Raw genomic sequence first — 447264 nt, 5'->3', positions numbered from 1 at the left:
CACGTCGGGCTCGCTCGACATGCTCACGGTGTACGTCGACGGCAGCCCGCAGACTCCGGTCAACTGGGTCTCGATCGCGGCGTCGTGGTTCGATCCCACCCGCTCGGTCGTCCCGATGAACGAGGTCTACGCGCCGGGGGTGACCGACAAGCAGGCCGACCAGCAGGACAAGGTCGAGATGTCGAGCTCGCAGCAGGACGCGACCGCGGCGGCCTTCACGGCTCTGGGCGTGCGGTACACCACCACGATCGTGGTCGGCCAGGTCGTTCCCGGCACCCTCCGAGGGCGTGCTGAAGGCGGGCGACGACGTCGTCTCGGTCGCCGGCCAGCCCGTGACGGGTCTGACCCAGCTGCAGAAGGCCATCCGGGCGCACGGCACGACGACGCCGCTCGCGGTCGGCATCCGGCGCGACGGCGCGACGCGCGAGGTGCAGATCACTCCCGAGGTCAACTCCCAGAGCGGGAAGCCGGCCATCGGCATCCTGACCGGGGTCCGGTACGTGTTCCCGTACACCGTGCGCTTCCAGCTCTCCGACGTCGGCGGTCCCAGCGCCGGCATGATGCTGGCGCTCGGGATCTACGACAAGCTCACGCCGGGCAAGCTGACCGGCGGCGCGCACATCGCCGGCACGGGGGAGATCACGGCCGACGGCACGGTGGGCATCATCGGCGGCATCCGGCAGAAGATGTACGGCGCGCGGGATGCCGGCGCCGACTGGTTCCTGGCCCCCGCCGGCAACTGCGACGAGGTCGTCGGCCACGTGCCGTCGGGCCTGCGGGTCCTGAAGGTCTCGACCCTGCACCAGGCGCTCGACGACGTGAAGGCGATCGCGGCCCACGACGCCGGCTCCCTGCCCACCTGCACCGCGAAGTAGGCGGGTCTCCAGGGTCGCCCCTAAACTCGACCGGGTGACCTCCACGACGGCGTCGGCCGCCCGCCCCCGCGCAACCGGACCCGCGCGGTCGTCGCCATCTCGGCCGTCGTCATCGCCGTGGTCGTGATCGCGTTCTTCGCGTTCTCGAGCCTGTACGCCGACGTGCTGTGGTACCAGCAGCTCGGGTACCTCAACGTGCTCACGACCCAGTGGACCGCCACGATCCTGATGTTCATCGTGGGCTTCCTCGCGATGGGGATCGGCGTCGGCGTCAGCATCGTCGTCGCGTTCCGCATGCGGCCGATGTACACCAAGCTCAGCTCGCAGCTCGACCGCTACCAGCAGGTGATCGCACCGCTGCGACGGGTGGCGATGATCGGCATCCCGGCCGTGCTCGGCATCTTCATGGGCGTGTCGACCGCGACGCGGTGGCCGGCGGTGCTCGAGTACTTCAACCGCACCCCGTTCGGCACCAAGGACCCGCAGTTCGGGCTGGATTCGTCGTTCTACGTGTTCGAGCTCCCCTTCTGGCACGGCGTGCTCGGCTACGCGTCGACCGTGATCCTCGTCGCCGGGCTCGCGGCGCTCGCGACCACGTATCTGTACGGCGGCATCCGAGTCAGCGGGCGCGAGGTGCGGGTCGCACGGGCCGCACGGGTGCAGCTCGCCATCACCGCGTTCGTCTACCTCGCCGTGCAGGCGATCAGCATCTGGCTCGACCAGTACTCGACGGTCACCGACACGATCACGTTCGGACCGGACGCGCCCACGATCAACGGTGCCGACTACACCGACGTGAACGCCACCATCCCGGGGCGGGTGATCCTCGCCGGGATCGCGGCCGTGGTCGCCGTGCTGTGCCTCATCACGGCGTTCATCGGCCGCTGGCGGCTGCCGCTGGTCGGGACCGCCCTGCTCATCGTCTCGGCGATCGTCATCGGGGCGATCTACCCGGCGATCATCCAGAACCTGCAGGTCAACCCGAGCCCGATCAAGTATGAGTCCCAATACATCCGCGACAACATCTCCGCCACCCGGCTCGCGTACGGCGTCGACGACGTCAAGACCAAGACCTACGACGCGACGACGGATGTCAAGGCCGGCCAGCTGCGCTCCGACGCCGAGACGACCGCCAGCATCCGGATCCTCGACCCGTCGCTCATCACCAAGACGTTCGCCCAGCTGCAGCAGATCCGGCAGTACTACCAGTTCGAGAAGGACCTCGACGTCGACCGCTACACGATCGATGGCAAGAAGCAGGACACCGTGATCGCGGTGCGCGAGCTCGACCAGAAGAACCAGAGCTCGTCGACCTGGTACAACGACACCCTCGTCTACACGCACGGGTACGGTGTCGTCGCCGCGGCCGGTAACAAGCGGACGGCGAACGGGCAGCCGGTGTTCCTGCAGAAGGGCATCCCGTCCAAGGGCGACCTCGACCTCATGCAGCCACGTGTCTACTTCGGCGAGCAGTCGCCCCAGTACTCGATCGTCGGGTCGAAGGACGACGGCAAGTCGATCGAGTTCGACTACCCGTCGGGCAGCGGCGGTGCCGACTCCAGCGACGGCACGAACACGACGTACTCGGCCAACGGCGGGCCCAAGCTCGACAACTTCGTGAAGCGGCTCGCGTACGCGGTCAAGTTCGGCTCGACCGACATCCTGTTCTCCAGCTCGGTGCAGAACCAGTCGCAGATCCTGTACGACCGCTCGCCCAAGAAGCGCGTCAGCAAGGTCGCGCCCTACCTCACGCTCGACAGCGACCCGTACCCGGCGGTCGTCAACGGCCGGATCGTCTGGATCGTCGACGGCTACACGACGAGCAACGACTACCCGTACTCGACGTCGCACTCGCTGTCGGACATGATCGCCGACTCCAAGACGTCGACGAACTCGCTCGCCGTCGACGACGTGAACTACATCCGCAACTCCGTCAAGGCGACCGTCGACGCGTACACCGGCAAGGTGACGCTGTATGCGTGGGACCCGAACGATCCGGTGCTGAAGACGTGGCAGAAGGTCTTCCCGTCGACGGTGAAGTCGAAGAAGGACATGTCGACCGCCCTGCTCGCGCACGTGCGCTACCCCGAGGACCTGTTCAAGGCGCAGCGCCAGATCCTCGAGACGTACCACGTCACCAACTCGACGACGTTCTACGCGAGCAACGACGCGTGGGCGACGCCGGATGATCCGGTGAACCCGTCCGGCTCCACGTCGCTGCAGCCGCCCTACTACCTGACGATGCAGATCCCGGGTCAGAAGTCGTCGGCGTTCAGTCTGTACTCGACCTACATCCCGAAGACCCAGTCGGCCGAGAGCCGCAGCGTGCTGACCGGTTATCTCGTCGCCGACTCCGATCCGGGGCCGAATTACGGCAAGCTGACCCTCCTCACCCTGCCCAAGGGGAGCAGTGTGCCCGGCCCGAGCCGGGTGCAGAACACCTTCGACTCCGATACGGACGTCTCGCAGGCCCTCAACCTGCTGCGACAGGGGCAGTCGAAGGTCGTGAGCGGCAACCTGCTGACCGTGCCGGTCGGCGGCGGCCTGCTCTACGTGGAGCCCGTGTACGTGCAGTCCAGTCTCGGCTCGAGCTATCCGGTGCTGCGCAAGATCCTCGTGGCGTTCGGCGACAAGATCGCGTTCGAGGACACGCTGGACAAGGCGCTCGACACGCTGTTCGGAGGCGACTCCGGCGCGGCTGCGGGCGACTCGAGCGCGGGTGGCTCGAGCGGATCGGGTGGGACCGGCGGTTCGACGACTCCGCCCGGCACCGGGGGGACGGTGGTCGACAACCCCGCCCTGCAGAAGGCGCTCGACGCGTACCAGACCGACCTCAAGGCGCGCACCGACGCCTACGCCAAGGGCGACCTCGTGGCCGCGGCGGAGGCGGACCAGCGGATGCAGCAGGACGTGAAGGACGCGATCGCCGCCACCCAGGGCAAGTGAGCGTGCCCCCTGAGCACCTGCTAGGCTTGACCCTCGTAGCGCGGGGTGGAGCAGTTCGGTAGCTCGCTGGGCTCATAACCCAGAGGTCGCAGGTTCAAATCCTGTCCCCGCAACTGAAGAAGAAGGCCCCGGTCGAACGACCGGGGCCTTCTTCCTGTGCGGGAGAAGTCAGGCGGGCCCACGCTGGCGGGGCCCGAGGAGCAGGTCCGCAACCGCCGCCGCTAACACGGCGCCGTCCGACGGCGCAGCCCCTGTTGTGGGTATTGGCCACGACACCGTCTCCGCGTAGCGTCGGAGCAGGTTCGCGGGGGACCGAACCGCGTCGCTGTGCAGGACGGGTCGCGGACAGCCGGACACGACAGCTGCTGGAGATTTTCGTGACAGGGGGCGGGGCGACGAGGTCGGCGACGACCGCGGGGAGCATGCGGACGCTCGCACCGATCGAGACGTTCCTCTCGTTCCGCCGACGATTCGCGCCGGTCACGAGACTGGATCGTGCCATCCGCATCGCGATCCTGCTGACCATCGCGGCGAACCTCGTCTATCTCGCCGCGCTCGCCCTGCCCGGCGATCCCGCCCCCGATGTCATCGACACCTGGATGTCGGACATCGCCGAGGGCATCCCGGTCGCCGCCTTCTGGCTGGTCGCGGTGCGGACGAGGTTCGTGCGCGCGGAGGTCGTGCTCGCGACGGCGGCCGTCACCTTCAACTTCGGGGCCGACGTCTACTACGGTCTGGCAGCCGATGCCGACGGTTATCTGGCATCCCCCTCGCCGGCCGATGTCGGCTACCTGCTCTATTACCCGCTGATGGGAGCCGCGTTCGTCGTCACGGTGCTGCGCCAGTCGCGCAAGGCGGGCCGTGCCGTCGTGCTCGACGTGGCGCTCGCCGTGCTGGGCGTGGCATCCGTGCTGACGGTGATCCTCGGACCCGTTCTGGGCGACGCGATCGGCGGCAAGAACGCGCTCGGCGACGTCATCGGCGCCCTGTATCCGCTGTTCGACCTCGTGCTCGTGGCGATGATCGTCGGCGTGGCCGCCTCACCGGTCCTCCGCGTCGGGCCACGGGCGCCGTTCCTGGTCATCGGGCTGCTGCTCTTCGCGGGAGCCGACATCTGGTACGCGCTCATGGACCGGACAGGGGCGTACACCGCGGGAACGCCGCTGGACATCGCCTGGACCGCAGGGGTGGCCTTCAGCGCCGTGTGGGTCGTCGACATCGGTCGCGCCCCGACGGTCGTGCCACCGCTCACCCGGCGCGGCGGCTTCCTGCCCCTCCCCGCGTTCGCGGTCGTCGCCGGCCTGGCGGTGCTCCTGCACGCGACGCAGGCCGAGGTGCCGCTGCTGGCCCTGATCCTGGCCGGGCTCACGGTCGGTCTGGCGGCGATCCCGGTCATGTTCCGACAGGCCAACCTGGCTCGCACGTTGCGCCTGCGGGAGGAGGTCGTCGACCGCCTGGTGGAGCTGGACAAGGCGAAGAGCGACATGATCGCGACGGTGAACCACGAGATGCGCACGCCGCTGACATCGATCTCGGGATACCTCGAGCTCGTGCTCGACGGCGACGGGGGCGAGCTTCCTCCCGCCGCGACCGAGATGCTCCGTGTCGCGGAGGGCAGCGCGAACCGTCTGCACGTGCTTCTGGAGGACATGCTGCTGCTCACCCGTCTGGAGGCGGCGAGTGCGCACCGCGAGGCGCCCGCGGTCCGGATGGACGAGATCGTCCGCCGGGCCGTCGAGTCGGTGCGCCCCCTCGCGGCGTCGCGCCAGGTGCGGATCGACATCGAGAGCGACCGGCCGGTCACCGTCCCCGGCGACGCGAGCCAGCTCGAGCGCGCGATCGGCAACCTTCTCGACAACGCGATCAAGTTCACCCCGGCATCCGGATCGGTCAGGGTCGTCGTCGACCCCGCGGCACGGGTGAACGGTGGCCCCGCTGTCGCCGTCTCGGTGGTCGACACCGGCATGGGAATCCCCGCGGACGACCTGCCGTCGCTGTTCGACCGCTTCTTCCGTGCATCCAACGCCCGGGAGGCCGCCGTCCAGGGCAGCGGGCTCGGACTGCCCATCGTGCGCGGCATCGTCCAGGCGCACGGCGGCGTGGTGTCGGCCGAGTCCGCGCTCGGCGAGGGGACCACCCTGCGGATCACCCTGCCGGCGTCCCCGCACCCGGTCGCACCCGCCGACTGACCGACGGTCGGGCGAGCTGGCGTCAGCCGACGGCCGCGTCGTCCTCTCGCATGCCGTAGATGTCGTAGCTGAGCTCACCGGCTTGCAGACGCCGACGCAGGGCGCTCTCGCGCTCCATCCGTGCGCGCGAGGCCTCCGCGACCTCGTCGGCACGCTCGATCGGCACGACGACGGCGCCGTCTCGATCGAGGATCACCAGGTCGCCCGGGCGCACGACCGCGCCGCCGACCTCGATCTGCACGTCGATCGCGCCACGCGCGGTCTTCGTCGCTCCGGTGGATCGCACCCATCGCGACCACACCGGCAGCCCGAGCTCGCGGAGCTCGTCGATGTCGCGCGCCGCGGCATCGACGAGCACGGCGGCAGCGCCGTGCACCTTCGCCTGGGTCGCGAGCAGCTCCCCGATGACGCCGACGGGCTGCGGCTCCGGCATGGAGATGACGAGGACGTCGCCCGGCTGGAGGGATGCCATGGCCTCGTGCACCGCGCGGTTGTCGCCTTGACCGCACCGCGCGATGCGCGCCGGGCCGGCGGCACGGGTTCCGGGGATCACCTGGACCAGCTCGACGTCGACGAGGCCGGTGCGACCTGCCGCCTCGTACACGGTCGAGACCCCGTACTGCGCCAGTTCGTCGGTCAGGGCGGTCATAGCGCGCTCACCACGTTCGGGATGATGCGCTGGAACGCCTCCGCCTGCCTGATCTCCGGGCGTCCGGTGACCTTGCGCGCGTGATTCGCGCGATGACCCGCCCGTTCCGTGTAGTACGAGCGGAGGTACTGCTGGGCCCCCATGGCCTCCATCGCCTCGAGCTTGCGGTCCATGACCGGTGTGATGTCGACGAACACCGTCGGGACGAAGCCGCAGAGATCGGGTTGGTGGGGCTCGAACACGAGGAACTCGGAGGGCGGTGCGGTGCGGAACCCGGCCGAGACGACGGCGCCGGAGGTGAGCAGGCGCGCCTGCTGGGTCGCGGTGTAGGCGACGGGATGATCCGGGTTGAACGGATCCTTGTCGGGATGGGTCAGCACGACGTCGGGCGCGAAGTCGCGCATCAGCTCGGCGAGGCGATCGACGGCGGCATCATCGACGTGGAGCGGATAGTCGCCGAGGTCCATCGCCTCGAAGGACGCGCCGAGCGCCGTGGCCGCGGTCTCGGCCTCGGCGTGCCGCACGCGCTTGACGTTCTCCTCCGTCTGGCCCGGCTGCTTCCACAGTTCGCCGGACTCGCCCCGCTCGCCGTAGGAGAGCGACACGATCCGGGCCTCCCCTCCGTCTCGCGTGTGCAGGGCGATGGCGCCCGCCGCCCGCCAGACGAAGTCGGCACTGTGCGCGCTGACGACGAGCATCCTCCGCCCGCTCATCGGACCGCTCCGACCGGCGCGGTGGAGGGTGTCATCAACCTGACGCTGTTGGTCACGGCCATGGTGTGCACGTCGTCCTCCGAGATGCCCCGTGCGATGAGGTCATCCGCCATCAAGGCGAGGCCGTCTTCGACGGGGGATTCGTCGGCTGCCCCAGGTCGCTCGAGAGGATCGAGTGCTCGGCGCCGACGGCGACGATGTGCTCGATCATCTCGTCCCACGGGATCTTGCCGGTCGCGGGTGTCGTGTAGCAGCGCTCCATGAGAGCGCCATGAGCCGCCAGCTCGAGCTGCTGCTCGACGGCGAGCCGCTGCGACGGGAACTCCGGATGCGTGACGATGATCCGCCGGACGCCCGCGGCGGCGGCCGCCGGCACGAGCGTCATGATCTCGGATGCCGAGAGATGCCCGGTGGCGAGGGTCAGGTCGTGCTTGGCGATGAGGGTGAGCACGTCGTGTGCCGCCGGCAGGAGGTCGCCCCGATCGTCGACCACCAGCACCGGGTCGGGGTCGATGCCCTCTGCCTTGAGCTCCTCCATCAGGGCCAGCCACATCGGCGGCTTGGCGCCGGCGGGGATCTCCCCGACCGTCGCGCGCTGGTTGACGCTGTCCATGGTCGGGAACCACACGATCCGGGCGCCGCTTCGCGCGGCGATCTCGACCGCGACCGGATTGAGGCCGCCGACCGGAACGTTGAGGCAGAGCGCGCCGAGGGCGTCGACGCCGGGGACCGCGCGACGCACGACGGCGGCGCGCTCGCCCGTCTGCACGTAGTGCGATTTGAGGACGAAGCCCTTCATGCCCACCGCAAGGAAGCGGTAGGCCAGGGTGAGGTCGTCGATGACGCGGGGAACGACGTCCGGAGCGACGTGGACGTGCGTGTCGTAGGCGCCGGCCACGATCTCGCGGGCCCGAGCCGACGGCGTGGGGTGGGTTTCCATATGTCCTCCATCGCCACGTCGGTTCACCCAACGTGGATCACTTCGGTCGCATGATTATGAACATTTTTGCGCGCAATCTGCAAGCATGAGCCGGAATCACCGACGATCAACGCCGGTACGCCGATTGACACGAGCAAGATGGCCGCTAGATTGGTCACAATCCTATCGCCAGAATGGGTGAGGATGAGTCGAAGGAGACCCCGGGTGTTCGAGTTGGACGGCGCGATCGATCTGCATGTCCATTGCGGTCCTGACGTCATCGACCGTGTCGGTGACGACCTCGACGTGGCGCGCGCGGCGCGTGCGGCGGGGATGGCCGGGATGGCCGTGAAGTCGCACATCGAGAGCACCGCCAGCCGCGCCTACCTCACCAATCGCATCGTCGACGACTTCCGCTACATCGGCGGAATCTGCCTCAACTACCCGGTGGGCGGTCTCAACGCGGCGGCCGTCGACAGCTGCCTGGCCCTCGGCGGACGTCTCGTCTGGATGCCGAGCAGCCACGCCAGGTTCCACGCGGACCTGATGGGCGAGCTCGGCAACTGGGGCTACAAGGGGCAGCGCATCCACACGCCGCGTGGCGCGACCGGGATCACCCTCTTCGGCGACGACGGGGAACTGAGCGACGACACCAAGGACGTCGTGGCGGTCGTGAAACAGCACGATGCCGTCATCGGAACCTCCCACCTCTCGCCCGAGGAGGTGGTCGCGCTCGCCCGGTACACCGGCACCGAGAAGGTCAAGCTCCTGCTGACCCACGTCATGTGGACGCCGACCGTCGACATCGGGGTCGCCCGACACGTGATCGAGAACGGCGGGCTGGTGGAGATCTCCAGCTCCGTGGTCGGCGGATACAGCCAGCGGATGAGCCTGGACGACGCCGCGCGGATGATCACCGACCTGGGGCCGGAGAACATCGTGATCGCCTCGGATGCCGGCGGCATCCGTCACCCTCACCCGCACGAAGCCCTGCGAGTGCTCGCGAACAACCTGATCGAGAAAGACATCGACCCCGTCGCACTGCGCACCATGCTGTGCGGCAATCCTGCCCGGCTCATCGAGAGCTGAGCCAACCCGTTTAGAGAAAGGCATCCCGATGACCGTGATCCGCCTGCGTGCCCGTCACGCCCTCGCCGTGGCCGCGGCTGCGGCGCTCCTGGTCGGAGTCTCCGCCTGCAGCCAGGCGAGCCCGCCCGCCGCACCCACCCATACGGGCGGTGCCCCCGAGGTGCAGACCCTCAACCTCGTGACCACGAAATACGACGCCGAGCTGCTCCCGGTCACGATCGGGGAGCAGAAGGGCATCTTCGCCCGGCACGGCGTCAAGCTGAACATCACCAAGGCCAGCACGAGCGACATCGCGGCGGCGGCCCTGGTCTCCGGGCGGGAGGATCTGGGCATCGTGCAGGGCGCCTACGTCACCTCCGCGGTCGCGGCGGGCGCCAACATCAAGATGATCGGCGCCCTCATGGACCAGCTGGATTACCACATCATCACGGCGAAGAGCATCAAGAGCCTCAAGCAGCTCAAGGGGCAGAAGATGGGCGACCCCGGGCCGAGCAACGGCAACACGGCCACGATGAAGGCGGTCATGGACAAGGCGGGATATGACTCCGGTTCGCTCACCTACGCCACCGTCGGAACCCAGCAGGCCATCCTCGCTGCCCTGCAGGCCGGCCAGGTGCAGGTGGGCCTGCTCGTCGCGCCCTACACGATCCAGGCCCGGCAGCAGGGGCTGAACGACCTGGGCACCGTGCAGAAGTACGTGCCGAACATGTCCGCGGCGGCCTTCGCCGGGGTGCCGACCGAGATGGCGAAGAAGAAGACCGTCATCCGCGACTTCATGGCGGCGCTCGTCGAGGCCTCGAACTGGGCCATCGACCACAAGTCGCAGGCGATCGCCATCCTGGAGAAGGGCTCCGGCATGACCCCGACCCTGGCCAAGGAGAGCTACGGCGAGGCGGCGTTCGCCTACACGAAGACCGGCGCGATCAACGACTCGGGCCTCAAGGGATGGATCGCCGACGCGGTCAAGTACGGCGTGCAGCAGAAGTCGACCCCGATCGACGCGGTCTACACGGACGAGTACCTGCCGAAGGGATGACGATGGAAACGGCTCTCACCGCTGCTCCGGCCAGAGCGACCACACCGGCGACGCTCATCAGCGTCGAGAATGTGACCTTCTGGTACGGATCGACCCTGATCCTCGACGACGTCAGCTGTTCGATCGCGGAGGGCGAGTTCGTCTCCGTGATCGGGGCCAGCGGGTGCGGCAAGAGCACCCTGTTGCAGCTGCTCGACGGTGCGCTGCGCCCCGGGAACGGCCGCGTCGTCATCGAGGGGCACGACGCCTCGAAGCGCGACGACAGTCGAGCGGTCGTCTATCAGGACTTCGCCCTCATGCCCTGGAAGACCGTCGCCGAGAACGTGCGGCTGGGTCTGGACTACCGCCGCGGTGACCTCAGGATGAAGCAGCGGGAGGAGATCGCCCACCACTACCTCGATCGGATCGGCCTCGGACGCGCCGCCGGGATGTACCCCTATCAGCTGTCCGGAGGCATGAAGCAGCGCGTCGGTCTCGCCCGGGCATTCGCGGTGCAGCCGTCGATCCTGTTGATGGACGAACCGTTCTCGGCTCTCGATGCGCAGAACGCCGAGATCCTGCGCGAGGAGGTCAGGGGCCTCGTGGCCGAGGAGCGCCGGTGCGTCGTGTTCGTCACCCACAATCTCGACGAGGCGCTGCAGCTGTCCGATCGCATCCTCCTGATGCGTTCGACGCCCGGGCGCCTGGCCGAGGACATCTCGCTCGTGGAGCAGAAGAGCGATCCGGTCGCGTGGGAGCGCATCCACTACGCCGAATACCGCGCGCGGCTCTGGGAGTTCCTCAAGGGCGAGGTCGCGGCGCATTCTGAGCTGAAGGAGCGGTCATGACGACACCGATGCACATCTCGGAGGAACGTTCGAGCACCGGCTTGCGGGCCCCGCGGGAGAGCTGGATCAGCAAGCAGCGCTCGCGGTGGCTTCCGGTCGCGACCGTGATCGTGATCCTCCTGGTCTGGGAGATCCTGGGCCGCACGATCGGCTGGAATCCGCTGTTCTTCAGCTACCCGAGCCAGATCTGGAGCGGGTTCCTCAGCCTGGCGGCCGGCCCGCTCTGGAACGACCTGGCGGTCAGCGGCACCGAGTTCGTGCTGGGCATGCTGATCTCGATCGCCCTGGCGATCCCCGTGGGATTCCTCCTCGGCACCCGCCGGAACGCCTACTTCGCACTCGACCCGATCATCAGCGCGCTGTACGCGACGCCGGTGCTCGTGCTCGCACCGCTGCTGGTGATCTGGTTCGGCCTCGGGATCCAGTCGAAGATCGCGATCGTCGTGATCCTGTCCACCTTCTCGATCATGATCAACCTGACCGAGGGGGTGCGCGCGACGGACGTCGGCCTGCTGCGCGCTGCGAGGTCGTTCGGAGCGGGGCGCTGGCGCGTCTACCGCGACGTGATCTTCCCCTCGGTCATCCCGTACTTCGTCACCGGCCTGCGGCTTGCGGTGGGGCGCGCCATGATCGGTGTCGTCGTGGGGGAGTACATCGCGTCGACGGTCGGCATCGGCTTTCAGATCGAGGCGGACGCCCAGGTGTTCGCGACGCCGCGCTACCTCGCCGGTGTCGCCGTGATCGTCGTGCTCGCGGTGATCGTGACCGAGCTGCTCAAGCTGCTCGAACGCAAGCTGGCCCCGTGGCGCCGGCTGGACGGGCAGGACTAGCGCCGAGCGTCCCGCGAGGGGCGCATCAGGTGAGAGCCCGGATGGCCTCGGCATCCCACCGGATGCCGTGGCCGGGCCGGTCGGGCGCGGTCACGACGCCGCCGACGACCGGCAGCGGCTCCGCGATGAGCGGGTCGAGGATCGGGAAGTGCTCGACCCAGACGGCGGCGGGGTCGCCCATCGCGAGATGGACGTTCAACTCCGGGAGCGAATGGTAGGCGAGCGGGATCCCGTGGTCGTGTGCGAGGGCGGCGACCTCCAGCATGCCCGTGATCCCGCCGCCGAGCGCGGCGTCGGGCTGCCAGATCCCGGCCGCCCGTTCGCGCGCGTACTCGGCGAAGCGCGCCGCCGAGGCGAGGTGCTCGCCCACGGCGACCGGGATGCCGCCGGTGGCGTGGAGGGCCGCGTGGGCGAGGACGTCCTCCGCGGGGAACGGCTCCTCGATCCACGCGAGGGCGAGCGGCTCCAGGCCGCGTGCGAGATCGGTGGCGGCCGCCGGGGTCATCTGCTCGTTCGCGTCGACCATGAGGACGATCCGGTCCCCGACAGCGGCGCGGACCGCCGCGACACGCGATACGTCCTGATCCGGCTCGCGGGCTCCGACGCGCAGCTTCACGGCCGTCAGCCCGTCATCCACGTACGAGACCGTGCCGGCGACGAGCTCGTCGACCGACAGCCGATTGCTGCTGCGTCCCGAGCCGTACATGGGCACCTCGGTGCGGCTCCTGCCGAGGAGGGCGAAGAGGGGAGGCCGGCGCGCTGCGCGCGGAGGTCCCAGATGGCGATGTCGACCGCGGAGAGCGCGGGCACCGCGGCATCCGGCCCGAGGCGGCGGGTCTGTCGGGCGATCGAGTTCCGGGTGGCGTCCCAGTCCTCGGGGTCCGTGCCGATTGTCAGGGGTCCGATGGTCGCGTCGACCATGGTCCGCACCGACTCGAGACCCTCGTTGAGGGTGTACGTGAAGCCGGTGCCCTCGGAGCCGTCGACGTCGATGACACGGACGAAGAGGACGGAGACGGTGTCGGACCCGTAGGCCCGCATCCGACGATCGAGCGGCACCCGCAGAAGCGACGCGTGCACGCGCTCGATGCGCGGGTTCACCGGCGTGAACCCGTCCGCACCCCGTCGAGCCACGCGATGGAGCCGCGCGTCATGTCGGCATGCGCCCCGAGCTCCTCGAGATAGGACGCGGTGTCCTCCATCTCATGCAGGCGACGCTCGGCGTGCTGATACGTGCCGGTGACGAGCCGCTCGACGAGTGCTTCGGCGTTCGAGCCCATCTCGCCGACGATCTGGCCGCGCGCCCATTCCTCGCAGCCGGCGATCCGCGCGGCGGCGAGAGACTCGAGCACCGAGGTGGCGAGCGCCTTCATGAAGACGCTCCGGATCAGCTTGCGACTCGACGCGTCGCCGACCGTGGCCGACACCACCTCGATCTCTCCTCCGAGCGGGCCCAGGAGCTCGAGGTAGCGTTCGGCCCCGCTGCCGGAGACGAGCACGGGAGTACGAGCTCCGGCCCGCGCGACCGGCGCCAGAACCGCGACGTCGGCGAACCGCGTCTGGCCCAGGCGGGATGCGACGTCCACTTTGCGCGCCGGGGATGCCGCATTGAGGTCGGCGAACACGGCGCCGTCGGCGAGATGACCGGCCGCCGCATCGGCGGCTGCCGCGGCGCCGGCCGCGGTGGTGAAGCTGAGGACGAGGTCGGAGCCGGCCACGGCGTCCGGGATGCTGCCGGCGGTCGTGATCCCCTCCAGCGGCGCGACGTCGCGGACGTCGAACCCGACGACCTCGTTCCCCGCCTTCGCGAGGTCCTGCCCGTAGATGCGCCCGGCTTCGCCGAGACCGAGGATCGTAACGCGCATGTGATCGCTCCCATTTGTGTGGCCAATATTGTGCACAATAGTATCGGGTGGACACGTTGCCCTCAAACACCGGCGGCTCCAGTAGCATCGCCCGATGCGAGCGCCGGTCAGCGACGTGGCGCGACATCGCTAGACGGAGAGATCGAGATGGCAAGCACAAGAGCGCAGGATGCGGATCCGTACCTGCTGTTGCGGGAGCAGCTTCGCTCCGGCCGGCTCCATCCCGGACAGCGGCTCGTCGAGGCCGACCTCGTCGAATCGCTCGGCGCGAGCCGCGCGCTGGTGCGGGCCGCGCTGTCACGCCTCGCCCATGAGGGGCTCGTCGACAAGGAGCTCAATCGCGGGGCCCGCGTGCGCACGGTCAGCGAGGATGAGGCCGTCGAGATGACGCAGGCCCGGGCGGTGCTCGAGGCGCTCGCGGCACGCCATGCGGCAGAGAACGCGAGCGCCGAGGAGATCGAGCAGATGCGCGCGCTGATCGCGCAGATGCGGACCTTCCTCGGCCAGAACGATCTGCTGTCCTACTCGGACTGCAACGCCCGCCTGCACGGCCTGGTCCAGACCGCATCGCACCACGCGACGGCGCAGCGGCTCATCGCGAACCTGCGAGCCCAGATGGTCCGGTTCCAGTTCCGGACGATCCTCGTCCCGGGGCGCGCCAACGAGTCCCTCGCCGAGCACACCGACCTGGTGGATGCGATCGCCGCGCACGACCCCGATCGCGCCGAGAGCGCCATGCGGCTGCACCTGTCCCACGTGGCGGAGACGCTCGCGCGCACGAAGGGTGCCGAGGGGCTCGGCGCGGACTGACCGACCGACCCGCACGCCCTAGCCTCGATCCATGCGCTACGTGATCGCGATCGACCAGGGCACCACCAGCACCCGGGCGATCCTGTTCGATCACGACGGCCGTGCCGCCGCGAGCGGCCAGCTGGAGCATCGGCAGATCCTGCCGGAGGCGGGCTGGGTCGAGCATGACGCGGCGGAGATCTGGAACAACACGCGCGAGGTCATCGGACAGGCGCTCGCGAAGGCCGACGCCACGCGGCACGACGTCGTCGCGATCGGCATCACCAACCAGCGGGAGACGGCGGTGGTCTGGGACCGGGCGACCGGCGAGCCCGTGTACAACGCGATCGTCTGGCAGGACACCCGCACGCAGCCGATCGTCGACCGCCTGGCGGCCGAGGGGGCGTCGACCGCTTCCGGGAGCAGACCGGCCTGCCGCTCGCGACCTACTTCTCGGCCTCGAAGATCGCCTGGATCCTCGAGAACGTCGACGGCGCCCGCGAACGCGCCGAGCGCGGCGAGCTGCTGTTCGGCACGACCGACACCTGGGTGCTCTGGAACCTGACCGGTGGCCCGGACGGCGGCGTGCACGCGACCGACGTGACCAACGCCAGCCGCACCCTGCTCATGGATCTGCGGACGTTGCAGTGGGATGCCGAGCTGGCTGCGGCGTTCGGCATCCCGATGTCGATGCTGCCCGAGATCCGCAGCTCGTCCGGCGAGTTCGGCACCGCGGAGCCGTCCAGCCTGCTGCGGGAGGTGCCCATCACCGGCATCCTCGGCGACCAGCAGGCCGCGACGTTCGGGCAGGCCGCGTTCGACGCCGGCGAGTCGAAGAACACCTACGGCACCGGCAACTTCCTCATCGTGGGCACGGGGGAGCGCATCGTGCACTCGGCCGACGGGCTGCTCACGACGGTCGCGTACCGGCTCGGCGATGGTCCCGCGCACTACGCGCTGGAGGGGTCGATCGCGGTGACCGGGTCGCTCGTGCAGTGGCTGCGCGACAACCTCGGCATCATCCACGACGCCGCCGAGGTCGAGGAACTCGCACGTACCGTTGCCGACACCGGGGGCGCCTACATCGTGCCGGCGTTCTCGGGGCTGTTCGCTCCCTACTGGCGCCCCGATGCCCGCGGCGCCATCGTCGGGCTCACGCGGTTCGTCACGAAGGCGCACCTGGCGCGTGCGGCGCTCGAGGCCACGGCGTTCCAGAGCGTCGAGGTCGTCGAGGTGGCCGCCCGCGCGGTCCACGCCGAGATCGCCGAACTCAAGGTCGACGGCGGGATGACGGCGAACGACACGCTCATGCAACTCCAGGCCGACCTGCTCGGCATCCCCGTCGTGCGACCGGTGGTCGCGGAGACGACCGCGCTGGGCGCCGCGTACGCCGCCGGCCTCGCGACCGGATTCTGGTCGGGTCTCGACGAGCTGCGCGCGAACTGGCGGGAGGACCGGCGCTGGCGGCCCTCGATCGGCGACGACGAGCGCGCGGCCCGACTCGCGACCTGGCGGCGTGCGGTGCAGCGCACGTTCGACTGGGTGCAGCCCGGCGACTGAGGGCGACCGGGCGGCGTCATCCGCCGAGCGACGCGACCGAGTGGGCCATGAGCACGGCGGTGATCGCGGTGCCGACGACGGTGAACGAGATCACCTCGCCGGTCGAGGACCGTCCGATGACCGCGTCGGCCGGGAACAGCGGCCCGTACGAGCTCGCCCGGAATCCGGCGAGGTCGGCGGGGAGAGCGTCCAGTCCCAGGTCGCGGTGAGGTCCGACTCGACGGCGCCGGTCGCCGTCACGGCCTGCGCCGTGGTCGCCTGGTGCTCCCCGCCGCCGGCCGTCACGATCCGCACCTGCGGCGCGAAACGCTGCTCGAGCGCCGCGGTGTTGCCGCTCGAGATCGCGTCCTCGATGTCCTGGATGCCGCCCGCGTCGAGCGCGTTGCCCGCCGGCCCGATGGAATCGGCCGCGGGGCTCGGCGCGGCGGGCGTGCCGGATGCCGAGGCCGCCGGCCGGGACGACGACGCGGCGGGCCCGGCGGCCTCCGAGCTTGTGGCGGTCGGGGTCGCCGCGCAGGCGACGAGCCCGAGCGCGGCGGGCACGGCCACCGCGGCAGCGAGGATGCGCGTGCTGATCACGCGGTCAGGCTAGCGGCGGCGGCGTAACGGCCGCATAAGGGGATCGCCCGGCCGTGGCCGCCTAGGCTGAGCGCATGTCCGCGCCGACGCCCGCCTCCGTGGCGATCGCGGTCGCCCAGTTCGCGCCGGGCGCCGACGAGCAGGCGAACCTCGAGAGCATCGAGCGGCTCGCGGGGGACGCGGCGAATCGCGGTGCCCTTCTCGTGGTGTTCCCGGAGTACTCCTCCTACTTCTCCCGCACGATGGCCGGCGCCGAGGCGGTCGAGCACGCCCAGTCGTTGCACGGTCCGTTCGTGCGGGCGCTGGCGGAGCTGGCGAGCGAGCTCGGCATCCACCTGGTCGCCGGGATGATCGAACGGCTCACCGGCGACCTGGAGCGCGTGGCGAACACCGTCGTCGCCCTCGACCCGCAGGGTCAGCTGGTCGGCGCCTACCGCAAGCTCCACCTCTACGACGCGTTCGGATCGCGCGAGAGCGACTGGCTCGCGCCCGGACCGCTCGAGGCGCCCGCGACCTTCCCGTTCGCCGGGTTCACCGTCGGGCTGCAGACCTGCTACGACGTGCGCTTTCCCGAGGTGACCCGCCGGCTCGTGGATGCCGGTGCCGACCTGGTCGTCATGCCCAGCGAGTGGGTGCGCGGCCCGCTCAAGGAGGCGCACTGGCGCACCCTCGCGACGGCCCGCGCGATCGAGAACACGATCTACCTCGCGGCGGCCGACCACGCGCCCCCGTCGGGGTGGGCAACAGTCTCATCGTCGACCCGATGGGGGTGGAGGTCGCGACGGCCGGCGAGCGCGACGGCGAGGTCGCCGTCGGATGGATCTCGCCCGCGCGGGTCGCCGAGGTGCGGCGGATCAACCCTGCGCTGGCTCTGCGCCGCTTCCGGATCGCGGAGCCCGCCGCCCGGTAGCGCGGGTGCGCGCCCCGATGGCCGCGATGATCAGCGTGACACCGATGATGATCGCCCACACTCCGACGACCCAGATCAGGTTGATGATCGCGAGCACCGGCTGCGCGACGAGGATGATCGCCAGCACGACGCCCAGCACGATGCTGAGTCCCGCGACGATGTAGCCGAGCACCTTGCGGCCGCCGTCGGTCGCGCTCGCCGCCGCCGGGAATCCCGCGATGCCCATCATCACCGAGTAGAACGCGATGAGCGCGAGGCCGAAGGAGCCGTAGACGAGGCCGGCCGCGCCCGGGAAGACGAACGCGACGATGCCGGCGATCACGGCGATGACGCCGGTCGCGAGCAGCCAGCCCCAGCGGCGGTCGCGATGGCGCACCCGGATGGCGTGCACGATCTGGATGACGCCCTCCACGAGGGCGTACGCCGCGAACACGAAGACGATCGCGTAGAGCGTGAGCACGGGCGCGAACAGCGCGAGGAGACCGAAGATCACGGCGAGGATGCCGCGGATGAGCACCAGCCCCCACACCGCTCGCGTGACCGTGCCGATCGGGTCGGCGACGTCGTCGAGGATGTGGTCGTCCGAACCCCGATCGGCCGGGGTTCCGGGGTCTGCTCGCTGCTGGTCACGGATGCCTCCTCGCGCTGGTGCGCGTCAGCCTAGCGAGCCGTGCGCAGCGGGGCAGCAGGCAGCGCCGCCGGTCTCAGGACTCCGCGCTTCGACCCAGCAGGTCGAAGAGAGCGCGCTTGCCGGCCTCGGTGTCGGCCACCTCGGCATCCACCCCGCGCTCCAGCAGCAGCGACAGGGCCGCGGTCGCCTCGTCCACATCCGTGCCGGGTGCGATGAGGGCGACGCCCGCCATGTACGCGCTCAGGAACGAGGTGAGCGCCCCGACCTCGACGTCGTCGCGGATCATGCCGGCGCGCTGGAGCGACTCGAGGAAGGGCCGGTCGGCGCCCATGTTCGGGAAGAACTCCGTGTCGTGGGTGGCTCGGATGATCTGGTTCAGGCTCTGCGGGTCCTGCAGGTACAGGGCCCGCGCGAGCGGGCGCTCGTGCAGGGCGCCGAGAGAGTAACGGAAGATCCGTGACAGCAGCCCGCCCGCGGGGTCGCGCTCGATGTTGTCGGCGACGATGCGGCGGATGCCCTCGTACTCGCGATTCAGGAGATCCATGAGCAGCGCCTCGTGCGTGGCGTAGACCTCGTGGATCTCGACCTCGTCGAGCTCCGCGCGACTCGCGATGGCGCGCGGGGTCGCGGCGGCGACACCGTCGTTGACGACGATGTCGCTGGCGGCATCCAGGATGCGATCGCGCGTTCGGCCCCTGAGCGTCACGGCGTGAATCCCCTCGGGTCGGGTCCTCGCCAGCATAGGACGAGCACGGGGTCCCTCCACCCCTTCCAGAACACGGTCACCCGACGGTCACCCGCGGCACCTGGGGCAGGCTCGAGAGCCGCGCCACGGCATCCTCGAGCACGGCGACGCGTTTGCAGAACGCGAACCGGACGAGCGAGCGCGAGCCGTCGCGCCGGTCCGGACGGATGAACGCGGTGACCGGGATCGCCACCAGGCCCGCCAGCCCCGGCAGCGTGCGGCAGAAGTCGACCGCGTCGTCGTACCCGAGCGGCGCCGCGTCGGCGATGACGAAGTACGAACCCCGCGGGCGGGCGACGCCGAAGCCGGCGCGGCGCAGCCCTCGCTCAGGAGATCGCGCTTGGCCTGCAGGGTCGCCGCCGTCCCGGTGAAGAAGGAGTCCGGCATCCGGAGGCCCGTCGCGATCGCGGGCTGGAAGGGGGCACCGCTGACGTAGGTGAGGAACTGCTTGACCGCGAGGATGGGGCCGAGCAGGACGGGCGGGGCGACGATCCACCCGACCTTCCAGCCGGTGGTCGCGAAGGTCTTGCCGCCGCTGGAGATCGTGACCGTGCGCTCGCGGGCGCCGGGGAGCGTCGAGATCGGGATGTGCCGGGCGCCGTCGTAGGTGAGGTGCTCGTAGACCTCGTCGGTGAGGATGATCGCGTCGTGCCGATGGGCGAGCTCGACGATCAGCTCCAGCGTCGCGCGGTCCAGCACCGTGCCGGTCGGGTTGTGCGGGCTGTTGATCAGGATGACGCGCGTGCGATCGGTGACGGCGGCACGCAGGTCGTCGTGGTCGGGGGCGAACTCGGGCCAGCGGAGCGGGACGCCCACGTGTCGCGCGCCGGCGAGGGCGATCATCGCGCCGTACGAGTCGTAGAAGGGCTCGAGGGTGACGACCTCGTCGCCCGGATCGAGCAGCGCGAGCAGCGACGCGGCGATCGCCTCCGTCGCGCCGGCCGTCACGAGCACCTCGGTGTCGGGGTCGACCGCCTGGTCGTAGAAGCGACGCTGGTGCTCGGCGATCGCCTCGCGCAGGATCGGCATGCCGATGCCGGGCGGGTACTGGTTGATGCCATCGTCGATGGCCCGCTTCGCGGCGTCGAGCACCTCGCGCGGGCCATCCTCGTCGGGGAAGCCCTGGCCCAGATTGATCGCGCCCGTGGCCACGGCCAACGCCGACATCTCGGCGAAGATGGTGGGACTCATCCGTCCGGCGTCGTCGAGCAGCATCGCCCCGCGTGCGGCGCGAGACCAGGCTCCGGTGACGGTCATCGTCTGCCAATCTAGTTGCGCGTGCTCACCGATTGCAGGCTCCGGCGGGGTCGATGGAGGCCGGATCGCGCGCTCCGTCGGCTGTGGATGACGGGGGTGGCGGTTCGGGGGTTGCCGTACCGTTCCTCTATGCGGATCGCGGCCCTCGCTCTGGTGAGTGCGGCCGCCCTGGTCCTCGTCGGATGCACGCCGGCGCCGCATCCGACCTCGTCGCCGAAACCCACGGCGACTCCGGTGTTCCGGACCGACGCCGAGGCGCTGGCGGCGGCGGAGAAGGCGTACCGCGCGTATGAAGCCGCAGTCGATGAGTCATTGACGCTTGCGAATGATCGCGGCTTGTCTCAGGTGGCAACCGCGCAGGCGCTCAAGGCCTCGATGGAATCGATTAGCAAGTTCAAGTCAAGTGGCCGTCGCCAAGTCGGCAAATCGATCGTGGAACACGTTCGCCCGGCGAACCTTTCGTCTCTGTTGGGGTCTCGGCCAACGGGAGCGCAAATATATGCGTGTCTAGACGTCTCCGCGGTGCTCATTGTTGATGCTCAGGGGAATGACACATCAGTTTCAGGCCGAGAGACCGTGTACCCGACGCTTGTGACCCTTCAGTGGAAGCGCTCGCGTCTGCTTGTCAGCGATGAATCGGTTTGGGATGGCGCGAACTTCTGCCATTAGGTTCCTCTCGGTTGTCGCGATCGCGGCCAGCGCGGCACTCAGCGTTGGGTTCTTGCCTACGGTCAGATCGAACCAATGCAGTCCGGCCGACATCCGGGACGGTTCATGCGCCGTGAGTTCGTCGTCCAAAGGCGACAGTGCTCAGCTGGGAGCGGTTACGTCGTCTCCTGGCCATCAGCCAACCCGACGTAGTGGGGCGAACAAGGTGGGTACGAGTCGCCCTAATCATGCTGCGGGGTGTGCGATCCCTGTTGGTGGCCGGTGCTTTAGCGGATATAGAGCCCCTCCGTCCTCGCTCCCTAAGCCCGGCACGCCTGCCGTCACGATCTCCGACATCGCGACATTCCGCCCTCAGCCGAGCGTGGACAACATGCAGCCCGACGGCTGGACGGTCGCGGGTCTCGACACCAACTTCTACGCGGTCGCCCCCTCACAGGTCGTCGGAGGCACGCTGCTGGGTCGTCCCGCCGGGGTCCGCTTCACGGCGTTCGCGTTCCATTGGACGTACGGCGACGGCACCGCGGCAGCCCGCGGGACTCCGGGTGGCACGTGGCAGCAACTCCGGCTGCCCGAGTTCGATCCGACGCCGACCAGCCACGTCTACGCGGCGGAGGGCGACTACACGATCCGACTCCGCGTCGACTATCACGCCGAATACCGCTTCGACGGGTCCGCATTCCGGCCGATCGACGGCGTGATCACGGCGCCGGCGAACGACCTCCACATCACCGTCGGGGATGCCACGACGGTGCTGGTGAGCCGGGATTGCGCGAGCGACCCCGGTGGTCCCGGATGCTGAGGGCTTCCATGGGTTGACGGAAGTAGGCTCCCAGGGCTGCCTTATCCAACACTCAGCTACGGACTGGATGCTGGCAGCGCTCGCGAAAGGAGCAGCCCAGAGATGTCCGACCCCACGCAGCATTCCGACGAGACTCCGGCCGACGGTCAGGACCCGACGCCGTCGACTCCGTCCGGCGCGGTCCCCGCTCCCGACGCGACCCCCGCTTCCGAGGCGATGACGACGCAGGGCGCTCCCGCCGACTCGGCGACCGACAGCCCGGCCACCGAGACGCCGGCCGCCGAGACCCCGGCGGCCGAGACCGAGGTGATCCCGGATGCCACCCCGTCTCCGTCGACCTACCGCGGTTCCGCCGCACCCGAGCCCGCCTACCAGCCGACTGCGGCCTACCCGACGGCACCCGTCGCGGGAGGCCCCACGGCCGGCGCTTCCGGCGGTCCGGGCGCCCCAGCCGTCGCCACCGCGCCCGGCACGGTCGGAGCACCCACCACCGCCGACAAGAAGCGTTCCATCGCGATCCCCGTCGTGATCGCTCTGATCGCCGGCGCGATCGTCGGTGGCGGATCGGCGGCGGGAGTCTCGGCGCTGATCGATCACAACGGCCCGTCGCAGCAGCAGAGCACCTCCGGCGATCCGCAGACGATCACCATCAACAACTCCGGCGACGTCAACGCCGTGACGGCGATCGCCAAGAAGGCCGGCCCGTCGGTGGTGACGATCAACGTGACCGCGGGCGATGAGGCCGGCACCGGATCCGGCGTCGTGCTGAGCGACGACGGCTACGTGCTGACCAACACGCACGTCGTGACGCTCGACGGCGACTCGGGCAGCGGCAAGGTCGAGGTGACCACCTACGACGGCAAGCTGTACAAGGCGAAGGTGATCGGCACCGACCCGATCGTCGACCTCGCCGTCATCAAGCTGCAGAACGCGACCGGCCTCACCCCCATCGAATGGGGCGACTCGTCGCGGCTCAACGTCGGCGATCGGGTCGTCGCGATCGGCGCTCCGCTCGGGCTGTCGAACACGGTCACCGACGGGATCGTGAGCGCCCTGAACCGCAGCATCCAGATCGAGTCGTCCGCGGCCCCCGACACCGGCAACGGCGATAAGTCGAGTCCGAACGACAACGGCGGCACCGGCCCGTTCAACTTCTGGAACTTCGGCAACGGCGGCAACGGCAACGCCACCCCATCGACCCAGTCGGCCGAGATCTCGCTTCCCGTCATCCAGACGGATGCCGCCATCAACCCCGGCAACTCGGGCGGCGCACTCGTCGACAGCAGCGGCAAGCTCGTCGGCATCAACGTCGCCATCGCCAGCACCGGCAGCACGTCGACGTCCGGCCAGACCGGATCGATCGGCGTGGGCTTCGCGATCCCCGCGAGCCTCGCGCAGCGCATCGCGAGCGAGATCGAGAAGACCGGCAAGGGGACGCACGGCCTGCTCGGCGCCTCCGTCACCGACGCGACCGCCGACAAGAGCTCGACGGTCGGTGCGCTCATCGTGAGCGTGACCGACGGCGGCGCGGCGGCAGCCGCCGGCCTGCAGAAGGGCGACGTCGTGACGCAGCTGAACGGCATCCCGATCACCTCGAGCAGCGACCTCACCGCGCAGGTGCGGGCGCTCGCGCCGAAGACGAAGGCGACGGTCACGTACCAGCGCGACGACTCGTCGCACACGGTCGACGTCACCCTCGGAACGCTCACCGCGAGCTGATCCCGACGCACCGCCGGCGGCGCGGGAGACCCGGTCGACGGGCTCCCGCGCCGCTGTTTGTGCGCCTGATAGCGTCGGAGCCGATCCCGAGCTTCTCGGACGAGCACAGAGCGAGGACCCATGCCGTCGACGCCCGACGACCCTCCCGGCGTCTCGTACGTCATGCCGGTGCTCAACGAAGCGGACTACCTCGAAGCCGCGGTGGCGAGCATCGTCGCACAGGACTATCCCGGGCCGTGGGAGATCGTGCTCGCGGTCGGCCCGTCGACCGACGGCACCGACGAGATCGTCGCCCGCCTCGCGGCGGCCGACGACCGGATCCGCACGGTGCACAACCCGGGGATGGACATCCCGATCGGCCTGAACCGCGCGATCGAGGCGAGCCGGCATCCGGTGATCGTCCGCGTGGACGCCCACACGCAGCTCTCCGAGGGCTACACCCTCCGCGGGGTCGCCGACCTCACCCGCACGGGTGCGGCGAGTCTCGGCGGCATCATGGTCGCGACCGGGAGGCCCGGCTTCCAGGCGGCGGTCGCGCGCGCGTACAACAGCCGGTTCGGCCTCGGCGGCGGCGCGTACCACGGCGAGCATGCCGTCGAGGGCCCGGCGGAGTCGGCGTACATGGGCATCATGCGGCGCGACGTCATCCGGGGAGTCGGCGGATACGACGAGAGTCTGCGTCGCGGCGAGGACTGGGAGCTGAACTACCGCCTGCGCGAGGCCGGCCACCTGGTGTGGCTCGACCCGCTGCTGCGCGTGACGTACTGGCCGCGCAGCACGTGGCCGAAGCTCGCTCGCCAGTTCGTCGCCACCGGCATCTGGCGCGGGGAGCTCGTGCGGCGCCTGGGCGGGCGCAACCCGCTGCGCTTCTTCGCCCCGCCGGTGCTCGTCGCGAACGTCGTGGTCGCCATCGTGTTCATCCCGCTGCACGCGACCGGTGTCTTCCACGGCTGGTGGGGCTGGGTGCTCGCGCTCGCCTACGTGCCGCCGGTGCTCTACCTCGGCCTGCTGGCCGCGGCGGCGTTCCGGCGCGGCGGCGACCTCGTCGACTGGCTGCGCTTCGCGCTCGCGACGGCGACGATGCACCTGAGCTGGGGCGTCGGCTTCATCGTCGGCGTGATCCGCGGGGCCCGGGATGCCGTCGACACCTCGCGCACCGAGTCCTGACCCGCGAATGACCGAATTGTGCACGCGTCACTGCCGCGGAGCGGCAAAACTGGTCACTCGCGAGCGGGGAGCCAGCCCTCCGCGATCAGGCGCTCGACCACTCGTGCGCCCGCCTGGCCGTCGTCGAGGGGCGTGAACCGCTCGCGCCACTCGGCGCGACGGGCGGCGTAGTCGGGGGCGCCGCGCTCGGCGGCGGCGAGCGCGACGTGCAGCTCCTCGCGGGTCGCGACGACCGGTCCCGGCGCCTCGGCGAGCAGGTCGAAGTAGAAGCCGCGGAGGTCCTCGCTGTAGTGGGCGAGGTCCGGGGTGAAGAACACCATCGGCTTGCCCGTCGCGGCGAAGTCGAACATCGACGACGAGTAGTCGGTCACGAGAACGTCGGCGACCAGCAGCAGGTCGGCCATGCTCGGGTAGCTCGTCACGTCGAGCAGCCGCTCGCCGACCACGTCCTGGCCGTAGCGGAGGGTGCGCGAGTGGCCGCGCACCAGCAGCACGTGGCCCGGGCCGAGCTCGTCGGCGAAGCGCGCCAGGTCGACGTAGTCGACCATCTCGGTGCGATCGTCGCGCCAGGTCGGGGCGTAGAGCACGACGCGCGCGCCGGCCGGGATCCCCAGCAGCGTGCGCACGGTCGCCGCCCGGTCGGGCGACGCGAAGATGTCATTGCGGGGATAGCCGGTCTGCCAGATCGGGCCCGGCATCGCATATGCCGAGCGGAAGATCTCGGCGCTGTACGCGTTCTGGGCGAGCAGGGCATCCCAGCGCCGTCGTTCGCGCTGGACGGCGAGCCGGGTGCGCAGTCCGCGGATGCCGCTACGCGCCCGGTCGAGTGCGAGGCGCTTGAGCATGGTGCCGTGCCAGGTCTGCAGCACGTGCTGATCCCGGTGCCGACGGTACCGCTTGCGCAACCAGTCGTTGACGATGAGCACGCGCGCGGTCGCCCGCGCCTGCCACCACTCGCGCGAGCCCTCGACCAGTGCGCTCGCGCCCGAAGGCACCGGAACGGAGCGGTCGATCACGCTCCAGTAGCGCCTGGTGCCGGGCCGCGTCGCCGCGAGGGCGTCGGCGATGCCGCCGGGGTTGTCGGCGGTGCTCTGCCCGTAGAAGCTCTCGAGGAAGACGGCGTCCTCGAGCGGGCGCCGATCTCGGCGGTAGGCGCGCTCGAGCCGCTTCTGTGCCGCCGCGCCGCGCTCGTCGTCCTCGAGCGGAGGCTCGATGCGCAGCACCAGGCCGCCGGCGCGAGCGTGCACCGAGGCGCGGAACAACGGATGCCGCAGCTCGTCGGGCAACTCGGCCTCGACGTGCACCCGCGTGCTGATCGGAGCGGCGGCGCCCTCAGCCGTGATCGAACCGGCCCGCGCGGCCGCGATGCCGAGCCAGTACTCGCCCGACGGCAGGGCGAGCGGTTCCGACCCCCAGCGCTCGGCGAGCAGTCGGAATGAGCCCTCGGAGCCGACGACGCGCGAGCGGGCCCCTCGAGCGAGAGCGTCCCGCCCGTCCACGCCGAGTCGCCGGGCTTGACCCGCACGCTCAGGCGATCGCCGTGGAAGGCGATGGCCGTGACGACCGGGCGCGGCGTGGCCGGAGCGCCCTCGTCGATCCCGTGCGCGTCCGCTCCGGGTACGTCCACCCGGCGCAGCAGCTCGGCGAGCACGCGCTCGGTCGCGCGGCCGTCGAGCCGGTCGACGTGCTCGTCGCGCAGCCAGCGCACGCGCGCCGCGTCGGCCGGCGCGTCGAGCCGGTCGAGCACGTTCTGCCAGGTCGTGACATACGCGCCGCCGGTGACGTCGCGATAGTTCTGATACAGCCCGCGGCTCTGGGCGTACAGCTCGACGTCGGGGGCGAAGAACACGATCCGCCCGCCGACCAAGGCGTAGTCGTAGGCGATTGAGGAGTAGTCGGTCACGAGCCCGTCGATGGCCGCGAGGGCCGGCGTGATCTCGGGCAGCAGGGCGGGGAGAGCAGCCGCACCCGGTGCGAGACCGCAGGTCCCCGTGCGTAGTCGCCCGCCCCGAGCGGGTGCGCCCTCACCAGCAGGACCGCGTTGGAGCGCTCCGCCCATGCCGCGATCGCGGTCCACTCGTCCGGGGTCGGCGCGCCCGGGTCGGCCGCCCCGTCGCGCCAGGTGGGCGCGTACAGCACGAGCTGCGCGCCCTCGGGAAGGGGGCCCACGGCCCGAGCGATCCGATCGCGGGCGGTCTGGGTCCTCTCGTCGGCCGATCCTGTCAGCAAGGCATCGTCGCGGGGGTCGCCCGTGACGACGACCCGCTCGGGCCGCACCCCGAATGCGCTGCGGATGCGCTCGGCCACCAGCTCCGACGCGACCGGGAACAGCCCGATGCCCCGGCCCGCGAACCGGTAGGCCCGTCGCATGACGTTCCGGACCAGCGGATGGTCGGGCAGCAGCGGGAGCCGCAGGGTGGCCGGGGAGTCGAGGTGCAGCTTCTTGAGCGGGATGCCGTGCCACAGCTGCACCGTGAGGGCCCCGCGGGTGCCGTAGCGGTTCACGTCGCCGAAGCCGTGGGTCACCACCGCGACACGGGCGCGGAGGGTGAGGCGGAATCCCCGCCACCCGCGCTTGCGCTCCACGTCGAGCCCGAGGTCGCGCGCGCCGGCGAGCTCGGCATCGGTGGAGGCGAGCCAGACCAGCCGCACGTCCGCCGGCAGCCGCGCGCGGGCGGCGTGATACAGGGGAGTGCGCCCTCGCCGGGACCGGTGCCGGAACCGAACACCCACAGCCGGGGATTCCTCGGCACCACGAGCGACGCGGCCGCACCCAGCGCGTAGAGGGGCAGCCGGAGGAGCTTCGTCGCGTTGCCGGCTGCGAACGTGAAGCTCGCCATATTCAAAGGTCGAGTCTGGCACGATGGGGCGGCTGATCGATAAGAGGCCCGGTCGGCGGAGGGGATGCGGATGTCGGTGCTGAGCGACCTCAGGTCGGCCCGCAAGATCGTCGGCAACGCGATCCGTTCGCGGGCGAACCGGCGTGCACTCGCCGCGAACCCGCCGGCCGCGCCGAAGCCGGGCAGCATCCGGATCGTGGTGTATTTCGCCGACACCCGGGTGAATCTCTACCAGGTGCGCCAGTGGTACGCGCCCTCGCCGAGCTGGCCGCGACGCATCCGGTCGCGATCCTCACCCGCAGCCCGAGCGCGACGCTCGCGATCGCGGAGGAGTCGCCGGTGCCGGTGGTCTACTGCCGCGCCGTCACCGACATCGAGCAGTTCCTCGCGACGCAGGACGTGCGGATCGTGCTCTACGTCAACCAGAACGCCAAGAACTTCCAGATGTTCCGGTACGGCCGCATGTGGCACGTGTTCATCAACCACGGCGAGTCCGACAAGATGTACATGACCACGAACCAGTTCAAGGCGTACGACTACGCCTTCGTGGCGGGGGATGCCGCGCTCGACCGGCTGCGTCGCAAGCTGTGGGACTTCGACCTCGAGAAGAAGGCCATCGCGATCGGCCGTCCGCAGACCGACCACCTCTCGGGCGAGCTGCCGTACACGCCCGACGAGCGCACCGTCGTGCTCTACTCGCCGACCTGGGAGGGCGATCGCCCGGCGGCGGAGTACGGTTCGGCGCTCACGCACGGCGTCGCGCTGAGCGAGGCGCTGCTCGCCTCACCCGCGCATCGCCTCATCTACCGGCCGCACCCGCGATCCGGGGTCGTCTCGCGCGAGTACGGCGAGGCGAACAGGCGCATCATCGCCGCGATCGCCGCCGCGAACGCCCGCGACCCGAAGGCGCAGCACGTCTACGACGACGGCCCCGTCCTCGGCTGGCAGCTCGGCGCGGCCGACGTGGCGATCACGGATGTCTCCGCGATGGTCTACGACCGCCTCGCGACCGGCAAGCCCATCGTCGTCACGCGCCCGGTGTCACCGGATGCCGAGCTCGATCTCGGCGGCTACCTCGGCTCCGCCGAGTGGCTGACCGCGGATGCGGCCGGCGACGTGATCACGGTGATCGACCGCGCCCTCGCGGATCCGGATGCCCGCGCCACGCTGGACCGCTGGTCCCAGCACCACTTCGGCGACGTCACGCCTGGCGCCGCGACGGCCCGATTCCACGCCGCGATCGAGCGCCTCATGACGGAGTGGAACCGCTTCGCGGCCGAGCACGCCGGCGACCCCGACGCGAACGACGTGGACGCCGACGAGCTCGACGAGGACGACCCCGAGGGGATGCCGTCGGGCGGGTGAGCTCAGTCGGTCACGATGTCGCAGTATCGCTGCGCCGCGTGTGCCAGCCGCAGATCGTGGGTCCACAGCGGAACGCCGAGGAGCTCCGCCAGCGCGACATAGCTCGCGTCGTACGCGCTGAAGTTCCCGCGCAGCACCCACGCGCGCGAGATAAGCCGTGTCGCGTCATGTCGACGGAGCGTCCATCGGCTCATGATGCCGACAAAGTCGGTGGCCTCCTCTCCCCGGAGCTCTCCTCGGCGCACATGCCGGCGCAACGCGTTGACCACTTCGTAGTCGAGAACGCTGGGAGCGTGCAGTTCCTGACCGAGAAGGACGCGCGGGGACACTGCCGCGTCGACGACGACGGATGAGTCGACGACTCGGCTCATGGCTCGAATCGGGCGTCGAGCTCGGCATCCCGCTCCGCCTGTGCCGCGTGAAGGTTCGCGACAATCTCTTCTCGCGATAGTGGCTTGATGTCTGGGTGCCGTGCATGAAACTCGGCCAGTAGCTGGTCGTTCGTCTTGAACTCGACGAGCTTCGCGAGCTCCATCGCGACGTAGTCGGACAGCGACATCCGCGCCTCGGCCGCACGCTCCTTCAGCCGCGCGTGCACGTCGTCGGGGAGGTTCCGCACCTGCAGCATGACCGTCATGGTGCCACGGTACATGTGCTGCACATGCAAGGTCTCGGCGACGTTGTGAGTGGATGCGAGCGATGCGCTCTGTGGAGCAAGTTGAGTGAGCAGGGGGCAACGGAGTTCTGATCTGGACAGCGCACGCTCGATCGAAGAGAGCGAGGTATGGCGCCCTAGTCAAGCGCGACGGCAGGCTGGTGCTCTCAGGTGGTTGTCGGTGGAAACCGCCGGAGAATTGCGTTCGCAGCCTCGCTCACCGCGATGAGCTCCACGATCGAGTCCACCACGGCCTGCGCGCTCTTTGCGTGAGCCGTGGTCATCCTCCAACCGGCTCGCGCCCGGGCCCAGTTCTCAAGAACTCGGAACCCACTGACCTTCCAGTTCCAGGCTTCCTCCGGTACACGCGCGAGCACACGACCATTGGCGAAGGTCAATTGGTCATCCCTCCAAATGGCTCGGCCGAAGGGCTCAGCGGAGGTGTTTCCGCCCCACGAAGTTCCCGAGAAGGGCGCTTCGAGGTCCCACGCTCGACGCGCCCGTTGGCCGATGCTGGCGCCGAGATCGAACAGCTCGACGTCCAACGTGAGCGGAACGCGCGGCTCCTCCGAGTCAAGCGCGCGCCAGTTGCGTGCCGTGTAATCGGACGCGGTGAGGATGGCGAGAATGTAGGCATATGCGTCGTCAAATCGATACTGGCGTCCGATCTGATCTAGCCAGTCCAGAACGCTGCGACTGAACCCCACCCGACGGTCCCCCACGATTGATCTCGGGTCGGGATCCTCGAACGCGGCGGCGGTGTCGGCCGGGTGCCACAGAGCCCAGACGCCCTTTCCCCGCGATTGTTGAAGGAGTGTTGTTCAGGCATCACCGAGGTGTGGACCGCAGCCGGACCTGCCCCATGACCGCGAGGGTTGGTGACAAGGGTCGCCACCGGCCCGTCCCGATAGATTCCGTGGAGGTCTTCGCGATACCAGTCGACCCATGAAGGATCGTCGTACAGCCAGCGGCGGTCAAGTGGTCGGTACTGAACTTCGCGTAGGCGACTGACCCTGAGCTGGCTCGGGTCGGGTGCATGGCGATTGGCGCGTCTGCTCTGCGCAGTCGACCACCCAGCGGCGCGAACATCCTTATTCAGCGCGGCCCACTCCGCCAGCCGGCCGGTGCGAAGGGCAGCTTTACCAGGGGACGACACGGTTTCCGCATAGACATCGGCCGCATCGACCCCAATGGGAGAGTATGCCGACTTGTCGCGCGCAGTCTGGAATCCCGTCTCGGCTTCGTCGGCCCACAACTGAGAAAGCAGGGGAGCCTCCGACAGCTGCACGGAGTCCCACATGACCGGGGTCAACCGGTCTTCGGGTCGGCCGTCGACGACGTCGAAGTCCGCGGGATCGAAAGTCCGACGAAGAGCACGGTACTTGGCTGCCCGGTTGCCGAACAGGCGTCGATAGCGGACAACAGGTTGACCCTGATATTCGCGATCGAATACAAGCCACACGATGGCGACGCCGGTCTGGATGTCGAATACGTTCGCGTCGCCGCCGCCGAAGTCATTGGCACCATCTGCGCCACGAGTGTCCCCGCCCAGATCCAGGATCCACATTTCGCGGGCACCTGCCGCCGCGATCGACCGGAGACCACGGAGAGAGCGTCCTTGGATCCACGTCCGGTTCGTGACGAACGCGATGATGCCATCAGCGGTCTTCGCGTCGATGGTCGGTGACTGTGCTCCGGAGGTGCGGATCGCGGGCGGCTGGAGAAGCCACATGGACCACAACCAGAACGCGACAAAGAGATCCCGCGCACTCTTCAGGTCTTGGCGGTGGTCGAGAGGCGTGGCAGCGACGAGAGTTTCCCAGAGCTTGACGGCGAACGGCTCGAGTGCTGCTGCCTTCGGGAGGCGTTCGTAAGGAGGGTTGCCCAGGACGATCAGAACCTCATCGGAGGTCTTGACGTCGTCCGCTCGACTCCGTTCTTTCAGCAGCTCACTCGCTGCAACTCCGAAGTCAGAGTCGAAGAGCATTCCGGTCTCCGGTGCGGCCAGCGTGTCCGTGAGATAGATGGGCAGCTTCTCGTCCGCGGGGGCCCCGTAGGACTCGAGCAAGGTTTCCATTCGCTGATGCGCGATCGTGTAGGGGCCGGGCAGGATCTCGAATGCGGCGACTCTCTTTGTGACGAGATCATGGATGACAGCATCGGGAGGAAGCCCTTGTGACCGAGCGATGTCGCCAACTGCCTCGGCGAGGCCGAGAAGGAAGGTACCCGTTCCCGTGGCTGGATCGACGAACTTGGCGCCCGGATCGAGCAGCCCATCGTTACGTCCCAGAGTTCCGATCAGAATCGATTCGACCCCTGACACAATCTGCTGGACGACCTCGATCGGGGTGTAGTAGACCCCCGCTGCCTCCCTGCCCTTTGAGTCGTATACGGCGAAGAATGGCTCGTAGGCGTGGACGATCGGATCCGGGACCCGTTGGTATTCCCTTTCCGCAGCAGGCGGCTCGAAGAGTGAAGGCGGGATGAGGTTGATGGTCTGCACGAGACCCTCGAGCACCGGCTCGAGGATCTCGGGTCGCGAATCCGCCGACCAGAGGATTTTCAGGCACTGGTAGAGCAGCGGGTGAACACCTTGCTTCAGACCCACCTGGAGCAGAAGCGAGATCGGCTTTTTTGACTCCAGCCGCCAGAGAAGTGCTCCGAACACTGCGATCTGCACGTAACTGTCGACGAAGCGCGGCCAGTCGAAGGTCTGGCCATTCCGGAAGACCAGGCTCCTGAAGCTGTCACGAAGCTCCAAGAGGTTTGGACCCGCCCCCGCTTCGCCGATCTCGGTAAGTCCGTTGCGGATCGCACGAGCTCTGACCGCGAGGGCGGAGACCGCCGCGCCGACGGACGTGTAATCGACGAGTGTCGACGCGAGAAATCCGGCGAAGAGATCTTGGAACCGTTGCGTGTCCGACTCATCCAGTGCCGTCGGCAGCGCAGTCGCCTCGAAGCTCTCCGGAGAGCCAGCCGTTACCGATGTCACTAGGCGACCATCTTGGTAGTGCTGCCATTGCCACCCGTTGGTCAGGATGAGGTTGCTCAGCCCGTCGACAAACCGCCCCTTCTGCTCCAGATCGTGTCCGCTCAGTGCATCAAGGCGCTTGTGTGGTGACTTCAACTCGATCCAGCCCAGCAGTTCGCCCGCCTTGCTCACCCGCCAGTCCGGGATGCCGATCGACTCGGCGTCCGCTTGCGAGACGAACGAAACGGTCGGCTCGCCCAGGAACAGAGCTGTCTGTTCTAACAGTGCGTGGAACCCGGGATAGAGCGAAGACTCCGGCTTGGCGCCGGGGGTCGCGAGGATCTGGCGAGCGCTCGAGAAGTACGTCTCGATCATCGAACGGACATCCATGGCGATTCCGTTCCTCCGATCGTCTGTGCTTTCGAGCGTGATGCATTAAACAATCACGTTTCTAGCATCTCGCAACCATCCGACACGGCCGATAGGCATGACGCATGCCCGCCGCCTTCGACGCCGCTCGCCTGCTGGGCGAGCGAGTGCTGGCGGAACGGCAGCGCGTGGGCATCACGCAAATGGATGCCGCGAACCTCGCCGGCATCAACGTCGCCCACTACGGCCGCATCGAGCGGGGGATGGGCAACCCCAACCTGGAGACGCTCGTGCGCCTCGCCGGGGTGCTCGGCGTTGATCCGGGCGAGTTCCTGCGCGGGATGACCGTCGACCAGCTGCCGCCCTCGCGGGTCAGCTACGCCGCCGCCGACTATGTGCGGGAGCGCGAGCGACGGTCGAAGGCGTAGTCAGAAGCACACCCGCCAGAGGTACTCGTCGCCGCTCGGCCGCAGCCAGCGCACCAGGAGGGTCGCATTCAGCTCCAAGTGCTCGCCGCGTATCTGCAGCTCGATCGCCTGGGTCGGTTCGAGGGCGCCGGGCATCACGGGCGACATCACACCCGAGTCGACCAGGGCCACCGTCACACCGCGCAGGCGCTCCGCGCCGATGTTGACCAGGCGGTAGGCAGGCGCGCGGCTCCGATCGAAGAGGAACGGCACACGGTAGGGCTCCACATCCCGAAAGCTAGGAGCGGCATCCGACCGCGGCGCGAGGTCTGTGGAGGCCACCGCACCGCCCGTCCGGGGAGGGGCCTCAGTCGTCGGCGCCGCCGTTGCACACGGCGTCGTCGGGCATCGTCTGCTTCCGGTGCAGGATCGACTTCGTCGCCTGGCGGGTCAGGTCCTTGTCGGGCAGAACGTCCTTCACATGGGGCACGCGCTCGAGGAGGGCCGTCAGGATGTTCGGCTCGGTCACGATGCCGTAGCCGGTGCCGAGCGCCATGTCGTAGCTCGCCGATCTGCACAGCGCGAACGGCGACCCGAGCGCGGAGCCGATCCCGATGCCGACGGTGACGATGAACGACGCGAAGACACCGGCGCCGAAGTAGGGGCGCCGATCCCGGTCATCATCGTCACCTTGAACCCGAGGTTGAACACCGCGCCGCCGAGGGCGATGCCGCTGATCGAGTCCATGATGCTGTGCACGACCTTGAGGTCCTGCGATGTGTCGGAGTTCACCGCCTGGCCGTTGATCGACATCGACAGGGGCGCACCGAGGTGCCATTCGCCCGCGCCGGTGATGGTCGCATCCGTGCCGACGAGGCCCGCGTCGACGGTGACCGCGGTCGTGAACTTGGCGAACACCGGCACCCCGCCGATGAGCGTCTGCACCGGGATCTCGAAGGGCAGCTTGAACTCCTTCTTGATCGTGCTGCCGCCCTTGTTCTGCGATCCGGCCTGGAGGTCGACCCGCACGCCCTGGATGCCGGAGACCCGTCCGGTCGCACCTCCTGCGATCGAGTTCGCGATCACGGTGCCGAGGTTGATGTGCAGCGCGTCGAACAGCAGGGTCGCGGTGCCGAACACCTTGAGTCCGGCTGCCTCGGTCTCGACCGAGAAGTGGAGGCCGTCGCGTGCTGTCCCGCCGGAGAGCTTCCAGTCCTCGGTCTCATGCGAGAACTCCTTCGCGGGCACGGGCAGCGGCTTGTCGGCGAGCGGATCCGCGGGATCGGGCCGGTCGGCGCGGCGCACGTACGCGGTCGGGGCGATGCTGCCGTCCGCCCGCGGTTTCGCGTCCTGCACCGTGCCGCCGTCGAAGCCCTGCACCTGCAGCTGGTCGGGCTTGACGTCCTGGTCGAAGCGCACCTCGCCGTTCTTCACGAGGTCGGTCAGTGCGATCGGGGCGAGCACCACGTCGGTCTTGTCGCCGTGCCGGGTGATCTGCACGACGCGACCGGTCGCGTAGCCGGTGGCGAGCAGGATCTTGTCGACGGCCAGCTTGTCCATGCCGGGGGCGTTGCCGTCGAGAGTCCAGGTGGTGCCGTCGGAGCTCGCGCCCCACACGGCGTTGCGTCCGCCGCCGACGGTGACCACGTCATCCTGCAGCTGCAGCGTGCGGCCGTCCGGCTTGGCGGGCGCACCGAACCGCGCGTGCTCCGGGGCTCCGTCGGGCGGCGCGGTTCGAGAGGAGGCCGGTGCGCACGCGGACAGCGCGCTCAGGACGAGCGCGGCGCTGACGGCCAGCGCGACGAGGGGACGCCGTGGCATGGCGCGACGCTATCCATCGCCCGTAATGCCGGCGTAACGACGGGGCGCGACTCAGGCCGAGTGGCGGTCCCGCGGGGGTGATCCGCCGCCCGCGATGGCAACGGCAGGCGCTTCGGCAAGCGGCGCAGCGCATCCGGCACCCCGACCCGTCGAGGCCGGGACGCGCGCAGTATGACGGCGAGCTCCTCCGGGAAGGTGGCCGGCGCAGGGCCGAACGCCGACCGCGCCGACTGCACGACCTTGCGGCCGAGCAGGTGGTTGCCCGTGCCGCCGACGACGGCGCCGATGCCGAACGGCAGTGCCCGTCCGACGAGGGTGCCGCCCTGCGTCACCGCGAACCGCCGCAGGAATGCGTGGCGGATCTTCTCGCCGATCCGGTCGACGGCCACCCGCGGCAACTGCTTGCCGACCAGTTCCCCCAGAACCGGGTGCGGTTCTCACCGCCGGCGGCCTGGCCGGCGAGCTGGCGGACCAGATCCTGGCCCCCGGTGCCGAGCATCATCGCCATGACGAGGGTGCGGGCGCGCTCGGGGTCGGTGATCGCGATGCCGTGCACCTCGGTCACCGACTGCGCGAACAGAGCGCTCGCCTCGAGGAAGCCGAGCGTCTCGGCGCCGGAGATCGCAAGCGATGCGGCGGTGCCGACCGCGGGGATCGCCGCGGTGGCGCCGACGGCCGCGCCACCGCCGGTCACTGCGGCGAGGTAACGCCGCTCGAGCGAGGTGATGAGCTCCGCGGGGGATGCCGCGGGCCGCCGCGCCCGGATCGAGCGGATGTGCGCCAGCACGACCGGTCGCTGCAGCGCGAGCACCCGGTCGAGCGCCTGCACCACTCGCGGGTGCAGCGTGATCGGCTCGAGGTCGCCGGGGTCGGGCTCAGGCACCCTTCACAAGGTAGTCGGCGTTGTACCGGTCGATGACCTCCTGGATGGGAGCGTCCAGCTTCAGCTCGCCGCGGTCGAGGTAGAGGCCGCGCCGGCAGAAGCGCAGCAGGTCCTTCTCGTTGTGGGAGACGAAGAACAGCGTGCGCCCGCCGACGAGCATCTCGTCGATGCGGCGGTAGCACTTCTCGCGGAACGCCTTGTCGCCGACCGCCAGGACCTCGTCGACCAGCAGGATGGGCTCCTCGAGCCGCGCGATGACCGAGAACGCGATCCGCACCTTCATGCCGCTCGACAGGTGCTTGTACGGGGTGTCGGCGAAGTCGGCGATCTCGGCGAAGTCGATGATCTCGTCGAACGCCGCGTCGATCTCGCGTTTCGACATCCCGTGCAGTCCCGCGGTCAGGTAGACGTTGTCGCGCACGCTGAGGTCGTTGACGAAGCCGCCCGTGATCTCGATGAGCGGTGCCACGCCGCCCTCGACCTCGATGCGGCCCTCGTCGGGCAGCATCACCCGCGCGACGAGCTTGAGCAGCGTCGACTTGCCCTGACCGTTGCGGCCGACCACGCCGATCGCCTCGCCCGGCGCCACCTCGAACGACACGTGCCGCATGGCCCAGAACTCACCCGGTTTCGCGCGCCGTGACCGGTCGGCGAACAGGTCCTTGAAGCTGCGCCGACCGCTCCGGTTGCGTTTGAACCGGATGCCGATGTCGTCGACGCGGATGGTGCCCTCCGCGGGGTACGGGCTCGCCATCAGATCTCCTTGAGCACCGTGCGGATGCTGCCGCGGAACACGAACACCCCGACGACGAGCAGCACGATCGCGACGAGGGCGCTCGCGCCGACCGAGAACCAGTCGAGATCCTGCGGGAAGAACGCGCTGCGATACAGGCCCATGATCCCGCTCAGCGGGTTGAAGGCGGCGACCGTCTTGATCGCGCCGAGGTGGTCGAGCTGATCGAAGCTGTAGACGATGGGCGTCGCGTAGAACAGCAGGCGCAGGACGAGCCGGATGGCGCGCTCCAGGTCGCGGAAGAACACGACGAGGGGCGCCACGATGAGTCCGATCCCCATCAGCAGGGCCGCCTGCAGGACGACCGCGAGCAGCCAGAGCACCGTCTGCCAGTGGAACGCCGCGCCGAACACGACGGCGAACAGGATCAGCACCGGGATGCTGATGACGAACTCGATGCCCTTGGACAGCACCATGCGCGCCACCCAGATCGTGCGCGGGATGGTGGTCGAGCGCAGCAGCTTCGCCTCGCGGGTGAACGCCTTGGTGCAGTCGGTCACCGCGTTGCTGAACCACATCCAGGGCAGCAGGCCGGAGACGAGGAAGACGATGTACGGCTCCTCGCCGAGCGTCCCCTGCCGGCGGAAGACGAGCACGAACACGAAGTAGTAGATGCAGGCCATGAGTAGCGGGTCGATGATCGACCACAGGTACCCGAGGAACGACGTCGTGTACCGCACGCGCAGGTCGCGCACGGTCAGCAGCCACAGCGAGCGCCAGTAGCGCTCGGCCGCGGAACGCCGCTGCGCCGGGGAGGGCGCGGCGGTCGTCGTGGTCACGCGATCACCCTATCCAGCGGGCGCGTGGTGCCCGCTGAAGGAGTCGTGAGTCAGACGAAGAGGTTCGCGCGCTCCAGGTCCTCGGCGAAGTCGATCTCGACGGCGTAGAGGTCGGAGATGTCGACCGGCTGGAACTTCAGACGGTCCTGGGCGATGGCGAGCTCGATCCCGCGCTCGAAGTAGTCCTGGGCGCCGACCCGGTGCAGGTGACGCAGCAGCGCCGCCTTGTCGCGGCTCGACACGTAGTTGATGCCGACCGCCTCGCCGAGGCCGCCCTCGACGGTCTTCGAGAGCTCCCGGATCGACCCGGCGGCATCCACCGTGTACTTGACCTCCTCATCGGAGACCTTCGCGGTGTTGACCGTCACGAAGCTCTCGTCGCGCGCGACCAGGTCGCCGGCGCGCACGAGCACCTCGGGATCGAACACGACGTCGCCGTTCATCCAGAGCACGCCGCCGTCCTTGGAGGCGGTGAGGGCACGCAGCAGCGACTTCGACGTGTTGGTCTCGTCGTACTGCTCGTTGTAGACGAAGTCGTCGTCGGGGAAGGCCTCGACGATGTGCTCGTACTTGTAGCCCACGACGACCGTGATCCTGGCGTCGCGGCCGAAGGCCTGACGGATGTTGTCGTGCTGCTGCTGCATGATCGTGCGGCCGTCGTTCAGCTCGGTGAGCGGCTTGGGCAGGGAGCGGCCCAGACGGCTGCCCATTCCGGCGGCCAGGATGACGATCTGCGTGGTCATGATGGGGTCTCTCCTCGGAGGTGATCTCATGGAAACGCCGCCCGGACGGAGTGCGTCGGAACGGCGATGACACCCCGATGTGCCGTGATGAGTTTACCTTCCGGTCGATAACGAACCCCTGGACGTTGCCTAAGCGTTCCCGTTTTGTAATACGGCAAACCCCCACCCGACGGGTCCTCACCTGCCGGATAGGGTGGACCCGTGGATGCCCAGCCCGACGAGCCGACACCGGCCTCGCCGGGCCGGACGGGGCGTGCATCGACCGCCCGCAGCGGCTCCGCCGGTCGCCGTCCGCCGACCGCGAAGACCGCCCCCGCCGCGTCCTCGTCGGACACGGTCCCGTCGGCCAAAGCCTCGGGCAGGTCGGGCAAGCCGGGCAAGGCCTCGTCGGGGCGCACCCCCGTTCGCGCCGCGTCCTCGCCGGCGGCCGGGTCGTCGCGGTCGACCGCGCGATCCGGAACGATCGGCCGCGCCGCCGCCGCGACCGTGGTGACCGAGGAGCCCGGCACCGAGGAGCGGACCGAGCTCGCCCCTGTCGCCGACCTCTCTCGCGACCGAGGCGGACAGCGCATCAGCCGAGCCGGAGCTCGCGCCGCGATCGGAGCCTGCGCCCGAGCCGGAGCTCGAGGCGATGCCGGTGTTCGAGCCGGAGCCCGCGCCGCGCGCGGCCCCGACCCTCGCCCCGCTCGGCGAGCCTGCCGGTGACCTCGCCCTGGCGATCCGCGGGCTGACCAAGCACTTCGGCTCCGTGACCGCCGTCGACGGGGTCGACCTCGACGTGCCGCGCGGCTGCTTCTACGGTTTCGTCGGCCCGAACGGCGCCGGCAAGACGACGACCCTCGCGATGGTGACGGGCCTGCTGCGCCCCGACTCGGGCACCGTGCTCATCGACGGCGCCGACGTGTGGACCGACCCCGCGACCGCGAAGAGCTCGCTCGGCGTGCTCCCCGATCGCCTCCGCCTCTTCGACCGTCTCACGGGCACCGAGTTCCTGCACCACGCGGGTGCGCTGCACGGCCTCGACCGCGCGACCGTCGCTCGCCGCGCGGCGGACCTCGTGCAGGCCTTCGGACTGGAGTCGGCATCCCGGCGCTTCGTCTCCGACTTCTCCGCCGGCATGGTCAAGAAGATCGCGATCGCGGCGGCGATGATCCACAGCCCCCGCTTGCTGGTGCTCGACGAGCCGTTCGAGTCCGTCGACCCGGTGTCGGCGCAGCTCGTGATCGACGTGCTCAAGAAGTTCGCCCAGGTCGGCGGCACGGTCCTGCTCTCCAGCCACAGCATGGATCTCATCGAGCGCGTCTGCGACAACGTCGCGATCATCGCCGAGGGGCGACTGCTCGCCGCCGGCCCGATGTCCGAGGTGCTCGACGGCACCACACTCGAGGACCGGTTCGTCGAACTCGCCGGCGGGGCGACCGCGGTGGAGGGCATGGAGTGGTTGCAGAGCTTCTCCGACTGAGACTGCGGCTCGTCGCGAACCTGTTCCGGGGCGCTCGCCGCGACGTGGCGGTGCGGGTCGTGGGCCTGCTCGTCGCGATCCTGGTGGTGGCGCTCGCGTTCGCCGGCATCCGGATGCTGCAGGGCAGCGGCCCGCAGTTCATGGCCCGCTCCATCATCGGGCTCGGCGCGGTCGGCTCGCTGGCGGCGCTGCTCGTGCCGATCATCCTGGCGCGCCGAGAGCTCATGCCCGCGCGCGGCTTCATCGGGTATCGGATGCCGCGCGCCGTGCTCATCCCCGTGCTCGCGGCGTTCACGCTCATCGGTCCCGCCGTGCTCGTGATCGCGGTCGTGCTCGCCCCGCTCGGCGTCTGGCGGGGTGCGGATGCCGCGCTCACCCTCGGCTGCGCCGTGCTGCTGGTGGTGCAGACGCTTCTCAGCCTGCGGATCGGCGCGGCGATCGGCGCCGCACTGCGCTCGCGCCGGCGGCTGGGCCGCTGGGTGCGCGCCGTGGCCGTCGTGCTCATGGTGGCGGCGATCGTGCCCGCCGTCGCGGTGATCCTGACGCGCGCGTTCCTGCTGGTGCCGGACCGGATCGCGCCCGGGGTGCGGATCGCGCTGAGCGTCATCCGTCCCATCGACTCGTCGCCCGCGATCGACGCGATGGCCGGCTCACCCTTCGGGGCGCTCTGGGCGGCGCCCTCGTACCGCCTGCTCGGGCAGGGCGACCGGGTCGGCAGTGCGATCCTGATCGGGGTCGGCACGATCGTCGTGCTGGCCGCGGTGTGGTCGCTCGTCGTCGTGCTCCAGCAGCGCGCGACCTGGCCGCAGCGGCGGGTCGCGGTGGCCCGCCATGCGCCCGGGTGGTTCGGCCGCACGCCGTCGACCCCCGCCGGCGCGATCACGGCGCGCAGCTTCACGTACTGGGCCCGCGACCCGCGCTACCGCACGGTCGTCGCGACGCTGCCCGCCATCCCGATCCTCATGCTCCTCGCGATGTGGGTCGGCGGTGTGCCCTTCCCGGCGGGCGTGCTCGTGCCGCTGCCCGTGATGGTCATCGTGCTGGCCTGGTCGACGTCGCACAACGACGTCGCGTACGACCACACGGCGCTCTGGCAGCACCTCGCCGCCAGCACGCGCGGCGTGCACGACCGGATCGGCCGGATGTGGCCCCCGCTCGTCCTCGGGGCCCTGCTCGTGCTCGTCGGCGCGCCGCTCACCGCCTGGGGGCACGGAGACTGGACGATCCTGCCCGCCGTGGTCGGGGTGAATCTCGCGCTGCTGCTCGGCAGTGTCGGCGTCGGCAGCGGGGTGTCGGCGCAGCTGCCGTACGCGGCGCCGCGGCCCGGTGACGGGGCGTTCCGTCATCCCCAGACGGCGGATGGCGCGGGCGGGGCGGCGCAGGCGCTGTCGCTGCTGCTCGTCCTGGTGACGGCGCTGCCCGCGTTCGCGGCCGCGGGGCTGTGGCTCGCGGGCGTGCCCGGCGCGTGGAACTGGGTGTCGCTGCTCGCGGGCGTCGTGTTCGGGGGGCGACGCTGGCGCTCGGCATCCGGGGCGGGGGGCGCGGTTTCGACCGACGCGGGCCGGAACTCCTCGCCTTCACCATGCGAAACTAGGGCGCATGAGCGACCCGCAGTCCCCGGACACCGCCGGCGGCGGCACCGATGTGCTCGACCGCGAGCTCGAGGAGCTCCTGAACGACGAGCTCACCGAGGACGGCGACCACGACCGCTTCGCCCACTACGTGCAGAAGGAGAAGATCGTGGAGTCGGCGGTCACCGGCAAGCCGGTGCGCGCCCTCTGCGGCAAGGTGTGGGTGCCGGGCCGCGATCCCGAGAAGTTCCCGGTCTGCCCCGACTGCAAGGCGATCTACGAGCGCATGAAGTAACCCGCGCCGCCTCCCGCGCCCAGCGTCTCGCCCGCCCCGCGTCTCGCGCCGCCCGCGCGGCGTCTCCCCTAATTGGTCCTCCTCAGGCTGAGCACACTCCCGATTGCGCACACTCAACCCTGAGCGGGCGTCAGAGGCGGCCGAGACGACGTCATCATCGCCGGATGACGCGATGGCCGGCCGAGACCTTCCGGGTCCGCGACGCACTCGAGCTCGGGCTCGGCCGTGAGCTCCTGCGATCGGAGCAGCTGACCTCACCGTTTCACGGCGTCCGCGTCGTCGGCCGCGTCGACGGCCACGATGCGCTGTGCCGCGCGTACGCAACGAAGATGGCCACTCGCGCCGCATTCTCGTCGACCACGGCGGCACGGTTGTGGGGCATCCCGCTGCCGTGGATCGGCGACCAGCGCCTGCACATATCGTCGCCGCTCGAGCGCCCTCAGGCGCGCGGTCGCGGAGTCGTCGGACATCGCCACGACCCCGACCTCGTATCCATCACGCAGTGCGCCGGCTTGCGAGTGCTTTCTCCCGCCGACACCTGGTGTTCGCTCGCGGGGGTGCTGTCGACGCCGGACCTCGTGGCCGCAGCCGACTTCCTGATCACCGGGCTGCCCAACAGGGACGTGCGGCCGCTGGCCACCCGGCCCGATCTCATCGCGGCGGTGGATCGGCGTCGGCATGTGCCCGGGGTGACCGACCTGCGGCGTGCCCTGAGCCTCGCACGCGCCGGCGCGTGGTCGCGCCCGGAGTCGTTGCTCCGCGTAGTCGCGGGCTGCGCCGGGCTCCCGGAACCCGAGCTCAACGCCGAGCTCCGCGGCGTGCTCATCGACCTCTTCTGGCCGGAGTTCGGCGTGGGTGCCGAGTACGATGGCGATCATCACCGCGAACGGACGCAGCATCGGGCCGATGTGCATCGCCACGAGCGGATCGCCGACCACGGCGTGGTGCTGGCCCACGTCACCGCGGACGACCTCTTCGACCGCACGCGGGAGACCGTCGCGCGCATCGGCCAGCGGCTGCGCGGGAGGGGATGGCTGGATCGCTCGATGGTCCGGCTCGAACGCATCCCGGTGTTGCGGCGTTGAGCCGTTCATTGTGCGCGATCGGGGGCGTGACGGCGCTCACGCAGACCAATTGGGGTCGATGAGGGGAGCGACGCGCGCGCGACGGGCGCGACGGGCGCGAAGCGCGGGTCAGAGGTAGCGGGTGGGGAGCGCGGGCTCGCCGCGGGCGAGGAGAGCGCCTCGACGGGAAGCTCCGCGATCGCGGCCGCGTGGTGGGCGCGCGCGCGGAGCACGCCGTCGTGGCCGAGGCGGGTCGCATCCGCCTCGCCCCCGCGCACGAGGTCGACGAGCAGCGGGCGTCCCGCTGCGGCGTCGATCGGCGGGTCCTCGACGTAGATGTCCTCCCCGGTCGCGGCGCCGTCGTGCAGCGCGCGCACCGGCTGCTTGCGACCGCCGACGGTCGCCTTGCCCTCGGAGGTCTTGCCCACCTGCAGCCACCCGCCGTCGTCGCCGAGGTGCGCGACGAGCTTGTAGACCATCCCCGCGGCGGGCGCCCCCGAGCCGGTCACGAGCGACGTGCCCACGCCGTAGCTGTCCACGGCGGCCGAGCGCAGCCCCGCGATCGCGTGCTCGTCGAGGTCGTTGGTGACCACGATCCGGGTGTTCGTCGCACCGAGGCGGTCGAGCTGGGCGCGCACCTGGTCGACGATGATGCCGAGGTCGCCGGAGTCGATGCGCACCGCACCGAGCTGCGTGCCGGCGGCGGCGACCGCGTTCTCGACGCCGGTCGGGATGTCATAGGTGTCGACGAGGAGCGTCGTGCCCGCTCCCATGGCGGCGACCTGCGCCCGGAAGGCGTCCCGCTCGTTCTCGTACAGGAGCGTGAACGCGTGCGCTGCGGTCCCCATCGTCGGGATGCCCCACTCGCGTCCGGCCTCGAGGTTGGAGGTGGCCGCGAACCCGGCGATGTACGCGGCGCGCGCGGCGGCGATCGCTGACCGCTCGCCGGTGCGCCGCGATCCCATCTCGGACAGCGGCCGCCCCTCGGCCGCCTGCACCATGCGCGCCGCCGCGGAGGCGACGGCCGAGTCGTAGTTGAACACCGACAGCGCGAGCGTCTCGAGTACGACCGCCTCGGCGAAACCGCCCTCGACGACGAGGATCGGCGATCCGGGGAAGTAGAGCTCGCCCTCCGCGTAGCCGCGCACGTCGCCCGAGAAGCGGTAGCCCTCGAGCCAGTCGAGCGTGTCGTCGTGCACGACCCGTTCGCGCTTCAGGAACGCGAGGTCGTCGCCTGAGAACCGGAACTCCTGCAGCAGCTCGAGGAACCGGCCCGTGCCGGCGACGACGCCATAGCGCCGGCCGGTCGGAAGCCGGCGCGCGAAGAGTTCGAAGACGCTGCGCTCGTGACCCCGCCCGTCGCGCAGTGCCGCGTCGATCATCGTCAGCTCGTACCGGTCCGTCAGCAGGGAGCTGGTCACGCGATCGAGCCTAGTGACGCTCTGGATATGCGGCCGTCGGCCGCTGCCCGACCCGCTCAGTAGGCTGATGACGTGGCCGGCATCGACGCACCGATCGGGGTGTTCGACTCCGGGGTCGGCGGGCTGACCGTCGCGCGCGCGGTCATCGATCAGCTGCCGCACGAGTCGATCCTCTACGTCGGCGACACCGCGCACTCGCCCTACGGCCCCAAGTCCATCGCCGAGGTGCGCGCGTACGCACTCGCCGTGCTCGACGACCTCGTCGATCGCGGGGTGAAGGCGCTCGTCATCGCCTGCAACACCGCGAGCGCGGCCATGCTGCACGACGCCCGCGAGCGCTACGAGGCCGCCGCCGGCATCCCGGTCGTCGAGGTCATTCGGCCGGCCGTGCGGGCCGCGGTCCGCGCCACCCGCAACGGCCGGGTCGGCGTGATCGGCACCGACGGCACGATCCAGAGCCGCGCCTACGAGGACGCGTTCGCCGCGGCCCCCGGCCTCGAGCTGTTCGAGCAGGCGTGCCCGCGCTTCGTCGAATTCGTGGAGGCGGGCGTGACGAGCGGTCCCGAGCTGTTCGCCGTCGCCGAGGAGTACCTCGCGCCGCTGCGCGACGCCGGCGTCGACACCCTGGTGCTCGGCTGCACCCACTACCCGCTCATGTCGGCGGCCATCCAGTATGTGATGGGTGCCGATGTGCGCCTCGTGTCGAGCGCCGACGAGACCGCGGCCGACGTCTACCGCGAGCTGGTGACCCACGGGATCGCGCGCTCGGCCGGCGAGGCGCAGCACCGCTTCGAGTCCACGGGCTCCGATGAGGCCGGGTTCAAGCGTCTCGCCGCGCGCTTCCTCGGCCCCGAGGTGCGCCACGTCGAGACGTTCGAGACCGGCGCCATCGTCATCCCGCAGCCCTGAACCCGACCCCGAGGAGCCCCCATGACCCGAGCCGACGGCCGCACCGCCGACCAGCTTCGCCCCGTGACCATCGAGCGGGGCTGGAGCGAGCAGGCCGAGGGCAGCGCCCTCATCTCGTTCGGCCGCACGCGCGTGCTGTGCACTGCGAGCTTCACGAACGGCGTGCCGCGCTGGCTCATGGGCAAGGGCACCGGCTGGGTCACCGCGGAGTACGCGATGCTGCCCCGTTCGACGAACGACCGCATGGACCGCGAGTCGGTCAAGGGCCGGGTCGGCGGCCGCACCCACGAGATCTCCCGCCTCATCGGGCGCAGCCTGCGCGGCATCATCGACACCAAGGCGCTCGGCGAGAACACCCTCGTGATCGACTGCGACGTGCTGCAGGCGGATGGCGGCACCCGCACCGCCGCGATCACCGGCGCGTACGTGGCGCTCCACGACGCCGTCGAGTGGGGCCGGGAGCGCGGGTTCATCGGCAAGAAGGCGCTCGCCCTCCGGGATTCCGTGAGCGCCGTGAGCGTCGGCATCATCGACGGCGAGCCGCGGCTCGACCTCCCCTACGAGGAGGACGTGCGCGCCGAGACCGACATGAACGTCGTCGTCACCGGCTCGGGCGCCTTCATCGAGGTGCAGGGCACCGCCGAGCACGCGCCGTTCGACCGCACCGAGCTGAACGCGCTGCTCGACCTGGCGGTGTCGGGAACGGCCGAGCTCGCGCGCATCCAGCGGACCGCCCTGGGCCTTCCGTGACCACCTTCGTGCTCGCCACGCACAACGCGGGCAAGCTCGCCGAGCTCCGGCGCATCCTGGGCGACCGGCTCGGGCCGCACGAGCTGGTCGGGTACGACGGGCCGGCGCCGGTCGAGGACGGCGACACGTTCGAGGCGAACGCGCTCATCAAGGCCCGCGCCGCCGCGGCGTTCACCGGGCTGCCGGCGCTGGCCGACGATTCGGGGATCGCCGTCGACGCGCTGGGCGGCGCCCCGGGCATCTTCTCCGCCCGCTACTCGCAGCTCGCCGGCGGCGAGAAGAGCGACGCCGCTAACAACGCGCACCTGCTCGCGAGCCTCGAGGGCGTCAGCGACCGCACCGCACGCTTCGTCTGCGTCGCCGCGCTCGCGGACGGCGGGTTCGAGCACCTCGAACGCGGCGAGTGGCCGGGCCGGGTGCTGACCGCGCCCGTGGGTGAGAACGGGCACGGCTACGACCCGGTCTTCGCCGGCGAGGGCGAGCAGCGCAGCTCCGCCCAGATGACGATGGCCGAGAAGAACGCCGTGAGCCACCGGGCGCGCGCGTTCGGGCAGCTCGTCGAGTTCCTGCGCCGCCGGTACGGGTGACCGCGTCCGGCGCTGTGCGACCGGCCCGGCTCGTCACCCTGCTGGGGCCGGCGATGGTCGCCGGGGTCGCGTACCTCGATCCGGGCAATGTCGCGAGCAACGTGACGGCCGGCGCCCGCTTCGGCTACCTGCTCGTGTGGGTGGTCGTGGTCGCGAACGCGACGGCGTGGCTCGTGCAGTACCTGTCGGCCAAGCTCGGGCTGTCGACGGGGCGGAGCCTGCCGGGGCTGCTGGGGGAGCGGATGCGGCATCCGGTCGCCCGGGTCGCCTTCTGGGTGCAGGCGGAGCTCGTCGCCATGGCGACCGACATCGCCGAGGTGCTCGGCGGAGCGATCGCCCTCCAGCTGCTGTTCGGCCTGCCGCTCGTGCTCGGTGGGGTGATCACGGGCGTGGTGTCGATGGTGCTGCTCGCGCTGCACGATCGCCGCGGGTCGACGACGTTCGAGCGGGTCGTCACCGGGATGGTCGTCGTCATCGCGGTCGGCTTCTGCGCCGGCATCGTCGCGGCGCCGATCGACGGTGCGCAGGCGACCGCGGGGCTGCTCCCGCACTTCGAGGGCACGGGTTCGGTGCTGCTCGCCGCGTCGATCGTCGGTGCCACGGTCATGCCGCACGCGATCTACGCGCACTCCGCACTGACGCGCGACCGGTTCGGCCTGGTGCCGCCCGCGCAGCGTCGACGGGTGCTCGTCGCCACGCGCATCGATGTCAGCATCGCGCTCGCCGTCGCCGGAACCGTGAACGTCGTCATCCTGCTGCTGTCGGCGTCGACGCTGCGGGGCGTCGAGGGCACCAGCACCATCCCCGGCGCCTGGCAGGCGATCGGCGACGCGCTCGGACCGGTCGTGGCGACCCTGTTCGCGGTGGGGCTGCTGGCATCCGGGCTCGCGTCGACGTCGGTCGGCGCCTACGCGGGCGCCGAGATCATGGCGGGCCTGTTGCGGCGCCGGATCCCGTTGCTGCTGCGCCGGGGGATCACGCTCCTGCCGGCGCTCCTTCTGCTGGTGCTCGGCGTCGACCCCACCCTCGCGCTCGTGCTGAGTCAGGTCGCGTTGTCGTTCGGCATCCCGTTCGCACTCGTGCCGCTGGTCTGGCTCACGGCGCAGCGCGGGCTGCTCGGCGAGAACGCCAACCGCTGGTGGACGACCGCGCTCGCGGGCGTGGCCGCCGTGCTGCTCGTGGGGCTGAACGTCGCGCTGCTCGCGCTGACGATCGCCGGTTAGCGGGGGCCGGCCTCGTCGCGACGACGCCGCTCCCACACCGACGCGTCGAGCCTCGCCTGCGTCTCGTCGAGGGGCTTGACGCCGGCGCGGCGGGCGCGGCGGGCGGCGATCCCCGACCGGATGGCGTGGTACGTCGTCGGCACGATCGCGATCAGCGCGGCGCAGACCAGGATCACGTCGATGTAGTTGGTGACGAAGTCGCGCAGCGGCGGGATGTAGTTCAGCAGATACCCGAGCACCGTCAGCCCTGCGCCCCAGAGCACCGCCCCGATCGCGTTGTAGAGCGAGTAGCGCCGCCACGGCATGTGGCCGACGCCCGCGGCGACCGGCGCGAAGGTGCGCACGATCGGCACGAACCGGGCGACGATCACCGCGACCCCGCCGAAGCGCTCGAAGAACGCGTTGGTGCGTTCGACGTTCTTGCGGCTGAAGAGACCGCTCTCCTTGCGCTCGAAGATGGGCGGGCCCGCCTTGCGCCCGATGAGATAGCCGAGTTCGCCGCCGAGGAACGCCGCGACGACGATGAGCAGCGCCACGATCGCGATGTTGAACGGCATGACCTTGTGGGCGCCCGGAAAGCTCAGCACGCCCGAGATCACGAGCAGGGTGTCGCCCGGGAGGATGAACCCGACCAGCAGGCCGGTCTCGGCGAACACGAACCCGCAGACGATGACCAGCGCCCACGGGCCGACCGTCGTGAGCAGATGGCTCGGATCGAGCCACGGGATCAGGGCCGAGGGCAGGTGCGCGACGGTCGAGAGCATTCCGCCCACAGTAGTCCCTGGGAGCTCGCTAAAGACCCGGCACGGACGGGCGCCCCGTGCGCGCCGTCGCGATCGCGTCGGCCGACCGGAGCAGCGCGAGGTGCGACAGGGCCTGGGGAGTGTTGCCGGTCTGCGCGCCGCTCGTCACGTCGTACTGCTCCGAGAGCAGGCCGACGTCGTTGCGCAGCGCGACCAGCCGGTCCATGAGCGCGGTCGCCTCGTCGAGCCGCCCGGATGCCGCGTACTGCTGTACGAGCCAGAACGAGCAGGCGAGGAAGGGGTGCTCGTCTCCGGAGACGCCGTCGGTGTCGGCCTCGGTGCGGTACCGGCGCAGCAGCCCGTCGCGCATGAGGTCGTGCTCGATCGCGGCGACCGTGCCCAGCATGCGCGGATGGTCGGCGGCGACGTAGCCGATGGCCGAGAGGGTGAGTAGCGAGGCGTCGACCTCGGTGCTGCCGTAGTACTGCACGTACGCGTTGCGGTCCTTGTCGAAGCCCTGCTCCTCGATCTCGTTGCGCAGGTGGTCCCGCAGCCCGGCCCACTTCTCGGCCGGACCCTCCAGCCCGTGCTCGCGGACCCCCGCGACGCCGCGATCGAATGCGGCCCACATCATGGCGCGCGACTGCGTGAACATCCGCTCGGGCCCGCGCATCTCCCAGATGCCGTGGTCGGGCCGATCGAGAGCCGACTCGAGGTACTCGAGGATCGCCACCTGCAGCGCCCAGGAGAAGCGGTCGTCCTCGATGCCGACCCGGCGGGCGAGATCCAGTGCGAGCATGACCTCGCCGAAGATGTCGCCCTGGAATTGCAGGTAGGCGGCGTTGCCGACCCGCACGGGCGTGGAGCCGCGGTAGCCGGGGAGGGTGCCGACCTCCCACTCCGCCAGGCGGCGCTCGCCCGCGATGCCGTAGACGATCTGCAGATCGCCCGGGTCTCCCGCGATCGCACGCAGCAGCCAGTCGCGCCAGTGATGCACCTCCGCACGGAAGCCGCCGTGCCGCATGAGGGCGTCGAGCGTGAGCGATGCGTCGCGCAGCCAGACGTAGCGGTAGTCCCAATTGCGCTCGCCGCCGACGTTCTCGGGCAGGCTCGTCGTCGCGGCGGCCACGATGCCGCCGGTGTCCTCGTCGGTCAGCGCGCGCAACACGAGCAGCGATCGCTCGACGGCGTCGTGATACTCCGGGATGTCGCGGTCGTCGATCTCGGGATCGGTGCGCCACTCGCGCCACCAGGTCTCGGTGTCGGCGATCTGACCGTCGACGGAGACCGGCCGCGGCGGCTCCCGGTGCGAGGGGAACCAGGTCATCACGATGTCGACGGTCTCGCCCTCGGCGACGTCGAACTCGCCCGAGTGCATGTGGTCCTCGGGTTCGAGGCGCGGCCCGCGCACGACGACCGAGTCCGGACCGGCGACCGCGACGAGAGCGCGGCTCGCGTGACCCTCCTCATCCTGCTCGTCGACCTTGCGCACCCAGGGCAGCGCGTCGGCGTAGCCGAACCGGATGCGCAGCTCCTGCCGCATCCGGACCGTTCCGGAGACGCCGCGCACCCGCCGGATCACGTCGGGTCGGCGATCCCCCATCGGCATGAGGTCGATCACCTCGACGGTGCCGGTCGGCGTCTCCCACCGGCTCTCGAGGATGAACGTGCCCGCGCGATAACCGCGGCTCGTGCAGGTCTCGGCGCCGACGGGACGCAGGCTCCAGCAGCCGTGGTCGGACGTGCCGAGCAGGGCTCCGAAGGTCGACGACGAGTCGAACCGCGGAAGACAGAGCCAGTCGATGGAGCCGTCACGCCCGACGAGTGCGGCGGTGTGACAGTCGCCGATGAGCGCGTAATCCTCGATTGCAGACGGCACGTCCCCATCGTCCCAGAGCGGTGCTCAGATCGCCGACTCCTCGGGCGATTCCGGCGTGCTCTCAGCGGAGTCCCGGCGGCGCCGCTCGAGCACCCAGGCCCGGATGCCGGCCACGATCGACGCGAGGATCACGACGCCGGCGACCGCGTACGAGATCGGCCGGACCGCGGGGGTCGACGCCGCGAAGTACCCGATCACCGTGATGAGCACACCCCAGCTCACGGCTCCGACGGCGTTGGCGGTCAGGAAGCGCCAGTACGCCATCCCGCCGATGCCCGCCACCGGCGGCACGAAGACCCGACCCCAGGGGATGTACCGGCCGATCACGACGGACCACCAGCCGAACAGCTGGTAGAACCGTTCGGTCTTCGCGACGGCGACGCGCGTCCAGCGCCCCTTCCGCCGCGTCAGGTACGGACGGCCGAGGTGGCGCCCGAGCACGAATCCCACCTGGTCGCCCAGCACCGCGGCGATACCGACCCCGACGGCGAGGATCCAGATCGAGATGCGATCCGGCAGCAGTCCGGCGACGATCCCGGCCGCGAAGAGCAGCGAGTCGCCGGTGAGGAACGGCAGCACGATCCCGACGAAGAGTGCCGTGCCGGCGAACACCAGGCCCCAGACCGCCGCATAGAACAGGATCGGTCCGGCCTGGCCGAGCAGATCTTCGAGCTGCTGCGTCATGACGGTCTCACACTATGGGGCGCGCGACACGCCGCCCGGGCTTGAACTGTGCCGGCCGGGCTTGCATCCTCGTTAACACTCGAACATGTGTTCGAATACGCGAGAGGAGCGGGCCATGGAGCTGACGGTCTGGACCGTGAACGGGATGCCGGTGCGCCTCGTCTGGGAGGGCCGGCGCTATCGGGTGAACGACACCCCGACGCCGCTCGACGCGGACGACATCTTCGAGCTCACCTGGCATCCGGCGATCACGCATCCGTTGCCGGCGTGGCGCGGCTGGCGCTTCCAAGCGGTCGACGACCAGCGGCGCGCGCTCGTCTTCGATGTGCGGGAGGGCGTCGACGGCGGGCCGTGGCACCTGCTGCGCACCTACGACTACACGGCGCAGGCGCGGCGCTCCACCGCGCCGGAGCGCTGAGTCGCGGAGCGCCGAGTCACCAGACCGACCCGGCACCGAGGAACACCGAGAGCAGACTCACGCCGCCGAGGCACAGTCCGACGATCGCGAGCGCGAGGCCGCGGTTGCCCAGCTCACGCGCCTTGACGATCCCGACGATGCCGAGGATGACCGCGAGGATGTCGGGGATCCCGCCGAGGAACCACCCGATGAACAACGGGATCCCCATCAGCACGAATCCCACGATGCCGAGCACGAGCGCCGCCACGGCGAACCCGTTGGAGGGCTGCCGCACGACGACGACCGGCGCCGGCGCGGGAGCGTGGTGCTCGGTCCACCGCGCGCCGTCCCAGTAGCGCTGACCGCCCATGCCGTCGGGATACCAACCGGCGGCGGCGGGAGTGGTGGGGCTGCTCATGCGGGCTCCTCTCGGGTGCAGTGGTGGGGCGCTGCGTGCGGAAGGTGGGACTCGAACCCACACGCCCGAAGGCACAGGAACCTAAATCCTGCGTGTCTACCGGTTTCACCACTCCCGCGGTGACGACAGCCTAGGGCGCCGTTATGGCCCGAACAGCCCCTCGCCGTGCCGGTGCACGGCCGCGTACGCCTCGCGGTAGGTGCGGGGGATCGGCTCGTTCGGCGCGTACTTCGCCAGCAGCAGGGCGAGCAGCCCGATGCCGGGCGGCGCGAGCGGCCGGTCGTCGTCGCCATCCGCGGTCGGGTCGATCGACTCCGGGTTCGGCGGCGTGTACAGCGGAAACGTCGTCGGCCAGGTCGACGGATCGCGGGGCGCGTCGAGCGTGAACGCGTTGGTCATCGGCGGCGCGTGCCGATCGCGGGCGGTGAGCCCCGTCATCCGGAACCGCTCGCACAGCGTGCGCACCAGCGACCCGTGGTGCATGGTCTCGTTGATGACGCGCCCACGCGCCGTGTAGGCCGAGACGACGATCGCCGGCACCCGCACGCCGAGCCGGTCGAAGCGGAATCCCATCTCGGTGTTCTCGGGCAGGGCCCCGGGCGGTGTCGCGGCGGGGGCGGCACGTGGTCGTAGGTGCCGCCGTGCTCGTCGAACGTGATGAACAGCGTCGTGTTCAGCGCGTTCGACCCGGTCGCCGACGAGCTCTCGCGGATCGCCGTGTAGATCTGGTGCAGCAGCGCGTCGCCGGCCCGCACGTCGGAGATGCCGCCGCCCTCGATGAGGGTGCCGTCGACATCCACCCGTGTCTCGGGCCCGACCGGCGGGTGCATGTCGTTGTGGTCGTAGAGCAGGCGCGGCTCGATGAAGCTGTAGGCGGGGAGGGTGCCGGCCCGCACGTCCTCGTAGAAGCGATCCATCGTGCGGAAGTTGGTCTTCCAGAACCTCTCCAGCTGCGGTGCGTGCAGCAGACCTGTCAGCGAGATGAGCTGGCGCTCGTCGAAGTACACCCGCCACGGGATGCCGGCCTGCTCGAGCCGGTTGAAGACGGTGTCGCCGTGGTTGAGCTCCGCGTCGACCCACTTGCCGGCTCCGGGGTTGAAGCCGTTCGTGACGAAGCCGTGCGAGGTCGACGCGTGGAAGAAGGAGCGGTTGGGGAAGGTCTGCGACGGCACGGCGCAGTGCCAGTGGTCGTAGACCGCGAATTCGCGCGCGAGCGTGGAGAACACCGGCAGCATCTCGGGGGCGAACGAGCCCATGACCTGGCGCACCTGGTCGGGCTCGGGCTCACGCCCGCCATGGTCGGCGCGCCACTTGTCGACGTAGTCCTGCAAGAAGCCGCTCATCGTGGCGGGCCGGTGATCGAGCGGGGCGTTGAACGGCGGCTCGAGCTCCGGGATGCGGTGGTGCGCGTTCGCCGGGGGATCGACCGTGCCGAACAGCTGCGTGTTGACGAACGGGTACTCCTCGCCCGGGTCGGGGTCGGGGCTGCGCATCACCTGGTCGGTGGGTCCGAGGTAGCCGTGCACCGGGATCTCGAGGCCGTCCGCCGTGCGGTTCGACAGCGCCTTGCCCGCGACCCCCTCGAAGCGCTGACCGGCCGGCACCGGCACGGTGTCGTCGGAGTAGAGGTAGCCGAGCAGGTTGTCGAACGAGCGGTTCTCGAACATGACGACCACGAGGTGGTCGAATCTGGGGCCGTCCGCGCGGTTCGGGATGGCGGGCACGGGTGCGCGCAACCGTGCGTTCGCGGGATTCCGGGTCGCGGCCATCCCCGCCGCACCGGCCGCTGCGCCGACCCCGAGTCCGGCTGCGCCGATGCCGGCGGCACGCAGGAACCCGCGACGCGAGGTGCCCTCGTCCTGCGCCGGCTCGTGCCCAGCAGGGTCTTCCATGGGCGCGTCGTCCATGTGCCGACCCTAGCTGCGGGTGCACTCTGGGCGATCGACGGCGCACGGCGCAGGATGAGAGGGTGACGCGACGACCGGGAAGGGCGCTCCGACTCGGCTGGCTCGCGCTCGTCGCCGCGATCGTCTGCGCCGGGGTCGTCGTCGTGGCGCTTCCGCGCGCCGCACCGGCGCGCGCCGATGCCCGCTGCCCGCCGACCTCGAGGGTGTCGCCTTCTCGTACTGCTTCGTCATGAGCGGCGGTGCCGCCTATGGCAACCTGCTGGTCTCGGTCCGCGTGCGCGACCACCGCATCCGGCCGACCGTCGGCATGCAGCAGCCGGATGCGGCACCCCTGGCGGGCCATGCGGAGGCGACCCCGGTCGAGCGCGCGGCGGTCCTCGAACGCCTGGACCGGTGCCTGGGGCCCTATCGGTTCGCGACGGATTCGGCGGCGATCCGCTTCCCGGCCGACGTCATGCGGCAGTATCAGTACGACGTCGCTGTGCTGTGGCCGTGCCTGCGCGCGCATCGCATCGACCCGGGCGAGGTCCCCCGCCCGCCGCGGCCGGGGAACCGTACCCGTCGACGCGCTCGCGGCCGCCGCGATGGAGGGCGATCGGCCGCTGCCCGAGATCCTCCGCGTCGCGGCGCAGTGCCCGCTGGAGGCCGTGGACCCGGACGCGTCGAGGCCGTGATGCGTGCGCGCCGCGTCTGGGGCCTCGTGGTCGCATCGATCGTCGCGTCGGGCGCGGCGATCGTCCTCGCGTCGCATCCGGCACCGGCGCCGTCGTCGGCGTCGCCGCCCCTGCCGACCGAGCCGGCGGTGCTCTACCGCTGCCTTCAGGCCAGCGGCGCGTTCGCGTTCGGCAACCTGCGCGCCGGGGCGCAGGACTATCACGGTGAGCTGCTGGGCGATGTCGAGATCGTGCCGGCGGCGAGCGGCGCGCGTGTCGACACACGGGCTCCCGGACGGCCGGATGCCACCCCGCTCGATCGCGACCGCGTGCTCGGCGCCTTCGACATGTGCCTGCTGCCGGCGGCGTTCGTCGACGCCGATTCGGCGGCAGGGAGAAGCGCGCTGCTGCGGCTGTTCGAGTACCAGGTGACGACCTATTGGCCGTGTCTGCGGGCGCACGGCGTCGATCCGGGGCCGGTGCCCTCGCCGGCGCGCTATCTCCGCCGCGCCGACGCGGCGGGACTCCTGCCGTTCCAGGACGGCTTCCGCGGCGCAGCCGACGATGTGGCGACGGCGACCGCGGCCTGTTCCTTCGACCCGCGGGCTCCCGCGCGCGACTAGATCAGATCGGCGCCCGATCAGCGCCCGCGGACCATGGCGACGAAGGCTCCCACCAGGAGCACCCCGCCGACGATCGCCGTGGCGATGATGATGACTCCTACGACGACCAGCATGGGTCCTCCTTCAGCTCCCTCCGATCCTCGCAGGCCGAGGGCGCTGTGGACAATCGGCGACACGACGGCATCGGGCTGCGCAGACTGGCGCGGTGACGGACGCGGTCGGCCTCATCACGCGGCGGGTGCGCGAGCGCGTCCGCCGTGACGGGCTCGACCTCGGGGCGGCGGGGGCGCGGGCGGATGACGTGGTGCGCGACGAGGTGCGTCGCTACAGCGAGCAGGCGCTCGGCGGGTCCGCGCCGATGCTCGACGACGAGAGCCGGGTCACGGGGGCGGTGCTCGCGCGGCTGGTCGGGTTCGGCGAGCTCGCACCGTATCTCGACGATCCCGAGGTCGAGGAGCTGTGGATCAACACACCCGACCGCATCTTCGTCGCTCGCGACGGCGTCTCCGAGCGGGTGCCGCTCACCCTCACCGAGGTGCAGGTGCGCGACCTCGTCGAGCGGATGCTGCAATCCACCGGCCGGCGGGTCGATCTGAGCACGCCGTTCGTCGACGCGTCGCTGCCCGACGGGTCGCGCCTGCACGTCGCGATCCCCGACATCACGCGGCGGCACTGGGCGGTCAACATCCGGCGCTTCCGGCGCGGGATGCGCGACCTGCGCGAGCTGGTCCGGCTCGGCTCGCTCACTCCGCGGGCCGCGGAGTTCCTCCACCTGTGCGTGCGGACCGGGCAGAACATCCTCGTCTCGGGCGCCACCCAGAGCGGCAAGACGACCCTGATCGGTGCGCTGCTCGCCTCGGCGCGACCGGAGGAGCGCATCGTCACGGTGGAGGAGACGTTCGAGCTCTCCCTCGCGGCGCCCGACTGGGTCGCGCTGCAATGCCGGCAGGCCTCGCTCGAGGGCACGGGAGAGGTGAGCCTGCGACGGCTCATCAAGGAGGCGCTCCGGATGCGGCCCGACCGGCTCATCGTCGGCGAGGTGCGCGAGGCGGAGGCGCTCGATCTGCTGATCGCGTTGAACTCCGGGCTGCCTGAATTCGCAATAGATCACGGCGCTTCGCGCCGGCTCCCGACGGCTAATTTTGTGCAGTGGACACCGAATGGGCGATGCAGACGCTTGCAGCATGGATCAAGCTCGCGGAGGACGCGCGAAGACTGGGCTCACACGATACTCAGCTCACCAGTGCCATTCCCGCTATGGACAAGGTCCTTGCCGCAGAAGACCAAGCAAGCCGGGTGGTGGCAAGGGTCATGGGGATGAAGACTCTCCCGCAGCTGGTCGGCCTGCATGGGACGTACTACCTCCTTGATCCGGGCATCAAGCAAGCGAAGTACGCCCTAGGACGCCTGCAGACGGACGCGGAAACCCGGAGCCGACTCGGTACCTCAGCGCCATCAATCTCGGCTGATCTGTTGCATCCGATCGTCTGGTCGGCGGCTTCCGCTCTTTGGGATGACGGCCACTTCGGGCCGGCAGTGCAGCGGGCGGCCACGATGGTGAATGCCCACGTGCAGGACCGTTTTAGAGCAGATGGAGCTGGACGATGGGGCTTGGTCGTGGCGCTGCGAGGGCTGCGGCGAAATCCGGCGTCCCGGCGAGTAGCAGCGGATCAGCTCTTGTCGAGCGCCCTCTTTGCGCGGGGAGGTTCGCTCCGAACCATTCTGTCCCTTCCACCCACTTAGAGGCCCATCGACCCCCGGGAGTTTCCTTGACGGCTATCACGAGCAACTTGGTCTTCACCGGCAATGCAAAGCTCGTCAGCCCATCTCTCCAATAGCCCGCATCGTGCCCGATCACTACCCAAACATCTGCGAGCTGGTGCCACCAAGCCTCGGCATTCGCCTTGATCCAGTTGTGCATCAAGGCCCGCTGTGTGTTATCGATGCCCTCGACAACGATCATGTAAACCTGAGGGTCGCTCAATGTTCACCCGCTTCGCCGCCGACCGCATCCTCCGATAGGACTTCGATGGTTATGGGATCTGCAACCAACAATGGAGCTATCCGTTCCCCAGTTGAACTGTCGCCCAGCTGCACCCTCTGGATTTCCGCGTACTCCTCACCCGTCACCTGACCCAGCATTAGCTTGGAAGGGTCCGTTTTACCGACCCAGAAGACCCCACCGACGATCAGAAGAAACACCACGCCGCAGAACCCGAGGATCCAGGGCACATAAACTACGCCTTCGCCCGTCGCCAGCATGACGCTCGCCGCCGCTACTCCGGCCGCGAGCAGAATCCCGAGCACTGTTGCGTAGAACGCGAGCACAGTCTTCGGGTTTTCAGTTCTCTTCCGGGTGACAGCCCGTAGAGCGTCGTTGGGCAGCGACACGAGATGATCATTTCACGTGTGCCGGATCTAGCGCGCGCCCGCTTTCACGAGTCGTGCCTGCGCCGCGCTGGCGGCCGACGCGATTACGCCATCAGTGACCGCGAGCGAGCCCGCAAACTCCGCGAACAGCTCGCGGAAGAACGCACGGTCGGCGGCCGTCATCTGCGAGACGATTGCGGCACTCGACGCATCCGAGGCGGCCTGCTGCGAGGGGCGGACCGTCGCCGAGCTGACGCGCGGAGCGGGAAGCGTAGTGTCGGCGAGTTCGCGCCCGAGGGAGTCGATGGCGCCGCGGACGCCCTCCGTGTCGCTCAGGCCGATCTGCAGCCCCTGCAGCGTGTAGCCGCCGATGTCGCGGAACACGGTCGAGGGGGAGTGGATACCGAGCAGGCTCTTGACGGGATTGACGATGTACTTCGAGACGAGGCCCGAGACGAAGGAGCTGAGGGAGCCGAGCATCGAACTCGCGCCATTGATCAAGCCCTGGATCATGTTGCGGCCGACGCTGCCGAGCATCCCCGCGAGCCCGCTGATGGCACTGCCGATCTTGCCGGGCAGTCCCGTGAAGAAGCCGACGATGTTGGCGATCCCGTTGGCGAAGAAGCTGATGACGCCGTTCCACAGGTCGCCGAAGAACTTGCCGACGCCGTTGAATGCGGCCGTGAACTGCGCCGAAGCGGTCTTGGAGCCCGTGACGAGCGCCACGAACCACGTGATTCCCTTGGCGATCCAGTCGATGACGACCGAGAGCGCGTCGGCGACGAACTGAATCGCGGGCGCAAGGAGCTTCACGAGGGGCGCGATCAGGCTGAGGATCGGCTTGAGCAACGTGACGAGTAGTTCGATGACCGGCCCGAGCGCCGAGCCGATCAGCGTCAAGATCGGCGCGACGAGAGCGAGCACGGCCTGGATGAGCGAGAGGATCGGCGGGATGACCGGGGCGAGCGCCTTGAGGATCTGACCGAACACCTGCGCCACGAGAACGAGCACGGGCGTGATGGCCTTGAGCACCGAGCCGAGCACGCCGCCGAGCGTCGTGGCGATGGTGGTGATGATCGGGCCGAGTGCCTTGATGACCGCCGTGAGTATCCCGCCGAGCGTCTGCACGATGGGCAGGATCGCGGGCATGAGTGCGGTGAACACTCCCGCGAGCTGGCCGATCAAGCCGACGATGACCGGCAGCACCGAAGCGAAGACCCCGGAGAGCACGGAGACGAGGGTCTGGGACAGGTTGGTGATCGTTGGCAGCACCTGTGCGAGCGCCCCGCCGAGAGTGCTGGCCAGCTGACCGAACGCGCCGGCAAGGCCGGGCAGGATCGGGGCGAGCGCCTTGAGCACGAGGCCGACGGGCGAGAGGTTGGACGCCAGGTCGACGGCCTTGGCGATGAATCCGCCGATCGCCGAGTCGCCGGAGAGCAGACCCGAGATGAAGCCGGTGACCGCTGTGAGCGCCGCCGCGAAGGCGGGCGAATCCCCCACGCGATCCAGAAGCCCGGCCACCTTGCTCAGCACCGTCGTGGCGATGGGGAGGAACGCCGCGCCTAGGGCCTCTTGGAGGTTCCCGAGGGAGGTCCTGGCCTTGCCGAGCGAGCCCTCGAAGGTGTTGCCGAAGGCCTCGGCCGAGCCTCCGAACTCCTTGGTCAGCTCGCCGAGGATGATCGCCTGGGCGCCCGCCACGTCGCCTGTGGCGACCATCGAGGCCGCCGCATCCTTCTGCGCCTGAGTGAAGGTCACGCCGACCTTGGACAGCTTCGACATGCCCGCGACCGGATCGTTGAGCGCCTTGCCAACTTGCAGGGCCGCCGAGTTGAGGTCGGTGCCCATGGCAACCGACATGTCGAGCGCGCTCTTGGTGGCCGCGTCGAAGGTCGTGCCCTTGATGTTGGTGAACGTCAAGAGGATGTTCTCTCCGGACTGCACCACCTCGTCGTCCACGCCAGAGAGCCGGGAGAGCTTGGTGGCGAGGGCGCCGATCTGCTCGACCGACTGCCCCGCTGCCGCGCCCGTCGACTTGACGACGGCGGCCGTCTGAGCGGCGACCTTCTCGGACTCGCCCGCGGCCTTGATCGCGGAGGCGATGACGGCCGTTGCGCCCGCGGCCGCCGCGACGAGGGCGGCGCCGGCCGCCACGCCGACGCCCTTGACGATGCCGCCGAGGCCGCCCGCGGACTTGGCCGCGTCATCGAAGCCCTTGGAGAAGTTCTTGGCGTCGGCGAGCACCGAGACAATGACGGTGTTCTTGGCCACGAGCTAGCTCCTGTTCTTGCGGTTGTGGGCTTCGAGGATCGCGTCGCGTTCCATCACGGTCAGGCGCCAGTAGTCACTGGGCGCCATCCCGAGATGAACGACGAACCCGGCTAGATCTTCTGCGCGCTGGCGCGCCGGGCTTTGGGGCCGGCTCCCCGGTCACAGCGGCGAGCAGGTCGCCCTCTTCGTTCTCGTCGTCGCCCAGCGTGATCAGCTCGCCGAACTCAGCGAAGGTGAGGCCCTGCGCGTCATTCCACGAGTACTTGGGGTCCGAGCGGCGCTTGGCGACGAAGGCGAGCGCGGCGAGGGCGAGGCCCTTGGGCTTGTCCTCCTGGGCGATCGCGCCGAAGGCCTGGCCGGAGAGCTCTTCGACCTTTGCGACCTCGCCGAGGGTGAGGGAGTTGATGTTGAGTGCGGTCATGCGGGGGTGCTCCTTTGTTGAGGGGGTGCGGTCAGCTGAGGGAGTTCTTGGCGAGCAGCGCGTCGATACCGCGTTCCAGCGCGTCGAAGATCTGCTCGTGTTCGCGGGAGAGCGCATCGGTCAGGAACGGGTGCGGCGCGATGTTGCGGGCCGGCCAGCCGTAGTGGATGACGCCGGCGTAGGGAGCTTTCGCGCCGCCCGCCCGGACGACAGCTTTGGTCTTGCCTCGTCCGGCGCGGACGGTGCCAGCGAGGGCGCCGCTGCGGTCGGGGACGTGCGCGGCGTGCACGACGAGCTCGCCGATGCCGTGCATGAGGTCTTTCATGTCGTCTGCATCCGCGCCGGCCTTGTTGAGGCGGGAGACGGTCGTGCGCAGCCCCTCGACGCGGACGCGAACGCCGCCCGAGACGTAGGTCACGGAGTCCGTCACGAGTCGCTCCCGTCGTCAAGGAGCGGTGGGCCGGTTAGCTGCCAGTCGAAATCAAAGACGAACGTCTTGTCGCTGGCCGCGCCACCGAGCGCGGGGCGCGGGCCGACCGTGAGGGAGCCGCGGAGGATCGGCTCGTCCGCAGTCGCGTCGGCGTTGCCGTTCGGCGCGAGCGTGAAGCCGACGACCTCGCCGGTGTGGTTCCAGGTGAACCGCCACAGCGAGTCCGAGGCCGACGACTGCACGGCCGAGCCCTTGAGGAACCACGGCTCAGCGTCGTCGCCGTCGTAGGCGCTCGTGATGAGCGTGCCACCCTTGTCGGGCTCGACCACGGCGGAGGTGAGTTCGCCCATCCAGCTCGAGGCCTCGCCTCCGTCCACGGTCAAGGTGAGGACGGGGTGAGACCTCGGCCCGAGAGCCGAGGCCGCGCTCACTCTTCGGATCCCGAGTCGAGCGTCGGCGTGCCGACGACCAGGAACTCGAAGTCGAAGGTGTACGCGCCATTGCCGGCGTCGCCACCGAGGTCGGGCTTCGCGCCGATGGTGAGCGTGCCGATGACGTGCGGCTGATCCGCGGTCGCGGTCTCGTTGCCGTGCGGGGCAATGGTGAACGCCGCGTCGACGCCGGTGTTCTCCCAGACGTAGCGCCAGAAGGAGCCGGAGGCGGTCGACTGGATCGCCGTGCCGGTCAGCTTGAACTGCTTGGACCCGCCGGCGGCGGCGTCCTCAAAGGTGGTGACGTCCTTGTCGGCGTCATCGTTGCTGATCTTCCAGCTCGACAGGTCGCCCCAGTAGTCGACGCCGGGGGTCCCGATGGTCAGCTTGAGCTTGGTGCCCTTGATGCGTGTACTGCCCATGTCTGTGTTGCTCCTTAGGTGAGTGAGATGTCGGTGGTGAGGGTGACCGTCGAGGCCAGGAAGGTGCGAGCGCCGACTGTGTATGAGAACGGCTGTGCGACGTTCTCGACGGACCAGCCGTCGACGACGGTCGCTGCGATGGTCGCCTCGATGAGGGCGTCGAGGTCGTCGGTCATGCGCGCGTTCGCGCCGAGCTTGGAGACGATCCAGACCTCAAGCCGAAGGAGGTGGAGGCCGAAGGTGTCGCCGACCTCGATCAGTGGGGACCCGTGCACGACCATGAGGGCGGGCGGGTTGAGCTGCTCGGGTACGTGGTCGGTTACGGTCACTCCGACCGGGGCGAGCGCGGCGACCAGCTCGGCGCGGGAGGTGGCGATAGCACCCATCACGCCACCCCCACCCCGACCCAGCGGGCCAGCACGGGGTAGGCCGAGGTCATCGGATCCCGCGCCAGCCTGATCGGCGATGCATCGCCGGCCGTGGCGAACTGAGTGATGCCGCTCGGCGCGTTTCGCCGGTGGTACAGCTCAGCGCCCACGTCGAGCGTCGCGCCGTCGAGGATCGCCGAGGGGACCTCGGCGGAGCCGACGTACGCCGTCACCAGCGCGTCAGCTCGCGCCCAGCACGAGGCGACGAACGCGGCGTCGTCCGCGTTCGCGCCCACGTACTGCGAGAGGTCTTCGGCGGTCATCGTCAGTTCGCGGCGAGCTTGACCGGCACGACGGCCGCGGGAATCTCGGCCGCGGTAGCGCCGTACGCGTAGACCGCGAAGCTCTTGGAGAGGTTCGAAATCGCCTCGTCCGAGAGCGACACGAGCGGCGAGTTGTACTGCCGGATGGCGAGCGAGTTGGTGAACACGGCGCTATCGCCCGACTGGCCCGAGTCCAGCAGCACCGGCAGCCCCGCGAAGTCTCCCGAGAGGCCCGGGAGGTCGAGGGTGCCGCTCGCGTTGTCCTTGGCGGTCTGGAACACGCGCTCGCCCGCGACGGTGAGGCCGCGGAGCTTCTTGAACACCGAGCCCGAGACGATCATCCGCTCGACCGGGAGGTTGAGCGCCTCGAACTTGATCGCAGCGTCGATGAGAGCGCTCTCCCAGTTGTCCGCGGTCGCGGCCGCCAGGGTCGCGCCCAGCACGACCACGCCGCCGTTGTCAGCGATGGCCGCATTGGCGGTCACCAGCGCCGCGAACGCTGCACGCAGGTACGCCTTGCGGCGCGCGCCGGCCGCGATGGCGAGGCCGTTGAGCGACGTGTCGAGCACGCCGACCGTCGAGCGCTCGACCTCCTGACGGGTCAGCGTGGTCGATCCGGCGTAGGTCTTCACCGGCGCGGTGCGCGTATCGATCGTGACCTTGCCCGCGGCGATGTCGTCGCCCTCGGCGGCCTGCTCGGCGACCGAGAGCGTGTTCGTGGACAGCTCGGCGAACTCGATCGAGTTGCCGGTCGCGGGGAGCGTGCCGGTCGAGAAGGAGGCCGCGAGGACGCCCGAGCTGGCGTCGAAGATGCGCGTCAGGTCGCCGACCCATCCCGGCTTGACCACGGCGTCCGCGGTCGTGCCGCCCGCGTAGTCCCGACGCTCATAGAGCGCGTTGTAGGCGCGCACGGTCGCCTCGTCGCCCGAGACGATCGCGCGGAGCACCTCGCCCGCCGAGCGGGTGTCGGGAGCCGCGGGCTCACGATCGCGGACGGAGAGGGTGGCGACGGAACGAGTCAGGTCCTCGATCGACGTGCGGACCTCGGCGAGGTCGGCGGGGGTGACGATGGCGTCAGTCACTGCGGGGGTGCTCCTTTCGAGCGGGGGAGTTGCGGTGGGGTTGCTGCTGCGGACCTCGGACACCTCGGCGGCGTCGTAGGCGGGCCAGGGGACGAGGCTCACCTCGAGGAGCTGGACCCGCGTGTACGTCACGAGGTCAGTCCCGTCGGCTTGCGCCTCGGTGCTGTACTCGACGGGAACGAAGCCGATCGAGAAGCGGTCGATCACGCCGTCACGGGCGAGCGTGTACGCCTCGTCGCCGAGCGCGGTCTGGGAGATGCGCGCCTCGATGCGGAGGCCGTCGTCCTCGCTCTCGGCGGTCGTGAGCTTGCCGATCACATCGCCGTGACGCCATGCGAGCAATGCCCGCTCGGCGCCGTCGAAGACGGTTGCCTTGGTGAACTGCTCGCGCCATGCGTCGCCCCACGACTGCACGAGGATCGGGTCGCCGAAAGGCACCGCGATGCCGGCGACTATCCGCTCGCCGTCAGTGGCGTCGCTGAGTGCGGCGCGCGCCTCGAAGGAGCGCTGCTGCGGTTTGGTGAGGTCGGGCGCGGTCATGCGGCGGCGGCTCCTTGAGGATCGGCGGTGGGAGCGCCCGCGAGGGGCGGCAGGTTCTCGATGGCGCGGACCTCGGCGACCGTCATGAAGCCCGCCTCGAGCGCGACCTTGTAGGTGGCGTAGCGGGTGGTGGTGTCGGAGCGGAGCAGCACCTCGAGGTTGAAGCGGGCGAACTGGCCGCGCGGCAGGAGGTCGGTGAGCGCGTCCTCAATCTCGCTGAGGTCCTCCATGAGGCCGAAGCGGACGAAGCCGAGCCAGTCCTGCGCGACGTTCTGGTAGGTGGTCGGCGCGCCCTCCGTGCTGGCGAGCATGAGGGAGGCGGGCACGCCGAAGAGGCGGGCGATCTGCGTCGTCGTGAAGTTCTGAGACTCGATGAACTGGGCGTCGGCGGGGCTGAGGAAGATCGGGGTGTAGCTCATCCCGCTGCCGAGCACTGCGACGCCGCGCTTGCCGCCGCGAGTCGTCTCCCAGCGGGTGCGGACGTCGGTGGCTTGCTCGGGCGTGAGCTGCTGATCGGACCGGAGGATGCCGCTCGGTACGTCGCCGCTGGCGATCCAGTTGGCCGCGTAGTCGCGGAGGTCGATCGCGCCGCGTAGCTCGGCCTGCGCGGCCTGGATCGGCCCGAGGCCGTAGGGCGTGCCGGGCACGCGGAGGCGGGCGAGGTGCTTGACGTCCTCGACGCCGAGCGCCTGGCCCTGATACCCGTAGCCCGTGACGCGGCCGGAGGCGGTCACGTCAATCTGCACGTCGTGCGGATTCAGCGCCTCGAGGGTCACGACCTGGCCGATCGAGTTCCGACGAATGCGCCAGAACGCATTGCCGGTCAAGTTCAGGCTGACGACGGTCCGCTCGATGAAGACCGGCAACGACGAGTCGACGTCGGGCCGACGGATGATCGCGGGGGAGTCGATGATCGTGCCGCCGCGATGCACGTCAATGGAGAGCTGGCGGGCCGCGGTGGTGCGGATGGAGACGGCCCGGTAGACGGTGGACAGCCCGAGCGCCTGGCCCGAGGTGACGGTCGCACTAGCGGCGGCGCGGCTCGGAGGAGCACGCCGCCGCCAGTGTCTGACCCGGTACGGGACTGCGGAGCGGCCAGCCCGAGCCAGCTCCGAAGTCCCATAGGAACCATTCAACGCACGTTGAGTGAACATCCAGAGTTCACACAGATGCTCGCCTTAGAAGACCTGCAATCCGGCGTCGGCGGTCGTCTCGGCGACCAGCACACCGAGCGCGGTGGCGAGCACGGCATCGATTGCGACGGCGCTGCCCGCGCGGGCGATCCGATAGCTGTCGCCGATGTTCTTGCGGATCGCGTGCGGGATCTGCTGAGTAAGGAGCGCGTCGCCCGCGTGCTCGAACTCGCGGCGCGCGATCTTCGCGTAGAGCATGCTCGCGGCGTTGATGGCGTCGGCATGAGTCCCGATGCGCACCGGCATGCCGCGCCGCTTGAGCTCGGTTGCAAGGTCGCCGAGCGCATAGCGGTCCATGGCGAACGCCTGCGGGGTGTGACGGTTCAGCGCAACCGCCGCCGCGACAAACCGTTCAAGCGTCGGCGCGACGAGGGAGGCGACCAGCTCGGAGTGGATGCGGCCCGCGTCGTCCTTGCCGGTTGCGACGATGGAACCGAACGCCCAGTCTGGGGTGCGCTCGAAGGTGAACACGGGTCGTACACCCTGCGGCCAATCGGCTCCCGCTGGGCGGGTCTGCGCGGCCCATTTGGTCGGCTCGATGAAGGGTGACGCGACGCCCGACAGGAACCTGTTGCCGAGGTAGCGGAGGACGTCGGCGGGCGGCAGGGAGCGGGCGTCGGCGATGGCAACCTCGGCGTCACGTCGCCCGGACGCGAGCGATGGATTGGCGTGCTTGAGCCAGGTCAGGAACTCGGCGTCGCCCTCGGGGATCGCGTCGTTCGGCGCCTCCCAGACGAACGCACCGAAGCGGTTGCCGTTCGGGTCGGCCGCGATGGCCTCGGCGGCGAGCTTGTAGAGGCGAAGGAGCATCGTGGAGCTAGCGTCGCCCGCAGTCGTCACGCCGACGACGAGCGCGTTAGGGCGCGCGCCGGTTCCGTTCACAAGGTCGGCCCAGACCTCGGCGCGGAGCAGATGCAGCTCATCCACGAGCCCCAGGTCGAGCGGGATGCCTTGCAGCGCTGCCGACTTGCTCGGCTTGAGGCGGTACTCGCCGCTGCCCGCGTTCGATCGGATGCCGCGCGTGCCGGACACTCGGAACCGCGTGGCAAGGGAGCCGTTGCGGGTGATCGCCTCGAGGGTGCGCTTATAGATGAGGTTGGCCTGCTCGACGGTCGACGCGATCCCGACCACTACGGCATCTACCGAGCGGAGCAGGCCGATGAGGCCGAGGATGGCCGCGACCTCGGTCTTGCCGTTCTGGCGGCCGAGGCTGACGAGCACCTGTCGGTAGCGGAGTTGGCCGGCGCGCGGATGGCCCGCGGGGAACTGCTCAAGGAGGGCGCGGAGTAGCGCGGTCTGCCACCCCTCGGGCTCGTACCCGAACGCCACCCGCCAGACCACCGCGACGACGCGCGCGTAGCGGTCGTAGAGCGAGGGGAAGGAGGCGGCGAGGGAGCGAGTAAATCGTGAGGGAGGCCACGCGGCGACGGGGCCTGTCATCGACCGATCCGCCCCACTACGGTTCGAGCATGAACCCGTTCTGGATTGCGGTAGTCAGCGCCGGCTCGGCGGTGGTCGGCGCATTCGTTGGGGCACTCCCGAACCTGCTGCAGTCGCGTGCGCAGCGGCACGAGCGCGAAAAGAAGCGCCTGCGGCAGGTTGAAGCCGAGCGCTATGACGCTGCGATTGCGTTCGTCGATACGCTGGCGAACTACTCGTCGGCAGACCGTTGGCGCGAGACGGTGGACTTGAACCGGGCCGCCAGCCGCCTGATATCGAAGCTTCGGTCCGGGGAGGCTCTTGTCGCCGAGTACGTACGCTTCTCCGTGCAGCGCTTGCGAGAGGGGAACGACGCCTCGTCCAAACTCGCCGTAGCCAACGACGTAGCCGATCACATCTTCAAGTACTTGAGAGGCGAGGCAACGGCGTCCACGATCGATCGCGGATAAGGGATTCAATCCGTCGCCTCCCGCAGGAGGGCTTCCAACTCGTCGCCTCCGGCAGGCAAGGGAGCGCGGCGGATCAGGGCCCGGTAGGCCGTGCCGTAGCTCGTAGCGAGCGCCGCCGTGGCCTCGGTGTCGAGCTGGCGGGCGAGGATGCGGAGCTGAGCGACGGCCGGAGCGTCCAGTGGGGTGAGCCATGAGTCGGCAGCCTCGATCATGGCCTCGGTGGCGTCGACCATGGTGGCGTCGGGGGAGTTCGTCACGGTTTCGATCCGTTCTGTTGAAGTGTTGAGGGCTTTGCGTGCAAAAGAGAGTTGGGGGCGGGGGTGAGCTCGGAGAGCGTGAAGGAACGTCATGCTCTCGCTGCCAGCCATCGCGTGTTGAACCAGTCGACGCGCATCAGTTCGCGGTCGCTCTTACGGCCGTTGCAAGTGCGGCATGCCGCTACGAGGTTCGTCATCTCGTCCCTGCCACCCGCCTCCCTCGGGGTGACGTGATCAGCGGTGGCGTCGTCTCCTTCGAGCGCCTTGCCGCAGTAGGTGCACACCCAGCCGTCGCGCTCGAGACACGCGAGCCGTAGCCGCTCCCATCCGCTCCCTCGACTCGACCCCTTGCTCATGCCGCTGCCCGCCTCACGCGGACGTGACACGCCCGACAGAGCGCGTCCGCATACACGGCTCGACGCCGGCAGCCCGGCTCGGCACAGACCAGCTCCGCCTCGTCCCAGACGCGCACGGGCAGCCCCGCGGCGTTGGTGTGCTCCCACGCGTGTCGCTCGGCGAACGCGCGCGGCTCCATCACCGGGAACCATCTACGGTCGCAGTGTTCGCAGACGACGAGCGCCCAGCCGAAGGCCGGGCTAGCCTCTTCGATCCAGAGGCGCGGGCGGTCGCCGCTCATGCTGCAGCCCTCTCGGCCCGCACGCGCGCCGCACGCTCTCGAACCTGAACGAGGTGGCAGACGGAGCACAGCCCGTCTCGTCGGCCGCGGCGCGGGCGCAGGCCGCACGCTGTGCACGCGTTGTGCGCGCTGCGCTCTGCCAGCGGCATCGCGTGGCCGGTGAAGCCGTGCGCAATACGCGCATGCGCCACTGCCGCCGCGCCGTTCGGGCCGCCGATCTTGAAGCGAACCCAGTCAAAGCACGACTCGCATCGAGCAACGGACACGAGGCCGTCCCAGTCGAATACCACGGGGCCAGCACGGAACACGCCGAGCCCCTTGCGTCTCTCGGTCGCCGCCTGGCTCGCATGATTCCGCCTCTCGGCGCACGCCTCGCAGTATTGAGCGCTAGCGACCCGGTGCGCGATTGAGGCGCCACAGCTCGCGCACTTTCGAGCCTTCACAGAGGCGCCCCCATGCGCACGAGCGCAAGCTCGCCCTGCAGCGCGGCCCGCATGGCTTCGAGCCGCTCGCGGCCCGAGGTGTAGGCGACGTCGAGGGAGTCCCCGGGGACGGAGGTGGCCAGCCAGACCATGCCGGCGTCGTCGAGCGCGGCGTCGATACGCGCGAGCGCGGCCTGCAGCTCGACCACGCGGGCGAGAGCTTCGGAGAGCACGAGGGGCGCCTTTCGAGCGAGAGAGACGGCCCCCGGCGCGAGAGTGTCAGCAACTGCGCCGGGGCCGCCGCGCCAGGAGAGGAGCGCTGGCCTCGATTGAGGTTGCTCTCAGGTTACACCCAGGAAACGTCCAGCTTCAAGAAGGCCCCGGTGGCCCTATTTGTCGGCGACTCGATGGAGCTGCCGGTCTACCCAGCGCTCAAGCTGGGCTTTGGTGAGGTGCTCATAGAGGGCTCGCCGATCGCCGCTATGACTGAGCAACCTGCCCTTGCACACGAGGTCGATACCGGCGTACGCGAGGCGAAGAATCTCGGGTTGGTAGTAGGCGGCCTCAGTGTTGCCGAGGAATCCGACGCAGTAGCCGTTGACCCAGCCCTGAACCGCACGTCGGTAGTAGCCGTTGCGCAGGTCGGGCTTGAGCAGGATGACGCAATCGCCGATGCGCTGAGTGTCCCAGCCGTGGTCGTTCTTCCCCGGGATGTTCCAGAGGGTGCGGTAGGCACCGTCGGTGTCGAGAAGCACCTCTCTGCGGCCGTCAACCATGCCTCAAATTATGGATCTGCCCCGAACAGCCGAAACGAACATGCCCCCTCTTTAAAGAGGGGGTCTGTTGTTCGGTGCGGCGGAGCCGTGTTCACCCCTGAAAATGCCCGTGATCACGGGGGTTTTGACCGAACGGCCCGACGAGCGGCGAACAGGGCGAACAACAGCCCATGTTCGGTCTGTTCGGTTTTGGCCTCGGAACGCCAGAAACCGCCAGTTTCGTATTATCTGCATATAGCAACATGCAGAGAATGCCCGGTCAGAAGGCGATTTCTTGCGAATAGACCGCCGACCTGTCAGCGTGGAATCACGGTCCGAAGCTCCACCTTCGAGGGCCGTCCAGAAGCCGGGACCAGCACCCCTGCGAGTAGTGGAGCACTCGCGCCGGGTGCTGGTCTCTTCCCGTTAGGACCCCCGCCGTGAACCCGACCACCGAATCTGACCTCGACCCGGAAGACATCGTGCTCGACGGCCCTCGCGCCGACAGTCGGAGCATGGCGGATCAGGCTGAGGCCGAGGCGCTCGTGGCGTCCGCTATCGCCGACCTCATGGCCGACATGCTGCCTGCCGGCTCCGAGTGGGAGTGCGACTCGGAAGGCCCGACGTCCGCCGAAGAGGCGTCTATCCTCCGCCGTCTCGCGGCGCTCGGACCGCGCACCGACATCGAGCGGGCCGAAGCGGTCGCCACGCGGATGGAGGCGCGCGGACACATGGCCTCTGACGATCAGGCTGCAGCCCGCCTCCTTGGCCGCGCTGGGGAGATTCGGGCCGCCGCCCGGCAGCGCGCTCACGAGGGCATCGACGCGCGCCTCGCGGTCGGCTCGATCGACCGGCGAGTAGCGAAGGCGGAGCACGACGAGCTGGCCGCACGCCTGGCTCTCTGGGACGCCAACCCGTCGGCGCGGCCGGCCGCCGAGGCCGCCCACGACCAGGCCGACGCCGAACTCAAGGCAGCCCACGAGGCGGCGGCGGCGTACGCAGAACTGATGACGCGCGCCGAGGTTGCGGACGCGGAGCGCGGCAGCCGGGCCGACATCATCGCCCGCGCCGTCGAACTGGCCGACGCGTTCGGCGACGCCGAATACCAGAGCGCACAAGCGACGATCGAGGCCGGTCGGCAGCGCGCACGCATGGACGGAGCCCGCGCCCTCCTTGAGGCCCAGGGAGGCTTCGGGCTCTTCGACCCTTCCGCGGTGGGCACGCTCGAAGCCCTCGTCGCAGGCACCGAGACGAGCGAGCTGGTGGCCGGAGTGCTCGGGCGCGGCGAGCTGGCGATCCTCTTCGGCGACTCGTACACCGGCAAGTCGTTCCTCGCGCTCGACTGGGGGCTCTCGATCGCCCACGGGGCTCCCTGGCTCGGCCGCGAGGTCCCGCCCGGCCGGGTGCTCTACGTGGCCATGGAGGGCGCGGCGACCCTGCACAAGCGGGAGGTCGCATGGGCGAGCCATCGAGGCCTTCCGACCACGCCGGCCGGCTTCGTCGCATATCCGCGGGTGGTCAATCTGCTGCACGAGGCCAGCGCGCTCGCGCTCGCCGAGTACGTCGCCGTCGAGGGCTTCGATCTGGTCGTCATCGACACGCTTAGCCGATCTATCAACGGCGCGGACGAGAACTCGTCGGCCGAGATGGGCGCGTACGTCGCGGCCCTCGGGCGGATCAAGGAGGCGGCCGACGGCTGTTCGGTGCTCGTGCTGCACCACTCGCGGAAGGGCGAGCCCGAGGTCATGCGCGGGTCAACCGCCCTCTTCGCCGGCGTAGATCGAGTGCTCTGCTGGCGGCTCGACTCGAAGGGGCAGGACCGGCGCAAGCTGCTCACTCAGAAGGACAAGAGCGGGGCGCCCACCAAGCCAATCCACGCCGCCTTCAAGCAGGTCGCGCCGTCCGCCGTGCTCGTGCCGGTCGAGGGTGCGGGCGACGACACACTCGTGATGGCGCTGCGCAACCTGCTCGCGACCGGAGGGGCTGTGATGCGCACCGAGTTCCAGCGTCGACTCGTAGCCGAGGGGCTCAAGCCCACGACGGACGCCGCGCGCATGGCCGTAAAGCGCGAGATAGAGGCTGGCCGGATGCACGAGGTAGCCGGCGCGCTCCTGCTCGGCGAGCCCACCGACGACGACCCGGACGAGTGAGCGCGGAAACGCCCCCAGCGCGAGCCGGGGCGCTTCTCGTGGTGCGTTACTCGGCGCCGGTGCGAGGTCCGTGCCGGCGCTCCATCTCGGCCTCATAGGCCGCGCGTGCCGCGTCCTCATCGCCGAACGCGGTTTCGAGCTTGTGAATCTCAACGGCCTTCGCGCGTAGCTCGCGCTCGCTCCGCTCGTCGGCGGCGCTCATGCCCACACCCGCCCGTCGCCATCGGTCACACGCGCCTCGACGCCCTGCGAGGCGATCAGGGAGGCTGCGATCTGCCGTGCCTCGAAGAGGTCCGCGTAGCCGCCGAGGAACGGCCTGAACTCGGGGCGTGTCTTGCGGATTTCGACGGTGAACTCGTCAGTAAGTACGGGCGTGGTGCTCATGCTTTCTCTCTTCTCTTCGGGGTGATCGATAGGCGCTCGGGACGCTCGGGATTGTCGACGCGCTCCACGAGCACGGAAGCCGTGGGGTCGTCAGCGGAGGGAGCGACGGAGAACGAGCGCCGGATAGAGACGTCCACGGGGCTCACGACGACATCAACGGTCGCCCGCGTCAGGTCGCGTTTCTGCTCGACCGAGAGCCCGTGCCAGGCCTCTTCAAACTCGCGCCGGACGCCTAGGAGCACAACGTGCTCGTCAAGAGTCAGCGTGCGCCGATCCTCCGCGGCCCGCTCGATCGCCGCGACGAATTCGCGCACGGGGGCCAGGGCGTGCTCAGTGGTGTTCGCGCGAAGGATCGCGGTTACGCGCTCGGTGATGCCGTCTATCTCGTCAGCGACGGCTTGCATCTGCGCTGCGAACGCGGAGAGGTCGACGCCGCGGATGTTCTCGATCTTCTGCAGCTCGGCGCGGTCGGCCTCAAGGCTCGCGCGCCTCGCGCGGAGCGGACCCAGCTCCGCGGCCTCCTTCTCGGCGACGTCGCCGCCGCCCTGCACCAGCTCCACGAGTGCGCCCCAGACGGCCCCAGGGATCGCGGCCTCCACGACGTGCCGAGCGATTGACGCGTGCCGCTGACCGTGCCCGCGACCGCTCGCCTTGGTCCCGCACTTATAGCTCTCCTGCCGACGTCCCCGGCTCGATGAGACGGCCGATCGCATGCCGGCGCCGCATACGCCGCAAATGGCGACTCCCGAGAGGAAGTGCTTTGTGACCTTCGGGCCCGGCGCTGTCTCCCGTTTCGGGTCGCTGAGGATGAGGCGCACGGCCTCGAACTGCTCCGGGCTGACGATCTGCGAGAGGTCGTCGCGGATGACGCGGTGAGCGACACCCTTACCGGCGATGAGCCTGCCCGCGTTGCGCTCGCGCAGAAGGAGTTGCCGGATCGTCGCGTAGGACCATGTGTTGCCGCGCGGCGTGCGGATCCCCGACTGATTGAGCGCGCGCTGGATCGAGTACAGCGTGCCGCCCTCCGCGATCGTGGCGTAGGCCTCGCGGATGAGCGCGGCCTCTGATTCGCGGATGGCGAGTCGGTCGACCTCGAAACCGAACGGGCGGTTGCCCCTGAGGGGCACGCCTTCCCGTAGCTGCTGCGCGTTCTTCGCCACCTGACGCTCGGTGCGGTGCTCAATCTCCTGAGCCGAGACGGAGGCGAGGATGCGCGCGACCATGCGCCCCGTGGCGGTGTTCAGGTCGATGTCGCCCGCGTTCACAGTCACGAAGGACACCGGGCGGGAGTCGGCGAGCTTGATCAACGGCTCGAGGTCGCGAGGGAGGCGGTAGAGCCGGTCGGTGTGCCAGGCGATCACGGAGTCAACCTCGCCCGATTCGATCGCGGCCAAGAGCGCCTCGAACGCGGGGCGGCGCTTGCCGCTCATGGCGCTGATGTCGTTGTCCACGAACTCGACGGGTGACCCGAGGCCACGACGCTCAGCTAGCTGCCTGCACTCCGCGAGTTGTCGATCCACGCCCGCGGCGTTGGCGGCACGATCCTCGGAAATGCGCGCGTAGATCGCGGCGCTCATAGCGTGCCCTCGGGAGGATTCGAACCTCCGATGTCGCGCTTAGGAAACGCGGGCCGGTCCAGTCGGCGAGGGCTTGTCTGCTGCATAGCCGTAATAGTGACACAGGGCTCCCGGGCATGTGCTCGCTGCACGCCAACAGCGCGGCCGAGGCGCTGCGCAAGCTCGGCACTCTGCCGCTGCTCGCGGGCCGCAACATCGACGCGGCGTTCGTCGTGCCGACCGTCGCGGGGTCGATCGACGTCGTCGTGCACGCCGAGCTCGAGCGCGGCGGCCGTCGCCGGGTGCGCGAGATCGCCGCGGTCACCGGTGACGTCGGCGCCGACGGGCCCGAGATCGTGCCGCTGTTCGAGATCGACGGCGGGGAGTTGGGCGCCACGGGGAAGCTGCCGCCGCGCACGGCCAAGTTCGCCCGGGGCGGCGTCGACCCGGCCGTCATCCTCTGCGGGCGCGCGGGCGGCGACGCGGGCAGCGGCCCGGGAGGCGGCGCGTGAGTCCGCTCGCCGCCGGCGCGGGGCTGCTGCTCGGCGCGGGCGCGCTCCTGGTGGCTTCGCCCTGGCTGTGGCCGCGGGACCGGGCGCGGTCGCCACGGCGGTCGCGGCATCCGGAGCGCGGTCTCGCGGTGCTGCTGGTGCAGGCCGGGATGCCGCGCGTGCCCGTGGCGGTGCTGGTCGCGCTGAGCGTCCTGCTGGGTGTCGCGGTCGCGGCACTCGTCATCGCGATGAGCGGGGTCTGGGGGCTCGGCGGTGCGGTCGGACTGCTCGCGGGCGTGCTGCCCACGGCCGCCGTCTCCCGCCGCGCCCGGCACCGGCGTCGCGCGGTGCGTGCCGCCTGGCCCGACCTCGTCGATCACCTCGTCGCCAGCCTCCGCGCGGGCACGCCGTTGGCCGCCGCGGTCGGCGCGCTCGCCGGGGCGGGAACGCCCGAGACCCGCGCCGCCTTCGGCGAGTTCGAGCTGCGGGTGCAGGCGACCGGGGTCATGGGCCCCGCCCTCGACGACCTGAAGCACGCGCTGGCCGACCCGGTCGGCGATCGCGTCGTCGAGACGATCCGGCTCGCGCGCGAGGTCGGGGGAACGGAGCTGCCATCCGTGCTGCGCTCGCTCGCCGCGTCGTTGCGCGCGGACGCGGCGGTGCGCTCGGAGGCCGAGGCCCGGCAGTGGTGGGTGATCATCGCCGCGCGACTCGGCGTTGCCGCGCCGTGGGTCGTCCTCCTGCTCATCGCCTCGCGCCCGGAGGCCGCGAGTGCCTACAACTCGGCGGGTGGGATGCTGCTGCTCGCCGCCGGCCTGATCGTGACGATCGTTGCCTACCGGTTGATGCTCGTGCTGGGCCGCCTGCCCGAGGAGCAGAGGTGGTTCGCGTGACCCCCTGGATCGCCCTGGCCGTGCCCGTCGGGATCGTGCTCGGCGTCGGACTCTGGACCCTCGTCGCGCTCGTCCCGCGCGTCGGCGCCCCGCGGCTCTCGACCCGGATCGCGCCCTACGTCGCCGCCGTCTCGCCGGAAGCCCGCGACCTGGCGACGTGCCGGCCCGCGGTGCCGGTGTCGGTGATCGGCGAGCTGCTCCGGCCTGGAGCGGCCGGTCTGCTCGGCGGGCTCTCCGGCGTGCTGGGCGGTGATGAGGCGATCGAGCGCCGGCTGCGCCAGGCCGGATGGACGACGCCGGTCGCGCGGTTCCGGTCCCGGCAGCTGGTCGGGCTCGCGATCGGGTCGGCCGTGGGCGCGGCGCTGGTCGCGGGGCTGGTGCGAGCAACGGCGATCCCGCTCGTCGCGGCGGTCGCGGTCGGCATCGCGGCGGCGGCGGTTGGCCTGCTCGCGCCGGAGCAGCTGCTCGCGCGGGCGGCCCGAGCGCGGCTGCGACGGATGACCCACGAGTACCCGACGATCGTCGAGTTGCTGACCCTGTCGCTGGCCGCGGGGGAGGGGTGCTCGAGGCGCTGCGACGGGTCGCGCGGGTCGGCTCTGGCGAGCTCGCCCGCGAGCTCACGGTGGTCGTGACCGAGGTCAACGCGGGGGTTCCGCTCGCCGAGGCCCTGACCCGGCGCGCGGCGGCCATCGGCCTGCCGCCCTTCACCCGCACGGTCGATCAGCTCGTGGCGGCGCTCGATCGCGGCAGCCCCCTCGTCGACGTGCTGCGCGCCGAGGCGCAGGACGCCCGCGACGAGGCGAAGCGCGGGCTGCTCGAGGCGGCGGGGCGCAACGAGGTGGCGATGATGGTGCCGCTCGTGTTCGGCATCCTGCCCGTCACGGTGCTGATCGCGATCTGGCCGGGCGTGCTCGTGCTGCGGATGGGGTTCTGAGACGCCGACGTCGTCCGACGTCACTCGGCGTGACGATCTGTGACCAGACCCGACGCTTGGCTGCCATAGGGTCTCGCCCATGGCGTCGTTCATCTTCATCTACCGCGCGGGCCCCGATCCGGTGCCCGCCGACCGCGTCGCGGAGAACCGGGCTGCGTGGCGCGCCTGGAACGAGGCCCTCGGCGAGGACTACGGCATCCGGACCGCGGGGGCCGGCTCGTGACGGCGGGCGGCGTCGGCGATTCGGATGGCGTGGTGCGCGGTGCCTCGATGGTGCGGTTCGACTCCTCGAGGCCGCGGTCGAGGCGGCCAAGGGGAGCCCGAATCTCGCGTTCGGCGGAAGCGTCGAGGTGCTCGAGGAGCTCCAGCGCTAGGCGCAGCGGGCCGCTAGGCCGGCGACACCAGGAGCGCGAAGCCGACGAGCGTGGCACCGCTGGCGAACAGCACGATGCCGGCGCGGATGCAGTACTGCTTCTGCTTGTGGGCCTGCACGAGCGGGAAGCCGAGCGTCGGGCATCCGGCCCAGATCAGGGATGCCGTGCCGACCGCGGCGGCGACGATTCCGGCCCAGAACATCGTCGCCCCCCACACCGGGAGGTCGGTCGGGCGCCATCCGGAGGCCAGCAGGGGGCCCAGTCCCACCGCCGGCACGAGGAGCGCCGCGGCCAACCAGATCGTCCCGGTGCGGATGATGCGCTCGGTCTCGGCGGCCGGTGATTCCATCGGCTCGATCGCGATATCCGTGTGGTCGTGCGGGGACTCGATCAGATTGCTCACATGTCAACTATCTCTCCGATTGGTTCCGCCGCCGAACCGTCGGCCCTGTGGACAATGCCGTTCACGGCAGCGTTTCAGCGAGCACGATGGCCCGATGCGCGCGCGACTGATCCGTTTCCTGCGGGACGAGAGGGGCGACGTCCCCGGGTGGGTGCTCATCACGATGATGACGGCAGGACTGTCAACTTGGAATGAAACAGGGCAATGGCGATTCGGATACCAGAAGCCAGTCTCGATTGCATGACCACCGAAAAGACGAATCGCCAGAACAGAATCACGCACGAACTCGTCCAGCTCACCCCAGAGCTCGCCGAAAGGTGGCTCGGGCGGAACCTTGGAAACCGAAACCTCCGACGCCACAAGGTGCTCCAGTACGCCCGCGACATGCGCGAGGGCAACTGGCAGACGTCCGGCCAGGCGATCCAATTCGACTGGGATGGGCGACTCATCGACGGACAGCACCGTTGCGAGGCCGTCATCGAATCCGGCGTCACGATCACCGTCCTTGTCGTGAAGGGTCTCAACCCACAGGCGCGGGGAGTCATCGACACGGGCGCTAAGCGATCGGGTGGGGATGCGCTCCGCTTCGCCGGCTATGCGCAGGACCCAACGCTTCTGGCAGCCGTCGCGCGTCTCGCAGATGCGCGAGAGAACGGCTACCTGCGGACCGCCATGGCAGCCAATGTGCCGTCGCTCTCAAACGCCGACGTTATCGCGTGGGTCGAGAAGAACCCGAGGGTGAGTAGCGCACTCTCAATCGCGCGACGCACCTATCGCGAGATCAACATTCAGCCGTCCGTGTGGACTTACTGCCTCTACGAGATGGGCAAGGTCGACGAGGGTGCCGCGTCCGAGTTCGCGCAATCGATCGCGGACATGCGTCTGGACGGCCGAGGCGATCCGCGACGGGTATTACTCGACATCTTCCACCGAGCAGCGACAGGCCAACGTCGGAAGCCCGACGTAGCCGAAGCGATCTACATCGTCTACCGCGCCTGGAACGCATGGGCACGTGGCCAGCAGTTGACCCAGATCATCCCCGGCAAGGCGGACACAGGCGGCAACGAGATTCCGTCGCTCGAGGCCCCTACCCCTGGGGATAGGAACGGCAGTCGGTCGATGCCAGAATCTGCGCAGTCAGGAAGGAACCCTCATGAATGAAGTAGATCAGGACCGGATGCCTGCAGATGAGACGCCGGTTACTTCTTCACTCGTCGCGGCGCTCACCAACCCATTCGCGATAGTCGCGATAGTGGTCGCGCTTTGCGTCGGGATCGGCGGGACGCTCGCAGTGCAAGGAATTGCCAGCGCAGCCAACCATGGTGCCGAGACATCCGGCGTCCAGCCCGAGAAGCGTTCGCTCTTCGTTCAAGCTCTCAGCAAATGCGGCTTGGGGGCTCATAGCACTGGGATCTCGGTCGGTGACGGCGGTAAGTCGCTTGCTCTCGACAATCAAGGCAACGACGACATCGACGGTCTGAGCATCGACGACGAGCTCTGCGTCCTCAAGGCCCTCAAGGTTCCCGACGCCACTCTTGACGAGATGGAAGCCACTCGCGCTCTCGATGGCCGGCAGAGCGACTCATGGGGTCAGGTGCGGGCGTCGTGGAGCTACCACCCCGACCAGGGTCTCGACGTCATCCTGCAGGCCAAGTAGAGGCATCCCGTGGATGATCTCAGCGACGGCGTAGCGCCGAACTGCCCCTCATGCCTCGAGCCAATGGAGCTCGACGACGGCGCCTGGTCGTGGCGGTGCGCCTGCTGTCAAGAATTCATTCGACCTGGCCAGTTAGGTGGCCCGGTCTAGCAAGTCGCCAAGAAGGCCGTTCTGATACTCCAAGAGGCCTGCGATGTCGTCGAGACGAGAGAGAACGTCCTTGATCGTCGGCTGCGATCCGATCTCGCGCCCGGTGGAACCCGAGCCCCTCGGCGGGTCGAACTCGCCGTTCCTGATCGCGTTGAGGTCCCCAAGAAGGAAGGAGATCTCTTTCAGTTCCTTGAGCATCTCTTGTTGAATATCCGCCATGTTGGGGACATTACCCCGCGACAGTGACTCAGCGGCGCTATTGTCGCGGCATGGCAGAAGCTCCTCGCCAAAGGGCGCTAGCAGATGACCTGAATCGAGCCATCGTCAACGAGAACGACAGCTGGCGCGGAATCTATGACGGAGTCGAGGCACCGGCATGGTACTTGAGGCTCTTGACACAGCTGTTGCTCCTGATCGATGACAACGAGATCAAGTACCTAACGAGCCGTGTCGACTACGGAGAGAGCAGCTTCGAATTTGAACTTCTGGTCTTCACTGAGACCAAGGTCGTTACGGCTCGAGGCAAAGGCACCACCTCCGACGACGTCAACGCTGAGGTGTGGGCTCAAGGGAGGTCTGCCATTTCAAGAGTCTCCATCTCTGGGGGACACGGGCCGTACGTTCACGAGTTGGGCAGCACTTCGTGGCCCGGCAGGGTTGTGATCAAGGTCACCCTTGACGATCAAGAGCTGACCCTGCCTGCTGGCCGAGCACGTTCTGATGCCCTCGTCGGGTTCTTGCCTTCTTTGCTTCGCGGCCTGTGACTCTCGCATGCCTGACTACGAGTACCGCTACGAGACGATCGGCTCGAACATCCGACCCGTGCATACCGCCGACCGTGAGAGGGTGGCCAACGAAGACCTCGCCCGCCTCGCAGCCGTGGGGTGGGAACCGATCAGCGTCACCCGACCGGACGTGTTGTCGTCAATCGGATGCCCGCTCCGCAGGCCGGCGAACTAGTTGCCCAGCTTGTCGAGACCTCCTCCAACGTCCTGCCCGTCGCGACGGCCAGTTCTGCCGATGCGAACGAGATCGCAAGGCAAGCGCCATCCACTAGCTCATCTGCCGTGACAGCCGGGATCATCATCTTGGCCATGTTGTAGAGCTGCGGAAGATCAGGCTCTACCGCCGCGACGGTGGAGATCAGCGCGATTGCTGCTTCATGTGCGCCTTGGTCATGACAGGCGCTCCCGCTCCGCATTCAGGAGGAACAGGACCGCGTTGCCGACCGCGGAGAGTGCCCCGACTAGCTGGGCTGTCGATTGGGCCGCGGCGTGTGCTTCCATCTCGTAGATCGTCTGCGGGTCGTCGGCGAAGCCATGCAGCTTCTCGAATGCGACCAGCCGCTCCGTGAGCTCTGCTTGTACTTCGGCGAAGCCGGCCAGCGCTGCGTGCAACCTCACGAGCTCGTCCTGTGCAGTCATCTGTTCTCCAATGCCTTGAGTCGTGCCTCGTGATCCTGCATGGCTTCATCCAGCAGCTCGGCGTACATGAACGGTATGACCCACATGAGCTGCTGCTGCAACCCAAACGGTTCGCCATCCTCATAGTCGACGAGCTGGGTGAAGCCGGCCGCGTCGAGATCTTCGGCCATCGCACCGATCCAGAGATAGGCGTCGTCGGGGTGCTGCTCAACGGCCTCCCGGTAGCGGAAGTAGTAGACGTGGATCGCTCGAAGTACCTCAAGGGTGGTGGACGCGCGCGTGATGTCCTGCTTGAAGCGGCGCGATGACGTGAGGAACCCGAGCTGCTTCGACGTGTTATTGACGTAGACAGCACGAGACCCGCCGCCTGCCGACGAGAGGTCGTTTGCCTGCACCCCGGCTGAGGTAATGCCGGCCGCCGCCGTCACACGGCCGGAAGTCGATAGACCGATGCCGGTTGGGTCGTCGACCGGCCCCGCCCAGACGACCCCCGAGCTCGCAAGGCCGGCGACCTGGGCTGCGAGGTTGTCGACGAGTTGTTTGAGCTTCTGGACGGTGTTGTATGTCTGTCCGCCGGTGGGTTGCTCGAGGATCTTCACCCTAGCGAAGAGCGCTTTCAGGTCAGCCGCGAACTGGCTCATCGCGTCTGGCTGAATCCTCGGATATCCGTTGCCCATTTCAGAATCCCTTCATCGCGCCGCGCACACGCACGGCGACCGAGTTGCCGGCCATCGCCGCGGCTTGAGCCAGGTCAGTCGGACCGTTGACGCTGATATTCACCGGAACGACCGGCCCCGAAACCTCGGGCGTATGAGCGAGAGGTGCCGAGTAGCGGGGCGCTGAGACGTACCCTCCCGACGAATAGCCCGAGATCGTGCCGCCCGCGTTCATGTACTCGAGCGCCGCACGGTTCGCCGGCTTAGCCGTCGCCCGAGCGTTCGTAACGAACTCACCAGAAGCCGCATGGATGAGCATGTTGTCCCGCGTCGACGGCGGACCGGGCAGAATTCCGCCCGTAGCGCGCGCGACAGTCTTACCCGGCATGCCTACCTTGGCGATGACATCTTTCGTGTTCAACGCCAGCTGAATCAACTGCCGCAGCGCAGCAGACGGCTGCGACGTGTCCGCGATGACCTTGATTTCCTTGTCTGACGGGATCGCCGCGACCTTGTCTGCAATCTCCTGCGCCTGCGCCGCCGTAGCTCCGAAGTCCAAGGCCCGCTGGATGACGTCAGCGCGAGTCTGCTTCAGACGCTTCACGTAGTCGTCCGTGTTGCCATCAAGTTTGAGCTGAGCGTCGGCCGCGTCCTGACCCTTCTTCGCCAGGTCGGCCAAGACTTCTGCGTTCGCAGACCCGGCAGCAGTCGACTCATCCAACGCTGCAGCACCCCGGCCGTGCGCCGCAACGTAGTCGTTCACGGCCTTCGTGGAGTCGGCGAGGGCCTTCTGGTAGTCGGCGTTCGCCGACACCGCATCCTGACCGACACCGTTCGCCTTGTTGATGGTGTCGGTGAGTTGCGTGATCTGATCGTCAAGCGACGCGACCTGATTCGCGGCGTCCAGATACGCAGACGCGGCATCCTTAGTACCGTCCGCGTTTTCCTCAGTAGCCTTCTTCAGTTCCTTGCTGTTCGTTACAGCCTGCTTGACGTTGCCCGACTGCTGCCCCAACGCATCCGAAACAGTGTCGATGTCGCGGCCGTATCTGTTGTACGGCGTGCCATCAGACGTCGCTCGGTAATAGTCGAGTTCCTTATTGACCTTCGTCAGCGCGGACGCGTTCCCCAGCGCAGCCGACGTGAGGGTATCGATCCCGATACCGAGCTTCTTCGCTGCGGTGAACGCGCCCGAATCCTGCAAATTCTTCGCAACAATCGCGCGCGTGTTCTTCGTGATCGCCGACGTCTGCTCATTCAGGCTCAACGTAATGTCGTCGATTTGCGCCTGATTCTTGGCCTGCACCTGCGCCCAGAGACCGACGATGGCCACCAGGCCAGTGATTGCGATGCCAGTTGCTGCGCTCATCAGCCCGACCGTTTTCATCGATACGTGGAGGAATTCGAGGGCGTCTTTGAAGTCGGCGAGCTTCGGAATGATTGTGAACACCGCGCCAGCCATGAGCGCGAGCGCCGCGACAACGGCACCAACCGCGAGGACCGTACCCTGCACGCCTGCCGGCAACGCACCGTACGCGCGCACCAGACCCGTGAGGATCTGCACCGAGTCGCGCAGCACGTCGTTCGCGGTCGCACCCGTACGGATCAGGTTCGTCTGGAACGCAGCCCCCAGCTTCGACAGATCCCCATTGAGGTTGTCCATCTTGCCCTTGGCCTGCTGCGCAGCGAACCCCGAATCGTTGACCTCGTCAGTCCACTTCTGGATACCCTTCTGCCCCTCCGCATACAGCACATTCGCGCCGTTGATCGCGCGGCTGCCGAAGATCGTCGCCTCAGCACTGTTCCGCTGCGCATCCGTCAAACCGCCCAGCTTGTCCTGCAACTGACCGGCCAGCCCCGCCAGACCAACGAACTTGCCCGACGCGTTGTACACGTTGATGCCGTACTGCTTCATCAAATCCGATGCCTCGGCAGACGGGTTCGCCAACTTCAGAAGCGCCTGCCGCAGATCCGTACCAGCGGTCTCGCCAATCAGACCCGCATTAGCGAACGCCGAAAGCGTCCCGATCGTCTCATCCAGCGACACACCGAACTGCGACGCGACCAGACCGCCGGACTTCAGCGCCTCACCCAGATCCTGAACTCCACCGAGGGCCTTATCCGCGCCGGCCGTCAACAGGTCAGCGACGTGCGGAACGTCGGAGCCCTTCAACTTGAACTGCGTCAACGCGATAGTCGCGATCTCCGTCGCATCCGCCACATCGATCTGACCCGCCGCCGCAAGCTGCAACGCGCCCTGCAGCGCGCCGCCCATGATGTCCTTCACGGACACGCCAGCCTTGACGAGCTCGATCTCCGCATCCGCCGCCTGCGACGCGCTAATACCGATGCTCTGACCCAACGTCAACGCCGCTTCGGACAGCTTCGCCATGTCGTCGCTGGTCGCGTGGGACAGGGTCTTCACCTGAGACATCTGCGCGTCGAAATCGGCGAACGACTTGATCGCCACCGCAACACCAGCAGCGACAGCCGTCCCAAACAGCAGCAACGAATGACCGAGCGACGTCATCGCCTGCCCCTGCTGTGCGAGCTTCTGCGAGGCCGTTGCCGTCGCCGACGTCGCCTTTCGCGCCTGCTCCATGCCGGCGAGGTAGTTGGAAACTGTTGCGGTGAGACGTATCGTCTCGACTCTTTCCGCCATTTTGCGGGCCTCTGTTCAGTTGTGTATTCAGTTATAGCCGGACGAAGCCGGGCAACAAAAAAGCCGCCCCGAAGGACGGCAAACTCCTACTACTCGACTACACCGACAAGTCCAAAAGCTCTACACGCAACTGCTCCACCAATACGGCGCGCTGCTCATCCGAAAACTCCAATGACACCCGATCCATCAACTTCACAATCAGCAACGACATCGACGGAATCGGCCCCATGGGATCCGCCAATACGTCCGAAAACGTCTGCTTCGACATCGCCGCATCCTCAGTCAAGACCGCCAACCAAAAACGCAACGCACGCGCCTGTGTCTCCATAGCGCCCTTGATGAACTCCGTCAGATCATTACCCGACAAATCAGTCAACCAATCCGTCATCTCATCCAACTCCATTTCTCATCGTGGCTATTTGGGCGACCGAATCTCGGGACGCCCGCCTCGCGCAGCTTGTTCCAATCCGGACTCTTGTAGGGCGTGCCGTACGTCTTGAACCAGCCTTGTGAAATCGCGAACGCATCACACGCGGCCTCAAACCGAGTCGCCGGCCCCATCGACAAGTCCTTCGGCGTAGATAGGCCATGAAGACGCAGCCACTCGCTCGTCGCCCTCAACGAGTCCCACACAAGGTCTGAGCGATCTAGCAGCTCAAACGGCACCGTTCCGTTCTCCTCTGGCACACGCTTACGCAGCACCCTGAACAGCCTTCCTCGACCGCCATGACGCCTGAGCAGCCCGCTTCGCCGACGCCTGACGGGCAGAGAGCACCGCACCTACCTCCTCGGCGTCAAGGTTGAGCTGAGCAAGCAGACGCGCAAAAGACGTCTGCTGCTGCCGCAACTCAGGCACCGCAGGATGCACCACCGTCTGGCCCCGCGAACCCGTCACCGTCTCCCCATCGCGAGCCACAGCAGCGGCCAGACCATCGATCACATCCAGCGTCCGACACGTCTCGAGCACCAACTCACGATCGTGAACGTCGCCCTCCAAGTCGCTCATGATCGAGCTCCAGAGACCGCGACCACGAGCCTTCAACACCTCAGGGATGTCATCTGACATTCGAATGCTCCTTCCAGTCGCATGTAAAACCAGGGTCTCCGCATCGCCGCACCCGTTAGAGCCCTCCCCGGCGGTACCCGAGCTGAATCGCGCGAAGGCTCCTCCCCACCCTTGGTCGAACATGTGTTCACCAGGTGAGGCTTGCTCCTCGAGACGAGTTGCAGGACAGGTGCGCGGTAGCGAGGTTGCTTGGGTCATCGGTTCCACCCATCGACCGCGGAAGCAGATGATCTACCGTCGCGGCGAGCTTGTTTGGAACCTTGAGCGATGGGTCGATCGTCAACTCGCATAGCCAGCATTGCCATCCATCGCGCTCGAAGATCTCGTAGCGACGAATGGAATGGCGCTTGTTCTTGTATGCAGCGTGGGCGCGATCATCGCGCGTAGTCGACGCTGGTCGGGTTCACGTAGCCGGATGCGGCGCCTGGCCGAGAGTCGAGGCTGCGTGCAGCGAGGCCGCTGTCGGCGAGCAGCGAACGGACGGTTCGTGCGTCCTGAGCGACGATGAGCTGGAGTCGCTGCGCCTGCTTGAGGTCGCGGGCAGCAGCAGCAATGACGGGGTCGGCGTCGCGGAGGTTGCCGTAGATAGCGTCCATCCAAGTATCGACGTCCCGGCCTCGACCACTTGCGGCGAGGTAGCTGGGTAGTTCGGTCAGGACCGCGGCCACCTCGTTGATGTCGCCTCGAGAGATCCGCTGGGTGATCGTGAATGCCGTGAGGCTGGGGTCAGCATTGAACTCTGCCTTGAGGCGCTCCCACGCACGACCGATGCGCATCTCGTTGAGGAGCTGCTGGTTTGTGTCTCCAGTGTTGGCAGTGAGCCGGCCGACCGCAGCATCGAACATCTGCTGGGCGGCGTTCGTGAAGGTGTCAGCCTGCTGCACGATCCCGTCTACGTCGGTATCGAGCTCCGCGGCTTTGGCTTGGATCTGCTGGGTGGCGTACTGCGCTGTGATCTGGTTCGCGGCTAGTTGGTCTCGAACCTGCGCGAGGGTGACGTTGAACTGAACGATCACGGCATGGAAGTCGTTGTCGATCCTCTGCGCTACGCCGTCGAGAGGGCCGAACGCCCAGCCCTGCTTCAAGGCGCGCTTGCGCACAGCGTCGGCGTAGATCGTGTCACCGTGGAGTACTGCATTCGTGTATTCCCTTAGGGCGGACTTGGCGTCCCCAACCCTGGCTTCAGCACGGTAGCGGGCGTCGTAAGCCTCGATGTTGAGGCCGGCCGTTGCGAGGTTAGACATGGTGCTCCTGTTCAGTTGTTCGCGCGCATGGCGCGGTAGTGCTCGAAGTCCTCGCGGGCGATCAGCAAGGTGTTGGCGGGGGTTCGCGTTGCGCGGAGACGTCCCTTGTCGATGGCTTTCCGGATTGCCCGGTCGCTGACTCCGAGCAGGTTGCCCGCTTGGGTCGTTGACAGCCATGGTGTTGCAGCTTGCTTCAAGTCTGGCGTCGGTTCCGGTGGGTCCGGGGTCGAAGTTCCGAGAGAGGACCGCCAGGCGATGGCGGCCTTGGTTAGCGCCGTGAGTTGCATGTCGATGAACGGGTCTACGCCGCGGTTGTCGAGGCTCCACCGTTCGAGGCCTGCGTACTTGAGGAGCACTGCGGCGGTTCGGCCGTGGAGGATCACGTAGTCGCCGAAGACGTAGGTCTCCGCCGGCCTCATCGGGTCACCCCAGGTGTGTCACGCCATGCGTGGAGTGCGCTCCGTTCGGCTTGCATCCCCATGCAGGCGTAGCAGCGTGGGAGGAGGAGGTGGCCGACGTGCCGGTCGCAGCGGATTCCGTTGTCGCGGATCATGAGCGTCCCCACCTCCTGCCTGCCCAGATGCCACCTCGCGGTCGTGCTGTGCGGGCGTATTCGGCGCATGAGCTGTTGAGCGGGCATTGAGCGCAGAGGCCTCGGACAGTGTCGGGGCGGGTGTCGTCGTCGATGAAGCGTTGGTCGTTGATGCAGAGCGGTTGGAGATCGTCCATTGCCTTGAGGAGTCGCGCGTAGGTGTCGTCTGCTTTGCTCACGCGACCACCTCAAGGCGCGTGTCCGAATCGTCCGAATGTCCGAATGGGATGTCTGTTTCGGACACTCGGACACTTCGGACAGGGGCGTAGAGACCCCGTGAGAGCTTGGTGACGCGGCCGGAGTCATCTGCGCGCCGCAGGTACTTGCCGAGCTCGTCGTTGCCCATGCCGGTGATCGTCGCCAATTCGCGAGGGCGGATCCCCTCAGGGAAGCGCTCGATCGCCGAAATGACATCTGCCATCCGATCGCTGACCCCTGCTGTAACGCGTTGTAGGCGCGCTGCGTCGGCCGACTCCTCGAGCGAGGCCCCATCAAGCGTCCATCGGCCCCGTTCATCCAGGCTCAGGGCATACTCGCCCTCGGCCGCGTCTCGGCTGGTGACCTGCAGCGTCGCCGTCTGGTCGTGGCGATTGCGCTTGAGGACAAGCACGGTGTCGGCGGCTCCAGCGATCCCTTGGGTGCCGGAGACAGCGTCGAGGAAGTCTTCCCCGCCGCTCTTGCGCGTGTGGTGGACGATGAGCAGAGACGACCCGGGAACTTCATCGACGATGCTCTTGAGAGCGCTCAGGGTCGCGTAGTCGTGCGAGTAGGCGTTGCTGTTGCCGGCGGGCGGCATGACGCGGCCGAGGGTGTCCAGGATGACGACTGGATCCAGGCCCGCGTAGTTGGTCACGTAGTCGCGGATCGACTTGATCACTTCGCCTTGCGGGATCTGTGTCGTGAACTCGAGCATGTGGCTGAGGTCGGACGCTCCGAGGCTGCGCAAGCGGGACTGCAGGCGGCGAGCGCCGTCTTCGAGCGCGAAGTATCGGACCGGACGGCGCGGACCGAGCGGGATCGTGCCGAACGCCTCAGCTCCCGTGGAGATTCCGAGCGCGAGGCCGAGCACCATCCACGACTTGCCGATCTTCGGGGTCGACGCGAGGATGCTCAATCCCTCTGGGATCAGGCCGGGTACGACGTACTTCAGCGGGTCGAACTCCTGATTCATGAGCCACTGGGCGTTGAAGGTGGTGGGCGTGTTCACGCGGATGCCTCCGTCCAGAGGCGGTCGGAGATGTGTGCGTAGAAATCGCCGAATCGCTTCCCGGGGTTGTTGGCTACCCAGTACCAGGCGTCGCGTTCGAAGCGGAGGCCGTCGTCAATGTAAGTTGCGCCGGACCTGTAGCCGTCGCTGTGGCCGACGACATAGAAGCCGGCGAGCGCAGGGGTCAGATCGTGGAGGTCAAGCTCGCCACCGACGAGCTTCCAGAGAGCGTCGTCGAGTTGGGTTTCGACGGTCGAACCGACGGGGCATGGGAGAATGGATCGGGTTGTGTTGAAGGCCGTTCGATCGGAAGTCGGGCGGCCTTCTGCCTTGATTGCGGACATGGGTTGTGTCCCTCTGTTCAGTTGTCGTCGTTGTTGAAGCGGCCGTCGGCCCAGTACGGGTCATCGGACCAGCGGACGCCGGGGGCAATGCTCTGTAGGGCGTGAGCGGCGGTGGGATCGGCGTGACCTTGAACGAAGAGCTCGAAACCGCGCCAAGCAGCGCCCGCGGTGGTATCGATTCGTCGCCCCACGAACGCCTCGAGATATTGGTCGACGGCGTCACGCGCGATCCCGGCGCGGTAGGCGCGACGAATCAGCTTGGACATCTTCGACGGCCTGAACTCGATGTCGGCAGCGGCGAATCGGAGCGAGGCGTATCGGATGAGCTCTTCGACCGTGTCGTGGATCCCGGTCGCTCTTGTGTCGGTCATGCGGCGCCGCGAAGGAGTGTCGCGATGCGGTCGCGCTGTTCGGGAGTGAGCGGGGGAGCGTCGGCTACGACTTTGGTGACGTAGTCCTCGAGGCGTGCCGCCTTCAGGTTTCGGCGGGCGTTGATGAGATCGGGGTCGTCGGGTTGACGATCTCGGGAGAGAGCGGCGACCTTGGCACGCTCGACGGTCCAGGACACGGAAAAGCCTCCGTAGCAATGAGCAAATTGCCCTCTGCTAGGAGGCTTGTGATGAGCACCGGGGAGCCAACCTTGATGGTCCAACGCCGAGTGCTTCCGACTTTAGCACCTATGTTCGATAGATCGCTAGCCGCCGCCGACGAAATGTGTCAGTTCGACTTCGCGAATGCCGAGCCCGACCAGAGCCGCAAACCGGTTGGTGTATTTGTCCGTCTGCGCGACGATTGAGCGGCGACCGCACTCCGGGCATGCAAGCACCCAGCGAATGCGAAAGTCCTCTGAATAGAACGTCATTGGGTCGCCCTCTGCATCGGAGTGAGATACCCATTCAGCACCCTTGAGGTATTGGGTCGTCACGCCGGAGATCGGCACCGTGGTCTCCTCGGCGGGGTCGTGGTAGGCGCTAGTTGAGATGAACCAGTGCAGTTCCTCGTTGCGGATCTCCGGCAAGAACGTGGCGATGCGCCACTTCTTGTGAGGGTCGGCATGGCCGCCCTTGCAATAGACGGAGACGTAGTCGTCGCTCCGTGCCGTAGCTGGCGACGGCGAGACGTTCTTCCAGTTCTTCTTGCGACTCACGAGGCTAGAGCACCAGCTCTTCGTTGTTCAGTTCGCGTGCACGACTTGCAATGTCGAGCAGAGCGAAAGCGAGCTCCTCGACGTTCTCTATCGGGTTGTCGCGCATGCCTGCTCGGAGGCCGTAGTCGGGCACCCACTGGCCGTCGCGTCTAATCAATCTGCATCGGAAAGCTGGCGTGCTTCGGTCGCATGCGACATGTGCCTCGCACTTGTCGAGATTGCGACGGTCTTCGTTGTGCCAGCCAAGGAATGTGTCGCATCCCTCGACTCTGCAACGCACGACTCGGCGCTTCGAGGTGAGTACGGCGACCTCGATCGGATCGTCGCTGGTCATCACCTCAGCCGTGCTCATGCCGAGGTCAAGGTCGGTCCCGTCGCGGTGAAGGCGAGCCCAGTCGATCATCTTTCTAAGGTCGGCCTTTGGCAGCTCTCGTCGGGGTCGTACGACAATCCGCAACGTCGCTGGTTCGAGGTAGATACCGCCGACCGTTCGTTCCGCCAGAGCCTCGTCGGCGGCGCCATCTTCGGGGAATGATTCTTCAACCGGTCGTTGATCGTCGGATCGGCTCCAGATTTCCCATAGAGCGAATGGCGCCCCGGGCTCTCCCGCGCGCACTTCACGCTTCTCTTCCACCGCAATCATCGGTTCGACTCCTCTCAGATGTCCCTCAACGGGCGAACGGAACGCGGCTCAGTTCTTCAATCACGACTCACGCTCGCGTCTCCATTCGATCTGAACATCTGCCGGATCGAAGACCCGGGTGTTCTTCTGTCTAGCCACTGCCACGGTCATCAACGTGTCGATCGTGGCTCGACGCTTCGACAACGAAAGGCCGCCCCACACGGCCCGAACGTCACTGGCTGCGAGGAGTTCATCCAGACCGCTCGAGTCGTCCGCCTCGGCGATGCTCTTCTCCACCGCATTGAGCTGGTCCGTCAGTTTCCGAGACTCCGTTCTCACCGCTGCAAGGGACAGAAGACCCTCCGAGAGTGCCGCCGCCAGATCGTCCCGCCGGCGCCTGAGGTCATCGGCGCGTTCATGCAGGGGGCCACCTCGACCTTGGGCTTCAGCAGACGGGATGCGTCGGGCTGGCTCAGCCGCGCGACGAGGACTTCCTCGACGAGCTCATCCACCCGAGTCTGATCTCGCTGCACGCACCATTTGCTTGAGCATGCGTAGACGACCCTCCGGGCGCGACTGGGACCGCGAACGTAGTCGGGCCGTGCCATCAATCGACCCCCGCAAACGCCACAGAGAGCGAGGCCCGAGAGGAGGTACTTGGTGCGGTTCGACCAGCTATCAGGCTTGCGGCGTTGGCGCTTGCTGGCCTTGAACGCTTCCCACGTCTCGCGTGGGACGATCGGTTCCCAATCGCCGACAGCGACTTCCTCGCCGCGATAGAACCTCAGCCCCGCATAGGCCGGGTTCGAAAGCCGGGCACTTAGGGTGCTGATGCTCCATGGTCGATCGGTCGTGGTTGCGATGTTGCGCTCGTTGAAGTTGTCGACGATGCCGTATAGCGATTCTCCGGCCAGGAACCGGTCGTAAGCCTCGCGAATGATCCCTGCCTCCTCGGCGACGACCTGCACACCGTCCATGGTGCGCTCATAGCCGTAGGGCCGGTTGCTGAATTGCCAAACGCCGTTACGTGCACGCTGAACGTTTGAAGCGGCTTGACGAGCGCCCTTCTGCTCCACCTCGTAACGGGCAACGTGGCCCAGCATCCCTGCTGCCATTCGTCCGGCGGGAGTGGTGAGGTCGATCTCTCCAGCCTTCACCGTGAGGATCTGTAGCGCGTGCTTCTCGGCGACCTCGACCAGGTCGACCAGGTCGCGAACCCTGCGATAGAGGCGGTCCGTGTGCCACGTGATGATCGTGTCGATCTCGCCGGCACTGATCAGCGACAGCATCCGCGTGTACTCCGGTCGAATCCCCTTGGAAGCGGAGACGTCGTTGTCGATGAACTCGTGCACGACGCGGATCTTTCGCGAGGTGGCGAGGCGTCGGCATTCGCTGAGTTGGCGCTCGACAGCTTGCCCTTCACCCGTCTTGTCGAGCGATTGCCTGGCGTAGATCGCGGCTGTCATCGGCATGACCCTATTTTACGTCATACCGGCCTCGTGATCCTGATCTGGGGGATCGCCGGGCCCGCGCTGGGGCAGGTGTTCCAGGCGGCGCTCGCGCGTGTCACCGGATTCTGATGCGGACCGCGCGGGATGCGGGATCGGCGCCCGCGGAATTCGTGATGGTCGCGGCTCTGCTCACCGTGCTCACCCTCGGGGTGCTGCAGCTCGGCGTCGCGTTGCTGGTGCGCAACACGGCGCTCGACGCGGCCGCGGAGGGCGCGAGGTTCGGGGCGCTCGCCGACAACCGGCCGGCGGACGGGGCCGTGCGCACCCGCGAGCTCATCTCCATGGCGATCGGAGGCGAGTACGCGCGCGACGTGCGCGTGACGACCGGGGAGTGGCGCGGGCATCCGGCGGTCACGGTCACCGTGCGCACGACGCTGCCGGTGCTCGGCCTGCTCGGCATCGGCGAGGGGCTGGAGGTCGCGGGGCATGCGGCGCGCGAGACGCTGGGCTGAGCGCCCGCACGGCGACGCCGGGTCGGCGTCGATCGAATTCCTCACGGTCGGGCTGCTGCTGCTCGTGCCGCTGGTGTATCTCGTGATCGCGCTCGCCGCGGTGCAGGGCGCGGCGCTCGGGGTGGAGGGGCGGCGCGCCAGGCCTCGCGCGTCTTCGTCCAGTCGCCGGACGAGGCTTCCGCCGAGGCGGCGGCCGGTACGGCGATCGCCGTCACGCTCGGCGACTACGGGCTGGATGCCGACGACGCCCGCGTCCGGATCACCTGCACGCCGCATCCCGGCCGCTGCCTCACGCGTCGCGGCTTCGTCACCGTACGGATCGACGCGTCCGTCGCGCTGCCGCTCATTCCGCCCGCGCTCGGGACGGTGCTGCCACTGCAGATCCCGGTCGCGGCGACTGCGACCGAGCAGGTGTCGCGATTCTGGGGCGCCGGATGAGGCGGCACGCACTCGCCACGCGCCGCGCCCATCACGACGACGGGTCGACCCTGCCGTTGATCCTCGTCTTCGGGCTGGTCGCCCTCGTCTTCGTGCTGGTCGTGGCGGCGGCGACCGGCCTCTACCTCGACCGCAAGCGGCTCTACACCCTCGCCGACGGCGCGGCTCTCGTCGGCGCCGAGTCGTTCCGGCTCGACGAGGTGCACCGGATCGCCGGCGGATTCCGCCCCGACCTGACCCCGGACCAGGTGCGGGCGTCGGTCGCCGCCTATCTCGCGGCCGAGCCGTCCGACGAGTTCCGCGACCTGCGCCTCGAGCGGGCGACGACGCCCGACGGGAGGAGCGCTGTGGTCACCCTGTCGGCGACGTGGCAGCCGCCGGTGCCGATCCCGTTCGTGCCGGACGGCATCCGGATCCGGACGACCGCGACGGCACGCGCGGTGCTGCGGTGAGCCGCGAGCGCCCGCCGCTGAGTACGTCAGTCGACGGGGTCGGCACCGATCGCGGCGAGCACGGCGCGAGCGATCTCGGCATCCTGATCGGGAGTGCCGCCGGCCACCCCGAACCCCCGACGAACCGGCCGTCGAAGCGCAGTGGCAGTCCGCCCTTGATGTTCGTGAGCAGGTTGCCCGATCCGGCCGGGAGGATCGCGGCGAGCGGGTCCGGCATCCAGCCGCTCGCACGTCGCGTCGACGCCGAGGTCTGCGCCTTGCGGCGGCCGGTCTCCGCGCTGTGCGGCGTCGTGCCGTCGGCGCGCGCGTAGGCGACGAGCGCCATCGCCGGGTCGGCGACGGCGACCGCGACCGGCAGCCCGGCCCGGGCGCCCTCCTCGATCGCGAGCGCGACGATGTGCAGCGCGAGCTCGTGGCTCACGGCGCTGGTCTGGATGTACTGCTGCATGTCTTCCTCTCGTCCCGGTGCGATCGGGATCAGCCGCGTGCCTTCGCCTCGCGGCGTCGGCGGTGCAGGATCGGCTCGGTGTAGCCGTTGGGCTGCCGGGCGCCCTCGAAGATGAGGTCGCAGGCGGCCTGGAACGCGATCCCGTCGAACGCCGGCGCCATCGGGCGGTAGTCCGGATCGCCGGCGTTCTGCTCGTCGACGACCGCGGCCATGCGCGCGAGCGACTCCCGCACCTGCTGTTCCGAGACGATGTCGTGTCGCAGCCAGTTCGCGAGCAGCTGGCTCGAGATGCGCAGCGTCGCACGGTCCTCCATGAGGGCGACGTCGTGGATGTCCGGCACCTTCGAGCAGCCGATCCCCTGATCGATCCAGCGCACGACGTAGCCGAGGAGCGACTGCACGTTGTTGTCGACCTCCTCCTGCCGCGCCGCCGCGTCCCACGACGACGGGTCGCCGAGCGGGATCGTCAGCAGCTGATCGAGGGTGCCGCGCCGGTGGCCGGCGAGCTCCTGCTGGCGGGCGCGCACATCGACGCGCAGATAATGCAGCGCGTGCAGCGTCGCGGCGGTGGGCGAGGGCACCCAGGCCGTGGACGCGCCGGCGCGCGGGTGGCCGATCTTCTGCTCGAGCATGTCGGCCATCAGATCGGGCATCGCCCACATCCCCTTGCCGATCTGCGCATGACCCGGCAACCCCGTCTCGAGGCCGATGTCGACGTTCTGATCCTCGTAGGCGAGAATCCACGGCTGGGCCTTGAGCTCGGCCTTGCGCACGATCGCCCCGGCCTCCATCGAGGTGTGGATCTCATCGCCCGAGCGGTCGAGGAACCCCGTGTTGATGAAGACCAGCCGGTCGGTCGCCTCGGCGATGCAGGCCTTCAGGTTGACCGAGGTGCGCCGCTCCTCGTCCATCAGGCCGAGCTTGAGCGTGCGGGCGGGCAGTCCGAGCAGCCGCTCGACGCGGGCGAAGAGATCGACCGTGAAGGCGACCTCGGCGGGGCCGTGCTGTTTCGGCTTGACGATGTAGACGGAACCCGCGGTGCCGTTGCGCTTCGGGTTCGCGGCGTCGATGCCGGGCAGCGCGCAGAGCGCCGTCAGGATCGCGTCGAGGATGCCCTCGCCGATCTCGGCGTCATCCGGTCCCCACCGGACCGCGTCGCTCGTCATGAGATGCCCGCTGTCGCGCACGAAGAGGAGGGAGCGCCCGGGCAGGGTGAACGGCGAGCCGTCCGGCGCGGTGTAGGCGCGATCCTCGGCGAGACGCCGGGTGATCGTGCGGCCGCCCTTGTCGAACGTGTCCTCGAGGTCGCCGCGATTCAGCCCCAGCCAGTTGCGGTACGCGAGCACCTTGTCGGCGGCGTCGACGACGGCGACCGAGTCCTCGAAGTCGATGATCGTGGTGAGCGCCGCCTCGGCGAGCACGTCGCTCAACCCGGCGGCGTCCTCCGCGCCGATCGGCGAGGCCGGGTCGAACTGCAGCTCCCAGTGGATGCCGTGACGCCGCAGCAGCACGGCATCCGGCCGCGCCGGGTCTCCCCGCCACCCGGCGAACCCATCGGCCGCGGCGAGCGCGCCCGGCCCGGCCGGAAGCGCGACCACGAGCCTTCCGTCGACCACCGTGTACCCGGTCGCGTCCCCGTGCGACCCGCTCACGAGCGGGAAGAGCTCGTCGAGCAGGCGCCGCACCTCGACGATCACCTGCGCCCCGCGTTCGCGGTCGTAGCCGCCGAGCGCGGCACGACCCGGCAGCGCGTCGGTGCCGTACAGCGCGTCGTACAGCGAACCCCAGCGCGCGTTCGCGGCGTTGAGCGCGTAGCGCGCGTTGGTCACGGGCACCACGAGCTGCGGCCCGGCGAGCTCGGCGATCTCCGGGTCGACGCCGTCGGTCGTGACGGTGACCTCGGCGGGCTCGGGCACGAGGTAGCCGATCTCCGTCAGGTGCGCACGGTAGGCCTCGGCATCCCAGGGCGTTCCGGTGTGCGCGCGGTACCAGCCGTCGAGGTCGGCCTGCAGCCGGTCGCGCTCGGCGAGCAGGGCGCGATTGCGCGGCATGAGCTCGGTGACGATCGACTCCACTCCCGCCCAGAAGGTCGCCTCGTCGAGGCTCGCGCCGGCCAGCGCCTCCTCCCGCACGAAGTCGTGCAGCTCGCGCGCGATGCGCAGGCCTCCCACGCTGACGCGGTCGGTGCCGGTGGCGGTGTCGGTCATGCGTGGTGCTCCTCGTAGATGCTGCCGGGGTTCAGGATGCCGTCGGGGTCGAGCGCCCGTTTGATGCGTTGCCCCAGGTCGAGTGCGTCGGGTCCGATCTGGTCGACGAGCCAGGGGCGCTTGAGCTTGCCGACGCCGTGCTCGCCCGTGATCGTGCCGCCGAGCGAGATCGCGAGCGTCATGATCTCGCCGTAGGCGCGGTTCGCCCGCGCCCCTCCGCGGGGTCGTCGGGGTCGAACACCACGAGCGGGTGGGTGTTGCCGTCGCCCGCGTGCGCGATGAACGCGATCGTCACGTCGTTGGCGCGGGCGATCGCCTCGACGCCGTGGATGAGTTCGGGCAGTCGCGGGATGGCGACGCCGACGTCCTCGAGCAGCAGCCGGCCCTTCGCCTCCACCGCCGGGATCGCCGCACGGCGCGCGCTCGCGAGCCGCTCGCCGCGCTCCGGGGTGGTCTCCTCGACCGAGATCGGGTCGTGCGCGCGCAGGATGGCGAGGATCGTGGTCAGCTCGCGGGCATCCGGACCGGCGTCGTCGGTGCCGGCGAGCACGAAGCCCGCCGCCTCGCGGTTCAGGCCGAGCGCGAGCTGGTCCTCGACGGCGTTCACCGCCGCGCGGTCCATGTACTCGAGCATGCTCGGGCGCACGGCGGCGGCGATCTCGGCGATCGCCTCCGCCGCATCCTCGGTGCTGCGGAACCACGCGGCGACGGTGCGATGCGTCGGCGGCGTCGGCAGCAGGCGCAGCGTGACCTCGGTCACGATGCCGAGCGTGCCCTCGCTGCCCACGAACAGCTGCAGCAGCGACAGGCCGGCGACGTCCTTGACGAGGCCGCGGCCGAGTCGCACCGCGCGCCCGTCGGCGAGCACGACCTCGAGTCCGAGCACGTAGTCGGCGGTGACGCCGTACTTGACGCAGCACAGGCCTCCGGCGTTCGTCGCGATGTTGCCGCCGATGGAGCAGATCTCGAAGGATGCCGGATCCGGCGGGTACCAGAGCCCGCGCTCGGCGACGGCGGCCTTCAGCTCCGCGTTGAGCAGACCCGGCTGCACGACCACGGTGCGGGTGCGCTCGTCGATCTCGATCGCGCGCATGCGCTCGGTGCCGATCACGAGGCATCCGTCGAGCGCGGTCGAGCCGCCGGACAGGCCGGTGCCGGCGCCGCGCGGCACGATCGGCACGCGATGCTCGGCGGCCCAGCGCACGGCGGCCTGCACCTCGGCGGTGGTGCGCGGGAGCACGACGGCCAGCGGCGTGCCGGCGTCCGGATCGAGCGCGCGGTCGCGGCGGTACGGCTCGAGCTGCGGGGCCTCGGTGAGCACGGCATCGAGCGGAAGCGCTTCGCGCAGCTTCGGGAGATCTGCCGACCCGACCGCCATCGCGTTCCCTCGATTCCACTATGCGGAATTTACTTTCCACAATCTAATCGAGAGTATCCCGTGCACGGGCCCCGCGCACAACGCGACGCGGCAGGCTCACGCCTCCTCGGCCGGCGCCGATCCCCGCGGCGGCCCCGGTGCGGGCCCGCGCGGGGTCCCCCGCGTCGAGGCCTGCGGATGCACGCGGGGCAGAAACACCCGCATCATCACGCCCCCGACGAGCCCGACCACCCCGAGCAGCGCGACCGCGATCGGGAGCCCGAAGACCGCCGTCACCGCCGAGATGGCCAGCGGCGTCGCCGCGCCGCCGGTGTCGCTGGTGAACCGCCATGCGCCGAGGAACGGGGCCGGATCCCTCGGGTCGGCGAGGTCCGCGCCGAGCGTCATCATGATCCCCGCCCCGAGTCCGTTCGCGACGGACAGCAGCAGCGCGACGCCGATGTACCACAGCTCGCTCCCCGGCAGGTCGTGCGTGAGCGACAGCAGCACGAAACCCGCGCCGAGCCCGAACGAGACCGGCAGGGCGACCCAGAGGCGGCCGAACCGATCCATGATCGATCCGCCGAGGTAGAACAGGAGGAAGTCGACGACGTTGGCGGTGCCGATGACGACGGCGGTCGTCGTCTCGTCGAGTCCGATGCTGACCGCCCAGAGCGGGATCACCACCTGCCGGCCGGTGCGCAGGCCCGTGATGGTCGACACGGCGACGCCGAGGGTGAGCAGCGTGCGGCGGCGGCTGCGCAGCATCCGGAACAGCCCTCGGGCCTCGCGCTCCACCTCGCGCTCGCCGCGGGTCTCCCGCCCGCCCGCGCGCATCTGGGCCTCGGGATCGCGCAGGACGATCAGGCACACCGCCGCCGCCAGGCAGCCGACCACCTGGATCCAGAACGACGCGGCCGGGTCGTGGGTCAGCTGCAGCAGCCCGGCCGTGAGGAACGGACCGACCAGGTAGCCGAGCCGCTGGCTGCCGCCGATCGTCGAGAGCGCCCGTGCCCGGTACTTCGGCGGCACGAACGTCGTCATGAAGGCGTGGCGCGCGAGCAGGAACACCGCGGTGGCGAGTCCGATGACGAAGATCCCCGCGCCGAGCACCCAGGGGTTGGGGGCGAAGTAGCAGGTGATCAGGCCCAGCACCGCCAGCACCGACGCGCCGATCATCGCGTTGCGTTCGCCGATGTGCGCGATCACCTGCCCGCTCGGGATATCGCCGACGAGCTGGCCGACGAGCAGCATCGTCGAGATGAGGCCGGCGATCGCGAGCGAGGCGCCGAGGCTGTGGGAGACGACCGGGATGATCGGCAGGATCGCGCCCTCACCGGTCGAGAACAGCGTGCTCGGCAGAACCGCGACCAGGATCACCGCGCTCCACCGGAACCGGGACTCGGGGGAGCTGCTCATCGCTCTCGTCACCCTACGCGCGACCCGGGGTCCTCCGGCCAGGGCCTGTGACCGGGGCGCCGGTAGGGTTGACCCCGCCATGATCGAGCTCGACCTCAGCGACCGGATCGGCGCCCTGCGCCAGACCTTCTCCGACATCCGCGCGGTCGTCGGCGTCGACAGGCTCGAACGGCAGATCGCGGAGCTCAACGAGCAGGCCGGCGCCCCGGATCTCTGGGACGACCCGGAGAACGCGCAGAAGGTCACGAGCGCGCTGAGCCATCGGCAGTCCGAGCTCGCCCGCATCATGTCGGTCGAGCGTCGGCTCGACGACCTCGAGGTGCTCGTGCAGCTCGCGAACGAGGCCGAGGACGAGGACAGCGCGACCGAGGCCAAGCAGGAGCTCGCGTCCCTGGAGCAGACGATCGGCGACCTCGAGATCCAGACCCTTCTCGACGGCGAGTACGACGAGCGCGGCGCCGTCGTCACGATCCGCTCCGGCGCCGGCGGCGACGACGCCACCGACTTCGCCGAGATGCTCATGCGCATGTACCTGCGCTGGGCGGAGAAGCACAAGTACCCGGTCAAGGTGCTCGACACCTCGTACGCCGAGGGCGCGGGCATCAAGTCGGCGACGTTCGAGATCGACGCGCCCTACGCCTTCGGCACCCTGAGCGTCGAGGCCGGGACGCACCGCCTCGCGCGCATCAGTCCCTTCGGCTCCGCCGACAAGCGCCAGACGAGCTTCGCCGCGGTCGAGGTGATCCCGGTGATGGAGGAGGCGCAGGAGGTCGAGGTGCCGGAGGGCGATATCCGCGTCGACGTCTTCCGCTCGTCCGGCCCTGGGGGCAGAGCGTGAACACGACCGACTCGGCGGTGCGCATCACGCACATCCCGACCGGGATCGTCGTGTCGATGCAGAACGAGAAGTCGCAGATCCAGAACCGCGCGGTCGCGATGCGCGTGCTCCAGACCCGCCTCATGCTGCTGCAGCGCGAGGAGGAGGCGGCCAAGAAGAAGGAGCTCGCGGGCACGATCACCGCGAGCTGGGGCGACCAGATGCGGTCCTACTTCCTGTACGGGCAGCAGCTCGTCAAGGACCTCCGCACCGGCTACGAGGTCGGCAACCCGGCGGTCGTCTTCGACGGCGAGCTCGACGGGTTCATCTCCGCCGGCATCCGGTGGCGCAAGCGCGAGGTCGACTAGAGCCGGGAATCGAGCGGCAGCAGCTCCAGCGTCGTCTCGCGGGCCGGTGACTGCGTCATCTCGATCGCGTACGGGTCGCCGTACTTGCGCAGGAACTCCGCGTCGACCGCGTCGTCGGCGTCGGTCGAGCGCACGGCGGTGACGTCCGCCTCGATCTCGATGTCCTGTCCGGAGACGTGAGCCCCGCCGCAGGCGAGCGTGTCGCGGTACCAGGCCTTGTCCGGGCCCTTCCACGAGCGCACGAACACCCGTCCGCCCGTCTCGAGCACCCAGATGAGGCGGCCCGGCGAGCTCTCGTCGGCGGGCGTGATCCGGATCTCCTGCACGTCGTGCAGCGTCGTCAGCTGCGACTGGCTCCAGGTCGTCATGCGCCCACCGTAGGCGACGCGCCCGACGCGCGGCGTCAGTCCTGCGGTGCGCGCACCGGCTCGCTGACCACCGCGATGACCGCGGCGGCGAGTTCGGACCGCTCGGGACCGGCGAACAGCTCCGCGTCGAGGGTCGAGAGGCCGGTGTCCACGCTCGTCAGCGCCCTCGATCCGGCCGCGGAGAGCGCGATGAGGGGTTCGTGCCCGGAGCCGGAGGCCGCCTGCTTGACGAGGCCGGCGTCCGTCAGCGAACGCAGCAGCACGCGCAGGTCGTCGACGGTGGTCCGCTGCCGGCGCGCCAGTTCGCTCGTGGACAGCCCGGGCACCTCGCCGAGGTCGCGCAGGATGCCGTACTTGCGCAGCGTCAGGCCGTGCGGCTCGAGCACGCGGGCGACCGCGAGCTCGACGTCGCGGGCGACCCGCAGCAGATCGATCGCGGGATGCGACGGTCCGGTCACGCCGGCACGATGCGCAGCGTCGTCGGCAGCGACTCGGCCGAGACGACCGGGTCGACGTCCTCCCGCGGATGCCGGCCGTCGTACTTGGCCTCGAACGCATCCGAGACCGCACCCGCGAGCGCCGGGTCGGCCGGCTCGAACAGCACATCGCGATCCACCGCCGTGCCGATCCGGACGTGGCCGGCGCCGGCTTCGTGCGCGCGCCGGTTCCAGCCCGTCTCGGGGCCGTGCGCGGCGCGCACGAACATGTCGTCGCCGACCCGCACCATCCAGATGATCACCTCGCGTCGCAGGGATCCGTCGACGCGGCGCGAGGCGATGCGCAGCTCGTCCTCGGTGTCGATCTCGGTCAGCTCGGCGGGGGACCAGGTTCCAGCGGCGGCAGAAGGCATGCGCTCACGCTAATCCTGCAAGAACCGACCCGCCGAGTGTCGCAACCCTGTGCGCCGCGCTCGGGTGCCCAGCCTGGCGGCGCCATGATTCGTTTCGATCAGGTCACCAAGACCTACGCCGGGACGTCGCGGCCGGCCCTCGACGGGGTGACCCTCGAGGTGTTGAAGGGGAATTCGTCTTCCTGGTCGGCGCGTCGGGATCCGGGAAGTCCAGCTTCCTCCGCCTCGTGCTGAAGGAGGAACGGCCCACGCGCGGACAGATCCACGTGCTCGGACAGCAGCTGAACACGCTGCCGAACCGCAAGGTGCCCTACTTCCGGCGCAATCTCGGCGTCGTGTTCCAGGATTTCCGCCTGCTGCCCACCAAGACGGTGTTCGACAACGTGGCCTTCACGCTGCAGGTGATCGGCAAGAGCCGGGGCTTCATCCAGGAGGCCGTGCCCGACGTGCTCAAGATGGTGGGCCTCGCCGGCAAGCAGACCCGCTTCCCGCACGAGCTCTCCGGCGGTGAGCAGCAGCGCGTCGCGATCGCCCGTGCGATCGTCAACAAGCCGGCGATCCTGCTCGCGGATGAGCCGACGGGCAACCTCGACCCCGCGACGAGCATGGGCATCATGACGCTGCTCGCGACGATCAACGCGAACGGCACCACCGTGCTGATGGCCACGCACGACTCGTCGATCGTCGATCAGATGAAGCGCCGCGTCATCGAGCTCGTGAGCGGGCACATCGTGCGCGACGAGCGCGCCGGCGGATACCAGACCCAGGCCGTGCCGGTGCAGGAGTTCGCGCTCGCGGAGAGCCTCGGTCCGCGCGGACCGTCGGCGGCGACCGGTCTCATGCCGACCGTCGCGGTGGATGCCGAGGTCGACAGCGGGGTGGCGGCCGCCGCGCCGGCGGCGCTCGCACCCGAGCCGGTGGCGGAGCGCGTCGCGTCTCCGGATCGGTCCTCTGAGGGTTCCGAGACGCGTCCGGCTGCGCCGGTCGCTCCTCGACCCGCAGAGCCTGACCCCGCCCCGCAGACGCCGGCACCCCCGGCGACTCGACCTGCTCCTGCCGTTCAGCAGGCGGCGATGCCGGTCCGCCGGCCGCAGCAGCCCGAGCCGGATGCCGCCCCGCCGCCCCTCGTGGATCCGCTCGCGGCCGAGCGGGAGCGCAGCGCATGAGGCTCGGGCTCGTCCTGGGTGAGGTCGGCAGCGGATTCCGCCGCAACCTCTCGATGGTGGTCTCCGTCATCCTCGTCACGTTCATCTCGCTGACCTTCTTCGGCGCCGCGATCCTGCTGCAGTTCCAGATCGCCCAGACCAAGGGGTACTGGTACGACCGCGCGCAGGTGACCGTGTACTTCTGCACCGACGTCGACCAGGCGGCCAAGTGCGCTCTCACCGAGGCCAGCAAGGACCAGATCGACGCGGTCGGCGCGCAGCTGACCGGCCCGACGCTCAAGCCGTACATCAAGCACGCGTACTTCCAGACGCACAAGCAGGAGTACGACAACTTCCAGCAGCAGTTCAAGGGGATGCCGGCCGCCCAACTCGCGACACCGGACCTGCTGCCCGAGACCTATCGCATCAATCTGAAGGACCCGGATCAGTCCGAGGTGGTGATCGACCAGATCAAGGGGATGCCGGGGGTGGAGTCCGTCGCGGACCAGCGATCTCTGCTCGAACCGATCTTCGCGATCATGAACGCGGGCAGTCTGACCGCGATCGGGATCGCCGCCCTCATGCTCGTCGCCGCCGTCCTGCTCATCTCGACGACGATCCGGTTGAGCGCGTTCTCGCGCCGGCGGGAGCTGGGCATCATGCGCCTGGTCGGGGCGTCGAACCGCTTCATCCAGACGCCGTTCATCCTGGAGGGTGCTCGCGGCGCTCATCGGCGCGGTGCTCGCCGCGGGGGCCGTGATCGCGATCGTGCAGTTCTTCGTGCAGGGGTACCTCGCGCCGGCCATCCCGGGCTTCACCATCAGCGTCGGACTCGGCGACGCGCTGCTGGTCGCGCCGATCCTGATCGTGGTCGGGGCGCTGCTCGCGGCATTCTCGGCCTCCGTCGCGATCCGTCGCTACCTCAAGGTCTAGCCGCGCCTCGGGCTAGGATGGTGGGCTCGCCCATCGTCGAGGAGGTGCAGTCATGGCGAAGAAGGATCGCGGCAACGGCGTGGTCGCGACGAATCGTCGCGCGCGCCACGACTACCTCATCGAGGACACCTACGAGGCCGGCATCGTGCTCACCGGCACCGAGGTGAAGTCGCTGCGGCAGGGCCGCGCGTCGCTCGTGGACGGCTACGCGTTCATCGACGGTGGCGAGGCGTGGCTGGATTCGGTGCACATCCCGGAGTACACCGAGGGCACCTGGACCAACCACACCCCCGCCGCAAGCGCAAGCTGCTGCTGCACAAGCAGCAGATCATCAAGATCAGCCAGAAGACCGCCCAGGGCGGCTACACGCTCGTGCCGCTGCAGATCTACTTCAGCGACGGCCGGGCGAAGGTCGAGATCGCGGTCGCGAAGGGCAAGCGCGAGTACGACAAGCGCCAGGCGCTGCGAGAGCGCCAGGACCGCCGCGAGGCGGAGCGCGCGATGTCGTCGCGCGCGCATCTGGGGAGTAGCGCTCGCCTCACCCGGCGGCGAGAAACTCCCGAACGGCGCGCGACTTCGTCTCGAGCATCGCGCCGGTCCTGCCAGAGCCCGGCGGCGGGTTCAGCCAGTACCGTCCCGCTCTGCGGGTGATGCTCCATCCCTCGTCGTGCAATCGCAGATGATGGTGGCGACACAGGCTGATGCCGTCGGCGAGGTCGGTGCGCCCGCCGTCGGCCCATCGCCGGATGTGATGGGCCTCCGTCCAGGAAGGCGGCCGATCGCAGCCGGGCCACATGCACCCGCCGTCGCGCACTGAGAGGGCGCGGCGCTGGGCACGGCTGAACAGCCGGTTCTTGCGACCGAGGTCGAGCACCCGGCCGGCGCCGTCGAGGATGATCGGGACGACGCCACCCGCGCACGCCAGGCGCCGCACGGTGGGCAGCGCCACGGTCTCTCCGCCCTCCAGGACGCCGTGCCCATGCCCCGTGGTCAGAGCGTCGCCCGAGACCAGGACGCGCACCGCGGGCTCCTCGCCCCCGAGCAGGACCTGCTGGTCGATCGATCCGGCTTGGCGCAACAGCTCGGTGAAGGCGTCGGAGGCGAGCTGCTCGGTGCTGCGGTCGTCGTCGGCGAGTCGCGTCGCCCGCTCGCGCGCCGCCGGATCGACGAAGCGGGGACCGCCGCGGCGCGGTGAGGTCGCGCGATCGTAGACGCTCGTCACGATCGCCGCGGACTCCGGATCGAGCAGCCACGCGATCCGGGTCATGCCGTCGGGCTGCTTCACGAGCCGCAGCGATCGTGCGCCGCGTCGCGCCTTCTCGCGGTCGCCGATCCCGGCCTCGTCGAGCTCATCGCGGAGCTCCCGCGCACGACGTTGCAGCCGGTCAGGGTCCAGCGAGGTGGCCTCGTCGCAGAGCCGAGCGGCCGCCTGGTCCAGCACGTCTGCCGGGAGGTCGCCCGGAAATCCCAGACCGGCCCGGATCGCGTCGGCGGCGGGGACGGCCACCCGACCGCTGCGCAATGCATCCCCGAGGACGCCGTCGAGCAGCCCGACCCGCACATTCGTCGCCGCATCGCGGCCGGTGACCCCGGTCTCCGCCTTCAGGAACTCCTCCACCGTGCGGTGGCCGGCGCGCTGGGCGAAGCCGGTGAGCCCGAGCTCAGGTCGTGAGCGGCGGGCGACTTCGCCGGCGCCGAGCGCGGCGTGACGCTGCACTGCCGACTGGAGCCGAGCGGTGGCCGCAATCAGCTCTCTGAGGTCGGCATCTGACGTCTGTGGCCACGCCGAGGTCGGCGCGCCCTCGACCAGCCCGAGCGCGCTGCGCATCGCGGTCAAGAGATCCGGGGCCGACATGCATCCATTGTCCAAATCGAACACACCTTCGAAAGCTGGAACGCTCATTCTGTGGAGAAGATGCGGCCCGGCCAGGTGGGGAGGGAGGGAGAGCGCTCAGCCCAGCTCCCCGAACCGCGCCGCCACCGCGTCCGCGAACTCCGTCGTGGAGGCCGTCCCCCGATGTCCGGCGTCGCGATCCCATCACGCAGGCATCCCTCGAACGCCGCGACGACCTCGTCGGCCGCCGCCTGCTCGCCGAGGTGCTCGAGCATCATCGCGCCCGCCCAGAGCTGGCCGATGGGGTCGGCGAGTCCCTGGCCGGCGATGTCGGGCGCCGAGCCGTGCACCGGCTCGAACATCGACGGATGGCGGCGCTCGGGGTTGAGGTTGGCGCTGGGCGCGACGCCGATCGATCCGGCCAGCGCGCCCGCGAGATCCGAGAGGATGTCGCCGAACAGGTTCGACGCCACGATCACGTCGAACGAGGCCGGCGCGAGCACGAGCTTGGCCGCGAGCGCGTCGATGAGCACCTTCTCGAGCGTGACATCCGGATGCCGCTGCATGACTTCCGCGACGACCTCGTCCCAGAACGGCATGGTGTGGATGATGCCGTTCGACTTGGTCGCCGAGGTCACGCGGCGGCGGCGGCTCTCGGCGAGGGTGGCGGCGTACTCGGCGGCCCGCGTGACGCCGCGGTGGCTGAAGAACGCCTCCTGCACGGCCGCGGCGTACGGCGTGCCCGGGTAGAGGCGGCCGCCGACCGACGAGTACTCGCCCTCGACGTTCTCGCGCACGATGACGAGGTCGATGTCATCGCCGCCGACCACCCTCGCCGGGATGCCCGGCAGGGTCCGCACCGGACGCAGGTTGATGTACTGGTCGAATTCGCGCCGCATCGGGATCAGCAGCCCCCAGAGCGTCTCGACGTCCGGGATGTCGGGCGCGCCGACCGCCCCGAAGAAGATCGCGTCGTGCCGGGCGAGCTGCTCGATCCCGTCGACCGGCATCATCCGGCCGTGAGCGCGGTAGTGATCCGACCCCCAGTCGTATTCGCGCTCGTCGAGAGCGAAGTCGTGGCGCTCGGCGACCAGCCGAAGGGTCTGCAAGGCGGCGGGCACCACCTCCTGCCCGATGCCGTCGCCGGCGATGACCGCGATCGAATGACGTCGAGAGCTCATTCCCCCATTCTCGTCGGCGCTTCGCCCGCCCCGCGCCGACCTGTGTGCCAGCCGGGGCCTGCTCGGCATCGGCACCGTGCTCGACTGGGCGGTGCAGGCGCTGGGGGCGTAGACTGGGAGGCTGCGCGGGCGACCGCGTGTTCACAACTCCACAGCGCGCGACACGGCCTGCCTCATGGGGATGATCGGTTTCGACATCGCCTGCGAAACTGCGAGAAGCGGGCCGAGGATGCAGGGTTATCTCGTTAACGATCTCTGCAAACAACAGGTGCCAATCTCAAGCGCACCGACGTTGCCCTCGCTGCGTAAGCAGCCCGGCATATAACGTCCGTCAGCCCGGGCTCGTCCTCGACCCGGATCCTGGCGTCATCTAGAGGACTTGCTGCGAATCTGCGTCTCAGGGATTCGCGGGACGTGAACTGAGACTGGGCTCGTCGACCTAGGTGTTCGTGACAAAGGTCGGAGCCGAGCAGAACGTCTCCACGGACTGCGCCCGGAGAAGGCGCAGAATCACAGCGATGGACGGGGGTTCAATTCCCCCATCTCCACCCTCGGTCGTGTCGCGCGTCGTGTGAAGCCGAAGCCGCCCCCTGGGCGGCTTCGTGCTTTCCGCCGGGTGTCGAGAATCGGCGCTCGGCTCCGACCTGTCGGCGACCGCCGCGATCGCGGGGCGGAACTGACGAAGGGAACCATCATGAAGTACGTCATCCTCATGCAGGTCGATCCGGATGTGCTCGCCGCGCTGAGCGAGGAGCAGTCGGCCGCGATCGGCGAGGGCCACCAGCGGTTCATGGCCGCGATCACCGAGTCGGGCGAGTTCCTGAGCACCAACGCGCTCGGCGACCCGAGCCAGTCGACGGTCGTCCGGGGCACGGGCGGCGCGCCGGAGGTGGTCGACGGCCCGTTCGCCGAGTCGAAGGAGTTCATGGGCGGCTACTACCTCGTCGACGTCGAGTCGAAGGAGCGCGCCGTCGAGCTCGCACTGCAGATCCCCGACGCGGGCATCGCCGGGCTCGCCCTGGAGATCCGTCCCGTCATGTTCTCCGCCGGGGCGGACATGTGACACCCGAGCCGCTCGAGGACCTGCTGCGCTCGCTTGCGCCGCAGGTCCTCGCCGCTCTGCTCCGCCGCTACGGCGCGAGTCAGTTCGACATCTGCGAGGACGCGGTGCAGGAGTCCCTCATCGCGGCGGTGCAGCAGTGGCCGGCGTCCGGGCGGCCGTCCGATCCGCGGGCGTGGCTCGTCACGGCCGCCCGGCGCCGTCTGATCGATCAGATCCGCAGCGAGAGCAGCCGCCGGGAGCGGGAGCGCAGCGAGGCGGGCCTGCTCCACCCGCTCGCCGACGCACCGGTCTCGCATGCCGACGACAGCGTGCAGGTGCTGCAGCTGTGCTGCCACCCGGCGCTCACCGTGTCCGCACAGATCACGCTGACCTTGCGCGCGGTGGCCGGCCTCACAACGGCGCAGATCGCCCACGCCTACCTCCTGCCGGAGGCCACGGTCGCGCAGCGGATCAGCCGCGCGAAGGCCCGCATCCGTGAGCTCGGCGCGGCGTTCCCGGCGCCTTTCGGAGCGAATGACCGGCTCGAGGCCGTGCTCGCCGTGGTCTACGTGATGTTCACGGAGGGCCACACGGTCACGGCCGGCGACAGCATTCATGACGTCGACCTCACCGACGAAGCCATCCACCTCGCGCGCATGCTTCACGCGGCGGTCCCAGAGAACGGCGAGGTCTCCGGGATGCTCGCCCTCCTGCTGCTCACCGACGCGCGCCGGCCGGCGCGGACCACGTCGGCCGGACGTCTGGTCCCTCTGGACGAGCAGAACCGGTCCCTCTGGGATCGGCGGCTCATCGACGAGGGCGTCGCGCTGCTCGAGGAGACGCTCCCGGGCGGTGGAGCGGGACCGTACGCGCTGCAGGCGGCGATCGCCGCGCTCCACGACGAGGCGCCGAGCACCGAGGCCACCGACTGGGAGCAGATCCTCGTCCTGTACCGGCTGCTGGAGCGGCGGACGAACAATCCCGTCGTCACCCTCAACGCTGCCGTGGCCGAGGCGATGGTGCACGGACCGGATGCCGGCCTCGCGAGCGTCGACCGCCTCCTCGCGAGCGGCCGCCCCGTGGATGCGCAGCGCGCGGCGGCGGTGCGGGCTCATCTGCTCGAGCGGAACGGCCACGACGGCGAGGCGATCGCCGAGTACCGCGCCGCCGCGCGCGGGACGCGCTCGACGCCGGAGCGCGACTATCTCGACGCCCGCATCCGCCGGCTGGAGCACGACCAGCGCTCCTGATCGCCGTCAGTCGTCGTCGCTACCCGGTCGGCGACAGGGATCGCACCAGCAGGTACTTCTGCACCTTCCCGGTCGTCGTCACCGGCAGTGAGGCGGCATCCGTGACGGTGATGCCGCGCGGCACCTTGAACCGCGCGAGGTGCCCGCGGAGCTCGCGCAGCAGCTCGTGCTCGTCGAGCTCGGCGTCCTCGGTCGGCACCACCCAGGCCCAGCCGACCTCGCCGAAGCGTTCATCCGGGATGCCCGCCACGAACGCCTGGCTGACCCCGGCCATGCCGGTGAGGGCCTGCTCCACCTCGAGCGGAGCCACGAGCTCGCCGCCGACCTTGAACAGCTCGCTGCTGCGGCCGTCGAGTCGCAGGTAGCCGCGCTCGTCGATGTGACCGAGGTCGCCGGTGCGCAGCCAGCCGTCCGCGTCGACGGAGTACGCGGTGCGCTCCGGATCGCCGTAGTAGCCGCGCGTGACCTGCGGGCCGCGCACGGAGAGCTCCCCGGTCTCGCCGGCCGGCAGCACCTCGCCGCTGAACGGATCGACCGTGCGGTACTCGGCCAGACGACCGTCGGGCAGGTCCGATCCCTCCGTCGCGATGCCGCCGAGCTTCGTGGTGCCGACCGCTGCCGAGACGGTCGCGATGTCGTCGCCCGGGAGCGTCAGGGCGGTCGCCGCCGAGACCTCGGTCTGCCCGTACCCCGTGAAGACCATGCGCGGGGCGAGATCGGACAGCACGCGCTCCCACAGCCAGACCGGCGCGGGGGCCGCCGCCGAGAACACCGACTCGAGGCTGCTGAGGTCGTGCGGATCCTTCACGGCGTGGTCCACGACGGCGACCGTCATCGTGGGCACGAACAGCACCTCGTTGATGCGCTCGCGCTCGATGACCTCGAGCACGGTCTTGGGGTTGAACACGCGCAGCGGAGCGATCGCCCCGGCGACGAACAGCACCGAGAGCATGCCCTCGACGTATCCGAACACGTGGTAGAGCGGCAGCGCGAAGCTGATCCGCCAGCCGTCGGCGAACGCGCGGTGGTAGGCGGAGCCGTAGGCGCTGCGCAGCACCATGTCGTGCGTGAGCTCGGCGCCGAGGGCGTGGCCCGTCGTGCCGGACGTGAAGACGATGTCGCACACGTCATCCGGATCGATCTCGGCGAGCCGGCGATCCACCTCGTCGCGCGCGATGCCGCCGTCGCCGAGCCGGCCGAGGTCGAGAGCGTCTCGGCCCGGGTGGGCCCGCACCAGGACGACGTGCCGGACGTCGGGGATCGTGGTCGAGGCGACCCCGGACTCCCATCCGGGTGCGAGCCGGTCGAAGGCGTCGAGGAAGTCGGTCGCGGCGGAGGCGTCCACGGCGATCACGATCGACGCACCGCTCTGGCGGAGCCGCTCGCCGATCTCGTCGGCCTTGTACGAGTAGTTGAGGGTACCGCGACGGCGCCCGCCCGGGCGATGCCGAACTTGATCTCCGGGTACTCGATGCGGTTGTCGACGAGCAGCGCGACCCGGTCGCCGCGCCGCAGCCCGAGCGACAGCAGGCCGGCGGCCACGATGCGGGAGCGCTCGGCGACCTCGCGGTAGGTGAGGGAGCGGTCGCCCACGACGATGTACGGCCGGTCGGGGTGGCGATCGGCCACGTGGTCGAGCTGCCCGGCGAGCGTCCGCGGGGTCCACGGGGCGTTGCGGGCATCCAGGGCGGACCGACGGGCCTCGATCTCGGATTCGGTCATCGCATCCACGGATCGGACGCTACCCCGCCGCCGGGAAAGCCGCTATATACCAACGGTGTACCAATGCTGTACCTTGACGGCACCACATTGGTTCTCTCGAAAGGCCGCACCGTGACCGTCACCGCCGACGCCCCGATCCGCCTCAGCCGCAAGCTCAATACGGGCCGCATCCTCGTGTTCGGCCTGGCCTACATGCTGCCCCTGGCCGTGTTCACGAGCTTCGGCTATGCGACCGCCGCGACCAACGGCCATCTCGCCGGCTCGTACATCGTGACGACGATCGCGATGCTCGCGACGGCGTCGAGCTACGCCCAGCTCGTGCGCGCCTATCCGGTCGCCGGATCCGCCTACACCTACACGCGCGGTGCGTTCGGCTCGCACCTCGGGTTCCTCGTCGGATGGGCGCTGCTGCTCGACTATCTGCTGCTGCCGATGCTGAGCTACATCCTGATCGGGCAGTACCTCTCCGCCGTGGTGCCGGCCGTGCCCCAGTGGGCATGGATCGTCGGATCGATCGTGGTGGTCACGGTGCTCAACCTGATCGGCATCACCATCGTCACGAGCGTGAACCTCGCCCTCGTCGGCGCGCAGATCCTGTTCGTCGCCGTGTTCGTCATCGCCGGGCTCGCGTCGTACGCGGGAGACCAGCGGGGCGCGGGGCTGCTCGACCCGTTCTGGTCGGCGACGGCGGACGTGCCGCACCTCGCGGCCGGCGCCGCGATCCTCGCACTGGCCTTCCTCGGATTCGACGCGGTGTCGACCCTGAGCGAGGAGGCCAAGGAGCCCAAGCGCTCGATCCCGCGCGCGATCATCCTGACGACGCTCATCGGCGGTCTGATCTTCACGCTCGCCGCCTGGGTGGCCGGCCTGGTCTTCCCCGACTACAAGCACCTGAGCGATGACACCGCCTCGATCGACCTCATGGTGCGGGTCGGCGGCGCCGTGCTCTCCGGTCTGTTCACGGCCGCGTTCGTGGCCGGCAGCTTCGCATCGGCCATGGCGTCGCAGGCGAGCGTCGCGCGCATCCTCTACGCGATGGGACGCGACCGGATGCTGCCGCGCACGGTGTTCGCCCGCGTCTCGGCGCGTTTCCGCACGCCGTGGATCACGATCCTGATCCTCGCGGCCCTCGGACTGCTCGCGCTCGTCGTGCCGCTGGACTGGGTGTTCCAGATGATCAACTTCGGTGCCCTCATGGCGTTCTCGTTCGTGAACCTGAGCGTGATCAAGCACTTCCTGATCGACCGTCGGCAGCGGGGAGGCCGGGCGATCTGGCTGTTCCTGGTGCTGCCGATCATCGGATTCGCGATGACCGCGTGGCTGTGGACCAGCCTGGCGCCGCTCGCCTTCTGGATCGGCATCCCGTGGGTCGTCGTCGGCCTGATCTATCTGCTCGGCCTCACGCGGTTCTTCACCCGCCGGCCGCCGACGATGGATTTCAGCGAGGAGGATCCTGCCCTGGCACCGGAGGAGGAGCCGGCGAGGACTCCGGCGCCGCTGGGGTGATCGGGCGCCCCGCGACCAGCGGCGCGTCGACGCCGAGGGGGCCGACCTTCGACGCCCCGCCCGGGGAGCCGAGCGCGGTCTCCTGTCCCGGCAGGACATCCGTGAAGAAGACGGCGTTGTCGACCCGGTAGTCGGCCCAGCGATCCGGGAGGTCGTCCTCGTAGAAGATCGCCTCGACCGGGCAGACGGGCTCGCAGGCGCCGCAGTCGATGCACTCGTCGGGATGGATGTAGAGCGACCGGCCGCCCTCGTAGATGCAGTCGACCGGGCATTCGTCGACGCAGGCGCGATCCATGACATCGACGCAGGGTTCCGCGATCACGTAGGTCATGCCGCCCGCCTTTCGGTGATAAAAATGACTGTAGCCGTTTTTATCCAGAGGACGTGACGTATGGGTGTGGCCGGGGCGATCCAGGTCGCGGTGGTCTTCGGCTGGCTCGGGATGGTGCTCGCGATCTCATTCCTGGAGGCGCCGCTGAAGTTCCGGGCGCCCGGCATCACGACCGAGCTGGGGGTCGGGATCGGCCGCCTGGTCTTCCGTGTGCTCAACCTCGTGGAGGCGGTGCTCGCGCTCGCGGTGCTCGTGACGAGCGTCGTGCCCTGGCCGCCGGCGGCGTGGCCTCGGCTCGTGCTGGCCGTCGCCGCGGCGGTCATCCTGGTCGTCCAGGCCGGCGTGCTGCGGCGGCGCATGGATGCCAGGGTGCTGGGCGGACGGATCTCCGACGGCCGGCCCCGGCATCGTCTTCACCTCGGGTACATCGCACTCGAAGGCGCCAAGGTGATCGTGCTGCTCGCGCTCGGCGTGATCGCGTTGGGGGCGCCGGCCACGCCCGCCTAACCGGCCGCGGCCGGCCCGACCGTGATCAGGCAGAGCTGCGGCTCGACGAAGGGCAGCAGCCGCGCGTCGCGCGTCGTGCCCTCCATGAGCCGGTCGATGAGGCCGCGGTGCACCGCGCAGACCACGTCGGGATGATCGCGAGCGGCCTCCCGGAACGGACACGACGGCAGCCGGATGACGGGGTCGACGGCGGCATCCGGTTCGGGATCGAAGCCGAGACGGTCGAGCACCTCCACCAGGCCCGGCACCGGGTCGTCGGGGCGCGGCGGGTCGAACGCGGTCGCCCAGCGCCGCCCGGCGCGCAGCGACTCCTCGTCGGCCTGGTCGCCGAGCGCCCCCGAGAGCACCCGGATGAGCTGCTCGCGGGCATCCCGATCGCGCGGCGCGCCGGCGGGCGCATACAGCATCCGGGGGCGGCCCCGGCGGCCCTCGACGCTCGACCGGCGCCGGGCGAGGCCGGCATCCACGAGCTGGTCGAGATGGAACCGCGTCGTCGTCAGATGCAGCCCCACCCGCTCGGAGACAGCCGCGGCATCCAGGGGATCGGCCGAGGCGAGCAGCACGTCGAGCACGGAGCGCCGCGAGGGCGACGCCATTGCGGCGTGGTAGCTGTCGCTCCGGCCGGTCATCCGGTCGAACCTAACACCGCGGATCCGCCCGCCGGCTCTGCTCTGCTCGGCACCGGTTCGGTCCGGGCGTCACGGCGGGAGAGCGCCTCATACGCGCTGCCGGAACGGCCCGCGAGCCGACGCTGCATCGAGCCGGCGATGCGCTCCGCCTGCAGGAGCGCCCGGTCGGCGACGGGCCCGCGGAAGCGCGCATCGACCGCCGCCGACCACAGCGCGAGCCAGCGGCCGAAGTGCGTCGCCGTCAGGGGGACAGGGCGTTGAGGTCGACGTGCGCCTGGAGCGCGTTGCGACGGTACGCGCCCGTGCCGAACAGCACCGTCTCCCAGAAGTCGCACATGATCGGGAGGTGGCGCTCGAGGTCCATCCGGGCGATCTCGGTGAAGATCGGGCCGATGAGCGCGTCGGCGAACGCGGTCCGGTAGAAGCCGGAGACCAGCTCCTCGACGTCCGATCGATCCGCGAGGTCGCGCACACCGTCAGCGTACCGATAAAAAGCACGGTGCTAGGTTTTATTCGTGATCTCGCTGGCCGCGTTCCCCATCCACGAGCTGATCGTCGCGGATCAGGCGACGCTGCGACGCGCCCTGCCGATCGACGCCGGCGGCGTGCGCTCCCGGCGGCTGTTCAAGAGCGACGACGTCGCGATCGTCGGCGTCGCGATGGACACCGGCGCCGTCATGCGCGACCACTCGGCGCAGGCGCCCCTCCTCATCCACGTGATCGAGGGCCGCGGGGCGGTGCAGGTCCGCGGCACGCGGGTGGAGCTGCCCGCCGGCGGGCTCCTGCACGTCGAGAGCGGACTGCGCCACGGCGTGGAGGCGTTCGAGCCGATGCGCTTCCTGCTGCTGCTCCTGCTCGGCTCCGCCGGCGTCAGCGCGCGGCGTTCTTGAGCGTGCCGGTCGTCGTGATCGGCTTGCCGGCGCCGTCGACCTGGTAGATCGTGCACATGACCTCGCGGTCGCCGGTCGACCAGCTGTCGGCGGTCGGGAAGTAGTAGGAGTACGGCAGCGTCGAATCGGCGCTCGCGATGCCCACGAAATTCGCGAACGCCGTACCGGAGCAGCCGGCGTCGGCCTCGCTCTTCACCTTGTCCTCGCCGGGGTACCCGGCGTCGGTGAGCAGGAACCGCGCATACGCCTCGGAGTCGTGCGGACCGTCGCACGGCACGATCGGGGCGGTCGTCGTCGTGCCCTGGATGTCGGCGTCGTCGAGGCAGTCGCCCACCTTGATGGCGAAGGCGCTCGCCTTGCCGCCGCTCGGCGTCGAGGTGGCGGTGGGGGTGTGGGTCGGACCGGCGGTCGCCGTGCAGCCGGCGAGGGCGATCCCGAGCGCCGCGACCGCGAGAGACGCCGCCAGCAGGGCGGCGCGCCGTCCCGCGCGCAGGGGCGGTCGCCGCATCATGCGCCGAGCATACTGGGGGTTCCTCACGGCGCGATGAGGCGCAGCACTGCGGCGTGCAGCAGACCATTGCTCACCAGGAGACTGCCGTCCGTGAGCACGTCGTCGCCTCCCGACGCTGTCGTCGCCGTGCCGCCCGCCTCGCGCAGGATCGGCACGAGTGCCGCCGTGTCCCAGGGCTTCAGGTCGAACTCGCCCGCGACATCCACCGCCCCCTCGGCCACCAGCAGATACGACCACAGGTCGCCGTAGGCGCGGGTGCGGCCGACGGCCCGGCCGAGCGCGACGAGCTGGTCGAGCCGGCCCGCCTCGTCCCACCCCTTGAGGCTGTTGTACGACAGGGATGCCTCCGCCAGGGCGTCGATCCCGCTCACCCGGATGCGCCGCGGCTCGCCCTTCGCCTCCCGCACCCACGCGCCGTGGCCGCTCGCCGCCCACCAGCGCCGCTCGAGGGCGGGGGCGCTCGCGACGCCGAGCATCGGCACGCCGTCGACCACGAGCGCCAGCAGCAGGCCCCAGTCGGGCACGCCGCGCACGAAGTTGGAGGTGCCGTCGATCGGGTCGACGATCCACTGCCGGCGGGGAGCGCCGGGCGCGCTGTCGCCGCCGAGCTCCTCTCCGAGGATCGCGTCGTCGGGCCGCGCGGCCGCGAGTCGTTCACGCACGAGCCGCTCGATCCGGCGGTCGGCGTCGGTCACCTGGGTGCGGTCGGGTTTGAACCGGACGTCGAGGTCCTGGGCGCGATACCGGTCGATCGCGATGAGGTCGGCGTCGGCGGCGATCGCGAGCGCGAGCGCCAGGTCGTCGGCCAGATTCGGTCCGGCGGCGGAATCGGTCACCCGGCCACGCTAGCGGGCCGCCGTTATCGTCGTCTTTCGTGCAGTGCGACTACTTCGACGCGGGGGTGTGCCGCTCCTGCACCCTCATGGGCGTGCCGTACCCGCAGCAGCTCGCCGCGAAGGACGCGGGGGTGCGCGAGCTGCTCGCCGCGTGGCCGTCGATCGCCTGGGCGGCGCCGCACGCCGGCGCCGAGTCGGGGTTCCGCAACAAGGCCAAGATGGTCGTCGGCGGCACGACGACCGCGCCGACCCTCGGGATCCTCGACGAGCACCGCCACGGCGTCGACCTGCGTGCGTGCGGCATCTGCGCCCCGGAGCTGCACGCGGCGTTCCCGGTGCTGGCCGACTTCATCGGGCTGGCCGGCATCCCGCCGTACGACGTGCCGACCCGGCGCGGCGAGCTCAAGCACGTGCAGGTGACCGTCTCGCCCGACGGGCGGCTCATGGTGCGCTTCGTCCTGCGATCCACCGAGGCGCTCGCCCGCATCCGCAAGCACCTGCCGTGGCTGCGGGAGGCGCTCCCGCAGGCGGACGTGATCTCGGTGAACCTGTTGCCGCAGCATGCGGCGCTCGCCGAGGGCTCCGAGGAGATCGTGCTCACCGAGGTCGGAGCCCTGGCGATGCGGATGGATGCCGGCACGCTGCTGCTGCCGCCCGGCGGCTTCTTCCAGACCAACACGGCGATCGCGCAGGCGCTGTACGACCAGGCACGCGCCTGGGCGGACGGGATCGCGCCGTCGTCGGTCTGGGACCTCTACTGCGGCGTCGGCGGCTTCGCACTGCACCTCGCCGCCCCGGGGCGCCGGGTGACGGGCGTCGAGGTCTCCGAGCCCGCGATCGCCGGCGCGCGTGCGGCGGGCGTGCCGGACACCGGGTTCGTCGTCGCCGATGCGACGGACTGGGCCCAGCGGCAAGGCGATCGGCCGGATCTCGTCGTCGTGAACCCGCCCCGCCGCGGCCTGGGGGAGCGGCTCGACGCCTGGCTCGAGGCGTCGGGTGCGCCGGCGATCGTCTACTCCAGCTGCAACGCCGTCACGCTCGCGCGCGACCTCGCGGCGCTGCCGTCGTACCGACCGGTCGCCGGGCGGGTGTTCGACATGTTCCCGCAGACGGCGCACGCCGAGACGATGGTGCTGCTCAGGCGGTGACGGAGGCCAGCAGCCGCCGGAAGTCGTCGACGCGGTCCGCGCGCAGCCGCCCGTCGGCGACCGCCTCGTCGAGGGCGCAGTCCGGGGCATCCTCCCGGTGCGTGCAGCCGCGCGGGCACTCCGCCGTGACCGCCGCGAGGTCGGTGAAGGCGCGCAGCACGTTGGCGATGTCGACGTGCCCGAGGCCGAAGGAGCGCACGCCGGGCGTGTCGATGATCCAGCCGCCCGTCGGCACCCGCAGCGACACCGTCGACGACGAGGTGTGCCGCCCCCGCCCGGTGACCGCGTTGACGACGCCGACCGCGCGATCCGTGCCGGGCACGAGCGCGTTGACGAGGGTCGACTTGCCGACGCCGGAGTGGCCGACGGCGACCGTCGTGTGCCCGGCGAGCACGGGCGCGAGCGCGTCGATCGGCCACGCGCCCGGCGCGCTGCGGAGCACCGGCACGTCGAGCGCCGCGAAGTTGGCCAGGAAGGGGCCGGGGTCTGCGAGGTCCGTCTTCGTGACGACGATGAGGGGGCGATGCCCGCGTCGTATGCGGCGACGAGGTAGCGGTCGACGAGCCGGGCGCGCGGCTCCGGGTCGGCCGCCGCGATGACGATCATGAGCTGATCGGCGTTGGCGACGATCACCCGCTCCACCGTGTCGGTGTCGTCGGCGCTGCGGCGCAGCAACGTCGTGCGGGGCTGGATGCGGACGATCCGCGCCAGCGTCCCCTCGTCACCCGAGGTGTCGCCGACGACATCGACGCGGTCGCCCGTGACGATCGCGTCGTTGCGCAGCTCGCGCGCGCGGGTCGTCGTGAGCACGTGCTCGGCCGGGGTGTCCTCGCCGACCATCACGGTGTAGCGGCCGCGGTCCACGGAGAGCACGCGGCCGTCGACCGCGTCCTCGTGCTCGGGGCGTGTCTTGGTGCGCGGGCGGCTGCCCTTCGGGTTCGGCCGGATGCGCACGTCCGACTCGTCGTAGCCGAACTCGTCGTCGTCCTCGTCGTCGTCGCTGAGCCAGCTCATGGGCGTCTCATCGTCCGGGGCTCACACGCCGGGCCAGATCAGCGGGTCGATGCCGGATGCCGGTCGCAGCATCCGGCGCCAGAGCTCCGGGAACTCGGGCAGCGTCTTCGCGGTCGCGCCGATGTCGTCGATCTCGACGCCCGGCACGGCGAGGCCGACGAGCGCGCCCGTGGTCGCCATGCGGTGGTCCTCGTGGCTGCGCCACGCGCCGCCGTGGAGCGGGGCGGGCTCGATCGCGAGGCCGTCGTCGAGCTCCGTGACGGACGCGCCCAGCGCGCCGAGCTCGGAGGCGAGCGCCGCGAGCCGGTCGGTCTCATGCCCGCGCAGGTGCGCGATCCCGGTGATCCGGCCCGGCCCCGTCGCGAGCGCCGCGAGGCCCGCGAAGGTGGGGGCGAGCTCGCCGCCCTCCGACAGGTCGAGGTCGACGCCTGGGATCGCGGGGCCGCCCGTGACGGTGACCGCGTCGCCGTGGCGGGTCACGGTCGCGCCGTAGCGGGGGAGCAGCTCGAGCAGCGCATCGCCGACCTGCGTGGTCGAGGCCGGCCATCCGGTCACCGTCACGCTGCCGCCCGCGACGATCGCGGCGGCGAGGAAGGGGCGGCGTTCGAGAGGTCCGGCTCGATCGTCACGTCGAGCGCGCGGATCGGGGCCGGCGGCACCACCCAGACGCCGGGCTCCGGCGACTCGACGACGACGCCGCGCGCCGCGAGGGTCGCGATCGTCATCTGGATGTGCGGCATGCTCGGCAGCCGCTCGCCGGTGTGCCGCAGGGTGAGGCCGCGCACGAACCGCGGGGCGGCCAGCAGCAGCCCCGACACGAACTGACTCGAGGCCGAGGCGTCGATCGCGACCTCGCCGCCCTCGACCTCGCCCGTGCCGTGCACGGTGAAGGGAGCGAGCCCCGGCCGTCGTCGGCGACGTCGACGCCGAGGTCGCGCAGCGCCTGGATCGTCGCGCGCATCGGGCGTCGACGGGCCGCGGGGTCGCCGTCCAGCGCGACCGGGCCGAGCGCGAGCGCCGCGACCGGCGGGATGAACCGCATGACCGTGCCGGCCAGACCCGCGTCGATCGAGATCCCGCCGCCGAGCTCGCCGGGCGCGATGCGCAGGTCGGCTCCGAATGCGCCGTCGCCCTGCTGCTCGTGGATGCCGGCCCCGAGCGAGCGCAGCGCCTCGACCATGAGCGCGGTGTCGCGGGAGTGCAGGGGGCGGCGCAGCACCGACGGCGCGTCCGCCAGCGCCGCGAGCACGAGCTCCCGGTTGGTGAGGCTCTTGGAGCCCGGCAGGCTCAGCCGCGCGGCCAGCGGACCAACGGCCGTCGGCGCGCTCCACGTGCCCGGCCCGGTCTTCTCGGTCTCCCGCGCGCGCACGCCGTCGAGAGGAAGCTCCTCGCGGTCGGAATACCTCATCAGGCCCATCGGTTGTCCACAGTAACGTCCGGGGATCGCCCGGTGGAGACGAGAGGAGCGGCGCCCCGTGCCCACGAGCGTGCTCGAACGTCCCTCCACCGCCTCCGGCATAGACTTCCAGGCGATGAGCGACGAGCCGAAGGACACGTCCGAGAACGACCTCACCGTGGTCGAATCCGAGCTCGACGCCGTCGACGACCTCGATCGCCGCCGCGGACGTCGTCGGTCGGATCTGCCGCCCGAGCAGCTGCGAGCGCTCTTCGAGGAGCAGGCGATCCCTTTCATGGATCAGCTGTACGCGGCTGCGATGCGCATGACCCGCAACCCCACGGATGCCGGCGACCTCGTGCAGGAGACCTACGTCAAGGCGTACGCGGCCTTCGGGCAGTTCGAGCAGGGCACGAACCTCAAGGCCTGGATGTACCGCATCCTGACCAACACGTTCATCAACGGGTATCGCAAGAATCAGCGCAACCCGTACCAGAACGCGATCGACGACCTCGAGGACTGGCAGCTCGGGTCCGCGGAGTCGATCACGCAGGGTCGGTCGACCCGCTCCGCCGAGGCCGAGGCGATCGATCACCTGCCGGACAGCGACGTGAAGGACGCGCTGCAGTCCATCCCGGAGGACTTCCGGCTGGCGGTGTACCTCGCGGATGTCGAGGGCTTCGCCTACCAGGAGATCGCCGACATCATGAAGACCCCCGTCGGTACCGTGATGAGTCGGCTGCATCGTGGCCGCCGGCTCCTGCGGGAGCGCCTCGCCGACTATGCACGGGACCGTGGGTTCACGGTGCCCGAACCCGCCACCAGGAGCAAGAGATGACCGACTGCGGCTGTGAGAAGGCCAAGGCAGAACTGGAGGAGTACCTGCACTCGGAGCTGAGCGAGCAGGACTTCCAGGACGTGACCGACCACCTCGAGAACTGCGAGGACTGCTCGGCCGAGCACCTCGTCGGGCTCACGCTGACCCTCAAGATGCGCTCCGCCTGCCAGGAGACGGCCCCCGAGGAGCTCAAGGCCGCGGTGCTCGCGGCGATCAGCACCCGCTAGCGGCTCAGAGGCTCGTCGCCGTCGCGAGCAGCTCGCCGAGCTCCGCGGCGCTGCGCTTGCTCGACCCGGCCGCCGTCGCCGCCGACGCCGCCCGGGCGACGACCCGGAGCGGACGGTCCAGGTGCGGCACGAGCTGCTGCGCGATGAACGGCCAGGCGCCCTGGTTCTCCGGCTCCTCCTGCACCCAGAGCACCTCGGCATCCGGGTACCCGGCGAGCACCGCGGCCAGCTGATCGACGGGCGCGGGCGCGAGCTGCTCGAGGCGCACGAGCGCCACCCGCTGCTCGCTCGACTTCTCGAGCTCGGCCAGCAGGTCGTAGTGCAGCTTCCCGGAGTGCAGCACGACGCGCTTGATCCCGCTCCTGTCGGCGACGCGCGCGTCGTCGAGCACGGGCTCGAAGCGTCCGCTCGTGAACGCCGCGACATCGCTCGTCGCACCGCGCAGACGCAGCATCGACTTCGGCGTGAAGACGACGAGCGGGCGGCGCGGCCGGGCGTACGCCTGACGGCGCAGCAGGTGGAAGTACGACGCCGGCGTCGACGGCCGGGCGATCGTCATGTTGTCCTCGGCGGCGAGCTGCAGGTAGCGCTCGATGCGTGCCGACGAGTGGTCGGGGCCCTGGCCCTCGTTGCCGTGCGGCAGCAGCAGCACGACCGACGAGCGCTGGCCCCACTTCTGCTCCGCGCTCGAGACGAAGGTGTCGATGATGGTCTGCGCACCGTCGGCGAAGTCGCCGTACTGGGCCTCCCACAGCACGAGCGCGTCGGCCCGCTCGACCGAGTAGCCGTACTCGAAGCCCATCGCGCCGTACTCGCTCAGCAGCGAGTCGTAGATCCACAGGCGGGCCTGGTGGTCGGACAGGTTCGCCAGCGGCAGCCACTCCTGACCGTTGATGCGGTCGTGCAGCACCGCGTGGCGCTGCACGAATGTGCCGCGCCGGGTGTCCTGACCGGCGAAACGCACCGGCGTGCCCTCGAGCAGCACGGAGCCGAGCGCGAGCAGCTCGCCGAAGGCCCAGTCGATCGAGCCGCCGCGGCTCATGTCGACCCGCTTCTGCAGCAGCTGCTTGAGCTTCGGGTGGACGCTGAAGCCCTCCGGCACGTTCGCGAACGCGTCGCCGATCATCCGGATGACCTGGTCGGCCACCCCGGTCGTCGCCGGCTCGCCCGCGGAGTCGTCCTGCTGCGAGGCCGGGCGCTCGATGTCGGTCGTCGAGCCGCCGTCGGCGGAGACGACCGGGATCGCGCCGGTCTGCGCCGCGTGCGTCTCGGCGAAGGCGCGCTCCAGCCGCTCCTGGAAGTCCTGGTGCGCCTGGTCCGCCTCCTCCTGCGTGATGTCGCCGCGACCGACGAGCGCCTCCATGTAGAGGGTGCGGGTGGAGCGCTTGGCCTCGATGAGGTTGTACATGAGCGGCTGCGTCATCGACGGGTCGTCGCCCTCGTTGTGCCCGCGACGGCGGTAGCAGATGAGGTCGACGACGACGTCGCGGTGGAAGCGCTCGCGGTACTCGATGGCCAGCTCGCACACGCGCACGACGGCCTCCGGGTCGTCGCCGTTCACGTGGAAGACGGGAGCCTGGATGACCTTGGCGACATCGGTCGAGTACACCGAGGTGCGTCCGTCGCCGGGCTGCGTCGTGAAGCCCACCTGGTTGTTGATGTTCAGGTGCACCGTGCCGCCCGTGCGGTACGCCCGCAGCTGCGACATCTGGAACACCTCGTAGACGATGCCCTGGCCGGCCATCGCCGCGTCGCCGTGCACCATGATCGGCAGCACGTTGAAGGACCCGATGGGATGCCGGTCCTGCTTGGCGCGGACGATGCCCTCCATGACCGGGTCGACGGTCTCGAGGTGCGACGGGTTGGCCGCGATGTACACCGGGATCTGGGCCCCGTCGAGCGCCGTGAAGGTGCCCTCGGTGCCGAGGTGGTACTTCACGTCGCCGGAGCCCTGGACCGTCTTCGGGTCCTGCGTGCCCTCGAACTCGCGGAACACCTGGCCGTAGGTCTTGCCGGCGATGTTCGTCAGCGTGTTCAGGCGACCGCGGTGCGCCATCCCGATCACCGACTCGATGAGGCCCGCATGCGCCGCCGCCTGCAGCGTGGCGTCGAGCGCCGCGATGAACGACTCGCCGCCTTCGAGGCTGAACCGCTTCTGTCCGACGTACTTGGTCTGCAGGAAGGTCTCGAACGCCTCGGCCTCGTTGAGCTTGCCGAGGATGCGCAGCTGCTCCTCCTTGGTCGGCTTCTCGTACTTCTGCTCGAGGCGCTCCTGGAACCAGCGGCGCTGCTCCGGATCCTCGATGTGCATGTACTCGACGCCCACGGTGCGGCAGTACGCGTCGCGCAGCACGCCGAGGATGTCGCGCAGCAGCATCGAGCGCTTGCCCGCGAAGCCCCCGACGACGAACTCGCGGTCGAGGTCCCAGAACGTCAGTCCGTGGCTGGTGATCTCGAGGTCCGGATGCGTGCGCTGCCGGTACTCCAGCGGATCGATGTCGGCCATGAGGTGGCCGCGCTCGCGGAACGCGCCGATGAGCTCCTGCACCCGCGCGGTCTTGTCGACCCGCTCCGAGAGGTCGACGTTGATGTCCTCGGCCCAGTGGATCGGGTCGTAGGGGATCCGCAGCGCCGAGAAGATGTCCTCGTAGAAGCCGCGCTCGCCGATGAGCAGCTCGTGCACCTTCTTGAGGAACTCGCCCGACCCGGCGCCCTGGATGACGCGGTGGTCGTACGTGCTCGTGAGCGTGATCGTCTTGCCGATGCCGAGCTCGACGAGCGTCTTGGGCGAGGAGCCCTGGAAGGCGGCCGGATACTCGAGGGCGCCGGCGCCGATGATGCAGCCCTGGCCCTTCATGAGGCGCGGCACCGAGTGCTCCGTGCCGATGCCGCCCGGGTTGGTGAGCGAGATCGTGACGCCCTGGAAGTCGGCCGCCGTCAGCTTGTTCTGCCGGGCGCGCGCCACGACGTCCTCGTAGGCGGTGAGGAACTCGTTGAACGCCATCGTGTCGGTGCGCTTGATGCCCGGCACGAGCAGCGAGCGGCTGCCGTCGGGCTTCGGGAGGTCGATCGCGATGCCGAGGTTGATGTGCGCCGGCACGACGACGCTGGGCTTGCCATCGACCTCGTCGTAGTAGACGTTCTGGCTCGGGAACTCGCGCAGCGTCTTCACCATCGCCCACGCGATGAGGTGCGTGAACGACACCTTGCCGCCGCGGGCGCGCCGCAGGTGGTTGTTGATGACGATCCGGTTGTCGATCATCAGCTTGGCCGGGATCGTGCGCACGCTCGTCGCGGTCGGCACGGTGAGGCTGATGTCCATGTTGGCGGCGATGGACTTGGCCACGCCGCGCAGCGGGGTCACCGTGTCCTGATCGGCCGTCGTCTCGTCGGTGATGACCGGGGTCGCGCCGGTCTGCGGCGCGTCGGCCGGGATCGGCTGCGGGCGCGCCGGCGCCGAGGTGGTGCGGGCGACGGGCGACGCCGGGGTCGCCGCGGATGCGGGCGCCTCCGTCGGTGCCGGTGCTGCGGGTGCCGCCGCCTCCGGTGCGGGCTCCGCCTCCGGTGCGGGAGCCTCCGGCCCTGCCGCCGGCGGGAGGGTGATCGACTGCGTGGGCGTCGGGTCGACCGGGTGGTACGACTCGAGCACGGGCCACCAGCTCTTGTCGACGGAGTTCCGGTCCTTCAGGTAGCGCTCGTAGAGCTCATCGACGAGCCACTCATTGGCTCCGAAGTCCCCGGAATTGCCGTCCTCGGACTCGACTCCCGTCACGGGCGTGGACACGGCTGACCGCCTACTTTCTGCGTCGACAAACGTGTACGAGTTTAACCATCCCGGCGGGATCCCGCCGTCGCCCGAGTGGGGCACGCCCCGGAAGTTCCTGAGTTCTTCCGGATACCGTGGAGGCATGCGATTCCTGGGTGAGCGACCGCCGCACGACCTCACCTACTCCGACGTCTTCCTCGTGCCCACCCGATCGGGCGTCTCGAGCCGCCTCGACGTCGACCTGTCGACCGGCGACGGCACCGGTGCCACCATCCCGATCGTGGCCGCCAACATGAACTCGGTCACCGGGCCGCGGCTCGCCGCGACCCTCGCCCGCCGCGGCGGTCTGGGCGTGCTGCCGCAGGATCTGCCGCTGCAGGAGCTGGATGCCGCGATCCGCTGGGTCAAGGAGCAGCCGGTCCACTGGGACACCCCGCTCACCCTCCCGCCGTCGGCGACCGTCGCCGACGCCCTGGCCCTGCTGCCCGCCGCCGAGGGACACGGCATCGTGCTGCGCGAGGACGAGGTGGAGTACGGCGCGGTCCCCGCCACCCGGCTGGCGACGGCGCTGCCGGATGCCCGGCTCGGCGACCTGGTGCACGGCGCGATCCCGGAACTCGACGACGAGGACGTGGACCCCGATCCGCCTTCGACCGGATGTCGGCCGCAGGCATCGATTTCGCGCTCGTCGAGCGGCACGGCCGCATCGTCGGCACGACGAGCCCCCGCAGCGCACTGCGCGGCACGCTCTACCACCCTGCTCTCGACGCCCGCAGCCGGCTGCGGGTCGCGGCGGCCGTCGGCATCAACGGCGATGTCGCGAGCAAGGCCAAGGCGCTCGCCGACGCGGGTGTCGACGTGCTCGTCGTCGACACCGCGCACGGGCATCAGGAGGGCATGCTGCGCGCGCTCGACGCGGTGAGCGGCCTCGGCCTCGGCATCCCGATCGTGGCCGGCAACGTGGTCACCGCCGACGGCGTGCGCGACCTCGTCGGGGCGGGTGCGACGATCCTGAAGGTCGGGGTCGGTCCGGGCGCCATGTGCACGACGCGCATGATGACCGCCGTGGGACGTCCGCAGTTCTCCGCGGTGCTGGAGACCGCGCAGGCCGCCCGCGAGCTCGGCGCGCACGTCTGGGCGGACGGCGGTGTGCGCTACCCGCGCGACGTCGCGCTCGCGCTCGCCGCCGGCGCCGCCTCGGTCATGATCGGGTCCTGGTTCGCGGGCACCATCGAGGCGCCGGGCCGGCTCGAGACCGCGCCGGATGGGCGCCTGTACAAGCAGAGCTGGGGGATGGCATCCACGAAGGCCGTCCACGATCGCTTCGGACGTCTCGATCCCTACGAGCTGGCTCGCAAGGAGCTCTTCGCGGAGGGCATCTCGAGCTCCAAGATCTACCTCGACCCGCTGCGCCCCTCGCTCGAGGACCTGCTCGACATGATCACCTCGGGGGTGCGCAGTTCGTTCACCTACGCGGGGGCGACCGACCTCGAGACGTTCCACGAGCGCGCGACCGTGGGTCTCCAGAGCGCGGCGGGCTACGAGGAGGGCAAGCCGCTCCCCGTCGGGTGGTGACCCGGAGGCCGCAGACCGTCGAGGAAGATGCGCGTCCGGCGCTCGTAGTCCGCGGGCGTAGGCAGCGGCAGGCGACGCAGGGCGAGGCCGTTGCCGACGTCGGCATGGTACAGGTCCGGCGTCGTGAAGTCGGCGCGGAGCACACCGGCATCCCGTGCTCGGCGGATGAGACCGTCGCTCGTACGACTCGCCCGCTCGGCGAGGCCGCGGAGCGCGGCTGAGTCGAGCCGGCTGGCCAGGAGGGCGTCGACGGCGGCCGGCTCGCGGTAGTGCAGGTCGCGGCGGTCGCGGATGTATCCGGCCAGCGCCTCCCACGGGTCGGCGGTGCGCTCGGCGACCTCGGCGATCCGGTCCATCTCGGCGCCGACGAGTTCGCCGATCACGGCGTCGACGAGCCCCTGGCGACCTCCGAACCGGTGGTAGATGGTGCCCTTCGCGACCCCGGCGGCCGCCGCGATCTGCTCGAGCGGCGTGTCGAGACCGCGGCCGTGGAACGCCTCGATCGCGGCCCGCCGGATCAGCTCCTCGTTGCGCAGCGCGTCGGCGCGGCGGGGCGGGGAGGCGGGCGCCGGTGACGAGGACACACCGGCACGATACCAACTTGACGACACCGTCAAATTGATCCTAGGGTCAAGTTAACGTCTCGAAGGAGCAGCAATGGCTTCATCCATCGTCATCCTGGGTGCCGGACCCGGTCTCGGCCGCTCCGTCGCGGCCCGCTTCACCCGTGAGGGGTACGCGGCGGTGCTGGTCGGCCGTCGCGCGGAGAACCTCGCCCGGATCGCCGCCGACCTGCCCGGTCGCGCGGTGACATTGACCGCGGATCTCGGCGACACCGGTGCCCTGCCCGACCTGATCGGCCGCATCCGCGACGAGGTCGGCGATCCGGATGTGCTGTACTTCGCGTCCCAGCCGGGCGGCACCAACGCCGGCTTCACCCCCGCCGCCGATCTGACACCGGATGCCTTCCCGAGCTACCTGGCGCTGGCGCTGTACACCCCGGTCGCGATGGTGCATGCGTTCCTGCCCGCCATGCTGGAGCGCGGCGCGGGAGCAGTGTTGGTGGCACAGGGGATGGCCGCCGTCCGGGGTCTGCCGGGGATGAGCGGGCCGGGCCCCGTGCTCGCCGCGCAGCGCAACTACCTCCAGTCGCTGGAGGCCGAGGTCGGCCCGCGCGGCGTCTTCGTGGGGCGGCTCTACATCGGAGCGGCGATCGAGGGGACGCCCTTCCACGCCTCCCGTGCCGAGGCGAGAGCGGCCGGCCGCCCGGTGGCTCCCTTCCCGGATGCCGATCCTGTGCTCCTCGCGGACATGCTGTGGACGATGCGCGAGGAGGGCGTTCACGAGCGCCTGTACCCCGCGGGCGCCTGACGCGCGATCGTCCACCACTCCGGCGGGCGGGCGACGAGCGTTGCGCCGCTGCGCCTAGCGTGGCGCGGATGCACATGTTCGCGATGCTGGCCGATCCCGTTCGCCGGCTGCTGTTCGAGACGCTCGCCACCGGCGAGCACGCCGTGGCCGAGCTCACCGACATGGCGATGCACGACTTCGGCATCGGCCGCACGGCCGTGTCGCACCACCTGCGCACCCTCCGGGACGAGCATCTCGTCATCACCCGCCAGGAGGGGGATCCCGGATGTACCGGCTCCATCCCGGCGCCATGGACCGCCTCGAGCGCGAGATCGATGCGCTGCGCGAGCGCTGGGAGCACCACTACGGCTGGCCGTACCTCGTCGACGCGCCGCCCGCACGGCGGCCGCACCGCATCGACTCCGCTGCGCGCCGCAGCCGCGGGCCCCGACCCTCGTGGCCATGGCCGGAACGCAACGCAGAGGAGCCCTGGCTCGACGACACGGTTGAGGATGAGGGCGACGGCGACCATCGCTGGGTCGCCGAGGAGGCCGTCCCCGCGACGATCCGTTCCGGCTCGACTGAGCTCCACCCGCCGGAGCGCCCTGGATCGGCGTGTGGGCGCGGGGTGGGAATTGGAATCGGGCCTGTAGGGACAGGTACCTCTACAAACGCGATGTGAACCCCGCCTCACTATGAGGCGCTATTCACATGGCGTTTCGAGAGTGCCCCGACGAACCCCCGGCACCGACGACCACCCGAGCACTGCTCCAGGCGATCGTTAGACGGCGTGGATCATGGTCTATCTCCGCACGGTCGACATGGCATTTCTCGGATTCTCGTCACGGGCGTGGAGGAGCAGTCTCGGTAGACTGCCCGGATCATGGACGACCCTCCGTCTCGACGCGGCCTCCGATGAGCTGGGACGTCGTGCTGCTCGTGATCGGGCTGGTGCTGACGGTCGGCACGGGGTTCTTCGTGGCGAGCGAGTTCACCCTGGTGAATCTCGAGCGTGCGGATCTCGAGGCGCGCCAAGCGCGCGGGGAGACGATGCTCGGGCCCGTCATCCGGGGTCTGCGGCACACCTCGACGCATCTCTCGAGCGCGCAGCTCGGCATCACGCTCACCACGCTGCTGACCGGGTTCACGCTGGAGCCGGCGTTCGGGTCGTTCCTGACGCCCGCCATCCGGGGCCTGGGTCTGCCGTCCGGGGCGGTGCTGCCGGTCGCGTCGATCGTCGCCGTCGCGATCGCGACGCTGCTGTCGATGATCATCGGCGAGCTGGTTCCGAAGAACCTCGCCCTTTCCGTGACGCGGCAGGTGGCGAAGATCGTCATCCCGTTCCAGCTGGGGTTCTCGACCGTGTTCAAGCCGTTCGTGTGGGTGCTGAACCGGTCGGCGAACGGCGTGCTGCGGGCTGTGGGCATCGAGCCCAAGGAGGAGCTGAGCTCCGCACGGACGGCTGAGGAGCTGCGCACACTCGTGCGCCGATCGGCGAGCGAGGGCGCGCTCGACCGCGACACCGCGACCCTCCTCGCGCGCACGCTCGCGTTCTCCGACCACGACGCCTCCGACGTCATGACGCCCCGACCGCGGGTCGCCAGCATCGACCGCTCCGCGAGCGCGCAGGCCGTCGTCGAGCTCGCGCGCCGCACCGGGTTCTCGCGCTTCCCGGTCATCGACGACGACATCGACGACGTCACGGGCCTCGTGCACATCAAACAGGCCGTCGCGGTGCCGCGCGAGCGTCGTGCCGAGGTGCCGGTGTCGGCGCTGGCGAACGACGCCCTCCGGGTGCCGGAGACCATGCGTCTCGACACCCTGCTCGGCGAGCTGCGCGGCCGCGGCTACCAGATGGCCATCGTCGTCGACGAGTACGGCGGCACGGCGGGCGTCGCGACCCTCGAGGACCTCGTCGAGGAACTCGTCGGCGAGGTGTCCGACGAGCACGACCGCAGTCGCCCGGATGTCGTGCGCAGTCGCGACTGGATCACCTTCCCCGGTGCCCTCCGCCCCGACGAGCTGCAGGAGCGCGCGGGCGTGAGCGTGCCGGAGGACGGTCCCTACGAGACCGTCGCCGGCTGGCTCATGAGCGAACTGGGCCGCGTCGCCCGGGTGGGCGACGCCGTGACGGTGCCGGCGGGGGTGTTCCGCGTCGAGCGCATGGACGGACGGCGGATCGACCGCATCCGGTTCACGCCCGATCCGGAGGCCGACGGCGGCACCGCCGCGCAGGAGCAGGGGAGCGGCGGTGAACCCGGCCAACTGGTGGGGCCTCGTCTGGCTCGTCGTGCTGCTCGTCGTCAACGCCTTCTTCGTCGCGGCGGAGTTCGCGATCATCGCCGCGCGTCGCTCGCAGATCGAGCCGAGGGCGGACGCCGGCTCGCGGTTCGCCAAGACGGCGCTCTGGGCGATGGAGCACGCGACGCTCATGCTCGCCTCGACGCAGCTCGGCATCACGATCGCGTCGCTGCTTATCCTCAACGTTTCGGAGCCGGCGATCCACGGGCTGCTCGAGGTGCCGCTGCAGCTGACCGGCTGGGCCGATGAGGTCAACGGGACCATCGCCTTCATCGTGACCCTGCTGCTCGTCTCGTTCCTGCACGTCGTGTTCGGCGAGACCATCCCCAAGAACATCTCGTTCTCGATCCCCGACCGGGCCGCGCTCGTGCTCGCCGTGCCGCTGGTCGCGTGGGCGACGGTCTTCCGGCCGATCGTGTGGGCGCTGAACGCGATCGCGAACGGCGTCGTGCGTCTGTTCGGCGTCCAGCCCAAGAGCGAGGCGACCAGCGCCTACACGGTCGACGAGGTCGCGACGATCGTCGCGACCTCCACCCGGGAGGGCGTGCTGACCGATGCGACCGGAGCGCTCGGCAACGCGTTCGAGTTCACGACCAAGTCGGTGCGGGATGTCGCCCTCCCGCTCGAACAGCTCGTCACCCTCCCCGAGGACGCGACCCCCGTCGACGTCGAGCGGGCCGTCGCCCAGCACGGGTTCAGCCGCTACCCGCTCGTCGACGAGGCCGGCGAGCCGACCGGCTACCTGCACCTCAAGGACGTCATCGACCTCGACAACGGCGAATTCGACGAGCCGGTGCCGCCGAAGCGGATCCGGCAGCTGATCTCGGTGTTCCGCGACATGGACCTCGAGGACGCGCTCGCGATGATGCGGCGCTCGGGAGCGCACCTGGCGCGCTCGTTCGACGAGCACGGGACGACCCTCGGCGTGCTCTTCCTCGAGGACATCATCGAGGAGCTCGTCGGTCAGATCAACGACGCGACGCGACGCTAGCGCGGCGAGAGCTTCGCCCGCTCATACACCCCCGGCCACGCGAGGTCGACGCCGAGCTCGCGCGCAGCGCGCAGCGCGAAATGCGGGTCGCGCAACAGCTCCCGGGCGAGCAGCACGACATCGGCGGCGCCCGAGTCGACGATCCCGGCCACCTGGTGCGCATCGGTGAGCAGTCCGACGGCGCCGACCGGCAGCCCGCCGATCCGCCGCACGGTCGTCGCGAACGGCACCTGGTAGCCGGGGGCCGACTCGATCCGCTGGTCGGCGACGAGTCCGCCGGAGGACACGTCGGCCAGGTCGGCGCCGGCCCCCGCGCCCATCCCGCGATGCGGCCGACCTCCTCGGGATCGAGACCGCCGGGCGCCCAGTCGCTCGCCGAGAAGCGCACGAGCACCGGCATCCGGTCGCCCACGCGCTCCCGGATGGCGCGGACCACCTCGACGAGCAGGCGCGCGCGGTTCTCGGCCGAGCCGCCGTAGGCGTCGTCGCGCCGGTTGCTGAGCGGCGAGAGGAACTGGTGCAGGAGGTAGCCGTGCGCGGCGTGCACCTCGACGAGGTCGAACCCGGCGGCGATCGCCCGCTCGGCCGCGTCGGCGAACGTCACGGGCAGCGCGGCCACCTCGTCGGGCGTGAGTTGGCGCGGCGCCGGCAGCGTGCCGAACGGCAGCGGCGAGGGCGCGACCGCGGGCCAGCCGCCATCCGCCTCGGGCACGTGGCCGCGCCGACCGTCCTCGCCCCACGGCGCCCAGGTCGAGGCCTTGCGCCCGGCATGCGCGAGCTGGATGCCGATGGGCACCCCCTGCGCGTGCACGAAGTCGACGACGCGGCGCCACGCGGCGACCTGCTCGTCGTTCCAGATGCCCGTGTCGCGCGGGCTGATGCGGCCGATCGCCTCGACCGCGGTGGCCTCGGTGAGCACGAGCCCGACGCCGCCGAGCGCGAACTGGCCGAGGTGCATGAGGTGCCAGTCCGTCGGCACCCCGTCGAGCGCATGGCACTGGTACTGGCACATCGGGGCGACCCAGATGCGGTTGCGCGCCGTCACGTCGCGCACGGGGAACGGGTCGAACAGCACGGTCACGCCGCCGCCTCCGCGAGGCCCTCGAGGAAGGTCCGGAGGCCGGGGGCGCCGGTGAAATGGTGCGCGGTGATGCCGAGCGCGGCGGCCGCGTCGACGTTCTCCGCCTTATTGTCGACGAAGACCGTGCCCGACGGCCCGACGCCCAGCTCGTCCATCACGCGGCGGTAGATCTCCGGGTCGGGCTTCAGCAGCCCCAGCTCGGCGCTCACGAACACCCGCTCCATGAGCGAACCGAGCGGCCAGAACCGGAACGGGTCGCCGTAGTCGAAGCCGGCGTTGGAGAGCAGCGCGATCCGGGTGCCGCCGTCGTGGAGCTCGCCGATGAGATCGCCCGTCTCCGGCTCGAGCGTGAACCAGCTCGCGAAGTCGCGCGCCCAGAGCTCGTGGATGCGCCGGATGCCCCATTCCGTCCCGAGCTCGCGCGCCATCGTCTGCCAGTACTCGACGACGCCGAGCGTGCCGTGGTCGAGCTCGTGCCGGTGGCGCAGCCAGGCCTCCTGCAGCGTCGCGAGGTCGGTGCCCGCGAGCGCGGCGAGCTCGGCCTGGGCGCCGGGGGCCGGGGTGCGCGAGATCACCTCCCCGTAGTCGAAGACGACGACCTTGCCGGGGATGCTGATGGCCACCCCGCCAAACTATCGTGGCTGCATGGACGACCTGTTCGGCCCCGAGCAGGCCGCCCGCTGGATCGCCGTCCCCGGTCCCGACGACGACAAGTACACCCGCGGCGTCGTCGGCTTCGTCACCGGATCGGCGCAGTACCCGGGCGCGGCCGTGCTCGGCGTCGAGGCGGCGGCCCGCACGGGCGTCGGCATGATCCGCTATCTCGGCACCGGGCGGCCGACCCGGCTGGTGCTCGCGCGCCGGCCCGAGGCGGTCACCGTCGACGGCCGCGTGCAGGCGTGGGTGCTCGGCTCGGGGCAGGACGCCGCGCAGCGCGACGAGCGCACCGCCGGATGGCTGAAGGCCGCGCTCGCGCAAGAGGTGCCGGTCGTCATCGACGCCGGCGCACTCGACCTGCACGACCGTGCCGCAGGCCCTGCGCTGCTCACGCCGCACGCCGGCGAGCTCGCCAAGGCGGTGGGTCGTCCCGTCGAGCAGGTTCGCGCCGACCCGGAGGGCGCCGCACGGGCGGCCGCCGCGTCGCTCGGCGCGACCGTGCTGCTCAAGGGCACACGACGCACGTCGCCACGCCCGACGGCGGCATGCTGCGGGTGCGGAACGCCCCGAGCTGGCTCGCGACGGCGGGCGCCGGGGACGCGCTCGCCGGCATCCTGGGTGCGCTGCTCGCGACCCACGCGAAGCGCATCGCCGACGAGCCGGAGACCATCGCCCCGCTCGCCGCGACGGGCGCCGTGCTGCACGGCCTCGCGGCGGAGCGCGCGAGCGCCGGCGGACCGCTCACGGTGCTCGACCTCGCCGCCGAGCTGCCCCGCGTCATCGCCGGTCTGCTCGCCGCATGAGGCGCGGCGCCGGCCGGCGGGCGCATCGCCTGCTGACGCATCCGGTGCCGCTCTGGATCGCGTTCGTCGTCGTGCACCTCGTCGTCGGGGCGGTCGCGCTCGGCTTCCCGAACGGCACCGGCATCGGCGACGTGCGCGCGATCTACCCGGCATGGATCGAACAGGGGCTGTCGCGGCACGTCTGGGTGGGCATCCAGACGTCGTGGGTGTACCCGATCCTCGCCCTGCCGCCGATGATCGCGTCGAACCTGTTCGGGCCGGACCGGATCGCCCCCACCTGGCTCAGCCTCGTCTTCGTCGTGGATGCCGTCGCGTTCGCGTTCGTCACCGGCTTCGGCCGCGACCGACGCGGCGCGCTCGCCGCTTGGTGGTGGCTGGCGCTCCTGCTGCTGCTCGGGCCGATCGCGCTGACCCGCATCGACTCGTTCGCGACGGCGGCGGCTCTCGTCGGCGTTCTGCTGCTGGTGCGGGCGCCGCGCGCGGCCGGGGTGCTGCTCGCCGTCGGGGCCTGGATCAAGGTGTGGCCCGCCGCGCTCGTCGCGGCGGCCGTCGTCGCGCTCCGGCGCCGGGTCGACGTCGCACTCGGCGCGCTCGTGCTCTCCGCGGTGGTCGTGGCGGGAGCACTGCTGCTCGGCGGCGGGGCGCACGTGTTCTCGTTCGTGACGGCCCAGTCCGGCCGGGGGCTGCAGATCGAGGCGGGCCTCGCGACGCCCTGGCTGTGGATCGCGGCCGCCCATCCGGGCGGGCCGGTGTCGGTCTACTACGACACGACGATCCTGACCTACCAGGTGCAGGGCGCGGGCGTCCCGGCCACCGCCGCGCTCGCGACGCCCCTGCTGGTGGTGGCCGTGGGGGCCGTGCTCGTGCTCGGCATCCTGATCGCCCGTCGCGGGACGTCCGCAGCCGACCTGCTGCCCGCCCTGACGCTCGGCTTCACGACGGCGCTCATCGTCGCCAACAAGGTCGGGTCGCCGCAGTACATCGGCTGGCTCGCGGTGCCGATCGTGCTCGGGCTCGCGGTGCGGGCGACCGGGCGCGGGATGCCGTTCACCGGCCCCGCGCTGCTCACCCTGGTGACGGCGGCGCTCACCCAGCTCGTCTACCCGTTCTTCTACGACGACGTCCTGCGCCTGCAGCCGCTGATCCTCGCGGTGCTCACGGCCCGCAACCTGCTGCTGCTCGTGCTGTTCGCCTGGGCGCTGGCGTTGCTCGTGCGGCTGCTGCGCCGACCCTCACCCAGGACGAGGATGGGCAGTGGCTGCCGGACGTCTGGCCGTTCGGCCCATCTCGCGAAAGGGAGTCCTGATGCTCGTCGCCTTCTCCGTCGCCCCCTCCGGCGGCCCCGCCGCCGAGGAGGACGGCTCCGTGCACGACGCGGTGGCCGCAGCCGTGCGGGTCGTCCGCGAGTCGGGCCTGCCGAACCGCACCGACGCGATGTTCACGACGGTCGAGGGGAGTGGGACGAGGTCTTCGACGTCGTCCGCCGCGCCACCGAGGCCGTGGGCGCCTACGGCACGCGCGTGTCGCTCGTGCTGAAGGCCGACATCCGGCCGGGGCGCACGGGCGAGCTCACCGGCAAGGTCGAGCGCCTCGAGCGCGCGCTGGAGTCCTAGAACGCCCCGGTGGGCGCGTCCTGGATCAGGATGCCGTCCTGGATCGCGCGCTTGCGCAACGCGACCTTGGTGCCGACATCGATGCCCGCGACGCGGTACTTCTCGCGGATCCGCTTGAGATAGCTCTTGGCGGTCTCCTCGGAGATGCCGAGCTGGTAGGCGACCGACTTGACCGGCTCGCCGCCGCCGTACAACGCCATCACGCGGCGCTCCTGGGCGCTCAGCTTCGGCGCGCCGCCGATGTCGCCCGCGTTCAGCGCGAGGTCGAGTTCGGCGGAGATGAAGCTCTCGCCCTGCGACGCCGCCCGGATCGCCTCGACGATCATGACCGCGTCCTCGCTCTTGACCAGGTAGCCGAGCGCCCCGGCCGCGAGGGCCTCGCGAACGACGTTCGGCTCCGAGTAGGTGCTCATGAGCACCGTGCGCACGCCCGTGGTCTTCAGCGTCGAGATCTTGAGCGCGACCGGGATGTTGTCCTTGAGGTCGAGGTCGAGGAGCACGACGTCGACCGGGAACTCCGGATGCGTGAGCAGCTCCGGCCAGGTGGTGACCGCGGCCACCATGGAGATGTCGCTCGCGGCGCTGCGGATCCACTCCGTGAGCGCACCCAGAAGCATCTTGTGGTCATCGACGATGGCGACGCGGATGGGTGTCACGATCGCTCCTCACTGCGGATCTCCTGGTCGGCGGGATTGTCGACCAGACACTGGATGTCGACGCGCAGGCTCGCGTCCTGGGTGGAGTCAGAGTAACGCCCGACCCGGCTCAGGGCGTCCCAGACGCCCGAGTCGACACGATTCCGAGCGATCCCCGTGGAGGTGATCGTGATCGGCACGAGGATCTTGTGGTCGGGCACCTCGCCTCCCGGAGCCACCGGCCCGAGCTGGATCGTGAGCGATCGGCCCTGGCTCGGCTTGAGGTTCTCGCTCACGAGCAGCCAGGCGGTCGAGAGCAGGCCATCGCGCTGGGAGGGGTCGAGCAGCCCGGCCAGCGCGGACTTGTCGATGAGGGTGACCGACTTGCCGAGCATCTCCGACTCGCTGACGGCGTGGTAGAGCCAGGTCTCGCGCCGGCCCTCGATGAGGTGCAGGCGCAGCTCGGTCGCCAGCTGAGCCGCGATCGACGCATTCTTGGGGATCAGCGGCAGCACGACCTTGCGGTCGGCGACCGAGACCAGCAGCTCCTCGGCGGCGAGATCGAGACGGGCCAGCTCCTCGGATGCGAGCATGCCGACCGCGAAGCGCGGCGCCTGCACGGTGCTCTGCACGAGCACCCGGTCGAGTTCGAGCTGCACGAGCCGCCGGAAGGTCTCCACCACCACCACGCCGATGATCGTGGGGAGCACGGCGATCGCGAGGCCGGTGATCTGGGGGCGATCCAGGCGGCGTCGACCGGCCGGTCGGTCGGCGCGTCGAGGAACATGGCGATCGCGATGCCGACGCCGAGCACGCTCGTCGACACCACGAGCTCGGCCCGGCCGCGCTGCGCCACGAGCAGCAGCAGCGCCATGCCGGCGGCCAGCCCCGCCTGGGCGTTGCGGCCGATGTCGTGGAGATCCCAGACCGCCGTGATGTCGAGGGCGGTCGCCGCGGCGACGCCGAACAGGAAGACCGCGAACATCCAGTCGGGCAGTTGATCGCCGATCGCCCGCAGCGCCACGACCGCGAGCACGATGACGGCGATCAGCACGAGCCAGGCCGCGACCGCGAAGGCGGGCAACGGATAGCTGCCCCAGAGCGCCGCGAACCACCCGATCCCGTAGACGGCGCGCAGTCCGACGATGATGGCGGCCCCGAGCCCCAGGAAGGCCGTGCCGAGCGTTCCGCGGTGGGCGCTCGCCCGGCCGATCCGGCGCGCCGTGTTCGTCACCCGGCGGCGCGCATTGCCGACGATGGCGCCGAGGGTGTTCTCCTCGGGCTGCGAGAAGGTCACGAGGCGCTCACCTCCGTGCGCGGCACCTCGAGCACGACGGTCGTGCCCGATCCCGGAGCGGAGAACAGGCGCGCATTGCCGCCCACCTCCCGCAGGCGGCCGACCACCGATTCGGTGAAGCCGAGCTTGGCCTCATCGATGTCGGCGATGTCGAATCCGACGCCGGCGTCGGTGACGAGGGCGCGCACGATCGTGTCGTCGTCGGTGATCGTCACGTGGGCCTCGGTCACGCCCGAGTGCCGGCGCACGTTCTCGAGGCACTCGGCCAGCGCGAGGAGGAACGCGTCGAGCGTGTGGCTCGGCAGTAGGACCTGCCCGGTACCGTGCCAGCTGACCTGCAGTCCCATGCGCCCGAAGCGCTGCTTCACCGACTCGAGGGTGGTGCCGAGCACCGGCTCGTCGGCGACGGGCACGGGGAGGTCGTCGTGCTGACCCGCTCGGGCACGTTCGAGTTGGCGCCGAGCCGCAGCTGCCGGAGCAGCTGGGCGTCCTCGCTCGCCTGCTGACGCAGGGCGTCGGGCGAGACCCCGACGCCGGAGTGGGCGAGCAGGGTCAGGGTCGCGAGCACGGTGTCGTGCAGCAGCCGGGCGCCCTGCCGGCGCTGCGCCTCGAGCTCGCTCGCCTGGCGCTCCGCGCGGTGGGCGCGGCCGATGCTCGCGATGCGCTTGCCGGCCTGCGGGACGGCGGCGAGGATCCACGCGCCGACGAGAGAGGCCAGCACCCAGCCGACGACCACGAGGGCCCCCGAGCGCAGGCCGGTGCCGAGCTCGGGCACGCCGAGCTCGACCGCGACGACGACGCCGAGGAACGCGACGATCAGCAGCAGGATCCGCCACCACGAGGTCAGCAGCACGAGCGCGATCGCCGGAAGGGCGGCGGCGCCCAGTTCGAGCAGGGCCGACTCGCCGGCGACCGACGGCGGCGCGCTCGGCAGGAGGGCGGCGACGACCAGGATGCCGATGCCGGCGGCAGCGGACAGGAGCGCCCACGGCACCGGCCGCATCCACCCCATGAGCATCTGGAACACCCCGAGCGCGAGGTACAGCGGCAGGCAGACGAACAGGGTGTCGCGGTCGATCGCTCCCGGCAGCACGATGCACACGAACGAGACGAAGGTGAAGCTGAGCGCCCAGACCCGGGCGGCGCGCTGCAGGAGACGATCCCGCTCTTTGCCGATGAGGTCCATGACAGACCGATTCTGGCGTACCCGGGCACCCGAACGGGGCGGCTGCCCGCGCGTGTTCAGCTCTCGTCGAGCAGACGTCGCAGTTCGGCGCCGACGAGTTCGTCCTCGATGAGGAAGGCGTCGTGCCCGTACGGCGACGAGATGACGACCGGTGCATCACCGTCGATGTTGCCCGGAAGGTGCCGCGCGATGACCTGCTGACCCGGCACGGGGAACAGCCGATCGCTGTCGATGCCGAGCACGAGGGCCCGGGCCGTGGCGCGCGAGAGGGCGGCGGCGACGCCGCCGCGGTCGCGGCCGACGTCGTGGGAGTTCATCGCGTCGACGAGCGAGAGGTAGCTGTTGGCGTCGAAGCGCCGGGTGAACTTGTTGCCGTGGAATCCGAGGTAGCTCTCCACCGCGAAGACGCCGCCGCCGCCGAGCGGGCTGAGCCCCGACTGCCACGACCGCTCGAACCGGTCGTTGAGCTCGGTGGGGGAGCGGTAGTTCAACAGCGCCATCCGGCGGGCGAGGCCCAGTCCGCGGTGCGGTCCCGCGCCGTCCGGGGCGTCGTAGTAGGCGCCGCCGTCGAAGCCCGGATCCATGCGGATCGCCTCGCTCTGCACCGAGTTGAGCGCGATCTGGTCGGCGCTCGAGATGGGAGGAGCGGCGAGCACCGCGACCCGCTGGACCCGCTCCGGATGCCCGACCGCCCACTCGAGGGCCTGCATCCCGCCCATCGAGCCGCCGATCACGAGCGCCCAGCGCTCGATGCCGAGGACGTCGGCGAACATCCGCTGCGCCTGAACCTGATCCCGGATCGTCAGGTACGGGAACCGCGCGCCCCACTCCTCGCCGTCGGGAGCGATCGAGGCCGGACCGGTCGACCCCTGGCAGCCGCCGAGCATGTTGGGGGCGACGACGAACCAGTCGGCCGGGTCGAGCGGGCGACCCTCGCCCACGAGTCCCGACCACCAGCCGGCGGTGGGGTGGCCGGGGCCGGCCGGCCCCACGACGTGGCTGTCGCCGGTGAGGGCGTGCAGCACGAGCACCGCGTTGTCGCGGGCGGCGTTCAACTGCCCCCAGGTCTCGTAGGCGAGCTGCACGTACGGGACCGCGCCGCCGCGTTCCAGTGCGACCTCGCCGAGGTCGGCGAATCTCCGGTCGCCCACCGGGTCGCCGATCCGCCACGCGCCGGTCGCCGGCGGCAGCGCGGACAGCGCGCGCCGGTCGGCGTTGGTGACGAACGCCGACGGGACCGCGTCCTCCGGGGTCTGCCAGTCCACGTGCTCATTCTCCCGGCTGCGGCGCGGGTATTACGCACGAAGCGGGCCGAGCAGCGCCTACGGCTCCTCGACCCGCTCGCGGGAACGCGTTACGCCGTGGCGTTCGCGGCCGACGCGCTGCGTGCGGCAGCGAATCCCGCCTCGAGGTCCGCCTTCAGGTCGTCGATGTTCTCGAGCCCGACCGAGAGGCGCACGAGGCCGGGGGTGACGCCGGTCGTGAGCTGCTGCTCGGGGGTGAGCTGCGAGTGCGTCGTCGACGCCGGGTGGATGATCAGCGAGCGCACGTCGCCGATGTTGGCCAGGTGGCTGAACAGCGTGACGTTCTCGACGAGGGCGCGGCCGGCATCCACCCCGCCCTTGAGCTCGAAGGAGAGCACCGCGCCGACGCCCTTCGGGGCGTACTTGTTGGCGCTCGCGTACCACGGGCTCGACGGCAGCCCCGAGTAGTTGACCGAGGCCACGTCGGGGTGGTTCTCGAGCCACTCCGCGATCGCCTGGGTGTTCTGCACGTGGCGCTCGATGCGCAGCGACAGCGTCTCGATGCCCTGGATGAGCGAGAACGCGCTGTCGGCCGAGAGCGCCGCACCGGTGTCGCGCAGCAGCTGCACGCGGGCCTTGATCACGTAGGCGATGCCATTGCCGAGCACCGTCGTGTACGACGCGCCGTGGTACGACGGGTCGGGCTCGGTGAGACCGGGGAACTTGTCGACATGCTCCGACCACGGGAACTTGCCGCCGTCGACGATCGCGCCGGCGATGACCGTGCCGTGACCGCTCAGGAACTTGGTCGCCGAGTGCACCACGATGTCGGCGCCGAACTCGAACGGGCGGATCAGGTACGGCGTCGCGATGGTGTTGTCGACGATGAGGGGCAGGTCGGCCGCGTGGGCGACCTCCGCGACCTTCTCGATGTCGAGGATGTTGATCTTCGGGTTGCCGATGGTCTCGGCGAACAGCAGCTTGGTGTTGGGCCGGATCGCGGCCCGCCACTCCTCTGCGTCGTCCTGGTCCTCGACGAAGGTGACCTCGATGCCGAGCTTGTGCAGCGTGTACTTGAACAGGTTGTACGTGCCGCCGTAGATCGAGCTCGACGAGACGATGTGGTCGCCGGACTGGGCGATGTTGAGCACCGCGTAGGTGATCGCCGACGAGCCGGATGCCGTGGTGAGCGCCGCGGTGCCGCCCTCGAGCGCGGCGATGCGCTGCTCGGCGACGTCGTTGGTCGGGTTCATGATGCGCGAGTAGATGTTGCCGAACTCGGCGAGCGCGAACAGGTTCTTGGCGTGCTCGGCGCTGTTGAAGACGTACGCGGTGGTCTTGTAGATGGGCGTCGCGCGCGCGTTGGTCACGGGGTCCGGTGCAGCACCGGAGTGAATCTGCTTGGTCTCGAACTTCCAGTCGTCGGCCATGATGTCCTCTCCTCGGGTCTCGGGTGCCAATGTAAACAGCCCGGTCGGGACGGGCAATCGAGCCCGACACACGACGTCACAGACCCGGTCTCCGCGCTTGACAGCACGCGACTACTTTCGCGAGAGTAGTCGCGTGTCATCCATCCGCCTCTTCATCCTCGGCGCGCTCTCCGAGCGCGGCGAGATGCATGGACACCAGCTGCGTCTCCTCGCCGAGGAGGAGCACATCGACATGTGGACCGACATCTCCGTCGGCGGTCTCTACGGCGCGCTGAAGCGGCTCGCCGCGGAGGGGCTCATCGAGGCGGTGCGGACGGAGCGGGAGGGCGCATACCCGGAGCGGCAGGTCTGGCGGATCACCGAGCAGGGGCGCATCTCGCTCGGCGCGCAGCTGATCGGCACGCTGCGCGAGATCGTCTTCCGCCCGGATCCGTTCGACCTGGCCTTCACGCGCGTGACCGGCGACAAGCTCGGCAACCTGCGCTCGCTGCTCGACGCCCGCCTCGCCAAGCTCGTCGCTCTCGAGGCCGACGAGCGGGCCCACCTCGACACGATCTCGCAGTACCTCAACCTCGCGGAGCAGTACGCGATGCGGCACCGCCGGGCCCGCATCGTCGCCGACATCGAGTGGCTGCGCGACACCATCGACCACCTGCCCGAGATCATCCAGGACCGCTCGTCCCGAGAGGAACACCCGTGACCCAGACCGCCCCTCCCCAGGCACCCGCCGTCAGCCGGCGCACCTGGCTCGCCTTCGCCGTGGTGCTGCTCGGCACCTCGATGGCCCTGCTCGACACCACCATCGTCAATGTCGCGCTGCCGGTCATCCGCACCAGCATCCACGCCGACGAGGCCACCCTCTCGTGGATCGTGTCGGGCTACGCGCTCGCCTACGGCCTCGCCCTCATCCCGGCCGGCCGCATCGGCGACCGCTTCGGGCACAAGGGCGTGTTCATCGTCGGCATCGCCCTGTTCACGATCGCCAGCTTCGGCGCCGGCGTCTCGCAGACCTCCGGCGAGCTCATCACGGCCCGCGTGGTGCAGGGCCTGGCCGGCGGCATCTTCTTCCCGCCGGTCACGGCGCTCATCCAGCTCATGTTCCCCGGCCGCGTCCGCGGGCGTGCCTTCGCCATCATGGGAGCCGTCATCGGGGTGTCCAGTGCGCTCGGCCCGATCGTCGGAGGCCTGCTGATCCAGTGGCTCGGCGACGAGACCGGATGGCGCTCGATCTTCTTCGTCAACCTGCCCTTCGGCGTCATCGCGCTGGTCGCGGCGCTCTTCCTGCTGCCATCCGGCGCCGAGGGCCGGGAGGCCCGCGGCATCGACCTCGTCGGCTTCGTGCTCGTGGCCGGCGCGCTCACGGCACTCCTCGTGCCGCTCATCCAGGGGCAGGATCAGGGCTGGCCGCTCTGGACGTGGCTCTCGCTCGCCGGCGGCGTCGTGCTCCTCGTGCTGTTCGCGCTCTGGGAGGTCGGCGTCGCGCGTCGCAAGCGCACGACACCGCTCGTGCCGCCGCACCTGTTCTCGCATCCGGCGTTCTCGGGGGCGTCCTCCTCGCCCTGGTCTACTTCGCCGCGTTCACGAGCATCTTCTTCACGATCTCGCTGTTCTGGCAGGCGGGTCTCGGCCACACCGCGCTCGAGTCGGGGTTCGTCTCGATCCCGTTCGCGATCGGCAGCATCGTCGGCGCCGCGCAGTCGAACCGTCTGGCCGCCCGGCTCGGCCGCACCGTGCTGATCATCGGGACGGCGCTCGTCAGTCTCGGCCTCATCGCGACCTGGCTCGTCGTGTGGCGGGTGCCCGCAGCGGACATCACCAACTGGGACCTGCTCGCACCGTTGCTGGTCGCGGGCTTCGGCTCCGGCCTGTTCATCGCCCCGAACGCGCAGTTCATCGTCGCGACCGTGGATCGCCCGGAGGCCGGGGCGGCATCCGGGGTCATCGGCACCGCCCAGCGGATCGGGGCCGCGATCGGCATCGCGATCATCGGATCGGTGCTGTTCGGCAACATCCCGGGCAAGAAGGCGCTCGGCCCGACCGCCGACCAGGTGCAGGCCGCGGTGCACAAGTACGGCCCCGGCACCGACGCGTTCAAGGCCGCGCTCAAGGCGATCGCCGAGCACAACGTCGCCCACGCGTTCGGCACGGGCGCGGCGTGGGCCCTGTTCACGAGCGCCGTGTTCGCGGTCGTGGCCTTCGCCCTGGTGTTCGTGCTGCCCAGGCGGGTCTCGCGCGGGTACGAGTAGGCGGCTAGCGGGGGCGGCGGGACCCCATCGGATCGACCCGGGAGGGTCCCGCCGGCTCGTCGAGCTTGATGAACAGCCAGTGCGGCTTGGGCTCGACGAGCGGGCGGAAGACCCGGCGGATCAGGGGCTCGACAACGCGATCGCGAGGGCGATCGAGGCGAAGACCATCGTGAGCAACCAGGTCGCCGACGCGTGGTCGTCCTTGAGCACTCCCGACTCGCGGATCGGGTAGAGCACGAACGAGTGCAGCAGGTAGACGTACATCGTCGCCTGGCCGAACGAGGTCCAGAACGTCTGGCGCCGCGGGATCAGAGCGAAGAACGCGGCGCACAGGATCGTGGTGAGCGCGAGCAGCCCGAGCCGCACGAAGCCGGCCCACCACTGCTGCGCGTCGAGCCCCTGGTAGGAGTCGTCGTAGAAGAACCAGTGCACGCTGAGGTTGCGGAACGGCACGAGGTTGACGATCACGGCCGCCGCCCAGGTCGCGAAGACGGCCAGCGCGGCGAGCCGGATCGGCCAGACGCCCACCCGCAGCCGCATCCACCAGTCCGCGACCTTCCACTGCCGCAGCTGCCAGCCGAGCACGAAGAAGGGCAGGATGCCGACCGTCCGCGCGAGCGAGAACGTCGAGTCGACGCCGGGGGAGTAGCCCACCGCGACCGAGAGGATCACCGCCCACGCGAGCGGGAAGCGCAGCAGCACGAGATAGGGCATCAGGATCCGGAACACCGCGAGCGAGAGCAGGAACCACAGCGTCCAGTGCGGCTGCGCGAGATCGACGTTCGTGTTGCCCTCGACGATCCACTGCACGGCGCTCCAGATCGACTGGAAGATCACGTAGGGCACGACGATGTCGCTCAGGATCTTGAGGATCTGGCGTGAGGAGGGCGGCGATGCCTTCGAGAAGTAGCCGCTGATGATCGCGAACGCCGGCATGTGGAACGCGTACACGAACAGGTACAGCGCGAGTGCCGCATCGGAGTCGGAGGTCTGGCGCTGGATGGCGTGCCCCATGACGACGAGCGCGACCGTGACGAAGCGCGCGTTGTCCCAGAACGGCACGCGCACCTTGGCGCGGGGCGTGCTGCGGGCAGCCGGACGCTCGATGGCCGGGGCCGCGTCGGTCATCCCCCTAACGTAGAGGCCATGCCTCGATCGGTCGTCGTCACGGGAGCCAGCTCGGGAATCGGGGAGGCTACGTCCAGACTTCTCGCCGCCCACGGGTGGGAGGTGATCGGCGTCGCGCGTCGCGCCGACCGGCTCGCCGCTCTGGCCGACGAGATCGGCCTGCGTCCGGTGGTCGCCGACGTGACCGATCCGGCGGGGGTGGATGCCGTGCGCGCCGCCGTCGGCGGACGGCTCGACGCGCTCGTCAACAACGCCGGGGCGCGCTCGGCCTCGACTCGGTCGAGAACGCGGACGTCGACGACTGGCGGGCGATGTACGAGTCCAACGTGCTCGGAACCCAGCGGATGATCGCGGCGCTGCTGCCGGCGCTCCGCGCGGCCGCGCGCGAACCGGGCGAGGACGGGCGTCCCGGCCACGCCGACATCCTGGCCGTCACCTCGATCGCGGGCACGATCGGGTACGAGGGCGGCGCCGGCTACAACGCGGCGAAGTTCGCGCAGCACGCGCTCATGCGGGTGCTGCGGCTCGAGCTGGCGGGGGAGCCGATCCGGGTCGTCGAGGTGGCGCCCGGCATGGTCAAGACCGACTTCTCGCTCGTGCGGTTCAAGGGCGACCGCCGCCGTGCCGACGGCGTGTACGACGGGGTCGATAACCCGCTCGTCGCCGCCGACATCGCGGAGGTGATCGTGCACGCGCTCGAGCTGCCGGCCCACGTCAACCTCGACGAGATCATCGTGAAGCCGGTGGCGCAGGCGGCGCCGTACAAGGTCATCAAGGCGCCGCTCGTGCCGAAGGGCTGAGATGGCGCTGGGGCGGATCCTCCGCATCCACGACGAGTCGGGGCCCGACGATCCACGGCCGCTGAGCGACGAGTTCCTCGCGATGAGCCGGCGGGTGCTCGAGGTCACGGCCCTGACGTCGCGGCTGAACGTGCTGCCGTTCGACGACGAGGCCGGCAAGGGCGAGCTGCTCGAGCAGATCCTCGGGCGCCCGTTGCCGCCGCGGGTCACGATCTATCCGCCGTTCTTCACCGATCACGGCCTGCGGCTCGAACTCGCGGAGCGCGTGTTCGTCAACCAGGGCTGCACGTTCCTGGACTACGCCGGCATCCGGCTCGGTGCGGGCACGATGGTCGGGCCGAAGGCGACGTTCATCACGGTCAGCCACCCGGTCGACCCGGGGGATCGGCGGGACTGGCTGACCGGCGCCCCGATCGAGGTCGAGGAGAACGTCTGGATCGGCGCGGGCGCCACGATCCTTCCCGGCGTGCGCATCGGCCGGGATGCCGTGGTCGCGGCCGGCGCGGTCGTCGCCTCCGACGTGCCGCCGCGTTCGCTCGTCGCCGGCCCGAAGGCGAGCGTGCACCGCACCTGGTGAGCGACGCGCATCGAGCGCCGACGTTCGCATCACGCCGGCACGGTGTTCGGCGCCCGCATGATGCGGACGTGGGCGCTCGCGGCCTGGCGGGCCGGGTCGGTCGCGCGCGGCCGAGTGCGTCGCGCGGGCCGGGTCAGTCGCGCGGGGCCGCCACCGCCTCGGCGGCGACCTCCGGGGCCGAGACGCCCTCGGGGTCCGCGAACGCGAGGCGCGGCACCACGAACAGCAGCGCCGCGGCGACCAGCGCGCCGACCCCGCAGATCGTCCACACCGCCATGTAGCTGCCGAGCCCCGTTCCGCTCGACACGTCGCCCGACAACCCGGCGTGCAGGATGACCCCGAACACCGCGGAGGCGAACGCGCCGCCGACCGTCTTCGTCGTGTTGGTGAGGCCGGTGGCGATGCCGGACTGCCCACGCGGGGCGGCGGCCGCGGCGGCGGCCGGCAGCGAGGCGACGAGCGCCCCCGACCCGATGCCGGCGACCACCATGTTCGTGATCACCTGCCACAGCTCGTCGTGCATCGGCAGGAACAGCAGGTACCCGATCGCGACCAGGAACGCCGCGACGATGAGCGCGGCGCGCGGGCTCACGATCCGGGAGAACACGGGGAAGAGCACGGCGCCGACGATGAGCGAGACGAGATAGACGCCGATGAGGTACGACACGACATCCGGATCGTGGCCGAGGCCGTAGCCGACCTTCGCGGGCGAAGCCGCGGCGAACGCCGACAGCGGGATCTGCGCGCCCAGCACGCTGATCCCGAACAGCCCCGCGGTCAGCTGCACCGGCCACATATTCGGCTGCTTGAGCACGCGCAGGTCGATCGCGGGGTCCCGGTGCCGCAGCTCCCACCGCCCGAACGGCAGGAACAGCGCCAGCCCGACGGCGATCGGCACCCACACCGTCCAGCTCGCCGGCCCGTTGAGCCGCAGGAACGTGAGCCCGCCCGTGATGAACAGCAGCGCGAGGGTCAGGATGACGAACCCGCCCACGTCGAGCGTGCGGCCCGGCACGGGCTCCGACTCGGGAACGCCGAACAGGATCGCGACGAAGACGAGCGTCACGCACGCCGCCGGCACGATGAGCGTCAGCGGCACGGAGTGCCCGGTCGCCGCGAACACCTTGCTCGAGGCGAGCGCGCCGATGATCGCCCCGGCCTCGAGTGCGACGACGAGGAAGCCCGCCGCGCGACGGGTCTGCGACGGGCCCGTGCCGGTGCGCCGCCCGCGGTCGAAGATGAGGGCGACCTCGAGCGGCAGCCAGACGACGTAGAAGCCCTGCACCGCGAACGCGATGAGGAAGATCGCGAACGAGCCTCCGTTCGCCACGAGCGCCCAGCTGGCGAGCGCCGTGACCGCCGTCGAGACCAGCAGGATCTTCTTGTGGCCGACCATGTCGCCGAGCTTGGCGAGCACGGGCACGACGAGGGCGGAGACCAGCAGCTGCGCCGCCTCGGTCCAGTTGTAGTCGGCGGTCGTCACGTGCAGCGAGCCGGCGATCTGCGTCACGAGCGGCACGTAGTAGCCCTGCAGGATGCCACTGGTCAGCTCGACGAGGAAGAGGAACCCGACGAGCCGGAAGGTGATCGCGCCGACCGTGCTGCGCTGCGCGGGGGTGCCGGACATGAGGGGAGACTAGACCCATGGCTCCCGACGACGAGGTCGACTCCGCCCGGCCGCTGCGGCGCGTCGCCGTCCCTGACGCACGCACGGTGCTGGTCGACGACACCGGGCCGGTCGCGACCGGCTCGGGGGCGGCGACCCGGTTCTGGTCTGGCACCACGAGTCGCCGCACACCGGCGCGCTCTACGAGCCGCTCCTGACGATCGCGCGCGACCGCGGGCTCCGGATGATCGCCCTCACCCGCCCCGGATACGGCGGCGCCGATCCGCTGCCCGGCCGCCGGGTCGTCGACGCCGCGCGCGACGCGATCGCGGTGGCCGACGCGCTCGGCATCGACCGGATGCTGCAGCTCGGCGGCTCGGGCGGCGGTCCGCACGCGCTCGCCGTCGCCGCGCTCGCGCCCGAGCGGGTCGCGGGGGTGGCGGTGGTCGCGTGCGTCGCCCCCTTCGAGGACACGCCCGCCTGGTGGGACGGCATGGCCGACGATTCAGGCCTGCGCGCCGCGGTCCGCGGCCGCGCGGCCCGCCTCGCGCACGCCGAGACCGAGCAGTTCGATCCCGGCAGCTTCGTCGACACCGACTGGGCCGCCCTCGCGGGGAGTGGGCGGGGCTCGGCGAGGACTTGGGCGAGCGGGCGCCGGCGTTCGGACCGGTCGGCCAGGTCGACGACGACGTCGCGTTCGTGCGGCCGTGGGGCATCGAGCTCGAGGCGGTCGTCGCGCCCGTCGTGCTCGTCCAGGGCCGGCGCGACCGCGTCATCCCGCCCGCGCACGCGGAGCTGCTGGCACGCCGCCTGCCGCACGCCGAGGTGCGCTGGATCGACGACGCCGGTCACATCGCCGCGCTCGCCGGGCTCGCGTCGGCCCTCGACCTCCTGCTCGCGAGAGGATGACCGGGTGAGCATCCACCTGGTCGGCGGCGGTTGGCGCGCGGAGACGTTCGGCGACGTGCTCGCCGAGTTCGTGGCGGAGGCGGCGGCGCGCGCCGCCGGGTCGGGCCGGATGGTCCCGCGGCTCGGGCTGCTGATCGTGAACCCCGCCGAGCTCGACCCGGAGGAGGAGGACGCCGCGGTCGGGTTCGCCGCCGTGTTCGAGCGGGTCGCCTCCGCGCAGCCGATCGTGTCGATCGTGACGGAGGGCGAGACGTTCGCCAGCTCGGTGCTCTCCGACATCGACGGGCTGGTGGTGGGCGGCGGACTGACCCCTGCGTACCTCGCGGCGGTGCAGCCGCTCATCGACGAGATCCGGCTGCTGGTGGCGGACGGGCTGCCCTACCTCGGCTACTCGGCCGGCGCCATGATCGCGGCCGACCGGGCCATCGTGGGCGGCTGGCGCCTCGACGGCGTGCCGGTCTGCCCGGCCGAGACCGCGGAGGACCTCGACGAGGTCACCGTCGCCGAGGGCATCGGGCTCGTGGACCTCGCGGTCGACGTGCACGCCGCGCAGTGGGGCACGCTCTCCCGGCTGGTCGCGGCCACGGAGGCGGGGCTCGTCGAGGGCGGCGTCGCGATCGACGAGGGCACCGTGCTGGTGGTCAACGACGACGGCCTGCGGATCGCGGGGTCGGGCAACGTCTGGCGCGTGCTGGACGACGCGCCGGGGATCGTCGTCGGCACCCTGGAGGCCTGAGCGTGGCACGACCGCTCGCCGAGCTCGTCGACCCCGGATGGGCGCGCGCCCTCGAGCCGGTCGCGGGCGACATCGCGCGCATGGGCGACTTCCTGCGGGCGGAGACCGCGGCGGGCCGCCGGTACCTGCCGGAGGGGTCGCGGGTGCTGCGTGCGTTCGAGCAGCCGTTCGACGACGTGCGCGTGCTCATCGTCGGGCAGGATCCGTATCCGACGGTCGGGCACCCGATCGGGCTCAGCTTCGCGGTCGAGCCGCACGTGCGACCGGTGCCGCGGAGCCTGCAGAACATCTACCGCGAGCTGCGTGACGATCTCGGCATCCCGACCCCCGAGCACGGCGACCTGAGCGCGTGGTCGCGGCAGGGAGTGCTGCTGCTGAACCGCTCGCTCACCGTGCAGGCGGGGGCGAGCGGCTCGCATCGCGGCAAGGGCTGGGAGGCCGTGACCGAGCACGCCATCCGCGCCCTCGTCGCGCGCGGCACCCCGCTCGTGGCGATCCTGTGGGGCCGGGATGCCGGCACCCTGCGCCCGCTGCTCGGCGACACCCCGGTGATCGCCTCCGCGCACCCGAGCCCGCTCTCCGCGTCGAACGGCTTCTTCGGCTCGAGGCCGTTCAGTCGCGCCAACGCGCTGTTCGTGCAGGGGGTGCCGCACCTGTGGACTGGGGGCTGGGCCCGTAGGCTCGAACCCATGCTGGAGGAGGAGTACAACCCGCGCCGCGAGCTGCCGCGCCACCTCCGCCCGGCCCCGGAGCCGGAGCCGGAGTTCTCGTTCGAGATCCGCGAGGCGACCGCCGCCGACGTGCCCGACATGCGCGAGATCTACAACCACTACGTCGCCAACTCGACGGTCACGTTCGACGAGGACGCCCTGACCCTGAAGGAGTTCCGCGACAAGTTCCGGCACGGCCAGCAGGGCGGGTATCCGTGGATCGTCGCGGTGTCGCCGAGCGGTCAGGTGCTCGGGTACGCGTACGTCTCGCCGTGGAAGGCGAAGGCGGCCTACCGCTACACGGTGGAGGACTCGATCTACCTGCGCGCCGCCGCCACCGGCAAGGGTCTCGGCACGGCGCTGTTCGCCGAGCTGCTGACGCGCTCGAAGACGGCCGGCATGAAGGAGGTCATCGCGGTCATCGCCGACCGCGGCGCCGAGGCGTCGATCGCGATGCACAAGCGCTTCGGATTCACGGAGGTCGGCCACATGGGCAGGGTCGGCTTCAAGTTCGACCGCTGGCTCGGCACCTACATGCTGCAGAAGAGCCTCAAGCGATAGACGCGAGGAGAGCGCCATGACCACCCGACAGCTGCGGCTCGTGCTGGAGGTCGACGACGTCGATGCCGCCGTCGCCTTCTACCGGCAGGCGCTGGGCCTGCCCGAAGCGGACGCCTACGAGGCCGAGGGCGGGGCGCGCGTCGCGATCCTGCCGATCGAGACGGCGACTCTCGAGCTCGCCAACCCTGCCCAGATCGAGTTCATCGACCGGGTCGAGGTCGGCCGGCCGGTGGCCCATCCGTTCCCGGGCAGAGTGCGGATCGCCTTCGAGGTGACGGATGCCGTGGCCGCGGCGATCGACCTCGAGGCCGCGGGTGCGACGCCGGTCGCCCCGCCCACCCGCACCCCGTGGAACTCCTCAACGCGCGGGCCGAGGCGCCCGACGGGATGCAGGTGACCGTCTTCCAGGAGCTGGACGACACCGTGGGTCGTCACCACGAACGCGCGGGAGCCGGCACCGAACCCGGTGCCGGCTCGGGTCCGGACGGCGCGGCGGCCTAGTTCTTCGGTGTGGCGCCGCGCAGGATCAGGAACCCCGCGATCCAGAACACGGCACTCGGCACGAGGCTCCACAGCGCGAGCCCGAACGGCGCGTTGGCCCCGAGCCAGGCGCCGAATTGCGCACCGGCGTCCAGGAGCGCGATGACGAGTCCGATGAGCACGACGATCGTCAGCAGGATGCCGCCGAAGATCAGCAGCCCGTTGCGTCCCCACCGCACGAACACGGCCCCGAATGCCGACCCCGTGAAGGTGAAGAAGAGGAACAGGCAGAGGATCACGGGGATCCGCACCGCCCAGCCGGAGCCGAAGTAGACGGGGGTGAAAATGTGCCCGCCGAGCCCCCATCCGTTCGTGGCGTTCTCGAGCAGGCCGAGGATCGTGATGGCCGCCGTGAAGATCACCGACATCAGCAGGAAGACCAGGGTCGAGCCGAGATAGAAGTCGCGGCGGGTGGCGCCGAAGCCGAGCGCGAGCCGGAACGTGTTGTTCATCGCCTGGATCGCGACGACGGCCATGTAGAAGAAGATCCACGCGCTGGCGCCGGAGTAGCTGAATCCGTCGGCGGCATCCGGATCGCCGGGCGCCGCGACCACGATGATCCCCCAGACCGCGATGTTGAGCAGGAAGATTGTCGCCAGCACGATGAACGGCGTCACGGCGATCGTCATCGGGTTGGTGAAGTACAGGCGGGCGACGCTCCGGATGCGGCTCGCTCCGCGGCGGCGGACGGGGGCGAGGGCGACGGCGGTCATGCGAACTCCTTCTCGGACGAGCGGGTGAGGTGGACGACGAGCTGCTGCAGCGAGACCGGCGCGAGCTCGATGCCGGACGCGGTCGCCTCTCGGCGCTCCGGGGCCGTCAGGCCGGTCACGGTCACCGAGGTGAGGCCGCCGATCCCGTCGCGGTGCAGCACGTCGCGCGCCCCGACGAAGGCGTCGACCGTCGCGCGCGCTCCGACGAGGGTGGTCGCGCTCTCGCGGAGCTCGTCCGCGCCCTCGTCGAGGATGATGCGCCCCCGGTCGATCACGAGGACGTGCTCGAGCAGGTCGGCGACCTCGTCGATCAGGTGCGTCGAGAGCACGACCGTGCGGGGATGCTCGGCGTAGTCGGCGAGCAGCCGGTCGTAGAAGGTCTGCCGAGCGACGGCATCGAGACCGAGGTACGGCTCGTCGAAGAAGGTCAGCGGGGCACGGCTCGCGAGGCCGACGATCACGCCGACGGCGCTCAGTTGCCCGCGCGAGACCTTCTTGATGCGCCGGTTCAGCGGCAGCTGGAAGTCGTCGACGAGCTGCTCGGCGAAGTCGGCATCCCAGTTCTCGAAGAACCACGGGGCGCTTCGCAGCACGTGCTTGACGCGGAAGTCGTCGGGGTAGCGCTGGCTCTCCTTGATGAAGCACAGCTGCTGCAGCACGTGCGCGTTCTCGGCCGGCGCGTGACCGAAGACCTCGAGCGCGCCGGCGCTCGGGAAGTCCTGCCCCGTCAGCAGGTGCATGAGCGTGGTCTTGCCCGCCCCGTTGCGTCCGAGCAGGCCGTAGATGCGGTCGGCCTGCAGTTCGAAGCTCGCGTCGTCCACGGCGAGCACGTCGCCGAATCGGCGGGTCAGCCCGGCTGCCTGGACGATGGTGTCGTCGGTCACTTGTCTCCTCGGATCATGTCGGCGATCTGGGTCGGGCTGATGCCGAGCTTGTCGGCTTCCGCCAGCAGGGGAGCACGTACTGCTCCCGGAAGTCCTCGCGGCGCGTGGCCATGATGCGGGCGCGGGCGCCCTCGGCGACGAACATGCCGATCCCTCTCTTCTTGTAGAGGATCCCGCGGTCGACGAGCAGGTTCACGCCCTTCGCGGCGGTCGCCGGGTTGATGCGGTGGAAGGCGGCGAACTCGTTCGTCGAGGGGACCTGGGTCTCTTCCGGGTGCGCGCCCGAGAGGATGTCGTTCTCGATCTGCTCTGCGATCTGCAGGAAGATGGCGCGCGCCTCGGTTATGGGGTTCATTACTTGACTAATGAACCATGGCACGTCGGGGATGTCAACCCGGCGGCGGCGCGGGCGGGGTTCGTAGGCTGAACCCGTGGCATCCGAGCTGCATCACCTCACCGCCCTCGAGCAGCTGGACCGGCTCCGGCGCGGCGAACTGACACCGCTCGAGCTGACCGAGCACTATCTCGAGCGGATCGAGCGGCTGGATGCCGACCTCGGCGCGTTCGTGACGGTCACGGCCGACCGCGCCCGCGATCGTGCGCGCGAGGTCGCCGGCCTCCCGACGGCGCTGCCGCTGTGGGGCCTCCCGCTCGGCGACAAGGACCTCTGGCGCCGCGCCGGCGTGCCCGCCCGGTTCGGATCGCGCCTCCTGCGCGACAACGTGCCCGACGAGTCGGACGAGCTGGTCCGGGTGCTCGACGACGCGGGCGCGGTGAGCCTCGGCAAGACCAACACCCCCGAGTTCGGACTCCCGAGCTACACCGAGCCGCTCGCGAACCGTCCGGCCCGCGTCCCGTACGACACCACGCTCGGCGCCGGCGGCTCGAGCGGGGAGCGGCCGTGGCGGTGGCGGCGGGCCTCCTTCCGGTCGCGCCCGGGTCCGACGGCGGCGGATCCATCCGCATCCCGGCCGCCTCGAACGGACTCGTCGGACTCAAGCCCTCGCGCGGCCGGATCCCTGCCGGCGCCGGCTTCGACAGCCTCGGCGGATTCGTCGTGCCCGGCCCGATCGCGCGCACGGTCTCCGACGCGGCCCTGCTGCTGGACGCCATGGTCGACGGCGGCCCGTACGCCTGGGCGACCGAGGCGCCCGCGTGGGACGGCGGCGCCTACCTCAACGCGGCGGTCCGCGGCGAGGGCCGCTACCAGCTCGCGGTGACGATCGACTCGCCGTGGTCGCTCGCCTACGACATCGCGCTCGACGACGCCCTGCGCTCCGCGCTGGACCTGGCGCTGCGCGAGCTGGATGCCCTCGGCCACGGCGTCGAGGAGCTGCGCCTCGCGCCGGAGGAGGGCTACGCGCCCGCCTTCACGACCCTCTGGCAGGGCGGCGCCGGCGCGATCCCGGTGCCCGACGAGGCGCTCGACGCGGTCGAACCGTTGACCGCCTGGCTCATCCGCCGCGGACGCGCTGTGACGGGCGCCGAGCTCGCGGGCGCGCTGCGCTGGGTCGCGCAGTACGAGCGGCGGCTCATCACACAGCTCTCGGCGTACGACGCCGTGCTCACGCCCGCGCTCGCGATGACCCCGCGGCCGCTCGGCTGGTACGACGTCGAGGACGCCGAGGAGAACTTCGCGCAGCAGTGCCGGTTCACCCCGTACACCTCGTTCGTGAACGCCACCGGGCTGCCGGCGATCGTGCTGCCGGTCTCGCAGACCGAGGACGGCATCCCGCTCGGCGTGCAGCTCATCGGCCGGCCGGGGGCGAGCACGTGCTGCTCGCGATCGGCGCGCAGCTGGAGCGGCGCCTGCACTGGGACCGTCGGCATCCACCGCAGTGGGACGCGGTTCCCAGCAAGGCATAGGTAAGGCTTGCCTATACTGGCAGCACGATGCTCCTCACCGACGTGCTCCCGGCTTCCATCTCGTGGAACCCCGTCGTCGGCGACCTCGTGCTGCTCGGCGTGACGACCGACGACCTCCCGATCGCGGAGACCGTGCTCGCGACCCTCCCCGCCAAGGCCCGCGGGCAGGTGTTCGTCGAGGCGCAGAGCGCCGACGACATCCGCCCCGTCCGCGCGCCCGGGCGGGTCTGCGTCACCTGGCTGCTGCGCGAGCGCGGCCAGTCGCTGACGCGCGCCGTCGAGGTCTGGCTCGAGGAGATGCTGCCGATCGAGGCCGACCGCGAGCACCGCGTCTACGCGTGGACCTCCGGCGACGCGAACGCGCGCACGCTCGTCAGCTGAACCCGCCCGGCCTCCGTCGGCCTCGGCGTCCGTCGGCCTCAGCGCCCGTAGGTCTCCAGGAACCGCAGCCACACCTCGTTGAGCGTCGGGTACGCCGGAACGGCGTGCCAGAGCCGATCGAGCGGCACCTGGCCGACCACCGCGATCGTCGCGGCCTGCAGCATCTCCGAGACGTCCGGGCCGGCGAAGGTCACACCGAGCAGCACCTTGCGGTCCTCGTCGACGATCGCCCGCGCCTTCCCCTCGTAATGGTCGGCGTGCACGGAGGCCCCCGCGAGCCACGACAGGTCGTAGTCGACGACGCGCGTGCGGTATCCGGCCTTCTCGGCCGCCGCAGCGGTCAGCCCCACCGACGCCACCTCGGGGTCGGTGAAGGTGACCTGCGGCACGGCCTCGTGGTCGGCCGTCGCCACGTGCCGCCCCCACGGGGCGTCGTCGACCGGCTCGCCCTTCGCACGCGCGACGATGACGTCGCCGCACGCCCGGGCCTGGTACTTGCCCTGGTGGGTGAGCAGCGCGCGGTGGTTCGCGTCGCCCGTGGAGTACAGCCAGTCGAACCCGTCCGCGCCGGCCGACACCACGCGCAGGGTGTCGTCGACCTGCATCCAGTCGCCGGGAGTGAGTCCGATCGCCTCGAGGCCCAGGTCGGTCGTGCGCGGCGTGCGGCCGATCGCCACGAGCACCTCCTCGGCGGTCAGCGAGCCGCCGTCCGTCAGCGAGAGGGTGACCCCGTCGTCATCGCGGCGGGCGGATGCCGCCTCCGCGCCCATCCGGATGCTCACGCCCGCCTTCTCGAGCGACGCGCGCACGAGCTCGCCGGCGAACGGCTCCTGGCCGGTCAGCAGCGCCTGCCCGCGGACGACGAGGGTGACCGCCGTGCCGAACGATGCGTACGCGGTCGCCATCTCGCAGGCGACGACGCCGCCGCCGAGGATCGCGAGCGTCGCCGGCGCCCGCGTCGCGCTCGTCGCGTCACGGCTGGTCCACGGCCGCACATCGGCGAGGCCGGGCACGTCCGGCAGCAGCGGATCGCTGCCGGTGCTGACGACGACGGCGTGGCGCGCCGTCAGCTCGGTGACCGTGCCGTCGGCGGCCTCCACCCGCAGCGCCTTCGGGCCGGTGAACCGGGCGTGACCGCGCACGAGCCCGATGTGCGCACCCTCGACCCACTCGACCTGGGAGCTGTCGTCCCAGTCGTGGATGATCTCGGAGCGCCGGGCGAACGCCTCCGAGGGGTCGACGCCGCCGGTCACCGACTGCGCGGCTCCGCGCACGTCGCGCGCCGCCCGCAGCGCGGCGCCCGCGCGCAGCAGCGCCTTCGACGGCATGCACGCCCAGTAGGAGCACTCGCCCCCGACGAGCTCGGACTCCACGATGACGGCCGACAGGCCGCCCTGCACGGCACGGTCGGCGACGTTCTCGCCCACCGCGCCGCCGCCGATGACGATGACGTCGTACTCCGCTTCAGCCATACGCACAGCCTGCCCGGTCCGGCGGGGTGCGTGCAGCCCCGAGGAGGAAGACGTCAGCTCGCGGCGCGCGAGCCGAGGGCGCCGATGATCCGCAGGATGGTGGGGCCGTCGTCCGCGAGGTCGTCCGGCCCGGCCGGCGCGTAGGCGGCGATCGTCGCGCCCGCGAGCGGGAAACGCTGCACGAGCGCCCGGATCGCCGCGACCAGCCGCGTCGCCGGCACCCCGAACGGCTCGGGATCCAGCAGGCCGCGCAGCTCGCCCGGGTCGAGCACGTCGAGGTCGATGTGCAGGTACACCGCATCCGCGCCGGTCGCCTCGACCGCCGCGACGAGCGGCTCGGCGTCCACGGCGTCGGCCGCGATCGTCGCGATCGAGGATGCCCGCGCGAAGCTCTCCTCCTCGGGATCCCAGGAACGCGCTCCCGCCAGCACGACCCGCGTCGGCGCCACGATCCCGTGATCGACGACCGAGCGCAGCACCATGCCCGCATACGCGCCCGACGGGGAGCTCGCGCCGGTGTTAAGGTCCGGGTGGGCGTCGAACCAGACGACGGCGACCTCCGGATGCCGCCCGGCCGCATGCCGCACCGCCGCGTCCGAGACGGCGCAGTCGCCGCCGATCACGACGGACGGCCCCGGCAGCTCCTCGAGCGCGTCGGCGAGCCGTTCGCGCACGAGCTGCAGCGAGCTGAACCGCGCGATCCCGGTGTTCTGCTCGTCGCCCGCCTCCAGCGGCACGGCGATCTCCCGCGTCGCCTGCGGTGGCAGGTCGCCGCGGATCGCGGCGGCCCCCTCGGCGAGGCGCATCGCCCGCGAGGAGGGCGATCCCTGCCACTGCGGCACGACCACGAAGCTCAGCATCCAACCATCACAGCAGAAATCCGCGCGGGCCGAGCGGGTCGCGCGGTCGCCGCCGCCGCGCCGACCGGTGGCTAGGCCGCGCGCAGGCGGGCGCGCAGCTCCTCGAGCTGGGCGAGCACGGCATCCGGAACCCGGTCGCCGAAGCTCGTCAGGAACTCCTCCGCGTCGTCCGCCTCGCGCAGCCAGGCCTCGGGCTCGATCGCGAACAGCCGCGCGAGGTCGGCGTCGTCGACACCGGAGCCCTCGAGGTCGAGCGCGCCGGGCGCCGGGATCCAGCCGAGCGGGCTCGCGGTCGCCTCCGCCGTGCCGTCGACGCGCTCGAGGATCCACGCCAGCACGCGGGCGTTGTCGCCGAACCCCGGCCAGAGGAAGCGGCCGTCGGCGTCGCGCCGGAACCAGTTGACCTGGAAGACGCGCGGCACCCCGCCGGAGGAGCGGAGCCGGCGGCCCATCTCGAGCCAGTGACTCCAGTAGTCGGCCATGTTGTAGCCGCAGAAGGGCAGCATCGCGAACGGGTCGCGACGCAGCTGCCCGACGGTGCCCTCGGCGGCCGCCGTGCGCTCGGACGAGACCGTGGCGCCCATGAAGACGCCGTGCTCCCAGTCCCGTGCCTCCGCCACCAGAGGCACGTTGGTCGCGCGGCGACCGCCGAAGATGATCGCGTCGATGACGACGCCCCGCGGGTCGTCCCAGTCGTCCGAGATGCTCGGTGACTGGGCGGCGCTCACGGTGAAGCGGGAGTTGGGGTGCGCGGCGGGGCGACCGGATGCCGGTGTCCAGTCCTCGCCCCTCCAGTCGGTCAGGTGCTCGGGCGTGTAATCGGTCAGCCCCTCCCACCAGACGTCGCCGTCGTCGCGCACCGCGACGTTGGTGAAGATCGTGTTGCCCCAGAGGGTCTCGATCGCGGTCTTGTTGGTGCTCACGCCCGTGCCGGGAGCGACGCCGAAGAAGCCGGCCTCCGGGTTGATCGCGCGCAGCCGCCCGTCGTCGCCGATGGCGAGCCAGGCGATGTCGTCGCCGATCGTCTCGATGCTCCAGCCCGGGATCGTCGGCTGCAGCATCGCGAAGTTCGTCTTGCCGCAGGCGCTCGGGAACGCGGCCGCGACGTGGAAGATCCGGCCCCGGGGGTCCGTCGCCTTGATGATCAGCATGTGCTCGGCGAGCCAGCCCTCGTCCCGCGCCATGACGCTCGCGATCCGCAGGGCGAACGCCTTCTTGGCCAGCAGGGCGTTGCCGCCGTACGCCGATCCGTACGACCAGATCTCGCGTGTCTCGGGGAAGTGCGAGATGTACTTCACGTCGTTGCACGGCCACGCCACGTCGTCCTGCCCCGGCTCGAGCGGGGATCCGACCGAGTGCACCGCGGGCACCCACTCGGTGCCGCGGCCGATCTGCGCGAGGGCGGCGGAGCCCATCCGGGTCATGATCCCGGTCGAGACGACGACGTAGGGGAGTCGGTGACCTGCACGCCGATCCGGGCGAGCGGGCTTCCCAGCGGGCCCAGTGAGTACGCCATGACGTACATGGTGCGGCCGCGCATGCAGCCCGCGAACAGCGGCTCGAGCGTCGCCCGCATCTCGTCGGGCGCCATCCAGTTGTTGGTGGGACCGGCGTCCGCCTCGTCGGCGGAGCAGATGAAGGTGCGGGACTCGACCCGCGCGACGTCATCGGGGTGGCTGCGGGCGACGAAGCTGTACGGGCGGTGCTCGGGGTTGACCTGGATGAGCGTGCCGCGCTCCACCATGCCCCGGATGAGCGCGTCCTGCTCCGCACGGGAGCCGTCGACCCAGACGACGTCGTCGGGGGTGGTGAGGGCGGCGATGCGGGAGACCCAGGCGACCACGCCGGGGTCGGCGCCGGCCGGTGCGGGCACGGGCGGGATGACGGGGATCGGCCCGGAGAGCGGGGATGCGGTGATCCCGCGCTCGTCGTCCACGAGGGTCATGTGCTGACTCCTTCCGGCGACGGTGGCGGATCGCCCTGCAAGATCGGTGATGCATTCCACGATCGCGCAGCAGAACCGCCGATGTGCCGCTCTCGTGGATGAAAGAATCCACGATCTTTCCGTATGATGCGCCTATGAGCGATCTTGCGACCCTCGGCCAGCGCATCCGGCACTTCCGCGGTGCCTCCGGCCTGACCCTCGATCAGCTCGGCGGCCGGGTGGGCGTCGCCGCGAGTCAGCTCTCGCTCGTGGAGAACGGCCGCCGGGAGCCGCGGCTCTCGCTGCTCGGTTCGATCGCCGAGGCGCTGGACGTGCCGGTCGCCGCCCTGCTCGATCCCGCCCCGCCCACCGAGCGCGCCGCGCTCGAGATCGAGCTCGAGAGCGCCCAGGCCAGCCCCGTGTACGCCGGGCTGGGGCTGCCGACGCTGCGCGCCGGGCGGAGCATGAGCGACGACACCCTGCGCGCGATCGTCGGCCTGCATCGCGAGCTCGCCCGCCGCTCGCGCGAGGCGATCGCGACCCCCGAGGAGGCGCGGAGGGCCAACACCGACCTGCGGGCGTGGATGAGGACGCGCGACAACCATCTGCCCGAGATCGAGGCGATCGCCGAGGAGCAGCTTTCCGCCGTCGGCCATACCACCGGCGCCCTGCAGCACCGGGAGGTGCGCGAGATGGCGGAACGTCTCGGATTCGAGCTCGTGCACGTGGGCGACCTGCCGCACTCGGCCCGATCGGTCACCGACATCGAGAACGGGCGCATCTACCTGCCGCCGGCATCCGTGCCGGGCGGGCACGGGCTCCGGTCGATGGCGTTGCAGGCGATCGCGCACCGCCTGCTCGAACACCAGGCGCCCACCAGTTACGCGCAGTTCCTGCGGCAGCGGCTCGAGATCAACTACTTCGCCGCCGCCTGCCTGATGCCGCTGCAGCAGTCCGTCGACTTCCTGCGGCAGGCCAAGGCCGACCGCAACATCGCGATCGAGGACTTCCGTGACGCCTTCGGCACGACGCACGAGTCGGCGGCGCTTCGGTTCACGAACATCGCGACGCCGCACCTCGGCATGACCTGGCACTTCCTCCGGGTCGGCGGCGACGGCGCGGTCTCCAAGGCGTACGAGAACGACGGGCTGCGGCTGCCGGTCGACGTCACCGGGTCGACGGAGGGCGAGCTCGTGTGCCGGCGGTGGGCGGCCCGCCGGGCGTTCGACCGCACGAACCGCACGACCGAGTACTACCAGTACTCCGACACGCCCGAGGGGAGCTTCTTCGAGTCCACCCAGATCGGCACGAGCGCGACCGAGGAGTTCTCGATCACGCTGGGGGTGCCGTTCGCGGAGTCGAAGTGGTTCCGCGGGCGCGAGACGACGACGCGCGAGCAGTCACGCTGCCCGGACGCCTCCTGCTGCCGTCGGCCGCCGCAGGAGCTGGCCGAGCACTGGTCGGGCAAGGCGTGGACGAGCGCCAAGGTGCACGCGCACATCTTCTCGCCGCTGCCGTCCGGAACGTTCCCGGGGGTCGACGACCGCGAGCTCTACGAGTTCCTCGAGTCGCATTCGGCGAGCTGAGCGGGTCGCTCAGCCGAGGGCGCGCGCCGCTGCGGCGCCCGCCTCCGCGAGCCAGCGCGCGGGGTCGCGCAGCGCCTCGTCGGGCGAGCCGGCCAGGTCGACCAGGGCGACGCTCCAGCAGCCGGGATCGGCATCCACCCGCCCGGAGATCACGCCGGCCCGGGCGGTGGTGCCGGCCACGAGCTCGAGCGCGTTGCCGACGGCCTTGCCGGTGCGAGAGGTCGCGTCGAAGCGCCCCTCGCCGGTGAGCAGCACATCGGCCCCGGCGGCCGCGGCCGTCAGCCCCGTGAGCTCGGCGATCGCCGACGAGCCGGGTTCGAGCACGGCGCCCCAGGCAGCGGCGAACCCGTAGCCCGTGCCGCCCGCGGCACCGGCGCCGGCCCGTTCCGGGTCGCCCCCGAGCAGCCCCGCGAAGCGCGCGAGCGCGGCGTCCAGCGCCGCCACGTCGTCGGGGCCCGCTCCCTTCTGCGGGCCGAACACCGCGGCGGCGCCGCGGGGACCGAAAAGCGGGGCGGTCACGTCGCTGAGCAGGCGCACGCCGCCGGGGGCGCCGGGCGCAGGCCGCTCCGGTCGATGCGGGCCAGCTGCGCGAGGGCGCCGCCGCCGTCCGGGATCGCGACCCCCGCCTCGTCGAGCAGGCCCAGCCCCAGCGCGGCGAGGGCGCCCGCGCCGCCGTCGGTCGACGCCGACCCGCCGAGCCCGATGACGAGCCGGGCGGGCGCCTCGTCGAGGGCGCGGCCGATGACCTCGCCGAGGCCGCGGGTCGTCGCGCCGAGCGGGTCGAGGGCGGCCATGAGCGGCAGTCCGGACGGCTGCGCGAGCTCGATCACCGCGGTGCCGTCGGGAAGGAGAAGCCAATGCCCCTCCACGGGGCGGCCGTCGGGGCCGGTGACCGGCCCGGCATCCCGCACCCTCGCCAGCGGCACCGCGGAGGCGACCGCGTCGAGCGTGCCCTCGCCGCCGTCGGCCTGGGGCAGCAGCACGAGCTCGTCGTCGGGACGCACCGAGCGCCATCCGGCCGCGATCGCGTCGGCGACCGGCGCCGCGTCGAGCGAGCCCTTGAAGGAGTCGGGCGCGATGACGATGCGCCCCACGTACGACTCCTTCATTCCGGTGCGTCTGAGAGGATTCGAACCTCCGACACCTGCCTCCGGAGGGCAGTGCTCTATCCACTGAGCTACAGACGCGAGAGGGCCAGCCTACCGCGCCGCGCCCTCACCGGAGCGCAGCGAGCACCGATGCCACGAGATCGGCGGGATCGCCGGGCTCGGCGAACTGCTGCGAGGTCAGCACGATCCAGGAGCTCTTCACGAACACGATCGCGGTGCCGGTGCCGTCGCCTTCCGAGAAGTAGCCCTCGTCGGCACCGTCGTAGGTCGGCACGAGCGTGCTCTTGTCGACCGCCTGGTTCTTGAGCGACTCGATCGTCGCCGCGTCGAGGTCCGCCACCGAGAGGTCGATCACGTCGTTGCTCGTCTCGTTCTGCCAGCGGCACGCGACGCCCTTGTACGCGGTCGCCTGTGCCGCCGCGGTCCCGGCCGACGGCTTCCACGAGGAGAGCGGCACGAAGTTCGGGTTGAAGGCGTAGATCGTGTCGGCCGAGATCAGCTGCGCGCAGCTCTTGCCGACCGGCGTGGCCACGACGCTCGTGGTCGGCGTCGGCACGGGGCTCGTGCTGGGCTCGTGTGCCGTCGGCGCGGGTGCGGTGCGGGTCGGCGAGTGGGTCGGCGCGGGCGCCGGGGTGCACCCCGCGAGCACGAGCAGGGCCGTCGCGGCGACGAGCGGGAGCAGGCGGGTGCGGGCGGAGGGCATGCCTCCGATTGTGACCGACGCTCCCCGGTCGGTCGCCGGGACACGCGACGGCTAGGCTCGATCGTCGTGAATCCGGCCGAACTCCAGGCGCTGCTGCTGCGCGTCGTCCGCCAGGTCGCCGGCCCGGATGCCGAGGTCGCCGACACCTCCGTGACGCTCGAACGGCCCCGCGACCGCGACCACGGCGACTGGGCCTCGAGCTTCGCGCTCAAGCTCGCCAAGGGCCTCGGGCGCGTGCCGCGGGAGCTCGCCACGGACGTCGCCGCGCTCCTCGTGCAGGAGGACGGGATCGCCGAGGCCGACGTCGCCGGACCGGGCTTCCTCAACATCCGGCTCGACGCCGCCGCCGCCGGTGAGCTCGCGCGCCGCATCGTCGAGCAGGGCGAGCACTACGGCGAAGGCGACCTCTACGAGGGCGTCACCATGAACCTCGAGTTCGTCTCCGCGAACCCGACCGGACCGGTGCACCTCGGCGGCACGCGCTGGGCCGCCGTCGGCGACAGCCTCGCGCGCATCTTCCAGGCGCAGGGCGGCATCGTCACCCGGGAGTACTACTTCAACGACCACGGCTCGCAGATCGATCGCTTCGCGCGCAGCCTGGTCGCCGCGCACCGGGGCGAGCCGGCGCCGGACGACGGCTACGGGGGCGCCTACATCCTGGAGATCGCCGCGGCGGTCGAGGCCGACTATCCGGGGACCTCGATGCGCTCCCGCGCGCCGAGCAGCAGGAGGCCTTCCGCGAGCTCGGCGTCGAGCGCATGTTCGGCGAGATCAAGGCCTCGCTGCACGACTTCGGCGTCGACTTCGACGTGTATTTCCACGAGGACTCGCTGCACGCCTCGGGCGCGGTCGAGCACGCCGTGCAGCGCCTGCGCGAGCTCGGTCACATCTACGAGGCCGACGGCGCGACGTGGCTGCGCACCACGGAGTTCGGCGACGACAAGGACCGCGTCGTCATCAAGTCCGACGGCGAGGGCGCCTACATCTCGGGCGACCTGGCCTATTACCTCAACAAGCGCGAGCGCGGTTTCGAGCGCAACCTCATCATGCTCGGCGCCGACCACCACGGCTATGTGCAGCGCCTGATGGCGATGACCGCCGCGTTCGGCGACGTGCCCTACGTCAATCTCGAGATCCTCATCGGCCAGCTCGTGAACCTCGTGCGCGACGGCCAGGCGGTGCGGATGTCGAAGCGCGCCGGCACGGTCATCACCCTCGAGGACCTGGTGGAGGCGGTCGGCGTCGACGCCGCCCGGTACGCGCTCGTGCGCAGCTCGATCGACTCGCAGGTCGACATCGACCTCGACCTGCTGACCCAGCGCACCAACGACAATCCGGTCTTCTACGTGCAGTACGCCCACGCGCGCACCCGCGCCGTCGCGCGCAACGCGGCCGAGTCGGGGGTCGACGACTCCGACTTCGATGCGTCCACCCTCACCCACCCCACCGAGTCGGTGCTGCTCGGAGCGCTCGCCGACTACCCGCGCGTCGTGCGCCAGGCCGCGGAGCTGCGCGAGCCGCACCGCGTGGCCCGCTTCCTCGAGGAGCTCGCCGGCCACTACCACCGCTGGTACGACTCGTGCCGCGTGATCCCGCTCGGGGAGGCGCCGGTCGAGCCGGTGCACCGGGCGCGGCTGCGGCTGAACGAGGCGACCAGTCAGGTGCTGCGCAACGGCCTCGGCCTTCTCGGGGTGAGCTCACCGGAGCGCATGTAGCACTCCTGCGCCCCCGGCGGCCCCAGGCCCCGGCGGCCACGCCCGCCGGCGGCCACGCCCTCTTCCGAAGTGCAGGACCGGGCGGCGCTGGATCCCGCAGTTGCGGCCCCCGCCGCGCCGGGCGGCATCCCAGATCCTGCATTTCGGAAAGGTGGGCGGGGTAGCGTGCGTGGCAGGCGGAGATCGCGCATGTAACGTCGTCGCGTGAGCGACACGGCGACCGCCCCGAGGAAGCGGCACCGCACATGGCCGTGGGTGCTGCCGATCCTGCTGGTGCCGCTGGTGCTCGGCGTGATCTACGCGGGGGATGCCATCGGCCGCCCGATCGCGCAGGAGCTCGTCGCGCAGAAGATGGCCTCCGCGCTCGGGGTCGCGCCGGGCGACGTGCGGGTCGAGTTCGCGCCGGCGCCGCTGCCGCTCCAGCTGCTCGACGGTCGCGTCGACACGGTGGACGCGACCGCGAAGGACGTCGCCCTCGGCCCGATCACGGCCGACACCACCGTGCATGCCGACGGCGTCCCGCTCGACCAGTCGACGGCCGTCGATGCCCTGTCGGTCGTGGTCACCATCGACCAGGGCCACCTCGACCAGCTCGCCAAGGCGTTCGGGGGCGGCTACGTGCGCTCGATCGCGCTGAAGGCGCCCGACGTCACGGCGACCGGCAGCGTGCCGGTGCTCGGCGTCCCGGTGCCGCTCGGCGTCTCTCTGACGCCCGGCGCGGTCGACGGCCGGCTCGGTTTCACGCCGACCGCCGTCCAGGTCGCCGGCCAGACGCTGACCATCGATCAGCTGCGGCAGAGTCCGCAGCTGCGCGGGTTCGCCGACACGCTCGGCGCGCAGCAGACCGTGTGCATCGCCGACCACCTCCCGAAGGCGGTGACGGTGCGCTCGGTGAAGGTCGTGGGCTCCACGCTGGTCGCGACGGCGACCGGCGACGGGGTCGTGCTCGCGCAACTCGGCGTCAAGGGCACCTGCTGATGGGGAGGTCCGGGGCCCCGGAGGGCGACTGGTCGCAGCTGCCGTTCACGCCGATCCGGAACACGGTCTATGCGCCCGAGGAGCTGTTCGCCGGCTTCGACCCCGACCGCCCGGAGAGCTACGCCGAGACGATGGACTTCCGGGCGTTCCGCTGGTTCGTCGCGACCGGCCGCTCGACCCCGACCGAGCCGTACCCCGCGATGATGCGCGCGCTGCACGACTCGTCGCTCACGCTCGACGTCGGCCGGCTCATCGCGGGCGAGCGGGTCGTCGGCATCATGGGCGGGCACCAGCTGCCGCGCACCTCCGACGACTACCACCGGGTCGCCGAGCTCGGCCGCACCCTGGCGCGGCGCGGGATGCTCGTGCTCACCGGCGGCGGACCGGGCGCGATGGAGGCCGCCCACCTCGGGGCCGCGCTGTCGCGCCGGGCGGACGCGGAGCTGGCATCCGCGATCTCGACGCTCGAGGCGATGCCGGTGATGCCGCGGATCCAGGCGATCGTGGCCGAGGACGGCCGCGTGCACGACCGGCTGGTGCGCGAGGCGCACGCGTGGATGGCGCCCGCCTGGGCGATGAGCCGCGCGATCGCCGACCCGGGGCCCTCGCTCTCGATCCCGACCTGGCACTACGGTCACGAGCCGACGACCCCGTTCGCGCCGCGGATCGCGAAGCTCTTCCAGAACTCGATCCGCGAGGACGGCCTGCTCACGATCGCCCGGCAGGGCATCGTCTTCACCGCGGGCAGCGCCGGCACCGTGCAGGAGGTGTTCGAGGACGCGGAGCAGAACTTCTACGCCGCGACCCCCGACGACTTCGCGCCGATGATCTTCCTCGGCCGCGACTACTGGACGCGCACGCTGCCCGTTGCACAGCTCATCGACACGGTGTTCGCGACCGCGGAGCCGATGGTGGTGCGGGAGGCGACGCGTCGCATCCTCGTCACCGACGATGTCGCGGAGGCCGTGGCGCGCCTCGCGGAGTTCGACCCGCACCGCTCCCGCCTCGAGCGCTGACCCGCGGATTTCGTGCACCGGCCGGCTCGGTAAGCTGATCGACGGTCTCAGGGGCCAATCCGGGCCCGCTCGCCTCACTCCCGTACGACTACCCGTGTGAGGTTCCGTGTCCGCGAACCCGCTCGCGCCGGGGTGGCTCGCCCATCCCGACGACGCGAACGCGCTCGACGCCCGTGTCTGGCCGCGTGGCGCGCACCGCGACGATGCGGGCGAGCTGACCGTCGCGGGCGTCACCGCGGGCGCCCTCGCCGCCGAGTTCGGCACCCCGCTCTACGTTCTCGACCAGGATGACGCGCTCGCCCGTGCCGCGGAGTTGCGTGACGCGTTCGGCGCCGCGTTCCCGGCCGGAGCGACCGTCTACTACGCAGGCAAGGCGTTCCTCAGCATCGAGGTGGCGCGCTGGATGACGGGCGCCGGCCTCAACATCGACGTCGCGTCCGGCGGCGAGCTGGCCGTCGCCCTCGCGGCCGGGGTCGACCCCGCGCGCCTGGGCCTGCACGGCAACAACAAGAGCCTCCCCGAGATCGACCGAGCGGTCGAGGTCGGGGTGGGCGCGATCGTCCTGGACAGCGTCGTCGAGGTCGAACGTGTCGCCGAGGCGGCCCGCCGCCACGGGGTCGTGCAGAACGTGCGGCTGCGCATCAACTCCGGCGTGCATGCGAGCACCCACGAGTACCTGGCGACAGCACGCGAGGACCAGAAGTTCGGCATCCCGATCGCCGACGCGGTCGAGGTGGTGGCGGGCATCCGGGAGCGGCCCGAGCTGCGCTTCCTCGGGCTGCACTCGCACATCGGATCGCAGATCTTCGAGTCCGCCGGCTTCGGCGAGGCCGCCCGCCGGCTGCTCGAGCTGCACGCCGCCCTGCGGGCCGGCGGCGAGGTGCCCGAGCTGAACCTCGGAGGCGGCTTCGGGATCGCCTACACGAGCGCCGACGACGTGGTGCCGATCGCGACGATCGCGGGCGAGCTCGCGCGGGTCGTGACGGGGGAGTGCGAGCGGCTCGGCATCCCCGTGCCCCGGATCGCCATCGAGCCGGGCCGCGCCGTCATCGGCCCCGCCGGGCTGACCCTGTACGAGGTCGGCACGATCAAGGACGTGCTGGTGCAGACCGAGTCCGGTTCGGCGGTGCGGCGGTACGTGAGCGTGGACGGCGGCATGAGCGACAACGTGCGCCCTGCCCTGTACGCCGCCGACTACACGGTCCGGATCGCCGGCCGCGCCTCCGACGCCGACCCCGCGCTGGTGCGGGTGGCCGGCAAGCACTGCGAGTCGGGCGACATCGTCGTGCGCGCCGACTACCTCCCGGGTGACGTGCGCCCCGGCGACCTGCTCGCGGTTCCGGCGACCGGCGCCTACTGCTGGTCGCTCGCGAGCAACTACAACTACCTCGGCCGCCCGGCGGTCGTGGCCGTGAAGGACGGCGCCGCGCGAGCGATCGTGCGGCGTGAGACGGAGGACGACCTGTTGTCGAGAGATCTCGCCCCTCGTTCCGAGCCGCGGTCCCGCGCATGATCGAGTACCGCGATCTGCGCATCGCGATCCTCGGCGCCGGCTCGGTCGGCGCCCAGGTGGCGCGCCTCCTGCTCGAGCACCGTCAGGAGCTCTCCGACCGCGTCGGCGCCGGCCTGCAGCTCGTGGGCGTCGCCGTGCGCGACCTCGACGCTCCACGCACGGCCGAGATCCCGCGCGAGCTGCTGACCACCGACGCGCGCTCGCTCATCCTCGGCGCCGACATCGTGATCGAGCTCATGGGCGGCATCGAGCCGGCCCGCGAGTACCTCGCCCTCGCGCTCAACTCGGGTGCCGACGTGATCACCGCCAACAAGGCACTGCTCGCGACGCACGGCCCGGAGCTCTTCGAGATCGCGGAGCAGGTCGGGGCGCAGCTGTACTACGAGGCGGCGGTCGGGGGCGCCATCCCGATCATCCGGCCGCTGCGCGACAGCCTCGCGGGCGACCGGGTGCGCCGGATCCTCGGCATCGTCAACGGCACCACCAACTACATCCTCGACCGCATGGACACCGAGGGCGACTCGCTCGAGGAGGCGCTCGACGCCGCCACGCGGCTGGGCTACGCCGAGGCCGACCCGACCGCCGACATCGGCGGTTTCGACGCGGCGCACAAGGCGGCCATCCTCGCGAGCCTCGCCTTCCACACGACCGTGCCGCTGGATGCCGTGCACCGCGAGGGCATCGAGCACGTCACCCACGCGCAGGTCGAGGGCGCCAAGCACGCCGGGTACGTCGTGAAGCTGCTCGCCGTGTGCGAGCGGCTCACCGACCCGGAGACCGGGGCCGAGGGCGTGAGCGCGCGCGTGCATCCGGCGCTCGTGCCGATCGGCCACCCGCTCGCCGCGGTGCGCGGAGTCAACAACGCGGTGTTCCTCGAGGCGGAGGCCGCGGGCAGCCTGATGTTCTACGGCGCCGGTGCCGGCGGCGTCGAGACCGCGTCGGCCGTGCTCGGCGACCTCGTCTCCGCGGCCCGGCGGCACGTCATCGGCGGTCCGGGCATCACCGAGTCGACGCACGGCGAGCTGCCGGTGCTGCCCATCACGAGCGTGGTCACGCGCTACCAGATCACGCTCCAGGTCGCCGACCGTCCGGGCGTGCTCGCGACGATCGCGACGATGTTCAGCGACCACGGGGTCTCCGTCGAGGCCGTGCAGCAGTCGGTGCCGGAGCAGGCGGCGGAGGGGGAGCCGGATGCCACCGCTACCCTGGTGATCGGCACGCACCGGGCGACCGAGGCGGCGCTCGCGGCGACCGTCATGGCTCTGCGGGCCGGCGACGTCGTCACCGAGGTGACCAGCGTGCTGCGAGTAGAGGGTCTGTAGAGATGGCGGTGCGGTTCTAGTGGCACAGGTGGTCCTCCGATGACGCAGTGGCGCGGGGTCCTGCGCGAGTACGCGGACCGGCTCGACGTGACCGACGCGACGCCGATCGTGACGCTCGGTGAAGGCGGCACGCCGCTCATCCCCGCCCCCGCGCTCGAGCGCCGCACCGGCGCGAAGGTGTGGGTGAAGTTCGAGGGCATGAACCCGACGGGCTCGTTCAAGGACCGCGGCATGACGATGGCCGTCTCGAAGGCGATCGAGCACGGCGCGAAGGCCGTCATCTGCGCCTCGACCGGCAACACCTCGGCATCCGCCGCCGCCTACGCGATCCACGGCGGCATCACCGCCGCCGTGCTCGTGCCCGAGGGCAGGATCGCCCTGGGCAAGCTCGCGCAGGCGATCGCGCACGGCGCCGAGCTCATCCAGATCCGCGGCAACTTCGACGATGCGCTCGAGATCGCGCGCGAGCTCGCCGAGGGCTATCCGGTGCACCTGGTGAACTCCGTCAACAACGACCGGATCGAAGGGCAGAAGACCGCCGCGTTCGAGGTCGTCGAGGTGCTGGGCGACGCGCCCGACTTCCACTTCATCCCGGTCGGCAACGCGGGCAACTACACCGCGTACACCCGCGGTTACCGCGAGGACTTGGCCGCCGGCGCCTCGACCCGGATGCCGCGCATGTTCGGCTTCCAGGCCGAGGGTTCCGCGCCGATCGTCACGGGCTCCGTCGTGAAGGACCCCGACACGATCGCGAGCGCGATCCGCATCGGCAACCCCGCCTCGTGGCACCTCGCGATCGAGGCGCGCGACGAGACCGACGGGTACTTCGGCGCGATCAGCGACGCGAAGATCCTCGAGGCGCACCGCATCCTCTCCTCGGAGGTCGGCGTCTTCGTCGAGCCGGCGTCGGCCATCAGCGTGGCCGGGCTGCTGGAGCGCGCGGAGGCGGGGGTGATCCCTGCGGGATCCACCTGCGTGCTGACGGTCACCGGCCACGGGCTGAAGGACCCGCAGTGGGCGCTGAAGACCCTCGACGGCGCCGACGTGCAGCCCACGGTCGTCGATGCCGAGACCTCGGCCGTCGCCGGGGTGCTGGGCCTCGCGGTGCCGGTGTGACCGCAGCCGGCTCCGGATCGGTGCCCGCCGGACGCGCGGTGCACGTGAAGGTGCCCGCGTCGACCGCCAACCTCGGGCCGGGCTTCGACACGCTGGGCCTCGCGCTCTCGCTGTACAACGAGCTCGACGTCGAGGTGCTGAACGGGCCGGGGCTCGAGATCTCGGTCGAGGGCGTCGGCGCCGACGATGTGCCGCGCGACGAGTCGAACCTCATCTGGCGCTCGCTCGCACACACCTTCGCGTGGGCCGGTGTCGGGGTGCCGGGGCTGCGCATCGCGGCCCGGGATGCCATCCCGCACGGCCGGGGGATGGGATCGTCCGGCGCGGCGATCGTCGCGGGCGTCATGGCGGCCAAGGGCCTGCTCGAGGGGATCGTGGAGATCGAGGCGGGCCGGGCGCTCGCGCTCGCGACGGAGCTGGAGGGGCATCCGGACAACGTCGCGCCCGCCCTGTTCGGCAGTCTCACGATCGCGTGGATGGCGCCGGAGGGCCCGCAGCACAAGCGCCTCATGGTGCACCGCGGCGTGTCGCCCCTGGTGGCCGTGCCCACGGCGACGATGTCGACCGCGCTGGCCCGCAGTCTGCAGCCGACCTCGGTGCCGCACGAGGACGCGATCTTCAACGTGTCGCGCTCCGCGCTGCTGATCGCGGCGCTCATCCAGAGCCCGGAGCTGCTGCTCGCCGCGACCGAGGACAAGCTGCACCAGAGCTACCGGGCGAGCGCCATGCCGGAGACCGACCGGCTCATCCGGATGCTGCGCGGGCACGGCCTGGCCGCCGTCGTCTCCGGGGCCGGCCCCGCGATCCTCGTGCTGGGCAGCGATCCCGCGCAGCGGCTCGAGGCGCAGCGGCTCATCGCGGCCGAGGCGGCGTCGGTGTGGGAGTGCCTCCTGCTCGCCGTCGACTTCCGTGGTGCTACAGTGGTGCCGCACTCGATCGACGCCGTGGCCTGACCCGGCGGCGGGTGCTCTTCCCACCGGCACCCGCCATCTGCGTCGCGCGTTCACGCGCCCGTGGGGCGTGTGCCTGATCCCCGGGCTGATTCTGCACCCGGGTTGAAAGGACCACCCCGTCGTGACCGACACCCGTGCGGAACTGACCCGTATGCGCCTATCCGAACTGCAGGCGCTGGCGGCCGAGCGCGGCCTCGTCGGCGCGTCGCAGCTGCGAAAAGGAGAGCTCGTGGACACCCTCGTCGAGAACGGGACGCCCGATCCCGAGAACCAGGATGCCGCGGTCGAGCTGACCCTGCCCGATGCTCCGGTGGAGGCCGCAACCGTCGAGGCGCCGCTCGCGGACGCTCCGGTCGCGGAGGCGCCGGCGTCCGAGGACACCGTGCCGGCCCGTCGCCGCTCGCGTCGCGCCACCGCGACGACCGAGGACGCGGCGACGCTCGCCGCGCAGGCGGACGCCGCCCGCGCGGCCGCCGTCGAGAACGCCGAGGCGATCGCCGGAGCGGTCGACGGCGCGGAGGGCGCGGACGAGGCCGAGGGCTCGACGGTCGCCGCCGCCGATGCCCCCGAGGTGCCGATCGACCTCGACAGCCTGCTGCCCGGGGTGACCTCCGGCGCCGACGACGGCGAGGAGGGCGTGGCGGTCGTCGCCGCAACCGCAACCGCGGTGGCCAGAACGGCCAGAACCAGAACGCCCAGAACCAGAACGGCCAGAACCAGAACGGCCAGAACCAGAACGGCCAGAACCAGAACTCCCAGAACCAGGGCGGGCAGAACCAGGGCGGCCAGAACCAGCGCGGCCAGAACCAGGCCGGCCAGAACCAGGGCGGCGACCAGGACAAGAACCTCGAGCAGGACGGCGAGGGCCGCCGCTCGGGCCGCTACCGCGATCGCAAGCGCGGCCGCGGCGCCCAGAACGACGAGATCGACCCCGAGATCAGCGACGACGACGTCCTGATCCCCGTGGCGGGCATCCTCGACGTGCTCGACAACTACGCGTTCGTGCGCACGACCGGCTACCTGGCCGGACCGAGCGACGTCTACGTCTCGCTCGGCCAGGTCAAGAAGTACAACCTGCGCAAGGGCGATGCCGTCGTCGGCGCGATCCGTCAGCCGCGCGAGGGCGAGCAGCCCTCGAGCCGTCAGAAGTACAACGCGATCGTCAAGATCGACTCGGTCAACGGACTCCCGGTCGAGCAGGCCGGCGAGCGCGTCGAGTTCGGCAAGCTGACGCCCATCTACCCGAACGAGCGCCTGCGGCTCGAGACCACGCCCGAGAAGCTCTCGACGCGGATCATCGACCTCATCGCGCCGATCGGCAAGGGCCAGCGCGGCCTCATCGTCGCGCCCCCGAAGGCGGGCAAGACCCTCATCCTCCAGGCCATCGCCAAGGCCATCGCGGTGAACAACCCCGAGGTCCACATCATGGTCGTGCTCGTGGACGAGCGTCCCGAGGAGGTCACCGACATGCAGCGGTCGGTGAAGGGCGAGGTCATCGCCTCCACCTTCGACCGCCCCGCCGAGGACCACACGACCGTCGCGGAGCTCGCGATCGAGCGCGCCAAGCGCCTCGTCGAGCTCGGCAACGACGTCGTCGTGCTGCTCGACTCGATCACCCGGCTCGGCCGGGCCTACAACCTGGCGTCCCCGGCATCCGGTCGCATCCTCTCGGGCGGCGTCGACGCGTCGGCGCTGTACCCGCCGAAGCGCTTCTTCGGCGCCGCGCGCAACATCGAGGGCGGCGGCTCGCTGACCATCCTCGCGACCGCGCTCGTGGAGACCGGATCGAAGATGGACGAGGTGATCTTCGAGGAGTTCAAGGGCACTGGCAACTCCGAGCTGCGCCTCTCGCGCCAGCTCGCCGACAAGCGCATCTTCCCGGCGGTCGACATCTACGCGTCGAGCACCCGTCGCGAGGAGGAGCTGCTCTCGGCCGATGAGGTCAAGATCACCTGGCGCCTGCGCCGTGCGCTGGCCGGTCTGGAGCTGCAGCAGCAGCTCGAGGTCGTGCTCGGCAAGCTCAAGGAGACGAGCTCCAACACGGAGTTCCTCGTGCAGATCCAGAACTCGCTGCCGGCCAACGGCAACGGACACGCGCACGGCGCCCCCGGCCACAAGGAGTAGCCGGTGTTCGAATCGGTCCAGTCGCTGCTGGCCGAGCTCGAACAGCTGCAGGAGCAGCTCTCCGACCCGGCCATTCATGCGGATGCCGGGCGGGCCAAGCGGGTCAACCGCCGGTACGCAGAGCTGAGCCGGATCGCCGCCGCCTACAGCGGCTGGCGGGAGGCGGGGACGACCTCGCGGCCGCGCGCGAGCTCGCGAAGGAGGACGCCGCCTTCGCCGAGGAGGTGCCGGCGCTCGAGGAGCGGCTGGCGGCATCCACCGAGAAGCTGCGCCACCTGCTGATCCCGCGCGACCCGGACGACGGCCGCGACGTGATCATGGAGATCAAGGGCGGCACGGGCGGCGAGGAGGCGGCGCTGTTCGCGGCCGACCTCCTGCGGATGTACATCCACTACGCCGACTCGAAGGGCTGGAAGACCGAGCTGCTCGAGCAGGACCAGACCGACCTCGGCGGCTACACGAACGTGCAGCTCGCGGTGAAGTCGAACGCGACCGACCCGGCCGAGGGCGTGTGGGCACACCTCAAGTACGAGGGCGGGGTGCACCGCGTGCAGCGGGTGCCGGTCACCGAGTCGCAGGGGCGCATCCAGACCTCGACGGCGGGCGTGCTCGTTTTCCCGGAGGTGGACGAGCCCGAGGAGGTCGCGATCGACCAGAACGACCTGCGGATCGACGTGTTCCGCTCGTCGGGGCCGGGTGGGCAGAGCGTGAACACGACCGACTCGGCGGTGCGGATCACGCACATCCCGACCGGGATCGTCGTGTCGATGCAGAACGAGAAGTCGCAGATCCAGAACCGCGAGGCGGGCATGCGCGTGCTGCGCGCCCGGCTGCTCGCGAAGCAGCAGGAGGAGCTCGCGGCCGCCGAGGCGGATGCCCGGCACTCCCAGATCCGCGGCATGGACCGCTCGGAGCGGATCCGCACCTACAACTTCCCCGAGAACCGGATCGCCGACCACCGCTCCGGCTACAAGGCCTACAACCTCGACCAGGTGATGAACGGGGCGCTCGAGCCCGTCGTGCAGTCGCTCATCGCCATGGACGAGGAGGAGCGCCTCGCGTCGATCGGGGATCAGGGCGCCTGAGCGGGTCGAGCGGCACCCTGAGCGGGTCGAGTAGCGGCGCAGCCGCGTATCGAGAACCCCCGACGCGGCACACCGCCTCCTGCCCAGGTAAGCAAGAATCGGGTTATGCACACCGCCGCCGAGCTCGCCCTCGCGGCCGAGCAGCGGGCACGGGTGCGCATCGACGCGCAGCTGCGGGAGTCAGGCTGGGACGTCCAGGATGCCAAGCAACTCAACCTGTTCGCCGGTCCCGGCGTCGCGGTGCGCGAGGTCGTCATGGCACCGGGGCACGGTCGCGTCGACTACCTGCTCTATGTCGACAGGGAGGTCGTGGGCGTCATCGAGGCCAAGCCGGAAGGCACGACTCTGTCGGGCGTCGAGTGGCAGTCCGCGATGTACGCGAACGGCCTGCCCGAGGCGCACCGCAAACGCTCCATCCAGCACGACGGGCGCCTGCCGTTCGTGTTCGAGGCATCCGGGTCCGAGAGCCACTTCACCAACGGAATGGACCCCGACCCCCGCGCCCGGAGGCTGTTCCAGTTCCCGCGACCCGAGACGCTCGCCGCGCTCGTGCGCGACGGCCGAGCGGCCGGGGATGGCCCGGCGACGTGGCGCGGGAAAGTACGGCGACTGCCCCCGCTCACGACCGAGTCGCTGCGACCCGCGCAGATCACGGCCGTCGACGGCATCGAGCGGTCGCTCGCCGAGCAGCGCTTCGACCGCTCGCTCGTGCAGATGGCCACCGGGGCCGGCAAGACGTTCACCGCCGTCACCGAGGCGTATCGCCTGCTGACCTGGGGCGGCTTCCGGCGGGTGCTCTTCCTCGTCGACCGCAACAACCTCGGCGACCAGACCCTCGGCGAGTTCCAGAACTACCGAACGCCCGGAGACGGGCGCCGCTTCACCGAGCTCTACGCGGTGCAGAAGCTCACGGGCGCCGGAATGCTGGCCTCGTCGAACGTCGTGATCTCGACCATCCAGCGGGTGCACCGGGTGCTGCAAGGGCGTGAGGTGGTGGACGTCGACGATCCGGGCGTCGACGACTTCGTGCCGGATGCCCCGGTCACCGTCGCCTACAACCCGGAGCTGCCGCCCGAGGCTTTCGATCTGGTCATCGTCGACGAGGCGCACCGCTCGATCTACGGCGTCTGGCGCAGCGTCCTCGAGTACTTCGACGCGCACGTGGTGGGCCTCACCGCGACTCCCACGAAGCAGACGTTCGGCTTCTTCCAGTCGAACCTGGTGAGCGAGTACACCTATCCCGAATCCGTGGCCGACAACGTCAACGTCGACTTCGACATCTACCGCATCCGGACCCGCATCACCGGCGAGGGCGACAGGATCGAGGCGGGGACTTTCGTGCCGAAGGTCGATCGCCGTACCCGCGAGAAGCGGATCGAGGCGCTCGACGACGACCTCGTCTACACCTCGGGTCAGCTCGACCGCGCCGTCACCTCGACGTCGCAGCTCCGGCTCGTGCTCAAGACCTTCCGCGATCGGCTCTTCACCGAGATCTTCCCCGGCCGCTCCACGGTTCCGAAGACGCTCATCTTCTGCAAGGACGACAACCACGCCGAGGAGGTCGTGACGACGGTCCGCCAGGTGTTCGGCCGGGGCAACGACTTCGCCGCCAAGATCACCTACAACGCGAAGGACCCGAAGGGCGCGCTGCAGGCGTTCCGCACCTCACCGACGCTGCGCATCGCGGTCACGGTCGACATGATCGCGACCGGCACCGACGTCAAGCCGCTCGAGTGCGTGTTCTTCATGCGGGATGTGCGCAGCGCCCAGTACTTCGAGCAGATGAAGGGGCGCGGCGCCCGCACCATCGCGCAGGCCGACTTCCGCGCCGTCACGCCGGATGCGGTCGAGAAGACCCGCTTCGTGATCGTGGATGCCGTGGGGGTGACCGAGCACGACTTCGTCGAGCCGCCGCTGAACCGCGAGAAGGGCGTCTCGCTCGAGAAGCTGTTGCAGCGGGTGGCGAACCTGACGATCACCGAGGACGAGACGGCCACGCTCGCCTCCCGCCTGTCGGCGCTGGAGCTGCAGCTCACCCCCGCCGAGCGCGCCGAACTCGACGAGGTGGCAGGCGGGTCGCTGCGCGGCATCGTGCAGGGGCTCGTGCACGCGGTGTCGGTGGATGCGCAGGCCGAGGCGCTCGCCGCGGCCGGGCTCGACCTCGAGGCCGCGAGCGAGCCGGCCCGGATCGCGGTGGTCGACCGGCTCATCGAGGCGAGCGTCGAACCGTTGGTCGCCAATCCGGAGCTGCGCTCGCGCATCCTGGAGCTGCGCCGCAGCCACGACCAGGTGATCGACGAGGTGAGCGTTGACGAGCTCCTCGGCGCCGGGGGAGTGGTCGACACGGACCGCGCCCGCACGATCGTCGAATCGTGGCGCGACTACCTGGACGAGAACCGCGACGAGATCGCCGCCATCCAGCTCGTCGACGAGGCGCGCCGGAGCGGGGCGGGTCACGTGAGCTTCGCCGCCATCCAGGAGCTCGCCGAGCGGATCAAACGCCCGCCGCACAACTGGACGCCGGAGGTGCTGTGGACGGCGTACGAGGCGGTCGAGAGGAGCCGTGTGCGCGGGTCGGGGAACCGGCAGCTCACCGACCTGGTCTCGCTGCTGCGGTTCGCGCTCGGGGCCGACGCGGAGCTGGTGCCGTTCGCGGACGCCGTCCACGCGCGGTACGCGGCGTGGCTCGCCCAGCAGGAGCAGGAAGGCGTCGTGTTCACCGACGCGCAGCGCTGGTGGCTCGACCGGATGGCGGAGGTGGTCGCCTCGTCGGCGGAGCTGACACCCGCCGACCTCGAGCTCGCGCCGTTCAGCGAGCGCGGCGGGCAAGCGGGCGCGGTGCAGGCGCTCGGAGCGGGTGCGGCGGCGTACGTGCGGGAGCTGGGCGAGGTGCTGGCAGGGTGACGTGGCCACGGAAGAGACTGGCTGACCTCGGGAAGTAGTGGTACGGAGGCTCTACCCCGTCGAAGGACAATTCCGCCTACTGGACGGGCGGGACGATGCCGTGGCTTTCGCCGAAAGACATGGGTGACGAGGTCCTGGTTCAAACACGCGATCACGTCACGGCGGCCGCGGTCGATGACGGTCGCGCGAAGGTGGTTCCCGCGGGATCGGTGGCCGTGGTCGTCCGGTCGGGAATTCTCGAACGCACGGTGCCGATCGCCATCGTCCCGTTCGAGACGACCCTCAACCAGGACATGAAGGCGATCGTTCCGTCGTCCGATGTAGACGTTCGATGGATCGCGTGGGCGCTTCGTTCGCAGGAGCGGCAGATCCTGGCAGGGGACCGTAAGTCGGGTACCACCGTTGCCTCGCTCGACTCGGGCACGTTTTCGTCGCGGACGATTCCGGTCCCGCCCCTGGCTGAGCAGCGGCGGATCGTCGATATCCTTGAGGGCCACCTGAGCCGCCTCGATAGGGCGGAAGAGTTGTTTGAGCACGCCGTCGCCGGGGCGGGCATCATCGCGCGGCGCTATGGCGACGTGTTACTCACCTCCGTCCGCGACCCGATCCGCCCGCTCGGCAAGCTCCTTCGGGAGCCGATGCGAAACGGCATCTCGGCTCCTGCGACCAAGGCCAGTAGTGGTGTGCGAACACTGACGCTCACAGCCGTGACCAAAGGCGAGTTCACGGAAGCGAACACCAAGTTGACGAGTGCAGATCCGGCCAGGGCGGTTGGATTGTGGCTCGAGAAGGGTGATGTTCTCGTCGAGCGGTCGAACACGCCTGAACTCGTGGGCACGTCGGCGATGTATCGGGGCTCTCCAGAGTGGGCCATCTTCCCCGACCTGATGATCCGGGTAAGGGTTGACGGTGCCATCGTCGTCCCCGAATACCTTGAGCTTGTCTTGCAGAGCTCGGTAACGCGGCAATTCTTGACCTCGCACGCGAAGGGGCTGGCGGGGTCCATGCCCAAGATCGACCAGCCGACGCTGGCGAGGGTGAGTGTTCCGCTCCCGCCTATTCCTGCCCAACGCGAGGTCGTCGACCGATGGCGTTCGCTGCGCGAATCCAGCTTGCGGTTACGAAGCGCCATCACGGTATCGCGCACCCGCTCCGCATCCCTCCGCCGCGCCCTCCTCACCGCCGCGTTCTCTGGCCGGCTCACGGGACGCGCATCCGACACCGACCGAATTGAGGAACTGGCCGATGCCTCCCACGACACCCGCTGAGGCGAAGCGGCTCGTCGACAAGCTGTGGGCGTACGCGAACGTGCTGCGCGACGACGGCGTCGGCACGATCGACTACACCGAGCAGCTCACCTATCTCCTCTTCCTCAAGATGGCGCACGAGCGGGCGATCCTGCCGTTCGCGGACGAGGCGCCGATCGTGCCCGACGAGTTCTCCTGGCAGAGGCTGCTCGACGCCAAGGGCGAAGCGCTCGAGCTGGAGTACAACCGCATCCTGACGGAACTCGGCAAGCAGCCCGGCACACTCGGGGTGATCTTCCGCAAGGCGCAGAATCGCATCCAGGACCCGGCCAAGCTCAGCCGGCTCGTGCACGATCTCATCGACAAGGAGAGCTGGCTCGCCACCGGCGTCGACATCAAGGGCGACGCCTACGAGTCGCTGCTGGCGAAGGGTGCCGAAGACGTCAAGTCGGGGGCCGGCCAGTACTTCACGCCGCGCGCTCTCATCGACGCGATCGTCGACTGCATCCGCCCCACCATCGACGACACGATCGTCGACCCGGCGGCCGGCACCGCGGGGTTCCTGCTCGCGGCACATGCGAAGGTCGAGGAGGATGATCCGGCATCCTTCACCCCGCCGCAGCGCGAGAAGCTGCGCAGCTCGCTGGTCCACGGCGTGGAGCTGGTGGATGGCACGGCGCGCCTCGCCGCCATGAACCTGCTGCTGCATGGTGCGGGCGATCCGCGCGGCGACAGCCTCATCGAGGTGAAGGACTCGCTCATCGCCGACCCCGGCATCCGGTGGTCGGTCGTGCTGTCGAACCCGCCGTTCGGGCGCAAGTCGTCGATCACCGTGATCGGAGCTGACGGACGCGAGAGCCGCGACGACATCGCCATCGAGCGCCCGGATTTCGTGGTCACCACCTCGAACAAGCAGCTCAACTTCCTGCAGCACATCGCCACGATCCTCGACACGCCGGGACGCGCCGCGGTCGTGCTGCCCGACAACGTGCTGTTCGAGGGCGGCGCCGGCGAGACGTTGCGGCGCCGGATGCTGCGCGACTTCGACCTGCACACGATGCTGCGGCTGCCGACCGGCCTGTTTTACGCGAATGGGGTCAAGGCCAACGTGCTGTTCTTCGACAAGAAGCCCGCCCGTGCGGACGGCGGCGCATGGACCGAGAAGCTGTGGGTCTACGACTTCCGCACCAACGTCCACTTCACTCTGCGCCAGAACCCGCTCACGCGCGCCCACCTCGACGACTTCGTCGACGCGTTCGCGCCGGGCCGGCCGCGGGATGAGCGGGTCGAGTCGGAGCGGTTCCGCGCATTTGGCTACGACGAACTGGTCGCACGCGACAAGGCGAACCTCGACCTCACATGGCTCCGCGACGAGTCCCTGGAGAACCTCGACGAGCTGCCGGCGCCCGAGGTGATCGCGCGCGAGATCGTCGACGACCTCACGGCGGCGCTCGCGGAATTCGAGGCCGTGGCGGCGGCGCTGGAGGCAGCCGAACCTTCAAGCGACGATTGAATCGGGTTCTCCACCTCACTCGAACAAACGTTCGAATCTCGCTAGAATAGGGGTATGTCCCGCCCCTCGCTCACCACGTTCGTTCGGTTTGCCGATGCCGACGCGATGATCGCGGCTTCCATGGAGGCGGCGGGGACGGATGCTGCTGCGTCACTCGAGGAGTCGTTCGGCGGCGCCGAGCCTGACGACGCGCCACCGTTGGGCGACCTTCTCCAAGAGGCGCTCTCGGGTCTCGCGTGGTTCTCCCGACCGTTCGCCGACGCGGCGCGGCTGCGGGGCGCGAGCGATGACGAGCTGCTGCAGCTCGCGAGCGTCGTGGCCGACCAGGCGGGCGTCGTGCAGGCGCAGCAGGCGCTCATCGCGGGGGAGATCGCCCAGCGTTCGCGCGCCGAGCTGGGTCTGCGGGGGCTCGCCCAGTCCCGAGGGCACCGCACGCCCGCCGAGCTTGTCCGCACCGCCGCGGGAAGCACGCTGCGCGATGCGCGGCAGGCGGTGGAGGTGGGGGAGCTGCTCGTCGAGACAAAGCAGCTCCCGCACCCCGCGACGGGGGAGGTGCCGGTGCCGTCCGCGCCCTGGATGTCGTGCGTGGCGGAGCGTGTCGTCGCGGGGCGGCTCTCCCCGGAGAAGGCGACGGCGATCCGGCGCGGGCTCGGTCTGCCCGGTGTCGGCATCGATGCCGCAGCGCTCGCCATGGCCGCGAGCATGCTGCTCGGTGAGGCCGAAGCACTCGATGCCGATCGGCTGCACACGCGGGCACGCGAGGTGCGCGACGAGCTCGATGCCGCCGGCGTCGCCGAACGCGAGGCGCGGCGCCGCGAGCAGCGCTCGTTCCGGCTGCATCGCCAGAGCGACGGGATGACGCGGGCCGTGTGGCTCATGGATCCCGAGACCGCAGCGCTCGTCACCGATGTCGTCGACCGCGCCACCTCCCCAAGCTCGGCGGACCCCGTTTCGTGCGCGCCGACGAACGGGCGCGGGCCGAGCGCATCGAGCGCGATCCGCGCACGGCGGAGCAGTACGCCTCCGACGTGCTCGTGGAACTGTTGCGCCTGGGCCACACGGCCGACCCGCAGCTGCTCGGCGGTGACGAGCCTCCCGCCGTCCGGGTGCTCGTCACCGGTGCCGACCTCGCGTCGGGCCGGGGATTCGCCCAGATCGAAGGTCAGACCGCGCCCGTCTCGACCGCGACCGCCGAGCGGCTCGTCTGCAGTTCCGGTCAGCAGGTGATCGTCTTCGATCCCGACGGGCGGCCGCTCGACGTCGGCCGCGCCTCACGGCTCTTCACCCGCCGACAGCGCCGGGCCCTTCACGCCCGCGACGGTGGGTGCATGTTCCCCGGCTGTGAACGACCACCGTCCTGGACGGAAGCGCACCACATCCGGCACTGGGTACGGGATCGCGGGGGATCGGACATCGACGACGGCATCCTCCTGTGCCGGCACCATCACCGGCTCGTGCACGACCAGGGGTGGGAGTTCCAGCGCGCGATGGATGAGAACGGCATCCGATACGAACTGATCCCGCCCACCTCGATCGACGCCGCACAGCAGCCGATCGCGCTCCGGACCCGCAGCGCCGCTTACCGACGACTGCAGGAGCGTGCCGTCGGTTCGCCCGCGGCTCCGTAGGCTGGTTCTCGCCCATGAACACGACGACCTCCTCCTCGCCGAGCTGCGCCAGCGCGGCCTCGAGGCCCTGCGGGACGCCGGCGTGCCGACGCCCGAGGCCGACGCCGAACTGCTCCTCGCTCATGTGCTGGGCATCGGTCGCGGCCGTCTGCAGGCGATGATCGTCGTCGGCACGGGCACGGGCACGGGCACTGGCATCGACCCGGATCCCGGGATCACTCCCGCGCGGCGCAGCGCCTTCGACGACGCGGTCGCGCGACGCGCCCGCCGCGAGCCGCTCCAGCACATCACGGGCACAGCTCCCTTCCGCTCCCTCGAGCTCGCCGTAGGCCCCGGCGTCTTCGTGCCGCGGCCCGAGACCGAGACGGTCGCGCAGCTCGCGATCGACGCGCTGCAGGCGGTGCCCACGCCCGAACCCGTCGCCGTCGACCTCGGCACCGGGTCCGGCGCGATCGCTCTCGCCCTCGCGACCGAGGTGCCGCACGCCCACGTCGTCGCCCTCGAGCGCTCGCCCGAGGCGCATGCCTGGGCGGCGCGCAACATCGCCGCGACCGGCGCCGCCAACATCCGGCTCGAGCTCGGCGACCTCGCCGATCCCGATGCGCTCCTCGAGCTCGACGGCACCGTCGACGTCGTCGTGTCCAACCCGCCGTACATCCCCGACGACGCCATCCCGCGCGACCCCGAGGTGCGGCTGTTCGACCCGCGGGCCGCGCTCTACGGGGAGCGGACGGGCTCGACCCGATCCGCGCGATCTCGGCCCGCGCGGCCGCGCTGCTGCGCCCCGGCGCGATGCTCGTGCTCGAACACGGCGAGCTGCAGGGCGCCGCGGTGCGCGCGCTGCTCACCGCCGACGGCTGGCGCGCCGCCGCGACCACACGCGACCTCCTCGGGCGCGACCGGGCGACGACCGCCCTGCGTTAGCGGGGGTCGGCGAGGGGTTCCGCCCGGAACGCCGTGAAGGCCTCGATCGCCGCGACCAGCGACGCCGCGTCGGTGAACCGGTGTGCGGTGATGCCCACCGATTCGGCGCCGGCCACGTTCTCCGGCAGGTCGTCGGTGAAGAACACCTCCGACGGCTCGCGCCCGTACGCCTCCAGCAGGGCGAGGAACACCCCGGGTCGGGCTTGCGCGCCCCGTAGAAGCTCGAGGTGTGCAGCTCCGAGCCGAACAGCTCCGCGATCTCGGGCGCCAGCGTCGCCAGATGCGCCTCGACGAGAGGCCCGTTGTTGGTCAGCAGGGCGACCTCGCCGAGCTCCGCGGCCCGCCGCACGGCCGCGAACGACTCCGGCCACGGGGTCATGGCCGCGCGCCGGATGCGCAGCCAGTCGTCGACCGGCACCGGCATCCCCATCGCCGTCTCGAACGCCGCGTGGTACTCGCCCGCGGTCGCGTAGCCGCCGGCCTCGGCGCGCCACTCGCCGTCGTCGTGCCACCAGCGTCGCCGCAGCTCGACGAGGTCGTGCCCGGTCAGCTCCTCCAGGAGCCCCATGCGCACGCGCCAGTCGTACCGGTACAGCACATCGTCCATGTCGAAGACGAACAGGAGGGGCATGTGGCCCAAGTCTAGGATCGCAGGTGTGCCCGCCTTCGACACCACGGATGCCGCCCAGCTGCTTCAGGGCATGCGCCTCGCGCGGGCGGCGCTGAAGCGCGGCGAGCTCGTCGTCATCCCCACCGACACCGTCTACGGCATCGCCGCCGAGGCGTTCGCGGCGCCGGCCGTGCAGAGGCTGCTCGACGCCAAGGGCGCGACCGCACGGCCCCGCCGCCGGTGCTCGTGCCCGGGCTGCCGACCCTCGACGCGCTCGCCGAGGTCGTGCCGGATGAGGTGCGGGCGCTCGTCGGCGAGTTCTGGCCCGGCGGGCTGACGGTGATCCTGCGCGCGCGCTCCACCCTCGACTGGGATCTCGGCGAGACCCGCGGCACGGTCGCGCTCCGGATGCCGCGCCACCCGATCGCGCTCGAGCTCCTGGCCGAGACCGGCCCGCTCGCCGTCTCCTCCGCGAACAAGACGGGCCAGCCCGCCGCGACCACCGCGGCCGAGGCCGAGGCGCAGCTCGGCGACGCGATCGAGGTCTACCTCGAGGCCGGTCCGAGCGCCGAGTGGTACGCCCCCGAGCATCAGCGATCCGGTTCGACGATCGTCGACGCGACCGCGCTCGAGCACCCGGACGGCAAGCTCACCATCGTGCGGCACGGCGTCATCCCCGACGAGGAGATCATCCGGGTCGTGGGGGCCGAACGGTGCGGATAGTCTTCTACATCGCGGCGGGCGGCAGCGCCGCCGTCGTGACATTCCTGTTCTCGCTGCTGACCTACAAGCTGAGCACGCGGTTCCGGCTGTACCCGAAGATCCGCGAGCGCGACGTGCACACCCGTCCGACGCCGCGGCTGGGCGGGGCGGCACTGTTCCTGGGCGTGGTGGCGGCGTTCCTCGTGGCGAGCCGCTTCCCGCCGCTCGCCGTCGCGTTCTCGGAGCCGGTGCGCGTCATCGCCGTGCTCGGCGCCGCCGCGATGATCGTCGCGATCGGCATCGCCGACGACATCTGGGACCTCGACTGGCTCACCAAGCTCGCGGGCCAGATCATCGCGGCCGGCCTGCTCGCCTGGCAGGGCGTGTCGATCACCTGGATCCCGCTCCCCGGCACCGTCGTCCCGCTCTCGCCGTACATGTCGCTGGCGATCACGGTCTTCCTCGTCGTGCTGGTGATGAACGCGATCAACTTCATCGACGGGCTCGACGGGCTCGTGGCCGGCGTCGCGATCATCGCCAACGGCGCCTTCTTCGTCTGCGTCTACGTCATCACCTACGGCCCGACCGAGCAGTCCAGCTACTTCAACCTGCCGGAGCTGATCGCCGCGATCCTCGTCGGGGCCTGCGTCGGGATGCTTCCGCTGAACTTCCGCTGGGGCGAGAAGCGGCCCGCCAAGCTCTTCATGGGCGACGGCGGGGCGCTCCTGGTCGGCATGCTCATGGCCGCGTCGACCATCTCGCTCACGAGCTCGGTCGACCTGCCCGGAGGCACCGGAGCGATCGACGCCTCGCGGTACGCCTCGGCGTTCGCGCCCGTGATCCTGCCCTTCGCCGTGCTCATCGTGCCGCTGCTCGACTTCGGCCTCGCGATCCTGCGCCGGCTGCGCGCCGGCAAGTCGCCCTTCAGCGCCGACCGCAAGCACCTGCACCACCGCCTGCTCGACATGGGCCACTCCCACCTGCACGCCGTGCTGATCTTCTACGCCTGGACGGCGGCCATCGCCCTCGGGTGCGTGCTGCTGCTGTTCGTTCCCTGGTGGATCGCGTTGGCGGTCACGCTCGCGGGTCTCGTCGTGTGCGGCACCGTCACGCTCTCGCCGCTCAGCCGGCGCAAGGCGATCGAGGCCGTCGCCCAGAGCTCGCCGCCCACGGGACCCATCGGGGTCGCGCGCTTCGACCCCCTCGATGAGGCGGGCGAGGTGTCGCCGACCCGGGCCGAGACCGATCGGATGCTCGAGCACCTGCATCCCGACCCCCTGCATTCCGACAAGGAGTCCGCATGAGCGTCACCCCGATCCTCACGCGCGCGCTGCGCTACGGCGCGTTCGTCGCCGTGGCCGTCGCGATCGGCGCGAGCGTCATCGGATTCGTCGTGGCCGGCATCGCGGGCCTGGCGGGCGGGCTCATGGGGGCGGCCATCGCCTTCGTCTTCCTCGGCCTGACCGCGGTCAGCATGCTCGTCGGCGGCCGCGTCACGAAGAACGACGGCACCAACCCCGCCTTCTATGCCGTGGTGGTCGGGGCGCTCTTCGTCAAGCTCGTCGTCTTCGTCGTCGCGGCGCTGCTGCTGCGCAGCGCGACCTGGATGAACCCGACGGTCTTCGCGATCGCGGCGATCGTCGCGGTGCTCGGCTCGCTCATCGCCGATCTGATCGCGTTCGTGCGCGCCCGGGTGCCGTACGTGAGCGATGTGAAGCTGCCCGGCGAGCGTCATGACGACGGGGCATCCTGAGGGCGCTCCGGCCTGATAGGCTCGGAGTCAATCCTCCCCTCGATCGCCGCGCGTCGAGCGCCCCGATATCGGAGAAAGTCCTGAAGGCTCAACCGCTCTCCTCTGCCCGGCTCATCCGCAACGCTGCGCTCGCCGTCCTGGCCGCCATCCTGGTCGCCGCCGGGATCTTCGCGCTCACCGCGGGGCCCGCGGACTTCCATCCGCCGTCGATCGACGAGTTCTTCCCGAAGGCCGTCCTCTTCGCGGGCACGCCCTTCGCGCTGAACCGGATCATGCTGATCCGGATCCTGGTGGTCGTGGTCGTCGTGCTCCTGCTGTGGCTGGGCTCACGCCGTATGAAGATCGTGCCGTCGCGCGGGCAGCTCGTCTTCGAGTTCGCGCTCAACTTCGTCCGCAAGAGCATCGTCATCGACACGCTCGGCGAGAAGGACGGCAAGCGGTTCATGGGGCTGCTCATGGGCATCTTCTTCACCGTGCTCGGCATGAACCTGACGTCGACGATCCCCGGGCTCCAGATCGCCGCGTCGGCGAACGTCGGACTCCCGCTCGTCCTCGCGGTCGTCGCCTACGTGGCGTTCATCTACGCGGGCATCAAGCGCTATGGCCTCAAGTACTTCAAGAACGCACTGATCCTGCCGGGCGTCCCGGTGGTGCTGATCCCGTTCCTGGCGATCCTCGAGTTCCTGTCGACCTTCATCGTCCGGCCGGTCACGCTCATCCTGCGACTCCTGATGAACATGGTCGCCGGCCACATGCTGCTCGTGCTGTGCTTCTCGGCGACCCAGTTCTTCATCGTCACCCTGCTCTTCTCCGGCAACTTCCTCGGGCTGCTCGGCATCGGCAGCTTCGCCTTCGGCATGGCGTTCGTCGGGCTCGAACTCTTCGTCGCCGCCCTGCAGGCCTACGTCTTCGCCATCCTGACCGCCATCTACCTGCAGATGGCGCTGGCCGAAGAGCACTGATTCATCGGTCATCACGACCAGAAAAACCACCCTCGAAAGGAAAACCCCATGGACGTCGCCGGACAGCTCGCTCCGCTCGCCTTCGGTCTCGCCGTCATCGGCTCCGGTATCGGGGTCGGCTACGTGATCGGCAAGACGATCGAGTCGGTCGCCCGTCAGCCCGAACTGCAGGGTCGCCTGCAGGGCCTGATGTTCCTCGGCATCGCGCTCGTCGAGGCGCTCTGCTTCATCGCGATCGCCGTCGCCTTCATCCCGTTCCCCAAGCCGTAATCCAGCCCACCGATTCGTAAGGAGTCCGGATGCGCGACGCATTCGTCCGAGCGGCGGGAGACGACAACCCCAGCCTGCTGATCCCGAGCATCCCCGATCTGTTCTGGGGCACGCTCGCGTTCGTGGTGATCCTGGCGTTCGTCATCTGGAAGGTCGTACCCCGCATGAACGCCGCGCTCGACGCGCGGCGCGAGGCGATCGAGGGCGGCCTCAAGAAGGCCGAGGAGGCGCAGGCCGGTGCGGCCGAGGCGCTCGAGAAGTACAACGCGCAGCTCGCCGAGGCGCGATCCGAGGCGGCCCGCATCCGCGAGCAGGCGCGCGAGGATGCCAAGCGCATCCGGGCCGATCTGCTCGAGCAGGCGCAGGCCGACGCCGAGCGCGTGAAGACGAACGCCCAGGCGACGATCGAGGCCGAGCGCGCCGCCGCGCTGTCCTCGCTGCGTATCGAGGTCGGCTCGCTCGCCCTCGGCCTGGCGTCGACGGTCGTAGGCGAGAGCCTGAGCGACGACAAGCGTTCGGCGGGCATCGTCGACCGGTTCCTCGCCGACCTGGAGACCGCGGACGCCGCGGCGGCCCAGGCGGGAAGGTCGCCGGCTGAGAGGGCACGGTCGAGCAGGTAATGGGTTCCGCATCCCGCCAGGCGCTCCGCACCGCCATCGACGTCCTCACCGCCGCGAAGGGCGTCTCCGTCGCGACCGGTGAGCAGCTGATGACGGCCGGCCGTGCCGTCGAGGAGTCGGGGCAGCTGCGCACACTGCTCGGCGACCCGGCGATCGCGCCCGACGAGAAGTCGGCGATCGTGGCGAAGATCTTCCCGGGTCTCGAGAAGACCGCGGCGAGCCTGCTGACCGGCATCGTGCAGTCCCGGTGGTCGAACGGCGACGAGCTCGTGGCCGGCATCGAGGAGGTCGGCGTGCGCGCGATCGCGCAGGGCGACGGCCACACCAAGGCGATCGAGGCGGAGCTGTTCGCGTTCGCGCGCATCGTGGCGAGCGATCCGGAGCTCGAGCTGGCGCTCGGCAACAAGCTCGCCGAGGGCGAGTCGAAGGCCGCCCTCGTCGATGCACTGCTCGGGAAGAAGGCGCATCCCGGCACCCTGGCGATCGTCGACCACCTCGTGCGCAGCCCTCGCGGCCGTCGCGTGGGGGAGATGTTCGCGCAGGCGGCCGACGTGGTCGCCGCATCCGGAGGACGCCGCATCGCCACCGTCACCTCGGCGGCTCCGCTGAGCGCGAAGCAGCAGGACCGCCTGGCGGCCGCGCTGAAGAAGACGTACGACAGCGACATCCAGCTCAACGCGGTCGTCGACCCGGCCGTGATCGGCGGGGTCCGCATCCAGATCGGCGACGACGTCATCGACGGCACCGTCGCGGCGCGGCTCGCCGACCTCCGACTCCAGCTCGCCGGCTGACCCGGCACCAGTTCCACCCAGTAGAGGGAATCCCCATGGCAGACATCACCATCAGCCCGGACGAGATCCGCGACGCGCTGCAGAGCTTCGTCTCGTCGTACCAGCCGCAGAAGGCGAACGCGACCGAGGTCGGCACCGTCGTCGACACGGCCGACGGCATCGCCCACGTGGAGGGCCTCCCCGGGGCGATGGCGAACGAGCTGCTGCGCTTCGCCGACGGCACGCTGGGCCTCGCGCTCAACCTCGACGAGGACGAGATCGGCGTCATCGTGCTCGGCGACTTCGGCGGCATCGAGGAGGGCATGGAGGTCACCCGCACGGGCGAGGTCCTGTCGGTCGCCGTCGGCGACGGCTACCTCGGCCGGGTCGTCGACCCGCTCGGCGCCCCCATCGACGGCCTCGGCGAGATCGCGACCGAGGGCCGCCGCGCCCTCGAGCTCCAGGCGCCCGGTGTGATGCAGCGCAAGAGCGTGCACCAGCCGATGCAGACCGGCATCAAGGCCATCGATGCGATGATCCCGATCGGCCGCGGCCAGCGCCAGCTCATCATCGGCGACCGCCAGACCGGCAAGACCGCGATCGCGATCGACACGATCATCAACCAGAAGGACAACTGGGCCTCGGGCGACCCCGAGAAGCAGGTCCGCTGCATCTACGTCGCGATCGGCCAGAAGGGCTCCACGATCGCGGCCGTGAAGGGCGCCCTCGAGGACGCCGGGGCGATGGAGTACACGACGATCGTCGCAGCTCCGGCCTCCGACGCCGCGGGCTTCAAGTACCTGGCCCCCTACACCGGCTCGGCGATCGGCCAGCACTGGATGTACGGCGGCAAGCACGTGCTGATCATCTTCGACGACCTGTCGAAGCAGGCCGAGGCCTACCGGGCCGTGTCGCTGCTGCTGCGTCGCCCGCCGGGCCGCGAGGCGTACCCGGGCGACGTGTTCTACCTGCACTCCCGTCTGCTCGAGCGCTGCGCGAAGCTCTCGGACGAGCTGGGCGCGGGATCGATGACCGGGCTGCCGATCATCGAGACCAAGGCGAACGACGTGTCGGCCTACATCCCGACCAACGTGATCTCGATCACCGACGGCCAGATCTTCCTGCAGTCCGACCTGTTCAACGCGAACCAGCGCCCGGCGGTCGACGTCGGCATCTCGGTGTCGCGCGTCGGCGGCGACGCCCAGGTCAAGTCGATCAAGTCGGTCTCCGGCACGCTCAAGCTCGAGCTCGCGCAGTACCGGGCGCTCGAGGCGTTCGCGCTGTTCGCGTCCGACCTGGATGCCGCGAGCCGTCGCCAGCTCGACCGCGGCGCCCGGCTGACCGAGCTGCTTCGCCAGCCGCAGTACTCGCCGTTCCCGGTCGAGAAGCAGGTCGTGTCGATCTGGGCCGGCACCAACGGCAAGCTCGACGAGGTGCCGGTGGAGGACGTGCTGCGCTTCGAGGCCGAGCTGCACGACTACCTCGAGCGCAACACCGAGATCCTCGCCACGATCCGCGACACCAACGTGTTGAGCGACGACACCAAGTCCGAGCTCGAGAAGGCGGTCGACGCGTTCTCGAAGGAGTTCGTGACCGGGGCCGGCGACCCGCTCGGCAGGCCGGGCGTCGAGGAGTTCGAGGCCACCGACGTCGAGGACGTCAACCAGGAGAAGATCGTCAAGTCGAAGCGCTGACGAACCCCCGACCCGAGCGATAGAGAGGAGGCGATCCCATGGGAGCACAGCTCCGCGAGTACCGCGCCCGCATCCGCAGCGCGCAGACCACGAAGAAGATCACGCGTGCGATGGAGCTCATCGCGGCCAGTCGCATCCAGCGTGCGCTCGCCCGCGTCAAGGCGTCCGCGCCGTACGCGCGTGCGGTGACCCGCGCCGTGTCGGCCGTCGCCACCTACTCCAACGTCGAGCACGTACTCACGACCGAGCCGGAGAAGATCGAGCGCGCCGCGATCGTCGTCTTCGCCTCGGACCGCGGGCTCGCGGGGGCGTTCAACGCCAACGTGCTGCGCGCCGGCGAGGAGCTCGCCACCCTGCTGCAGAGCCAGGGCAAGGATGTCGTCTACTACCTGATCGGCCGCCGCGCGGTGGGGTACTTCTCCTTCCGCAAGCGCGCGTTCGAGCAGGTCTGGGCGGGCGACACCGACACCCCGCAGTTCGGTACGGCGCAGGAGATCGGGCAGGAGCTCGTGCGGCGCTTCGTGCAGCCGACGAGCGAGGGCGGGGTCGACGAGATCCACATCGTCTACAACCGCTTCGTCTCGATGCTCACTCAGGAGCCGGAGGTCGTGCGTCTCCTGCCGCTCGAGGTCGTCGAGGGCGTCGAGGCGCCCGAGGATCGCGACGCGGCGTTCCCGCTGTACGAGTTCGAGCCGGATGCCGAGGACGTGCTCGACGCCCTGCTGCCCGTCTACATCGAGTCGCGCATCTACAACGCGCTCCTGCAGTCGGCCGCCTCCAAGCACGCGGCGACGCAGAAGGCGATGAAGTCGGCCTCCGACAACGCCGACTCGCTCATCCGCGACTACACCCGCCTGGCGAACAACGCCCGTCAGGCCGAGATCACCCAGCAGATCTCCGAGATCGTGGGCGGCGCCGACGCCCTGAGCTCGGCGAAATAGACGTAAGGAATAACCATGGCTACTGCGACCAAGAAGGCCCCCGCCGCGAAGGCCGAGTCCCCGCGGGCGTCGGCCGCATCGCGCGCGTCACCGGCCCCGTCGTCGACATCGAGTTCCCGCACGACGCGATCCCCGAGATCTACAACGCGTTGAAGACCACGATCACCCTCACGGGCGACGAGGAGTCGGCGACCGAGATCACGCTCGAGGTCGCGCAGCACCTCGGCGACGACGTCGTGCGCGCGATCGCCCTGAAGCCCACGGACGGCCTGGTCCGCGGCCAGGAGGTGCGCGACACCGGCGCCCCGATCTCCGTGCCCGTCGGCGACGTCACCAAGGGCAAGGTCTTCAACGTGATCGGCGAGATCCTCAACGCCGAGCCGGGCGAGAAGATCGAGATCACCGAGCGCTGGCCGATCCACCGCAAGCCGCCGGCCTTCGACCAGCTCGAGGCCAAGACGGAGCTGTTCGAGACCGGTATCAAGGTCATCGACCTGCTGACCCCCTACGTGCAGGGCGGCAAGATCGGCCTGTTCGGCGGTGCGGGCGTCGGCAAGACGGTGCTCATCCAGGAGATGATCTACCGCGTCGCCGCCAACCACGGTGGTGTCTCGGTGTTCGCCGGTGTGGGCGAGCGCACCCGTGAGGGCAACGACCTGATCGGCGAGATGGAGGAGGCGGGCGTCTTCGACAAGACGGCCCTCGTCTTCGGTCAGATGGACGAGCCGCCGGGAACGCGTCTGCGCGTGGCGCTGTCGGCTCTCACGATGGCGGAGTACTTCCGCGACGTGCAGGGCCAGGACGTGCTGCTGTTCATCGACAACATCTTCCGGTTCACCCAGGCCGGCTCCGAGGTCTCGACGCTGCTCGGCCGCATGCCGTCCGCGGTGGGCTACCAGCCGAACCTGGCGGACGAGATGGGCGTGCTCCAGGAGCGCATCACCTCGACCCGCGGTCACTCGATCACCTCGCTGCAGGCGATCTACGTGCCTGCCGACGACTACACCGACCCGGCTCCGGCGACGACGTTCGCGCATCTCGACGCGACGACGGAGCTCTCGCGCGAGATCGCGTCGCGCGGTCTGTACCCGGCCGTCGACCCGCTCACCTCGACCAGCCGCATCCTCGACCCCCGGTATCTGGGCGAGGACCACTACCGCGTCGCGACGACCGTCAAGCAGATCCTCCAGAAGAACAAGGAGCTGCAGGAGATCATCGCGATCCTGGGTGTCGACGAGCTCTCCGAGGAGGACAAGATCACGGTGTCGCGTGCGCGCCGGATCCAGCAGTTCCTCTCCCAGAACACCTACATGGCCACCAAGTTCACCGGTGTCGAGGGTTCGACGGTGCCGCTCAAGGACACGGTCGAGTCGTTCGACGCGATCGCCAAGGGCGAGTTCGACAACGTGGCCGAGCAGGCGTTCTTCAACGTCGGCTCGATCAGCGACGTCGAGGAGAAGTGGGCGCAGATCCAGAAGGAGAACGGCTGAGATGGCCGACCTGACGGTGAGCGTGGTCTCGGCGGACGCCGAGGTCTGGACGGGGAGCGCCAAGCAGGTGGTCGCCCGCACCCAGGTGGGCCAGATCGGCCTGCTCGCCGGCCACCAGCCGGTGCTGGGGATCCTCGCCGAGGGCGAGGTGCGCATCACCACCACCGACGGCTCGATCGTCACCGCGAAGGCGGAGGACGGCTTCCTGTCGATGCAGAACGACGTCGTGACGATCGTCGCGGGCACCGCAGAGCTGGTCTGAGCATCCGGGCCAGCACCCCGGCACTCGGAGTCCTCACATGACCGAACTCGGCGCGATCACCGAACCCGGGGTCCGGTCGGCGGTTCCGCAGCTCATCGTGACGGCCGGGCTGCCGGCCACGGGCAAGAGCACCATCGCGGAGGTCGTCGGCAACCGCCTGGGCCTGCCGATCGTCTCCGTCGACCCGCTCGAGTCGGCGATTCTGAGCGCCGGCATCGCCCCCGACCAGCCGACCGGTCTCGCCGCCTATCTCGTCGCCGAGACCATCGCGGAGGCGGTGCTCGTCGGCGGTGCCGGCGTCATCGTGGATGCGGTGAACGCGGTCGAGCCCGCTCGCGAGCAGTGGGTGCGCCTGGCCGGCCGACAGAATGTGCCGGTCAAGTTCCTCGAGGTGGTGTGCTCCGACCCGTTGCTGCATCGCGCGCGGCTCGAGAAGCGCGATCGCGAGCTGCCGCATCTCGCCGAGCCCGACTGGCACGCCGTCGAGCAGCGCACCGACGAGTGGGAGAGCTGGTCGGGTTCCAGTGCGGCCGTGCCGCGCATCACCCTGGACTCGGTGCAGCCGCTCGGCAGCAATGTCGAGCACGCGCTCGCGTTCATCCTCGGCGGCGACGCGCACGTCGCCTGAGCGGCGTCCCCCGTGCTTCTGCTGCTCCCGCCGTCGGAGACCAAGCGCGACAGCGGTTCGCCGGGCACCGCGCTCGACCTCTCCGCGCTCTCGCTGCCTGCCCTGACGCCCCAGCGCGTGGCCGCGGTCGCGGCGTTGCGCCGGCTGTGCCGCACGAAGGGCGCCGCCATGGCGGCGCTCAAGCTCGGCCCGAGGCTCGCCGGCGAGATCGAGCGCAATCGGGCGCTGCTCACCTCGCCGCTGCTGCCCGCGATCGACCGCTTCGACGGCGTGCTCTACGACGCCCTGGATTCCTCCTCGCTGAGCGATCAGGCCCGCAGCTTCGCGGGCGAGCACGTGCTCATCGCCTCCGCGCTGTTCGGGATGGTCGGTGCGCTGGATCTCGTGCCGGCCTATCGGATGTCGCCCGACTCCCGGCTGCCCGGCATGCCGCTCGGGCGGCACTGGTCCGAGCCGGTGCGCGCCACCCTCGCGGCACGCGCGGGCCAGGAGCTCGTGCTCGACCTGCGCTCGGAGGCCTATGCGGCGCTCGGCCCCGCTCCCGAGGGGTCCTGGTTCGTGCGTGTCGTCGCGGACGACGGTGCGGACCGTCGCCGCGCCCTCAACCACTTCAACAAGCACGGCAAGGGCGAACTCGTCCGCCGGATGCTGGATGCCGGGATCGACCACCCCGACCTGGCGTCGCTCCGGACGTGGGCGGCCGCGACCGGCATCCGCCTCGAACACGGAGCGCCGGGCGAGCTGGATCTCGTGGTGTGACGCGGGCGACCGGGTGGGTCAGGCGCCGGCCGCCCGCCAGCACCCCTGCGCGTGGTCGTCGACCATGCCCGTCGCCTGCATGAGCGCGTAGATCGTCGTCGGTCCGACGAACCGGAACCCGCGCTTCTTGAGCTCCTTGCTGAGCGCGACCGACTCGGGCGTGGTCGCCGGGATCTCGCCGGCGCGGGGCGCGACCGTGCGAGCCGGCGGCGCGAAGCTCCACAGCAATGCGTCGAGCGCCCCGGGCGCCTCACGCACGAGCTCCGCGGCGACGCGCGCGTTGGAGATCGTCGCGTCGACCTTGGCGGCGTTGCGGATGATGCCGGGATCCGCCATCAGCCGCGCGACGTCGGCATCGTCGAACGCCGCCACCGCGTCGATGTCGAAGCCCGCGAACGCGGCCCGGAACGTGTCGCGGCGGCGCAGGATGGTGATCCACGACAGCCCGGCCTGGAACCCCTCCAGGCTCATCCGCTCGAACAGCTCGCGGTCGCCGTGCAAGACGGTGCCCCACTCGTCGTCGTGGTAGCGGAGGTACTCGGGGCCGATCCGGCCCACCCGCAGCGCGCCCGGCCGTCCGCGCCGACGATGACGCTCACGCGGCCGGGAGATCGAGCTGGACGGCCGTGGTGTCGGCCGGCACCGTGTGCGCGATGCCCTCGTGCTCGAGCAGCCACGACTTGGTCGGGATGCCCTCGCCGCCGCTGTAGCCCGTGATGCGGCCCGAGACGCCGAGCACGCGGTGACACGGCACGATGATCGGCACGGGATTGGCCCCGACGGCGCCGCCCACGGCCCGGCCGGCCGTGGGCCTGCCGGTGGCGTGGCCGAGCTCGCCGTAGGAGATCACCTCTCCCCACTGCAACTGCACGAGCTGTTCCCACACCGCGAGCTGGAAGGCGGTGCCGGCCAGTTCCACGGGGACATCGAAGTCGTGCCGGTCGCCCGCGAAGTACTCGGCCAGCTGGTCGGCGGCGCGATCGAGGACCGCGTCGCCGTGCTCGGCCTCCTCGTCGTGCGGCAGCGAGCCGGCGTGCTCGATCGCGAGAGAGGTGATCGCGCGCCCGTCGCTGACGACCTCAATGCGGCCGATGGGGGAGTCGATCCGACGCAGGTGCAGGGATCCGTCGTTCGTCATGTGCACGACAGTAGCCGCGCCCCCGACATCTCCTCGCGGGAATCGGACATCGCGTGGAGAGCCGATCCGCCGGACGCGTGGGGTGGAGTAACGCCCGCCCTAGGCTGGACGGGTGGATGCTCGTCCCCTCGGTTCCGCCCCCTTCGCCGTCTCGGTCGCGGGCCTCGGATGCAACAACTTCGGCCGTCCCGATACGGCCACGTTCGGGCAGGAGGGCACCGACGCCGTGGTCGCCGCCGCCCTCGAGGCGGGCATCACGTTCTTCGACACGGCGGACATCTACGGCGCCGACTACGGTCTCAGCGAGACCCGCCTCGGCGCGGCGATCCGGGGCCGCCGCGACGACATGGTCATCGCCACGAAGTTCGGGCATACGGGCGCACCGAGCCCGATCGAGGGCGCCAAGGGATCACTCGCCTACATCCGTGCCGCCGTCGAGGGATCGCTCCGGCGGCTCGGCACCGACCGCATCGACCTCTACCAGCAGCACACCCCCGACCCGTCGGTGCCGATCGAGGAGACTCTCGGCGCGCTCGACGAGCTCGTCGTGGAGGGCAAGGTGATCGCGATCGGCAACTCGAACTTCGATGCCGACCAGATCGCTGCGGCCGAGACGGCAGCCGGCCGGCTCGGAATCGCCCGCTTCGTGAGCGCGCAGAACGAGTACAACCTGCTGAGCCGTTCGGTCGAGCGCGATGTCCTCCCGGCCGCCCGGGAGGCCGGACTCGGCTTCCTGCCGTTCTTCCCGCTCGCCAACGGGCTGTTCACGGGCAAGTTCTCGCGCACGGAACGCCCCGCCGACAGCCGGATCGCCCGGCAGCGTCCGCACGTGCACGAGAACGCGCCGTGGGACGCGATCGAGGCCTACGAGGCGTTCTGCGCCGAGCGGGGCATCACGATGCTCGAGGCGACGTTCGGCTGGCTGCTCGCCCAGCCGGCGCTCTCGAGCGTCATCGCCGGTGCGACGAGGCCCGACCAGGTGCGTGCGAACGCGGCGGCCGCGACCGCCTGGGTGCCGTCTCCCGAGGAGATCGCGACGATCTCCGGCCTCTTCCCCCGACCTGACCCGCGATCAGCGGTTGAGCACGATCACGGCCGCGTTGAGGGTGGTGGCGTAGAGCACCCAGGCCCCGTACGGGATCAGCAGCACGGCAGCGATCCGGCGCACCGCCCAGAACCGGATCGTCGTGATGAGCACGAGCACGTCCAGCGCCACGATGATGGCGAGCGCGATCCACCAGCCGGCGGCGCCGACGGCGGGATACAGGCCGAAGAAGACGGGGGTCCAGAGCGCGTTCAGCACGAGCTGGCCCACGTAGAGCCCCAGCGCCGTGCGCCGGCGGCGCGGATCGGCCGGCGTGCTGCGCCAGATCAGCCACGCGGCGATCGACATGAGGGCGTACAGCACGGTCCAGACGGGGCCGAAGACGGCGTTCGGCGGGCTCCAGGACGCTCTCGCGGCGCCGGCGTACCAGCCGTCGACCTCACGGATCGTGGTGGTGGCGCCGAGGGCCGCGACCGCAGAGGCGATCACCAGGAACGCGACGAGGGCGACGATCGACCGCGCCAGCGTGGGGGAGCGGGAGGGCCGGGATGCCGCATCCGTCGACATCCCACGACGCTACGCCGGCCGGCGACCTCGGTCGGGAGGCCGCCAGCCGGCTGTCAGAAACGGGTCACTTCTGCAGGACGACCTGCAGTTCCATCGAGATGGACACGTCGTCGCCGAGGGTCATGCCGCCGGCCTCGAGGGCCGCGTTCCAGCTGACGCCGAAGTCGTGGCGGTTGATCTTCGCGGTCGCGCTGGCGCCGGCCTTGACCGTGCCGTCGTCGGTCACGACGACGCCGCCGAACTCGCCGGTCAGGGTGACCGGCTGGGTGACGCCGCGCAGCGTCAGCTCGCCCGTGACGGTGAAGTCGTCGCCGTCGATGTCGAAGCCGGTCGAGCGGAAGGTCATGTGCGGGTGCTGCTCGACCAGGAAGAAGTCGCTCGAGCGGAGGTGGTTGTCGCGGTACTCCTGCTTGGTGTTGACCGATGCCACGTCGACGACGGCCTCGATGGTGGACTCCGCGGGATCGGCGGCGGTCACGATCGTCACGTCGAAGGAGTCGAAGGTGCCGCGCACCTTGGTCACCTTGAGGTGGCGCACCGTGAAGGAGAGCTCGGAATGCACCGGATCGAGCTTCCAGGTGCCGACGCGGTAGTCGGGATGCAGGGCGGCCGTGGTCGTTGACGTGTCACTCATGCTCCATGCAAGCGCATAGAGCTGTCGGGTATTCCCGTCAGCGGGTGCCCCAGTTGTAGTACTGCTTGTGCAGCCGCAGGTAGACGAACGTCTCCGTGGACTGCACCCCCTCGATGCCGCGGATGCGCGAGTTGAGCAGTTCGATGAGGTCGTCGTCGTTCTCGCACACGACCTCGACGAGGATGTCGAAGCTGCCCGCGGTGAGCACGACGTAGTCGACGGCCGCGAGCCGTCCCAGTTCCTCGGCGACCCGCGTCGTGTCGCCCGCGACCCGGATGCCGATCATCGCCTGCCGGTAGAAGCCCAGCTGCATGGGGTCGGTGACCCCGACGATCTGCAGCACCCCGGACTCCTGCAGGCGCTGCACCCGCTGGCGCACGGCGGCCTCGCTCAGCCCGACCTTCTTGCCGATCTCCGCGTACGAGCGGCGGCCGTCCTGCTGCAGCTGCTCGATGATCCCCTTGGAGACGTCGTCGAGGGTCACGGGCTTGCGGGTCGCCATCTTCCAATTCTGCACAGTCCACCGATTCTGTCAGCCGACTCCGGGCGCGACAAGCGGATCCGCAGCCCGTGCCCCTTCACCCAGTGGGAAGCGCTCGTTACGCTCGGTGCATGGCCGACCCCACCCTCAGGAACTTCATCGACGGCGCCTACGTGGCCGCGACGGGCGACGCCGGGTTCGACGTGATCGACCCGGCGACCGAGAAGACGTACGCCACCTCGCCCGTGTCGAGCGCCGCGGACGTCGACACGGCCTACCGCGCGGCGGCGGCCGCGTTCGAGACGTGGGGCGAGACGACGCCGGCCGAGCGTCAGCTCGCTCTGTTCCGCATCGCCGACGAGATGGAGAAGCGCGCCGACGAGTTCGCCGACCTCGAGTCCCAGGACACGGGCAAGCCGCGGACGACCCTCGTGGAGGACGAGATCCTGCTGTCGGTCGACCAGATCCGGTTCTTCGCGGGGGCGGCCCGCGTGCTCGAGGGTCGCAGCGCCGGCGAGTACATGGCCGACCACACGAGCTTCATCCGCCGTGAGCCGGTCGGCGTCATCGGCCAGGTCACCCCCTGGAACTATCCGCTCAACATGGCGGTGTGGAAGGTCGCGCCCGCCATCGCGGCCGGCAACACGACGGTGCTGAAGCCCTCCGACACGACGCCGCAGTCGACGCTGCTGCTCGCCGAGATCGCCGCGGAGTTCCTGCCGAAGGGCGTGCTCAACGTCATCACGGGCGACCGCACCACCGGACAGCGGATGATCGAGCACCCGATCCCGCAGATGGTCTCGATCACCGGCTCGCTGCGCGCCGGCATGGAGGTCGCCGGGACGGCCGCGCTCGACGTCAAGCGCGTGCACCTGGAGCTCGGCGGGAAGGCGCCCGTGATCGTGTTCGACGACGCGGACATCCCGAAAGCCGTCGAGGGGATCGCCACCGCCGGCTACTTCAACGCCGGCCAGGACTGCACGGCCGCGACCCGGGTGCTCGTGCACGAGCGGGTGCACGACGCGTTCGTCGCCGAGCTCGTGCGGTGGGTCGGGGAGAACGTCACGACGGGCGACCCGCGCGATGCCGGCACGTTCTACGGACCCGTCAACAATGCGAGCCAGTTCGAGCGCGTGCTCGGCGTGATCGACGCGCTGCCCTCGAACGCCCACGTGGAGACCGGTGGCGAGCGCCAGGGGTCCGCCGGGTACTTCATCGAGCCGACCGTCGTGACCGGCCTCGCCCAGACCGACGACGCGATCCAGAACGAGATCTTCGGCCCCGTCATCACGGTGCAGCCGTTCGCCGACGAGGCGACGGCGCTGGCCTGGGCCAACGGCGTGAAATACGGCCTCTCGTCGAGCGTGTGGACCAGGGACCACGGCCGCGCGATGCGCTTCGCCAAGCGACTGGACTTCGGCTGCGTCTGGATCAACACCCACATCCCCCTCGTCGCGGAGATGCCGCACGGCGGGTTCAAGCACTCCGGGTACGGCAAGGACCTCTCGATGTACGGCTTCGAGGACTACACGCGCATCAAGCACGTCATGAGCTTCATCGGGGAATGACGCGGCGCGGAGTAGCCTCGGCCCGTGGCACCCGACCACGTCGAGGATCCGACGGCGCTGGATGACGAGACCGTCCTGCGCGCGCCGGTGATCGTCGCGCCCTCGGCGGGCCCCGATCTGGACGACACGATCCTGACGGCGGGGCGTCCCGCGCCCGCCGCGCCCGTGCCCGTCCCGAGCCCGCCCCCGCAGTGCTCGCCCCGGCCGAGGCGCCCGCCCCGCGCGGGGCTCCCCGCGTGCGCATGCCGGACGGCGGCGTCGTGGAGATCGAGGGCGGCACCGTGTACGTCGGGAGGAGCCCGACGCTGCCGCGCGTGCCGGCATCCGGCATCCCGCAGCTCGTCGCCGTGCCGTCCCCGCGCCGGGAGGTGTCGTCCACGCATCTGGCCCTCAGCGCCGTCGGCGGCACCGTCGTCGTGCGCGACATGCTCTCGACCAACGGCACCGTCGTGAAGGCGCCCGGCGTGCCGGCGCGCACCCTGCTGCGCGGGGAGTCGTCGGTGATCACCGCCGGCACCCACCTCGACCTCGGCGACGGCAACGTGATCGAGGTGCTGGGATGACGATCGTCGGGCGCGACCGGCGCGAACGCCACATCCCGTTGCCCGACCGCGGCGAGCTCGTGCTGGCCTGGGCGGCCCGCACCGACACCGGGCACAAGCGACAGGCGAACGAGGACAGCGCCGTCATCGGCTTCCCGATCTTCGCGATCGCCGACGGCATGGGCGGGCATTCGGCGGGCGATCGGGCCAGCGCGATCGTCGTCGAACGGCTCGGGCGCGAGCGCGGGGCGGCGTTCCTCGACCTGGCCCGCCTCGAGGCCGCGATCGTCGAGGCCGCGCACGACATCGACACCCTGGGCGACGGGATGCCGGCGGGCGTCGGCACGACCCTCACCGGTGCGGCCCTCGTGGTCGACGACGGCGAGCCCGTCTTCGCGGTGTTCAACATCGGCGACAGCCGGGTCTACCGCTTCGAGAACAACGAGCTCGCCCAGCTCACCGTCGACCACTCGGTCGTGCAGGAGCTCGTCGACGCCGGCATGATCGAGCGACGCGACGCGGAGCACCATCCCGAGGCCAACGTCATCACGCGCGCGATCGGGTTCCACGACGATCCGGACCCCGACGTGTGGGCGGTGCCCGCGCACGCCGGGCTGCGGCTGCTGCTGTGCTCGGACGGTCTGACGAAGGAGATCGGCGACGACCGCATCCGGCTGCACCTCGCCGCCGGGATGCCGCCGGGGAGACGGCCGCGGCACTGGTCGACGCCGCGCTCGCGGCCGGCGGACGCGACAACGTGACGGTCGTCATCGTCGACGTGCTGGCCGTCCGCGACACCCTCGACACGCCTTCCCCCGTTAGGGGACGCGACCGGGGAACCCAGGGGCCTCTGCCTAGAATGGGGCGTTTCGGCGCTTGGGAGAGGGGAATGGTGGCCCGTCGTCTGCCCTCGCAGCCCCCTGTCCTGCCCGGCTTCTCCTTCGTGCACGTGCTCGGCTCGGGCGGCTTCGCCGACGTCTTCCTCTACGAGCAGAACATGCCCCGGCGCCAGGTCGCGGTCAAGGTCATGCTGAGCGAGCTGGTCAACGACCAGGTGCGGCAGATGTTCCAGGCCGAGGCCAACCTCATGGCCCAGCTCAGCGCGCACCCCTCGATCCTCACGGTGTACCAGGCGGGCGTCTCCGGCGACGGCCGTCCGTATCTCGTCATGGAGCTGTGCTCGGCCTCGCTCAGCGAGCGCTACCGGCGCGAACGGATCCCGGTCGCCGAGGTGCTGCGCATCGCCGTCCGGATCGGCAGCGCCGTCGAGACCGCCCATCGGGCGAGCGTGCTGCACCGCGACATCAAGCCCTCCAACATCCTGCTCACGGCGTACGGGCATCCGGTGCTCTCCGACTTCGGGATCGCGTCCACGATCGCCGCGGTGCGCGAGGAGGACTCCGTCGGGCTCTCGATCCCGTGGTCGGCGCCCGAGGTGCTGCTCGACGAGACCGGCGGCAGCGTCGCGAGCGAGGTGTGGGCCCTCGGCGCCACCGTGTACTCCCTGCTCGCCGGGCGCTCGCCGTTCGAGGTGCCGGGCGGCTCGAACTCCTCGAGCGACCTCATGTCGCGGATCGCGCGGGCCAAGCCGCAGCCCATCGGACGTGCGGATGTGCCCGCGAGCCTCGAGGAGCTGCTGCGTCGCACGATGTCGCGCCGTCCGGAGCAGCGGCCGGCGAGCGCGCTCGAGTTCGTGCGCGAGCTGCAGCAGATCGAGACCGAGCTCGGGCTGGCGCAGACGCCGATCGAGGTCGCGACCGACGACTGGGCGCTCGGCACCGTCTCGGACCTGGAGGACCGCACCCGGCTGCGGTCGCTCGCGAACGGCCGGGATGCCGCGCCCGCGCGACGTCGGCGGCGGGCGGCGGCTCCCGCGAGCCCGGCGGCGCCGGCCGCGGTGCGCACGGTCCATGACGCGAGCTCGCCGAAGCGCCTCACGGGCGCCTCGCCCTGGCGCCTCATGCAGCGGACCACGTGGGTGCTCGTCGGCGCCGCCGCGCTCGTCGTCGTGCTCGGCGCCATCACGCTCGCCGTGCTGCTGCGCGTGGGGGCCGCGTCGCACGAGATCCCCGTCGTGTCGAACATCGAGGCGCGGCAGCAGGGCAACTCGGTCGTGTTCACCTGGCCCGACCCCGGACTGCAGGACGGTGACGTCTACCAGGTCGCGACCGGCACCGACGCCCCGGCCACGCAGCCCTCGGCACGCTTCGTCGTGACCGCATCGCCGGGTGAGACGGTGTGCATCACGGTGACGGTCAACCGCGACGGCAAGACCGGTGATCCGAGTGCCCAGAAGTGCCTGGACGTGGATGCCGGATGATCGGCCGCTGGATCGCCGCCCACAAGTCGGTCGTCGCCACCGCGGCGATCGGCACGGCGGTCGCGGCGGTCGTCGCGACCCTCGCGATCGTCTCGACGGGCTACACGGCGCAGAAGCTCGACCTCGGCGACGGGTCGGTGTGGGTCGCGAATGGGCACGACCAGGTCATCGGCCGTGCGAATCCGGCCGTGCTCGAGCTGAACTCGGTCGTCCACAGCAAGGGCGCGCAGCTCAGCGTGGCCCAGGCCGGTGACGAGGTGCTGCTGGTGGACCGGGCCGACGCGACCGTCTCGATCGTCGATCCGGCCACCTCGACCGCCGGGCAGCCGATCGCGCTGCCGCCGCAGCAGCCGCAGGTCGCGGTCGTCGGCGACCGGGTCGCGATCTACGAGGGCGGCACCGGCCAGCTCTGGCTGGTCGACGAGGATCAGCTGCCGTCGTTCGACGCGACCGGGCCCGCGACCCTCGACCTCGGTGCGCACTCGGTCATCTCGACCGGGCCGGACGGCACCCTCATCGCGTACGCGCCCTCGACCGGCAAGGTCTTCCGCGTCGACGCCGCGACCTCGGATGTCGTCGACGACCAGTGGCGCGCGACCCTGGCCAAGGGGTCGACCTACCAGACGACCTCGGTGGGCCGGCAGTGGGCCGTGCTCGATGCCGGGGCGCGCGTGCTCCAGCTGCAGGGCCGCACGGTCGACCTCTCAGGGCTGCTGCCGAGCGCCTCCGACCCCGTCCTGCAGCAGCCGGGACCGGCGGCCGACCGCGTGCTGATCGCGAGCGATCAGGGGCTCGTCTCCGTGCCGCTGGACGGCGGGGCGCCGATCCGGCTGGTCTCCAACCGCTCGGGAACGCCGGCCGCCCCGCTCGTGCTCGGGCAGTGCGTCTACGCCGCGTGGAGCTCCGGCGCGGGATGGCGGCGCTGCGGCACCGCCGCCGCGTCCGAGCTGCGCCTGCCCGGCATGGTCGGCTCGGCGGCGCTGTCGTTCCTGGTGAACACGGAACGGGTCGTGCTCAACGACGCCCGCGGCGGTGCGTCCTGGGCGGTGCAGCACGGCGGGCAGCTGATCGACAACTGGAGCGACCTGATCACGAAGGACGATCAGCAGCAGCAGAAGCAGAACGACCAGGACGTGCCGCCCGACGTCGACCCCCAGCAGAAGCCGCCGGTCGCCGTCGACGACTCGTTCGGGGCCCGACCGGGTCGTTCGAGCGTGCTGCCCGTGCTGCTGAACGACTACGACCCGAACGGCGACGTGCTGGTCATCGACTCCTTCGACCAGCTCGATCCCGCTCGGGGCCGCATCGACCTCATCAACAGCGACCAGGAGCTGCAGATCACCCTGCCGCCCACGGCGTCCGGCACGATCGACTTCGGGTACACGATCTCCGACGGTCGCGGCGGCACGGCGGCGGCGACGGTGCAGGTCGCCGTCCGCACGCCGAGCGAGAACTCGCCGCCGCAGCAGGTGCGCACCACCAAGACGACGGTGGAGCAGGGCGGCCGAATCTCGACCCAGGTGATGGCCGACTGGGTCGATCCCGACGGCGACCCCTTCTACCTCGTCGACGCGGTCTCGACCAGCGGCGATCTCGTGACCCACACGCCCGAGGGCGTCGTCACCTTCTCGGACGGCGACGCCGGCTCGAACGCCAAGTCGGTCACCCTCACGATGTCGGACGGACGGGCCCAGGGCGGCGGCAGCCTCTCGGTCACCGTCAAGCCGCCGGGCCAGGTGCCGATCACGGTGGAGGACTGGGCGGCACCCGCGACGGCCGGCGTGCCCTCACGCTCAACCCGCTCGATCACGTGCGCGGCGGCGACGGCACGATCCGGCTCAATGCGGTGCCGGCGAAGTCGGGTGCGACGATCACCCCGAACTTCGCCGACGGCACGTTCAGCTTCTCGAGCGACCAGGTCGGCACGCACTACGTCGACTTCACGGTCACCGACGGCACGCACGTCGCCTCCGGACTCGTGCGCATCGTCGTCGCCTCACCGGATGCCGACAGCAAGCCGATCACGGTGCCCAAGACGATCTTCGTGCCCGCACTGTCCAGCCAGACGATCGATCCCACGTCGACCGACATCGACCCGGCGGGCGGGGTGCTCGTCGTGACCGGCTTGGAGAACGTGCCGGTCAACGGATCGGTCGAGGCCGAGGTGCTCGATCAGCACGAGGTCCGGGTCACGCTCACCCGGCCGCTCGACAGCACGACGGTGGGCTTCAACTACCGCATCAGCAACGGGCTGGCCGACTCGCTCGGCACGATCTCGGTCGTCGAGATCCCGGAGCCGACCGAGCTGCAGCCGCCGGTGGCCGTCGACGACCAGGTGACCGTGCGCGTGGGCGACACCATCGACATCCCGGTGCTCGACAACGACTCCCAGCCCGACGGCAAGCCCATCACGCTGGTGCCGAAGCTCGCGCAGCCGCTCTCGGCCGGAGGCGGTCTGCTGTTCGCGTCGGGCGCGGTGCTGCGCTACCTCGCGCCGCGGACCGCGGGCAACTACTCGGCGATCTACTCGATCGCCGGACCCGACGGGCAGACCGCCGAGGCGACCGTCTCGATCTCGGTGCGCGAGGTGAACGCCTCCACCAACAACCCGCCGGTACCCCGGCGCGTCGTGGCGCGCGCGCTCGCGGGAGGCGACTCGATCAAGGTGCCGATCCCGCTGAGCGGCATCGACCCGGACGGCGACTCGGTGTCGCTGATCGGGGTCGCGAGCAATCCGCAGAAGGGCTCCGTGCTCGCCGTCGGCGCCGCCGACATCGAATACCAGGCCGGCCCGTACTCCTCGGGAACCGACACCTTCCAGTACACCGTCGTCGACGCGCTCGGTGCACGCGCGACCGGCACCATCCGGATCGGCATCAGCGCCCCGCTCGCCGGCGCGCGCAATCCGGTGGCCAACCCCGATCGCGTCCAGGCGCGGCCGGGCCGCACGATCTCGGTGCAGGTGCTCGCGAACGACTCCGATCCCGATGGCAGCCCGCTGACCGTGACCGGGGTGAAGGCGAACACGCCGGGCACCAAGGCCCGGGTCGTCGGGGGCGGATCGTGCAGCTCACCCCGCCGAAGACGCCCGGCACCTACGCGGCGGTCTACACGATCCAGAACGAGTACGGCGGCACGAGCTCCAACTTCGTGACCGTGACCGTCGACCCCAAGGCGCCGCTCGCGTACCCCGTGGTCCAGGACACGGTGCTCACGGTGAGCGACGTCATCGACCGCACGAGCCTCGACGTCGCGGTGCTCGACAACGTGTTCTTCGCCGACGGTCCGGTGTCGTCGCTCACGGTCGGGTTGCTGCCCGGCTACGCCGGCGGCGCCGAGGTGCAACCCGGGGGCGACATCCGGGTGAAGGTGGGGGCGAAGAGCCAGATCATCCCGTTCTCCGTGACCCACCCCGACGACTCGAGCATCCGGTCGTACGGGTTCATCCGGGTGCCCGGCACCGACGACGCGCTGCCGCAGCTGAACACGAAGGCGCCGCCGCTCGTCGTCAAGAGCGAGCAGACGCTCACGATCGACCTGGACGACTACGTCGTCACGCTGGCCGACCGGGGCGTGCGGATCACCGACGATGCCACGGTGAAGGCGACCCACGACAACGGCGACGACCTGGTCGCCGACGCGCACACGCTGCACTACACCTCGGCGGCGCGTTACTTCGGTCCGGCGTCGATCACGTTCGAGGTCACCGACGGCAGCTCGGTCAACGGGGGCCGGCCGCACGGCGATCCTCACCCTTCCCATCAAGGTCAATCCCCGCGACAACCAGCCGCCGGACTTCGTCGGCAATGTCGTGGACTTCGAGCCCGGGCAGGCCAAGGAGCTCGACCTCGTCAAGCTCACGAACTACCCGTATCCCGACGTGAACGAGCTCGCGTACACCGTGCTCGATCCGAAGCCTGCCGACTTCCGCGTCACCCTGAACGGCCAGCGGCTGACCGTCAAGGCGGACGACGACGTGCCGACCGGCAAGTCCGAGACGGTGAGCATCGGCGTGCGCGACGCGGTGAACGACGGTCAGTCCGGGCTCATCACGCTGCAGGTGGTGCCCTCCACGCGACCGCTCGCCCAGCCCGTGCCGGATCGCGCGGTCGCCCGGCGCGGCAGCACGACGACGGTCGACGTGCTCGCGAACGACGAGGCCAACAACCCGTTCCCCGAGACACCGCTGCGGGTGGTCGACATCCGGGGCCTCGACGGGGCGTCGCTGCCGGCGGGCGTCACGATCACCCCGAACAGCACACGATCCCGGTTGGCGGTGAACGTCGACGCCAGCGCCGAGCCGGGCGACGCGACCCTGCAGTACGAGGTCGCCGATGCGACCGGCGACCCGTCGCGCGAGGTCTGGGGCACGGTGACGATCTCGGTGCAGGACGTTCCCGACCCGGTCTCGGACGTGCGGGTGACGGAGTTCGGCGATCGACTGCTCAAGATCGGCTGGACGCCCGGGGTCTTCAACAACTCCCCGATCACCGGGTACGTGGTCACGCTGAGCGACCCGTCCACCGGCGCCGTGGACTCCACGACGAACTGCACGACCACGGTGGGGTGCGCGGTGACGACGCCGGGCAACGGGCCCGCCAACGCCGTCACGATCTCGGTCGTCGCGGTGAACGCGATCGGGCCCTCCACCGCGAAGACGATGGCCGGATCGATCTGGTCGGACATCATCCCGCCGCCACCGGACAACCCGGGGGCGAAGCCCTCGACGGCGGCCTGCGGGTGACCTGGACCAAGCCCGTCACGAGCGGCGGCAGTCCCATCACGCAGTACGTCGTGACGGTGGGCGGCGTCGTGGTGACCGTGGGCGTCGCCGCCTCGGACCCCGCCGGCACGGCCTACGCGCGCAATGTCCAGGGCGCGTCGATCACGAACGGCGCGGTCACGGCGTTCTCGATCAGCGCCCGCAACAGCGCACCGAACAGCCTCGCGACCTGGAACGAGGCGGACGGCACCGGCATCCCGGCCGGTCCTCCGCTGGCCGTGGGCTCGGTGTCGGCGTCGGCCTCCGTGACCACGGGCACGACGGCCACCGCGAGCTGGTCGTCGGCGTTCGCCGCCAACGGGGCCGCCATCACCGACTACTTCGGGCTCATCACGAGCGGTGCGCAGCCGGTGTGCTCGGTCACCGGCGTCGACGCCGGCTCGGGGAGCGTCGTGCCCCCGGCCGGGTTCACCCGGTACGGGCCCGACACATCGTCGGCGACGTTCGGGGGACTCGCCCCGAACACCACCTACACGGTGTGGATCTTCGCGTGGAACCACCAGGGCTGCACGGGGATCGCCTCGAATCAGGTGGTGCCGCGGGCGATCCCGCCGGTCGTGACGAGCGCGAGCGCCGGCGCGCCGGTGCCGAACGGGGCCGGGCACTGGGATGCGACGCTGGCATCCGCCGCGCCGAGCGGCAACGCGGACTTCCAGTACCGGATCGTCGTGAACGGCGTGCCGGGAGAGGTGAGGTCGGCGGGCCTCGGCGACGTGCTGAGCGACCCCTCCGCCTACGGGCATCCCGACGTCGGCTTCCAGCTGAAGGCCTGCGACATCTGGCAGGAGATCCCGTTCCCCGGCCTCTGCAGCGACTGGTCGCGGACCTTCGCGCTGCCCGAGCCGATCGACAACGGCCAGCTCGGCAGCCTCGTCGCCGCGAGGAGCGGCGGGCTCGGCGGCACCTGGAGCTGGGGCTCGATCCCGACCGGCAGCTACCCGGCGATGGACGTCACCTGCGACAACGGAGCGACCTGGACGCCGCTCGTCGCCAACGCCAGCTGCGACGCCAGCGGGATTCTCCGCATGAGCCCGCTCAAGGTCCGGATCACCGCCAACGGCGGGCAGACTTACGTGCGCGAGTACGACCCGGCCGACTACCCAGGATGAGGAACACCTCCCGATGACCATGACCCCTCAGGCCACGATGACGGCGGAGCAGGCCTCGGCCTTCCAGGAGACGTTCGCGCGCCTCGTGGCGAACGTCGAGCAGGTGCTGCTCGGCAAGACGTTCGTGGTCCGCCTCGGGTTCGTCGCCCTGCTGAGCGAGGGCCACCTCCTGCTCGAGGACTTCCCCGGCACGGGCAAGACCTCGCTCGCGCGCGCGATCGCGCAGTCCGTGGCGGGCACCAGCAACCGCATCCAGTTCACCCCCGACCTGCTGCCGGGCGACATCACCGGTGTCAGCGTGTACGACCAGCGTTCGGGGCAGTTCGACTTCCACCGCGGTCCGGTCTTCTCGAACATCCTGCTCGCGGACGAGATCAACCGCGCCTCGCCCAAGACCCAGGCGGCGCTCCTCGAGGTCATGGAGGAGGGCCGCGTCACGGTCGACGGCATCACGCACCCCGTCGACCCGCCGTTCCTCGTGATCGCGACGCAGAACCCGATCGAGCAGGCGGGCACCTACCGCCTGCCCGAGGCGCAGCTCGACCGCTTCCTGCTGAAGGCGTCGATCGGCTACCCCGACCACGCCTCGACGCTGCGCATCCTGGAGGGCGCCGGGGTCAAGGCGCACGAGACCGAGGTCGCGGCCGTCATCACGGCGGCGACGGTGCTCGACATGGCGCGGCAGGCGCGCACCGTGCACGTCGATCCGAGCGTCAACGACTACGTCTCCCGACTGGTGGACGCCACCCGCTCGGTGACCGAGGTGCGCCTCGGCGTCAGTGTGCGCGGCGCGCTCGCGCTGCTGCGCGCCGCCAAGACGCTCGCCGCCGCGAGCGGCCGGCACTACGTGGTGCCCGACGACGTGAAGGCGCTCGCCGAGCCCGTGCTCGCGCACCGGCTGGTGCTCGACCCGGAGGCCGAGTTCGACGGCGTCACCGCCTCGAGCATCGTGTCGCAGCTGCTGCTCGAGACGGCCCCGCCGAGCGATCGGCAAGCCGTGTGAGCGCTCCCGCGCCCGCGCAGGACGGCCGCCCGGGGCGGAGGGCACGTCCCGGCCGCGCTCCGACACGCTGACGCGCACCGGGACCGCCGGCCTCACCAACACGCGCACGCGCCTGGTGGGCGCGCGGCAGGGGTGCTCGCCGACGCCGTGGTGTCGGCCGCGCAGGTGGCCTCGACGTTGCGCCGGGTGATCGCGGTGGTGTTCGCGCGAGTGGCCGCGGTCGTCACCCCGCTCGGGTGGGTCATGCTGGCCGTCATCCCGCTCGCGTTCGGCTTCGGGTACGGGCTCGGCTGGCTCGAGCTCGTCGCGGTCGCGTGGGCGGGTGTGGTGCTCGCCGCCGTGGCCGGGCTCTACCTCATCGGCCGGTCGCCGTTCCGTGTCGAGCTCGCACTCGTGCACAAGCGCGTCGTCGTCGGCGATCCGGCGACCGGCGTCGTGCACCTCACGAATCCCGCCTCTCGCCGGATCGCCGGGGTGAAGGTCGAGGTGCCGGTCGGGGCGGGCCTGGCCGAGATCGCGATGCCGGCGCTGAAGGCGGGCGGGCGGTTCGCGCACGAGTTCGCCATCCCGACCCAGCGCCGCGGCCTCGTGCCGATCGGCCCGGTGCGCACCGTGCGCGCCGACCCGATCGGACTGGTGCGGCGCGAGGTGGTCTGGACCGACCGCGCCGAGCTGGTCGTGCACCCGCACACGATCTCGGTGCCGTCGACGTCGACCGGGCTGATCCGCGACCTCGAGGGCACCCCGACCGCCGATCTCACGTCCAGCGACGTGTCGTTCCATTCGCTCCGGGAGTTCCAGACCGGCGACGAGCGGCGCTTCATCCACTGGAAGTCCACCGCCAAGGCCGGCACCTGGATGGTGCGGCAGTTCGAGCAGACCCGCCGCAGTCACCTGGTCGTGGCGCTGAGCCTCGCTGCCGCCGACTTCGCCACCGGCGAGGAGTTCGAGCTCGCGGTGAGCGTGGCCGGCAGCCTGGGCGTGCGCGCGATCCGCGACGGACGCACCGTGTCGGTCGTCGTGAGCGCCCTCACGCCCGAGTACGCCAAGCACAAGACGCTCGCCGTCCGGTCGCTGCAGACCCACGTGCCGGCGCGCCTGCTCGACGACCTCGCGCTCGTCGATCCCGCGCAGAACGCCATCGGCATCCGCGACCTCGCCCGCGCCGCGGCCGAGGAGGTCGAGGGCATCTCGGTCGCGTTCCTGGTCTGCGGCTCGACGCCGAGCCCGCAGTCGCTGCGGGCGGCGTCGCACTCGTTCCCCGCCGGCGTCGGGGTGGTCGCGATCGTGTGCGATCCGGATGCCACCCCGGTCTTCGCCGCGTCGCCGGGCTCAGCGTGCTCACGATCGGGTACCTCGACGATCTGCGGGTCGCCCTGCAGCGCACGGCGGCGGTGGCATGACGCACCGGCTGACCGGCTCGTTCGTCGCGGCGAACCTGTTCTTCGCATGGCTCGCGATCGGACTGGCCTCCGCGGCGCTCTGGCCGGTCTACGCGAGCAGCCGGTACGTGATCCTCGTGCTCGTGACGCTCCTGCTCGGCTCGGCCGTGGCGGTGCTCGGGGCGCGGCTGCGCTGGCCGTCGTACGTCGTCGTGCTCGCGAGCCTCGTGGTGCTGCTGCTGAGCGGCGTGCCCCTCGCGATCCCGGGCGCGGCGATCGCGACGGTGCTGCCGAGTGCCGAGGGGCTGCGTCAGCTGCTCGTCGCGCTCGCCCTCGGCTGGAAGCAGCTGCTCACCATCGACACGCCCGTCGGCGCCTACCAGGCGCTCCTGGTGCCCGCTCTCGTGCTCGTGCTCGCCGCGACCGTGACGTCGGTGACGATCGCGCTGCGCACGCGATTCGGGGAGCTCGGCGCCGTCCCGCCGGTCCTGCTGTTCGTCGCGGGCATCGCGCTCGGCCCGGAGCGCGTGCCGTGGCCGGTCCCGCTCACGCTCACGCTGCTGGTCGCGCTGCTGCTGTGGCTGGTGTGGCGCCGACGCGTGCGCCGCCGGGGCGCGATCCGGTCGCTCGCGCAGGCCGCGCCGGATGCCGAGGGCCGCCCCCTCGAGACGGCGGGGGATCGCGGATTCACGGCGCGAGCCGCCCTCGCCGGAGCCGTGATCCTGGCGCTCGCGGGTGCCGGTTCGGTGGGCGCGGCGGTCGCCCTGCCGCCATCCGGAGACCGTCAGGTGCTCCGATCGAGCCTGCAGCAGCCGTTCGACCCGCGGAACTACCCGAGTCCCCTGTCGGGCATGCGGCACTATCTGCGCCAGGGACAGGTGGATGCCACCCAGCTGAAGGTGCAGGGGCTGCCGCGCGACGCCCGCGTGCGGGTCGCCACGCTCGACAGCTACGACGGGATCGTCTACGCCGTCGGCAGCGACGCGGTCGACGCGGCCTCCGGCACGTTCGTGCGGGTGCCGCAGTCCGTCGACCGCTCGCACGAGAGGGCGCACGGTCGATGTGCGGGTCACGGTGGGCGACTACACGGGTGTGTGGGTGCCGACCGTGGGCGACATGGCGGCGATCGACTTCACGGGAGCCCGCGCGGCCGCCCTCGACGACGACTTCTTCTTCAACGCGACGACCGGCACCGCCGCCGACCTGCACGACCTGCGCGCGGGCGACAGCTATGACCTCACCGGCGTGCTCCCCGAGCAGCCGACGACCTCGCAGCTGGGCAGGGCCACCCCGGGGTCGGCGCAGGTGCCGCGGATCGGGCTCATGCCCGACGAGCTCGTCGTGCACCTCGACCAGTACGTGCAGGGCAAGACCACGGCGGGGTCGCGCCTGCTCGCCGCGATCGACGGCCTGCGCCGCGAGGGGTACATCAGCCACGGCCTCGCCGGCGACGAGCCGCCGAGCCGCTCCGGCCATGCCGCGGACCGCATCTCGGAGCTGTTCACGGATCCGCAGATGATCGGCGACGCCGAGCAGTACGCCGTGGCCGGCGCGCTCATGGCCCGTCAGCTCGGGTTCCCGGCCCGCGTCGTCTTCGGCTTCGCCCCGCAGAACCAGGACGGCGGCACGGTCACGCTGACGGGCGCCGATGTCACGGCCTGGATCGAGATCGACACGGCGCAGTACGGCTGGGTCGCCCTCGACCCGGTGCCGCCGGTGCGCCCCATCCCGCAGCAGAAGCCGCAGGACCCCGACAAGGTCGCGCGACCCGAGTCGATCGTGCCGCCGCCGCCGGACAAGGTCGACCAGGAGCAGGGTCAGACGACGCCGGATACGAGCACCGACACGCCCGACGGGCCGAGCGCCGCGCTCCTGCTCCTGCTCCAGGTGCTCCGGATCGGCGGGTGGGCGCTCGCGATCGTCGCGGTGCTGCTCGCACCGTTCGCGCTCGTCGTGGTCGCGAAGGTGCGCCGCCGACGGGCGCGGCGCACCGCCCGGACACCGCTGGAGCGCATCCGCGGCGGCTGGGACGAGTTCGCGGACGCCGTGGTCGATCACGGCTACGACCCGCCCCCGGCCTCCACGCGATCGGAGGTCGCGGGCGTCGTGGGCGTGCTGCCGGCGGGTGTGCTCGCGGCCGTCGCCGATCGCGCCGTGTTCGCGCCCGACGAGAGCGACGAGCGCGAGGCGGACAGGGTGTGGGATGCCGTGGCCGAGCTGCGCGCCTCGCTCGACGACGGGCTCACCCGCCGGCGCCGGCTGTGGGCGCTCGTCTCGGTGCGTTCGTTCGCTCGTTATCATGTTCGGGATCTCCTCCGGCCGGGCGGAGCCCGACGCGAGGAGGCGCGGTGAACTGCCGGTTCTGCGCCACCGAGCTCCCGCGCGACGCCCTGTTCTGCGGGGAGTGCGGTCGCGCGGTCGGGGCATCCACGCCCGGCGGGATCGGTCCCATGCCGCTCGCGTTCAGCTCCGCCGACGACGCCTCCGACGATCCCGCCGATCACGTCGGCCCCGCGCACGTGGGCGCGAGCTGTCCGCAGTGCGGAGCGTCCGTCGAGGACGACGAGGTCTTCTGCGGCGAGTGCGGCTTCGTGCTGCGCCGCGTCGCGCCCGCGCCGCCGGCCGGGCCGCCGCCTATCGACGATGTGCCGATCGAGCCCGAGTTCGAGGCGCAGCCGAAGCCGGAGCCGGAGCCGGCCGCGGCCGTTCCCGGGGCGGGCGCCCTCGACACGGGCGCGACCGACGTGATCCCCGCCCTCGAGCCCGACCTCGAGCTCAGCATCGAGCGCGCGCCGCGGCCGGATCCCTTCCCGTGGGGCCGCGCGACCACGCCGATCGAGGACATCGAGGCGACCCGGCTGGTGGCCGATCCGTTCGCGGGTGAGCGGTTCGTGCTCCAGTTCAGCACCGGGGAGAACGTGACGGTGCGGGGCCAGGGCCTGATCGGGCGCAATCCGAACGCAGAGCCGGGCGAGGTGGTCGACCAGTTCGTGGCGGTGTTCGACCCGACGAAGTCGGTCTCGAAGACGCACCTCGAGTTCGGCCAGGAGAGCGGCCGGTTCTGGGTGAGCGACCGCTTCTCGACGAACGGCTCCGTGGTCCGCCAGCCGGATGCCGACCCGCAGCGCTGCGACCCCGGCAAGCGCTACTTCATCGCGCGCGGCACGCGCGTCGACATCGGCGAGCAGTTCTTCGTCGTGAGCTGACGCGCTCAGACCGCGGTACCGGCGGCCTCCGCGACGCTCGCGCGGCGGGGTAGCCGGCGAGCACGCCCGCCGAGACGAGCCAGCACAGGCCGATCAGCACGAGCAGCAGCGGCGCCTGAGCGGAGGGCAGCAGCCCGGCGAGACCGGCGCCGAGAGCGGCGCCGGTCGCGCGGACGCCGGCCGCGACGGTGAAGACCTGCGAGCGCAGGGCGCGGGGGCTGTGCCGGGTGCGGAGTAGGAGCATCGCCGTGACCCCGGGACCGGTCGCGACGCCGGAGAGGGAGACGAGCGCGATCGCCACGGGGAGGCCGAGCGGCACCGCGGCGGCGAGCGTGAGCACGCCGGTGATGCCCCAGGCGCCCGCCATCACCACGACCGCGGGGACGCGGCGGATGGGCCAGGCCGTCACGGCCAGCGAGCCGACCAGGGCGCCGACGGCGAAGCCCGTGATGACCCAGGCGGCCCCGCCCGCATCCCGGGTCGCCACGAGCGCGATGCCGACGGCGGCGATCGGAAGTGCGCCCTGGCCCAGTTGGCTGAGCGCGCCCGAGAGCGTCACGGCGGCGATCGGGCGGTGGGTCGCGAGATAGCGCGATCCCCGCACGATCTCGCGCAGCATCCCCGCGCGCCCCGGGTGCTCGGGGTGCGGCGGCAGCCGGAGGATCGCGCACCCCGCGACACCCACGGCCGCGACGACCGCCAGCACGACGGTGGCGACCCGGGCCGAACCGAGCGCGATGACGCCCGCCGCGAGCGCCGGGCCCGCCACGCTGCCGATGTTGTAGGTCAGCGCGTCGACGCCGAACGCGCGCTCGGGGGTGCCGGGGACGGCATCCGACACGAAGCTCGACAGGCCGCCCATGAAGAACGGCGTCGTGACGCCAGCCGCGACGAGGCCGACGACGATGAGCACGGTCGGGACCATGCCGAGCAGCGCGGTGATGCCCAGAGCCGCCGCTGTCACGGCCCCGGAGAGCAGCACGAGGCGGGTGGGGTGCCGGCTGCGGTCGAGCAGGGCGCCTGCCAGCGGCGCGGCGAGGATGCTCGGCGCGAGCGATGCCGCCACGAGTGCGCCGCCGAGCGCGAGGCTGTGCAGCTCCTGCACGGCGAGCACGGGGAACGCCGCCGCCGTGCCCGCGCTGGCCAGCCGCAGCGAGGTCGCGACCCATACGTAGGGGACGGCGCTCATGATGGCCATTCTCCCGTCGGCCGCCGACGGTGACGTGCCGCCCGGTGCGCCTCCTCCACCGCGTGTCCGCGGCGCGATCGATCCGACCTCCGCGAATTCGGCGCCGGATGCGCGCGCGGGGGCGGCTGGGATGGTCGCGTGCTCCCACCCGTCGACCCGGTCCGTCTCGCGCTCCCCTCCGCCGCACCGCCGCCGGAGCGCGGCGGGGTGCCCCTGGTGGCGACTCTCGCGCCGGTGGCGATGTCGCTGGCGATCTGGGCGTTCACGCACTCCGTGCTCTCCCTGCTGTTCGCGGGGCTCGGACCGATCGTGGCGATCGGGGGCTCGTCGATGCGCGTCGTCGGCATCGGCGGTGGCGACGGCGCGAGCACGCCCGGATCGCCGCGGCGCTCGCCCGGACCGGGGAGCGGATCGAGGAGAGCCACGTCGCGGAGCGCGCGAGGCGCGCCGGGCTCGTGCCGCCCGAGGGACCGGCCATCGCGCGGTGGGCGGTGGAGCACTGGGTGCGGCCCGCGGAGCCGGGGGCGCCGGTTCCCGTACGGGTGGGACGCGGGGCGGTCGCCTCCGGTGTGCGCCTGGAGGGCGACGATCCCACCGGGGATGCCGATGCCGGCCCGGCCGCCGACCCCCGCGACCGTCTTCCCCGGACCTCGTCGCGGTCCGCTCGGCGCTCCGGAGCGCCGCCGCCGAACTGCCGGATGCGCCGGTGCTCGTCGATGCCGTCGACGGCGTGGGCATCGTCGGCCCCGGGCCGCTCGCCGCCGCCGCCGCCCGGGCGCTGGTCCTGCAGGTCGCGTCGATCATCGCTCCCGACGGCGTCGTGGCCGCCCCGGCCGGCGAGGCGTGGACCGGGGAGCTCCCGCAGGAGAGGGTGGATTCGGAGCCGGGCAGGTTCGAACTGCGGGATGCGCGCCGAGAGGTGCTCGTCGCGTGGGCGTCGGAGGAGGCCGGCCTGCCGCCCGGGTGCGGTGCGGTGGTGCGGCTCGACGCGGCGCGCCGGGTGTCGGCGGTCAGCCGCCCGGCCGCCGCGGGCGCCGCGGCCGTGCTCGCCGAGGCCGCCGCGCGACACCACCTGGGCGCGGCGACCCGTGCCCTGCCCGATCGGGTCGAACTCGCGGAACTGCTCGCGGGAGCCGGTGCACCGGCGCCGGGCTCGCTGACCGCTTCGATCGGCCGCGACGCGGGCGGTGCCGTCGTCGTCGATCTGGTGGCCGACGGTCCGCATGCCCTCGTGGGCGGCACCACGGGTTCGGGCAAGAGCGAGCTGCTCGTGAGCTGGGTCCTCGCGCTGGCGCACGGTCGCACCCCGGCGGAGGTGACATTCCTGCTCGTCGACTTCAAGGGCGGCGCCGCGTTCGCGCCGCTCGCGGCGATGCCGCACGTGGTCGGCATCCTGAGCGATCTCGATGCCCGGCTCACCCGCCGGGCGATCGAGAGTCTGCGGGCGGAGCTGCTGCGGCGCGAGCGCCTGCTCGCCGATGTCGGCGCACGCTCGATCGCGGAGGTGGCGCCGGGCGTGCTCGCGCGGCTGGTGGTCGTGGTCGACGAGTTCGCGGCCGTGGTCGCCGGCCAGCCGGAGCTGCACGAGGTCTTCGGCGATCTCGCGGCGCGCGGCCGATCGCTCGGACTGCACCTGATCCTGTGCACGCAGCGGCCGGCCGGGGTCATCCGCGACGGGGTCCTGGCCAACGTCACCCTCAGGGTCGGCCTGCGGATGACCGACCGGGCCGACAGCATCGCGCTCCTCGGCGACGACGGGGCGGCCCGCCTGCCCGCGGGGTCGCGCGGGCGCGCGGTGCTCGGCGACGACGGCGTGAGCCGGCCGTTCCAGGTGGCGATCGCGGGGACGGCCGAGCTGGAGCAGGCGTGCCGGGCGGTCCCGCTCCGGGACCGGCCGGCGATCGCGCGTCCCTGGCTCGATCCCCTCCCGGCCGTCGTGCCACGCAACTCGATCGGTGCGGCCACCTCCCAGGCGATCCCGTTCGGCGTCGTCGACCTTCCGGCCGAGCAGCGCCAGCCGGTGGCCGTCCACCGGCCGGACGCACACGGTCACCTCCTGGTGCTGGGCGCGACCGGCACGGGACGCACGACCGCCCTGGCGGTGCTGGCGGCGGCGCCGGGCGCCATCGTGGTCCCCCGCGATGTCGCGGACGCCTGGTGGGTGCTCGATCGCGCGCTGCGTGTGCCGCGCCGCGGCCCGGGCTCGGAGCGGCGGCTGCTCGTCATCGACGACCTCGATCTGCTCCTCGGGCGCGCCGGTCCGGACGAGCGGCACGAGCTGTCGGACCTGATCGCCCGGGTGCTGCGCGAGGGCTCGGCGCACGGCCTCGGAGTCGCCGCCTCGGTGCAACGGGCGGCCGGCACCGTGCAGCCGCTCGTCGGGTCGTTCGGTGCGCGGCTCCTGCTGCGGATGCCCTCGCGCGAGGAGCACGTGCTCGCCGGCGGGATCGGGGCGGAGTTCGATCCCGCGCTGCCGCCCGGGGCGGGGCGCTGGCGCGGTGCCGCGATCCAGGTCGCCTGGCCGGGCGAGATGCCTCTGCCGGAGGCCGCGGTACCGGAACTGCCCGTCGTGGCTCCGGCCGCGGGCCGGCAGCTGGCCATCGTGGCGTCCCGGCCGGCGCTCCTCCTGCCGGCGCTGAGGGCCGCGGGCCTGCGGGTCGCGCTGCTCGGCGCCGCGGATCCCGACGAGGACGCGATCGGCGCGGCCCCCGACGTGCTGCTCGGCGACCCGGATGCCTGGCAGGCCGACTGGAGCCTGCTCGGCCGGGCGCGACGCGAGTTGCCCATCGCGGTCGTGGACTGCTCGGCCGCCGAGCTGCGGGCCCTCACGCGCGCGCGGGACGTGCCGCCGCCGCTCGGCTCGCGTCCGGGGAGTGCTGGGTGGTCGACGGAGGCGTCGTGCGCCGCGGGCTTCTTCCGACGCGCACATGAATCCGCAGCATTCCGGGCCTTGGGCCACCGATTCCGTGAAATCTATGTTGCGGAATGCACTCGATCGCCCTTGCGACGTTCCCGTGAACGGGGCCGTGTGCCAGGATCGTGCCACGCCGTGGTCACTCGCACCCCCGGTGGTCCCTTCGGAAGGAGCAACTCCATGAACCGATCACTTCCCGAGGACCCGCTGGTCCGCTCGCTCGTGCAGCAGGCCCGCCGCGCCCAGCTCAGCCGTCGTGCCCTGCTCGGCGCATTCGGCGGCGGTGCGGCCGCCCTGGCGCTCGCGGCATGCTCCGCCGGCGGGAGCACCAAGCTCACCCCGGCCAAGGACATCTCGTCGACCGACAAGTCGATGATCTGGGCCAACTGGCCGGCGTACCTCGACGTCGACGACAAGGACGACAGCAAGCATCCGACCCTCGACGCCTTCACCTCCTCGACCGGCATCAAGGTCGACTACCGGGAGGACGTCGACGACAACAACTCGTACTACGCGAAGGTCAAGGACCAGCTCGCCCTCGGCAAGGACATCGGCTGCGACACCGTCTGCCTGACCGACTGGATGGTGAGCCGCTGGATCCGCTTCGGCTACACGCAGGAGCTCGACCACTCCCGCATCCCCAACGCCAAGAACCTCAGCCCATCGCTGCAGAACGTCGACTTCGACAAGGGGCGCAAGCAGTCCCTGCCGTGGCAGAGCGGTTTCGCGGGCATCTGCTGGAACAAGGAGCAGTTCCCCAACGGATTCACGAGCGTCGACGAGATCCTCAAGGAGCCCAAGCTCAAGGGCCGCGTCGGCGTCCTGAGCGAGATGCGCGACACCGTCGGACTGATCCTGCTGGAGCAGGGCGTCGACATCTCCAAGAACTTCAGCGACAGCGAGTTCGAGAAGGCGCTCGACGTGCTGAAGAAGAACATCTCCGACGGCGTCATCCGCAACGTCAAGGGCAACTCCTACCTCGACGACCTGACCAACGGCGACACCCTCGCGGCGATCTGCTGGTCGGGTGACATCACCCTTATCAACGGCGAGAACGGCGACAAGTGGGAGTTCGCGATCCCGGACGCCGGCGGCACGCTGTGGAGCGACAACTACCTGATCCCGATCGGTGCGCGGCACAAGGCCAACGCCGAGAAGCTCATGAACTGGTACTACGACCCGAAGATCGCCGCCGAGGTCGCCGCCTACGTGAACTACATCACGCCGGTGGTCGGAGCCAAGGAGGAGGCGGTCAAGATCGATCCGGACCTCGCGGACAACCAGCTGATCTTCCCCGACGACGCGACGCTCGCGAAGGCCCACGTGTTCCACACGCTGACGCCGGCCCAGGATCAGTCGTACAGCTCGGCCTTCCAGCAGGTCCTGCTGGGCGCCTGACGGGACATCGGGTGGCCAGCACGACGCGGGGCAGCATGGCGAAGGACTCGGGCGCCGACCTGGAGCTCGCGGGTGTCACCAAACGCTTCCCGGGCTTCACGGCGGTCGAGGCGCTCGATCTGACGATCCCCGCCGGGTCGTTCTTCGCGCTGCTCGGGCCCTCGGGGTGCGGCAAGACGACCACGCTGCGGATGGTCGCCGGGCTCGAGACACCCACCGAGGGCCGGATCCTGATCGGCGGAAACGACGTCACCGACCGTAAGCCCCACCAGCGCCCGGTGAACACCGTGTTCCAGTCCTACGCGCTGTTCCCGCACATGACGGTGCTGCGCAATGTCATGTTCGGGCCCGGCCGGCGCGGCGTATCGGACGCGCAGCGTCGCGCGCACGAGGCGCTGCAGCTGGTCGAGCTCGACCACCTCGCCGGCCGTCGGCCCAGTCAGCTCAGCGGTGGTCAGCAGCAGCGCGTCGCCCTCGCCCGCGCGATCGTCAACCGGCCGGCGGTGCTGCTGCTCGACGAGCCGCTCGGGGCGCTCGATCTCAAGCTGCGCCGGCAGATGCAGCTGGAGCTGAAGGGCATCCAGAACGAGGTCGGCCTCACGTTCGTGCACGTGACCCACGACCAGGAGGAGGCCATGACCATGGCCGACACGGTCGCGGTCATGAACGGCGGCCGCATCGAGCAGATGGGCGCGCCCGAGGATCTGTACGAGCTGCCGAGGACGGCCTTCGTCGCCAATTTTCTCGGACAGTCCAATCTGCTCGTCGGAACCGTCCTGAGCGGGGAGACCGGCTCGTGGTCGAGGTCGCGGGTCACCGACTCGGCGTGGCCGCCGACCGCGCGCGCCGGCGCACCGGACGGGTGACGCTCGGCGTGCGGCCGGAGAAGCTGCACCTGCTGACCGCGCAGCCCGAGCCGGCCGACGGCGTCAACGTGCTCGGCCCGGGCCGGGTGACCGACGTCTCGTTCAGCGGCGTGAGCACCCAGTACCTGGTCGAGGTGCCGAGCATCGGCACCCTCACCGTGTTCGCGCAGAACATGGCATCCGGTCCGACCGTGAGCGTGGGCTCGGAGGTCTGGGTCAGCTGGCGCGTGGAGCACGGCTTCGGGCTCGACGACGACCCCGGTGACACCGGCGCGCCCGCCGATCCGGATGCCGCCGAGGTCGCCTGATGGCGTTCGGCGCGTTCGCGGGCGAGCAGGCGCCCGCCGTCGAGCAGGCGCCGCGCCGTCGCAGCCTGGTCGCGGTCTGGCTGCTGCTGCCGGGGGTGGTCTACCTCGCGGCGACCTACCTGGCGCCGCTGGTGTCGCTGGTGGTCACGAGCCTCAAGGCTCCCGACCTCGCGAACTTCGACATCGGCCGCTACGTGTACGCCTTCGACGTCGGCAATTACGCGCACGTCTTCACCGAGTATCTGCCGATCGTCGGCCGGTCGTTCGGCTACTCGGCGATCGCGACCGTGCTGGCCCTGCTCATCAGCTACCCGCTGGCGTACTTCGTGGGCGTCTCGTTGCGGCGCTTCCCGCTCTGGCAGGCGCTCGCCCTCATCCTGATCATCGCGCCGTTCTTCATGTCGTTCCTGCTGCGCACGCTCGCGTGGAAGGCGATCTTCGCCGACGAGGGCTGGATCGTGACCGGCCTGGAGCACATGGGCGTGCTCGGCGCGAACGCGCATCTGAACGGCACGCCGGGCATGGTGATCTTCGGCCTGACCTACAACTACATCCCGTTCATGGCGTTGCCGATCTTCACCTCGCTCGAGCGGCTCGACCTGCGCTTCGTGGAGGCAGGAGCCGATCTCTACGCCAACCCGGTCACGACCTTCCTGCGGGTGACCCTGCCGCTGTCGCTGCCGGGCGTGGTCTCCGGCACGCTGCTGACGTTCATCCCGGCGAGCGGCGACTACATCAACGCCAGTCCGCAGTTCCTGGGATCGACTCAGACGACGATGGTCGGCAACGTCATCTCCGACACCTACTTCAATCTGCAGGACTATCCGTCGAGCGCGGCGTTGTCGATCCTGCTCATGGTGCTCATCCTGATCCCCGTCGCGATCTACCTCGCGCTGACGAAGACGGACGACCTGCTGTGAGCGTGCAGGCGGCCGATGTGCTCGGCGAGGCGGTCGCGACGCCGCCCGGATCCGCGGCGGCCGCGCTCGCCGCAACTGGGTGCTGGGCATCTACGCCGTGGTCGTGCTCGCGCTGCTGCTCGTACCGATCGCCTACACCATCGTGTTCTCGTTCAACCAGCCGGGGCGCACCAACGCCACCTGGCGCGGGTTCTCGTTCGACAACTGGACCGGCATCCTCGACGACGACCGCGTCGTCGCCGCCTTCGTGACGAGCATCGTGGTGGGCGTGGTCGCGACCCTCGTCGCCGCGGCGATCGGCACGGCGATCGCGATCGCCCTCGTGCGCTACCGGTTCCGGTTCCGCACCGGACTGACCCTCCTGCTGTTCCTGCCGATGGCGACACCGGAGGTCGTGCTCGGCTCGGGGCTCGGGTCTCAGCTGCTCAACCTCGGCATCGACAAGGGCGTCGGCACGATCATCGTCGCGCACATCATGTTCTGCATCAGCTTCGTGGTCATCACGGTGCGCGCGCGCGTCGCGAGCCTCGACCCGGCGATCGAGGAGGCTGGCCGCGACCTGTACGCGAGCCCCGCGCAGGTGTGGTGGCGGATCACGTTCCCGCTGCTGCTGCCGGGCATCGTCGCGGCATGCCTGCTGTCGTTCGCCCTGAGCTTCGACGACTTCATCATCACGGCGTTCGTCTCCGGCAATGCGGAGACCTTCCCGAAGTACATCTACACCGCGGCCGCGCGGGCGATCCCGGCGCAGGCCAATGTGTTCGCGTCGATCATCTTCCTGCTGGCGATCGTGCTCGTGCTCGGGCAGCAGCTGGCGGCGGGCGCGCGGCGCCGCAAGCTCGCCCGCGAGGGCTGAGCGTGTACGCGGACCGGGCGCGACTCGCGGCGCTCACCGACGACGAGGTGCGCCGCTTCCGAGCGGAACGCCCGGCGTCGCGGAAGGCATGGAAGCGGGCGCGGCAGCATCTGCCGGGCGGCGTGCCGATGCTCTGGATGCGCAAGTGGCCCGGCCCCTGGCCCGTCTTCGTCGACACGGCGGCGGGCGCGCATTTCACGGACCTCGACGGCATCGACCACGTCGACCTGTGCCTCGGCGACACGGGCGCGATGGTCGGTCACGCACCCGCCGCCGCCGTCGCGGCGATCACGGCTCAACTGCAGCGCGGCGCGACCTCGATGCTGCCCACGCTCGACGCCGCCGAGGCGGCGGCATGCTCGCCGATCGGTTCGGTCTCGACCAGTGGCAGTTCACGCTGTCGGCGACCGACGCGAACCGGCATGCGCTGCGCTACGCGCGCCAGGCGACCGGTCGCCGGAAGGTGCTGGTCATCGATCACTGCTATCACGGCACCGTCGACGAGGCGTACGCGACGCTCGACGACGAGGGCCGGGTCGTGGCGCGCCGGGGCAGCATCGGAGCCCCCGTGCCGCTGGACGAGACGACCGTCGTCGTGCCGTTCAACGACATCCCGGCCCTGGAAGCCGCGCTCGCCGGCGGCGAGGTCGCGGCCGTCCTCATCGAACCGGCGCTCACCAACGTCGGCATCGTGCTGCCCGACGACGGCTGGCACGTCGCCGTCCGGGAGGCCTGCGACGGCGCCGGGACGCTCCTCATCATCGACGAGACCCACACGCTGTGCGCCGGACCCGGCGGCATGACCCGCCGCGACGGGCTGCGACCCGACATGGTCGTGGTCGGCAAGACGATCGCAGGCGGCGTGCCGGCCGGGGCCTGGGGCATGACGCGGGACGTCGCCGATCTGGTCGCGACCTCGCTCGGCTGGGACGCCGAGGGGACGCCCGGGCTCGAGGACATCGACGTCGGCGGTATCGGCGGAACGCTCGCGGGCAACGCGGTCTCGCTCGCCGGCATCCGCGCGACCCTCGGCGAGGTGCTCACCGCCGACGTTTATCCCGGGATGATCGCGCGGGCCGGCGAGTGGACGGCCGGCGTGCAGGCCGCGATCGACGAGTTCGATGCGCCGTGGCAGGTGACGCAGCTCGGCGCGCGGTCCGAGTACTCGTTCCGGCCGACGCCGCCGCATGACGGCCGGGAGGCCGCGGAGGCCGACGACTTCGCGTTGCAGCAGTACCTGCACCTGCACGCGCTCAACCGCGGCATCCTGCTCACCCCGTTCCACAACATGGCGCTCATGTCGCCCGCGACCAGCTCCGACGACGTCGCGCGCCACACGGCCGCCTTCCGGGAGGCCGTGCAGAGCCTGTTCGCCTGAGCAGCGGAACGCACCGACCGGAACGTGATGGGATGGCGGCATGAGCACGGTCCTCGTCGCGACGTCCTACGGCCGCCCCCGGTCTTCGAGCTGATCGAGCGCGCGGCGCCGGCCCCGGCCCCGGGCAGGCCACCCTGCGCGTCGAGGCGGCATCGCTGAACCCGTACGACCTCACGATGGCCTCGGGCGTGCACGACCCGGAGGGCGCCAAGCTGCCGCTGGCCATGGCGACGGAGGGCGCCGGGGTGGTGACCGCGGTCGGCGAGGGCGCCGTCGACGCGCACGGGGACCCGGTCGCCGTCGGCGACGCCCTCTACGGGGCCCTGTCCGGTGCGGCCGCCCAGGAGGTCACCGAGAAGACGGCGGGCCTGTTCCGCCGGCCCCGGAACGTCGATCCCGCGGAGGCCGCCGGCCTCCTGCTCGTGGGCGCGACGGCCGCACACGCACTGCAGGCGATCGGCGTGCGCGCCGGCGACACGGTGCTCGTGCACGGCGCGTCCGGCAGTGTCGGCTCGATCGTGACGCAGCTCGCGATCGGCCGGGGTGCGCGCGTGATCGCGACGGCGTCCGTGGGGCACCACGAGCGGCTCCGCGGCTACGCGGCGACCCCGGTCGTGTACGGCGAGGGGCTCGCCGATCGCGTGCGGGCGCTCGCCCCCGACGGCGTCGACGCGGCGGTCGACACGGTCGGCACCGACGAGGCGACGACGGTGTCGCTCGAGCTGCTGCCCGACCCGGCGCGCTTCGTCTCGATCGCGAACTTCTCGGGCGCGGTGCAGGCGGCCGGCGGCAAACTCATCGGCGGGGGCGCCGGAGCGGACCCCGGCCGTGAGATCCGCGCGGCCGCGCGGCCCGAGCTCGCCGCGGCGCTGGCCGCCGGGTCGGTGCAGGTGCCCATCGCCCGGCGGTTCCCGCTCGCCGCGGGCGCCGACGCCTACGCGTTCCTGGCCGGCGGGCACGCCGGCGGCAAGGTGATCCTCGAGCCCTGAATCGTGGCGGCGCTACGGCAGCAGCGCGTCGATGACCGAGACGGCGTCGAGCAGCTGCTCGTCGGTGATCGCGAGGCTCGGCAGGAACCGGATGACGTTGCCATAGGTGCCCGCCGTCAGCAGCAGCACTCCCTGATTCGCGGCGCCGGCCGCGATCGCCGCGACGACGTCGGCGCGCGGCTCGCCGCTCAGCGGGTCGTTCAGCTCGATCGCGAGCATCGCCCCGATGCCGCGGACGTCCGCGATCACCGGATGCGTCGCGCGCATCCGCTCGAGCGCCGGCCGGAGGGTCGCCTCGATGCGCGCCCCCTCCGCGAGCAGCCCGCGCGACTCGATGGCCTCGAACACCGCGACCGATGCCGCGCAGGCGACGGGGTTGCCGCCGAAGGTGCCGCCGAGTCCGCCGGGGTGGGAGGCGTCCATGATCTCCGCGCGCCCGACCACCGCGGCCAGCGGCAGGCCGCCCGCGATGCCCTTGGCGCTCAACACGAGATCGGGGACCAGACCGAAGTGCTCCGAGGCGAACCAGCGGCCGGTGCGCGCCATCCCGGACTGGATCTCGTCCGCGATGAAGACGATCCCGTTGGCCGTGCACCACTCCTGGAGCGCGGGCAGGTAGCCGTCGGCGGGCACGACGAAGCCGCCCTCGCCCTGGATGGGCTCGACGACCAGGCACGCGAGGTTCGCGGCGCCCGCGCTCTTGTCCAGATACGCGATCGTGCGCGCGGCCGCCTCGGCTCCGGAGAGCCCGTCGTGCAGCGGGTACGAGTTCGGGGCGCGGTAGATCTCGCTCGCGAAGGGGCCGAAGCCGTCGCGGTACGGCATGTTCTTGAAGGTCATCGCCATGGTGAGGTTGGTGCGCCCGTGGTAGGCGTGGTCGATGACGGCGACGCCCTGGCGCCCGGTGTGCTTGCGGGCGATCTTGACGCCGTTCTCGACGGCCTCGGCGCCCGAGTTCACGAGCAGCGCCTTCTTCGCGAAGTCGCCCGGCGTGTGCGCCGCGAGCAGCTCGGCGACGCGCACGTACGGCTCGTACGGGGTGATGGTGAACATCCCGTGCACGAGGTCGGCCAGCTGCTCCTGCGCCGCCGCGACCACGTCGTCGTCGGTGTGACCGATCGTCGTCACGCCGATGCCGGACCCCAGGTCGATGTAGGCGTTGTCATCGACGTCGACCACGATCGCGCCGTGGCCGCGCGCGAGGTAGACGGGCACGGCCGACGACGCTCCGGCGCTGACGGCCGCGAGGCGGCGGGCGTGCAGCTCCACCGAGCGCGGACCGGGGATCTCGGTCACGATGCGCCGTTCGGTGGGCACCGCCGAAGCCGAGGATCTCGCTAGCGTGGAGGGGTGAACGTCGACCATGCCTACACGGTAGCCGTCGAGTGGCAGGGCAACCGGGGCACCGGCACGTCCGGCTACCGGGACTACGGCCGGCAGACGGTGCTGCGCACGAGCGGCAAGCCCGACATCCTCGCGTCGGCCGACCGCTCCTTCTTCGGCGATCCGGACCGCTGGAATCCCGAGGACCTGCTGCTCGCCTCGCTCAGCGAGTGCCACCTGCTGAGCTACCTGCACGCGGCGATGCGTGCGGGGGTCGTGGTGCAGGCGTACACGGACGAGGCATCCGGCACGATGCGCCAGGAGGGCGACGGCGGCCGGTTCACCGAGGTCGTGCTGCGCCCGCACGTGACCATCTCGGCCGGCGACCCGGAGCTCGCGCAGCGGCTGCACGAGGAGGCGCACGGCATGTGCTTCATCGCGGCGAGCGTCAACTTCCCGGTGCGGCACGAGCCCACGGTCGACGTGGTCGGCCCGTCCGCCTAGAGCGAATCCGGCGCGCGGCGGGTGCGTCGGCGGGCGCCACTGCCTAGTCTCGTCACATGCTGCTGAGGCACGCCGTCGGCGCCGCGTTGCGCCGGGTCCGGCTGGATCGCGGGCTCACCCTGCGCGAGGTCGCTGCGGCGGCGCGCGTGTCGATGCCCTATCTCTCCGAGATCGAACGGGGCCGCAAGGAGCCCTCGAGCGAGGTGCTCGCCGGGGTCTGCACCGCCCTCGGGCTGACGATCGTCGACCTGCTCGTCAGGAGCGCCGCGGAGATCCGGGCGGGCGAAGCTCTGGTGGTCGATCTCACGGCCCGGCGCGACGAGTTCGCGACGAGCGACGGCGGCGTGCAGCTGGCGGCATGAGCCTGCTCGGGCGCCTCCGCAGCACGACCGTCTCGAGCGGTCTGCTGAGCGCGGAGCCCTCGCGCGAGGGTGACCGGGCGACGACGCTCGAGCTGTTCTTCGACCTCGTCTACGCGTTCGCCTTCACGCAGGTCACGGCGCTCATGGCGCACGGCGGAAGCGGCCTGAGCGTGCTCGAGGGGCTCCTCATGCTCGGCCTGCTCTGGGGGCCGTGGAGCTCCTTCGCGTGGCTCGCCAACCAGACCCACGCCGATCGCGGAGTCGGCCGGCTCGGGATCATCGCGGCGACCGTGATCATGTTCGTCGCGGCCCTCGTCACCCCGCTCGTCTTCCGTCCCGCCGAGCACGGCGATGTCGCCCCCGCGATCGTGTTCGGCGTCGCGTTCCTGCTCGTGCAGGCCGTCCACATGACCCTGTACCTCATGGCGGCACGGGACGACACCGGGCTGCGGCGGCAGGTCATCGTCTCCATGCTGAGCGCGATCATCCCGGCGTCGGCGATGCTCATCGTCGGTGCGGTCGCGGGACCGCCGTTCCAGCTCTGGCTCTGGCTCGCGGCGTTCGTGTCGCTGTGGCTGATGATCTACCTGACGTCCAGCGGCGGCAACTGGCGCGTCAAGTCCACCGCGCACTTCGCGGAGCGGCACGCCCTCGTCGTGATCCTCGCGCTCGGCGAGTCGGTCGTCGCCATCGGCGTCGGGGCGGCCGACCTGCCGATCGACGCGACCGTGATCGTGGCGGCGGTGCTCGCGATCGGGATCGGCATCGGCCTGTGGTGGAACTACTTCCACCATCTCTCGACGAAGATCGAGCGGCTCGTGGGCCGCAAGGTCGGCGTCGACCGGGCACGGCTCGCCACCGATATCTACACCTACCTGCACCTCGCCGTGATCGCCGGCATCGTGATCGCGGCCCTCGGCATCGAGTCGACGATGCACGCAGCACCCGGATGGCACGCCATCGGCTGGTTCGCCGCGTGCGGTCTCGGCGGCGGTGTGGCGCTCTATCTCGCGAGCACGGCCTTCCTCTGGCGCCGCGCCTCGGGGAGTGGGCGCTCATCCGGTTCGCCGGTGCCGCGCTCGCGCTCGTGCTGGTGCCCGCCCTGGCGTTCGTGCCGGCCGTGGTCGCGCTCGCTGTCGAGTTCGTCGCGATCGTCGTGGTGGCGGGTGTGGAGCAGGTGCTCGGGCAGCGGGGCAAGCTCGTGGCGCTGTCGTCGCGTGTGCGCTGAGGGCGCGCTGGTGCACCGAGCGGATCGTCCGGATGTCGGTGGCTGCTGCTGAACTGACGACATGGAAGAACTCCAGGTCATCGGCTCATTCGAGCCCGATGCCGAGGTGCGGGTCGCGTACGCGATCGCCCACGCGGAGTTCGGGCAGCGTGCAGCGGCCCATGCCGCGGCGGAGCTGCTGCTCGGCATCCACGGCACGCTGCAGGAGGCGCGGCGCGACCCGGCGCTGTTCGTCGGGGAGGCGTTCCGGGGCGACGACGCGGTCGCCTTCGCCGAGCGATCGGCGACCGCCGATCTCGCGATGCGACTGCGCATGTCGGAGTCGACGGTGCGGTTGCAGGCCGATCGCGCCCGGGTGCTGATCGGGTCGCTCCCGTCGATCTGGGCCGGCCTGTGCGAGGGCGAGGTGCCCGCGCGCAATGCGGAGACAGCAGCGGATCTCGCGATGACGCTTCCGGCGGGCGCCATCCGCACCGCGTTCGACGATGCGCTCGTCCGAGCCGCGCGCGAGTGCACGCCGGCGCGATTCCGCGACCGGGCGCGCCGCCTGCGCGAGGAGCTCGACCCGGCGCCGCTCACCGAGCGTCACGGCGCCGCGCGTGAGCTGCGGCGCGTCGAGGTCGAGAAGATGCCCGACGGCATGGTCTGGCTGTCGGCCTACCTCGATGCGGCGGACGGCATCCCGATCCGGCGCCGGCTGGATGCGACGGCGCACCGCCTGGCGGGCCGGCCGGATGAGATGCGCACCCTCGATCAGCTGCGCGCCGACGTCTTCGCCGACCTGCTGCTGCGCGGCGGGGCGAGCGGAGCGCCCGCCGTGACGCCGACGGTCGCCGTGACCGTGCCGGTGCTCTCGTTGCTCGGCGAGGCCGAGCTGCCCGGCACGCTCGAGGGCTACGGTCCGATCGACGCGGAGACGGCCCGGCGCCTCGCGGCCCGGGCGCCGTCGTTCCAGCGGATCCTCACGCATCCGGTGACCGGCACCGTGCTCGACGTCGATCGCACCAGCTATCGCCCGCCGGCCGACCTCCTGCGCTGGCTCCGGATGCGCGATGAGCACTGCACCGCGCCCGGATGCGGTCGCCCGGCGGCGGAGTGCGATCTCGACCACCGGGAGGCGTGGGCCGACGGGGGCGGCACGTCGGTCGACAATCTCGCACACCTGTGCCGCCACCACCACCGCCTCAAGCACGAGGGCGGCTGGACGGTGCGCGCCGGTCCCGGCGGCACGACGACCTGGATCTCGCCGACCGGGCACCGCACGACCGTCGATCCGCCGCCGTTCTAGCGACCCGACCCGCCCGCTTCATCGCGACTGCGGGGCGCCGGTTTGTCGAGGTGCCGCCTCGGTCGAGATCACCAGCCGACGAGGTGATCGTCGCCGTCGCGCAATGTCAGATGGGCGAGCTCGCGCCGAGTCAGTTCTGCGACCACGAGCTCTGCTGCCGGCGCCTCGGGGTGCTCGGAACGCCAGTGCGGCACGATCCGCTCCGTGATGAACTCGAGTGTCTCGACGCTGGAGGACGGGCCGGGGTCGTCGATGAGGTCGATCCCCGCGAGGTCCGGGCCGGCGACGCACGCGCCCGCCGAATACCCCGCGTAGGTCGGACGCTCGTCATCGGGAATACTCGTGAACGCACGACGGAACTCCGCTGTCGCCATCGCGCGGGCGAGCACGAACGCGTTGCCGCCGACGACCCACAAGAGGTCGGCGCTCGCGAGCCGGTCGATGAGATTCCCGGGGTCGCGGAGGTCGAGCTCTGCCGCGCCATAGCCGAGCGAAGCCAGGTCGTCAGCTTCTCGATCCCACGAGAGCAGGCGATCGGAGTGGTACACGTCGAGGGCGTTCATGACGACGAGGGCCCTGCCCGCGCCCGGACCGGTCCATCGAAGTCGATCGGCCCGGTGTCCGAGTCGGTACGAGCTGAGATAGAGCCGCGTCACAGCGTCGCGAGCGTCTCCTCGATGACGCCCATCGCGTCGTCGATCAGCGCTTCCGAGATGACGACGCTCGGCAGGAACCGCAGCACGGAGTCCCAGCTGCCGGCGTCGAGCGGGATCACCCCGTTCGCCGTGGCGTGCCGGATGATCGCCGTCAGCGCCGCCGGGTCCGGCTGCGTCGTGCCCGGCTTCACGAGCTCGACGCCGAACATCGCGCCCTTGCCGCGCACCTCGCCGACCACGCCGAAGCGCGAGGGCCAGTCGCCGATCCGGGCGACGAGCGCCCGCTCCACGCGCTGCGCCTCGGCGAGCAGGCCGTCGCGCTCGATGACCTCGAAGACGGCCAGTGCCGCGGCGGTCGACACGGGATTGCCACCGAAGGTGCCGCCGATGCCGCCGGGCTGCACGGCATCCATGATGTCGGCGCGCCCGGTCACGGCCGCGAGGGGAAGCCGCCCGCGATGCCCTTGGCGGTCGTCACGAGGTCCGGCACGACGCCGTGGTGCTCGATCGAGTACCACGTGCCGGTGCGGCCCATGCCGGCCTGGATCTCGTCGGCGACGAACACGATGCCGTTGTCGTCGCAGTACTTCCGGATCGCGGCGAAGTAGCCGGGCGCCGGGATGACGATGCCTCCGTCGCCCTGGATCGGCTCCGCGAAGAAGGCCGCGACCTCCGACCCGCCGATGTGGGTCTCGATGTAGTCGATCGTGCGGGCGGCCGCCTCCTCGCCGGAGAGCCCGTCCCGGTACGGGTAGCTGGTCGGCACCGAGAACACGTCGCCCGGGAAGGGCCCCATGCCGGCACGCTCCGGCCACGGCCGGTAGGTCATCGCCATCGTGAGGTTGGTGCGCCCGTGGAAGGCGTGGTCGAGGCTCAGGATGACGCGGCGGCCCGTGAACCTGCGCGCGATCTTCACCGCGTTCTCGACCGCCTCGGCGCCCGAGTTGACGAGGATCGAGTGCTTCTCGAAGTCGCCCGGGGTGACCTCGGCGAGCTTCTCCGCGACCCGGACGTAGTTCTCGTACGGGGTGACGGTGAACAGGGTGTGCGTGAGCTTGGCGGCCTGGGCCGCGGCGGCCGCCGCGACATCCGGATGCGCGTGGCCGATCGTCGTCACGCCGATGCCGCAGCCGAGGTCGATCAGCCGGTTGCCGTCGACGTCGACCAGGATCGCGCCGGCGCCATGGTCCATGTAGATGTTCGCCAGGGTCCCTGCGCCCCGCGACACGCTCGCCAGACGGCGCTCCTGCAGCGCGAGCGACTTCGGTCCCGGGATTGCGGTGACGAGCTTGCGCTCCTGCGGCACGCTGAAGTCCATGCACTCAGCCTAGGGTTCCTCGCAGGCGGCATCCGCGAGGATGGACCCATGCCCACCCGCCTCCTGGCCCCCGTCGCCGTGTTCGCCCTGGCCGCTCTCGCCCTGGCGGGCTGCAGCGGCAGCGGCGATCCCCGGAGCACCGCCTCCGACGCGCCGAAGGCGAAGGCCTGCGCCGCGGCGTCCGACGGACCGGTCGCCGACTCGATCAAGATCGGCGGCGGCACGAAGGGTGAGCCGACGGTCACGTTCGACTCGCCGCTGAAGGTCGACGCCACGCAGCGCCACGTGGTCGCCCAGGGCTCCGGCCGGGCGACCAAGCCCGGCGATGTGATGGACCTGGAGTTCGCGGTCTACAACGGCAGGACGGGCAAGTCCGCCACGACGACGGGCTTCACGGGCCACGCGCTGCCGGTGTCGTCCGACGCGAACAAGACGCTGCCGGGTCTTGCGAAGACCATCGCGTGCGCCAAGGTCGGTTCCCGCATCGTCGGGGTGCTGCCCCCGAAGGACGCGTTCGGCACCAACGGCAACTCGCAGTTCGGCATCGGCGCCAAGGACACGGTGGTGTTCGTCGTGGATGTCGTGGACGCCCTGCCCGACAAGGCGACCGGCGCCAAGCAGCCCGCCCCCGCCGGCTTCCCCACGGTCACCGACGCCGCGAACGGCCGGCCGAAGGTCGCGTTCGCCGACGACGCCGCGGCGCCCGCGCAGACGATGATCGGCCTGCTGAAGCAGGGCACGGGGGCGACGGTGGCATCCGGCGACGCGCTCTACGTTCAGTACCAGGGCATCAACTTCCGCACCAAGAAGATCTTCCAGCAGAGCTGGGGTCCGGGCCGGTCGAGCTGTCGACGACGGGCGTCATCCCCGGCTTCGCGAAGGCCCTGGTCGGGCAGAAGGTCGGGTCGCAGGTGATCGTCATGATCCCGCCGGCCGACGGCTACGGCTCCGGAGGCAGCCCCGAGGTCGGCATCAAGGGTACGGACACCCTCGTGTTCGTGATCGACATCCTCGCCGTCGCGGCGGGCGCGCAGTAGCGTCGCCCCGTGCGCCGCGTCATCGTCCTCGGATCCACGGGATCCATCGGCACCCAGGCGCTCGAGGTCATCGCCGCCAACCCGGACCGCTTCGAGCTCGTCGGTCTCGCGGCGGGCCGCGACCGCGAGGGACTGCAGCGTCAGGGTGCGGCGACCGGCGTGACCGACCTCGCGCTCGGCGTCGACGAGGCCGTGCAACTCGTGCGCAGCGTTCGCGCCGACGTCGTCCTGAACGGCATCACGGGCTCGGTCGGCCTGGCTCCGACGCTCGCCGTGCTCGAGACCGACGCGGTGCTCGCGCTCGCCAACAAGGAGAGCCTCATCGTCGGTGGGCGGCTGGTGACGGATGCCGCCGGGCCGGGCCGGATCGTCCCGGTCGACTCCGAGCACTCCGCGATCGCCCAGGCCCTGCGGGCCGGCGTCCACGCCGAGGTCCGCCGGCTCGTGCTCACCGCATCCGGCGGGCCGTTCCGCGGGCGCACCCGGGACCAGCTGGGCGACGTGACGCCGCGCGAGGCGCTCGCGCATCCCACCTGGGACATGGGCCCCATGGTCACGACCAACTCGGCGACCCTCGTCAACAAGGGGCTCGAGGTGATCGAGGCCCACCACCTCTTCGACGTGCCGTACGAGCGGATCGACGTCGCCGTGCATCCGCAGTCGATCGTGCACTCGATGGTGGAGTTCGTCGACGGATCGACGATCGCGCAGGCGTCGCCGCCCGACATGCGCCTGCCGATCTCGATGAGCCTCGACTGGCCGCATCGCGTTCCCGGCGTCGGGGTGCCGCTGGACTGGACCCGAGCGCAGCAGTGGACCTTCGAGCCGCTGGATGACGATGCCTTCCCCTCGGTGCGGCTCGCCAAGCGCGTCGGCGTGGCCGGGGGCACCTACCCGGCCGTCTTCAACGCCGCCAACGAGCAAGCGGTCACGGCCTTCCACGCGGGACGCATCCCGTTCCTCGCGATCCTCGCGACCGTCGAGCGGGTCGTCGACGCGCACCGGCCGAGCGGGGAGCTCTCGCTCGAATCGGTGCTGGATGCCGAGCGGTGGGCCCGCGACGAGGCGGATCGGCAGCTCGCGGGCGCCCTCAACGAGTGACCCGGGCGCGGCGCCGATTCAGGGCGTCGTGCCGCCGGTCCCGGGGTCCGCGGCCGCCGTGGACGTGCCCGACGGCGCGGGTGTCGGCGTGCCGCCTCCCGGACCGGGCGTGCCGGTCGGCGCGACGCTCGGCGCGATCGGCGCGGCCGTCGGGCCGGCCGGCGGTGCGCTGCCGATGCGGCCCGGAGCGTTCGTGCGCCCCGTCGCCTCCCCATCCGTGATCGACGGCGAGGCGGACGACGAGCCGGTGAGGGCCGGGGAGCGGGGGTCCGGTGGGGCTGCGGCAGGCTGAGGGCGATCGCGATCGCGGCGACGATCACGGCCGCGACCACGGCCACCGCGGTGATCAGGATGCCGCGGCGGGTGCGGCGTGCGGGGGCGCGTCCGCGACGCCGGCATCCACCGGTGCGGTCGGCTCGGCCGCTGCAGCCCCGGCCGCCATCCCCGCGCCCGCCACGACCGGCAGCCGCGCTGTCGGTCCGGTGGCGTCGGAAGCCGAGGCGACCGGGACCGTCGCCGGGGTCGTCGCGGGCGCCGGGGCCGCGCTCGCGGCGCGCATCCGGCCGAGCCGCGCGAGAGCCTCGCGGGCGTCGATCCGCTCGTCGGGATCCATCCGGCACATCGCCGTCAGCAGCCCCTGCCAGTCCGCGCCGAGTTCCGGGGGACGGTCGGCTCGCGCACCAATCGGGCGGCGGCGGTCTCGGACACGGTCCCGGGGAATGCGCGCTCGCCGGTCAGGCACTCGAGCAGCACGAGCCCGAGGGAATAGACGTCGGCTTTCGGGGTCGGCTCGCGCCCCGCCACCTGCTCCGGGCTGAGGTAGGCCGCGGTGCCGATCGTCGTGCCCGCGGTCGTGAGTCCCGCGTCGTCGGCCAGACGCGCGATCCCGAAGTCGGCGAGCTTCGCCGGGAGCGCGGAGCCCTCACCCGGCAACAGGATGTTGGACGGCTTGACGTCGCGGTGCACCGCTCCGCGGCGCGCGAGCGACTCGAGCGCCGCAGCCATCGCGAGCCCGATCCCGCGGGTCTGGGCCGGAGGAACCGGCCCGCGCGTCAGCCGGGTCGCCAGGTCCTCCCCGTCGACCAGCTCCATCACGAGGTAGGCCGGATCGCCCTCCAGCTGCGCGTCGAACAGGGCGACGACGGCGGGGTGCGCCGTTCCCGCGAGCAGGTGCATCTCGGTGCGCCGACGCGCCTCGTCGCCGGAGTGGCCGCTGGCCGGGGCGAACAGCTTGACGGCGACCTCGCGATCGAGCAGCTCGTCGCTCGCGCGCCAGACCGTGCCCATCCCGCCCGCGCCCAGCGTCGCGAGCAGGCGGTATCGGCCCGCCAGGACCGTGTCGGGGTGCGCGTCCATGTCGGCTTCGTCCATGTCGGCTTCATGGTCCGCGCGCCGAGCCGTCGGATCGGCGCGCCCTCAGGCGTCTCCCAGTCGGCCCGAGCCACCGAGGCGGCTGCGCCGTGCCGTCGATGACAGAACTCACGCGCGCCGCGCCGGGGCGCGGCCGCTCAGGTGCCCCCAGGCCTGGGGTCCGGATTTCTCAGGCGGCGGCACGTACTCTCGTCGTCGTGGAGACCGTGCTGCTCTTCGTCCTCGGCGTGCTGATCATCGTCGTGGGCCTCGTCGTGTCGATCGGCCTCCACGAGCTCGGGCACTTCACGTTCGCGAAGCTCTTCAAGGTGCGGGTCGGGCAGTTCATGATCGGCTTCGGGCCGACGCTCTGGTCGCGCCGCCGGGGCGAGACCGAGTACGGCGTCAAGGCCATCCCGCTCGGCGGCTACATCTCGATGGCGGGCATGTTCCCACCGGCCAAGCGCGGCGACGAGCCGCGCGACGGGCGACCCGGCGCCACCTTCGCGCAGCCCGAGCACGCGCGGCCCTCGACGACCGGCCTGTTCAACGTGCTCGTGCAGGACGCCCGGGATGCCTCCGCCGACACGATCCTCGTCGGCGAGGAGGAGCGCGTCTTCTACCGGCTCGTGTGGTGGAAGCGCGTCATCATCATGCTCGCCGGGCCCGCGATGAACCTCGTGCTGGCGATCGTGTTCGCGGCGATCCTCGTCTGCGGCCTCGGCCTCCCGGTGCCCTCGACGACGATCGCGGACGTCGGCAGCGGGACCCCGCCGCCGCGGGCGGCCTGCGGGCCGACGACCGGGTGGTCGAGATCGACGGCACCGACGTGACGAGCTACACGCAGATGACCGCCCTCATCCGGGCCCACGCCGGCCGGCAGATGAGCGTCGTCGTCGATCGCGACGGGTCCCGGGAGACGCTGCAGGTCACCCCCGAGGCACGGCGGGTGCAGGTGTCCGACCGGTGGGGCACCCCGAGCACCGACTGGCTCGGCCAGCCCGTGCTGACCCGGGCCGGATTCCTCGGCATCGGCAACTACACCACGATCCAGCGCCAGGACCTCGGCAGCGCCTTCGCGTACCTCGGCTCGGACATCCAGGGCATCGTGAAGATCGTCGTCACGCTGCCGGCCCGCGTCACGCAGACCGTGCAGTCCACGATCGAGGGCAAGAAGCGCGACAGCAGCGGCCCGATCAGTCTCGTCGGCATCGGCGAGATCGCCGGGCAGGTGGCGGCCTCCGACTCGCCGATCCTGAACCGCACCGTCGCCATGGTGAGCGTGCTCGCCCAGCTCAACGTCGCGCTCTTCGTCTTCAACATGGTGCCGCTGCTGCCGCTGGACGGCGGCCACGTGGTCGGCGCGGTCTGGGAGGCCGTGCGCCGCCGGTTCGCGGCGTGGTTCAAGCGCCCGGACCCCGGTCCCGTCGACATGGCCAAGCTCGTGCCGCTCACGCTGCTCGTGACGGGCGTGCTCGCCCTCATGAGTCTCGCGCTCATCGTCGTCGACATCGTCAACCCGATCATCATCTCCTAGCGACCTGACGGACCCCTCCCACCCGGCGGCGCCCAGGTCGCGGACCTAGGCTGGAGACATGCCTGCGGTCAACATCGGGATGCCGAAGCCTCCGCCCGAGACCCTCGCTCCGCGCCGGACGAGCCGCCAGATCCGGGTCGGCAAGGTGCTCGTGGGCGGCGACGCGCCGGTGAGCGTGCAGTCGATGACCACGACGCCCACCACGAACATCAACGCGACCCTGCAGCAGATCGCCGAGCTCACGGCGTCCGGCTGCGACATCGTGCGCGTCGCGGTGCCGAGCCAGGACGACGCCGACGTGCTGCCGATCATCGCCAAGAAGAGCCAGATCCCGGTCATCGCCGACATCCACTTCCAGCCGAAGTACGTGTTCCAGGCGATCGACGCCGGCTGCGGGGCGGTCCGGGTCAACCCCGGCAACATCCGCAAGTTCGACGACCAGGTCGGCGCGATCGCGAAGGCGGCCAAGGACGCGGGCGTCTCGCTGCGCATCGGCGTCAACGCCGGGTCGCTCGACAAGCGCCTGCTCGAGAAGTACGGCAAGGCGACGCCCGAGGCGCTCGTCGAGAGCGCGGTGTGGGAGGCGAGCCTGTTCGAGGAGCACGACTTCCACGACTTCAAGATCTCGGTCAAGCACAACGACCCGGTCGTGATGGTCAAGGCGTACCGGATGCTGGCCGAGCGCGGCGACTGGCCGCTGCACCTCGGCGTCACGGAGGCCGGCCCCGCCTTCCAGGGCACGATCAAGTCGGCGACGGCGTTCGGCATCCTGCTCTCCGAGGGGATCGGCGACACCATCCGCGTCTCGCTCTCGGCGCCTCCCGCCGAGGAGGTCAAGGTCGGGCTGCAGATCCTGCAGTCGCTGAACCTCCGCGAGCGCAAGCTCGAGATCGTGTCGTGCCCCTCGTGCGGCCGCGCCCAGGTCGACGTCTACACGCTCGCCGACAGCGTGACGGAGGGACTGCAGGGCATGACCGTGCCGCTGCGGGTCGCGGTCATGGGCTGCGTCGTCAACGGCCCCGGTGAGGCGCGCGAGGCGGACCTCGGCGTCGCCTCCGGCAACGGCAAGGGCCAGATCTTCGTCAAGGGCCAGGTCATCAAGACCGTGCCCGAGTCGGAGATCGTCGCGACCCTCATCGCGGAGGCCAACCGCCTCGCCGACGAACTCGGGCCCGACGCCGCCCTCGGCACCCCGGAGGTCGTCGCCTCCGGGCACTGAGCTGCGCTCGGCGCGCACGCCATCAGGTGCGGCGCCGGCCGTGGCCCCCGTCCGGGTCCGACTGGGGTTGGGGATATCCGCGCCCCGAGAACGCGACATACGCTCGCGATGTCGACGTCGTCGTCGGCTCGCGACCGCACCTGTCGCGATTTCCGGAAGCCCGCACCCGAAGCGGGCGAAGGGGGATCAGGAAATGGGCAAGCGCATCGGTGTGGGCCGCGTCACGCGGCGCACCAAGTTCATGGCCGTGGGAGCGGCGGGAGCCGTTCTCCTCGGCGGAATCGGCGTCACCTCGCTGGCGGCCTGGACGGACCAGGAGTTCGTGCAGGGAGGGTTCAACGGCAGCGCCGGCGTCGGCACCTCGACGTTCAACGTGCTGCAGAGCGTGGCCGGGGACTCCAGTTCGTTCACCGACCGGGAGACCTCTCCGGGCGGTGTCATCGACTTCTCATCGGTGGCCGCCGCCCTCTCGCCGGGCGCCACCGTGTACGGCTGGGTGCAGCTGAAGACCGACGACCCGTCGATCGACGGCACCCTCGCGCTCAAATCGAGCACCGCGACGGCGACCGGGCTGGCGCAGTACCTCAGCTACGGCGCGACGATCGTGCCGGACACCGGCACCTGCACGGCGAACGGCTTCGCGACGGCGGCCGGTACGGCGAGCAACGTCCTCACCGCCGCCGGACAGCCGGTGACGGCGGACAGCACGCAGACGTTCACCCTCGCGGCCAACGGCGCCGAGACCAGGACGGTGTGCTTCCAGATCCACATGCAGGATGCCGACGTGCCCGACACGGCGATGGGTCTCAGCTTCACGCCGATCTGGTACTTCGACGCGATCTCCTCGTAGCCGGATGCTCACGGGATCGGCGCTCGCCGACCCGGTCGCCGCCCCGGCCACAGGGCTGCGACCGCGCCGTCGCCGACGTCGCGCATCTTGGCTGAAACCGGCCGTCGTCACCGTGGTGGGCGTTTTCGGCCTGCTCGTCGTCGGCGTCGCCGTGCTGCCGCTCACCGGCTGGCAGGTCGTGCGGCTCGCGACGGGCTCGATGTCGCCCGGGTTCCCGCCCGACTCGCTGCTGCTGGCCGAGCAGATCCCGGCCGCGCAGGCGCGCGTCGGCGACATCGTGATGGTGCAGCGACCCGGCTCCCTGCCCGTGACCCACCGCGTCGTCTCGACCGCGGCGCGCGGCACGGCGACCGAGCTGGTGCTGAAGGGCGACGCGAACCCGGCGCCCGATCCGGCACCGTACGACGTCGCGAGGGTGACTCGCGTCGTGGGAGGCGTCCCGTGGGGAGGTCAGGTCGTCACCGCCGCCCGCTCGCCCTGGGCGCTCGGCGGGCTGACCGTCACGGCGAGCCTGCTCGTGCTCTGGGCCTGGTGGCCGCGCGGCGGCGAGCCCGAGATGAATCCGCGGTCCGCGTCGCCCGGGGGCTGAGATGCGCGCGCTCGAGATCCTCGGGGTTGTGCTCGCGGCGGCGCTCGCCGTTGCGGGCGGGACCTGTGTCGCGGCGAGCGCGCAGGCGGCGCCGCAGGTCGGGGCGGCCGGGCGGCTGCAGCTCAGCACGGCGCCCGACCCGCTCGGCGTGCAGGATCTGGCACCCGGCGAGACCGCGTACTGGCGGGTGGATGCGGCGTTGCTCGTCGAGGAGCGAGCGCGGCTCTGGCTCGCCGTCGACGGCGCCGGCGGCATGTCGACCGATCCTGCCGGCCTGCGGGTCGAGGTGCTCCGATGCCCTGTCGCGTGGACGTCGTCGCTGTGCCCGAGCGGGGATGAGAGCGTCGTGCTGCCGGACGCGCCCGTCGCCCGGCTGCTCGGTGCCGACGCGGTGCCGGTCACGACCATCTCACCGGCCGCGCCGGCGCACCTGCTCGCGGTCGTGCGACTGCCGACGTCGGCCTTCGTGGGCCGCAACGGCACCGTGCGGCTCACGCTCACGGCCGACGGCGACACCGAGACGGTGTCGACGGGCTCGCGCGGCCGGCTGCCGAGCACCGGGGCGGTCCTCGCCGGCCCGCTGCTGCTCGGCGCCGGCATGCTGCTCGGCGGCGTCGTGCTCGCCTCAGCGCGCGGTCGCCGACGTGCGGCGAAGGCGGTGCCGTGAGCGCGCGGAGCGGGGCGCACGGCACGCCGGGCCGGCGCGACGGCCCCCGGCGGGCCGCGTCACGGCGGGGGCCGTCGTGGCCGCGGCGCTCGTGCTGGGCGCGATCGGCGTCGTGCCGAGCGAGGCGAGCTGGGCCGATCGGCAGTACGACGCGGCCACGGTGCAGTCGGTGCTGTGCACGGACCCCGGCAGCGGAACGAGCACCGGCTCCGGCACGCTGCTCGGCGGCACCCTCGGCAGCACGGATCTGAGCACGATCGCGTCGGTGCGCGGCGTGAGCGCGACGAACGACGGCACGACGACGACGCCGACGCCCTCGACGGCGACCTCGCTCGGTTCGGGTGCCTACTCCAACCCGCTGTCCGTGTCGGCCCTCTCGGGGATCGACGCCGACATCGGGCCGGCGCTGCAGCTGCCGCTCACCGCCGATGCGGGCGGGCTCAACCAATACGCCCGGGCGGCGTCGGACACGACATCCGCCGGAGCCGCGGGCGCGGTCTCGAACAGCGGCGGCATCGCCGTCACCCAGCGGGCACCGGGCGCGGCGATGCCGCGCTTCGCGACCGTGGGCCTCGGCCAGGTCGTGCAGAGCGCTCTCGGCCAGAACCTGTCGTCGCTCGTCACGGGTATCACCGACGCGCAGCTCGGCCTGGGCGCTGTCGCGAGCTCCGCGCAGCTGTCGGGATGCACGGCCGAGTGGCGAGGTATCTACACCGGCCTCGTGCGCCAGTACGCGCTCGCGGGCATGGACGCCACTCTCACGAGCCCGGCGGTCTCCTCGCTCGTGACCACGACCGACGCCGGGCTCTCGGCACTCAGTGCGCAGCTGAATGCGATCGCCGGGAACAGCGCCCTGCTGAACAGTCTCGGGTCGAGCATCCTGCTGGCCCTGAAGCCGGCACTCAGCACCCTGGGGGCCGGCACGCCGACCGTCACCCTGTCGCTCACGCCGGACTTCTCGGCGGTCACGGCCCTGCTCTCGACGCCGATCACCGACTCGTCCGGCCTGTTCTCGATCTCCCCGTCGGCGGGCACGATCACGCTCGACCTCGACGCGCTCATGGGCCCCGCCTACCTCACGTCGCCGAAGATCAACGGCCTCGCCCCCAACAGCCGGCTGCTGATCAACGGCACCGCGCTCACCGCGCTCGAGGCCGCGATGACGTCGGCGCTCACCGCGTGGGTGTCGTCGGTGATCGCCGCCGTCAACGCCGCGCTCGCGGCGGTCGCCGTGAACCTCGATCTGACAGCGCCGGTGAGCGCCCTGTCGGTCAATGTGGGGACCCTCTTCGTGCACACCAACGACCTCACGCTCGCTCAGCTGCTCGCCGGATCGCCGGGTGTCACCGCCGGCATCGACAAGTCGTCGGGGCTGTGCAGCGTCGTGATCGTCGGCGCCACGCTGTGCGCTCTCGTCACCACCGTGCTCGGCAATCTGACCCCCGCGCTGCTCGCGTCGGTCGGCCAGACGATCGGCGGCACCCTGCAGACGGCGCTGGCGCCGACGGCGGCGACCGTCTCGACGCTGGGCGCCAACCTCGGCACGGCGACGGGCACGCTCGTCTCGACGGTCGGCGGTGGCCTCACGGGCCTCTTCGGCGCCACCGGGGCGATCCAGCTGTGGGCCAACGCGCAGAACCGTCCCGACCCGGCGGAGCTCAACGCCGGGCCGGAGCCGGGCTGGGCGGCCGGACTGCCGGCGCCGACCGCGAACCCGTTCGGCACCGGGCGCTACGACGTCGCGGCGCTGCGGATGACCATCCGGGGTTCCGCCACGACCGGTCTCGACCTCGCGCGGTCCTCGGCCGGCAGCAACACCGTCACGGGGTGACCCCGGCTCGCGAATAGGGTTGACGGGTGCCCACCCGGATGACCCAGCTGTTCGTCCGCACCCTGCGCGAGGATCCCTCCGACGCCGAGGTGCAGAGCCACCGCCTGCTCGTGCGGGCCGGATACATCCGCCGCCAGGCCCCGGGGATCTTCGCCTGGCTGCCGCTGGGACTGCGCGTGCGCGCGAAGATCGAGCGCGTCATCCGGGAGGAGATGGAGCGCGCGGGCGCCCAGGAGGTGCTCTTCCCCGCGCTGCTGCCGCGCGAGCCCTATGAGGCGAGCGGTCGCTGGGAAGAGTACGGCGACAGCATCTTCCGCCTCCAGGACCGCAAGGGCGCCGACTACCTGCTCGCCCCGACCCACGAGGAGATGTTCACGCTCCTCGTGAAGGACCTGTACTCCTCGTACAAGGACCTGCCGCTGACGATCTTCCAGATCCAGGACAAGTACCGCGACGAGGCCCGCCCCCGGGCCGGCCTGCTCCGAGGTCGCGAGTTCTCGATGAAGGACGCGTACTCCTTCGACGCGACCGACGCGGGACTGGATGCGAGCTACCAGGCCCAGCGCGACGCCTACGAGCGCATCTTCCAGCGCCTCGGACTCGACTACGTCATCGTGCAGGCCGACGCGGGCGCCATGGGCGGATCGCGTTCCGAGGAGTTCCTGCACCCGACGCCGATCGGCGAGGACACCTTCGTGCACTCCGACGGGGGCTATGCCGCGAACGTCGAGGCGTACACGACGACCGCGCCTCCCGCGCGGTCCTACGAGAAGCTCACCCCCGCCGAGGTGCTGCCGACCCCCGGGTCCCCGACGATCGCGACGCTCGTCGCCGAGGCGAACGAGAAGCATCCCCGGCCCGACGGCCGGGCGTGGACCGCGGCCGACACGCTCAAGAACGTGGTGCTCGGGCTCACCCACCTCGACGGGCGGCGCGAGGTCGTCGTCGTCGGCATCCCCGGTGACCGCGACGTCGACATGAAACGCGCGGAGGTGGTGTTCCAGCCGGCCGAGGTGGAGCCCGCGACCGACGCGGACTTCGAGGCCAACCCCTGCTGGTCAAGGGCTACATCGGCCCCTGGTCGCGCGAGGGCGCCGTGCTCGGCACGGAATCGGCCACCGGCATCCGGTATCTGCTCGATCCGCGCGTCTCCGACGGCTCCGGCTGGATCACCGGCGCGAACTCCGAGGGGAGCACGTCTTCGGCCTGGTCGCCGGCCGCGACTTCGAGGCCGACGGGCTCGCCGAGGTCGCGGAGGTCAAGGAGGGCGACCCCGCCCCCGACGGCTCCGGCCCCGTGCATCTCGCGCGCGGCATGGAGATCGGCCACGTGTTCCAGCTCGGCCGCAAGTACGCCGACGTGCTCGGGCTGCAGGTGCTCGACGAGAACGGCAAGCTCGTCACGGTCACGATGGGCTCGTACGGGATCGGGGTCACCCGCATCCTCGCCGCCATCGCGGAGGAGACCAGCGACGACAAGGGACTGGTCTGGCCCCGCGAGATCGCGCCGTTCGACGTGCACGTCGTCGCCACCGGACGCGACGACGTCGCCTACGACCTGGCGGCGGGACTCGTCGGGCAGCTCGAGGCCGCCGGCAGCGAGGTGCTCTACGACGACCGGCCGAAGGTGTCACCCGGCGTGAAGTTCGGCGACGCCGAGCTGCTGGGCGTGCCGACGATCGTCATCGTCGGCCGCGGGGCGGCGGACGGCGTGGTCGAGCTCTGGGATCGGCGGTCGGGTGAGCGCACCGAGCTGCCCGCGACCGAGCTCGTCGAGCGGCTGGCGGACTGAGCACCGGCGCGTCGTGCTGGTCGCCGCGTCCGTCTGCCGGATGACGCGGCCGCGCCGCTCACGCCCGTAGCGTGGAGCGCATGTTCCGTCGCCTGACCCGGACCCAGGTCGTCGTCGACGCTCTCGTCGGCGCGGGGTGGGCCCTCGTCAACGCCCTCCCGACCGTCGTGGTCCCGGGCGGCCTGGGCGCCGCGCTCGTGGCGCTCGGGATGGGCGCGGTGATCGCCGTGCGCCGATTGAGTCCGCCTCTCGTCCTGGCGCTCGCCTGGGCCGTGGCGATCCTGCAGGTGCTGACCGGCGTCGTGCCGGTCCCGGCCGATCTCGCGATCCTGCCGATGCTGTTCGCGTGCGCCGCCTACGGCTCCCGGCGCATCCGGTGGACGGCGTTCGCCTCGACCTTCGTCGGCGCCGCGCTCGTGACCGCGGCCGTCGGATTCCCGGGGAGCTCGCACTGCTCTCGCCGAGCCCGGTCACCGGGTGGGGATTCCACTTCCCCGAGGCGGTCTTCCAGATCGTGCCCGTCGTGGGAGTCCTGTACGGGTTCACGGCGACCATGTTCCTGCTGTCCTGGACGGCCGGCATCCTGTTCCGCACCTGGCGCCAGTCGCGCGCGAACCGCTCCTCGCGGTCGTCGCCGAGCGCGAGGTCGTGACGGAGCAGGAGCGCACCCGCATCGCGCGCGACATGCACGACGTCGTCGCCCACTCGCTCGCCGTCGTCGTGGCGCAGGCCGACGGGGCGCGCTACCTGCGGCAGAAGGATTCGGAGGCCGTCGACGAGGCCCTGCAGACGATCGCCTCCACCGCCCGCGACGCGCTCGGCGACGTGCGCGTGCTGCTCGCCCAGCTGCGGCACTCGCAGGCCGACGGACCGCAGCCCACGATCGGCGACCTCGACCGGCTGGTCGAGCAGCTCCGGGCCGCCGGGCTCGAGGTCCGGCGCGAGGAGAGCGGCACGCCGCTGCCGCTGGCCACGGGGCAGCAGCTCGCCGTGTACCGCATCGCGCAGGAGTCGCTCACCAACGCCCTGCGGCACGCCGACACGGCCCAGCAGGTCGTGCTGCATCTCGGCTGGTCTCCGCATGGCCTCGACCTCGTCGTGACGAGCGCCCTGCCCGCCCAGCCCGCCGCGCCCGGGAGCGGCCACGGCATCGCGGGCATGACCGAGCGCGCAGCGCTCGTGGGCGGTCGGTTGACCGCGCGCACCCAGGACGACCAGTTCGTGGTGCACGCCTGGCTGCCGGTGCAGGTGGGGGCGACCGCGTGATCCGCGTCGTGCTCGTCGACGATCAGGCGCTGTTCCGTACCGGCATCCGGATGCTCGTGGCGTCCCAGGGCGACCTCGAGGTCGTCGGCGAGGCGCCGGACGGGCGCGAGGCGATCGAGGTGGTGCGGGCGACCCGTCCGGACGTCGTGCTCATGGACATCCGGATGCCGGTCATGGACGGCATCGAGGCGACCCGGCAGATCGTCGCGCTGCCCGTGCCGGCCGGAGCCGACGCGCCCCGCGTGATCGTGCTCACGACCTTCGACCTCGACGAGGCGGCGCTGCGTGCGATCCGCGCGGGGGCGAGCGGGTTCCTGCTGAAGGACTCCGACCCGGAGTTCCTGCTCGCCGCGATCCGTACGGTGCACGCGGGCACCGCCGTGATCGCGCCGAGCGCGACCCGCGAACTCGTCGCGCGCCTCGATCGCACCCGTTCGCCCGTGCCGCCCGAGTTCGGCGAGCTCACGGCGCGCGAGCACGGCATGTTCCTGCTCGCCGCGCGCGGGCTGAGCAACGCGGAGATCGCGGCGGGGGAGTTCGTGAGCGAGGCGACCGTCAAGACGCACATCAGCCGGGTGCTCGCCAAGCTGGGGCTGCGCGATCGGGTGCAGCTCGTCGTGTACGCGTACGAGCACGGCCTGGTCGAACGTCATCCTGGAGGATGACGCACCCTCGACTCCGGGCCGACGCCCGGCGCGACGCGCGTCCGTAGCGTCAGGGGCATGGACATCAGCACATCCGACATGGGCCTCGTCGCCCGTGTCGAGAACCTCACCAAGAGCTACGGCACGGAGCGCACCCGGGTGGACGCGCTGCGCGGCATCACCGTCGGCATCCGGCGCGGCGAGTTCACCGCGATCATGGGCCCCTCCGGGTCGGGCAAGTCGACGCTCATGCACATCATGGCGGGGCTCGACTCCCCGAGCGGGGGCCGGGTGTGGCTCGGCGACACCGAGATCGGCGGGATGGACGACACCCGCCTGACGCTCCTGCGCCGGCGTCGCGTCGGCTTCGTCTTCCAGTCCTTCAACCTGGTGCCCACCCTCGACGTCGCCGGCAACGTGGAGCTGCCGTTCGAGCTCGACGGTCGACGCCCCTCCAGCCAGGAGCTCGACTGGATCGCCGAACTGGAGTCGTCGCTCGGTCTGGTGGACCGCCTCTCCCACCGGCCCCACGAGCTGTCGGGAGGCCAGCAGCAGCGCGTCGCGATCGCCCGCGCGCTCGCCACCCGGCCCGAGCTCGTCTTCGCCGACGAGCCGACCGGCAACCTCGACTCGCGCACCGGCCGGGAGGTGCTGGCGCTCATGCAGGGCGCGACCCGGCAGTACGGCCAGAGCATCGCGATGGTCACCCACGACCCGGTCGCCGCGAGCTTCGCCGATCGCATCCTGTTCCTCGCCGACGGCCTCGTCGTCGAGGACCGCGGGCACATGGAGGCCGCCGAGATCGCGACGTTCATGCTCACGATGGAGCAGGCCGCGTGAGGCTGCGGTTCTCGAGCGTGCTCGTCGCGGGCATCAGCTCCGCCTTCGGGGTCGGCCTGCTGCAGGTCACCGGACTGCTCACCGCCCAGATCGGGGCCGATGACGTCACCGGGTCGAGCAGCACCGTCGGGCTGATGCTGGCGATCCTGGCCTGGGTGTTCATCCTCATCGCGGTGTACGTGGGAGCGGTCGTCACCTCCAACACCTTCTCGACCATCGTCGCGGGCCGCGCACGCGAGATCGCCCTGCTGCGGCTGCTCGGCTCCACCGCGCGGCACCAGCGGCTCGCGATCTCGCGCGAGGGGCTCGTCGCCGGCATCGCCGGGGCGGTGGCCGGTGCGCTCGTCGGCAGCCTGCTCGCCTTCGGACTCGAGCGGGTGTCGGTGGCGGTCGGCTGGTTCCAGGAGGTCGGGTACTCCTACCTGCAGCCGAGCCTGCTGTTCCCGCTGATCGCGATCGTGCTGACCACCTGGCTCGCGTCCTGGGTCGGCTCGCGACGAGTGCTCTCGGTGACCCCGCTCCAGGCGATCGGCGGGGCGCAGGAGCTCTCACGCGAGGAGGCCGTGCAGCGCCGCGGGCGCAACGTGCTCTCGCTCGTGCTCGTCATCCTCGGCGCGGCCCTGCTGGTGCTGGGCATGCTGCTCGGCCTGCTCAGCCCGGTCGCCGTTCTCATCGGCGTCGTCGGCGGCATCCTGTCGTTCACCGGCCTCGTGCTCGGTGCGGATGTCGTCATGCCCCCGGCGCTGCGGCTCGTCGGACGGTGGTTCGGCCGGTCGGCGCCCGCCCGGCTCGCCGCCGAGAACGCTCTGCGCCACCCGCAGCGCAGCTCACGCGCGACGATCGGGCTCGTCATCGGGGTGACGCTCATCACGATGTTCGGCGTCGCGACGGCGAGCTTCGCCGACATCATCCGCGAGCAGCAGCGCCTGCAGCCGGAGGTGTACCAGGGCACCGAGCAGATGCTGACGGTCGTCACGGGGGTGTTCTCGGTGCTCATCGGCTTCAGCGCGCTCATCGCCGCGGTCGGGCTGGTCAACAACCTCTCGCTCAGCGTGCTGCAGCGCACGCGGGAGCTCGGGCTGCTGCGCGCCCTCGGCTTCTCGGTGCGGCAGGTGCGGCGCATGATCCTGACCGAGAGCGCGCAGCTCACGGTCACGGCGATCGTGCTGGGACTCGTCCTCGGCACCATCTACGGCTGGGCGGGAGCGCAGTCGCTGTTCGGTGCGATCACCAAGGGCTTCGTCCTGCCGGGGGTGCCGTGGCTGATCGTCGGCGTCATCGTCGTGGCGGGCGCCGCCCTCACCGCGATCGCCTCGTTCACCCCCACGCGGCGCGCGACGCGGGTCACGCCCATCGTGGCGCTCGCCGTCGAGTGAACCGCTCGCGAATGACCAGTTTTTGCCAGAGGCAGGCGAGGCCCTCGCAAAAACTGGTCATTCGCGAGCAAAAGCTACGATCTCGGGGTGAGGATCCGGCTGCTCGGAGGGTTCGCCGTCGAACACGACGGCAAACCCTCGACGTCGTGGGCGAGCGCCAGCGTGGGCTGCTCTTCCGGCTCGCCATCGACGCGGGCAGCCAGGTGGGCTACCGCGCGCTCGCCGAGGACCTCTGGCCCGACGACCCGCCCGAGAACGCGCGGGCCGCGCTGCAGTCGCTCGTCTCGCGGCTGCGCGGGCAGCTGCCCGCGGGCGTGCTCGCGTCGGGGCCCGGCGGCTACCGGCTGGCGATCGACCGCGCCGACGTCGATGCCGTCCGGTTCCAGGACCTGGTGGCCGCCGCGTCGGCCGCCCCCGCACCGGAGGCGCCGGCGCTGGCATCCGCCGCGCTCGGCCTGTGGTGCGGTGAGCCGTGGACGCCCGGCGACGGGTACGACTGGTTTCAGCGCGACCTCGCCACCGATCGGGCGACCGCCCTGCGCCTGGGCGGCACGCCGAGCCCCGCGGAGCCGGACGCTGGGGAGCCGGGCCCCGCCGCGATCCCCGCCGCCCTCACCGCGTTCGTGGGCCGCGACGAGGAGCTCGCCGGGGTCACCGGCCAGCTCGAGCGCGGTCGCCTCGTGACGATCCTCGGGCCCGGCGGCGCGGGCAAGACCCGGCTCGCGATGGAGTCCGCGCGGGCGCACCGGCATCCGATCGTCGTGGAGCTCGCCCCGGCCGGACCAGACGAGCTGTGGCAGGCGATCCTCGGCGCGATCGGTCGCGAGCTGCGGTCGATGAACGAGAGCGCCGCGGCGTCGACGCCCGCCGAGCGGGTCATCGCCGCGCTCGCCGGCCGCGACGTGCTCCTCGTGCTCGACAACTGCGAGCACCTCATCCAGGTCGCCGCGCTCGCCGCCCACGAGCTCCTGCAGGCCCTGCCGCGGCTGCACGTGCTCACGACGAGCCGGGAGCCGCTGGGTGTGCCGGGGAGGCGTTCGTGCCGCTCGGTCCGCTCGACCCGCTCGCGGCGCAGACGCTCTTCGACGACCGCGTGCTGGCCGCCCGGGGGCGCGCGATCGACCAGGACGAGCAGGATGCCGCCACCCGCATCCGGGAGCGGCTCGACGGTCTGCCGCTCGCCCTCGAGCTCGCCGCGGCGAAGGCGCGCACCATGACGATCGGCGAGATCGCCGACGGCCTCGACGACCGCTTCGGGCTGCTCTCCGGCGGCCTGCGGACCGTGCTGCCCCGGCACCAGACGCTGCGCGCCCTCGTCGACTGGAGCTGGAGCCTGCTCGGGCCGGGGAGCGCCGGATGCTCGTGGCGCTCGCGATCTACCCGGCCGGCGTCGCCGTCGCCGACGCGGCCGGGGTCGCGGCCGCCCACGGCGGCACCCGCGCAGAGCTCGACGTGCTCGTCGACAAGTCGCTCCTGCAGCGCACGGGCGGCCGCTACCGGGCACTCGAGACCATCCGCGAATACGGCATCGAGAAGCTCGCCGGGTCGGGCGAGCTCACGCGTGAGCGGATCGCCCAGGCCCGGCGGCTGGCACAGGCGACGGCGGTGCACGACGCCGAGCTGCGCTCCGCCGCCATCCATGACGCGATCGCCTGGTTCGATGCGGAGGACGACAACCTCGCCGCCGCCCTGCGCTTCTGCGCCGAGGCCTCGCCGTCCGACCTCGTGCGCCTCACCGGCGGCTGCCTCTGGTACTGGATCGTGCGCGACCGCAACGACGACGCCATCCAGTGGATCGCGGCAGCCGGCCCGTACGCCGATGAGGCCGATGACGACTGGCAGGGCGTCTTCGTCCGCGCGGCCGCCATGATGATGCGCACCTTCTCCCGCGGACGGCGCCCCGAGATCGACCAGGGCGAGCTCGCGCGGCTGAGCGACGCGGCCGCGCGGACCGATCACGACATCGTGCTCGCGATCCCGGTGCTGGTGCGCGCGTTCGCCGACACCCCGGAGGGCGACGTCTGGATGCGCAACATCCGCATCCCGGACCCGGAGGGGCTGCCGCTCACGCCGTGGGGGCGCGCCGTGCTCACGGTCGCCCGCGCGGCGATGTCGCAGAACGGCGGCGACCTCGCGGAGCTGGGCGCCTCGAGCGGCCGTGCGGTGGAGCTCTTCGAGAGCACGGGCGACCGGTGGGGCATGGCCCTCGCGCAGCAGATGCGCGCCGAATGGCTCGCGCTCGAGGGCCGCTTCGAGGAGGCCCTCGCGATGTCGGACGCGTCGACCGCGGCGATGACCGAGATCACCTCGTCGTGGGACCTGCTGCAGCAGCAGGGGCTCGCCGTGAACCTCCTGATCCGGCTCGGCCGGGTCGACGAGGCGCAGGCGCGGGCCGACCGGATGCTCGCCGTGGCGCGGGATTCCGACAGCGCACGATCGGTCGCGCTGGCGTGCGCCATCGCCTGCTTCCTCGCGATCGAGCTGGAGGACATCGAGCGCGCCCGCGCCCTGGTGGCCGAGCTCGATGAGAGCCTCGCGGAGTGGGACGACGTGCCGCCCCAGCTGCACGCGATGGCGGGCATGGCTCGCGGCGGGGTCGCCTCGCTCGACGGCGACACGGCGTCGGCGGAGCGCGAGCTCCGCGTCGCCGCCGAGGCGGCCGTCGAGAGCAACGACTATCCGATCATGGCGGCGACGGCCGTCGGCGTGGCATCGCTCGCCGCGCGCACCGGCCGTTTCGACGAGGCGCACCTGGCTCTCGACCTCGCGACGGTGCTGCGCGGCGCACCCGATCCGCACAATCCGCTGGAGGTGCGGGTGCGAGCGCAGATCGCGGCGCACGCGACGACGGCGCGCCCCCTCGGGAGCGCGCCGTCGTGGACCGCGATACCGCGGCGTCGGAGTTGGCTCAGATCTTGCGCCGGTAGGCCCACGTCGCGAGCGGGAAGAAGACCGCCCACAGCACGACGCAGCTGATCAGCACCCACAGCAGCTCGAGGCCGAGGGTCTCGCCCGAGGCGAGCGCCGCGTCGCCGTTGAGCAGACCGCGCATCGACTCGATCACGTGGGTGACGGGATTGACCGACACCCAGCCCTGCAGCCACGTCGGCAGGGTGTTCGCGGGGACGAACGTGGACGAGCCGAAGGTGAGGGGGAACGTGATGAGGAACGAGATCCCCTGCACCGCCCCGCTTGAGCGCACCATGGTGCCGATGAACACCGAGACCCAGCACAGGCTGACGGCGAAGACGACCATGAGCACGAACGCGAGCAGCACGTCGTACCAGGGGTGCCGAACCGGTAGCCGATGATGACCCCGAAGACCAGCGTCACCGACACGGCGATGCTGTGGCGCACGATGTCGCCCAGCACGGCACCGAACAGCGGGGCCGAGCGCGCGATGGGCAGCGAACGGAACCGGTCGAAGACGCCCTTGCTGATGTCGTTGTTGAGGTTCACGCCGATGGTCAGCGAGGTGAACATGACGGTCTGCACGATGATGCCCGGCAGGGCGAACGTGAGGTACTGCGTGGTCGACCCGGCGATCGCGCCGCCGAAGATGAACACGAACAGCACGGTCATGATGATCGGCTGCAGCGTCACGTCGATGAACTGCTCCGGATTGCGCGTCATGCGACGCACGGTTCGGCCCGCGAGCACGAGCGAATCGGCGAACATCAGGCGGCCTCCTCTTCCTTGTCGTCGGTGCGGGTGCCAGTGCGGTCCCCGGCGTCGGTCTCGTCCGAGGCCCGTTGGCCGGTGAGCGCGTAGAACGCCTCGTCGAGGCTCGGGAGCCGGAGGGCGAGCTCGGAGACCGCGATCCGCTCGGTCGCGAGCGCCGACACGATCGCGGTGAGGGCGCCGTCGTCGGCAACCGGGACGGCCAGCTGGTCCGGAGCCGGTTGCTCGACCTCGCGGGTGCCGAGCCGGGCGAGCAGCGGGCGCACCCGCTCGATGTCGGCCGGGTCGACGGGACGCACCTCGAGGGTCTGACCGCCGACCTGGCGCTTCAGACCCTGGGGCGTGTCGTGCGCGATCACCCTGCCGTGGTCGATGACGGTGATCTCGTTCGCGAGCGCGTCCGCCTCCTCGAGGTACTGCGTCGTGAGCAGCACCGTGGTGCCGAGCCGGGTGAGCGTGCGCACCATCTCCCACACGTCGTCCCGCTTGGCCGGGTCGAGGCCGGTCGTCGGCTCGTCGAGGTAGACGATCTCGGGGCGCCCGATGAGCGAGGCCGCGAGGTCGAGCCGTCGGCGCATACCGCCGGAGTAGGTCTTCACCTGACGCTTCGCCGCGTCCGTGAGGTCGAACTCCCGCAGCAGCTCCTCGCCGCGCGTCCGCGCGGCGCGGGATCCGAGGTGCAGCAGTCGGCCGATCAGCACGAGGTTCTCGATGCCGCTCAGCTCCTCGTCGACGCTCGCGTACTGACCGGTCAGCCCGATCACGCGGCGCACCCCTTGGGGTCGGACAGCACGTCGTGGCCGGCGACGCGCGCGGTGCCGCCGTCCGGTCGAAGCAGGGTCGCGAGGATGCGGACCGCGGTGGTCTTGCCGGCCCCATTCGGACCGAGCACCCCCAGGACGCGTCCCTGCTCGACCTCGAGGTCGACGCCGGCCAGGGCCTGCGTCTTCCCGAATCGTTTGGTGAGGCCGTGGGCCTCGATCGCCAGAGTCATGACGACATGGTGCGACCGCGGCGCTGTCACGCCGCTGTCACGCCGCTGTCGCGGCGCTGTCAGTGGCTGTCGGCAGCCGTCGCGATCCTCGGCGGTTCGCTGTGGATGTGCCGGGAGCGGTCCCGGACGGCCGTTCGGCCTCCTGAGGGGTTCACAGAGGGTCCGCCGGGGCTCCGCAGCCCGCGGATACTGGTCGGCGGCCGACGAACGGAAGGGGTGGCATGCCGGGCTGGGGCGACGTCGACATCGCGAGCGGTTGGCTCCCCGTGACGGTCGACGCTCTCGCGATCGCGGCCCTGCTGCTTGCGGTCGTGCGGCGCACGAGCCGACGGGGGCACTGGTGCTCGCGGCGTGCGCGGTCGGTGGGGCCGCTGCCGGCCTGCTCGTCTGCTGGATCACCTCCGATCTCCTCGACGTGTTCGAGGTCTCGCTGAGCCCGGTGTCGCGCACGTGGGTCGCCTCGACGTTCGCCGCGGTGGCGCTCGCGATCGGCATGCTGATGCGGCACGGCGTGTGGCGGCGGGTGGCGGCCGCGGCGTCGGTGCCGCTCGCGATCCTCGCCGGCGCGATCGGCGTCAACGCCGACTTCGGCCAGTACACGACCATCGACTCGTTCTGGGATGCCGCCGCGGCCCGCCCGCTCCCCGCCTCGATCGCGGCCGCGCAGCGGGCGGACGCGCCCGGCTCGGTCGTCTCCGACGCGGCTCCGGTGCCGCTCTGGTCGCGCCCCGTCGCAGCAGGGATGCCACGGCACGGCGTCGTCGGCCGCGTCGACATCCCGGCCACCACGTCGCATTTCCCGGCGCGGGCCGGCTACGTCTACCTCCCGCCGGCGGCGCTCGTGCCGCACCCACCGCGACTGCCCGTGCTCGTCATGCTCTCGGGCCAGCCCGGGGTCCGGACGACGTCATCCGCGCCGGTCGCCTGGCCGCCATCATGAACGCCCGCGCCGCCGCGCACCACGGCCTCGCGCCCGTCGTCGTGGTGCCGGATCAGCTCGGAGCGCCGCAGGACAACCCGATGTGCGTCGACTCCCCGCTCGGGGACTCGGCGAGGTACCTGACCGTGGACGTGCCGCGCTGGATCCGCACCCACCTCGCGGTCGAGCCGTCCCGCGCCGCCTGGGCGATCGGCGGCTTCTCCCAGGGCGGCACCTGCTCGATCCAGCTGGGGGCCGCGCATCCCGAGCTCTTCGGCGCGGTCTTCGACGTCTCCGGCCAGGTCGCCCCCAGGAACGGCGACCTGCAGCAGACGATCGCGCGCGGCTTCGACGGCGATGCGGCGCGGTATCGCGCGGCGGCCCCTGCTGCGATCCTCGCGGCGCACGCCCCGTATCGCGGGCTGACGGCGGTGTTCGGCTCGGGCCAGTTCGACACCAGGTACGGGCCGGGCATCGACGTCGTCGCGGCCGCGGCGCGCGCCGCCGGTGTGGCGACGACACGCGACATCGCACCGGGCACCGCGCACGACTGGCACACCGTGCAGTGGATGATGACGCACGCGTTCGGCCCGATCGCCGCGCACCTCGGACTGGCGCGCTCATGAGGGTGCTGCACCGCATCCGCCGGCACCCGGCGACGCTGCTCGTGGTGGTCGCCCTGCTCGCCGTCTGGGTGATCGCGATCCCGACCGGGCCGCGCGGGCCGTTCTCGCCGCCCGCGGCGGGCCTGAACCCCGACGCGCTCGAGGACCATCACTGGTGGACCATCCTCACGTCGATGCTCGTCGCCGGCGGTGTCGCGCAGTTCGCGATCAGCATGGTCGCGGCGATCGTGGGCGTCGGTCTGGCCGAACGCTGGATGGGATCATGGCGCACGCTCGTCGCGTTCGTGGCGACCGGCGTGGTCGCGGGCGCCCTCGGGCTCGGCCTCGAACTGCTGGGCGCGGCGGTGCACGAATTCTGGTCGTCGTCGGTGCGCGGCCTCCTGACCGTCGATCCGCTCACCCCGATCCTCGGCACGCTGGCATGGGCGTCGGCGTGGGCCGCCCCCTCGAGCGTCGGCGCACCCGCACCCTCCTCGTGGGCGTCGCGGCGACCCTGCTGCTGTACTCCGGCCAGCCGGCCGACCTCTACCTGCTCGTCGCCGTCGGTCTGGGGATCGGATCCGGCGCTCTGCTGCGCCGGGATCGACGGCCGAGCTGGCCGGCCTCCCGGCACGAGACGCGCAGCCTGCTCGCCCTCGTCACCGTGCTGTTCGCGGTCGGTCCCGTCCTCACGGCCGTCTCGGTCGGACGCTACGGTGTGCTCTCGCCGCTCGGCATCGCCCTGACCGGGATCACGCCGCGGGTGGCCGGGCCGGGCTGCGCCGCGGGCCACATCGCGCCCGACTGCGTGGGCGAGCTCACCCGGCTGCCGCTGCACGGGGTGACGCAGACGGTCGTGTCGGTCCTGCCGCTCGTGCTCCTGCTGATCGGGGCGCGCGGGCTCCTCCGCGGCCGCCGCGCCGCCGTGGTCCTCCTCGCCGGCGTCGGGGTGGCGCAGGGCGCTCTCGCCGCGTGGTACTTCGGCGTGCTGCCCGCCGTGGGGGCCCCCTGGATCGTGCCGCTCGCCCCGCAGCGGTACTGGGAGGTCTCGCTCTGGCTCGTGGTGAGCACCCTCGTGCCGGTGGCGTACGCGATCGTGCTCGCTCTGCGACGCCGGGCGTTTCCGATCCGGATGTCGAGGGCGGGCATCCGGCGGGCCGTCCTGGCGTGCGCGGCATCGCTGGCGCTCCCCGCCACGGGATTCGTCCTGACCGCTCACGCGATCCGTGGGCAGTTCGCGAGGCCGCCGGGGTTGTTGCTGCTCCTGGCGCAGACGCCGCAGCGGTTCGTGCCGGCGTCGTTCCTCCGGCATCAGCATCTCGTGCTGCGGCCGCTCACGCCGCTCGCGCACGCCGTGCTCGACCTGCCCGGCGTCGTGTTCTGGATCGGCCTCGTCGTCACGGCGGCGATCGTCCTGCTGCGTGCCGCGCCCGTCGGGGCGGCCGCGCAACACGACCCCGGCTGCGATCCCTGCTGCGGGCCGGTTCCGGGTCGCTCGGTCATCTCGCCACCTGGCCGGAGAACCGGCTGTGGGTCAGCGCCGACGGCTCGACCGGCATCGCGTATCGGCTGGTGGGCGAGGTGGTGGTCACCGTGTCCGATCCCTTCGGTGCGACCGGCGACCCGGAGGCCGCATTCGGCGAGTTCCTCGCGTTCTGCGACGCGCGCGCCTGGACGCCGGTCTTCTACAGCGTGCACGAGGGCTGGCGCGCGGTGCTGGCAGCGCGGGGCTGGCGATCGCTTCCCGTGGCCGAGGAGACCACGCTCGACCCGGCGGCCTTCACGCTGTCGGGCAGGGCGATGCAGGACGTGCGCACCGCCGTCAACCGCGCCCGACGCACCGACGTGGTCACGGTCGACGCGAGCTGGACAGCCCTGGCCGGGCCGCTCCGGCGGCAGATCGTCGCGATCTCGGAGCACTGGGCCGCCGACAAGCGGCTGCCCGAAATGGGATTCACGCTCGGTGGCCTCGATGAGATCGACGACCCCGACGTGCAGGTCGTCGTGGCCGTCGACGCGCAGGAGCGCGTGGTCGCGGTCACGAGCTGGCTGCCGGTGTGGGAATCGGGCGCGCTCGTGGGACGCACGCTCGACATGATGCGCCGCGCCCCCGACGCGCCCAACGGCGCGATGGAGTTCACGATCGCCGAGTCGATCGAGGCGCATCGTTCGGCCGGCCTGAGGCGCACGAGCCTGTCGGCGACGCCGCTCGCCCGCCCCGCCGAGCAGGCCGGGGTGGCCGTCCTCGGCGCGGTGCTCGCGCTTGTCGGACGTCTCCTCGAGCCCGTCTACGGGTTCCGCTCGCTGCTGCGGTTCAAGAGCAAGTTCGGCGACGCGGCCGAGGCGCTGCACCTCGTGTACCGCGACCCCATGCAGCTGCCGGCGATCGGCGCCGCCATCGCGCGCTGCTACCTGCCCCAGCTGACGTGGGGCTCCTCCCTGCGGTTGCTGCGCGGGTGACGATCAGCGCAGAGAGAGTTCCGTGACGGGATAACCCGCGTCGTGCCGGATGCGGACCATCCCGTCGCTCAGATCCGGCTCGACGATGACCGGCGACTGCGCGCGCGCCGCGGCCAGGACCTCGTCCACTCGGGACGAGAGGGCGAGGCGCGCGAGGTTGAACGCGGTCGGGGCGATGATCGGCCAGTCGCCCGCCTCGCGCCGGCGCAGCGCCTCGGCGGGTTCCGCCCACCGGGCCGCGACGAGCTCGATCCCGTCGACGGCCGGCTCGGCGCCCTCGGGGGCGCGGACCGCGAAGAAGTGCGTATCGAACCGGCGTGGTTCCGCGGCCGGGGTGATCCACCGCGACCATGCGACCAGTGCCGCCGGGCCCGGAAGCGCGATCCCGGTCTCCTCCCGCGTCTCGCGCACCGCGGCCGCCCGCGCACGGGCGTCGGTATCGTCGTCCGGGTCGCCGTCGCCGGCATCGATCGAGCCGCCGGGGAACGCGAGCACCGAGGGGAACGCACCCGAGGTCGGACGCTGCACGAGCAGCACGCGCAGCGGGTCGTCACGCAGCAGCAGCACGGTGGCCGCCGGCCGGGGCTCGGAGCGCTGGGTCACGAGGTGTACCCTAGGGCCGTGCGCTTCGGCCTGCTTCTTCTTAGCTGCCGCGACGGGGCCTAGTCCTTCGGCCTTCCTCGTCGCGGCCTTCGGCATCGGCTGAATACGACAGGAAGACCAGCAGGAGACCGTCCCATGAAGAACACCCAGAAGCCCTCGGGGATGCCGATTCACCGGTATCGCCCGTACCACGAGCAGTTCCCGACCGATCTGCCCGACCGCAGCTGGCCGTCGAAGGTCATCGATGCGGCACCGATGTGGTGCGCCGTCGACCTGCGCGACGGCAACCAGGCGCTCATCGACCCGATGAGCCCCGAGCGCAAGCGCATCATGTTCGACCTGCTGGTCCGGATGGGCTACAAGCAGATCGAGGTCGGGTTCCCCTCGGCGAGTCAGACCGACTTCGACTTCGTGCGCCAGCTCATCGAGGAGGACCTGATCCCGGATGACGTGGTCATCCAGGTGCTCACCCAGGCTCGCGAGGAGCTCATCGCGCGCACCTTCGAGTCGATCCGCGGCGCGAAGCAGGCGATCGTCCACCTCTACAACTCGACGAGCATCCTGCAGCGCGACGTCGTCTTCCGCACCGACAAGCAGGGCATCATCGACATCGCGCTGAACGGCGCGCGCTGGTGCAAGCAGTACGAGCAGACCGTGCCCGGCACGACCGTCTACTACGAGTACTCGCCCGAGAGCTACACGGGCACCGAGCTCGAGTTCGCGGCCGAGATCTGCAACCAGGTCATGACGGTGTTCGTGCCGACGCCCGAGCGCAAGGTCATCATCAACCTGCCCTCGACCATCGAGATGGCGACCCCGAACGTGTACGCCGACTCGATCGAGTGGATGTCGCGGCATCTGCACCATCGCGAGAACGTCATCCTGTCGCTGCACCCGCACAACGACCGCGGCACGGCGATCGCCGCCGCCGAGCTGGGCTACCAGGCCGGCGCGGACCGCATCGAGGGCTGCCTGTTCGGCAACGGCGAGCGCACGGGCAACGTCGACCTGGTCGCCCTCGGCATCAACCTGATGACCCAGGGGATCGACCCGCAGATCGACTTCAGCGACCTCGACGAGATCCGCCGCACCGCCGAGTACTGCAATCAGCTGCGCGTGCACGAGCGCTCGCCGTGGGCGGGCGACCTGGTCTACACGGCCTTCTCGGGCTCGCATCAGGATGCGATCAAGAAGGGCTTCGAGGCCATGGAGGCCGCGTCGAAGGCCACCGGCACGCCGCTCGAGCAGATGGAGTGGGCGGTGCCGTACCTGCCGGTCGATCCGAAGGACCTGGGGCGCGGCTACGAGGCCGTCGTGCGCGTGAACTCGCAGTCGGGCAAGGGCGGCGTCGCCTACCTGCTGAAGGCCGACCACAAGCTCGACCTGCCCCGCCGGCTGCAGATCGAGTTCAGCGGCGTCGTGCAGCAGAAGACCGACGCCGAGGGCGGCGAGGTCACGAGCGAGGAGATCTGGTCGATCTTCCGCGACGAGTACCTGCCCGCGCCGCAGAACCACCCGGACGACAAGTGGGGGCGCTACGAGCTGCTCTCGACGCGCACCGCGAGCGACATGACCGGCTCGGTCACGCTCGAGCTCCGGATGCGGATCGGCGACGACGTCGAGGAGGCCCAGGGCGTGGGCAACGGCCCCATCGCGGCGTTCCTCGGTGTCATGGCCGAGCAGGGGCACGAGGTGCGGCTCTACGACTACGTCGAGCACACGATGTCGGAGGGCGGCGACGCGCTCGCCGCGGCCTACGTCGAGCTGCAGGTCGGCGACAAGCGCCTGTGGGGCGTCGGCATCGACGGCGACATCTCGACCGCATCGCTCAAGGCCGTCGTGTCGGCCGTGAACCGGGCCGTGCGCACGGAGCAGGACACGGAGCAGGAGCAGCTGGTCGGCGTCTGATCACCGCGAGACGATCAGCACCGCGTCGTCGTCGACCTCGAGCACCTCGAGGGGACGCGCGCCCACGAGACCGCGGGCGGTCTCGACCTGCTCTCCGGCGACCAGCGTCACGAACGCTCCGCCGGCGGCCGTCCACGCCTCCATCCCCGCGAGGACGGCACGGAACGGGTCGAGACCGTCCGCACCTCCGTGCACGGCGCCCTCGGGCTCGTGCTCGCGGAAGTCGCGCGGGATGCGTGCGAGCTCGCGCGTCGGCACATGCGGCAGGTAGGCGGCGGCCAGCTCGATCCGCCCGCGGAGCTGCGCGGGCAGCCCGGTCCACCAGTCGCCCCGGTGCGCCGAGAAGCGGTGCCGCGCCCCGTTCTCGGCGGCGACCGCGACCGCCGCGGGGTCGACATCGACGGCGTGCACCTCCGCGCGGGGCAGCCGGGTCGCGAGCGCGGCCGCGATGGCGCCGGCACCGCAGCCCAGGTCGACGACGATGCGGGCATCCGGCCGCGCCGCCACGGCCGCGTCGACGATGGCCTCCGCCCGGGCCCGCGGCACGAAGACGCCGGGAGCGACGCCGACCTCGACGCCCGCGAACGACGCGACCCCCAGGGCCTGCTCGAGGGCACCCCCGCCGTGCGTGCGAGCACCACCGCCTCGACGGCCGCCGCGTCATCGCCGCGCACCCGCCGGATCTCGGCCGCCTCCTCCTCGGCGAAGACGCAGCCCGCCGCCCGAAGCCGCGCGATCAGCTCCGCATCGCTCACACGCTGCGCCGCTCGTCCGGCTCCTGCTGGTCGCCGCCGCGCCGGATCCAGCGCACCCTGCGCAGGGCCTGCTGCTCGGGCAGGCTCCAGTGCAACAGCACGGCGAGCACCCGCACGGCGAAGGTCACGACGACGCAGACGAGGGCGGCCACGAGCACCGGCACGCCGACGGCACGCAGCACGACGAGCGTGACGGCTCCCGCGATGGCGGCGACGGCGTAGAGCGAGCCGACGTGCATGAGCGCGATCGGAACGTTCAGCAGCAGGTCGCGCAGGATCGAGCCGCCCACGGCCGCCAGGGCCCCCACGAAGACCGCCGGCACCTCCGGCAGCCCGGTGGCCAGCGCCGCCGTCGTGCCGAACGCGCCGAACAGGCCGATGGTGAGGGCGTCGAGCGCGGTGAGGAAGCCGCCGAGGCGCCGGAAGAGCCGCTCCAGCAGCATCCCGAGCAGCGCCGCGACCGTGGCCACCGGCAGGTAGAAGTCGCTCTCGAGCGCGAGCGGGATGCGCGCGAGCAGCACGTCGCGCAGGATGCCGCCGCCGAATCCGGTCGCGATGCCGATGATGGCGACGCCGAGCAGGTCGAGCCGGCGGTCCCGGAATCCGGCCGCGTACAGCGCGCCCTGCAGGCTCCCGACACCGACGGATGCCAGGTCGACCCAGAGCGGGATGGTGAAGGTCGCGCTCATCCGGCTCTCGCGCTCAGAGCCGCTCGAACAGGCCGGGGTACTCGAGCACGAAGCCGCGTGCGTCGACGGTGATGTCCGCCTCGAAGTCGGAGTCGAGCGACTCGTAGCGGTACACGTCCTCGTCGAGGCGCGTGTAGCGCTGGGGGTCCGGCACCAGCTCGAGGTCGGGAAAGCTCACGTACGCGGTCACGATGTCGGCCTCGTCGTCGACCGCGAGGTCGAGCCGGCGGATGGGGAGCGTGTTGGTGAGCGGTGACGCGGCCAGGTCGAGGTCGATGGCCTCCGCGAGATCGTCTCGCTCCTCGCCGTCGAGCGTCCAGACGCCGTCGGCGGAGCGCTCCAGGTCGAACGCCCGCTCGCCCTCCAGCGCCTCGAGGTGCAGGGTGCGGAACGTCCAGTCGGCGTCGCAGGTCAGCTCGTAGCTGTAGCGACCGCGCGCCGAGTCGATGATCGACGCGACCCGCACGCCGCCGTGTTCGTCGACCCGCGCCCGCTCGAGACCATCGACCTCGACGCCCCGCCACACCAGTTCCGGCATGCGCCCATCCTCGCAGGGGGCGACGCTCCAGCGCAGCGGACGACCGCGCTCGTCCCGGCGGGGTGCGCGCGGCAGCGTGCCGCAGGAGCGGCGGCGCGCCAGACGTCCAGCGCAGCGGACGACCGCGCTCGTCCGCGGAGCGGCAGCGTGCCGCAGGAGCGGCGGCGCGCCAGATGTCCAGCGCAGCGGACGACCGCGCTCGTCCGCGGAGCGGCAGCGTGCCGCAGGAGCGGCGGCGCGCCAGACTAGCAGCGTGCCGGTCTATCGTGACGAAGCCGTCGTCCTCCGCACCCACAAGCTGGGGGAGGCCGACCGCATCGTCACGATGATCAGCCGGCGCCACGGCAAGGTGCGCGCGGTCGCCAAGGGCGTGCGGCGCACCGGGTCCCGATTCGGCGCCCGGCTCGAGCCCTTCATGGTCGTCGACGCGCAGTTCTACATCGGCCGCAGCCTCGACATCGTGCAGCAGGCCGAATCCATCGGCTCCTACGGCGCCGACATCGTGGGCGACTACGCGCGCTTCACCGCCGCCAACGCGATGGTCGAGGCCGCGGACCGGCTCACCGAGCACGAGGCGGGGTGCAGCATTACCTCCTGCTGGTCGGAGCGCTGCGCTCGCTGTCGCGCGCGGAGCACCCGCCCGGGATGACGCTCGACTCCTACCTGCTGCGCGCCCTGTCGATCGCGGGCTGGGCTCCGAGCTTCGTCGACTGCGCCGTCACGGGGGCATCCGGACCGCACTCCGCATTCGTGCCGCAGCTCGGCGGCGTCGTCGCCGACGCGGTCGCCCCGCCGGGGGCGGTGCGCCTGGACCCCGCGACCCTGAGCCTGCTCGGCGCCCTGCTGTCGGGCGACTGGGAGGCGGCGCAGGACAGCGACGACCGCACCCAGGCCCAGGCCTCCGGCGTCGTCGCGGCCTACACGCAGTACCACCTCGAGCGCGGCCTGCGCTCCCTCGAGCACGTCGAGCGGACCACCGCGTGAGCCCGGTAGGTCGTCGCCCGAAGGGCGAGTCGGAAGGCACCGCGCAGCGGCTTCCCGCAGGCAAGACGCATCGGGATGCCGTCGACTTCGTGCCGCTGGACTGGACGGGACTGCACCCGCCCGACGTGCCGCGCGCCGCCGTGCCGGAGCACGTCGCCCTCGTGATGGACGGGAACGGGCGCTGGGCGAATCGACAGGGGCTCCCGCGCATCGAAGGGCACCGTGCCGGGGAGGCGGCTCTGCTCGACGTGGTCGCCGGCGCCGTCCAGATCGGCGTCAAGCACCTCAGCGTCTACGCGTTCTCGACGGAGAACTGGGCGCGCAGCCCTGAGGAGGTCCGGTTCCTGATGGGGTTCAACCGCGACGTGCTGCACCGGCGCCGCGATCAGCTCAACGAGTGGGGCGTGCGCGTGCGCTGGGCGGGGCGCACGCCGCGGCTCTGGCGCAGCGTGATCGACGAGCTGCGGTTCGCGGAGCGGCTGACCGCGCACAACGACACGCTCACCCTCACGATGTGCGTCAACTACGGCGGCCGGCAGGAGCTCGTCGACGCGATGCGCGGCATGGCCGAGGAGGTGCGAGCCGGCCGACTGCGGCCCTCCGGCATCACCGAGAAGTCGATCCAGCGCCACCTCTACATCCCGGATCTGCCCGACGTCGACCTCTTCGTGCGCAGCTCGGGGAGCAGCGCACCAGCAACTTCCAGCTCTGGCAGTCCGCGTACGCCGAGATGGTCTTCCTCGACACGCTCTGGCCCGACTTCAGCCGGACCGATCTCTGGCACGCCATCGAGATCTACGCCGGACGCGCGCGCCGGTTCGGCGCAGCGGTCGACGCCCCGTCCGTCTAGCCGCCCGGACGCACGCTCCTGGACGACGAGCCGTCATCCGGGCGATGCTGAGGGCATGGTCACCGCCGCCCTGCAGTCGGCGATCCGGCAGTTCCGTGAACCCCGCGGATACCTGGCGGTCGCCTCCATCGGACTCCCGCCCGACTCGGCGCTCGCCGCGATCCGGGCCGACCTCGCCGCCTGGGAGGACGCGAACCGCGACCCGGAGGGGTACGACGCGGTCATCGCCCGCACCCGGGCCTCGTTCGCAGGCCTCGTCGGCGTGCCGGTGGATCGCGTCGCGATCGGATCGCAGACCTCGACGTTCGCCTCGATCGTCGCGGCGGCGGTGCCCGACGGCGCCGAGGTGCTGCTGGCGCAGGGCGACTTCAGCTCGATGATGTTCCCGTTCCTGCAGCAGCAGCCGCGCATCCGGGTGCGGGTCGTGCCGCTGTCCGGCCTCGCGGAGTCGATCACCGACGAGACCTGGCTCGTCGCGTTCTCGCTGGTGCAGTCCGCGACCGGGACCGTCGCCGACGAGGACGCGATCGTCGCGGCCGCGACCGCGCACGACGCGCGCACCTTCTGCGACACGACCCAGGCGACCGGCGTGCACCCCGTCGACGCCGCCCGCTACGACCTCACGGTCTGTCACAGCTACAAGTGGCTGTGCGCGCCGCGCGGGGTCGCGTTCCTGACCGTCTCCGAGCCGATGCAGGACGCGCTGCGCCCCGTGCAGGCCGGCTGGTACGCGGGCGAGGACGTGTGGCACAGCACCTACGGCCCCGAGATGCAGCTCGCGACGAGCGCGCGGCGCTTCGACGTGTCGCCCGCCTGGCAGGCCTGGATCGGCGCGGAGCAGTCGATCGCGCTGTTCGCCGGGCTCGACATCGCGGAGGTGTGGGCCCACGCCAGCGGGCTCGGCGATGCGCTGTGCCAGGGACTCGGCATCCCGCCGCAGCACCAGGCGATCGTCGCGTGGCCCGACCCCGACGGTGCGCGCGTCGCGGCCTGCGGCGCGGCCGGCATCCGGATCTCGGGGCGTGCCGGCCGCATCCGGGCGAGCTTCCACCTCTGGAACACCGAGGAGGACGTGGCGGCACTGCTGCGCGCGGCCGGTCGGTAGGCTGGATCCTCCACAGCACCCTGGAGAGTTCACGCCCGTGGCAGCGCCCTCGTCCCTCGACTCCATCATCTCGCTCGCGAAGCGTCGCGGCTTCGTCTTCCAGTCCGGCGAGATCTACGGCGGCTCGCGCTCGGCGTGGGACTACGGTCCGCTCGGCGTCGAGCTCAAGGAGAACATCCGCCGGCAGTGGTGGCAGACGTTCGTGCGCGGTCGCGCCGACATGGTCGGCCTCGACTCGGCGATCATCCTGCCGAAGCGGGTGTGGGAGGCGTCGGGTCACGTGGCGACGTTCACCGACCCGCTGGTGGAGTGCCAGGTGTGCCATCACCGCTTCCGCGCCGACCACCTCGTCGAGGACTTCGAGGCCAAGAAGGGCCGCGCGCCGGAGGGCGGCCTCGCCGAGGTCGCCTGCCCCAACTGCGGCACGCGCGGGCAGTACACCGAGCCGCAGGCGTTCTCCGGACTCATGAAGACCTACCTCGGCCCCGTCGACAACGAGGAGGGCCTGAACTACCTGCGGCCCGAGACGGCGCAGGGCATCTTCGTCGACTTCGCCAACGTGCTGCAGACCACGCGCAAGAAGCCGCCGTTCGGCATCGGCCAGATCGGCAAGGCGTTCCGCAACGAGATCACGCCGGGCAACTTCATCTTCCGCACCCGTGAGTTCGAGCAGATGGAGATCGAGTACTTCACGCCGCCCGAGGAGGCGGCGGCGTGGTACGAGCGGTGGATCGCGGACTGCTGGGGCTGGTTCACGGACCTCGGCATCCGGGAGGAGAACCTGCGCCGCCTGGACGTGCCGGATGGCGAGCGCGCCCACTACTCGGCGGCCACGGCCGACATCGAGTACCGCTTCGGGTTCGCCGGCGGCGACGGCTGGGGCGAGCTGATGGGCATCGCGAACCGCACCGACTTCGACCTGAACAACCACATCCGCGAGTCGGGCGCCGACCTGCGCTACTTCGACCAGGCGACGAACGAGCGCTACGTGCCGTACGTCATCGAGCCGTCCTTCGGCCTCACCCGGGCCATGATGGCGTTCCTCGTCGACGCCTTCGCCGAGGACGAGGCGCCCAACACGAAGGGCGGCGTCGACAAGCGCACCGTGCTGCGCCTGGATCGCCGGCTCGCCCCGGTGAAGGTCGCGGTGCTGCCGCTGTCGCGCAACGAGCAGCTCTCGCCCGTCGCGAAGCAGCTGGCCGACGAGCTGCGCACGCGGTGGTCGATCGAGTTCGACGACGCCGGCGCGATCGGGCGCCGCTACCGCCGGCAGGACGAGATCGGCACTCCGTTCGCCGTGACGGTCGACTTCGACACCCTCGACGACAAGGCGGTCACCGTCCGTGAGCGCGACACCATGTCGCAGGAGCGGGTGGGGCTCGACCGGCTGCCGGGCTACCTGGCCGAACGGCTGCAGGGGGCATGACCGCACCCGCGGCGGCTCCGCTGCCGTCGCTGCGCTACCACCGGCTGCTGCGCGCCCTGCCGCGCTATCGCTGGTGGCGGCCGCTGGTCGCGCTCATCCTCGCGGCGGTCTACTGGGTCGTCTTCCAGACGATCTGGACCGTCGTCTTCGTCGTCATCGCGCTCGTGGGCGGCGCCATCCCGTTCAGCCCCGACCTGGCGACGCTGCAGGACTCGCTCATCCGGTTCCTCGCGATCGACGCGTCCGATCCGCTCTCGATCCTCGCCGTGGTGGGCGGGGTGGCGACGATGCTGCCGGCCGTGCTGCTCGCGTACCTCTCGGTGGGGCTCCGGCCGCTGCGCGTGCTGCGGTCGGTCGCCTTCCGGCTGCGCTGGCGGTGGCTGGCGCTGTGCCTGCTGCCGGCGCTGCTGATCACCGTCGTGGCGATCGCGGTCGATGCGTGGCTGCTGCCGCTGCTCGGCGACGGGCCGCCGCCCGCCGTGCCGACCGCGCCGCTCGGCACGTTCCTGCTCTGCGCCCTCCTGTTCGTCGTCCTGACGCCGATCCAGGCCGCCGCCGAGGAGTTCGGATTCCGCGGGCTCGTCTCGCAGGCCGTCGGCAGCTGGGTCGCGCCGCCGCCGGTCGCGATCATCGTGAGCACGGTGGCGTTCGCGGCCGCGCACACCCAGTACTTCGGCTGGGCGACGCTCGAGGTCGCGGTGTTCGGCGCCGTCGCCGCCTGGGTCACCTGCCGCACCGGCGGACTCGAGGCCGCGATCGCGCTGCACGCCGTGAACAACACGCTCTCGTTCGTGCTCCTCGCGACCGGAGCCGAGGGGTCGACCCAGGGGTTCGACCCCGACCATCCGACGACCGGCGACCCGTGGTCGGCCGTCGTCACGGTGATCACGATGGGCGCCTACCTGCTGATCGTCGAGGTCATGGCCCGCCGCCGGCGCATCGCGACGGTGCTCGAGCCGCTGCCCGCCGCCCCGAGTGCGCCGCCGCCGCCGGATCCCGCCACCCGGATCGCGGAATAGCGGCACGGCATCCGGGATTGCACCTTCCGTGAGCTCTGCAACGCCCATCAAGGTCGACGTCTGGTCGGACATCGCATGCCCGTGGTGCTTCATCGGCAAGCGCAAGTTCGAGCTGGGGGCCGAGGATGCCGGCATCCCGGTCGAGGTCGAGTACCACTCGTTCGAGCTCGCGCCCGACACCCCGGTGGACTTCGACGGCAGCGAGCAGGACTATCTGGCCAGCCGCGGGTTCCCGGCGGAGCAGATCCCGCAGATGCTGTCGCGCGTGACCGGGATCGCCGAGACGGTCGGCCTGCACTACGACTACGACGCGCTGAAGCACACCAACACCGTGAAGGCGCACCAGCTCATCCACTGGGCGAAGGCGCAGGGCCGGCAGCTCGACATGAAGGAGCGGCTGCTGGCCGCCTACTTCGAGGAGGGCCGCCACGTCGGGCGCGACGAGGATCTCGCCGATCTCGCAGCGGAGATCGGGCTCGACCGCGACGAGGCGCTCGCCGCGCTGCGCGACGACCGCCATCTCGACGACGTGCGTGCCGATCAGGCGCTGGCGCAGCAGCTCGGCATCAACGGCGTGCCGTTCTTCGTGTTCGACGGCCAGTACGGCGTCTCCGGCGCGCAGGACCCGGCGACGTTCGCCGACGTCCTGCGCCAGGTGGCCGAGAAGCGCGAGGAGGTCGCCTCATGACCCGGATCAAGCTGGAGCGCATCGTGCCGCTCGAGACGCCCGACGCCGAGGTCTGCGTCGACGGCGTGTGCGAGATCCCGGCTCCCGCTACCGCGGAGGGATCTCCTCGCTGATATCGGCGACCGTGGCTCCGAGGCCCCGGATCAGCGCGTCGGCGTCCACGAACGCGGAGTACCCGTGCTCGCCCGCGCCCATCGACACCCGCCGCCCCGCGACCCGCTCGTCGACGAACACCGGCCACGCCGTGCTCGACCCGAGGGGCGTGATCGTGCCGCGCTCGTAGCCGGTGGCCTCGAGGGCGACCGCCGCCTCGGGCAGCCGCAGCTTGTTCACGCCGACGAGCGCGCGCAGCTTCGCCCACGAGATCTGCCGGTCGCCGGGGATCTCGGCGAACAGGAACGTGCCGTCGTGCCGCTTCACGACGAGCGACTTCACGATGTCGGCCGGGGTGATCCCGAGCAGCTCCGCGGCCTCCTCGAGCGAGCCCGCCGCGGGCCGCTCGATGATCTCGATCGGGATGCCGCGCGCTGCCGCGTCCGCCGCGACCCGTTCGCGACCCGTCATCGCGACGTGCGCCCGCGCCGGGCGCGACCGGCGGAGACGATCGCCAGCAGCACGCCGAGGAGCACGAGCGCGCCGCCGAGAGCCGGAACGACGATGGGCACCGCAGTGCCGGTCCGGGCGAGCTCCGGCGCGATCGTGGTGGTGGCCACGGCGCCCGTGAGCGATGCCGAGATCGGCGCGCTCGCCGCCTGGATCACACGGGAGACGTCGGCATCCACGGGATCCATCACGAGCGGTGCGGCGGCCGGTCCGCTCGCGGTGGCGATGATCGCCGGAGCAGCTCCCGTGGGAGTGACCGCGACGGGCGCCGCCGAGCCGTCGGCGCCCGTCGTGACGGTCGTGGTGGTCGCGCCACCCGCGAACGTGCCGTTCGTCACCGTGAGGGAGACCGTCCGGCTCGGCACGCCGTTCACCCCGGCGAGCACCCGTACGGTCCAGTTCGACGCAGCGCCGATCCGCGCGGCGGCGGGCGCCGTGAGGGTGATCGACCACGGCCCGTGAAGCATGGCCGCCTCCGCCAGCAGACTCGTCACGTCGTCCTGCGCGCCGCTCGGCAGCTTGGCGAGGTGGAAGGCCGTGTCGTAGGCGATGTGGCGGAAGTCGTTCGCCGGGTCGAGCTGGCCGGGGTTCTGCGGCGCTGCCGTCCAGGTGTGCACGATGTGCGCGAGGGCTGCCGCCTGGACGGAGGTCGGCGTGCTGCCGTGCACGAAGAGCAGATAGGACATCTCGGAGAGGGTCTCCGGATCGATCGCTGTGCCCCACTTCGTGACGAGGGCCCCGCCCGGTTGCATCGGCTCGGCCTCATCCGGGGCCGTGAATCCGAACTCGGTCATCCAGCTGGGCACGCCGTCGACCAGGTAGTCGCCGATCCAGTCGGCGGTCGCCGGGTTGCCCGCGAAGGGCTGCGGCGGCAATGTCGTCACACCGGCGCTCGTGGCGACGGCCGCCGAGGCCATCGACGCGGGGACGATCACCCCGAGCACGGCCGCGGTCGCAACGACGAGCGGGGCGAGGATGCGTCGGGGAATCACGGAGGGAGCCTATCGGCGGCCCTTCATCCGAGCCAGAGTGCTGCGACGGCGGGGCCGGTCCCCGTGAGGCCCGTCTGCGACACTGGAGGGGATGTCTCTCCTCGCCACCGCCGCCCCCTGCGCATCGGGCCGCTGACGCTCGACGTGCCCGTCGTGCTCGCGCCCATGGCGGGCATCACGAACACGGCGTTCCGCCGGCTGTGCCGCGAATACGGCGCGGGCCTGTACGTGAGCGAGATGATCACCTCGCGCGCGCTGGTCGAGCGGACCCCCGAATCGATGCGCCTCATCCGGCACCACGAGTCGGAGACGCCGCGCAGCATCCAGCTCTACGGGGTCGACCCGGCCACGATCCGGCGGGCGATCACGATGCTCGTCGCCGAGGACCGCGCCGACCACATCGACCTCAACTTCGGCTGCCCGGTGCCCAAGGTCACCCGCAAGGGCGGGGAGCGGCGCTGCCGTGGAAGCTCGACCTGTTCCGCGAGATCGTCGAGGCCGCGGTGGATGCCGCGGGCCCGCTGCCGCTGACCGTCAAGATGCGCAAGGGCATCGACGCCGATCACCTGACCTACCTCGAGGCGGGACGTATCGCCGAGGGCGCCGGCGTGGCGTCGATCGCGCTGCACGCGCGCACGGCGAGCGAGTTCTACTCCGGGCACGCCGACTGGTCCGCGATCGCGAAGCTCAAGGAGACCGTCACGAGCGTGCCGGTGCTCGGCAACGGCGACATCTGGAGCGCGGAGGACGCGCTGCGCATGGTGGACGAGACGGGTGCCGACGGCGTCGTCGTCGGGCGTGGGTGCCTCGGCAAGCCGTGGCTGTTCGGCGACCTCGCCGCGGCGTTCACCGACGGGGTGGCGCGCAGTTCAGATGGCACTGTGGCCGAGCCGACCCTCGGCGAGGTCGCGGCCGCGTTCCGCCGGCACGCGGAGCTGCTGGTCGAGTTCTTCGAGTCCGAGGAGCGCGCCTGCCGCGACATCCGCAAGCACGTCGCCTGGTACTTCAAGGGCTACACCGTCGGCGGCGAGCTGCGCGCGGCCCTCGCGATGAGCTCGAGCCTCGGCGAGATCGACGAGCTGCTCGCGACCCTCGATGGCGACCAGCCGTACCCGGGGAGCCGGCGGAGGGCCAGCGGGGGCGCGCCGGGACCCCGAAGACGCCCTCGCTGCCCGACCGCTGGCTCGAGTCCCGCGAGCTCGGCGCCGCGCACCGGGCCGACGTCGCCGCCGCCGAGCTGCACCACAGCGGCGGCTGACCCGTTGGCCGACCTGACCGCCGGCTACGGGGAGCCCGACGCCGAGCGCCGCCTGCCCGAGCAGCACCACAACGCCCGCGGCGACTTCGTGCGCGACCGCGGGCGGGTCATCCACTCGAGCGCGCTGCGCCGCCTGTCGCAGAAGACCCAGGTGCTGAGCCCGACCGCGGGTCTCGACTTCGCCCGCAACCGGCTCACCCACTCGCTGGAGGTCGCGCAGATCGGCCGGGAGCTCGCGCTCGACCTGGGGCTGGATCCGGATGTCGTCGACACCGCGTGCCTGGCCCACGACCTCGGCCACCCGCCCTTCGGTCACAACGGCGAGCGCGCCCTCAACTCGTGGGCCGCGCCGATCGGCGGCTTCGAGGGCAACGCGCAGACGCTCCGGCTGCTGACGCGGCTCGAGCCGAAGGTGTTCGATGCCGAGGGCCGGGGCTACGGCCTCAACCTCACCCGCGCGAGCCTCGACGCGAGCTGCAAGTACCCGTGGCCGCAGGAGCAGGGGCAGCCGGATCCGTCGGGCCGCAGCAAGTTCGGGTTCTACGCCGACGACGCGGGGACGTTCGGGTGGCTGCGCGACGGCGCGCCCGAGGGCCGCCGCTGCATCGAGGCGCAGGTCATGGATCTCTCCGACGACATCGCCTACTCGGTGCACGACTTCGAGGACGCGATCGTCAACGGCTTCATCGACGTGCGCGCCCTGAGCGCGCGGGTCGACCACGAGGAGCTCGTCGCGAGCATGGTCGCGTGGATCGGCGACGAGGTTCCGCAGGACGGCCTCATCGCCGCGTTCGACCGGCTCGATTCGCTCGGCTCATGGCTCGAGACCTGGGACGGCGGCAGGCGCGACCTCGCCCGGCTCAAGAACCTGACGAGTCAGCTCATCGGGCGGTTCGCGGGCCGGGCGACCGAGGCGACCCGGGCCGCGCACCCGGGCGGATCCCTGGCCCGGTTCGGCGCCGACGTGGTCGTGCCGCCGGAGACGCGCGCCGAGATCGCGGTGCTGAAGGGCATCGTCGCGGCCAACGTGATGTCGACCAATGCGCGCCGCCCGATCTACTCGCGCCAGCGCGGCATCCTCACCGAGCTCGCCGACACGCTCTGGGCGACCGGCGAACAGCATCTCGACGCCGCGCTGCAGGGCGACTGGACCGACGCCGCCGACGACACCGCGCGCCGCCGCGTCGTCGTCGACCAGGTGGCGTCGCTGACGGATGTCTCGGCGATCGCCTGGCACGAGCGTCTCGTCGGCTAGAACAAGTTCTGCGGCGGTGTCGATCCGCAGGGTCGTCGTTCGACGCAACGGTGAGGGCGCATCACGGCGCCCCGCGAAGCAAGGAGCAGACCAGATGCCGAAGTTCATGTTCATCATGCGGGCCGACGACTCGGCTCACGAGGCGTTCGCCGACGTCGACTTCTCCGAGGTCCTGGATCTCATGGGCCGGTACAACGACTCGTTGATCGATGCGGGCGTGCTCGTCGCGGCCGAGGGCTCGCGCCGGCGACCGAGGGCGCCGTCGTCGACTTCGCCTCGACGCCGCCGATCGTCACCGACGGCCCCTACGGCGAGACGCACGAGCTGTTCGACGGCTACTGGATCGTCGACGTGGCCGACCAGGCGACCGCGATCGAGTGGGCCAAGCGCGCGCCGTGCGGTCCTGGCGTCAAGCTCGAGGTGCGGCGCGTGCCGTCGATCGACGAGTTCCCGCAGGACAACGAGTACGTCCGGCGTGAGCGGGCCTGGCGCGAGCACACCGGCAATCTCTGATGGACGCCCGGGCGAGCGTCGCGGCGAGCGGTGCCGTCGCCGCGGTCTGGCGGATCGAGTCCGCCCGCATCGTCGCGACGCTCGCCCGCGTCACGGGCGACTTCGCCCTCGCCGAGGATCTCGCGCAGGATGCGCTCGCCGAGGCGCTGCAGACGTGGCCGCGCGACGGCGTGCCCGACAACCCCGGCGCGTGGCTGACCGCGGTGGCCAAGCGCCGGGCGATCGACGGCTGGCGCCGTCGGGCGCGCCTCGAGGAGCGCCACGCGACGCTCGCCCGCGACCTGACCGAGCGCGCCGACCAGTGGGAGCAGGCGCCGTGGCAGCCGATCCCGGATGACGTGCTGCGCCTGATCTTCACGGCCTGCCATCCGGTGCTCGCCCCCGAGGCGCAGGTGGCCCTCACCCTCCGCGTCGTCGGGGGCCTCGGCAGCGACGAGATCGCGGCCGCGTTCCTCGTGAGCGTGCCGACGATCCAGGCCCGGATCACCCGCGCCAAGAAGACCCTGTCGGCCGCGCAGGTGCCGTTCGAGGTGCCGGACCCGTCCGAGTGGGCCGAGCGGCTCGGCGGCGTGCTCGCGGTGCTCTACTCGGTCTTCACCGAGGGGTACGCCGCGACCTCCGGCGAGGGGTGGGTGCGCGACGACCTCGCGCGCGAGGCGATCCGGCTGACCCGCGTGCTCGTGCAGCTCGTGCCGCGGGAGCCGGAGGCGCTCGGTCTGCTGGCCCTCATGGAGCTGCAGTCCTCACGCTTCGGGGCACGCACGGATGCGGCCGGTGAGCCGATCCTGCTGCCGGATCAGGACCGCCGGCGCTGGGACCGTTCGGCCATCGCGCGCGGTCGCGGCGCGCTCCGCACCCTGGACGCGACGGGCCGCGGCCGCGGCGCCTACGGCCTCCAGGCCGCGATCGCCGCGGTGCACGCGGCGGCCGCCCGCTACGAGGAGACCGACTGGGAGCGCATCGTGCTGCTGTACGAGGCCCTCGGGCGGATCGCGCCGGGCCCCGTGGTCGCGCTGAATCACGCCGTCGCCGTCTCGATGGCATCCGGTCCGGCGGCTGCCCTGCCGATGCTCGAGGACCTCGCGGCCGGCGGCATGCTGCGCGACTCGCACCTGCTGCCCGCGGTGCGCGGCGAGGTGCTGGCGCGGCTCGGCCGCACCGACGAGGCGCGAGCGGAGCTGTTGCGCGCCGCCGACCTCGCCGGCAACGCCACCCGCCGCCGCAGCCTGCTCGCGAAGGCGCTCGCGCTGGGGCAGCGGCCCGGCGGGGCGTCCGGCGCCGACCCTAAACTCTGAGCCATGCCCGGCCGGATCTCGCGAAGCGACATCGACGAGGTCAAGGCCCGGGTGAACATCGCCGACGTGGTGGGCGACTACGTCACGCTCAAGAGCGCCGGCGTGGGCGCGCTCAAGGGTCTGTGCCCGTTCCACGAGGAGCGCAGCCCGAGCTTCCAGGTGCGACCCGGGCACGGCCGATACCACTGCTTCGGCTGCGGCGAGGACGGCGACGCGTTCGAGTTCCTCGTCAAGATGGATCACGTCACGTTCCAGGAGGCGGTCGAGCGCCTCGCGGCGCGGGTCGGTCTCGAGCTGCACTACGAAGACGGGGGCGCCGCCGCGGAGCACGGCAATCGCGCCCGCCTGCTCGCGGCCAACGCGGCGGCCGAGGAGTTCTTCCGCGCCCAGCTCGCGACGCCCGAGGCGAAGCTCGCCCGCGATTTCCTCGGGGGCGCGGGTTCGACAAGGCGGCCGCCGATCGCTTCGGCGTGGGCTTCGCACCGAAGTCGTACAACGCGCTCGGCGATCATCTGAAGGCGAAGGGCTTCACGCTCGAGGAGCTGAAGGAGGCGGGCCTGCTCTCGACCAACGACCGGGGCAACGCCTACGACCGGTTCCGCGGTCGCGCGATCTGGCCGATCCGCGATGTCACGGGCCAGACCGTGGGCTTCGGCGCGCGCAAGCTCCTGCCCGACGACGAGGACAAGGGCCCGAAGTACCTCAACACCCCCGAGACGCCGATCTACCGCAAGAGCTCGGTCCTCTACGGCCTCGACCTCGCTCGCCGTGCGATCGCGACCGGCAAGCAGGTCGTGATCGTCGAGGGCTACACGGATGTCATGGCCTGCCACCTCGCGGGCGTGACGACCGCGATCGCCACCTGCGGCACCGCGCTCACGGTCGACCACATCAAGGTCATCCGCCGGGTGCTCGGCGACTCCGCCGACGCCGACACCGGTGACCGGGGCGAGGTCGTCTTCACGTTCGACCCCGACGAGGCCGGCCAGCGCGCCGCGAGCCGGGCGTTCGCCGAGGAGCAGCGCTTCGCCGCCCAGACGTTCGTCGCCGTCGCGCCCGACGGTCTCGACCCGTGCGACCTCCGGCTGCACCGCGGCGACGACGCCGTGCGCTCGCTCATCCGCACGAGGCGGCCGATGTTCGAGTTCATGATCCGGCGCCGCCTCGCCGGCCACGACCTCGAGACCGTGGAGGGACGCACGGCGGCGCTGCGGGCGTCCGCGCCGATCGTCGCCGGCATCCGGGATCGCTCCCTCTCCGGCGGCTACGTGCGCAGCCTCGCCATGTGGCTGGGCCTGGATCCCGCGGAGGTGAGCCGCGCGGTGACGGCCGCCTCGCGGGCGACCCCGCGCGTCGAGGAGCGCCGGCCGCAGGGCGATGCCTCGCGCAGCAGCGCGTCCTCCGAGCCCGTCGCGCCGCGCACCGGCCTCGTCGACCTGCCCACCGACCCCGCGACCCGGGGCGAGCGCGACGCGCTCATGGCGATGCTGCAGTATCCCGACTCCGTGGGCGAGGAACTGCTGCGTCGCGCCGCCGAGGTGCGCTTCGGCAACGAGAGCCTGCGGGTCGTGCGCGACGCCGTGGTCGCGAGCCTGCCGGCCGACGCGACCTGGGTCGACCGCGTGGTCGAGCAGGTGCCCGAGGGTTTCGTGCCGCTCGCGCGGGACCTGGCGGCCGCACCGATTCCGACCCAGCCGGACCGGCTCGCGGCCTACTGCGAATCCGTGGTCTCCGACCTCGTGGTGCGCGACCTGCTGCGCCGGCGCGGTGAGCTGGTGGGCGCCATGCAGCGCGCGCAGGCCGAGGGCGACCAGGCGCGCTGGGCGGCGCTGTCGCGGCAGTCGGCCGAGCTCGAGACGGAGCGCCGGCGGCTGCGCCGTGAATAGCCCGTAAGACTAGACCGGGTTGTCCACCACCCGTTCGGGGGTATGCGAGAGTTGTTCTCATGGGTCGGGGGCGCGTTCGCGCGACCCTCGCCGCCGCGGCCGCGACCGCTCTCCTCTTGACCGGATGCGCCGCCGGAGGCTCCTCGGCGATGCCGGCATCGTGGTGGGCACCGCGCTGCCCGTGACCTCGCTCGACCCCGCCGCGGACGCGGGCGCCGGGGGCGTCTCGTCGCCGAGCAGATCTACCCGCACCTGCTGACCATCCGGCCGGGCACGAGCCGGCTCGTGCCCGACATCGCCGCGACTGCTGGATTCCGTGCCGACGGCGCGTACGCGGTGCGCCTCAAGCCGGACCTGCGCTTCGCCAACGGCGACCGGCTGGAGGCCTCGGACGTCGTGCGCAGCTTCACCCGGCAGCGCGCGATCAAGGCGCCCGGCGGCCCGTGGCCCCTGCTGGCCGGTGTCACGAGCGTCCGGGCCACAGGAGACCGGACGGTCGTGTTCCGGCTGGCGACGCCCGGCGATCAGCGCTTTCCCGACATCCTGGCCAGCCAGGCCGGGGCGATCGTCGACGAGGAGGTCTTCCCGGCGCATGCCCTGGCCGCGGCGCAGGACATCGTGGCCACGCAGCCCTTCGCCGGTCCGTACACGGTGCAGAGTTTCAACCCCGGCGACCTGATCACCTTCCACGTCGCACCGCACTACCGCGGCGCGCTCGGCTCCCCGCACGCGCCCGACGTCACCTTGAAGCTCTACGGATCGCCGTCGACGCTCGTGGCCGACGTCACCGACCGGGCGATCGACCTCGGGTACGGAGGCATCGGCCCTTCCCAGCTGCAGCAGCTCGACGACCACGGCGCCGACGTCGTGGCGACGGCGGGCGGCGCGGCGCGCTATCTCGTGTTCGACCTCGACGGGATGCCGTACGGCGCGAAGCAGAGGATGCCGCGCCGCAGCGGGCGCAGGCGGTGCGTCATGCGGTGGCGGACCTCGTCGATCGTCGCGCGCTCGCCCTCACGATCGATCACGGGGCGACCGCGCCGCTGTACGGGTTCATCCCGGACGGGCTGCCGGGCGCCGATCCGGTGCTGCGCTCCATCACCGGCGATGGTCACGGCCAACCCGACATCACGGCCGCGGAGGCCGAGCTCGATCAGGCGGACGTCGCCAGGCCGCTCACGCTCACGCTCACCCTCGTCCCGGAACTCAACCCGCCCGGCACGCTCGCCGAGTACCGGGCGCTCGCCGCGCAGCTCGAGCTCGGCGGCCTGTTCCAGGTCGACATCGACGAGGTGGATGCGGCGGACTTCGCCGCGAAGCGCCCGAAGGCCGCCTTCCAGGCCTACCCCGGCTCCTGGTCGCCGGACGGCACGGACCCGGCGACCTATCGGATGCCGTACCAGCTGGGTGACGCGCAGCTGGGCTCGCATTACGCGACGCCGTCCGCGCTCGAGCTGCTCGCCGCGCCCATCACCCGGGCCGACCCTGCGAAGCGGTCGGCCGACGTGCGGATGATCCAGCGCCGGCTCGCCGACGACATGCCCGTGGTGCCGCTCGTGCAGTCCGCGCAGCTCGCCGTGACCGCGGACGGCGTGACCGGCGTGCGGTTCGACGGGTCGTTCACGCTGCGATTCGGCTCGCTGCGCATGCCTTAGGGTCGAGCCGTGGCATCCGGGCGTGCGGCCGATCGCGGGATCGCGGTGCGCGCCGACGACCTCACGCTCGCCTACGGGGCGGACGACGTGGCCGTCTCGGGCGCGACGTTCGAGATCGCCGTGGGCGGCATCCTGGGCGTCGTCGGCGAGGCCGGGTCGGGCAAGAGCACGCTCGCCCGCGCGGTCGCCGCGCAGTCGGCGTTCGGCGAGGGCGAGACCCCGCACATCCAGGGCGGGACGCTCGAGGTGCTCGGCCACGACATCGTCCGATCGTCCGCGCGGCGCCAGACCGGGCTCGCGCTCCGCGTCGGCTACCTCCCGCAGGACGGCGGCTCGACGCTCGTGCCGCACCTCACCATCGGCGAGAACGTCGCGGCCCCGATCTACCAGCGCGACCGCAGGTTCAACCGGCTCGACGCCGGCGCCGCGGTCGCCTCGCTCGTCGACGCGGTACGCCTGCCGCTGTCGGTCATGTCGAGGTTCCCGCACGAGCTGAGCCGCGGGCAGAGGCAGCGCATCGCCCTCGCGCGGGCGCTGATCCTCGAGCCGGAGCTGCTCGTGGCCGACGATCCGACCATGGGCGTCGACGTGCTCGTGCGCGGCCGCATTCTCACCGTGATCGCGGACCTGCAGCGCGACCGGCGGTTCTCGGCTCTCGTCGTGGGGCACGACATCCGGGAGCTGCGCACCATGACCGAGCAGATCGCGATCATGCACGGGGGCTGTTCGTCGGCTACGGCCAGGTCGACGACGTGCTCGCGCACCCGCTGCACCCCTATGTCGCCCGGCTCGCCGAGGTCACGCGGGCCCCGGCGCGCGCCTCGAACGGGTGATCGCTTCACAGGCGGCGGGGGCACGGCGCACTCCGCTGTGTTAGAAAGACGTTCACGATGGGGCGGCGTCGCGTGCGACGAGACCCCTGCAATCACGGGAAAGAGGAGGATGGACATGCCATCCAGAACCAGCAAGGGACTCCGCATCGCGGCGGTCGCATCGGCGGCGGCGGCGTCGCTCGTGCTCGCGGCATGCGCGGGCGGCGGAGGCAACGGGGGATCGGGCGGCGGCAGCGGCAGCCTCATCGTCGGCACGACGGACGTCGTCACGTTCCTCGATCCGGCCGGCAGCTACGACAACGGCTCGTTCGCCGTGATGAACCAGATCTACCCCTTCCTGTTCAACGAGCCCAAGGGCAGTCCGGACGTCAAGCCGGACATCGCCAAGTCCGGCGAGTTCACCAGCCCCAACGACTTCACCGTCAAGCTCAAGCCCGGCCTCACGTGGGCCAACGGCCACGCGCTGACCTCGTCGGATGTCAAGTTCACCTTCGAGCGCCAGCTCAAGATCAACGACCCGAACGGTCCCGCGAGCCTGCTCTCCAACCTCGCGAGCGTGGACGCCCCGGATGCGACCACGGTCGTGTTCCACCTCAAGAACCCGAACGACCAGACCTTCGAGCAGGTGCTCTCCAGCCCGGTCGGGCCGATCGTCGACGAGCAGTCGTTCTCGGCCGACAAGGTCACGCCCGACGCGACGATCGTGAAGGACAAGGCGTTCGCCGGTCAGTACACGATCACGAAGTACGACAAGAACAACCTCGTGCAGTTCAAGGCGTACGCCGGCTACCAAGGCCTGCTGGGCAAGGCCGCCACGTCGAACGTGACGCTGAAGTACTACACGAACCCGTCGAACATGAAGCTCGACATCCAGAAGGGCAACATCGACGTCGCGTACCGCGCCCTCTCGGCGACCGACGTGGCCGACCTGAAGAAGAACAAGAACGTCAAGGTCATCACGGGTCCCGGCGGCGAGGAGCGCTACATCGTCTTCAACTTCAACACGATGCCGTTCGGTCTGAAGACGCCGACTCCGGATGCCGCGAAGGCGCTCGCGGTGCGGCAGGCGGTGGCCGATCTCATCGACCGGCAGGCCATCGCCACCCAGGTCTACAAGGGCACCTACACCCCGCTGTACTCCTTCGTGCCCGACGGGCTGACCGGCGCCACGACCGTGCTGAAGGACCTGTACGGCGACGGCCAGGGCGGCCCCAGCCTCGACAAGGCGAAGCAGACCCTGCAGAAGGCGGGCGTCACGACGCCGGTCAAGCTGCAGCTGCAGTACGTCTCGGACGGCCACTACGGCCCGTCGTCGGGCGACGAGTACGCGCTCCTCAAGAGCCAGCTCGAGAACGGCGGCGTGTTCACGGTCGACCTGCAGTCCACGGAGTACGCGACCTACACGAAGCAGCGCGTGCTGGACGCCTACCCGGCCTACCAGCTGGGCTGGTTCCCGGACTACTCCGACGCCGACAACTACCTGACGCCCTTCTTCGTGAAGGACAACTTCCTCGGCAACCACTACGACAACCCGACGGTGCAGAACCTGATCGCCAAGGAGCAGACCGACACCGACGCGGCGACCCGCAAGGCCGACATCGAGAAGATCCAGGCGCTCGTGGGCGCCGACCTCTCGACGCTGCCGATGCTCCAGGGTGCGCAGGTCGCGGTGGTCGGACCGGACGTGAAGGGCACCACGCTCGACCCGTCCTTCAAGTTCCGTTTCGCCTTCATCAGCAAGTAGCACCACCGGCCATCCGGGGCGGGGCGTCGTGCGCCCCGCCCCGGATGCACGAGGACCCACATGACGAACACCACCCTGAGCCACGCGCCCGCCCCGGCGCCCCCGACCCTCTCGGCCCGACGATCCGGCGGCACCCTGTGGCGCTACCTGGTGGTGCGGTTCGTCCTGATCCTGCCGACCATCTTCATCCTGGTCTCGATGGTGTTCTTCCTGATGCGGCTGACCGGTGACCCGATCACCGCCGCCCAGGGCGGACGCCTCCCCGCGGACGAGCTGGCCAAGCGCGTCCACGACGCCGGCTACGACCGTCCGCTCATCGTCCAGTACGTCGAGTACCTGGGTCAGGTCTTCACCGGCAACTTCGGCACCGCGGTCACCGACGGGCGGCCGATCAGCGACATCCTGCTCACCTTCGGCGGCGCGACCCTCGAGCTCGCGGTCTACGCCCTCATCGTCGCGCTCGTGGTCGGCATCCCGCTCGGCATGGTGGCCGCCTACTTCCGCGATCGGTGGCCGGATGCCGCCCTGCGGATCGCGGCGATCCTCTGGTACGCGACCCCGGTCTTCTTCGTCGGACTGCTGCTCAAGCTCGTCTTCGCCGTCTGGCTCGACGTGCTCCCGGTCGCCGGTCGCGCGTCCACCCGAACCGAGATCGACCTCTCCGCGCTCGACCATCCCACCGGCATCTACCTCATCGACGCGATCCGGCTGGGCAACCTCGACGACATCGGCGACGTGCTGCAGCACGCGATCCTGCCGGCGCTCGCGCTCGGGTTCCTCACCGCCGGCATCTTTCTGCGCCTCGTGCGCACCAACACGATCGCGACCCTCTCGCGCGACTACGTCGACGCGGCGCGCTCGCGGGGGTGCGGGAGCTGCGGCTCGTGCGCTCGCACGCGTTCAAGCCGGCGCTCATCCCGATCATCACCGTGATCGGCCTGCAGATCGCGCTCCTGCTCGGCGGCGCGATCCTCACCGAGACCACCTTCGAGTGGAAGGGGCTGGGCTACGAGCTCGGCCAGTACCTCGCGAACCGCGACTTCGTGGCGGTGCAGGGCATCGTCGCCCTGCTCGCGGTGATCGTCGCGGTCACCAACTTCATCGTCGACGTCATCGCGGCGATCATCGACCCCCGGGTGAGGTACTGATGTCCCTGACCGACGAGCGACCGGTGGTGAAGCCGCGCTGGTACGCGCGCCTGCCCGTCGTGCGGCAGCTGCGGCAGAGCGTGGGTCTGCAGCGCGGGATGCTGGTGGCCGGCCTCGTGATCACGGGCTTCTTCATCCTCGTGGCGATCCTCGCCCCGTTCATCGCGCCCTACGGATTCAGCCAGCTGCGCGATGCGCACGGCAACTTCGGCGCGCAGGACCCGCCGAGCGCGGCGCACTGGCTCGGCACCACGGTGGGCGGCTACGACGTGCTCGCGCGCGTGATCTGGGGGCGCAGACGGCGCTGTTCGTGATCGTCGTCGCGATCGTGCTCTCGGTCTTCGCCGGCGTGGCGCTCGGCCTGATCTCCGGCTACCTCGGCGGCTGGCTCGACCGCATCCTCATCGTGATCGCGGACGCGGTCTACGCGTTCCCGACCCTGCTGCTCGCGATCGTCGCGGCGATCGTCATCAGCGGCGGGCAGTCGAGCCTCGTGGGCGGCGTGTTCGCGGCCGCGATCTCGATCACGGTCGTGTTCATCCCGCAGTACTTCCGCGTCATCCGGGCGGAGGTCGTGCGGATCAAGTCGGAGCCGTTCGTCGAGGCGGCGCGGGTCATCGGCGCGAGCACCGGCCGCGTCATGTTCCGGCACGTGCTGCGCAACTCCACCCGCACGCTGCCGCTCATCCTCACGCTCAACAGCTCGGAGGCGATCCTGACCCTCGCCGGCCTCGGCTTCCTCGGGTTCGGCATCGAGCCGACCGCCGCGGCCGAGTGGGGGTTCGACCTGAACAAGTCGATCTCCGACGTCACGAGCGGCATCTGGTGGACCTCGATCTTCCCGGGCCTTGCGATCGTGCTGGTGGTGATGGGCGTCACGCTCATCGGCGAGAGCCTCAACGACCTGGCCGACCCGCGGCTGCGCGCCCGGCGCCGGGCCGTGGCGGGCGCGCCGCCGGCCGATGCCGTGGCCGCGAGCGAGCCCATGGCGCGCGAGGAGCAGGAGAGGTCGCCTGATGGCCACGGAGCCCCGCAAGCCCGCGGACCCGACGGCCGACGCCGCGGTCACGATCACCGACCTCGACGTCATCTTCGCCACGGACGCCGGCACCGTGCACGCCGTCGCCGGCGTCTCGCTCGACGTGCGGCCGGGCGAGGTGCTCGCGATCGTGGGCGAGTCGGGGTCCGGCAAGACGGTCACCGCCCGCACGATCCTCGGCCTGCTGCCGGAGACCGCGATCGCCCGCGGCGCGGTCGTGCTGGCCGGCGAGAACGTCATCGGCCTGGACCGCCGGCGCCTGCAGAAGCTGCGCGGCGCCGCGGCCGCGATGATCTTCCAGGAGCCCTCGGGGGTGCTCAACCCGGTGTACACGATCGGGTGGCAGCTCGCCGAGGGCCTGCGAGCGCACGGCGGGTACACGAAGGCCGCCGCGCACGAGCGCGCGGTCGAGATGCTGCGGCTCGTCGGCATCCCCGACCCGGAGCGCCGGGTGCGCGACTATCCGCACCAGTTCTCGGGTGGCCAGAAGCAGCGCATCGTCATCGCCATGGCGCTCGCCCTCGATCCCGCGGTGATCATCGCCGACGAGCCCACGACGGCGCTCGACGTCACCGTGCAGGCCGAGATCCTCGATCTGCTGCGGCGGCTGCGCGACGAGTTCGGCACCGCGATCGTGCTCATCACCCACAACATGGGCGTCGTCGCCGACCTCGCCGACCGTGTCGCGGTGATGTACCGGGGCGAGCTGGTCGAGACGGCCCCCGTGCGCGAGCTGTTCTCGCACCCGAGGAGGACTACACGCGCGAGCTGCTGGCCGCGGTGCCGCGCCTCGAGATCGTCGAGCGGGATGCGGTGGCGCCCGCGCCCGAGGGCCCGGTCGTCGAGGCGAAGGGCCTCGTGATCGAGTACCCGGGTCGCTTCGGCGGGGGCGGCTTCCGGGCCGTCGACGGCGTGGACTTCTCGATCCAGCCGGGAGAGGTGCTGGGCCTGGTGGGGGAGTCCGGCTCGGGCAAGACCACCATCGGCCGGGCCATCGGCGGTCTGACCCGCGTCTCCGGAGGCTCGCTGCGCGTTCTCGGTGTCGAGCTGAACGGGATGCGCGAGCGGCAGTTCCGCCCGCAGCGCGGCCGGCTCGGCTTCGTCTTCCAGGATCCGGCCACGAGTTTCAATCCGCTGCTCACGATCGCGCAGTGCATCGGCGAGCCGCTCGTCGTGCACGGCCGGGCGAGCTCGGCGGAGGCCGCGCGCGACCGGATCGACGAACTGCTCGAGGCGGTCCAGCTGCCGGCCTCCTACGGCGACCGCTATCCGCACGAGCTCTCCGGCGGCCAGCGCCAGCGCGCCTCGCTCGCGCGCGCTCTTGCCCTCGACCCCGAGCTGCTCATCGCCGACGAGCCCACGAGCGCGCTCGACGTGTCGGTGCAGGCGAAGGTGCTCGAGCTGTTCGGCGAGCTGCAGGAGCGGTTCGGCTTCGCCGCGCTGTTCATCACGCACGATCTCGCGGTCGTCGACCTGCTCGCGCACCGGATCGCCGTGCTGCATCAGGGCGAGATCGCCGAGCAGGGGCCGACGGCGTCGGTTCTCGGATCGCCGTCCGACGACTACACGAGGCGCCTGCTCGCCTCGCTGCCGGTGCCGGATCCCGTCGAGCAGGCCGCTCGGCGCGAACAGCGCGCCGCGAGCGCCGGGTGAGCGGCGCCGGGCTGCTCGTCCGGCCCGTCGGGTCTCGCAACCCCCGCCGCGCTTGCTAAGCTAGCCCGGCTGTTCACAGCATTCCTCCATAGCTCAATTGGCAGAGCAATCGGCTGTTAACCGATAGGTTCTTGGTTCGAGTCCAAGTGGGGGAGCCACCCACCTCCCGGTCCGCGTTCTCACTCCCGCCGCTCGGGCAGAAAGGCCCGTGATCCGTCGTGCCTCCCCCTCGCCGAACCACCGCGGACATCCTCGCGGAGCGTCCCGACGTCGTGCGCGACGGCACCCGGCTGGTGCTGACCGGCCCGCCGCTCACCCGCGAGGAGGCGACGATCGCCGATCTGCGCCTCGTGCGCGATGCGCTCGACGCGGCCGGGATCGACTACCTGCTGATCCGCGGCGATCGCGACACGGCGGTGCTCAGCGTCGATCGGGCGCGGCGGGCGAGGGTCGAGCAGGCGTTCGCGACGGCGTTCGCGGGCGAGCCGATGTACGCGAGGGTGCTCGGATCGGGCAGGCGCTCGGAGCGCCTCCTCGCGCGCGGACGGCTCCCCGGTGACGACGAGGATCTCTTCCTGATCTACCGTCCGCGGACCCGCGCGGTGCGCGGGGTCTGGCGCGCCGCCGACGCCGCCATCCGGCTCGAGTTCTGGCGCTTCGACGACACCGAGATCGTCGCGCCCCGGCCCAACGCGCTGACCCGGCAGCGCATCCGCCGCGAGGACGCCGTCGTCAGCTCGGTGGAGCGGTACGGCGATCGCTGGCCGACGCTGGCGGGCATGTTCGACGAGCAGGTCGACGACATCGACTTCGACATCGACCTCGTCTTCTCCTGGGTGGACGGATCCGAGCCCGGATACCTGGCGTTGCGCGAGAGCTACCTCGACGACCGCAGCGCCCGCGCGCCCGACGGCGGTGCCGCCCGGTACCGCCAGATCGACGAGCTGCGCTACGCGATGCGCAGCGCCCGGGCCTACGCGCCGTGGATCCGCCGCATCCACCTCGTGACCGACTCGACGCCCCCGGCGTGGCTCGACGTCGACCATCCGGACGTGCGCGTCGTGCGCAGCGCGGACTTCTTCGAGAAGACCGAGGTGCTGCCCACCTTCAACTCGCACGCCATCGAGGCGCAACTGCACCGGATCCCGGGGCTCTCCGAGCACTTCCTGTACTCGAACGACGACATGTTCTTCGGACGCCCCGTGGCACCGAGCCTGTTCTTCTCGCCGGGCGGTGTCTCCCGCTTCGTCGAGGCGACCCTGCGGATCGGGCTCGGGGCCGCGCATCCCGACCGCACCGGGCACGACAACGCCATGCGGGTGAACCGGGCGCTGCTGCAGCAGCGCTTCGGGCGCACGATGACCCGCCATCTCGAGCACTGCGCCGCCCCGCTGCGGCGCAGCGTGCTCGCCGAGCTCGAGGCCGAGTTCCCGGAGGACTTCGCGCGCACCGCGGCGTCCCGGTTCCGCTCGGGCGACGACATCTCGGTGACCAACTCGCTGTACCACTACTACGCGCTGCTGACCGGGCGCGCGGTGGTGCAGACCGATGCGCACGTCCGGTACGTCGAGACGACGCTGGCCACGACGGCCGACTCGCTGCGCGATATCGAGCGGCGCCGGCGGTACGACATGTTCTGTCTCAACGACGGCAGTGCACCGGAGATCTCCGACGCCCAGCGGGTCGCGCTCGTGACGGCGTTCCTCGAGCGCTACTTCCCCGTGCCCGGACCCTGGGAGCGGACGAACTAGCTCGGCGCGCCCACGAGATCGATCGGGCGGGTCCAGGAGTCGTCATCCTGCGTCGAGGGCTCCGGTATGCGGGACGACCCGGGGATGCGCAGCCCCAGCGCGGCGAGCCGACGCGTGCTCTCGGCGGCGCCGACGTGCGACAGGGCCTCGGTCCGCTGGAGCGGGACGACGGCGTGCAGCACCGTGTCCGGATAGATCTGCACCAGGTTGAACGACCGGGCGCCGTCCCGCCCCTGCGTGCCGCCCTCGTCGACGAGCAGATCCTGGGTGTAACAGCTCGCCGAGGCCACCGACACCGGGATGCCCGCGAACGTCGCGCTGGACGAGTAGTGCAGGTGCCCGCCGAGGATCGCGCGCACGTCGGTGCCGCGCAGCACCCGCGCGAGCCGCGGCTGGTCGCGCAGCTCCACCGAGACGGCGAGGTCGAGCACGCTCGGGATGGGCGGGTGGTGCAGCGCGAGGATGGTCCCGTCCGGTGCGGGCGCGGCGAGCTGCTCCCGCAGCCAGTCGAGCTGCGCGGGGGCGAGCTCCCCGTGGTGGGCCCCGGGGACGGACGTGTCGAGCGTGATGATCCGCAGCCCGCGGAGGTCGATCACCTGATCCACCGGCGCGTCGCCGGAGCCGTCGAGCAGCCCGGCCCGGAACGCCTCCCGGTCGTCGTGGTTGCCCATCGCCCACACGATGCGCGAGCCGAGGCGCGCGGCGACCGGTTCCACCACGCCCCGCAGCCGTGCGTAGGCCTCGGGTTCGCCGAGGTCGGCGAGGTCGCCGGTGAACACCAGGGCGTCCGGCCGACGCCCGGTGGCTTCGAGCCGGGCCATCAGGTCGCGCAGGTGCGCCTCGGCATCCACCCGGTCGTAGAGCCGGCCGGCACCCGCCAGCAGGTGGGTGTCGCTGATGTGGATGAGCGTGTGGTCGGGTCTCGGGTACTCGGCGTCACGGACGAGCATGCTCCCATCGAACCAGACCGCGGCGGCCAGGCCGTGCACACCGCCCGGCCGGTCGCATTGTGGCCCGCGGCGCCCCGAGCAGGCGCGGGGGCTCAGGGCGTCGTGTCGCGGTGCGGATGCCGGGCGTTGTAGGCGTCGGGGTCACCGGGAACGCAGCGGCTCTGCGCGTCGATGGTCGTGCCCTTCGCGCTCGCGACGAGGCTCAGATACAGGCCGTCCGCGGCATACCCGCCTCCGGGCGGGAACCGCACCTCGGTCAGCGCGACACCGCTCTGGGTCGAATGCGTGACGGAGGCGTCGTGACCCGCGTCCTTCCAGAGGGCGAGGACCTGCGGGATGCGCTCGCCGAGCTCCGGTGTCGTCGAGCCCGGTCCGATCCGCCCGAAGGCGAAGATCAGTCCGGGATGTCCGTCCGGGCATGGCTCGGCGTTCGTGTCGATCGAGGACCAGGCGCCGTCGAAGATCCGCTGCGTGCGGCCGATCAGGCCGTCGAGCTCGTCGTGCGCTGCCGTCGCACTCATGGTGCTCTCCTTCCGCGTCGGAGCGGGCCGGGGCGTGCACCCCGCGAGGGCGATCAGGACGACCGCGACGACGATCACAGCGCGGCGGATCACGTCGGCGGCCCCCACGGCAGCCCGTAATTGGCCGGCAGCAGGGGCGGCGCGGCGCCGTCCGACAGGTCGCGCAGGGCCGCCGGGCTGACCGGAACAGGGTGGTGTTCCGCGCGGTCGCCACGTCGGTCAGGCCCAGGCTGGTCTCCGCCGTGTTCCGCAGCGAGATCGTGCCCCGGTCGAGGTAGCCGTAGTCGTATCCCGTCGTGTGGTCGAGTGCGTGTTCGATCTGGGGGAGACGTCGTGGCCGTCCGAGCCGGGGTACGGCGTGCCGTCCCAGACGACATCCTCCGAGGTGAAGACCCGGGCCCCGAACGCCGGATCGGCCGGATTCACCGGATGGGCCGTCGGCGTCACGGGCAGCCACAGGTGCCGTCCACCCAGATCGACGGGCACGGACTCGCCGCGCCCGATCGGCGCGACCAGGTCGAGGAGGACTGGGTCGCCCAGACGTGCCCGGGGTCGACGCGGAGGTCGCTCGCGCTCGTGATGCCGGGGTCGAGTCCGGCCGACGCGAGCATGGTGTAATTCTCGACCGGAGTGTGCTCGAGCGCGATGGCGGCGGTCGTCGTGCCGTACGAATGGGCGACGACGGAGAGGTTGCGGCCGGCCGCCCAGTCATGGCTGGCGGTGACCCCTGAAGGAACGAGGCGAGGTGCGTCGCTCCCACCTCCGCCTTCGCGGAACTCAGCACCTCGACGCTCGGCGGCATGTCCGGTGCGTCGTAGCCGATCCAGGCCACGACGGCGACGTCCTGGGTCGGCGCGAGCCCGTGCGCCTGGAGGTAGCGCTGCTGGCTGTACAGGTTGCCGGCGTCCGCCGTCCAGCTGCGCATCGTGTCGGCGACGGTCGAGCCCATGCCGGGCACGTCGACGGTGACGCGGGCGGCTCGGTCGAGGTCGCCGACCGACACGGCCGCCAGTGGCGGCTGCGAGGGATCGGCGGGCAGCGTCAGGGTGACGAGCTGCGTCGTCACACCCGGCTGGCGCAGAGCGGCGCGTGTCGCCTGGAGGGAGCCGAGGCGCGTCGTGAGATCCGACAGCCCGCGGAATCCGTGCGCCGAGAGGAAGCGCCGGAGGTCGGCCTCCTCTGCGCCCGGCCCGGCTCGTCCCGGATGCGCTCGGCTTGCGCCGCCAGCGATTCCAGGCGGTGCAGCTCCGCGGAGAGCGTCGCGCGGTTCGCGGCATCGCGCGCCCAGCAGGCCACGCCGTCCAGGTTGCCGATCGCCGTCGGCGCGAGCGCGACGAGCGCCGCCTGCAGCCCGCTCGGCGCGGTCGGATCGCTCGAGGCCAGGGAGCGCCACCAGCTCGCGATCGCCTGCGGGTCGTGCAGGTCCGCGATCCGGTTCGCGAGCGCGTGGTCGCGGCGCAGCAGCTCGGCGAGCTGGAGGGGGTGAGGCCCGCGAGAGCCGTGAGCACCTGCGCGTCCGTGAGGGATCCGAGCTGCGCCGTGTTCAGGGTCCCGATCGGCGGCGCCGGCGGGGACGCAGTGCTGCGGCGCAGGTCGCGTCGGCCCGACGTCGTTCGTCGGCGAGCTCGTCCCAGCGAGCGTCGAGCGAGGCGAGCGAGTGCCGAGAGCCGGCGAGGTCGCTCGTGAGCTGGACGGCGCGGATCCGATCCGCTTCCGCGGGATCGTCCGCCGCCCGCAGCGTTCGCAGCCTCGAGGCATCCCGCGAGATCGCGCTCCGCAGGCCGGCGAGCTGCGTCCGCAGCGCGGCGGCCTCGTCGGCGATCCGGTCGATCGCCGCAGCGTATCGGCGCAGCGCATCCGCCTCGTCGCGGGCGCGCTCGATGAGGCCGCTCACGAGGCCCGGCAGCTGCCCGGCCTGTTCCGAGAAGGCCGTCGCCGCCGCGCCGGTCCAGCGCGAATCGGATGCGTCGCCGATCACGTCGCGCAGACGCGTCAGGGAATGCTCGCCGAGCTCGTCGGCCCAGGACTCGCGCCGGGCGGCCACGCGCCGGATGCCCGCCGGGTCGCCCGCATCCGGCGTCGTGCGCTGCCATCGGGTCATCGGCGGGGGCCCGCTCCGGTCGCGAGCGCCGCATCGGTCGCCCGCAGTTCCCCGGCTGCGCGGTCGGCCGCCGTGGCCAGTCCGGCGATGAGGGCGTGCACGGCGTTCGCCTGCCGTTCGAGCTGGTGCGCCGAGGCTCGGAGCTCGTCCGCGACCGGCGAGGCGAACTCCTCGTCGTCGACGGCGCCGAGGGATGCATCGGGCTCGACGTGGGCCGCCGCCGAGCGCAGCCCGCTCGTGAGCGTGCCGACGTGTGCCGCGTCGATCGAGAGGTCCCCCATCCCGGCTCATGGTAGTTGAGTGTCCGTCGCGTCGGTCCGGCCGATCCACCGTTCATTACTCCCGGGGAGTAGCGGCGGCATCCCGGGGGCGACGATGCCGGCAGGGCGCCCGCGTAGCATCGGGGCATGTCCGGGCCCGACGTATCCGGGCCCCCGCGTCCCGGCCCCAGCCGCCGCACGGGCCGCGCTGGCACGGGGGTGCGCCGCCCTGGGCGGGAGCGCACCCGGGGCCCGGGTTCCGGATGCCGCGCGGGCTGCTCCTCTGGGGCCCCGTCGTCATCGCCTTCCTCGTGCAGGTGCCCGCGACCCTGTGGATCGCCGCGGGCAGCCCGCGACCCTGGCAGGGTCACGTCGCACAGTTGCCCCCGCGCAGGCGGTGATGCTCGTCGGCCTCGCCCTCGTCGGTCCGCTCGTGCTCGTCGCGGCGCGCCGCTGGCCGGGCCCGGTCGTCGCGATCACCGCGGTCGCCGCCGCGGCCGACGTCATCGTCAACGACAGTGGCGGGCCGCCCTACATCGCCTTCGGGTTCGGGATCATCGGCGCGATCGTCCGGGGCGCCCGGGTGTGGGCCTGGATCAGCATCCTCGTCGCGTGGACCGTGACCGTCGCCGTCGCGATCGTGTTCCCGCAGACGGGCTTCGAGGGCCCTCGGGCGGTCGGCACGACCCTCGGCATCCTGCTCGCCGTGGCGATCGGGGAGGCGCTGCGCACCCGCCGGGAGCGGTATGCCGCGTTCCGCCGGCGCGCGACCGAGGCCCGGCAGAGCGAGCTGCAGGCCGAACGGGTGCGCATCGCACGTGAGCTGCACGACGTGCTCGCCCACTCGCTGAGCCAGATCAACGTGCAGGCCGGCGTCGGGCTGCACCTGCTGCAGCGCCAGCCGGACAGCCCTGCGGCGGCCGAGCAGGCGGGGCAGGCACTGGCCTCCATCAAGGACACCTCGAAGACCGCGCTCGAGGAGGTGCGCTCCGTGCTCGGTGTGCTGCGCGCCGAGAACGGCGCCGACCCCTCCGCGCCGCTCGTGCCGGAGCCCGGTCTCGACCGCCTCGGCGATCTGACCGTGCCGGGGGTGCGGGTCGAGCTCGACGATCGGCTCCGGCACGAGGAGGTGCCGCAGCCGCTGCAGCTGGCGATCTTCCGGATCGTGCAGGAGTCGCTCACGAACGTCGGCCGGCACGCGTCCGGCGCCACGGTCGCGCGGGTGCTGCTGGACCGCGACGACACCGGATACCGCATCACCGTCCGCGACGACGGCTCGGGCGCCGCGTCGGTCGACGACGTCGGCAGCGGCGGACGGGGCGTGCTCGGCATGAGCGAGCGCGCCGAACTGCTCGGCGGCAGCCTCACGGCCGGCCCCGCCGCACGCGGCGGCTTCGAGGTCGTCGCCGAGCTGCCCACCCGGATCGGAGCCGCCTGATGACCATCCGCATCGCCCTCGCCGACGACCAGCAGCTCATCCGGGCGGGCTTCCGCAGCCTGCTCGAGGCCGAGGCGGACCTCGAGGTCGTCGGCGACGCTGCGACGGGGCGCGAGGCGGTCGCCCTCGTCGCGCGCGAGAAGCCCGACGTGGTGCTCATGGACATCCGGATGCCCGATGGCGACGGCCTGTGGGCCACCGAACGGATCGCCGCCGACCCGGCGCTGCAGCACACGCACGTGATCGTCGTCACGACGTTCGAGCTCGACGAGTACGTGGCGCAGGCGATCCGCGCGGGGGCGAGCGGGTTCCTCGTGAAGGACACCGAGCCGGTGGAACTCATCCGCGCGGTGCACGTCGTCGCGGACGGCGACGCCCTGCTGAGCCCGCGGGTCACGAAGCGCCTCCTCGAGCGGGTCGCCGGGTCGCTCGCCTCCCCGCCCGACGACTCGGTGATCGCCGCGCTCACCGAGCGCGAGCGCGAGGTGCTGACCCTCGTCGGGCAGGGGCTCACCAACGACGAGATCGGCGCGCGGCTGTTCCTCAGCCCGCTGACGGCGAAGACGCACGTCTCGCGGATCATGTCGAAGCTGCTCGCCCGCGACCGGGTGCAGCTCGTGGTGATCGCCTACGAGACGGGCCTGGTCGCCCCCGGGCGGTAGAGGGGGTCGCTTCGGTACTGCGAGGGGAGTAGACGGATCGCTCCCCGGGGCAGATTCCGCGCCGGCCGCATCCGGGAAGAGTCGGGTCATCGGGTTCCGAACGGAGCCCCCGACGAAAGGAACCACCGTGCTCACCGCACTGTCGACATCCGCACTGGCCGCCGCCGCCCATCCCGGGATGTGGCACGCGGCGTTCTTCCCGTTCCTCTTCCTGATCCCGATCTTCTGGATCGTCGTCATCGTCCTCGTGATCGTCTTCGTCGCCCGCGGTCGCCGGCACGCCTGGGCGCGCGGCGGGTACGGCCCATGGGGCGCGGGCGGCCCCGGCGCCTGGGGGCACGGCGGCGGCTGGGGCGCCCGCAGCGCCGAGTCGACGCTGGCGCAGCGCTTCGCCAACGGCGACATCGACGAGAAGGAGTACCGCGCCCGCCTCGAGGTGCTCCGGGCGAGCGGACCGACGCCGCCGCAGGCCTGATCGCAAGCCGGATAGTCTCTCCTCCGGGCCCCTCACGGGGTTCGGAGGAGAGGCGTTCCCGGCGTGAACCAGTGGCTGCGTGAGAACTCGGCGCTCGTGCTCGTGACGCTCTGCGTCGCGATCGCGGTGCTGCTGCTCGCCTCCGTCGTGTTCATGATCCTCTGGATCGTCGCGCGCCACGGGCGCCGCCGAGCCCTCGTCGAGCGGGTCGAGGCCGACCGCGACCGGCTCGACTTCGAGCTCCTCGCGGCGGAGCAGACCAGCCGCCTGCGCATCATCCGCGAGCTGCACGAGCTCGTCATCCACTCGATCACGGTGATCGTCAGTCAGGCCGACGGCGCCCGCTACGCCGCCGCCCAGGACCCGGCGGTCGCGGCGCGCACCGCCGCGACGATCGCCGAGACGGCGCGAACGACCCTCGCCGACCTGCGTCGCATCGTCGACGTCGGCCGCGACGGCGAGGCCGAGGCCGGCCCGCAGCCCGGGCTCGCCAGCCTGCGCGAGCTGTTCGCCGTCATGCGCGACGCCGGTCTGCGCGTGACCTTCGAGGAGCTGGGGGAGCGGCTCGAGCTCAAGCAGGGCGCCGAGCTCGCCGTGTACCGGATCCTGCAGGAGGCGCTCGCCAACTCGCTCGCCCACGGAGGTCAGGGCACCGAGGCCCGGGTGACCTTCCGGTGGACCGCGGACGGCCTCGAGGTGCTCGTCGACGACGACGGCGCCCGGGTGGCCGCCGCCCGCGGCGAGGGTCCCGACCGCGGCTACGGCCAGGACGACGACCTCGCCGCCCTCACCGCCGAGCCGGTCGGCCGTGGCATCACCGAGATGCGCGAGCGCACCGAGATCTACGGCGGCGTGTTCCGGGCGTTCACCATGCCGGGCGTCGGCTTCTCCGTCTCTGCGATCTTCCCCGCTCTCGCCTATCACAACGGCGTGCACGGCGTGCGTCTCTGAACGGGAGCACGGTGATCCGGGTCCTGCTCGTCGACGACTCCCGCGCGCAGCGCGAGGGCTGGCGCCTCGTGCTCGGCACGCAGCCGGATGTCGAGGTCGTGGGCGAGGCCGGCGACGGTGCGCAGGCCCTCGGCATCCTGCGCCGCACCCCGGTCGACGTCGTGCTCATGGACATCCAGATGCCGCGCGTCGACGGCATCACGGCGACCGAGCGGATCCTCGGCGACGATGTCGTGCGCGCGGCGGGCGCGCCCCGCATCCTGCTGCTCGCGACGGTCGACCTCGAGCAGCACGTGCCCGCCGCCGCGATGGCCGGCGCCCATGCGGTGCTCTGGAAGGACTCCGAGCCGGAGGCCATGCTCGCGACCATCCGCCAGGCGGCGGCCCGGCCCGCGGGGGAGCTGCGTGACGAGCTCTGACCCCGAGCGCTCGGCGGCGCTCCGGGCGGCGCTGGCCGTCGGCCTCGCCGTCGCCGCGTACGGGCTCTCGTTCGGGGCGCTGGCCACGGCATCCGGACTCGACGTCTGGCAGACCTGCGTGCTGAGCCTGTTCATGTTCTCCGGCGGATCGCAGTTCGCCGTCATCGGGGTGCTCGCCTCGGGTGGCCTCGCCGCCGCGCCCGCCGCGATCGTCGGGTCGACGCTGCTCGGCGCGCGCAACGCCCTCTACGCGATGCGCATGGGGCCGATCATCGGCGGGCCGTGGTGGCGCCGGCTGCTCGCGGCGCAGTGGACGATCGACGAGTCGACCGCGGTGGGAACGGCCCAGCCGACCCTGCGCGGGCAGCGGATCGGGTTCTGGGCCACCGGCGCGATCATCTACGTCGGCTGGAACCTCACGACGCTGGTCGGCGCGCTCGTCGGCGACCTGCTCGGCGACGTCCGCGCGTACGGGCTGGACGCGGCCGCCGCCGCGGCGTTCCTCGGTCTGCTCTGGCCGCGGCTGCGGTCGCGGCAGCCGATCGCCGTGGCCGCGGGCGCCGCGGTCGTCGCCGCGCTCACCCTGCCGTTCCTGCCGGCCGGCGTGCCGGTGCTGCTCGCGGCCGTGGTCGCCGTCGTCATCGGCGTGACCAACTGGCTCGGCCCGAAGACGCCCGCCGGCGCCGCGCGGTCCGGCGCCGCCGCCCTCGACCGGGATGCCGGCCTGTGACCACCTGGAACGTCGTGCTGCTGGCGGCGGTGCTGGTGCTCGCGCTCAAGATCGCCGGCTACCTCGTGCCGGCGCGCGTGCTCGAGCGGCCGACGCCGTCGCGCGTCGCGACGCTCCTGACCGTGGCGCTGCTGGCAGCGCTCGTTGTGACCCAGACGGTCCAGGGCGACGGCCGGCACCCGCTCTCGATCGACGCGCGGCTGCCGGCGCTGGGCGCCTCGGCCGTGCTGCTGGCGCTGCGCGCGCCGTTCATCGTCGTGGTCGTCGCGGCGGCCGTGGTCGCGGCGCTGCTGCGGCTGGCCGGATGGATGGCCTAGCCGGGGCGGATGGCGCGGCCGGCGGCGCTCAGCCCTCCGGCCGGTCGACCCCGGGCATCCACGTCTGCCCGGGTGTGCCCCAGCCGTGCTTGCGGATCGCCTTGGCGGCACCCCGCGCCTCGGCGGGAGCCAGCCGGTCGGCGTACAGCACGCCGTCGAGGTGGTCGAACTCGTGCTGGAAGATCCGCGCGAGCCACCCCTCCGCGTGCACCTCGTACGGCTGCGCGTCGACGTCGAGCGCCTCGAGGATGGCGGCGGGGGAGCGACGCAGGGCGAAGCGCTCGCCGGGGAGCGAGAGGCACCCCTCCGACTCCTCCTCGTCGTCGAGCTCGCCGAGCGGCGTCGGCGCGAGCCAGAGCCGCGGGTTGATCGCGGTGCCGGCGTGGCGCGTGCCGTCGTCGTCGGTCCAGCCGTAGACGAACACACGCAGCCCGACGCCGACCTGCGGCGCGGCCAGTCCCACCCCGGGGCGGCCGCCATCGTCTCGTTCAGATCGTCGATCAGCCGGCGCAGCCCGTCGTCGAACACCTCGACCGGACGGGCGGGCGCGTGCAGCACCGGGTCGCCGGTGATCCTGATCGGCAACACGGGCATCGGATCAGGATATCCGGGACCCACCGGGTAGATTGCTCGGGTGCAGCCGGTCCTCGACGCGTTCAGCGCGTTGAGTCTCCCCGGTCGTAATCCGCTCGCCGGGATCGCGATCGCCATCATCGGCGGGCTCTTCCTCGCCCTCGGCGCGCAGTTCCAGCATCGGGGCGTCCAGCGTGCCGAGGCCCGGCACGCGGCCCGCCTGCACGAAGGAGGGGAGGCTCCGGCGACGACCAAGGGCCTCGGCGCGATCGTCGCGGGAACGCTCCGCCTCGTCGGCAGCCCGTGGTGGCTGCTCGGCACCGCGCTGTACGGGATCGCGATCCTGTGCCAGCTCACGAGCCTCGGCTTCGCGCCCATCACCGTGGTGCAGCCGATCGGGGTCGTCGCGCTCGTCATCACCTCGATCGTCAACTCGCGGATGTCGCACATCGAGCTCACGGCGCCGACGATCCGCGCGATCGTGCTGTGCGTCGTCGGGGTCGGCATCTTCGTCGGCTTCGCGGCGGTCTTCGCCGAGGACCCGGGGATCTCCGACGAGGCGATGATCATCGTCCTGTCGATCCTCGTGATCGTCGTGTTCCTGCTCGGGCTCGCCTATCTGCTGTTCCGCACGCACTTCCGCGCGATCTTCTACGTCATTGCGGCGGGCATCTGCTTCGGCTTCGTCGCGACGATCGCCAAGGTCACCATCAACCGCTTCCTCGACGGCAACGTCGACGGGCTGGCCCTCCTGGCGCTGGCGGGCATCCTGGCCTCGGGCGGGCTGGGCGCGTACTTCGTGCAGAACGCGTACTCGATCGGCGCCCCGGACCTCGTGATCGCCGGTCTCACCGTCGTCGACCCGATGGTGGCCGTGGTCATCGGCCTGACGGTGCTGGGGGAGGCGGCGCAGACGCCCGTCTGGGTGCTGTTCGTGTGGCTCGGCAGCGCCGCGCTCGCCGTCTACGGGGTGTTCCAGCTGGCGCGGCATCACCCCCAGACCGTGCATTGACGGTGGACGCGTCGGCACGCCGCGTGCCCTGAGGTAGTGTCGCTGCGATGCGCATTCTCCTCGGCTGCGACACGTTCGCCCCCGATCTGAACGGAGCGGCCAGCTTCGCCAAGCGCCTCGGGGCCGGAATGGTCCAGCGCGGTCACGAGGTGCACGTCCTGGCGCCCGCGTCGCGCGCTCACGGTGCCGGGGTGTTCCAGGAGGAGCACGAGGGCCAGACGCTCACGGTGCACCGCATCCCGAGCTACTCCTGGCCGACCCACCCGTGGTTCCGGATCATGCTGCCCTTCCGGGCCAAGCACCACGCGCGCCGGGTGATCCGCCAGGCGAAGCCGGACGTCGTGCATGCGCAGTCGCACATCGTCGCCGGCCGCGGCCTGATGCCGCTCGCCAAGAAGGCGGGCATCCGGCTGGCGGGCACCAGTCACTCGATGCCGGAGAACATCGTGCAGCACGCGCCGCCGCACACCCCGCAGTGGTTCGTCGACCGGGTGGTCGCCGGCCAGTGGAAGTCGGCCCGGCGCCTGTTCGGCATGGCGGACGTGGTGACGAGCCCCACCCGCAGCTCCGCCGAGTACTTCGAGAAGATGACCGGCCTGACCGGCGTGCTCCCGATCTCGAACGGGATCGACACCTCCTACTACACGCCCGATTTCGGGCCGGGCGAGGGCAATCGCATCGTCTTCGTGGGGCGGCTCGACGACGAGAAGCACATCGACGAGCTGGTCGAGGCCGCCGCCCGGCTCGACCCCGCGCTCGACGCGCAGGTCGACATCATCGGTGCCGGCGAGGCCCGGGAGAAGCTGCAGGCGCAGGCCCGGGAGCTCGGGATCTCGGATCGCATCCACTTCCTCGGCAAGGTCTCCGACGAGGATCTGCGCAAGACCCTCACCCGGTCGACCGTCTTCGCGATGCCGTCGCGCGCCGAGCTGCAGTGCATCGCGGCGATGGAGGCGATGGCCTCGGCGCTGCCGATCGTCGCCGCGAACGCGATGGCGCTGCCCCACCTGGTGCGCGAGGGCCAGAACGGCCACCTCTACGAGCCGGGCGACATCGATGGCTTCGTCGCCGGGCTGAACGACGTGCTGACCGCGTCGCGGAGCGGCGGGATGCCATGAAGCGCGCATCGCTCGCCATCGTCGCCGAGCACTCGATGTCGCACACGCTCGACGTCTTCGAGGCGATCTACGAGGACCGCCCGATCCCCGCGCCGCCCGCCATCGCCCCCGCGCCGAGCGACGTCGACCGGTAGCCTGGCCCGGCACGGGGCGGTAGCTCAGCCGGTTAGAGCAGAGGACTCATAATCCTTCGGTCGCGGGTTCAAGTCCCGCCCGCCCTACGAACCGGGCTGTCTGCGCGAGCGCCCACGTGGGCGTTCGACGCCGCACGCGCGCCCGGGCTCGCACGACATCGGCGGTCCGCGACCCCGATACCCTGGGGACCGTGACCACGACTGAGAACCCGTTCGGACAGGTGCTCGTCGCGCTCGTGACCCCCTTCACGGCCGACGGCGAGGTCGACTGGGCCGACGTCGAGAAGCACATCGACTCCGTCATCCGGCAGGGGGCGGACGGCATCGTCGTCACCGGCACGACGGGGGAGACGTCGACCCTGACCGACCCGGAGAAGGTGCGGCTGGTCGAGGTCGCGAAGGACGTGGCGGCGGGCCGGGCCAAGGTCATCACGGGCGGCGGCAGCAACGAGACCGCGCACGCGATCGAGCTCTACCGGCACTCCGAGAAGGCCGGCGCCGACGGCGTCATGATCGTGACGCCGTACTACAACAAGCCCACGCAGGCGGGCGTGCTGACGCACTTCCGCATGATCGCCGATGCGACCGATCTGCCCGTGATCCTGTACGACATCCCGGGGCGCACCGGCATCCCGATCAAGTACGAGACCCTGCTGCGGGCATCGAAGCACCCCAACATCCGGGCGGTCAAGGACGCGAAGGGCGACCTCAGCGAGGTCAGCCGCGTCATGAACCAGACCGACCTCATGTACTTCTCCGGCGACGACGCCAACGCGCTGCCGATCCTCTCGATCGGCGGTGTCGGGCTCATCGGCGTCACGAACAACATCACGGCCGCGCCGTACCGCCGGATGGTCGACGCGGTCAACGCGAACGACCTCGCCACCGCTACCGCCGCCCACCAGGCGCTCGAGCCGCTCGTGCGGGCCACCATGACGCACGTGCCCGGCACGGTCGCGACCAAGTACATCCTGCACGGGCTGGGCCGCATCTCGAGCCCGCGCGTGCGGCTGCCGCTCGTCGGCCCCGAGGAGTCGGAGGCCGCCCTCATCGAGGACGAGATCGCCCTCGTCGGCCCGGATGCCGGCGTCGACTTCTCCAATTTCCGACCCGACCGCAACGCTGCCGCCGGCGGCGCGCTGCCCAAGATCGCAGGGACGACCCGCGCATGAACAGCACCAACCCCGTCATCGAGCCCCCGGCCCTGAAGCCCGGCACGCTCCGGATCCTCCCCCTCGGCGGCCTCGGCGAGATCGGCCGCAACATGACGGTCTACGAGTTCGACGGCCAGCTGCTGGTCGTCGATGCGGGCGTGCTGTTCCCCGAGGAGCACCAGCCTGGCGTCGACCTGATCCTGCCGGACTTCGCGCCGATCCGGGGCCGGCTCGACGACATCGTGGCCGTGGTGCTCACGCACGGGCACGAGGACCACATCGGCTCCGTGCCGTACCTGCTCAAGCTGCGGCGCGACATCCCGCTCATCGGATCGCAGCTCACGCTCGCGTTCGTCGAGGCGAAGCTCAAGGAGCACCGCATCCAGCCGTACTCGATGGCGGTCAGGAGGGCCAGCGCGAGAAGCTCGGCCCCTTCGACCTCGAGTTCATCGCGGTCAACCACTCGATCCCGGATGCCCTGGCCGTCGCGATCCGCACGCCCGCGGGCACGGCGCTGCACACCGGCGACTTCAAGATGGACCAGCTGCCGCTGGACGGCCGGATCACCGACCTGCGCGCCTTCGCGCGGCTGGGCGAGGAGGGTGTGGACATCTTCCTTCCCGACTCGACGAACGCCGACGTGCCCGGCTTCACGGCGCTCGAGCGCGACATCGGCCCGGTGCTGGAGAACGTCATCGCGAAGGCGAAGCGCCGCGTCATCGTCGCGAGCTTCTCGAGCCACGTGCACCGGGTGCAGCAGGTTCTGGACGCGGCCGCCGCCAACGGGCGCCGGGTCGCGCTCGTCGGCCGTTCGATGCTGCGCAACATGACGATCGCCGCCGACCTCGGCTACCTGCGGGTGCCGGAGGGCGTGCTCGTCGATCTCAAGCGCGCGCTCGACCTGCCCGACGACCGGGTGGTCTACATGTCGACCGGGTCGCAGGGCGAGCCGATGGCGGTGCTCGCACGCATGGCGAGCCAGGATCACCAGATCGAGGTCGGCGACGGCGACACCGTCATCCTGGCCTCGAGCCTCATCCCGGGCAACGAGAACGCCGTCTACCGGGTCATCAACGGCCTGACCAAGCTCGGCGCGACCGTGGTGCACCGCGGCAACGCGCGCGTGCACGTCTCGGGCCACGCGGCCGCGGGCGAGCTGCTCTACTGCTACAACATCGTCAAGCCCCGCAACGTGCTCCCGGTGCACGGTGAGGCACGCCACCTCGTCGCGAGCGCCGCGCTCGCGATCGACACGGGCGTCGCCCCGGAGCAGGCCCTGATCGGCGAGAACGGCACGGTCGTCGACCTCGTCGACGGCGTCGCGAAGATCGTCGGCCAGCTCGACCTCGGCTACGTCTACGTCGACGGCTCCACCGTCGGCGAGATCACGGATGCCGACCTCAAGGACCGCCGCATCCTCGCCGAGGAGGGCTTCATCTCGATCTTCGTCGCGATCGACACCCAGACCGGGCGGGTCATCGTCGGGCCGGAGATCCAGGCGCGCGGCTTCGCCGAGGACGAGTCGGTCTTCGACGACGTGCGCCCGCAGATCGTGGCCGCGATCGCGGAGGCCGCGCAGAACGGCACCCGCGATCAGCGCGGCTTCAGCCAGGTCGTGCGCCGCACCGTCGGCCGGTGGGTGAACACCCAGCACCGCCGTCGGCCGATGATCATTCCGGTCGTGATCGAGGCGTAGCCGGCACCCCCATCGCCTCGAGCGCGCGGTCGAGAGCGGCGCCGGGGTCGTTGGAGCGCATCCGCTCGCCGAGAGCACGGGCGGATGCGCGCTCCGGACCGTCGCCGAGGATCGCCTCGGCCGCGGCGCGGATCCGCGCGGCGCTCGCGCGACCCGGGAGTCGCCGGCCGACCCCCGTCCGCTCGACGGCCTGGGCGATCCAGGGCTGGTCGATCAGGGGTTCATCGGCAGCACCAGCACGGGCACGCCGTGGGCCAGCGCACGAGCCGTGGTGCCGTGACCGCCGTGCCCGACGACGAGGGAGGCGCGGCGCAGCACCTCGTCGTGCGGAAGCGATCGCTCCACCCGGGCATTGGCCGGCACGCGCAGGGAACCCGGATCGATGGCCGGCCCGGTCGTCGCGACGACGTCGACCGGCAGCGGGGCCAGTGCGTCGAGGATGCGCTGCATGGCGCCCGCCTGCCCGGGCAGGTAGGTCGTGCTGAGGCTCACCAGCACGACGGGGCGCTCCTCCACGGGGACGGCGGCACGCGCATCGCGGGCCTCGAGCGCCCCGAGCCGGTGCACGCCGTCACCCGCCGTGCCGCGTTCGAATTCGGGCATCGCGGTCACGAGCTTGACCGCCGGCGCGTGCAGCGCCGCACCGGCATCGACCCCTCGCGCGCGCAGCAGGAGGCCGAACGGCCCGCGCACGGTCGCCTCGAAGAAGCTCCACATGGTGTGCACGAGGGAGACGACCGGCAGCCCCGTGGCGACGGCATCCCGGACGGCGGCCACCATGAGGCAGTCGATCACCACCAGATCGGTCGGCACGCGCGAGGCCTCCGCGATCACGTCGGCGGCGGCGCCCCGATCCGCGAAGGCGGCGACCTGGCGCCACGCGATCGCCGGCAGCCCTCCGGTGCGCCGCGAGTCGACGGGGGCGGCCGAGGAGTAGGTGCGGACGGGATGACCGGCCCGGTGGATGGCATCGTGCTGGGCCGGCGAGCTCAGGAACCGCACGTGGTCGCCGCGCTCCCCGAGCAGCCGCGCGAGAGCCAGGGCGGGCGGAAGGTTGCCGCCGGCGTCGAGCGTCGCGATGAGCACCTCGCTCATGCGCGCACCGCCCCGGCGAGCACGCGGTCCGCGAGCGTCCGCATGCGCTGCTCGACGGCATCGCGCTCGAGCCCGCGATCGCGCCGCAGCAGCGCCCAGGTCTGCAGATCGGTGGCGACCACCAGCAGGTCGACCAGCTCGTCGCGGCGCTCGGGTTCGGAACCCTCGAGGGCGTCGGCGAAGACGTCCTCCACCCAGCGGCGGTGCAGCAGGCGGCCCGGCACGGTGAACGCCGCGATGCGCGGATCGCGGTCCTCCTGGGCGAGCATCCGGCGCATGAAGTCGCCGCGCAGCTCGTAGTGGTCGATGATCGTGCCGAACGCATCCCCGTCGCCGGCGACGCGGCGCTCGGATTCGACGGCGGCCACCGTGACGCGCACGGCCTCGTCCAGGAGCCTGTCGCGGGTGCCGAAGTGCCGCAGCACGGTCCGGACGGAGACGCCGGCGATCCTCGCCACGTCGTCGAGGGTGATCTCGAGCGTCAGGCGCTCGTGAGCGAGCGCGACGATCGCGTCGATGATGGCGCGACGCGTCGCCTCGGTCGCGCCGGCGCGTGCGGCCTGCGTGTAGGTGCGGGGGTCATGAACGCCACGGTAAGGCGTCGTAGGTTTTCGTGTCAACTGATGGTGACGCGAAAATGCGCGCACGTCTCCGGACACCCCGCGCCGCCTGCCGGGCGACGCCGGATGCCGCGGGTACCGTCGCACCATGGCCACGAGCACCCGGTCGTCGAGTTCGCGCGCCCGCGCGCGCCCTCGTCGAGCCGCGGCGGCGCCAAGTCCGCGAGCACCACGGCGCAGAACACGAAGTCCGCCCCGACCAAGCGCTACCCGAAGGGCAAGCAGCCGGTCTTCGTCGACGACCGCCCCGGCCTGCTGAGCGGCGCCTGGCTCGGCCTGGCCCACATCGTCGGGGGAGGGGCGCGGGTCTTCGGCCGCGAGACGCTCGCCAAGGAGGAGCGCCGCGACGGCTTCCCGATGTTCCTCGTCGTGCTCGCGATCGCCGGCGCCGTCGTGGAGTGGTTCAACCCGGCCTCCGACATCGCGCAGGCGCTCGACGCCTACACCTTCGGGGACTGCTCGGCCGGGTCGCCTTCGGACTGCCGGTCATCATGCTGATCTTCGCCGTGTGGCTGTTCCGGCATCCGTCGAGCGTCCATGACAACACCCGCATCGGGATCGGGCTCGGCATCCTGATCGCGTGCGTCAGCGCCTTCTGCCACGTCTTCAGCGACCACCCGCAGCCGTCGGCCGGCATGCCGGCCCTCGCCCACGCGGGGGCGTCGTCGGGTGGGTGTTCGGCCAGCCCTTCGTCGCGCTCGGCGCGGCCTGGCTCGCGGTGCCCATCGTCGGCGCGTTCGGCGTGCTCTCGCTCTTCATCATCACCAAGACCCCGCCGAACCGCACCGGCGACCGGCTGCGGGAGGCCTACGCGTACCTGTTCGGCGCCCAGCTCCCCGAGCGCGCGCCGACGACTCCGGATGCCGGCACGACCGGCGAGCAGGAGTTCGGCTCCCTCACCGACCTGGGTCTCGAACTCGACGACCCCGCCTCGATGCCGTGGTGGCGTCGCGGCAAGAAGCCCGCCGAGCCCGCCTTCGACTCCGCGCTCGAGCACGCCACCGAGATCACCGAGGTGGTCGCGCACCGCCCGCACGATGACGCCGACCTCCTGGCCGAGCTGACCAAGGCCGAGGACGCCGTGCGCCGCTTCACCGGCGAGTCGCCGGTCGTGCCGCCGACCGGCCTGCGCGACGACGGGCCGGTGGCGCTCTTCGACGCCGGGGGCGAGGTCCCGGTCTCCCAGGCCGCGACTCCCACGGCACCGACGAAGCGCCCCTACCGGCTGCCCGCCGCGTCGATCCTCGAGGCCGGCACCCCGCCGAAGGCGCGCACGCCCGCGAACGACGAGGCGATCGCGTCGATCACGAGCGTGCTCACGCAGTTCGGTGTGGATGCGAAGGTCACCGGGTTCTCGCGCGGCCCGTCGGTCACGCGGTACGAGATCGAGCTCGGGCACGGCGTCAAGGTGGAGCGGGTCACGGCCCTCGCCAAGAATCTCGCGTACGCGGTCGCGTCGAACGAGGTGCAGATCCTCTCGCCGATCCCGGGCAAGAGCGCGATCGGCATCGAGATCCCCAACAAGGACCGCGAGATCGTGTCGCTCGGCGACGTGCTGCGCTCGCCCGCGGCGTCGCGCAGCACGCATCCGCTCACGATCGGGCTCGGCAAGGACGTCGAAGGCGGCTTCGTCGTCGCGAACATGGCGAAGATGCCGCACCTGCTGGTCGCGGGCGCCACCGGCTCCGGCAAGTCGAGCTTCATCAACTCGATGATCACGAGCGTTCTGATGCGCGCGAAGCCCGCCGAGGTGCGCATGGTGCTCGTCGACCCCAAGCGCGTCGAGCTGGCCGCCTACCAGGGCGTGCCGCACCTCATCACGCCCATCATCACGAACCCCAAGAAGGCCGCCGAAGCGCTGCAGTGGGTCGTGAAGGAGATGGACATGCGGTACGACGACCTCGCGTCGTTCGGCTTCCGCCACATCGACGACTTCAACCGCGCGGTGCTCGCGAACGAGATCGTGCTGCCGCAGGGCTCCGAGCGCAGGCTGGCGCCCTACCCCTATCTGCTGGTCGTCGTCGACGAGCTCGCCGACCTCATGATGGTCGCCCCGCGCGACGTCGAGGACTCGATCGTGCGCATCACGCAGCTGGCGCGTGCCTCCGGCATCCACCTGGTGCTGGCCACCCAGCGGCCGTCGGTGGATGTGGTGACCGGCCTCATCAAGGCCAACGTGCCGTCGCGGCTGGCCTTCGCCGTGTCGAGCATGACCGACAGCCGCGTGATCCTCGACCAGGCGGGCGCCGAGAAGCTCATCGGGCAGGGCGACGGGCTCTTCCTGCCGATGGGCGCCTCGAAGTCGATCCGCGTGCAGGGCGCGTGGGTCACCGAGGACGAGATCCACGCGGTCGTCAAGCACGTCACCGCGCAGGCGCGGCCCGAGTACCGCAACGACGTCGAGGCCGTGGCCGAGAAGCGCGACATCGACGCCGACATCGGCGACGACCTCGAGCTGCTGCTGCAGGCCGCCGAGCTCGTGGTCAACACGCAGTTCGGCTCGACCTCGATGCTGCAGCGCAAGCTGCGCGTCGGCTTCGCCAAGGCGGGCCGCCTCATGGACCTGCTCGAGTCGCGCGAGATCGTCGGCCCGTCGGAGGGCTCGAAGGCGCGCGACGTGCTGGTGGCACCGGAGCAGCTGCCCGCGGTGCTCGGCGCGCTGCGGGGCGACGTTCCCACGGCGACGGCGCCCGGCGACCCCGTGGAGGCCCAGTTCGACGGTTATCCTGTGGAGGAGGGGCCCTCGGACGAGGATGCCTGGGGGCTGACCGGCAGGGAGTAGGGCATGGCGTTGTCGCCGGAACCGGACCCCGGCTCCGACCCCGACCCGGCGCGCGGCCCCCGGCCGAACCCCATGCGGGGACGCGTCACGTCGCGCGGCGAGAGCCCCGCGAGCTGGGGCAACATCGCGAACATCATCACGGTGATCCGCATCCTGCTCGCCCCCGTCTTCATCTGGCTGCTGCTCGCGGACGCCGCCCACGACGGCTGGCTGCGCTGGGTGGCGGCCGCGCTGTTCATCGTGGCGATCCTCACCGACTCGGTCGACGGCATCCTGGCCCGCGACCGCAACCTCGTAACCGACGCCGGCAAGATCCTCGACCCGATCGCCGACAAGGTGCTCGTGGGCGGCGCGCTCGTCGCCCTCTCGATCCTCGGCGAGGTCTGGTGGTGGGTCACGATCGTGATCCTCGTGCGGGAGGTCGGGATCACCGTCTTCCGCTTCGTCGTGATCCGCGACATGGTCATCCCGGCCGGCATCCTCGGCAAGATCAAGACCTGGGTGCAGTCGATCGCCATCGCGCTCGCGCTCGTGCCGTTGGATCGCCTCGTCGGCGTCGGATACCTGTGGCTGGTGTGGATCCTGCTCGGTGCGGCGCTCGTGCTGACCGTCGTGAGCGGCGCGGAGTACCTGTGGCAGTACGCGCGCGTCGTGCGCGCCCGTCGGTGACGTGACGCCGGTGAGCGTCGCCCGCGAGGTCGTCGAGCTGCTCGCCGGGCGTGGGCAGAGCATCGCCGTCGCGGAGTCGCTGACCGGGGGCTGCTCGTGGCCGAGCTGGTGTCGGTGCCGGGCGCCTCGGCGGTCGTGCGCGGAGGCGTCGTCGCCTACGCGACGCCGCTCAAGCACGCGCTGCTGGGTGTCGACGCCGCGCTGCTCGCCGAGCGCGGGGCGGTGGATGCCGGGGTCGCCCGCCAGATGGCCGCGGGGGTGCGGGAGCGGCTCGCGATCGACGGTGCGGCGGCGGACGTGGGCCTCGCGACGACGGGCGTCGCCGGACCGGATCCGCAGGACGGGCATCCGGTCGGCGAGGTCTGGCTGGGTCTCGCGCTCGGCACGGAGGTGCACGCCCGGCGGCTGCATCTCACCGGCGATCGGGCGGTCATCCGGACCGCCACCGTCGCGGCGTCGCTGTCGTGGCTGCTCGATACCCTGCGGTCCGGGCGCGCGGAATAGCGCCGATGTCGATCTCGTTACAGATCGTGTCGTCACAGGGGCTCCGCAGGCCGCACGACTTAGAGTTCGTGTACCGGATGGCGTAAGGTGGCCAACCCGGTCGAAGCGACAGAAGGAGGGCACACCATGGTTCTGGTCCGACAGGAGATCGGCGACGTCCTCCGTGATTTCCGACTGCAGAAGGCCATGACCTTGCGTCAGGTGGCCGGCAGGGCGAGCGTCGCGCTCGGGTATCTGAGCGAGGTCGAGCGCGGTCAGAAGGAGGCCAGCTCCGAGATCCTCGCATCGGTGGCCGATGCGCTCGACACCCCGATCTCGGTCATCATGCGCGAGGTGGGCGACCGTCTCGCCGTGGTTGAAGGCGTCAGCACCGTCCCGGACGTGCTGCCCGACGAGCTCATGGCCGAGTTCGACGCGGATCTCGCGGTCCGCTAGGTCTTTCGAAGCATCCGAGTGCCCCGGCCCGCGCGGCCGGGGCACTCGTGTGTGCATGAGGATGGGTGCGATGAAGCTCACCGAGTTCCGCCGAGCGGTCGACGACGAGTTCGGCCGGATGGCCCCCGTGCTGCTGCGCGACACGGTCGTGGTCGCCCTCGGCAACCGGACCGCGGACGAGGCGCTGGCCGCGGGCGTGCCGGCACGCGACGTGTGGCTCGCGCTGTGCCGCGCCGAGGGCGTGCCGCCGGCGCGATGGTACGGGGCCGGGCGACCGGATCCGCGGGACGCCTGAGACACGGGCGGCGACACGCCGGATCGCCGACCTCTCGAAGATCTGTTCGACTCGGCGTAGTCTCCTTCACAGCGTTCTTCGAACGCGAGTTGTGAGCCGTTCCGCCTGTCGATTCGACGCGATGTCGGACCCCGGGCGTAGCGTCCACGACGAAAGCCCTGCCGGGAGAGCTCGGACCCTGCTTCATCGGTCCGGTCAGGAACGGCAGCCGATGGGCCGCAGCACACGACGCAGAAGGAGACCGCAATGCCCTCACCCCAGGATCGCGAGAAGGCCCTCGAGACCGCCCTCGCCCAGATCGACCGTCAGTTCGGCAAGGGCACGGTGATGCGCCTGGGCTCCGACGAGCGGGCGCCGGTCGCCATCATCCCCACCGGCTCCATCGCCCTGGATGTCGCCCTCGGCATCGGCGGCCTGCCCCGCGGCCGCATCGTGGAGATCTACGGCCCGGAGTCGTCGGGCAAGACGACGCTCACGCTGCACGCCATCGCCAACGCGCAGAAGGGCGGCGGCATCGCGGCCTTCATCGACGCGGAGCACGCGCTCGACCCGGAGTACGCCAAGAAGCTCGGCGTCGACATCGACGCGCTTCTCGTGTCGCAGCCCGACACGGGGGAGCAGGCGCTCGAGATCGCCGACATGCTGGTGCGCTCCGGCTCGATCGACCTCATCGTCGTCGACTCGGTCGCGGCACTCGTGCCGAAGGCCGAGATCGAGGGCGAGATGGGCGACAGCCACGTCGGCCTCCAGGCCCGTCTCATGTCGCAGGCGCTGCGCAAGCTCACCGGCGGCCTCAACCAGACGCAGACCACGATGATCTTCATCAACCAGCTGCGCGAGAAGATCGGCGTGTTCTTCGGCAGCCCCGAGACGACCTCGGGCGGCAAGGCGCTCAAGTTCTACGCATCGGTGCGCCTCGACATCCGCCGGATCGAGACCCTCAAGGACGGCACGGACGCGGTCGGGAACCGCACGCGCGTGAAGGTCGTCAAGAACAAGATGGCGCCGCCGTTCAAGCAGGCCGAGTTCGACATCCTGTACGGCATCGGCATCTCGCGGGAGGGCAGCCTCATCGACTACGGCGTCGAGCACGAGATCGTGCGCAAGTCGGGCGCCTGGTACACCTACGACGGCGATCAGCTCGGGCAGGGCAAGGAGAACGCGCGCACGTTCCTCCTCGAGAACCCGGATGTCGCGGCCGAGATCGAGCGGAAGATCCTGGTCAAGCTCGGCATCGGCGCGGCGGGCGCGGCCGCGGAGGGCCCCTCGAACGTCGAGTCGCTCGAGGAGAAGCTCGCGGCCCGCAAGGCCGTCGGCGAGTAGTCATGGAGCGCTCCGGCGACGGGATCGCGCCCGTCACATATCTGCCCGGCGTGCAGCCGCCGCCGGAGCGCACCACCCGAGCCGCCGCGCCGGTCCGGCCGGCCCCGGTGCCGGCGCGGCTCGCCCTGCACGACGAGCCCGCCCCCGACGTCGCGGCGGCCGTGGATGCGACCCGCGCGCACAACGTGTCGCTGCACGCGCTGGCCAGGCGCGGCATGTCGAAGCGCGAGATCGAGCGCACCCTCCGCTCGCGCGAGCTGAGCGAGGAGAGCATCACCGCCGAGATCGAGCGGCTCGAGGCGTCGGGGCTCATCGACGACATGGCGCTCGCGCAGAACCTCGTCGGCATCCTCCAGGAGCGCAAGGGCTATGGCCGGTCGGCCGTCGCGGCGGAGCTCACCCGTCGGCTGCTCGCCCCGGCGGCGATCGAGTACGCCCTCGAGCTGATCGAGACGGGCGACGAGCTGGCCCGGGCCCGGGAGATCGCGGTGAAGCGCGCGGGGCAGCTGCGCGGCTACGACCGCGAGACCGCCGTCCGCCGGCTGAGCGGCTATCTCATGCGCCGCGGCTACAGCGGCAGCACCCTGCGCGCCGCGGTCGACGCGGCGCTGCCGAGCACCCCGCGTCGCGCGTGCGGTTCCAGTAGCACGAGACCGGGAGGTGCGAGAACGTAGACTTCTCGCACCATGAGCGACGTCACCGCGCAGCCGCGCACCTACGAGGTGCGCACCTTCGGGTGCCAGATGAACGTGCACGACTCCGAGCGGCTCTCGGGCTCGCTGGAGGCGGCCGGGTACGTGCGCGCCGTGGGTGCACCCGCCGACATCGTCGTGATCAACACCTGCGCCGTACGTGAGAACGCCGACAACAAGCTCTACGGCACGCTGGGCCACCTCGCCTCGACCAAGCGCGAGCATGAGGGCATGCAGATCGCCGTCGGCGGCTGCCTCGCCCAGAAGGACAAGGGCGTCATCCTCCAGAAGGCGCCCTGGGTCGACGTCGTCTTCGGCACGCATAACATGGGGTCCCTTCCGACCCTGCTGGAGCGCGCACGGCACAACGAGGAGGCGCAGCTCGAGATCCTCGAGGCCCTCGAGGTCTTCCCCTCGACGCTGCCGACCCGGCGGGAGTCCGTGGCGAGCGGCTGGGTGTCGATCTCGGTCGGCTGCAACAACACCTGCACCTTCTGCATCGTCCCGTCGCTGCGGGGCAAGGAGCGCGACCGTCGGCCGGGCGACATCCTGTCGGAGATCCGGATGCTGGTCGACGACGGCGCGATCGAGGTCACGCTGCTGGGCCAGAACGTGAACTCCTACGGCGTCGAGTTCGGAGACCGCCTCGCGTTCGGCAAGCTGCTGCGGGCGACGGGCGAGATCGAAGGGCTCGAGCGCGTCCGGTTCACAAGCCCGCACCCGGCGGCGTTCACCGACGACGTCATCGAGGCGATGGCCGAGACGCCCAACGTCATGCCGCAGCTGCACATGCCGCTGCAGTCCGGCTCCGACCGGATCCTGCGTGCGATGCGCCGCTCGTACCGCTCGGAACGGTTCCTGCGCATCCTCGACGGAGTGCGTGAGCGCATCCCGCACGCGGCGATCTCGACCGACATCATCGTCGGATTCCCCGGTGAGACCGAGGAGGACTTCGACGAGACGCTTCGCGTCGTCGAGCAGGCCCGTTTCGCCTCCGCCTTCACCTTCCAGTACTCGATCCGTCCGGGAACGCCGGCCGCGACCATGGACGACCAGGTGCCGAAGGAGGTCGTGCAGGAGCGCTACGAGCGCCTCACGGCGTTGCAGGAGCGCATCTCGGGCGACGAGGCGCAGCAGCTGGTCGGCACCGCGATCGAGGTGCTCGTCGCTCCGAACGAGGGTCGACGCGACGGCGTCACCGCTCGCATCTCGGGCCGCGCGGAGGACAACCGCCTCGTCCACGTCGACCTCCCGGCCGGCAACGAGCAGCCGCGTCCGGGCGATGTGGTGAGCGCGGTCGTCACACGAGCGGCCCCGCACTTCCTCATCGCCGGCCCCGCCGGCGACCGCCTCCCCGTTCGCCGCACATGCGCGGGCGATGCGTGGGATCGTGCGCAGGCGCTCGCGCTCGATCCGCACGCCGGGTCCGACCACGGTCACGGTCACGGCGCACCGGCCGGCCCCGTGTCGATCGGGCTGCCCGCCCTGCGGGTCGGCGCACCCCAGCCGTGAGCCCACGCCGCTCTCGGCCGTGAACCTGATCGCCATCGTCGGCGCGACCGGCACCGGCAAGTCGGCGCTGTCGCTCGACCTCGCCGAGCGCCTGAGGGTGGAGGGCACGCCGGCCGAGATCGTCAACGGCGACGCCATGCAGCTGTACCGCGGCATGGACATCGGCACGGCGAAGGTTCCGCCGGGCGAGCGACGCGGCATCCCGCACCACCTGCTCGACGTGCTGGACCCCGTCGAGGAGGCGAGCGTCGCCGACTATCAGCCGCGGGCGCGCGCGGCCATCGAGCGGATCGTCGCCGGCGGCGCGGTGCCGATCCTGGTCGGCGGCAGCGGCCTGTACCTCTCGAGCGTGGTCTACGACTTCCGCTTCCCCGGGACCGACGCCGTGCTGCGCGGGAGGCTCGAGGCGGAGCTCGCCGAGCGCGGTCCGGGGGCCCTGCACGAGCGGTTGCGGGATGCCGACGCGGCCGCCGCCGCCGCGATCGGCCCGCACAACGGGCGCCGGCTCGTGCGCGCGCTCGAGGTGATCGAGCTCACGGGAGCCCCCTTCGGCTCCGGCCTGCCCGGGGAGGCCGCCCTCTGGCGCCCCACCGTCACCATCGGGCTGCGCACGGAACGGGCGACGCTCGTCGAGCGGCTCGACCGTCGCGTGGAGGGCATGTGGCGCGACGGCCTGCTCGACGAGGTCGCTCGCCTGCGGCCCGCGGGCCTCGGCACCACGGCGAGCCGGGCAATCGGCTATGCGCAGGCGCTCGAGCAGCTCGACGGCGCCCTCACCGAACGGGACGCCGTGGCGCAGACCGCCGCCCTGACCCGCCGCTACGCCCGGCGCCAGGTCTCCTGGTTCGGCCGCTACGCCGGCACGGTCTGGCTCGACGCCGACGATCCGGGGCGCGTCGACGCGGCGCTGGCCGCGGTGCGGTCCGCGTCGGCCGGCCCGCGCCGCCCGCTAGCCTGAGTCCATGACCGTGCTGCCGTTCGTCAAGGGCCACGGGACCGGCAACGACTTCGTGCTGTTCTCGGATCCCGACGGCAGCATCGAGCTCGACGCCGACCGCATCGCCGACATGGCGGACCGGCACTTCGGGATCGGCGCCGACGGCCTCATCCGCGCCGTCCGGTCCGCGAACCTTCCCGAGGGTGCCGAGGCGCTGCGGGAGGACCCGGACGCGGAGTGGTTCATGGATTACCACAACGCCGACGGCAGCCCCGCGGAGATGTGCGGAAACGGCATCCGGGTCTACGTGACCTTCCTCATCGACCAGAAGCTGCTCGAGCTGCCGGTCGGCGAGACCGTGAAGATCGGCACGCGAGGCGGCGTTCATGCCGTGACGCGGCACTCGGAGGCGTACACCGTCGACCTCGGGCCGTTCGTCGTGCTCGACTCCGAGGCCACCGTCTCGGCGCGCGACCTCGACGTGCCGCGCCCCGGCCTGCCGGTCGGCGTCGGCAACCCGCACGTCGTGGTCGCCGTCGCCGACGACGACGAGCTCGACGGGATCGACCTCGCCGAGGCGCCGAAGGTGCAGCCGGAACCGCCGGACGGCGCGAACGTCGAGTTCGTCGTGCCGGGAGACCCGCTCGTGGTCGGCGGGGTCGGCCGCATCCGGATGCGCGTGCATGAGCGCGGCGTCGGCGAGACGCTGTCGTGCGGTACCGGTGTCGCAGCGTCGGCCATCGCGGTGCGGCACTGGGCGGGCGAGAACGCGCCGGATCGCTGGACGGTCGAGGTGCCGGGCGGCGACCTCGGCGTCGAGATCGCCGACGGGCACGTGCTGCTGACGGGGCCGGCGGCGCTGACCTACCGCGGCACCTACGAGATCTAGACGGTCGAGATCTAGACGGTCGAGATCTAGACGGTCGAGATCTACACGGCGGCGACGTCGGGGTCGGTCATGATCCGCGCGAGCGTCGTGCGTCCCAGGTCGGCCATCACCGGATTGGTCTGGCGGTAGTACCAGACGAGGCCCATCGCCTGCTGGAACGCCCAGGCTGCCCCGCGCGCCCACTCCGGCTCGCTGGAGGCCAGGGTGCGGCGCACCCGACCCCGGGCCGGACGGTCGAGCATGTGCCACACCACGACGAGATCCAGCGCCGGGTCGGCGGCGCCGAACGCGCCCGCGTCGAGCACGCCCGACAGTCGCTCTTTCTCGACCAGCAGATTGCCCGGGTGCAGGTCGCCGTGCGCCATGACATCCGCGCCGGCGGCGGGCAGCACGCGCAGCGCGCTCCAGCGCGTGCGCAGCGCGGGCACGTCGAACAACCCCTCGCTCTCGCGGAAGCATCGTCGCATCCACTCGTCGTGATCGGGCAGCGAGCCGCCCCGCCCGCCGCCCGAGAAGGTCCGTCCGCGCGTCGGCGCGGCGCGCAGGGCGAGCAGGAGCGCCGCGAGGTCGTCGGCGAAGGCCCCCGATCCGGCGAGGGCGGTGGGCGTCGTCGTCGAGCCCGGCAGCCACTCGTGGATCGCCCAGGGCAGCGGAAACCGGTCGCCGGGTCGCCCGATCGCGACGGGCCGCGGCACCGGCACCGGGACGATCCCCGCGAGCTCCTCGAGGGCCGCGGCCTCGCGCGCCAGCTCGGCACGCACGGCGTCGGGGTTGCCCGCGCGCAGCCGCAGCCGGGCGGCGAACCGGTCGCCGAGGCGGAAGATCGCGTTGACGGTGGCACCGCTGTCGACCGGCGTGATCGGCAGGCCGGCCCACTGCGGGAACTGCTCGGCGATCAGCCGTCGCACGAGCTCCGCGTCGACCGGGAGCTGGTCGTCGTGCATCATGCGGGTCTCACTTCGGGACGACGGTGATCGCCTCGGTGAAGCCGGTGCGGCGCCGGCAGCGCAGCACGCGGTAGCCCTTGCTGGTCGCGGCGCGCAGGAACGAGTAGTCGGCCGGGAACTCCGCCTGCATCCAGCGCTGCAGCGAGTCCGATCCGAGGTTGCGCTGCACGACCAGCCAGGCATCGGCTCCCACGTCGAGCCGCGGGAGCCAGTGCAGCAGCATCGCGTGCAGTTCGTTCTTGCCGACCCGGATGGGGGATTCGACCAGATGGTCATGAACCGGACGTCGGCCGGGACCTCGTCGGGCAGGCAGGCCGTGACGTTGTCCAGACCGAGGGATGCCGCGTTGCGGCGCACGAGGTCCAGCGCGCGCTCGTTGACATCCACCGCCCACACGCGCGAGTGCGGCGATTCCATCGCGAGCGTCAGGGTGACCGGGCCCCAGCCGCAGCCGAGGTCGAGCAGGTCGCCGCCGGGCGGCGGTGCCGGCACGCTGCCGAGCAGCACCTGCGTGCCGGTGTCGACGCGCTCCGGGCTGAAGACGCCGTTGGCCGTCGTGACGATCACCTCGCGACCGGCCAGTCGGACCGGGAGCGGACGGAATCCGGGGGCGCCGGCGGGCGTCGCGGAGAAGTAGTGCTCCGCGGGGACCATGCCAGACAACGTACCGAGAACTAGGCTGAACGACCATATGACCGACGACGACCGCATCCTCGACCGCGTGCTGGCCACGGAGGGTTCACGGGCAGCCGTGCGCCGCTTCGAGGGCCGCGCCGCCGCCCTCCAGGAGGAGGACGGCTCCTTCGCGCTGCCCGACGCCGACGGCGAGCAGCTCGACCGGGAGGAGCGCGCCGCGCTGCGTCGGGTCGGCGGTCTCGGGACGGAGCTCCAGGACGTCACCGAGGTCGAGTACCGGCAGCTCCGTCTCGAGAACGTCGTGCTCATCGGCGTCTATGCCGGCTCGTCGCTCGAGGAGGCCGAGAACTCCCTGCGCGAGCTCGCCGCCCTCGCCGAGACGGCGGGCGCCGTCGTGCTCGACGGCCTGCTGCAGCGCCGACCGCACCCGGACCCCTCGACCTACCTCGGCCGCGGCAAGGTCGAGGAACTCGCCGGCATCGTCGCGGCGCTCGGGGCGGACACCGTCGTGGCCGACACCGAACTGGCCCCGAGCCAGCGGCGCGCGCTCGAAGACGCTGTGAAGGTCAAGGTCATCGACCGCACGGCCGTGATCCTCGACATCTTCAGCCAGCACGCCAAGAGCCGCGAGGGCAAGGCCCAGGTCGAGCTCGCGCAGCTCGAGTACCTGCTGCCGCGACTGCGCGGCTGGGGCGAGTCGATGTCGCGCCAGGCGGGCGGCCAGGCGGCGGGCGGGCAGGGCATGGGCTCCCGCGGCCCCGGTGAGACGAAGATCGAGCTGGACCGGCGCCGCATCCACACCCGGATGGCGAGGCTGCGTCGGCAGATCAAGGGCTTCGCGCCCGCGCGCGAGGCCAAGCGCGCCACCCGCGACCGCAACGAGGTGCCCTCGGTCGCGATCGCGGGCTACACCAACGCCGGCAAGTCGAGCCTGCTGAACCGCCTGACCCGCGCCGGCGTGCTCGTCGAGAACGCGCTGTTCGCGACCCTCGACCCCACCGTGCGTCGTGCCCGCACCCCCGACGGCCGCGAGTTCACGATCGCCGACACGGTCGGGTTCGTGCGCAACCTCCCGCATCAGCTCGTCGAGGCGTTCCGGTCGACGCTGGAGGAGGTCGGCGACTCGGACGTGATCGTGCACGTCGTCGACGGCGCCCATCCCGATCCGGGGGCGCAGCTGGCGACGGTGCGCGACGTCATCGGTGACGTCGGGGCGCGCGACCTGCCCGAGATCGTCGTCTTCAACAAGGCGGACCTCGTCGACGCCGACACCCGGCTGCTGCTGCGCGGGCTCGAGCCCGACGCGCTCTTCGTGAGCGCCCGCACGGGGAGGGCGTCGACGAGCTCGTCGCCCGGATCGCCGACCTGCTGCCCCAGCCGGATGTCGCCCTCGACATCGTCGTGCCCTACGACCGCGGCGACCTCGTCGCGCTGGCCCACCGCACCACGCGGGTGCTCGACACGAGCTACGACGAGGGCGGCACCCGCCTGCAGCTGCTCGCCACCCGCCGGGCGGCGGAGCAGCTGCAGAGCGCGCTCGAGACCCCGCTTCCTGAGCGGGTCGAGTAGCCGCCGCCCCGCTCCCTCACCACTCCTGGGCGACGCGGTGGGTCTCGAGGATGCCGGGCACCGATCCGTCGGGCGCGCGGCCGATCCCGCACTCGGTGCCCACGCCGAAGTCGCTCACGAACGCGGAAGCGGCCGCCGCGCGGCGCTGCGCCCCCTCCGCGCCGTCCTCCCGGTGCACGAGCCCGAGATAGAGCTCGGTGCCGGGCTCCGTCTGCAGCCCCGCGAGCGGCGCGAAGTACGCCTCGTCGTCGCGCTCGATCGGGACCGGGAGGTGGATCCACGTGATGGGCCGCGGCGACACCTCACGCAGCAGGTTCGCGTATCGCACGAGGTTCGCGGTGTCCTTCGGCTCCACGAAGTGCTTCTCGCCGGCGTCCCCGTAACACAGGTGGAAGCCGAGCTCCACGTCCTCCGGCACCGCCGACGCCTGTCGGCGCGCGCGCTCCGCAAGGCCCTCCCAGAGGTCCTCGAAGGGCGCGCGGAAGGTCGCGCCGTAGTCGGTCCCGTAGTCGGCCGACTCGATCAGCCCGAACTCCACTGCGGTGTCCCACTGGATCGCCAGATCCTCGTGCGGGATGGAGCTCAGGATCTCGTCGAGCTCGGCGTACAGCGCACGCTCGTAGAGGGCTCGAACGCGGCCCGGTCCTCCTCCCGCACGAGTGCGACCACGACGGCGAGCGGCGTCGGCAGCGACACCTGGAAGCGGATGCCGGCCGGGATGACGCCCTGCTCCCGCAGCGCCGCGAACGTGCCGTAGGACTCGAGAGCCGCGCGCGCGTAGTCGAGCTTCGGCAGCACGACGCGCGCCGGGTCCACCCCGTCGGCGAAACGCAGCGGGCGCAGGTCGAGGTTGCGCAGCAGCACGGGCTCGTCGCCGACGCGTTCGATGCCGTCGGCGCCACCGATCAGGTCGGCCTGGAAGACGATCCAGTGGAATCGGTCTCCGGTCTCGCCGTCGGGCACCCGCCGCAGGCGGCGGCCGAGGGTGTCGGCGGCGGCACGGAAGGTGCTCTCGGTGTCGGGAAGGTTGACGCTGCCGACGAGCAGTGCACCCTGCACGGTCATGAGGTTCTCGCTCTCCGGGAGCCGCGGGGGCGACTCCCCATCATCGATGGTGGAATCGCAGGCGGTGCTCCGTCGCCGGATGGCGGTGAACCGGAGCGCGAGGCCTCGCATGTGCGCTGCGAACGGCTCCACTGTACGAAGGCCGTCCGGGGGCGCCAAGCGGATGACGCCCCGTGACGCGGCTGGAGAGCCCGGTGCCGAGTGGTCGCCCAGCCACCGCGCGTAGCCTGCGACGATGCGGCTGGCGGTGCACGAGAGCGGGGCCGGATCGCGCACGGCGCTGCTCATCCACGGGCTGATGTCGGATCATCGCGCCTGGCACCGCGTGAGCGCGGACCTCGAGGGGCGCGGCTTCCACATCATCGCGGTCGACCTCGCCGGCCACGGCGGCAGCCCGCGCGCCCGCCGTTACACGCTCGCCGCCTGGGCGGCCGACGTGCTGGAGACGGTGGCGCCCCTGCTGAACGGGGCGCCCGACCTCGTCATGGGGCATTCGCTCGGCGGACTGGTCGCGAGCCGGGTCGCCGAGACCCTCCGCCCGCGGGCCGCCGTGTACGTCGATCCCGCCTTCGGATTCCCGGGAGGAGCCCGCGGTGTGCTCCTCAAACTGCTGTTCGCGCTCTCGCCGCGACCGCGGCGCCCCTCGCTCGTGCGGATGAACCCGAAATGGGACGCGGTCGACGTCGAGATCGAACTGGCGACGCTCGCCGATTGGGACAAGCGCACGATCCTGGGCCTCGCGGACACCCGCGCTCTCACGCCGCCGGCCCTCGTGACCGGGCCGAGCCTCGTGGTGCTGGCGGAGAAGAGCTGGCTCGTCTCGGACGCCGTGGCCGAACTCCTGCACACGCGCGGGATGACCGTGCGCAGGATCGCCGGCACCGGTCACACGGTGTTCCGCGACGAGCACCGGCGCTTCATGGCGCTCGTGCAGGCCTGGCTCGACCGCGTCGCGCCCGCCGGAGCGCGCGGTTAGACGGAGCGCAGAACCGCCACGACCTTGCCGAGCACCTGCGCCTCATCGCCCAGGATCGGCTCGAATGCGCTGTTGCGCGGCAGCAGCCAGGTGTGCCCGTCGCGCTGACGGAACACCTTGACCGTGGCTTCGCCCTCGAGCATCGCCGCGACGATCTCGCCGTTCTCGGCGTCGCCCTGTTCGCGCACCACGACCCAGTCCCCGTCGCAGATCGCGGCGTCGATCATCGACTCGCCCACGACCTTCAGCATGAACAGCTCGCCCTTGCCCACGAGCTGCCGGGGAGGGGAAGACCTCCTCGACCTGCTGGTCGGCGGTGATCGGCACACCGGCGGCGATCCGGCCGACGAGCGGCACCATCGCGGCGTCGGCGACGGAGGGCGACGACTCGTTGCCGTCGCTCGACGGGAGGTCGATGAGCACCTCCAGGGCGCGCGGCCGGTTGGGGTCGCGGCGCAGGTACCCGCTCAGCTCGAGCTGGGTCAGCTGGTGCGCCACGCTCGACAGCGATGAGAGCCCGACGGCGTCGCCGATCTCGCGCATGCTCGGCGGATAGCCGCGGGTCACCTTGGACCGCTGGATGGCATCCAGGATCGCCAGCTGCTTCTCGCTCAGGCTCGTGCGCCGGCGTGTGCCGCCTGCGCGCTCCTCGGTGTCGCTCACCCGGGCCTCCCGATGTCGGTGGTCGCTGATCTGATCGTGCCAGCGATCGAAACTGTATCCGCCTCAGGCCCTCTCGACAAACATCCGTTCGAGTGTGTCGGCGGATTCGGACGGAAATCCGCTGGGGAGGGTTGAACACATGTTCGATCGAAGGTATGTTCGGAATACGACTTCGAGACCGGAGGAGCACACCATGAGCGCGATCACCTGGAACAGCATCCCCGCGGCACCCGCCGGGTCGCGGGGCCGGCTGCACATCACCCGCCGCGGCCGTGCCGTGCTCACCGCGGCCGTCGCCCTTCCGCTCGCCGCCGCCGCGGTCTTCGGCGGCATCGGGGCGGTCGGTGCGACCGCGACCGACACGCAGGCCTCCGCGACCTTCAGCTACGTGACCGTGGCACCGGGGGAGTCGCTCTGGCAGCTCGCGCAGCAGATCGCGCCGAACGCCGACCCGCGCGACGTCGTCGAGGCGATCACGAATCTGAACGCCCTCTCGTCCGGGGTCGTCCAGCCCGGACAGCGGCTCGCGATCCCGGCCCAGTACGCCCCCGCGCGGTAGCCGGCGGAGGGGCCGGGGCGTCCGGAGCCCCGCCTAAACTGGCGCCGTGGCCTCGCTCTCCGATCTTCCGATCCGCGACGACCTGCGGGGGCAGTCGCCCTACGGCGCTCCGCAGAAGCACGTGCGGGTGCAGCTGAACGTCAACGAGAACAGCCATCCGATCCCCGAGGCGGTCGCTCGCGACATCGTCGAGAGCCTCGCCGCGGCGGTCCTCACCCTGAACCGCTACCCCGACCGCGAGTTCACGGTGCTGCGCGAGGGCCTCGCGGCCTACCTCGGTCACGGCATCGGGACGGAGCAGGTCTGGGCGGCGAACGGCTCGAACGAGATCATCCAGCAGCTCCTGCAGGCGTTCGGCGGACCGGGACGCCGCGTGCTCGCCTTCCCGCCCACCTACTCGATGCACGGGATCATCACCCGCGGCACCGGCACGACCTGGCTGACGGCGGAACGCGACCCCGGATACGAGCTGTCGGCCGAGACCGTGGTCGCGGCGATCGAGGCGCACCGCCCCGATCTCGTCTTCCTCTGCGCGCCGAACAACCCCACGGGCACGCCGGTCGCGCTCGACGTGATCGAGGCCGCCTACGAGGCGAGCGACGGCATGGTGTTCGTCGATGAGGCCTACGCCGAGTTCATGCCGGCGCACGCCCCGAGCGCGATCACGCTGCTGCCCGACCGGCACCGCCTGGTCGTGTCGCGCACCATGAGCAAGGCCTTCGCCTTCGCGGGCGCCCGTGTCGGCTACCTCGCCGCCGACCCGGCGGTCGTCGATGCGCTGCGCCTCGTGCGGCTGCCGTATCACCTGTCCGCGCTGACCCAGGCGGCGGCCATCGCGGCACTGCGGCATGCGCCCGAGATGCTCGCGACGGTCGACGACATCCGCGCCCAGCGCGATCGGCTCGTCTCGGAGTTGCCCGTGCTCGGCTACCGCGCCTACGAGAGCTGGGCGAACTTCGTGCTCTTCGACGGGCTCGACGATCCGCACGCGACCTTCGAGGCGCTGCTGGAGCGGGACATCATCATCCGCGACGTCGGCCTCCCCGGCGCCCTGCGGGTCACCGCCGGCACGGAGCAGGAGACGACGCTGTTCCTGGAGGCCCTCGCCGCGCTGGCCCCGCGCGGTGCCCGCTAACGTTGAGCGCATGAGCGGGCTGGAATCCCCGGGCGGGGCGCGCGTCGCGCAGCTGACCCGCGAGACGAGCGAGTCGAGCATCGACCTCGCCCTGGACCTCGACGGCAGCGGGCGCGCCGACATCCGCACCACCGTCCCCTTCTTCGACCACCTGCTCACCGCGTTCGCCAGGCACGCCGTCGTCGACCTCACCGTGCGCGCCCAGGGCGACACCGAGATCGACGTGCACCACACCGTGGAGGACACCGGCATCGTGCTCGGCACGGCGATCCGCCGGGCGCTCGGCGACAAGATCGGGATCGCGCGGTTCGGCGACGCGCTGGTGCCGCTCGACGAGGCGCTCGCCCAGGCCGTCGTCGACGTGTCGGGCCGCCCCTATCTCGCGCACGGCGGCGAGCCGGCCGGGTTCGAGTTCCACCTGATCGGCGGCCACTTCACCGGCTCGATGGTGCGGCACGTCTTCGAGGCGATCACCATCAACGCCGGGCTCACCGTGCACCTCAGTGTGCTCGCGGGCCGCGACCCGCACCACATCGCGGAGGCGGAGTTCAAGGCGTTCGCGCGCGCGTTCCGGCAGGCCGTGGCGATCGACCCGCGGGTGGACGGCATCCCGTCGACCAAGGGCGCGCTGTGACCACGGCCCGCCCGTCCGTGGTCGTCTTCGACTACGGATTCGGCAACGTGCACTCGGCCGCCAAGGCCCTCGAGGAGGCCGGCGCCGACGTCGAACTGACCGCCGACCGCACCCGCGCCGTGGAGGCCGACGGTCTCGTCGTGCCGGGCGTCGGCGCCTTCGCGGCGGTCGTCGAGGGCTTGCGGCGCGCGCACGGCGACGAGGTCGTCGACCGCCGGCTCGCCGGTGGACGCGCGGTGCTCGGCATCTGCGTGGGCATGCAGGTGCTGTTCTCCGGCGGCGTCGAGGGCGGCACCGAGACCGAGGGGCTCGGCGAGTGGCCCGGCATCGTGGAGCGCCTCGACGCGCCCGTCCTGCCGCACATGGGCTGGAACACGGTCGAGGCGCCGGGCGACTCCGTCCTGTTCGCGGGCGTCGGCGACGAGCGCTTCTACTTCGTGCACTCCTATGCGATGCGGGCGTGGACTCTCGAGCCCTACGGCCGGTTCGCGGCGCCGAAGATCACCTGGGCCGAGCACGGCGAGCGCTTCGTCGCCGCGGCCGAGAACGGACCGCTGTCGGCGACCCAGTTCCACCCCGAGAAGTCCGGCGAGGCCGGCATCCGGCTGCTGCGCAACTGGCTCGGATCCCTGTGAGGAGCAGCCTGTGACCGACCCGACCGCCGACCGCCTCATCCTGTTGCCGGCGGTGGATGTCGCCGACGGCCAGGCCGTGCGCCTCACGCAGGGCGAGGCCGGCAGCGAGACGGGCTACGGCGACCCGCGGGAGGCCGCGGCGGCCTGGACCGAGCAGGGCGCCGAGTGGATCCACCTCGTCGACCTCGACGCCGCGTTCGGTCGCGGCGACAACCGGAGCATCATCCGCGAGGTCATCGCGGGCCTGCCGTCGCACGTGCAGGTGGAGCTGTCGGGCGGCATCCGCGACGACGACTCGCTGCACGCGGCGCTCGCCACCGGCTGCGCCCGCATCAACCTCGGCACGGCCGCCCTCGAGCAGCCCGAGTGGGCCGCGCGGGCCATCGCGAACCACGGCGAGCAGATCGCCGTCGGCCTGGACGTGCGCGGCACGACCCTCGCCGCGCGCGGCTGGACCCGCGAGGGCGGAGACCTCTGGGAGGTGCTCGCCCGGCTCGAGGATGCCGGCTGCGCGCGCTACGTCGTGACCGACGTGACCAAGGACGGCACGCTGCAGGGCCCCAACCTCGAGCTGCTGCGCAGGGTCACGCAGCGCACGACGCGGCCGGTCGTCGCCTCCGGGGGCATCTCGAGCCTCGACGACATCGTGGCGCTGCGCGCGCTCGTGCCGGAGGGCGTCGAGGGCGCGATCGTCGGCAAGGCGCTCTACGCGGGCGCGTTCACGCTCACCGAGGCGCTGGATGCCGCCGGAATCTGATCCGCGCGGTGGAGCTATGAGCGAAGGCCATTTCTGGCCTTCGCCGCGACCCCAGCGCCGAGGCCCGTCCCGGGCGTCGGGTCGTCACGAGGACTCGGCCGGCATCCCGTTCACCGGCCGGCGCTTCCACGACAACGCCGGCGCCGGCGACGACGGCACCGCGCCGCCGCGGGTGCTCGAGGCGATCCGGCGGTTCCGGATGCGTGAGGTCGGCGCCCCGGAGGTCGTCGCGGCCGTGCACAGCGCGCGGCTCCTCGTGCCGCTGGTCGCGGTGCGCGGCGACGAGGGCGTGGGCGCACGGGGCCGGCTCGTCGACAAGACCCAGGAGCTGTCGATCGTCACCGTGGAGGGGCCGGACGGCCGTTCGGTGCTGCCCGGCTTCACCTCGGTCGCGGCGATGCAGGCCTGGGACGCCTCGGCGCGCCCCATCCCGATCGACGCTCCGCGCGTCGCGCTCGCCGCCGCCTCCGAGGGCACGCCGCTCATCGTGATCGATCCCGGCTCCGCGACCGAGTTCGCGGTGCGGCGGCCCGCCCTGCGCCCGCTCGCGACGGGCGAGCCGTGGACGCCGTCGTTCGAGGACCCGGACGTGCTCGCCGCGTTCCAGGCGTCGGCCGCCGGTCGTGACGAGCTCCTCGGGGTCGCCGTCGGCGCGGGCGACCCCGACGCCCGCCTGCTGGGGCCGGAGCTCCTCGTGCTGCTGACGCTGCGCCCGGGCCTCGGCGAGGAGGAGCTCGCGGTGCTCGTGGGCGAGCTGCAGCGGCGCTGGTCCGCCCATCCGGTCATCGCCGAACGGGTCGACTCGATCGGCGTGCGGGTGCAGGCGGGGTGAGGGGCGCTAGCTGACCGGCCCGGTCCACTTCTCGCCGGGACCCTTGCCGATCGGGTCGGGAACCGGGGAGGCCTCGCGGAAGGCGAGCTGCACCGAGCGCAGGCCGTCGCGCAGCGCCCGGGCGTGGTGATCGCCGACGTGCGGGGCCGACGCGGTGACGAGGCCGGCGAGGGCGTCGATGAGCTTGCGCGCCTCGTCGAGGTCGAGCTGGGACGCCGCATCCGGATCGTCGGCGAGCCCGCACTTGACGGCCGCGGCGCTCAGCAGGTGGACGGCGACCGTGTTGATGACCTCGACCGCCGGGACCTCCGCGATGTCGCGGATCTCGGGTTCGACGTCCAACTCTTCGGCCACGGCATCCCTCTGCTATCCTTGTGCGGGCTCCGGCGTGTCCGGAGCTGACGGCTGCACCAGCTGCAGCCATCACAGCGAAAGTGGAGAGATCCCACCCGTCGGCCGCATCACCAGGCTAGCCGGGTCGAAGCACCCTCCGCCGCGTGTCAGAGACGGCACCGGTCGACAGGGGGTGGTGGCGCCAAGGCGCGCCGGATTCGCTCTCCTTTCGCGCGACGAACATCGACGAAAGGACATCGCATCAGCGATCCCAGGACGAACGACCGGATCCGCGTGCCGCAGGTGCGTCTGGTCGGACCCAACGGCGAGCAGGTCGGAGTGGTCCGCATCGAGGACGCGCTCAAGCTGGCCCAGGAGGCCGACATGGACCTGGTCGAGGTTGCCCCGAACTCCGCACCGCCCGTGGTGAAGATCATGGACTACGGCAAGTTCAAGTACGAGCAGGCCCAGAAGACCAAGGAAGCGCGGCGCAACCAGGCGAACACGATCCTCAAGGAGGTTCGGTTCCGCCTCAAGATCGACAAGCACGACTACGAGACGAAGCGCAAGCGCGCCGAGGGCTTCCTCCAGGCAGGCGACAAGGTCAAGGCGATGATCCTGTTCCGCGGTCGCGAGCAGTCCCGGCCGGAGCAGGGCTACCGACTGCTGCAGCGGTTCGCGGAGGACGTCGCGGAGTGGGGCTCGGTCGAGTCCAATCCCGTGCAGGACGGTCGCAACATGGTCATGGTCATCGGCCCGCTGAAGAACAAGGCCGACGCGAAGGCCGAGCAGAACGCGAAGCGCGATGCGGCGCGAGCCCGCAACAACCCCGCTCCGGCGGCAGAACCCGCAGCTGCGGAGAAGAACGAGGAAGAAAGTGCCTAAGCAGAAGACCCACTCGGGTGCCAAGAAGCGGTTCCGGATCACCGGCTCCGGCAAGGTCGTGAAGCAGGGCGCGGGCATGCGCCACCACCTCGAGTACAAGTCGTCGCGGGTCACCCGCCGGCAGAACCAGGACGTCGTGCTGCCCACGCAGGACGCCAAGGTCATCAAGAAGCTCCTGGGCAAGTAAGCCCGGACCGGACAAGGAAACAGACTCATGGCACGTGTCAAGAGAGCGGTCAACGCCGCCAAGAAGCGCCGCACCACGCTCGAGCGCGCCGAGGGCTACCGCGGGCAGCGGTCGCGCCTCTACCGCAAGGCCAAGGAGCAGGTCACCCACTCGCTCACCTACGCCTTCCGCGACCGTCGCGCGAAGAAGGGTGAGTTCCGTCGCCTGTGGATCCAGCGCATCAACGCCGCCGCCCGCGCGAACGGCATGACCTACAACCGGCTGATCCAGGGCCTCGGCCTCGCCGGCATCGAGGTCGACCGCCGCATCCTCGCGGAGCTCGCGGTCAACGAGCCGGCCACGTTCACCGGGCTCGTGGAGGCTGCGAAGGCGGCCCTCCCGAAGGACGTCAACTCTGCGAAGGCGTCTGCGTAGCCGGGCCCGCATCACGAACCACGCACAGCGCGGACGCCGTAGGTCGGTGTCCGCGCTGTCGTTGTTGTGCGCGTGCCGGTCCGAGTCGGGCTTCGCGGCGCGCCGGAGCGGGAACGCGCGAGGAGTGAGGATCAACCACGATATGGTCGGCGTCACCACATCCCGATCGGCCGAGGAGGTCACGTGGCGCTCGGATTGAGCATCGCGGTTCTCGTGATCGTGATCGTGATCGTGATCGTGATCGTGATCGTGATCGCGAAGTCGGTCAACACGCGTCGTCATCACGCCGAGAACCTGCAACGGCTGATCGAAGCCGGCGTCGCGGCCGCAGATCAGGCACGGACAGGGACGACACCCGCGTCGCCCGGACCCACCCCCGCCCCGATGGCGCTCGACGCCGACGGGGATCCGAAGGAGAACGACTGATGGCGAAGCCGCACCCCTGATGTGGACGGGCACGGACATCGTGACCACCCTCGCCCCCGAGGCGATCTGGCTGGCCGCGGCCGAAGCGATCGTCGGCGGCAAGGGCAAGGTGACCCAGACGGCCGACGCGGGGCCTATCCGTGCCTACGACATCAAGGGGTCGGACACGCTCTTCGCGACGAGCCCCGAGCTGTCGTTCGACATCCAGATCTCCGACGAACGTGATGGACGCCGCGCCGTGCGCACGCACATCCTCCGCGCGCTCCTCAAGGACGGCGGCCTCTTCGGCCCCAAGAAGATGCTCGGGCAGAAGGCATACGTGCGCATCGCCCAGGCCCTGGGGGAGCGGATCCGCGCGCAGGATGCCGCGGCGACCGTCTCGATGCGCGACGGCGCGATGCCTGCGGGTTTCGTGCTGGACGGCCTGTCGGCCAAGGTGGCGCCGCCCGCCGCATGAGCCGGCCCGTTCGGACCGCGCGGTGAACCGGTCGAGTAGCCGGCGTCACCGCGATGCCCGATCCGCTTCGTGGTGTCCCTAGACTTTTCCTGTGATCGACAACCCGCGCTCGCCGCGGGTCCGTGCCGTGGCGAAACTCGCCAAGCGCACCGCCCGTGAGGAGACCGGCTACTTCCTGGTGGAGGGGCCGCAGGCCGTCGCCGAGGCGTTCGCCTGCCGTCCCGAGCTGGCGATCGACCTCTTCATCACCCGGAGCGCTCTCGATCGCGGCGACTTCGGCGCCGCGGCGGCGGGCGTCGACGTCGAGCTCGTCACGGATGCGGTGCTCGAGGCGATGGCCGACACCGTCACCCCGCAGGGAGTGGTCGCGGTCTTCGCCCATCTCGACCAGACCGTCGACTCGATGCTCGACCGCCAGCCGAAGCTGCTGGCGATCCTCGACGAGATCCGCGATCCGGGCAACGCCGGCACGATCATCCGCGCGGCGGACGCCACCGGTGCCGACGGGGTCGTGCTCACCGGCCGGCACGTCGATGTCTACAACCCGAAGGTCGTCCGCTCCACGACCGGGTCGGTCTTCCACGTGCCGATCGCGCAGAACGCCGCGCTGGAGGCCACGATCGCCGGGGTGCGCGAGGCCGGCATCCGGGTCGTCGCCGCCGATATCAAGGGCGACCCCCTGCCGGAGGTGCGCGAGCTGCTGCCCGAGCCGACCGCGTGGCTGTTCGGCAACGAGGCGCACGGGCTCTCCGACGAGGCGCTCGAGCTCGCCGATCGCGTCGTGCGACTGCCGATCTACGGGCGCGCCGAATCGTTGAACCTCGCCACGGCCGCCTCGGTCTGCCTGTACGAGAGCGCGTTCGCGCAGCGCGCCTGACGTGCGCATCCTCTGCTCGTTCGCCGGGGGCGCCGGGCATCTGCTGCCGCAGCTGCCGATCCTGACCGCCGCGCGCGATGCCGGACACCGCGTCGACGTCTGCGGACGCGCCCCGGCGGTGCAGGTGCTGCCGCCCGGTCTCGCGGACGAGGTGCGGGTGCGCAATGTCGTGCGCGCGGACGCGGGCGGCACGATCGCGCCGATCGCCGAGACGACCCGCGAGCACGAGCGCGCGGTCATCGGCCGCCACTTCGCCGGCGGAGTGGCGCGCCGCTCGGCCGAGGAGGTCGGGGCGCTGCTCGCCGACCGGCCCGCCGACGTCGTGCTGTGCGACGAGGTGGACTTCGGGGCGCGGCTGGCGGCGGAGCGGGCGGGTGTCCCGTGCGCGGTCGTCGGCGTCATCGCGTCGGGGGCGATCGTGCAGTGCGAGATCGTGGCGGGACCCCTCGCGGCGCTGCGCTCCGAGCTCGGTCTCGACGCCGATCCGGATGCCGCCCGCATCACCGGCGAGCTGTGGCTCTCGCCGTTCCCGCCCGCGTTCCGTGATCCGGCGTTCCCGCTGCCGGAGGGCGCGCTGTCGATCGGCCCGGCGTCGATGTCCGGGTCGGCTCCCGCGCCGGTGGCCGACGACAGCGACCGGCCTCTCGTGTACGCGACGCTCGGCACCGAGTTCAACATCGAATCCGGCGACCTGTTCTCCCGGATCCTCGCGGCCCTCGGACGGCTGCCGATCCGCGCGGTGCTGACCGTCGGCGGCGACCTCGACCCGGCGGGGTTCGACGCCCCGGCCAACGTGCGCGTCGAGCGGTTCCTCGACACGTCGGCGCTGCTGGCGGGGTGCGCGGCGGTGCTCTCGCACGGCGGCTCGGGCACGGTCATGAGCGCGATCGCGCATGCCCTGCCGCAGCTCGTTGTGCCGATGGGTGCCGACCAGCCGTTCACGGCCGACCGGGTCGAGGCGCTCGGGATCGGCCGGCGGGCCGATGCGGTGCGGTCGACGCCGGGGACCTCGCGGACGCGCTCGCGGTGGTCCTCGCCGACGACGGCCTGCGCGCCCGGGCAAGGGGCTCCGCGACGCCTGGGCCCGGGAGCCGGGACCAGGGGCCGCGGTGCGGGCGCTGGAGCACCTCGCGTCGGGGCCCGGCGCGCGCCGGTAGGCTGAATCCTCGTGTCCGAGGCCATCACCGAACCCGCGGTCGAGGCCGCCGTCGAGGCCGCGCTCGCCGCGATCGCCGGCGCGCACGACGCCGCTGCCCTGAGGGCCGCGCGCGCCGAGCATGCCGGGGAGACGTCCGCGCTCGCGCGCTTCAACGCCGCGATCCGCGACCTGCCCGGCGACCAGAAGGCGGCCGCCGGCAAGCTCGTCGGCGGGGGCGCGCGCGTGTGAATCAGGCGCTCGCGGCCCAGGAGCAGACGGTGCTCGCCGCCGAGGAGGCGGCGCGGCTGGAGAGCGAGAGCCTCGACGTCACCGAGGTGGCGTCGCGCTGGCGGGCGGGGGCGCGCCATCCGCTCACGATGCTCATGGAGCAGATGAGCGACCTGTTCATCTCGATGGGCTGGGAGATCGGCGAGGGCCCCGAGCTCGAGCACGAGTGGTTCAACTTCGACGCGCTCAACTTCGACGAGGACCACCCGGCCCGCGCCCTGCAGGACACCTTCTTCGTCGACCCGGTCGAGCGCCACCTCGTGCTGCGCACGCACACGAGCCCCGTGCAGATCCGGTCGCTGCTCACCCGGCCTCTGCCGGTCTACGTCGCCGCCGTGGGCCGCACGTTCCGCACCGACGAGGTCGATGTCACGCACACCCCGGTGTTCCACCAGATCGAGGGCATCGCGATCGATCGCGGTCTCACGATGGCGCACCTGCGCGGCACGCTCGAGCACATGGCGCGCTCGCTGTTCGGCACCGAGGCGCAGATCCGCCTGCGCCCCAACTACTTCCCCTTCACCGAGCCGAGCGCCGAGATGGACGTCTGGGTCACGAACCTCAAGGGCGGCCCGCGCTGGATCGAGTGGGGCGGCTGCGGCATGGTGAACCCCAACGTGCTGCGCTCCGCGGGCATCGACCCCGACGAGTACCAGGGCTTCGCGTTCGGCATGGGCATCGAGCGCACGCTCATGTTCCGCGACGACGTGCGCGACATGCACGACATCGTCGAGGGCGACATCCGGTTCTCGCAGCAGTTCGGGATGGTGGTCTGATGCGGGTCCCGCTGAGCTGGCTGGGCGAGTGGGTCGACCTGCCCGACGACGTGTCGCTCGAGAGCGTGCACGCCGCCCTCGTGAGGGTCGGGTTCGAGGAGGAGGACGTGCACGGCGCGGCCCTCACCGGCCCGATCGTGGTCGGGCAGGTGCTGTCGGCCGAGCCCGAGCCGCAGTCCAACGGCAAGACCATCAATTGGTGCAGCGTGGATGTCGGGGAGCCCGAGCCCAGAGGGATCGTCTGCGGCGCTCACAACTTCGGTCCGGGCGACAAGGTCGTCGTGACACTGCCGGGCGCCGTGCTCCCGGGGCCGTTCCCCATCGCGGCGCGCACGACCTACGGACACGTGAGCGACGGGATGATCGCCTCCGCGCGCGAGCTCGGCCTCGGCGACGAGCACGACGGCATCCTGCGCCTCGCCGACCTCGGGCTCGACCCCGGGGTCGGCGCCGACGCGATCCACCTGCTCGGGCTCGACGACGCGGCCGTCGAGATCAACGTGACGCCCGATCGCGGCTACGCGCTGTCGATCCGCGGCGTGGCGCGGGAATACTCGCACTCGACGGGGGCGGCGTTCCGCGACCCGGCGCAGGCCGTGACGGTCGCGACGGGCTCGGGCTTCGACGTGCGCGTCGACGACGCGGCGCCGATCCGCGGCCGGGTCGGGGCGAGCGTCTTCGTCACCCGTGCCGTGCGCGGCATCGATCCCGGCCGACCCACGCCGCCGTGGATGGCGTCCCGGCTGCGTCTGGCCGGCATCCGGTCGATCTCGCTCCCGGTCGACATCACCAACTACGTCATGCTCGAACTCGGTCAGCCCATCCACGGCTACGACCTCGCGAGGCTGACGGGCGGCATCGCCGTCCGGCGAGCGACGCCGGGTGAGACGCTCGAGACCCTCGACGGTCAGGTGCGCACGCTCTCGCCGGAGGACCTGCTCATCACCGACGACTCGGGCCCGATCGGGCTGGCCGGGGTCATGGGCGGCGCGACCACCGAGCTCTCCGGGGCCACGACCGACGTGCTCATCGAGGCCGCGAACTTCGATCCGATCTCGATCGCCCGCACCGCGCGGCGGCACAAGCTGCCGAGCGAGGCGTCGCGCCGGTTCGAGCGCGGCGTCGACCCCGCCGTGGCAGCTCCCGCGGCGCAGCGCGTCGTCGATCTGCTCGTGCAGCTCGCCGGCGGCACCGCCGACCCGCTCGGCTCGACGCTCGACGAATCCCGCCCGCCCCAGCCGATCCGGCTGGCGCCGGGACGCCCCGCGGCGCTGACCGGGGTCGGCTACACGCTCGACGAGGTGCGCGATGCGCTGCGCCTGATCGGCGCCACGGTCGATGAGGGCGCCGCCGGGTCGGACGACTGGTCGGTGACGCCGCCGACCTGGCGCCCCGACCTGATCGACGACGCCTCGCTCGTCGAAGAGGTCGCGCGCATCACCGGGTACGACCGCATCCCCTCCCTGCTGCCCCAGGCGCCGGCGGGTCGCGGTCTCACCCGCGCGCAGCTCGTGCGCCGCCGGGTCGGCACGACCCTCGCGGCGGCCGGCGGCACCGAGGTGCTCGCCTACCCGTTCCTGTCTCTCGCGGCGATCGAGCGGTTCGAACCCGGCGCCCCGAGCGTGCGGCTGGCCAACCCGCTCGACCCGCAGGCCGACCGGCTGCGGCGCTCGCTGCTGCCGGGGCTGCTGGAGGTCGCCCGCCGCAACCTCGGACGCGGGCTCCCCGACCTCGCCCTCTTCGAGCTCGGCAGCGTGGTGCGCCCCGAGGCCGGCGCCCCCGCCGGCACCGACTTCATCCCGCCGGGATCCCGGCGTCCCGACGACGCGACGCTCGCGGCGCTCGACCGGAGCATCCCGTCGCAGGGGTGGCGCGTGGCCGCGCTCTTCCTCGGCGAGGCGCTGCCCAAGCGGCCGGGTGCCGCGGCCGAGCCGGCGGGGATCGCCGACGCGCTCGACGCGGCCCGGCAGGTGGGGCTCGCGACGGCGACCCGGATCGTGCCGGAGCGGGGCGAGCATCCGGCGCTGCATCCCGGCCGCACCGCCGAGCTGCGGGTCGGCGACCGCGTCGTGGGTGTCGCGGGAGAGCTGCTGCCGTCGATCGCGGCCGAGCTCGACCTGCCGCGCGTCGTCGCGCTGCTGGAGCTCGACCTCGACGTGCTGCTCGAGCTCGGCGCCGTCGACGTGCAGGCAGCGCCCCTCGTGACGATGCCGGCCGCGACGCAGGACCTCTCCCTGGTCGTGCCGTCCGCGACGCCGGCCGGCGACGTGCTGGCCGCCGTCGTCGAGGGCGCCGGGGAGCTCCTCGAGCACGCCGCGCTCGTCGACGACTATCGCGGCCCCGGCCTGCCGGACGGGACGAAGTCGCTGACGTTCGCCCTGCGGTTCCGCGCGCCCGATCGCACGTTGACCGCGGCGGAGGCGAGCGAGGCGAAGCTCGCGGGCGCCGCCCGCGCGGGCGAGCTGTTCGGGGCCGCCGTCCGGGAGTAGCCGGAGGGGAGCGGGTCGCCCGGATTGGACCCGGCCTCGATCCGGGCAGTAGGGTCGTCCCGTGGACCAGCCCCGGACCGACCTCGAGAGCCTCGTGCTCCGTCGTGTCCGTCGCGCGCGCCGACTCTCGGCGACGCCGCGCCGCTGACCCGTCAGCCCCGTTCGCGCGACGTCGCCGCAGTCAGGCCATCGTCCGTCGAACCCTAAGGTTGAACCATGCCCCTCTCCGTCGCCGTCGCCGGCGCGAGCGGATACGCGGGGGCGAGCTGCTCCGGCTGCTCGCCGCGCACCCCGACCTCGAGGTGACCACCGTCACCGCGCACAGCAACGCCGGGCAGCCGCTCGGCGACGTCCAGCCGCACCTGCGCTCCCTCGCCGGGATGACCCTGCAGGAGACGACGCCCGAGGTGCTCGCGGGCGCCGACGTCGTCTTCCTCGCCCTGCCGCACGGGCAGTCCGGCGCCCTCACGGCGCGGCTTCCCGACGACGTCGTGGTGATCGACTGCGGCGCCGACCACCGGCTCACCGATCCCGCCGCGTGGGACCGCTTCTACGGCGGCGAGTTCTTCGGCGCCTGGGATTACGGCCTGCCCGAGCTGCTGATCGACGGAGGGACCGGCAGGCAGCGCGACACGCTGGCCGGGTCGACCCGGATCGCCGCCCCCGGCTGCAATGCGAGTGCGGTCACCCTGGCCCTGGCCCCGGCCCTCGCGGCCGGCGTCGCGCGCGCGCAGGACCTCGTCGCGGTGCTCGCCGTCGGCACGTCCGGGGCGGGCAAGAGCGCCAAGACGAGCCTGCTGGCCAGCGAGATCGCGGGGTCGGCGTCCGCGTATCAGGTGGGCGGCGTCCACCGGCACATCCCCGAGATCCAGCAGAACCTCGTCGCGGCCGGCGCCACCGACCCCACCCTCTCGTTCACGCCGGTGCTCGTGCCGATGTCGCGCGGCATCCTCGCGACGGCCACCGCCGCGCTCGCGCCGGGCGTCTCGGCCGCCGAGGTGCGCGAGGCGTACGCGTCGGCGTACGCGGGGGAGCCGTTCGTGCAGCTGCTGCCCGAGGGCGTGTTCCCGCGGTCCGGCGACACCACGGGAGCCAACACGGCGCTCATCGGGATCGCCGTCGACGAGGCCGCGAACCGGCTCGTCGCGCTCTGCGCCATCGACAACCTCGTCAAGGGCACCGCAGGTGCGGCGATCCAGTCCGCCAACCTCGCGCTCGGCTTCGAGGAGACGACCGCCCTGCCCCTGAACGGAGTCGCGCCGTGAACAGTTCGGCCGGTACCGCCGTCACCGCCCCCGCCGGATTCGAGGCGGCCGGTGTCGCCGCGGGTCTCAAGGCCTCCGGCGCCCTCGACCTCGCCCTCGTCGTCAACCGCGGCCCGCGGCAGGACGCCGCGGTCGTGTTCACGAGCAACCGCGCCCAGGCCAACCCGATCATCTGGTCGAAGCAGGTCGCGGCCGACGGGCGGGTGAGCGCGATCGTGCTCAACTCGGGTGGCGCCAACTGCTTCACCGGGGCCGAGGGGTTCCAGACGACGCACGCGACCGCGGAGGCGGTGGCCGAGTCACTCGGCGTGAGCGCCGGCGACGTGCTGGTGTGCTCGACCGGGCTCATCGGCGATCAGCTGCCGCGCGAGAAGCTCGTGGCGGGCGTCGCCTCGGCCGCCTCCGTCCTCGGCGCCGGCGGGGAGCCGACGCGGCCGCCGCCATCATGACGACCGACACCCGGCCCAAGACCGTGGTGATCGAGCGCGACGGCTGGCGGGTCGGAGGCATGGCCAAGGGCGCGGGCATGCTCGCGCCGGGACTCGCGACGATGCTCGTGGTGCTCACGACGGACGCCGACGTCGACGCGTCCGCGCTCGACGCCGTCCTGCGGGCCGCGACCCGGGTGAGCTTCGACCGCCTCGACAGCGACGGCTGCATGTCGACCAACGACCAGGTCTCGCTGCTGGCGAGCGGGGCATCCGGGGTCGCGCCGTCCGCGGCCGAGCTGACGGAGGCCGTCACGGCCGCTTGCCTCGACCTCGCGCGACAGCTGCAGGGCGATGCCGAGGGCGCCAGCCACGACATCGCGATCGAGGTCGTGCACGCCGCCTCGGAGGACGACGCCGTCGAGGTCGGCCGAGCCGTCGCGCGCAGCAACCTGTTCAAGGCGGCGATCTTCGGCAACGACCCCAACTGGGGCAGGGTGCTGGCCGCGATCGGCACGACGCGGGCGGCGTTCGATCCGTACGCGGTCGACGTCGCGATGAACGCCGTGCGGGTGTGCTCGAGCGGCGCGCCGGACCGGCCGCGCGACGAGGTCGACCTCACGCCGCGCGCGACGCACGTGCTCATCGACCTGAAGGCCGGCGACGCCACGGCGACGATCCTCACCAACGACCTCACGCACGACTACGTGCACGAGAACTCGGCGTACGCGTCATGAGCGACGTGGTGCTGGACGATCTGGACGCGGTGGACAAGGCCGCGGTCCTCATCGAGTCGCTGCCGTGGCTGCAGCGCTTCGCCGGCCGCATCGTCGTCGTCAAGTTCGGCGGCAACGCGATGGTCGACGAGGAGCTGCAGCGCGCGTTCGCGCAGGACATGGTCTATCTGCGGCACGTCGGCATCCGGCCGGTCGTCGTGCACGGCGGCGGGCCGCAGATCACGTCGATGCTCGAACGGCTCGGCATCCCGAGCGAGTTCCGCGGCGGCTACCGCGTGACCACGCCGGAGGCGATGGACGTCGTGCGCATGGTGCTGACCGGCCAGGTGAGCCGGGAACTCGTGAGCCTCATCAACGAGCACGGGCCGCTCGCGGCCGCGATCTCGGGCGAGGACGCCGGGCTGTTCCGCGGACGCCGGCGCGAGGCGATCGTCGACGGCCAACCGGTCGACATCGGCCTGGTCGGCGACGTCGTGGAGGTCGACCCCGCGGCCGTGATCGCGCAGCTCGACGCGGGGCGCATCCCGGTCGTCTCCTCGATCGCGCCCGACCTCGACCAGCCGGGGCAGTCGCTCAACGTCAACGCCGACTCGGCCGCCGCGTCGCTCGCCATCGCCCTCGGTGCCGCGAAGCTCGTGGTGCTCACCGACGTCGCGGGGCTGTACCGCGACTGGCCCGACCGCGACGCGCTCGTCAGCCAGATCGACGCCGCCGAGCTGACCCGGCTGCTGCCGAGCCTTTCGAGCGGCATGATCCCGAAGATGACCGCGTGCCTGGATGCCGTGCTCGGCGGCGTGCCCAAGGCGGCGATCATCGACGGCCGGCGCCCGCACTCGATCCTGCTCGAGATCTTCACGGACGCCGGCGTCGGCACGGAGGTGATCCCGTGAACGCGTCCACCTTCACCACCCGGTTCCGCGCCGCGATGATGCCCACCGTCCCGTCGCCGCTCGCCATGCTCTCGCACGGCAAGGGCGCCCGGGTCTGGGACGTCGAGGGCACCGAGTACCTCGACTTCCTCGGGGGCATCGCGGTCAACGCGCTCGGGCACGCGCATCCGGTCTTCACCCGCGCCGTGTCGGCGCAGGCGGAGCGGCTCGCGCACATCTCCAACTACTTCGCGAGCGAGCCCGAGCTCGCGCTCGCCGAGCGGCTGACCCGGCTGACCGGCGGCGACGCGGTGTACTTCACCAACTCCGGCACGGAGGCGATCGAGGCGGCCGTGAAGCTCGCCCGGCGCACCGGCCGGCCGCGCATCCTGTCGCTCACCGGCTCGTTCCACGGCCGCACGATGGGGGCGCTGTCGCTCACCGGCAAACCCGTGCTGCAGGACCCGTTCCGGCCGCTGCTGCCGGGGTCGAGCAGATCGCGCCGACCATCGCGGCGCTCGAGAAGGCGCTGGCCGACGACGTCGCCGCCCTCGTGGTCGAGCCGATCCAGGGCGAGGCCGGTGTCGTCGACCTGCCGGACGGCTACCTCGCCGCCGCGCGAGAACTGACCTCGCGGCACGGGGCGCTGCTGATCCTCGACGAGATCCAGACGGGCATCGGCCGCACCGGCGACTGGTTCGTCTACCAGGCCGAGGGCGTTCTGCCGCCGGGAGCGGCGCCGGATGCCGTGGCGCTGGCCAAGGGGCTCGGCGGCGGCTTCCCGATCGGGGCGCTCGTCGGCTTCGGCGCCGCCGCTCAGCTGCTGCAGCCCGGGCAGCACGGCTCGACCTACGGCGGCAACCCGCTCGCCACCGCCGTGGCCGGCGCGGTGCTCGCCGAGATCGAGGACGCGGGCCTGGTCGCGAACGCGGCGCTGCGCGGGGCCGAGCTGCGCGCGGCGATCGCGGGGATGGCATCCCCGCTCGTCGCGGAGCTCTCCGGCCGCGGCCTGCTGATCGGCGTCGTCCTGACCCGGCCCGTCGCGAAGGAGATCGTCGCCGCGGCCCAGGAGCGCGGGCTCATCGTCAACGCCGCCGCGGAATCCCGCGTCCGGCTCGCCCCGCCGCTCATCATCGGCGACGCCGAGGTGGCCGAGTTCACCGAGAAGTTCGCCGCGGCGCTCGCCGCGGTCGCCGCCTCCACTCCGACGGGAGCCACCGCATGACCCGCCATTTCCTCCGCGACGACGACATCAGCCCGGCCGAGCAGACCGACATCCTCGACCTCGCGGAGAGGATCAAGGCCGACCGCTGGGGGTGAAGCCGCTCGCCGGACCGCAGACCGTCGCCGTCATCTTCGACAAGTCGTCGACGCGCACCCGGGTGAGCTTCGCGGTGGGGATCGCCGACCTCGGCGGCAGCCCGCTGATCATCTCGACCGCGAACAGTCAGCTCGGGGGCAAGGAGACGCCGTCCGACACGGCCCGTGTGCTCGAGCGGATGGTGTCGGCGATCGTCTGGCGCACCTACGCGCAGGAGGGCCTGGAGGAGATGGCGCGGGGCACCCGGGTGCCCGTCGTCAACGCCCTGAGCGACGTCTTCCATCCGTGCCAGCTGCTCGCGGACCTGCTCACGATCCGCGAGCACAAGGGCGCATTGGCCGGCCTGACCGTCGCGTTCCTCGGGGACGGCGCCGACAACATGGTGCACTCCTATCTCCTCGCGTGCGCGACGGCCGGCATGCATCTGCGTGTCGGGTTCCCCGAGGCGTATGCCCCGGATGCCGGGATCGTCGCCGACGCCGAGCGCATCGCCGACACGACCGGTGGCTCGATCACATTGCTGCACGACCCCGAGGAGGCCGTCGCCGGCGCCGATGTCGTCGTGACCGACACCTGGGTGTCGATGGGCAAGGAGGAGGAGAAGGCGGTCCGCGTCGCCGCGCTCGGCGACTACCAGGTGACGCCGGACCTCATGGCGCTGGCGAAGCCGGACGCGATCTTCCTGCACTGCCTCCCCGCCGATCGCGGCTACGAGGTCGCCGCCTCGGTCATCGACGGGCCGCGGTCGGTCATCTGGGACGAGGCGGAGAACCGCCTGCACGCCCAGAAGGCGCTCCTCATCTGGCTCCTCGAGCGCGCCTGAGGTGACACTTTTCGTCGCCTCCCCGGGCCCGGGCACGACGAAAGCTGCCACCTCACCGATCTTTAGACTGATTCCGAACTCAAGGAGACACAGCACATGGCAGAACGCGTCGTCCTCGCCTACTCGGGCGGACTCGACACCTCGGTCGGCATCGGCTGGCTGCACGACGCCACCGGCAAGGAGGTCGTGGCGCTCGCCGTCGACGTCGGCCAGGGCGGCGAGTCGATGGACGACATCCGGCAGCGCGCCCTCGACTGCGGCGCCGTCGAGGCGGTCGTGGTCGACGCGAAGAACGAGTTCGCCGACGAGTTCATCGTGCCGGCGCTGAAGGCGAACGCGCTCTACCAGAAGCGCTATCCGCTGGTCTCGGCTCTCAGCCGGCCCCTCATCGCGAAGCACCTCGCGCGCGTCGCGAAGGAGCTGGGCGCCGACTCGGTCGCCCACGGCTGCACGGGCAAGGGCAACGATCAGGTGCGCTTCGAGGCCGCGGTCGCCGCTCTCGCTCCGGACCTCACGAGCATCGCGCCGATCCGCGACCTCGCGCTCACCCGCGACAAGGCGATCGCCTACGCCGAGGAGCACGGCCTTCCGATCAAGCAGAGCAAGAAGAACCCCTACTCGATCGACAAGAACGTGTGGGGTCGCGCGGTCGAGACCGGCTTCCTCGAGGACCCGTGGAACGCTCCCATCGAGGACCTGTACGAATACACGCAGGACCCGTCGGTCGACCGCCCGGCCGACGAGGTGACCGTCACCTTCGCCGAGGGCGTGCCGGTCGCGATCGACGGCAGGGTCGTCTCGCCGCTCGAGGCGGTGCAGCAGCTCAACGCCCTCGCCGGCAAGCACGGCATCGGCCGGATCGACATCGTCGAGGACCGCCTCGTCGGCATCAAGAGCCGCGAGGTCTACGAGGCCCCGGCCGCGCTCGCGCTCATCGCGGCGCACGAAGAGCTCGAGAACCTGACGCTGGAGCGCGACCTCGGCCGCTACAAGCGCGGCGTCGAGGTGCAGTGGGCCGACCTGGTCTACGACGGACTCTGGTTCTCGGGGCTCAAGCGCAGCCTCGACGCGTTCATCGACCACACGCAGCAGCACGTGTCCGGTGACATCCGGATGACGCTGGCGGGCGGGCGGGCGACCGTGACGGGCCGGCGCAGCGTCGAGAGCCTCTACGACTTCTCCCTCGCCACGTACGACACGGGCGACACCTTCGACCAGTCGCTCGCCAAGGGCTTCATCGAGCTGTGGTCGCTGCCGTCGAAGATCTCGGCGCGCCGCGACCTGCCGTCCCACAGCTCGGGGGACTGACGTGGCGCTCTGGGGCGGACGGTTCGCCGGCGGCCCGTCGCCGGAGCTCGCCGCGCTGAGCCGCTCCACCGGGTTCGACTGGGAGCTGTGGCCGTACGACATCGCGGGGTCGCACGCGCACGCCCGCGCGCTCACCGCGGCGGGCCTGCTGTCGCCGGATGACGAGGCCGCCATGCACGCCGGGCTCGACGCGGTCGCGGCGCGGCTGGCCTCCGGCGAGCTCGTGGCGACCGATGCCGACGAGGACGTGCACGGCGCGCTCGAGGCGGCCCTCGTCGTCGAGGTCGGCCCCGAGCTCGGAGGGCGGCTGCGGGCCGGCCGCAGTCGCAACGACCAGATCGCCACGCTCATCCGGCTCTACCTGCTCGACCATGCCGAGGCGATCCGGCACCAGCTCGTGCAGCTCATCGACGCGATCGCCGGGCAGGCCGAGGCGCACCCGGGCGCCGCGATGCCGGGCCGCACCCACCTGCAGTCCGCCCAGCCGGTGTTGCTCGCGCATCACCTGCTCGCCCACGCCTGGCCGCTCGTGCGCGACCTGGAGCGACTGCGCGACTGGCGCGCGCGCGCGGTCGGATCGCCCTACGGGGCGGGGGCGCTCGCCGGCAACGCGCTCGGCATCGACCCCGCGATCGTGGCGCGCGAGCTCGGTCTGGGGGAGCCGCTGCCGAACTCGATCGACGCGACGGCGGCGCGCGATGTCGTGGCCGAGTTCGCGTACATCGCGGCGCAGATCGGCATCGACCTCTCGCGCTTCGCCGAGGACATCATCGTCTGGAACACCCGCGAGTTCGGCTTCGTGCGTCTCGACGACGGCTATTCGACGGGCTCGAGCATCATGCCGCAGAAGAAGAACCCCGACATCGCGGAGCTGGCCCGGGGCAAGGCGGGTCGGCTGATCGGCGACCTGACCGGGCTCCTCGCCACGCTCAAGGGCCTCCCGCTCGCGTACAACCGCGACCTCCAGGAGGACAAGGAGCCGGTCTTCGACGCCGTCCGCACGCTCGAGACGCTGCTGCCCGCGTTCGCCGGCATGGTCGCGACCCTGGTGTTCGACGAGGAGAGGATGGCGGCTCTGGCGCCCGAGGGCTTCTCGCTCGCGACCGATGTGGCCGACTGGCTCGTGCGGCGCGGCGTGCCGTTTCGGGAGGCGCACGAGATCTCGGGCGCGCTCGTCCGGCTCTGCGAGGAGCGGGGATCGGGCTGCACGAGGCGAGCGACGCCGACTATGCGGGAATCGATCCGCGGCTCACCGGCGAGGTGCGCTCGGTGCTCACCGTCGCGGGATCGCTCTCCGCCCGCGACCAGCGCGGCGGCACCGCGCCGGAGCGCGTCGCGGAGCAGCTGACGGAGCTGGTGGCCGCCGTGCGCGGGCTCGCCCCGGCCTCGCTCACGCAGGTGCCGCCGGCTCGGCCGTGAGCGCGCCGCTGGACCTGCTCGAGCGGCCGTCGATCGAGGTCGCGCCGCTGCTGCTCGGTGCGGTGCTGCATGGCCGCGGCGTGAGCATGCGGATCACCGAGGTGGAGGCCTACCTCGGCGAGCTCGACCCCGGCTCGCACGCCTTCCGCGGTCGCACCCGCCGCAACGCCGTCATGTACGGACCGCCCGGCCACCTCTACGTCTACTTCACCTACGGCATGCACACCTGCGCCAACGTGGTGTGCTCGCCGGAGGGCACCGCGACCGCCGTGCTGCTGCGCGCGGGCGAGATCGTCGACGGCGCCGATCTGGCGCGCGAGCGACGCACGACCACGCGATCGGATGCCGACCTCGCCCGCGGGCCGGCGCGCCTCACGGTGGCCCTCGGCATCGCGCTCTCCGACGACGGCGACGACCTCTCGTCGGGCCCGATCACGCTGGAGCCCGCCGGCCGGCCCGCTCCGGAGGTCGCCACCGGTCCGCGCACGGGCGTCTCGGGGGCGGGCGGCACGGACGCGTACCCGTGGCGGTTCTGGATCCCGGGCGACCCGACGGTCTCGCCCTACAAGAAGCACAGCCCGAAGCGCCGCACTCCCGCCGTGCGCTGAGCCCGAGCGCCCACGTCTGCACCACGCGGGCACCGACATCCGCGCCGGGGTGATGCAACCAGAGGCGCTCGCCGCGGAGCCGCGCGCCGAGAAGCGGCCGGCTAGAAGACCGACCCCGCCAGCCACACGATCCCGCCGCAGGCCGCTGCCCAGATCATGCTCACGAGGGTGCCGATGATGAATCGTTCGCGCACCTCGGGCGAGCTGAGCTCCGAGAACCGGCCGAGGCCCTTCACGGCGACGATCACGGCGACCGCCTCCGGATGCCCCACGACGATGGAGACGACGATCGCCGCGCGCTCGAGGTAGCCGATGATCGCGCCGCCGCGCAGCACCTCTCGCGGCTTCCGGCCGTCCTCGCCCTCGACGACGATGCCGCCCGCGACGCCCTCCCGCTCGGTCTGCGCAGGCGCCGTCCGGCGCAGCACGAGCATCGTGAGCGGGCTCCCCGCGACGACGCCGAGCGCCGCGACCACGAGGGCGAGCATCACCCAGAACGCGGGGGCCGGGGCGGGCACTGCGAGCCGGAAGGCCAGCAGGAGCGCACCGAGACCGACGGGCAGCAGGGCGACGAGCGCCAGCAGGGGCTGGCGCATCCGCGCCGCGAGTGCGGACAGCACCAAGGCGCCCGCGGTCACTAGGATCGCGAGCAGCCAGACGACGACCTCGAGCACGACGGGCACGATCATGGGCTCAATCCTCCCCGCTGCCGCGCCCGTCGGAGTCCGCGACAGGCGCGGCATCCGGATCGGCCGTGTCGAGCAGCGAGGCCAACGCGCCGCGCGCCGCCGAGTCGAGCCGCACGCCGGCCGCGAGCGCGCGTCGCGACGCCGCCTGCGGCGTGATCCCGAGCCGCGCGGCGGCGTCCTTCTGGCTGAGCCCGCCCTCCATGAGGTCCCACATCTCCCATCCGGGATCGGTGCGGCGGCCCCGGAAGTAGAGCAGCAGGTCGATGAGCGGCTGGATCGTGGCGGTCTGACGGGCGTCGTCGGCGATCACGACGCAGCCGTAGGGATGGCGACGGGCCTCCTCGACGCCGGAGCGCGCGTTCACGAAGGCGCTGCCGCCGACCGCGCGGGTGACGTCAGGGAGCGGGAGACGCACGCGTCCGATCCCGATGCCGACCCGCCAATCGCCGGTGCGGAGCAGGGCGAGCGCGGCGTCGAGCACCGCGCGGCCGTCGCGCGCGAGGGCCTGGACCTCGTCGCCGGCCGTGCGGTCGGGGGAGCACGTACCGGTCCGCTCCCAGGCCCAGAAGGATCTCGAGCGCGTCGTCTGCGAGATCGTCGCCGTGCCGGCTGTCGATCTGGTCCGCCGTCATCGTGAGCATGGAAATCCTTTGATCGAGTCCTGATCAAGCATAATACGTTGATTACACACGAGTCAACGTTCCGACGGCCAGGAGGACGAGCTCTCACCTCCGCCTGACTACGGTGAACCGTGGCCGGGCTGACCTCTGTCGAGCGCATCATCGACGCGGCCGCCCACCGCATCCTCGACCGCCCCGGCCGGCCGGCGCTCAGCCGGGTCCGGGGTGCGCTCGTCGAGATCCTCGTCTTCGGGGCCAAGCAGGCGTGGGCCGCGCTCTTCGGCGGCATCATGCTCGCCGTGCTCGTCGGCACCGAGCTCTGGTACCCCGATCACGCGGCGCTCGATCGCAACGATCTGCGCACGATCCTCGCCGTGCTCGTGCAGGTCTGCATGGTGCTCGGCCGCCTCGAGACGCTGCGCGAGCTGCGGGTGATCATCCTGTTCCACGTCGTCGGCACCGTCATGGAGCTGTTCAAGACCGACGTCGGCTCGTGGATCTACCCGCCGGGCGGCGTGCTGCACATCGCCAACGTGCCGCTGTTCTCCGGCTTCATGTACGCCGCGGTCGGCTCGTACCTCGTGCGCGTGTTCCGGCTGTTCGACCTGCGCTTCGACCGCTATCCGCCGCGCTGGGTCGGCGGGGTGCTCGCCGCGCTCATCTACGTCAACTTCTTCAGCCACCACTGGATCATCGACCTGCGCTGGCTGCTCATCGCCGCGGTCGTCACGCTGTTCTGGGTCACCTCGATGGAGTTCCGCATCCTGCGGGTGCGCGTCCGGATGCCGCTGCTCGCCGCCTTCGTGGGCGTCGCGTTCGTCATCTGGATCGCCGAGAACGTGGGCACCGCCAGCGGCACGTGGCTGTACCCTCGCAGCTGCACGGATGGCATCCGGTGCCGATCTCGAAGATGGGCTCCTGGTTCCTGCTGATGATGATCTCGGTGGCTCTCGTCACCTGGGTCTACCCGCCGCAGCCGCCCGACCTGCCCGAGGAGGCCGCGGAGCAGGATGCGCGCGAGGGGCTCAGCGAGGCCCGCGACGCCGGATCACCAGCCGCCTCCGCCTCCACCGCCGCCCCCGCCGCCGGAGAACCCGCCCCCGAACGACCCGCCGAAGGAGCTGCTGGAACCGGAGCCGGACCATGACGAGCTCGACGACACCGTGGGCGTCGCGGCGAAGCCGCTCGGCTGCATCGAGTGGCTGAACGCCGCGAGTCCGACGAGCAGCGCCGGCCCCGTGAGATCGAGGTTCGAGGGTGCGGCGCTCGGCGTCGTCGCGTAGTGCTCGCCCAGCACCTTCGCCCAGCGACCCTCGACACCCCAGACCATGGCCCACGGCAGGAGGCGCTCGTAGAGATCGACGACGGCCGCGTCGTCGGCGGGGTCGATCCGGGTCCGTTCGGCGCCCTGCGGGCTCTGCAGCACCCGTAGCCGGTCGGCCTCGGCCAGCTCCAGATAGTCGCGCAGACCGAGCAGCTGGTCGCGGATCGCGGATCCCTTCGCGCTCAGGCGCTCCGGCATCCCGGCGAAGGCGATCGTGATCGGTGCGCCCACCAGCACGGCGAGCACGAGCCAGACCCACTCCGGGCCGACCACGTCACGGTCGTCCGCCCAGAGGAAGATCGCGACCGCGCCGGCCATGCACAGGAACGCGACCCAGCGCATGAGCGTGGTGAGCGGGCTCTTGCGGCCGACGACGAGCCGACGCGCGCGCAGCGCCCCGTGGGCCTGCTGCTGCAGCGTGCGAAGGCGATCCCCGAGCTTGCGGTCCGAACGGTCGAGCACGAGGCGCTTGTGCTTCTGCGTGCCGCCGAAGACCTTCTCGAGCGCCGCGCGGTCGTCCGTCTGGGTGAGGCGATCCGGGTCGACGAGGTCGAGGCGGTAGCGCTCGTCGTGCTCGGCGTCGGGATCCTCGACCAGACGCGCCGCGCCCGTGACCGCGAACTGCACGAGCACCGCGGGCAGTGCGGCGGCGTCGCGGTGCAGCAGCATCGCGGCCGACATCACCCCGATGTCCTCGGGCGGCTCGTAGCGCGGCACGATGATCGCTCCCGGCGCGTCGCGCCAGAACACGAGCCGCAGCAGCACGATCGCGACGGCGATGGCCGCGACGAGGCCGGCGAGCACCCATGGCGCGACCGCGACCACCCAGGAATCGTCGGGGGTCGGGCCGGGGGTGAACGTGTGCGGGCGGAATCCGATCGCGATCGTGAGCGTCGAGTACGGCCCGACCGCGTCCGTCTTCGCCGTGAAGCCGTCGGACGTGCGCTGCAGGGCGCACTCCCCGCCGCCCGGGGGCGGGTAGCACGCGGTCCGGCCGGTGAGCCGGCTCGCGAGTCCGTCGCGCAGGTGCACGGTCGTGCTCACGGCGCCGAAGCCCTGACCCCAGCCGTCGCCGTTCACGTCCCAGTAGAACTCGTCGTCGCCCTTGTCGAACGGATGCGCGGCGTGCAGCTGGGTGTACCGGATGACGTAGGTGTGCCGACCGTGCACGTAACGGTCGGCGTCGCCGATCCGCAGCTGCGTGAAGTCGCCGTCGCGGCTGACGTCGACGTGAGCCGGTCGGCCGTCGTCGGTGACGCTGCGGAGCGTGAAGCCGTTCTCGACCCTGGTCGTCTCGTCGTAGCTCGGCACGGCGCGCAGGATGCCGTGATTCAGGTCGGCGGTCGGGAAGTCGGCGACGATCGTCTCGGTCACCGCGAGGGTCGAGTGGCCCGCCGCGTCGAGGCCGAGCGTGTAGTCGGCGTGGAACGACGCGAAGGTGAGGGCCGTGTCGTCCGCGTGCGCGGGCGAGGCGTCCAGCGCGATGCCGCCGGCCGTGAGGCCGAGTGCGACCGCGGCGAGGAGCAGACGGGTGGCCCGATGGCGGGGGATCGCTCGCACGCGGTGAGCCTATCGAGCAGCCGGTAGCCTGATCCGGTGCATCGCCCGGCCAATGATCCGACGTTCGACGACGTCTGGGAGGAGCTCGTCTGGCGCGGGCTCGTGCAGGTGTCGACCGACGAGGGCGAGCTCAAGCGGCTCCTCGCGGGCGAGCCGATCACGTTCTACTGCGGGTTCGATCCCACCGCCGCGAGCCTGCACCTGGGCAACCTGGTGCAGCTGCTCACGATGCGCCGCATCCAGCTCGCCGGTCATCGTCCGCTGGGTCTGGTCGGCGGCTCGACCGGCCTGATCGGCGATCCCCGCTCGACGACCGAGCGCACCCTGAACTCCAAGGAGCAGGTCGCCGAGTGGGTCGCCCTGCTACGGGCCCAGGTCGAGCGCTTCCTGTCGTTCGAGGGCGCGAATGCGGCCCGGATGGTCAACAACCTCGACTGGACCGAGCCCATGTCGGTCATCGACTACCTGCGCGACATCGGCAAGCACTACCGGGTCGGCACGATGATCAAGAAGGAGATCGTCGCCTCGCGCCTGAACAGCGCCGAGGGCATCTCCTACACGGAGTTCAGCTACCAGATCCTGCAGGGCATGGACTACCTGCATCTGTACCGGGAGCACGGCTGCCGGCTGCAGACCGGAGGCAGCGACCAGTGGGGCAACCTCACGAGCGGGGTCGACCTCATCCACCGCGCCGAGGGGACGTCGGTGCACGCGATCGGCACGCCGCTCATCACCAACAGCGACGGCACCAAGTTCGGCAAGAGCGAGGGCAACGCGATCTGGCTCGACCCCGTGCTCTGCAGCCCCTACGCCTTCTACCAGTTCTGGCTCAACACCGACGACGCGGACGTGATCGAGAGGCTCAAGGTCTTCACCTTCCTGACGCGTGCCGAGATCGAGCAGCTCGCGGCGGCCGTCGCGGCGGAACCCTTCAAGCGCGCCGCGCAACGCACGCTCGCGCGTGAGGTGACGTCGCTCGTGCACGGTGAGCCGGCGACGGATGCCGTGATGGCGGCGTCCGAGGCGCTGTTCGGGCAGGGCGACCTCGCCGCGCTCGACGCCGCCACCCTCGAGTCCGCGATCTCGGAGCTGCCGTCGGCGACCGGGGCGAGCGACACCCCGATCGCCCAGCTGCTCGTGGATGCCGGCCTCACCTCGAGCCTGGGGAGTCGCGCCGCGCGATCGAGCAGGGCGGCGTGTACCTCAACAACGGCCGGATCGACGACACCGCGGCCGTGCTCGGAGATGGGCTGCTGGCCGGGGAGTGGCGGTGCTGCGGCGCGGCAAGCGCACCCTCGCCGGCGTGCGGCACGTCTGAGCGCCCCCGTTCGGGGGCGACTCGGCGTCGGCGCGCTCGACGGGAACCGCCGGTGTCATAGGCTCCCACCGGAGGCAGCCGATGGATTCCGAGGACGAGACGCGCGACGGGCTCGACGCGCTGTCGAGCCTGTTCGAGCCGCGGACCGCGCCCCTTCCGGCGCAGGCTGCCGCGCCGGTTCCGCCGGCCGGTTCCGTGCCGCCGTCGGCGCAGATCCCGCCCGCGTTCGGCTCCCCGTTCCCCGATCCCGCTCCCGCCGCGGCGCCGCGCGGAGCTCCGGTGTCCGATCCGGCGTCCCGGCCGCCGTTCTCACCGCCGCCGCTGGTGCCGGTCGGCGTCTCCCCGCCCCGCGAGCCGGCGCGTCCCGATCCGGCGACTGCGGATCCGACCGGCCCCGCTGCCGCGCCGGCGGGCGCCGCCCCGGTGACGAGCGTGCCCGCTGGACCGGTCCCGGCTCCCGCCTTCGGAGGCGCGGTGATCGCGCCCGCCCGGGGCCGACGGGCCGCGGTGGCGCCGACCGTTCCCGATCCGCCGACGTTCGAACCGCCCGCTCCGGAGCCCGCCCCATCCGAACCGGCACCCGCGTCGATCTTCGCCGCGGCTCTCCCGGTGCCGGCGGGAGCGCCACCCTCGCCGGATGCCGCTCCCGTGACCGCACCGCCCCCGGGCGCTGCACCTGCGCCCGCTCCCACCTTGCCGGCACCGCCCGCGTCGCCCTCGATGGCCGGCTCGCCGCGGGATCTCTCCGGTCCGCTGCTGCCCGGTGACTACGAGGAGGTCGACGAACAGCAGCTGGCGCGTTCGACGCCGCTCGAGCGCATCCTGTTCGCCCTGGCGTTCCTCGTGCCCCCGGTCGGACTGATCGGATCGATCATCGCGGCGGTCCGCAGCTCGTCGCGTCGGGGCTGGGTGATCGGGCTGCTGAAGGCGGGCATGGCCGTCGGGGTCGTCTTCTGCATCGTCGCCGCGGGCTGCGCCTACGCGGGCTACAACGTCCTCCGGCAGCAGCAGGCGCACGACCGCGTCGCCGCCGCCAGCGCGGGATTCTGTGCCGCGATCAACAAGGACCCGACCCTGGGCCGTGACGACGGCGGGTGGCCCCAGCCGGCGACCTCCGTGCCGGCCTCGCTGAGTGCGATGCAGGCCTTCGTCGATCGCTGGAACGCATTGGCGAAGGCGTCGCCCGCCGGCATCCGGTCGAAGGTTGCGACGGTGGCCGCCGCCGGCTCCGAGGTGATCAAGACCGTCACGGCGCAGCGCACCGTCAACGACGCCGACAACCGGTCGCTCGTGCAGTCCGCGGTGTCCTCCTCGGGCGTCCGGAACTGGCGCTCGGAGTACTGCGGCTAGCGCGACACGCCCGGGATTCGCGCCCGATTTGGCACGCGGCCGAACCGCCCGTAATGTAACTCCCTGTCACCCCAAAGGTGCGGCAGGGCCGAGAGCCCGCCGGCCTCAAGCGGGACGGATCCCCACTCGGAACGAGCCGGACACGGCTGCGCCCCGCGTGGTACGATCGAAAACCCATCCTGACTCGGAACTTCGGTTCCGGCGGTGTGTCGCAAGACCAGCCGCGTCCGGATGGGTAAGTTAGGACAGTTGCCCTGACGCCGAGCCTGAAGAAGGCGGAGGTCAGGTGCGCCCGATCCTTGAGAACTCAACAGCGTGCACTATGTCAAATGCCAAATATTACCTCGTGCCCTGACTTCGGTCAGAGCAGAGATTCCTTTGGATTGACGGATTGTCAGTAGACGATCCTTTCAGTCAGATCAAATTCACGTCGTCGATCGGTTTTCCCCGGTCGCGGCGTACGGTTTGCCGTCGACTTCGGTCGGCGTGCTACCACACCTTTACGGAGAGTTTGATCCTGGCTCAGGACGAACGCTGGCGGCGTGCTTAACACATGCAAGTCGAACGGTGAAGCAGGAGCTTGCTCCTGCGGATCAGTGGCGAACGGGTGAGTAACACGTGAGCAATCTGCCCTGGACTCTGGGATAAGCGTTGGAAACGACGTCTAATACCGGATACGAGACGCGAAGGCATCTTCAGCGTCTGGAAAGAACTTCGGTCCAGGATGAGCTCGCGGCCTATCAGCTAGTTGGTGAGGTAATGGCCCACCAAGGCGACGACGGGTAGCCGGCCTGAGAGGGTGACCGGCCACACTGGGACTGAGACACGGCCCAGACTCCTACGGGAGGCAGCAGTGGGGAATATTGCACAATGGGCGCAAGCCTGATGCAGCAACGCCGCGTGAGGGACGACGGCCTTCGGGTTGTAAACCTCTTTTAGTAGGGAAGAAGCGAAAGTGACGGTACCTGCAGAAAAAGCACCGGCTAACTACGTGCCAGCAGCCGCGGTAATACGTAGGGTGCAAGCGTTGTCCGGAATTATTGGGCGTAAAGAGCTCGTAGGCGGTTTGTCGCGTCTGCTGTGAAAACCCGAGGCTCAACCTCGGGCCTGCAGTGGGTACGGGCAGACTAGAGTGCGGTAGGGGAGATTGGAATTCCTGGTGTAGCGGTGGAATGCGCAGATATCAGGAGGAACACCGATGGCGAAGGCAGATCTCTGGGCCGTAACTGACGCTGAGGAGCGAAAGCGTGGGGAGCGAACAGGATTAGATACCCTGGTAGTCCACGCCGTAAACGTTGGGCGCTAGATGTGGGGACCATTCCACGGTTTCCGTGTCGCAGCTAACGCATTAAGCGCCCCGCCTGGGGAGTACGGCCGCAAGGCTAAAACTCAAAGGAATTGACGGGGGCCCGCACAAGCGGCGGAGCATGCGGATTAATTCGATGCAACGCGAAGAACCTTACCAAGGCTTGACATATACGAGAACGCTCTAGAAATAGAGAACTCTTTGGACACTCGTATACAGGTGGTGCATGGTTGTCGTCAGCTCGTGTCGTGAGATGTTGGGTTAAGTCCCGCAACGAGCGCAACCCTCGTTCTATGTTGCCAGCACGTAATGGTGGGAACTCATAGGAGACTGCCGGGGTCAACTCGGAGGAAGGTGGGGATGACGTCAAATCATCATGCCCCTTATGTCTTGGGCTTCACGCATGCTACAATGGCCGGTACAAAGGGCTGCGATACCGCAAGGTGGAGCGAATCCCAAAAAGCCGGTCTCAGTTCGGATTGAGGTCTGCAACTCGACCTCATGAAGTCGGAGTCGCTAGTAATCGTGGATCAGCAACGCCACGGTGAATACGTTCCCGGGCCTTGTACACACCGCCCGTCAAGTCATGAAAGTCGGTAACACCCGAAGCCAGTGGCCCAACCGCAAGGAGGAGCTGTCGAAGGTGGGATCGGTGATTAGGACTAAGTCGTAACAAGGTAGCCGTACCGGAAGGTGCGGCTGGATCACCTCCTTTCTAAGGAGCATCTGGATCGCTTGCGATCCCAGAGCCACTTCTCGAGCGAATGTCTCGAGGTGGTCAGCTCATGGGTGGAACATTGACATAGGCCTTGAGCTCGGACTCGAGATCCCAGTACGCACTTCGGTGAAGGAACGGATCGGAAGCGAGTGCTCGGGGCGTGCACGCTGTTGGGTCCTGAGGGACCGGTCGCCTCCGCATGTCGGAGCTGCCAGAACTCAGGACCTCGACCGTTGCCGGCGTGATGGCAGGCGCGGACGGGGTACCGCCCGTACTTTGAGAACTACACAGTGGACGCGAGCATCTTAGATTCGAAGTCTTCGGACTTCTGATCTACAAATAGTGGTCCGGTTTCGACCGGACACACTGGTCATGTCTTGCGCCGGCTTCGGTTGGTGCGAGACGCGATTCAAAACTCATGTAGTCAAGTTTCTAAGAGCAGACGGTGGATGCCTTGGCATCTGGAGCCGAAGAAGGACGTAGCAATCTGCGATAAGCCTCGGGGAGTTGATAAGCGAACTTCGATCCGAGGATTTCCGAATGGGGAAACCCCGTCAGGCGTACTTGTGCGACCTGATGACTCCCGCCTGAATATATAGGGCGGGTAGAGGGAACGTGGGGAAGTGAAACATCTCAGTACCCACAGGAAGAGAAAGCAACCGCGATTCCGTTAGTAGTGGCGAGCGAAACCGGAACAGGCCAAACCGATCATGTGTGATAGCCGGCAGGCGTTGCATGGTCGGGGTTGTGGGACCTTCACGTACTTCTGCCGAAGTACACGTCGACGTGCGCGATATAGGTGAACGGCATTGAAAGGCCGACCGCAGAGGGTGCCAGTCCCGTAACCGAAATGTCGCGCAGAGGCGGAAGGGATCCCAAGTAGCACGGGGCCCGAGAAATCCCGTGTGAATCTGCCAGGACCACCTGGTAAGCCTAAATACTCCCAGATGACCGATAGCGGACAAGTACCGTGAGGGAAAGGTGAAAAGTACCCCGGGAGGGGAGTGAAATAGTACCTGAAACCGTCTGCTTACAAACCGTTGGAGCAGCCCTAGCAGCTGTGACAGCGTGCCTTTTGAAGAATGAGCCTGCGAGTTAGCGGTATGTGGCGAGGTTAACCCGTGAGGGGTAGCCGTAGCGAAAGCGAGTTCGAATAGAGCGATCCAGTCGCATGCCCTAGACCCGAAGCGAAGTGATCTATCCATGGCCAGGTTGAAGCGACGGTAAGACGTCGTGGAGGACCGAACCCACTTGGGTTGAAAACCGAGGGGATGAGCTGTGGATAGGGGTGAAAGGCCAATCAAACTTCGTGATAGCTGGTTCTCTCCGAAATGCATTTAGGTGCAGCGTTGCGTGTTTCTTGCCGGAGGTAGAGCTACTGGATGGCCGATGGGCCCCAAAAGGTTACTGACGTCAGCCAAACTCCGAATGCCGGTAAGTGAGAGCGCAGCAGTGAGACGGTGGGGGATAAGCTTCATCGTCGAGAGGGAAACAACCCAGACTACCGACTAAGGCCCCTAAGCGTGTGCTAAGTGGGAAAGGATGTGGAGTTGCACAGACAACCAGGAGGTTGGCTTAGAAGCAGCCACCCTTGAAAGAGTGCGTAATAGCTCACTGGTCAAGTGATTCCGCGCCGACAATGTAACGGGGCTCAAGCACACCGCCGAAGTCGTAGAATTCGCACATGTGGTAGGCCTTCGTGGTCCAGCCGTGCGGATTGGTAGGAGAGCGTCGTGTGGCGAGTGAAGCGGCGGGGTGACCCAGCCGTGGACGCCACACGAGTGAGAATGCAGGCATGAGTAGCGAAAGACATGTGAGAAACATGTCCTCCGGAAGACCAAGGGTTCCAGGGTCAAGCTAATCTTCCCTGGGTAAGTCGGGACCTAAGGCGAGGCCGACAGGCGTAGTCGATGGACAACGGGTTGATATTCCCGTACCGGCGAAGAACCGCCCCAGCTAATCCAGTAGTGCTAAGAGTCCTAATCCGGCTGACGGATCCCTTCGGGGTGAAGCGGCCGGCCTAACGCTCGACCCCATGCTGGTGCGGCTAGCGTATTAACAGGTGTGACGCAGGAAGGTAGCTGAGCCAGGCGATGGTTGTCCTGGTGTAAGGGTGTAGGGCAGGAGATAGGCAAATCCGTCTCCTATATAGCCTGAGACCCGACGCGTATCCCTCACGGGAGAAATCAGTGATCCTATGCTGCCGAGAAAAGCATCGACGCGAGGTTCTAGCCGCCCGTACCCCAAACCGACTCAGGTGGTCAGGTAGAGAATACCAAGGAGATCGAGAGAATCGTGGTTAAGGAACTCGGCAAAATGCCCCCGTAACTTCGGGAGAAGGGGGCCGAATGGGTGAAGGGACTTGCTCCTGGAGCCTTGAAGGCCGCAGAGACCAGTGGGAAGCGACTGTTTACTAAAAACACAGGTCCGTGCCAAGTCGCAAGACGATGTATACGGACTGACGCCTGCCCGGTGCTGGAAGGTTAAGAGGAAGGGTTAGCTTCGGCGAAGCTCTGAATTTAAGCCCCAGTAAACGGCGGTGGTAACTATAACCATCCTAAGGTAGCGAAATTCCTTGTCGGGTAAGTTCCGACCTGCACGAATGGCGTAACGACTTCCCAGCTGTCTCAACCGCGAACTCGGCGAAATTGCACTACGAGTAAAGATGCTCGTTACGCGCAGCAGGACGGAAAGACCCCGTGACCTTTACTACAGCTTGGTATTGGTGTTCGGTGTGGCTTGTGTAGGATAGGTGGGAGACTTTGAAGCGGGCACGCCAGTGTTCGTGGAGTCATTGTTGAAATACCACTCTGGTCACTCTGGATGTCTAACTACGAACCGTAATCCGGTTCTGGGACAGTGCCTGGTGGGTAGTTTAACTGGGGCGGTTGCCTCCCAAAGAGTAACGGAGGCGCCCAAAGGTTCCCTCAACCTGGTTGGCAATCAGGTGTCGAGTGTAAGTGCACAAGGGAGCTTGACTGTGAGAGTGACGGCTCGAGCAGGGACGAAAGTCGGGACTAGTGATCCGGCAGTGGCTTGTGGAAGCGCTGTCGCTCAACGGATAAAAGGTACCTCGGGGATAACAGGCTGATCTTGCCCAAGAGTCCATATCGACGGCATGGTTTGGCACCTCGATGTCGGCTCGTCGCATCCTGGGGCTGGAGTAGGTCCCAAGGGTTGGGCTGTTCGCCCATTAAAGCGGTACGCGAGCTGGGTTTAGAACGTCGTGAGACAGTTCGGTCCCTATCCGCTGCGCGCGTAGGAAATTTGAGAAGATCTGTCCTTAGTACGAGAGGACCGGGACGGACGAACCTCTGGTGTGTCAGTTGTTCCGCCAGGAGCACCGCTGATTAGCTACGTTCGGAACGGATAACCGCTGAAAGCATCTAAGCGGGAAGCCGGCTTCAAGATGAGATTTCCATCCCTTCGGGGGAGAGGCTCCCAGCCAGACGACTGGGTTGATAGGCCGGATGTGGAAGTGGGGACTAAAGACCCACGCAGCTGACCGGTACTAATAAGCCGATAACTTGATAACATCAGTTTTGCTGATGCTCGCGTCCACTTGTAGCTCTCGATGTACGGTCGGGAGCGTCGCTGAGAGATCAGCGCCGACGACGATGACACATCAATAGTGTTTCGGCGGCCATAGCGAAGGGGAAACGCCCGGTTACATTCCGAACCCGGAAGCTAAGACCTTCTGCGCCGATGGTACTGCAGGGGAGACCCTGTGGGAGAGTAGGACACCGCCGGACTTCTTTCCGAGGAGGCCACCCATTGCTGGGTGGCCTCCTCGTGTTTAAGCAGCTTTTCGAGAGGACTGACGATGGCGGAGCAACGTCCACGACGTGGCGGCGATGGTCGTTCCGACCGAGGCGGCGCGTCGGGCCGGCCGCAATCCGGAGGCCGAGCAGGTCGTCCGGATCGTTCCGGTGGTACGGGTCGTCCGCAGCGTGATGGTGGTGTCGGCCGCCCGCAGCGTGACGGTGGTACGGGTCGTCCGCAGCGCGACGGTGGTGCTGGGCGTCCGCAGCGTGACGGTGCGGGTCGTCCGCAGCGCGACGGTGGTGCCGGTCGTCCGCAGCGCGGTGATGGCGCGGGTCGTCCCGAGCGTGGCACCGGCACCGGCCGGCCGGATCGCGGCGACGCAGCCGCGCGTCCGAGTCGCGGCGGTGCCGGCGGTGCCGGCGGTCCGCGTCGGTCCAGTGGCGCGGGCGCGCCCCAGCAGCGCGGCGCCCGGCCCCCGCGTCGTGACGGGGGTGCACCGACGACGGATGCTGCGTCTCGACCGCGGCACGACGATCCGCCGATCCCCGAGGACGTGCTGCCCGCCCAGCTCGACAGGGCGGCTCGCGCCGAGCTCAAGACGTTGACCAAGGAGAACGCCGACGCGGTCGCGCAGCACCTGGTGATGGCCGGTCGCCTGATCGACTCCGATCCGGCCCTGGCGCATCGGCACGCACTGGCCGCCGAGCGCCGCGGCGGCCGGATCGCCGTCGTGCGGGAGAGCCTCGGCATCACGGCGTATGCCACGGAGGACTTCGCGCTCGCGCTGCGCGAGCTCCGCACCTACCGCCGGATCTCGGGGCGCGACGACCAGCTGCCGCTCATGGTCGACAGCGAACGCGGAGTGGGCCGCCCCGAGAAGGCGCTCGAGCTGGGGCGCAGCGTGCCGCGGGATCGGCTCGACCCGGCCGTGCAGGTCGCTCTCGCGATCGCGATGTCGGGGGCGCGTCTGGATCTCGGACAGCCGGAGGCGGCGCTCGAGGAACTCCGCATCCCGCAGCTCGATCCGGAGCGCGCGTTCGCCTGGAGCCCCGCCCTGTTCGATGCGTACGCGACCGTGCTCGAGGAGCTCGGCCGCGACGATGAGGCGGAGCAGTGGTGGCAGCGCTCCGACCGGGCGTCGATCGCGCTCGACCGCGCGGCGATCCCGGAGGGCGAGGAGATCGTCGAGGTGATCGAGGAGGAGCAGCCGGATGGCGCGGTCGACTGAGCAGGCGCGGCCGCTCGACGGCGCCGACCTGCTGCTGCTCGACCTGGACGGCGTCGTCTACGCGGGCTCGGCGCCGATCCCGCACGCGGTCGACAGCATCAATCGCGCCCAGCAGGCGGTGCGCGTCGCCTACCTGACGAACAACGCCTCGCGCACGGATGCGACCGTGGCCGCGCAGCTGACCGAGCTGGGGCTGCGGGTGAGCCCCGACGAGATCGTGACCTCGCCGCAGGCGGCCGTGACCGTGCTCGCCGAGCAGGTGCCGGAGGGGTCGATGGTCCTCGTCGTCGGCGGTGAGGGCCTGACCTCCGAGCTCGAGAAAGCCGGATTCACGGTGACGCGGTCGGCGGAGGACGGCCCGGCCGCCGTGGTCCAGGGCTTCCATCCATCGGTCGCGTGGACGGACCTCGCGGAGGCGAGCTACGCCCTCCGCGCCGACCCGACCATGCCCTGGATCGCCACCAACACCGACTGGACCATCCCGCAGACCCGCGGCATCGCGCCCGGCAACGGCACACTGGTATCGGCGGTGCACACGGTCGTGGGCCGGCTGCCCGTCGTGGCGGGCAAGCCCGAACGCGCGATCTTCGATGCCGCGGTCGCACGGTTCGGCGGCGACCATCCGCTCTTCGTCGGCGACCGCCTCGACACCGACATCGTCGGCGCCAACCGGGCGGGGCAGACCTCGGCGCTCGTCATGACCGGGATCGACGGACCGAAGCAGGTGCTGGCCGCGGAGAAGGATTCCCGCCCGCACTACCTGCTCGCCGACCTGCGCGACCTGTTCCAGCCCTACCCGGCGCCGACCGTCGAGCAGAAGCGCGGCACGACGCGGATCCGCTCCGGGCGAGCGGTCGTCACGGTCGCCGACGATGCGGTGCGACTGGAGCGCGCCTCCGAGCCGATCGAGATCCTGAGGGCCGCCGCTGCCGCGATCTGGGGAACCGGCAAGCCGATCTACGCGCTCGACGTCGCCGCCGAGCTATATTCCTGGTCGTGAGCGACGACACCGACCAGACCCGCGACGGCCTGCTCTCGCGGCTGCGGGTGATCGAGGATCAGCCGCTCGAGACCCGGGCGGAGGCGCTCGGGCACCTGCACGACGAGTTGCGCATCCGGCTCGAAGCCGGCGACGCGCCGCGCCGCTGACCGCCCGCGACGGCGACATGCCCGCAGCGCGACTCGATGCCGAGCTCGTGCGGCGCGGGCTCGCCCGCTCGCGCGCCGAGGCATCCCGCGCCTTGGCCGAGGGCCGGGTGAGCGTCGACGGCGTGCCCGTGGCGAAGGCGGCTACCCGGGTGGCTCCGGATGCCGTGCTCGACCTCACGGGCGCCGACGCGTACGTCAGCCGAGCGGCCCACAAGCTCGTCGCGGCGCTCGACGCGTTCGGGATCGATCCCGCGGGGCGGTTCGCGCTCGACATCGGGGCGAGCACCGGGGGCTTCACGCAGGTGCTGCTCGAGCGGGGAGCGCGCCGGGTGCTCGCCCTCGACGTGGGGCATGGGCAGCTCGCCGAGCCGGTGCGCTCCGACCCCCGGGTGGTCGTCGTGGAGGGTCGCAACGCCCGGACGATCACCGCGGGTTCGGTGGCGGACTGGGTCGGCGATCCGGAGCCGGCGAGCCTGGTGGTCGCGGATCTCTCGTTCATCCCGCTCGGCGTGGTGCTGCCCGCCCTCGTGGCGACGGCACCGGATGCCGACTTCGCGCTGCTGATCAAACCGCAGTTCGAGGTGGGCCGGCAGGGGGTGCGCGAGGGCATCGTGCGCGATCGGTCGTTGCGCCAGGATGCCGTGACGGGCGTGCTCTGGGCGGCGCACGACCTCGGGCTGCGCACGGCCGGCCTCGCCCCTCCCCAATCCTCGGCGGAGCGGGGAACCACGAGTATCTGGTGCACTTCAGCGCGAGCGTCGGGGGCGATCCCTCAGAATGGAGGGACACGGTGTCGGCGTTGACCTGACGCCGCACGATCGGCCGGTGTTCCGGCGCCACCAGGAGAAGGAGCACGGATGACCGATGCGCGGCATCTCCTCGTGATCGCCCATACCGGTCGCGACGATTCCCTCCAGGCCGGCATCGAGGTGTGCCGGCAGCTCATCGCGGCGGGTCTCGTCCCGGTGGTCTCCGACGACGAGCACGACGACCTGCTGCGCGCCGCGCCGGATCTGGCGCCGCTCGCGCTGCTGGGTGCGGATGTCGCCTCCCACGACATCGAGCTCGTCATCGTGCTGGGCGGCGACGGCACGATCCTGCGTGCTGCGGAGTTCGCCCGCGGCACGGATGCGCCGCTGCTCGGCGTGAACCTCGGGCACGTCGGCTTCCTGGCCGAGGCCGAGCGCGAGGACCTGGCCCAGACGGTGACGCGCGCGCTCGCCCGCGACTACGAGGTCGAGGAGCGGATGACGCTCTCGGTGCGGGTGAAGCTGCGCGGCGAGGTCGTGTACGAGACCTGGGCGCTCAACGAGGCGTCGGTCGAGAAGGCCAACCGCGAACGCTCGCTCGAGGTCGTCGTCGAGGTCGACGGGCGGCCGCTGTCGAGCTTCGGCTGCGATGGCGTCGTGATGTCGACGCCCACCGGATCGACCGCGTACTCGTTCTCGGCCGGCGGTCCGGTCGTCTGGCCGAGCGTCGACGCGATGCTCATGGTGCCGCTGTCGGCGCACGCGCTCTTCGCGCGTCCGCTCGTGGTGGGCCCGCAGTCCTCGCTCGCCGTGGAGCTGCTGCCGCGGTCGACGGCCTCCGGCGTGCTGTGGGCCGACGGACGGCGCACGTTCGATCTGCCGACCGCGGCGCGCGTCGTGGTGCGTCGCTCGCCCATCCCGGTGCGGCTCGCCCGGCTCACCCCGCGGCCGTTCACCGACCGGCTCGTCGGCAAGTTCTCCCTGCCGGTCGGCGGGTGGCGTGGCCCGGGTCGCGACGACCCGGTGACCGACACGATCGCCGTCGCCGCCGCACTCGACGACGATGCCGCGGGCGAGGCGGCTCCATGATCGAGGAGATCGTCATCCGCGATCTCGGCGTGATCGGGGACGCCCGGCTTCCCCTCGGGCGGGGTTTCACGGCGCTGACGGGCGAGACCGGCGCCGGCAAGACCATGGTCGTCACCGCGCTCGGCCTGCTGCTGGGCGATCGCGCCGACTCCGGCATCGTCCGCGCCGGGAGCGATCACGCCGTCATCGAGGGGCACTGGCAGGTCGCGTCGACGGGGCCGGTCGCCGACCGGGTGCGCGACGCGGGCGGCGACCTCGACGAGGACGGCACCGGTGCCGGTGAGCTCATCCTGACCCGCGAGGTCTCGGCCGAGGGCGCAGCCGCGCGACCGTGGGCGGTCGCTCGGCGCCGGTCGGGGTGCTCGGCGAGCTCGGCGAGCATCTCGTCGTCGTGCACGGCCAGTCCGAGCAGCTGCGGCTCAAGTCGGCGGCGGCCCAGCGCGAGGCGCTCGACCGGTTCGCGGGCCAGGAGCTGGCGACCGTGCTCGGCGACTACCAGGACGTCTTCCGGCGTTGGCAGTCCGAGCAGTCCGAGCTCGACGTGCTCGTCGCCGAGCGCGACCGGCGCGGCCGCGAGGCGGAGGAGCTCCGCATCGCGATGGAGGAGATCGAGAAGGCGGCGCCGCAGCGCGGCGAAGACGATGAGCTCGCCGAGCGCGCCGCGCGGCTGACCAACCTCGAGGACCTGCGGCTCGCCGCCGCCGAGGCGCAGGAGCGCATCTCGTCGCAGCTGCTCGACGGGGGTCCGGATGCCGTGGCGCTCGTCGAGGGCGCCCGGCACGCCGTGGAGCGGGTCGTCGAGCACGACACCGCGCTCGCGCCGATCCTCGAGGCGCTGACCTCCGCGTCCTTCGCGCTCAGCGAGGTCTCCGCCCAGCTGTCGCACTACCTCGGGGGCTCGACGCGGATGGCGCCCGGGAGCTGGAGGCGATCCAGGAGCGCAGGGCGACGCTGGCATCCCTCGTCCGCCGCTACGGGCCCGGCCTCGACGAGGTCATCGACTATCTCGAATCCGGCAGCACCCGCCTGCTCGAACTCGACGGCGATGCCGACCGCATCACGCTGCTCGAGCAGGAGGTCGCGGCCGACGGCGCACGCGTCGAGGAGCTCGCCGCGGCCCTCACGGCGATCCGACGGGAGGCCGCCGGCCGGCTCGGCGACGCCGTGACCGCCGAGCTCGGCTCGCTCGCGATGCCGGATGCCCGCCTCGTGGTGGAGGTCGAGGAGCGCGAGCTCACGCTGACCGGTCGCGACCAGGTCGCGATCCTGCTGCAGCCCCATGCGGGCGCGGAGCCCCGGCCGGTGTCGCGCGGGGCGTCGGGCGGCGAGCTCTCGCGGGTGATGCTCGCGATCGAGGTGGTGCTGGCGGGCAGCGACCCGGTGCCGACTTTCGTGTTCGACGAGGTCGACGCGGGAGTCGGCGGGGCGGCGGCGACCGAGATCGGGCGACGGCTGGCCCGGCTCGCCGAGACGTCCCAGGTGATCGTCGTCACCCACCTCGCCCAGGTCGCCGCGTTCTCGAACAACCACCTCGTCGTCGAGAAGGGCAGCGACGGGTCGGTCACGGCTTCGAGCGTGCGGCTCGTGCACGCGGACGATCGCGCCCTCGAGATGGCGCGGCTGCTCTCGGGGTCGCCCGACTCGGCGCACGCGCTCGCCCACGCGCGGGAGCTGCTCGAAGCCGCGCATGGACGCTGGAGCTAGGAGCGAAGGCCATTTCTGGCCTTCGCCGCGACGCCAGTCCCGGTGCCCGTCTCGGGCGCCGGATCGGCTCAAGAGCCACCAGCGGCGTCTCAGAGAGCGGAGTGTCACAGCGAACCGCGATGACGTCGGGATAAGCTGAAACCCCGTGGTGGTCAATACGGGTCAGGTCGTTACCAAGCACATCTTCGTCACCGGGGGCGTCGTCTCCTCGCTCGGCAAGGGCCTCACCGCCGCCAGTCTGGGCAATCTGCTCACGGCCCGCGGGCTGCACGTCGTGATGCAGAAGCTCGACCCGTACCTCAACGTCGATCCCGGCACGATGAACCCGTTCCAGCACGGCGAGGTGTTCGTCACCGACGACGGGGCCGAGACGGACCTCGACATCGGCCACTACGAGCGCTTCCTCGACATCGACCTCGACCAGGCCGCGAACGTGACCACGGGGCAGATCTACTCGCGGGTGATCCAGCGCGAACGTCGCGGCGAGTACCTCGGCGACACGGTGCAGGTGATCCCGCACATCACCGACGAGATCAAGCGCCGGATGCGGCTGCAGGCCGAGCCGCCGGCCGACGGCGGGCCGGTGCCCGACGTGATCATCACCGAGATCGGCGGCACCGTCGGCGACATCGAGTCCCAGCCGTTCATCGAGTCGGCGCGGCAGGTGCGGCACGAGCTCGGCCGCAACAACGTCTTCTTCGTGCACGTGTCGCTCGTGCCCTACATGGGTGCGTCGGGCGAGCAGAAGACCAAGCCGACCCAGCACTCGGTCGCGGCCCTGCGATCCATCGGCATCCAGCCGGACGCGCTCGTGCTGCGCAGCGACCGGCCGGTGAGCGAGGCCAACAAGCGCAAGATCGCGCTCATGTGCGACGTCGACGAGCGCGCCGTCGTGAACGCGGTCGACGTGCCGTCGATCTACGACATCCCGAGCATGCTCAACGACCAGGGCCTCGACGCCTACATCATCGAGCAGCTGCGCCTCGACGAGAAGGCGGGCGATGTCGTGTGGGACGGCTGGCACGACCTGCTCACCGCCGTGCACGAGCCCAAGCACGAGGTGACGATCGCGCTCGTGGGCAAGTACATCGACCTGCCCGACGCCTACCTGTCGGTGACCGAGGCGCTCAAGGCCGGCGGGTTCGCGCAGGAGACCAGGGTCGCGATCCGGTGGGTGCCCTCCGACGAGTGCGAGACGACCGAGGGCGCGCAGCGGCTGCTCGGCGACGTCGACGGCATCTGCGTGCCCGGCGGGTTCGGCGTGCGCGGCATCGAGGGCAAGCTCGGCGCGCTACGGTTCGCGCGCGAGAACGGCATCCCGGTGCTCGGCCTGTGCCTGGGCCTGCAGTGCATGGTGATCGAGTACTCGCGCAATGTGGCGGGGCTGCCCGGCGCCTCGAGCTCCGAGTTCGATCCGGACACCGAGTTCCCGGTGATCGCGACGATGGCGGAGCAGGTGGACATCATCGACCACGGCGACCTCGGCGGCACGATGCGGCTCGGGCTCTACCCGGCGCGCCTGCAGGACGGCTCGCTCGTGGCCGACCTCTACGGCGAGCGCGAGGTCTCCGAGCGGCACCGGCACCGGTACGAGGTCAACAACCACTACCGCGACCGGATCGCCGACGCGGGGCTCGTCTTCTCCGGCGTCTCGCCCGACCGCTCGCTCGTCGAATACGTCGAGCTGCCGCGCGACGTGCACCCGTTCTACGTGGGCACCCAGGCGCATCCCGAGCTGCGTTCGCGCCCCAACCGCGCGCACCCGCTGTTCCGCGGACTCGTCGAGGCGGCGCTCGAGCGGCAGAACGCGACGCGGCTGTTCGAGGTGCAGGAGCCGGGGAGCGCCCGGCCGAGATGGCTCCGGCGACCGAGTCGATCGGCGTCATCGCCGAGCCCGCGGAGGTCTGAATGGACCGCGACGCGCTCCAGAGCGGACCTCTGGCCGATCTGCGTGATCCGGCCGAGCTGCTCGAACGCGAGACGGTCTTCGAGGGCAAGGTGTGGGATGTCGTGCGCGACCGCGTGCGATTCGGCGACGGCGAGCTCGTGCGGGAGTACGTGCGGCACACGGGCGCGGTCGCCATCCTCGCGATCGACGAGCAGGATCGCGTGCTGCTCATCAACCAGTACCGGCAGCCGATCGGCACGCGCGACTGGGAGATCCCGGCCGGGCTGCTCGACGTGGAGGGTGAGGAGCCGCTCGCGGCCGCGAAACGGGAGCTCGCGGAGGAGGCGGACCTGCAGGCGAGTCAATGGAGCGATCCGATCACGTTCCACTCCACCCCGGGCGGCAGCGACGAGGTGCTGCACGTCTACGAGGCCCGCGGATTGAGCGCGACGCTGAAGTTCGACCGCACCGACGAGGAGGCCGAGATCGTGCTGCGCTGGGCACCGCTCGACGAGGTCGTCGACGCGGTGCTCGACGGTCGGCTGCACAACGCGATCCTGATGATCGCGGTGCTGTCGGCAACGGTTCGCACTGGCCGCGCGCGCTCCGCTGAAAGCGGAGGTCATTTCTGACCTCCGCCGCGGCGCCAGCGCCGACACCCGTCTCGGGCGTCGGTTTGCTCGATCGTGAGCTCGAGCGCTACCTGCGGCACGTCGCCATCGAGCGCGGTCGCTCGCCGCACACGGTCGCCGCGTACCGGCGCGATCTGACGGCGTTCCTCGTGTCGGCCGCCGCGGCCGGGGCGACCGTACCCGCCGCCCTGACCCCGGCGATCGTCACCGACCACGCGCGGCGACTCCGGGAGGAGACCACCCGCAGGCCGCCTCGTCGGTGGCGCGGGCGCTGTCGTCGATCCGGGGGTTCACGCGGTTCCTCGTGGAGGAGGGCCTGCTCACCACCGATCCGGCCGTCGAGGTGCCCGCGCCGAAGCTGCCCGCGCGGCTGCCGAAGGCGCTCACGATCGAGCAGGTGGAGGCGCTGCTGTCCGCGACCGACGGCGACGAGCCGGCGCGGCTGCGCGACAAGGCGCTGCTCGAGCTGCTCTACGCGACCGGGGCACGGGTGTCGGAGGCCGTGGACCTCAACGTCGACGACCTGATCGGCGAGGACGGGGCGGCCGACGTCATCCGGCTGTTCGGCAAGGGCGGCAAGCAGCGGATCGTTCCGGTGGGCTCGTACGCCCGCGCGGCGCTCGACGCCTACCTCGTGCGCGCGCGGCCGCTCATGTCGGCGCACGGGCGCGCGACGCCGGCGCTGTTCCTCGGGGTGCGCGGGGCGCGGCTGTCGCGGCAGAACGCGTGGCTGATCATCCGGGCCGCGGGGAGCGCGCGCAGCTCGGCGTGGAGCTCTCGCCGCACTCGATGCGGCACTCGTTCGCGACCCACCTGCTGCAGGGCGGAGCGGACGTGCGGGTGGTGCAGGAGCTGCTCGGCCACGCGAGCGTGGCGACGACGCAGATCTACACGAAGGTCACGGCTGACGCGCTGCGCGACATGTACGCGACGGCGCACCCCCGCGCCCGCTGAGTGAGCCCAATTGGGGTCGGCGATGTGTTCGCCGACCCCAATTGGGCTCACTGGACGGGGGCGCAGGATGCCCAACCTTCAACCTCAGCTTGACGCGCGCCGCCGGGGCCGCCCCCGGGCCCCGACTTAGACTCGGGGCATGTCGGCGCAGAGGGAGGACGTGACCGAGCTGGCGGGTCTCGAGGCCCCGAAGCTCGGCCCGACCGGGCGTCCGCTGCGCGACTTCCCGGTGCCGAAGAAGCTGCGATCGCACGGCCCAGCCCGGATCATCGCCCTCTGCAACCAGAAGGGCGGCGTCGGCAAGACGACGACCTCCATCAACCTGGGCGCCACGCTCGCCGAGTACGGCCGCAAGGTGCTCGCGATCGACTTCGACCCGCAGGGTGCGCTGAGCGCCGGCCTCGGAGTGCAGACCCACGACGTGACGACGATCTACGACCTGCTGCTCGGCGCACAGCGCGACGTCACGGCCGCCATCCTGCCGACGGGCGTCGAGAACCTCGACATCATCCCCGCCAACATCGACCTCTCCGCCGCCGAGGTGCACCTGGTCAACGAGGTCGCGCGCGAGCAGATCCTCGCACGTGTGCTGCGTCAGGTCACCGATCGCTACGACGTCATCCTGATCGACTGCCAGCCCTCGCTCGGACTGCTGACGGTCAATGCGCTGACCGCAGCGCACGGCGTCGTCATCCCGCTCGAATGCGAGTACTTCGCGCTGCGCGGCGTCGCCCTCCTCGTCGAGACGATCGAGAAGATCCGCGACCGGCTGAACCCGGCGATCACGCTCGACGGCATCCTGGCGACCATGTACGACTCGCGCACCCTCCACTCGCGCGAGGTGCTCCAGCGGGTCGTGGAGGCGTTCGGCGACCAGGTGCTCGAGACCGTCATCGCCCGCACCGTGAAGTTCCCGGATGCGTCGGTCGCCGCCGCGCCCGTGACGACGTTCGCCCCGGAGCACACGTCGGCCGAGAACTACCGGCAGCTCGCGCGCGAACTCGTCTTCCGCGGCGCCGTCGCGTAACCATGGCGTCGACCACCCCCGGCGCGCTCCCGAGCCTTCTCGAAGCCGGTGGCGACGATCAGGCGCCCGGGTTCTCACTCGCGCTGGACAACTTCAGCGGGCCGTTCGATCTGCTGCTCTCGCTCATCGCCAAGCGCGAACTCGACATCACGGAGGTCTCCCTCAGCGCCGTGACCGACGAGTTCATCTCCTACCTGCACGGCCTCGACTCAGGCGGCGAGCTCGACCGGGCGAGCGAGTTCCTCGTCGTCGCGGCGACCCTGCTCGACCTGAAGGTGGCCGGCCTGCTGCCGCAGGGCGAGCTCGTCGACGAGGGCGACGTCGCGCTGCTCGAGGCGCGCGACCTGCTCTTCGCCCGGCTGCTGCAGTACCGGGCCTTCAAGGAGGCGGCCGCCTGGTTCGGGGAGGGCCTCGAGCGCGAGTCGACGCGGCACGCGCGGGTGGTGCGGCTCGAGGAGCGGTTCCGGGAGCGCACCCCCGAGCTGGTCTGGACCCTCACGGCACAGGACTTCGCCGCCCTCGCCGCGCTCGCGTTCGCGCCGCGCGAGATCCCCACCGTCGGGCTCGACCATCTGCACGCGCCGCTGGTCAGCATCCGGGAGCAGGCGGCCCAGGTGGTCGCGCTGCTGCGCGGCGGGGAGCCGCTCACGTTCCGCCAGCTGATCGCGGGCATCGAGCAGCGCGGCGTCGTCATCGCGCGATTCCTCGCCGTACTCGAACTGCTGCGGCATGCGGCGATCTCGTTCGAGCAGGTCGAGCCGCTCGGCGACCTGACGCTCACGTGGACGGCCCCGCAGTGGAGCGACGAGAGCCTCGCGACGCTCGGGGCCGACTACGATGCCTGAGGTCATGAGCGAGCAGGCGGAGGTCGAGGCACCGGGGGAGCCGGCCACTCGACCAGTGGTGGCAGACATCGAGCGGGCGCTCGAGGCGATCCTCATGGTCGCCGACGAGCCGTTGCCGCTCGTCAGCCTCGCGACCGCCATCGGCGCACCGGTGCCGGCGGTGCGGCAGTCGATCGAACGGCTCGTCGCCGACTACGACGGCGAGGACGGCGGCCCGCGTCGCGGATTCGAGCTGCGCGAGGTCGGCGGCGGGTGGCGCCTCTACGTGCGGCCCGAGCACGATGCGGTCGTGGCGGACCTTGTGCTCACCCAGAACCCCACCCGGCTGTCGCAGGCGGCACTCGAGACCCTCGCCGTGATCGCCTACAAGCAGCCGATCAGCCGCGGCTCGATCGCGTCGATCCGTGCGGTGAACGTCGACTCCGTGGTCCGCACGCTCGTGGGGCGGGGCCTCATCACCGAGGCGTTCACCGACCCCGAGACGGGCGCCATCCACTACGAGACGACCGGCTTGCTGCTGACCCAGCTCGGCATCAATTCGCTCGACGAACTCCCGCCGATCTCGCCGCTGCTGCCCGACGGCGCCGACGGGTTCGACGACCTGCGATGAGCGGAACCGAGGGCGAGCGGCTGCAGAAGGTGCTCGCGGCCGCGGGCGTGGCATCCCGCCGCGTCGTCGAGCAGTACATGGTCGCGGGCCGGATCACCGTGAACGGCGAGGTCGTCACCGAGCTCGGCCGGCGCGTCGATCCGGCCGTGGATCACATCGCGGTCGACGGCCAGGCGGTGCAGCTCGACCCCGGCAAGCGCTACCTCATGCTCAACAAGCCGACGGGGGTCGTGAGCTCGCTCGCGGACGATCGCGGCCGACCGGATCTGCGCCGCTGGACCGACGAGCTCGAGGAGCGCGTCTACAACGTCGGGCGGCTGGATGCCGACACGAGCGGCCTGCTGCTGCTCACCAACGACGGCGAGCTGGCCCACGTGCTCGCCCACCCGAGCTTCGGGGTGCAGAAGACGTACATCGCGACCGTGCGGGGCATCCCGACCGCGGCGACGCTGCGGAGGCTGCGCGAAGGCATCGAGCTCGACGACGGGCCGATCGCGGCCGACCGCGCACGCCTGGTGGGCGAGCCGTCGCGGGGCCACGCCATCGTGGAACTCACGCTGCACTCCGGGCGCAATCGCATCGTGCGCCGGATGCTCGACGCGGTGGGGCATCCGGTGCAGGAGCTCGTCCGCCGGCAGTTCGGGCCTCTGCATCTGGGGTCGCTCGGCTCGGGCCGCATCCGCGATCTCGATACGATTGAGGTCGGCCGGCTGCTCACGCTGGCCCGGAACGGCCAGCCCTCATGACGACCACAGCTCGGACACGCGGACCGGTCCGCATCGTCGGTGCCGGGCTGCTCGGCGCCAGCATCGGCCTGGCCCTGCGCGAGCGCGGCGTGGAGGTCGTGCTCGCCGACGCCTCGAAGTCGGCGCTGCGGCTCGCGGTCGACTACGGCGCGGGGCGCCCCGCCGCCGACGACGACGCGCCCGCGCTCGTCGTCGTGGCCGTGCCGCCGGAGGCGGTCGCCGAGGTGGTCGCCCGAGAGCTCGACACGTTCCCGGATGCGCTGGTCACCGACGTCGCGAGCGTCAAGTCCGGCATCCTGCGCGAGCTGTCCGAGGCCGGTGCCGACCTCGCGCGCTACGTCGGCTCGCACCCGATGGCGGGCCGCGAGCGCGGCGGCGCCGTCTCCGCGCGCGCCGATCTGTTCCTCGGCCGGCCCTGGGTGATCGCGCCGCACGACGCGGTCGACCCGGAGCGGCTGCGTGCCGTCGAGGATCTCGCGCTCGACGTCGGCGCCGCCCCCGCCGCATGCGTCCCGACGAGCACGACCATGGCGTCGCGCTCGTCTCGCACGTGCCGCAGCTCGTCGCGTCGCTGCTCGCGGCGCGGCTGGTGGAGGCACCGGATGCCGAGGTCGGCCTCGCCGGTCAGGGGCTGCGCGACACGACCCGCATCGCCGGCAGCAACCCGGAGCTCTGGGTGCAGATCCTCGGCGCGAACGCGGCGCCGGTGGCGGAGATCCTCACGGCGCTGCGGCACGACCTCGACCAGGTGCTGCATGCGCTGGAGCACCCCCACCGGATCGGCGCACCGCGCACGGTCGCCGAGGCGCTCGTCGCCGGCAACGAGGGTGTCGCCCGCATCCCGGGCAAGCACGGGCAGGATCGGCGGTTCGCCGCGATCCTGGTGACGGTGCCCGACGAGCCGGGCGAGCTCGGCCGCCTGCTCACCGAGATCGGCGAGGAGGGCGTCAACATGGAGGACCTCCGGTTGGAGCACTCGCCGGGCGCTCAGGTCGGCTTCGCCGAGATCGCGGTGCTGCCGGAGGCGGCGCACCGGCTCGCGGCGGCGCTCGAGGGCCGCGGCTGGTCGCTCGTCGAGGCGAAGGGGTCCGACGCGTGAGTCCGATCGTGGTCGCCGTCGACGGACCCGCCGGCAGCGGCAAGTCCAGTGTGAGCATCGCCGCCGCCGAGCGGCTCGGTTACGCGTTCCTCGACACCGGGGCCGCCTATCGCGCGCTCGCCTGGCTCGGGCTCGAGCGCGGCGTCGACCTCGACGACGCTGACGCGGTGGTCGCGCTGCTCGACGACTTCGACTACCGCACCGTGCCCGGCGCCGACGGCACGATCGTGCACATCGGCCTGCACGACGTGACGACCGCGATCCGCGAGCCCCGGGTCTCGGCCGTCGTGAGCGACGTCGCCCGGATCCCCGCGGTGCGCTCCGCGCTCAACGAGACGTTCCGGCGGCTCATCGACGCCACCCAGGTGCCCGGGATCGTGGTGGAGGGGCGGGACATCACGACCGTGGTCGCGCCGGACGCCGCCGTGCGGATCCTGCTCACGGCATCCGAGGAGGTGCGCATCGCGCGCCGCAGCAAGGATCTCGCGCCCGCGCAGGCGGCGACCGCCGGCCAGCTGCGGGAGCGCGACCGCCGGGATGCGCAGGTCGTCGACTTCATGACCGCGGCGCCCGGCGTCACCACCCTCGACTCCACCGACCTCGACTTCGACCAGACCGTCGACGCCGTCGTCGCCCTCGTCCACGAGAGGACCGGCGCATGAGCGACGCGAACGATGACGCACCGGACCGCGATCGGTCCGGCCGCGAAGCCGCCGACGACGGCATCGACGGTATCGACGACACCGGGTTCGCCGCCGATCCGGAGCTGGCCGCGCGTCTCGACGCGATCCCCGACGACCTCGCCGAGCAGCGCGCCGCCTCGCTGCGCGCCGGGCTCGAGGAGTACGACCTGGAGGACGAGGATCGCGAGATCCTGGAGGTCGCCCAGGCCGGTCCCGACGGCATCACCTACTCGCCGGCGCTGCCGGTGCTCGCGATCGTGGGACGCCCGAACGTGGGCAAGTCGGCGCTCGTCAACCGCATCCTGGGCCGGCGCGAGGCCGTCGTCGAGGACGTGCCCGGCGTCACCCGCGATCGCGTCGCCTACAAGGCGGAGTGGATGGGGCGCCGGTTCACGCTCGTCGACACCGGCGGCTGGGAGCCGGATGCCCGCGGCATCAACGCCTCGGTCGCGGCGCAGGCGGAGGTCGCCGTGGACCTCGCCGATGCCGTGCTGTTCGTGGTCGACGTCAACGTCGGTGCGACCGCGACCGACGAGCACGTCGTGCGCATGCTGCGCGCCTCGCGCAAGCCGGTCATGCTCGTCGCCAACAAGGCCGATGACGCGATCCGGGATCCCGAGGCCGCCGTGCTGTGGAGCCTCGGTCTCGGCGAGCCGTGGCCCGTGTCGGCGCTGCACGGCCGCGGCGTCGCCGACCTGCTGGACCACGTCATGTCGGTGCTGCCGGAGGTCTCGACGGTCGCGAAGCAGGAGATCGGCGGCCCGCGCCGGGTCGCGATCCTGGGCCGGCCGAACGTGGGCAAGAGCTCGCTGCTGAACAAGTCGGCCGGCGAGGAGCGCGTGGTCGTCAACGAGCTCGCCGGCACGACCCGGGATCCGGTCGATGAGCAGATCGAGCTGGGCGGCAAGGTGTGGACCTTCGTCGACACGGCCGGCATCCGCAAGCGCGTGCACCTGCAGCAGGGCGCCGACTTCTACGCGTCGCTGCGCACGAGCGCCGCACTCGAGAAGGCCGAGGTGGCGGTCGTCGTCATCGATGTCACGGAGCCGATCTCGGTGCAGGATCTGCGCATCATCGACCTGGTGCTCGAATCGGGTCGCGCGCTCGTGATGGCCTACAACAAGTGGGACCTGCTCGACGACGATCGCCGCCGCTACCTCGAGCGGGAGATCGAGCAGGATCTCGCGCACATCGCGTGGGCGCCGCGCGTCAACATCTCGGCGCGCACGGGCCGGCACCTCGAGAAGCTGGTGCCGGCGCTCGAGCTCGCCCTCGCGAGCTGGGACACCCGCATCCCGACCGGAAAGTTCAACGCCCTCATCGCGGAACTCGTCGGCGAGCACCCGCACCCGGTGCGGGGCGGCCGCCAGCCGCGCATCCTCTTCGGCACGCAGGCCTCGACCCGGCCCCCGACGTTCGTGCTGTTCACGACCGCGTTCCTGGATCCGGGCTACCGGCGCTTCATCACCCGGCGACTGCGCGAGGTCTATGGCTTCGAGGGCACGCCGATCGTCGTGAACATGCGGGTGCGGGAGAAGCGCAAGCGGTGAGCCGGATCCGGGTGCACAACCTCGCGGTGTCGCTCGACGGCTTCGGTGCCGGCGAGGACCCGACGCTCGAGTCGCCCTTCGGCCATGCCGGCATGCGGCTGATGGAGTGGTTCCTCGCGACGCCCTCCTTCCAGCGCGTCCACCTCGGGACGGAGCCGGAGCCGACACCCGCGATCGAGGCGGACGACGCGTTCGCCCGCCGCAACCTCGAGGGCATCGGCGCGCACGTCATGGGGTCTCGGATGTTCGGGCTGCCGGGGTGGCAGGACGATCCGGAGTGGCGCGGCTGGTGGGGCGAGGAGCCCCCTACGGCACACCGGTCTATGTGCTGACGCACCGTCCGCGCCCCGATCTGGTGCTCGGCCGGACGACCTTCCACTTCGTCGACGCGCCGGCCGGCGAGGTCGCGCGGCAGGCGCGCGAGGCGGCGGCGGGTCTCGACGTGCAGGTCAGCGGCGGTCCGACGACGGTGCGCGAGTTCCTGGATGCCGACCTGGTCGACACGATGCACGTCGTCGTGGTGCCGATCGTGCTCGGACGGGGCTCCTCCCTCTGGGCCGGGCAGGAGGGCCTGGAGGAACGCTTCGACATCCGCTCGACGACCACCCCGAGCGGCGTGACCCACCACGAATTCACCCGCCGCGGGCGCTGAACCACGGCGCACTGGCGGCCGAACCGTCGTCGCGCGCACTGAATCACGCGTCATCCTGCCAGCAGCTCCCGCACCGCGCGTGACTTCGTCTCGAGCATGATGCTCTGCCGGCCGGACCCGGGCGGCGCTTCGAGTCGATATCGGCCGCCGATCCGCCTGATCCTCCATCCCTCGTCGTGCAGCCGCAGGTGATGGTGCCGACACAGGAGGATCCCGTCGTCGACATCGGTGCGGCCGCCCTGAGCCCACGGCCGGATGTGATGCGCCTCCGTCCAGGATGGCGGCCGTTCGCATCCGGGCCACATGCATCCGCCGTCGCGTGCGGCGAGCGCGCGTCGCTGACGCCGGGTGAAGAGGCGCTGCGTGCGCCCGAGCGTCAGCACCCGGCCGTCGTCGGCGAACAGGACCGCCTCGGAACCGCCGCATGCGAGCCGCGCGACCGTCGCCATCCCGACCGCCTCGCCCGATTCGAGCACGCCGTGCCCGGCGGGGTTCTCCGACGCCAGGTCGGCCACGCGCACGAGCACCCGCACCGCCGGCTCGTCGCCGCCGAGCAGCACCGCGCGATCGATCGTCGCCGACGACCGCAGGAGTTCGGTGAACGCGTCCGACGCGAGCTGCTCGGTGCTGCGCTCGTCGTCGACGACCCTCCGCGCGCGCTCGCGGGCACCGGCCTCGACGAACCGCGGTCCGCCGCGTCGTGGCGACGTCGCCCGGTCGTAGATCTGGGTCACGACGGCGGCCGACTCGGGATCGAGCAGCCACACGATGCGCGTCATGCCGTCGGGCTGGCGCACCAGGCGCAACGACCGGGCGGCACGCCGCGCCCGCTCGCGGTCGACGATGCCGGCCGCGTCGAGCTCGTCGCGGAGCTCGCGCGCCCGCTTCTGCAGCCGGTCGGGATCGATCGTCGCGGACTCCTCGCACAGCCGCTCGACGGCCTGAGCGATCACGTCGGGAGGAATCGAGTCGCCCGCCGACCCCTGCCCGGCAGACCCCGACCCGGCAGACCCCAGACCCGCCTGAATCGCATCCGCCGCGGCGACGCTCACGCGCCCGTCGCGCAAGGCGTCGCCGAGCGCACCCGGGACGTTTGTGATTTCGCCGACACGAGTCACGGCCGCAGCATCCCGCCCGGTCATGCCCGCCTCGGCGCGCAGGAACTCCTGCACCGTGCGGTGTCCGGCGCGCTGCGCGAACCCGGACAGCCCGAGCTCGGGACTGGAGCGCCGTGCGACCTCGCCCGCGATCAGCGCCGCGCGGCGCTCGACCGCCTGCCGCAGCGACGCGCCGAGCGCGACCAGGGCGCGCAGCTGCTCATCGCCGACCGCCGCCAAGGGCTCCATCGGCGCGCACTCGACGACACTCAGCGCCATGCGCAACGCGTCGGAGAGGGAGGCCGGGGACATGCCTCCATTCTCCCCGTTCGAAAGTCTGTTCGGGAGGTAGGCCGATTATTCTGTGGAGAACTCGGCGTCCGCGCCCGGTGTGCGCAGGGCCGCGACCATCCGCTCCAGCCCCCAGCGCCACGCGCGATCCACATCCCCTCCGAGCCCGAACATCCCGCCGAGCTCCATCGTGAGAAAGCCGTTCGCCCACGCGGTCACGAGCCGGGCCCCTCGAGCGCGTGCTCGGGCCCCGTGAGGGCGCCGACCGCGTCCAGCAGCGGGGTGACGCTGCGCACGACCGCCGCGGCATCCGGTCGCGGCGCTCCGTGCGCCGAGAACACGAGCCCGAACCCGACCGGATGCTCGTGCGCGAATCCGCGCAACGCGTCGGCCTGCACGACGAGCCGGCGTGCGGGGTCGGCCTCCGCCGCGGTGGCCTCGAGCCGATCGGTCAGGTCGTCGAGGGTGGCCGCGACGACGAGCGCCAGCAGCTCCCGACGGTCGCGCACGCGTTTGTAGAGCGACGGCGCCCGCACGCCGGCCCGCTCGGCGACGGCCTGCATCGTGAGGCCGTCGAGCCCGCCGTGCCCCTCCGGGCCCCCGCGCTCGATGATCTCCCGCCCCGCGGCGACGATCGCGGCACGGCTGGTCTTCTCCGGCGTCGGCATTTGCATCTCCCCTCGATAGCTAATTAGCATAGCCATCATGGAACTCGTGCCCGGCCTGCGCCGCATCGGCAACGACATCGTCGCCGTCCATCTCATCGTCACCGACGAGGGGATGACCCTCATCGACACGGGCCTTCCCGGCCAGTACGCCGACCTGACCCGCGAACTCGCGGCGCTCGGCCGGCCGCTCGGCGACATCCGGGGCATCGTGCTGACGCACGGCGACAGCGACCACACCGGATTCGCGGAGCGCCTGCGGTCGGAGCTCGGCATCCCGGTCTACATCGGCGCCGCCGACGCGGCCCGCGCGATGGGCGAGAAGCCGCCGTCGACGCCGAAGGACCGGCGCCGGCTCGGCCCCGTGCTCCGGTTCTTCGCCTATGCGCTGCGCAAGGGCGGCCTCAAGATGCCCGCGGTGAAGGAGGTCATGCCCATGAACGACGGCGACGTGCTGCCGCTGCCGGGCGCGCCCGTGATCATCGGGATGCCGGGCCACTCCCCGGGCAGCGTCGCCGTCCACGTGCCCGCCGTGCGCGCGGTCTTCGTGGGCGACGAGCTCACGACGCGCAACGTGCTGACGGGCGTGACCGGACCGCAGCCCGCCCCGTTCACCGACGACCAGGCCGGATCGTCGGCCGCACTGGATCGCCTCGCGGGGCTCGACGTCGATCTCGTCATCCCGGGCCACGGTCCGGTGTGGACGCAGGGTGCGCCCGCGCTCATCGCCGCGTACCGCGAGGCGGAGAAGGGCCACTAGCGCGGACGTAGGGTGGGATCGATGTCGGGATCCCGTGCCACCTCGTTCCATCAGGCCGCCGATGCGTACGCGCGGGCCCGCCCGTCGTACCTTCCCGAGGCCGTCGCCTGGATGCTCCCGGATGCCGCCCGCCGGGTCGCCGACGTCGGCGCGGGCACCGGCAAGCTCTCCGCAGTGATCGCGGCCACCGGACGCGATGTGGTGGCCGTGGACCCGGATGCCGGCATGCTGCGCAAGCTCGAGGCCGAGCATCCGGAGATCCGCACGCTCGTCGGCAGCGCGGAGCAGCTTCCGCTGGACGACGCCTCCGTCGACGCGGTCGCGTTCGGGCAGGCGTGGCACTGGGTCGACCCGCCCGCGGCGGCCGTCGAGGCCGCGCGTGTGCTGCGGCCGGGCGGAACCCTCGGACTGATCTGGAACGTCCGGGACACCCGCTCCGGCTGGGCGGCCGAGCTCGCGACCATCATCGACGCGAGCGACGCGGAGGAGTTCGTCGAGCGCGGCGGCCCGGTGCTCGGGGCGCCGTTCGGCGCGCTCGAGACGGCCGAGTTCGCGTGGCAGTACCCGCTGACGGTCGACGGTCTCGTCGACCTCGTGGCGTCGCGCAGCGCCACCATCCAGGCCGCCCCGGATGCGCGGGCCCAGCTGCTCGACCGCGTGCGGGAACTCGCGGAGCGGTCGGCCGGGAGCGATGGTCTGCTCCTGCTGCCGTACGTCACGCACGTGTACCGTTCGGCCATCCCGGCGTGAGGAGAGCACCATGAACCCGATCGATCCGGCCCGCACCGCCCTGCTGCTCATGGACCTGCAGCCGAGCGTGCTGGCGCGCTATCCCGCGGATGTCGTGCTGCCGAACGCGATCGCGCTGCGCGATGCGGCACGGGATGCCGGCGTGCTCGTCGGGTACGTGCACGTCGCGCTGGCACCCGAGGAGGCGGCCGCCGTGCCGGCGACGAATCCGATGTTCTCCGGGCTGGCGGCGCGCATGGCCGGAGCCGACCCGGCGATGAGCGAGGTCGATCCGCGGCTGGAGATCGACGTGGAGGAGCCGGTGTTCCGCAAGACGCGGGTGGGCGCGTTCTCGACGACCGACCTCGACGCCCGCCTGCGCGAACGGGACATCGACACCCTCGTGCTCGCCGGCATCTCGACGAGCGGCGTCGTGCTCTCGACCGTGCGCGACGGCGCCGACCGCGACTACCGGCTGATCGTCGTGGCCGACGCGTGCTCCGATCTCGACGACGAGGTGCATCGCGTGCTCACGCAGAAGGTGTTCCCGCGGCAGGCCGAGGTCGTCACCACGGCGGAGGCTGTCGAGGTGCTCGGCGCCGATGCGTGAGCACGAGCACCACCCCGGCGACGTGCACGACGGCGTGAGCGTCGCGGAGTACTGGGAGCAGCGCTACGCGTCCGGCGGCGCCGTCTGGTCGGGTCGCCCCAACGCGACCCTCATCGACGTCGCGCCGCGCCCGAGCGGCGCCGCGGCGCGCGCGGTCGACCTGGCGTGCGGCGAGGGCGGCGACGCGGTCTGGCTCGCGCAGCAGGGATGGCACGTCACCGCCGTCGACATCTCGAACGTGGCGATCGGGCGCGGCCGCGCCGCCGCCGAGGACCTCGGCCTCGCCGACGCGATCGAGTGGATCGCCGCCGACCTCGAGACATGGCAGGTGCCCGACGGCGTCGAGCTCGTGACGGCTTGCTTCCTGCAGTCGAGCCGGGAGCTGGATCGGGATGGCATCCTGCGCCGGGCGGCTCGCCGGGTGGCGGCGGGTGGTCGGCTGGTCTCGATCGCGCACGCGCAGCTGCCGCCGTGGTCGGCGCATCCGGACCACGTCGGGATCACTCCCGAGGCCGAGCTCGCCGCGCTCGACCTCGACCCTGCCGCGTGGCGGGTCGAACTCGCGGAGGTGCGGGAGCGGACCGGCTCGGGACCCGACGGCGAGCCCGCGACCCTGCACGACTCGGTGGTGCGCGTGCGCCGGATCGCGTGAGCGCCCCGGTGTGCCCGTGCGGCTCCGGCCGCCCCTACGAGGCGTGCTGCGAGCCGTACCACCTGGGCGCCGCGGCACCGACCGCCGAGGCGCTCATGCGGTCCCGCTACAGCTCCTTCGCGCTGGGGCTGGCGCCCTATCTGCTGCGCACCTGGCATCCGGAGACGAGACCGGCCGAGCTGGACCTCGATGACGGGATGACGTGGCGCGCCCTGCAGCTCGTCGACGTCGTGCGCGGGGGAGCGGACGACGCGGAGGGTGTGGTCGAGTTCCGCGCGTCGTTCCGCGACGCGTCGGGCGCCGTGGGCCGGCTGCACGAACGCAGCCGCTTCGCGCGGGTCGACGGCCGGTGGACGTACGTCGACGGCGACGTCCTGGACTGAGCCGGCGGCTCGGCGCGGTCCGGTAAGGTGGGAGATCGCGCCGGGTGACCGGCGAAGTCACGGGCTGTGGCGCAGCTTGTAGCGCACCTGACTGGGGGTTATAGGGGCTAGCGGCTGGTTCAGCCTGAAAAGTGAATAACGGGATGTGGCGCAGCTTGGTAGCGCACCTGACTGGGGGTCAGGGGGTCGCAGGTTCAAATCCTGTCATCCCGACAAAAATACCTGATGAGAGCCGGTTTTTCGTCAGAGATCGTTTTTTCGCGAACGCCGGGTGGGGTCGAGGTCTCGTCGCCCGTTTGAGACTTTCTGGCTCTGCGGTTGTCGCGAGCCGGGACCAAACCGGGACCGCGAGGCTACTTGATGCGGTGTTCAACAACGCCGTATCGCCGCCACCTCGGCGTCCCTAACGCACAACCCGTGCATTCGCGCGTCGGTGATGTGCTGGCACGGCGAGGATGGGTTGTCGCGGCGCTACCCACATTCGAGTGGAGCTTTACTTGGTTGATGGAGGAGCCTTATACCGTGCGACTGAATCTGCTAACCGACCTCCCGCGCGAACTCGCAAAGCGAACACGGTTCGACCTGGGAGCCTGACCCGGTTTCCCGGACATCTTGAGTGAGGCGATGATCGTCTCGGAAGGAGTCCGTGTAATGCCTGCTGCTCACCCGCCGGAGTTTCGGCGTCGTGCCCTTGATCTGATCGCTCAGGGCAACCCGGTCGGTCAGACTGCTCGTGATCTCGGGATCAGCGAATCGTGCCTGCGGAATTGGATGAATCGTGACGCGATCGACTCGGGGCGCAAGCCCGGGCTGACAACTGACGAACATAAGGAACTCGTCGAGCTGCGCCGGCGGCTGCGGGTGCTGGAGATGGAGAACGAGATCCTCAAGCGCGCCAGCGCCTACTTCGCCAGGGAGAACGTGCTCCCAAAATAGGGTTCCGGTTGGTCCAGGAGCTCGCCGCGGACGGTGTTCCCGTCGCGGTGGCCTGCCGGTTTCTGAAGGTCTCGACGTCCGGCTATTACGACTGGGCGTCGCGTCCGCCGTCGCCGCGAGCGGTCGCGGACGCGCAGCTCACGAGCACGATTCGTCGGGTTCACCGCGACTCGCGCGGCACCTATGGCGCTCCGCGGGTGCTCGCCGAACTGCGACTCGGGCTCGGCATCCACGTCGGCAAGAAACGCGTCGCGAGGCTGATGCGTCTGGACGGCCTGACCGGGGTCTCCCACCGCCGCAAGCGACGGGGCTGGAAGCCGGACACCGCGACCCACGAGGATCTCGTGAAGCGCCAGTTCCGCGCAGATCAGCCGAACCGGCTCTGGTTCTGCGACATCACCCAACACCGCGCGAGGGACGGGTGGGTCTACTGCGCAGCTGTCATCGACGCGTTCAGCCGCCGCATCGTGGGCTGGTCGATCTCCGACCGGATCACCGCGGAGATCGTCGTCGACGCGCTCGAGATGGCCCGCTGGCGACGTCGTCCCGAACCCGGAACTGTTGTTCACGCGGACCGCGGAGCTCAATACACCCCTTGGCTGTTCGGCCACCGGCTCCGGCAAGCAGGACTCCTGGGCTCGATGGGCCGGGTCGCGTCCAGCGTCGACAACGCGCTCATCGAGTCGTTCTGGTCGACGATGCAGCGCGAGCTCCTCGACCGCTCGAACTGGACCTCGAAGACCGAGCTGTCGTCGGCGATATTCGAGTGGATCGAGGGCTTCTACAACCCGACCCGCCGCCACACCGCCCTCGGCAACCTCAGCCCTATCGACTACGAAAGGCTTCACACCCCCGCCGCAACCGCGGCATGATCAACAGATAGAACCCGTCCGGGAAACCGGGTCAGGCTCCGTTCATGATGGGCCCCGGTCTCCGAGCCCTCCGCGCCGCGACCGACGTGATCGTCACGCTCGTCGTGGCGCAACATCTGGGCGTCGAAGGCGACTCTCTGATGTTTGCCGCGGACAGGCTCAACGTGACACGGATCAAGGTTCACGAGACCTACATCCTGACGTTCACCAACAACGGCATCCAGCGCCTCTCGCGCTGACGTCGGATATTGCGCCCGCAGCTGATCGGTCGCGCGGGATCGGGCGTTGGCGCACTAGTGCGAACTCATCGCGTCTCTCTTTCACACGGCTCTCAGTGCGCGGCGGGGCGCATCGAAGGGCGTCGGATGACCGTCGCGCGCTCCGATAAGGATCTGGATCTCTCGTCGCGTCAGTCCGGATTGGTCGAGCCGTTGGCCTACGGATGGGGCGAGTTCAGGGGTTTCCGGAGGGAGCAGTTCGTTGCCGGGTTCGCGCGTCTTCCAGCCTCGGCTGTTCATCTGCCGGTAGAAGCGTTGACGTTCATCTGGGGTGACTTTGCCCATTCGGTAGGCGCGTTCGAAGATCGCCTGCATCGAGACAGCCCACTCGGCTTTCAGGTCGGACAGCTTGCCGAGGGTGAGGTTCGTCAGCTGCGGGCCGATCACGTGGCCGGGCATGAGGAATTCGGCGGCGAACTGGTTCGCCTGGTCTTCGACATCGGGATCCATGTACTGGGTGTGGAGGACGAGGTGGCCGAGTTCGTGTGCGACGGTGAGGCGTTTCCGGTCCGTTGGGAGCGCACCGTTAAGGATGATGACGGCATGTTCTCCCGCCCATTGCGACATGCCGTCGATGCGATGCGTACCGAAGTCCTCTTCGATGACGATGACGCCGGCTGACTCGACCCAGCGGATGAGGTTCCGCACGGGTCCGATCGGCATCCGCCAGGCGGCGCGGAGCATCGCCGCGGCCTGATCGGGGTTGTGTTCGTCGGGATCGACTTGGATCACATGATTCTGCAGCTGGAGCGGCACACGCTCCAGCAGGTACGAGGAGTGCATCCGCATTGTATTCAGGCGCGCCTCGACGCGTTTCCAGTCCGAGGGCTTGGTGGTCTTCTGCCGGCGCATGTGCGCGTCGGCAGCGATCGCACCGTGCATTTGGAACTCATGCCGAAGGAACTCGGCGGTGACGCCGAGCGCCTCTCCGAGCTTTTCGAGCATCTCGTCATCGGGCTCGCGCAGATCGTTCTCGTACCGGGAAAGCGCGGCCTGTGTGATGCCAAGGCGTGCGGCGAGCTCTTCTTGGGTGATGTCTGCGGCGCGTCGGAGAACGAGGATGACGTCGCCGACTCGGTAGCTCATGACCCGGACTCCTCCTCGGTCTCGCGGAGGACGCCGCTGAGGTCGATCTCGGGCAGGTCGGGAGCGACCGGCGTCCAGGAGAACCCAGATGCGTTGCCTGTGTCGCGGCGAAGCCGGATCGCCCAGATCGGGTTGTCCTTCCCATCGCGGAAGGACAGGATGGCGTCTCCGACCGCGCGCAGCTCGGCATCCCAGTAGTAGCCGAGGGCCAGACTGAAGGACTCGAGTCCTTCGAGGGTGAGCATGCTGTTGGACCAGAACGCACTCGACGCCTCGGTCGGATAGGCGGAGATCCGGTCACCGGGGTGGTGCCGTTTGATGCGGATGAGGTATGTGGTTCCGCTGCGCAGTTCCCGGACGGGCTCGCGGTCGTTGACGTGGATGCCCTCCGTCCCGTCGACCACCCGGACCAGCCGATCCCAGATTCGCTCATGGAGGAAGTTTGCGGTGAAGCGACCGGTGAAGCTGGGAAACCATCCCGGCTGCCACTGCTTGAACGCGGCGAAGTCATCGCGTGCCCCGTCGACCGCGTCTATGAACGCGTGCACGAAACCGGTTCCCAGGTCACCGAGCACCTGATCGCTATCGGGGTATCCGACTGAATTCATGCCAGTAAATATACCACCTGGCCGGTCTGACCTCGTCACAGTCTGCGGCATGTCTCGGACTCGTACCTCGACGCGTTCGTCGCGTCGATGTTCGCCGGACGTCTCGCCGGCGCCGGGGGAGGTGTGCGAGATGTGGCCGCTGCCGCCTCCGCGGTGGACATGCCGTCCATGCCGCGTGCGGCCGACCTCCTCCTGGAGGGTCTCGCGCTCAACTTCGGGCGGGGCTACGCCGCGGGGGTGCCCAGCCTCAGGCGCGCACTGGATACCTTCGAAGACGGCGCCGATGACAGCCTGCGGTGGATGTGGACCGCGAGCCTCGCCGCGGTGCACCTGTGGGGCGACGAGCGATGGTCTCGGATCTCGGCGCGCTACGTCGACGTGGCCCGACGCGTCGGAGCCCTGAGCGACCTCCCGCTTGCCTTCAGTACGCGGGCGATGGTGCTCATCCACACCGGCGAGCTGGACGCAGCTGTCTTCGCGACGTCGATTAGGTGCGCGGGCGCGGAGCGCTCACGGCAACGGCGCAGACCCCCGCGCGCTCAGCACGAGCGACTGGCGTCGCTGGTGCACGGTCAGATACCGCAACCCCGGTCGCCCGCGGTGAACTGGCGGCGGGAGCGACGTGGCATCCACAGCAGCGCGCCGGGGCTGAGGGCGATCTCGCCGAGCTCCGTCGTGAGCGTTCCATCGCCGGCGAGCACGTGGATCAGCACGTCGATGTCGGGACCGGTGTGGGCGGCGATGGTGCCGCCCGGCGGCAGGGCGATGAGGTTGGAGTCGAGGTCGCGTTCGCGGGCCTCGAGCTTCCAGACCGCGCCCGAGGCGTCGGCGGTCGCCGGGTCCGCAGCGACGGTCGCGGTGTCGACCAGGATGCGCGGCAGGGGAGTGCCGGCCAGCTTGGTGATCCGGATGCGCCAGTCGCGCGGCTCCGTGGTGAGGTACTCCCACGCGTAGCTGCCGTGGTGGTCGGCCTCGAACTGGTCGTGCAGGTGCTTCGGGTCGTGGTCGTTGACCAGCACGAACGCGCCGCCGACGGGCAGGGCCGCGTAGGCGGCGAAGATGGCCGGATGCTTGTCCGGCTTGCGAATTCCGCGCACGTCCAGCTCGGCATCCATCGGCATATCGTCCGCCTATTTCTCTAATTTGCACTTGTGTAAACTCTAGGCGATGACGACGCCGCCGCCGCTCCGCCGATCCGGAACCCGCCGGGCCGAGATCCTGCGGACGCTGCGCGACGCGGGCGGGCCGCTGGGCATCGCCGAGATCGCCCAGCGCGTCGGCGTCCACCTCAACACGGTCCGCTTCCATCTCGACGCCCTCGTCGCCGCCGGCACGGTCGAGCGCACGCGGGCGGAGCTGCGCGCCCCGGGCCGGCCGCCGCAGCTGTACCGCGCGGCGCCGCGCATGGACCCCGCGGGTCCCCGGCACTACCGGGTGCTCGCCGAGGCGCTCGTGGCGGCGCTCGCCGCCGAGGCCGACCCCGTCGGCCGCGCCACGGAGGCCGGGCGCGCCTGGGGGCGGCGGGAGGCATCCGGGCTCGCCGCCGACCAGGCCGACGTCGACGCGAGCGTGAGCGCCGACGAGTCGACCGAGCTCCTGGTCGGCATGCTCGACGACCTGGGTTTCGCGCCCGAGCGCGACCAGAGCGGCGCGCCGTCGCGGATCGGCCTGCGCAGCTGCCCTTCCTGGAGCTCGCGGTCGACCACGCCGAGGTCGTCTGCCCGGTCCACCTGGGCATGATGCAGGGCGCGATGAGCACCTGGCGCTCGCCGATCTCCGTCGACCGGCTCGACCGGTTCGTCGAGCCCGACCTCTGCCTGGTGCACCTCGGCGGCGTCGGCGGCACCCGGGCCTCGTGACCGACCGGCGGGCGACCCCGGCGGCCGCGCTGACCGCGATCGGCGCCGCCTGCGTCGTGCTGGGCGGCCTGGTCGCCGCCGTCAGTGGCCCGCTCCACCTCGCCCTCGGCAGCTGGACCGCGGCCTATCTGGTGCTCGTCGCCGGCGTGGCGCAGTACGCGATGGGGCGAGCCCGCGCTCGCCGACCGCGTACCGGGCGCCGGATGCCGTGGGCCTGGGCCCAGGTCGGCGCCTGGAACGCGGGCAACGCCCTCGTGATCGGCGGCTCGCTGGCCGGCATCCCGTGGCTGGTCGACGTCGGGTCGGTGCTGCTGCTCGCCGCGCTCGTCATCGCGTTCCGCGCCACCTGGCTCGCGTCCGTGCCGCGATGGGTCGAGGCCGCGTATCGCGTCTTCCTCGTGCTGCTCGCGATCAGTACGGTCGTCGGCGTCGCGATCGCGCACCTCCGCGCCTGACCGGCCCCGGCATCCGGCGGCCTCCGCCTACCGCGCCGCTTCGCACACCCACCCCGCCGGCGTCCTGCCGGACTCGAGGAAGTCGACGAGGTGCGCGGCGGCCTGCTCGTCGAGGTCGGCGTCCGCGTGCGGGTAGATGATCGGCTCCTCCTTGCTGTTGTGCTGGTCGAGCTGGTCCAGCAGCGCACGGCAGGTCGAGAGCAGCTCGTCGTCGACGTCGGCGGGGTCGTTCTCGTCGAGGAGCTCGGTCAGGGCGTCCATCAGTTGCCAGAGCGCGCCGTGCTCGCGGATCATCACCATGACCGGCATGAGCAGGCCCGCCTCGCGGATCGGCGGGAACAGGAACTCCTCCTCGAGGTAGATGTGCCGCCGCAGCGCGTCGAACGCCCCCGCAGCGGTTCGGGGGTCACGACGTCGCGGTCCAAATCGGCGACGAACGCCTCGATGCCGCCGTCGATGTCGCGGTGCTCGCGCGTCAGCGCGTCGGAAAGGCTCACCATCGTTGGTCATCTCCTCGGGTCGAGCGGTGCCTCGGATGCCGGACCGCCGCGTTTCTCCAAGTATGACTGGTAATAACTCGTTCAGGGAGCCGGGTGGGGTGTCCGGCCCATGATCAGGTCGGGCTCGACCCCGGACGGCATCGGGAACCACGCGAGGAACGTGACGCCCTCGTCCGTCGCGTCGAAGCGGGTGATGGTGGTGTCGGCGGGCTCGAAGAAGGTGTCGCCGGCGACCAGGACGCGTTCGGCATCCGGAGCCACCTGCAGGCGCGCCGACCCGCGCTCGATGACCCCGAACACGGGGCCGTTGTGCCAGTGGGCTCCGGGCGTGACGCCCGGCGCGATCGAGATGCGCCGGACCTCGACGTGGCCGATGGTCAGGCTCGACGCGAGCACATGGTGATCGACGATGGCGCGGGTGATCGGCTGGGACTCCATCTCTCGATCATCACCCACAGCCGGGAGGTGTGACGATGGAGCCATGCGATCCATCGTGTACGGCGAGAACGGTCCGGCGTCGGTGTTGCGGCTCATCGAACGGGAGCCGGACGAACCCGGCGAGGGCGAGGTCCGGGTGCACGTCGTCGTCTCCGGCGTGAACCCCACCGACTGGAAGTCGCGGGCGGGCTCGACGCGCACGACGCGGCAGGAGACCGTGCCGAACCAGGATGGCGCGGGCGTGATCGATGCGGTCGGTCCCGGCGTGGGCGGGTTCCAGGTCGGCGATCGGGTCTGGACCTCGATGTCGGCCCACGCCAATCCGATGAGCGGCACCGCACAGGAGCTCACCGTGCTGCCCGAATCCCGTGTGCATCCGCTGCCGGAGGGCGCGAGCTTCGACGTGGGTGCGAGCCTCGGCGTGCCGGCGCTCACGGCGCATCGCGCGCTGACCGTGACCGAGGGATGGCCGGCGCGGCTCACCCCGGATCGCTCGCCGGGGCGACCGTGCTCGTCGCGGGCGGTGCGGGGGCCGTGGGCCACGCCGCCATCCAGCTCGCGAGCTGGGCGGGCGCGACCGTGATCTCGACGGTGAGCAGCGCCGAGAAGGCCCGGCTCGCGACCGCGGCGGGGGCGCGGCACGTGCTGAACTACCGCGACGCCGACATCGTCGACCAGGTCCGTGCGATCGCCCCGGACGGCGTCGACACGGTCGTCGAGGTCGCCGCGGTGTCGAACGCCGAGCTCGACACGGCGGTGCTCGCGCGCGGCGGCACGATCGCGATCTATGCGAGCGATCCCGGCGATCAGTTCACGCTCGACGTGCGCGCCTACATGGGCCTGAATGCGCGGCTGCAGTTCGTGCTCCTCTACACGGTGCCGCCCGCTGCGCTGGAGGCCGGCGTGCAGGATGTCGTCGCCGCGATCGACGCGCTGCCGGTCGGCGAGGCGGCCGGCCTGCCGCTGCACCGCTTCCCCCTCGAGCGGACCGCCGATGCTCACGACGCGGTCGAGTCGGGCGTGATCGGCAAGGTGCTGATCGACGTCTGATCCGGCTGACGTATGCTCACTCGACGATCCGTGTCGGAGGGGCTCATGTCAGATCAGCACCGCAGTCGCGATCAGCGCCGCGAGGTTGCGCGCGAACTGGCCCGGCGCGAACGCGAGCGTGCAGAGCGTCGACGCCGCCTTCTCAGGATCCTCGTCCCGATCATCGTGGTGGTCGTGCTGGTGGGTGCGGGGACGGGCGTCGCCGTCGCCGTCGCCGTCGCGTCGAACCGGCCGGCGCCATCGACCTCCGCGGGCCCGGCGAACATGATCACCGGCGGGATCCAGTTCACCGGCGAGGGCGGCAGGTTCACGGTCGTCAAGACGGCCGGCCTCAGGAAGGGGCAGCGCCCCGAACCCGTCGCCACGTCGAACGCCGACCGCGTGCCGAGGATCGTCACCTACATCGACTTCTCGTGCCCGGGGTGCAAGGCGTTCGAGGCGGCGAACTCGGGCTACCTGAAGAAGCTCGTCGCGGACGGCAGGGCGACGCTCGAGGTGCATCCGATCGCGATCCTCGACACGCATTACCAGACCTCACGCTATTCGAGCCGGGCGAACAACGTGGGCGCGTGCGTCGCCGACCTCGCACCGGACAGGTTCTACGACGTCATGCACGAGATGTACGCGGAGCAACCCGAGGAGAGCACGGCCGGTCTCACGAATGATCGGCTCGTCGCGGTGGTGCACCAGGCCGGCCTGAACGATCCCGCGGTCGATCGGTGCATCCAGGGGAGCGCTTCCGGAAGTTCGTGGCGGCGCAGACGCAGGCGGCGGGGCAGGATCCCACCCTCAGGAATCCGCGGGACGGCGGCTTCTACACGCCGACGATCTTGATCAACGGCAGGTACTACACCGGCGCAGCGGACAACGCCTCGTTCTCGAGCTACATCGCCTCGCTGCACTGAGCCGCGCGCTCAGAGCTCCCGGCGCATGACGACCCGCCGCGGCGTCGAATGCGACGCCTCGGTGAAGCCCGCCGCCGCGAAGACCCCGCGGCTGCCGACGTAGAGCTCGCCCCAGGAGTAGGTGCGGCCCGGCTCGTCCTCGAGCGGGTAGCCCTCGATCGCACGCGCCCCGCGGGCGCGGGCGTAGTCGACGGTGGCCGCCGCGAGGGCCGACATGACGCCGCGGCGACGGTATCCGGTGCGGGTCACGAAGCAGGTGACGGCCCAGACGCCCTCGTCGGCCTTGTCCTCGTCGCGGCCGGCCCACGGCATCCGGGATGCGGCGATCCGCACATAGGCCGTGCGGGGCTCGACGGCGCACCACCCCACGGCCTCGTCGCCGAGGTAGGCGACCAGTCCGCTCGTCGTCAGCGCCGAGGAGTCGCCGCACGAGGTCTGTTCGTGCAGGCGGTCTCGGTACTCGTCGGCGTGCGCGGCGTCGTCCCAGTCCTTGGCGCGCACCTTGAACCACTGGCACGAGCAGCGCGCGGGCCAGCCGCGCGAGCCGAAGATCGCATCCACGTCGGCGACGCTCGCCTCGTTCGCGGGGACCACCCGGATCTCGTCGGTCATGGCGGGAGGCTAGCGCCGGCATCCGACGCCGGATACCTGCGCTCGCGCGTATCCGGTTAGGTCAGGTGGTGCCGTGACGACGCATCGTGCGCCGCCGGCTCGTGCGGGGCGCGTCGAGGATGACGCCGGGATCGGTTGATCACGCCGCATATCGCGCCGACGTTGCAATTCCGGCGTCATCCTCGACGCGCGCCCGGACGCAACCGGATACCCGGGGCCCGCGCCGCCCTTCCGCCTCCTTCCGAAATGCAGGATCGGCCGAGGCCGCGTGCGGCCAGGGCGCGACGACGGGGCGCGCCGGGGCGCGCGACTCCTGCATTTCGGAAGGGGCGAGCGGCGTCGTGCGCTCAGTCGGCGTCGACTCCCTCGAGCTCCCGCTGGCTGCGCTGGCGCGCCGCCGCCTCGGCCTGGCGGTCGAGTCCGCGTGAGAACAGGAAGTACAGCCCGCCCGCCACCACGAGCCCGACGGCGAACGAGAAATCCGCGGTGCCGAGCAGGTTCGCGATCGGCCCGACGAACAGCCCCGGCAGCGAGAAGAACGGGATCATGACCACGAACCCGACGCCGTAGGCGACCAGCCCGCGCCACGACCACCGGCGGTAGATGCCCTTCGGGTTGAAGATCTCGGTGATCGCGTACTTGCCGTGCCGCACGAAGTAGAAGTCGACGAGGTTCACGGCGGTCCACGGCACGAGGAAGTAGAGCATCAGCAGCACGAAGTTGTTGAAGCTGGCCTGGAAGGCATCCGGGATCAGCAGCGCGATGATCACGACCAGGATGCCGACGACGATCAGCCCGATCACGCGCGGCTTCTGCGTCGCCTTGATCTTCTTGAACGCGTCGATGCCGCTCACGCTCGTGAGCATCGCGCCGTACGCGTTGACGCCCATGATCGAGATGAGCGCCAGCACCGAGATGACGATGACGATCGTGCCGAAGCCCGGGAACAGATTGTCACCGACCGCCTTGATCGACCCGATCTCGTCGACCTTCGGGATGCGGCTCGCGAGCAGCGACCCGAGCCCCATGAGCCAGACCGCCGATCCTGCCGCACCGAGGTAGGTGTAGAAGATGAGCTTCGGCGCCGACGACTTCGGCGGCAGGTAGCGGGAGTAGTCGGAGACGTAGACCGCGTAGCTGATGTTGTAGCCGGCCGCGAGCGAGAACTGGATGAAGAACGCCACGACGTCCCAGTGCCCGGCGTGCGCGCCCGTCGGCGCCGGCAGCGTCGTGAACGCGAGCACGGTCACGATCGCGAACCCGATGACGAGCAGATAGGTGAGCCAGCGCTGCACGAAGTGCAGGAGGTCGTGCCCGACGACGGCGATGACGATCGACACGGCCGTGAGCAGCGGGTACCAGATCCACTTGATCCCCGCGCCGGGCAGCACGGTGTCGATGCCGGCGTTGGCGATGATGACGTCGAACACCATGAAGCCGATGTAGACGAACACCGTCGCGAGGAACGGCACGATCACGCCGCGGCTGCCGAACTGCGCGCGCGACTGGATCATCTGCGGCAGACCCATGCGCGGGCCCTGGTTGGCGTGGAAGGCCATGAAGAAGGTGCCGAAGCAGGCGCCGAGCACGATCGCCAGGAACGAGAAGCCGGCCGACAGCCCGAGCTCCGGCCCGAGGAACCCGATCACCATGGTCGGCAGCACGAAGTTGCCCGTGAACCAGAACGGCGCCTGGTGCCAGAGCTTGCCGCGGCGCTCCGACCACGGCACGTAGTCGATCGAGTGCCTCTCGATCGTGGGCCCGGCGACGGTGCCGGTGGGGGTGGGAGTGGACATCAGCTGCTCCTCGGGTGGGTTGGTGCGGATGCGGTGGATGCGGATGAAACGAACTCGATCTCGATGAAGGTGTACGGCTGCTCGCCGTTGACGAGCTCGTGCTCGGCGCCGGCCCCGCGCCGGTACGGCTCGCCCGCCGTCGCGCGCTGCGCCGAGCGTCCGTCGGCGGTGACGACCTCGAACGTGCCGTCGGTGATCGGCACGACGAGGTAGTCGTGCTCGTGGCGGTGCCACGCGACCCGGTCGCCGGGCCCCAGCTCGTAGCGGGTGACGCGGATGCCGCCGTCATCGACCTGCACGGTTGCGCGCGCCTCGCCGTTCATCCGAACTCCGTCCCGCTCATCCGAACTCCGCGTAGCCGGGCGCGGTCCGCGGCCACGGATGGGCCGCCTCCCAGCGGGCAGCGAGCGCGAGCAGCCCGAGGTCGTGCCAGCGCGGGGCGGTCACCTGAAGGCCGAACGGCATCCCGTCGGGCAGGGCGCCGGCCGGCAGCGAGACGGCGGGCAGCCCCGTGACGTTCTGGATCGCGGTGGAGTACACCTCCGCACCGAGCAGCCCGGTCGGCCCATCGCCGAGCCTGCCGTCGAGCGACCACCCGGCGGCGGCGACCGTGGGGGTCACGAGCACGGCGTCGTCGCCCAGGACCTCGTCGAGGCGGGCGACGGCGGCGAACCGGCGGCGGCGCGCAGCGAGGTAGGCGTCGGCGTCGACGGCGAGGCCGTCCTGCAGGAACTCGCGGGCGCTCGGATGCAGCGTGGCGGCATCCCGCTCGATCCGTTCCCGCCCGAACACGGAGGCGTGCTCGGCCGACGCGATGACGAACCAGTCCTCGTCGGGACTCCAGCCGGGGAAGAACCACCCGGGTTCGCGATGCTCGACGCTCGCCGCGCCCACCCCGAGCACGGCGGCGAGCCGCTCGGCCGCTCCGTGGAACGCCTCCGCGACGTCCGCCGGCAGCGGCCCGAGCTCGTCGGTGCGCTCGGCGACGACGAGCCGGGTCGGCATGCCGGATGCCGGCAGCGGCCCCGGCAGGGCCGTCGGGTCGCCCGCGACCGGGCCCGCGACCACGCCGAGCAGGCTGCGCAGGTCGTCGACCCCGGTCGCCATGAACCCGTCGGTCGAGAAGTCGATCCAGTCCGGCGCGGTTCGCCGGCCGATCACGCCGTTGGTCGGCTTGTAGCCCACGAGACCGCAGAAGGCGGCCGGGATGCGTACCGAGCCGCCGCCGTCGGTGCCGGTCGCGATCGGCGCGAGGCCCGCGGCGAGCGCCGCGGCCGACCCGCCGCTCGATCCACCGGGGGAGCGCTGGGGGTTCCACGGGTTGCGGGTCGCCCCGAAGACCAGGTTGTCGGTGAAGCCCTCGATGCAGAACTCGGGCACGTTCGTCTTGCCGACGACGATCGACCCGGCGGCCCGCAGCCGGCCGACCGCGAGCCCGTCGCGCTCGGCGGGCGGGGCGTCCGCGAACCAGCGCGAACCGTGGGTGGTGCGCAGGCCGCGCACGTCGTCGTTGTCCTTCGCGAGCACCGGGAGTCCGGCGAGCGGTCCCGGATCGTCGCCGTGCGCGACCGCGGCATCCACCGCGTCCGCGTCGGCGCGCGCCGCGTCCGCCCGCTCGGCGATCACCGCGGTGAGGTCGCGGTGCCGCGCGATCCGCTCCAGCGCGCGCTCGACGAGGTCGCGCGCCCCGGTCCGCCCGCTCCGCACCTCACCCGCGAGCCGGCGGAGCATGCCGGGCTCGGGGTCGGGAGACGTCGTCGTCATGGGGTCGGGGCCTCAGGCGGGCGGCACCATCGAGGTGAGGATCTCGTAGCCGACGTGGGACGCCGCGATGCCGGTCAGCTGCGCGTGGTCGTAGGCCGGCGCGACCTCGACGATGTCGGCGCCGACGATCCGGTGCCGGCGGAGCCCGCGCAGGAACTCGAGCAGCTCGCGGCTGGTCAGCCCGCCCGCCTCGGGCGTGCCCGTGCCGGGGGCGTGCGCCGGGTCGAGCACGTCGATGTCGACGGAGACGTAGACCGGGCGGTCGCCGAGCCGCGCGTGCATGCGCTCGAGGGCCGCCGGCATCCCGGCGCGCTCCACCTCGTGCGAGGCGATGATCGCGAAGCCGAGCCGCGCGTCGTCGGCGAGGTCGTCACGGTCGTAGAGCGGACCCCGGATGCCCACGTGCAGGCTCGCGGTCAGGTCGATGAGCCCCTCCTCGGACGCGCGGCGGAACGGGGTGCCGTGGGTGACGGGTGCGTCGAAGTAGGTGTCCCAGGTGTCGAGGTGGGCGTCGAAGTGCACGACCGCGACGGGCCCGTGCCTCTTGGCGACGCTGCGCAGCAGCGGCAGGGCGATCGTGTGGTCGCCGCCGATGGTCAGCAGCCGCGTGCCGCCGGCGGTGAGCTCGTCGGCGCGCTCCTCGATCTCGCGCACGGCGTCGTCGATGCTGAACGGGTTGACGGCGATGTCGCCCGCGTCGGCGACCTGCACGCGGTCGAAGGGCAGGATGTCCTGCACCGGGTTGTACGGCCGCAGCAGTCGCGACGACTCGCGCACGTGCGACGGGCCGAACCGGGCTCCGGGGCGGTAGCTCACGCCGCTGTCGAACGGCACCCCCACGACCGCGATGTCGGCGTGCTCCACCTCCTCGAGGCGGGGGAGCAGCGCGAAGGTCGCGATCCCCGCATAGCGGGGCGTCCGGCTGGAATCCCGGGGACCGATCGGCACGCGTTCTCCTTCGTCGGGGTGACCCGCGGCACGATACTCGCCGGTTGCCTGGCGGGCAACCGGAGTTGTCGAAAACGCTCGCGGCCGCCGTCTTAGACTCGCCCTCATGAGAGCCGTGAATCCGTCGCCGCAGACGGAACCGCTCTCGATCGGACCCAAACTGCGCTCCACCCGGCTCGCACAAGGGCTGACGATGGCGCAGGTCGCCCAGGCGACGGGGCTCACCAAGGGCTTCATCAGCCGCATCGAGCGCGACGAGACCTCGCCCAGCGTCGCCACGCTCGTGACGATCTGCCAGGTGCTGTCGTTGCCGATCGGGTCGCTGTTCGAGCCGCCGGAGCACGAGCTGATCCGCCTCGAGGACGCCCCGCGGGTGAACTTCGGCGGCAGCCACCTGCTCGAGCGGCTGCTCACGCCGCGGTCGGAGGCCGGCATCCAGCTGCTGCGCTCCGAGCTGGAGCCCGGCGCGAGCGGCGGCGACGACTTCTACACGATCACGTGCGAGGTCGAGGTGCTGCACGTGCTGAGCGGCGGGATCACGCTGCTGTTCCCGCAGCAGGAGATCGAGCTCGCAGCGGGCGACACCGTCACGCTCGCCGGCCGCGAGCCGCACACCTGGATCAACCGCAGCGGCGACCGCAGCGAGGTGCTGTGGGCGATCGTGCCGGCGGCGTGGAGCGGATCGGCCTGACATGGACACCTCCGGTACGGCACCCTGGTCGATCGCGGCCGATCTGGTGCTGCTCGCCCTCTTCGGATTCGTCGCGGTGCAGCTGCTGCGGACCGCTCGGCGCCCGCGACCTCGTCCGTGGCTCGCGATCGCCGCGGTGATCGTGGTGGGGGCTCCCTCGCTCCTGCAGTACGCGATCCCGGGTCTCGGCCGTGCACTGGAACGCGACCCGACCGCGACCCTCGCTCACGCCGAGTGGTGGCGTCCGGTCACGGCGCTGCTCGCGCAGGACGGCGGCCTCGTCGCCGCGGCGTTCAACCTCGTCATCGTCGGCGCCGTGGTGCTGGTCGGCGAGTGGAGCTGGGGCCGAGCTCGCACGCTCGTCGCGTTCCTCGCGACCTCGCTGGTGCTCAATCTCATCGCGCTGACCTGGACGAGTCGCGGCGGCGGCAGCTCGTTCGCGTCGGATGGGCTCATGGTGGCGCTGACGGCGCACACGGCGCTGACCCGGCCGGTCGCCCCGGTGCGGGTGATCGGCGCGGTGCAGCTGGTGATCGCCGTCGTGCTCGTGGCGCTCAACGATGCCCACGGGCTCGCGATGCTCGTGGGAGCCGCGCTCGGTGTCCTCCTCGCGCTGCCCGACATCGCGCCCCGGCGAGGGACCTGGATGCATCACCCATCCGAAAGGACACTCCATGATCGGCAGGCTCGCCCTCCGGCTCGTGGTCGGCGCGGTATTCACCGCGCACGGAGTGCAGAAGCTGGTCGGCGCATTCGGCGGGAGCGGCATCGACGGCACCAAGAACGCCATGCGCGCCTCGAACATGCACCCCGCGACGGCGAACGCGCTGCTCGTGGCCGGGACCGAGACCCTCGGCGGTGCCGCGATCGCGCTCGGCGCGGCGACCCCGGTCGCGGCCGGCGGGCTCATCGCGACCATGGTCACGGCGATCCGCAAGGTGCACGGCAAGAACGGGTTCTTCAACGGCAAGGGCGGGTACGAGTTCAACCTCACCCTCATCGCCGCGCTGCTCGCGATCGTCTCCGACGGTCCCGGCCCGGTCTCGGTCGACGCCGTCGTCGGCAAGCGACGGTGGGGCCCGTGGGCGGCGCTCCTCGCGCTCGGCGGCGGATGGCTCGCGTCGACACTCGCGATCGATCTCGGCGCCGCATCGGCGCCCGCCGATGCTGCCGCCCCCGAGGCCTGAGGTGTTCACGCGAGCGGAGCTGGAGGGATTCCGCGGCGCCTCGATCCCCGATCTGGTCGGGCCCGGCATCCGGCTGCTGTTCGTCGGCATCAACCCCGGGCTCTGGACCGCCGCGACCGGCACGCCGTTTGCGCACCCCGGCAACCGCTTCTACCCCGCGCTGTTCGAGGCGGGCATCCTGCCCCGGCAGCCCGACTTCGCGCGGGGCTTCGATGACGCCGATCGCGCCTGGTTCGTCGCCGCCGGCATCGGGATCAGCAATCTCGTGAAGCGAGCCACGGCGCGCGCGGACGAGCTGTCGCCCGACGAACTGTGCGAGGGCGCGGTCCGGCTGGCCGACGACGTCGCCCGCTGGCATCCTCGCGTCGTCGCGATCGTCGGCATCACCGCCTACCGCATCGCCTTCGGCCGCCCCAAGGCGACCACCGGCCGTCAGCCCGAGCGGCTCGGGGACGCGGAGCTCTGGGTCGTGCCCAATCCCAGTGGTCTCAACGCCCACGACACGATCGCGAGCCTCGCCCGCGCCTACGCCGAGCCCGCCCGCGCGGCGGGGCTGCCGGATTCGGCCAGGATGGACACGTGATCTACGAGTACCGCGCCTACACCTGCTTCCCGGGCCGACTGCCCGCCCTCCTCAGCCGCTTCGAGAACGTGACTCTCGGGTTCTGGGAGAAGTACGGCATCCGGCAGGCCGGATTCTGGACGACCGAGATCGGCCAGTCGAACCAGGTGCTGCACTACCTGCTGCAGTGGGAGTCGATGGCCGAGCGCGAGCAGAAGTGGGGCGCGTTCCAGGCCGACCCGGAGTGGAACGCCGCGCGCGCCGCCAGCGAGACGCCCGAGAAGATCGTGCAGGACATCAGGAACGAGTTCTGGAAGCCGGCGGCCTTCTCGTCGGTGCAGTAGGCGTCAGTCCTCCTCGCTCAGCGAGCGGACCATGGTGCGCAGGATCCCGGATGCCTGGGACTGCATCGCGGGTGTCAGGCCGCGGAGCATGCGGAGTTCGACCCCGCGGACCGCGACGGACGCCGTTTCGAGCCGGCGTCGGCCGCGCGGCGTGAGGTGCGCGGGAAGCACCTTGCCGACGGCGGCCTGGGCGGGTCGGGTCACGTCGCCGTCCTTCTCGAGGGCCCGGAGAAGGACGTTCATCGACTGCCGGGTCACGAACGCCCCTCGGGCGAGTTCCGAGTTGGACAGCCCGGGGCGTTGGGCGAGCAGCTCGAGACACGAGTAGTGCGTCACGCTCATCCCGAGCGGACGCAGCGCCGCCTCCATCGCGGAGCGGAGCGCGCTCGACGCCTGTTTCAGCAGATACCCCAGGGACGTGTCGAGATCGACGCCGCCGTATGCGTTCATGTCAGGAGTCTGACATAGAGTCAGCATGTCAGCCTTCTGACACGACAAGGAGCACCATGACCGCCATCGGCCCCGACTTCATCTCCCTCCAGGTGCGCGACCTCGCCGCCTCCCAGGCGTTCTACGAGCGCCATCTCGGTCTCGTCCGATCGCCGGCCGGCCCCCGCACGCCGTCGTCTTCGAGACCTCGCCCATCGCGTTCGCGCTGCGCGACCTCGTGCCGGGCACGGACCTGGCATCCGTGCCGCAGCCCGGGATCGGCGTCGCCGTGTGGCTGCGCGCCACGGATGCGCAGGGCATCCACGACGCGATGGTCGCCGACGGCGTCGCGATCGTCGCGGCGCCGATCGACGGACCGTTCGGACGCACCTTCACCTTCGCCGACCCGGACGGCTACCAGGTGACCCTCCACGACGGCGCGTGAGGCGCGCCGCCCGGCGGGCTCAGCGCCAGCCGAGCGCGGGCGCCACGTCGGTGATGATCGACTGCAACTGACCTGCGACGTAGTCCACGCCCAGCTGGTTGGGCACGGTGAGCAGCAGCGTGTCGGCCGCGGCGATCGCCTCGTCTTCGCGGAGCTGCTCGACGAGCGCGTCGGGCTCGGCCGCGTAGGTGCGACCGAAGACGGCGCGGTAGTCGTCGATGACGCCGAACGTGTCGTCGCCCTCGCGGCTGCCGCCGCCGAAGTAGGCGCGGTCGCGGTCGGAGGTGATGGTGAAGATCGACCGGCTCACCGAGGTGCGCGGGGTGCGCTCGTGGACCGCCTCGGCCCATGCCGCCTGGAACTTCTCGATCTGCTTGCGCTGCTGCACGTGCAGCGGCTCGCCGCTCTCGTCCTCCTTGAGCGTGGAGCTCATGAGGTTCATGCCCTGCTCGGCCGCCCAGACGGCCGTCGAGTCGGAGCCGGCGCCCCACCAGATGCGGTCGCGCAGCCCGGGGGACTGCGGCTGGATGCCGAGCGGCCCCGGGTGCGGGTTGGGGAACATCGGGCGCGGGTTCGGCTCCGCGAACCGGGCGCCGTCGATCACCTGCAGGAACACGCCGGTGTTGTTGCGCGCCACGTCGGCCATCGTCGAGCCCTCCGGGGCCTCGTACCCGAAGTAGCGGTACCCGTCGACGACCTGCTCCGGTGACCCGCGGCTCACGCCGAGCTGGAGCCGGCCTCCGGCGATGAGGTCGGCGGCGCCGGCGTCCTCGGCCATGTACAGCGGGTTCTCGTAGCGCATGTCGATGACGCCCGTGCCGAGCTCGATGCGACTGGTCTTGGCTCCGGCGGCGGCGAGCAGGGGGAACGGGCTCGCGAGCTGGTTCGCGTAGTGGTGCACCCGGAAGTACGCGCCGTCGGCGCCGACCTCCTCGGCCGCGACCGCGAGGTCGATCGACTGCAGGAGCACGTCGGAGGCGTTGCGGGTCAGCGAACCGGGGAGTTCGACCAGTGCCCGAACGAGAGGAATCCGATCTTCTTCACGGGATGAGTCAACCAAACGATGCGTTCGTATGTTCCCGCGAGGAGGACGGTGGGGTTTTGCCTCTTCCCCTCGGGGTCGCGAACCGCTACCGTCTGGGAAAACAAACAAAGAATGTTTGTTTAACGGAAAGGCGCCGATGTCCCGCTCCTCCCTGGACGCCACGGTGGACGAGCTGCTCCCGCGCGCGCTCGAGGTGCTCCAGCGGCTGGTCGCGGAGCCGAGCACGGTCGGGCAGGAGCAGGGCGCCGAGGAGGTACTCGCCTCGGAGCTCGAGGCCATCGGGTTCGCGGTCGAGCGCCTCGCGATCCCGGAGTCCATCGGCGAGGATCCGCTGGCCGGGGTTCCGAGCGCCTCGTACGCGGGACGGTACGACGTGATCGGTCATCGCGGCGTCGGGGAGGCCGCAGCCTGCTCATCAACGGTCACATCGACGTGGTGCCGGCGGACGAGAGCGGTCCCTGGAGCTCGCCGCCGTTCGCGCCCCGCGTCGTCGATGGCTGGCTTCGCGGCCGGGGTGCCGCCGACATGAAGGGCGGCTTCGCCGCGGGTCTGCTCGCGCTCTGGGCGCTCGACCAGGCGGAGCCGGGCTGGCTGGGCGACGGGCGTCTCTCCTGGGTCGCCGCCATCGAGGAGGAGTACACCGGCAACGGCACCCTCGCGGCGGCGCGCGCGGGCGTGCTCGCCGAGGCCGCGATCCTGCTCGAACCCACGGAGCTGGACGTGCTGCTGGCCGGCATCGGCATCATCTGGATCGAGATCGAGATCGCCGGTCGGGCGGCGCACGTCGAGGCGGCCGGCGGCGCGGTCAATCCGATCCTCGGCATCCAGCGCGTGATCGACGCCTTGCAGGGGTTCGAGCGCGAACTCGACGCGGCGCATGCGCAGGACCCCGACCCGGCCTTCGCCCCCATCGCCCACCCGTACAACGTCAGCGTCGGCACCGTGGCCGCCGGGGACTGGATTTCGAGCGTGCCGCCGGTGGCGCGCCTGGGGGTGCGGGTCGGGTATCCGCGAGCATGGACGAGCGACGACGCCTTCGACCGCGTGCGGGAGGCGGTGCTGACGGCGACCGCGGCCGATCCGTGGCTCGCCGAGCACCCGCCCGTGTTCCGCCTGAACGGGTTCCGCGCCGAGGGCTACGCGCAGGATCCGGACACCCCTATCGTCCGCGCGATCGAGGCGGCGCACCGCGAGGTGCATGGCGCCGCACCGGCGCTCGTGAGCATGGGCTCCACGACCGACGCCCGGTTCTACGTGAACCGCTTCGGCGTGCCGGCCGCCGCCTACGGCCCGCGAACCCGCAACATGCACGGCACCGACGAGGCGGTCGAGATCGCGAGCATCGCCGACTGCGCGCGGGTCGTCGCGCGCGTCCTGCGCGACTGGTACGCGGCATGAGCCGCGCGAGCGCGGTGAGCCAGGATGCCGCGGGCGGCGCCCTGCGCCCCTTCGTCGCGGAGACCGCGGCCGCCCGTATCGCCGACCGGTTCGTGACGGCGATCGCTCTGGGCCACTTCATCGTGGGGCAGAAGCTCCCGTCGATCGCAGAGCTCGCCGGGATGCTCGAGGTGAGCCCGACCACCGTGCGGGAGGCGCTGACCCGACTCTCGGCGCTCGGCTACCTCAAGATCACGCGGGGTCGCAACGGCGGCGCCACCGTCGTGTCGCAGTGGGGTCCGGCCTCCGATTCGATGGTCCGGCGTGCGCTGGAGCCGGAGTGGGCGCAGCTGGAGGTCACACTCGATTTCCGCTCGCTCATCGACCAGCAGATCGCCCGCACCGCCGCCGAGCGCCGCACACCCCAGGACGTGGAGCGGATCCGGGCGGGAGTCCAGGCGTACGTCGATGCCGAGGGCGACCGCGAGGCGTCGCGGCTCGCCGACCTCACCTTCCACCGAGCCGTCGCGGCGGCCGCCGGCAATCCGCAGCTGGCCGAGCTCAGCCTCCGACTGCGGCACGAGGTCAGCCTCGGGTTCGAGGCCGAGCCCTACAACCCCGATGTCCGGGCCAAGGCCGTCACCCAGCATGCCGACATCGCCCAGGCCGTGATCGAGGGGCGCGGCGAAGACGCGGCCCGCCTCATGGCCGTTCACGCGCTGCTCACCACCGACACCCTCCGCGAACTGCACCACCGAACCCACTCCGAGAGCTAGGAGATCCCCATGCCCTTCCTCCACGCCAACGACATCGACATCCGGTACGAGGTCGAGGGCGACGGCGCCGAGACCGTCGTGCTCATCAACGGCCTCGCCGACGAGCTCGAGACCTGGGCGTACCAGACCCCGCGCTGCTCGAGAAGGGATTCCGGGTGGTCACGATCGACAACCGCGGCATCGGGCGCACGTCAAAGCCGGCCGGCCCGTACAGCGCCGAGCAGCTGGCCGACGACGCGCACGCGGTCGTCGAGAACCTCGGCCTCGGGTCGTACCACCTCATGGGCGTCTCGATGGGCGGGATGATCGCCCAGAGCTATGCGCTCTCCTACGGCGCCGAACTCCGCAGTCTCACCCTCGCCTGCACCTACGCCGCGCCCGGACCCTTCTGCTCCCGGATGTTCGCGATGTGGGCCGACACGGCCAGCGTGATGGGCGTGCCGCAGGTCATGCGCGACGTGACGCTCTGGGCGTTCACCCTCGACTTCTTCCGCGAGCGCGGCGACGAGCTCGCGGAGTTCGAGACCGCCATGCGCTACATGGACCAGCCGGTGCCGGCCTACCTGGCACAGCTGGCCGTGATCCAGAACTTCGACGAGAGCGCCCGACTCGGTGAGCTCGCGAAGATCCCCACCCTGGTGCTCGCGGGCGAGGAGGACATCCTCATCCCCACCCGGCTCTCCCGCGAGCTCGCCGAGCTGATCCCCGGCGCGACCTTCCGCACCACCCCAGGCGGCCACGGCTGCATCTGGGAGCACCCCGACGATTTCAACTCCGAGTTCGTCGGATTCCTGCTCGAGAACGGAAACCACGAATGACCGCAACCGTCCCTGCGGGCGAGACACTGGCGCCGCGCAAGAAGCTGGGCCTGCTCGGTGTCATGCTGCCGGGCCTGGCGCAGATCGCGCCCGCCTTCAACCTGTTCTTCACGACCGGCGTCATCGCCTCCCTGGCGGGGGCCTCGGTGCCGCTGGTCTTCCTGATCTCGACCGTGGGGTTCCTCGCCACCGGCCTGAGCCTGGCCCAGTTCTCGAGCGTCTACCCGAGCTCGGGGTCGTTCGTGACCTACATCAGCCGCACCTTCGGGGCGGCCGTCGGCACGGCGACCGGTGTGATCACCGTGCTCGGCTACATCATCACCTTCTCGGGCATCTACATCTTCGTCGGCGACTACATCGTCACGAACGTGTTCGGAGTGACCGGGCCGCACGTGGGGCTGACGATCATCACGACGATCGTCTACGGCGCGATCGTGGTCATCCCGGTGATCCTGGGCCTCCAGTTCGGCGTGCGGGTGACGATCGTGCTGTACCTCATCGAGATCGTGGTGCTGCTGGTCATCAGCCTGTCCGTCCTCTTCCAGGGGGCACGCACGGGATCAGCGGCGCGGCGTTCGCCTGGCCGACCGGCACGGAGGCGTCGAACATCTTCCTGTCGTTCAGCCTCGCGGTGGTCGCCTTCGGCGGCTTCGAGGCGTCCGCCCCGCTCGCCGAGGAGACCTCCAATCCGCGCCGGAACGTGCCCATCGCGCTCGTCGGCTCGGTGCTCATCAGCGGGCTGATCTACGTACTGGGCTCGTGGGCGGTCGTCGCGGCCTTCGGCAATGACGGATCCAGGCTCGCGAAGGACGGCAACCCGTTCGCGACCGCCGGCGCGCTCTTCCTGCACGTGGGCGGTGCGTTCATGGTGCCGTTCCTCGCGGCCATCTTCCTGGTCAGCGTCACGAGCTCGTACATCGCCGCGAACACCCAGACGTCCCGCGTGCTGTTCGCCGGAGCGCGCGGCGGCATCTGGCCGCGTCCCCTGGCGAAGTCCAGCGCACGGTTCAAGACCCCGTGGGCCGCCGCCATCGCGTTCGTCGCGCCCAGCATCCTGATCGGGGTGCTGTCGACGATCGTGACCGACCCGGGAACGACGGTCGGATTCCTCTCGACCTTCGGCATCTTCGGCGTCGTCATCATGTACACCGTCACCAATGTGGCGCTGTTCGTGCAGTTCTTCCGGTTCCGGGCGCGCGGCATCCGGAAGAACCCCTTCCTCTGGCTGGTGGTTCCGGTGATCGGCGTGGCGGTGCTCGCCATCCCGATCTGGGGCAACCTCCGGCCCGGTCAGGGCGGCGCCTTCGACTGGCTGCCGCTGTGGTCGCTCGGCCTCATCGCGGCCGGCGTCGTGTACACGATCGTGCTCGCCGTGACCCGGCCGAAGGCGCTCGCGGCGGCCCCGGCGCTGCTCGAGGGCGCGGAGTCGGTCGAGACCGATCCGGTGCCGCCGACGGCGTAACCGAGGCCGGATCCGCCCGGGCGGGCCCTCCGACCACGTGATCGGAGCGGCCCGCCCGGGGCAGAATCGTGCCGTGCTGCCCCGCATCTTCCGCCGCCCCGTCGCCTGGTTCTCCCGCACGCGTCTCTTCCGCCGCGTCGGCCCGGCCATCATGCCGCCGCTCGAGCGGATGATGACGCGGCTCACCGGCGGCCGGGTGCCGCTCAGCGGCCTGCTGCTGCCCTCCTCGTACTGCACACCATCGGTGCGAAGAGCGGGCAGGAGCGCGACACGACCCTCATGTACTGCCCGGAGCCCGACGGCCGGATGCTGGTCACCGGCAGCAACTTCGCGCGCGGCTCGCACCCCGCCTGGACGGCCAACCTCCTGAGGAATCCGGATGCCGCCGTGAGCGTGCTCGGCCGGCGGATCCCGGTGCACGCCGTGCCGATCGGCGACGACGAGCGCGAGGCCGTGTGGCGCGAGCTCGAGGAGCACTGGCCCGGATATCGCGGCTACGAGCGGGCGTCGGGGCGCGTGCTGCGCATCTTCCGCCTCACCCCTGTCTCATGAAGCGGGCGTGAACCGCGACAGGTCGAGCCCGATGTCGACGAGCACGACGCGTCCCGCGTACCCGGCACCGGGCTCGCGCAGAAGCCCCGGCTTCAGCGCCCCGAACGTCACGGTCACGGCGGCGCGCAGCACGGCCGGGTCGGGCACGTCGCCCGTGTCCGGGTCGACGCCGCTCGGCAGGTCGACGGCGACCACGGTCGGGGCGAGCGGGCGCAGCGCCTCCACGACGTCGCGGGCGGACCCGCGCAGCGCGGGGCACCCGGCGCTGCCGGTGCCGAGGATGCCGTCGACGACGACTGCGCCGTGCGCGAGCCCGAGCGCCTCCACCGGGTCATGCCGGGTGGCACCCGCGGCGAGGGCCGCATCCAGCCCGGCGGTGTGGACGCGATCGCCGAGGACGACGATGCGCGTCGTGCGCCCTTCGGCGACGAGCGATGCGGCCGCGAACAGCGCGTCGCCGCCGTTGTTGCCGGAGCCGGCCAGCACGAGGAGGGGTCCTGCGAGCCGGCGCAACTCCGTCGCCAGCCCGGCGGCGGCCCGGGCCATGAGGGGCACGCCCGCGTCGAGCAGCGGCCGCTCCGCGGCGCGGATGTCGGCGGCGCGATAGGCGGGAGCGGAATCCACGGGTCCAGTCCAGCACTACCGTTGACACGATGCCCACCCTCCTGCGCCTCGATTCCTCCGCGAGCGGCGACCGCTCCCGCTCCCGCGCCGTCACCGCGGCCTTCACGGAGGCGTGGTCGGCCCTGGGGCCCGACCACCACCTCGTCGCCCGCGACCTGCACGCCGACCCGCCGCCGCATCTGCCGTCGTCGGCCCTGCATTGGCCGGCAGGCGAGATGCCGGGGAGCGCCCCGCGGGGTGGGAGGCCGGACAGCGGCGCTACATCGGCGAGCTGCTCGCCGCCGACGTGCTCCTGATCGCCGTGCCCATGTACAACTACTCGATGCCGTCGACGCTCAAGGCCTGGGTGGACCACGTGCACGTGCCGGGCGTCACGGCCGGGTTCGCCCCCGGCGAGCTTCCGCTGCGCGGCCGACCCGTCGTGCTGGTGTCGAGCCGCGGCGCCGCGTACGGCCCGGCCGACAATCCGGCGGACTGGGACCACGGCACCGCCGCGCTCGAGGTCGTCTTCGGCGCCTCGATGGGGATGACGCCGCATCGCATCGTGGCCCAGCTCACGCTCGCGCCCGACCTCGAGGTGCTCGCCGATCGGCGGGACGAGGCGGTGGCATCGCTCGAGGCCGCGATCCTCCGGGCGCGCGAGCTGGCGATCGAGCTGGGTTAGCGCGCGGCGAGCAGCCCCGCGCGCTCCGGATGCCGGTCGAACCACTCGGCGACGAACCAGCAGGTCGGGGTGATCGGACCGCGGCCCGCGGCCTGCACGTCGTTCACGGCGTGCTCGACGAGCTTCGCGGCGAAGCCCCTGCCGCGGAACTTCGGGATCGTGACGGTGTGGTGGAACACGAGCGAGGAGCCGTGGTCCTGGTACTCGAGGAAGCTGACCGGTTCGCCGCCCACGAGCATCGTGTAGCGGTGCGCCCTCTCGTCGTGCACGAACTCGGTGGTCATGGCCTCAGGCTACGTCCAGCGCCGCGGCGGTCGCCGGGCTTAGCATGCAAAATCATGGGGAACGTCGAGGCGATCAGGGACATCCGGCTCACGACCATCGACGGGGGAGCACGACGCTCGGCGACTACGCCGACAAGGTCGTGCTCGTCGTCAACGTCGCGTCGAAGTGCGGGCTGACCCCGCAGTACGAGCAGCTGGAGCAGCTGCAGAAGGACTACGAGGCGCGCGGGTTCACGGTGCTCGGGTTCCCGTGCAACCAGTTCCTCGGCCAGGAGCCGGGCTCGACCGACGAGATCAAGGAGTTCTGCTCCACCACCTACGGGGTGACCTTCCCGCTCATGGACAAGATCCGGGTCAACGGCCGCCACAAGCACCCGCTCTACGCCGAGCTCACCCAGGTGGAGGCGGCCGACGGCAAGGCGGGCCGGATCCAGTGGAACTTCGAGAAGTTCGTCATCACCCCGGGTGGCGAGATCACGCGCTTCCGTCCGAGCACCAAGCCCGACGACCCGGCGGTCGTCGCCGCGATCGAAGCGGGGCTGGGCGAGGCGGCCGCGGCCTAGTCCCGACCCAGCAGCCGCTCGATGTCGCGGCGGTCGCGCTTCGTCGGGCGTCCCGCGCCGCGGTCGCGCACCCCGAGGAACAGCCGCTCCTCGGGCGGCGGGGGCGGGGGCTGTGGTCCTCGTAGGCCGCCTGCGCGATCGGCGCGCCGACGCGCTTCTGCAGGGCGGCATCCCGCACGACGACCACGCGCGGTGACCCGCCCTCCACGGCGAAGCGGACCTCGTCGCCGGGGGAGACGTGCTGGGCCGGCTTCGCCCGGTCGCCGTTGATGCGCACGTGACCGGCCTTGCACAGCGTGGTCGCCGCCGAGCGGGTCTTCACGAGCCGCACGGCCCACAACCAGGAGTCCACGCGCGCGTCAGACATCGCTGGACCCGTCGCGCTGCACCCGGTCCACGAGCTCGCGCCAGGGCCCCGTGAGCTCGCGGTCCGGCACGGACGCGCGGTGGTGGCGTCGCGCCACGCGGGCCTCGATCCGCCAGGTGAAGCGGTCGCGGCTCTCGCGATCCGCGGCGACCTGACCCCAGGGGCACGCCTCGACCAGCGCGACCCAGTCGTCGTCGGGATCGGGCCGCTCGATCGCCCAGCGCCGGCTGATGCCCGTGAACCCGCCCGAGCGGACGACCACGATGCTCAGCTCAGCTCGCGCCGCCGCCATCGATCGCCACTCCCACTCCCGACCAGCCGGCGCGGACCGCGTCGGCCTCGGCCGATCCCTCACCGTAGCGCTTGGTCGCGGCGGCGAGGGTGAGGGCGGCGAATCCGGCGAAGTCGGTCGTCGGCTTCATGCCCGCCAGCAGGGTGTCGTACCAGATCCGCCCCGCCTTCTCCCAGGCGTATCCGCCGATTCCGGTGGCCACGAGGTAGAACGCGTGGTTCGGGATCCCCGAGTTGGTGTGCACCCCGCCGTCGTCGTCCTCCGTCTCGACGTAGCCCGCCATGGTCGCCGGCTGCGGATCCTTGCCGAGCACCGGATCGTCGTACGCCGTCCCCGGCGCCTTCATCGACCGCAGCGCCACGCCCTTCACCCGCGCCGTGAACAACCCCTGCCCGATCAGCCAGGTCGCCTGGGCCGCCGTCTGCTTGTGCGAGTACTGCAGCACGAGCGAGCCGAAGACGTCGGAGATCGACTCGTTGAGCGCGCCCGCCTGGTCCTTGTAGACGAGCCCGGCCGTGTACTGCGTCACGCCGTGGGTCAGCTCGTGACCGATGACGTCGACCGAGACGGTGAACCGGCCGAACACCTGTCCGTCGCCGTCGCCGAACACCATCCGCTCGCCGTTCCAGAACGCGTTGTCGTAGTCCTTCTCATAGTGCACGCTGCCGTCCAGCGGCAGGCCGCGCCCGTCGATCGAGTTGCGGTCGTAGACGTCGGCGTAGAGCTCGAAGGTCGCTCCGAGCCCGTCGTAGGCCTCGTTCACGGCGACGTCGTCGACGGCGGGATCCCCTCGGCGCGCACCGTCGTGCCCGGGAGCGTGTCGGTGTGCTTCGCATCGGAGATGGTGCGTTCGGGGCCGGCACTGAGCTCCGCGACGAGCGAGCCGCCCTCGACGCTCAGCGACAGGCGCGCCGCACGGCGATCGTCGTCGTGGTCGAGCGTGCGGCGGGCCGCGAGCGCCGCCTCCTGCAGGTGCGGCTGGCCGGCCTGCGCCAGCCGGGTGAGCAGGTAGGGAGGGACGATGCCGGATGCCATGCTCCCGACCCTAGGCACATGCTCCGACGTCGAGCACCAGCCCTGCACACCTAGGCTGAATCTCATGGCGCGCGCCCAGCACGATCCGACGCAGCGTCGGCCACGGGGGCCGGAGGACGTCTGGGTCGAGGGTGCGCACGGCCGCTTCTGGGGGCTGTACGGCGCGGCGGGACTGCTGCTGCGGCATCCGGATGCCGGCGTGCTGCTGCAGCTGCGCGCCGAGTGGAGCCACCTCGGCGGCACGTGGGGCATCCCGGGCGGGGCACGCAAGGCGGGCGAGACGCCGCAACAGGCGGCCGTGCGCGAGGCCGACGAGGAGGCAGGCGTACCGCCGGAACTCGTCCACGTGCTCGGCAGCTCGATCTTCGACGTCGGCTACTGGTCGTACACGACGGTGCTCGCCCACGCCCGCGAGCTCTTCGAGCCGTTCGTCGGCGACGCCGAGAGCGCCGAACTGCGCTGGGTGCCGATGGACGAGGTCGCGCGGCTGCCGCTGCATCCGGGGTTCGGAGCCAGCTGGCCCGAGCTGCGGGAGCGGATCTAGGCCGAGACGGTGTCGCGCAGCGACGCCTTCCAGGCGACGAGCCGGCGCACAGTCGCGGACGGGTCGTCGGCGAGCTCGCTCATCGCGTCCTCGGGTGCGTAGTAGTTGATCGCGACGAACGCGCGCACCGCCTCCGTCTCGTCGTGCGCGAGCTCGCGCAGCAGATCGCACGACACGGTCTCGTTGCGCGCCAGCCAGCCACGCACCTCGGCGTCGGGGTCGTGCGCGAGCGTCGCGGCGACGTCATCCGGCAGGTGATAGCTGGAGGCGGCGCTGGCCCGGATCTTCGGGTTCGCGTCGGAGGCGAGCGCCCGCAGGCGGCGGATCTTCGAGTCGGTCACCGGGGAGCCGGATGCTGCGCCGCGACCTCTTCGGGCGTCAGCATCGACGGGGCGAGCGCGGCCAGCTGCGCGCGCTGCGCCGGGGTGTTGAAGCGGATGCACGACATGTCGGCAGGTTACCGAAGACCGCCGATGCCGCCCGGCAGACGCGCTCAGACCGCGGTCGATGCGACGCGTGGCGTCGGTGAATCGAACAACCCGAACTGGGCCCGCCGCAACTGGCGGCGGTGCTCGCGCTCCTGCAGGCGCGCGTCGGTGATGATCGCGATGTCCGGCACCTCTGCCTCGGCCGGGGCGACGAACCAGGCGCGGTAGGCCAGGGCGCGGTAGGCCATCGCGCGGGCGCGGGCCGCCTTCGACCGGCTCATCGGATTTCCCCTACGGCCGATCCCGCCGGATCGTCCGCGTTCAGTGTAGGCCCGGTGGGGATCCGTGGCGGGATGCCGATGACACCAGATCGGGTGTCAGGGCCGCGACCCGAGCGGAAGCCCCGAGAGCTCGTCGACGACCCGCCGCCAGTAGCAGTCGTTCCAGAGCGCAGAGCGATCCATCGCCTCCCGGGCGGCACGTCCCCGCCGTTCTCGCGCTGCCGGGTCGGCCAGGTCGCGGCGAACGGCTGCGCTCAACGCGTCGCGGGAGCCGGGCTCGACGAAGGCGACCTCGTCGTCCGTGAAGTAGGCGTCGAGCCCGCCGGTGCGTGTCGCGACCACCGGGGTCCCCGCCGCGGCCGCCTCGAGGAGGGTGGTGATCCCGCTGGCGTGCGCGTTCTCCCGGGCCGCGAGCAGCACCAGGGCCGAGGTCGCGTAGAGCTCGCGCAGCTCGGCCAGCCCGGACGTGGCCACCGCGACGTCGGTGCCGCGCACGTGCACCGGCGCCTTGCTCGCGACGCGGACGTCGACGACACCGGCATCTTCGACGGCGTGTGCGAAGACGTCCCAGTCCCGCGCGGCGTCGTTGCCCACCCCGAGCACCTGCGGGCTGCCGGGCCGGCGGTCGTCCGAGGCGAACGCCCGGGAGATTCCGAACGGCAGGTAGCGGTGGACGGCCGCCGGCGCGATCGCCCTGCCGAGCTCGACGTTCGGCTCGGCGTTGGCGATCAGGAGGTCGACGCGACGGATCAGACGGCGTACCAGTCGTCGGCGCAGAACCGGGAGGGATGCGAAGCGATGGAAGATCCAGATCGTCTGCCCGGCGAGGATCGGGCCGCCGTGCCGGGGCAGGACGGCTGCGACCGCGAGGTACTCGACCTCGGTATGGCAGTAGACCGCATCGGCCCGGGACAACGCGCGACGGTTGACGAGCGCGCGGAGCAGGTCGAATCCCAGCCGTCCGTGCAGGAATCGGCCGATCCGCCGGAGGCCCGCGGCACCCGCCGTGCCGCGATCTCGAACGTCCAGCCCTCCGGCGCGTGCTCGATCCCGTAGGGCAGTCGATCGGGCACCAGGCCGCGGCGCCAGCGATCGGCGTAGTCGTCCGGGTCGAGTCCCGAGTCCAGGAAGAAGACCACGCGCCGGTGCTGGGTCATCGGTCGCCTTCGAGAAAGGTTGATGCCGCGACCAGGGCGGAGGCGATCGCCATGTGCATGTCGAGGTACTGGTAGCTCCCGAGCCGGCCGCCGAACACGACATCCGGCAGCTCGGCGACCCGTTGCCGGTATCGCTGCAGGACCTCGCGGTCGCCGTTCCCGGCGACCGGATAATACGGCTCGTCGATCGGCTCGGCCCAGCGCGAGAACTCGCGGGCGATGACGGTCCGCCCTCCCGCGTGCTCGCGCTCGGGATGGAAGTGGCGGAACTCGATGATGCGGGTGAACGGCACATCGGCGTCGGCGTAATTCATCACCGAGGTGCCTTGGAAGTCGTCCGTGTCGAGCGTCTCCACCTCGAAGTCGAGGGTGCGCCACGACAGGCGGCCGTCGTCGTACCCGAAATACCTGTCCACGGGACCGCTGTAGAACACCGGGATCCGGCCGAGGGCGGCATCCCGGGAGAAGGGAGATCCGGGGTCGAGGAAGTCGACGCCGAGATGGACGTCGATGCGCGGATGGTCCGCCATCCGTTCGAACCAGGGGTGTATCCGTCGACCGGCAGGCCCTCGTGCGTGTCGTTGAAGTAGCGGTTGTCGTAGGTGTACCGCACCGGGAGGCGCGAGATGATCGACGCCGGCAGCTCCCGCGGGTCGGTCTGCCACTGCTTGGCGGTGTATCCGCGGATGAAGGCGTCGTAGAGCGGACGGCCGATGAGCGAGATGCCTTTGGCATCCAGGGACTCCGGGTCGGCACTCGCATCGCCGGTCTGGGACGCGATCAACTCCCGTGCCTGGGCGGGACCGAAGGAGCTCCGGAAGAACTGGTTGATCGTTCCGAGGTTGATGGGCAGGGGAAGACCTCGCCGCGGTGCGTCGTGTACACCCGGTGCACATAGTCGGTGAACCCGGTGAAGCGGCGGACGTAGTCCCACACACGCTCGTTCGAGGTGTGGAACAGATGCGCTCCGTAGCGGTGGATCTCGATGCCGGTCCCGGGATCGCGCTCGCTGTATGCGTTGCCCCCGATGTGCGATCGGCGCTCGACGATGTCGACGTGCAAGCCGCGCTCGGCCAGACGTTCGGCGACGGTCAGTCCGTACAGACCCGCCCCGACCACGAGGACGTCGCCTCGGGACATGCGGTGCCCACTCTCGATCGAACGCGTGGACGGTCGTGACGCTCGGCCGTCATGCTAGCAAGCGCCTCAGACCGGGAGCGAGCCGGAGGTGCGCTCCTCGCCTTCGAGCGCGGTCAGGGCGCGCCGCAGGGCCGTGCTCGACGTGCTCACCGTGTAGGGGAAGTAGACGACCTCGACGCCCACCTCGGCGAACTGCCGTTCCAGGCGCAGGCCCTTCTCCGTGCCGCGCCAGTCGTCGCCCTTGAAGAAGACGTCGAAACGCAGCTCGCGCCAGACATCCATCTTCTCCGGAACGGACTCGACGACGGCGTCGTCGACGTAGCGGATACCCCGCACGATCTCCAGGCGCTCCGCCAGCGGGACGATCGGCGTGACGCCCTTGGTGCGCTCGAGCATCTCGTCGGAGACCACGCCGGCGATGAGGCGATCGCACGCGCTCCTCGCGTGGCGGAGGATGTTGAGGTGGCCGATGTGGAACAGGTCGAATGCTCCTGCGGCGTAGCCGATACGAGTCATCGGGCAGTCTTTCGTCGGCGAGCGGGGGACGCGTCGAGGTGGGGCCGTGAGGGCCCCTCGAGTGCGAACTCTATCTCGTCGCCGAACCGTGCGCTAGGCTCGCCCGGATCATGCCCCCCGCCCCCGAGGAGGAGCGCTGACCAGGCTCGCACACGCCACCGTGCTGATCGTCTGCACCGCCAACGTCTGCCGGTCGCCGCACGCGGAATTCGTCATGGAGCGGATCCTGCGCGGCTCCTCGGCGTTCGACTCGGTGCGGGTCGGAAGCGCCGGACTGCGCGCCGTGCCCCGAGGTCGCATCTGCGAGCTGGTCGCGCGGCATGACGGGGCCGACCCGGCGTGGGCCCAGTTCGACGCCGAGCACCTCTCACTGCGCACCCGGACCGCCCGCATCGAGCAGGCGAGGATCGTCCTCACCGCATCGCGCTCCAATCGTGCCGCGGTCGCGACGCTGTCGCCCGAGGCCCGATCGAGGATCTTCACGCTGCGAGAGGCGCTGTGGCTCGGCGGGGACTTCCGGCGGGACCCGTCCCTCTCGGGAGAGGAGGCGGTCGCCGCGTTCGCCCGGCACCTCGACGCCCGTCGCGGCGCCGGCACCCCGCCCCGGGAGCGCCGGTTGCCCTTCCTGCCGATCCGCGACCCGCTGAGCATCGCGGATGGGCACACACGCGGGCGGCGCGAGCATGCCCTGACCATCCGGCAGGTGCACGAGGTGGCGGAGTCCGTCGCCCGTCTGCTGGTGTCGACAGCCCCGGTGTGACCTGCACTCAGCGACGCGCGTACTCTTCGTAACCCCGACCCAGGGCTCCCGCCACGAACCCGGCACCGCGGTACATCGCGCGCGTGCCCGTCGACCGCCAACGCAGCGAGCGGAAGAGGACTCCCAGGAGCCAGCGCGCACCGCCCGCCGCCACGCGCAACAGGCCTCCGGCGATGGACGCGGCGCGCGCCCGGATGCGACCGGCGCGACCGGTGGCGAGGACCGCCGCGAGTCGCGCCGACGTCGTGCCGTTGCGGTAGGCACGCATCAGGATCCAGTGGCGATCGACGCGTTGCGGCAGCACATCCTCGACGACGACGGCGTCCTGCGCCCAGCGGATGACGTACCCCGATCGGGAGAACTGCAGCGTGAAGAGGCTGTCCTCGCCCCCCGTGGTCCCGAAGCGGGGATCGAACCGCACGCCGCTGGCGCGGACGGCCGCCATGCGCAGCAGCAGGTTGTTGGTCGCGGCCTGCGGCATCACCTGCCGATCGATCCGGGTGGGGCGCACGAAGGCGCCGACCGCGGTCAGCCAGGGATCGATCGGGGTGGGCAGGGCGGTCACCACCCTCCCGGCCACGGCATCGGCGCCGCATTCGTCGAGGACCCGGAGCAGCGCGGGGAGCCATCCCGGCGTCGGCCGTTCGTCGTCGTCGATGAACACGAGGAGATCGGCCCCCGCGGCTTCGTCGAGAGCGCGGTTGCGCGCGGCGCTCAGACCGGGCTCCGGCTCGAGGACATAGCGCACCGCGCGGGCGACCGGGGCCGCCGATCCGTCGGGGTCGTTGTCGACGACGAGGATCTCGCCGTCGACGTCGGCGAGCTCGCCGAGGGCGTCGGCGACCTCGCCGATCGCGCGGGCGAGCCGCTCGGGCCGCCGGTAGGTGGCGATCGCGACCGTCAGGCGACGGGTCATGGTGTCGACGGCTCCCCGTCCGCATCGGGGACCGCGCTCGCGCCCCCGCGTCGCAGGCGGACCGCGCGAGCGTACGCCTGCGCATGCCGCTCTCCGGTCCGCTCCCATCCCCGACGCGACAGGTCGGGGTGCGGCGCGCGCGGTCGGGAGACCTCGTCGAGGGCGGCGTCGAGCGCAGCGGTGTCGAGCTCGCCGTCGTACATGCTGATCCATCCCGGACCGACCTCCGTCGCCAGTGCCTCGTTGGCATCGTTGCGCGGAACGAGGACGGGACGGTCGAGCGAGAGTGCGGCGAGAACGCTGCCCGAGTTGTGCATGAACCGGTACGGCAGCGCGACCAGGCTGCCCTCGGTCATCGCGGCGACGAAGTCGGCGTCGTCGAGGAACTCGAGGCGGAGCACGACGCGCGGATCCTCCGCCGCGAGCCCGCGGATCTCGTCGGCGAGCTCGTCCGAGGTCGGGTTCCCCGACACGGCGAGGCTCACCCCATCGCCCCGCAGTCCCCGGAAGGACGTGATCAACGTCTCCACGCCCTTGTAGCGGCGGATCAGCCCGACGAAGGCGAGGCGCCCGGGGATCGGCGAGCGACGGGTGATCCCCGCGAACCACGGCCGGTAGTCGCCATGCAGGATCGTGACCGTGGGCAGCCCGGGCGGCAGCTCGGTCGTCTCGCCGATGAGGATCCGGAGGTCGGTCCGGAGATCGACCGCGGAGAGCAGCCAACGCTGCAGAGGGGTCAGCCCGGTCGGCGGCTGGAGGTTGTGCACCGTGCGGACGACCGCCGTCCGGGACACGCGCAGCCGGAGGATCAGCGCGACGAACAGCCACCTCTTCGCCAGGCGCCGCAGCGGGCTGCGCGCGTTGAAGAGGGTCTCGGGCCAATGGAAGTGGATCGCGTCGTATCGACCCGCGAGGGCGCGGCGCCATCCGAAGCGATGGTGCTCGATTCCCTCGGTGGCGGCCAGCGCCCGATCCAGCATGATGATGTAGGGATTGGTCGTGGGCCGAGGAGGCGGAAACGATTGGAGGATGCGCAAGGGTCTCACGGAGCCTCTCCCGGCGGTCGAACGGCGCCCGGCACCGACGGCGCCGAGCGGTCAAGAGTAGTGCCCGAGTCCACCGGCGCAGAAGCCGCGGGGCGTCGTGCCGTCGTGGTGGTCAACTACGGATCGCACGATCTGGTCGAACGCAACCTGTCATCGACCCTGACCGGGCTGCCGGATGTTCTCGGCGTCGTCGTCGACAACCGGACCTCGGAGGCCGAGAGCGAGGCGATGAGCGACGTCGGGCGCCGGCACGGCTGGGTCGTCGTGCCATCGCCGATCAACGTCGGCTTCGGCGCGGGCGTCGCTCTCGGCGTCGCGGCCGCGAGGGCCGCGGGCGCCACGGAGTTCCTGATCCTGAATCCGGACGCGCACCTGGACCCTGCTGCCGTCGTGAAGCTCCTCGCCCGGGTGCGCGAGAAGCCGATGGAACTGGTGGCGCCCCTCGTCGTGCGACCCGACGGGACGAGCTTCGCCGAGCTCCAGGACCTCTACCTCGCGGACGGCCGGATGCGGGCGTCCCGGGTGCGTCCGGCGTTCATCCCCGAGGCGGACGTGGTGCGGTGGGTCAGCGGGGCGTGCTTCGCGATCTCCTCGCGACTCTGGGATGCCTCCGGCGGCTTCGACCATGACTACTTCCTGTACTGGGAGGACGTCGACCTCTGTTGGCGCGTGTGGGCGGCCGGGGGAGTGGTCCGTGTCGACGAGGGTCTGACCGCCGTGCACGACGAGGGGGCGACCCACGCGAGCGGCGGCCCGGTGGGGGCCAAGTCGCCGATCTACTACTACTTCAACATCCGGAACCGCCTGATCTTCGCGCGCAAGCACCTCGACCGGGTGTCGATCCGTCGATGGCGACGGGGCGCGCCACGCATGGCGCTTCTCGTCCTGCTCCAAGGAGGCCGGCGGCAGTTCCGCTCGCCCCGCCGCACCATCGCGCCGGCGCTGCGGGCGGTCCGCGATGGGCTGCGGGGGACAACCGGGGTCCCCCGGAAGGGGGCGCGACGCCGAAGTCCATTCACTAGTATGTGCGCAGCGAGTGTGTCCCCCGACCCGCATCGCCGCCGTCCTGTTATACCCCCCGATACACAGGATTCCCGTGAACACGTCCCCCCGCGTGCGAAACCGAGTTGGTTCCGTCCACCCCCGGACCGCAGCCGCGCTCCGAGCGGCATTCCGCGCGCGTCTCCCACGGCCGTCGCTCCTCCTGCTGTCCTTCGTCGTCGCTGCCACGGCCCTGACCGCGTGCGTCCCCGCGACACCCCAGCCGGCGACCACCCTGCCGACCCATAGCGTCAAGAAGCCGGTCCCCGCTCCGAGCGGCGGCACCGTCGACCAGCAGGTGGCATCGCCGACGCCGGAGCCGACGGTGGGCGCGCGGGCGGGTGCCGCCGCGAAGGTCGGCGGCGGGGTCTCGATCCGCATCGCGAGCGTCACCGCCATCAAGGTCACGGCGAAGACGCCGGGCGAGATCGACGGAGCCGCCGTCGTCGTCAAGGTGGAGGTCGACAACGCGGGCACCGCGACCGCCAGCGTCGACTCGGCGTACGTGAACGTCGTCGCCTCGGACGGGACCTTCGCCGTGGCGACGACCGCCGGCAAGGGCGTGCCCTTTCACGGCGTGGTCGCACCGGGCGCCACGGCGACCGGTTCCTACGTCTTCATGCTGTCCCATCCCCAGGGCCGTCAGGTCACCGTGACGGTCAGTCACGCTGCCGGAACGCCGGTCGCCCAATTCACCGAAACCGTGTCATGAGCATCGGAGCCACGATGAACGCCATCTCAGCAGCAACGACGCGGATCCTCGCGGTCACGGCCGTGGCCGCACTCACGGCCGTCGGCCTCACCGTCCTTTCGGTGCAGTCGGCGCATGCCGACCCGCTCCCGTCTCCGGCCAACATCCAGCAGCGCGACGGCAACCTCGTCACGGCGGACGCCCTCCCCACCGTGCAGATCGACTCGGGCTACGTCTGGGCGCAGACCATGATCGGCAGCACCGTGTACGCGGCCGGCAGTTTCTCGAACGCCCGGCAGGCCGGAGCCGCTCCGGGCTCCGGCACGCTGACGCCGCGGAGCAACGTCCTCGCGTACGACATCACCACCGGAAACCTGACCGCCTGGGCGCCCGCCGTGAACGGCGTGGTCAAGTCGATCGCCGCGTCGCCCGACGGCAGCCGGATCTACCTCGGCGGGTCGTTCAACCAGGTCAACGGCCAGACGCGCTACACGGTCGCCGCCGTCGATGCGACGACCGGTCAGCTGGTCGCCGGATTCAACCCGTCCGTCGGCGGCTCGGGCGTGTATGCCATGGTGGCGACCGCCAACACGCTGTACGTGGGCGGTCTGTTCACCCAGGCCAACGGGGTCGCGCGCCAGAACCTGGCGGCCTTCTCGACCGCGAACGGCGCCCTCCTCGGCTGGGCGCCGACGACGGACCTGCAGACCGACGCCATGGTCATGGACCCGACCAACACCAAGCTCATCATCGGCGGCCGGTTCGGCGGCGTGAACGGCGTCGCGCAGCGCGGCCTGGCCGCGCTCGACCTCACGGACGGCTCGATCCTCCCGTGGGCGGCTCCCGCCACCGTCATCAACGGGGCCAGCTCCGGCCCGAACGCCGGTCAAGCGGGAATCTTCGGACTGACCGCCGACTCGGGCGCCGTCTACGGCACCGGGTGGGTCACCGCCAACGTCGCGACCGGCAATCTCGAGGGGGTGTTCTCGGCCGAAGCAGGGTCGGGCGACATCCGCTGGGTCGCCGACTGCCACGGCGACGAGTACGGCGTCTACTCGACGGGGTCCGTCGTCTACACGACGAGCCACACCCACCAGTGCGACACCGTGGGTCTCGCCCCGGAGCAGCCCACCCGCACCTACCGCTACATCCAGGCCTTCACGACATCCGTGGGCGGCATCCTGACCCGCTCGCCGAGTGTCAGCAGCATCTACCAGGACTGGAGCGGGACCCCGTCGCCGTCGCCGTACGCCTGGTACCCGGACTTCACGGTGGGCACCGCGAGCGGACTGGGTCAGGCCGGCCTGTCGATCACCGGCAACACGCAGTACATCTCGGTGGGCGGGGAATTCGGCTCGGTGAACAACCGCCAGTTCCAGGGCCTCGTGCGCTTCGCGATCCATCCGGCGGGGGCGCGAAGATGGGTCCGCGTCTGGCCGCGCCGTCCTGGACGGGAACGGCCACCTCGAAATCCGCGGGCACGGTGCGGGTCAGCATCCCGGCCAACTGGGATCGCGACGATCTGCATGAGACCTACGCCCTCTACCGGGAAGGCACCGCCGCGCCCGTGGCCAGCACAGTCGCCGACTCGACGTGGTGGAACACCCCGAACGTGCAGTTGAAGGACACCGGTCTCACGCCGGGCTCCTCCCAGCAGTACCGGGTCGTGGCCACCGACGGCGACGGTAACAGCGAGGCGAGCGCGTGGATGCCCGTGACCGTGGCCTCCGGCACCCCTCGGCGTACGCCGACCGCGTGCTCGACGACGGCGCGATCGTCTACTGGCGCCTCGGCGGTGACGCGAGCAACTGGGCCGGCGGTGCAGACGCCGTCGTGGGATCCGGCGTCACGACCACGACGCCGGGTGCCGTCAGCTCCGACGCCGGCGACCCGGCATCCCGGCTGAGCGGCTCCAGCACGGGCACGGTGCGCACTCCCGCCACCGTCCCGTCGAGCACGACCACCTTCTCGGTCGAGACGTGGATCAAGACCACGACCCGGACGGGCGGCAAGATCATCGGCTACGGCAGTTCGGCGACCGGCAATTCGTCGAACTACGACCGGCACCTCTACATGCTCAACAACGGCCGAGTGACGTTCGGCATCTACGACGGGTCGACCCGCACGCTCACGAGCCCGACAGCTCTCAACGACGGCGCGTGGCACCAGCTGGTCGGCACCCTCTCACCGACGGACGGCCTCCGTCTCTACGTCGACGGAGCCCTGGTGGCGAGCGACCCCACGGCCAAGACCGCGCAGAGCTACAACGGCTACTGGCGGGTCGGCGGCGACAACCTGGGCGGATGGCCGAACCAGCCTTCGAGCACCTATTTCTCGGGCCAGGTCGACGAGGTGGCGGTCTACGGCACGACACTCCCTGCGTCGGCTGTCTCCGCGCAGTACGACCTGGCGGCGGGCATCGCGTCGCCGACCGCCGGGTTCACGGCGACTCCGACCGACCTCGCGATCGCGGTCGACGGGTCGCAGTCGGCAGCTCCGGCGGGCCGTACCCTGACGGGCTACGCCTGGGACTGGGGTGACGGAACCGCGGCCGGCAGCGGCGTCATGGCGACGCACACGTACGCGGCGGCCGGCACGTACCCGGTCACGCTGACCGTGACCGACAGCAGCGGTCGGACGGCGGTCGCGAGCAAGTCGGTCACGGTGACGGCACCCAACGTGGCGCCGACCGCGTCGTTCACATCGTCGGTGTCGGGGCTGACCGCCTCCGTCGATGCCTCGGCGTCCACCGACAGCGACGGCACGCTCACCTCCTACAGTTGGGACTGGGGTGACGGCACGGCGGTCGGATCGGGTAAGACGGCGAGCCACGCCTACGCGGCCGCGGGCGGCTACACGGTCACCCTGACCGTGACGGACAACGACAGTTCGACCGGCACGACGACCGGCACGGTCACGGTCGTGCACGGCGCGCCCACCGCATCCTTCACGACGACGCCCACCGGGCTGGATGTCGCGGTGGATGCCTCGGCCTCGACCGCGGCAGACGGCGCGAGCCTGAGTTACGCGTGGAACTGGGGTGATGGGACGGCGGCCGGGTCCGGCAAGACGGCCACCCACACCTACACCGCTCCGGGCGACCACACCATCACCCTGACCGTGACGGACAGTCTGAACAGCACGGCGACGAAGGCGGCGACGGTGACACTGTCCACCATCACGTTCGCGGCGCAGGATGATTTCGCTCGTTCGGTGTCGTCGGGCTGGGGTTCGGCGGATGTGGGTGGCGCGTACACGGTGGTGTCGGGTTCGGCGTCGGTGACCTCGGTGTCGGGTGGGGCGGGTGTGCTTGCTCTGCCGGCTGGGCAGACGCGGAGCATGATGTTGAAGTCGGTGGTGGCGCGGGACACGACCTCGACGGTGGTGTTCTCGTTGGATGCGGCGCCGTCGACGGGCAGTGCGTATGCGGGTGTGGTGGCGCGGCAGATGGCCGGCGCTGATGACAACTACACGACGCGGGTGTGGCTGAACAAGGACGGCACGGTGTGGTTGGTGGCGCAGCGTGGCGGGACGGTGCTGCAGTCGGCGCAGGTGGCGGGGATCACGCGGGCTGCGGGTGATTCGTTCAACCTGAAGGTGACGGTGACCGGGGTGAGCCCGACGACGATCACGGCGAAGCTGTGGCGGGTCGGTGCGGCGGAGCCGGCGAATGCGCAGCTGACGGTGACGGACTCGACGGCGGCGTTGCAGGGTGCGGGCTATGTGGGTCTGCACGGCAACCGTTCGGGCTCGGCGACCAGCACCGGCACGATCACCTTCGACACCTACCGCGTCACCGCGGGAGACGGCACCCCGCCGCCGGCCAATGCGGTCCCGACGGCGTCCTTCGTCTCGAGCACGTCCGCCCTGACCGTCTCGACGGACGCGTCGGCCTCGACCGACAGCGACGGGTCGATCGTGGGCTACGCGTGGAACTGGGGTGATGGGACGGCGGCCGGGTCCGGCAAGACGGCCACCCACACGTATGCGGCCGCGGGGTCGTACCCCGTGACGCTCACGGTGACCGACAACGGCGGAGCGACGGCGACCAGGACCACGACGGTCGCGGTCGCCGCAGCACCCCGTCGGACTTCGCGGCGCAGGATGATTTCGCTCGTTCGGTGTCGTCGGGCTGGGGTTCGGCGGATGTGGGTGGCGCGTACACGGTGGTGTCGGGTTCGGCGTCGGTGACCTCGGTGTCGGGTGGGGCGGGTGTGCTTGCTCTGCCGGCTGGGCAGACGCGGAGCATGATGTTGAAGTCGGTGGTGGCGCGGGACACGACCTCGACGGTGGTGTTCTCGTTGGATGCGGCGCCGTCGACGGGCAGTGCGTATGCGGGTGTGGTGGCGCGGCAGATGGCCGGCGCTGATGACAACTACACGACGCGGGTGTGGCTGAACAAGGACGGCACGGTGTGGTTGGTGGCGCAGCGTGGCGGGACGGTGCTGCAGTCGGCGCAGGTGGCGGGGATCACGCGGGCTGCGGGTGATTCGTTCAACCTGAAGGTGACGGTGACCGGGGTGAGCCCGACGACGATCACGGCGAAGCTGTGGCGGGTCGGTGCGGCGGAGCCGGCGAATGCGCAGCTGACGGTGACGGACTCGACGGCGGCGTTGCAGGGTGCGGGCTATGTGGGTCTGCACGGCAACCGTTCGGGCTCGGCGACCAGCACCGGCACGATCACCTTCGACACCTACCGCGTCACCGCGAGCTAGCCTGGCGGGGATCGGCGCTGCGGCGCCGATCCCATCCGGCGAGGAGGAGACGTGGGGGACTCGGCGCTCGGGGTGGCGGGCCTCGCGCTCCTGGGCGTGCTCGCGTTCGCGAGCGCGATCCTCCTGTTCCGCGTCGTGCCGCGTGCCGCGTTCGTGGTGTGGTGCCTCGTCCTGTTCTTCGTGCCCGTGTGGATCGGAGCCCAGGTCGGCTCGTTCTTCGCCGCGATCAGCATGGTGACCCTCGCCGGGATCGCCGCCAATGTCACACGCATGCGGTTCGCGCTGCCGGACCTGGCCATCGCCGGATTCGCGGGGCTGGGCGCGATCCTGTTCGCCGTCGGTCAGGTGTCGCTCTCGGCGATCGTCACCGCGGTCGTGGAGTGGGTGGTGCCGTATGTCTGGGGGCGCATCGTCGCGAGCCGTGTTTCATCCGGCTTCGTCTTCAAGGCGATCGCGGTCTGTGCGACGTTCGCCGCGGTCCTGGCTCTGCTCGAGTTCGCGACCGGCCGCAATCTGTTCGTCCAGCTGCCGGCTCTCGGCCCGTCCTACTCGGTCTGGGCGCCTCTCCAGTACCGAGGCGGCCTGCTTCGCGCGGAGGGCGCATTCGGTCACTCCATCGCCCTCGGCGCGTCGCTCGCCCTGTCGACGGCGTTCGTCCTGGCCGCGGCCTGGCGCACGCGCACGCACATCCTGATGCTCGTCATCATCGGCGCGGCGACGGTCGTGACGTTCAGCCGGATCGGACTGATCACCGAGGTGATCACCATCGCTCTCTGCGTGGTCCTCCTGCATCGCCTGCGGACCTCGACCCGGATCGCCGTCCTCATCATCGCCGTGGTCGCGGCACTCGTCGTGGTCCCGCTCATCAGCGACGTCTTCCTGGACGCCGGCGCGGAGGCCGGCGGAAGCGCCGACTACCGGGTCGACCTCCTCCAGTTGCTTCCGCAGCTCAAGCCGTTCGGGTCGTCCGATGACTGGTCGTCGGTGACGGCGAACGGCACGTACCTCGGATCGTTCGCCGCCACCATCGACAATGCGCTGCTGCTCATCGCGCTCCGGTTCGGCATCGTGCCGGCCCTGGTGCTCGTCCTGCTCCTCGGAGCGGGCATCGTCTCGATCCTCATCCCGCATCGCGCCACCGCGGCGTCGATCGGCCTCGTCGCGCAGATCCCGGCCCTGTTCAGCGTCGCGCTGATCACCCAGTACGGCATGTTCCTGTGGTTCGTCGGAGGCCTCGCGGTGTCGTTGATCCACAGCCGCGATCCGTCCGGAGAGCAGGGTGGCGTCAGTCGCTTCCGGGTGCATCCCCTCGCGCTTGCTCCTGGGTCGCCTCGATCGTGACCGGCCGGGCGGGGCCGTAGAGGCGGACACGGTTCCGCCGGATGTAGACGGCGAACGGGATGACCTGAATGATCAGCACCGACACTGCGTTCGACAACAGCGGGCCGACCACGCCCCAGGCCGGTGCCGCGAACACCGACAGGACGACGGTCGACGCGGCCGCGAGAAGCGCGGGGGCCACCTGGAACCGGATCCCGGGCTTGTCCATGATGAACATGCCGAGCGGATACAGCGCGGCTTGCACCACGGTCATCGCTCCGAAGGCGAGGACGATCGGAATGCCTACTGTGACCTCGTCCTTCGACACGATCGAGAAGAACCAGGGCCCGATGACGACCATGATGGCGGTCACCGCCGCGGCGGCCACGGCGAACAGCCCGGACAGCAGGAACGGACCGCCGCGCGTCACGCCACCGGCCGCTCGTGCGCGCGCGAAGGCGGGCCAGAGCGTCACCCCTGCCGCGCCGATCAGGGCCTGGACGGCGAAGAAGACCTGACCGGCCAGCGCGTACTGGGCGAGCTCCTGATGCGACGCGGTCTGCGCGAGGATGTAGCGCGGCAGGGCGAGCGAGAGCGGTGCGGCGAGCAGCTGCGCGAACATCGGCCAGCCGACGTCCATGACCCGGGCACCGGGATAGCGGCGGCGCCACAGGACCCGACGGGCTGCGGTCCGCAGAAGCGGGTTGCTGAACCGATCGGCGACCACGACGCCGCAGAGGGCGACTACGAGGGTCGCGAGGAAGGTCCCGAGCGCCAGGAACGCTCGCACCGAGGACGTTCCTGCATCGAGCAGCAGCCACACGATGAGCAGCGACAGCGGCGAGATCATGCCCTGGAGCAGGATCACGATCGGGTTACGCCCCAGTCCCAGCAGGATCCGTTGCCACACGCCCATCGAGATCGAGACGCAGAAGATCAGGACGCACACGAACGCGGCTGTCTCCGCCCCCGGGACGGCCGCCGCACTGCCGAGCACGAGATGCCATCCGCCGGTCACGAAGAGGGCGAGGTCCACGAGTGCCACCGTGCCGGCGAACAGCAATGTGACCCGGACGACGGTGGTCACGAGCCCCGTCAGCCGCGCGTCGGAGCGGATGTCGGGCGAGGTCGCCGCCGCGTTGACGACGACGGCACCGGCACCGAGATCGGAGAAGGAGATCAGGCTGGGAAGCGCGACCAGCAGGGAGAGCAGGGCATACGGCCCGACACCGGCCTCGCCGATGACGAGGCGCGCTGAGAGGACCCCGCACACGAGCGAGACGCACATGGTCAGCACCCGGGCCGCCGTGGAGAACAGGGCGCTCACAGAAGGGCGGCTCCGTGCGGGTTGCTGGACTAGAGCAGGACGCGGGTACTGTACCATCGCCCTGTCGTCGACCCCGCTCCAGTCACTCCCCGGGGTGCAGAGTCCTACGGAAGGGGCGGCTGTGAACCCCGATACGTCGGCGTGGACGGCGATGCGCGTCGTCGGTGCGCTGCGCAGGCTGTGGTGGCTCGTCGTGGCACTCGGCATCGCGGGCGCCGGGGTCGCGTTCGGGGTGTCCGCGTCGGCCACCCCGATCTTCCAGTCGACGGCTTCGCTCTACTTCACCCTCAATCAGGGCGGCGATGCGATCGACCTGAACCAGGGCTCGACGTACACGCAGAACCAGATGCTGTCGTTCGCGCAGCTCGCCACCTCCTCCCGGGTCCTGCAGCCCGTGATCGACGATCTCGGGCTTGACACGACGCCGAGGCTCCTCGCCCGCACTCTGCAGATCTCGATCCCGCAGAGCACCGTGGTGCTGGAGGTGCAGGCCGCGTCGCCCGACCCGCGGATGGCGGCACGGGTGGCGAACGCGGTCACGACGAGCCTGGTGGACGTCGTCCGTGAGATCGCGCCCACCGGCGCCGACGCGACGCCGACGGTCAAGGCCGAGGTCATCGACCGTGCCGTCGTGCCCCGGGTCCAGGCGCTGCCGAACAAGACACGGGACAGCGCGATCGGCCTTCTGATCGGCCTCCTCCTCGGTGTCCTCATCGCCATCGCCGTGACGGCACTGGACACCCGGATCCGCTCGGTCGACACCCTCACCCGCATCCTCGACCGTCCCGTCCTCGGCACGATCTCACGCGCTCCGCGGAAGGGGCGGGGCCTTCCCGTCGAACGCGATCCACTCGGGCAGACGGCGGAGGACGCCCGCAGGGTCCGGTCATCGCTCGCCTACGCATCGCTCTCGCATCCGCTTCGCAGTCTGCTCGTCACCTCCGCCCTTCCCGGCGACGGCAAGACGACCGTGGCGGCCAACCTCGCGTATGCCATGTCGGGGGTCTCGTCGGTCGTCATCGTCGATGCCGACCTGCGGCGTCCTCGGGTCGGCGACTATCTCGGCGTCGAGGGCAGCGTCGGCTTGACCAACGTGCTGCTGGGCGAGCTCCCGTTCGAGCGGGCGAAGCTCGGCTGGGCGGACTCGGATCTCGACGTGCTGCCGTCCGGTCCCATTCCGCCCAATCCGGCGGACGTCCTCACGTCCGGGGCGATGCGCCGTCTGCTCGACGAGGGTCTGGCGGCATACGAGCTCGTGATCATCGACTCGCCGCCGGTCCTCAGCGTCGCCGACGCGGCTCTCCTGGCTCCCATCGTCGACGGGGTCGTCATCGTGATCGACGCGCGGCGGACGCGCCAGTCGCAAGCGGCTCAGACCGTCCATCAGCTGGAGGCGGCGGGAGCCCGCGTCGTCGGTCTGATCCTCAACAACGTGAAGACGCCCCGGGCGTCGCGTTCGCGCTACTACTACCGGACGCCGACGGCCGTCGAGGCCGAGAGCTAACCGCGCACCCCACGCCGCTCGAGCCGCTCGTGGAGCTTCTTCGCGAGCATCGCGGGAAAGTAGCGCCGGCGGAAGGCGGCGATGAAGCGCCGCGCTGCACGCTCGTCCGCGAAGACCTCGCGCATCGACCAGAAGGCGGCGATCCGCGCGCGCGCTCTCCGGTCGCCTCGCGCGAGCGCTGTCCGGTGCACGGCGAAGAACGCCGAATCGACGGCCTCCGCCTCGGAGATGGTGGAGTCCACCCCCTCTACGCCGTGGCGCTGACGCGGCCAGACCGTGGGGGAGGGCAGGGGGACCCCGTCGTACACCGCCTCGACGCCCAGGCCCCGCACCGTCAGCCACGCGCCGTACAGGAAGAACTCGGTCAGCTCCTGGCGCTCGAACTCCTCCGCGAAGGGTGTGCCGGATGCCCTCTCGATGTCGTCGATCATCGCCCGGACGATCTCGGTGCGCATGACGAACGGCGTCGCCGTCGGGAGGAAGTCGTCGTGGGCCGCCTCGATCGCGGCATCCGTACCTCCCGCGTACCGCAGGGCACGATCCAGCTGGGGTCGGAGCGGGTGCGCCGTGTATGGATGCGTCGCTCCGCGTGCGCGGCCGTCCGGGGCCACGAAGTCCTCCAGGACGGCATCGCGGATGAGGTGGTTCTTCGCATCCAGCAGGACGTAATGCGGCGTCGAGATCGTTCGCGCGATGAGGAGCTTGGCGATCTGCTGGCTGCGCCAGCCGATGGTCGGCGGCATGCTCGACGCGATCTCACCGGTCCGAACGACCCGCAGGCGATCGGCGAGGGGGCCGTACGCGGCTCTCAACCGCGCGAGCGCCCGTCGTGACAGCGGCCGCCAGTCGTTGTCGATGACGACGACCTCCGACAGGGCCGAGTCGGCGAGATGACGCGCCAAGGAGCGCGCCTGCAACTCGAGCAGCCCGAGCTCGGCCCCGAAGACGACGGTGACGAACGACACGGGCGGGTTCATGCGTCCATTGTGGGGGCGCGGTGCCCGCACCCCCAGAGTGGGGGGCGGCGCGGGTCGTCATCGGCACCTCTGCATTACCCTCGAAAGCGGGTTCGCCGTCAGGGGGAGCGTCCCGCGTTGGATCCACGCCGACTCGAGGAGACCCTTGTCCGCTTCCCCGGTGCACCCCTCACGGGACGGGCGCCCGACGGTGCGGATCCTCGGAACCCATGGTGTCCCCGCGGCCTACGGCGGCTTCGAGACGGCCGCGGAGAACGTCGCCCGTCACCTGGTGGCGCACGGCTGGCGCGTCGTCGTCTACTGCCAGGCGCGGGGTCGCGGCCCCGTCGTCCAGGACGAATGGCAGGGCATCGAGCTGGTGACCATCCCGGTCCCGCGCGACGGGTGGCTCGGCACGTCGGCATTCGACTGGAGGTCCATCCGGCACGCGGTCCGGCACCGCGATCTGACTCTCACCTTCGGGTACAACACGGCCGTCTTCAACATCTCGCAGCGCCGTCGCGGGTTGCGCAACGTCATCAACATGGACGGCATCGAGTGGTCGCGCGCCCGCTGGGGGTTCATGAAGCAGGCGATCCTCTACGTCAATGAACGCATCGCGTGCTGGGTGGGGGACCGCCTGATCGCCGACCACCCCGAGATCGAGCGGCACCTGGAACGCAAGGCCACGAGGTCCAAGCTCGTCACCATCACCTACGGCGCCGACCAGGTGGTGACGGCGTCGGCCGAGCCCGTGCGTCGGCGTGGGCTGGAGCCGGGGAGTACCTGACCCTGATCTGCCGCCCCATTCCCGAGAACTCGATCCTCGAGCTCGTGCGGGCGTTCTCCGCCCGGCCTCGTGGTCTGCGTCTGGCGATCCTCGGCGACTATCTCCCGCAGTCGGACGCGTATCATCGCGCGGTCGTCGATGCGGCGAGCGACGAGGTGGTCTTCCTGGGCTCGGTGTACGCCCCCGCGGAGGTGGCGGCACTGCGATTCCACTCGGTCGGTTATCTGCACGGCCACACGGTGGGGGGCACCAATCCGTCGCTGGTCGAGGCCCTCGCCGCCGGCAATCCGGTGATCGCGCACGACAACGTCTACAACCGCTGGGTCGCGGGCGACGCGGCCCTCTACTTCCGGGACGCCGACGATGCCGACGAGCGAATCACATCGTTCCTCGGCGACCCGGACGGACGGGCCGCGCTCGCGGCCTCCGCGCGCCGCCGGCACGCCGAGGAGTTCACATGGGAGCACGTCGCCGGGCAATATGAGGATCTCCTGGCCTCACAGCTGCCACCGGGCGACCGGCGCCTACCCAGGGAGAACGCATGATCAGCGTGGGCGTCGTGGGCCTCGGCAAGATGGGGATGTCGCACCTGGCGATGATCCAGGCGCATCCCGACGTCCGCGTGGGTGCCGTCGTCGACACGACCGGCTATGTCCTCGACGTGCTGGAGAAGTACACAGGCCTGCCGACCTTCCGAGACGTCGACGCCGCTCTCGCGAAGGTCGAGCTCGACGCGCTCATCATCGCGACGCCGACGCGGCTGCACGCTCCCATGGTGCGGCAGGCCCTCGAGCACGGGCTCGGCGTGTTCTGCGAGAAGCCGCTGTGCATGAGTGCCGCCGACTCCGCCGGACTCGCCGGGCTGGCGCGGCAGCGCGGCCTCGTCACCCAGGTCGGCTATCACAATCGTTTCGTCGGCGCGTTCCGCGAGGTCAAGCGCCTGCTCGACGCCGGCGCGATCGGGAGAGTCACCCACCTTGCGGCGGAGGCGTACGGACCCGTCGTGCTGCGCGCCAAGGGCTCCACGTGGCGCAGTCGCCGCGAGGAGGGCGGTGGCGCGCTCTACGATTACGCGGCGCATCCGCTCGATCTGCTGACCTGGTACGCGGGCGCTCCGAACGCCGTCGGCGGCACGGTGCTCGGCTCCGTCTTCTCGGCGGACACCGAGGACGAGGTCTACAGCACTCTCTACTACCCGGACGGATCGCACGCGCAGCTGTCGGTCAACTGGTCGGATGAGTCCTATCGCAAGATGACGACGATGATCACGATCTCGGGGACGGCGGGCCGCATCCACGCCGACCGCCAGGAGGTCCAGCTCTATCGGCGCGACACGGCACCGGAGCTCCCGGGGTATGAGCGCGGATGGACCGTCAAATACACGACGGAGCTCACCGATCCGGTCTGGTTCTACCTTCGCGGAGAGGAGTACAGCGCCCAGCTGGACCACTTCGTGCAGCGTGTCGCCCGCGGCGATACGGCCGGGACCAACACCTTCGACAGCGCGGCGCTCACCGATCGGGCGCTCGAGCTGCTCACCCTGGATGCCGCGAAGGGACCCTCGACACGGGATGAGGCCGCGGCCGCGCCTGATGCGACCCGCCGGGGATCGAGGAGGCAGCGCGCGTGAGCGACTACCGGATGGACCGCCTCCTCTTCGGCGACAACCAGTTCTTCGGCGTGAACCACATGTCGGAGGAGAAGGCGCGTTCGCAGGCGATGCGGTTCCAGCACATCGATGCGGTCATGGATGTCCTCGACGCGGCGTACGACGAGGGCATCACCACGTTCATGTGCACGACGCACGACCGGATCGCCGCCGTCGCCGACCGGGTCCGCGCCGATCCCGGCCGGTACGACCGGTTCACCTTCTTCCCCGGCATGCCGTACGCGCACAAGTACGCCGACGCCGTCACGGAGAACGGGATGCTGGGGGCGGTACGCCGCTTCCTGCCCGAGGAGGGCCTCATCAACGCGGCCGTGCGCGGCGGTCGCTCACTGGCCCGCAAGGACGTCGAGGGGATCATCACCCTGCTCGTGGACGCCGAGATGCGCATGTTCAGCGGCCTGCGGACGCCCGTGATCTGGCTCCAGAACGTCGTCGTCGACATGCTGCTCGGGTTGGGTTTCACCGAGGCGTTCACGATCTTCGCCCGCCATGTGCGCCGGCGCTATGACGCGGAGCCGGGCTTCATCACGATGAACCTGCCGATGCTGCTCGACTCCCTCGATGCCGCGGGTCTGGAGAATCCGATCGTGTGCGCGAACATCAACAAGATCGGCTTCCGCATGTCGGGCGGGCTCGAGGGCTATCAGCGGGCGCTCGAGACGAGGCGCTTCCGGGCGGTGGCGATGTCCGCCTTCGCGTCGGGGGCAATCCCGCCGCGCGAGGCGATCGAATGGATCGCGGAGCAGCCCCACATCGAGTCCATCGTCTTCGGCGCCTCCACCCGCGAACACATCCGCTCGACCCGGCTCCTGGTCGACGAGCTCATTCCGCGCTGAGCGCGGCCCCACGGGTTCCGACCACGCGGGCCGGGACGCCGGCCACGATGGCACGCGAGGGCACGTCCGAGCGCACCACCGAGCCGGCCGCGACGACGGCGCCCTCACCGATCGTCACGCCGGCGAGGATGATCGCCCCGGCCCCCACCCACACGTCGTCCGCGATCGTCACGGACGCGCGGATCTCGCTCTGCTCGATGATCGGACGACGCGGGTCGTCGAAGACGTGGTTCTCCGAGAAGACCTGCACGAACGGTCCGAGCAGCACGTCCCGCCCGATGTCGACACCGCCGCCGCCGTGGATGAAGTCGGATGCACCGACCGCCGCACGTCGGCCGATCCGGATCCCGACCCCGAGGTGCCGGATGGCTCCGGTGCTCCGCAGCACGGCGCCCCGGTCGATGGTCGCATCGTCCTCGATGATCACCCCGTCGCGGGAGAGGGCGTCGATCAGCACCCCCGACCCGAGCGACGTGTTCCGCCCCAGTCGCAGCCGGTGCCGGTTCCGCAGTGCCACACGGGACCCGACGAAGGTCCGCGGCATGCCCCGCAGAACTCCCCGGAGGCGCTCGAACGCCTTGCGCATGACGAAGGCGAGCACCTCGCGGTCCATCACGTCCGGGTCGAATCCGGCGTCGAATCCACGCGTCGCCCGGTAGCGCGCGTCGATCCGGTCACGCAGGCGCGACATGCGCGCGCTCCTCGTGCCGGATGCCGGTGACCGCACCGCGCATGCGCTCGACCGTCGATGCCCACGGCGTCGACGCCGACCCTGGTCGATCCGGGTCGGGCGTCCGGCGGCGGGGCTCGTGCGCCAGGGCGTTCCGCAGAGCACGCGCGATGTCCGTCGTCGAGCGAGGATCGAACCAGCCCTCCGCCTCCTGCTCACGGAATACCGGGAGATCGCTCGCGATGGCCGGGGTCCCGGCGGCGCGGGCCTCGAGCAGCGGCAGCCCGAATCCCTCGTCGAGCGAGGGAAGCACGAACAGCCGGGCATGCGCGTACAGCCATCGGAGCTCGGCGTCGTCCACGTCCCGCAGGAAGCGCACCCGACCGCCCGCGGCGCCCGGAAGCACCTCCGAGGCGCCGTCGGGCGCCCCGACGACCACGAGACGGTGCCGAGAGTTCACCTCGTCCTCGCCGAGATAGGCGTCGATGAGCCGACGCAGGTTCTTGCGGACGTTCAGCCGGCCGACCGTGAGGATGAACTCCTCCCCGGGTGCGATGGCGTCCGGACGTCGCGGTTCGAGCGCCACCAGATCGATCGGGACGTCGAGCCCCACGCGCCGGAGCCGGTCCCGCGTCTCCGGCCAGACCCGGCCGATCCGGGCGGTCTCCGCGCTCGATGTCGTGAAGATGAGGTGAGCGGCGCGCAGGCTCGGTCGAAGCAGGCGCAGGTACGCGCGTTCCGGGAGGGTGAACCACTCGGGATGGTCGACGTACATCGCGTCGTGAACGAGCACCGCGCTGACGGCGGTGCCGGTCCGCGTGGCGAAGTTCTGTGTGATCACCGCGTCGTGATCGACCGCGGCCCTGCCTGCGCGACGCGCCGCGACGGCGTGGATGCGCGCGAGCCGCGACACGGGACGCACCGTCGCCGCGATGCCGCGGCGCTCCAGGTCTCTCGCGATGCGGTCGGCCTCGTCGGGCCGCACGAGCAGGGTCAGGGCATCATCCGGGAAGGTACGAGCCCAGCCCGTGACCATCCCGATGACCACGTTGCGTCCGGAGGGTGGGCCGGAGAGCCACCAGTAGGCATCGACGAGGATCCGCAGCGTGCCCACGACCCCGTTCATGATGCGGCGGCTCGGTCCAGTCGACGCAGATCGCGGTACCACTTCGCGATCCCCGCCAGCAGCACGAGCCCGTGCGCCGCGAAGAGCACGCAGTAGATCACCACGAAGCCCGGTCGCCAGCCGGCCAGGAGGAAGGCGATGCACAGGATGCCGTAGTCCGCGGGCAGGGCGACGAGCGTCTGCAGCACCCCACGGCCCGCGGGCGCGCTCACGGGCACCGGCCGGGAGCGCCGCAGCTGGTCGGTCAGCATGATCCCGAAGAAGAAGACCACCGAGACGGTCAGATACCCGAGCGGCACCAGCAGGAACAGGTCGCTGCCGGGATGACCGAAGCGGAAGAAGGAGATGAGGACCGCGATGTGCACCAGGCAGGTCTTGGTCACGTCCACCATGTGGTCCAGCCACTCGCCCCGCAGGCTCCACCGCCGCGCAGTCGCGCGAGCTGGCCGTCAGCGGAGTCGAAGGCGTACCCGGCGGCCAGGAGGGCGGCCACCGCGGGTCCGAGCCACCAGACGGGGGCACGAGCGCCATCAGGGCGAGGCCCGAGAACGTCAGGAGCGCGCTGATGCCGGTCAGCGCGTTCGGGGTGAGACGCGCCAGGTAGGCGGCAGCGGCGATGAGTCGCCCGGCGCGTCGGTTGATCCAGACGGAGTACGGCGGCGCGCCACGGCTGGGCTTCTGCGCCGCGCCCATTCTGGCGAGCGTCGCCCGCAGGCTGCGGGGGTGTTCGAGCACGTCCTGCGTCACGGTCAGTACGCCCCCACGGGTCGCAGCAGCACCTTGACGGTTCGCCAGAGGATCAGGAGATCGCCCGTGAGCGACCAGTTCTCGACGTAGTAGAGATCGAGACGCACGCTCTCCTCCCAGGTCAGATCCGAGCGCCCGCTGATCTGCCACATCCCGGTCAGGCCCGGCTTGATGTAGAGGCGGCGCAGGACGTGCACCTCGTACTTGTTGACCTCATCGATGAGCGGCGGCCGCGGCCCGACGAGGCTCATCTCGCCGACGAGGACGTTGAGCAGCTGCGGGAGCTCGTCGAGCGAGTACTTGCGCAACACGCGTCCGACTCGGGTGACGCGAGGATCGTCGCGCAGCTTGAACAGCACCCCGTTGCCGTCGTTGCCGTCGGCGAGCGCCGCGAGCGCCGTCTCCGCATCCGGCACCATCGAGCGGAACTTGATCATGGAGAAGAGGGAACCGTTGCGACCGACGCGGGCCTGGTGGAAGAACACCGGGCCGCCGTCCGAGACCTTGATCGCGACCGCGATCACCAGCATCGCCGGAGCGTAGAGGGCGAGGGCGAGCGCCGACGCGGCGATGTCGAACGCTCTCTTCAAAGGTGCTTGCCGCCCTCGTAGCTCGGCAGCTCCACGTGCATGAGCGGCAGGTTCTCCACGGGCCGGATGTGGATCCGCGGACCCGCTACGTTGAGCAGCCGCGATGCGATGAGCATCTCCGCATCGGTGCGCTCGAGGCTCCATCCGAGGTCGCGCAGGAAGGTCCGTCCGTGGGGCTGCCCTGCGACGATGACCGCGTCGATCCCGCGCGCACGTGCCTCGGCGGCTACCGCGGACGACGTCGCCTTCCCGAGCACCGGGAAGCTCCGCTGGCCGGCGCGCACCTCCTGGGTCTCGTCCTCGCCTTCGAGCATGACCCCGACCGTTTCGTAGGGCCCGCCGTGCAGGCCGGCCAGCGTGATCAGGACCCGCTTGACGTCGTGCCGTGGTCCCACGACGAGCGTGGCGAGGGTGTTGCGACCGCGGCGGCGGCGGGAGATGAGCCAGGCGCGCCAGAGGCGACGCGACAGGAGGAGCCCCGCGAGTCCGACCGGGAAGGCCACCAGGAACAGAACGCGCGAGATGTCCGCCCCGATGACGAGCAGGGTGATCGCGTCGAGTCCGAAGGAGACGGCGGTCGCGTTGGTGACGCGCCGGTACTCGGTCGGTTCGGAGCCGATGACCCGGATGTCGCGCGTACGGATCGCGGCGAGCCCGGCGATCCAGGACACCGCGATCAGGCCGACCACGATCCAGTAGTTCACCCGGAGGCCACTGACCTCGAGGGCGGCGTCATCGGTGCCGAACCGCACGATCGTCGCGAGGCCGAGCGACGCCAGGACGACGCCGCAGTCGGTCAGCATGAGCGCGCCGGCGTAGCGGCGCATCGCTCGGCGACCAGGGGTCGTGCTCGCGGTACCGCTGCGCACAGGGAGGTCGAAGCGCGCCTCGAGCTCGGCCCAGGAGGGCGTGGCGGCGGTCACGTGGCCGGCTCCGAAAACGGAACAGGAACGGTGGAGATGTGCACTGTTCACCTGCGGGGGACAGGTGACGGCGGAGCCGTCGCGGGGACAGGAACGCAAAAGGACGAGTCCGTCGGGGGACGGGCCCGGGTGCTTCCACGAGGGGATCAGCCGACGACGTGATCTCCGGCGACCTTGTTCGGCATCAATCTATCGGGGGACAAAAGGGTGGTCAACTCAAGTTCTGAAATGTAGCCCCGCATTGGGGTAGACAGGTCGTGCGCGTCGGCTTCTCGCCTTACGCGGACGGGGAACGACGCCGCGGGAACCAGGGGATGACGGGCGAGGTGCGCCGCTGGTACTCGGCGTATTCGGGGTACTTGGACCTGGTGATCGCCTCGGTGAACCGCGTCGACCCGATGAAGATCGCCAGCAGCAGCACGATCCCCAGGCAGGTCCAGTCGAGCCCTCGGGCGGCGACGATGCCGAACGCCGCGACGACCCACCACTGCGCGTTCTCGAAGAAGAAGTTGGGATGCCGCGAGACGCGGAACAGCCCCGTCTGCCGGAAGCGCGGCGACGGCTCCCGGCCGGCCGCCGCCTCGCCGCGCTTCCACCGCTGGAACGACCACTGCTGCTGATCGGCGACGGTCTCGCCGACGAGGAAGCCGATGAAGAGCACCGCGAGCACGACGTCGAGCACGCCGAACGGCGTGCGGTGGGCGAAGGCGGTCCACGCCGGGGAGGCGATGAGGAACAGCACCGCGTTCTGGAAGATCACGATGAACAGCAGGTTGAACACCTGGAACTGCGCCGGCGACATCCGGCCGCGCAGCACCGCCCACCGGTAGTCCTCGTGGTCGCCGCCGATGCCGGCGTAGCCGCCCTTGCGTGCGAAGTTGAAGGTGAGCCGCGCACCCCACAGCAGCACGAGCACCGCCATGACGTCCAGGCGCGGGTCGCGCAGGCCGGCCGCGATCGCGAAGACCCAGACGTAGACGACGGGGATGATCGACCAGATCCGGTCGACCCACGAGGTGTCCTTCGTGACGAGCGACGCGATCCAGCAGAACGCGGAGGCGACGGCGGCCACGATGAGCGCGACGATCAGCGGCGACATCGGGCCAGGCTAGCCCGGGACTAGCCTTGATCGCGTGCCGGCAGTGAGCTCTCGCATCCTCACGGTGCCGAACGTGCTGAGCCTCCTGCGGCTGCTGCTCATCCCCGTCTTCCTGGTGCTGCTGATCACGCAGCAGTACCTGTGGGCGCTGGTGACGCTCGTCGTGTCGAGCATCACCGACTTCGTCGACGGCTACGTCGCGCGCCGCTTCGACCAGGTCAGCCGCCTCGGTCAGCTGCTCGACCCGGCGGCCGACCGGCTGTTCATCTTCTCCACGCTCGTCGGGCTGGCGATCCGCGGATTCCTGCCGTGGTGGCTGGTCGGGGTGGTCGTCGCCCGCGACGTCCTGCTGCTCGTGCTCGGCGTGATCCTGGCGCAGCACCGGTACGGACCGTTGCCGGTGCATCATCTCGGCAAGCTGGGCACCTTCGCGCTGCTCGTCGCGATGCCGGTGCTCGTGCTCGGTGCGGCCTTTCCCGCGGTGGATGCCTGGGCCGAGCCCGTGGGCTGGGCGGCGGCGCTCTGGGGCGTCTTCCTCTACTGGTGGGCGGGCGTGGTCTATGCGATCCAGACCGGTCGGATGATCCGGATTTCCGAGGATGCGCCCGCCGGAGCATCGGATAGTGTGGACCGCTAAAAGGAGGGGATGGAATGGCCGACGACCCGCACGAGGACGACACTCCTCGGTCGACCGAGCAGCCCCAGCCCGCCGCGGCTTCCGCCCCGCAGGGGCCGGCGCCGACACGACCGTGCACTATGCCGATGACTTCGCTCAGCAGCTCAAGGCCATGGAGGCCGGGGTCTCGCCGGAGGAGCAGGAGGCCATCGCCGCGCTCCCGTCCGGCTCCGCGCTTCTGATCGTCCGCCGCGGCCCGAATGTGGGTGCCCGCTTCCTGCTCGACGCCGACTCGACCATCGCGGGGCGGCATCCGGATGCCGACATCTTCCTCGACGACGTCACGGTGTCGCGCCGGCATGCGGAGTTCACGCGGGTCGGCACGTCGTTCCAGGTCAAGGACCTGGGCTCGCTCAACGGCACCTACTTCGACGGAGTGCGGATCGAATCCGCTCTGCTCAGCGACGGTGCCGAGGTGCAGGTGGGCAAGTTCCGGCTCACCTTCTACGCCTCGCGACTCGATCTCGCCGCTCTCAGCCGGTGAGAGCCGGCGCCGCCGCCCCGAAGCCGCAGGGTCCGGGGACGAACCTCCTCAGCATCGGTCAGGTCCTCGCGCGGCTGAGCCCCGAGTTCCCGGATCTCTCCCCGTCGAAACTGCGCTTTCTCGAGGAGCGGCAGCTCGTGACGCCGTCGCGCACGGAGTCCGGATACCGCAAGTTCTCGCCGGCCGATCTCGAGCGGTTGCGTCTGGTGCTGACCATGCAGCGCGACTACTATCTGCCGCTCAAGGTGATCCGCAGCTACGTCGACGACCTCGACGCCGGGCGCGAGCCCGTGCTGCCCGGCGGCCTCCAGGTCAGCGCGGCGCCCTCGATGCTGCCGGGCGGCCGCAAGCTGACCCGCGAGGAGCTCGTGCGGGAGTCCGGCGCGACCCCGATGCTGCTGAACGACGCGGTGAGCGCGTCGCTCATCGTCGCGGGTGACACGTTCGCCGAGGAGTCGCTCGTCATCCTGAAATCGCTCGTCGAGTTGCAGCGTTCCGGCATCGAGCCGCGGCACCTCCGCGGATTCCGGGCCGCCGCCGAGCGCGAGCTGGGGCTCATCGAGAGCGCCCTGATCCCGACCGCGCGCCGCTCCGACGCCTCGAGCCGCGCGAAGGCGCTCGACCTCGCCCGGGAGATCGCGGCGCAGCTCGAGCTCGTGCGCTCCAGCCTCATCCGCTCGGCGCTGTCGAGGCTCTGAGCATCGGCTCATTACACCCGACACGCCCGGCGCCTCATTGTCGGCGTTGATCCACGCGGGTAGCGTGTGAGAGCACAGCAGGTTCACCTTCAACTTCAAGCTGAGGGTTAACGACGGCTACCGAGGAGCGCGAATGAGCGACCTGACCCCCACGAGTCTGGGCCGCAGTGACGCGGCCCGCTACGGCGACGGCCTGCTCTTCACCGACGGTCTGCCGGAGCTGGACGACACGGCCGGGTATCGCGGCATCGTCGCCGCCCGTGCCGCCGGCATCAGCTACCGTCAGCTCGACTACTGGGCGCGCACGCAGCTCGTCGAGCCCACGATCCGGGGCGCGGCCGGCTCCGGCTCGCAGCGTCTGTACGGCTTCCGCGACATCCTCGTGCTGAAGCTCGTGAAGCGCCTGCTCGACACCGGCATCTCGCTGCAGCAGATCCGTGTCGCGATGGAGCAGCTCCGGGAGGCCGGCATCTACGATCTCGCCCAGACCACCCTCATGAGCGACGGCGCGAGCGTCTACCTCTGCACCTCGAACGACGAGGTCATCGATCTCGTCAGTCAGGGTCAGGGCGTGTTCGGCATCGCCGTGGGCAAGGTGCTGCGCGAGGTCGAGTCGAGCCTCGTCGACCTCGACACCACCTCGGTCTCGGACGCCGACGACGAGCTCGCCGCCCGCCGTGCGGCCAAGCGCGCCGCGAGCTGACCTCGCCGGACCGGCTCGGCTGACGCCGGCCCTCAGCCCGCGGTCGACGCGACCGGGGCCGCGGAAGACGTCGTGACCGGCGCGATCGTCGCCGTGCGCAGCACGCGATCCAGCAGCTGATCGAAGTTGCGCGCCATCTCCTGCGCGCTCTCGCCGGGCCAGACGTGCAGCGGCTTGGCGGCGCCCTGCGCCTGCTGCAGCGAGGTGCGCTCCGGCAGCTGCGGCGAGAGCACGAGCGGGCCGAACATGTCGCGCAGTTCCTTGATCCGGAACTGGTGCTCGAGCGACTGCACCCGCGCGCGGTTGACGATGATGCCCAGCGGCTGCAGGCGCGGGGACAGCCCGCGGCGGATCTCCTCGATCGCGCGCAGGGCGCGGTCGGCGGCGGCGACCGAGAACAGGCCCGGCTCCGTGACGACGCCGACCCGATCCGATGCCGCCCACGCGGTGCGGGTCAGGGCGTTGAGCGAGGGCGCGCAGTCGATCAGCACGAGGTCGTAGTCGCGCTCGACGTGGGCCAGCGCCTCCTCGAGCTTCCAGATGTCGCGGATCGACGGGTGCGGGCCGTCGAAGTTGATCGCCGAGGGCGACCCGATGAGCACATCGACCGCGCCGGGGCGACCCCGGGTCCAGCCCGAGGGCGCGATCGCGGCGCGCACGATCTTCTCCTTGGGGGAGGCGAGCACGTCCGCGACGTTGAGGTGGCCGGAGATCGCGATGTCCATGCCGGTCGACACGTCCGACTGCGGATCGAGGTCGACGACGAGGGTCGAGATGCCCTTCGCGAAGGCCGCGGAGGCGAGGCCGAGAGTGACCGTGGTCTTGCCCACGCCCCCTTGAGGGAGCTCACGCTCAGCACATGCACGAGCACCGAGCCTACCGTCACTACGCTGAGAGCATCCCCTCCCCACGCCCCGCCGAGAGGAACTGTGTGTTCACGAAGATCCTGGTCGCCAACCGTGGTGAGATCGCCATCCGAGCCTTCCGCGCGGCGTACGAGCTGGGGGCCAAGACCGTCGCCGTCTACCCCTTCGAGGACCGCAACTCCCTGCACCGTCTGAAGGCCGACGAGGCCTACCTCATCGGCGAGGAGGGGCACCCGGTGCGCGCCTATCTCGACGTGAGCGAGATCATCCGGGTCGCGAAGGAGTCCGGGGCCGACGCGATCTACCCCGGCTACGGATTCCTCTCCGAGAACCCGGACCTCGCCCAGGCCGCCGCGGACGCGGGCATCACCTTCATCGGCCCCGGCAGCCACGTGCTCGAGATGGCCGGCAACAAGGTGACGGCGAAGGAGCACGCGATCGCGGCCGGCGTGCCGGTGCTGCGGTCGACCCCGGCATCCCGCGACATCGACGAGCTGCTGGCCGGTGCCGACGGGATCGGGTTCCCCATCTTCGCGAAGGCGGTCGCGGGCGGCGGCGGTCGCGGGATGCGACGGGTCGAGACGAAGGACGAGCTGCGCCCCGCGCTCGAGGCCGCGATGCGCGAAGCCGACTCCGCGTTCGGCGACCCCACGATGTTCCTCGAGCAGGCGGTGATCCGCCCCCGGCACATCGAGGTGCAGATCCTCGCCGACGGCACGGGGGAGACCATCCACCTGTTCGAGCGCGACTGCTCGATCCAGCGGCGCAACCAGAAGGTCGTCGAGATCGCACCGGCGCCGAACCTCGACCAGTCAATCCGCGAGGCGCTCTACCGCGACGCGATCGCGTTCGCGAAGTCGATCGGGTACGTCAACGCCGGCACGGTCGAGTTCCTGCTCGACACCGAGGGCGAGCGGGCCGGTCAGCACGTGTTCATCGAGATGAACCCGCGCATCCAGGTCGAGCACACCGTGACCGAGGAGGTCACCGACGTCGACCTCGTGCAGTCGCAGATGCGCATCGCGTCGGGCGAGACGCTCGCCGAGCTCGGCCTGCACCAGGAGGACGTGCACCTGCACGGCACGGCGATCCAGACCCGGATCACCACCGAGGACCCCGCCGCGAACTTCCGGCCCGACACCGGCAAGATCACGACCTACCGCTCGCCGGGCGGGTCCGGCATCCGGCTCGACGGTGGCACGGTGGCGACAGGGGCGCGGATCAGCCCGCATTTCGACTCCATGCTCGCGAAGATGACGGCGCGCGGGCGGGACTACCCGACCGCGGTGCGACGCGCGCAGCGCGGCCTCGCCGAGTTCCGCATCCGGGGCGTCACCACCAACATCTCGTTCGTGCAGGCGGTGCTCGCCGATCCGGCGTTCCAGGCCGGCGACCTCTCGACGAAGTTCATCGAGGAGCGGCCGCAGCTGCTGCAGATCCGCGAATCGCGCGACCGCGGCACCAAGATCCTCAACTGGCTCGCCGACGTCACGGTCAACCAGCCGAACGGCGACGGGGCGGGCGCCTACGACCCGTCGATCAAGCTCCCCGTCGTCGATGTCGACGCGCCGGCGCCGGCCGGATCGCGGCAGCGGCTGCTCGAGCTGGGTCCTGCCGGGTTCGCGCAGGCGCTCCGCGCGCAGACCGCGCTGGCCGTCACCGAGACGACCTTCCGCGACGCGCACCAGTCGCTGCTCGCGACCCGCGTGCGCACCAAGGACCTCGTCGCCGTGATGCCGCACGTCGCGCGCCTGACGCCGCAGCTGCTCAGCGTCGAGGCGTGGGGCGGGGCGACGTACGACGTCGCGCTGCGCTTCCTCGGCGAGGACCCGTGGGAGCGGCTCGCCGCGATGCGCGAGGCGCTGCCGAACATCGCGATCCAGATGCTGCTGCGCGGCCGCAACACGGTCGGCTACACGCCGTACCCGACCGCGGTGACCGACGCGTTCGTCGCGGAGGCCGCGTCGACCGGGATCGACGTCTTCCGCATCTTCGACGCGCTCAACGACGTCGACCAGCTGCGCCCCGCGGTGGATGCCGTGCTCGCGACCGGCACCGCCGTCGCCGAGGTCGCGATGTGCTACACGGGTGACCTTCTCGACCCGCGCGAGGACCTCTACACGCTCGACTACTACCTGCGCCTCGCCGAGCGGATGGTCGAGGCGGGCGCGCATATCCTCGCGATCAAGGACATGGCGGGCCTGCTGCGCGCGGAGGCCGCCGAGCGACTGGTGACCGCGCTGCGCGAGCGGTTCGACCAGCCGGTGCACGTGCACACGCACGACACCGCGGGCGGTCAGCTCGCGACCCTGCTCGCGGCGAGCCGCGCGGGGGCGGACGCGGTGGACGCGGCCAGCGCGCCGATGGCGGGCACGACGAGCCAGCCGTCGCTCTCGGCGCTCGTCGCGGCGACCGCGCACACGGAGCGCGACACCGGCATCCGGCTCGACGCGGTCGACGCCCTCGAACCGTACTGGGAGGCGGTGCGCCGCACCTACCACCCGTTCGAGTCCGGCCTGCCCGGCCCCACCGGCCGGGTCTACCACCACGAGATCCCCGGTGGCCAGCTCTCGAACCTGCGGCAGCAGGCGATCGCGCTCGGCCTCGGCGAGCAGTTCGAGAAGGTCGAGGACGCGTACGCGGCTGCGAACCGGATCCTCGGCCGCCCGCCGAAGGTGACACCGTCGTCGAAGGTCGTGGGCGACCTCGCCCTCGCCCTCGTGGCGGTGGATGCCGATCCCGCCGACTTCGAGCAGAACCCGCAGAAGTACGACATCCCGGACTCGGTCATCGGCTTCATGGCCGGCGAGCTCGGCGATCTGCCGGGCGGGTGGCCGGAGCCGTTCCGCAGCAAGGTGCTCGAGGGGCGCCAGGTGCGGATCGGCGTCGAGGATCTCACGACCGAGGACGAGCAGGGCCTGGCCGGAGACGACCAGGGCGGCTCGGCGCCGTCGCGGCGCTCGACCCTGAACCGGCTGCTGTTCCCGGCGCCGACGCGCCAGTTCGAGCAGGTGCGGGAGCTGTTCGGCGACCTGTCGGTCGTGGACACGCGCGCCTACCTGTACGGCCTGCAGACCGGGGTCGAGACGGTCGTCGAGATCAGCAGGGGAGTCAGCCTGCTGCTGGCGCTCGAGGCGATCGGCGAGGCCGACGACCAGGGCATCCGCACCGTCATGACGACGATCAACGGCCAGCTGCGCCCGGTGCCGGTGCGCGACCGGTCGATCACGGTCGAGACCAAGTCCGCCGAGAAGGCGGACGCATCCCGGCCCGGCCAGGTGCCCGCGCCGTTCTCGGGCGTCGTCACGCTCAAGGTGGCGGAGGGCGACACCGTGCACGCCGGCCAGCCCGTTGCCACGATCGAGGCGATGAAGATGGAGGCCGCGATCACGACCCCCGTCGCCGGCACCGTGCGCCGGCTCGCGATCCCCGCAACGCAGCAGGTCGACGCCGGAGACCTCCTCCTCGTGATCGAGTGACGTCGGGCCGCGCTCGGTAGACTCGCCCGTTGTGACGATCGACCGAGGCTCCCGGCGCACGGGACGGCGGGCGGCCGGTGAACCGGCCGAGCACGCCGCGCTGCCCGAGCGGGGCGACCTCACGGCGATCGTGCCGGAGAGCCTCACCGTGAGCATCGCGCTGCCGGTGCCGGTGCACGAGGCGCCGGAGGACGAGCAGGCGGTCGCGCTCGACGAGATCGTCGTGAGCCCCGTCGTGCCCGGTGTCGTGAGTGCCGCGACCCGGTCGATCGACATCATGCCGGGCGAGATCGTCACGGCGGAGCTCGTCGAGGAACCCGAGGCGGCCGTGGAGGTCGTCGACCCGGCCGACGTCCCGCCGCTGCCCGACGCCGAGACCGCACAACTCAGCCGCCGCGAGCGCGTCCGGCTCGAGAACGCCGCCGCGCGGGCCGCCGCGACCCCGAGCGGCCCGAGCATCGCGGAGGAGCTGGCCCGCGAGCCGCGCTCCGCCCCCGGGCGGCACCGCGCTCCCGAGGGGTTCTGGCAGCGCGGCGTCTACGAGGGCACGTTCCATCTCGTGAACCCCGGCGACTCCGCACGAGCCCGTGAGCGCAAGGCGATGGACGCCCGCATCACCCGCCCGCTCGACGGCGGCACGCGATTCGTCCCGGTGCTCACCCGCAAGGGCGGCGTCGGCAAGACCACGATCACCACCCTGCTCGGGATGGCGCTCGCCGACCTGCGCTCGGACCGCATCGTGGCGATCGACGCGAACCCCGATCGCGGCACGCTGGCCGAACGCGTGAACCGGGAGACCCGCTCGACCGTGCGCGACGTCGTCATTCACGCGCCCGAGATCGTCAGCGAGGCCGATCTGCAGCGCCACCTCTCGCGCGACGTCACCGGCCTCGACGTGCTCGCCTCCGACACCGACCCGCTCATCTCGGAGGCGTTCGGCGAGAACGACTACAACGTCATCGCCGATGTGCTCTCACGGTGGACCGGCATCGTGCTCACCGACTGCGGCACCGGGATCGTGCACTCGGTCATGCGGGCGACCCTCCAGCGCGCCGACGAGGTCGTCATCGTCTCGGGCGGCAGCGTCGACGAGGCCCGTCTCGCCTCCGAGACGCTGACCTGGCTGGAAGCCAACGGCTATGCGCACCTCGTGCGCAACGCGGTCGTCGCGCTCAACACGGCGACGCAGGGCACGGAGCTCGTCAAGCTCACCGAGATCGAGGCGCACTTCCGCTCGCGCGTGCGTCAGGTCGTCCGGATCCCGTACGACCGCGAGCTCGCGGCGGGATCGGTCGTGCGCTACGCGGCGTTGAAGCCGTTCACCCGCCAGTCGGCGCGCGACCTCGCGGCGTATGTGATGGACGGGCTGCCGACCGAGCGCGGCGCTCAGGTGGTCGTCCCGTGACCGAGCGCCAGATCCGGCTGTTCGGCGACCCCGTGCTGCGTTCCGTGTCGGACCCGGTCGTGATCCGCCCCGGGGACTCCCGCCTCGCGGCCCTCGGCGAGGACCTCGTCGACACCGTGCTGCTGCCGGGCCGCGCGGGCGTCGCCGGCTGCCAGATCGGCGTCGGCCTGCGGGCCTTCAGCTGGAACGTCGACGGCGATGTCGGGTACGTGTTCAACCCGCAGCTCGAGGCGTGGGGCGAGCCGGAGCTGGTCGACGAGGGCTGTCTCTCGGTCCCCGGTTTCTACTTCCCGCGCCAGCGGCATCCGCACGCACGGGTCACCGGGATCGACGCCGCGGGCCGCACGGTCGTGGTCGAAGGCGACGGTCTGCTCGCCCAGGCGCTGCAGCACGAGAGCGACCACCTCGACGGGCACCTCTACATCGAGGGTCTCGAACCCGAGGCCAGGCGCGAGGCGATGCGCGCGATCCGCCAGGCGGACTGGTTCCGCGCCGGTGTCACCAGCGCCAGCTAGGACGCCGCCCGGTCAGCCGGCCGGGATCGACGCCGTCTCGGTCGCCGGCCGCGACTCGTACATGCCCTCGATGATGTCGGCGAAGTCCGCGAGGATCGGCCCCCGCTTGATCGAGAGCTTCGGGGTCAGGTGGCCGGAGTCCTCTGTGAACTCGGTCGGCAGGATCACGAACTTGCGGATCGACTCCGCGCGCGACACATGCGCGTTGGCGAGATCGACCGCCCTCTGCACCTCGGCGATGACCTTGGGATTGCGCGCCGCCTCGTCGAGCGACATCGTCGCGTCCTCGCGGCTGTTGTTGAGCCAGACCGGCAGCATGTCGGGATCAAGCGTCACGAGGGCCGAGATGAACGGCTTCTGATCGCCCACCACGACCACCTGCCCGACGAGCGGATTCGCGCGGATCGGATCCTCGAGCGCGGCGGGCGAGACGTTCTTGCCGCCCGCCGTCACGATGATCTCCTTCTTGCGACCGGTGATCGTCAGATATCCGTCGTCGTCGAGGCTGCCGATGTCGCCGGTCTTGAACCACTCGCCCTCGAACGTGTCCGCCGTGGCGGCCTCGTTCTTCCAGTACCCCGCGAAGACGTCGATGCCCTTCACCAAAATCTCGCCGTCGTCGGCGATCTTGAGCCCGACGCCCGGAAGGGCGGGTCCGACGGTGCCGATCTTGAACTTGGAGACGAGGTTCACCGTCGCGGGCGCGGTGGTCTCGGTGAGGCCGTAGCCCTCGAGGATGCGCACGTCGAGACTCCGGAAGAAGTGGCCGAGCCGCAGGCCGAGCGGCGCCGAACCCGAGATCGCGTACTTCACCCGGCCGCCGAGCGCGGCCTTGAGCTTGCCGTAGACGAGCCGTTCGTAGAGCGCGAAGCGCAGCCGCAGGCCGAGCCCGACCTTGCCGGCATCCAGCGCCTGCGAGTGCGCGATCGCGGTCCTCGCCGCGGCTCGGAAGATCTTGCCGTGACCCTCGCCCTCGGCCTTCTGCTCGGCCGAGTTGAAGACCTTCTCGAACACCCGCGGCACCGCGAGCAGGAACGTCGGCTGGAAGCTGCCGAGCGCGGGCAGGAGTTGCGTCGTGTCGGCCTGGTGCCCGACCCGCACCCCGGCGTGCACGCCGAGGATCGAGATGAAGCGGGCGAACACGTGCGCCATCGTGATGAACAGCAGGCTCGACGCGCCGGGCTCGACGACCTCCTTCATCGCCACCGCCGCGTTGCGGCTGAGCTCGACGAAGTTCGAGTGGGTGATGACGCAGCCCTTGGGCGTGCCGGTCGACCCGGACGTGTAGATGATGGTGGCCACGTCGGCGCCCTTGGCGATCGTCCGGCGTCGTTCGAGCTCCTCGTCGGCGATGCCGCCGCCGGACGCGGCGAGCTCGTCCAGGTCGCCGAGGTGCAGCTGCCACACCTTCGTGACCGCGGGCAGCTCGGGACGCACCTCGTCGAAGCGCGTGAAGTGGTCGGCCGTCTCCACGATCATCGCGGTGGCGCCCGAGTCCTGGAGGTTGAACCGCACCTGGCGGGGTGCGGAGGTCTCGTACACGGGCACGATGATGGCGCCGGCGAACGCGACGGCGAAGTCGATGAGCGACCACTCGTAGCGCGTGGAGCACATCAGGCCGATCTTCTCGCCGGGCTCGATCCCGGCGGCGACCAGGCCCTTGGCGAGGGCGACGACCTGGCGGTGGAACTCGGCGGCCGTCACATCGCGCCAGCCGTCCTCGGTGGGCAGGGCGAAGATGGCCCGCTCCGGGGTCTGCCTCACCCGCTCCAGGAGCAGGTCCGTGATGTTGGCGTTCGGGTCGGGCTGCACGACGGCAGGGGTGACGTATTCGTTCACGGCATCTCCTTCGGTGACGTGTGACGTCCGTGCTCCAGCCTAACCGCGCCGCCCTAGACTCGATCGTCGTGCAGGCGATCGGGATCGACATCGGCGGCACCAAGATCGCGGGCGCGCTGGTCGACGACGACGGGCGCGTGCTGCGGTCCGAGCGTCGCCCGACGCCCGCCGCCGACCCCGATGCGATCGTGGCCCACGCGGTCGAGATCGTGCGATCGCTGGCGGGGAGGGCGGCATCCCGCCGGTGGGTGTCGTGGTGCCGGGGTTCCTCGACGCTCAGCGCGAGCGGGTCTATTACGCCCCCAACATCAGCTTCCGCGACGTGCCGCTGCGCGCGCTGCTGGCCGAGGGCCTGCCCGGCGCGTCGATCGTGATCGACAACGACGCCAACGCGGCCGGATGGGCGGAGTTCCGCTTCGGCGTCGGCCGCGGCGTGAGCGACATGGTGCTCCTCACGATCGGCACCGGGGTCGGCGGTGCGATCGTCGCGGACGGGCGGCTGCTCCGCGGCGGTTTCGGCGTCGCCGGCGAGATCGGCCACGCCAGCCTGGTGCCCGACGGGCTCGCGTGCGGGTGCGGACAGCACGGCTGCATCGAGCAGTACGGCTCGGGACGGGCGCTGTTGCGCTTCGCCGGCGAGATCGCGGATGCCGGCGGCGTCGGACTGCAGCTCGCGGCCGCGCGCCGGGCCGACGGCGCGCTCGATGCCACCAACGTCGGGCGCCTCATCGCCGAGGGCGACCCGGGCGCCCTCGCCGCCCTCGGGCAGCTCGGCGGCTGGCTCGGTCGGGCGTGCGCGTCTCTCGGTGCCGTGCTCGACCCGCGGGTGTTCGCCTTCGGCGGTGGTGTCGCGGCGGCCGGCGAGCTGCTGCTCGAGCCGATCCGCGAGGCGTTCCACGCGCACGTCCCCGCCCGAGGGTTCCATCCGGAGCCGGATTTCCGCATCGCCGAGCTCGTCAACGACGCGGGCGTCGTCGGCGCGGCGGACCTCGCCCGCGCGCGCTTCGCCGTGGGCTGACCCAGTGGAGGCGGCGGCGTGGACGGCGCCGGAGCGGGGGCGCCGCAGGAGCGGCGGCGCCGTGGGCTGACCCAGCGGAGGCGGCGGCGTGGACGGCGCCGGAGCGGGGGCGCCGCAGGAGCGGCGGCGCCCTAGGCTGACGGAGTGCGACGCTCGCGGCCGTGGTTGTACTGGATCCTGAAGGTCGTCGTCGCGCCGTTCCTCACGTCGGTGTTCCGCCCGTGGACGCGGGGTTTCGAGAACGTACCCGAGTCGGGGCCGGTCATCTTCGCGAGCAACCACCTGTCGTTCGTCGACTCCGTCTTCCTGCCGGTCGTGCTGGACCGCCACGTGACGTTCCTGGCCAAGAGCGACTACTTCACCAAGCCGGGTCCCTTCGGCTGGCTGCAGAAGGAGCTGTTCTTCGGTCTCGGGCAGGTGCCGATCGACCGGTCGGGCGGCAAGGCGTCGGAGGCCTCGCTCAACTCGGGGCTCGGCGTCCTGGCCGAGGGCCGTCAACTCGGCATCTACCCGGAGGGCACCCGCAGCCCGGACGGGCGGCTGTATCGCGGGCGCACCGGGGTCGCGCGCATCGTGCTCGAATCCGGCGCCCGGGTGATCCCGGTCGCGATGGTCGACACCCAGAAGATCCAACCGCTCGGCACCCGCATCCCGAAGGTGCGCCGCGTCGGCGTGGTGTTCGGCGAGCCGCTGGACTTCAGCCGGTTCTCGGGTCTGGAGGGCGACCGGTTCGTGCTGCGCTCGATCACCGACGAGATCATGTACGAGATCTCGCGCCTGAGCGGCCAGGAGTACGTCGACGTCTATGCGTCGTCGGTGCGCGCACGGCCGGGGGCTCAGAGCGTCGGCGCCACGCCCTGATGCCCGATACGCTGGAAAGTCCCTTCCAGCACAAGGACTCCTCCCGTGGCAGACCCGACCGAGACCGTCGTCCCCGCAGATCCGAGCGTGATCGCCGGGCTCGACTATTGGCGCGATCTGCCCATCAAGCAGCAGCCGGCGTGGCCGGATCTGGCGGAGGCCGCCGCGGCATCCGCTGAGATCGCCAGCTACCCGCCCCTGGTCTTCGCGGGTGAGGTCGACATGCTGCGCGAGCGCTTGGCGCGTGCCGCGCGCGGCGAGTCGTTCCTGCTGCAGGGCGGCGACTGCGCCGAGACGTTCGCCGGCGCGACCGCGGATCGCATCCGCGCGCGCGTGCGCACGCTGCTGCAGATGGCGGTGGTCCTCACCTACGGCGCTTCGATGCCCGTCGTCAAGATGGGCCGGATGGCGGGGCAGTTCGCGAAGCCGCGCTCCAACGACGACGAGACCCGCGGCGCCGTGACGCTGCCGGCGTACCGGGGCGACATCGTCAACGGCTACGACTTCACGCCGGAATCGCGTCGCGCCGATCCCCGCCGACTGGTGCAGGGGTACCACACGGCCGCATCCACGCTGAATCTCATCCGGGCGTTCACGCAGGGCGGATTCGCCGACCTGCGCGAGGTGCACAGCTGGAATCGCGGCTTCGCGTCGAACCCGGCGAACCACCGCTACGAGGGTCTGGCCAACGAGATCGACCGCGCCATCAAGTTCATGGAGGCGGCCGGGGCCGACTTCGACGAGCTCAAGCGCGTCGAGTTCTACACCAGCCACGAGGGCCTGCTCATGGACTACGAGCGGCCGATGACGCGCATCGACTCGCGCAACGGCACGCCCGTCAACACGAGCGCGCACTTCCTCTGGATCGGGGAGCGCACCCGCGACCTCGATGGGGCGCACGTCGACTACTTCAGCCGCATCCGCAACCCGATCGGCGTCAAGCTCGGTCCGAGCACGACCCCGGATGTCATGGAGCGGCTCATCGACAAGCTCGACCCCGAGCGCGAGCCGGGTCGGCTCACCTTCATCACGCGGATGGGTGCGGACAAGGTGCGCGACGCCCTTCCGCCCCTGCTGGAGGCGATCACCCGGATGGACGCGCAGCCGCTGTGGGTCAGCGACCCCATGCACGGCAACGGTTTCACGACCCCGACCGGCTACAAGACCCGCCGCTTCGACGACATCGTCGACGAGGTGAAGGGTTTCTTCGAGGCGCACCGGGCCGCGGGGACGCACCCGGGCGGCATCCACATCGAGCTCACCGGCGACGACGTCACCGAGTGCCTCGGCGGGTCGGAGCACATCGACGAGGCGATCCTCGCGACGAAGTACGAGTCGCTGTGCGACCCACGGCTCAACCACTACCAGTCGCTGGAGCTCGCGTTCCTCGTGGCCGAGGAGCTCAGCGCCGCCCGCTAGCCGCCAGCCTTCAAGTTGACCTTGATGGTGGAGCCCCACAGCGCGGTGCTCCCACCGGCTGGACTTGTCTTCGTGACCACGAACACGGTGGGGAACGCGTCCGAGGGAGCCTTCGGTGTGTAGTCGAGCTGGAACCCGGCGTCGAGCAGCTGCTGCTTGGCCGTCGCCCAGGTCTTGCCGACGACATCCGGCACGGTGACCGCCTCCGGGCCCTTCGAGATCGTGAGCGTCACGGTGCCGCCGGGACTGATCGGTCCGCTGGTGGCGATCGCGATGACGCTGCCCTGCGGCACGGTGTGGCTGTTCTGCTGCTGACCCTGCTCGGCCGTCACCCCGACGGCGTCGAGCGCGCGGGCCGCAGCGTCGTACGGCTGTCCCACGACGTCGGGCAGCTTGCCGGCCGACACGATGAGCGACACCGGCAGACCCTCGCCGTAGCTGGCCTGTCCGAGCAGGGTCTTGCCGTCCGCGCCGAGGGCGTCGATGACGGTGTCCTTCGCGATCGAGTCGCTGAACTGCTTCTTGGGCGTTCCGGCGAGCGTCCAGTTCTTCTTGATGAGGGCGCGCGCCTCGGCCACGGGTGTGCCGGCCTTGATCGTGAAGTCGATGAGCTTCGGGCCCTGCGAGATCAGCAGCCGCACGGTCGAGCCCTTGACCACGGCCGCGCCGAGACCCGGCTTGGTGTCGGCGACCCGGCCCGCCGGGATGGTCGTCGAGTTCACCTGACCCTGCTGCGTGTCGACCACGAGGCCCAACTGCGTGAGCTGAGCCGTCGCCGCCTCGGGTGTGGTGCCCGCGAGCGAGCTCGGGATGGTGACGTGGGCGCCCGGTCCGAGCAGGAACCACCATCCGGCGCCGCCGCCGGCGAGCACCAGGAGCAGGACGACCACGACCGCGATCCAGCGTCGGCTGCGCCGCGGTCCCGGGGCGTTCCCGCGGGCCGGAGGCGGGGATGCCGCCATCCGCCCGTGCGGCGCGATCACCTGCGTCTCGGAGTCGGCCATCGCGCGCGGGGCGACCACCGTCGTGGGGGCGGTCACGGCGGGCGTCGGCAGCACCATGGTGCGCTGCGCGAGCGTCGGGGTCGGCCCCGTGCCGTCGATCTCGGCGGCGACCTCCTTGAGCTGCTCGAGCATCTCGCGGGCGTCGCGCGGACGTCGGTCGGGGTCGCGCTCGGTCGCCCACAGCACGAGCTCGTCGAGCGGCCGCGGCACCTTGGGGTTGCGGCTCGAGGGCGCCGGCACCGACTCGTTCGCGTGCTGGTAGGCGATCTGCATCGGCTGCTCGCCCGTGAAGGGCTGCTCGCCGGTGAGCATCTCGTACATCATGATCCCGACGGCGTAGATGTCGCTGCGGGTGTCGGCGACGCCGCGGGTGACGAGCTCGGGGAGAGGTAGGCGATCGTGCCGAGCAGCGCAGCGCCCGTCGCCGTGTTCGCGGACGCGGCGCGCGCGAGACCGAAGTCGCCGATCTTGATGCGTCCGTCATCCGCCAGCAGCACGTTCTCCGGCTTGAGATCGCGGTGCACGATCCCCGCCTTGTGCGCGGCGGCGAGACCCGAGAGCACGGCCTCGGCGATGTCGATGGTCTGCTGCGGCGTGAGCGAGCCGTACTCGCGCAGCAGATCGCGCAGCGTGATCCCCGGCAGGTACTCCATGACGAGGTAGGCGCTCTCGTCGTCCTGGCCCTGGTCGAAGACGTTGACGACGTTCGGATGCGCCAGCCGGGCGGCCGACCGGGCCTCCTGGATGAATCGCTGCGTGAACTGGCTGTCGTCGGCCAGGTGCCCGTGCATGACCTTGACGGCGACGCGGCGCTCGAGGCGCAGGTCGGTCGCGAGGTAGACGGTCGCCATGCCCCCGCGTGCGATGCGTGAGCGCACCTGGTATCTGCCGTCGATGAGCCGGCCGATGACCGGGTCCGACGTGTTGACGCTCACGTCAGAAGTGTAGGGAAGGGCCCCTGAATGGAAGGTCGCAACACCCGGTCGCAGCGCGATTGCGCTATCCCAGAGCGGCCAGCCAGGACCGCGCGCTCGACTCCCACTTGGCGTACGCGTCGGGGTAGGCCGAGATCTGCACCTTCTGCGCCGCCTGAGTGAGCGTCAGGAACTGCCATCCGGGGATGTCGAGGAGGCCGCGCGTTCGTCCCGCGTTCGGATTGCCGGGGCCGCCGTAGAACAGCCGCGCGGCGTAGGTCACGTCCATGAGCTGTGCGCGGGTGCCCCAGCCCGTGCTCGGTCGCTGCTGGAACACGCCGACCGAGTCGCGATCACCGTAGGAGAGGTTGCGCAGCCCCGACTCCTGCATCGCGGTGGCGAGCGCGATGACGATGCCCTGCTGCGGCACGCCGAGCCGGCGACCGACCTGGATCACGATGCGTGCGTTCGCGGCCATCTCGTCGCTGAGGGCCGTCGTGGCCCCGCTGCCCGCGACCGCCCCGCCGGGGATGACGAGCGTGCGCCCGGCGTGGATGACGCTCGACGCGGTCAGACCGTTGGCCTGCAGCACGGCGGCGGTGCTCACCCCGAACCGCTGGGCGATGCTCCAGACGGAATCGCCGCTGCGCACCGTGTACCGCGTGCCGGCCGGCGTGACAGCCGCGACGGGGGTGACCGGCACGACGGGCGTCACCGAGGCGACCGTCTCGATGTGCGCCGCCGGGGCCGCCGACTCCGGGATCCGCAGCTTCTGGCCCGGGTAGATGATGCTCGTGCGGACCAGGCCGTTGGCGTCGAGGATGCTCTGGACGCTCGCACCGAACCGTCCCGCGATGCCCGAGACGGTGTCGCCGCGCACGATCGTGTAGGTGGTCGCGGCCGAGACGGGGGCGGCGGGCACCGCAGCGACGGGCGCCGTCCCGCCGAGGTGGAGGACCTGTCCGGGGAAGATGAGCGAGGACCACCCGAGCCCGTTGCGGGCCAGCACGTCGGCCGTCCGCAGTCCGAATCGCTCGGCGATGCCGGAGACCGTGTCGCCACGCGTCACCGTGTAGCTCGAGGGGGCCACCGCGGCGGGCGCGATCACCGGGGCGGCGGCGGGCGCCGGGGGCTTCTGCACCTCGGAACGCACGAATGCGCGCGGGCGCTCGGCGGGCTTGCGAGGTGCCGCGTCGGCTGCCGGGACGGCGCCGGTGAGATTCATCGTGACCGTCATGGCGCCCGCGAGGACGACGGGCAGGCTGAGGTTCACGCCGTGCCGGATGCGGCGGACCGCCTCGGCGCGCTCGGCGTCGCGAACGGAGCGCGATCGGTTCGCGTCCATGACACCCGCCTTCCTGGCCCCATCCCCCGGGGCCGTGACGACCGCGGTGGCCGCGGACATGCCTCCGCACACGCTGTCACAGTTGGCAACGGGAGTCAATCAGTGTGGCTGATGTGGCCTGCGTTCACAAACACGTAACAAACCAGGGCCGAGCGCGCACCGCCGCGGACGGGCAGGCTGGAGGGTGGAATCCCGCACGACCGAGTGGCTGACCGTCCCCGACCTGGTGGAGCGCCTGGGCATCCCCCAGGGCAGGGTCCGCCGACTGCTGGAGGACCGGGTCCTGCTCGGCGCGCGCGTCGACGGGGTGCTGCGGGTGCCGGCCGACTTCATCGCCGAGGGGGAGCCGCTGCACGAGCTGCGCGGCACCGTGCTGGTGCTCGCCGATGCCGGGTTCAGCGACGACGAGGCCATGCACTGGCTGCTGAGCGAGGAGGACAGCCTCGGCACGACGCCCATCGCGGCTCTCCGCGCGGGTCGCAAGGCCGAAGTGCGCCGGGTGGCCCAGGCTCTGGGGTTCTGAACCGATCAGGACGAGCGGGCTGTCACGACCGACGCCAGTTCCGCGAGCTGGTCGCGCGCCGACCGGGTGAGAGGTGCGTCGGCGAGTGCGGCGAGCGCCGTGCCGACCTCGCGCTCGATGATCCGCTCGACGTCGTGCACGGCGCCGCTCTCGCGCACCGCCGTCTGGAGCATCGCGATCTGGGCCGCGTCGAGGTCCGGATCGCCGAGCAGCTCGTCGAAGAGACGCCGCACCGAGCCGGGGAGGCGCCGACGGGCGAGGGTGACGAGCACGGTGCGCTTGCCCTCGCGAAGATCGTCGCCGGCGGGCTTGCCCGTCAGCTCCGGATCGCCGAACACGCCGAGCAGGTCGTCGCGCAGTTGGAAGGCGATGCCGAGGGGCAGGCCGAAGGCCCGCAACGCCGCGAGTTGCGGGAGTGCGGCGCCGGCGAGCGCGGCGCCGATCGCGAGCGGCGCCTCGACGCTGTACTTCGCCGACTTGTAGACCACGACGCGCTGGGCGCGGGACAGGAGTTCGGTCTCGTCGCGCAGGCGCCAGGAGTCCTCCTCGAGCATGTCGAGGTACTGCCCGACCGTCACCTCGGTGCGCATCCGCTCGAACTCGGCGCGGGCCGCCCACGCCGCCGAGGCGTCCGCGGTGGCACGCACGCCCGCATCGAAGAGCTGATCGCTCCATCCCATGAGCAGATCGCCCAGCAGCAGCCCGGCCGCCTGGCCGTACCGCTCGGCCGAGCCGCCCCACCCGGCCTGCCGGTGCTGCGTCTCGAACTGCCGGTGGGCGCTGGGACGGCCGCGACGCAGGTCGGAGTTGTCCATGATGTCGTCATGCACGAGAGCCGCCGCGTGGAAGACCTCGAGGGCGGCGGCGACATCGATGACAGCTGCGGGATCCGGTGCCTCGGCGTCGAGCAGCTCGTCGGCCGGGGCGCGCCCCGCGACCGACTGCCATCCCCAGTAGCAGAAGAGCGCGCGGAAGCGCTTGCCGCCGGCCAGGAACGACCGCGCGACGGCATGCAGTTCGCCCAGTTCCGGCGCGATCTCCGCCAGCGCGGCGCCCTCGCGGTCGAGCAGTCCGTCGATGGCCGACTGCACGAGGTCGACTAACCGGGGACTCCCAGGCACCCACCTAGCCTAGCCAGGCGACCGCGCTTAGAATGGTGAGTCATCACCCAGTCGGGCGACCCCGCGAGGGAGCCCCGAGCCCGGGACGAGGGAGATCGAGATGCCGCTTTCGGAGCAGGAGCAGCGCCTTCTCGACGAGATGGAGCGCGGTCTCTACCACAGCGACGCGGACGACGTCACGACGGTCGGCGCAAGCCGCGGACGTGCCGGCAGCACGGCCATCCTGCTGGGGCTGATCGGGCTCGTCGCCGGTGTGGCGCTCCTCGTCGTGGGCGTCATGGTGCGCCTTCCCATCGTCGGTGTGATCGGCTTCGTCGCCATGTTCGCCGGGGCACTGCTGCTCATCGCGCCGCCGCGACGGCTGACGGTGTCGGGCACCGGTCACGGCCACGTCGACGCCCCTCGACCGCACCGCAGCTCGTTCATGGATTCGCTCGGTGAGCGCTGGGACCGGCGCAACGACGACGACGAGCACTGACGTGTCGGGGCGTCCGATGACGTCCTGACGCCAGCCTGAGTCGGCCGCCCCACGGGCGGCTTTTTCATGCCCGGATGCGATGGCCGGTGCGGGAAAATCCTCCACTTCACTCCACGCCCAGGATCGCTGCATTTTTCTGGCCTTGTTGCGCGCTCGTACCCCCTCTTCGGGGCGATGTCGCCGGTATGTGCTTGGTCGGTGGGGGAGAGTGGAGTAAAGTGGAGCCGTCCTTCCATCTGGCCGGAGTACGAGGGGGTCCGAGATGCTGCTCGGCACCTTCGCGCCCAAGCTCGACGACAAGGGGCGCATCATCCTTCCCGCCAAGTTCTGGGACGACTTCGCCGCCGGCATCGTCATGACCAAGGGCCAGGAGCGCTGCGTCTACGTCTTCAGCCAGAAGGAGTTCGAGTCGGTCTACGAACGCGCCCGGCAGGCGTCGATGACCGGCAAGCGGGCGCGCGACTTCTTCCGTCAGCTGCTGAGCGGCGCCGCGCAGGAGGCCCCCGACAGCCAGCGCCGCGTCACGATCCCCGATGCTGCGCGAGTGGGCGACCCTGGACCGCGACCTCACCGTCGTGGGCGTGGGCACCCATGCGGAGATCTGGGACACCGCCGCGTGGACCGCGTACTCCGAGCAGACCGCCGCCGACTTCGCCGACGTGGACGAGGAGGTGATCCCGGGCATCTTCTGACCCTCGGGTGCGACCCTCAGCCGCACGCCCTGCCTTCTCTTCCCCGATGGCAGGTCGCGCCGGATGGGGATCGGACCCGGGGCCGCAGCCCGCCTCCCATGAGCGACATCACTCCCGACAACCCGCGTCACGTGCCCGTGCTGCTCGAGCGCACGGTCGAACTGCTCGCCCCCGCTCTCGCGGGGACCGATCGCGTGCTCGTCGACGCCACACTCGGCCTGGGCGGGCACGCCGAGGCCTTCCTCGAGCGGTTCCCGGAGCTCGTGCTCGTCGGCTTGGATCGCGATCCCGAGGCGCTGCGGCTCTCCGCGGAACGCCTCGCGCGGTTCGGGGATCGGGTGCGGCTCGTGCACACCGTCTACGACGGCATCCGCGGCGCGCTGGACGGACTCGGGATCGCCCGCGTCGCCGGCATCCTGTTCGACCTCGGCGTCTCGTCGATGCAGCTCGACGAGACGGATCGCGGCTTCGCGTACTCCCGAGACGCCCCGCTGGACATGCGCATGGACCCCGGATCGCCGCTGACCGCCGCGCGCATCCTCGCCGACTACGACGAGGCCGCTCTGCGCCGGATCTTCACGCAGTACGGCGAGGAGAGGCTCGCCAGCCGCTACGCCCGCCGGATCGTCGAGCGCCGTGTCGCGGCCCCCTCACGACCTCCGCGGAACTCGTCGCGCTGCTCATCGAGGCCACCCCCGCCGCCGTGCAGCGCGAGCGCTCCGGGCACCCCGCGAAGCGCGTGTTCCAGGCGCTGCGCATCGAGGTGAACCAGGAGCTCGTGGTGCTCGAGCGCGCCGTCCCCGCCGCCGTCGACGCTCTCGCCGTCGGCGGGCGCATCGTCGTGCTCGCCTACCAGTCGCTCGAGGACCGCATCGTCAAGCGCGAACTGCAGCGGCGATCCACCTCGACGGCTCCGCGCGGTCTGCCCGTGGAGCTGCCGGAGCACCGCCCGGAGCTGCGCCTGCTCGTGCGCGGCGCGGAACTCGCCTCCGACGAGGAGCGCGCCCGCAATCCGCGGAGCGCGCCCGTGCGGCTCCGCGCCGCCGAGAAGCTGCGGGAGGCGGCATGACGCTCGCGACGGCCACCGCCCCGCGCCGGGCCCCGGTCGGTGCGCCCGACCCACGCCGCCACCTCGAGATCGCCGCGAGTCGCGCCCAGCGGCGTGCCCGTCCGCGGCTCGTGCACGTGCTGGTCACGCTCGGCGGCATCGGGGTGATCCTGCTCGGTCAGCTGCTGCTGAGCATCTGGATCGCCGACGGCGCCTACCAGGTGCACACGCTGCAGGGGCGGCAGGTCGAGCTGCAGCGCACCCAGCGCGCCCTCGGCGAGCAGCTCGATCGGCTCGGATCGCCGCAGTCGATCGCCGCGCGCGCCGAGCAGCTCGGCATGGTGCAAAGCGGCAACCCCGCCTACCTCGACCTGGCGACGGGCGCGGTCAGCGGGAGCCCATCGGCCGGCACGGCGGGCATCCTCGGCGCGGGCGGCGACCTCGTGCCGAACTCGCTCGTCGGTACCGGGGGACTGGATCTGGACCAGCCGGACTCCGCGGGATCCACAGCGTCCGCGGCCGGGAACCCGGGCGGAACCGGCGCGTCATCGACGAACGCCGCGACACCGGATGACAGCGTGATCCCGTCACCGACCACCCACTGACCCGTTCGAGGAGCCGCACGCGATGATCGTCCGACGCCGCATCGGCCGCCGCCTCGGCGTCGCGATGGTGGCCGTGTTCGCGCTCGTCGCGGTGTTCGTCGTGCGGTTGGTCGACATCCAGGTCGTGCAGGCCGAGTCGCTGACCAAGGCCGCGCAGGCGCGACAGGAGTTCCAGTCGACCGTGTACGGCGCGCGTGGCGAGATCGTCGACACCAACGGCGTCGTGCTGGCCTCGAGCGTCGACCGCTTCGACATCACGGCGTCGCCGCGGATCGCGAAGGTCGACGGCTACGGGTTCGACCGCAAGCAGAAGGACGGCAGCAAGAAGACGATCAGCCTCGAGGACTCGGTCTCCGAGATCGCGGCGATCACCGGCGCCGACCCGCAGAAGATGTATCAGGCGATCATCACGGACCCGACCTCCGACTTCACGTACCTGGTGAAGGAGGTGCCGCTCGCGCAGTACCAGAAGGTGAAGGCCCTGCACATCCCGTGGGTGTACGCGCAACTGCACCCCGCGCGCAGCTATCCCAACGGCGCCGTCGCCGCGAACCTCATCGGGCTCATGGGCACCGACGCTCCGCAGGCCGGCGTCGAGCTCTCGGAGAACGCGTGCCTGGCCGGCTCGAACGGCACGCAGACCTACCACGCGAGCGCGAACGGCGTGCCCATCCCGGGCAGCACGATCACCACCAAGCCCGCCGTGAACGGCGGCAAGGTCACGCTCACCATCGACTCCGACCTGCAGTGGTTCGCGCAGCAGACGCTCACCCAGCAGGTGCAGGCGACGGGCGCGCAGTGGGGCACCGTCACGGTCGTGCGCATCCGTGACGGGCACATCATGGCCGACGCCGACTACGGCAGCGGCGACCTCAACGACATCACGGACTCGAAGCAGCTCAGGGCGGGGAGTTTCGTCGCGCCGTACGAGCCCGGGTCGGTCATGAAGCCCGCGACCGTCGCCGGCCTGCTGCAGTCCGGCAAGATCACGGCATCCACCCCGGTCAATGTGCCGAGCAGGTTCACCGACGGGCTGCCCCCGGGTTCTCGATCACCGACTCCTTCTACCACGGCGACCTGCACCTCACGGCGGCGGGCGTGATCATGGACTCCTCCAACATCGGCATCGCCGAGCTGACCAAGCTGGACACCGAGGCGAACCGCTACGCCAATCTCGCGAAGTTCGGGTTCGGTCAGAAGACCGCGTCGGGCTTCTACGGCGAGGACCCCGGCCTGCTGAAGACGCCGGCACAGGCCGACTCGGTCACATCGATCACGCAGCAGTTCGGACAGGGCATGACGGCCACGTCGGCACAGGTCGCGCAGCTCTATCAGACCCTCGGCAACGACGGGGTCCGGATGCCGCTGACCCTCGTGGAGGGCTGCACCAGGTCCGACGGCACGGTGGTCGACACCCCCTCCACGCAGGGCACGCAGGTCGTGTCGGCATCCACCGCGCGCACCGTGCGCGACATGATGCAGACCGTGTACCAGGAGGGGCCGAGCTCGAGCTTCCTGAAGATCCCGGGGTACAACATCGCCGCGAAGACCGGCACCGCGCAGGTCGCCGATCCCGCGACCGGCAAGTACGCGAAGGGCCAGTACATCGTCTCGGTCGCGGGGCTGGTTCCCGCGGACAAGCCGCTGTACGCGGTCGTGTTCACGC

The 447264-nt window shown here is 71.0% G+C and carries 419 protein-coding genes, 7 tRNA genes, 3 rRNA genes, 1 other RNA gene and 81 pseudogenes (2 of these 511 only partly in view); 306 read left to right on the top strand and 205 right to left on the bottom strand.

The window, feature by feature from the left end:
- Both QQK35_RS03460 and QQK35_RS03455 read right to left on the bottom strand, forming a co-directional pair.
- Positions 1-99, bottom strand: the 5' end (the start) of a protein-coding gene (locus QQK35_RS03460; protein ID WP_284252896.1) for a hypothetical protein. It extends 288 nt beyond the left edge of the window; the window shows 99 of its 387 coding nt (coding positions 1-99); the start codon lies at positions 97-99; its stop codon lies beyond the left edge, outside the window.
- Between the two features lie 27 nt (positions 100-126).
- Positions 127-276, bottom strand: a complete 150-nt coding sequence (locus tag QQK35_RS03455; protein ID WP_284252894.1) for a hypothetical protein — start codon at positions 274-276, stop codon at positions 127-129.
- A gap of 11 nt (positions 277-287) precedes the next feature.
- Between QQK35_RS03455 and QQK35_RS03450 the strand changes: the two genes are divergently transcribed.
- The 4 genes from QQK35_RS03450 to QQK35_RS03435 all read left to right on the top strand — a co-directional run bounded on the left by QQK35_RS03450 (position 288) and on the right by QQK35_RS03435 (position 6010).
- Positions 288-875 carry a YlbL family protein gene (locus tag QQK35_RS03450; RefSeq protein ID WP_284252892.1) on the top strand — a complete coding sequence of 196 codons (588 nt, stop codon included), beginning with the start codon at positions 288-290 and terminating at the stop codon, positions 873-875.
- Between the two features lie 96 nt (positions 876-971).
- Positions 972-3821 carry a UPF0182 family membrane protein gene (locus tag QQK35_RS03445; protein WP_284255583.1) on the top strand — a complete coding sequence of 950 codons (2850 nt, stop codon included), beginning with the start codon at positions 972-974 and terminating at the stop codon, positions 3819-3821.
- A 39-nt stretch (positions 3822-3860) separates the two neighbouring features.
- Positions 3861-3934 (top strand) — tRNA-Met (locus QQK35_RS03440).
- A gap of 309 nt (positions 3935-4243) precedes the next feature.
- Positions 4244-6010, top strand: a complete 1767-nt coding sequence (locus QQK35_RS03435) for a sensor histidine kinase (RefSeq protein ID WP_284252891.1) — start codon at positions 4244-4246, stop codon at positions 6008-6010.
- Between the two features lie 22 nt (positions 6011-6032).
- Here the strand turns inward: QQK35_RS03435 and QQK35_RS03430 are convergent, their stop codons facing one another.
- From QQK35_RS03430 to QQK35_RS03420, 3 genes are all read right to left on the bottom strand, one after another.
- Positions 6033-6659: a 4-carboxy-4-hydroxy-2-oxoadipate aldolase/oxaloacetate decarboxylase gene (locus QQK35_RS03430; RefSeq protein WP_284252889.1), complete on the bottom strand. Its 627-nt coding sequence runs from the start codon at positions 6657-6659 to the stop codon at positions 6033-6035.
- Positions 6656-7372: a PIG-L deacetylase family protein gene (locus tag QQK35_RS03425; RefSeq protein ID WP_284252887.1), complete on the bottom strand. Its 717-nt coding sequence runs from the start codon at positions 7370-7372 to the stop codon at positions 6656-6658. The genes QQK35_RS03430 and QQK35_RS03425 overlap by 4 nt, the downstream gene beginning before the upstream one ends.
- Positions 7373-7484: 112 nt before the next feature.
- A complete protein-coding gene (locus QQK35_RS03420) occupies positions 7485-8312 on the bottom strand; it encodes a DUF6282 family protein (RefSeq protein WP_284252885.1) in 828 nt (275 codons plus the stop codon).
- 204 nt (positions 8313-8516) lie between these two features.
- On the opposite strand from QQK35_RS03420, the gene QQK35_RS03415 reads away from it, so the two are divergent.
- The 4 genes from QQK35_RS03415 to QQK35_RS03400 are packed head-to-tail and all read left to right on the top strand — an operon-like array spanning position 8517 to position 12073.
- Positions 8517-9380, top strand: coding sequence for a DUF6282 family protein (locus QQK35_RS03415; protein ID WP_284252883.1), 864 nt, complete (start codon positions 8517-8519; stop codon positions 9378-9380).
- A 28-nt stretch (positions 9381-9408) separates the two neighbouring features.
- The gene (locus QQK35_RS03410; protein WP_284252881.1) at positions 9409-10416 is read left to right on the top strand and encodes an ABC transporter substrate-binding protein; all 1008 of its coding nucleotides are present in this window, start codon (positions 9409-9411) and stop codon (positions 10414-10416) included.
- 2 nt (positions 10417-10418) lie between these two features.
- Complete coding sequence (locus tag QQK35_RS03405) at positions 10419-11243, top strand: ABC transporter ATP-binding protein (protein ID WP_284252879.1); 825 nt, start codon at positions 10419-10421, stop codon at positions 11241-11243.
- On the top strand, positions 11240-12073 hold the full coding sequence (locus tag QQK35_RS03400) for an ABC transporter permease (protein WP_284252877.1): 834 nt from the start codon (positions 11240-11242) through the stop codon (positions 12071-12073). Before QQK35_RS03405 ends, QQK35_RS03400 begins: the two co-directional genes overlap by 4 nt.
- 25 nt (positions 12074-12098) lie before the next feature.
- On the opposite strand, the gene QQK35_RS03395 is transcribed toward QQK35_RS03400, so the two are convergent.
- Genes QQK35_RS03395 through QQK35_RS03385 form a run of 3 tightly spaced genes read right to left on the bottom strand, consistent with a single transcriptional unit; the run spans position 12099 to position 13938 of the window.
- Positions 12099-12779: an enolase C-terminal domain-like protein gene (locus QQK35_RS03395; protein WP_284252875.1), complete on the bottom strand. Its 681-nt coding sequence runs from the start codon at positions 12777-12779 to the stop codon at positions 12099-12101.
- Positions 12695-13174 carry an enolase-like domain-containing protein gene (locus tag QQK35_RS03390; RefSeq protein ID WP_284252873.1) on the bottom strand — a complete coding sequence of 160 codons (480 nt, stop codon included), beginning with the start codon at positions 13172-13174 and terminating at the stop codon, positions 12695-12697. Before QQK35_RS03390 ends, QQK35_RS03395 begins: the two co-directional genes overlap by 85 nt.
- Positions 13171-13938: an NAD(P)-dependent oxidoreductase gene (locus QQK35_RS03385; protein ID WP_284252871.1), complete on the bottom strand. Its 768-nt coding sequence runs from the start codon at positions 13936-13938 to the stop codon at positions 13171-13173. The genes QQK35_RS03390 and QQK35_RS03385 overlap by 4 nt, the downstream gene beginning before the upstream one ends.
- Before the next feature lie 147 nt (positions 13939-14085).
- On the opposite strand from QQK35_RS03385, the gene QQK35_RS03380 reads away from it, so the two are divergent.
- The gene (locus QQK35_RS03380) at positions 14086-14748 is read left to right on the top strand and encodes a GntR family transcriptional regulator (protein ID WP_284252870.1); all 663 of its coding nucleotides are present in this window, start codon (positions 14086-14088) and stop codon (positions 14746-14748) included.
- 31 nt (positions 14749-14779) lie between these two features.
- Positions 14780-16287, top strand: a pseudogene (gene glpK / locus QQK35_RS03375) (glycerol kinase GlpK).
- Positions 16288-16377: 90 nt separating this feature from the next.
- Here glpK and QQK35_RS03370 read toward each other — a convergent pair.
- Positions 16378-16866, bottom strand: coding sequence for a hypothetical protein (locus tag QQK35_RS03370; protein WP_284252869.1), 489 nt, complete (start codon positions 16864-16866; stop codon positions 16378-16380).
- Positions 16867-16940: 74 nt separating this feature from the next.
- On the opposite strand from QQK35_RS03370, the pseudogene QQK35_RS03365 reads away from it, so the two are divergent.
- A pseudogene (locus QQK35_RS03365) lies at positions 16941-17528 on the top strand (nitrilase-related carbon-nitrogen hydrolase); the annotation flags it as partial.
- 192 nt (positions 17529-17720) lie between these two features.
- Here QQK35_RS03365 and QQK35_RS03360 read toward each other — a convergent pair.
- From QQK35_RS03360 to QQK35_RS03350, 3 genes and pseudogenes are all read right to left on the bottom strand, one after another.
- Positions 17721-18305 carry an HdeD family acid-resistance protein gene (locus QQK35_RS03360; protein ID WP_284252868.1) on the bottom strand — a complete coding sequence of 195 codons (585 nt, stop codon included), beginning with the start codon at positions 18303-18305 and terminating at the stop codon, positions 17721-17723.
- 175 nt (positions 18306-18480) lie between these two features.
- On the bottom strand, positions 18481-19113 hold the full coding sequence (locus tag QQK35_RS03355; protein WP_284252867.1) for a TetR/AcrR family transcriptional regulator: 633 nt from the start codon (positions 19111-19113) through the stop codon (positions 18481-18483).
- A 76-nt stretch (positions 19114-19189) separates the two neighbouring features.
- Positions 19190-20409 (bottom strand): annotated as a pseudogene (locus QQK35_RS03350) (pyridoxal phosphate-dependent aminotransferase).
- A gap of 129 nt (positions 20410-20538) precedes the next feature.
- On the opposite strand from QQK35_RS03350, the gene QQK35_RS03345 reads away from it, so the two are divergent.
- From QQK35_RS03345 to QQK35_RS03330, 4 genes are all read left to right on the top strand, one after another.
- Complete coding sequence (locus QQK35_RS03345; protein ID WP_284252866.1) at positions 20539-21078, top strand: hypothetical protein; 540 nt, start codon at positions 20539-20541, stop codon at positions 21076-21078.
- Positions 21079-21439: 361 nt separating this feature from the next.
- Entirely contained in the window at positions 21440-21877 is a 438-nt protein-coding gene (locus tag QQK35_RS03340; RefSeq protein ID WP_284252865.1) for a PKD domain-containing protein, read from the top strand.
- 102 nt (positions 21878-21979) lie between these two features.
- Positions 21980-23596 carry a S1C family serine protease gene (locus QQK35_RS03335; protein ID WP_284252864.1) on the top strand — a complete coding sequence of 539 codons (1617 nt, stop codon included), beginning with the start codon at positions 21980-21982 and terminating at the stop codon, positions 23594-23596.
- A 120-nt stretch (positions 23597-23716) separates the two neighbouring features.
- Entirely contained in the window at positions 23717-24763 is a 1047-nt protein-coding gene (locus QQK35_RS03330; RefSeq protein ID WP_284252863.1) for a glycosyltransferase family 2 protein, read from the top strand.
- Between the two features lie 53 nt (positions 24764-24816).
- Here the strand turns inward: QQK35_RS03330 and QQK35_RS03325 are convergent, their stop codons facing one another.
- The 3 genes and pseudogenes from QQK35_RS03325 to QQK35_RS03315 form a co-directional block, all read right to left on the bottom strand.
- Positions 24817-26262, bottom strand: a complete 1446-nt coding sequence (locus tag QQK35_RS03325) for a CDP-glycerol glycerophosphotransferase family protein (RefSeq protein ID WP_284252862.1) — start codon at positions 26260-26262, stop codon at positions 24817-24819.
- Between the two features lie 200 nt (positions 26263-26462).
- A pseudogene (locus QQK35_RS03320) lies at positions 26463-26666 on the bottom strand (CDP-glycerol glycerophosphotransferase family protein); the annotation flags it as partial.
- Positions 26663-27415 (bottom strand): CDP-glycerol glycerophosphotransferase family protein, encoded by a 753-nt coding sequence (locus QQK35_RS03315; RefSeq protein ID WP_284252861.1) that lies wholly within the window; start codon positions 27413-27415, stop codon positions 26663-26665. The gene QQK35_RS03315 and the pseudogene QQK35_RS03320, both read right to left, overlap by 4 nt.
- A 431-nt stretch (positions 27416-27846) precedes the next feature.
- On the opposite strand from QQK35_RS03315, the gene QQK35_RS03310 reads away from it, so the two are divergent.
- A complete protein-coding gene (locus QQK35_RS03310) occupies positions 27847-28968 on the top strand; it encodes a CDP-glycerol glycerophosphotransferase family protein (RefSeq protein WP_348534876.1) in 1122 nt (373 codons plus the stop codon).
- 2 nt (positions 28969-28970) lie between these two features.
- Here QQK35_RS03310 and QQK35_RS03305 read toward each other — a convergent pair whose 3' ends face one another.
- The 4 genes from QQK35_RS03305 to QQK35_RS03290 form a co-directional block, all read right to left on the bottom strand.
- A complete protein-coding gene (locus QQK35_RS03305; protein WP_284252860.1) occupies positions 28971-29339 on the bottom strand; it encodes a type II toxin-antitoxin system VapC family toxin in 369 nt (122 codons plus the stop codon).
- Positions 29336-29605, bottom strand: coding sequence for a FitA-like ribbon-helix-helix domain-containing protein (locus QQK35_RS03300; protein WP_284252859.1), 270 nt, complete (start codon positions 29603-29605; stop codon positions 29336-29338). Before QQK35_RS03300 ends, QQK35_RS03305 begins: the two co-directional genes overlap by 4 nt.
- A 185-nt stretch (positions 29606-29790) precedes the next feature.
- Positions 29791-30402 carry a type ISP restriction/modification enzyme gene (locus QQK35_RS03295; protein WP_284255582.1) on the bottom strand — a complete coding sequence of 204 codons (612 nt, stop codon included), beginning with the start codon at positions 30400-30402 and terminating at the stop codon, positions 29791-29793.
- Positions 30297-32969, bottom strand: coding sequence for a type ISP restriction/modification enzyme (locus QQK35_RS03290; RefSeq protein ID WP_284252858.1), 2673 nt, complete (start codon positions 32967-32969; stop codon positions 30297-30299). Before QQK35_RS03290 ends, QQK35_RS03295 begins: the two co-directional genes overlap by 106 nt.
- Before the next feature lie 119 nt (positions 32970-33088).
- On the opposite strand from QQK35_RS03290, the gene QQK35_RS03285 reads away from it, so the two are divergent.
- On the top strand, positions 33089-33391 hold the full coding sequence (locus QQK35_RS03285; protein ID WP_284252857.1) for a helix-turn-helix domain-containing protein: 303 nt from the start codon (positions 33089-33091) through the stop codon (positions 33389-33391).
- Here the strand turns inward: QQK35_RS03285 and QQK35_RS03280 are convergent, their stop codons facing one another.
- The 7 genes and pseudogenes from QQK35_RS03280 to QQK35_RS03250 form a co-directional block, all read right to left on the bottom strand.
- Positions 33392-33658 carry a hypothetical protein gene (locus QQK35_RS03280; RefSeq protein ID WP_284252856.1) on the bottom strand — a complete coding sequence of 89 codons (267 nt, stop codon included), beginning with the start codon at positions 33656-33658 and terminating at the stop codon, positions 33392-33394.
- Positions 33659-33737: 79 nt separating this feature from the next.
- Positions 33738-35191: pseudogene (locus tag QQK35_RS03270) on the bottom strand (hypothetical protein).
- Entirely contained in the window at positions 35140-35580 is a 441-nt protein-coding gene (locus QQK35_RS19570) for a hypothetical protein (protein ID WP_348534875.1), read from the bottom strand. Before QQK35_RS19570 ends, QQK35_RS03270 begins: the two are co-directional and overlap by 52 nt.
- Positions 35520-36074, bottom strand: a complete 555-nt coding sequence (locus QQK35_RS03265; protein WP_348534874.1) for a hypothetical protein — start codon at positions 36072-36074, stop codon at positions 35520-35522. The genes QQK35_RS19570 and QQK35_RS03265 overlap by 61 nt, the downstream gene beginning before the upstream one ends.
- Complete coding sequence (locus tag QQK35_RS03260; protein WP_284252853.1) at positions 36067-36828, bottom strand: ABC transporter ATP-binding protein; 762 nt, start codon at positions 36826-36828, stop codon at positions 36067-36069. Before QQK35_RS03260 ends, QQK35_RS03265 begins: the two co-directional genes overlap by 8 nt.
- Positions 36828-37646 (bottom strand): ABC transporter permease, encoded by an 819-nt coding sequence (locus QQK35_RS03255; RefSeq protein WP_284252852.1) that lies wholly within the window; start codon positions 37644-37646, stop codon positions 36828-36830. The genes QQK35_RS03260 and QQK35_RS03255 overlap by 1 nt, the downstream gene beginning before the upstream one ends.
- A 50-nt stretch (positions 37647-37696) precedes the next feature.
- The gene (locus QQK35_RS03250) at positions 37697-38389 is read right to left on the bottom strand and encodes a phosphocholine cytidylyltransferase family protein (protein WP_284252851.1); all 693 of its coding nucleotides are present in this window, start codon (positions 38387-38389) and stop codon (positions 37697-37699) included.
- Between the two features lie 631 nt (positions 38390-39020).
- Between QQK35_RS03250 and QQK35_RS03245 the strand changes: the two genes are divergently transcribed.
- Positions 39021-39851, top strand: a complete 831-nt coding sequence (locus QQK35_RS03245) for an ABC transporter ATP-binding protein (protein WP_284252850.1) — start codon at positions 39021-39023, stop codon at positions 39849-39851.
- A 919-nt stretch (positions 39852-40770) separates the two neighbouring features.
- Here the strand turns inward: QQK35_RS03245 and QQK35_RS03240 are convergent.
- On the bottom strand, positions 40771-41049 hold the full coding sequence (locus QQK35_RS03240; protein WP_284252849.1) for a hypothetical protein: 279 nt from the start codon (positions 41047-41049) through the stop codon (positions 40771-40773).
- A gap of 401 nt (positions 41050-41450) precedes the next feature.
- Here QQK35_RS03240 and QQK35_RS03235 point away from each other — a divergent pair, with 401 nt between their 5' ends.
- Together QQK35_RS03235 and QQK35_RS03230 are read left to right on the top strand one after the other, a co-directional pair.
- The gene (locus QQK35_RS03235) at positions 41451-41717 is read left to right on the top strand and encodes a DUF3039 domain-containing protein (protein WP_284252848.1); all 267 of its coding nucleotides are present in this window, start codon (positions 41451-41453) and stop codon (positions 41715-41717) included.
- Between the two features lie 164 nt (positions 41718-41881).
- Entirely contained in the window at positions 41882-42802 is a 921-nt protein-coding gene (locus QQK35_RS03230) for a hypothetical protein (protein WP_284252846.1), read from the top strand.
- Between the two features lie 108 nt (positions 42803-42910).
- Here QQK35_RS03230 and QQK35_RS03225 read toward each other — a convergent pair.
- Positions 42911-44163 (bottom strand): annotated as a pseudogene (locus tag QQK35_RS03225) (nicotinate phosphoribosyltransferase).
- A 111-nt stretch (positions 44164-44274) separates the two neighbouring features.
- Here QQK35_RS03225 and murI point away from each other — a divergent pair.
- The 4 genes from murI to QQK35_RS03205 are packed head-to-tail and all read left to right on the top strand — an operon-like array spanning position 44275 to position 47671.
- Positions 44275-45111, top strand: coding sequence for a glutamate racemase (murI, locus tag QQK35_RS03220; RefSeq protein WP_284252844.1), 837 nt, complete (start codon positions 44275-44277; stop codon positions 45109-45111).
- Positions 45112-45132: 21 nt separating this feature from the next.
- Entirely contained in the window at positions 45133-45861 is a 729-nt protein-coding gene (rph, locus tag QQK35_RS03215; protein ID WP_284252842.1) for a ribonuclease PH, read from the top strand.
- On the top strand, positions 45858-46448 hold the full coding sequence (gene rdgB / locus QQK35_RS03210; protein WP_284252840.1) for an RdgB/HAM1 family non-canonical purine NTP pyrophosphatase: 591 nt from the start codon (positions 45858-45860) through the stop codon (positions 46446-46448). Before rph ends, rdgB begins: the two co-directional genes overlap by 4 nt.
- Positions 46449-46501: 53 nt before the next feature.
- On the top strand, positions 46502-47671 hold the full coding sequence (locus tag QQK35_RS03205) for an Nramp family divalent metal transporter (protein WP_284255580.1): 1170 nt from the start codon (positions 46502-46504) through the stop codon (positions 47669-47671).
- On the opposite strand, the gene QQK35_RS03200 is transcribed toward QQK35_RS03205, so the two are convergent.
- The 3 genes and pseudogenes from QQK35_RS03200 to QQK35_RS03190 all read right to left on the bottom strand — a co-directional run bounded on the left by QQK35_RS03200 (position 47668) and on the right by QQK35_RS03190 (position 50977).
- Positions 47668-48435, bottom strand: coding sequence for a DedA family protein (locus QQK35_RS03200; RefSeq protein WP_284252838.1), 768 nt, complete (start codon positions 48433-48435; stop codon positions 47668-47670). The genes QQK35_RS03205 and QQK35_RS03200 overlap by 4 nt on opposite strands.
- 28 nt (positions 48436-48463) lie before the next feature.
- Positions 48464-50302 (bottom strand): annotated as a pseudogene (locus tag QQK35_RS03195) (glycoside hydrolase family 15 protein); the annotation flags it as partial.
- Positions 50303-50317: 15 nt separating this feature from the next.
- Positions 50318-50977: a DedA family protein gene (locus tag QQK35_RS03190; protein WP_284252836.1), complete on the bottom strand. Its 660-nt coding sequence runs from the start codon at positions 50975-50977 to the stop codon at positions 50318-50320.
- Positions 50978-51092: 115 nt separating this feature from the next.
- Here QQK35_RS03190 and QQK35_RS03185 point away from each other — a divergent pair, with 115 nt between their 5' ends.
- On the top strand, positions 51093-51395 hold the full coding sequence (locus tag QQK35_RS03185) for a hypothetical protein (protein ID WP_284252834.1): 303 nt from the start codon (positions 51093-51095) through the stop codon (positions 51393-51395).
- A gap of 16 nt (positions 51396-51411) precedes the next feature.
- On the opposite strand, the gene QQK35_RS03180 is transcribed toward QQK35_RS03185, so the two are convergent.
- The 4 genes and pseudogenes from QQK35_RS03180 to QQK35_RS03165 form a co-directional block, all read right to left on the bottom strand.
- A complete protein-coding gene (locus QQK35_RS03180; protein ID WP_284252832.1) occupies positions 51412-51792 on the bottom strand; it encodes a DUF2510 domain-containing protein in 381 nt (126 codons plus the stop codon).
- Between the two features lie 36 nt (positions 51793-51828).
- Positions 51829-51910: transfer RNA gene (locus QQK35_RS03175), tRNA-Leu, on the bottom strand.
- A 23-nt stretch (positions 51911-51933) separates the two neighbouring features.
- Positions 51934-52230, bottom strand: a complete 297-nt coding sequence (locus QQK35_RS03170) for a hypothetical protein (protein ID WP_284255778.1) — start codon at positions 52228-52230, stop codon at positions 51934-51936.
- Between the two features lie 60 nt (positions 52231-52290).
- A pseudogene (locus QQK35_RS03165) lies at positions 52291-53459 on the bottom strand (alkaline phosphatase family protein); the annotation flags it as partial.
- A gap of 910 nt (positions 53460-54369) precedes the next feature.
- Here QQK35_RS03165 and QQK35_RS03160 point away from each other — a divergent pair.
- Positions 54370-54975 carry a hypothetical protein gene (locus QQK35_RS03160; protein ID WP_284252830.1) on the top strand — a complete coding sequence of 202 codons (606 nt, stop codon included), beginning with the start codon at positions 54370-54372 and terminating at the stop codon, positions 54973-54975.
- Positions 54976-55180: 205 nt separating this feature from the next.
- The gene (locus tag QQK35_RS03155; RefSeq protein ID WP_284252828.1) at positions 55181-56296 is read left to right on the top strand and encodes a TadA family conjugal transfer-associated ATPase; all 1116 of its coding nucleotides are present in this window, start codon (positions 55181-55183) and stop codon (positions 56294-56296) included.
- 659 nt (positions 56297-56955) lie between these two features.
- Here QQK35_RS03155 and QQK35_RS03150 read toward each other — a convergent pair.
- The 11 genes from QQK35_RS03150 to QQK35_RS03100 form a co-directional block, all read right to left on the bottom strand.
- Positions 56956-57366 (bottom strand): hypothetical protein, encoded by a 411-nt coding sequence (locus QQK35_RS03150; RefSeq protein ID WP_284252826.1) that lies wholly within the window; start codon positions 57364-57366, stop codon positions 56956-56958.
- Positions 57367-57393: 27 nt separating this feature from the next.
- Positions 57394-59613 carry a phage tail protein gene (locus QQK35_RS03145; protein WP_284252824.1) on the bottom strand — a complete coding sequence of 740 codons (2220 nt, stop codon included), beginning with the start codon at positions 59611-59613 and terminating at the stop codon, positions 57394-57396.
- Between the two features lie 73 nt (positions 59614-59686).
- The gene (locus QQK35_RS03140; protein ID WP_284252821.1) at positions 59687-60034 is read right to left on the bottom strand and encodes a hypothetical protein; all 348 of its coding nucleotides are present in this window, start codon (positions 60032-60034) and stop codon (positions 59687-59689) included.
- A 31-nt stretch (positions 60035-60065) separates the two neighbouring features.
- Positions 60066-60464 (bottom strand): hypothetical protein, encoded by a 399-nt coding sequence (locus tag QQK35_RS03135; protein ID WP_284252820.1) that lies wholly within the window; start codon positions 60462-60464, stop codon positions 60066-60068.
- On the bottom strand, positions 60461-60847 hold the full coding sequence (locus tag QQK35_RS03130) for a hypothetical protein (RefSeq protein ID WP_284252818.1): 387 nt from the start codon (positions 60845-60847) through the stop codon (positions 60461-60463). Before QQK35_RS03130 ends, QQK35_RS03135 begins: the two co-directional genes overlap by 4 nt.
- Before the next feature lie 44 nt (positions 60848-60891).
- Complete coding sequence (locus tag QQK35_RS03125; RefSeq protein WP_284252816.1) at positions 60892-61317, bottom strand: hypothetical protein; 426 nt, start codon at positions 61315-61317, stop codon at positions 60892-60894.
- A 14-nt stretch (positions 61318-61331) separates the two neighbouring features.
- On the bottom strand, positions 61332-61703 hold the full coding sequence (locus QQK35_RS03120; RefSeq protein ID WP_284252814.1) for a hypothetical protein: 372 nt from the start codon (positions 61701-61703) through the stop codon (positions 61332-61334).
- The gene (locus tag QQK35_RS03115) at positions 61703-62008 is read right to left on the bottom strand and encodes a hypothetical protein (protein WP_284252812.1); all 306 of its coding nucleotides are present in this window, start codon (positions 62006-62008) and stop codon (positions 61703-61705) included. Before QQK35_RS03115 ends, QQK35_RS03120 begins: the two co-directional genes overlap by 1 nt.
- Positions 62009-62010: 2 nt before the next feature.
- A complete protein-coding gene (locus tag QQK35_RS03110) occupies positions 62011-63630 on the bottom strand; it encodes an HK97 family phage prohead protease (RefSeq protein WP_284252810.1) in 1620 nt (539 codons plus the stop codon).
- Positions 63627-64784: a phage portal protein gene (locus tag QQK35_RS03105; RefSeq protein WP_284252808.1), complete on the bottom strand. Its 1158-nt coding sequence runs from the start codon at positions 64782-64784 to the stop codon at positions 63627-63629. Before QQK35_RS03105 ends, QQK35_RS03110 begins: the two co-directional genes overlap by 4 nt.
- Positions 64785-64808: 24 nt before the next feature.
- Positions 64809-66263 (bottom strand): terminase large subunit domain-containing protein, encoded by a 1455-nt coding sequence (locus QQK35_RS03100; RefSeq protein ID WP_284252806.1) that lies wholly within the window; start codon positions 66261-66263, stop codon positions 64809-64811.
- A 29-nt stretch (positions 66264-66292) separates the two neighbouring features.
- Here QQK35_RS03100 and QQK35_RS03095 point away from each other — a divergent pair, with 29 nt between their 5' ends.
- Positions 66293-66712 carry a hypothetical protein gene (locus QQK35_RS03095; RefSeq protein WP_284252804.1) on the top strand — a complete coding sequence of 140 codons (420 nt, stop codon included), beginning with the start codon at positions 66293-66295 and terminating at the stop codon, positions 66710-66712.
- Between the two features lie 5 nt (positions 66713-66717).
- On the opposite strand, the gene QQK35_RS03090 is transcribed toward QQK35_RS03095, so the two are convergent.
- The 5 genes from QQK35_RS03090 to QQK35_RS03070 form a co-directional block, all read right to left on the bottom strand.
- The gene (locus tag QQK35_RS03090; RefSeq protein WP_284252802.1) at positions 66718-66969 is read right to left on the bottom strand and encodes a hypothetical protein; all 252 of its coding nucleotides are present in this window, start codon (positions 66967-66969) and stop codon (positions 66718-66720) included.
- An 89-nt stretch (positions 66970-67058) separates the two neighbouring features.
- Positions 67059-67325 (bottom strand): HNH endonuclease, encoded by a 267-nt coding sequence (locus QQK35_RS03085; protein ID WP_284252800.1) that lies wholly within the window; start codon positions 67323-67325, stop codon positions 67059-67061.
- A gap of 277 nt (positions 67326-67602) precedes the next feature.
- On the bottom strand, positions 67603-67896 hold the full coding sequence (locus QQK35_RS03080) for a hypothetical protein (RefSeq protein ID WP_284252799.1): 294 nt from the start codon (positions 67894-67896) through the stop codon (positions 67603-67605).
- Between the two features lie 149 nt (positions 67897-68045).
- Complete coding sequence (locus tag QQK35_RS03075) at positions 68046-68261, bottom strand: hypothetical protein (protein WP_284252797.1); 216 nt, start codon at positions 68259-68261, stop codon at positions 68046-68048.
- Between the two features lie 156 nt (positions 68262-68417).
- Positions 68418-68804: a hypothetical protein gene (locus QQK35_RS03070; protein ID WP_284252795.1), complete on the bottom strand. Its 387-nt coding sequence runs from the start codon at positions 68802-68804 to the stop codon at positions 68418-68420.
- Positions 68805-69223: 419 nt separating this feature from the next.
- Here QQK35_RS03070 and QQK35_RS03065 point away from each other — a divergent pair, with 419 nt between their 5' ends.
- Complete coding sequence (locus tag QQK35_RS03065; protein WP_284252793.1) at positions 69224-70933, top strand: AAA family ATPase; 1710 nt, start codon at positions 69224-69226, stop codon at positions 70931-70933.
- Between the two features lie 46 nt (positions 70934-70979).
- Here QQK35_RS03065 and QQK35_RS03060 read toward each other — a convergent pair whose 3' ends face one another.
- The 4 genes from QQK35_RS03060 to QQK35_RS03045 form a co-directional block, all read right to left on the bottom strand.
- Positions 70980-71135 (bottom strand): hypothetical protein, encoded by a 156-nt coding sequence (locus QQK35_RS03060; RefSeq protein ID WP_284252791.1) that lies wholly within the window; start codon positions 71133-71135, stop codon positions 70980-70982.
- Positions 71132-71317: a hypothetical protein gene (locus QQK35_RS03055; protein WP_284252789.1), complete on the bottom strand. Its 186-nt coding sequence runs from the start codon at positions 71315-71317 to the stop codon at positions 71132-71134. Before QQK35_RS03055 ends, QQK35_RS03060 begins: the two co-directional genes overlap by 4 nt.
- Positions 71314-72894: a recombinase family protein gene (locus QQK35_RS03050; RefSeq protein ID WP_284252787.1), complete on the bottom strand. Its 1581-nt coding sequence runs from the start codon at positions 72892-72894 to the stop codon at positions 71314-71316. Before QQK35_RS03050 ends, QQK35_RS03055 begins: the two co-directional genes overlap by 4 nt.
- 4 nt (positions 72895-72898) lie before the next feature.
- Positions 72899-72967: transfer RNA gene (locus tag QQK35_RS03045), tRNA-Arg, on the bottom strand.
- A 43-nt stretch (positions 72968-73010) separates the two neighbouring features.
- Between QQK35_RS03045 and QQK35_RS03040 the strand changes: the two genes are divergently transcribed.
- The 5 genes from QQK35_RS03040 to QQK35_RS03020 all read left to right on the top strand — a co-directional run bounded on the left by QQK35_RS03040 (position 73011) and on the right by QQK35_RS03020 (position 75414).
- The gene (locus QQK35_RS03040) at positions 73011-73385 is read left to right on the top strand and encodes a P-loop NTPase family protein (RefSeq protein ID WP_284252785.1); all 375 of its coding nucleotides are present in this window, start codon (positions 73011-73013) and stop codon (positions 73383-73385) included.
- Entirely contained in the window at positions 73382-74257 is an 876-nt protein-coding gene (locus tag QQK35_RS03035; protein ID WP_284252783.1) for a type II secretion system F family protein, read from the top strand. The genes QQK35_RS03040 and QQK35_RS03035 overlap by 4 nt, the downstream gene beginning before the upstream one ends.
- On the top strand, positions 74254-74889 hold the full coding sequence (locus QQK35_RS03030) for a hypothetical protein (protein ID WP_284252781.1): 636 nt from the start codon (positions 74254-74256) through the stop codon (positions 74887-74889). Before QQK35_RS03035 ends, QQK35_RS03030 begins: the two co-directional genes overlap by 4 nt.
- On the top strand, positions 74817-75191 hold the full coding sequence (locus tag QQK35_RS03025; RefSeq protein WP_284252780.1) for a type II secretion system F family protein: 375 nt from the start codon (positions 74817-74819) through the stop codon (positions 75189-75191). Before QQK35_RS03030 ends, QQK35_RS03025 begins: the two co-directional genes overlap by 73 nt.
- Before the next feature lie 79 nt (positions 75192-75270).
- On the top strand, positions 75271-75414 hold the full coding sequence (locus QQK35_RS03020) for a hypothetical protein (protein ID WP_284252778.1): 144 nt from the start codon (positions 75271-75273) through the stop codon (positions 75412-75414).
- A gap of 164 nt (positions 75415-75578) precedes the next feature.
- Here QQK35_RS03020 and QQK35_RS03015 read toward each other — a convergent pair whose 3' ends face one another.
- Positions 75579-75968, bottom strand: a complete 390-nt coding sequence (locus QQK35_RS03015; RefSeq protein ID WP_284252776.1) for a hypothetical protein — start codon at positions 75966-75968, stop codon at positions 75579-75581.
- A gap of 240 nt (positions 75969-76208) precedes the next feature.
- Between QQK35_RS03015 and QQK35_RS03010 the strand changes: the two genes are divergently transcribed.
- Positions 76209-77129, top strand: a complete 921-nt coding sequence (locus QQK35_RS03010; RefSeq protein WP_284252774.1) for a hypothetical protein — start codon at positions 76209-76211, stop codon at positions 77127-77129.
- Entirely contained in the window at positions 77122-77625 is a 504-nt protein-coding gene (locus QQK35_RS03005) for a hypothetical protein (RefSeq protein WP_284252772.1), read from the top strand. Before QQK35_RS03010 ends, QQK35_RS03005 begins: the two co-directional genes overlap by 8 nt.
- Positions 77626-77757: 132 nt before the next feature.
- On the opposite strand, the gene QQK35_RS03000 is transcribed toward QQK35_RS03005, so the two are convergent.
- The gene (locus tag QQK35_RS03000; RefSeq protein ID WP_284252770.1) at positions 77758-77973 is read right to left on the bottom strand and encodes a hypothetical protein; all 216 of its coding nucleotides are present in this window, start codon (positions 77971-77973) and stop codon (positions 77758-77760) included.
- Between the two features lie 71 nt (positions 77974-78044).
- Here QQK35_RS03000 and QQK35_RS02995 point away from each other — a divergent pair, with 71 nt between their 5' ends.
- Entirely contained in the window at positions 78045-78539 is a 495-nt protein-coding gene (locus QQK35_RS02995) for a hypothetical protein (protein WP_284252768.1), read from the top strand.
- A gap of 411 nt (positions 78540-78950) precedes the next feature.
- Here QQK35_RS02995 and QQK35_RS02990 read toward each other — a convergent pair whose 3' ends face one another.
- From QQK35_RS02990 to QQK35_RS02920, 17 genes are all read right to left on the bottom strand, one after another.
- Positions 78951-79199 (bottom strand): hypothetical protein, encoded by a 249-nt coding sequence (locus QQK35_RS02990; protein ID WP_284252766.1) that lies wholly within the window; start codon positions 79197-79199, stop codon positions 78951-78953.
- On the bottom strand, positions 79196-79840 hold the full coding sequence (locus QQK35_RS02985) for a tail fiber domain-containing protein (RefSeq protein WP_284252764.1): 645 nt from the start codon (positions 79838-79840) through the stop codon (positions 79196-79198). The genes QQK35_RS02990 and QQK35_RS02985 overlap by 4 nt, the downstream gene beginning before the upstream one ends.
- A gap of 37 nt (positions 79841-79877) precedes the next feature.
- Positions 79878-82517: a phage tail tape measure protein gene (locus tag QQK35_RS02980; RefSeq protein WP_284252762.1), complete on the bottom strand. Its 2640-nt coding sequence runs from the start codon at positions 82515-82517 to the stop codon at positions 79878-79880.
- Between the two features lie 97 nt (positions 82518-82614).
- The gene (locus tag QQK35_RS02975; RefSeq protein WP_284252760.1) at positions 82615-82920 is read right to left on the bottom strand and encodes a hypothetical protein; all 306 of its coding nucleotides are present in this window, start codon (positions 82918-82920) and stop codon (positions 82615-82617) included.
- A gap of 288 nt (positions 82921-83208) precedes the next feature.
- Positions 83209-83583, bottom strand: a complete 375-nt coding sequence (locus QQK35_RS02970) for a P27 family phage terminase small subunit (RefSeq protein WP_284252758.1) — start codon at positions 83581-83583, stop codon at positions 83209-83211.
- A gap of 127 nt (positions 83584-83710) precedes the next feature.
- Positions 83711-83866 (bottom strand): HNH endonuclease, encoded by a 156-nt coding sequence (locus QQK35_RS20215; protein ID WP_425564992.1) that lies wholly within the window; start codon positions 83864-83866, stop codon positions 83711-83713.
- 91 nt (positions 83867-83957) lie between these two features.
- Positions 83958-84827 carry a hypothetical protein gene (locus QQK35_RS02965; protein ID WP_284252756.1) on the bottom strand — a complete coding sequence of 290 codons (870 nt, stop codon included), beginning with the start codon at positions 84825-84827 and terminating at the stop codon, positions 83958-83960.
- An 11-nt stretch (positions 84828-84838) separates the two neighbouring features.
- Positions 84839-85246: an excisionase family DNA-binding protein gene (locus tag QQK35_RS02960; protein WP_284252754.1), complete on the bottom strand. Its 408-nt coding sequence runs from the start codon at positions 85244-85246 to the stop codon at positions 84839-84841.
- 130 nt (positions 85247-85376) lie between these two features.
- The gene (locus tag QQK35_RS20210; protein ID WP_425565014.1) at positions 85377-85556 is read right to left on the bottom strand and encodes a WhiB family transcriptional regulator; all 180 of its coding nucleotides are present in this window, start codon (positions 85554-85556) and stop codon (positions 85377-85379) included.
- A 38-nt stretch (positions 85557-85594) separates the two neighbouring features.
- Positions 85595-86626, bottom strand: coding sequence for an AAA family ATPase (locus QQK35_RS02955; RefSeq protein WP_284252752.1), 1032 nt, complete (start codon positions 86624-86626; stop codon positions 85595-85597).
- On the bottom strand, positions 86623-86970 hold the full coding sequence (locus QQK35_RS02950) for a hypothetical protein (protein ID WP_284252750.1): 348 nt from the start codon (positions 86968-86970) through the stop codon (positions 86623-86625). The genes QQK35_RS02955 and QQK35_RS02950 overlap by 4 nt, the downstream gene beginning before the upstream one ends.
- A gap of 17 nt (positions 86971-86987) precedes the next feature.
- Positions 86988-87236 carry a hypothetical protein gene (locus tag QQK35_RS02945; RefSeq protein WP_284252748.1) on the bottom strand — a complete coding sequence of 83 codons (249 nt, stop codon included), beginning with the start codon at positions 87234-87236 and terminating at the stop codon, positions 86988-86990.
- 101 nt (positions 87237-87337) lie between these two features.
- A complete protein-coding gene (locus QQK35_RS02940; protein ID WP_284252746.1) occupies positions 87338-87538 on the bottom strand; it encodes a hypothetical protein in 201 nt (66 codons plus the stop codon).
- A 126-nt stretch (positions 87539-87664) separates the two neighbouring features.
- Positions 87665-88117: a hypothetical protein gene (locus QQK35_RS02935; RefSeq protein WP_284252744.1), complete on the bottom strand. Its 453-nt coding sequence runs from the start codon at positions 88115-88117 to the stop codon at positions 87665-87667.
- A 4-nt stretch (positions 88118-88121) separates the two neighbouring features.
- Complete coding sequence (locus QQK35_RS02930; RefSeq protein ID WP_284252742.1) at positions 88122-88760, bottom strand: hypothetical protein; 639 nt, start codon at positions 88758-88760, stop codon at positions 88122-88124.
- A 60-nt stretch (positions 88761-88820) separates the two neighbouring features.
- Positions 88821-89036 carry a hypothetical protein gene (locus QQK35_RS02925; RefSeq protein ID WP_284252740.1) on the bottom strand — a complete coding sequence of 72 codons (216 nt, stop codon included), beginning with the start codon at positions 89034-89036 and terminating at the stop codon, positions 88821-88823.
- A gap of 38 nt (positions 89037-89074) precedes the next feature.
- Positions 89075-90211, bottom strand: coding sequence for a recombinase family protein (locus tag QQK35_RS02920; protein WP_284252738.1), 1137 nt, complete (start codon positions 90209-90211; stop codon positions 89075-89077).
- A gap of 107 nt (positions 90212-90318) precedes the next feature.
- On the opposite strand from QQK35_RS02920, the gene QQK35_RS02915 reads away from it, so the two are divergent.
- Together QQK35_RS02915 and QQK35_RS02910 are read left to right on the top strand one after the other, a co-directional pair.
- The gene (locus tag QQK35_RS02915; protein WP_284252736.1) at positions 90319-90702 is read left to right on the top strand and encodes a TadE/TadG family type IV pilus assembly protein; all 384 of its coding nucleotides are present in this window, start codon (positions 90319-90321) and stop codon (positions 90700-90702) included.
- A 434-nt stretch (positions 90703-91136) separates the two neighbouring features.
- On the top strand, positions 91137-91592 hold the full coding sequence (locus tag QQK35_RS02910) for a pilus assembly protein TadG-related protein (RefSeq protein ID WP_284252734.1): 456 nt from the start codon (positions 91137-91139) through the stop codon (positions 91590-91592).
- Here the strand turns inward: QQK35_RS02910 and QQK35_RS02905 are convergent.
- The 4 genes and pseudogenes from QQK35_RS02905 to QQK35_RS02890 form a co-directional block, all read right to left on the bottom strand.
- Positions 91492-92040, bottom strand: coding sequence for a GlcG/HbpS family heme-binding protein (locus QQK35_RS02905; RefSeq protein ID WP_284252732.1), 549 nt, complete (start codon positions 92038-92040; stop codon positions 91492-91494). The genes QQK35_RS02910 and QQK35_RS02905 overlap by 101 nt on opposite strands.
- Positions 92041-92069: 29 nt before the next feature.
- The gene (locus QQK35_RS02900) at positions 92070-94247 is read right to left on the bottom strand and encodes a malate synthase G (RefSeq protein ID WP_284252730.1); all 2178 of its coding nucleotides are present in this window, start codon (positions 94245-94247) and stop codon (positions 92070-92072) included.
- A pseudogene (locus QQK35_RS02895) lies at positions 94244-95625 on the bottom strand (FAD-binding oxidoreductase). The gene QQK35_RS02900 and the pseudogene QQK35_RS02895 overlap by 4 nt, the downstream one beginning before the upstream one ends.
- Before the next feature lie 96 nt (positions 95626-95721).
- Positions 95722-97023: an MFS transporter gene (locus QQK35_RS02890; protein ID WP_284252728.1), complete on the bottom strand. Its 1302-nt coding sequence runs from the start codon at positions 97021-97023 to the stop codon at positions 95722-95724.
- A 79-nt stretch (positions 97024-97102) separates the two neighbouring features.
- On the opposite strand from QQK35_RS02890, the gene prfB reads away from it, so the two are divergent.
- A protein-coding gene (prfB, locus tag QQK35_RS02885; protein WP_284252726.1) for a peptide chain release factor 2 occupies positions 97103-98208 on the top strand; the annotation gives its coding sequence in 2 pieces (ribosomal slippage) (positions 97103-97853 and positions 97853-98208; 1107 coding nt in all).
- Here prfB and QQK35_RS02880 read toward each other — a convergent pair.
- Genes QQK35_RS02880 through QQK35_RS02870 form a run of 3 tightly spaced genes read right to left on the bottom strand, consistent with a single transcriptional unit; the run spans position 98205 to position 99426 of the window.
- Entirely contained in the window at positions 98205-98576 is a 372-nt protein-coding gene (locus QQK35_RS02880; RefSeq protein WP_284252725.1) for a DUF2255 family protein, read from the bottom strand. The genes prfB and QQK35_RS02880 overlap by 4 nt on opposite strands.
- Before the next feature lie 35 nt (positions 98577-98611).
- Positions 98612-99034 carry a MarR family winged helix-turn-helix transcriptional regulator gene (locus tag QQK35_RS02875; protein ID WP_284252723.1) on the bottom strand — a complete coding sequence of 141 codons (423 nt, stop codon included), beginning with the start codon at positions 99032-99034 and terminating at the stop codon, positions 98612-98614.
- On the bottom strand, positions 99031-99426 hold the full coding sequence (locus QQK35_RS02870) for a DUF2255 family protein (protein WP_284252721.1): 396 nt from the start codon (positions 99424-99426) through the stop codon (positions 99031-99033). The genes QQK35_RS02875 and QQK35_RS02870 overlap by 4 nt, the downstream gene beginning before the upstream one ends.
- On the opposite strand from QQK35_RS02870, the gene QQK35_RS02865 reads away from it, so the two are divergent.
- The 3 genes and pseudogenes from QQK35_RS02865 to smpB form a co-directional block, all read left to right on the top strand.
- Positions 99330-100592: a cell division ATP-binding protein FtsE gene (locus QQK35_RS02865; protein ID WP_348534990.1), complete on the top strand. Its 1263-nt coding sequence runs from the start codon at positions 99330-99332 to the stop codon at positions 100590-100592. The two genes, QQK35_RS02870 and QQK35_RS02865, sit on opposite strands and share 97 nt — an antisense overlap.
- Positions 100589-101504 (top strand): annotated as a pseudogene (gene ftsX, locus QQK35_RS02860) (permease-like cell division protein FtsX). The gene QQK35_RS02865 and the pseudogene ftsX overlap by 4 nt, the downstream one beginning before the upstream one ends.
- 52 nt (positions 101505-101556) lie before the next feature.
- A pseudogene (gene smpB / locus QQK35_RS02855) lies at positions 101557-102029 on the top strand (SsrA-binding protein SmpB); the annotation flags it as partial.
- A gap of 13 nt (positions 102030-102042) precedes the next feature.
- Here the strand turns inward: smpB and QQK35_RS02850 are convergent.
- Entirely contained in the window at positions 102043-103359 is a 1317-nt protein-coding gene (locus QQK35_RS02850; protein WP_284252719.1) for an HNH endonuclease signature motif containing protein, read from the bottom strand.
- A 44-nt stretch (positions 103360-103403) separates the two neighbouring features.
- A complete protein-coding gene (locus QQK35_RS02845; protein ID WP_348534873.1) occupies positions 103404-104519 on the bottom strand; it encodes a tartrate dehydrogenase in 1116 nt (371 codons plus the stop codon).
- Positions 104520-104696: 177 nt separating this feature from the next.
- Between QQK35_RS02845 and ssrA the strand changes: the two genes are divergently transcribed.
- The 3 genes from ssrA to QQK35_RS02830 all read left to right on the top strand — a co-directional run bounded on the left by ssrA (position 104697) and on the right by QQK35_RS02830 (position 106811).
- Positions 104697-105070, top strand: a transfer-messenger RNA (tmRNA) gene (gene ssrA, locus QQK35_RS02840).
- Positions 105071-105213: 143 nt separating this feature from the next.
- A complete protein-coding gene (locus QQK35_RS02835; RefSeq protein WP_284252717.1) occupies positions 105214-105582 on the top strand; it encodes a YciI family protein in 369 nt (122 codons plus the stop codon).
- A complete protein-coding gene (locus QQK35_RS02830; protein ID WP_284252715.1) occupies positions 105579-106811 on the top strand; it encodes an RNA polymerase sigma factor in 1233 nt (410 codons plus the stop codon). The genes QQK35_RS02835 and QQK35_RS02830 overlap by 4 nt, the downstream gene beginning before the upstream one ends.
- A gap of 19 nt (positions 106812-106830) precedes the next feature.
- On the opposite strand, the gene QQK35_RS02825 is transcribed toward QQK35_RS02830, so the two are convergent.
- Complete coding sequence (locus QQK35_RS02825; RefSeq protein WP_284255579.1) at positions 106831-107106, bottom strand: AMP-binding enzyme; 276 nt, start codon at positions 107104-107106, stop codon at positions 106831-106833.
- 213 nt (positions 107107-107319) lie between these two features.
- A pseudogene (locus QQK35_RS02820) lies at positions 107320-108533 on the bottom strand (AMP-binding protein); the annotation flags it as partial.
- 111 nt (positions 108534-108644) lie between these two features.
- On the opposite strand from QQK35_RS02820, the gene QQK35_RS02815 reads away from it, so the two are divergent.
- Positions 108645-110039 carry an APC family permease gene (locus tag QQK35_RS02815; protein WP_284252713.1) on the top strand — a complete coding sequence of 465 codons (1395 nt, stop codon included), beginning with the start codon at positions 108645-108647 and terminating at the stop codon, positions 110037-110039.
- Here the strand turns inward: QQK35_RS02815 and fdxA are convergent.
- The gene (fdxA, locus tag QQK35_RS02810; RefSeq protein WP_284252711.1) at positions 109972-110370 is read right to left on the bottom strand and encodes a ferredoxin; all 399 of its coding nucleotides are present in this window, start codon (positions 110368-110370) and stop codon (positions 109972-109974) included. The genes QQK35_RS02815 and fdxA overlap by 68 nt on opposite strands.
- A gap of 66 nt (positions 110371-110436) precedes the next feature.
- Between fdxA and QQK35_RS02805 the strand changes: the two genes are divergently transcribed.
- Positions 110437-110877, top strand: coding sequence for a hypothetical protein (locus QQK35_RS02805; protein WP_284252709.1), 441 nt, complete (start codon positions 110437-110439; stop codon positions 110875-110877).
- Here QQK35_RS02805 and QQK35_RS02800 read toward each other — a convergent pair.
- Positions 110874-111506, bottom strand: a complete 633-nt coding sequence (locus tag QQK35_RS02800) for a helix-turn-helix transcriptional regulator (protein ID WP_284252707.1) — start codon at positions 111504-111506, stop codon at positions 110874-110876. The genes QQK35_RS02805 and QQK35_RS02800 overlap by 4 nt on opposite strands.
- 241 nt (positions 111507-111747) lie before the next feature.
- Entirely contained in the window at positions 111748-111978 is a 231-nt protein-coding gene (locus QQK35_RS02795) for a group III truncated hemoglobin (protein WP_284252705.1), read from the bottom strand.
- A gap of 43 nt (positions 111979-112021) precedes the next feature.
- Here QQK35_RS02795 and QQK35_RS02790 point away from each other — a divergent pair, with 43 nt between their 5' ends.
- Positions 112022-112396, top strand: coding sequence for a cupin domain-containing protein (locus tag QQK35_RS02790; protein ID WP_284252703.1), 375 nt, complete (start codon positions 112022-112024; stop codon positions 112394-112396).
- On the opposite strand, the gene QQK35_RS02785 is transcribed toward QQK35_RS02790, so the two are convergent.
- Together QQK35_RS02785 and QQK35_RS02780 are read right to left on the bottom strand one after the other, a co-directional pair.
- A complete protein-coding gene (locus tag QQK35_RS02785; protein WP_284252702.1) occupies positions 112377-112907 on the bottom strand; it encodes a septum formation family protein in 531 nt (176 codons plus the stop codon). The two genes, QQK35_RS02790 and QQK35_RS02785, sit on opposite strands and share 20 nt — an antisense overlap.
- 23 nt (positions 112908-112930) lie before the next feature.
- Positions 112931-113743, bottom strand: coding sequence for an inositol monophosphatase family protein (locus tag QQK35_RS02780; protein WP_284252700.1), 813 nt, complete (start codon positions 113741-113743; stop codon positions 112931-112933).
- A gap of 38 nt (positions 113744-113781) precedes the next feature.
- On the opposite strand from QQK35_RS02780, the gene rlmC reads away from it, so the two are divergent.
- Positions 113782-114891, top strand: a complete 1110-nt coding sequence (gene rlmC / locus QQK35_RS02775; RefSeq protein ID WP_284252697.1) for a 23S rRNA (uracil(747)-C(5))-methyltransferase RlmC — start codon at positions 113782-113784, stop codon at positions 114889-114891.
- Here rlmC and rsgA read toward each other — a convergent pair.
- Positions 114881-115905, bottom strand: a pseudogene (rsgA, locus tag QQK35_RS02770) (ribosome small subunit-dependent GTPase A). The gene rlmC and the pseudogene rsgA sit on opposite strands and share 11 nt — an antisense overlap.
- Positions 115906-115926: 21 nt before the next feature.
- Positions 115927-117322: pseudogene (gene aroA, locus QQK35_RS02765) on the bottom strand (3-phosphoshikimate 1-carboxyvinyltransferase).
- Between the two features lie 58 nt (positions 117323-117380).
- On the opposite strand from aroA, the gene QQK35_RS02760 reads away from it, so the two are divergent.
- Positions 117381-118139 (top strand): sigma-70 family RNA polymerase sigma factor, encoded by a 759-nt coding sequence (locus QQK35_RS02760; RefSeq protein ID WP_284252694.1) that lies wholly within the window; start codon positions 117381-117383, stop codon positions 118137-118139.
- On the top strand, positions 118136-118366 hold the full coding sequence (locus QQK35_RS02755; RefSeq protein ID WP_284252692.1) for an anti-sigma factor family protein: 231 nt from the start codon (positions 118136-118138) through the stop codon (positions 118364-118366). Before QQK35_RS02760 ends, QQK35_RS02755 begins: the two co-directional genes overlap by 4 nt.
- 4 nt (positions 118367-118370) lie before the next feature.
- Here QQK35_RS02755 and QQK35_RS02750 read toward each other — a convergent pair whose 3' ends face one another.
- The gene (locus QQK35_RS02750; RefSeq protein WP_284252690.1) at positions 118371-122150 is read right to left on the bottom strand and encodes a multifunctional oxoglutarate decarboxylase/oxoglutarate dehydrogenase thiamine pyrophosphate-binding subunit/dihydrolipoyllysine-residue succinyltransferase subunit; all 3780 of its coding nucleotides are present in this window, start codon (positions 122148-122150) and stop codon (positions 118371-118373) included.
- Between the two features lie 124 nt (positions 122151-122274).
- On the opposite strand from QQK35_RS02750, the pseudogene guaB1 reads away from it, so the two are divergent.
- Positions 122275-123707 (top strand): annotated as a pseudogene (gene guaB1, locus QQK35_RS02745) (GMP reductase).
- On the opposite strand, the gene QQK35_RS02740 reads toward guaB1, so the two are convergent.
- Entirely contained in the window at positions 123671-124291 is a 621-nt protein-coding gene (locus tag QQK35_RS02740) for a TetR/AcrR family transcriptional regulator (protein ID WP_284252688.1), read from the bottom strand. The pseudogene guaB1 and the gene QQK35_RS02740 overlap by 37 nt on opposite strands.
- 73 nt (positions 124292-124364) lie before the next feature.
- Here QQK35_RS02740 and QQK35_RS02735 point away from each other — a divergent pair, with 73 nt between their 5' ends.
- On the top strand, positions 124365-125078 hold the full coding sequence (locus QQK35_RS02735; RefSeq protein WP_284252686.1) for an SDR family oxidoreductase: 714 nt from the start codon (positions 124365-124367) through the stop codon (positions 125076-125078).
- On the opposite strand, the gene QQK35_RS02730 is transcribed toward QQK35_RS02735, so the two are convergent.
- Complete coding sequence (locus QQK35_RS02730) at positions 125048-125311, bottom strand: hypothetical protein (RefSeq protein WP_284252684.1); 264 nt, start codon at positions 125309-125311, stop codon at positions 125048-125050. The two genes, QQK35_RS02735 and QQK35_RS02730, sit on opposite strands and share 31 nt — an antisense overlap.
- On the opposite strand from QQK35_RS02730, the gene QQK35_RS20205 reads away from it, so the two are divergent.
- From QQK35_RS20205 to QQK35_RS02720, 3 genes and pseudogenes are all read left to right on the top strand, one after another.
- Complete coding sequence (locus tag QQK35_RS20205) at positions 125222-125710, top strand: helix-turn-helix domain-containing protein (protein ID WP_431311833.1); 489 nt, start codon at positions 125222-125224, stop codon at positions 125708-125710. The two genes, QQK35_RS02730 and QQK35_RS20205, sit on opposite strands and share 90 nt — an antisense overlap.
- Before the next feature lie 262 nt (positions 125711-125972).
- Positions 125973-127298 (top strand): annotated as a pseudogene (locus QQK35_RS02725) (hemolysin family protein); the annotation flags it as partial.
- 10 nt (positions 127299-127308) lie between these two features.
- Entirely contained in the window at positions 127309-128349 is a 1041-nt protein-coding gene (locus QQK35_RS02720) for a hemolysin family protein (protein ID WP_284252682.1), read from the top strand.
- Here QQK35_RS02720 and QQK35_RS02715 read toward each other — a convergent pair.
- Together QQK35_RS02715 and QQK35_RS02710 are read right to left on the bottom strand one after the other, a co-directional pair.
- A pseudogene (locus tag QQK35_RS02715) lies at positions 128346-129430 on the bottom strand (NADH:flavin oxidoreductase/NADH oxidase). The gene QQK35_RS02720 and the pseudogene QQK35_RS02715 overlap by 4 nt on opposite strands.
- Positions 129427-130053 (bottom strand): HAD family hydrolase, encoded by a 627-nt coding sequence (locus tag QQK35_RS02710; RefSeq protein WP_284252681.1) that lies wholly within the window; start codon positions 130051-130053, stop codon positions 129427-129429. The pseudogene QQK35_RS02715 and the gene QQK35_RS02710 overlap by 4 nt, the downstream one beginning before the upstream one ends.
- Between QQK35_RS02710 and QQK35_RS20200 the strand changes: the two are divergent.
- Positions 130040-130890 (top strand): annotated as a pseudogene (locus tag QQK35_RS20200) (ADP-dependent NAD(P)H-hydrate dehydratase). The gene QQK35_RS02710 and the pseudogene QQK35_RS20200 overlap by 14 nt on opposite strands.
- A 142-nt stretch (positions 130891-131032) precedes the next feature.
- Here the strand turns inward: QQK35_RS20200 and QQK35_RS02695 are convergent.
- Both QQK35_RS02695 and QQK35_RS02690 read right to left on the bottom strand, forming a co-directional pair.
- Positions 131033-131407 (bottom strand): hypothetical protein, encoded by a 375-nt coding sequence (locus QQK35_RS02695; protein WP_284252677.1) that lies wholly within the window; start codon positions 131405-131407, stop codon positions 131033-131035.
- A gap of 264 nt (positions 131408-131671) precedes the next feature.
- Positions 131672-131980 (bottom strand): hypothetical protein, encoded by a 309-nt coding sequence (locus tag QQK35_RS02690; RefSeq protein ID WP_284252675.1) that lies wholly within the window; start codon positions 131978-131980, stop codon positions 131672-131674.
- A gap of 215 nt (positions 131981-132195) precedes the next feature.
- Here QQK35_RS02690 and QQK35_RS02685 point away from each other — a divergent pair.
- Positions 132196-132503 (top strand): annotated as a pseudogene (locus QQK35_RS02685) (thiamine-binding protein).
- On the opposite strand, the gene QQK35_RS02680 reads toward QQK35_RS02685, so the two are convergent.
- The 7 genes from QQK35_RS02680 to QQK35_RS02650 all read right to left on the bottom strand — a co-directional run bounded on the left by QQK35_RS02680 (position 132500) and on the right by QQK35_RS02650 (position 138295).
- Entirely contained in the window at positions 132500-133159 is a 660-nt protein-coding gene (locus QQK35_RS02680) for a response regulator transcription factor (protein WP_284252672.1), read from the bottom strand. The pseudogene QQK35_RS02685 and the gene QQK35_RS02680 overlap by 4 nt on opposite strands.
- Positions 133156-133731 carry a hypothetical protein gene (locus tag QQK35_RS02675; RefSeq protein WP_284252670.1) on the bottom strand — a complete coding sequence of 192 codons (576 nt, stop codon included), beginning with the start codon at positions 133729-133731 and terminating at the stop codon, positions 133156-133158. The genes QQK35_RS02680 and QQK35_RS02675 overlap by 4 nt, the downstream gene beginning before the upstream one ends.
- A complete protein-coding gene (locus tag QQK35_RS02670) occupies positions 133641-134435 on the bottom strand; it encodes a hypothetical protein (protein ID WP_284252668.1) in 795 nt (264 codons plus the stop codon). The genes QQK35_RS02675 and QQK35_RS02670 overlap by 91 nt, the downstream gene beginning before the upstream one ends.
- On the bottom strand, positions 134432-134848 hold the full coding sequence (locus QQK35_RS02665; RefSeq protein ID WP_284252666.1) for a sensor histidine kinase: 417 nt from the start codon (positions 134846-134848) through the stop codon (positions 134432-134434). The genes QQK35_RS02670 and QQK35_RS02665 overlap by 4 nt, the downstream gene beginning before the upstream one ends.
- A complete protein-coding gene (locus tag QQK35_RS02660; RefSeq protein WP_284252664.1) occupies positions 134800-135621 on the bottom strand; it encodes a sensor histidine kinase in 822 nt (273 codons plus the stop codon). Before QQK35_RS02660 ends, QQK35_RS02665 begins: the two co-directional genes overlap by 49 nt.
- 56 nt (positions 135622-135677) lie before the next feature.
- On the bottom strand, positions 135678-136886 hold the full coding sequence (gene metX / locus QQK35_RS02655; RefSeq protein ID WP_284252662.1) for a homoserine O-acetyltransferase MetX: 1209 nt from the start codon (positions 136884-136886) through the stop codon (positions 135678-135680).
- Between the two features lie 89 nt (positions 136887-136975).
- Positions 136976-138295, bottom strand: a complete 1320-nt coding sequence (locus QQK35_RS02650) for a bifunctional o-acetylhomoserine/o-acetylserine sulfhydrylase (protein WP_284252660.1) — start codon at positions 138293-138295, stop codon at positions 136976-136978.
- Between the two features lie 133 nt (positions 138296-138428).
- Here QQK35_RS02650 and QQK35_RS02645 point away from each other — a divergent pair, with 133 nt between their 5' ends.
- The 3 genes from QQK35_RS02645 to QQK35_RS20190 are packed head-to-tail and all read left to right on the top strand — an operon-like array spanning position 138429 to position 140541.
- Positions 138429-138995 (top strand): PadR family transcriptional regulator, encoded by a 567-nt coding sequence (locus QQK35_RS02645; protein ID WP_284252658.1) that lies wholly within the window; start codon positions 138429-138431, stop codon positions 138993-138995.
- Positions 138992-140032, top strand: a complete 1041-nt coding sequence (locus QQK35_RS20195) for an MFS transporter (protein WP_431311792.1) — start codon at positions 138992-138994, stop codon at positions 140030-140032. Before QQK35_RS02645 ends, QQK35_RS20195 begins: the two co-directional genes overlap by 4 nt.
- Complete coding sequence (locus QQK35_RS20190) at positions 140026-140541, top strand: MFS transporter (protein WP_431311791.1); 516 nt, start codon at positions 140026-140028, stop codon at positions 140539-140541. Before QQK35_RS20195 ends, QQK35_RS20190 begins: the two co-directional genes overlap by 7 nt.
- A gap of 120 nt (positions 140542-140661) precedes the next feature.
- Here the strand turns inward: QQK35_RS20190 and QQK35_RS02630 are convergent, their stop codons facing one another.
- Entirely contained in the window at positions 140662-141669 is a 1008-nt protein-coding gene (locus QQK35_RS02630; RefSeq protein WP_284252654.1) for an acyltransferase family protein, read from the bottom strand.
- Positions 141670-141687: 18 nt separating this feature from the next.
- On the opposite strand from QQK35_RS02630, the pseudogene QQK35_RS02625 reads away from it, so the two are divergent.
- A pseudogene (locus QQK35_RS02625) lies at positions 141688-142469 on the top strand (SDR family oxidoreductase).
- Position 142470: 1 nt separating this feature from the next.
- Positions 142471-143046, top strand: coding sequence for a DapH/DapD/GlmU-related protein (locus QQK35_RS02620; protein ID WP_284252651.1), 576 nt, complete (start codon positions 142471-142473; stop codon positions 143044-143046).
- A 133-nt stretch (positions 143047-143179) separates the two neighbouring features.
- Here QQK35_RS02620 and QQK35_RS02615 read toward each other — a convergent pair whose 3' ends face one another.
- Positions 143180-144673, bottom strand: coding sequence for an MFS transporter (locus QQK35_RS02615; RefSeq protein ID WP_284252650.1), 1494 nt, complete (start codon positions 144671-144673; stop codon positions 143180-143182).
- Positions 144674-144690: 17 nt separating this feature from the next.
- Between QQK35_RS02615 and QQK35_RS02610 the strand changes: the two genes are divergently transcribed.
- The 7 genes and pseudogenes from QQK35_RS02610 to QQK35_RS02585 all read left to right on the top strand — a co-directional run bounded on the left by QQK35_RS02610 (position 144691) and on the right by QQK35_RS02585 (position 147965).
- A complete protein-coding gene (locus tag QQK35_RS02610) occupies positions 144691-144870 on the top strand; it encodes a hypothetical protein (protein ID WP_284252648.1) in 180 nt (59 codons plus the stop codon).
- Between the two features lie 26 nt (positions 144871-144896).
- Positions 144897-145085: pseudogene (locus tag QQK35_RS19565) on the top strand (alpha/beta fold hydrolase); the annotation flags it as partial.
- 206 nt (positions 145086-145291) lie between these two features.
- Complete coding sequence (locus tag QQK35_RS02605; RefSeq protein WP_284252646.1) at positions 145292-145561, top strand: alpha/beta fold hydrolase; 270 nt, start codon at positions 145292-145294, stop codon at positions 145559-145561.
- Positions 145562-145565: 4 nt separating this feature from the next.
- A complete protein-coding gene (locus QQK35_RS02600; protein WP_284252644.1) occupies positions 145566-146297 on the top strand; it encodes a Type 1 glutamine amidotransferase-like domain-containing protein in 732 nt (243 codons plus the stop codon).
- A 2-nt stretch (positions 146298-146299) separates the two neighbouring features.
- Positions 146300-146976: pseudogene (locus QQK35_RS02595) on the top strand (uracil-DNA glycosylase).
- A gap of 10 nt (positions 146977-146986) precedes the next feature.
- Positions 146987-147568 (top strand): GNAT family N-acetyltransferase, encoded by a 582-nt coding sequence (locus QQK35_RS02590; RefSeq protein WP_284252642.1) that lies wholly within the window; start codon positions 146987-146989, stop codon positions 147566-147568.
- A 16-nt stretch (positions 147569-147584) separates the two neighbouring features.
- Positions 147585-147965: a VOC family protein gene (locus tag QQK35_RS02585; protein WP_284252640.1), complete on the top strand. Its 381-nt coding sequence runs from the start codon at positions 147585-147587 to the stop codon at positions 147963-147965.
- Positions 147966-148065: 100 nt separating this feature from the next.
- Here QQK35_RS02585 and QQK35_RS02580 read toward each other — a convergent pair whose 3' ends face one another.
- From QQK35_RS02580 to QQK35_RS02570, 3 genes and pseudogenes are all read right to left on the bottom strand, one after another.
- Positions 148066-148821, bottom strand: a complete 756-nt coding sequence (locus tag QQK35_RS02580; RefSeq protein ID WP_284252638.1) for an ABC transporter permease — start codon at positions 148819-148821, stop codon at positions 148066-148068.
- On the bottom strand, positions 148818-149705 hold the full coding sequence (locus tag QQK35_RS02575) for an ABC transporter ATP-binding protein (protein ID WP_284252636.1): 888 nt from the start codon (positions 149703-149705) through the stop codon (positions 148818-148820). Before QQK35_RS02575 ends, QQK35_RS02580 begins: the two co-directional genes overlap by 4 nt.
- Positions 149702-150060 (bottom strand): annotated as a pseudogene (locus QQK35_RS02570) (GntR family transcriptional regulator). The gene QQK35_RS02575 and the pseudogene QQK35_RS02570 overlap by 4 nt, the downstream one beginning before the upstream one ends.
- Before the next feature lie 76 nt (positions 150061-150136).
- On the opposite strand from QQK35_RS02570, the pseudogene QQK35_RS02565 reads away from it, so the two are divergent.
- Both QQK35_RS02565 and QQK35_RS02560 read left to right on the top strand, forming a co-directional pair.
- Positions 150137-151575: pseudogene (locus QQK35_RS02565) on the top strand (amidase).
- Between the two features lie 23 nt (positions 151576-151598).
- The gene (locus QQK35_RS02560) at positions 151599-151952 is read left to right on the top strand and encodes an SIP domain-containing protein (protein WP_284252634.1); all 354 of its coding nucleotides are present in this window, start codon (positions 151599-151601) and stop codon (positions 151950-151952) included.
- A gap of 38 nt (positions 151953-151990) precedes the next feature.
- On the opposite strand, the gene QQK35_RS02555 is transcribed toward QQK35_RS02560, so the two are convergent.
- From QQK35_RS02555 to QQK35_RS02545, 3 genes and pseudogenes are all read right to left on the bottom strand, one after another.
- On the bottom strand, positions 151991-153424 hold the full coding sequence (locus QQK35_RS02555) for a dihydrolipoyl dehydrogenase family protein (RefSeq protein WP_284252632.1): 1434 nt from the start codon (positions 153422-153424) through the stop codon (positions 151991-151993).
- A 53-nt stretch (positions 153425-153477) separates the two neighbouring features.
- Positions 153478-154284, bottom strand: coding sequence for an arginase family protein (locus QQK35_RS02550; RefSeq protein WP_284252630.1), 807 nt, complete (start codon positions 154282-154284; stop codon positions 153478-153480).
- 71 nt (positions 154285-154355) lie between these two features.
- Positions 154356-156229, bottom strand: a pseudogene (locus QQK35_RS02545) (phosphoenolpyruvate carboxykinase (GTP)).
- Positions 156230-156363: 134 nt separating this feature from the next.
- On the opposite strand from QQK35_RS02545, the gene QQK35_RS02540 reads away from it, so the two are divergent.
- Complete coding sequence (locus QQK35_RS02540; protein ID WP_284252628.1) at positions 156364-157794, top strand: helix-turn-helix domain-containing protein; 1431 nt, start codon at positions 156364-156366, stop codon at positions 157792-157794.
- Positions 157795-157803: 9 nt separating this feature from the next.
- Here the strand turns inward: QQK35_RS02540 and QQK35_RS19560 are convergent, their stop codons facing one another.
- The 4 genes from QQK35_RS19560 to QQK35_RS02525 all read right to left on the bottom strand — a co-directional run bounded on the left by QQK35_RS19560 (position 157804) and on the right by QQK35_RS02525 (position 159606).
- Positions 157804-158313, bottom strand: a complete 510-nt coding sequence (locus QQK35_RS19560; protein ID WP_348534872.1) for a glycerate kinase — start codon at positions 158311-158313, stop codon at positions 157804-157806.
- The gene (locus tag QQK35_RS19555; RefSeq protein ID WP_348534871.1) at positions 158310-158888 is read right to left on the bottom strand and encodes a glycerate kinase; all 579 of its coding nucleotides are present in this window, start codon (positions 158886-158888) and stop codon (positions 158310-158312) included. Before QQK35_RS19555 ends, QQK35_RS19560 begins: the two co-directional genes overlap by 4 nt.
- A gap of 20 nt (positions 158889-158908) precedes the next feature.
- Positions 158909-158981 (bottom strand) — tRNA-Arg (locus QQK35_RS02530).
- Positions 158982-159009: 28 nt separating this feature from the next.
- The gene (locus tag QQK35_RS02525) at positions 159010-159606 is read right to left on the bottom strand and encodes a trehalase domain-containing protein (RefSeq protein ID WP_284252626.1); all 597 of its coding nucleotides are present in this window, start codon (positions 159604-159606) and stop codon (positions 159010-159012) included.
- 66 nt (positions 159607-159672) lie between these two features.
- Between QQK35_RS02525 and argS the strand changes: the two are divergent.
- The 16 genes and pseudogenes from argS (at position 159673) to prmC (ending at position 179644) form a co-directional block, all read left to right on the top strand.
- Positions 159673-161321 (top strand): annotated as a pseudogene (gene argS, locus QQK35_RS02520) (arginine--tRNA ligase).
- Between the two features lie 204 nt (positions 161322-161525).
- Positions 161526-162299 carry an LmeA family phospholipid-binding protein gene (locus tag QQK35_RS02515; RefSeq protein ID WP_284252624.1) on the top strand — a complete coding sequence of 258 codons (774 nt, stop codon included), beginning with the start codon at positions 161526-161528 and terminating at the stop codon, positions 162297-162299.
- Positions 162299-163315: an LOG family protein gene (locus QQK35_RS02510; RefSeq protein WP_284252622.1), complete on the top strand. Its 1017-nt coding sequence runs from the start codon at positions 162299-162301 to the stop codon at positions 163313-163315. Before QQK35_RS02515 ends, QQK35_RS02510 begins: the two co-directional genes overlap by 1 nt.
- A 106-nt stretch (positions 163316-163421) precedes the next feature.
- The gene (gene lysA / locus QQK35_RS02505) at positions 163422-164828 is read left to right on the top strand and encodes a diaminopimelate decarboxylase (RefSeq protein WP_284252620.1); all 1407 of its coding nucleotides are present in this window, start codon (positions 163422-163424) and stop codon (positions 164826-164828) included.
- Positions 164825-166150, top strand: a complete 1326-nt coding sequence (locus QQK35_RS02500) for a homoserine dehydrogenase (RefSeq protein ID WP_284252618.1) — start codon at positions 164825-164827, stop codon at positions 166148-166150. Before lysA ends, QQK35_RS02500 begins: the two co-directional genes overlap by 4 nt.
- A 39-nt stretch (positions 166151-166189) precedes the next feature.
- Positions 166190-167266, top strand: coding sequence for a threonine synthase (gene thrC, locus QQK35_RS02495; RefSeq protein WP_284252616.1), 1077 nt, complete (start codon positions 166190-166192; stop codon positions 167264-167266).
- Positions 167263-168219, top strand: a complete 957-nt coding sequence (gene thrB / locus QQK35_RS02490; protein WP_284252614.1) for a homoserine kinase — start codon at positions 167263-167265, stop codon at positions 168217-168219. The genes thrC and thrB overlap by 4 nt, the downstream gene beginning before the upstream one ends.
- A 151-nt stretch (positions 168220-168370) precedes the next feature.
- A complete protein-coding gene (locus tag QQK35_RS19550) occupies positions 168371-169177 on the top strand; it encodes a hypothetical protein (protein ID WP_431311832.1) in 807 nt (268 codons plus the stop codon).
- A pseudogene (gene rho, locus QQK35_RS19545) lies at positions 169111-170343 on the top strand (transcription termination factor Rho); the annotation flags it as partial. The gene QQK35_RS19550 and the pseudogene rho, both read left to right, overlap by 67 nt.
- 3 nt (positions 170344-170346) lie before the next feature.
- Positions 170347-171428, top strand: a pseudogene (gene prfA, locus QQK35_RS02480) (peptide chain release factor 1).
- A gap of 105 nt (positions 171429-171533) precedes the next feature.
- The gene (locus QQK35_RS02475; RefSeq protein WP_284252612.1) at positions 171534-174332 is read left to right on the top strand and encodes a type I restriction endonuclease subunit R; all 2799 of its coding nucleotides are present in this window, start codon (positions 171534-171536) and stop codon (positions 174330-174332) included.
- A 59-nt stretch (positions 174333-174391) separates the two neighbouring features.
- Positions 174392-175600: pseudogene (locus tag QQK35_RS02470) on the top strand (restriction endonuclease subunit S); the annotation flags it as partial.
- Positions 175578-177092 carry a class I SAM-dependent DNA methyltransferase gene (locus tag QQK35_RS02465; protein ID WP_284252609.1) on the top strand — a complete coding sequence of 505 codons (1515 nt, stop codon included), beginning with the start codon at positions 175578-175580 and terminating at the stop codon, positions 177090-177092. The pseudogene QQK35_RS02470 and the gene QQK35_RS02465, both read left to right, overlap by 23 nt.
- A gap of 54 nt (positions 177093-177146) precedes the next feature.
- Positions 177147-177968, top strand: a pseudogene (locus QQK35_RS20185) (DUF222 domain-containing protein); the annotation flags it as partial.
- A gap of 77 nt (positions 177969-178045) precedes the next feature.
- On the top strand, positions 178046-178720 hold the full coding sequence (locus QQK35_RS02455) for an HNH endonuclease signature motif containing protein (protein ID WP_284252604.1): 675 nt from the start codon (positions 178046-178048) through the stop codon (positions 178718-178720).
- Positions 178721-178763: 43 nt separating this feature from the next.
- A pseudogene (gene prmC, locus QQK35_RS02450) lies at positions 178764-179644 on the top strand (peptide chain release factor N(5)-glutamine methyltransferase).
- Here prmC and QQK35_RS02445 read toward each other — a convergent pair.
- The gene (locus tag QQK35_RS02445; protein WP_284252603.1) at positions 179565-180275 is read right to left on the bottom strand and encodes an HAD family hydrolase; all 711 of its coding nucleotides are present in this window, start codon (positions 180273-180275) and stop codon (positions 179565-179567) included. The pseudogene prmC and the gene QQK35_RS02445 overlap by 80 nt on opposite strands.
- On the opposite strand from QQK35_RS02445, the pseudogene QQK35_RS02440 reads away from it, so the two are divergent.
- The 3 genes and pseudogenes from QQK35_RS02440 (at position 180274) to QQK35_RS02430 (ending at position 182709) form a co-directional block, all read left to right on the top strand.
- Positions 180274-180977 (top strand): annotated as a pseudogene (locus QQK35_RS02440) (L-threonylcarbamoyladenylate synthase). The gene QQK35_RS02445 and the pseudogene QQK35_RS02440 sit on opposite strands and share 2 nt — an antisense overlap.
- A complete protein-coding gene (locus QQK35_RS02435) occupies positions 180968-182260 on the top strand; it encodes an MraY family glycosyltransferase (protein ID WP_284252601.1) in 1293 nt (430 codons plus the stop codon). The pseudogene QQK35_RS02440 and the gene QQK35_RS02435 overlap by 10 nt, the downstream one beginning before the upstream one ends.
- A complete protein-coding gene (locus QQK35_RS02430; RefSeq protein WP_284252599.1) occupies positions 182257-182709 on the top strand; it encodes a Cg1360 family ATP-synthase-associated protein in 453 nt (150 codons plus the stop codon). The genes QQK35_RS02435 and QQK35_RS02430 overlap by 4 nt, the downstream gene beginning before the upstream one ends.
- An 88-nt stretch (positions 182710-182797) precedes the next feature.
- On the opposite strand, the gene QQK35_RS02425 is transcribed toward QQK35_RS02430, so the two are convergent.
- Positions 182798-182983, bottom strand: coding sequence for a hypothetical protein (locus QQK35_RS02425; RefSeq protein ID WP_284252597.1), 186 nt, complete (start codon positions 182981-182983; stop codon positions 182798-182800).
- On the opposite strand from QQK35_RS02425, the gene atpB reads away from it, so the two are divergent.
- The 10 genes from atpB (at position 182982) to QQK35_RS02375 (ending at position 191105) form a co-directional block, all read left to right on the top strand.
- Positions 182982-183671, top strand: coding sequence for a F0F1 ATP synthase subunit A (gene atpB / locus QQK35_RS02420; RefSeq protein ID WP_344202252.1), 690 nt, complete (start codon positions 182982-182984; stop codon positions 183669-183671). The genes QQK35_RS02425 and atpB overlap by 2 nt on opposite strands.
- A gap of 48 nt (positions 183672-183719) precedes the next feature.
- Positions 183720-183941, top strand: coding sequence for a F0F1 ATP synthase subunit C (atpE, locus tag QQK35_RS02415; protein WP_284252595.1), 222 nt, complete (start codon positions 183720-183722; stop codon positions 183939-183941).
- A 29-nt stretch (positions 183942-183970) separates the two neighbouring features.
- Positions 183971-184561 carry a F0F1 ATP synthase subunit B gene (locus QQK35_RS02410; RefSeq protein WP_284252593.1) on the top strand — a complete coding sequence of 197 codons (591 nt, stop codon included), beginning with the start codon at positions 183971-183973 and terminating at the stop codon, positions 184559-184561.
- Entirely contained in the window at positions 184561-185352 is a 792-nt protein-coding gene (locus QQK35_RS02405) for a F0F1 ATP synthase subunit delta (protein ID WP_284252591.1), read from the top strand. Before QQK35_RS02410 ends, QQK35_RS02405 begins: the two co-directional genes overlap by 1 nt.
- A gap of 35 nt (positions 185353-185387) precedes the next feature.
- Entirely contained in the window at positions 185388-187025 is a 1638-nt protein-coding gene (atpA, locus tag QQK35_RS02400) for a F0F1 ATP synthase subunit alpha (protein ID WP_284252589.1), read from the top strand.
- A gap of 38 nt (positions 187026-187063) precedes the next feature.
- Positions 187064-187966: a F0F1 ATP synthase subunit gamma gene (locus tag QQK35_RS02395; RefSeq protein WP_284252587.1), complete on the top strand. Its 903-nt coding sequence runs from the start codon at positions 187064-187066 to the stop codon at positions 187964-187966.
- Between the two features lie 77 nt (positions 187967-188043).
- Positions 188044-189456: a F0F1 ATP synthase subunit beta gene (gene atpD / locus QQK35_RS02390; protein WP_284255577.1), complete on the top strand. Its 1413-nt coding sequence runs from the start codon at positions 188044-188046 to the stop codon at positions 189454-189456.
- A gap of 1 nt (position 189457) precedes the next feature.
- Positions 189458-189718 carry a F0F1 ATP synthase subunit epsilon gene (locus QQK35_RS02385; protein ID WP_284252585.1) on the top strand — a complete coding sequence of 87 codons (261 nt, stop codon included), beginning with the start codon at positions 189458-189460 and terminating at the stop codon, positions 189716-189718.
- A gap of 37 nt (positions 189719-189755) precedes the next feature.
- Entirely contained in the window at positions 189756-190346 is a 591-nt protein-coding gene (locus QQK35_RS02380) for a P-loop nucleotide/nucleoside kinase family protein (protein ID WP_284252583.1), read from the top strand.
- 12 nt (positions 190347-190358) lie between these two features.
- Positions 190359-191105 (top strand): YaaA family protein, encoded by a 747-nt coding sequence (locus QQK35_RS02375; protein ID WP_284252582.1) that lies wholly within the window; start codon positions 190359-190361, stop codon positions 191103-191105.
- A gap of 18 nt (positions 191106-191123) precedes the next feature.
- Here QQK35_RS02375 and QQK35_RS02370 read toward each other — a convergent pair.
- Positions 191124-191695, bottom strand: a pseudogene (locus QQK35_RS02370) (DNA-3-methyladenine glycosylase I).
- Positions 191696-191700: 5 nt separating this feature from the next.
- Positions 191701-192243 carry a methylated-DNA--[protein]-cysteine S-methyltransferase gene (locus QQK35_RS02365; protein ID WP_284252580.1) on the bottom strand — a complete coding sequence of 181 codons (543 nt, stop codon included), beginning with the start codon at positions 192241-192243 and terminating at the stop codon, positions 191701-191703.
- Positions 192244-192355: 112 nt separating this feature from the next.
- Here QQK35_RS02365 and QQK35_RS02360 point away from each other — a divergent pair.
- A pseudogene (locus tag QQK35_RS02360) lies at positions 192356-193228 on the top strand (aldo/keto reductase); the annotation flags it as partial.
- An 87-nt stretch (positions 193229-193315) separates the two neighbouring features.
- On the opposite strand, the gene QQK35_RS02355 reads toward QQK35_RS02360, so the two are convergent.
- From QQK35_RS02355 to QQK35_RS02345, 3 genes are all read right to left on the bottom strand, one after another.
- On the bottom strand, positions 193316-193855 hold the full coding sequence (locus QQK35_RS02355) for a TspO/MBR family protein (RefSeq protein WP_284252578.1): 540 nt from the start codon (positions 193853-193855) through the stop codon (positions 193316-193318).
- A gap of 64 nt (positions 193856-193919) precedes the next feature.
- On the bottom strand, positions 193920-194489 hold the full coding sequence (locus QQK35_RS02350) for a YceI family protein (RefSeq protein WP_284252576.1): 570 nt from the start codon (positions 194487-194489) through the stop codon (positions 193920-193922).
- Positions 194490-194526: 37 nt separating this feature from the next.
- Positions 194527-194991 (bottom strand): Lrp/AsnC family transcriptional regulator, encoded by a 465-nt coding sequence (locus tag QQK35_RS02345; RefSeq protein WP_284252574.1) that lies wholly within the window; start codon positions 194989-194991, stop codon positions 194527-194529.
- 110 nt (positions 194992-195101) lie between these two features.
- Here QQK35_RS02345 and QQK35_RS02340 point away from each other — a divergent pair, with 110 nt between their 5' ends.
- The 6 genes from QQK35_RS02340 to QQK35_RS02315 all read left to right on the top strand — a co-directional run bounded on the left by QQK35_RS02340 (position 195102) and on the right by QQK35_RS02315 (position 202554).
- Positions 195102-196538, top strand: coding sequence for a gamma-aminobutyraldehyde dehydrogenase (locus QQK35_RS02340; RefSeq protein WP_284252572.1), 1437 nt, complete (start codon positions 195102-195104; stop codon positions 196536-196538).
- Between the two features lie 236 nt (positions 196539-196774).
- A complete protein-coding gene (locus tag QQK35_RS02335; RefSeq protein WP_284252570.1) occupies positions 196775-197101 on the top strand; it encodes an FHA domain-containing protein in 327 nt (108 codons plus the stop codon).
- Positions 197098-197841, top strand: a complete 744-nt coding sequence (locus tag QQK35_RS02330) for a PP2C family protein-serine/threonine phosphatase (protein WP_284252569.1) — start codon at positions 197098-197100, stop codon at positions 197839-197841. The genes QQK35_RS02335 and QQK35_RS02330 overlap by 4 nt, the downstream gene beginning before the upstream one ends.
- Positions 197842-197969: 128 nt before the next feature.
- On the top strand, positions 197970-199400 hold the full coding sequence (locus tag QQK35_RS02325) for a serine/threonine-protein kinase (RefSeq protein ID WP_284252567.1): 1431 nt from the start codon (positions 197970-197972) through the stop codon (positions 199398-199400).
- Positions 199397-201520, top strand: a complete 2124-nt coding sequence (locus QQK35_RS02320; RefSeq protein WP_284252564.1) for an Ig-like domain-containing protein — start codon at positions 199397-199399, stop codon at positions 201518-201520. The genes QQK35_RS02325 and QQK35_RS02320 overlap by 4 nt, the downstream gene beginning before the upstream one ends.
- Entirely contained in the window at positions 201427-202554 is a 1128-nt protein-coding gene (locus QQK35_RS02315) for an Ig-like domain-containing protein (RefSeq protein ID WP_284252561.1), read from the top strand. Before QQK35_RS02320 ends, QQK35_RS02315 begins: the two co-directional genes overlap by 94 nt.
- Here QQK35_RS02315 and QQK35_RS02310 read toward each other — a convergent pair.
- Positions 202508-202702: a hypothetical protein gene (locus QQK35_RS02310; RefSeq protein WP_284252559.1), complete on the bottom strand. Its 195-nt coding sequence runs from the start codon at positions 202700-202702 to the stop codon at positions 202508-202510. The two genes, QQK35_RS02315 and QQK35_RS02310, sit on opposite strands and share 47 nt — an antisense overlap.
- Before the next feature lie 18 nt (positions 202703-202720).
- Positions 202721-202912: a hypothetical protein gene (locus tag QQK35_RS02305; RefSeq protein WP_284252557.1), complete on the bottom strand. Its 192-nt coding sequence runs from the start codon at positions 202910-202912 to the stop codon at positions 202721-202723.
- A gap of 299 nt (positions 202913-203211) precedes the next feature.
- Between QQK35_RS02305 and QQK35_RS02300 the strand changes: the two genes are divergently transcribed.
- The 3 genes from QQK35_RS02300 to QQK35_RS02290 are packed head-to-tail and all read left to right on the top strand — an operon-like array spanning position 203212 to position 206295.
- Complete coding sequence (locus QQK35_RS02300; protein WP_284252555.1) at positions 203212-204144, top strand: fibronectin type III domain-containing protein; 933 nt, start codon at positions 203212-203214, stop codon at positions 204142-204144.
- Positions 204141-205292, top strand: a complete 1152-nt coding sequence (locus tag QQK35_RS02295) for a fibronectin type III domain-containing protein (RefSeq protein ID WP_284252553.1) — start codon at positions 204141-204143, stop codon at positions 205290-205292. The genes QQK35_RS02300 and QQK35_RS02295 overlap by 4 nt, the downstream gene beginning before the upstream one ends.
- Positions 205293-205305: 13 nt before the next feature.
- Entirely contained in the window at positions 205306-206295 is a 990-nt protein-coding gene (locus QQK35_RS02290; RefSeq protein ID WP_284252551.1) for an AAA family ATPase, read from the top strand.
- A 350-nt stretch (positions 206296-206645) separates the two neighbouring features.
- On the opposite strand, the gene QQK35_RS02285 is transcribed toward QQK35_RS02290, so the two are convergent.
- Positions 206646-207149, bottom strand: coding sequence for a hypothetical protein (locus tag QQK35_RS02285; RefSeq protein WP_284252549.1), 504 nt, complete (start codon positions 207147-207149; stop codon positions 206646-206648).
- Between QQK35_RS02285 and QQK35_RS20755 the strand changes: the two are divergent.
- From QQK35_RS20755 to QQK35_RS02260, 4 genes and pseudogenes are all read left to right on the top strand, one after another.
- Positions 207067-207372: pseudogene (locus QQK35_RS20755) on the top strand (DUF58 domain-containing protein); the annotation flags it as partial. The gene QQK35_RS02285 and the pseudogene QQK35_RS20755 overlap by 83 nt on opposite strands.
- 322 nt (positions 207373-207694) lie before the next feature.
- On the top strand, positions 207695-208912 hold the full coding sequence (locus tag QQK35_RS02270) for a transglutaminaseTgpA domain-containing protein (protein ID WP_284252545.1): 1218 nt from the start codon (positions 207695-207697) through the stop codon (positions 208910-208912).
- A complete protein-coding gene (locus QQK35_RS02265) occupies positions 208794-210029 on the top strand; it encodes a transglutaminase-like domain-containing protein (protein WP_284252543.1) in 1236 nt (411 codons plus the stop codon). Before QQK35_RS02270 ends, QQK35_RS02265 begins: the two co-directional genes overlap by 119 nt.
- Positions 210026-210883 carry a double zinc ribbon domain-containing protein gene (locus tag QQK35_RS02260; protein ID WP_284252540.1) on the top strand — a complete coding sequence of 286 codons (858 nt, stop codon included), beginning with the start codon at positions 210026-210028 and terminating at the stop codon, positions 210881-210883. The genes QQK35_RS02265 and QQK35_RS02260 overlap by 4 nt, the downstream gene beginning before the upstream one ends.
- On the opposite strand, the gene QQK35_RS02255 is transcribed toward QQK35_RS02260, so the two are convergent.
- On the bottom strand, positions 210828-212072 hold the full coding sequence (locus QQK35_RS02255; protein WP_284252538.1) for an MFS transporter: 1245 nt from the start codon (positions 212070-212072) through the stop codon (positions 210828-210830). The genes QQK35_RS02260 and QQK35_RS02255 overlap by 56 nt on opposite strands.
- A gap of 706 nt (positions 212073-212778) precedes the next feature.
- Between QQK35_RS02255 and QQK35_RS19540 the strand changes: the two genes are divergently transcribed.
- From QQK35_RS19540 to QQK35_RS02220, 7 genes and pseudogenes are all read left to right on the top strand, one after another.
- Positions 212779-216384, top strand: a complete 3606-nt coding sequence (locus QQK35_RS19540) for an extracellular solute-binding protein (protein WP_348534868.1) — start codon at positions 212779-212781, stop codon at positions 216382-216384.
- 35 nt (positions 216385-216419) lie between these two features.
- A pseudogene (locus QQK35_RS02240) lies at positions 216420-217558 on the top strand (ABC transporter ATP-binding protein).
- Positions 217558-218478, top strand: a complete 921-nt coding sequence (locus QQK35_RS02235; RefSeq protein WP_284252536.1) for an ABC transporter permease — start codon at positions 217558-217560, stop codon at positions 218476-218478. The pseudogene QQK35_RS02240 and the gene QQK35_RS02235 overlap by 1 nt, the downstream one beginning before the upstream one ends.
- Before the next feature lie 79 nt (positions 218479-218557).
- Complete coding sequence (locus QQK35_RS02230) at positions 218558-219334, top strand: ABC transporter permease (protein WP_284252534.1); 777 nt, start codon at positions 218558-218560, stop codon at positions 219332-219334.
- 355 nt (positions 219335-219689) lie between these two features.
- Complete coding sequence (locus QQK35_RS02225; protein ID WP_284252532.1) at positions 219690-220712, top strand: transaminase; 1023 nt, start codon at positions 219690-219692, stop codon at positions 220710-220712.
- 128 nt (positions 220713-220840) lie between these two features.
- Positions 220841-221011, top strand: a pseudogene (locus QQK35_RS19535) (alcohol dehydrogenase catalytic domain-containing protein); the annotation flags it as partial.
- 123 nt (positions 221012-221134) lie between these two features.
- A complete protein-coding gene (locus QQK35_RS02220; RefSeq protein WP_348534989.1) occupies positions 221135-221701 on the top strand; it encodes a zinc-binding dehydrogenase in 567 nt (188 codons plus the stop codon).
- A 12-nt stretch (positions 221702-221713) separates the two neighbouring features.
- Here the strand turns inward: QQK35_RS02220 and gabT are convergent, their stop codons facing one another.
- A complete protein-coding gene (gene gabT, locus QQK35_RS02215) occupies positions 221714-223066 on the bottom strand; it encodes a 4-aminobutyrate--2-oxoglutarate transaminase (RefSeq protein WP_284252530.1) in 1353 nt (450 codons plus the stop codon).
- On the opposite strand from gabT, the gene QQK35_RS02210 reads away from it, so the two are divergent.
- Genes QQK35_RS02210 through QQK35_RS02195 form a run of 4 tightly spaced genes read left to right on the top strand, consistent with a single transcriptional unit; the run spans position 223052 to position 226406 of the window.
- Entirely contained in the window at positions 223052-223528 is a 477-nt protein-coding gene (locus QQK35_RS02210; protein WP_284252528.1) for an OsmC family protein, read from the top strand. The genes gabT and QQK35_RS02210 overlap by 15 nt on opposite strands.
- 56 nt (positions 223529-223584) lie before the next feature.
- A complete protein-coding gene (locus tag QQK35_RS02205) occupies positions 223585-223890 on the top strand; it encodes a helix-turn-helix domain-containing protein (protein ID WP_284252526.1) in 306 nt (101 codons plus the stop codon).
- Complete coding sequence (locus QQK35_RS02200; protein WP_284252524.1) at positions 223887-225170, top strand: low temperature requirement protein A; 1284 nt, start codon at positions 223887-223889, stop codon at positions 225168-225170. The genes QQK35_RS02205 and QQK35_RS02200 overlap by 4 nt, the downstream gene beginning before the upstream one ends.
- 9 nt (positions 225171-225179) lie before the next feature.
- Entirely contained in the window at positions 225180-226406 is a 1227-nt protein-coding gene (locus QQK35_RS02195; RefSeq protein WP_284252522.1) for an HNH endonuclease signature motif containing protein, read from the top strand.
- Positions 226407-226474: 68 nt separating this feature from the next.
- On the opposite strand, the gene QQK35_RS02190 is transcribed toward QQK35_RS02195, so the two are convergent.
- Together QQK35_RS02190 and QQK35_RS02185 are read right to left on the bottom strand one after the other, a co-directional pair.
- Entirely contained in the window at positions 226475-226969 is a 495-nt protein-coding gene (locus QQK35_RS02190) for a Type 1 glutamine amidotransferase-like domain-containing protein (RefSeq protein WP_284252520.1), read from the bottom strand.
- An 89-nt stretch (positions 226970-227058) separates the two neighbouring features.
- Positions 227059-228380: pseudogene (locus QQK35_RS02185) on the bottom strand (aminotransferase class III-fold pyridoxal phosphate-dependent enzyme).
- 48 nt (positions 228381-228428) lie between these two features.
- On the opposite strand from QQK35_RS02185, the gene QQK35_RS02180 reads away from it, so the two are divergent.
- Genes QQK35_RS02180 through QQK35_RS02165 form a run of 4 tightly spaced genes read left to right on the top strand, consistent with a single transcriptional unit; the run spans position 228429 to position 230810 of the window.
- Positions 228429-229295, top strand: a complete 867-nt coding sequence (locus tag QQK35_RS02180) for an FKBP-type peptidyl-prolyl cis-trans isomerase (protein WP_284252518.1) — start codon at positions 228429-228431, stop codon at positions 229293-229295.
- The gene (locus QQK35_RS02175; RefSeq protein ID WP_284255574.1) at positions 229205-229417 is read left to right on the top strand and encodes an FKBP-type peptidyl-prolyl cis-trans isomerase; all 213 of its coding nucleotides are present in this window, start codon (positions 229205-229207) and stop codon (positions 229415-229417) included. The genes QQK35_RS02180 and QQK35_RS02175 overlap by 91 nt, the downstream gene beginning before the upstream one ends.
- A gap of 9 nt (positions 229418-229426) precedes the next feature.
- Entirely contained in the window at positions 229427-230518 is a 1092-nt protein-coding gene (gene dxr, locus QQK35_RS02170) for a 1-deoxy-D-xylulose-5-phosphate reductoisomerase (protein ID WP_284252515.1), read from the top strand.
- Positions 230519-230546: 28 nt separating this feature from the next.
- The gene (locus QQK35_RS02165; RefSeq protein ID WP_284252513.1) at positions 230547-230810 is read left to right on the top strand and encodes a hypothetical protein; all 264 of its coding nucleotides are present in this window, start codon (positions 230547-230549) and stop codon (positions 230808-230810) included.
- 54 nt (positions 230811-230864) lie between these two features.
- On the opposite strand, the gene QQK35_RS02160 is transcribed toward QQK35_RS02165, so the two are convergent.
- Positions 230865-231131 carry a hypothetical protein gene (locus tag QQK35_RS02160; protein WP_284252511.1) on the bottom strand — a complete coding sequence of 89 codons (267 nt, stop codon included), beginning with the start codon at positions 231129-231131 and terminating at the stop codon, positions 230865-230867.
- Between the two features lie 14 nt (positions 231132-231145).
- Positions 231146-231889 (bottom strand): serine/threonine-protein kinase, encoded by a 744-nt coding sequence (locus QQK35_RS02155; RefSeq protein ID WP_284252509.1) that lies wholly within the window; start codon positions 231887-231889, stop codon positions 231146-231148.
- A gap of 206 nt (positions 231890-232095) precedes the next feature.
- On the opposite strand from QQK35_RS02155, the pseudogene QQK35_RS20180 reads away from it, so the two are divergent.
- The 15 genes and pseudogenes from QQK35_RS20180 to QQK35_RS02080 all read left to right on the top strand — a co-directional run bounded on the left by QQK35_RS20180 (position 232096) and on the right by QQK35_RS02080 (position 247454).
- Positions 232096-233405, top strand: a pseudogene (locus QQK35_RS20180) (M50 family metallopeptidase).
- Between the two features lie 79 nt (positions 233406-233484).
- Positions 233485-234624, top strand: coding sequence for a flavodoxin-dependent (E)-4-hydroxy-3-methylbut-2-enyl-diphosphate synthase (gene ispG, locus QQK35_RS02140; protein WP_284255573.1), 1140 nt, complete (start codon positions 233485-233487; stop codon positions 234622-234624).
- 193 nt (positions 234625-234817) lie between these two features.
- Positions 234818-235474: a SipW-dependent-type signal peptide-containing protein gene (locus QQK35_RS02135; RefSeq protein WP_284252504.1), complete on the top strand. Its 657-nt coding sequence runs from the start codon at positions 234818-234820 to the stop codon at positions 235472-235474.
- 4 nt (positions 235475-235478) lie between these two features.
- On the top strand, positions 235479-236063 hold the full coding sequence (locus tag QQK35_RS02130) for a signal peptidase I (protein WP_284252502.1): 585 nt from the start codon (positions 235479-235481) through the stop codon (positions 236061-236063).
- 1 nt (position 236064) lies between these two features.
- The gene (locus tag QQK35_RS02125; protein ID WP_284252500.1) at positions 236065-236730 is read left to right on the top strand and encodes a hypothetical protein; all 666 of its coding nucleotides are present in this window, start codon (positions 236065-236067) and stop codon (positions 236728-236730) included.
- A gap of 76 nt (positions 236731-236806) precedes the next feature.
- Positions 236807-238561 carry a choice-of-anchor G family protein gene (locus QQK35_RS02120; RefSeq protein WP_284252498.1) on the top strand — a complete coding sequence of 585 codons (1755 nt, stop codon included), beginning with the start codon at positions 236807-236809 and terminating at the stop codon, positions 238559-238561.
- 38 nt (positions 238562-238599) lie between these two features.
- Positions 238600-240352: pseudogene (locus QQK35_RS02115) on the top strand (proline--tRNA ligase).
- An 80-nt stretch (positions 240353-240432) separates the two neighbouring features.
- A pseudogene (locus QQK35_RS20175) lies at positions 240433-240726 on the top strand (DUF7134 domain-containing protein); the annotation flags it as partial.
- Positions 240699-241004 carry a hypothetical protein gene (locus tag QQK35_RS02110; RefSeq protein ID WP_284252496.1) on the top strand — a complete coding sequence of 102 codons (306 nt, stop codon included), beginning with the start codon at positions 240699-240701 and terminating at the stop codon, positions 241002-241004. The pseudogene QQK35_RS20175 and the gene QQK35_RS02110, both read left to right, overlap by 28 nt.
- A complete protein-coding gene (locus tag QQK35_RS02105; RefSeq protein ID WP_284252494.1) occupies positions 241001-241618 on the top strand; it encodes a sensor histidine kinase in 618 nt (205 codons plus the stop codon). Before QQK35_RS02110 ends, QQK35_RS02105 begins: the two co-directional genes overlap by 4 nt.
- Positions 241615-242283 carry a response regulator gene (locus QQK35_RS02100; protein WP_284252491.1) on the top strand — a complete coding sequence of 223 codons (669 nt, stop codon included), beginning with the start codon at positions 241615-241617 and terminating at the stop codon, positions 242281-242283. Before QQK35_RS02105 ends, QQK35_RS02100 begins: the two co-directional genes overlap by 4 nt.
- Before the next feature lie 57 nt (positions 242284-242340).
- Positions 242341-243102, top strand: coding sequence for an ABC transporter ATP-binding protein (locus QQK35_RS02095; protein ID WP_284252490.1), 762 nt, complete (start codon positions 242341-242343; stop codon positions 243100-243102).
- Positions 243099-244478 (top strand): ABC transporter permease, encoded by a 1380-nt coding sequence (locus QQK35_RS02090; RefSeq protein WP_284252488.1) that lies wholly within the window; start codon positions 243099-243101, stop codon positions 244476-244478. Before QQK35_RS02095 ends, QQK35_RS02090 begins: the two co-directional genes overlap by 4 nt.
- A gap of 146 nt (positions 244479-244624) precedes the next feature.
- Positions 244625-245695: an AfsR/SARP family transcriptional regulator gene (locus tag QQK35_RS02085; RefSeq protein ID WP_284252486.1), complete on the top strand. Its 1071-nt coding sequence runs from the start codon at positions 244625-244627 to the stop codon at positions 245693-245695.
- 139 nt (positions 245696-245834) lie between these two features.
- On the top strand, positions 245835-247454 hold the full coding sequence (locus tag QQK35_RS02080) for a hypothetical protein (RefSeq protein ID WP_284252484.1): 1620 nt from the start codon (positions 245835-245837) through the stop codon (positions 247452-247454).
- Here the strand turns inward: QQK35_RS02080 and QQK35_RS02075 are convergent.
- The 4 genes and pseudogenes from QQK35_RS02075 to QQK35_RS19530 all read right to left on the bottom strand — a co-directional run bounded on the left by QQK35_RS02075 (position 247387) and on the right by QQK35_RS19530 (position 249153).
- Positions 247387-247734 carry an ABC transporter permease gene (locus QQK35_RS02075; protein ID WP_284252482.1) on the bottom strand — a complete coding sequence of 116 codons (348 nt, stop codon included), beginning with the start codon at positions 247732-247734 and terminating at the stop codon, positions 247387-247389. The two genes, QQK35_RS02080 and QQK35_RS02075, sit on opposite strands and share 68 nt — an antisense overlap.
- Before the next feature lie 98 nt (positions 247735-247832).
- Positions 247833-248111 (bottom strand): annotated as a pseudogene (locus QQK35_RS02070) (ABC transporter permease); the annotation flags it as partial.
- 44 nt (positions 248112-248155) lie between these two features.
- Complete coding sequence (locus QQK35_RS02065) at positions 248156-248923, bottom strand: ATP-binding cassette domain-containing protein (protein WP_348534867.1); 768 nt, start codon at positions 248921-248923, stop codon at positions 248156-248158.
- Entirely contained in the window at positions 248920-249153 is a 234-nt protein-coding gene (locus QQK35_RS19530; protein ID WP_348534866.1) for an ATP-binding cassette domain-containing protein, read from the bottom strand. The genes QQK35_RS02065 and QQK35_RS19530 overlap by 4 nt, the downstream gene beginning before the upstream one ends.
- Positions 249154-249493: 340 nt before the next feature.
- Here QQK35_RS19530 and QQK35_RS02060 point away from each other — a divergent pair, with 340 nt between their 5' ends.
- From QQK35_RS02060 to QQK35_RS02050, 3 genes are read left to right on the top strand one after another with little or no spacing between them, the layout of a single operon-like run.
- Positions 249494-250093, top strand: a complete 600-nt coding sequence (locus QQK35_RS02060; protein ID WP_284252480.1) for an alpha/beta hydrolase — start codon at positions 249494-249496, stop codon at positions 250091-250093.
- Positions 250090-250698, top strand: a complete 609-nt coding sequence (locus QQK35_RS02055; protein WP_284252478.1) for an alpha/beta hydrolase-fold protein — start codon at positions 250090-250092, stop codon at positions 250696-250698. Before QQK35_RS02060 ends, QQK35_RS02055 begins: the two co-directional genes overlap by 4 nt.
- Positions 250695-251423, top strand: a complete 729-nt coding sequence (locus QQK35_RS02050; RefSeq protein ID WP_284252476.1) for a rhomboid family intramembrane serine protease — start codon at positions 250695-250697, stop codon at positions 251421-251423. Before QQK35_RS02055 ends, QQK35_RS02050 begins: the two co-directional genes overlap by 4 nt.
- On the opposite strand, the gene QQK35_RS02045 is transcribed toward QQK35_RS02050, so the two are convergent.
- Entirely contained in the window at positions 251389-251874 is a 486-nt protein-coding gene (locus QQK35_RS02045; RefSeq protein ID WP_284252474.1) for a hypothetical protein, read from the bottom strand. The genes QQK35_RS02050 and QQK35_RS02045 overlap by 35 nt on opposite strands.
- On the opposite strand from QQK35_RS02045, the gene QQK35_RS02040 reads away from it, so the two are divergent.
- Positions 251845-253137, top strand: a complete 1293-nt coding sequence (locus tag QQK35_RS02040) for a bifunctional lysylphosphatidylglycerol flippase/synthetase MprF (RefSeq protein ID WP_284252472.1) — start codon at positions 251845-251847, stop codon at positions 253135-253137. The genes QQK35_RS02045 and QQK35_RS02040 overlap by 30 nt on opposite strands.
- 3 nt (positions 253138-253140) lie before the next feature.
- On the opposite strand, the gene QQK35_RS02035 is transcribed toward QQK35_RS02040, so the two are convergent.
- Positions 253141-253740 (bottom strand): NUDIX hydrolase, encoded by a 600-nt coding sequence (locus QQK35_RS02035; protein WP_284252470.1) that lies wholly within the window; start codon positions 253738-253740, stop codon positions 253141-253143.
- Between the two features lie 135 nt (positions 253741-253875).
- On the opposite strand from QQK35_RS02035, the gene leuA reads away from it, so the two are divergent.
- The gene (leuA, locus tag QQK35_RS02030) at positions 253876-255648 is read left to right on the top strand and encodes a 2-isopropylmalate synthase (RefSeq protein WP_284252468.1); all 1773 of its coding nucleotides are present in this window, start codon (positions 253876-253878) and stop codon (positions 255646-255648) included.
- On the opposite strand, the gene QQK35_RS02025 is transcribed toward leuA, so the two are convergent.
- The 3 genes from QQK35_RS02025 to QQK35_RS02015 form a co-directional block, all read right to left on the bottom strand.
- The gene (locus tag QQK35_RS02025) at positions 255649-256194 is read right to left on the bottom strand and encodes a methyltransferase (protein ID WP_284252466.1); all 546 of its coding nucleotides are present in this window, start codon (positions 256192-256194) and stop codon (positions 255649-255651) included.
- A 205-nt stretch (positions 256195-256399) separates the two neighbouring features.
- The gene (locus QQK35_RS02020; protein ID WP_284252464.1) at positions 256400-257092 is read right to left on the bottom strand and encodes a trimeric intracellular cation channel family protein; all 693 of its coding nucleotides are present in this window, start codon (positions 257090-257092) and stop codon (positions 256400-256402) included.
- 13 nt (positions 257093-257105) lie between these two features.
- Positions 257106-257630 (bottom strand): putative glycolipid-binding domain-containing protein, encoded by a 525-nt coding sequence (locus QQK35_RS02015; RefSeq protein ID WP_284252462.1) that lies wholly within the window; start codon positions 257628-257630, stop codon positions 257106-257108.
- Between the two features lie 253 nt (positions 257631-257883).
- Here QQK35_RS02015 and recO point away from each other — a divergent pair.
- The 6 genes and pseudogenes from recO to QQK35_RS01985 all read left to right on the top strand — a co-directional run bounded on the left by recO (position 257884) and on the right by QQK35_RS01985 (position 263702).
- Positions 257884-258614: pseudogene (gene recO, locus QQK35_RS02010) on the top strand (DNA repair protein RecO).
- A gap of 89 nt (positions 258615-258703) precedes the next feature.
- Positions 258704-259464, top strand: a pseudogene (locus QQK35_RS02005) (isoprenyl transferase).
- Positions 259465-259519: 55 nt separating this feature from the next.
- Positions 259520-260569: an aminotransferase class V-fold PLP-dependent enzyme gene (locus QQK35_RS02000; RefSeq protein WP_284252460.1), complete on the top strand. Its 1050-nt coding sequence runs from the start codon at positions 259520-259522 to the stop codon at positions 260567-260569.
- Positions 260570-260606: 37 nt separating this feature from the next.
- Complete coding sequence (locus QQK35_RS01995) at positions 260607-261995, top strand: glycine--tRNA ligase (protein WP_284252458.1); 1389 nt, start codon at positions 260607-260609, stop codon at positions 261993-261995.
- The gene (locus tag QQK35_RS01990) at positions 261992-263014 is read left to right on the top strand and encodes a CPBP family intramembrane glutamic endopeptidase (RefSeq protein WP_284252456.1); all 1023 of its coding nucleotides are present in this window, start codon (positions 261992-261994) and stop codon (positions 263012-263014) included. Before QQK35_RS01995 ends, QQK35_RS01990 begins: the two co-directional genes overlap by 4 nt.
- Positions 263015-263042: 28 nt before the next feature.
- Entirely contained in the window at positions 263043-263702 is a 660-nt protein-coding gene (locus tag QQK35_RS01985; protein WP_284252454.1) for a DsbA family oxidoreductase, read from the top strand.
- An 87-nt stretch (positions 263703-263789) separates the two neighbouring features.
- Here QQK35_RS01985 and QQK35_RS01980 read toward each other — a convergent pair whose 3' ends face one another.
- Both QQK35_RS01980 and QQK35_RS01975 read right to left on the bottom strand, forming a co-directional pair.
- On the bottom strand, positions 263790-264266 hold the full coding sequence (locus tag QQK35_RS01980) for an aminoacyl-tRNA deacylase (RefSeq protein WP_284252452.1): 477 nt from the start codon (positions 264264-264266) through the stop codon (positions 263790-263792).
- Positions 264263-265297: a hypothetical protein gene (locus QQK35_RS01975; protein WP_284252450.1), complete on the bottom strand. Its 1035-nt coding sequence runs from the start codon at positions 265295-265297 to the stop codon at positions 264263-264265. The genes QQK35_RS01980 and QQK35_RS01975 overlap by 4 nt, the downstream gene beginning before the upstream one ends.
- A 165-nt stretch (positions 265298-265462) precedes the next feature.
- Between QQK35_RS01975 and dusB the strand changes: the two are divergent.
- From dusB to QQK35_RS01905, 15 genes and pseudogenes are all read left to right on the top strand, one after another.
- Positions 265463-266555: pseudogene (gene dusB, locus QQK35_RS01970) on the top strand (tRNA dihydrouridine synthase DusB).
- 4 nt (positions 266556-266559) lie between these two features.
- Positions 266560-267810, top strand: coding sequence for a deoxyguanosinetriphosphate triphosphohydrolase (locus tag QQK35_RS01965; protein ID WP_284252448.1), 1251 nt, complete (start codon positions 266560-266562; stop codon positions 267808-267810).
- 60 nt (positions 267811-267870) lie between these two features.
- Positions 267871-268155: pseudogene (locus tag QQK35_RS19525) on the top strand (hypothetical protein); the annotation flags it as partial.
- A gap of 6 nt (positions 268156-268161) precedes the next feature.
- A complete protein-coding gene (locus QQK35_RS19520; protein ID WP_348534865.1) occupies positions 268162-268323 on the top strand; it encodes a YciI family protein in 162 nt (53 codons plus the stop codon).
- Positions 268323-269618 (top strand): RNA polymerase sigma factor, encoded by a 1296-nt coding sequence (locus tag QQK35_RS01955; protein ID WP_284252446.1) that lies wholly within the window; start codon positions 268323-268325, stop codon positions 269616-269618. The genes QQK35_RS19520 and QQK35_RS01955 overlap by 1 nt, the downstream gene beginning before the upstream one ends.
- 3 nt (positions 269619-269621) lie before the next feature.
- Positions 269622-271504, top strand: a pseudogene (dnaG, locus tag QQK35_RS01950) (DNA primase).
- 285 nt (positions 271505-271789) lie between these two features.
- Positions 271790-272362 (top strand): annotated as a pseudogene (locus QQK35_RS20170) (ABC transporter substrate-binding protein); the annotation flags it as partial.
- Between the two features lie 110 nt (positions 272363-272472).
- On the top strand, positions 272473-273159 hold the full coding sequence (locus tag QQK35_RS01940) for an ABC transporter substrate-binding protein (protein ID WP_431311790.1): 687 nt from the start codon (positions 272473-272475) through the stop codon (positions 273157-273159).
- A gap of 9 nt (positions 273160-273168) precedes the next feature.
- Positions 273169-273675, top strand: a pseudogene (locus QQK35_RS01935) (ATP-binding cassette domain-containing protein); the annotation flags it as partial.
- A gap of 432 nt (positions 273676-274107) precedes the next feature.
- Positions 274108-275736, top strand: coding sequence for an ABC transporter substrate-binding protein (locus QQK35_RS01930; protein WP_284255571.1), 1629 nt, complete (start codon positions 274108-274110; stop codon positions 275734-275736).
- Between the two features lie 60 nt (positions 275737-275796).
- Positions 275797-276884: pseudogene (locus tag QQK35_RS01925) on the top strand (ABC transporter permease).
- Positions 276884-277863: pseudogene (locus tag QQK35_RS01920) on the top strand (ABC transporter permease); the annotation flags it as partial. The pseudogenes QQK35_RS01925 and QQK35_RS01920, both read left to right, overlap by 1 nt.
- 37 nt (positions 277864-277900) lie before the next feature.
- Positions 277901-279576 (top strand): annotated as a pseudogene (locus QQK35_RS01915) (ABC transporter ATP-binding protein).
- A gap of 82 nt (positions 279577-279658) precedes the next feature.
- Positions 279659-279734 (top strand) — tRNA-Asn (locus QQK35_RS01910).
- A 60-nt stretch (positions 279735-279794) separates the two neighbouring features.
- Positions 279795-281327: a stealth family protein gene (locus tag QQK35_RS01905; RefSeq protein ID WP_284252444.1), complete on the top strand. Its 1533-nt coding sequence runs from the start codon at positions 279795-279797 to the stop codon at positions 281325-281327.
- Here the strand turns inward: QQK35_RS01905 and QQK35_RS01900 are convergent.
- From QQK35_RS01900 to QQK35_RS01880, 6 genes and pseudogenes are all read right to left on the bottom strand, one after another.
- The gene (locus tag QQK35_RS01900) at positions 281324-282277 is read right to left on the bottom strand and encodes a phosphodiesterase (protein ID WP_284252441.1); all 954 of its coding nucleotides are present in this window, start codon (positions 282275-282277) and stop codon (positions 281324-281326) included. The two genes, QQK35_RS01905 and QQK35_RS01900, sit on opposite strands and share 4 nt — an antisense overlap.
- A gap of 92 nt (positions 282278-282369) precedes the next feature.
- The gene (locus QQK35_RS01895) at positions 282370-282798 is read right to left on the bottom strand and encodes a hypothetical protein (RefSeq protein ID WP_284252439.1); all 429 of its coding nucleotides are present in this window, start codon (positions 282796-282798) and stop codon (positions 282370-282372) included.
- A 443-nt stretch (positions 282799-283241) separates the two neighbouring features.
- The gene (locus tag QQK35_RS20165; protein WP_431311831.1) at positions 283242-283445 is read right to left on the bottom strand and encodes a hypothetical protein; all 204 of its coding nucleotides are present in this window, start codon (positions 283443-283445) and stop codon (positions 283242-283244) included.
- A gap of 89 nt (positions 283446-283534) precedes the next feature.
- Positions 283535-283864: pseudogene (locus QQK35_RS20160) on the bottom strand (alpha/beta hydrolase); the annotation flags it as partial.
- 477 nt (positions 283865-284341) lie between these two features.
- Complete coding sequence (locus QQK35_RS01885) at positions 284342-284899, bottom strand: hypothetical protein (RefSeq protein WP_284252435.1); 558 nt, start codon at positions 284897-284899, stop codon at positions 284342-284344.
- Positions 284896-285180: a hypothetical protein gene (locus tag QQK35_RS01880; protein WP_284252434.1), complete on the bottom strand. Its 285-nt coding sequence runs from the start codon at positions 285178-285180 to the stop codon at positions 284896-284898. Before QQK35_RS01880 ends, QQK35_RS01885 begins: the two co-directional genes overlap by 4 nt.
- Positions 285181-285422: 242 nt before the next feature.
- Here QQK35_RS01880 and QQK35_RS01875 point away from each other — a divergent pair, with 242 nt between their 5' ends.
- From QQK35_RS01875 to QQK35_RS01840, 8 genes are all read left to right on the top strand, one after another.
- Positions 285423-285560, top strand: coding sequence for a hypothetical protein (locus QQK35_RS01875; protein WP_284252432.1), 138 nt, complete (start codon positions 285423-285425; stop codon positions 285558-285560).
- Positions 285560-286597: a sensor histidine kinase gene (locus QQK35_RS01870; RefSeq protein ID WP_284252430.1), complete on the top strand. Its 1038-nt coding sequence runs from the start codon at positions 285560-285562 to the stop codon at positions 286595-286597. The genes QQK35_RS01875 and QQK35_RS01870 overlap by 1 nt, the downstream gene beginning before the upstream one ends.
- The gene (locus tag QQK35_RS01865; RefSeq protein WP_284252428.1) at positions 286597-287259 is read left to right on the top strand and encodes a response regulator; all 663 of its coding nucleotides are present in this window, start codon (positions 286597-286599) and stop codon (positions 287257-287259) included. The genes QQK35_RS01870 and QQK35_RS01865 overlap by 1 nt, the downstream gene beginning before the upstream one ends.
- 127 nt (positions 287260-287386) lie before the next feature.
- Positions 287387-287734 carry an SHOCT domain-containing protein gene (locus QQK35_RS01860; protein ID WP_284252426.1) on the top strand — a complete coding sequence of 116 codons (348 nt, stop codon included), beginning with the start codon at positions 287387-287389 and terminating at the stop codon, positions 287732-287734.
- Positions 287735-287797: 63 nt separating this feature from the next.
- Positions 287798-288685: a sensor histidine kinase gene (locus QQK35_RS01855; protein ID WP_284252424.1), complete on the top strand. Its 888-nt coding sequence runs from the start codon at positions 287798-287800 to the stop codon at positions 288683-288685.
- An 11-nt stretch (positions 288686-288696) separates the two neighbouring features.
- Positions 288697-289104: a response regulator gene (locus tag QQK35_RS01850; protein WP_284252422.1), complete on the top strand. Its 408-nt coding sequence runs from the start codon at positions 288697-288699 to the stop codon at positions 289102-289104.
- Complete coding sequence (locus QQK35_RS01845) at positions 289091-289834, top strand: AzlC family ABC transporter permease (RefSeq protein WP_284252421.1); 744 nt, start codon at positions 289091-289093, stop codon at positions 289832-289834. Before QQK35_RS01850 ends, QQK35_RS01845 begins: the two co-directional genes overlap by 14 nt.
- A complete protein-coding gene (locus QQK35_RS01840) occupies positions 289831-290151 on the top strand; it encodes an AzlD domain-containing protein (RefSeq protein WP_284252418.1) in 321 nt (106 codons plus the stop codon). Before QQK35_RS01845 ends, QQK35_RS01840 begins: the two co-directional genes overlap by 4 nt.
- A gap of 28 nt (positions 290152-290179) precedes the next feature.
- Here the strand turns inward: QQK35_RS01840 and def are convergent.
- A pseudogene (gene def / locus QQK35_RS01835) lies at positions 290180-290745 on the bottom strand (peptide deformylase).
- 40 nt (positions 290746-290785) lie between these two features.
- On the opposite strand from def, the gene QQK35_RS01830 reads away from it, so the two are divergent.
- From QQK35_RS01830 to QQK35_RS01805, 6 genes and pseudogenes are all read left to right on the top strand, one after another.
- Positions 290786-291736 carry a DMT family protein gene (locus tag QQK35_RS01830; RefSeq protein WP_284252417.1) on the top strand — a complete coding sequence of 317 codons (951 nt, stop codon included), beginning with the start codon at positions 290786-290788 and terminating at the stop codon, positions 291734-291736.
- Positions 291737-291783: 47 nt separating this feature from the next.
- A complete protein-coding gene (locus tag QQK35_RS01825) occupies positions 291784-292854 on the top strand; it encodes a glycosyltransferase (RefSeq protein ID WP_284252415.1) in 1071 nt (356 codons plus the stop codon).
- Complete coding sequence (locus QQK35_RS01820) at positions 292851-292988, top strand: hypothetical protein (protein WP_284252413.1); 138 nt, start codon at positions 292851-292853, stop codon at positions 292986-292988. Before QQK35_RS01825 ends, QQK35_RS01820 begins: the two co-directional genes overlap by 4 nt.
- Before the next feature lie 13 nt (positions 292989-293001).
- Positions 293002-293075: transfer RNA gene (locus QQK35_RS01815), tRNA-Ile, on the top strand.
- A 104-nt stretch (positions 293076-293179) separates the two neighbouring features.
- Positions 293180-294160, top strand: coding sequence for a 4-hydroxy-tetrahydrodipicolinate synthase (gene dapA, locus QQK35_RS01810; protein WP_284252411.1), 981 nt, complete (start codon positions 293180-293182; stop codon positions 294158-294160).
- Positions 294157-295838: pseudogene (locus QQK35_RS01805) on the top strand (ribonuclease J). Before dapA ends, QQK35_RS01805 begins: the two are co-directional and overlap by 4 nt.
- Before the next feature lie 213 nt (positions 295839-296051).
- Here QQK35_RS01805 and QQK35_RS01800 read toward each other — a convergent pair.
- Together QQK35_RS01800 and QQK35_RS01795 are read right to left on the bottom strand one after the other, a co-directional pair.
- Entirely contained in the window at positions 296052-296933 is an 882-nt protein-coding gene (locus tag QQK35_RS01800) for a glycosyltransferase (protein ID WP_284252410.1), read from the bottom strand.
- Positions 296930-297553 carry a TetR/AcrR family transcriptional regulator gene (locus QQK35_RS01795; RefSeq protein ID WP_284252408.1) on the bottom strand — a complete coding sequence of 208 codons (624 nt, stop codon included), beginning with the start codon at positions 297551-297553 and terminating at the stop codon, positions 296930-296932. The genes QQK35_RS01800 and QQK35_RS01795 overlap by 4 nt, the downstream gene beginning before the upstream one ends.
- Before the next feature lie 66 nt (positions 297554-297619).
- Here QQK35_RS01795 and QQK35_RS01790 point away from each other — a divergent pair.
- The 10 genes and pseudogenes from QQK35_RS01790 (at position 297620) to dapF (ending at position 307591) form a co-directional block, all read left to right on the top strand.
- A pseudogene (locus QQK35_RS01790) lies at positions 297620-300335 on the top strand (DNA translocase FtsK).
- A gap of 72 nt (positions 300336-300407) precedes the next feature.
- Complete coding sequence (gene pgsA / locus QQK35_RS01785; RefSeq protein ID WP_284255570.1) at positions 300408-301004, top strand: CDP-diacylglycerol--glycerol-3-phosphate 3-phosphatidyltransferase; 597 nt, start codon at positions 300408-300410, stop codon at positions 301002-301004.
- Between the two features lie 96 nt (positions 301005-301100).
- Positions 301101-301508 carry a CinA family protein gene (locus QQK35_RS01780; protein WP_348534864.1) on the top strand — a complete coding sequence of 136 codons (408 nt, stop codon included), beginning with the start codon at positions 301101-301103 and terminating at the stop codon, positions 301506-301508.
- Between the two features lie 126 nt (positions 301509-301634).
- Entirely contained in the window at positions 301635-301943 is a 309-nt protein-coding gene (locus QQK35_RS01775) for a helix-turn-helix domain-containing protein (RefSeq protein WP_284252406.1), read from the top strand.
- Between the two features lie 70 nt (positions 301944-302013).
- Positions 302014-302238, top strand: a complete 225-nt coding sequence (locus tag QQK35_RS01770; RefSeq protein ID WP_284252404.1) for a DUF3046 domain-containing protein — start codon at positions 302014-302016, stop codon at positions 302236-302238.
- 246 nt (positions 302239-302484) lie between these two features.
- On the top strand, positions 302485-303561 hold the full coding sequence (gene recA, locus QQK35_RS01765) for a recombinase RecA (RefSeq protein ID WP_284252402.1): 1077 nt from the start codon (positions 302485-302487) through the stop codon (positions 303559-303561).
- A gap of 2 nt (positions 303562-303563) precedes the next feature.
- Entirely contained in the window at positions 303564-304235 is a 672-nt protein-coding gene (locus QQK35_RS01760) for a regulatory protein RecX (RefSeq protein WP_284252400.1), read from the top strand.
- Positions 304236-304247: 12 nt separating this feature from the next.
- On the top strand, positions 304248-305765 hold the full coding sequence (miaB, locus tag QQK35_RS01755) for a tRNA (N6-isopentenyl adenosine(37)-C2)-methylthiotransferase MiaB (protein WP_284252398.1): 1518 nt from the start codon (positions 304248-304250) through the stop codon (positions 305763-305765).
- A 19-nt stretch (positions 305766-305784) separates the two neighbouring features.
- A complete protein-coding gene (miaA, locus tag QQK35_RS01750; protein ID WP_284252396.1) occupies positions 305785-306723 on the top strand; it encodes a tRNA (adenosine(37)-N6)-dimethylallyltransferase MiaA in 939 nt (312 codons plus the stop codon).
- A 4-nt stretch (positions 306724-306727) separates the two neighbouring features.
- On the top strand, positions 306728-307591 hold the full coding sequence (dapF, locus tag QQK35_RS01745) for a diaminopimelate epimerase (protein ID WP_284252394.1): 864 nt from the start codon (positions 306728-306730) through the stop codon (positions 307589-307591).
- Positions 307592-307632: 41 nt separating this feature from the next.
- On the opposite strand, the gene QQK35_RS01740 is transcribed toward dapF, so the two are convergent.
- Both QQK35_RS01740 and QQK35_RS01735 read right to left on the bottom strand, forming a co-directional pair.
- Entirely contained in the window at positions 307633-308538 is a 906-nt protein-coding gene (locus QQK35_RS01740; protein ID WP_284252392.1) for a phosphotransferase, read from the bottom strand.
- A gap of 7 nt (positions 308539-308545) precedes the next feature.
- Positions 308546-309192, bottom strand: a pseudogene (locus tag QQK35_RS01735) (class I SAM-dependent methyltransferase).
- Here QQK35_RS01735 and hflX point away from each other — a divergent pair.
- Positions 309191-310743: pseudogene (hflX, locus tag QQK35_RS01730) on the top strand (GTPase HflX). The pseudogenes QQK35_RS01735 and hflX sit on opposite strands and share 2 nt — an antisense overlap.
- A gap of 16 nt (positions 310744-310759) precedes the next feature.
- Here the strand turns inward: hflX and QQK35_RS01725 are convergent.
- Both QQK35_RS01725 and QQK35_RS01720 read right to left on the bottom strand, forming a co-directional pair.
- Positions 310760-311281 carry a hypothetical protein gene (locus QQK35_RS01725; protein ID WP_284252390.1) on the bottom strand — a complete coding sequence of 174 codons (522 nt, stop codon included), beginning with the start codon at positions 311279-311281 and terminating at the stop codon, positions 310760-310762.
- 44 nt (positions 311282-311325) lie between these two features.
- The gene (locus QQK35_RS01720; protein ID WP_284252388.1) at positions 311326-311808 is read right to left on the bottom strand and encodes a hypothetical protein; all 483 of its coding nucleotides are present in this window, start codon (positions 311806-311808) and stop codon (positions 311326-311328) included.
- Between the two features lie 235 nt (positions 311809-312043).
- Here QQK35_RS01720 and QQK35_RS01715 point away from each other — a divergent pair, with 235 nt between their 5' ends.
- Positions 312044-312784 (top strand): alpha/beta fold hydrolase, encoded by a 741-nt coding sequence (locus QQK35_RS01715; RefSeq protein WP_284252385.1) that lies wholly within the window; start codon positions 312044-312046, stop codon positions 312782-312784.
- Here QQK35_RS01715 and lexA read toward each other — a convergent pair.
- Positions 312781-313447 (bottom strand): annotated as a pseudogene (lexA, locus tag QQK35_RS01710) (transcriptional repressor LexA). The gene QQK35_RS01715 and the pseudogene lexA overlap by 4 nt on opposite strands.
- 193 nt (positions 313448-313640) lie before the next feature.
- Between lexA and QQK35_RS01705 the strand changes: the two are divergent.
- From QQK35_RS01705 to QQK35_RS01680, 6 genes are read left to right on the top strand one after another with little or no spacing between them, the layout of a single operon-like run.
- Positions 313641-314006: a LysM peptidoglycan-binding domain-containing protein gene (locus QQK35_RS01705; RefSeq protein WP_284252383.1), complete on the top strand. Its 366-nt coding sequence runs from the start codon at positions 313641-313643 to the stop codon at positions 314004-314006.
- Positions 314007-314052: 46 nt separating this feature from the next.
- Positions 314053-315141, top strand: a complete 1089-nt coding sequence (locus tag QQK35_RS01700) for a histidinol-phosphate transaminase (RefSeq protein WP_284252381.1) — start codon at positions 314053-314055, stop codon at positions 315139-315141.
- Positions 315142-315151: 10 nt separating this feature from the next.
- Positions 315152-315775 (top strand): imidazoleglycerol-phosphate dehydratase HisB, encoded by a 624-nt coding sequence (gene hisB, locus QQK35_RS01695; RefSeq protein WP_284252379.1) that lies wholly within the window; start codon positions 315152-315154, stop codon positions 315773-315775.
- Positions 315772-316410: an imidazole glycerol phosphate synthase subunit HisH gene (hisH, locus tag QQK35_RS01690; protein WP_284252377.1), complete on the top strand. Its 639-nt coding sequence runs from the start codon at positions 315772-315774 to the stop codon at positions 316408-316410. Before hisB ends, hisH begins: the two co-directional genes overlap by 4 nt.
- Before the next feature lie 10 nt (positions 316411-316420).
- Positions 316421-317167, top strand: coding sequence for a bifunctional 1-(5-phosphoribosyl)-5-((5-phosphoribosylamino)methylideneamino)imidazole-4-carboxamide isomerase/phosphoribosylanthranilate isomerase PriA (gene priA / locus QQK35_RS01685; protein WP_284252375.1), 747 nt, complete (start codon positions 316421-316423; stop codon positions 317165-317167).
- A gap of 16 nt (positions 317168-317183) precedes the next feature.
- The gene (locus QQK35_RS01680; protein WP_284252373.1) at positions 317184-317999 is read left to right on the top strand and encodes an SseB family protein; all 816 of its coding nucleotides are present in this window, start codon (positions 317184-317186) and stop codon (positions 317997-317999) included.
- A 6-nt stretch (positions 318000-318005) separates the two neighbouring features.
- On the opposite strand, the gene QQK35_RS01675 is transcribed toward QQK35_RS01680, so the two are convergent.
- Entirely contained in the window at positions 318006-318353 is a 348-nt protein-coding gene (locus QQK35_RS01675; protein WP_284252372.1) for a DUF1844 domain-containing protein, read from the bottom strand.
- A 273-nt stretch (positions 318354-318626) separates the two neighbouring features.
- On the opposite strand from QQK35_RS01675, the gene infC reads away from it, so the two are divergent.
- The 17 genes and pseudogenes from infC (at position 318627) to QQK35_RS01590 (ending at position 335047) form a co-directional block, all read left to right on the top strand.
- Positions 318627-319217, top strand: a complete 591-nt coding sequence (infC, locus tag QQK35_RS01670; RefSeq protein WP_425565006.1) for a translation initiation factor IF-3 — start codon at positions 318627-318629, stop codon at positions 319215-319217.
- Positions 319210-319404, top strand: coding sequence for a 50S ribosomal protein L35 (gene rpmI / locus QQK35_RS01665; protein WP_284252370.1), 195 nt, complete (start codon positions 319210-319212; stop codon positions 319402-319404). The genes infC and rpmI overlap by 8 nt, the downstream gene beginning before the upstream one ends.
- A 27-nt stretch (positions 319405-319431) precedes the next feature.
- Complete coding sequence (gene rplT / locus QQK35_RS01660; protein WP_284252368.1) at positions 319432-319818, top strand: 50S ribosomal protein L20; 387 nt, start codon at positions 319432-319434, stop codon at positions 319816-319818.
- A gap of 183 nt (positions 319819-320001) precedes the next feature.
- Positions 320002-320244: a hypothetical protein gene (locus tag QQK35_RS01655; protein ID WP_284252366.1), complete on the top strand. Its 243-nt coding sequence runs from the start codon at positions 320002-320004 to the stop codon at positions 320242-320244.
- A gap of 19 nt (positions 320245-320263) precedes the next feature.
- Complete coding sequence (locus QQK35_RS01650) at positions 320264-320701, top strand: hypothetical protein (protein ID WP_284252364.1); 438 nt, start codon at positions 320264-320266, stop codon at positions 320699-320701.
- A 91-nt stretch (positions 320702-320792) separates the two neighbouring features.
- The gene (locus QQK35_RS01645) at positions 320793-321578 is read left to right on the top strand and encodes a TrmH family RNA methyltransferase (protein WP_284252362.1); all 786 of its coding nucleotides are present in this window, start codon (positions 320793-320795) and stop codon (positions 321576-321578) included.
- Position 321579: 1 nt separating this feature from the next.
- On the top strand, positions 321580-322740 hold the full coding sequence (locus tag QQK35_RS01640; protein WP_284252360.1) for a glycosyltransferase: 1161 nt from the start codon (positions 321580-321582) through the stop codon (positions 322738-322740).
- A 6-nt stretch (positions 322741-322746) separates the two neighbouring features.
- Positions 322747-323780: pseudogene (gene pheS / locus QQK35_RS01635) on the top strand (phenylalanine--tRNA ligase subunit alpha).
- Positions 323780-326269, top strand: a complete 2490-nt coding sequence (gene pheT, locus QQK35_RS01630) for a phenylalanine--tRNA ligase subunit beta (RefSeq protein ID WP_284252357.1) — start codon at positions 323780-323782, stop codon at positions 326267-326269. Before pheS ends, pheT begins: the two are co-directional and overlap by 1 nt.
- Before the next feature lie 216 nt (positions 326270-326485).
- Positions 326486-327534: pseudogene (gene argC / locus QQK35_RS01625) on the top strand (N-acetyl-gamma-glutamyl-phosphate reductase).
- A pseudogene (gene argJ, locus QQK35_RS01620) lies at positions 327531-328699 on the top strand (bifunctional glutamate N-acetyltransferase/amino-acid acetyltransferase ArgJ). The pseudogenes argC and argJ overlap by 4 nt, the downstream one beginning before the upstream one ends.
- The gene (gene argB, locus QQK35_RS01615) at positions 328696-329589 is read left to right on the top strand and encodes an acetylglutamate kinase (RefSeq protein ID WP_284252355.1); all 894 of its coding nucleotides are present in this window, start codon (positions 328696-328698) and stop codon (positions 329587-329589) included. Before argJ ends, argB begins: the two are co-directional and overlap by 4 nt.
- Positions 329590-329624: 35 nt before the next feature.
- Positions 329625-330793 (top strand): annotated as a pseudogene (locus tag QQK35_RS01610) (acetylornithine transaminase).
- Positions 330790-331712 (top strand): annotated as a pseudogene (argF, locus tag QQK35_RS01605) (ornithine carbamoyltransferase). The pseudogenes QQK35_RS01610 and argF overlap by 4 nt, the downstream one beginning before the upstream one ends.
- Positions 331713-331808: 96 nt before the next feature.
- The gene (locus QQK35_RS01600; RefSeq protein WP_284252353.1) at positions 331809-333020 is read left to right on the top strand and encodes an argininosuccinate synthase; all 1212 of its coding nucleotides are present in this window, start codon (positions 331809-331811) and stop codon (positions 333018-333020) included.
- Position 333021: 1 nt separating this feature from the next.
- Positions 333022-334439 (top strand): annotated as a pseudogene (gene argH / locus QQK35_RS01595) (argininosuccinate lyase).
- On the top strand, positions 334436-335047 hold the full coding sequence (locus tag QQK35_RS01590) for a DNA-3-methyladenine glycosylase (protein WP_284252350.1): 612 nt from the start codon (positions 334436-334438) through the stop codon (positions 335045-335047). The pseudogene argH and the gene QQK35_RS01590 overlap by 4 nt, the downstream one beginning before the upstream one ends.
- A gap of 101 nt (positions 335048-335148) precedes the next feature.
- On the opposite strand, the gene QQK35_RS01585 is transcribed toward QQK35_RS01590, so the two are convergent.
- Positions 335149-335736 (bottom strand): hypothetical protein, encoded by a 588-nt coding sequence (locus tag QQK35_RS01585; RefSeq protein WP_284252348.1) that lies wholly within the window; start codon positions 335734-335736, stop codon positions 335149-335151.
- A gap of 4 nt (positions 335737-335740) precedes the next feature.
- Positions 335741-336217 carry a DNA-binding protein gene (locus QQK35_RS01580; RefSeq protein ID WP_284252346.1) on the bottom strand — a complete coding sequence of 159 codons (477 nt, stop codon included), beginning with the start codon at positions 336215-336217 and terminating at the stop codon, positions 335741-335743.
- Between the two features lie 270 nt (positions 336218-336487).
- Between QQK35_RS01580 and QQK35_RS01575 the strand changes: the two genes are divergently transcribed.
- Entirely contained in the window at positions 336488-337288 is an 801-nt protein-coding gene (locus tag QQK35_RS01575; RefSeq protein ID WP_431311789.1) for a DUF817 domain-containing protein, read from the top strand.
- A 116-nt stretch (positions 337289-337404) separates the two neighbouring features.
- Here QQK35_RS01575 and QQK35_RS01570 read toward each other — a convergent pair whose 3' ends face one another.
- On the bottom strand, positions 337405-339240 hold the full coding sequence (locus tag QQK35_RS01570; RefSeq protein ID WP_284252344.1) for a DUF2207 domain-containing protein: 1836 nt from the start codon (positions 339238-339240) through the stop codon (positions 337405-337407).
- A gap of 36 nt (positions 339241-339276) precedes the next feature.
- Here QQK35_RS01570 and tyrS point away from each other — a divergent pair.
- The 24 genes and pseudogenes from tyrS (at position 339277) to QQK35_RS19510 (ending at position 364302) form a co-directional block, all read left to right on the top strand.
- Positions 339277-340558 (top strand): annotated as a pseudogene (tyrS, locus tag QQK35_RS01565) (tyrosine--tRNA ligase).
- A gap of 693 nt (positions 340559-341251) precedes the next feature.
- Positions 341252-341908, top strand: coding sequence for a hypothetical protein (locus QQK35_RS01560; RefSeq protein ID WP_284252342.1), 657 nt, complete (start codon positions 341252-341254; stop codon positions 341906-341908).
- Positions 341909-342407: 499 nt separating this feature from the next.
- A 16S ribosomal RNA gene (locus QQK35_RS01555) occupies positions 342408-343929 on the top strand.
- 425 nt (positions 343930-344354) lie between these two features.
- Positions 344355-347467, top strand: a 23S ribosomal RNA gene (locus QQK35_RS01550).
- Between the two features lie 100 nt (positions 347468-347567).
- Positions 347568-347684: ribosomal RNA gene (gene rrf / locus QQK35_RS01545) — 5S ribosomal RNA — on the top strand.
- The 16S, 23S and 5S rRNA genes sit together here, the layout of an rRNA operon.
- A 93-nt stretch (positions 347685-347777) precedes the next feature.
- On the top strand, positions 347778-348302 hold the full coding sequence (locus tag QQK35_RS01540) for a hypothetical protein (protein WP_284252340.1): 525 nt from the start codon (positions 347778-347780) through the stop codon (positions 348300-348302).
- Positions 348251-348925: a tetratricopeptide repeat protein gene (locus tag QQK35_RS01535; protein WP_284252338.1), complete on the top strand. Its 675-nt coding sequence runs from the start codon at positions 348251-348253 to the stop codon at positions 348923-348925. The genes QQK35_RS01540 and QQK35_RS01535 overlap by 52 nt, the downstream gene beginning before the upstream one ends.
- A complete protein-coding gene (locus QQK35_RS01530; protein ID WP_284252336.1) occupies positions 348909-349925 on the top strand; it encodes an HAD-IIA family hydrolase in 1017 nt (338 codons plus the stop codon). The genes QQK35_RS01535 and QQK35_RS01530 overlap by 17 nt, the downstream gene beginning before the upstream one ends.
- On the top strand, positions 349922-350074 hold the full coding sequence (locus QQK35_RS01525) for a hypothetical protein (RefSeq protein WP_284252334.1): 153 nt from the start codon (positions 349922-349924) through the stop codon (positions 350072-350074). Before QQK35_RS01530 ends, QQK35_RS01525 begins: the two co-directional genes overlap by 4 nt.
- 17 nt (positions 350075-350091) lie before the next feature.
- Positions 350092-350882 (top strand): annotated as a pseudogene (locus tag QQK35_RS01520) (TlyA family RNA methyltransferase).
- A 49-nt stretch (positions 350883-350931) separates the two neighbouring features.
- Entirely contained in the window at positions 350932-351912 is a 981-nt protein-coding gene (locus tag QQK35_RS01515) for an NAD kinase (RefSeq protein ID WP_284252333.1), read from the top strand.
- Positions 351909-353616: pseudogene (gene recN / locus QQK35_RS01510) on the top strand (DNA repair protein RecN). Before QQK35_RS01515 ends, recN begins: the two are co-directional and overlap by 4 nt.
- A gap of 145 nt (positions 353617-353761) precedes the next feature.
- A pseudogene (pyrG, locus tag QQK35_RS01505) lies at positions 353762-355447 on the top strand (CTP synthase); the annotation flags it as partial.
- A 77-nt stretch (positions 355448-355524) separates the two neighbouring features.
- Positions 355525-356136 (top strand): NUDIX domain-containing protein, encoded by a 612-nt coding sequence (locus tag QQK35_RS01500; protein ID WP_284252331.1) that lies wholly within the window; start codon positions 355525-355527, stop codon positions 356134-356136.
- 44 nt (positions 356137-356180) lie between these two features.
- Positions 356181-357090 (top strand): annotated as a pseudogene (locus QQK35_RS01495) (site-specific tyrosine recombinase XerD).
- A gap of 139 nt (positions 357091-357229) precedes the next feature.
- A complete protein-coding gene (locus QQK35_RS01490; RefSeq protein WP_284252330.1) occupies positions 357230-358117 on the top strand; it encodes a ParA family protein in 888 nt (295 codons plus the stop codon).
- Between the two features lie 2 nt (positions 358118-358119).
- Entirely contained in the window at positions 358120-358962 is an 843-nt protein-coding gene (locus QQK35_RS01485) for a segregation and condensation protein A (RefSeq protein ID WP_284252328.1), read from the top strand.
- 4 nt (positions 358963-358966) lie between these two features.
- Positions 358967-359572, top strand: a complete 606-nt coding sequence (gene scpB, locus QQK35_RS01480) for an SMC-Scp complex subunit ScpB (protein WP_284252326.1) — start codon at positions 358967-358969, stop codon at positions 359570-359572.
- Positions 359569-360318: a pseudouridine synthase gene (locus QQK35_RS01475; protein WP_284252325.1), complete on the top strand. Its 750-nt coding sequence runs from the start codon at positions 359569-359571 to the stop codon at positions 360316-360318. The genes scpB and QQK35_RS01475 overlap by 4 nt, the downstream gene beginning before the upstream one ends.
- Positions 360315-361417: pseudogene (locus tag QQK35_RS01470) on the top strand (prephenate dehydrogenase). Before QQK35_RS01475 ends, QQK35_RS01470 begins: the two are co-directional and overlap by 4 nt.
- A complete protein-coding gene (gene cmk, locus QQK35_RS01465) occupies positions 361414-362079 on the top strand; it encodes a (d)CMP kinase (protein ID WP_284252323.1) in 666 nt (221 codons plus the stop codon). The pseudogene QQK35_RS01470 and the gene cmk overlap by 4 nt, the downstream one beginning before the upstream one ends.
- Positions 362076-363650 (top strand): ribosome biogenesis GTPase Der, encoded by a 1575-nt coding sequence (gene der / locus QQK35_RS01460; protein WP_284252321.1) that lies wholly within the window; start codon positions 362076-362078, stop codon positions 363648-363650. The genes cmk and der overlap by 4 nt, the downstream gene beginning before the upstream one ends.
- Positions 363647-363982: a dihydrofolate reductase family protein gene (locus tag QQK35_RS19515; protein ID WP_348534863.1), complete on the top strand. Its 336-nt coding sequence runs from the start codon at positions 363647-363649 to the stop codon at positions 363980-363982. Before der ends, QQK35_RS19515 begins: the two co-directional genes overlap by 4 nt.
- Positions 363976-364302 (top strand): dihydrofolate reductase family protein, encoded by a 327-nt coding sequence (locus QQK35_RS19510; RefSeq protein ID WP_348534862.1) that lies wholly within the window; start codon positions 363976-363978, stop codon positions 364300-364302. The genes QQK35_RS19515 and QQK35_RS19510 overlap by 7 nt, the downstream gene beginning before the upstream one ends.
- A gap of 50 nt (positions 364303-364352) precedes the next feature.
- On the opposite strand, the gene QQK35_RS01450 is transcribed toward QQK35_RS19510, so the two are convergent.
- From QQK35_RS01450 to QQK35_RS01440, 3 genes are read right to left on the bottom strand one after another with little or no spacing between them, the layout of a single operon-like run.
- Entirely contained in the window at positions 364353-365711 is a 1359-nt protein-coding gene (locus QQK35_RS01450) for an HNH endonuclease signature motif containing protein (RefSeq protein ID WP_284252320.1), read from the bottom strand.
- A gap of 45 nt (positions 365712-365756) precedes the next feature.
- A complete protein-coding gene (locus QQK35_RS01445) occupies positions 365757-365909 on the bottom strand; it encodes a TetR-like C-terminal domain-containing protein (protein WP_284252318.1) in 153 nt (50 codons plus the stop codon).
- Positions 365906-366358: a TetR/AcrR family transcriptional regulator gene (locus QQK35_RS01440; RefSeq protein WP_284252316.1), complete on the bottom strand. Its 453-nt coding sequence runs from the start codon at positions 366356-366358 to the stop codon at positions 365906-365908. The genes QQK35_RS01445 and QQK35_RS01440 overlap by 4 nt, the downstream gene beginning before the upstream one ends.
- Positions 366359-366395: 37 nt before the next feature.
- Here QQK35_RS01440 and QQK35_RS01435 point away from each other — a divergent pair, with 37 nt between their 5' ends.
- The 9 genes from QQK35_RS01435 (at position 366396) to QQK35_RS01395 (ending at position 371536) form a co-directional block, all read left to right on the top strand.
- Positions 366396-367115 (top strand): MBL fold metallo-hydrolase, encoded by a 720-nt coding sequence (locus QQK35_RS01435; RefSeq protein WP_284252314.1) that lies wholly within the window; start codon positions 366396-366398, stop codon positions 367113-367115.
- A 21-nt stretch (positions 367116-367136) separates the two neighbouring features.
- Complete coding sequence (locus tag QQK35_RS01430) at positions 367137-367865, top strand: class I SAM-dependent methyltransferase (protein ID WP_284252312.1); 729 nt, start codon at positions 367137-367139, stop codon at positions 367863-367865.
- Between the two features lie 10 nt (positions 367866-367875).
- Positions 367876-368454, top strand: coding sequence for a cysteine hydrolase family protein (locus QQK35_RS01425; protein ID WP_284252310.1), 579 nt, complete (start codon positions 367876-367878; stop codon positions 368452-368454).
- Positions 368447-369106: a class I SAM-dependent methyltransferase gene (locus tag QQK35_RS01420; RefSeq protein ID WP_284252309.1), complete on the top strand. Its 660-nt coding sequence runs from the start codon at positions 368447-368449 to the stop codon at positions 369104-369106. Before QQK35_RS01425 ends, QQK35_RS01420 begins: the two co-directional genes overlap by 8 nt.
- Positions 369103-369489: a YchJ family protein gene (locus QQK35_RS01415; protein ID WP_284252307.1), complete on the top strand. Its 387-nt coding sequence runs from the start codon at positions 369103-369105 to the stop codon at positions 369487-369489. Before QQK35_RS01420 ends, QQK35_RS01415 begins: the two co-directional genes overlap by 4 nt.
- 139 nt (positions 369490-369628) lie before the next feature.
- Positions 369629-369702: transfer RNA gene (locus QQK35_RS01410), tRNA-Pro, on the top strand.
- Positions 369703-370113: 411 nt separating this feature from the next.
- Positions 370114-370425, top strand: coding sequence for a transposase (locus QQK35_RS01405; RefSeq protein WP_284252044.1), 312 nt, complete (start codon positions 370114-370116; stop codon positions 370423-370425).
- Between the two features lie 8 nt (positions 370426-370433).
- The gene (locus tag QQK35_RS01400) at positions 370434-371297 is read left to right on the top strand and encodes an IS3 family transposase (protein ID WP_284252305.1); all 864 of its coding nucleotides are present in this window, start codon (positions 370434-370436) and stop codon (positions 371295-371297) included.
- Between the two features lie 44 nt (positions 371298-371341).
- A complete protein-coding gene (locus QQK35_RS01395) occupies positions 371342-371536 on the top strand; it encodes a hypothetical protein (protein WP_284252303.1) in 195 nt (64 codons plus the stop codon).
- 81 nt (positions 371537-371617) lie between these two features.
- Here QQK35_RS01395 and QQK35_RS01390 read toward each other — a convergent pair whose 3' ends face one another.
- The 3 genes from QQK35_RS01390 to QQK35_RS01380 all read right to left on the bottom strand — a co-directional run bounded on the left by QQK35_RS01390 (position 371618) and on the right by QQK35_RS01380 (position 374384).
- Positions 371618-372661: a helix-turn-helix domain-containing protein gene (locus QQK35_RS01390; protein ID WP_284252301.1), complete on the bottom strand. Its 1044-nt coding sequence runs from the start codon at positions 372659-372661 to the stop codon at positions 371618-371620.
- Positions 372658-373269, bottom strand: coding sequence for a hypothetical protein (locus QQK35_RS01385; RefSeq protein WP_284252299.1), 612 nt, complete (start codon positions 373267-373269; stop codon positions 372658-372660). The genes QQK35_RS01390 and QQK35_RS01385 overlap by 4 nt, the downstream gene beginning before the upstream one ends.
- Before the next feature lie 572 nt (positions 373270-373841).
- On the bottom strand, positions 373842-374384 hold the full coding sequence (locus QQK35_RS01380) for a DUF2249 domain-containing protein (protein WP_284252297.1): 543 nt from the start codon (positions 374382-374384) through the stop codon (positions 373842-373844).
- Positions 374385-374436: 52 nt separating this feature from the next.
- Between QQK35_RS01380 and QQK35_RS01375 the strand changes: the two genes are divergently transcribed.
- Both QQK35_RS01375 and QQK35_RS01370 read left to right on the top strand, forming a co-directional pair.
- Positions 374437-375009: a helix-turn-helix transcriptional regulator gene (locus tag QQK35_RS01375; protein WP_284252295.1), complete on the top strand. Its 573-nt coding sequence runs from the start codon at positions 374437-374439 to the stop codon at positions 375007-375009.
- A 115-nt stretch (positions 375010-375124) separates the two neighbouring features.
- Entirely contained in the window at positions 375125-375583 is a 459-nt protein-coding gene (locus tag QQK35_RS01370) for a hypothetical protein (RefSeq protein WP_284252293.1), read from the top strand.
- A gap of 27 nt (positions 375584-375610) precedes the next feature.
- Here the strand turns inward: QQK35_RS01370 and QQK35_RS01365 are convergent, their stop codons facing one another.
- The 3 genes from QQK35_RS01365 to QQK35_RS01355 form a co-directional block, all read right to left on the bottom strand.
- Positions 375611-375925 carry a hemerythrin domain-containing protein gene (locus QQK35_RS01365; protein WP_488803438.1) on the bottom strand — a complete coding sequence of 105 codons (315 nt, stop codon included), beginning with the start codon at positions 375923-375925 and terminating at the stop codon, positions 375611-375613.
- Positions 375877-376083 carry a hypothetical protein gene (locus QQK35_RS01360; protein ID WP_284255776.1) on the bottom strand — a complete coding sequence of 69 codons (207 nt, stop codon included), beginning with the start codon at positions 376081-376083 and terminating at the stop codon, positions 375877-375879. The genes QQK35_RS01365 and QQK35_RS01360 overlap by 49 nt, the downstream gene beginning before the upstream one ends.
- 81 nt (positions 376084-376164) lie before the next feature.
- A complete protein-coding gene (locus QQK35_RS01355; RefSeq protein WP_284252291.1) occupies positions 376165-376521 on the bottom strand; it encodes a cupin domain-containing protein in 357 nt (118 codons plus the stop codon).
- A gap of 43 nt (positions 376522-376564) precedes the next feature.
- Between QQK35_RS01355 and QQK35_RS01350 the strand changes: the two are divergent.
- Together QQK35_RS01350 and QQK35_RS01345 are read left to right on the top strand one after the other, a co-directional pair.
- Positions 376565-377571 (top strand): annotated as a pseudogene (locus QQK35_RS01350) (NADPH:quinone reductase).
- Between the two features lie 165 nt (positions 377572-377736).
- Positions 377737-378405, top strand: coding sequence for a DsbA family protein (locus QQK35_RS01345; RefSeq protein ID WP_284252289.1), 669 nt, complete (start codon positions 377737-377739; stop codon positions 378403-378405).
- A gap of 80 nt (positions 378406-378485) precedes the next feature.
- Here QQK35_RS01345 and QQK35_RS01340 read toward each other — a convergent pair whose 3' ends face one another.
- From QQK35_RS01340 to speB, 5 genes are all read right to left on the bottom strand, one after another.
- Complete coding sequence (locus tag QQK35_RS01340; protein ID WP_284252287.1) at positions 378486-379088, bottom strand: GNAT family N-acetyltransferase; 603 nt, start codon at positions 379086-379088, stop codon at positions 378486-378488.
- 347 nt (positions 379089-379435) lie between these two features.
- Positions 379436-380884, bottom strand: coding sequence for a purine-cytosine permease family protein (locus QQK35_RS01335; RefSeq protein ID WP_284252285.1), 1449 nt, complete (start codon positions 380882-380884; stop codon positions 379436-379438).
- Positions 380884-381207 carry a cupin domain-containing protein gene (locus QQK35_RS01330; RefSeq protein WP_284252283.1) on the bottom strand — a complete coding sequence of 108 codons (324 nt, stop codon included), beginning with the start codon at positions 381205-381207 and terminating at the stop codon, positions 380884-380886. Before QQK35_RS01330 ends, QQK35_RS01335 begins: the two co-directional genes overlap by 1 nt.
- A gap of 16 nt (positions 381208-381223) precedes the next feature.
- Complete coding sequence (locus QQK35_RS01325; protein ID WP_284252281.1) at positions 381224-382648, bottom strand: amidase; 1425 nt, start codon at positions 382646-382648, stop codon at positions 381224-381226.
- Between the two features lie 12 nt (positions 382649-382660).
- Positions 382661-383596: an agmatinase gene (gene speB, locus QQK35_RS01320; RefSeq protein WP_284252279.1), complete on the bottom strand. Its 936-nt coding sequence runs from the start codon at positions 383594-383596 to the stop codon at positions 382661-382663.
- 106 nt (positions 383597-383702) lie between these two features.
- Here speB and QQK35_RS01315 point away from each other — a divergent pair, with 106 nt between their 5' ends.
- Entirely contained in the window at positions 383703-384287 is a 585-nt protein-coding gene (locus QQK35_RS01315; protein WP_284252277.1) for a helix-turn-helix domain-containing protein, read from the top strand.
- Between the two features lie 225 nt (positions 384288-384512).
- Here the strand turns inward: QQK35_RS01315 and QQK35_RS01310 are convergent, their stop codons facing one another.
- Complete coding sequence (locus QQK35_RS01310) at positions 384513-384911, bottom strand: hypothetical protein (RefSeq protein WP_284252275.1); 399 nt, start codon at positions 384909-384911, stop codon at positions 384513-384515.
- Between the two features lie 50 nt (positions 384912-384961).
- Between QQK35_RS01310 and QQK35_RS01305 the strand changes: the two genes are divergently transcribed.
- The 3 genes from QQK35_RS01305 to QQK35_RS01295 are packed head-to-tail and all read left to right on the top strand — an operon-like array spanning position 384962 to position 386380.
- A complete protein-coding gene (locus QQK35_RS01305) occupies positions 384962-385474 on the top strand; it encodes a DoxX family protein (RefSeq protein ID WP_284252273.1) in 513 nt (170 codons plus the stop codon).
- Positions 385452-386057: a mismatch-specific DNA-glycosylase gene (locus QQK35_RS01300; RefSeq protein WP_284252271.1), complete on the top strand. Its 606-nt coding sequence runs from the start codon at positions 385452-385454 to the stop codon at positions 386055-386057. The genes QQK35_RS01305 and QQK35_RS01300 overlap by 23 nt, the downstream gene beginning before the upstream one ends.
- Positions 386054-386380: an NIPSNAP family protein gene (locus QQK35_RS01295; protein ID WP_284252268.1), complete on the top strand. Its 327-nt coding sequence runs from the start codon at positions 386054-386056 to the stop codon at positions 386378-386380. The genes QQK35_RS01300 and QQK35_RS01295 overlap by 4 nt, the downstream gene beginning before the upstream one ends.
- Positions 386381-386383: 3 nt before the next feature.
- On the opposite strand, the gene QQK35_RS01290 is transcribed toward QQK35_RS01295, so the two are convergent.
- On the bottom strand, positions 386384-386830 hold the full coding sequence (locus tag QQK35_RS01290) for a MarR family winged helix-turn-helix transcriptional regulator (protein WP_284252266.1): 447 nt from the start codon (positions 386828-386830) through the stop codon (positions 386384-386386).
- 56 nt (positions 386831-386886) lie between these two features.
- Here QQK35_RS01290 and QQK35_RS01285 point away from each other — a divergent pair.
- Positions 386887-387254, top strand: a pseudogene (locus tag QQK35_RS01285) (VOC family protein).
- A 19-nt stretch (positions 387255-387273) separates the two neighbouring features.
- Here the strand turns inward: QQK35_RS01285 and QQK35_RS01280 are convergent.
- Positions 387274-388298 (bottom strand): annotated as a pseudogene (locus tag QQK35_RS01280) (LLM class flavin-dependent oxidoreductase).
- Positions 388299-388435: 137 nt separating this feature from the next.
- On the opposite strand from QQK35_RS01280, the gene QQK35_RS01275 reads away from it, so the two are divergent.
- The 7 genes from QQK35_RS01275 (at position 388436) to QQK35_RS01245 (ending at position 393284) form a co-directional block, all read left to right on the top strand.
- Positions 388436-388828, top strand: a complete 393-nt coding sequence (locus tag QQK35_RS01275) for a hypothetical protein (RefSeq protein WP_284252263.1) — start codon at positions 388436-388438, stop codon at positions 388826-388828.
- Positions 388732-389697, top strand: a complete 966-nt coding sequence (locus QQK35_RS01270) for a M20/M25/M40 family metallo-hydrolase (protein ID WP_348534861.1) — start codon at positions 388732-388734, stop codon at positions 389695-389697. Before QQK35_RS01275 ends, QQK35_RS01270 begins: the two co-directional genes overlap by 97 nt.
- Positions 389694-390452, top strand: coding sequence for a FadR/GntR family transcriptional regulator (locus tag QQK35_RS01265; RefSeq protein WP_284252260.1), 759 nt, complete (start codon positions 389694-389696; stop codon positions 390450-390452). Before QQK35_RS01270 ends, QQK35_RS01265 begins: the two co-directional genes overlap by 4 nt.
- Before the next feature lie 113 nt (positions 390453-390565).
- A complete protein-coding gene (locus tag QQK35_RS01260) occupies positions 390566-391270 on the top strand; it encodes an alpha/beta fold hydrolase (protein WP_284255566.1) in 705 nt (234 codons plus the stop codon).
- Positions 391267-392013, top strand: coding sequence for an amino acid permease (locus tag QQK35_RS01255; RefSeq protein ID WP_284252258.1), 747 nt, complete (start codon positions 391267-391269; stop codon positions 392011-392013). The genes QQK35_RS01260 and QQK35_RS01255 overlap by 4 nt, the downstream gene beginning before the upstream one ends.
- Complete coding sequence (locus QQK35_RS01250) at positions 391902-392732, top strand: APC family permease (RefSeq protein WP_284252256.1); 831 nt, start codon at positions 391902-391904, stop codon at positions 392730-392732. Before QQK35_RS01255 ends, QQK35_RS01250 begins: the two co-directional genes overlap by 112 nt.
- A 105-nt stretch (positions 392733-392837) precedes the next feature.
- On the top strand, positions 392838-393284 hold the full coding sequence (locus tag QQK35_RS01245) for a nitroreductase family deazaflavin-dependent oxidoreductase (RefSeq protein WP_348534988.1): 447 nt from the start codon (positions 392838-392840) through the stop codon (positions 393282-393284).
- Here QQK35_RS01245 and QQK35_RS01240 read toward each other — a convergent pair.
- Positions 393279-393908 (bottom strand): NAD(P)H-hydrate epimerase, encoded by a 630-nt coding sequence (locus tag QQK35_RS01240; protein ID WP_284252253.1) that lies wholly within the window; start codon positions 393906-393908, stop codon positions 393279-393281. The genes QQK35_RS01245 and QQK35_RS01240 overlap by 6 nt on opposite strands.
- Positions 393909-393937: 29 nt before the next feature.
- Between QQK35_RS01240 and QQK35_RS01235 the strand changes: the two genes are divergently transcribed.
- Both QQK35_RS01235 and QQK35_RS01230 read left to right on the top strand, forming a co-directional pair.
- Positions 393938-394204 (top strand): NAD(P)H-dependent oxidoreductase, encoded by a 267-nt coding sequence (locus QQK35_RS01235; RefSeq protein ID WP_284252251.1) that lies wholly within the window; start codon positions 393938-393940, stop codon positions 394202-394204.
- A complete protein-coding gene (locus QQK35_RS01230) occupies positions 394195-394572 on the top strand; it encodes an NAD(P)H-dependent oxidoreductase (RefSeq protein WP_284252249.1) in 378 nt (125 codons plus the stop codon). The genes QQK35_RS01235 and QQK35_RS01230 overlap by 10 nt, the downstream gene beginning before the upstream one ends.
- Here the strand turns inward: QQK35_RS01230 and QQK35_RS01225 are convergent.
- Positions 394569-394856 (bottom strand): GNAT family N-acetyltransferase, encoded by a 288-nt coding sequence (locus QQK35_RS01225; protein ID WP_284252247.1) that lies wholly within the window; start codon positions 394854-394856, stop codon positions 394569-394571. The genes QQK35_RS01230 and QQK35_RS01225 overlap by 4 nt on opposite strands.
- Positions 394857-394900: 44 nt before the next feature.
- Here QQK35_RS01225 and QQK35_RS01220 point away from each other — a divergent pair, with 44 nt between their 5' ends.
- Positions 394901-395419 carry a glutathione peroxidase gene (locus QQK35_RS01220; RefSeq protein ID WP_348534860.1) on the top strand — a complete coding sequence of 173 codons (519 nt, stop codon included), beginning with the start codon at positions 394901-394903 and terminating at the stop codon, positions 395417-395419.
- On the opposite strand, the pseudogene QQK35_RS01215 reads toward QQK35_RS01220, so the two are convergent.
- The 3 genes and pseudogenes from QQK35_RS01215 to QQK35_RS01205 form a co-directional block, all read right to left on the bottom strand.
- Positions 395416-395786 (bottom strand): annotated as a pseudogene (locus tag QQK35_RS01215) (RNA-binding S4 domain-containing protein). The gene QQK35_RS01220 and the pseudogene QQK35_RS01215 overlap by 4 nt on opposite strands.
- Entirely contained in the window at positions 395779-396048 is a 270-nt protein-coding gene (locus QQK35_RS01210) for a protealysin inhibitor emfourin (protein ID WP_284252245.1), read from the bottom strand. The pseudogene QQK35_RS01215 and the gene QQK35_RS01210 overlap by 8 nt, the downstream one beginning before the upstream one ends.
- Positions 396049-396058: 10 nt before the next feature.
- Positions 396059-397113, bottom strand: a pseudogene (locus QQK35_RS01205) (M4 family metallopeptidase).
- Positions 397114-397177: 64 nt separating this feature from the next.
- Here QQK35_RS01205 and QQK35_RS01200 point away from each other — a divergent pair.
- Positions 397178-397657, top strand: a complete 480-nt coding sequence (locus QQK35_RS01200; RefSeq protein ID WP_284252243.1) for an NUDIX hydrolase — start codon at positions 397178-397180, stop codon at positions 397655-397657.
- Here QQK35_RS01200 and QQK35_RS01195 read toward each other — a convergent pair.
- The 5 genes and pseudogenes from QQK35_RS01195 to QQK35_RS01175 form a co-directional block, all read right to left on the bottom strand.
- Complete coding sequence (locus tag QQK35_RS01195; RefSeq protein WP_284252241.1) at positions 397654-397998, bottom strand: hypothetical protein; 345 nt, start codon at positions 397996-397998, stop codon at positions 397654-397656. The two genes, QQK35_RS01200 and QQK35_RS01195, sit on opposite strands and share 4 nt — an antisense overlap.
- A gap of 152 nt (positions 397999-398150) precedes the next feature.
- Entirely contained in the window at positions 398151-398366 is a 216-nt protein-coding gene (locus QQK35_RS01190; protein WP_284252240.1) for a hypothetical protein, read from the bottom strand.
- Positions 398367-398462: 96 nt separating this feature from the next.
- Entirely contained in the window at positions 398463-399281 is an 819-nt protein-coding gene (locus QQK35_RS01185) for a glycosyltransferase family protein (RefSeq protein ID WP_284252237.1), read from the bottom strand.
- Between the two features lie 238 nt (positions 399282-399519).
- Positions 399520-400663 (bottom strand): annotated as a pseudogene (gene glf / locus QQK35_RS01180) (UDP-galactopyranose mutase).
- Positions 400664-400729: 66 nt separating this feature from the next.
- The gene (locus QQK35_RS01175; protein WP_284252235.1) at positions 400730-401179 is read right to left on the bottom strand and encodes an FAD synthase family protein; all 450 of its coding nucleotides are present in this window, start codon (positions 401177-401179) and stop codon (positions 400730-400732) included.
- A 160-nt stretch (positions 401180-401339) separates the two neighbouring features.
- On the opposite strand from QQK35_RS01175, the gene QQK35_RS01170 reads away from it, so the two are divergent.
- The gene (locus QQK35_RS01170; RefSeq protein ID WP_284252233.1) at positions 401340-401939 is read left to right on the top strand and encodes an arsenate reductase/protein-tyrosine-phosphatase family protein; all 600 of its coding nucleotides are present in this window, start codon (positions 401340-401342) and stop codon (positions 401937-401939) included.
- Positions 401940-401946: 7 nt separating this feature from the next.
- On the opposite strand, the gene QQK35_RS01165 is transcribed toward QQK35_RS01170, so the two are convergent.
- Positions 401947-402855, bottom strand: coding sequence for a glycosyltransferase family 2 protein (locus QQK35_RS01165; protein WP_284252231.1), 909 nt, complete (start codon positions 402853-402855; stop codon positions 401947-401949).
- Positions 402852-403835 (bottom strand): glycosyltransferase family protein, encoded by a 984-nt coding sequence (locus QQK35_RS01160; RefSeq protein WP_284252229.1) that lies wholly within the window; start codon positions 403833-403835, stop codon positions 402852-402854. Before QQK35_RS01160 ends, QQK35_RS01165 begins: the two co-directional genes overlap by 4 nt.
- Positions 403836-403961: 126 nt before the next feature.
- Here QQK35_RS01160 and QQK35_RS01155 point away from each other — a divergent pair, with 126 nt between their 5' ends.
- The 6 genes from QQK35_RS01155 to QQK35_RS01130 all read left to right on the top strand — a co-directional run bounded on the left by QQK35_RS01155 (position 403962) and on the right by QQK35_RS01130 (position 411689).
- Complete coding sequence (locus QQK35_RS01155) at positions 403962-405191, top strand: glycosyltransferase (RefSeq protein WP_284252227.1); 1230 nt, start codon at positions 403962-403964, stop codon at positions 405189-405191.
- Between the two features lie 49 nt (positions 405192-405240).
- Positions 405241-405654 carry a hypothetical protein gene (locus tag QQK35_RS01150; protein ID WP_284252223.1) on the top strand — a complete coding sequence of 138 codons (414 nt, stop codon included), beginning with the start codon at positions 405241-405243 and terminating at the stop codon, positions 405652-405654.
- On the top strand, positions 405651-407255 hold the full coding sequence (locus QQK35_RS01145; protein WP_284252222.1) for a hypothetical protein: 1605 nt from the start codon (positions 405651-405653) through the stop codon (positions 407253-407255). The genes QQK35_RS01150 and QQK35_RS01145 overlap by 4 nt, the downstream gene beginning before the upstream one ends.
- A gap of 82 nt (positions 407256-407337) precedes the next feature.
- A complete protein-coding gene (locus QQK35_RS01140) occupies positions 407338-409824 on the top strand; it encodes a PKD domain-containing protein (protein ID WP_284252221.1) in 2487 nt (828 codons plus the stop codon).
- A gap of 56 nt (positions 409825-409880) precedes the next feature.
- Positions 409881-410348 carry a hypothetical protein gene (locus tag QQK35_RS01135; protein WP_284252219.1) on the top strand — a complete coding sequence of 156 codons (468 nt, stop codon included), beginning with the start codon at positions 409881-409883 and terminating at the stop codon, positions 410346-410348.
- A gap of 51 nt (positions 410349-410399) precedes the next feature.
- Positions 410400-411689, top strand: a complete 1290-nt coding sequence (locus QQK35_RS01130; RefSeq protein WP_284252218.1) for a hypothetical protein — start codon at positions 410400-410402, stop codon at positions 411687-411689.
- On the opposite strand, the gene QQK35_RS01125 is transcribed toward QQK35_RS01130, so the two are convergent.
- The gene (locus QQK35_RS01125; RefSeq protein WP_284252217.1) at positions 411634-412995 is read right to left on the bottom strand and encodes a polysaccharide biosynthesis protein; all 1362 of its coding nucleotides are present in this window, start codon (positions 412993-412995) and stop codon (positions 411634-411636) included. The genes QQK35_RS01130 and QQK35_RS01125 overlap by 56 nt on opposite strands.
- A gap of 121 nt (positions 412996-413116) precedes the next feature.
- On the opposite strand from QQK35_RS01125, the gene QQK35_RS01120 reads away from it, so the two are divergent.
- Complete coding sequence (locus QQK35_RS01120; protein ID WP_284252216.1) at positions 413117-414499, top strand: tyrosine-protein kinase domain-containing protein; 1383 nt, start codon at positions 413117-413119, stop codon at positions 414497-414499.
- On the opposite strand, the gene QQK35_RS01115 is transcribed toward QQK35_RS01120, so the two are convergent.
- On the bottom strand, positions 414496-415476 hold the full coding sequence (locus QQK35_RS01115; RefSeq protein WP_284252215.1) for a DUF6492 family protein: 981 nt from the start codon (positions 415474-415476) through the stop codon (positions 414496-414498). The genes QQK35_RS01120 and QQK35_RS01115 overlap by 4 nt on opposite strands.
- 160 nt (positions 415477-415636) lie before the next feature.
- Between QQK35_RS01115 and QQK35_RS01110 the strand changes: the two genes are divergently transcribed.
- From QQK35_RS01110 to QQK35_RS01095, 4 genes are read left to right on the top strand one after another with little or no spacing between them, the layout of a single operon-like run.
- Positions 415637-416245 carry a DUF1972 domain-containing protein gene (locus QQK35_RS01110; RefSeq protein ID WP_284252214.1) on the top strand — a complete coding sequence of 203 codons (609 nt, stop codon included), beginning with the start codon at positions 415637-415639 and terminating at the stop codon, positions 416243-416245.
- Positions 416246-416289: 44 nt separating this feature from the next.
- The gene (locus QQK35_RS01105; protein ID WP_284252213.1) at positions 416290-416790 is read left to right on the top strand and encodes a glycosyltransferase family protein; all 501 of its coding nucleotides are present in this window, start codon (positions 416290-416292) and stop codon (positions 416788-416790) included.
- The gene (locus QQK35_RS01100) at positions 416787-417875 is read left to right on the top strand and encodes a Gfo/Idh/MocA family protein (RefSeq protein WP_284252212.1); all 1089 of its coding nucleotides are present in this window, start codon (positions 416787-416789) and stop codon (positions 417873-417875) included. The genes QQK35_RS01105 and QQK35_RS01100 overlap by 4 nt, the downstream gene beginning before the upstream one ends.
- A complete protein-coding gene (locus QQK35_RS01095) occupies positions 417872-418750 on the top strand; it encodes a hypothetical protein (protein WP_284252211.1) in 879 nt (292 codons plus the stop codon). The genes QQK35_RS01100 and QQK35_RS01095 overlap by 4 nt, the downstream gene beginning before the upstream one ends.
- On the opposite strand, the gene QQK35_RS01090 is transcribed toward QQK35_RS01095, so the two are convergent.
- The 6 genes from QQK35_RS01090 to QQK35_RS01065 form a co-directional block, all read right to left on the bottom strand.
- On the bottom strand, positions 418737-419441 hold the full coding sequence (locus QQK35_RS01090) for an acyltransferase (protein ID WP_284252210.1): 705 nt from the start codon (positions 419439-419441) through the stop codon (positions 418737-418739). The genes QQK35_RS01095 and QQK35_RS01090 overlap by 14 nt on opposite strands.
- Positions 419425-420546 (bottom strand): glycosyltransferase family 4 protein, encoded by a 1122-nt coding sequence (locus QQK35_RS01085; protein WP_284252209.1) that lies wholly within the window; start codon positions 420544-420546, stop codon positions 419425-419427. The genes QQK35_RS01090 and QQK35_RS01085 overlap by 17 nt, the downstream gene beginning before the upstream one ends.
- Positions 420543-420929, bottom strand: coding sequence for a hypothetical protein (locus QQK35_RS01080; RefSeq protein WP_284252208.1), 387 nt, complete (start codon positions 420927-420929; stop codon positions 420543-420545). Before QQK35_RS01080 ends, QQK35_RS01085 begins: the two co-directional genes overlap by 4 nt.
- 366 nt (positions 420930-421295) lie before the next feature.
- A complete protein-coding gene (locus QQK35_RS01075; RefSeq protein WP_284252206.1) occupies positions 421296-421883 on the bottom strand; it encodes a sugar transferase in 588 nt (195 codons plus the stop codon).
- On the bottom strand, positions 421880-422806 hold the full coding sequence (locus QQK35_RS01070) for a Rossmann-fold NAD(P)-binding domain-containing protein (protein ID WP_284252204.1): 927 nt from the start codon (positions 422804-422806) through the stop codon (positions 421880-421882). The genes QQK35_RS01075 and QQK35_RS01070 overlap by 4 nt, the downstream gene beginning before the upstream one ends.
- A 277-nt stretch (positions 422807-423083) precedes the next feature.
- The gene (locus tag QQK35_RS01065) at positions 423084-423905 is read right to left on the bottom strand and encodes a DUF1295 domain-containing protein (protein WP_284252203.1); all 822 of its coding nucleotides are present in this window, start codon (positions 423903-423905) and stop codon (positions 423084-423086) included.
- Between the two features lie 34 nt (positions 423906-423939).
- Between QQK35_RS01065 and QQK35_RS01060 the strand changes: the two genes are divergently transcribed.
- The 4 genes from QQK35_RS01060 to QQK35_RS01045 all read left to right on the top strand — a co-directional run bounded on the left by QQK35_RS01060 (position 423940) and on the right by QQK35_RS01045 (position 426466).
- Complete coding sequence (locus QQK35_RS01060; RefSeq protein WP_284252202.1) at positions 423940-424542, top strand: CDP-alcohol phosphatidyltransferase family protein; 603 nt, start codon at positions 423940-423942, stop codon at positions 424540-424542.
- A complete protein-coding gene (locus QQK35_RS01055; RefSeq protein WP_431311788.1) occupies positions 424505-425065 on the top strand; it encodes an FHA domain-containing protein in 561 nt (186 codons plus the stop codon). The genes QQK35_RS01060 and QQK35_RS01055 overlap by 38 nt, the downstream gene beginning before the upstream one ends.
- A complete protein-coding gene (ftsR, locus tag QQK35_RS01050) occupies positions 425062-425763 on the top strand; it encodes a transcriptional regulator FtsR (RefSeq protein ID WP_284252200.1) in 702 nt (233 codons plus the stop codon). Before QQK35_RS01055 ends, ftsR begins: the two co-directional genes overlap by 4 nt.
- Positions 425764-425896: 133 nt before the next feature.
- Complete coding sequence (locus QQK35_RS01045; RefSeq protein ID WP_284252199.1) at positions 425897-426466, top strand: MerR family transcriptional regulator; 570 nt, start codon at positions 425897-425899, stop codon at positions 426464-426466.
- Positions 426467-426498: 32 nt separating this feature from the next.
- Here the strand turns inward: QQK35_RS01045 and QQK35_RS01040 are convergent.
- Positions 426499-427331, bottom strand: a pseudogene (locus tag QQK35_RS01040) (ParA family protein).
- Positions 427332-427397: 66 nt separating this feature from the next.
- Between QQK35_RS01040 and QQK35_RS01035 the strand changes: the two are divergent.
- Genes QQK35_RS01035 through QQK35_RS01025 form a run of 3 tightly spaced genes read left to right on the top strand, consistent with a single transcriptional unit; the run spans position 427398 to position 432731 of the window.
- Positions 427398-430811, top strand: a complete 3414-nt coding sequence (locus QQK35_RS01035) for a pyruvate carboxylase (RefSeq protein ID WP_284252197.1) — start codon at positions 427398-427400, stop codon at positions 430809-430811.
- A gap of 31 nt (positions 430812-430842) precedes the next feature.
- Complete coding sequence (locus QQK35_RS01030) at positions 430843-432216, top strand: MinD/ParA family ATP-binding protein (RefSeq protein ID WP_284252193.1); 1374 nt, start codon at positions 430843-430845, stop codon at positions 432214-432216.
- Complete coding sequence (locus tag QQK35_RS01025; protein ID WP_284252192.1) at positions 432213-432731, top strand: peptide deformylase; 519 nt, start codon at positions 432213-432215, stop codon at positions 432729-432731. Before QQK35_RS01030 ends, QQK35_RS01025 begins: the two co-directional genes overlap by 4 nt.
- Before the next feature lie 12 nt (positions 432732-432743).
- Here QQK35_RS01025 and QQK35_RS01020 read toward each other — a convergent pair whose 3' ends face one another.
- Entirely contained in the window at positions 432744-434570 is a 1827-nt protein-coding gene (locus QQK35_RS01020) for an AMP-dependent synthetase/ligase (RefSeq protein ID WP_284252191.1), read from the bottom strand.
- Positions 434571-434590: 20 nt separating this feature from the next.
- Here QQK35_RS01020 and QQK35_RS19505 point away from each other — a divergent pair, with 20 nt between their 5' ends.
- From QQK35_RS19505 to QQK35_RS01005, 4 genes are all read left to right on the top strand, one after another.
- Positions 434591-434944, top strand: coding sequence for an ROK family protein (locus QQK35_RS19505; RefSeq protein WP_348534859.1), 354 nt, complete (start codon positions 434591-434593; stop codon positions 434942-434944).
- The gene (locus QQK35_RS01015) at positions 434827-435588 is read left to right on the top strand and encodes an ROK family protein (RefSeq protein ID WP_348534987.1); all 762 of its coding nucleotides are present in this window, start codon (positions 434827-434829) and stop codon (positions 435586-435588) included. The genes QQK35_RS19505 and QQK35_RS01015 overlap by 118 nt, the downstream gene beginning before the upstream one ends.
- 144 nt (positions 435589-435732) lie before the next feature.
- Positions 435733-436449 (top strand): lysophospholipid acyltransferase family protein, encoded by a 717-nt coding sequence (locus QQK35_RS01010; RefSeq protein ID WP_284252190.1) that lies wholly within the window; start codon positions 435733-435735, stop codon positions 436447-436449.
- 45 nt (positions 436450-436494) lie between these two features.
- Positions 436495-437868 carry a class II 3-deoxy-7-phosphoheptulonate synthase gene (locus tag QQK35_RS01005; RefSeq protein ID WP_425565079.1) on the top strand — a complete coding sequence of 458 codons (1374 nt, stop codon included), beginning with the start codon at positions 436495-436497 and terminating at the stop codon, positions 437866-437868.
- Here QQK35_RS01005 and pknB read toward each other — a convergent pair.
- A pseudogene (pknB, locus tag QQK35_RS20155) lies at positions 437865-439807 on the bottom strand (Stk1 family PASTA domain-containing Ser/Thr kinase). The gene QQK35_RS01005 and the pseudogene pknB sit on opposite strands and share 4 nt — an antisense overlap.
- A 64-nt stretch (positions 439808-439871) precedes the next feature.
- Positions 439872-441131, bottom strand: a complete 1260-nt coding sequence (locus QQK35_RS00990) for a muramidase family protein (RefSeq protein ID WP_344203651.1) — start codon at positions 441129-441131, stop codon at positions 439872-439874.
- Between the two features lie 184 nt (positions 441132-441315).
- Between QQK35_RS00990 and QQK35_RS00985 the strand changes: the two genes are divergently transcribed.
- Entirely contained in the window at positions 441316-441654 is a 339-nt protein-coding gene (locus QQK35_RS00985; RefSeq protein ID WP_284252183.1) for an Rv2175c family DNA-binding protein, read from the top strand.
- 5 nt (positions 441655-441659) lie between these two features.
- On the opposite strand, the gene QQK35_RS00980 is transcribed toward QQK35_RS00985, so the two are convergent.
- Positions 441660-442775: a polyprenyl synthetase family protein gene (locus tag QQK35_RS00980; protein WP_284252181.1), complete on the bottom strand. Its 1116-nt coding sequence runs from the start codon at positions 442773-442775 to the stop codon at positions 441660-441662.
- Between the two features lie 100 nt (positions 442776-442875).
- Here QQK35_RS00980 and QQK35_RS00975 point away from each other — a divergent pair, with 100 nt between their 5' ends.
- The 6 genes and pseudogenes from QQK35_RS00975 to QQK35_RS00950 form a co-directional block, all read left to right on the top strand.
- Entirely contained in the window at positions 442876-443253 is a 378-nt protein-coding gene (locus QQK35_RS00975; RefSeq protein ID WP_284252179.1) for an SCO2097 family morphological protein, read from the top strand.
- A 262-nt stretch (positions 443254-443515) separates the two neighbouring features.
- Positions 443516-443945: pseudogene (mraZ, locus tag QQK35_RS00970) on the top strand (division/cell wall cluster transcriptional repressor MraZ).
- 98 nt (positions 443946-444043) lie between these two features.
- Positions 444044-445014: pseudogene (gene rsmH, locus QQK35_RS00965) on the top strand (16S rRNA (cytosine(1402)-N(4))-methyltransferase RsmH).
- Positions 445011-445598, top strand: coding sequence for a cell division protein FtsL (gene ftsL / locus QQK35_RS00960; protein WP_284252178.1), 588 nt, complete (start codon positions 445011-445013; stop codon positions 445596-445598). Before rsmH ends, ftsL begins: the two are co-directional and overlap by 4 nt.
- A 22-nt stretch (positions 445599-445620) precedes the next feature.
- Positions 445621-446700: a penicillin-binding transpeptidase domain-containing protein gene (locus QQK35_RS00955; RefSeq protein WP_284252176.1), complete on the top strand. Its 1080-nt coding sequence runs from the start codon at positions 445621-445623 to the stop codon at positions 446698-446700.
- Positions 446701-446702: 2 nt separating this feature from the next.
- Positions 446703-447264 carry the 5' portion of a penicillin-binding transpeptidase domain-containing protein gene (locus QQK35_RS00950; RefSeq protein WP_284252174.1) on the top strand. 134 nt of this gene lie beyond the right edge of the window, so the window shows 562 of its 696 coding nt (coding positions 1-562); the start codon lies at positions 446703-446705; its stop codon lies off the right edge, out of view.

Source organism: Pseudolysinimonas kribbensis, from assembly GCF_030161895.1.
GTDB classification, from domain to species: domain Bacteria; phylum Actinomycetota; class Actinomycetes; order Actinomycetales; family Microbacteriaceae; genus Pseudolysinimonas; species Pseudolysinimonas kribbensis.
This window is presented reverse-complemented; position numbering and strand designations above follow the sequence as displayed.

What these genes read in the sequence shown, in the direction of transcription:
- QQK35_RS03330 (WP_284252863.1), top strand. Translation starts at nt 23,717, where the DNA reads ATGCCGTCGACGCCCGACGACCCTCCCGGCGTCTCGTACGTCATGCCG.
- QQK35_RS02550 (WP_284252630.1), bottom strand. Translation starts at nt 154,284, where the DNA reads ATGCTGAGCTTCGTGGTCGTGCCGCAGTGGCAGGGATCGCCCTCCTCG.
- QQK35_RS01500 (WP_284252331.1), top strand. Translation starts at nt 355,525, where the DNA reads ATGGACCGCGACGCGCTCCAGAGCGGACCTCTGGCCGATCTGCGTGAT.
- QQK35_RS01225 (WP_284252247.1), bottom strand. Translation starts at nt 394,856, where the DNA reads ATGACCACCGAGTTCGTGCACGACGAGAGGGCGCACCGCTACACGATG.
- atpB (WP_344202252.1), top strand. Translation starts at nt 182,982, where the DNA reads ATGCTGATCCGGATCCTGGTGGTCGTGGTCGTCGTGCTCCTGCTGTGG.
- QQK35_RS01160 (WP_284252229.1), bottom strand. Translation starts at nt 403,835, where the DNA reads ATGCTGGATCGGGCGCTGGCCGCCACCGAGGGAATCGAGCACCATCGC.
- QQK35_RS01335 (WP_284252285.1), bottom strand. Translation starts at nt 380,884, where the DNA reads ATGTCCACTCCCACCCCCACCGGCACCGTCGCCGGGCCCACGATCGAG.
- QQK35_RS03250 (WP_284252851.1), bottom strand. Translation starts at nt 38,389, where the DNA reads ATGACCACGCAGATCGTCATCCTGGCCGCCGGAATGGGCAGCCGTCTG.
- QQK35_RS02980 (WP_284252762.1), bottom strand. Translation starts at nt 82,517, where the DNA reads ATGGCGGAAAGAGTCGAGACGATACGTCTCACCGCAACAGTTTCCAAC.
- QQK35_RS02345 (WP_284252574.1), bottom strand. Translation starts at nt 194,991, where the DNA reads ATGGCGACCCGCAAGCCCGTGACCCTCGACGACGTCTCCAAGGGGATC.
- atpA (WP_284252589.1), top strand. Translation starts at nt 185,388, where the DNA reads ATGGCAGACATCACCATCAGCCCGGACGAGATCCGCGACGCGCTGCAG.
- QQK35_RS01395 (WP_284252303.1), top strand. Translation starts at nt 371,342, where the DNA reads ATGATGGGCCCCGGTCTCCGAGCCCTCCGCGCCGCGACCGACGTGATC.
- QQK35_RS02975 (WP_284252760.1), bottom strand. Translation starts at nt 82,920, where the DNA reads ATGGAGTTGGATGAGATGACGGATTGGTTGACTGATTTGTCGGGTAAT.
- QQK35_RS01955 (WP_284252446.1), top strand. Translation starts at nt 268,323, where the DNA reads ATGGACGCCCGGGCGAGCGTCGCGGCGAGCGGTGCCGTCGCCGCGGTC.
- QQK35_RS20210 (WP_425565014.1), bottom strand. Translation starts at nt 85,556, where the DNA reads ATGGACGATCTCCAACCGCTCTGCATCAACGACCAACGCTTCATCGAC.
- QQK35_RS01760 (WP_284252400.1), top strand. Translation starts at nt 303,564, where the DNA reads ATGGAGCGCTCCGGCGACGGGATCGCGCCCGTCACATATCTGCCCGGC.
- QQK35_RS03335 (WP_284252864.1), top strand. Translation starts at nt 21,980, where the DNA reads ATGTCCGACCCCACGCAGCATTCCGACGAGACTCCGGCCGACGGTCAG.
- QQK35_RS02525 (WP_284252626.1), bottom strand. Translation starts at nt 159,606, where the DNA reads ATGCCCTCCGCCCGCACCCGCCTGCTCCCGCTCGTCGCCGCGACGGCC.
- QQK35_RS02430 (WP_284252599.1), top strand. Translation starts at nt 182,257, where the DNA reads ATGAGCGTCACCCCGATCCTCACGCGCGCGCTGCGCTACGGCGCGTTC.
- QQK35_RS02195 (WP_284252522.1), top strand. Translation starts at nt 225,180, where the DNA reads ATGGAAGAACTCCAGGTCATCGGCTCATTCGAGCCCGATGCCGAGGTG.
- dapF (WP_284252394.1), top strand. Translation starts at nt 306,728, where the DNA reads ATGACCGTGCTGCCGTTCGTCAAGGGCCACGGGACCGGCAACGACTTC.
- QQK35_RS19550 (WP_431311832.1), top strand. Translation starts at nt 168,371, where the DNA reads ATGCGCCTATCCGAACTGCAGGCGCTGGCGGCCGAGCGCGGCCTCGTC.
- QQK35_RS01310 (WP_284252275.1), bottom strand. Translation starts at nt 384,911, where the DNA reads ATGTCGGGCAGCGCGAGGAGGACACCGAGCGCGGCTCCCACGAGCATC.
- QQK35_RS03040 (WP_284252785.1), top strand. Translation starts at nt 73,011, where the DNA reads ATGTGCTCGCTGCACGCCAACAGCGCGGCCGAGGCGCTGCGCAAGCTC.
- QQK35_RS03420 (WP_284252885.1), bottom strand. Translation starts at nt 8,312, where the DNA reads ATGGAAACCCACCCCACGCCGTCGGCTCGGGCCCGCGAGATCGTGGCC.
- QQK35_RS03070 (WP_284252795.1), bottom strand. Translation starts at nt 68,804, where the DNA reads ATGGTTGACGGCCGCAGAGAGGTGCTTCTCGACACCGACGGTGCCTAC.
- der (WP_284252321.1), top strand. Translation starts at nt 362,076, where the DNA reads ATGAGCGACGCGAACGATGACGCACCGGACCGCGATCGGTCCGGCCGC.
- QQK35_RS03060 (WP_284252791.1), bottom strand. Translation starts at nt 71,135, where the DNA reads ATGAGCGCCGCCGACGAGCGGAGCGAGCGCGAGCTACGCGCGAAGGCC.
- QQK35_RS02160 (WP_284252511.1), bottom strand. Translation starts at nt 231,131, where the DNA reads ATGGATCCCGACGAGCGGATCGACGCCCGCGAGGCTCTCGCGCGGCTC.
- ftsL (WP_284252178.1), top strand. Translation starts at nt 445,011, where the DNA reads ATGACGCTCGCGACGGCCACCGCCCCGCGCCGGGCCCCGGTCGGTGCG.
- QQK35_RS02355 (WP_284252578.1), bottom strand. Translation starts at nt 193,855, where the DNA reads ATGTCGACGGATGCGGCATCCCGGCCCTCCCGCTCCCCCACGCTGGCG.
- QQK35_RS02095 (WP_284252490.1), top strand. Translation starts at nt 242,341, where the DNA reads ATGGACATCAGCACATCCGACATGGGCCTCGTCGCCCGTGTCGAGAAC.
- QQK35_RS03190 (WP_284252836.1), bottom strand. Translation starts at nt 50,977, where the DNA reads ATGACGCAGCAGCTCGAAGATCTGCTCGGCCAGGCCGGACCGATCCTG.
- QQK35_RS03385 (WP_284252871.1), bottom strand. Translation starts at nt 13,938, where the DNA reads ATGCGCGTTACGATCCTCGGTCTCGGCGAAGCCGGGCGCATCTACGGG.
- QQK35_RS03100 (WP_284252806.1), bottom strand. Translation starts at nt 66,263, where the DNA reads ATGACAGGCCCCGTCGCCGCGTGGCCTCCCTCACGATTTACTCGCTCC.
- QQK35_RS02365 (WP_284252580.1), bottom strand. Translation starts at nt 192,243, where the DNA reads ATGACGAACGACGGATCCCTGCACCTGCGTCGGATCGACTCCCCCATC.
- QQK35_RS02945 (WP_284252748.1), bottom strand. Translation starts at nt 87,236, where the DNA reads ATGTCCAAGCTGATTCGTCGCGCCTACCGCGCCGGGATCGCGCGTGAC.
- QQK35_RS02900 (WP_284252730.1), bottom strand. Translation starts at nt 94,247, where the DNA reads ATGACCGACACCGCCACCGGCACCGACCGCGTCAGCGTGGGAGGCCTG.
- QQK35_RS02555 (WP_284252632.1), bottom strand. Translation starts at nt 153,424, where the DNA reads ATGGCTGAAGCGGAGTACGACGTCATCGTCATCGGCGGCGGCGCGGTG.
- QQK35_RS03000 (WP_284252770.1), bottom strand. Translation starts at nt 77,973, where the DNA reads ATGCTCAAGGAACTGAAAGAGATCTCCTTCCTTCTTGGGGACCTCAAC.
- QQK35_RS02755 (WP_284252692.1), top strand. Translation starts at nt 118,136, where the DNA reads ATGACCGACTGCGGCTGTGAGAAGGCCAAGGCAGAACTGGAGGAGTAC.
- QQK35_RS02320 (WP_284252564.1), top strand. Translation starts at nt 199,397, where the DNA reads ATGATCGGCCGCTGGATCGCCGCCCACAAGTCGGTCGTCGCCACCGCG.
- QQK35_RS02905 (WP_284252732.1), bottom strand. Translation starts at nt 92,040, where the DNA reads ATGCAGCAGTACATCCAGACCAGCGCCGTGAGCCACGAGCTCGCGCTG.
- hisB (WP_284252379.1), top strand. Translation starts at nt 315,152, where the DNA reads ATGAGCGGGCTGGAATCCCCGGGCGGGGCGCGCGTCGCGCAGCTGACC.
- QQK35_RS01235 (WP_284252251.1), top strand. Translation starts at nt 393,938, where the DNA reads ATGCCCACCCTCCTGCGCCTCGATTCCTCCGCGAGCGGCGACCGCTCC.
- QQK35_RS02135 (WP_284252504.1), top strand. Translation starts at nt 234,818, where the DNA reads ATGGGCAAGCGCATCGGTGTGGGCCGCGTCACGCGGCGCACCAAGTTC.
- QQK35_RS02995 (WP_284252768.1), top strand. Translation starts at nt 78,045, where the DNA reads ATGGCAGAAGCTCCTCGCCAAAGGGCGCTAGCAGATGACCTGAATCGA.
- QQK35_RS02850 (WP_284252719.1), bottom strand. Translation starts at nt 103,359, where the DNA reads ATGTCGGCCCCGGATCTCTTGACCGCGATGCGCAGCGCGCTCGGGCTG.
- QQK35_RS02015 (WP_284252462.1), bottom strand. Translation starts at nt 257,630, where the DNA reads ATGCCGGAACTGGTGTGGCGGGGCGTCGAGGTCGATGGTCTCGAGCGG.
- QQK35_RS03410 (WP_284252881.1), top strand. Translation starts at nt 9,409, where the DNA reads ATGACCGTGATCCGCCTGCGTGCCCGTCACGCCCTCGCCGTGGCCGCG.
- QQK35_RS01770 (WP_284252404.1), top strand. Translation starts at nt 302,014, where the DNA reads ATGAAGCTCACCGAGTTCCGCCGAGCGGTCGACGACGAGTTCGGCCGG.
- QQK35_RS02475 (WP_284252612.1), top strand. Translation starts at nt 171,534, where the DNA reads ATGCACACCGCCGCCGAGCTCGCCCTCGCGGCCGAGCAGCGGGCACGG.
- QQK35_RS03140 (WP_284252821.1), bottom strand. Translation starts at nt 60,034, where the DNA reads ATGACCGCACTCAACATCAACTCCCTCACCCTCGGCGAGGTCGCAAAG.
- QQK35_RS02155 (WP_284252509.1), bottom strand. Translation starts at nt 231,889, where the DNA reads ATGGACGAAGCCGACATGGACGCGCACCCCGACACGGTCCTGGCGGGC.
- QQK35_RS01720 (WP_284252388.1), bottom strand. Translation starts at nt 311,808, where the DNA reads ATGACCGTGCAGGGTGCACTGCTCGTCGGCAGCGTCAACCTTCCCGAC.
- QQK35_RS02630 (WP_284252654.1), bottom strand. Translation starts at nt 141,669, where the DNA reads ATGACCGACGCGGCCCCGGCCATCGAGCGTCCGGCTGCCCGCAGCACG.
- QQK35_RS02075 (WP_284252482.1), bottom strand. Translation starts at nt 247,734, where the DNA reads ATGGTCGTCTTCGCCGTCAGCCTGTGCTGGGTCTCGGTGTTCATCGGC.
- QQK35_RS01865 (WP_284252428.1), top strand. Translation starts at nt 286,597, where the DNA reads ATGACCATCCGCATCGCCCTCGCCGACGACCAGCAGCTCATCCGGGCG.
- QQK35_RS01330 (WP_284252283.1), bottom strand. Translation starts at nt 381,207, where the DNA reads ATGAACGGCGAGGCGCGCGCAACCGTGCAGGTCGATGACGGCGGCATC.
- QQK35_RS02225 (WP_284252532.1), top strand. Translation starts at nt 219,690, where the DNA reads ATGCTCGCCGATCGGTTCGGTCTCGACCAGTGGCAGTTCACGCTGTCG.
- QQK35_RS01290 (WP_284252266.1), bottom strand. Translation starts at nt 386,830, where the DNA reads ATGAACGCATACGGCGGCGTCGATCTCGACACGTCCCTGGGGTATCTG.
- QQK35_RS03380 (WP_284252870.1), top strand. Translation starts at nt 14,086, where the DNA reads ATGGCAAGCACAAGAGCGCAGGATGCGGATCCGTACCTGCTGTTGCGG.
- QQK35_RS03345 (WP_284252866.1), top strand. Translation starts at nt 20,539, where the DNA reads ATGCGGATCGCGGCCCTCGCTCTGGTGAGTGCGGCCGCCCTGGTCCTC.
- QQK35_RS01305 (WP_284252273.1), top strand. Translation starts at nt 384,962, where the DNA reads ATGATCGGCAGGCTCGCCCTCCGGCTCGTGGTCGGCGCGGTATTCACC.
- QQK35_RS02560 (WP_284252634.1), top strand. Translation starts at nt 151,599, where the DNA reads ATGCTCCTCACCGACGTGCTCCCGGCTTCCATCTCGTGGAACCCCGTC.
- QQK35_RS01900 (WP_284252441.1), bottom strand. Translation starts at nt 282,277, where the DNA reads ATGCTCGTCCGTGACGCCGAGTACCCGAGACCCGACCACACGCTCATC.
- rph (WP_284252842.1), top strand. Translation starts at nt 45,133, where the DNA reads ATGACCCGAGCCGACGGCCGCACCGCCGACCAGCTTCGCCCCGTGACC.
- QQK35_RS01315 (WP_284252277.1), top strand. Translation starts at nt 383,703, where the DNA reads ATGAGAGCCGTGAATCCGTCGCCGCAGACGGAACCGCTCTCGATCGGA.
- QQK35_RS01515 (WP_284252333.1), top strand. Translation starts at nt 350,932, where the DNA reads ATGACCGATGCGCGGCATCTCCTCGTGATCGCCCATACCGGTCGCGAC.
- QQK35_RS02540 (WP_284252628.1), top strand. Translation starts at nt 156,364, where the DNA reads ATGAGCGATCTTGCGACCCTCGGCCAGCGCATCCGGCACTTCCGCGGT.
- QQK35_RS01600 (WP_284252353.1), top strand. Translation starts at nt 331,809, where the DNA reads ATGGCAGAACGCGTCGTCCTCGCCTACTCGGGCGGACTCGACACCTCG.
- QQK35_RS02350 (WP_284252576.1), bottom strand. Translation starts at nt 194,489, where the DNA reads ATGAGTGACACGTCAACGACCACGGCCGCCCTGCATCCCGACTACCGC.
- QQK35_RS02650 (WP_284252660.1), bottom strand. Translation starts at nt 138,295, where the DNA reads ATGGCCGACGACTGGAAGTTCGAGACCAAGCAGATTCACTCCGGTGCT.
- QQK35_RS01355 (WP_284252291.1), bottom strand. Translation starts at nt 376,521, where the DNA reads ATGGAGTCCCAGCCGATCACCCGCGCCATCGTCGATCACCATGTGCTC.
- QQK35_RS02660 (WP_284252664.1), bottom strand. Translation starts at nt 135,621, where the DNA reads ATGGACCTCATCGGCAAAGAGCGGGATCGTCTCCTGCAGCGCGCCGCC.
- QQK35_RS01190 (WP_284252240.1), bottom strand. Translation starts at nt 398,366, where the DNA reads ATGAGCCGGTCGAAGGCGGCCCGCGCCCGCGCGATGGCCTACCGCGCC.
- QQK35_RS01930 (WP_284255571.1), top strand. Translation starts at nt 274,108, where the DNA reads ATGCCATCCAGAACCAGCAAGGGACTCCGCATCGCGGCGGTCGCATCG.
- QQK35_RS02255 (WP_284252538.1), bottom strand. Translation starts at nt 212,072, where the DNA reads ATGAGCGCCGTCCCCTACGTATGGGTCGCGACCTCGCTGCGGCTGGCC.
- QQK35_RS02235 (WP_284252536.1), top strand. Translation starts at nt 217,558, where the DNA reads ATGGCGTTCGGCGCGTTCGCGGGCGAGCAGGCGCCCGCCGTCGAGCAG.
- QQK35_RS03300 (WP_284252859.1), bottom strand. Translation starts at nt 29,605, where the DNA reads ATGACGGTCATGCTGCAGGTGCGGAACCTCCCCGACGACGTGCACGCG.
- QQK35_RS01585 (WP_284252348.1), bottom strand. Translation starts at nt 335,736, where the DNA reads ATGATCGTGCCCGTCGTGCTCGAGGTCGTCGTCTGGCTGCTCGCGATC.
- QQK35_RS02265 (WP_284252543.1), top strand. Translation starts at nt 208,794, where the DNA reads ATGGCGGCGATCGACTTCACGGGAGCCCGCGCGGCCGCCCTCGACGAC.
- QQK35_RS00955 (WP_284252176.1), top strand. Translation starts at nt 445,621, where the DNA reads ATGATCGTCCGACGCCGCATCGGCCGCCGCCTCGGCGTCGCGATGGTG.
- QQK35_RS01300 (WP_284252271.1), top strand. Translation starts at nt 385,452, where the DNA reads ATGCTGCCGCCCCCGAGGCCTGAGGTGTTCACGCGAGCGGAGCTGGAG.
- QQK35_RS01325 (WP_284252281.1), bottom strand. Translation starts at nt 382,648, where the DNA reads ATGACGACGACGTCTCCCGACCCCGAGCCCGGCATGCTCCGCCGGCTC.
- QQK35_RS01705 (WP_284252383.1), top strand. Translation starts at nt 313,641, where the DNA reads ATGAGCGCGATCACCTGGAACAGCATCCCCGCGGCACCCGCCGGGTCG.
- QQK35_RS02130 (WP_284252502.1), top strand. Translation starts at nt 235,479, where the DNA reads ATGCTCACGGGATCGGCGCTCGCCGACCCGGTCGCCGCCCCGGCCACA.
- QQK35_RS02200 (WP_284252524.1), top strand. Translation starts at nt 223,887, where the DNA reads ATGAGCCTGCTCGGGCGCCTCCGCAGCACGACCGTCTCGAGCGGTCTG.
- QQK35_RS01885 (WP_284252435.1), bottom strand. Translation starts at nt 284,899, where the DNA reads ATGACCCGATGGCAGCGCACGACGCCGGATGCGGGCGACCCGGCGGGC.
- QQK35_RS01390 (WP_284252301.1), bottom strand. Translation starts at nt 372,661, where the DNA reads ATGAGCTACCGAGTCGGCGACGTCATCCTCGTTCTCCGACGCGCCGCA.
- QQK35_RS02620 (WP_284252651.1), top strand. Translation starts at nt 142,471, where the DNA reads ATGGCGCTGGGGCGGATCCTCCGCATCCACGACGAGTCGGGGCCCGAC.
- QQK35_RS03125 (WP_284252816.1), bottom strand. Translation starts at nt 61,317, where the DNA reads ATGGGCAGTACACGCATCAAGGGCACCAAGCTCAAGCTGACCATCGGG.
- QQK35_RS01200 (WP_284252243.1), top strand. Translation starts at nt 397,178, where the DNA reads ATGGCGCGCGCCCAGCACGATCCGACGCAGCGTCGGCCACGGGGGCCG.
- atpE (WP_284252595.1), top strand. Translation starts at nt 183,720, where the DNA reads ATGGACGTCGCCGGACAGCTCGCTCCGCTCGCCTTCGGTCTCGCCGTC.
- QQK35_RS02985 (WP_284252764.1), bottom strand. Translation starts at nt 79,840, where the DNA reads ATGAGCCAGTTCGCGGCTGACCTGAAAGCGCTCTTCGCTAGGGTGAAG.
- QQK35_RS01135 (WP_284252219.1), top strand. Translation starts at nt 409,881, where the DNA reads ATGATGTTGAAGTCGGTGGTGGCGCGGGACACGACCTCGACGGTGGTG.
- QQK35_RS01090 (WP_284252210.1), bottom strand. Translation starts at nt 419,441, where the DNA reads ATGTCGCGCCTGCGTGACCGGATCGACGCGCGCTACCGGGCGACGCGT.
- thrC (WP_284252616.1), top strand. Translation starts at nt 166,190, where the DNA reads ATGACGCAGTGGCGCGGGGTCCTGCGCGAGTACGCGGACCGGCTCGAC.
- QQK35_RS03405 (WP_284252879.1), top strand. Translation starts at nt 10,419, where the DNA reads ATGGAAACGGCTCTCACCGCTGCTCCGGCCAGAGCGACCACACCGGCG.
- QQK35_RS03435 (WP_284252891.1), top strand. Translation starts at nt 4,244, where the DNA reads ATGCGGACGCTCGCACCGATCGAGACGTTCCTCTCGTTCCGCCGACGA.
- QQK35_RS03010 (WP_284252774.1), top strand. Translation starts at nt 76,209, where the DNA reads ATGACCACCGAAAAGACGAATCGCCAGAACAGAATCACGCACGAACTC.
- QQK35_RS02190 (WP_284252520.1), bottom strand. Translation starts at nt 226,969, where the DNA reads ATGAACGCCCTCGACGTGTACCACTCCGATCGCCTGCTCTCGTGGGAT.
- QQK35_RS02970 (WP_284252758.1), bottom strand. Translation starts at nt 83,583, where the DNA reads ATGTCAGATGACATCCCTGAGGTGTTGAAGGCTCGTGGTCGCGGTCTC.
- QQK35_RS03290 (WP_284252858.1), bottom strand. Translation starts at nt 32,969, where the DNA reads ATGATCGAGACGTACTTCTCGAGCGCTCGCCAGATCCTCGCGACCCCC.
- QQK35_RS01880 (WP_284252434.1), bottom strand. Translation starts at nt 285,180, where the DNA reads ATGGGGGACCTCTCGATCGACGCGGCACACGTCGGCACGCTCACGAGC.
- pheT (WP_284252357.1), top strand. Translation starts at nt 323,780, where the DNA reads ATGCGGGTCCCGCTGAGCTGGCTGGGCGAGTGGGTCGACCTGCCCGAC.
- QQK35_RS02080 (WP_284252484.1), top strand. Translation starts at nt 245,835, where the DNA reads ATGCTCGTGGCGCTCGCGATCTACCCGGCCGGCGTCGCCGTCGCCGAC.
- QQK35_RS01435 (WP_284252314.1), top strand. Translation starts at nt 366,396, where the DNA reads ATGGAACTCGTGCCCGGCCTGCGCCGCATCGGCAACGACATCGTCGCC.
- QQK35_RS01440 (WP_284252316.1), bottom strand. Translation starts at nt 366,358, where the DNA reads ATGCCGACGCCGGAGAAGACCAGCCGTGCCGCGATCGTCGCCGCGGGG.
- QQK35_RS02675 (WP_284252670.1), bottom strand. Translation starts at nt 133,731, where the DNA reads ATGCTCGCATCCGAGGAGCTGGCCCGTCTCGATCTCGCCGCCGAGGAG.
- QQK35_RS02930 (WP_284252742.1), bottom strand. Translation starts at nt 88,760, where the DNA reads ATGATTGCGGTGGAAGAGAAGCGTGAAGTGCGCGCGGGAGAGCCCGGG.
- QQK35_RS03400 (WP_284252877.1), top strand. Translation starts at nt 11,240, where the DNA reads ATGACGACACCGATGCACATCTCGGAGGAACGTTCGAGCACCGGCTTG.
- QQK35_RS01740 (WP_284252392.1), bottom strand. Translation starts at nt 308,538, where the DNA reads ATGATGCACGACGACCAGCTCCCGGTCGACGCGGAGCTCGTGCGACGG.
- QQK35_RS02405 (WP_284252591.1), top strand. Translation starts at nt 184,561, where the DNA reads ATGGGTTCCGCATCCCGCCAGGCGCTCCGCACCGCCATCGACGTCCTC.
- QQK35_RS02890 (WP_284252728.1), bottom strand. Translation starts at nt 97,023, where the DNA reads ATGAGCAGCTCCCCCGAGTCCCGGTTCCGGTGGAGCGCGGTGATCCTG.
- QQK35_RS02610 (WP_284252648.1), top strand. Translation starts at nt 144,691, where the DNA reads ATGGCTCCCGACGACGAGGTCGACTCCGCCCGGCCGCTGCGGCGCGTC.
- QQK35_RS02465 (WP_284252609.1), top strand. Translation starts at nt 175,578, where the DNA reads ATGCCTCCCACGACACCCGCTGAGGCGAAGCGGCTCGTCGACAAGCTG.
- QQK35_RS03170 (WP_284255778.1), bottom strand. Translation starts at nt 52,230, where the DNA reads ATGACGGGGCTCACCGCCCGCGATCGGCACGCGCCGCCGATGACCAAC.
- QQK35_RS01475 (WP_284252325.1), top strand. Translation starts at nt 359,569, where the DNA reads ATGAGCGGAACCGAGGGCGAGCGGCTGCAGAAGGTGCTCGCGGCCGCG.
- QQK35_RS01385 (WP_284252299.1), bottom strand. Translation starts at nt 373,269, where the DNA reads ATGAATTCAGTCGGATACCCCGATAGCGATCAGGTGCTCGGTGACCTG.
- QQK35_RS01715 (WP_284252385.1), top strand. Translation starts at nt 312,044, where the DNA reads ATGCGGCTGGCGGTGCACGAGAGCGGGGCCGGATCGCGCACGGCGCTG.
- QQK35_RS02845 (WP_348534873.1), bottom strand. Translation starts at nt 104,519, where the DNA reads ATGAGCTCTCGACGTCATTCGATCGCGGTCATCGCCGGCGACGGCATC.
- rplT (WP_284252368.1), top strand. Translation starts at nt 319,432, where the DNA reads ATGGCACGTGTCAAGAGAGCGGTCAACGCCGCCAAGAAGCGCCGCACC.
- QQK35_RS01425 (WP_284252310.1), top strand. Translation starts at nt 367,876, where the DNA reads ATGAACCCGATCGATCCGGCCCGCACCGCCCTGCTGCTCATGGACCTG.
- QQK35_RS01990 (WP_284252456.1), top strand. Translation starts at nt 261,992, where the DNA reads ATGACCGCACCCGCGGCGGCTCCGCTGCCGTCGCTGCGCTACCACCGG.
- leuA (WP_284252468.1), top strand. Translation starts at nt 253,876, where the DNA reads ATGAAGAACACCCAGAAGCCCTCGGGGATGCCGATTCACCGGTATCGC.
- QQK35_RS01870 (WP_284252430.1), top strand. Translation starts at nt 285,560, where the DNA reads ATGCTCGTCGGCCTCGCCCTCGTCGGTCCGCTCGTGCTCGTCGCGGCG.
- QQK35_RS02870 (WP_284252721.1), bottom strand. Translation starts at nt 99,426, where the DNA reads ATGCCTTCTGCCGCCGCTGGAACCTGGTCCCCCGCCGAGCTGACCGAG.
- QQK35_RS03430 (WP_284252889.1), bottom strand. Translation starts at nt 6,659, where the DNA reads ATGACCGCCCTGACCGACGAACTGGCGCAGTACGGGGTCTCGACCGTG.
- QQK35_RS02800 (WP_284252707.1), bottom strand. Translation starts at nt 111,506, where the DNA reads ATGACCGGCCGGAGCGACAGCTACCACGCCGCAATGGCGTCGCCCTCG.
- pgsA (WP_284255570.1), top strand. Translation starts at nt 300,408, where the DNA reads ATGCGGGGACGCGTCACGTCGCGCGGCGAGAGCCCCGCGAGCTGGGGC.
- QQK35_RS02835 (WP_284252717.1), top strand. Translation starts at nt 105,214, where the DNA reads ATGAAGTACGTCATCCTCATGCAGGTCGATCCGGATGTGCTCGCCGCG.
- QQK35_RS03235 (WP_284252848.1), top strand. Translation starts at nt 41,451, where the DNA reads ATGAGCGACCCGCAGTCCCCGGACACCGCCGGCGGCGGCACCGATGTG.
- QQK35_RS03285 (WP_284252857.1), top strand. Translation starts at nt 33,089, where the DNA reads ATGCCCGCCGCCTTCGACGCCGCTCGCCTGCTGGGCGAGCGAGTGCTG.
- QQK35_RS01530 (WP_284252336.1), top strand. Translation starts at nt 348,909, where the DNA reads ATGGCGCGGTCGACTGAGCAGGCGCGGCCGCTCGACGGCGCCGACCTG.
- argB (WP_284252355.1), top strand. Translation starts at nt 328,696, where the DNA reads ATGAGCGACGTGGTGCTGGACGATCTGGACGCGGTGGACAAGGCCGCG.
- QQK35_RS02000 (WP_284252460.1), top strand. Translation starts at nt 259,520, where the DNA reads ATGGTCACCGCCGCCCTGCAGTCGGCGATCCGGCAGTTCCGTGAACCC.
- QQK35_RS01405 (WP_284252044.1), top strand. Translation starts at nt 370,114, where the DNA reads ATGATCGTCTCGGAAGGAGTCCGTGTAATGCCTGCTGCTCACCCGCCG.
- QQK35_RS01825 (WP_284252415.1), top strand. Translation starts at nt 291,784, where the DNA reads ATGCGCATTCTCCTCGGCTGCGACACGTTCGCCCCCGATCTGAACGGA.
- QQK35_RS02585 (WP_284252640.1), top strand. Translation starts at nt 147,585, where the DNA reads ATGACCACCCGACAGCTGCGGCTCGTGCTGGAGGTCGACGACGTCGAT.
- QQK35_RS02500 (WP_284252618.1), top strand. Translation starts at nt 164,825, where the DNA reads ATGATCGAGTACCGCGATCTGCGCATCGCGATCCTCGGCGCCGGCTCG.
- fdxA (WP_284252711.1), bottom strand. Translation starts at nt 110,370, where the DNA reads ATGACCTACGTGATCGCGGAACCCTGCGTCGATGTCATGGATCGCGCC.
- QQK35_RS03020 (WP_284252778.1), top strand. Translation starts at nt 75,271, where the DNA reads ATGGCGTCGTTCATCTTCATCTACCGCGCGGGCCCCGATCCGGTGCCC.
- QQK35_RS03230 (WP_284252846.1), top strand. Translation starts at nt 41,882, where the DNA reads ATGACGCGATGGCCGGCCGAGACCTTCCGGGTCCGCGACGCACTCGAG.
- QQK35_RS02990 (WP_284252766.1), bottom strand. Translation starts at nt 79,199, where the DNA reads ATGACTGCACAGGACGAGCTCGTGAGGTTGCACGCAGCGCTGGCCGGC.
- QQK35_RS02330 (WP_284252569.1), top strand. Translation starts at nt 197,098, where the DNA reads ATGACGATCGTCGGGCGCGACCGGCGCGAACGCCACATCCCGTTGCCC.
- miaB (WP_284252398.1), top strand. Translation starts at nt 304,248, where the DNA reads ATGAGCGACGTCACCGCGCAGCCGCGCACCTACGAGGTGCGCACCTTC.
- QQK35_RS01680 (WP_284252373.1), top strand. Translation starts at nt 317,184, where the DNA reads ATGAGCGAAGGCCATTTCTGGCCTTCGCCGCGACCCCAGCGCCGAGGC.
- QQK35_RS02380 (WP_284252583.1), top strand. Translation starts at nt 189,756, where the DNA reads ATGACCGAACTCGGCGCGATCACCGAACCCGGGGTCCGGTCGGCGGTT.
- QQK35_RS01375 (WP_284252295.1), top strand. Translation starts at nt 374,437, where the DNA reads ATGACGACGCCGCCGCCGCTCCGCCGATCCGGAACCCGCCGGGCCGAG.
- QQK35_RS01650 (WP_284252364.1), top strand. Translation starts at nt 320,264, where the DNA reads ATGTGGACGGGCACGGACATCGTGACCACCCTCGCCCCCGAGGCGATC.
- QQK35_RS02915 (WP_284252736.1), top strand. Translation starts at nt 90,319, where the DNA reads ATGCGGACCGCGCGGGATGCGGGATCGGCGCCCGCGGAATTCGTGATG.
- QQK35_RS03115 (WP_284252812.1), bottom strand. Translation starts at nt 62,008, where the DNA reads ATGACCGCCGAAGACCTCTCGCAGTACGTGGGCGCGAACGCGGACGAC.
- QQK35_RS03185 (WP_284252834.1), top strand. Translation starts at nt 51,093, where the DNA reads ATGGAGCTGACGGTCTGGACCGTGAACGGGATGCCGGTGCGCCTCGTC.
- QQK35_RS01485 (WP_284252328.1), top strand. Translation starts at nt 358,120, where the DNA reads ATGGCGTCGACCACCCCCGGCGCGCTCCCGAGCCTTCTCGAAGCCGGT.
- QQK35_RS02395 (WP_284252587.1), top strand. Translation starts at nt 187,064, where the DNA reads ATGGGAGCACAGCTCCGCGAGTACCGCGCCCGCATCCGCAGCGCGCAG.
- QQK35_RS01115 (WP_284252215.1), bottom strand. Translation starts at nt 415,476, where the DNA reads ATGAACCCGCCCGTGTCGTTCGTCACCGTCGTCTTCGGGGCCGAGCTC.
- QQK35_RS03260 (WP_284252853.1), bottom strand. Translation starts at nt 36,828, where the DNA reads ATGGCGAGCCCGTACCCCGCGGAGGGCACCATCCGCGTCGACGACATC.
- scpB (WP_284252326.1), top strand. Translation starts at nt 358,967, where the DNA reads ATGAGCGAGCAGGCGGAGGTCGAGGCACCGGGGGAGCCGGCCACTCGA.
- QQK35_RS00990 (WP_344203651.1), bottom strand. Translation starts at nt 441,131, where the DNA reads ATGGACGCGAACCGATCGCGCTCCGTTCGCGACGCCGAGCGCGCCGAG.
- QQK35_RS02615 (WP_284252650.1), bottom strand. Translation starts at nt 144,673, where the DNA reads ATGTCCGGCACCCCCGCGCAGCGCAGCACGGTCGGCGCGATCACCTTC.
- QQK35_RS01045 (WP_284252199.1), top strand. Translation starts at nt 425,897, where the DNA reads ATGAGCGACCTGACCCCCACGAGTCTGGGCCGCAGTGACGCGGCCCGC.
- QQK35_RS01420 (WP_284252309.1), top strand. Translation starts at nt 368,447, where the DNA reads ATGCGTGAGCACGAGCACCACCCCGGCGACGTGCACGACGGCGTGAGC.
- QQK35_RS01165 (WP_284252231.1), bottom strand. Translation starts at nt 402,855, where the DNA reads ATGACCCGTCGCCTGACGGTCGCGATCGCCACCTACCGGCGGCCCGAG.
- QQK35_RS02960 (WP_284252754.1), bottom strand. Translation starts at nt 85,246, where the DNA reads ATGAGGCCGGCGGAGACCTACGTCTTCGGCGACTACGTGATCCTCCAC.
- QQK35_RS03095 (WP_284252804.1), top strand. Translation starts at nt 66,293, where the DNA reads ATGAACCCGTTCTGGATTGCGGTAGTCAGCGCCGGCTCGGCGGTGGTC.
- QQK35_RS01220 (WP_348534860.1), top strand. Translation starts at nt 394,901, where the DNA reads ATGCAAAATCATGGGGAACGTCGAGGCGATCAGGGACATCCGGCTCAC.
- QQK35_RS03180 (WP_284252832.1), bottom strand. Translation starts at nt 51,792, where the DNA reads ATGAGCAGCCCCACCACTCCCGCCGCCGCCGGTTGGTATCCCGACGGC.
- QQK35_RS01430 (WP_284252312.1), top strand. Translation starts at nt 367,137, where the DNA reads ATGTCGGGATCCCGTGCCACCTCGTTCCATCAGGCCGCCGATGCGTAC.
- QQK35_RS01895 (WP_284252439.1), bottom strand. Translation starts at nt 282,798, where the DNA reads ATGAGTGCGACGGCAGCGCACGACGAGCTCGACGGCCTGATCGGCCGC.
- QQK35_RS01265 (WP_284252260.1), top strand. Translation starts at nt 389,694, where the DNA reads ATGAGCCGCGCGAGCGCGGTGAGCCAGGATGCCGCGGGCGGCGCCCTG.
- QQK35_RS02965 (WP_284252756.1), bottom strand. Translation starts at nt 84,827, where the DNA reads ATGTCTAACCTCGCAACGGCCGGCCTCAACATCGAGGCTTACGACGCC.
- QQK35_RS03050 (WP_284252787.1), bottom strand. Translation starts at nt 72,894, where the DNA reads ATGAGCGCCGCGATCTACGCGCGCATTTCCGAGGATCGTGCCGCCAAC.
- QQK35_RS01175 (WP_284252235.1), bottom strand. Translation starts at nt 401,179, where the DNA reads ATGACTCGTATCGGCTACGCCGCAGGAGCATTCGACCTGTTCCACATC.
- QQK35_RS03205 (WP_284255580.1), top strand. Translation starts at nt 46,502, where the DNA reads ATGGTCGCCGGGGTCGCGTACCTCGATCCGGGCAATGTCGCGAGCAAC.
- QQK35_RS03055 (WP_284252789.1), bottom strand. Translation starts at nt 71,317, where the DNA reads ATGAGCACCACGCCCGTACTTACTGACGAGTTCACCGTCGAAATCCGC.
- QQK35_RS02410 (WP_284252593.1), top strand. Translation starts at nt 183,971, where the DNA reads ATGCGCGACGCATTCGTCCGAGCGGCGGGAGACGACAACCCCAGCCTG.
- ispG (WP_284255573.1), top strand. Translation starts at nt 233,485, where the DNA reads ATGCCGAAGCCTCCGCCCGAGACCCTCGCTCCGCGCCGGACGAGCCGC.
- QQK35_RS02920 (WP_284252738.1), bottom strand. Translation starts at nt 90,211, where the DNA reads ATGCCGATGACAGCCGCGATCTACGCCAGGCAATCGCTCGACAAGACG.
- QQK35_RS01380 (WP_284252297.1), bottom strand. Translation starts at nt 374,384, where the DNA reads ATGGATGCCGAGCTGGACGTGCGCGGAATTCGCAAGCCGGACAAGCAT.
- QQK35_RS01085 (WP_284252209.1), bottom strand. Translation starts at nt 420,546, where the DNA reads ATGAACGGGGTCGTGGGCACGCTGCGGATCCTCGTCGATGCCTACTGG.
- QQK35_RS03305 (WP_284252860.1), bottom strand. Translation starts at nt 29,339, where the DNA reads ATGAGCCGAGTCGTCGACTCATCCGTCGTCGTCGACGCGGCAGTGTCC.
- QQK35_RS02050 (WP_284252476.1), top strand. Translation starts at nt 250,695, where the DNA reads ATGAGGGTGCTGCACCGCATCCGCCGGCACCCGGCGACGCTGCTCGTG.
- QQK35_RS02125 (WP_284252500.1), top strand. Translation starts at nt 236,065, where the DNA reads ATGCGCGCGCTCGAGATCCTCGGGGTTGTGCTCGCGGCGGCGCTCGCC.
- QQK35_RS03395 (WP_284252875.1), bottom strand. Translation starts at nt 12,779, where the DNA reads ATGTACGGCTCGGGACGCAGCAGCAATCGGCTGTCGGTCGACGAGCTC.
- QQK35_RS02020 (WP_284252464.1), bottom strand. Translation starts at nt 257,092, where the DNA reads ATGAGCGCGACCTTCACCATCCCGCTCTGGGTCGACCTGGCATCCGTC.
- QQK35_RS02290 (WP_284252551.1), top strand. Translation starts at nt 205,306, where the DNA reads ATGACCATGACCCCTCAGGCCACGATGACGGCGGAGCAGGCCTCGGCC.
- QQK35_RS03105 (WP_284252808.1), bottom strand. Translation starts at nt 64,784, where the DNA reads ATGTTCACTCAACGTGCGTTGAATGGTTCCTATGGGACTTCGGAGCTG.
- QQK35_RS03425 (WP_284252887.1), bottom strand. Translation starts at nt 7,372, where the DNA reads ATGAGCGGGCGGAGGATGCTCGTCGTCAGCGCGCACAGTGCCGACTTC.
- QQK35_RS01450 (WP_284252320.1), bottom strand. Translation starts at nt 365,711, where the DNA reads ATGTCCCCGGCCTCCCTCTCCGACGCGTTGCGCATGGCGCTGAGTGTC.
- QQK35_RS03120 (WP_284252814.1), bottom strand. Translation starts at nt 61,703, where the DNA reads ATGGGTGCTATCGCCACCTCCCGCGCCGAGCTGGTCGCCGCGCTCGCC.
- QQK35_RS01275 (WP_284252263.1), top strand. Translation starts at nt 388,436, where the DNA reads ATGTCCCGCTCCTCCCTGGACGCCACGGTGGACGAGCTGCTCCCGCGC.
- QQK35_RS02590 (WP_284252642.1), top strand. Translation starts at nt 146,987, where the DNA reads ATGCTGGAGGAGGAGTACAACCCGCGCCGCGAGCTGCCGCGCCACCTC.
- QQK35_RS02385 (WP_284252585.1), top strand. Translation starts at nt 189,458, where the DNA reads ATGGCCGACCTGACGGTGAGCGTGGTCTCGGCGGACGCCGAGGTCTGG.
- QQK35_RS02910 (WP_284252734.1), top strand. Translation starts at nt 91,137, where the DNA reads ATGAGGCGGCACGCACTCGCCACGCGCCGCGCCCATCACGACGACGGG.
- QQK35_RS02950 (WP_284252750.1), bottom strand. Translation starts at nt 86,970, where the DNA reads ATGTCCGCAATCAAGGCAGAAGGCCGCCCGACTTCCGATCGAACGGCC.
- QQK35_RS01340 (WP_284252287.1), bottom strand. Translation starts at nt 379,088, where the DNA reads ATGACCGACGAGATCCGGGTGGTCCCCGCGAACGAGGCGAGCGTCGCC.
- QQK35_RS03085 (WP_284252800.1), bottom strand. Translation starts at nt 67,325, where the DNA reads ATGAGCAAGGGGTCGAGTCGAGGGAGCGGATGGGAGCGGCTACGGCTC.
- recA (WP_284252402.1), top strand. Translation starts at nt 302,485, where the DNA reads ATGCCCTCACCCCAGGATCGCGAGAAGGCCCTCGAGACCGCCCTCGCC.
- QQK35_RS01255 (WP_284252258.1), top strand. Translation starts at nt 391,267, where the DNA reads ATGACCGCAACCGTCCCTGCGGGCGAGACACTGGCGCCGCGCAAGAAG.
- QQK35_RS01875 (WP_284252432.1), top strand. Translation starts at nt 285,423, where the DNA reads ATGCCGCGCGGGCTGCTCCTCTGGGGCCCCGTCGTCATCGCCTTCCTC.
- QQK35_RS02510 (WP_284252622.1), top strand. Translation starts at nt 162,299, where the DNA reads ATGGGGAGGTCCGGGGCCCCGGAGGGCGACTGGTCGCAGCTGCCGTTC.
- QQK35_RS02580 (WP_284252638.1), bottom strand. Translation starts at nt 148,821, where the DNA reads ATGACCGCCGTCGCCCTCGCCCCCGTCCGCCGCCGCGGAGCGAGCCGC.
- gabT (WP_284252530.1), bottom strand. Translation starts at nt 223,066, where the DNA reads ATGGTCGACGTTCACCCCTCCACGCTAGCGAGATCCTCGGCTTCGGCG.
- QQK35_RS02270 (WP_284252545.1), top strand. Translation starts at nt 207,695, where the DNA reads ATGACGCACCGGCTGACCGGCTCGTTCGTCGCGGCGAACCTGTTCTTC.
- QQK35_RS02735 (WP_284252686.1), top strand. Translation starts at nt 124,365, where the DNA reads ATGGCTTCATCCATCGTCATCCTGGGTGCCGGACCCGGTCTCGGCCGC.
- QQK35_RS02880 (WP_284252725.1), bottom strand. Translation starts at nt 98,576, where the DNA reads ATGACGACCTGGAGCCAGTCGCAGCTGACGACGCTGCACGACGTGCAG.
- QQK35_RS03005 (WP_284252772.1), top strand. Translation starts at nt 77,122, where the DNA reads ATGAATGAAGTAGATCAGGACCGGATGCCTGCAGATGAGACGCCGGTT.
- QQK35_RS02205 (WP_284252526.1), top strand. Translation starts at nt 223,585, where the DNA reads ATGCTGCTGAGGCACGCCGTCGGCGCCGCGTTGCGCCGGGTCCGGCTG.
- QQK35_RS02425 (WP_284252597.1), bottom strand. Translation starts at nt 182,983, where the DNA reads ATGATCCGGTTCAGCGCGAAGGGCGTGCCCGCGAAGAGGACGGCCTTC.
- QQK35_RS01065 (WP_284252203.1), bottom strand. Translation starts at nt 423,905, where the DNA reads ATGTCGCCGCTGATCGTCGCGCTCATCGTGGCCGCCGTCGCCTCCGCG.
- QQK35_RS03245 (WP_284252850.1), top strand. Translation starts at nt 39,021, where the DNA reads ATGCCGGTGTTCGAGCCGGAGCCCGCGCCGCGCGCGGCCCCGACCCTC.
- QQK35_RS01145 (WP_284252222.1), top strand. Translation starts at nt 405,651, where the DNA reads ATGAGCATCGGAGCCACGATGAACGCCATCTCAGCAGCAACGACGCGG.
- QQK35_RS01820 (WP_284252413.1), top strand. Translation starts at nt 292,851, where the DNA reads ATGAAGCGCGCATCGCTCGCCATCGTCGCCGAGCACTCGATGTCGCAC.
- QQK35_RS01490 (WP_284252330.1), top strand. Translation starts at nt 357,230, where the DNA reads ATGTCGGCGCAGAGGGAGGACGTGACCGAGCTGGCGGGTCTCGAGGCC.
- QQK35_RS01800 (WP_284252410.1), bottom strand. Translation starts at nt 296,933, where the DNA reads ATGAGCGAGGTGCTCATCGCGACGCTCGACGCCGGCGGCAACCTTCCG.
- QQK35_RS02445 (WP_284252603.1), bottom strand. Translation starts at nt 180,275, where the DNA reads ATGCCCCTCCTGTTCGTCTTCGACATGGACGATGTGCTGTACCGGTAC.
- QQK35_RS02785 (WP_284252702.1), bottom strand. Translation starts at nt 112,907, where the DNA reads ATGATGCGGCGACCGCCCCTGCGCGCGGGACGGCGCGCCGCCCTGCTG.
- QQK35_RS01775 (WP_284252406.1), top strand. Translation starts at nt 301,635, where the DNA reads ATGGTTCTGGTCCGACAGGAGATCGGCGACGTCCTCCGTGATTTCCGA.
- QQK35_RS01980 (WP_284252452.1), bottom strand. Translation starts at nt 264,266, where the DNA reads ATGACGGGTCGCGAACGGGTCGCGGCGGACGCGGCAGCGCGCGGCATC.
- QQK35_RS01100 (WP_284252212.1), top strand. Translation starts at nt 416,787, where the DNA reads ATGATCAGCGTGGGCGTCGTGGGCCTCGGCAAGATGGGGATGTCGCAC.
- QQK35_RS02180 (WP_284252518.1), top strand. Translation starts at nt 228,429, where the DNA reads ATGCCCACCCGCCTCCTGGCCCCCGTCGCCGTGTTCGCCCTGGCCGCT.
- QQK35_RS01055 (WP_431311788.1), top strand. Translation starts at nt 424,505, where the DNA reads ATGCGCCCGCCGGAGCATCGGATAGTGTGGACCGCTAAAAGGAGGGGA.
- QQK35_RS01360 (WP_284255776.1), bottom strand. Translation starts at nt 376,083, where the DNA reads ATGGTGAGCCTTTCCGACGCGCTGACGCGCGAGCACCGCGACATCGAC.
- QQK35_RS02055 (WP_284252478.1), top strand. Translation starts at nt 250,090, where the DNA reads ATGAACGCCCGCGCCGCCGCGCACCACGGCCTCGCGCCCGTCGTCGTG.
- QQK35_RS19530 (WP_348534866.1), bottom strand. Translation starts at nt 249,153, where the DNA reads ATGACTCTGGCGATCGAGGCCCACGGCCTCACCAAACGATTCGGGAAG.
- QQK35_RS02730 (WP_284252684.1), bottom strand. Translation starts at nt 125,311, where the DNA reads ATGCTCGTCCCGGAGGGTGCGCAGGTGGTGCGACACGGCCGTGCGGCC.
- QQK35_RS03110 (WP_284252810.1), bottom strand. Translation starts at nt 63,630, where the DNA reads ATGACCGCGCCCGACCTCACCAAACCGCAGCAGCGCTCCTTCGAGGCG.
- QQK35_RS02340 (WP_284252572.1), top strand. Translation starts at nt 195,102, where the DNA reads ATGGCCGACCCCACCCTCAGGAACTTCATCGACGGCGCCTACGTGGCC.
- QQK35_RS03200 (WP_284252838.1), bottom strand. Translation starts at nt 48,435, where the DNA reads ATGCTCTCGACCGTCGCGCACCTGCCCTCGGCCCTGATCCCGTGGCTC.
- QQK35_RS00975 (WP_284252179.1), top strand. Translation starts at nt 442,876, where the DNA reads ATGCCGCTTTCGGAGCAGGAGCAGCGCCTTCTCGACGAGATGGAGCGC.
- QQK35_RS02325 (WP_284252567.1), top strand. Translation starts at nt 197,970, where the DNA reads ATGGTGGCCCGTCGTCTGCCCTCGCAGCCCCCTGTCCTGCCCGGCTTC.